Source organism: Polynucleobacter sp. JS-Mosq-20-D10 (genome assembly GCF_018687755.1).
Taxonomy (GTDB): domain Bacteria; phylum Pseudomonadota; class Gammaproteobacteria; order Burkholderiales; family Burkholderiaceae; genus Polynucleobacter.
The window spans coordinates 1-433,003 of the sequence record NZ_CP061305.1 but is presented as its reverse complement, the minus strand read 5'-3'; the positions used below and the strand labels follow the sequence as shown (position 1 = coordinate 433,003).

The window sequence follows — 433,003 nt, the reverse complement described above, 5'->3', positions numbered from 1 at the left end:
GACTTTGCTGAGCTAGATCTCGGATCGCTGAAGCGAGCTCTGGGGTCAGCGTCACAGTAGGTGCTTGGGCAGGTGTTGCTTGGGTAGCTTGAGCGACTCCCGGCTTAACTTGCTGCAACATTTGCATTAGCTGAGCCACCTGCGGATTTTGAGTGCTTAAATTATTCCCCTGCCCCGCATCCTTTATTGCTTTTGCCAGCGATTGTGTGATTAGCAAGTTTTGCTGGGGATTAATATTTTGACCTTTTAAGCCATTAGCACCAGGCAAATTCAATCCAGCCACTGTCTTGCTTGAATCTATAGCATTCACTCCAAGGCCGCCATTAACTAAAGGGTTTAATACCGCAGGCTGTACTGGTGCCGGGGTAATGAGACCCTGAGCTGCTAACTGAGCCGCCAGCAACTGCATAGGATCGGTAATTTTTGCAGAATCTTTATCTTGCTTTGTAAATCCAGGCAAATTTTGCATACCTAAAGTGCCTAAACCATTTTTAGGATCACTTAATTTATCTGAATTCGTCCTCGCATCCATGCGTGCCAACATCTTTTGATTCAAGGAGGCTAAGAAAGTATCAAAACCAGCAGGCATGACAGAGCCACCGGCAAGACTACCCGGTTGAGCAATAGCCTCATTTATGGGGCTAATTGCTGCTTGCATCTGTATTTGACTAACTGTTGGCATGCTTTCTCCAAATGGAACACTACCAACTATGCATCTTTCGTGCCAGATTTAAAACTTAGCCTTGCTGAGAAGTTATCTTCAAACTGGCTTAGCTCGGCCTTATCCTGCTTTCTTTTGGCCTCTCGGTGCATTTTGTCTACTAACTTAGATAGTCCCCGAGTACGCATTCTGGCCATAGTAGCTGTTTTTAAGGTGTCCTCAGATGCTCTAGTCAAGCCTTGAATCTGCCCATCCATCGCAATGGCGCTGTGTAATAACTTTTCTCTAAAAGCATTGGCATCTTGAATAAAGGCAATCGAAGCCCCGCCTTTACCACTAGCAAGCAGTTGAGACTCATAATCTTTAGCGTACTCAAGTACTTGATCTTTAAAGGCTTTTTGCTGGTTTACCTGACTAGCCACGCGTTTTGCTCGCGCCATAGCTTGATCTTCCCGTATTTTGGCTAAGCGATGCAGGAGTTCTATGGCGTTCATCAGATTTACAGGTTAGGCGGACTAATTTGGGCTAACAAACTTTCAGTTTGATCTATAGGAACGGTTACCTCGGCATCTTGCTGTAAAAAAGCCTGAATTTTGGGCCAAGCTTGCAAAGCAGCATCTAGCTCTGGATCGCTACCAGCAATATAGGCGCCCATCGAGACTAGATCTCTACCCCGCATATATCGACTGTATAACTGCTTCATTCTTCTGGCAGAGAGCAGATGCTCTTTTGATACCACTTTTGGCATTACACGAGAAATTGACTTCTCTACGTCAATGGCTGGGTAGTGTCCGCTATCAGCCAACTCCCTAGATAAGAAGAAGTGTCCATCCAAAATACCACGTGCGGTATCGGCAACAGGATCATTAGTGTCATCGCCCTCTAGCAACACAGTATAAAAAGCAGTGATCGAACCATCAGGGTTGGCGCCATTTCCGACTCGCTCAACCAACTCTGGCATACGGGCAAACACACTGGGGGGATAGCCCCGCGCAACCGGTGCCTCTCCTAAGCTAAGGCCAATTTCTCGTAAGGCCATTGCATAACGGGTAAGCGAGTCGACAATCAAAACTACATGCTTGCCTTGATCTCGGAACCAAATCGCAACATCGGTTGCGTATGACGCACCTTTTGACCGTGCTAAAGGGGAAGCATCTGCAGGCGCAGCAACAACCACAGCACGCTTAAATGATTCTGGCCCCAGAGTATCTTCACAAAACTCCCGCACTTCACGGCCCCGCTCGCCAACAAGGCCAATCACAATGACATCAGCAACACAATTGCGCGCAAGCATTCCCAATAAAACACTTTTACCCACACCGGAACCCGCAAATATTCCAACGCGTTGGCCACGACCCACTGTTAACAAACCATTTACAGCCTGAATACCAACATCCAAGGGTTCGTGAATCGGTGTTCTATCCAAGGGATTTAACATTCTTTGGATGATGGGTGAGAATTGTTTTTCACCATAACCTTTCCCATCGATTGGTCGACCCAGACCATCGACTACTCTGCCTAGCAAGCTCTCACCAATCGTCAGAGGTTCACCTACGCTACTGGAGATATAACCTGCTCCAGAGTTAAAGGGCGTATTTGCTGGATACACTAATGCACCTGGTGAAATATTTTCCATGGCATCAATTGGCATCAAATAAGTGATTGCGCCATTAAAGCCAATGCATTCTGCATCGTAAGTTTTGCCACCCAACTCAGCCAGGATGGTTGCGCCAGAGCCAATACTCATCGGCAAGCCTTCTACCTCTAAAACAATTCCAGAAACGCGCTTTAACTTTCCTTCTCGAATCGAGTAAGGCGTTTGCATTAAATGTTGGCGCCGCAACTCAATCTGATCTACCAATTCATGAGCTTGTAAAACACTCATATTGGGTTCGCCCGATTATCGGGATCCATTTCAGAATCACTCTCTATGCTTTTAACAGAATCAAAATCATCTACTTCAGCATGCAACTCATCTGCGGTATGAGACTCATCTTCGATCTGCGACTCACTATCAGACTGATGATCTAAGAGTGCGGCAGTGGTTTTTGGATCAATCCCTTTTTCCTCTTGCATTGCTGCATCACCTAAACCTAAAGCGGTCTTGACTAATGCGATACGCGCTTCTGCCCCCACATCAATACGAGCACCACTCACCTCCACATAAGCGTGCCCAGGGCGAACATCAGCATCCACCAAGATCGTGCAATTAAATGGCAAACCGGGATCTTCAACAATCTTTCGCCAAGTTTCTACTTCTTGAGCGCGTAAGCGGAGATAAAGATTCTCACCAGGTCGAGGTAAACGCATCAGCGCTTCTTGCACCGCCATGACAAAGGGAGCACGCTCCATTGAGCTGTTTGCACTTAAACGGGAGGCGATTTCAAAACTGAACTGTGTCAGAGGTTCAGCAATTGCCTCAGGCATACCACTCACCGCCTCTAAAAGCTGTCCCAAAGCATTTTGCAAGCGCAGCGTCTCTTCCTCTGCATCTTGGTACCCCGCTTTATATCCCTCGTCATGACCACTTGCCTTACCCTCGTCATAACCCGCCTCACGGCCTTCTACAAAGCCTTGATTAGAACCAAGCTCATAAGCTTCTTTGTAAGCTGCTTCGCGAATGGCTTCGACTTCTTCAACAGTAGGGTAGTAAATCGGAGCCACCTTGGGTGGCTTAGGAGGCTTCGGAGGATCAAAAGAAGGTGGCTCCCATCGCGTTAGCAAGGAGTCCTCATCAGAGGAAGGCATCAGCGGACTTACCTCTCTCCATATTGACTCGACCCTCTTCACTTAAGGCACGGGCAATTGCAATCACATCTTTCTGGCTTAACTCGACTTCAATCACCTTCACAGGTGGTCTTGTTTCAAGATCCTCACGCACCGTATCGGCAGAACGTTTTGCCATATTCTTAAAGATTTTTTCACGCAATTTAGGACTGGCGCCTTTTAATGCAATGATGAGTGTTTCTTGCGGAACCTCTGTCAATAAGGTCTGCAATGAACGATCTTCCAACTCCAAAAAGTCTTCGAAGACAAACATTTTTTCTTGAATGGCATCTGCCAAGTCACTGTTGTAGTTTCGAATATTTTCTAAAGCGACTTTATCCAAACCACCCGAGAGCATATTCAAAATCTCGGCAGTAGGCACTACGCCGCCCACAGTACTGCGACGGAAATCCGAATCTGGACCTGAAGAGCGAGACATTACTTCGTTCAACTCCTTCAGAGCAGCTGGCTGCACTTTTTCTAAAAGAGCGATACGTAAAATCAGTTCGTTACGCAGTTCATCTTGGAATAACTTAAGCAAGCCAGCCGCTTGCGTAGGATCCAAGAACACCATCACTGTTGCAATAATCTGCGGGTGTTCATTTTTGATGAGCTCGTACAGAACATCTGACTCCATGCGCTTCAGAGTTTCGATACCAGACATATCCAGCGTAGACTCAAGGCGCCCTAATAGATCTGAAGCTCCCTCTGCGCCCATTGCTTTGGTAAGCATGTTTTGCATAAAGTCATCAGTATCAAATGCAACTTGGGTGTTGTTAGAGCTGACATCCTTAAATTGCCGCAGCACTTCCAACACCAAATCTCTACTTAAGGAACGCACTACGGCCATCTTTCCTGAGAGGCGTTGCACTTCAAAAGGAGTCATGCCGCGCATCACGTTAGCGGCAGATTCAGCACCAACCGCCAAAAGAATTACAGCAGCACGAGAAGCGCCATCCAAATCATCGAAAGAAATCGTACCGCCAACAGGGGCAGCTTTGACACCCTCTTTCAGAGCCTCTGCTATCGATAACGATTTTTCTACGGGAGCTTCATCAGCCAAAACAGATTCTCCTCATGTTATGCGGCTGGCGCAGCTTCAGCCGCGCCTGCATTTTGCTTTGCCGCATCTTCAGACAGCCACTCTTTGAAAATTGCAGAAACTGCTCTAGGATTATTTTCCACAAAATCCTTAGCGTACTGAAGTAGTTCGTCGTACTCTTGCTTCTTCTCTTCGTCGATCCGTTTACGCTCTTCCTCTGTCCGTTTGCGCTCTTCCTCAGCTCTAGTTCGCTCTTCTTCTTCAGCAAGGCGCTGGCGCTCGCGCAACAACTCGACCTCCATGCGGCGCTTTTCACGCGCCCGAGGATCCATCTGCGCCATTTCCGCTTTAATCTTCTCGTCAAACTCTTCCTCAATACGCTGCTCTTCCAGAACTTCGTCCTTTTTCGGAGGAAAGAGTAAGGGGCGCACGACTCCAAAAAATATTAAACCAAGCGAACCTAAAATAATTGCAAACTTGAAGAATTCTTTACTTAACTCAATGATTCCAGGCTGCTTATAAAACGGCGGCTCATCACTCACCTCCACCTTAAATGGAATGTTTGCAACGCTGACACTATCGCCACGACGTTCCGAAAAGCCGACTGCATCCCTCACTAAATTATTGATTTGATCAAGCTCTTTAGCGTTATATGGAATTGGCTTACGTGGCTTACCATCCTTGTCTACACCAGCGGGTTGTTTATAGTTCACCACCACGCCAGCAGAAACTCTTCTGACTTGACCTTTTTCAGACTTAATTCTCTGAATAGCGCGGTCAAGCTCGTAATTGATCGTGGCATCTTTTTTAATATTGCTGGTGCTCGATCCTGAACTAGTGGGAGGTGCGTTGAGATTTTGTGGTCCCGCTCCACCCGTAGCCGCTTGAGTATTGATCGGCGCTTGCCCAGCACCCGGCGCTTGATTGGTTAAAGCGCCAGGAACACCAGAGGTAGTCGAGCTGGGAGTGGCAGCCTCATTGGTTTGTTGACTGCGAATCGAAGACTGATTGGGTGGCGAATTACGGCCAAAAGTTTCTTCAGTTCTTTCTAGCTCGCCAAAATCCATATCCACTGTTACTTGCGCTCGGACATTTTCCTTACCAGTGACAGGCTCCAAGATCGATTGAACTCGTTTGGATAGCGCGCCCTCGAGTTCGGCAACATACTTCAATTGCGTGCTGTCTAACCCTGCAAGACGCTGTGCATTAGGCGCAAGCAAACTGCCTTCTGAATCAACAATCGTAACATTTGCGGGTCCAAGATTTGGAACAGAAGAGCCCACTAAATTGGTAATTGCTGCAACTTGCTGAGGATCTAAAAAACGTCCAGGATGCATTGTCACAATGACAGAGGCAGTGGGCTTTTCCTGCTCACGCATAAAAGCGGTTTGCTTTGGAATCGCTAGCATAACTCTGGCAGATTTAACTTGTGCTAAGGAGCTAATACTGCGGGCTAACTCACCTTCTAAGCCTCGCTGGTAATTGACCTGCTCTACGAACTGGCTGGTTCCCATTTTTTGGTTTTCGAGTAACTCAAAACCCACATTACCAGCCTTAGGTAAGCCTTGGCCCGCCAAACGGAGACGGGTTTCATAAACAGCAGATTCGGGTACTAGTATGGCTGCCCCACCCTCGGTGAACTTGTAAGGCACATTCATTTGTTGTAAAGCCGCTACGATCGCCGCCCCATCTCGCTCATTAATGCTCGAAAACAAAATACGGTAGTCGTCCTTACTTTTTCCAGAGACAGAGACAAATACGAGTACTGCAATCACCAAAAATACTGCTGCTGACAAAATCAGGCGTTGCTGAGCGTTGAGTGCTTTAATGCGATTTTGTAGACCTAACAAACTTTGAGGGAGTACTGCACCGCCCGCGCTAAAAGCGCTGGATGGGGCTACCGGGGCTGCGGCAACCTGCGAGCCAATATTGACTACTGCCGCATCTCGTTCGCTTTCCTGTATTCCGGGTTGCGTTTCTTCACTCAATTTTGATAGATTCCGTCATGTCAGGGCTGATTCTGAAAGTGATCATAACACTATATATAGAACATTTTTGCCTATTTTGCCTAAATGTTGATATCCTTAAGTCCTATTTTATAAAAAACGGCAAATATTGCCTACTCATCACATCCCTTAAAAAATCGCTCATTGACCCCAGATACCAGCAAATTACCTCCCGAGCAGGACACGCTAGATGCCACTAAACATCTGGAGGAGGCTTTTGCCATTTTCTACGCGGAATCCCAGAAGCTCGAGGCCCAACAAACTGCCCTGCAGGACAAGATCAACGAGCTTAGTAGCGAACTCCAAAAGTCGAATCAACGCTTGGCGATTTTGCTCAATGCCATTCCAGCAGGCGTTATCTTGCTGGAAAACGAAGTGGTTTTATTACACAACCCAGCAGTGCTGATATTTCTTCCCAAATTAAAACCAGGGGCAACTTTTGAAATTCCGTCAGATTGGCTAGCCTCTATCACGCCAGGGGAATATGTCATTGCAGAAAAGGGTGTTCATCAGCGCTTACAAAAAACGGTGCAAGTCATTCGGATCAACGAAGGCTCGCGCAGTTTTATTCAAATTCAAGATATCACAGCCAATATTTTGCGACATGAAGAAACGCAACGAGAAAATCGTTTGGCGGCAATGGGGCGCATGGCCGCTGGCATCGCCCATCAGTTTCGTACGCCGCTAGCAACCGCCCTACTTTACGCCTCCCATCTTTGTGATGGAGAGATTAATGCCGATACAGCCAAAGAGTTTGCTGATCGCCTGCGTAAACAATTATTAGATCTTGAGAAACTATCCCAAGACATGTTGCGCTTTATTTCAAATAAACCAAATAAGACAGTATTAGTCAATGCTACCCAAATCATTGAAGAGGCTCAAGCAAGTATTCAGTTTCTCTTTAAAGCCAAGGAAGTCAGTTTGTCGGTCTCCACTACCAATATCAATCAAGGAAATTTATTGGTAGAGCCCAAAGCAATATCTAATGCCATTGTTGCAATCCTGGAAAATGCGCTCGCAGTTTCTAAAGCAAATGAGACGGTCAGTTTGATAGCTACCAGCGATCAGCAAATGCTAACGATTACGATTTCTGATCAAGGCCCAGGCATCCCAAGGGAGATGCTCAATTCCTTATTTGAACCCTTTGCCACCACTAGCGCCAATGGCACAGGGCTTGGTCTTTCTATTGCAAAAAATACCATTGAAACGCACCGAGGCAGTATCAGCGCGGAGAGCTCTAAACACGGGGCAGTCTTTAAGATCAACCTCCCTTATGACCAATCATCCTTAATTCATTAACCCAGAAAACTTCTATGCGTGCCAGCGACCCAAATCCATTTCCTGTGATCTTAATTGAAGATGATGAGGACCTCAGAGAGGCAATTGCCGTCACTTTACGCATGAATAAGATCGACTTTGTGACACACCAACGTGCTGAAACAGTCATACCTTTACTACGTGCAGATCTAAAAACTGTTTTAGTGACCGATTACAAATTACCAGGAATGACTGGATTAGATTTACTGAAGATCACTCAAAAAGAATGTCCTGATCTTGCGGTTGTCATCATGACGGCCTTTGCAGATGCCAAACTAGCTGTAGAAGCCCTGCGGGCCGGTGCAAGGGATTTTTTAATTAAACCATTTGTGCCACAACAGCTCATTGAAATCATTGCGCGCAATCAACCGGATTGCATTAAAACATCTGAAGTAGTAACTCCTATTCAAGGCTCACAACTAGTAGGCTCTGAAATTCGCAGCCCTGCACATCAACTAATTGCTGCTGATCCTGAAACGATTGCAACATTTGCTCGCTGCGAGAGAGTAGCGGGGACGGATACGAGTGTTTTAGTTACGGGCCAATCTGGTGTTGGCAAGGAATTGGTGGCGCGTCACATACACCTGCATTCCAAAAGAGTTCATGGGCCCTATATAGCCATCAACTGTGCGGCGATTCCGGATACCCTACTGGAATCGATTCTTTTCGGACATGAAAAGGGTTCTTTTACTGGCGCCACCAAAGCCCAAACCGGCAAATTTGAGCAAGCCCATAGGGGTACACTTTTTCTAGATGAGATTGGTGAAATGCCTGCATCTTTGCAAGCGAAGCTATTACGAGTGCTGCAAGACAAAATGGTGGAACGAATTGGCTCTACCGAACTAATTCAAGCGGATGTCAGGGTCATAGCAGCAACCAATCGTAACCTCCAAGAACAGGTTAAAAATGGTCAATTTCGGGAAGATCTTTACTTCCGACTGGCCGTATTCCCAATCCACGTTGCCGAGCTTCGTAAGCGGCCACTGGATATATTACCCCTCGCTGATTTCTTTTTATCCCGCTATCGCATGAACATTGGCCGAGATCAGCTGATGTTGAGTGAGGGGGCAAAAAATTTGCTGCAAACCCATTCTTGGCCAGGTAATGTTCGGGAACTAGAGAATATTATCCAAAGAGCCGTATTACTAGCTGATGGTGATCAAATTTTGGCAGAAGACTTGGAACTGGAAGATTTAGGCATTAATCCACCTAGGGTGGCAAAAAATGTCATTCCTGACCTGCCCTCCGCTGAAGAGGCCATTGTTGATGCCCCAAAAAGTGGCACAAATATTGCATCTGGTATAGGTGAGATTGGACAAGATATTGATTCAGTAGAGCGTGAGCATATTCTGAAGGTTTTGGCCAAAGTAGACGGCAATAGAACCAAAGCAGTGGAAATATTAGGAATTTCGGCTCGTGCATTACGTTACAAGCTGAAATCTTATAAAGAGTCTGGCTTTATTAATGATTGATTTTGTTAGATAATATGACGATGAGTACTCCTAACGTAGATGCCATGATTACCCGGATGCAAGCACTTGCTGCTGCTGCTAGTGGTAAACCTGTCGCTACAGATTCTCAAGCTACCAATGGGGTCGATTTCTCAGCCATTCTGAAAAATGCGATTGAGAATGTCAACACCGCATCAAACAGCGCTCAAGCAAAAGCTCAGTCTTTTTCTACTGGGGCATCAGATACCTCATTAGAGGACGTGATTATTTCTTTGCAAAAAGCCAATCTTTCACTGCAGGGCATGATCGCAGTGCGCAACAAGCTCGTTGACGCGTACAAAGAAGTTACCAATCTTCAGGTCTAAGGTTTAGTCTTTACTGCACCTGATTTTCTGCTTCAAGCACCCTCCCTTTGGTAATCAGGGGCTTATTATTACGCAGGCCTTTCGAGCGTTTTGCCATCTAACTCATAAGCCCACGCTAGCACCTCTGCCACAGCAGCATAGAGCTTGGGGGGCACTTGTTCGTTTAATTTGAGTTGCATTAAAAACTCGACTAATTCTGGTTCTACTTTAGTCGGGATTCCCAATTCTTTCGCTTTTGCCAAAATGGCTTCAGCAATAAAACCTTCGCCTTGCCCCGTAATACGAGGCGCAGCACTATTCATTTCATACTTTAGCGCTACTGCCTTCAGGATTTTTTTCTCTTCCTTCTCTTGCATTAGCCAGATACCTCCACTTGACCCAAACTAATCCTCGTCTCTGAATCAATTTGCGTGTGCAATTGCTCCTCTAATTCAGCGAAGGCCTGCGACATAGTTGCATGCGCGACTGGATCTGCCTGAACAATTAACTGTAGGCTTTCGCCGAACTGAGTACCAATAATCTTCAAAGGGCCTAGGTTAGGTAAGCCCACTTCTAGAGTTATACGACTGCCTTTTTCTAATTGATTTGGCTGATGAGGATCTGATTGCCAAGCATCTTCACGGTATAGGCGACCTTGTACATTCGGCATCAGTTGACCTTGCCACAGCAAGTCGCCACGCAATAATAGGCGCATTGAATCTCGAATGATTGGCGCATCATTTGATAATTGAGCCATGAGCTCACTAGCTTTGCGCTGGTCACCTGCCGTCAGAAAAGAATCCATTTTTTCCTCGGTACTTCCCGCAGGAAACAGTACTCGCTTCAATTGATCGGCAGCAAAAATACCTGACGATTGCAAACTTTGATACAAAGCACCCATGACCGCTTTTGGATCTTGAGTACTAAGCTTACTGGGATCGATTTCTGGCCAACTCACCACCACACTCTTCTGGTTTAAGTTGGCTGGATTTTGGGTGCTGGGCGCTGCTTCTGGCGCATCGGCAATCAAGATTTCAGAAAGTAATTGGCCTAAGGCGGCGCTTCCTAAACTATCCATCTTGCTTAAATTCTCAGATACTAGGTTTGTTAAATTTGCCTGTGAAAGCTTTGCTGACAGATTAGATTTGCCTGAAGACAGATTAGAAATTTCTAATAGAACTGCTTGCTGAACACTAGGCTCACCAGATTCCAGCATGGTTTTTAATTCTGCGAGATTACCATTTTGCAGGGCGGTTCTGACTGCATTGCCTGCAGCAGAATCTCCCACTGGCATCGGCATATTCAATGCAACACGAGGATCTATTGCGCTGAGACTTTCTACAATAGATGGGGCCGCTGGTGGTGAAACAAGGTCATTTTTACGTACATCCACCATGGGGCTGATGGATAAGCTTGAAGGAATTGGTATTGGCACTCCACCTCCCTGCTAAATAAACTACTTAGCGACCAAAAAATGAGAACTTGCTATGTTCACCTATTCTGTTGATTCAGATCTTAACTTGCTTGACTAAGGCTAACACTGTTGGGAGATAACTCAACCCAAGCTTCGTATAGAGGAGTCAGTGTATTCATCACATCCTGGACCCGCTCCGGTGAACGTGCTACCCGAGCACTTAAAAGCTCTTGCATGGACCACACATAAATGGCACTCAAATTATGGGCAACATCTTTGCCCTTTTCGTAATCTAAACAACCTAGCAAGCCCTGCTGAATTAAATCACTTGCTTTGACAAAGTATTCAATTCCTAATTGGCCTCTTTCTAACTCTTGCTTGGCTAACTTTAAATGATCAAATATACGCTGATGAATCAACACAATTAGCTCGCGTGCATCACCGCCCATGACTGCAGTCATCGTCTCATTTTCCGCATATCTATGAGCTGCTTTTCTTGACATTATTTAGGCATCCAGACTAAATTCATATGCTTCATTATTTATTATTTTGACCGTTAGTTAAACCATTTAAAGCATTTGTTAAAGAATCACTAGTATTACTTAGCTTAAATAGTAATGCATTTAGAGCTGAGTACTGGCTATAGTAGGTTTTTTGCTTCTCATCTAGGCGCATTTGTAATGCAACCTGCTTTTTATTCATTTCAGCCAAGCTACTCTGCTCGTTCTTAATCTGCCGATCAAAAGCACCACCTACAGTCTCAGTGACACCTCCGACTGTGACTGTAGATGTTTTTAATAAAGATGTAAGGTAAGAATCTAAAGTAACGTCCGTGGTATTTTTACTGATTTCTACGCCAGTTACAGGGTCTCTAATGACATAAGTAGCATATCCGACCTTGATTCCAGATGCCAAAATTGCTGACTTATTTTTACTGGTTATTACATCAGTCACGGGATCTTTTGCACTAAGGCTGCTATTAAAAGCCTTCGCATTAAATTTAGCCGTTCCATCAAATTGCATTTCAAAACCAAGATCACCCATACTTAAGGTCCCTGCAGTACCTGCAAGGCTGTAATGAATATCACCAGCCAACATGGTTTTAATTTGTTTCATAAAACTTAAAGCTGTTGGTGAATTGGCTAATGAGCCGTTACTAGATGAAGTGCTAGATGGGCTAGATTTTGCACTTAACTTTTTAGCAGTTAAAACAAGATCATTAAATGCATCTACCAGGCCTTGCATCACTTGGAGGGCTGTATCTTCTCCCTTATCCACGCCAATAGTATGCGTTTTTCCTGCATCCGATTTAATTAAATTAATCGTGACGCCTGAAAGCGCATCGGTGATGGTGTTGCTCTTTCTTTCATACACTTGACCATCTAGAGTGAAAGAGGCGTCTTGTGCATTGATGACTGAGGGTGCAACCGCTGGGGAGCCAAGCCCGCTAACTGAGACTCCCGCAGACATATGGGAATAGCTTATTGCGTTATCAGAACCTGGCTCGGTTCCTTGGATCTTTAGAGCGTAATTTGACTCTGTTGTTTGGACAACGCTGGCACTAAGATTGTCACCTAGGTTATTCACCCAATTTTTTAGATCTTCAATCGTAGCCGACTCTGGAGCTACCCCTGCTGGCGGGTAGGTATATGGTCTTGTGCCAACGGTGATAGAAAATGTATCGCCTGCTGCCAATCCTGCATTAGCCGTGCTAGATGCAAACTGATTAAAGGTAATCTGGGCTGGCTTAGCTACTTGACTCACGATGATATCGTGCTGGCCTTTAATGGCGTCAGCCGAGCTCGTAATTCTAACGACGCTTTCGTCAGAACTAGAGGCCACTGCTGATGACAATGCAGATGGAGTTTGTAAACTCTGTAATGCCGTTTGAAAAGTGGCGACCTTGCCTTTTAACATGCCCAAATCACTAATCATCAGACTTTTGCTGGTGATCTTCTCTTTAAGCGATACCAATGGCTTATTTTCAGCCACCATTAACTGCGACACAATACTAGGCACGTCAATGCTAGTAGTGGAATTAGTGCTCGAGGATGTACTGGATACCGCCATATCTACCTCTGTTAAGGGAATGCGTTTCTTAAGACGAACTTCACCATTAAGAAAGCAATTTTCATGCCAGCTTCAGAGGCATTGATGCGATTTAAGCCTTTTGATGGATCAACGCTGAAATCTGATCAAAACTGTGCGCCAGCCTTAAGACTTCCTCTGAGGGCATCTGTCTAATGACTTCACCAGTGCTGGGATTGGTGACTCGGACCACATGGTAGCCAGTTGATCCGTCAATAGAAAAGTTCAGATTACGCCCCATAGAACTCACAAAAGTTTGCATTTGCTGTGCAGCTGCTTCAACAGCCTGACGGGATTGTTGCATTGATTGACCAATATTCGAAGGTTTAATATCTACGCTGGCGGCAGCGGAAACAACTTGAGCATCCGTATTGGTGCGGCCACTCGCCGTAGTACCCATACCTGGGGGTTGATTGAGCTGTGCAGAGCCTGATGAAACGACTGATGCAGCAGTCTTACCTGTAATTTCTCCCATTTCTTACTCCCTTAATCTAAAGTCAGAAATCGGCCCAAGAGCCGACTTCTTCTAAAGATAAACGCTTATTTCAATAATGACAAGATTACGTTAGGCATCTGATTTGCTTGGGCCAACATCGCTGTAGCGGCCTGCTGCATGATCTGACCCTTAGTCAATCTAGCTGTCTCAGAGGCAAAGTCTGTATCCACAATCGCTGAGCGAGCAGCCTGAATGTTTGCACTTTGCGCCATGAGGTTTTGTGAAGAATAAATTGCACGACCTACCAAGGCACCCATCTTGGCGCGCTCGTTAGAAATGCTCAATAGATCAGCGTCAACTGCTGAGAAGTCACCAGCTGTAGTGTCAACCGTAGCATTGGCCACTGTAAATGAAATCGTGGTGGTCACTTCAACACCAGACTGAATGTCATAGGTAGTAGCGCCGCTGGTATCCAGGAGTTCTACGCCGTTATATTTTGCTTCCTTAATTGTCAAATCAATCTGAGCAATGATGGATTCAGCTTCTGTAGTGATCGCAGTTTTTTGATCCACGCTTAGAGCATTGTTACCAAACTCAGTACCTAGAGTTTTCATACGCAAGAGCATGTCTTGAATCGTGGACAAGGCGGTCTCAGCTACCTGAGCCATACCGATCACGTCACTTAAATTGCGGTTTGCTTGTTCAATACCGAAAATTTGTGATGACATACCCATACTAATTGCTAAACCGGCTGAGTCGTCTTTTGCACTATTGATACGCACACCTGAAGAAAGTCTTTGCACCGATGTAGCCAAATTTGCTTGAGCGGTGCTCAAATTGTTTTGGGCGTACACGGAAGCCATATTTGTATTAATAACGGTAGACATCTTATTTCTCCTAAATTTAACAGGGCTCTCATCAGTGCGCCCCTTGCCTAACCTATTACGGACTTGCCTAGCTAAGTGTTTAGATAAACCTGACTCTGTAATATTCTGGTGCGATTAAAGAATATAAGTCATTGATTTTATTGATAATATTTTTAATCTTTTTAAGGCGTTCGTGCACTTACTTCAGCACTTAGTACGCCTTTTTTACCTCAGCATGATTTCAAAACAGCCTTTATGAGCAGGATGGGGGATACTAGCAATAGGCAAATCTACCCCTAAAATGTACTTAAATGACAAAGCTAGCCTTAGCGGTAATTGAGCCCATTTCTGACCCATCATGAAAGTTTTATCCCATGCAATTTGAAAATCCCCGTTTACAAGCTGGCGTTTCTAATCTGGAGCGTGGTCGCTACGAGGCTGCTTTTGAAGTATTTTTTGACATTGCAGTTAATGAGGCCGACGAAGAGGCTTCTTTTGCACTGACTAGAATGTGTTTTGATGGGCAATTAAATCCTGAACAGGTCAATAAACTATTTGAATGGCTCAATTCCCATAGCCGAGAGAGCAATGGCTATGCCAACTTCAATGTAGGCCTGTTATATGAGTTGGGTATAGGTGACATCGCTCGTAATATCAAAACAGCGGTGCAATACTATGAAAAAGCCATCAAAGATGAGGTTTTGGATGCCTATTGCAATCTGGGCAATATATATGTATTTGGTTCAGGCGCTGACCAAGGTGTGCTCAAAGATATCCCTAGGGGTGTCGAATTGCTCACAGTGGGGGCCAATGGAGGTAGTCGAGTAGCCGCCTATAACTTGGGTACTTTATACGAAAAAGGTACCGCTATTCCCCAAGATTACGACAAAGCATTTTATTTTCTGACGCTGGCAACCTTGCAAAAACACGAGCATGCCCACCGCTGTCTCATTATTTTTGAAAAGGCTATTAAGCAAGATTTCACCAAAGCCTATGATGCTGCAGAGCAACAATTCTGGAAAATTCAAAATATGCGCAAACTCTATCGCTCAATCTAGCCATTTGCACCACTTAGTTGCACTCATAAAAACACCCTTCCTGAGCACAAAAAGGTAGCTTTTTCACCACCAAATTGAATCTGGGGGCAAACTTAGTCTACCCAAGATCATGACCAGCAGGTCATGAGGAAATTTTTGCCTTTTTGCACACTTTTGGAACTTTTTTACCCCTTTTCTTCGTGCGGATGGGGTATATTTAGTGGCAAATATTTCCTTTCACACCATATATAGTGTTTTTGTAACTTTTTTACTTTTAAGGCATTTTTTGAAGGCTTTCTTCAGGTCCTTTTGTTTAGCTTTACTAATTAAGATATGAAGATCTTAGGTTTTGACCTCACTAAGCTAAGGCCATCGGCTCAAGGGGCTATCCCCGTCTTAGTGTTGCTCGTCTTAATTATGATGCTGGTGCCTTTGCCAGCAATTCTCTTAGACGTTCTGTTTACCTTCAATATTGCTCTATCGATCATCGTCCTTTTTACGGCGATCAATATTAAAACCTTTAAAGACTTTGTTGCCTTTCCGACAGTACTGCTACTAACCACATTACTGCGCCTTTCCCTCAACGTAGCCTCCACCAGAATTGTATTGATGGAAGGCTACAAAGGTACCGATGCTGCTGGAAAAGTAATTGAAGCTTTCGGGGTGTTCTTAATTGGGGGTAATTTTGCCGTTGGTATCGTGATCTTTATCGTGATCACCATCATTAACTTTGTGGTCATCACTAAAGGTTCAGGTCGAGTAGCAGAAGTTTCTGCCCGTTTTGCTTTGGATTCGATGCCTGGTAAACAAATGGCGATTGATGCTGACCTGAATGCTGGCCTGATTCAACAAGAAGAGGCGAAATCTCGGCGCGCTGATGTTGCGCAAGAAGCGGACTTTTTTGGTTCCATGGATGGTGCCTCTAAGTTTGTACGGGGCGATGCTATGGCAGGCATCATGATTTTGGTCATTAACCTCATCGGCGGCTTATTAATTGGGGTTTTGCAACACAACATGGACTTTGGCAAAGCCTTAGCTACATTTGCCTCTCTGACCATTGGTGATGGTCTAGTTGCACAAATACCCGCACTCATTATTTCTACTGCTGCCGGTATTTTAGTGACTCGCGTTGCTACAGAAGATGACTTCTCTGGGCAAGTTTCTAAACAATTCGAAGCTAACAGTAGCGCTTTAGGAGTAGTCGCTGGGGTACTAGCGATATTGGGTGTTTTGCCTGGCATGCCTCACTTTATCTTTTTGGGCTTTGCCACTCTCTTTGGTGGTTTAGCCTACTTGGCCCATCAAAAAATCAATCGCAATGCCAAAGCAGCTGAACTAGCTGCCTCACAACCAGCTGCTGTCAGTGAAGAGTTGGAATGGAAAGATGTTCCGATTGTCGAGCCGCTCTCCTTAGAATTAGCTTATCGACTCATCCCACTCGTTGATAAGGGCGATGAAAGTGATTTGATTAAACGGATTCGGGCGATTCGGCGCAAGTTTGTTACTCAGGTGGGATTCTTAATTCCCTCTGTGCATATTCGCGATAACCTGCAACTGAATGCCGAAACCTATCGTATTTTGCTTTACGGTGCCGAAGTGGGTCGTGGTCAATGCTTACCTGATCGTTTGCTGGCAATTCAGCAAAGCGGCTATGAAAGTCTGTCTGGTCTCGAAGTCAAAGATCCTACTTTTGGCATGCCAGCAGTTTGGATTGAGCGTAATCTGCGGGATGAAGCGATTGCTAAAGGGTACACCGTGGTTGAGCCAGCGGTGGTGATCACCACCCATTTGGATCATTTAATTCATCAGCATGCTGCCGAACTTTTGGGTCGCCAAGAAACACAAGATCTAGTAGATCACTTCAAGATGAGCTATCCCAAGCTGGTAGAAGATGTGATCCCGAAAATTGTCAGTCTTGCCCAGTTACAGCGTCTTTTACAACTATTGCTTGATGAGAGCATTCCGATTAAAGATATGCGTACTATTCTAGAAGTCGCTAGCGAGCATGTCTCCAAGCTCGGTGATCCACTAGAGGTATTACCCCACATCCGCTATGCGCTTAGACGTACCATTGTTCAAGACTCACTTGGTGAAGGTAGTTCATTTCAAGTGCTTGGGATTCAGCCTGAATTCGAACGCTTAATTGAGCAATCAATTGGTCAAGGAGCGATTGCACCAGATGGTCTTATAGAACCCTCGCTCGCTAGGATGTTCGGTGAAGAAGTGATTAGCGGAATTCAAGAATTAGAGAGTCAGAATCTTCCGCCGGTTATTGTCAGCGGTACCCGTACTCGCATGACGCTATCACGCATCGCCAGACAAGTCTGCCCCCAAGCCATTGTTTTAGCCTTAAGTGAGTTACCGCCCACATCCAATCTCGAGTTTTACAAAGTACTTTGTGCCCAAACGGGCAATAACCCTTAAAATATTTACAGCAACCCTATTTGGAGCAACGCCATGGGCCCCCAAAAATTTACAGCCTCTAATTCGGCGGAAGCCTTAAAGCAGATTCGCACCCGAATGGGCCCGGATGCCATGGTGATCTCGACTACGGATATCGACCAAGGTGTAGAGATTATTGCAATTAGCTCCGAAGATCTTGCTTCACTTTCAGATCCCTCAGTGGCTAGCAGTAAAAGTGTGAAAAAACCGGGGGGCTACACACCCAACTATTCATCAGACAGGCCAATTGGACGCAGTAACCTCGGAAGTAGCTTTAGCTCTAGCTTTGATCGTGCCATTGCCCCTCCAAGTGCTCGCAATCCCTTTAGTGCTGATTTGCCTATAGGCACTTTGCGTCGCAATCCCGCTAGACCAGAACGGTCTGATCGCTCTGAGCGATCAGTCAGAGCCCCAGGCTCAGAAACTTTTACACCCACTTCTTTTAATGGCGCTGAACGTATCCGTCGCGGGGATGCAAGCGTCATTAATCCATCGAATAATGACGCTTTCTTTAGTGCTAGCGCGAGCGCTGCTGTCAGCGCTAAAAAGAAACAAGATGCGGCGGCATTTGCAGAAGCAAAAGCAGATGCTAAAGCAGCACTCAATCCGGCTCCGATTGCCAATGAAATCCCAATTTCGAGCGCTACTAGTGCTACGCCCCCAACATTGGCAAGCATCAGCGCCCTATCATTACCTGCGGCAGCGAGCGCTCCAAAAGTAGAGCAATTACTAGCAGAAATTAGTGAAGTGAAGTATTTACTGCAATCGCATGTGGCTGGCAACTTATGGGGCAACATACAACAAGAAAGCTCCCACGTTACGGAGATTGTGAAGCACTTGCTCAATAGTGGCTTTTCTCCGAAATTGTGCGCTCAAATTGCGCGCAATTTGCCAGATGATTTTAATACCCTACAGCTCATTAAAAATGCGCGTGAGCAAGTCAAATGCCTAATCAAAACTTCTCGGGCGTTTGATATCTTTGATCGCGGTGGTGTCTTTGCTTTTATTGGTCCAACTGGTGTGGGTAAAACTACCACTGTTGCCAAGATTGCAGCACGTTGTGTTCTGCGCTATGGCCGTAATCAAGTGGCTCTGCTCACCACCGACACCTACCGAATTGGGGCTCAAGAACAACTCAAGACCTATGCAAAAATCTTAGGCCTGTCTGTTACAGCCCTTCGAGATAGTGAAGATTTAGCAGCCAAGATTAAAGAGTTCTCTAATCGAAAAATTATTTTGTTAGATACCGCAGGTGTGAGCCAGCGAGATACGCTCATGGTTGAGCAATGCCAACTTCTCCAGAATGGATCAGAGCGTGCCAAACGGATTTTGGTGATGAGCTCTACTACGGATTTACGCACTCAAGAAGAGGTGATTAATTTGCATAACCAGGCAATGCAAAATACCCATCACAATAAATTAGACTCTGTCATCATTACCAAAATTGATGAAGCAGCCCACTTAGCACCGGTGATTGATAGTGTCATTCGCCATGATTTGTCGATTCTATTTGTTTCAAATGGTCAGCGAGTGCCAGAAGACTTAAGTCTGCCTGATATTAACTATTTGAGTCATCGTGCGATGGCAATGCGCGCTTTTTCTGAAACGTTTTCCATTACTGATGAACAGGTTCCCGCTATTTTGTCTGATCACCTAGGCGACTGGATTCGCAAAGTGAATTCATGAGCACGGTGGTGGGTGGTAACGATCAAGCTGAGGGCCTGCGCAACATCTTCGGTGCAGAACTGTGTCGCGTTATTTGCATTGCGAGTACCTTAGATGCAGACAGCACTATTCATTTAGGACATGGCACTGCCCAAAGTCTGAAGCAACACAATAACCATGTTCTATTGGTCGATGAAATTCCCCTTGCGCAGCGCAAAACGATGTCTGGATTTTTATATCCCACACGGTATGATTTAGGCCAAGTCTTTAATAACGCAGTACCCCTGGCGCGCAGTATTCGCCAGATTGATGAATACCTTTGGTATGCCACTAGTACCAAGCTGCGATCTGAAGTTGAGCATCGCTTTGCAAAATATCCTCAGCTTGATGCGCGCCTTGTCCAAGAACAGATGGGCATTGACTATGTCATCTTTCCAACGATTGATCCACAAGCACAAATTGTGGCGTTTTATGGCAGCAATATTCAGCGAATTTTAGTCACTGCAGGTGATCAAGCATCGCTTAGCAAAGCCTTAGTCATGTTACGCCAAATGGCCATTTTCCAGGTGGATGAACCATTAGCGGTCATCATCGTTGGGGGAGAGGATGAGGCCGCCGGTACCGCTGCTTTCGAAAAACTGCAAAATGCCGCCAGATCTGCTCTACATGAGGAGATTGAATTTATTGGCTGGATTGCTGCAGTAACGGCTCGGCGGGTTGCATTAGATCCGGATGATCAGAGTTGGAATCCACCAAGCGATGGCCCGCAAGAAGAATTTGTTTTGCCGATGGGCTTTTTTAAGGCAATTTCTGCGAAAATTAGCAGTTAAACATTCAGTAATACACCATTAAACCTGCCTTTATCTGATTAAGCGATCTGTCATTGAAGCCTTCTAGTTATTTTGCATCTCTTGATATTGATGAAGCCATTCGCACTCATTTACCCTTGGTAAAGCGGATTGCCCACCAAATTTGCTCTCGCTTACCTCCTAATGTTGAAGTGGACGACCTCATCCAGGAAGGTTTAACAGGTTTATTAGATGCTTTAAAGCGTTATGAACCTCAGCCAAATCTAGCATTTGAGGCTTATGCTAAAACTCGTATACGGGGTGCTATTTATGACTCCTGCCGTAAAAATGATATTTTGCCGCGTAATCAGCGGGATGAATTGGTTGGGATTGAAAAAGTAACTCGCCGTTTAGAGCAATCCTTAGGACGCCACCCATCGGAAAAAGAAATTGCTCAAGGTGCTGATTTGAGTATTGAGGCATACCACGCCATCATCACAAACATGGTGCATTTAATGCCACTGGATGATTTGTCAGATGATCTCATGCCTTCGGATACTGACGAATCTGACCCGATGCGCTCTGTAGCAATGAGTCAATTCGCAGAGCGGATAGCTCTCATCTTGTCAGGCTTACCTGATAATGAAAAATTAGTGATGGCCCTGCACTATCAAGAAGATCTGTCTTATCGAGAAATTGCCCAGGTCATGAATATAACTCCTGGGCGCATTAGCCAGATTCATACACAAGGCATGATTCGCATTCGGGCAAAACTAAAGACTTAATTGATTAAAAGCCGTTTGCCCTAGACTTTGCGAGAGAGTACGCCACCCACTGATCCTGGCACACCCCCATCACTTCCATATGTTGCGCTTGGAGCTTGCTGAGCAATAAAAGACTGCATCGCTGAGCTGCGTTGCATTGCTAATCGAATCAGGTCACCGTTGATTTGGTGATTGACTGAGGCTTCATCTAGTAATCCTAGTAATTGCGTAGTTTGTGCAGGCTCAAATTGGTACATATCTTGCTTGAGCTTATCAGTGCCACCTGGATAGCTCTGAATGGCATCCAATGCCTGATTAGTACTATCCAATGATTCTGGCAATCGATCCATATCATTAGCCTCTAATGCAGCCCGAAGATCTTCGATGGCGCCCGCAATTTCCTTTAAGAATTTTAATAAATCATCAAAGGACATTGATGGATGCGGTTTTACCATCTTAAGGAAAAATTTCTATGAATAAAAAATTGGGGAGAGAAACTCAGTGAGCACGCAATACGGGCTCTAAAGGCGGGCAAAAAAGATTAAGGCAGAGTTTAAGACTTTAGCTTTGGGGGCGATTTTGTTTTTGCCCAATGGCCGAGACAACGTCTTTTAGCATTGCCTGAGAGATTTTGTTGTAATCAATCTCAAATTGGCCGGTGGCAATCTTATCACGCAGCTTTTTAATCAATAAATCGTCACTTACCTGACTGGTAGAGCTGCTTTGCGCTTCTGCCAGTTTGGTTGCCAGGCCAATATCAAGATTAACCGCTGAGCGGCTAACAGCTGATGCTGGGGTTTGATTTAATGCGGTGTTAGTTGTATTGGCAGTCGAGTTTGAGCCTGGCACAGGTTTAGCTGTTCCAGCATTTGGCGGAATTAGTGGTGCATTCTCGTTAATTTTCATCTCATTCTCCTCAGTGCTACCTAGTCATACTTAGTGGTCGTAATCTAGACCATCTTTAAAACCTCTAACACCATTACTTTACCGCAAATTAGCCATTTATTCCATATTAACGCTAATAATTCCTGGCCTCAATACCTTGCCTTGTAAAACCTGACCGTCCGATAAGCGCACCCTAACCATATCCCCAATCATTCCAGGGGTTTGGGCAATGCCTTCCCCCGAAACCTGAAAATCTTTACCTATCAGTTGAATCCTAACAGGATCTCCTACCTTTATTACGGCAGATTCTTTTAAATCGTTTAGTCCAATTGGCATGCCCATTTGCAAAGATTTACCCAAAATCCGCTCATAAGCCGCCCTAGGGTTTCGCAGTACATCATCTGGCAAGACGGTTAAATCGCCCTCAATTACACGAATATCCCCAATTTCCAGCTTTTGACCAAAAGGCAAGTAACGGCTGGCGACAACATAATCTCCGTAGGCGTGAATATTGACTGGCACATTGATTAACCAAGCTGCTTTAGTACAGCGCAATTGGATCATTGATCTACCCCATAGGCGCGCGCCTGTTGGGGTCAAAATCTCAATGCTACCGCCCAAGCAGGCTGGAATGGTTAGATTAGGCTCGAGCCACTCGGTCTCCACCCGCAAGCCATTGACAGTTGGACTTTTTTGAATAAATCGCTTAATAGCTTGTTCAAGATCTGGGGGTAAAGCAGCATGAATGCTTTGCGACAGCGTACAAAATACCAGCCCTATTAAAAAACGGTTAAACAGAGGCATTATTTGGCAAACCGATCCAAAGCCACCCAAGGGTATACATTATTCATACCATCTAAGGCCATGCCAGCTAACCAATAAGGTCGCGCCACTAATTTTGGAATATTGAGGTGGATATTCATATTCTGAACCCCTAAAAATTCATGGGCATAAATGGAGTAATGCTGATTGCCAACTTGCAGATTAATCATCCTTGAGGGGTGCAAAATCTCGCCCAATGCATCGACCTTACTATCCACTGGTTTATTGAGAGCCTCTTCCCCTAAATATTGAATTGCAGAAATGGCATAGTTTTGCCCGTGCCGTCCAAAAAAGACCATTGGCATTCTTAATAAACTTGATGGGCACGATAAGCGCACTCCTTCATGGTGTATTTCGAGTGAGCCCCCAATTTCAGCCACCATTTTGCCTGCTGCCAAAAGATGTTCCGCCGATAAAGAGATGTGATCTAAATCGATAAAAATCATTAAATCTTGCTGAACTGCAAAAATACTCGGGCAAGGCGGCAAGATGCTAATGATCGTGACTAGTTGTTGCACAATCTCAGGATCGGCATACACCTCATCAATCAAGAGCTCATCTGTCAAATTCTCAAACACATGACGCAATGATTGTTGCCCAGATTTAGTGAGCTCATCTTGCTCACGCCCGAGCAAGAAATCGAGTTCCACACCATTCCAGTTGTCAGTCTTATTGACTAAACTACGCGCCACTTGCATACGATTGAGGTTATGAGCACGATTCAAGGAAAAGTGCTTATCTAAGAAACCCTGACTACCTGAATAATCTAATGAATTTTCGCGCTCTAGAGGACGAGTCAAACCCTCGGGAAAAGAAAATGCTTTGGGCTCAGGAGGAGTAAAGACTACCAGGGATTCCTCTTGTAGGCGCGGCGCAAATAAAGCGCTCAATTCTGCGATAGAAGGTTCTGGCGAAAATTCGGGGATAGTTGGAGCAACTGGAGAAGCAGGCAATTCAGAGATTGGTGCTTTGCTAAAAACCGGTTCATCCTCTTTACTGCTGATAGCCTCAATCGCTTCCTGAGTCATCTCAGAAGCTGCCTCAGCGGGTAGATCTTGCGCTGATACTACCTCAGGATTTTTGGTGATCGGCAAACCATTTTTGATTTGCGATAAGTTGGCGGCAAATAACGCTTTTGCTTGATTGAATTGCTCTAGAGTGTAAGAGATTTCACTGGCTACCGATGGATGCGTAAATGCGACTTCTGACCTCACCAGACTGACTAGATCATCCATTACTAAAAAAGCTTGCGTATGATTTTTCTTAAAGCACTCTGCTAATTCATTAGTCATCTGACTTAAAGTATCTAAGCCAGCACCATCTAGGGCGTTTGCTAAATCCACGCTATGCATAATTAACGGCTCAATCGCCACCGCCGACAATGAACCCTTTTGGGGGGCAGAGGTCTGCAGACCTTCAATCGCCCGATCAATATCGATTAGAAACAGGGGTTTTTCTTCGGCCATATTTGCATTACGCCTTATAGAAGATCGATTGCATTAGATCCTTGCTTCTCGTTTTAATTCAGCAAAAGCTTTATTTAATCCATCAAATTCACCTTGCCATAACTGAAGATCGCGCATTACCTGTTTAGCGTCCATACTCAGAAGCTCAATAGCTTCTAAAGAAATCTGTGGCGCCTGCTCTTCCACAGGCGTCGCTTGCCCTAATGCAGTAGCTAGCGTCGAACGCATTTTCGATACAGTAGCCTCCACTCTCTCCACTAATAAATTAAGCTGTTCTGTTTCAACGGCAAGCTGTTTACTAGAATGGTTATCTAATATCGCTAAGTAAAGACGCACACCCTGCTGCTTTAATGCAGAAAAGGCATCTTGTAGCTGATCTAAAGGCCCGCCTCTGCTAACACTCATCTCTTGGCTATACGGTGAGTTACTGCTTTTATCAGATGCATTGGTACGAATCTGGCCACTCTTCTCATGCAGGGTATCAATAGAATGGCGTAATTTTGAATTGAGCTGCGCAAGTACCTTAAAGTGCGTATCAATTTTATTAATTTTATTTTTTAGATCATCACTTAATTCAGAAATGACATTCATCACGGTTTTCACATTGAGCTGGTCTGCCGACTGCTCAGAATCACTATTTTGTGGACTACCTTTAGTTGTTTTAACATTTGACGCAGTCGCACTAGCACTAGCAAAACCTAAATCGATTGAACTTAATAATTTACCAGCAGCCCTAGTCTGCTTAGATGAGCGTTGTAAATCTAGCGCATTACGCGCAGCGTTCATCAACGCCATATAAGCACCCAGCATAATTCCAAAAGCGGCGATGGCCGAAACTAAAATTAATCCTAGAAATCCACCAGCACCTTTAAAGTCAAAATATTGAATCGATTGGGATTTTTTTTGCGCGGCAAGACGCAAAGACCCATAGTCGTTAGCGAAATCCTTAATTGCCCGCATATTCAAAACATAAGCATTCAGTACTGCTGCACTTTCTTGCGGTAACTTCGAATACCAAGGACTTTGCGGCACCTTAGGCGCTACATCTGTTAGCTTGAGATTGGACTTACCAGCTGTTTTTTTACCGATATCAATTTCTAAAAGCACCTTTTGCTCAAGAACTGCACCAAGTGCTTTTTGCAGATCTAATGTTGTCGCAATATCAGTGACATTTTTTTGCCAAACATTATGTGCCTTGACAAAATTACCTATACTTTCTGCATATTTTTTTACAGCAGACTCAGAGGGTAATTTATCTAACTCTAGCGGTCCTTTAGAGCCAATTAATACTTCACCTGACCTTGCTAAGACAGCTAAATCATTTAAGCTTTTTTCTTGTGCAAGTATTACTCCGATTGACTGCTCAGTATTTTTAGCGCTTACCAGCACCTCTAGGGGGGTAGAAGGTTTTGGGTTTTTCTTGAGCTTTTCATCTGGCTCTGTCTGCTCAGATTTCTCATCGTCATTTTTTTTATCAGACTTCACGGCATATTTCTCAGGCTTACCGAAAACGACTGCCATTACCTTAGAGTCCAACCTTTGAAAAAGAGCGACTACCGGATTATCGGATAGTGGTAACAACGGAGTAGACGATTCCGCTTCCTTAGTCGTGCTGGAATTTTTCATGGCTGGAGCCGCTACTCCACCACTCAAAGACTTCAATGCAGTAGGCTCACTTATCCCCTTGGTCGACACAGCAGATGCTGAATTAGGACTTAACTCAGACTGGTTCTTCAAGTCTGCAGTTGCTGACTTTAAAAAGATCTCAGCTTTTTTTAAGTTCGTAAAAAAAGTGGGGTCTAGGGCGATTGGACCATTTGTTTGTTGCTGCAACTCTTTTAAAAAAGGAATCAAGCGTAAAACTTCAATCTGCTCGCCGTCAATCGATTGTAGATACTTACCTTCGGTTACCCAAGAGCGCGCCGAGAAAAAGGCGCCAACACTGGCAGCCAATACAAGCGCAAACGAGATATAAGATACCCATTGCCAAACAAGAATTGGGCGCTGGGAAAAGATATGGGTATTATTTTTCTGATTCATATAAATGATCTCGACTAGCGATTAAGTGACGGATCGGCATTGTCGGTCTTAAGCGACCCCTACCAAATGATAATCAGCGCCGTTGTGATAAAAGAATGAAGAATCAGGTATCGTCGCAGCATAAAAAGGTCCAACAATATTATTGACCCTAAAACCCAAACCCTCTTGAGGGCCATCTCTCAATACGATGATCCAAGGTGCACTAGACTGTTTTAGGGTCTGTTGCCAATCCACAAAACTATCTCCGCGCTGATCAAAGCGCAGCAATTGAAAATGATTACGCAAACAAATGGGTTCTCCCTTGTAGACTACAACGCCATTAATGCGTAAATCTTTCATACTCTGCTCAGGCTCGGGGTGTAAAAAAACAGCGTGTATGAATTTTGTCGAAATTGCATAACGGCCACCATTAATGCGTAGCCCTAACCAGTAATCTTGCATTTGCAATGTTGTCATGACTTTTTATCCGATACACGACGCTGATACCAGAACACTGCAAGTGACACTGAAAAAATGAATATGCTGCAAACAAAACCAACAAATGCATCACCGATCCCCGTCATATGGGACACATTTCTAGCCTCAATTTTACGTCTTTGAGAAAAGTAAACATCAATATTTTCTAAAACTTTTTTACTATGCCAGGCAACCACATCTTTTGTTTGTAATTTAACTGGGTTTGCACTGTTAGGGTCAATCACGTTTTTAGAAATAGCATTTAAGCGTCTAGAAATTTGCATTAAATCATTAGCCACTTCGGCTCGCCAATCTACTGGAATAGTTGGCAACATCACGCGACGATACTGCTCTGCAAGGCGCTTGGTTTCAACTTCAGTCAGGTAAACGACATCGCCAGGGAGGATAAATCTAATCCCGCAATTACTCCCAGTAATTATCGACCTATCTGCCATACGCATTGCAACTATGAGAGTATCTTTTTTATTTCTCAATAATTTAACGCTGACATCTGGCGAGGACTTTTCGTTCAGTGCAAGATAAAAACCCAGTACAGATTCAATCTTTGCAGTATTCACAGACAAGATTAAATCACCAGGCTTTACTCCAGATATCTCAGAAGGTGAGCCAGGTTCAATTGATTCTACAATTGGCAACTCAACGGTTAGCAATGACGCAGAACGCTTGTTTTCAAACTCAGAAAAATATTGAAAAGTACGATTTACTGCCTCATCTGTATTTACCGGAATAATGGCCTCGTCAACCAATTTTGGAATGTCGCTAGACTTTAAGCGGCGCTGATTTTTATTGAGTCGAACATCGATTTTTTGAGTTGCGACAAAATCCTCTAATGCTGGCATGGCCACTTTAAGCTGCTTTAATTCCGAAGAAGAGTCAGATAAATCGTTTGCAGCCCCAAGCAGTACCAATAAAGAGACCGCAAACAGGAATCCTGAAAAGGCTAGGAACCAAAAATAGATATTTTTTTGTGAGTAAAAAATGTTTTTTTCAGTCACGATGATGATTGACCTTTGCGAGGCTTAGAAGTGACTTTACTGGTAACAAGCTTATCGCTAGCATTATTTAAAATGAAACGCTTTTTTAACATCTCGACTTCACGATGCTCAGCCATTAACTGAACCTCAGTTTTACGCTTATCCATTAATAGGCGGCAACTAGCCAGATCATCTATCCACTCACCGGACTTCATTTCAATAATGGCTGTTTCCAAAATCTCTCTGCCAGTTAATTCATTAGCCTTAATACGCACTACAAATAAGCGAGTGTTATCAACATCTCGTAGAGTTAATTCAACAAAATAGGTTCTCGCAAAGCGATGATTGATAGCGCTAAGCGTATATGGATAATTCTGCAAAGTGAATTGAATAACAGTGCCATCATCTAATGGCATCGGCTCTACCTTGAGCTCTGTAATACCTGCTTTGGCATGCCATTCCAAATCCGTTTGCTGAGCCTCTACGTTTTTTCTAGGGAAAGCCCTGGTCTCAAAATAAATCTGATAGAGGGTTTCAGGAAGATGTCGTTCAAAAGCAAGATTTTTTAAGACGTCAGCTGTTGAAGTAATGCGTAATCGCTCCGCCATTAAATCTAACTTCATGTTTGCAATCTTTTGGTTGATAACCTCTTCAAGCTGATTGGTCTTATTTAAGCTTGTCACCATGACAGGTTCAACTGGGGCGGATGGGCCAGTATTTTTTACCTCATCAACTACTTTGCTATAAAAATCACGAATAAAAAAATACAGTAGTGGAGCGAGCATGATCACACTGAGGATCATGATCAATTTTCCACTGGTAAAATTAGTAAACAAGCTCATGCCTTTAGCTTCATCAAATTAGAGTGCAAACACTGTGCTTATTCACACCAACTAGCTGCCGCATACCAACGATTTAAGCGTCCTTGTACACGGGCATTTTCAATGGCATTTCTAGTAGACTCAAAATCTTTGAGTGCATTCTTGCTAGGGTTGTATAGCTCGCAGCCTGCTCGAATTCGATCAAGCGCCTTACCAGGTCGCACATTGCGGATGATTAAATCGATACCACCTGAGCGAGACTTTTGGCGCTCAAAATATCCTGAATGCCAATAGCGCCCCACTTCAACCTCAGCTGCGCCCAGACGAATATCTAGCAAAATACCATGATCAGAGACATCGGCCACTTTGGCTAATAATTCTTGACCAGCCCCTAGTGAAAGAACGAAATTAAACTGTTCATCACTCGGCCCCAACGTCCTAAACTCTTTGCGACGCTGGATCACAGTGAGTTCTTGCGGAAGAGAACAGGTCAATAAACTACCGTCTTCATGCATTCTAAAATCACTTGAAAGAAACTGCATTTTTGAGTTTTCAGTACAGGCCACAATAATCTGACTGGTCCCAATAACGCTACTGAATCCCTTAGGAGGCTCGGTCTCAGGCTTTAGCACTAGCAATCCTTTGTAGATGTCCAGGACAGTGGCTGCAAACTCTGAACCAGACCCATCAATCGCATACACCCCTGCCAAGGGGGTTTTACTAATTTCACGAAGCATCGTTTTAGCAATAGCTGAATGCTCTATGTGAAATTTAGGATCTATTTTGTCTGCTAATTCGGGGGGGTAGGTAATGATGGGCATATAAATTAAAATTGAATTAAGAATTGCAAACTTGTTTTTGTATGATTGCTAGAGCGCTGTCCTCTGGCACTGGATCATCCGCCAAATTGAAGCCGGTCTCTGTTTGTAAAATCTTTTTACCCAGTGCATTTGGCTCTGAGTATTGAACAGTTGCCAAGGTAGAGAACGTTTTAAACTTACAATTGAACACGATATTGCTGCGAACGGATCCAATGCGTTGCTTCGTGGCCTCATCGATTGTTTGGCGATTGGTAATAATCCATACCTTTTTTGACTCTGGAGGCAATGCCTTAATAGAGCTTTTATAGTAAGCAATGGAATAGTCTTTTTTATCCACCACATTCACCATATCATTTTCGGCCTGAGCCATTGCAATGCTCGACCCAGGAGAGCCTAAAAGCAAAACAAAGATCAAAAAAAGGTGGGGGGAATAAACCATGCTAATAATCCAAATGAATGGATGATTATACGATTTTATGGTCTAAATTGAAGCACTTAAGGTGGTTTTGCTACTTTCAGGGCAATTACTGAATTATTCTGAATTAGCCCTAAACAAACATCAAAATCAAGCCTATTACTGCCCTTCAGGCTTAACCTCTAATGATTCCTCAACAGCAAGAGTCTCTTTGTCGATCACATTCTTGACCCAATAGCGTGCTGCAGCAATATTAGTCGTGTAAAAAGCAATTTTGTTGTTTTTTTCTATGGCGTAAAAGCGATCACCACGTATACGGTGCTCTGTAATGACAGGATTTTCCATAATATGAAATGCTTTATGTAGTCTATTGATAACCTAATACGGCAAATTTATTGCCTTTGCATAGTTCAATTTATACTTGGGTTCAATAAAATGCCCAAAAGCTTCCTTAACCCCTTAATTTATATGGATTTTTTATTATAAATGGTTAGAATGGATGCAAACGATTGAGCACTACTTTTTCAATAGAGAAATAGATCAAATTTAGACAACTGATACGAGCCGAAAGCCCCCCGAAGTCCTCTAATGCAATATTGCATTAGTTCAGCGACGATAGAATTTTCATTAGCGAACCACAAGAAAATATAAAAATGGCTATTTCGCTTAATACTAGAGTTAGTCAGCAGGTCACCCTAACACCTCAACTGCAGCAAACAATTCGGCTATTGCAGTTATCCAATAATGAACTAGAGCAGGAATTAGCAAAGGCCGCTGAAGATAATCCGCTATTGGAATTTGAACCTAATCCAGAAATTGAATTTAATCTCACTCAATCTTCTGAACGGGTTGAGCAGACGCAAAACTCATGGACCTCAAGCAATAGAGCATCTCAGGATGATGACGATGACTGGGCAGAGCGCTATGAACGCATAGCTCATCAACAAACTCTTTTGGAGTATGTCGAGGAGCAAATTCATCTCCTTCATGTAAGCCCCCAAGAGCAGTTGATTATTACCTATCTGGCGGGCTGTCTGGACGACAGAGGCTACCTAATTGATGATCTCGAGTCAATTCATGCTGAGATCAAAAATGAACTTGGTAGTCAAGAATCCAGCACGCTCCATCTAATAGAGTCTGCACTAAAAAAACTACAGTCGCTTGATCCACCCGGCATTGGTGGACGCAATTTAGCAGAGTGTCTCTCCCTGCAAATTGATCGTATTTTGGAAAAGCCCACTCACGATCAACCAGCATGGGAACTAGCCAAATATATTGTGAACTCACATTTGAATAAGGTTGGTTCAAAAGATTGGCTTAAGATCAAACAAGCGAGCAGCAAAACTGAAGCAGAAGTCCTCAAAGCAGTAGAACTCATCCGCAGTTTGCAACATAATCCCGGCGCTTATTTCGACCGTGAAAGCGACCAATGGATTCTGCCTGATGTAGTGGTCAAATCCATTAATAATTCATGGGTTGTCGAATCAAACCCAAATGCTAGGCCACGAATCTCACTCAATAGCGAGTACGCCAAAATACTCAAAGAGAGTGGTCAGGGGAAGGCTGATGGAGTCTTAAAGCAAAAAATTCTAGAGGCAAGTTGGCTTATCAAAAATATTGCTCAAAGAGAAGATACGATTCTCAGAGTTGCAAATGAAATAGTCAAACATCAACAAAAATTTTTTTCCATGGGTGCAATTGGAATGAAGCCACTTGTTCTTCGTGAAATAGCAGAAACATTAGAAATGCATGAATCTACAATTTCGAGAGTGACGACACAAAAATATCTATCCTGTCCGCTAGGTATTTTTGAATTTAAATACTTTTTCAGTAGCCAATTAAATTCTGATAAAGGTGTAGCAATATCCTCGACAGCAATCCAAGAACTGATTAAGCGAATTATTCAAGAAGAGCCTGCAATAAAACCTATTTCCGATAGCAGAATTGCTAAGTTACTGGGCGATCAAGGTTATGAAATTGCCAGGCGAACGGTAGCCAAATACCGAGAAGGGATGCGTATTCCAGCGGTCCATCTTCGAAAAAAATAAACCCTTAAGAATAAAACTTAACGAAATTTTTTCCAGCCTTTTTAGCCAGGTACATTGCTTTATCAGCCCTCTCAACTAAATCCATCGCACCAAGACTCACATCATCCATGATTGCGACACCAACACTTGCACCCACCAGTAGTTGTAATGACTCTTTAGATCCAAGCTGAAGAGGTTGTGAGATTGCTGTTAGCAATCGATTGGCTAATTGACTGACTAAATCTTTGCTTGTGATGGCTTGTAACGCCAAAACAAACTCATCACCACCCCAACGACAGGCTAAATCCTGTGCTCGAATGGACGCAGAGATTCTTCTGCCGATGATTGATATCGCCTCATCTCCAGCGCTATGGCCATACTGATCATTGATTGCTTTAAAGTCATCTAAATCGACAAAGATTATTGCTGTTAAATTATCTTCCTTGAGAGGCTTTGATAAAACATATTTTAGTTTTTCCAAAAAAATAGTGCGCTCCAATAAGCCAGTTAAATGGTCACGCCTGGTTTCTATTCCAAACTCTTCACCATAAATCATCAGATCCAGCACTCGGCGCTGAATAGTTGTTGCATTGGGATCTAGACGGAAATATTTCAATAAATCATGTTGATTTACTGTTTGCACAAACTGCTGTAACTTGACAACTAAGTTTGAAAAATGCTCGGCCGCGTGAATTGAATCATCAGCAGCGGAGCCTACGATGACATTCGAAGTATTCTGCTTCAAGCCTGCTTCTTTCGTATCGACATTCTCAACAACTACTTCTTTATAGCCTCTCTCCATTTGAATCCTCTATTATCAGTGGCCAAGTGTTGCGGCAGAAGTTGGTGATCTGAATACTCACACTAAATGAACCAATATCTAACTTAGTCGCAAACAATCTTCTTGATGTCTGACTCCGTTGTAGTAGGTTCAATTTTCATGACATTGGATTTATTTTTCTCAGAGTAAATCTCATTTAGCTTTTTCGTCTTGGCATCAAAATACATATAAGAAATTAGATAATAAAAGGTACTATTGTCCTTACAATCCAGGGCACCACTTGCGCTGAATAAGTTGAAAGTTTGGCTATTTGGGGCAATTTGATTTTCATTGAAATGTGCGGAAACGGTAAACCAAACATAAGGCCCTTCCGCCTTTCCCCAGCCTGATAATAAATACAGGGTACTTTGAGTATTTTTACTCAATATAGTGTCTTTATCGTTTGCTAACTTTGGTTCTGGTTTTTGTAAATTGGATTTGAGGGCTTGGGGTTCCTGCGAAGATTTAGCAGGAACGATCGTCACCCAAAAGGACATGATTAAAAAGCTGATGACAAACTTGATCATTTCACCCCTGCCTTTTTGAAGCCTTGCCACTTCTCAAAAGCTAGTGGGATAGTTTTGCTATCCTCTAGCCCATAAAAACTTAACTCCCCACTTTTTCTAAGAGCTAGATATACTTTTCCATTGGCAGGCTCAATTACAAAAGCGGCGCTGGATTCCTCGCAATCTGACTTTTTACACCCAGTACCTAGTAATTGACTACCTACATAAATGATGGGCCCACTTTCCTCAAATGCATTTTGAAATGCTTCAATCTCTGCCCCAAGCATATAAGCAAGAATGAATTTTCCATTCGTACGCGTTGTCAATACCGAGGAAGGACTTCCAACCAATAAAGGAGCGTAGGTTGCTAAGTTTTTTCTCAAATCATCAAATTCTATTTCTTGCTCTTTGGCGAGGATTTTTGCTGTTTTTTCTTTCTCATATTCGCCCTTATATTCCCAAACTTTGAAAGAGGTGTAGGCCAAAACGAGGATGATCAATGCATAAAGAATCCACTTGGTGATATTCATCACCAACTTCCTTATTTTTGCAGCAACGGATATTGGTTGTTTGGGCATAGTCCAGGCGATATCGAGTTGATTATCCTGCAAATTGAATTTGCTATTATTAGCGTAACACTATAAAGCAAATCTTTTGAGACCCCTAAAAGAAAGCTGAAAAACACAATGAAGCTCCGGAAACCCCAAGCAAATTCGACTTTTTTCTAATAATCACCTACTATGAAGTCATATTTATCAAATCGATGCCTCACTCCACTCCATGGCCTACGTCAGCAGAAACGATTAGAAAATGCCGAAAATAAATTATCTCTAGTGTCAGGCAAATATGAGTAATCTAGATGAATCTGTTGTTAATGAGCTAAAAGAAGTTAATCAACATCTTTCGACAATCAGCGCTCTTTTACAGCAAAAAGATCAAAAATTGGATGAGAGCTTAAATGTTATCCGGAAAGATCTTTGGAATATTAAAAATATTATTTCTGATGAAATAGCTCATAATAAAAATCTAAAAGATGGTATCGAAAAAACTATCGAAAACACTATAGAAAAAACCCTGCTTAAGTCTATAGCCTATGTATTTGCTGCAGGAATAACTCTGTACATAGTGGGCAGATTTTTTCTATAAATATTTGTAATAAGCTACTCGGATGAAAGAAATCAAACCTCGTCATGACGCCTGATACAACGAATCGCCAAAAAAGCTATGCCCATATTGCAAAACTTTTAGAGTCTGCGAGTAAATCTTATAAAAATGCTGCGCTTGGTTTAGAGCAAGGCGAGAGTGAGGAGCATGTTTACCAGCATATTAAAAAAGCACGCACTACTTTAGAAACAGCATTTCCAGAATTTTTCACCTCACATAAACCGCCTCCTGCTAACAAAATAGTGCCGGAGAAGCGTGATTATTCAATCCTTAAAATAGGCTTGATTGCCGGATTAATCGTCGGCGTCTTATATACATTTGTCGTATATGGCCCAACAGGGGATTTAAGCAAAAGCTGGAAGACCGAGGATTTCCAAAAAAACGTTGCTTATCCAAAGTAACTAGTCTCGTTTTGCTTTCCTGACATATTCGATCTTGACTGAATAATCTGTAGGGCCTGTTAATCGCTGCCAGATTGTGTCCTTCACCATCACTTGATTAACTACCTGATAGCCTACAGAATAAGCACCTTGGGTGGTGAGTAAGTTGGTAGAACAAATGCGCGCCCCATTGCGATGCGACATTTCTGAAATATCATTAAAAGCCAATGTGCGTGAGTCTTGAATCAAAGCTTCGTTATTTCGAATCTCTTGGTTTAACAATATTTGTATGTATTCGTCCTTACATTCAGGCAAATCCCGAGTGTAGTAGCTGTAAAAAAGTCCCCCTGAAGCCACCAATAAAACAAAGAGGCCTAGAAGGAGGGGGGTTTTCATTGGAACAGGCATTCCCTTATATCAACACTTCAAGGTTATGAAAGCGCTTGTTGGCTACAGATAATCGATCCAACGGTCACATTGAATTTGAATATCACTCTGCTTTAGCCAATAGAACAACATTGCTCGGCATCTCTTCATTGCTTAAAGAGAGATTTTTTTGCTCAGCAGCATCCGGTAATAAACACCTGAGATTACCGTTGACCTTGGCGTCTGGGTGCACATTAATCTGCGCATAAGTAACATCTCCAATCACTACAGCTCCGGGATAAATTTCAACTCGTCCTTTTGCAAAAACCGAACCCTCGATTCTTCCAATAATGATCGCATGTGGGCTATAAATGTTTCCCAATAAGAATCCGGTTGATCCGATTACAGCGGTATGACCATTACCAGAGCCCTCTTCCTCAGTCTGGGAAATGTCGCCAATTAAATGGCCTAACAAAAGCATATTTCCACTATGAATAAAGTCACCCTTCATAATGGAGCCGGCTCCAACTGTAGTTAAATACGTCAGTTGAGAATCTGTATTGGGATTACTTTTTTTAGAAAATTCAAACATTTGAACACCTCAATTTTGCTTCTTTTTATCTTATGGGTATTTTATAAGGAAACTTCCAGTAATTTAATCTGTTTTGTGCCTGCGTTTGGTGCACGAACTCTCCAACCCTGAAAATACATTTCAACGCTATCCAAGTCCTGAGTAATCACCACAAATGGGGATGTACCCCGAAATGCATAAGAGGCGTTTGACTCTAGATTAACAACTGTTTGCTTCCCAGAATTATCTACAACACAAATAGCTTGCTTAATCAGAGATTTGATATTCACAATATCCCCCTTCTTGGAAGGATTAGGCGATTGATAGCTGGGTAATTGCGCCTCCTGTTTATATGGGCATTGTTCACTAGGAGTGGTTTGAAGCGCTTGAGCTGGCTGAGTTTCTGGCGATTTAATCGTAGCATCAGAACTCTCAGACTTTAGAGCTAAGTCTTGATCAACTTTTGAATCCTGAGCATCATTAGCTACTTCGGCTTGCTGCGGGGGGTTCACTATCCCAATAGCTAAATTGATGATGTTGAACCGATCATTTAGTCCATAAATAGCGCCCGTCAGCACTAAAAAACTCAACAGGATTGTCATCACTCTGATTGTTACGACACCAGCCCCGGAAGCGCCCAACTCAAACCCCTGTTTTCTATTAAGCTGATTTAGCGGCTCATCCAAATTCAGAACCTGAGGATTTGCGAGCTCTGCGGATGATATGGTCTCGTTTCTGAGCGGGGGATTCTTTGGGCCTGAATCAGTTCCGACTACCTCATGTTTTTTAGAGGCGAAAATCTCTTGGACTTCACCTGGCTCAATTGAAGTTTCTTCAATCGATTCTGTGGCGCTGGGATCTATCAGATAAGATGATTCATCCAACCCCAAGACTCTACCAACTCGCTTTGCTGTGGCAATCTTTAGTTCAAATGTGTAGAAAGAGCCCATACCACCCTCTTCCAACTCCAAAATCATTTTGGTGGACAAACAACATGAGTTGGCAAACTCTGCTCGGGCTAGATTTTTTTTCTCTCTAGCCTCTTTTAATACTGAGCCAATAATTTCTAGTTGTGCATGGTGCTGGTGAGGCCGCATTAATGTAAAGCCCTTAAATTATTGCACTGCACATATCATCTTGAAAATCCAAGAAATCTCATATTCTTAGGGAAAACAGCATTACTTTTAATAATTAGGATGGTATCAAATTATCATTACATATGCTAATTAAAAGGAATAAATGCAAATGCATCCTAATGCTAGAATCGCTTCATATCAATTTAAAGGTTAAAAATGCAGTTAATTTGGATCTCTGGGTCTACTTCATCCATGAAGCAGATAAAAATAACCCGTAAAACCGTTATTAAGATTGCGCTTTTATCCTTTAGCGTATTTATTCTGATTGGCATGAGTATCCATTTTTTTGGCTTTAGGGTAGCAATCCGCTTCAACCCCGAAATGGCAAAACAAATGGGGGGAGTCATTTCCCGCAAGGAGATGGATGATTTAGAACTCATTTACCAGCAGAGAATCCAGACATTTCAGACACAGCTCCCCATCATTGAGAGCAAAATCCTTACTCTGAAGAATTTAAAGGATCAGTTTGCGGAACTATCCATCCCTACAAGCGCCAAGGATTAATCTGTAGTTTGATAGTTCACTCAGCGGCACACCCCTCTGAGCTTTTCCTAAGTTGTTAGTATTGTTATATTATTAGCACGTACTCACTTATTCAGGAAATATCATGGCTGATAACAATCCCAGAGGATCACTTTTCGTAGGCGAAGGGGTCATTGTCAGAGGCACCTTTGAGGTACCAGAAATGGCAGTGGTTGCAGGCCTTGTAGAGGGTGAATTGAACACCAAAGAAGTCTTGGTTGACACCTCAGGAATTGTTAATGGCAGAATCAACGCGGAAGTTGTCGAAGTTCGTGGTGAAGTTACTCAAGGCCTCAATGTCACGAATCATTTGAACGTTCGATCCAGTGCAAAAATTACTGGTCTTACACAATATGCTGAAATGAGTGTAGAAAAAGGAGCAAAGCTGAGTGGCGAGCTACGCTTAATTGATGCCCCCACATCCTCAGCCAAACACTCTTTTACTGAAACTGACATTCAGCCAAAAGATGAGATTAGCGATATCGAATAAATATAGGCTCATTTCATATTCTGAGCCTGCATTAACAAATTATTGACTTTTAATTTTGTTCCAATTTGCCTGAAAAATTGCAGTTGAATCGGTTGCACCCTCTGGTTCTTCGCTACTTTTGGAAATCATCAAACCGTTTAACTTGGCACCATGTTCAATTCCTAACTGGCCATAAGTAATATCTCCACGCACTTCCGCCCCCTCATGTAACTCCACGCGCTCAGTAGCATAAATATTACCCTCTACTCGTCCCGCAACTAGCACTCTATAGGCATTGATATCGCCTTGCACCATGCCAGTGCGTCCAAGAGCAATGCTCACGTTTTTTCCTTGGCGTGATTCTATATTCCCAACCACGCGACCATCAATGCGTAAACTTTCATTTGCAACAATTCGCCCATGAACCTCGGTAGCTGGCCCCACTATTGTTTCAAAGGATTCCATTGTGGGTTGTAAAAACTTAATAGACTGTGATTTTTTGAAGACCATTGTTCATTCCTTTAACCATCATGCAATTACGCAATAAGCTACTTACTGCAATACTCCTGCCGGACGACTATTCTATCTTCATCTAGACTATCTTTTGAGAATTTAAATAATAATCTTATGGATTATTAGGATGGATAGGTGGGCAATAGTGAGTATCTACTAACTAGATTTTAGATTGGTGCGCCATTTGTAGTAACTCAGCCAAATGCTTGACCTTGCGTCCAGTCTCTTGCTCAATCTGCTCCCTACAACTAAAACCATTGGTCAGAATGATGGTCTCTGGCTCGGCAGCTCGGATTGCTGGCAGCAAAACGAGCTCGCCAACTGCTTTGGATATCCCGACATGCTCGGGATTAAATCCAAATGAACCTGCCATACCGCAGCAACCACTATCAATGAAATTTGCCTTAGCACCCAAAGCAGCCAATAGGGCTACATCACCCTTAGTACCAAATAGTGATTTCTGATGGCAATGTGAGTGGACCAAGACATTGCAGTCTAGTGGTGGCGGGGTATAGCCTTGCTCATGCAAGAAATCCCCCAACAAATAACTACTGGATGACAACAGGATTGCCCTTGGATCATTCGGGAAGAACTTCAGTAATTCATCTTTAAATACAGACATACAACCTGGCTCAAGGCCGACGACTGCAATAGGCGAATTCGGCTCTGCATTAATCTGATCCCCAATAGCATCCAGAATTTGCTCTAACTTCTGCTTAGCAAGATCTAGATAGCCGAAGTCATATAAAGGACGGCCGCAGCATAGCGGTGTTTTTGGTAACGTCGCTTCAAAGCCTGCATGAGCAAGCACCTCGACTGCTGCATTTGCAACCTCTGGATGAAAATGTTCGCAAAATGTATCTACCCAAAGAATGACCTTCTTCTGACCAATGCTGGCATTCTTTGATGGCCTAAATTGCTTTCTAAAGGACTGGCTCGCAAACTTGGGCAGACTACGCTCTTGCGCTACACCACCTACCCATTTAGCGAGAGTAGAGATCACAGGCGTTTGCATGACGCCATTCATCAGCCAAGAGAATTTGCTTGCCAATGGCGCCCAGTCGCCAATGCGCCCCATGGTCAAGGCTTGACGAGGCCTACTATTGGTCTCGTGATAATGGGACAAGAACTCGGCCTTATAAGAAGCCATGTCAACGTGAGCTGGACAGTCACTCTTGCAGCCCTTACAGGAGAGGCAGGTATCTAGAGCTTCTTTAAGCTCCTGACTTTCCCAGCCATCTTGAATAACTTCGCCCTGGATCATTTCCCAAAAGAGTCGTGAACGCCCACGGGTGGAAAAACGCTCTTCTTTTGTAGCCCGATAACTTGGGCACATCGTGCCAACTTTTTCACTGCGGCACTTCCCCATACCAACACAACGTTCAACTGCTCTCTGGAAGCCATTACCCTCTTGACTCAAGAAATTCAGACGCGTCTTGATATTGACGATTTTGTATTCTGGTCCCATGCGCAGATTCTCATCTACGCGGTAAGGGTGAACCACTTTGCCAGGATTGAGTTTATTTTGAGGATCCCAGATACGCTTGAACTCATGCATCGCACCCATCAACTCTTCACCAAACATGATGGGGAGGAATTCTGCTCTAGCCTGACCGTCACCATGCTCGCCCGTGAGCGAACCACCAAATTCAACCACTAAGGTTGCCGCATCACGAATAAAAGATCTAAATTTAGCAACACCTTCTGCAGATCGAAAGTTAAAGGTAATGCGCGCATGAATACACCCATCACCAAAGTGTCCATAGAGCGAAGTTTCATACTCGTAAGAGTCTACTAATTTTTGGAAAGCTCGCAGATACTCTCCCAAGCGCGCTGGATCAACCGCAGCATCTTCCCACCCCACTACCGGATCAGGAGAATTTGGGTCAATGGATAAATGGGTGGCAGATGCACCATTTTCACGAATCGACCAAATACGCTTTTGTACTAATGGATCAGACTCTAACCAGGTCGATGGCCTAGGACCCTTAGTTCTTACCTTGAAATACTCCTCGGCTTTTTTGGCCTGAGCAATTGCGCCCTCAATAGTATCGTCACCGAACTCCACAACTACCCAAGCATTGCCAGCCGGCAATAAGTCGATCTCCGCCTTTGCTAAATTACGATCTTGCAAGCCGCGGATGATTTTGTAATCCAGACCTTCGATTGCAATGGGATTAAAAGATTGGTACTCAGGTACAGCATCGCCTGCTACATAAATATCATCAAAGCCAAGCACTAGAACCACACGCTTGGCGGGACTCTTCACCAATCTCACTTTAGCAGCGAGCGTTAATGCACAGGTCCCCTCAGTTCCGACCAAAGCCTTCGCAACGTTAAATCCATTTTCCGGTAAGAGCTGATCCAAGTTGTAACCAGAGACGCGACGCTTAATGTTCGGGAAGCGCGCACGAATGAGATCTGCATAGCGTTCACGCAAGGTCAGCAAGTCTTGATAAATCTGACCTTTGCGTCCACCAGCAGCAATGATGTCTTGTAACTCTTGATCGGATGTTGGGCCAACCCAAAAACGTTCGCCATCGTAAGTCAGAATTTCTAAAGCTTCAGTATTTTCCAGCGTCTTGCCGGCCATCACCGAATGGGCGCCACAAGAGTTATTAGCCACCATACCGCCTAATGTACAACGGCTGTGCGTAGAAGGATCTGGCGCAAAAGTTAAACCGTGCAATTCAGCAGCATCACGCAGTGAATCACAGATGACTCCAGGTTCAACAACAGCATTACCAGCTACTGGATCTAAAGCAAGAATATGGTTGCAATACTTTGAGATATCAAAGACCACGGCATTGTTGACCGTCTGGCCATTCATAGAAGTACCGGCGCCACGCATGAGTACCGGGGCCTTATTGCGATGACAAATCTCGATACCCTTGACAAATTCTTCGGTATTTTTCGGGGTCACAACCCCAATCGGGATTTGTCGATAATTAGAAGCTTCTGACGCATAAACCGCCTGATGAGCCGTATCGAAATGAACGGAGCTTCCAAGAGCTGCTGTGAGCTCAACGTTGAGCTGCTCCCACTGAGAAATACCACCCATATTCAATCCTTGTTAGATACGATGAACCCATTAAGGGCATTGAGCATTTTATCAACTCCCAGCAATTTCTGTGCAAGCCGCTTGATTGACAAAAGCCCCTTTGCAAGCAAGAATCTTCCTCATGAATAAAGCACCTAAGGTACTGGCATTTGATGTATTCGGCACAGTGGTTGACTGGCATGGCTCCATAGCCGCTGAGGTCACCCGCCTTGGACTTCTAGTTGATCCCGATGCCTTTGCTACAGCCTGGCGGCAAGGTTACAGGCCAGCTATGGCTCGGGTTCGCTCTGGTGAATTGCCGTGGACAAAAATTGATGATCTCCATCACATGATCCTGATTGATGTTCTCAAGGCCTTTAAAGTCAGCTCTTTATCTGAAAATCAAATACAGCATCTCAACCTCGTTTGGCATCGACTCAATCCTTGGCCTGAGGCTGTCGAAGGTCTACATCAGCTAAAAAGTCAGTTCACGATCGTCACTCTCTCAAATGGCAATATGGGCTTATTAGCTGATATGGCAAAAAATGCGGGCTTACCTTGGGACTTAATTCTTTCGGCTGAAGTTTTCCGTCACTACAAACCAGACCCCGAAACCTATTTGGGCGTAGCAGATATCTTCAATCTCTCCGCAGAAGAAGTGATGCTGGTTGCGGCACACAAGGATGATCTCGAGGCTGCTCACGCCTGTGGATTACAAACAGCCTTTATTGAGCGCCCATTAGAGTTTGGCAAAAATCACTTACGAAATGATCTGCATGTGGAGCAATTTACCAACTACCATGCAAAAGACTTTCTGGATCTTGCGCGCCAGTTAGGCGTATCAGATCCAGATCAACACTAGACGTATTCAGCAACCTCTACCAGATTATTGTCTGGGTCACGTAAGTAGACAGAACGAATGGGCCCAAGGGCACCTCGTCTTGGCACAGGCCCAACATCAATAGCGACAGCATGCTTATGAAGATGCGCGATAAAGTCATCTAGGGGAATTGCTGAAATCAAACAAAAATCTCCCGAACCAATCGTGGGCACTTTAGCCTTTGTAGGCGTCTCAGTATCTTTATCCTGAAGATTGATTTTTAACTGTCCAAAACGCAATGAATAACGCGGCTGCCCTTCTGGACCAGTAAAAAACTCGCGCTCAAAACCCAATGCTTTTTCATACCACTGAGTAGTGACCTCAATATCAGTTACAGTCAAAACAATGTGATCAATACGATCGATGATATTTTTCAAAACAATCTCCAAGATGATTGGCAATAATTTAGTAATTTACCCAAAACATCATACCGAAGAATTACAGGGCTTACCTAGACAGAAGTCTTAGAAATAAAGAAGGCCTTCGGAACCTCAGTGCACCAAACAACACCGTCCCCTACCTGGCCTGTTTGGCAGATAGTCACGATACGGTCCATCAGGACTTCTGCAACCTCATCGTTACAAACAATTTCAATCTTCACTTTTGCCGAGTAGTCTGTTAACTCATCTTTAATGTTGAATTTGGCTGTGCGATTGGGAGCGCTACAGCCCTCAACCTTACTCACAGTCATCCCTGGAAAGCCTGGGGTTTCTAGTAATGCTGTTCGAAGAGCAGCTAACTTATTTGGGCGAATAACCGCCTTCACTTCCATCATGCTTCCACCTCTTTATCTTCAAACCATCTATATAAAACTGGGAGTACTAGTAATGTTAATGCGGTTGAGGTAATCAGACCTGAGATCACCACGGCTGCTAGCGGGCGCGTTACTTCAGAGCCTGGGCCGCCAGAAAATAGCATTGGTACCAAAGCCAACATAGCAACTGAAGCAGTCATCATGACTGGCCTAAAGCGATGACCACAACCATGCAATAGCGCATCTTCCATGGAGTAACCATCTTCACGTAATTGCTTAATGAATGAGATTAGCACCACACCATTTAGAACCGCAATACCCCAGAGGTTAATAAACCCAACCGCAGCTGGCACAGAGAGATACTCACCAGATATAAATAAACCAAATACACCACCAATCGAGGCAAATGGTAAAACCAAAATAATCAATCCAGCCAGGCGCAATGACTTAAAGAGCATGAAGAGCAGGAAATAGATCGCCAAAATTGTTAACGGAATAATGATCATTAGACGCGCCATTGCCCGTTGCATATTTTCAAACTGGCCGCCCCACTGCAGTGAATAGCCTTGTGGAAGTTCAACTTGCTTGGCAATCAGCTCCTGCGCCTCTTTAACAAAACCACCTAGATCTCGCCCATCAACGTTCACACCTACAACTAGGCGCCGCTTACCAGACTCTCGAGAAATTTGCGCCGGGCCATCAACAAGAGCAATATCCGCTAGGTCGCGCAATAGCACCTGTGCGCCATCTGGAGAATGCAAAATAATATTGCTGATTGCATCTACATTGTCTCGGTAAGGGGCTGGATAACGCAATTGCAAGGGAAATCTTCTCTCACCCTCATACACAATGCTGGCTTGCTTGCCGCCAATAGCAGTTTCAATCACATCATTTACATCAGAAACATTAATACCATAGCGGGCAATTGCATCACGGTTAATAATAATGTTTAAGTAATTTTGACCAGAAGCCTGCTCTATACGCAAGTCATTACTACCTTTCATTTTGGTCAGGATCTGACTGATTTGGCCGCCTAGCTTTTGCAGGGTAACTAGATCATCACCAAAAATTTTGATAGCCACCTGTGAGCGAACTCCAGAGACCATCTCATCAACACGTGCTGCGATGGGCTGGGAAATAGAGAGCTCAATACCCGGCAAAGTTTTTAGCTTGTCACGAATTTGCTGGGCAATCTCTTCCTGGCTAAACTTGCGATCGCCTATAGGCTTCAGGGTCACGATCGGATCGGATTCATTAGGCTGACCCGGATCTGCGGGAGACTCGCCTTTACCTAAACGAGATACTGCCATCTTCACATCTGGAATGGTCATGATGCGTTTGATCGCCTCAAACTCCAGCTTAATCGATTCATCTAAGGAAATATTCGGGGCACGGATGATGACTGGTGTAATCGAACCTTCCTGCATCACTGGAATAAATGCTTTTCCAAGCAAGGTAAATCCGATGATGCTAGCGACCAACCCCATCAAGGATCTTTTAACGACTAACTTGGGATTGGCAAGACACCAATGCAACCACCGCTCATACGGTGCGCGCAAACGAGCCACAATTTTTGTGTCATCCTCACTTCCGCCTTTCAGAACATAAGAGCACAAGACTGGTGACAAGGTGAATGAAAGAATGAGTGAGATGGTTAATGCGATGGCAATCGTAATCGCCATCGGTGCAAACATTTTTCCTTCCATACCCTCCAAGGAAAGAAGTGGCATGAAAACCAAAATAATGATGCCAACACCAAATAACACTGGCGTACCAACCTCAGTAGCGGCCTCTAAAATAATACGAATCTTCGACTCGCCCATTTTGAGTCTTTCGCCTAACTTGGCAAAGGTATTTTCTACTACCACTACAGATCCATCCACCATAATGCCGATCGCAATTGCAAGACCTCCAAGGGACATCAGGTTGGCAGAGATGCCATACCGATTCATCACCAAGAAGGTTAATAGCGGCGTCAAAATTAAAGTCGCCACCACAATGAGCGAGGAGCGAACATCGCCTAAGAATAAAAACAGCAGAATGACTACCAGAATGACACCTTCAATCAACACCTTAGCGACATTAAACATCGCCGCATTGACAAGATCTGTACGATCATAAAACGGCACAATTTGGAGTCCATCAGGCAATAACTTGCCCTCATTAATCTCAGCTACTTTGAGCTTGATACGATTCACTACCTCGCGCGCGTTACCACCACGGATCATTTGAATGATGCCAGCAACACTCTCGGTATAGCCGTTCTTAATAGCAGCGCCCTGCCGAATTTCGCTGCCAATAGTCACTTCAGCCACGTTCTTTACATAAACCGGAATACCCTTTACTTCCTTGAGAATGATTTTTCCAATATCTTCGGGTTTGGTAATAAGGCCCACACCACGAATGAGATAGCGCTCTGCATAAGTAGGCAACTGTCCACCACCGGAGTTTGCATTGTTTCTGGCAAGTGCCTCATAAATGTCTCGGAGACCCACTTGATAGTGACGTAATCTTTCAGGATTTACCAAGACCTGATACTCGCGAGCGTATCCACCTTGCGTATTAATCTCAGCAACACCAGAAATTGAGCGCAACATCGGACGCACCACCCAATCCTGAATTGTTCGACGCTCCTCAAGCTCCTCAACTGTCAACTGCCTATCGCCATCGGAAGGATGATCGAGCGTGTATTGATAGATTTCTCCTAAACCAGTCGACGGTGGTGCCATTACAGGAGTGATACCGACGGGCATTGCAGAAGCCACCTCAATCAAACGCTCTGTAACCAGCTGCCTTGCAAAGTAGAGATCCGTCTTTTCCGTAAATACCAATGTAATCACTGAGAGGCCATTACGATTAAGTGAGCGCATCTCAGTTAAGCCGGGCAAGCCCGTCATACTTAACTCAATCGGCACTGTTACGAAACGCTCAACCTCTTCTGGAGATCGGCCTGGGGCCTCCGCTGCAATCTGAATCTGAACGTTAGTCACATCGGGGAATGCATCGACCGATAGTCGTTTTGTTGCCAGTAAGCCTGCAACAAATAACACCAGTGCAATGATGACAACTAATAAACGCTGTTGTAATGAGAGGCGAACAATTTTTTCAATCATCGTGACTAACCACCACTTAACTGTCTCTTGCGTTCAGTATTTAAATGGAAGGCCCCATTGATGGCGATTTCCTGACCATCCTTCAGACCGGAGATGACTGGGCGATAACCTTTACCCTCAGGGCCCAATTTAACTGTGACCATCCGATAGGTGTCCTCATCCTCACGTATAAAGACATGATCATGGTTATCTTCACGGATCACTGCGCTAGATGGAACTAGTAAGCGCTCTGTAGGCTGACTCTCAATCATCATGGTTGCTAACATGCCCGGCTTGATGAGACCATCTTTATTGGGCACTTCCATTCTGACGACTACTGTGCGTGTTTGCGGGTTGACGATCGAATCCACGTGGGCAACAACGCCCTCAATTGATGAGCCTCTTAAGGCAGGAATAACCAGAGTTACTTTCTGACCCTTATGAATGAGATAGGCATTACTTTCCGGAATCTCCGAGACAGCCCAAAGGGAACTCAGATCAGCAACAGTGAATAAAGCATCAGCCGGCTGAACCACTTGCCCCTTATTAATTTTGCGCTCAACAATTTCGCCAGGGATAGTTGCAATGACATTATTGATTGACTCAATCACACCTGATTTCGCCAAACGATCAATGCTGGGTTGATCCATTCCCTGAACGCGTAATTGGTCATTGGTGGCTCGAAACTCTGCCTTTGCACTGCTAGCTTCAGCCTCGCGCCTTTGCAGTTCTGCTAAAGCAATCACATCCTCTTTATATAGAATTCTGGCACGATTAGCGGCTTGATCGGCCAGCTGACTAGCGCTCTTTGCCTTCAAGTAAGACAGTTGAGATTGCGTCAATTCGGTAGAAGTAATCTTCGCTAAAATATCGCCCTGCTTAACACGCTGTCCTGGGATTGCCAAAATATCGGATACACGACCTGTGACGTTTGCGCCAATGCGCGACAGAAATAGTTCATTAAAATCAATTCGTCCAGACGCACGCAGTTCCTCAACAAAAGATCCAGTGTTAATACGCCCATTCGTAATCATATTACGCAGGTCTTGATTGACAATAACTATATTGGGATCTTGGACAGATTTAATCCTCGGGCTACGATCAAACACATTAAAGTAATTCAGAATGATCAAAAATAAACAAAACCACGGAAGATAAAAAAGACTTTTCTGCGCCCACTGAGGGCTCTTATCGTATTGCTGAGCTACCCGTGGCACGTGGGCGCTAAACCACTCATGAGTCAATACATATAGATCATGCTGGGTTTTGATAACAACAGCGATCCATTCCTGAACATAGACTTTTGCAATCGCCAAGTATTGGGTATACCAAGCCTTTAACTGATCCATCATTACTGTGAACTTTTGCTTCATTGCTTTCCACTTTCAATCTTTGCAATCCACTCTGGGCTTGCCCTTAAACGCTGAATTTCCGTAAGGACAGAAGCCAAATCAAAACGAGCCTTAATTAAATCATTGCGAGCCACTCTGAATGTTCTTTGCGCATCCAAATACTCGAGCATGCCACGCTCACCATACCGATAAGAAACTTCAGCAATCCGCCTTGCACTCGAAGCTAACTGAACAACCTCTTGATCTAATATTTTTACTTGATAGCTCGTCATTTGGTAAAGCTTATAAGCGGTTTCTAATTGCTGTTCAAGACTTTGACTTTGGGCATTCAATTGATTCTTAGCTCTAGAAGCATTGGCCTCTGCCTCCGCTATCTGACCGCCCTTAAAATCCCAAATAGGAATGCTTACGACCAAGCCATACAGTCGGTCTGTGAAGTTGGGGTCGTTGTATTGCTGAGCCTTAATAGAGAGTCGAGGTAAGCGAGAATTTTGCTCAAAACTGAGCTTTGACTCAGTTGCCTCAACCTCTGCTTTTGCCCTCTGCAACTCAGGGCTTTGCGCATGCAGCTCATTGAGTAATATTGGTAAAGGGGGTAATGGCTCTATCTTCAGGGCTTGCGAAACAACCTCATAGTCAGGTGGCAAGCTATGCCCCACCACCTGCCTAAGCTGACCCTTGGCCTGCTCAACCCTGAGCTTGCTAGATTCAGCATTAATTTGCGCATTCAGAAATTCAGTTTGCGCCCGGATCAATTCAAATCGAGCGGTATCGCCGACGTCATAACGAATTTGCATGCGATCTCGAATTTGCTTTGTCAGACTCAAATCTTCTTCGGCAGCTTTTAGTTCTGCATCGCGACGCATTAATTCATAGAAACGCTGCTGTACTCTTGAAATCATTTCGATTTCAAAAGCGATACGGGTAGCCTCTGCAGCGCGGACATTGGCCTCGGCAGCATTTACTCTAGGGTAGCGGGAATAGGGCATATCCAAAGGCTGAGTCACTGACCACGACGAGACATTGCCAGTGGTTAATGGGCCAGATACCGACCTCTGTTGTCCAGTATTCATTTCAAAGTCAGGATTTGGAATCGCGCGAGCCGAAGAGAGTTGCCCCTGAATTGCTTTTGATTGATCCCGCGCCGCCAACACCTGGGGACTCGACTCCAATGCAATCCCAATCAGTTCGTTGATCGTCAGCGGCTTTTGAACTTGCGCACTGACTCCGCCTATCAATAGGAAATAAATCAGGAGTATCGGCGGGAGCCTAATGGCACTCATTACGAGACTTTGAGAAAATAAATGAGATCTTTGATTATCTCGCTCCACTGGATCGAAAGTAGTCAAAATTCCCAAAATTAGGGATCCAAGCCTGTTTTTGGGCAGATAAACTAAGGATTGGGGCTGCAAGTTCAAAAGATAACCATTTATAAAGATTTAAATGGTCTTGCCTTGATATTGACTCACCTTTATACCGGACCCAAAGGTCGAATTGACGATAAAAAGGACTCAGATAGCTGAGCAGGCTACTCCCCACATGTTCAGGAGACATTAGATCATACTTATGGCGAATCAATTGCATTGGGAATAATTCACTCATATGTAGACATGTTTTGAAAATCGGCCATATTGCTGGCTTTTGTGAAACGCCTTTTGCACCAGTTTGTATATTTTCTTAAGGCACATCTCAAGGGCTATGCGCTTATCTCTCGCAGTCATGCTGACCTCGATTTGATGATGATCAAATGTCTCCAAGCTAACTACGCAATTTTGATTGCAATGAGTCTTTGCAGCAGAAATTGCTGAATAGCGAATCTGAATTTTTCGCACCATCCATAAAAGTGGTTTTAAAGAAAATTTCACGCGATTTTCTGTGAAGACTTTTAATTCTGGTTCGACTTCTTCCTTAGCTTCTAAGATCAAATTCATTGCTATCTCCTTTGTTAAACACCAGCACAGAATAGACTGATTTTCTTTCCTAATAAAGAAGAATTTAATTGAATTTATTTCAGTATTTAACTGAATATTTTTTAGATAAAAAAATGCCCTCAAGAAGAGGGCAAAAAGAGAACAGCAGGATTAAAACTAATCGATCACTACAGCCATTAGGGCTGTTGCTGCACCAGCACCGAGAGCTGGAATACCCCAACGCTCAAGAACAGGTAAGGAGCTGCCCGTTACCACCTCTACCGGAATATTACTGATTTCTAGTAGCTTGGCGGTAGTAGAGTTTTCAAATAAACGACTTAGAGAATTCTTCTTCGAAGTGCCAACCACAATGCGATTACATTCCAGTCGCATAGCCTCATCACGAATGGCAGTGCCCGCGTCTCCGCAGACGTAGGTGAAGGTAAAGTTTAGGCCCTGCTTTTCGAGATAAGCAGATGCCGATGCGGAAGCCAGAGCTGCCCGCTCAGCATGCCACTCATTAATTGTTTGCTTGCTCAAAAATTTTCCGATGTGGCGATACAAAGTAGGCTGCACATTGCACAGGTGAAAATGTGCATTAGGATCTTGACCATAAGTCTTTACTGCATGTTTTACTGCCATCTCTGAGTTTTTTGAACCGTCTACTGGAATCAGAATTGTATTCATGTTGCTTTCTCCAAAATGAGTGGACTGCTGTGATGAAACAAGATTTGCAGACTTCGGAATGACCACCGAAGGAGCAATGACATCTTCAAGCGCACGCCTACTTCTAATAAAGCCGCTAGTTAAAACACCTAATACAACTACTACTTGAATGACGTATTCCAAAGCTGGACTCTGAGTTGTAAGCCACTCTTGAGAGATAGGCTCAGAAATCATCATTTTTGCAGCCGTCCAAGCAAGGACACCAGCACCTAAGTAAGTCACAGAAGGGAAGCGCTCAACGAGTTTGAGTATTTGAGTTGAACCCCAAATAACGACCGGAATACTAATGAGCAACCCCAATACGACGAGTACATAACTACCGTGTGATGCACCCGCTACCGCGAGTACGTTATCTAGACCCATGATGGCATCTGCAATCACAATGGTTTTCATTGCACCCCAAAAGGTAGTGGAAGCATTGCCATGCTCATCATTCTCTTGCTCTGGATTGAGCAGGCGATACGCAATCCACACTAACAACAAGCCGCCTATCAACATCAAACCAGGAATCTTCAATAAATAGACCACCACCAGTGTCATGGCACTTCTGACTGCAATTGCACCAACAGCACCCCAGATGATCGCTTTTTTCTGCAGATGTGCTGGTAGATTCCTCGCGGCCATTGCAATGACAATCGCGTTATCACCCGCAAGCACCAAGTCAATGACAATAATTGCCAGCAATGCCGAAAAGAACTCCGGGCTAAATAGTTCCAATTTCATCTCCTCTAAAAATCATCCATGAATTCCATGGATTTCTATGGGGTTAATTTAGGCGTATTTGCTTTAAGTTAAAAGCAGATATATATTGATAGTAATTTCGTAAAAAACTGACAATTAAAATGCTCTATAACTACCGCCACCTTTACTATTTTTGGGTAGTAGCCAAAGAAGGCAGCATGTCTAGGGCCGCCGAACGTCTCAATATCGCAATTCAGACGATTAGTGCCCAAGTTCACGAATTAGAGAAATCACTCGGTTATCTCCTATTTAAGCCGGCTGGTCGCGGCATTACTCTCACTGAATCTGGATTTGCAGCTCTAGAAATTGCCGATCAGATTTTTCTCCTAGGAGAGCAACTGCCTGAGGCAGTAAGAGAGGCTGCAAGCTCCCGCAAAATCAAAATTACCGTTGGCGTCTCTGATGGACTTCCCAAGCTCGTAACTCGGCAATTGCTAGCACCGATTCTAGAGAAGGATGGTGTACAACTCATTGCACACGAGGGTGAGTTTGAAGACCTCCTGGCTGATCTAGCTTTGCATCGATTAGATATCGTGCTTGCGGATAGGCCTGCTCCAGCCAACAAAAATCTTCACGTCTACAGCGAAGAATTGATGAAGTCAGCAATTGCTTGGTTTGGCCCCAAGAAACTACTGAAGCAATCCAAAAAACCATTTCCAGAATGTCTTAATGAGTTACCTATCCTACTGCCTACCTCTCATTCCAAGGTTAGGCACTTGATTGATCAATGGTTTGCTGAAAACGGGATCAACCCCAACATTACGGGGGAGTTTGAGGACAGCGCCCTCTTAAAAACGTTTGCGGCCAGCGGCCTTGGAGTGTTTCCAGCAGGAGAGAGCATCAGGAAAGATTTACAAGACACTTATCACATTGAAATGATTGGTAAATGCGAGCATGTTTACGAATATTTTTATGCCATTCGCTCAGAGAAGAAAATTCAGCATCCGCTCGTAGAAGCCATTATTAGACGTTAAACCATGGCAAATTTCCTAGACCCAGCAATTCTCTTTTTTCTATTTGGCGCATTTGCTGGCGCTGTTAAATCTAACCTGGAAATTCCTCCCCCAATAGCTCGCTTTCTTTCGCTCTACCTCTTGATGGCCTTAGGTCTTAAGGGAGGGTTTGCCTTACATAAGTCAGGCTTCACAACAGAAATCGCACTCTCGCTGGGCCTTGCTATCTTTTTAGCTATCTTGATTCCTATCATTGGCTACCAAATCCTCAGAACTAAGCTCAATACGTTTGATGCGGCAGCTATAGCTGCTACCTATGGCTCCGTCAGTGCAGTTACATTTATTACGGCCACCCAATACTTAGATCAATTTAATATCAGTTATGGGGGTCATATGGCAGCAGCAATGGCCCTCATGGAGTCCCCAGCGATCATCTTGGCAATTGTTTTGGCAAACAATGCGCGAGCTGCGCACGCGAAACAAACTCAAACAGGACTTCAACAAACGGGTATCTCAAAAATCCTGCATGAGTCATTCACCGATGGTGCACAGCTTCTACTTCTGGGCTCAATGGTAGTTGGCCTCGTGAGCGGAGATGCCGGCCAAAAACTCATGGCGCCATTTTCTATTGATCTCTTCAAGGGGATGCTGGCATTTTTTCTATTAGATATGGGTCTAATGGCAGCTAGAAATATAAAAGGTTTGTATGGCAAACCCCCTATCACCCTGATCTACGCCATTGCTTCCCCGCTCTCACATGCTCTGATTGCATTAGCACTCTGCAAGCTGATTGGCCTTCCGCTTGGTAATACGATTTTATTGATGGTGCTTGCGTCAAGTGCTTCTTACATTGCCGTACCAGCAGTTTTACGACATGCATTACCAGAGGTGAACCCAGCCCTCTATATGGGCATGTCTCTAGGCATCACCTTTCCATTTAATATTATTTTGGGTATCCCTCTTTATGCCATGATTGCAAAATTGGTAATGTAGTAAATCCATGAGTCCTACTATGAGATATGCAAATGGGTATTTATTTCAATAGAACAGCAAGCGTTTTAACAAAACATGGCAAAGAGCATGTGTTGAGTGCAGTCTTGCAGCCCGCTACCGGGATGGAAATAAAACATACTGCGGCTTACGATACTGATTTACTGGGAACTTTTACTTTGGAAACACCCAGGTATGGCAGCCAGCTCGATGCCGTAAGAAAGAAAGCTCAGATCGGTATGGAGCTGATCGGTACAGATTTAGGTCTAGCAAGCGAAGGAGCGTTTAGTGCCGACCCATTTACGGGGATGCTGGCGTGGAATAGTGAACTAGTCATTCTGATTGACTCAAAACTACAATTAGAAATTACGGGGTTTTATAGCGCTCCTGCACAAAACAATCATACCTATGTAAAACATTGGGAGGAGTTAGAGCAATTTGCGCATACTGCGCTTTTTCCATCCCATCTTTTGGTGATTAAGCCTACGGATCAATACCATCCACAATCAATCAAGGATATTGGCAATATCAAGCAACTTAAGGATGCCTTTGAATGGGCCTCAGCGCACTCTTCAAAAGGGATTGTTTATGTTGAAAATGATCTCAGAGCCTTTGCCAATCCTACGCGCATGGATCATATTCGGCTCGCAACTCTCGATCTTGCAAACAAGCTCAATTCTTTATGCCCAGCATGCCAGAAACCAGGCTATTGGATCAAGGACATTCAGCGCGGCTTACCCTGTAATGCCTGTGGCATGCCCACTAATCAAGAGATCACAAAAATATGGGGATGCCTCAAATGTGAACATCGAGATGTTAAGGGCATCAAGACATTAAAATTTGCAAACCCATCTTTCTGCAATCACTGTAACCCGTAATCTACTGCCTAGATTTTTCTAGATTTTGTATGGATTGTTTTACCTACTTCTTGTTTTGCTTCACTACAGTACTACTCTTCTCAAAGTTTGAAAATGAATCTGTCATAGCCGCGCGAATCAGATCAAAATTCTCAAGCGCATTATTAAAAGAGGTTTTAAATATCGAGGTGTATGGCTCAGCACCCGCAGGAGAATTTTGTGTTGCCTCATTCACAAAATGAATTAAGTCATGTTGCGACTCTTTAATCATTGCCTCGGCAATTCTTGCTAACTCTTTATTTCCGCTAGCTAAGGCCTGAAAAAGTTGGGATTGATACTCGGCCACCTCTTTCGCAGCATCTTGTAATACCTCAGCATGTACATAATCAAATGTCGCCTTAGGGTCCTGCGTTTTCATGAGCTCGGCTACTTTAGCTTGCATTCGAGAGGAGAGCTCTTGAGCAGCGCGTTGATTTAATTGAGCAATCTCCTGAGCGCTTGTTAGTGCCACTTGGCCAGCCGCCTGAGCAGCCTTCATACCCTTGGCTTGATTTGCCATTACATTCAAATCAAATGGATTCTTACTCATGCACATCTCCTTAGTTCAATTAGCAATTTATTCAATCTACTCCTGAATGCAATGCATTGAGATAGAGAAATACCACTAGAGACAGGCAGAAACATAAAAGGGCGCTTAAGCGCCCTTTTTGGTGTGGCAAGCTGACTTACCCTAGTTTAGCGTACGACGATATTCGCACCCTGACGCAACTGGGAGAGAAATTCAAACTGTTTCTTCTGCATTAAGCCATTACGAATAGCTACTTTAGCTTGATCATAAGTTGGGGGCTTACTAGATTTTTTGTCTTCCAACTTAACTAAATACCACCCCTGAGGCATCTGAATCGGAGTAGGAGAAACCTGCCCCTTAGATAAGACTGTGAGAACGGCAGCAATCTGTGGCAAAGTTTGCCCGGCCTGCACCCAGCCTACAGCCCCACCTTGAACCTTATTGGGTGCGAGTGAAATACTCTTAGCCACCTTATCAAAAGACTCACCCTTCTTAATTCTCGTTAGGGCAGCTTGTGCATCAGCCTCAGTAGCAACAGCAATATCACTTACCTTGTATTCCACAATCATCCCTTGTGGACCCAAAGAATTAATTTCACGGTTGTACTCCGCTTGCACGTCAGCATCACTCACTGGATTTTTAGACATGTAAGTAGACAACTCCAATTCTGCTAAATAATTTTGCCGAATCAAGGCCAACTGACTATTGGCTCTGTCAGAGTTAGCAAGTCCATCTTTCTCGGCCTGCTGAGACAGCAGTGAAATTTCAATCATTTTTCCCAAGACCGCATTACGAAGCTCTGGAGAGTCTTTTTGACCTTGGGATAAAGCCACTTGAATACCCCGCTCAACCATATCGTTAGAAATCACTATCCCATTAACAGAAGCAGCAGCATTAATCGGTAGTGCATTCTGAGAATATGCGGCTGTTGAAAGGCCTAAAGCTATCACAAGGCTTACAAGATAAGAAATGGAAATGGATTTCATGAATTACTCTTTTCTAAAGTATAGAAACAATATTAACAGCTTGCGATCACTAAAAATTCAAGGTCGTAGGGATTGGCTCAAACGGCGCAGCCGATTCAGTAGCCTGCGCCTCAGCCTGCTGCTCACCATCTGGATTTTTGATATAGCGAGCATCAAAAGGTACATTCGGACGCTGACTGATAAAGGGGGATGTTGTAAAAACTGGGCCTGCAGGGGTCTCTATGGGTGCAATAGGCTGGCTATTGAATTCCTGGATTTGCGAAGAAGTATAGGGCGAAAAAGTCTGCGCAAGAGACGTGGTTGAGAATGCAAAACTAAAAGTGATGCCGAAAATGAAGCTGACTTTTAGCCGCACAGAATTTTCTAAGATAGTTTTTGGATAATACTCAGGCATATAAGCCATCAGCAATTAATTTGATACTAGCTATCAGTAAGAAAAACTGCACAATGATGTAATACCATTTGACCGAAATCTTATTAGCTAAATAAAACCCGCAATAGACGCCTACCGGCACTAAGGGAAGCAGTAGGATTGAAGTAGCTAGTTGCTTAAAGTTTAGTAAATCAAGATAAGCATATGGAACTAACTTCCCAAAATTGATGAAAGTAAAAAATATCCCCAAGGTTGAGGTGTATACGATTGGCAAAACTTTTTCCCTTAACATATAAACCGTGATTGGCGGGCCGCCTATATGGGCAATAAAAGAAGTAAAGCCCGATACTCCGCCCATCAATCTTCCAAGCCATGGTGAGGGCTTAGACTGCTTCAGATCTAAGCGTGACATGACTAGACTTTGAACTAAAAACAGCAGAGTAAAGATACCGATTGAGAGAGATAGAATTTGGGGGGTAATGGCAGAGAAAAATAGGTAACCCAAAAGCATGCCGAATGCAGCGGGTAATAAAATCAGCTTTAATATTCTCCAGTCGGCATTTCTAAAAAATCGCTGCAATCCCACCAAATCAATTGCAATCAGGAGTGGCAAAAGAATGGCTAAAGCTTCATGAATACTTGACTGACTTGCCATCAGCGGCAATGAAAGCACTCCTAGGCCAGCACCGAACCCACTTTTAGAAATACCCACAATAATCACGCTAATCGCCGCAAATACAAAAAAGGCTAAGGAGTGGTCGTTAAAGGCCTGAAACAAAGAAATCATGGAAAGTTTGCTAAATACGTAATCAGTAGAAATTCATTTTAGGGCTAAAAGCTTTTAGCAAGGTCTTAAAAAAGGTATCCTGAAGCAAACAGGCTTACCAATTGATAGCTCATGAATATACCTAACCCATTTACCAACAAGGTCTATGCACTTGGTGATGGGAGTCACTACCAGATTCGTCCTATCCAAGCGAATGATCGAGAGCGAATCATTGAGCTATTCAATCATCTTTCGCCAGAAAGTCGCTATCTCCGATTTGCCCACGCAATCTCCAAACTTCCAGATGACTTTCTTGATGATATCTTGCATTTGGACTATAAAAAAGAAATGGCATTGCTTGCGGTAATGACAAGCCACAAAGGTACTGAGGAGATTACTGGAATTGCACGCTATGCGACACCGCCCAATCAAAATACTTGTGAGTTCTCCTTGAGCGTAAGTGATAGCCACACTTCACATGGTGTTGGCACACATTTGATGCTGAATCTCATTGAACATGCCAAAAAGAATGGATTGCAAGAAATGATTGGATATGTTTTGAGAAAAAATTCTAGAATGCTTCAGCTTGTCTCTGATCTGGGCTTTCAGATTCTTAACCAGGATGATGACCCTGACTTTAAAACTGTGAGTCTGCCACTGTGAACCAATCAAACCAAATCCACTCAGAAAATTCAATCCTCATCTTGATCGATTTACAGGGGCGCCTGATGCCTGCGATTGATCAAGGTGAGGTAGTACTCAAGCAATGTATTCGCGCGGCTCAAATTGCCCAACTACTCGAAATTCCAATTATTGGCACAGAGCAAAGTCCGAGCAGCTTAGGAAGTAATCTCGATTCAATTCAGTCTTTTTGCAGTAAAACGATTCAGAAGGAGCATTTCAATGCCTGCGCTGACGGCCTGACTGCTGCGATTCCTGATAATCGACAACAGTGCATTCTGATGGGATGCGAAACCCACGTTTGCTTAATGCAAACAGCACTTCAACTCATCAATGAGAGCTACGATGTTTCCGTAGTGGTTGATGGAGTGGGCTCACGCCGAGCACTCGATAAGCAAATTGCGCTTGATCGACTCAGTATTTCTGGAGCACGACTGATTACTGTTGAGATGCTTGGATTTGAGTGGTTAAAGACAGCTCAAAATCCCGTCTTCAAAGAAGTTCTTGCGCTACTCAAATAATAGGGCTGGGCTTGCGAGTCTTTATTTGCTATTCTGCAGCATCACTTAAAGGATTTTTATGACGAACGACACTCAAACCCAAAACGACGAAGATTTTGATTACGGGTGCGAATGCGCCATGACACTCTTAAATGAGCCAACAGAAGATTGCCTCAATGATCTGATTGATGAGCTTGATGAAGATGGCATGATCGCTACCGAAGTAGTTTATGGTCTTTTAGCAACCATCCTCATGAGTATCACCTCCGAGGATGAGGATGATGAGGAAGTACAGTAAAACGAACTAAGCCAAGATTTTCAGGGCGAACTGATCCATGGCAATCGCCATGGTGATATCTAGCTCAGTCAAGGCCCCCAGAGAATGGGTACTCAATCGCACTGATACCTTATTCCAAGCATTTGACCAGTCTGGGTGATGATCTAACTCCTCAGCGAAGTCCGCACACAGTGTCATGAACTCAAAGGCACTCTTAAAGTCCTTAAATACAAATACCCGCTCGAGCTCTTGAGCATTCCGACACACCTGCCACTCAGGTAAAACTGTTGCAAAGTCAAAATCCTTAGCAAGTAGATTGGGTTTAGACAATGGGAGCTCCTACACTCTGAGATAGTTTCTGTAAATCATCTGGGTACAGCCAGCGCCACTCACCCTCAGCTAAATCTGCTGGCATGATGTATTGTCCGATTTCGGTACGGTGCAGCCTAGCAACATGATTGCCTACTGCAGCCATCATTCGTTTCACCTGATGATAGCGCCCCTCAACAATAGTCATTGCTAAAATATTTTCCCCAAGCTGCTGGCATGCTGTAGCAAAACAGGGCTTTGGATCATCATCCAATACAACACCTGTTAGCAAATGATCAATCTGCTTTTGGCTAATGGGCTCAGGAGTAGTGATCTCATATACCTTGCCGATGTTTTTCTTTGGCGTGGTCATCTTATGAATAAACTGGCCGTCATCCGAAATCAAAATTAAGCCAGTAGTATCAAAGTCTAGACGTCCGACACATTGCAAGCCTCGCTCTACAAAAGGTTTAGGCAACAAACTGTAGACGCTTGGATGATGCGTGGTTTTGTGGGAGCACTCATAGTTTGGCGGCTTGTTAAAAGCGATATAGGCTTTTTCGTGAAACTCCCAATCTTTGCCATCTACATTGAGTATTAATCCTTCGGTAGCTATACGCTCGTCTGGATCATCGGCTAGAACACCATTGACCTTGACTAGGTCGGCATGGACTAAATCGCTGCAATAGCGCCTAGTCCCAAAGCCTTGACTAAATAGTATTTTTTCGAGAGCAATTGGTTTGGCCATACCTTGCCGAGAATACTACAAAGCTGCTCTCAGGGTCACCGTGGAATGAAGCCGTTATGATGGCTGCATATTGCCTCTCAGCTTCTTACTGACTACTCCCATGCTCTCAACCCCAGCACTCAGAAATCCTCTCCATACCCGTGAAATTACTTTTCAGGGCTACGCTCGAGAAGATGGCCTGTGGGACATTGAAGCGCATTTACGAGATTTTAAATTTCAGCCATTTACCACCGGTGGAAAAACCTGGGAGCCAGGCCAAGCTTTCCACGATATGTGGGTTCGCATTACTGTCAATACTGAATTAGTAATTCAAGCAATTGAAGTAGCCATGGACAGCCACCCCCACCCAGAATGCCCGCAAGTGATCCCTCCAATGGATGCGCTGATTGGAGCTCGCATTGGTAAGGGTTGGCGCAAAACTATTAACGAACATCTTGGAGGCATTAAGGGATGCACTCATTTACGAGAACTGCTCAGCAATATTGCTACCGCCGCGTTTCAGTCTATTCCAGGGGCACTATTTGACCCGGATGACAACAAACCACCACTCTATTTGGGAACCTGTAAATCTTGGGATTTCGACGGTCCAGTAGTGATGCGCATCTACCCCAAGTTTTACAAATGGAAACCTACAATTTAGGTTTTATTACAACTCACCCCGGTGAACACTAAAACCATTGAAAGACTGTTGTACTGGCATTAGCTCAACCAAATTAATATTCATATGACTTGGCAAGTTGGCAGACCAATAAATAGCCTCTGCCACGTCATCTGCACTTAATGCCTTCACGCCGGTATAGACCTTACCAGCCTTACTATCATCACCTTTAAAGCGCACATTCGAAAACTCAGTTCCAGAAGACATCCCTGGCTCAACGCAAGTAACGCGTACTGGCGTGCCAATTAAATCCGCCCTGAGATTTAAACTAAATTGCTGAACAAAGGCTTTAGTGCCACCGTAAACGTTGCCACCCGGATAGGGATAATGTGCCGCTACTGAGCCTATATTAATCACATGGCCACACTTGCGCTCTACCATTCCCGGCAAAAAGGCACGCGTCATATGCACTAACCCCTTGATATTGGTATCAATCATCCGATCCCAATCCGTAAGCAAAGCCTGATGCGCCGGCTCAAGCCCTAAAGCCAATCCAGCGTTGTTAACCAACACTGTCACCTTGGCAAACTCGGCTGGTAGTGTGGCTGCGAGCCCATCAACCTTTGCGCTATCGCAAACATCAACAGCTAAAGTGAGTAATTTTTTCTGCTGCTCTACTGGCAGGGATGCTTGTAAAGCTTCTAGGCGCTCGACTCTTCTGCCTAAAGCGATCACTTGATGGCCATGCGCCAAAAACCGCCTCGCAGCTGCCTCTCCAAAGCCGGCAGTAGCGCCGGTGACTAAAACTGTATGTTCCATATTGATCTACTTATTTTTTCTAATTGACTGAACTATTTATATTACTGCGTATATGAGATTGTTGCGTATTTTTACTCATCTCCTGATTTTAGTGGGATTAATAGGTCATGCTTGCGCTGATGAAAGCAAGTTCTCTGGAGGTTTATTCAATCTAGAGAAAGCATCCGATGAATACCATGGTGTCCCATCGCCTTAATCAAAATTTTTATTCTCGGTAGATACCAGCAAAGTTATCCTGTCTACGACTAGTCCGTTGATGGAAAACTGTCATTTAATTTCTGACGAATACTTTAGTCTTGATTGATTAAAAAATCGTTCTCGATGACTGCCGCTTTCGATTTCACTAAAGCCTCTACCAACCAAACTTGAAAATCTTCACTGCTCATATTGAGCTGCTTGCGAATACTTTCCAATACAGGCGTACCTGCAATCCACTGATTAGTCTCTGCTAGCTTTCGTCTACGCCATTCCAATAGCTTGTACTTCAGGAGTACCTTGGCGCCATGACGTGCATTGCGGTCAGCATCACTTGAGAGGTAATCGAGGCGGGATTTTGCGATCTCAATCGACTTACTGACATCCGTAAAAGGCTTGCCATGTCCAGGAATAACCAAGGCAACGGCAAGTCCTTCAATTAACTCTAAGGTCTGTGCTACTTCTTCAAAGCCACCCTCACCCCAAAGCTCAGGAAAGATAACTCCAAAGCCCTCCTCCCATAGCGCATCGGCAGAGATCAAGATTTGATGCTGCTCTTGGTACAACATAATTGAATGGTTATCATGGCCTGGAGCAGCCAGAATTTGCCAGCGATAAGATCCTAAGATAATTTCTTCGCCAGGCACAAGAAGGGTATGGTGTGTGAAGCGTGGGCACTCTTGCCCCAATTGCTGAAAGCTCAGCAAATCCTCATTCCAATCTCGTACTGAGATTGCCTCTGCTTCTGGTATCCATATCTCGCAGTCAAAAACTTTTGATAAAGCCGCGTTACCACCACAATGATCGGAATGTAGGTGGGTGTTAACTACTTTATTCAAGTTTTTTAAGTCATGCTGCTTAAGGGCATTAGTAACTAGATCAATAGTCATCTGCTGGTGTGCACAGTACCCACTATCAACCAGCGATATATCTTCCTCACCGAAGAGCAATACATTGTTGGCCGACAACCACCCGCGCTCGAAAATTTCTATTCCGGGTGGAATCAGGTAATTACCGATACGCTTTTCAAATGCCTTCATTTTTCTGCGCAGTGATTTCAAGCTTTTGAATATTGGAGTGAAGCAACTGGGTCATCGGCGGATTATCCTTAAATGATAGGTCGCCTGCCCAAAAGCTTGCGAATATAGGGAATCCTACAACATAACAGCACTAACAAAACCACTGCGTAGATTGTGACGGTATCTAAATCATTCTTACCTGCCTTGTGCCACCAATAGTGGAGAATTGCAGTACAGGCAATCAGATAAATGAGTCGATGCAAGAGTGCCCAGCGACGACCCAGTTTTCTTTGAGCCCAATGGGTAGAGGTCAGCGCTAGTGGAAATAGCAAAACTAGGCTAATAAAACCCATCGTAATAAAGGGTCGCTTTACTACGTCTTTGAGCATCTCTATTAGATCAAAATCCTGATCTAGCCAAAGCCAGATTACAAAATGCAGTGATGCGTAAAAGAAACTCAATAGGCCCAACATTCTGCGATACCGAATCCACATCGTTGAATTCGTTAACAAACGCAATGGCGTCATCGCCAGTGTCAAACACAAGAAGACTAGCGCCCACGTTCCTGTTGAGCGCGTAATGAACTCAATCGGATTCGCGCCCAGACCATCATGAAACCCCAACCAAATCAAACGATCTAGCGGCAATAAGGCCAATAGGAAGATCAGTAGCTTCATCCAACTTTACTTATCGTGTTGTATTAATAGAATTTCTTCAAATCCATTCCGGTATACATACTCGCCACTTGATCACCATACCCATTAAACATTTGGGTTTTGATCTTGGGAGCAAAGCCACCTTTAGAGTCGCCGATACGACGCTCAGTCGCCTGACTCCAGCGGGGGTGATCCACCAAAGGATTGACATTGGAATAAAACCCATACTCACGCGCATCAAACTGGCTCCAGCTAGTCTTAGGCATTTCTTCTGTCAAACGAATTGCTACAATCGACTTCGCGCTTTTAAAGCCATACTTCCAGGGCACCATGACTCGGACCGGGGCGCCATTTTGCTTTGGTAGTGTCTCTCCATACAGACCAAAAGTTAGCAGAGTCAGTGGGTTCATGGCCTCATCCAAGCGTAGACCTTCTCGATAAGGCCAATCGATAATCTGACTCTTCAGGCCCGGCATTTGCTTACGATCAGCTAAGGCAATAAATTCAACATACTTCGCAGAACCTAAAGGCTGAACCTGATTCAGTAATTTGGATAGAGAGTAACCGTCCCAAGGAATGACCATAGACCAACCCTCAACGCAGCGCATACGATAAATACGCTCTTCCATCGGAGCAAGCTTTAGCAAGGCATCTATATCCAAAGTCATTGGTTTCTTAACCAAACCATCGATCGTTACAGTCCATGGCCGAGTTTGCAAACTGTGGGCATAAGCAGCGGGATCTGATTTATCCGTTCCAAACTCATAGAAGTTGTTATAGCCAGTGACATACTGATAACTAGTTGGTTCATCTTTCAAAACAAAGTTTGGGTTTGGTGTAGCAATTAACTTTTGAGCGTTGCTGGCAAGTGCTTCCCGCGAGAACCAGGGTGCGAGTGCTAGACCAAAGGCTCCGGCCGCAGCATTCTTTATTAAGTCACGACGTCCCTCAAAGACCGCTTTAGGGGTAATTTCCTGGGAAAGCCGCTTTTGCTCATGTTTGGACATATCAAAGTCTCCTCAATGGATTTAATCTAATAGTGACAATAGGCCTTATTCTCCTATGCCTACCAATTTATTGCTGAGCTACGGCATTAACCCAAAAGGTGGACAAGAAAAAAGGGCAAACCAAGCGGCTTGCCCTTTTTATGAAACGAACTTACTTTAAGCAGCTGATGCCGTTTTTAAGATGCTATTCAAAGTAGTGCTTGGACACATCACAGCCACGAACTTGTCATGATTAGGCTTGTAATAGCCACCAATATCCACAGGTTTTCCTTGTACCGCCTTAAACTCAGCAACAATCTTTTGCTCGTTCTCAGTCAACGCTTTTGCAATCGGAGCAAAGTGAGCCTGTAATTCTTTATCTTCAGTTTGCGCAGCTAAGGCCTGAGCCCAGTACATCGCCAAGTAAAACTGGCTACCGCGATTATCTAATTCGCCAGTCCGTGGTGATGGTGACTTATTGTTATCCAACAAGGTACCAGTAGCTTCATCTAAAGTGCGAGCTAAGATTTTGACTTTGGCATTACCAGTCTTATCACCAATATCTTCCAGAGAAACTGCCAGGGCTAAGAACTCACCCAAGGAATCCCAGCGCAAATGATTTTCTTCGACCAATTGTTGAACGTGTTTAGGAGCAGAACCACCCGCACCAGTTTCAAAGAGGCCACCGCCAGCCATCAAAGGCACGATAGATAACATCTTGGCGCTGGTACCGAGCTCCATGATTGGGAACAAGTCAGTAAGGTAATCACGCAAAATATTACCGGTCACAGAGATCGTATCCTTACCGCGAATGATGCGCTCTAAGGTGTAGCGCATTGCGCGAGTCTGCGACATGATCTGAATATCAACGCCAGTTAAGTCGTGCTCTTTCAAATAGGTTTGCACCTTCTTGATCAACTCGGCTTCATGTGGACGATACTCGTCTAGCCAGAATACGGCTGGAGTATGCGACAAGCGTGCGCGGTTGACTGCTAACTTCACCCAGTCACGAATCGGCGCATCTTTTACCTGGCACATACGCCAGATATCGCCCTCTTCCACATTCTGCTCCAGCAAGACTGTGCCGTCATCCGCAACAATGCGAGCTACACCTGCCTCGGTAATTTCAAAGGTCTTGTCATGTGAACCGTACTCTTCTGCCTGCTGAGCCATCAAGCCCACATTGGGTACTGTGCCCATCGTTTTTGGATCAAAGTTACCGTGCGTCTTACAGAAGTTAATGATCTCTTGATAGATGCGAGCAAAGGTACTTTCTGGGATGACTGCTTTAGTGTCATGTAAACGCCCATCAGCGCCCCACATCTTGCCGCCCACACGAATCATGGCTGGCATCGATGCGTCTACGATCACGTCACTCGGTGAGTGGAGATTGGTAATACCTTTGGCAGAGTCCACCATCGCCAAGGCTGGACGGTGCTCATGGCAAGCATGCAAGTCCTGAATAATTTCTTCACGTTTAGATTCTGGCAAAGTCTTGATTTTTTCGTACAAGCTACTCATACCGTTGTTTGGATTTACACCCAACTCTTCAAACAACTTGCCATGCTTTTCAAATGCATCCTTGTAGAAAATCTTGACAGCGTGACCAAATACGATTGGGTGTGATACCTTCATCATGGTCGCTTTTACGTGCAAGGACAACATCATGCCAGTCTTGTAAGCGTCTTCAATTTCTTTTTCATAGAACTCGCAGAGTGCTTTTTTACTCATGTACATACTGTCAATAATTTCACCAGCAAGCAAACTTACTTTTGGCTTGAGAACAATCGTCTTGCCACTCTTCGTTACCAAATCCATCTTCACATCACATGCTTTAGTCATCGTCATTGACTTCTCACCTGCATAGAAGTCGCCACCATGCATATGCGATACGTGTGTACGGGAGGCTTGACTCCACTCACCCATCGAGTGCGGGTTCTTACGGGCATAACGCTTAACAGCGTTTGGTGCGCGGCGATCAGAGTTACCTTCGCGCAATACAGGGTTTACTGCGCTACCCAAACATTTGGAGTAACGCGCACGAATTGCTTTTTCAGCATCATTTTTAGGATCATCCGGGAAATCAGGCAGTTTGTAACCCTTGGCTTGCAATTCTTTAATGGCAGCGAGCAGCTGCGGAACTGACGCACTGATGTTAGGCAACTTAATGATGTTGGTATCCGGCAATAAAGTCATCCGACCAAGCTCAGCCAAATTATCGGGAACTTTTTGCTCAGCCGTTAAGCAATCAGAGAACTCTGACAAGATACGTGCCGCAACAGAAATATCGCTTTCTACAACCTGCACTCCAGCTGGAGCCGTAAAAGTACGAATGATTGGCAAAAATGCGCAGGTCGCCAATAAAGGCGCTTCGTCTGTCAGCGTGTAAATGATCTTTGATTTCTCTGAAGCCATTGATGTTTCCTCGATATGGGTAAATATTAGGGGTCGGCCTTATACCGAACCACTCTCGCATTCCGCACGCAACACTTCAGGCGCTTGTGGCTGCCTTGGATGTAATTTCACGTTCTGGACCGAGAGATCTATTTTAAATCATCGACCCCAGCAATTTCAGGGGATTTAGGCTGCAAATTGGCCCAAGTGCATCAATTTAGGGAAATCCCCCAACCCGAACCCATGCCCACTTACATCGTAAACTGCAATACATGATTAACAAGCATCCTTTACTCAATAAAAACCTCGTATTGTTGATTCTCTGCCAGGGCTTGTTTTTAACCAATAATGTGACCTTTATAGCCATTAATGGCCTTGTTGGACTCAGTTTGAGCCCAGTTGCCTGGATGGCTACCTTGCCCGTGATGGGATACGTTGTGGGAGGCGCTTTCTCAACCTCAATCGTAGCCAAAACTCAAAATTACTTCGGTCGCAAGATTTCTTTTCAGTTGGGCCTCTTGGTGGCTGTCTTTTCAGCGCTCCTGTGCGCCTATGCCGCCATCTCCAAGAACTTCTGGCTTCTCGTACTTGGCACCTTTATTGCGGGCTATTACAGCGCCAATGGACAACTCTATCGATTTGCGGCTGCTGAATTGACTGCAGTCAGTCAGAGAGATAAGGCAGTCTCTTGGGTACTAGCTGGTGGAATTCTTGGCGCCGTCATTGGACCCAACCTCGCATCTTGGACCAAGGATTTCTTTGACACTGCTTTTTTGGGGGCTTACCTCACCCTCTCGATAGCTGGCTTGATTGGCGTCTTGGTGATGCAATTCATCCACTTTCCAGAAGAGTTCAAGACGCAGCATTCACTCTCAGCCGGCAGGAGTCTCAAAACCATCCTGCAACAACCGGTATTTATGGTTGCCGTGATCGGCGCCTCTCTAGGCTACGGCGTCATGAATCTCCTCATGGCGGCTACCCCACTTGCCATGCAAATTTGTGGACTCCCATTTTCGGATACAGCGATGGTTTTAGAGTGGCATGTGATTGGCATGTTCGCGCCCGGGTTTTTTACTGGCTCACTCATTCAGCGCTTTGGCACACTCAAAATCATGGGTGTTGGAGTTGCCTTAAATCTCCTGTGCATTGCAATCGCACTCACTGGTGTCGACTTCCAGCAATATTTAATTGCCTTATTTTTACTAGGTGTTGGCTGGAACTTTTTATTTACCGGATCCACATCGTTGGCGATGACTGCATACCGACCTGAGGAGCGTGACAAAGCTCAGGCAACAATTAACTTCTTTGTGTTTGGCACAATGGCCTTCACTTCATTTGGCTCTGGAGCCCTCATTACCTCGCAGGGCTGGAATATCCTCAATCTAGGATCGTTACTTCCCGTTGCCGTTACGGCGGGTGCTTTGATTTGGCTGAGCGCCAATCGCAAGAAGGCTAGCGCCTCCCCTAGCGCTTAAGAAACTTTTGCTAAAGGGAGATTGAAGAGTAGGTTTTGCGGTTTGAGTTTGAGCTGTTTGTCATCATTCATTGCAATTCCCATGTATACCGGCTTTCCAGCCTGAGATTGGGTAACAGCAGCCTCATCAATAAAGTCCAAACGGAATAGGCAAATCACCTTTTCAAGTTCGTCAGTATCGACCGCCTCTTTGTTGTAAAGCTTATTCAGGATATCCGTCGCAGCAGCATCTAGGCCAACATGCCAAGACCATTTTGGATCGGAGATTTGCTGCATTGGAGTAATGCGTACCTGGACACCTAAAAAGTGCTGCACCCATTTCTCGAGGACGCGACAAAAATGATTAATGGGAGGCTGACCAAAGTTGAACTGTACTGCAAAGTCATAATCCTCACTCTTATCCCAATAGAGCTCGGCGTTTTCCTCATGCAATACATCCAAGTCAATCGAGCGCATGGACATCGACTTACTCTTCAGTAGATCCATGATGTTGCCAGTCTCCCCTGCCTGCGCATTTCGAGTCACTACCTCATCATCTGCACCCATCACCACACCGTCCTCCAGCACAGTGATCTTTTGAGTCCGAAAGAAGAGCTCACCCATACGTGCATCCAAAGGATGGCAATCCTCACCCAAAATATGCCGAATAAATATTTGCGCCAGCTGAGATATAAACAGAGGTGGCACATCTACGCCATCACCCTTAAACAAGCTCATGTAGAAGTTTTCTAAAGAGCTGGCGGCTAATAGCTTGGCTCTATACCTCAACCACACTTGATAGTTCACCTGAATATCGGGATCTGCCATACGAGCAATTTCCTCATCGGAAATCACTGCGCGGGGGTTTGCAATTAGGCGCTGATGTAGGGCACGCTCAGCATCACAGGATTCAGGAACAAGGTTTAACTCGGGGCGCAATAAGTACGTGCGCAGAAAATCATCGTTTACTAGTAATTGCTTGTCCGACCCCACCGTAAGAGTTTTGTATGCAGAATGAGGCCAGAAATTTGTCATGTTAGCTTGCTCGAACAAAAAGATTACGCTCAGAATATACTAGCTCTTCAATTTGAGCCAAAGAGGAAGATAAACGTGAGTGAACTCCAAAAAATAGATACCGTTATTGGTGATGGCACGGAAGCGGTTGCCGGCAATGATGTAGATGTGCACTACACCGGGTGGTTGTTTGATGAGAATGCGCCTGAGCACAAAGGCGAGAAGTTTGATAGCTCCCTCGATCGCGGCCAATTATTTAGCTTTCCTTTGGGAGCTGGCCATGTCATTAAAGGTTGGGATGAAGGTGTGCAAGGCATGAAAATTGGTGGAAAGCGCACCTTAATCATTCCTTCTGAGATGGGCTACGGTCCGCGTGGTGCAGGTGGCGTGATTCCCCCAAATGCAACATTGGTATTCGAAGTAGAGCTGCATGGCGTAAATTAATTCCGCCCCTGCATTTGAAAGTAATAAGGCCACTCAAGTCAATAAACTGAGTGGCCTTTATTTTTCCTTAGAAAAAGACTGCGGGATCTTATGAACGCAAGTCTTTACCGTTCAAAGTTAATTTATTAGGTGTTGCTGGTTGACACAAACTAATCAAACGATTTCTTTCGGCCATGACCTTGTCAGTGTAGCCCCCATCATTCTCTGCATTTGCAGCGCCAACATAGTATTTCAAGCCATCACGCAATGAACCGGTAGTAGCAATCAGATACTTCAAAATATAAGCGCCCACCCGAATATTGACTTCAGGCTTCACCGCATCAGTAGCGCCACCATATAAGGCGTACTTATCTTTATGAATCGCAGTCATTACCTGCATCAAACCTTCAGCACCAGCGTGACTTTTGCTGACAGGGTTGAAGTTAGACTCAACCGAAATCACAGCGAGCAACAAAACGGGGTCAATTTTGACTTCTTTTGCAATCAACACAGTGTTAGATACATATTCCTCGATCTTGGCGCGATCTAACTTGTACTTCTTCTCAAAGAAGTCAGCTACCGCGCGTTGATTCTGAAGAGAGACCATCAGCTTTGAATCCAGTGCCTGAGGATCAATTTTTGAAGTGGGGATACGATCAGCCAAATGGGAAATCGGTCTCACCTGGGCATTTGCTACTGATGGCATCAAGAGGGCAACTTTTTGCTGCTTAGCGCTCATGAGGCTACTTTGAGGGGTATTGGATGCTTTGCCATAGATCACAGTAGCAATCTCTTTATCGGCAAGCGCTTTAGGGGCCTCTTCTTGATACTGATCGAGCATTCCAAAACCATTTTGCCAAACGATATGGCGAGCTTCGTCTGGAACCAGAATTCGAGCTAAATCGAATGCACCCGCTTGAGTTCCGTTACCCGAGAGCCAGAATCCAACGATCATGAAAACAGTCACAATCAATAAACCATTCAGGACCCGATAGACAGGAGATAGTGCGTGAGCCAACAAATCCTTAGCGTGAGCCGTTGCTGGCTGCGCTAGTGGCATGTCACTCGAATTGGCAGAAAAACATTTAATCATTCGTAATCTTGCAGCACCCCAAAAATCAACACTCTGATTTATGTTGCACTGCAATAAGTAAAAAAACATGAATCACTCTAAAAAGGTTCTTATATCAAGTCAAGAATAAAGAACCTCATTTCCATAACTTATGGGTCTTGAAATAAGGATAATCCCTAAGAACATCTCTAGATTTGATATTTATCCATTTAAATTCAATAGTTTAAAGAAGTTAGTGGGGGCTTATTTCATATAATAAAAAAGTGCTTAAATTCCGACTTTTTTACTATTTTTGCTCTTCAAAAGAGATGTCTGACCCGTACATTTAGTGTTCGGATAGACTAAATTTTCTACCAGTAGTGTTTTTCGCTCATGAGCTCAAGTTGCGCCTCAGCTTGTTTTCATGATTTGCGACTACATGAAATATCAGGCAAAAGACTTCTAAGCGTCCATCAATATTGGCTTTAAAGCTAACTTGATAGCCAGATAGGCGTAAAACCTACACCCCCCTAATGACGAGACTCATTACACTGACAGGCAATGAAATTCCTGGTCAAACTCCTCTTATTTAGCTCGCTTTGGCTACCACTGAGTGCGTCGGCCCTCTTCGATCAATGCCAAGATCTATTCCCATCCCAACAAATACCAAGCACTACTCAGGTGGGTCGGGACCTCTGTTTTGATGATTTTGCGATCTACTACTCGCCTTCTGACAAAAAGCCCATTTATACCGTTGAGAAGTTAAATGGCGAGCAACTACAGGCGCCACACCCACGCCGCACCAATCAGTTCTTCGAAGAGGCGAGACTCCCAGCCCATGAACGCGCCTTACTGGCAGACTATCGCGGCAGCGGATATGACCGGGGTCACAACGTGCCAGCTGGCGATATGACAAGTGAGCGAGGCATGGCTCAGTCATTCTCCCTGGCAAATATGATGCCGCAAGCTCGGCAAAATAATCAGGGCATCTGGGCCAAACGGGTTGAAGAACCTACGAGGATGTACATCAAGCGCGTACAAGGCGATGTCTATGTCTTTACTGGATCAGTGGGTCATGCCGGCAGTATTGGCAAGGGCAAGGTCACGATTCCGAGTCATCTCTACAAGCTAGTTTACGATCCTGCCAAAAAATTAGCTTGGGCTCATTGGGTCGAAAACACAGATGATGCGCAAATGAATGCGCCGATCTCTTATGCCGAACTGATTCAGAAGACCGGCATCGACTTTCACCTACCGATAGAGGTCGACGAACGCAAGTCTAGTAAACCAGCTGAAAAGAGTAGTCCGGTGTCTAGACCGATAGTGGGTGGCTGGTATCCCGTCTTTTTTGATCAGTATTCAGCCGAGAAGCTTACGGCACTGATCTCTAATATCAAAGCGGGAAAAGTTACCAGTGTTCAGATTCAATACGACCACAATGCAGAACTCGCTCAAAAGCTAGCGCAAGAAATTCAGATGCAAAGTGGATTGCAGGTCACCCTCTCCCAAAGTAGTCCGCCAGATTCACCCAATGTGATCTATGAACGCAATCGCGTAACAGCGATAGTTCGCTCCAAGTAAACCTTTACTGCTCGCGGCTACGGGGAGCAATTCCATGGGCTCGTTGGATGGGGGCCAATAAACCGCGTAAGCCATTGTGATCCAGGGTGTGCATTAACTCTAGTAACTGCCCAAGCTCGCCGTTAGGAAATCCCTCGCGTGCAAACCACGCCAAATAATTGCTAGGTAAGTCTGCAAGTGCACGGCCAGCATGCTTGCCGAAAGGCATCTTCATTTTGACCAGCTTCACCAGGGCTTCTGAATCCATAGACCCAAATCTTACAAGCTCGGGAGTATTCCTAGGTAAAAACTCAACACCAAAGCACGCAGGGTTATTTCGTCAATTGAGAATTATTCTCATTTACTGTATATTGAGAATCATTCTTATTTACTTTGATTGACCAGTCCACCCAACCATCAAAATGACCATCAAACGACTTGTTGCCTTTAGCATCCTATTAGCCACAGCACTGCACTTCTCATTCGCAAATGCGGGTGAGGGTGCATTCGGGTGGGTCTATACCCTCGATCTGCAACCCAAGGGGAAACTCGAGTTTGAACAACGCTTACAACTGAATCAACAACAAGCGGCTGGCACCTACGATGCCTGGATAGCTAGAACCGAGTTGGAATATGGTCTTACCAATGATTTACAAATTGCTGGCTATATCAATTCCTACTACACCAGCGCAAATCAGAATTACACCAATCCAGCAGCCTGCGGTGATAACGCAAGTTGTACAGGTGGGTATGGGGTGCCATCCAGCCATGACCCAGCTACACCCTACAGAAAAAGCGGTATTGAAGGTGGGTCACTAGAGGCTATTTATCGACTCACAAATCCAGTGACATCACCCATTGGCGTGGGTCTCTACCTAGAGCCCACTATTGGTAGAAATAAAAATGAAATAGAGGCACGCCTACTCTTGCAATCCAATTTCATTGACGATCAATTAATTTTGGCAGGTAACGTAGTTGTAGCAAATGAACGCTTGAAGTTTATTGAAAATGGCAACATACCAGAATCAATGCTCGACTTCCTTGTGGGTGCTAGCTATCGGTTTGCGCCTAAATGGTCTGCTGGCGTTGAGGCACGTTTCCATAATGACTACTCAGAATTCAATTTACGTAATCAAGTCCAACGTGCAACTTTTGTGGGGCCCAATATGCACTATGCCGCAAAAGACTGGTGGGTCACGGGTGCTTGGCGCTATCAACTCAAAGGCGGCACCTGCATGGGTGGCGGAGAAGCCGAGTGCTCCAATGCTCGCGTTTGGGATAGCCATTCAGTGAATGAATTTATCGTCAAAGTTGGATTTCCTTTGAACTAAAGAAATGAATATGAACTGGAAACCTAACCCTCTATTCATCATTGGTCTAGCTGTAGCAACTGCTCCAATCATTGCACAGGCCAAGATTTATGTATCCGTTGAACAAGCTCAGAAGATATTGATCCCCAATAAATCGCTTATTCAAAATCCCATGATCATTACTGATGAGCTGCAAGAAAAAATGCGCTCAGCTTCGAGTATTCGTCACCCTTTTCAGGGGGATCGAATTTGGAGGGCGACTGACGGAAGTTGGTTCATCGTAGATGAGGTAGTTGGAAAACATGAAATGATTACTTACGCAGTCGCACTCAATCCATCGGGCGCAGTAACTGGAATTGAGATTCTGGAATACGTTGAATCTTATGGTTACGAAGTAGCCGAAGCCAACTGGCGCAAACAGTTCGTCGGAAAGACGGCTAGAGACTCCATCAAGCTCAATCAAGATATTCAAAACATTGGTGGCGCTACCCTCTCCTGCAAACACCTTACTGATGGCGTCAAACGAGTTGCGGTTTTATATGACATCGCTTTAAAAAATCAGACCTTAAGCCTAAAAGCAAAATGATTCGCTGCAAGCCGCTCTTAGGTACCTTCGTAGAAATCAGGATTGAAGATGAATCGCCATCATTCAAAGCGCTAGACGAGGCCTTTTTAGCTATTGAACAAGTGCAATCTTTAATGGGTTTTCATAACCCTGACAGCGAGCTTTCCCAGATCAACGCTAGATCCTACTTAAAGCCTGTTCGGATTCATCCCCGGACAGCCGAAGTTCTCACCATCGCAAAAGAGGTTTACCTTCAATCCCAAGGAATATTTAATTGTGGCGTTGGTTATCGCCTAGTGGAAGCAGGTCTGCTCCCAAGGCATTACAAGCCCAATGAATACTCATTTGGAGGTATTGAAGATCTCCAATTCATTGAACCCTCTCTGGTTAGATCGTCACTACCGCTTTGTCTAGATCTTGGCGGCATCGCTAAAGGATATGCGGTAGATCAAGCCGTTGAGGCTTTACTTGCTAATGGCGTCCAAGCTGGATCAGTCAACGCAGGCGGAGATATGCGCGTATTCGGGGATTGTTCTCGAGAGATTCAAATTCGTAATCCATCAAAACCGCATGAACTCATTCAGATTGGCAGCCTGACAGTAGGGGCGATTGCCACTAGCAGTCTCTACTTTGCAAACCGCAATACCAGTTCGACGAGTTTTATGGTGAACCCCCTCAATCAAGAGCAGATTGAGTTTTCAGAGTCTTACTCAGTTGTCGCCAGTAGCTGTGTCTACGCAGATGCTCTAACTAAGGTAGTGAGTATTTCTAGGAATACGCACCATCCTTGCTTGAATTATTTTTCTGCCCAAGCAATCAGCATCCCAAACACCCAATCCCTATGAAAAATATAAATCGTCTTGGCAAGATGCCGACGTGGCAAAAACACTTTGTCCAAATTGGTATGTTGAGTTGCTCCCTCACTGGGACGGCCTATTTACTTGGTCATGAATTCCATATTGAACGGGTTGTATTGGGAGCTCACTCGGTATTAGCATGGCACGGCATTGCTGCCATACTGGCTACGATAGCTCTAGGTTCAGTCTTACCCTTTCATCTGAAGTCAGGTCTGAAATCCAAGAGAAAGCTATGGAGTGGTTTAAGTCAATTGGCTTTTTTAGCCACCTTATTGGTATCGGGCGCCTTGTTGTACTACGGCCCCGCAGAAATTCGGGATGGGGTCGTTACGACACACTGGATGATTGGTATTGCCTTTTTTATCATCTTTTTACTGCATAGGGTTGATGTCAACCGTTGGTCTGCCTAAATAAAAAAGGCGTATTCGATTTTTCTAATACGCCTTTCTCGTCATCTCTTCATAATTACTTTGAGCAAAAATTATTCCCCAGTAATAAGTAGGCTGGGCAGAAACGGAAAATACCAGTTGCCATCGGTATTAGGCCGAGCCAACCCCACCAGCCTACGATACCGTTAGCTGCAAGTGCAACCAGCACAATACCTACTGAGATCCTTAAAATACGATCGATACTGCCGACGTTACATTTCATATTGAACTCCCTTTAAAAGCGATTAAAGATTGATTACTTCTTACAGTAATACTTGTAGAGCAAACTCATGACTGCGACAGCAACCTCACTAGATAGGGTGTAATAAATTTGCTTTCCTTCTCTACGTGTTTTAACTAACTTTTCTGTGCGCAACACAGTCAGTTGCTGCGAGAGAGTTGGCTGATGTAAATCTAGCGCAGCCTCTAACTCACCAACACATTTTTCTGCTTGCCCAATTTCACATAAGAGCATCATGCGGTCTCGGTTAGATAAGACTTTCATGAGCTTGCAGGCATCATCTGCAGCTGACTGCATCTTCTTTAACTCTGCTTTGGAGATAGGCATAGTGATTGTCATTCTCTGTTCAGAGTGCATTCAAAGGAATTTTTAGATAAGAAACTCCATTGCTATCAGCCTCAGGAAAATGTCCAGCTCGTATATTGACCTGAATAGAAGGCAAGATTAATGTTGGCATCTCTAAAGTGTTATCTCGTGTGGTGCGCATTTGCACAAATTGCGCTTCAGTCACGCCATCATGCACATGAATATTATTTGCCTTCTCATCAGCAACAGTGGTCACGCCAGTTGCAGGTCGATTATTTGGCGGATAGTCATGGCACATATACAACTTGGTCTGACCAGGATAAGACAAAATCTTTTGAATAGATCGATAAAGCGTCTTCGCATCGCCGCCCGGAAAATCGCAACGCGCCGTGCCGACATCTGGCATAAATAGGGTATCGCCCACAAAGATGGCATCGCCGATTTCATAAGCCATACAAGCAGGTGTATGACCTGGTACAAAAAGTGACTTTAATGAGAGATTTCCAAAAGCGAGCGATTCACCCTCTTTCAGCAAATAGTCAAATTGAGCGCCGTCCGCTTTAAAGTGATCATCTAGATTGAAGATGCCCTTAAATACCGCCTGCACATTGGTAATGTGATCCCCGATCACCAACTTGCCACCTAAGTGACTTTGTAAATATGGGGCTGCTGTTAAGTGATCTGCATGAGCATGTGTCTCTAGGATCCAATCAACTTGGAGTTGATGCGCCTTTACAAAGTCAATCACCTCGTCAGCAGACTTGGTGCTAGTTCGGCCCGATTTAGGATCGTAGTTCAAGACAGAGTCAATGATGGCGCAAGGAGCCCCCTCACACTCATAGACCACATAGGTATAGGTCCATGTTTCTGGATCAAAAAAGTCTTTAATGAGCGGGGAGTGTTTTATAGTCAAAATATTTCCTTAGTTGCCTATATATTATATATATTTATATACTATATTAATATAAAATAAATTGCAATGGACTACTCCACTCTGATCAGCCCTTCGCTAGGAATCCTAGTAGGCATCCTGATGGGCCTTACTGGCGCTGGAGGTGGAATCCTGTCCGTACCGCTGCTGATCTTCTTTCTGGGTCTACCCATTGCAGAGGCGGCACCAATTGCACTGTGTGCTGTTGCCCTTGCTTCTAGCATTGGCGCTATTCTGGGCTTGAAAAACAAGATCTTGCGCTACAAAGCAGCTATTTTCATGGCGCTCTTTGGCTTAATCCTGTCCCCCATAGGACTTTGGCTTACGAGCCAGATTCCGAATGCGCCCTTACAAATTGTATTTAGTTTCATCCTGCTATACGTTGCCATCAACTTATTCTTTCAAGCGCGTAATGAGCTTAAAGGTGTTCCAGAGGTAAATAGAAAACCTCCCCCTTGCTTGATCCTTCCAACTGTCGGAAAGCTTCAATGGACAATGCCTTGCGCGCGCGCACTGATGCTCTCTGGAAGCATTGCAGGTTTTCTATCGGGTCTACTTGGGGTTGGTGGTGGCTTCATCATTGTTCCTGCCCTGAGACGTTATACAGACCTACCCGTTAAGTCCATCGTAGCAACTTCGCTTGGGGTACTCGCCATCATTACTGGTGGTGGCGCAATCTTTTCGGCAGCTTCTGGCAACTTAAATCTGATGGTGGCCGCACCATTCTCGATTGCAGCGCTGGTTGGTTTATTACTTGGTCAGCTTTTGGGCAAGAAAATCAGCGGCCCTAATATCCAACTAATCTTTGCTATTTTCACCCTACTGGTGGCAATAAGTCTGCTAATCAAAGGCGCTCTTAATCTGCGCCTTGAAGTTTTCTTTCATTAAATGGAGTAGCTCCTCTAGCGTCCCTTTTTCTCATTACTTTTCTCGTGCTATGAGGAAGAGGTCAGCTAGGACGTGCCGTTATAGATTGCCAGCCAAATCACCAGTGGTAAATAGATCACCGACAGCAGATGTCCCACCATGACTATTGAGGCTACCTTATGTGGCTCTTGATTATGGCGATCTGCCAAGATGTAATTAAATACCGCAGGGGGCAGGCCGGCAAAAATGATGAGGGCGCCCTTTTGAGTTAACTCTAAAGGCAAGGCCCATATCACCAAAAATGCAATTGTTAAGCGTAAAACAATGGATAGCACGGTGGCTATGACTCCCGCTTTGACATGCTCAATTTTTCCTTCAGCTAGGCGAGTCCCCAGTGAGATCAACATCAAAGGAATCAAAATTGTACTGACCATGGTGATTGAAGTATCGAGCCACTCTGGTAATGAAAACTGAAAGTGTCCAAACCACAAACCTAAGGCCATCGACCATACCAAAGGGCTGGCATAAATACTTTTGGCATCCATTTTTCCGGTCATCACTGCCGAGCCCAAAGAAAAAATCAAAATATTAGATAAGACCATCAGTAAGACCGAGGGTGCTAAGCCATCGGGCCCAAATGCCAACACCGTAAGCGGAATCCCAATGGGGCCCACATTGGTAAACATAATGGATGGCAATAATGCTTTAGATCCTGTGCCGGAATATTTTGCAAGGGGCAAGGCCAACACACCTGACAAGACTACGATCAGTAGTGCAGCTAAAACCAAATAGCCTGCGCTTGTGAAATCAAGCGGTTTGGCGGATAAAGAGATAAAAATAAAACACGGCAATGCTAAGTCAATGAGGGTGTGATTGGCGCCACTCATATTGGGCTTTCTATATCTAGCATATAAAAAGCCAGCAAACACAATCGCAAAAATGGGCAGGGTAATACCCAGAATACGTAAAATCATTAGCAATTACTCATGCGCATTGATTAAGCAGCTTGACGCCGCTGAATGACCTCAATATGCGTGTATGCCATCTTGATTAAATCGCAGTCCAATTGCTTACTCTGTGCTTTATTGATCATCTCGAGCAAGATGTGAGCATGCTCTGTTTTATTTCCGGCATTCAGGTCTCGCAACATGGATGCAGTCATTGGTGATCCGACTAATGTGAGCATCTCAATTGATTTTGTTTGCACACCGGCTGCAATCGCATATCCATGGGCATCCGCAATCGCGCAACACTGTCTATACATCGTTTTAGTTAATGCCTCGCCATCAGGAGTAGCAACGATTTCTCCGATAGAGCCATTACACAAGGTGGTCATGCCTGCCAAGGTACTTAAAAAAGTCCACTTATCCCACAGGGCTTGTTCAATGTTGTCGCTATAGACTGCATTGAAATCGGTTTTTTGACACAAGCCATAAAATTCTTTTGCTACAGCCTCTTGACTCGGCGTACGTGCCCCGACTGTTAATACATGCAAATCGGTTAGTTGCTTTACTGCACCCGTCTCGGTAATAGTTGCGGCAATATGGGCTATTCCACCGATCACCCGCTCACGGCCAAAGCGCTGATCCAATTGCTCAATATGCGCTAAGCCATTCAGAAAAGGCAGAATAAAACCTCGACTTGAGGCCCCTGAAATCGCTTGCAAAGAGTCCTCCAGATCAAAAGCTTTCGGTGCCAAAATAATGAGGTCATATAGTGGCTGCAGCTCTTGAGCAGTGATGGTTTTAGGATGTACTGTATAACTTCCTTGCGGAGTTTCCACGGCAAGTCCATGCCTCTCTATATGCGCTTGACGCTTTTCTCGCAATAAATAAGTGACATCCGCACCAGCCAACATCAACTTCGATCCGTAATAGCCGCCAATACCGCCCGCGCCCACAATTAATATTTTCATGACTTCCTCAAGGAATGTTTTGTGAACGATAAACCATAAATGCTACCTAGGTAGCCCACCATCACTAAACCTGCCGCTAAGAACTTCCAGCCTGGTAGTGATTCACCCAAGAAAATCGCTGTTGCCCCCATGCCAAAGATTGGAACCAATAAAGGGGCTGGTGCTACGACAGCTGCGGGATACTTGGATAAAAGCCAGGCCCAAGCAGCGTAGGCAAATAAAGTATTGGCCCAAGACTGCCAAAAGACACCCGCCCAAGCCACTGGGGGCGCTAACTCTAAGGTGGAAATTAAGCTTGAATAGCCTCCCTCAAAATACAGAGACAGCAGTAACAAGGGTGGAATCGAAAATGCACTGGCCCATACAACATAAGCAAACATATTAATAGCCCCCGCTTGTCGGCTCACGGTATTGCCCGCTCCCCAGGCGCAACCAGCGCAGATCACCAACCCTATTCCCAAGAGGCTTGTTTGGCTATCGATATGACTAGCAATCACCAGTAGTCCCATCATTGCAATACCAATCGAGATCGCTTGATGCCAAGCAATACGTTCTTTTGCAAACACCATGGCAAAGCCAATCGTAAAGAACACTTGGGTTTGTACAACCAGCGAAGCTAATCCTGGGATGATATGACCATTAATCGCATAAAACAAGATACCGAATTGCCCCACCCCAATAAAGAGCCCATACAGACACAAATTGAGCCACGATACTCGGGGCCGCCTTACAAAGAAGATCGCCGGCAGTAAGGCAAAAACATAGCGCAGAGTAGCAAACAAAAATGGTGGAAATGCATCAAGTGATTTTTTAATCACTACAAAGTTGGTTCCCCAGATTGCCACAATGGCCAAAGCTAAGAGTAAATGATTTAAGGGTAGGCGATTCTGAACATTATTCACCGCAGAGCAATTCCGCTGCGCGCTGCGCAATCATCATCGTTGGTGCCGCAGTATTCCCCGAAGTAATTGTTGGCATTGCAGATGCATCAACCACCCTCAGGTGATGAATACCCCTAACTCGTAATTGTGAATCCAGTACTGCCATCGGATCATCATTGCGCCCCATCTTGCAGGTGCCCACTGGATGAAAAATCGTTGTACCAATATCTCCAGCGGCTTTGATAAGTTCTTCATCGCTTTGATATTGTTTGCCTGGCTTGTACTCATCTGGCGTGTATGGCTTCAGAGCGGGGCTTTCTACAATCTTCCGTGTGAGGCGCAATGAATCTGCTGCTACCTTACGATCCTCGGATGTAGATAAATAATTTGGTGCAATCACCGGGGGCGCTCCTGGATCGATTGAGCTGATATGCACACTACCGCGAGATGTAGGTCGCAAGTTACAAACGCTGGCAGTAATTGCATTAAAGGAATGCAAATCTTCACCAAACTTTTCTAGTGATAGTGGTTGAACGTGATACTCCACATTTGCCGAAGGCTGATCAGATGAACTATATGCAAAAGCACCCAACTGTGAGGGAGCCATCGACATCGGGCCAGAGCGCTTCAATATATACTCCATACCAATTAACAGCTTACCAAGCAAGGAATTCGCCTTGGTATTCAGGGTGCCAATGCCATTGACCTTGTAGATCATGCGCAATTGCAAATGGTCTTGTAAGTTTTCGCCCACGCCTGGTAAATCTGCAATGACGGGGATGCCCAGCTTGTTGAGATGCGCAACTGAGCCAACGCCTGAGCGCTCTAGGACCTGCACACTTCCAATTGCGCCTGCACTCAAAATCACTTCACCTTGATGTGCAATATTACAAAGCACTTCAGTGGTTTTGCCATCTTTAATATATTGCACTCCGAAGCAATTTTTAGAGCTCGGATCAATTAATAATTTATTGACCATGGCTTCAGTCACTACAGTGAGATTGGGTCGCTTAGCAGCTTCACGCAAAAATGCTTTGGAGGTATTGAGGCGCCAACCTTTACGCTGACTCACATCAAAATAACCCACTCCAAAGTTATCGCCTTGATTAAAGTCATCTGACGCCGGAATGCCCGCCTCTACTGCAGCCTCCTTGAAAACATCCATGATGGGCCAACGCAAACGCTGCTTAGATACAGTCCACTCACCACCCTTGCCGTGCCATTGATTAGCAGCGCCGTGATAGTCCTCAAATGATTTATAACGACGCAAGGCGTTTTGCCAGGACCAAGATTCATCACCAGTTGCTTTAACCCAAGATGCATAGTCACCTTCTTGGCCGCGCATATAGATCATGCCGTTGATAGATGAGCAACCACCTAAAACCCGACCACGTGGATATAGCAGTGAGCGTCCGTTTAGGCCTTTTTCAGCAGCAGTCTTAAAACGCCAATCCGCTCTCGGGTTATCGATGCAATACAAGTAGCCCACCGGCACATGTATCCAGATGTAGTTGTCATTCTTGCCAGCCTCAATCAAGAGTACACGTTTGGCGGGATTCTCAGTCAAGCGCTTGGCTAACATACAACCTGCGCTGCCAGCACCAATAATGATGTAGTCGTAAGCGTTTTGATGGCTTGTTGTGCTCATATCTCTAGTTTTATAGATGCCTATTTTTAAACTCTATTATTTACTAAATCTCCCAATGCGAAGAAATTAGGCGATTCAGTTAGAAACAGCGAATACCCGTCTAAAATAGATGCATGCACGTCAATGAAAAGAACCGCACCCCCAAGAAAGATAATCTTGATGATGGGCCCAGCAAATCCGAGCTAAAGCGCTTGATGACCGAGCGCCAAAAACTGGCCGAAGTTCTAGCAGCGCTTAGTAGCGATGCCTTAAAGACCATACCAATGGATGAGGCTATTAAAACCTCCATTGCAGAAACCAATAAGATTAAGAGTTTTGAGGCGATCCGTCGTCATAAGCAATATCTTGGTAAGCTTATGCGCTTTTTAGATGAAGGGGAGCTGGATGCTATTCAGAAACGTTTAGATGCTATCCAAGGCGTTAGTAAGGCAGAGACTGCAAAGCTGCATCATCTGGAGTCCTATCGTGATCGATTGATTGCAAACGATGAGACCTTTACCAAGATGATTGAGCAATATCCGGATATGGATATTCAGAATATGCGTACCCTCATCCGCAATGCGCGCAAAGAAAAAGAAACCAACAAACCACCAAAAGCTTTTAGAGAGATATTTCGCGTTTTAAAAGAGATGGGAATCTAGCTTCCCACTTACCAAGTATTCGGTTTTTGAATTTTTGAGCCCGGGATTTTCGATGGCAGCTGCGAAGCGGTAGCATGCGAAACACTAAGAATCTTCACCCAATCAGAGTGCCTTATTAGATCACCTGAAATATGTCGATGATTTTTACTCTGAATTGGCGCCACCACACCAATACGCAAGTGTGGCTGATGCCGCTTCACCGCCGCTAAAGCACCCTCAAGATCAGAATCATTACTACAAACCACCGCCTGCTCACATACACCTGTAAAAGCGCCAGTAATCAAATCTGATGCCAAATTAACATCTGTCTTTTTTTCATTAAAGTCATAAACCTGAACTATTTTCAATTCGGGGACCTCAGTAATTGGTCTCACTAACCTTTGGTAGGGTGTTGTTGCTAAGATTTTTCCCTGAATGATTTCTAGACAATTGGGATACATTTTTCTCAAAGCCTGAAGGTAAATCCGTTGTCGCTGGGTTGACATAGGATCATCCGACATCCTGCCGAGAACGGGTGCCGTGTAATAGCGCACTTGAATTAATTCTGCATTTTTATCTAAAATGCGCTCAGAAAATAGCCTAACAATATCTAACCACTTCAATTTTGACTTTCTCAGCAAGCCGTAATAAAGGTTATATCCATCAATATAAACAATAGTTTTGATAATTTTCCCGTTCCAGAAAAGACAAAACCACCCGAAGGTGGTCTGTCGCCCAAAAAGCAATCGGATGAACCGAACGGTTAATGGGTGAGTCGTAAAAAAATTATACGCCTTTTAAGATTTAGTGAATTCACTTAGTAATTAAATGGTTTTCAAGTCTGAAATAATCAATCTCTAAGTCTTTAATTTAGCCGAGGGAATTTCTACCCAACGATACAGATAGCTAGCGGCAATAGTGCTACACACCACGACTCCTAACATTAAGCCAACTGCAATGAGGCCACTCTCGTGAGCATGCATTCCAGAGCCAATATATAGCGTATTTGCCAACAAGATAAATGCAAAGTGAATTAAGAAAGCGCAGTACGAGCGCGGGCTCGCCCATGTAATAGCTCGCAGTACTGATGATTTCAATCCATGGGCCTCAGAGCCCACGGCAGGATAAGTAGCATTACCCCATAGCAATAAAAGCAAGGCCACAAACCAGGCTAAGAAATTTCGTAACCACACTTGATGCAATGTGGAAATGAAGATAATCACTCCAATCGCAATTAGTACAAACTTGGCCAAGACTTGGATCTTCTGATCCGAAAAGTTCTTAGCCAAATAAGCCAACACGCCAAGACTATATGAGCCAATAAAGTAAATGAAGTAGGCCTCGTACTGGTTGGAGCGATTGAAGTACAGCAAAGAACAAATCGCAATAATGCTGAGAAACCATATTAAAACCTGATATGAGGAAAAAGAAATTAGCAATACCGCTAGCACCGAGTACAACTGCCAATCAATCGCCACATACCAAGCGCCAGCAGAAATAGAATCAAGTCCTAATATGCCTTGCAAGAAAAATAAGTGGGCCAGGAACTGGCTGAGCGTTTCTTGCTCGCCGACGAATTCATCATTCACCCAAAAGCGTGCAATCCAAGCACAGAGAATAGTAAAAAATAAAGCGGCAACATAAGGGGCAAACAAACGCAAATAGCGATTGATAATGACTCGTAGTAAATTCTGGCTACTGAATTTCGCATTCGCAAATCTCGTTAATGACTGCGTTGCTAGGTAACCTGCCATGACCAAGAAGATTTGTACGCCATAGCGTCCATACTCAAATAAAAAATTCATTACACCCGGTAAGAATGCTCGCGCATCTTCTGCAATCTGACCATAACTCGATAGGTGATGCAGGATGATTAATAGCGCTGCAAAGACCTTCAGAAAATCAACTAAGAAAAGTGATTTAGCTTGTTTCAAAATAAGGCTGGCACTCACTTAAATAGATTTATCTAGGGTGGATCACTTCTTCGACCTTGAATCAGTTTTACCGATCAATGAAGCTAATAATGGATTGCTGCTAGCAAGTTCTTTCTTAGACTTCGCAACATCATCTGCTGCTCCAGGTTTAGGAACTCTTGTAGCGTTCTTCATACGCTGTGCTGTTGCCAAAGCTAGGTTTTTATACAGGTCGGTTTTTTTCATGTAGGTGGCTCCAGTTCACTTGACTGCTAAAGCATTGTCAACGGCATCAATAAAGTCTCGCACAGTTCGATTAAATACCTCTGGTTGCTCAATATTGGATAAATGCGCTGCGTCTTCCAATATGACTAACTTGGAGCCATCAATCATACGATTGAGCACAATGGCTTGATCCACCGTACAGGCTGGATCCTGACGCCCTGTCAGAATCAGTGTTGGGGCTTTAATTTTTAAGAGCATGGTGGTTTGCGCCATATCCCTTACCGCACTTGCACACCCCAGATAACCCTCAACCCCGGTACCCAAAATCATCTCTCGCACTTTGGCAATATCTTGAGGCGCACGAGCAATAAATGGGGCAGTAAACCAACGCTGAATGGTGCCATCTACTAAACCGGCAATGCCTTCTTTGCGCGCAAGCTCAAAACGCTCCTCCCACAAACTACGTGGAGGCATTTCACTTGCTGTATCGCAGAGGGATAGAGAATAAACACGCTCCGGAAAACGAGCACCGAGTTGCTGACCAATCATGCCGCCCATCGATAGTCCGATGAAATGCACTTGATCAATCTTTAAGGCATCCAATAGGGCAGCCGCGTCATCCGCCAATTGAGGGATGCTATAGGGCGCTGGGGTTGTTTCAGAGTCGCCGTGCCCACGCTTATCAAAACGGAGGACTCGATAACGATCGCTTAATGCAGGCACATTCCAATCCCACATACTGCAATCCGACATGAGGCTATTGGCCATCATCACCACATGGCCATCACTAGGACCATCAAAACGATAGGCAATATTGACCCCGTTGACCTTGATGATCTGTTTTTCTAGTTTTTGGCTCATTTATCTCTGCTTTCTAGCTGGTTCAGCAATTTTTATATATCCCATCTTGATCATGGAGATCTTGAAAGGAGCATGGTAGATTATCCAATGAAACTATAAAAATACTTAGGAGACGTGATGCAAAAGATATTGCAACCCCCTCGTTTACCCAAGCGCAACTGGATGTTGAGCTTATTCATTGGCTTAGGGCTTAGCCTCAACCTGATTTCTACGGCTGCCAGCGCACAAAGCTACCCCAACCGCACGGTAAAGATGATTGTGCCACTGACTGCTGGTTCTGGTGCTGACATTGCCGGCCGTATTGTTGCCAAAAGTCTTTCAGAAACCTGGAAACAATCCGTCATTATTGAAAATCGTCCTGGTGCCGGTGGCTTGATCGGTACTGGCGCAGTTGTCAGCGCTGATCCGGATGGCTATACCCTTCTAGTGCAATCCGCTTCATATGCTGCCAATCCAGCCATTTATAAAAAGCTGCCTTACGACCCACTCAAAAGTCTGATTGATGTCGATATTCTTGGGCAAACACCTTACGTCTTAGTCACTTCCGCAGACGGGCCTTATCAATCAGTTCGTGATTTAATCATTGCAGCCAAGTCAAAGCCCGGCGAGATTACTTTTGCATCTGCAGGCGTTGGTAGCTCAACCCATCTTGCCGCCGAGTACTTTAATCAAATGATGGGCATCAAGCTCATACACGTTCCTTACAAAGGCTCTCCAGAGGCCATTCAAGATACGATGGCCGGACGTACCGCTTTTTATATGGCGCCACTCGATACTGCCATCGGGCAACTCAAAGGTGGCAAAGTGAGAGCGCTCGGTGTTACTAGTAAAGTACGTAATGCGGCCGTACCAGATATTCCGAGTATTGCCGAGTTGGGTTATGGCAACTTTGAAATTGGTCTTTGGTTTGGTGTGTGGGCACCTGCTGGCACATCAGCAGCAATTGTGAAAAAGATTAATCAAGATATCAATTTGGCGATGCAATCTCCCGAAGTGAAAACCGCTTATGAGGCTAAAGGCATCAAAGCAACTCCAATGAACCCACAAGAATTCGGTAAGTTTGTGCGCGATGAGATGGCGAAGTATCAAAAGATTGCTAAAGACGCCAATATCGAACCTCAGTAATCTAGCCACAGTACATTGAACTCAACTCACACTGCACCACTCTGCCAAGCCCCAGATTCAGAAATTCGATCGCCAAAGATGGGGTTTCCTGCTGGGGCAGTAGATTGCCATGCTCATATCTGTGGACCAGCTCTAGCGTTTCCTTATGCACAGGAGCGCATCTACACTCCACCCGATGCCACACTGAGCCAATATCAATCTCTCCTAAGCATGTTGAGAATTGATCGCGCCGTCTTGGTGCAGCCCAGCGTATATGGTACTGATAATCGAGCCATGCTCGCGGCACTCTCTGAGAACCCCAAGCAATTTCGCGGGGTAGCAGTGATCGATCCCAAGATCTCCGATACAGAATTGGAGACCATGCATCACGCTGGTGTTCGTGGCATTCGTTGCAATGTGGTGGATGTTGCTGATAAATCAAAGGGTTTACCGATTGACGAATTAACTACAATCGCCAAACGTATCCAACCCTTTGGTTGGCATTTAGAGTTACTAGCCCATGTTAATGAATACCCTGATCTCGCTAGAATATTTGCAGACTTTCCGGTGGACTTGGTATTTGGTCATTTTGGCTACTCACACGCAAGACATGGTGTGAATGATGCCGGCTTTCAAGGCTTGCTAGAACTACTACGAGAGCAAAAGGCTTGGGTCAAAATGACTGGTCCCTACCGTATTTGTGATGGGGACTTTCCCTATGTGGATATGCGAACATTCAATGATGAGGTAATTAAGGCCAACAGCAAGCGATTAATCTGGGGTAGCGATTGGCCTCATGTCATGGTCAAAAAGCAGATGCCGCATGATGCCGATCTCTGCGATCTATTCGGGTCTTGGGTAGTAGATCCAAGCCTCAGAAAAGCGATTCTTTCCGACAATCCCTGTATCCTATATGACTATCCAGCATTCACTGACACTCAATAGATATTAGCTAGAAAGAATACACACCCCATGGATAACACGCTTACTATTATTTTCGGTATTGTTGCAATGCTGCTTCCACTGGTAGTGGGTCGCCTGGTATGGAAACGCTTTGACCAATACTTTGGTCGTAATGATGCAGCTTATATGGATACCCTCGAATACTTTCTCAAGAAGCTTGGCTTCACGATCTTGGTTGCTTTTATTCTTCTGTGGATTGGTATTAGCTTAGTATTTAGCGGTAGTGCCAACCCCTAAATATCTCACCAACAAAGACTGCCTACCGTGAATGATCAATTTAGAACGATTTTCAATAAAGCGAAGCTAAACTTTGCAGTACTTGCCAGCATATTGATGTTGGCAGTCTTAGGAAAGATGACCAACCCTGAGCTCACCAATCAAGTTTTTCAAACTGCAGATCAATTAGTTTCAGATCTGATTTTGTTATTTGTGGCCATTACGCTTGGCGCTTTTATCCCCAACTTCAAACTAGTAGTCTTCGGAGCTATTGCCGCCTTTATTGCGGCGGCAGTAGCCATTCAAACAGGTGTGTTTACATACCTCACCTTAGATTACTTATTTGCTGTTCTGATCGTGGTTCTAGGCTTTGCGTCGATTGCCAACCTCTATCGACATTACAGAGAATTTAGCTTCTAACTACTGCCGTTAGGCTCCCCCAGTAATTAAGCGCCAATTCAACATCATTGACCCCTATATATTAATTTAGATATATAGATTCGATATTTAAGTATTTGTAGTTATGGTTATAGCCCTAGACAATACGGGTCTATGTACAAATATGACCATATTGACCAAACCCTTGTAGATCAACGGGTTATCCAATTCCGAGACCAGGTTGAGCGACGCCTGAACGGCACCCTTGCCGAAGAAGAATTCCGGCCTCTGCGCCTACAGAATGGTCTTTACCACCAGCGCCATGCCTATATGCTGCGCATTGCCATTCCTTATGGCTTATTAAGTGCCAAGCAGCTTCGCACCCTAGCCTGTATTGCTGACAAATACGATCGTGGTTACGGGCATTTCACAACCCGTCAAAATATTCAGTTCAACTGGGTAGAGCTAGAGCAAACTCCGGACATCTTGGCTGAATTAGCCAAAGTAGAAATGCATGCCATTCAGACATCGGGCAACTGTATTCGCAATATTACGAGCGATGCCTTTGCTGGTGTTGCTGCCGATGAATATATTGACCCCCGCCCAGTTTGCGAACTGCTACGTCAATGGTCAACCTTGCATCCTGAGTTTGCTCATCTACCGCGCAAATTTAAGTTTGCAATTAATGGTGCTAAAGAAGATCGCACGGTTTTGCTTTGCCACGATGTCGGTATTGAGCTCAAGAGAAATCCCAATAGCAATCATGGAGAATTCACTGCTGATATCTATGCAGGTGGTGGCATGGGTCGCACCCCCATACTGGGCTCATTAATTAAGCAAGGCTTGCCATGGCAAGTTCTGCCAAGTTATCTAACCGCCCTCTTGCGTGTATATAACCGCTTTGGTAGAAGAGATAATCTTTACAAAGCCCGCATCAAAATTTTAGTAAAAGCTTTAGGCCCAGAAGAATTTGCACGACAAGTTGAAGCTGATTGGGCACATCTTCACAATGAAGCAAAAGAAAGTAAAGATAATTTCACACAGTCTGAGTGCGAGCGCGTTGCTAAGCACTTCACTAAACCTGCGTATCAGAAATTAACAGTGGTAAGTAATGAAGCTATTCTAGCCACCGTGCCCGAGACTGAGAGAACTGCCTTTGCTCGTTGGCTGGAGCGTAACGTCAAACCGCATCAGGTACCAGGCTATGCCAGTGTGATGCTGTCTCTTAAGCCCCATGGCACTGTTGCCCCTGGCGATGCCAGTAGCGCCCAGATGAATGCCATTGCAGATCTAGCGGACCAATACAGCTTTGGTGAACTACGGGTTACCCATGAACAAAACTTAGTATTGGCCGATGTACAGCAGTCCAAACTACTAGAGCTTTGGCAGGCTGCTAAGCAACAGCATGTGGCACTCCCTAATATTGGATTGCTCACTGACATCATCGCTTGTCCTGGTGGTGATTTCTGCTCATTAGCTAATGCGAAGTCATTGCCGATTGCCAAAGCAATTCAGAAGCGGTTTGATGATTTGGATTACTTATTTGATTTAGGTGATATCAGTCTCAATATTTCAGGATGTATCAATTCCTGCGGTCATCATCACGTTGGCAATATTGGCGTATTGGGCGTGGATAAAGATGGTGAAGAGTGGTATCAAATTACCCTAGGTGGCGAGCAAGGCAATAATGCATCGATCGGTAAAGTGATTGGGCCTTCTTTCTATGCTAATGAAATTTCAGATGTAATGACTAGCCTCATCAATACCTATGTTGAACAACGCACCACTGGTGAGCCCTTTATCGAGACTTATCGTCGCCTTGGTGTAGCGCCCTTTAAAGAGGCTGCATACAAGAATGCATTCAATAAAAATGATAAGCACGCCAAAGAATCTAACAAGAGCGTAATCGTCTAGTCAGGGAAGAGCCATGAACCAACAGATTATTTATTTCCCTAAAGACGGTAAACCCACTCTCATTACCAATGAATGGCAAGTCTGGGATGGTGAACGCGATGAAGGCAGCATTCCAGACTTAGAGCATGGATTGCATAAGGTTCTAGTGCCATTGCATTGGTGGATTACTCACCATCAGAATGTCGACATCCTCACACGCTCTAAAAAGGGTGAGATTGGTGTCTGGTTTGCGGCTGATGACGACATACTTAAGCATGCGGACATCATCGAGGAAGGCAAAAAACTCTGGGCAGTAGTTGGGGCACACTTCCCTCTTTTTAGAGATGGTAGAAGTTTTAGCACTGCAGCCCTTCTCAGAGATCGCTTTGAATGGCAAGGTGAAATCCGTGCGATTGGGGATGTCTTAGTTGATCAGCTCTTACAAGGCGCTCGAGTCGGTTTTGATGCTTTTGAATTACGTCCTGATCAGAATCTCGATATCGGACTCAAGCAGTTTGATCTCTTTAGTGTGACTACACAAAACAGCTGGCGCGATACCCGCAGCAGTCAAGCAACTATCTAGGTCACGATCAGAAAAAATATCATGAGTAATACAAACAAACCCGGGAAAGTCTTTTTGGTTGGTGCCGGCCCTGGCGCAGCTGATCTCATTACTGTGCGCGGAGCTAATCTATTGGCAAAGGCAGATATTGTTTTTCATGATGCCTTGGTTGATACAGCAATGCTAGAACTCTGCCCTCAAGCCATTAAAGAGCCTGTTGGTAAGCGTTGTGGAAAGCTCTCCTCAGCGCAGCATTTCATTAACAAGCGCCTCGTAGATGCAGCACAAAAATATCAAGTCATTGTTCGCTTAAAGGGCGGCGACCCAATGATGTTTGGTCGCGCCGATGAAGAAATCCAAGCACTCAAAAAGCATCAGATTGAAGTAGAAGTTGTACCAGGCATTACCGCTGCTCTAGCTGGCGCAGCTGCGATCCAGAAATCGCTTACCTTACGCGGGCTATCTCGTAGCGTTGCTTTTGTTACCCTGGCGCAAGGCACTGAAAATCTTGCTTATAACGGGGGTCAGCAACAGCCAATTCAAAATCCACAAGCTGATACCTTGGTGTATTACATGGGTCGTAAGGATGCTAGCAATATTGCTAAACAGTTAATCGAAAACAACTCCCCACACACAAGCGAAACACCCGTTCACATCCTAGAAGCCGTGAGCACCCAAAATGAACGTCACTGGTCAAGCAGTCTTGGTCAATTAGCGGACGGCAAAGCAAATGGCTGGTTTGATAGCGCATCGCCTGCGCTCATTATGGTTGGGGAGGCCTTAAGAGAAAAACACTCAATCAATCAAACTGCAGATTTACAGAGCTCTAGCGCTAAATTCGATGATGGCTTGCAAGACAGCGTCATCTTCCCCGACAGCAGGCGTCGCGCTTAGGGCAATCTGCGGAAATTTTTCCCGGCAAGCATCCAGCAGTACTGGGAAGTCGTTGCGCAAATGGCCACCTTGACCAAAAAAGACTGGTACCACAACTACCTCTGTGGCACCAGCAGATACCTGAGTAGTAATCGCCTCCTCGAGATTTGGATGCATGAGCTCTAAAAAGGCTAACTCCACAGGAACGTGAGGCCTCTGCGCCTTCCAGAGCGATGCCAGACGATCAAAGGGCTCGCGCCAACGCGCATCACGGGCTCCGTGACCAAATAAGACGATTGCTTTCGTATTCATACAAACCTTTTAAACTACGAGTATTAATTATCAAAGCTTACCCTGAATTTAAGCCTCTTACCTACACACCAATTTTCTTACATGGCACATCTTCTTAGTCAAACTTGGTTCATCATCTTGATGGGCATCACCCTCATTGGAGCAGTCTTATCGGCAGTTCACCATGCAGAGGTAATTGCCCATAAAACAGGTGAGCCATATGGAACCTTAGTACTATCGATTAGCGTCACCATTATTGAAGTTTCCCTGATCATTGCCATGATGCTTGCTGGTCACGAAGGCTCTGAATTTATTGCTCGTGACGCCGTCTTTGCAACCGTGATGATCGTAATTAATGGAGTTATCGGACTTTGTATCTTTATGGGGGGCTTTAAGCATTACGAGATGACTTTCCGCAATGAGGGTGCAAATTCAGCTTTAACAGTACTCACCGCTTTAGCCACATTCATCTTAGTTATGCCTATGGTGACCGTCAGCACGCCAGGGCCTGATTTCACCAAGAGCCAGCTTGCTTTTGCAGGAATAGCCTCTTTTGCCTTGTATGGCGCATTCTTATTTTTCCAGACTGTCAGTCATCGCGACTACTACCTTCCTAAGGCAGAAGGCCAGAATGTCAATAGCGCTACCCATGCAGACAAACCCAGCAATCTGAAAACCAGTATTAGCGCAGTACTTCTCCTGATCTCACTAGCCATAGTCGTAGGCTTAGCAGAAGCGCTCAATCCTGCAATTGAAGCAGGGGTCAAAGCAGCAGGGGCACCAAAAACAGTTGTGGGTATTGCCATTGCAATGCTGGTATTAATGCCAGAGGCTTATGCAGCTGTCAGGGCGGCTAGAGCCAACCGATTGCAAAGTAGCTTGAATCTAGCATTAGGTTCAGCGCTAGCCAGCATCGGATTGACTATACCCTCAGTGGCTGCCTTTGCCATCTTCTTTGATTTACCAATCAGTTTAGGCATTAGCCCTCTTAATATGACTTTAATGTATCTATCATTCTTTATAGGGGCGCTAACCCTGGCGATTGGGAGAGCCACGCTTCTACAGGGGGTGGTGCCCTTAATTATTTTCTTTGAGTTCTTATTTTTGAGCTTAGTACCTTAAGTCAGAAAAAGTGATGTCGATAAGGCACATTAGCCCCGGCAATTAGCGTCACCAATATTGAATTACGCTGATCATCGCCACGATATTTTCCGGTCATAAGGCCGCTGAATTTATTGCCGGTGATGCCGTCTTTGCAGCCATCATGATTGCGAATAAAGGGCAATTGGAGTAAGCAACTTCATCGCATGGGTTTAACATCAAAATTTTCGTGAAAACTAAAGCATTGGGGGAATAGCTCAAAGAGAGGAGTATTCTTACCGAAATACAAAAAAATCATTTTTTAGAGCCACATTTAGTATCGCAAAGGGTAAGAGAGGTTAAAAAAGGTTAGGCAAGTACTAATTTGGCTAGCACCCCAATATAAAAAATAAATATATGTAGCAAATGAATCTACCATGGACCCGCAAGATGGATATATCATCAGGCTTACATTAATCCAATAATTATATAAATTTAAATTTATTAACCTTAAGATGATTAAATTAATCGTAGCTTTTTTTTCTTCTTTTACTATGTCAATAGTGATTTTGAGATGCAAAAATTTGCATTTACATTTCTCTGCGGATATTGAAAATTCTGGGCCTCAAAAAAATCATACAGGATTAACTCCTCGTATTGGCGGGCTTGCAATAATCTTAGGAATTTTTCTTGCTACTATATTGAACCTCGAACAAGTGGGTGGAGTAAATTTTAATGTACTACTCCTATTGAGCGCACTCCCAACATTCTTTATTGGCTTACTTGAGGATATTACAAAAAAAATTAGCGTTAAGGGTCGATTGTTAGCCACAGCTTCAAGTGCAATTCTTCTAATTTATATGCTCGGGATTCAAATAATGTCATTTGGCATCCCTTATCTAGATTTACTATTTTCCATTCCGGCATTCTCACTGATTTTTACAATCTTCGCTATTACCGGGCTTTCAAATGCATACAATATTATTGATGGATTTCATGGGTTGGCCAGTATGGTTGGCATTATTACACTATTAGCAATTGCATATGTAAGCTATACATTTTTTGATTACGAGTTAATGATCTTAAGTCTTATTATGGCGGCAGCAATTCTCGGATTTTTCATCCTAAATTATCCGTTAGGGCTAATTTTTTTAGGTGATGGCGGCGCATACCTAATCGGCTTTTGGATTGCTTCACTAAGTATAGCAATCGTGATGAGAAATCCTGAAATATCTCCTTGGTTTGCATTTTTAGTTAACTGCTATCCCATAAGTGAAACTTTATTTACTTTATATAGAAGAAGAATTCATCAGAATAAGAACCCGGGCTTACCGGATGCAATTCATTTCCACACTCTTATTTACAAACGCATCTTACTGCCAACAGTGTTTAAGCCCAACCCAGTTAGTGCAAATGCATCAACAGCCCCCTATCTATGGATTTTAACAATATTAAGTATTATTCCAGCGATACTTTGGTTTAAGTCTACCCCTTTATTAATATTATTCTCGGGAATATTTCTCGCACTGTATATTTGGCTATACACTCAGATAGTAAGATTCAAGACACCCAAGTGGATTCAGTATTTAAAAATTTTTTAGCAAATCAAACATAAAGTAAATTTAGTGTTTTGAAGTTTGAAAACATAGCCTTATTAGTTAAAAACTAAACCATTCAATTGGAATAAACTGATCTAATGGAGTCTAGATATGCATTAATAACGGTTTCTTCATCAAACTCATCCCGAACTTTTTTCCTACTAAGTAAACCCATTTGTTCCCGAATATAATGTTCCATCGATGCGATTGTGGAAATTTTATTGGCAAGATCATATGCATCTTTGGGACGGCAAAGATAACCGTTAACTCCGTCATCTACAACATCGCGACAACCAATTGAGTCAGCTGCAATAATTGGCCTACCCATTGCTGCGCCCTCCAATAAAGCCCTCGGAGTTCCTTCGCGATAATAAGAGGGCAAGACAACGCAGTGGGCCTTAGCTATTTCTTCTCGAACATTATCAGTAACCCCCAAATAAGTTACAAGCCCATCAGAAACCCATTCATCAATCTTACTTTTCGGCACAGAGCTTGAGTTTTTAGAATCTATGAAACCAAGTAAACACATCTCTACATTAATATCTTCTTGTTTAAGTATGCGAGCCGCCTCCGCAAACTCGCCAACACCCTTGTCCCAAAGAAGCCGAGCAATTAGTAAAAATCTAAGCTTATTTGATGCTGGTATTGGAGAATATTTAAATTTTTTTAAGTCCACTCCAGAGCCCGGTAGGAGACAAGCGTGCTTTTTTTGTATGATAGATTGTGATGTAAATAACTCTAAATCATCTTTATTCTGAAAAAATACAGTTGATGACTTAGAAAGGGAAAGCTTATACATTAGAGATACCAACTTACTTATCATGCTTTTTGTAACAAAAACAGTTCCTAACCCAGCAATATTATTAATAGTGGGTATTTTAAAAAAAATAGCAGCAAGAGACCCATATATGTTGGGTTTGATTGTATACCCGAGAAAAATTACCGGACGCTCTTTCCTAAAAATTAGCATTAAGTCCATCAGCAACAAAAACTCATCCCAAAGATTAATGCTGTGACTTCTTATTCTCAATTTAACAAAACGGGCGCCTAAGCCTTGTATTTGATCGCTATACTGGTCAATTCCTGCTGCAATCACAACTTCATAACCCTCAGAAACAAGCCTTCGGATAAGATTTGCTCTGAAATTGATAATATTCCATGAGGTATTAGCAACAATTAAAATTTTAGGCATTTATGATTAAATATATTTAATATTCCATATAGAATTCGAAGGGGAAAAATTTGTATGGCTGCCATAAAAATGAATAGTTAGAATATTCCTGCCAGACCAGTAAAAAAATGAAATTACTAAATACTATCCCATAGATTAAGATAATTTTTGCACACTCATTAAGCGACAGTGCATCTGGAAATCTTGATAGAACAAAAAGTTGTAATGGTATTAAATATAATGAAAATCGATCAACCGCTGTGGATGAAGGAGTTAACAGAAGTAATATAAAAGCAAGAATAGCCAACCAGGACATAGTTGTCCAAAATCTCAACTCTATAGGATTTGTTGTGTATTTTTTTCTATTAAGAAGAAAGAGCAATGCCGAAAATCCATTTATTGAAATCCTTACAAAAGAACCTGATGAGCGATATTCAGGAGTAACATATTGAGTCATCAAAATATCATATCCATCCAAAAAAAACTGGAAGCCAACTATAAAAAATATAAATGAGAAAAGATAGGTAATTGATTTATTCTTTTTCCAGTCCAAACTTAAAATGATGATCACCGAAAGGACTATTGCAGACTTATGAAATAATGAGGCGCAAATAATAAAAAAAAATGCCTTATATATATTTTTATTACTTAAACACAAAATTGTCAATAGCCAAAAACCAATTGCAACTGCCTGCCGTGAATAACCCATGCCCACGACTATTACTAGATATGGAAGTGAGTGAATCAATGCCAACCAAGAACGTGGCTGACTATGGCAAAATTTAATTAGGCTCCAACAAAATATAATGGAGCATACTAAATTTACGAAATATATATTGCCACCAACATTTGCACCAAACCAATTTAAAGTTGAGTATGCTGGATCGCGATATAAAAAACTATATTCTTCTCCAGCCATCATCTCAACTTGCTCTTGATATGCATTCCAATCCGCACCCACTTGATAACGAAAACCAATAAATAAAGTTAGGACTATGAAAGCTAATAACCAGCTTGGATTAAAAATGTTTTTTTTCAGTTGATTATTATCATAATTACAGGTGACGCCAAGTATGACCATTAAAAAATAAAGTGCCAAATAAGATAGCATCACTACGACTCCAACCACATCTGAAACATTAATATATTCCACAACTGATAAGCCCAATTTCGTTTACCAGATAGATGCTCACTCCAGGCACGCCTGACCACTCTTGAATTTAAATACCCCTCCCGATCCAACTTTTTTTCATTTAGCAACTCTTCAGCCCAATTTTTTAACGGGCCTCGTAGCCAACTTGCAAGCGGAATACCAAACCCCATTTTAGGTCTATCAATTAACTCTTGTGGAACATATTTATATAAAATTTTTCTTAATGGCCACTTATCAACACCCTTGTTAATTTTGTACTCCAGTGGAAGTGACCAAGCAAACTCGACTATTCGATGATCCAACAGTGGAACTCTTGTCTCCAAACTAACACTCATTGCCGCTCTGTCAACCTTAGTTAAGATATCTTCTGGTAGATAGCCAACTAAATCAAGCGCCATCATACGATCAATCTCGCCAATATTTTCTAGACTCAGAATTGCCTCCATGTCACTACACTTTGGCTCAAATGAGCCTATAACTAGGTTATTAGGCTTATCCCATAAAGATACAATCCCTCCATACAGTTCAGATGCATTTTTCTTGTCCAATAAGTTTGCGGCTTTGTATAGCTTATCCCCGAACCTTGGGAAGTTAATTTTTCTTCCAAAGCTATCCCATGCCGAAATTGGTATTGAATAAATGGATTGTTTCAATAATATTCTTATTGGAATGGGAAGAAATTTAACCTTATTCCAATAACGTTTTGTCATTTGATATCTCGTGTATCCGCAGAAAAGCTCATCGCCACCGTCTCCAGATAATGCTACTTTAACTTGTTTACCAGCCAAACCACTTACCAAATATGTTGGAATTTGAGATGCATCTGCAAATGGCTCAGAATAAATAGTTGGTAACATTTGGATAACATCCAAGGCTTGTCGCGAGTTTACATATAGTTCTGTATGATCAGTCCCCAAGTATTTTGCAATTTTTTTCGCATGCTCTGCTTCGTTATACCCATCCTCATAAAATCCAACTGTAAATGTTTTAATTGGGGAAGATGATTGCGCCTGCATCATAGATACAATGGTTGTCGAATCAACTCCGCCGGATAAGAATGCCCCTACAGGCACATCAGATAACATTTGTTGCCGAATTGAATTTGCCAGCAAGCTCTCTAGCTCTTTAACAGCATCCTCCTTATCCCCACGAAAATTGCTATTGCTTGAAATCAGAAGTTCAGTGGACCACCAATTACTAATTTCCAATTTAAGCGAAGACAATGAGATCTTAAGAATACATCCGGGCTTCAATTTATTAATACCCTTGTATATTGAATGCTCCCCTCCGATGTAACCATAACGCATAAATAATGCCAGGTTATCCCTGCTAATTTCGGCACTGAAAGCGGGATGCACGCGGAGAGCTGATAAATCGGATCCAAATAAAAATATTCTATTGCCAACCCCTCCCTGCCAGCCGTAGTACAAAGGCTTCTCACCGAAGCGGTCTCTTGCAAGAATTAATTTATTAAGCTTGCTATCCCAAAGAGCAAATGCAAACATTCCGACTGCCTTAGCTAAAGTTGCCTCGATACCCCAAAATTCAAATCCAGCTAAAAGTGTTTCAGTATCAGAGGACCCTCGCCACTCAGGAGTTCCAGAGCCCCCCCTAAGCATTTCATCCCTTAACTTTAGATGATTGTAAATTTCGCCATTGAAAACAATAATAAATCGCCCACTCTGAGATTTCATAGGCTGCGCACCAGTGGATGACAAATCCAGTATTGAAAGTCTTTGGTGCCCTAATATTATCCCAGCATGTTTATCAAGCCAAATTCCACTCCCATCGGGCCCCCGATGCTGAATTTTTTGCAACATTAGATCAATAATTTTTGCATGTGGCTCTTGATTTGGCGACAAATATCCAACAATCCCGCACATTAATAAACTCCGTAAATTTTGCTATAGAACTCAACATATCGAGACACTATATTATGAATTCCGTATTCTTGGATAACTCGCTCTCTAGCCTTATTACCCATCACTTTCATTTCAGTTAAATCCATTTGAAGTGCAGCTATTAGTGCGGCTGCCAATGCAAAATTATCGGCTGGATCAACCACCCATCCAGTATCACCAACTATTTCTGATGCATCACCGACATTTGTTGTAACGCAAGGAACTGCACAGGACATTGCCTCGCCAAGCACATTGGGGAAGCCCTCCGATCTAGAGCTCAAACATAGGATATCAAAGCCTGGCATTAATTTTTCAATATCCTTTTGTGCCCCGGTAAATATCACTCCATATAGTGGTATATTTCTTGGTCTGTAGTCGTAAACGTTGGGGCCTATACACAACATCGTTACTCCTGGCACAGCTTGTTGCACTAATGAAAATGCGCTACATAGGTTGGGTATGTCTTTTTGATCATCACCTCTCCCAACAAAACCAATTATTTTTTGATCTGCGTTAATCCCGTACTTTAGTCTTATTGCTTTAGTGCTCTCATTATCCGGAATCCACCTTGCAACATCAAATCCATTTGGAATCATTAGTTGATTGGTACATATATATCCATAGGATTTATGTTGAGCAAGTGATCGATTTGAGTTGTAGATAATTGCACAAACTTGTTTAGAAAAAATAGCGCCAAGCTTCACCACAAAACGTGTTGTAATTTTCCTGCGCTTAATATCCTCAAGGCTGAGGCGAATATTCCAAATAACTTTGGAATATTTAGGCATAAATAATGATCCAAGTAATGCAAATAAATTTGCATGATACATCCACCCCTGAATAATATCTGGTTTACGATTAACAATCTCATCCTTTAACCTAGGTAGCGCTAGCATTAATGAGGAAAATGAATTGATATTAAGACTTGTAACTGGTATTCCAAACTCTCGCAAAAGTGGGCCATAATGACCATCCGACCTTAGGGAAATAACACTACTAGTAAATTTCTCTTCCAGTCCAGAAGTTACTAAAGTATATAAAGCGCGCTCTGCCCCACCAATGTTAAGGTCCGTTATGATGTGTACTATCGACTTCAACTATTTTCTCCAAAAAATAAAGTCCATACCTTTGAACAGTATGCTTTTCTATGGCAATGTTTCTGGCATTGAAACCTAGCTTAGCTCTTAACTCAGAGTCAATTATTAATGTCTTAATTGCCATCAGTAATTCATCCGCATTATAAGAAATCATCAAGGCACATGATTCATCAAGAAATTTTCTAGTTTCGCCAACATCTGTAGCAATAATCGCACACCCACTAGACATTGCCTCAAGAGTTGCTTGGGAAGGATAGTTATTCCTTTTTTGAATGGATAAAAAAATCTTGGCCCTCCCTAAGACTTCAAATGCATTCTCGGCCTTATAAATCTTTACATTGTTGCTACAGTGATATGTTGGTGCATTAACACCAAATCCACAAAAATGAATCTTCAATTCAGGTAATAATTTTAGAATACCAAGTAATAAATCATACCCCTTATCACGATCAAATCGCGCCATAAATACGACATCAATATCTCGCTCCACGCAAATCTTGCATTGAGAATAATCGGTAAAGCTGCAAGGTGCAATTTGCCAACGCGATCGATATAGACCCCAAAAAAAATGTTTGAACTCTGAAAAAAGTTGTTGCGACAGACAATCAATTCTATGAAACCTTATCAGGCTAATATTTGCAAAAAATCTAGAAACTCTTGTGGTAGATGTGTCATAGGAAGGATCAACAAAGCATATAGACATCCTTGCATCTAGTGGAGCTATCGCTGCAAAAATACAGGAAAAAATGCCTGGATTCATACTTAGATGAAGATGATCGCACTTATATCGTCTTAACATGGTCGCCAAATCAACCAGCTCTAACAGAAATTGTAGGATTCCACGCCTATAATCACTGGATCCAAATTCAATGATTTTTATATTCTCAGAGCTTGAAAGAGCCATGGAGATTTGAGCCGCACATCTTCTTTGTGCAAAGATAACGACCTCAATAGCATCTGATTCTCCAAACAGAAACTCGGCCAAGCGAGCAAATCTTCTCTCCATTCCCCCAAAGTTTTTGCTTGCCCATATTGCAAAACCCAACCGTTTGATTCTCATCTAATTAACCCTCTAAATCCGATTTAGAAAACACATAGATAAATTAGATTGTCTAAATTTTTATTTTTTAATTACGAATTTGATTGTCAATAGAAATATTATTTAAATACCATTCGATAGTCTTATCTAGCGCATCATCAAATGGTGTTAAATTGAATTCAACCAATTCACATATTTTGTGGTTATTAGCAACATGACACATTACATCCGACACTCTTTCAGACTTATTCACTATTTCACCAAAATAGTTCATTTTTTTACAAATTATTTTTATTAAGTTTTGAACACTTACTTGGTTTTCCGTAGAAATATTTACCGACTCGCCCATAGGTAAATGAGCATGCAGTTTTAGCACCGCATCTACAGTGTCATAAACATATATGAAGTCTCGACTTTGCAGTCCTGAACCATGAATTTCTGGAGCTATACCATTAAGAATTCGCCAAATAGTTATAGGAATAATGCCTGCTAAATAACCCCTATAGTTTTGTCTAGGTCCAAAGTTATTGAAGGGTCTGACAATATAAGAGTCAAGGTTAAACATTTTTACATAACTCTCGACAGCATGGTCTGCGGCCGCCTTTCCAGCTGCATATGCTGTTGTTGGATTTTTAGGGTGCTCCTCGTCCATTGGCTCGTATACCGCTGTTCCATAAACCTCTGACGTTGAAAAATGGCAAAGTGTATTGAATCTTCCGCGGCGCTGATTTTCAAGTAAATTTAGTACAACGTTTACATTTGTTGCAAATGCATTTGCAGGATTTAAATATGAGTAATTTAGCGCCTTTGTAGCACAATTAAATACAACATCAATCTCATGATTATCGAAAATATATCCTAAACTAGTACTAATTTCAGCATCATCTCTATATAGAAAGGTGTGATCATTTTTAAGGGCGGAGTGAAGATTGTTAATATCGCCAGTAAAGAGATTATCTACAACAACAACTTCCTGGGTCCGGCTATTTATCAGTCTATCAACAAGATGACTTCCAATAAAACCAGCGCCCCCTACAACTAGTACTTTTTTACCTTCAATTGGTTCGCGCACTTGCATCACAGCACACTTTCTTTAATTTGATCACAAATTATCATTGCGTCAAGACCAGCTTGTATATTTGGTCTTTGTGAAAAATCCTCCTCATAGCAGCTGGCTAAAAAGGCTTGAAGTTGATTTAGAAGGGCTTCTTGGTGCGGAACTTCTATTGATTCTTCTTGGGCGGTTATTGTGTAAGACTCATTATCAATTTTTCTCAATTCAGATTGACGACTTATTAAGACCTCTTTCCTTAGCAAGTTACATTCTATAAACATATCCTTACAGGTTGCTTGTATCATTCTCATCTTCTTTTCAGTCATGCGACTAGCCTGTATGCGTGAAAAGCTGCCATTTTGATGCCTTAAGGTTGCCGAAGCAAAATCAATGATGCCGCCTTCAGCAACCCCAACAGCATCAACCGTATCAACTGGGCCATTAATAAATAAAGCCAAGTCTATATCGTGAATCATTAGGTCCGTTACAACATCAACATCATTGATACGAGAACTTAATTTATTTGTTCTAGTAAAATCTATGTTAACAACGCCGCTGCTGTGGCTCAGAATTTTCTTAATTTCGCGCACGGCAGGGTTATATCGCTCAATAAAACCAATTTGGATGTTGAGATTTAATGGCTTGACACATTCAACAAGATCTCTTGCCTCCTTTAAATTAGAGGATAGAGGTTTTTCCACAAAAATATTTCGTACTTTACCTGCTACGTTTTTAATAATTTCATAATGTGTACTAGTAGGGCTAGCTATAAATAATGCATCAATCTTATTGAGATATTCTTGTGGATTGTCAACATTCAATACGTCATATTGCTTTGCAATTTTTTTTACGGCCTCTTTATCAAGATCATTAATGAATATGATTTCAACATTTTTCAACATTGATAGTACTCGTAAGTGATTTTTTCCCATCTTACCAATACCAATCAGGCCAACTCTGACTATACTATTCATCTGATTCCATGCCTTTAATTTTATTTCCCATGCGGTCAATTTTGGATATTACTTTGGCAGGATTTCCAGCGACAAGGGTATAGGGTGCTACGTTCTTTGTAACGACTGCGCCAGCAGCCACCATTGAGTACTCTCCTATTGTCACGCCGCAAATTATCGTAGCATTAGCGCCAATGCTAGCACCCTGTTTGACGAGTGTGGATGTTGTTTTCCATTCCTTATTAAAAGCACGAGGTACCCTATCATTCGTAAAAGCCGCATTTGGCCCTATAAAAACCTCATCTTCAATAGTTACACCATTATAAATAGATACACTATTTTGAATTTTGCAATCGTTACCAATGATTACCCCATGGTCTATATAAGAATCTTTGGAAATAATGCAATTTTTACCGATCTTTGCATGTTCTCTAATTTGAACATTTATCCAAATCTTTGACCCGGCATCAATCACAGCACTCTTATCGACATTTGCCGTTAAATGTATAAATCTATCTTGAGCACTCATTTTCTTACCCTCTATTTATTAGATGACTATACAAGGGAAGCTACAGTATCAACAACTGTTTTAAGTTCAATTTCAGTCATATATGGATACAAAGGTAAGTTGAGAATTGATTCGCACAGCTTCTGCGAGTTTCTACCACCCATATGGAGAATGCTCTTAATTGCTGGCTGATCTGATATTGCTGCGGGATATATATTTCCGAATCCAATATTTTTATCTCTCAAACCTTTTTCGACGCGCCTCTTTAAATCAAAATCTTCGAAGATAGTTACATTACAGTATCCATTTTCCTCATAAAATTCTGGCGCTAAGATTTGTTTAACGCCAATTGTGGATAAACTATTTTGATAGTACTTAGCAGCATTCCGTCTTGAGGAAATTCGTTGAGGAAGATAATCTAGGGCTATATTTAAATAAGCCGCCTGAATTGAATCCAATCTGGAGTTCCATCCAATTGAACCGTATCCATAATGTGAAGTGCGCCCATGATTACCAAGCCTCCTCACTTCTTCAGCTATAGATTTTTTGTTTGAAAAAACGGCGCCGCCGTCGCCCGCACCCCCCAGAACCTTAGCCGGATAAAAAGAAGTTGTAGAAAGTAATGCATCCTTATAGATGGACTGTCCGTTTAACTGAACGCCAAAACATTGGGCCCCATCCTCAACCAAGAAAATATTGGAATCTTTACAAAAAGTTCTAATGAAATCTAAATTTCTAGTTGCCCAACCATAAAGATGAGCAATAACGGCGGCCTTAGGTTGATACTTCTCTGCAGCTAGAATGAATGCAGATAAATCAACCCCACCGTCAATAAGGTCAACATCAATGGTTATTGGGATCGCCCCAACGTTTACAGCAGCCTCATATGTAGCCCAGAAGGTAACATTTGGCACAAGTACATAATCACCTACACCAACGCCCAAGGCTCGAAGGGCAAGTTGAATAGCATCCGTTCCATTGGCACAGGTCACGACATTATCAACCTGGGTTAAGTCCGATAATCGCTGTTCGAAAATTTCTACTTCATATCCGCCAATAAATGAGGCTTTTTTTGAAAGTTCAGCAACCTTTTCACTCCATCGCAGCAAAAAGTGATCTTCAAACCTAGTTAAATCGATAAATGGAATAGACATTTTAATATTGTAGGATAGAAGGTGAAGATCACTTGCTTTCGCAAGACCACTCATGTGAATCAATTTTATTTAAATTAGCTGCGCTTGTTTTCACTAGAATACAGTATTGCATTTTAAATTCTCCGTTCATCCCCAGGTAGCTTGCCCACCAATCAATATCCCTAACAGATGAATCAAGAGTGTTAAAGTTTCGATCCTCCATCCAATATCTTCTTGCACTCACTCCAATAAATCGCGGAAGAGTCTCTTTAAAAAATTTGCTATTGAAAAAGTAATTGAATGAATTATCTTGAACCAAAGATAAATCTCCGGCAAAAAAGCCTGCGCTCACCATCAATATTGAATTTGTCTTTAGTGTTTGCTTGAATATATTTAATGTTTTGAATAAATCAGTTGTATAACCAATTGAATCAAAACAAGTTAGAACGTCAAAGCTAATTTCCTTTAAATCATCTTCACAGCCAAAGCAAGTAATTCCTTCAGCTCTATTGCACTCATCACGAAAAATTTCGCTAGTCTCTACACCATAAACAGTAAAACCTATTTTCTTTGCCTCTGCTAAGAAAATACCGTTAGCACACCCCCAATCAGCGAGACACATTTTTGAATTATCCTTAGGAAGGATATTAAACTTTTGTAAAAGTAAGTTAATTAGCTGAGCCCTATCAAAGGCAACTCTCTTCCTCCAAAAACTACCTTTTGTATAGGATTTTAGAAAATCTGCGCCCCAAGGTGTTTTTCTACCATCCCATTCGGAAAGATGCTTTTTTTTGTAATAGCCACATGCTTGACAAAAAAATAATTGCTCAATTGCAACCATCTCGGAGTGACATAATTCACAAATCACTAATAATTTCCTCAAAAAAATTCAATACGCCATAATCATTATTAATGTGTAATTTTAAAAAATCTGTGTCCCGTTGATTAAATTTAATTTTCTCATACGTACTAGTGTCGAAGGAATTCAAAAAAATATGGATAGGATGAAAATTGAATACCTTTAGGTATTTATATGCAAGCAAGTCCTTCGGAGTTGACTTTTTAATTGATATACACCATTCATCATCCTCCCAGGCAATAGGAATCTGTAAGATGGATTTATCCCAATTAGAGAATGGCACAATAGCCAACTCTGTGCTTAAAAGTAAATTTGACTCATACTTATAATTACGTGCGGAAATATTACGAAGCAATTCCGTCTTAAAAAAAGAATCATGGGATCTAATTCCCGCGGGCCTAAATCCAAGAATATTTTCGTAATAATCTAAAACCTCCGAAATATTTCTTCCATACCTAAAATCACCATTCAATAGAAAATTAAAGTTTGGATGAATGCAGAATTCAAATTGATCTGAATATTTGATAAATTCTTTTGTCACCAAGGATTCATGGGTTACAAAAAAAGTAGCCTTTTTCTTTTTCTCCATTAATCTCTCGAATACAAAATTGAGAACATCATCACAAGCCCAGTCATAATCAAAAGTCAAAAAAACTGTATTATGATAATTATTATTAATTAATTCTAAATTGGATAATGTGGATGTATTCATAATTTTATGATTGCATTAATAAGTTTAGACTTTGACTCTTTCATACGGTCTTCTGAATATTTACTATATATGAATTTTTGAGAATTTAAACACATTTCCAAATATAATTCTTTATCTCTAACAAGCAAATCAATTTTATCTTTTATGTCTTCTATTCTGAATGAGTCAATTAAAAATCCAGAAAAACCATCTACAATGTATTCAGGCATAGCATTTGTACCGTATGCAATAATTGGCCTTCCTACAATTCCAGCTTCGATTGATACGCCACCGGAATGAGGTGCAACTACAATATACGCTGATTCAATATTTTTCAGAATTAAAGAGTTGCTCACCCTACCCTTAAAAATAATATTATTAAATAATTTATATTTATAAACAGCCAAAGGAAGATAATTTCCATCACCCAGTACGTGCAACTCAAAACCATTTTTCGATGCTTTGGATATAAGAAATGCATCTATTGCATCTTCTGAGCGTTTCATCTTTTCGAATCTAGTTATTAATAGTATAATTTTACTATTAATAGAATTATTAATATTTGGAGGAATAAGCTTAGGAAGTTCTGCCCGCACAATATGATCGGTTGATATGTACTTGTTAAGCGCCTCTTCTCCAATAGTGTACATGACCTCATAATGCATAATACGAGAACCACAAAGAATTTTTGCCTTTCGCCATAAGAACTTATATATATAATTACCTAAAATATCTTTTTTATTTCTTAAACTTTTAGGTGTCATGATATAGTTTGAAACTGGTGAGGCTATTACAAAAAATATTATAGGGACTTGAAAAAAAATGTTCAGGTAAAGGCCAAGAATAGATGAATACATATCCCCATTTAATCCAATACATGTATTCGGCCTAAGCAAAAAATAACGGGCTATGGCTATAACATCCAAAAAATCACCTATAGGAAACTCAACAACCTTTCTACCATGGTACCTAACGTTACCCTTTCTTTTTTCAAATACTAAAAATTGACTCTTGATTCTCTTATCGATCACTAAATATCTGGAAAAGTCCTTCCAATAATCCATTAAATAGGAATAATTGTAGGAAACAGGAGGAACAAAAATATACCTCCTTACCTCTTTATTACAATTTTTTTTTCTAAGATAAAATATAATATACAAATATGGACTTGCTACTAACAAAATTAATAATTTAAAGAAAATATAAGGCATTAAGATTGATTTCTATAGATATTAATAATTCTAGCGGCATCCAATACATCTCGGGAATGCAAAATAGGTTTAAGTCCTCCGATAAGATCAATGGATTTGTTAGAGTAATTAATTATAGACTTACTATTAATTTTAATTGATAAAGAATTTACAAGCTCATGTAAATTAAGAATATTATTCGGAATTAAATTTATTAATTTTTCATCCTTATTAATTAATATATCATATATATCATCCTTAAAGTCATCTAACGGTGTTGCAAAAAAAATTAAGTTATCAATATTCAGCTGAATATTATTCTCTAGTGAATATAATATTCTACTAAATAATCTACTTCCTGACTCACCCTTGCCAAATGGAAATGTCAATCTAATAATCCTCCAATCTATCTTTGAGTGTTGTATTAGTATTTCTGCTGCAGCTTTTGACTGAATATAACTATTTCCTTTGAAAGAACTACTAAATACAACACCCAAAGTAGATAAGAAAACTAATTTTCCGCTATAATCATAGTCTTCAAGAAATCTAATAAACTTTCCAAATGATTCAACATTAGTTTTATTTGTAATAACTTCGTTATTTGAAATATTTGCAATAAAGTACAATATATGGCTTGCATTCAGTAGATCATCTTTATGTCTAAAGTAATCAAGCTCATTATCTATATTAAAGTCCGGCCTGCACAACCTTACAATTTTACATGAGTCAGTATTTTCAAATACTTTCTTTGCGACAAAACTATTTGACCCAACTAAAACAATTGATTGAATTAAGCTCATTAGTTAGCCCTTGAGATCAGGAATAACTCTGATTGATCTTCATTGCAAAAGATTCTTGAGATAGTCTGACCCAACTTCTTTTTAATTGAAAAGCCAATTTCACTTAATTTCTCAACTACATTAGCATCACAGACAACATAATCGTATTCTGATAAAAAATCATTTAATTCATATTGCTTTAATTCATCCATTTTTTTATATAATATTAGCCATGATGATGCCGCAGAAGTATTCTCTAGAAATATTGAAGGGATAACATTACAAAAATTCCTACATTCATATTCAAAAAGATACCATAAAAATCGATTTCTGTTATCCATATTATAACCACCAGAATAATAAAATATTAAATTCGATTCTTTTTTCTTACTTAAATTTTTTAAATCTTGGATATATTTAATCATTCTATCTACATCAGATACTAATTTAAAAATATCTTTATTAAAATAATTTAAGTTTCTCCCAAGATAACCAATAGGAAAAATTAATAAGAAAATCATAATATAATCTATATTAGCAGCATAGCTAATAATACATAAAAATAATATCCTTCTTTCGGATGATGAATCCATAAATCTAAATATCACACCGTTAAATAATATAATAATTGCAAAATATAGATAACCGTAATCGTTACTTTTAATTGTAAAATAGATTAGAATAAGAAAACTAATTACTTGTAATTTTGAAGGTTTATTAATAGCTACGTATTGTTTATTACCAAGCAATTTCGATATACTTGTCACCTTTTCTTTGCTTATAAAAAATCCCTTGAATGTGTATAGCAAATTAAGAATTACAATTGTGATTAATACAAAATTATTATTCTGAACTAAGTTTTTTATTAAATAAGGTACTAATAATATTCCTGCTGTAATATTAAAAGATGAAATAATAGCCAATATGAAATTTATATAGTCATTACCACTTGAAATTATATATAATGACATCGCACATATTATGAATGGGATTTCAGGTTTGATATCAATTATTATGTAGTTAATAAATAAAGGTGATATCAATATTATTATTAATATTGATATATCTATTTTTGCAGTTGATAATACTATAAATAGAGAAGTAATTGAGATTAATCTATAATAGTACGGTCCTAATATGTAGAAAGTTCCGTAATCAATTTTACGCCACCAAAATGGTTTTTCAAATTTAAAAAATCCATTAAATAAATATTTACCATTAGACAAGGCAATAAAACCAGCATTCTTATACCAAAAGCTTGTTAAATATAAATCATAGTCTGTAGTTATTAATTTTTTATTATATATTAGCTCATAGCATCTTATGTAGCTTAATATAAATATTCTTAATTTAAAATATATATTTTTTAAATCCATTAATATTAATCTTCTCTTTATCCACTATTATCATTGATAATATTATTAAAATAATAATTAGCCCAACAATTGCATTAACAATATTCATGTTCCCTAGCTCTACGAAGACGAACCAAGATGTGTATCCTAGCGCTAAGGTAATCTGCATTAGCATTATTTTCAGTTTATATCCGACGCGCCATAATGATTCACTGATGTATAGCGAAACTGTTATCCAAAATAGATAAGCAATTATCGTTGAAATTGCCGACCCAACGTAACCATAACTTTTTACTAATAACCAATTGCACATCACGCAGACAAGTGCTGACATCCCCATTATTATTGCATTTATATAAGACTTTTCTGATTTCCATATACCGATACATATTATTGAAAAAAAGCCATACAATACTGGTTGCCATGCTAATAACCCTACAATTCTCCATGATTCGCGATACTGCTCACTAACCAATATATCAATCAGTTTTGGGGAGCAATATGTCAATAAAATAACTCCTATTGCTGCAGACCCTAAATATATCTCTGCTGCATTACGAAATATTTTCTTGTTATCATCTTTTTGCACTAATTCCATTGCAACGGGCCACCAGGCTTGTCGCACCCCTTCTACCAACAAACTCAAGATATATGCAAACTTTAGCCCTATAGCGTATATACCAACAGACTCTACTCCCTTATAGATTTCAAGAAACCATCTATCCGTTGAATTCATTAGGTACATTGTTATTGCTGCCGGCATGAATGGAACTCCGAATTTAATTATCTTTACCCAGTATTCACTGTAAATTCTTGAGAAGCTAAGGTAGTTCTTTATTAGATGTATGCTGTAAATCGCAATCAATGTACCCGACATTGCAAGCGCCAGAAAATAGCCAAATACGCCATAGTTCATGGCTAAGCAAAAAAATATAGTTAGAGCGGCACATACAATTGAACTCATTAAACTTACTAAGAGGAATTTTCCAGGTTTATGAGTTAGCCTCATAATATCTGATGCAATACTCACAATTTGATTTATTAATACCCCTAAAAATAAAATTCCATATATTTCAAAATTTAAGTCGCCGTTAGAAATTAATCCAAATATTATTGGCACTAGTAAGGTTGAGAGAATTGCTACAAAAAATCCCCATATTAGCCGCAATTGAAGTATGGAAGAGACAAAACACTTTCGCTCTCCCCGATCGGATTCATCGAATTTATAAAAGTACATTGAAAGTGTTGCATCCATCCCTAGTGAAATGATGATGGAAACAAATGCGGCGTTTAAGTTTAGAATTTCAATTGCACCATATTCACCCACTGAAAAAATTCTGGTGTAAATTGGGATCATTAAAAATGATAAGCCTTTATTTAAGATACCTCCAATTCCATAAATCAGAGCCTCCTTACTAAATCTCTTGATGGAATCCATTAATTCTCTAACACCCATTTAACTGCATAGTATTTATTATTCCACGATGTAAATTGATGGACTAATTTTGCATTAAATGATTTCACATAATAGTTAAATAATTTTTCATTAGACGTTTTTGTTTCTATAAATTTGATATTTGAATATTTTAAGGTCGAAGGAATATGATTAAGCAATCTCCCGCCTACCCCCAATCCTTGATACTCTGGCATTATGGCAATATAAGTAATTTCCATTGCATCAATACCCAAAGGAACTTTATTTATTATTTGACTAAAAGCTACTAGAATTTTACTTGGCTTGAATAAAATTACTCTAAAAAAACCACATAAAAAACTATAAGAAAAAATTATCTCGAAGAGCCTGATTGATTCTTTTGATAAGAGGATAAATCCTATAACTTTATCCTGTTTTTTTGCAACGATAAATCTATTACTCTTTAACTCTATTGTTTTTTTATAGAAATTTTCTAGGACTTTAGGCCCAAATGATGGTAAAACATCTTCTGGAAGCGCGGTTCTGTGGATAGAGGCTAAATTATTAAAATCTATTAATTTAACTTCACAAATTTTAATGTCAGATCTCAAAAATTTTAATATTTTATTTTGTTACAGGGAAATTAATTAGAGATGAACTTGCAAGAGTCGAATTTTTAAAGTCGCCTTTATAGTGAGAATATTCCGGTAAGTTAGGAATGCTATATTGGATTAAATTTCCAAGCTGTACTCCGTGATTTATATATTCTTTTAATACAGCGTCTCGATTAGAGACTCTTATAGGATAGTGGGAGTAAGTTGCTCCTTGAATTATTGGACCCAGGATCCAACTTGGATTTTTTGACAAGCTCTCTTGATAGAAATTTACTTTTTTGCGTCGGTAATCAATAATCTGGTCATATTTGTCTAGCTGAACCAACCCTATTGCTGCTTCAATATTAGTCATGTGGTCTAAATAATCTACCGGAAAATGTATTTTATTATCAAGATGAAATGCTTTCGTATACTTATTTAAAATATTTGTTTTCTCCTGAAGCCACCAGGTTACAAAATAAAGATACTTACTAAATGCTATACACACAAGAATAAAATATAACCTACGTTTAATTTCTTTTAAAAATCCTGTTTTTTTATAATTATTATCACGCCAATCTCGTACTATATTTGCTAAATCTTGATTTTGAAAAGTTAACATTCCACCAAAAATACTTGTCATTATCTTGCTAATATTCAAAGCATATACTGCTACATCACCAGAGGTCCCAATCATTCTGCCATTCCATTCCGCTCCGAAACAGTGGCAACAATCTTGAATTAGCCATATCTTATGTCCAAAACGAATTTCTGATTTTTTAACAATATCTTCCAGCCTATCTAAATCCTGGGGATACCCAAATGTATGGGTTGCTATGATTGCCTTAGTCTTTACGCTGACTAATTTCTCTAGCTCATTCAAATCCATGTTGTAGTCATTTAAATTTATATCTACAAAGACGGGGGTATTGCCACTTAAGGTCACAGCATGAGCTACAACTGAACATGTATATGATGGCATTAATACTTCAGAGTTGACCAAGCCAATTGCATTAAAGAATGCCCACTGGGCCGATCTTCCATATGGAAATGTCACGGCATCAACTGCTTTAAATTTTTTTGCAAACTTTTTTTCAAATTGATATACAGCGTCTGAATTTAAGCGGAATATCTTTTTCCACTCTTTATAATTCAAGAATGGTTTAAATCTTGGCTTTAGTATCCACTTCATTTATTTCTTGCTCCAACCAGCCAGTCAAATCCAGAAAACAGTATTTCAGTGTCGAACATTAGACAAGACAAAGCTAAAATTATTTTTGTTCCAAGTTCGTGATTTATATAAAAAATCACTCAATGTTTGGTTATTTTTAGTAAAAGAAAGTGATGCTTGATTGCGATCATCAGCGCCGTTATGAAAATAACTAATGGGAGATATTGGAACAAAATTAAGAATTAATACATCCCGCCTGAGTCCCGAAATCCTTCTATGATAATTTCTACCAGCTGTAAATAGAAAGGCTTCACCGGGGCCACCATAGGTTCGATGTAAAACATCCTTAAATAGCAACACATCGCTAGGTGGAGAGGGGCACTTGAAATTCGCACCAATAAATTCCATATGCATAGAATCTTCATGCACATCACTTAAATTAATCATTAAATTGACAGTAAATCCGTCATCAATGTGATAGTCTTCAGTTCCATTATGGAAATTATCAGTATATGACGCATATTGAATGTTACCTCTTATGTAAAAATTTTTACCAAAGAAGCCGTACAAAACTTTATAAAGTCTATCAGTAAATATTGATTTAATTAGAAATTCATTATTGTGTGGTATCCCGTAAAAAATAAACTCTTTGGGCATTTTCTGATAGATAGGTAAGAAATCTATTTTTGGTTCAGGTGAAATAATATTTTCATTTACATAACTGGCAATATCTATCTTGCCATAATGTAAAAAACCAATGTCTTCCAATTGGTCTAGATCATTTACAGATTTATGAGTATAAAAAATTCTATAAATTTTATAAGCTCTTAACTTTATATTAGCATAAATTGAATTTGACCTATTATATATTTTTTTATAATATGTGAATAGAGTGTCCATAATTATCATCTATCAAAATCAGGAAAAATTGAATACTTTAATTCAGTAGCATGAAAAGAAAAAATACGCTATTTAACTCTAATTAAATTCATATACATTATAAAGCCGAGGTTGCCATCAAGCCATCTATTTATGAACTTAGGCAACTTAAAAGGGAGGGCTCTTGAGGGGAAGAAGTGGAAGTATTCCTCGTCTACTCTAAACTTATCTCCAAATAAGCTGATAAACTCATCGCGGGTGTATGCAATACCAATAGGGTTTTTAGCGCCATCATAATGCCTAGCTATCCCATCCGCATCGCCCACACTGAATATATTTTCTCTTCCACGACCCTTTAATCCTGCACCCGTGAGAGTTAAAATTAAAACCATCCATTTGAGATATGGCCATGATTCTACAATCCAATTTTTATAATAAACCGATATGCTGACAGTGCCCTCTTTTTTTAACACTCGATATATTTCTGAAATAATTTTTTTTCTGGGTTTGGCGTATGGTGAATAACCCCTTGGCAATTGATATGATCAAATGTAGCGTCTGGAAAATTTAGACTTTCTCCGTCCTGCTGACTAAGGTTCGCCGACACTCCATTTTCTGTCAATCTTTTACCCGTTATTTCTATGGCGTTCTTTGTTAGATCTGCATATAGGTTATTTAGCCCGCGAAGACCAAATTCAGTAACCCAAAAGCCAATTCCGAAACCCAAATCTAATAACTTAATGGCTTGACCACATTTTCGAGGAGGGGGTAAAAAACGACTATCAAAATTTCCGTCAAAACATTATTTAAAGTAAATCGATCTATGCTCATCAAAAAATAATTTTGACCCAACTTCGTATTGAGACTCTCCGGTCCATTGTAGATTTTCACTCCAAAATTTCTCAACGTCGACTATATTTACCATCATTTTAATACTCATATAAAATTTATCTTTGTATAATAATATTACTATCAATCAGTTTTATTATTCTTCGTCTTGAGCTTGCCAGTAACCCTTACTCGCCATGTGAATAGCTATAAAATAGCCAGGCGTCTTCAATACCTCATAATCATTAGGTTTTATAAAATTATTCGTAAGTTTTAGTTTTTCCCCAAGAATAATTGTTCTTTTATTAACCACTTCCCATTTATCTTTAGATGTTATGAGCATTCTTACTAGTATTAATTTAGCAACCTCTCTTAGAGCCCGAGATTTAAATAATGTTATACAGAGTAGACGTAGGCATATAAATTTATATGGATTTTGCACACCCTTTGGCATCGAAACAATTTCAGCACTTACCTGGATCTTATCACCCTCAATAATTAATAAGTTATTAGCATTAAAGGATTGGGTGCTTCCTAATTTATTTTTTTTATTCCTTAAAACTACGCCACCATCTATTAAACTATTTTTTCCATTTACATAGTGATAAACAACACCCCCTTTGTGAGTACTAATAATCGTATAGTGATTTTTCCCAGAGTCAATGATAATGCCGGCCTCCTTAAAATGTATTCGGTAAATTTCTTTATTCGCAATTTCCTTTTTTTTCAATTTCTCTTTTTTTACATCTTTAATTGTCGCGGCCCAACAATAGGAATTAAACATAGGGACTAAGTTTGGCTCATCTATACCGGATAGCGTCACAACATTTTTGAGTTCAATGCTCTTTTCCATTTTATTTACCAAAAACTCCGATTGATGCCCCTCAATCATAAGTGCAAGGCACCCGGCGGGGTAATAAAACCGTGTATTTCGACTTCCGTATAAACCACCAAATGAGCCATCTGGATGAGCAAAATGACTCATAAATTCGAGTGACTTTACTAAGCGCTTATTTAATCCAAGATCAGGGCGCTGTAAATTTACATCGGCTAAATAATACGTACATAATGTTTGGTAGCCTGGATCAAATCCATCATACTCCCTAAACCACCCCTCAATAGATTGGTTTTTCAAAATTCGATCAAGTAATTCATGAGCTTTTTGGCTTGCTTGGGTGTCATGTGCAATCTTTTCCCAACGAAAAAGTGCAGCTACTGCGGTTGCAAGATGATTTGAAATTAAGCCATGGGTTTCATCGGCCCTTTTTAAAAAATGAATCATTGGCTCTACGACTTGAATCCAAGACCCAAGTGTTTCTTGATCCACTTTTTTTTCCAATAGTTCTATTGTACAAAGTAAATCAAAGGCAACCAGAGCAGTTACACAATACGAACCTTCGTTAGGAAATGCTTCCTCTAAACTTCCATCAACATGCGTTAGTTTTTTTGCGCCAAGAAATAGTGCATTTATTCGCGATAGGAAGACTTCATTGGATGTTTTGAATGGCCACAAACCATTACACCAAAGTCGCGCCAGACCATGAGCTATTCCTTGAAATGAAGCATTTCCAAAATCAATAAGTCCCCATGCCCAATAATACCTATCAGCCATTCCATATGTTTGGCTTGTACTATCAATATCGATAAGACTTAATATTCTTGGTAAATTTTTCTCAACCTCATCAAGGTAAACATTTTTTGTCACTATGTCGATCGCTTTTAGAAAAATTAACTTAAAGAAATACTTACTTTAATTACTATTTACACCATGGGCATGAGAAAGCAACTCAATTAATTCTTCAAATCCCTCAGACCACCCATAGTCTTTAGAAAGGGTATGAGGATGCCAAAGAACAGAAGCGCATCCAGCCACTGCTTGACACTCCGAAATCAAATAAAGCATCTTTTTTTTTCTTTCAAAAGTATCTAGCATTTGATAATCATACAAATGTGAATCCATTAGTATGGTTGGCATTGCCATCATGCTATGGCGGGTTGATTTAATCTGATTCCAAGGGTGCCAGGCAATTGCAGCACTATTCCTAAACCCTGGTCGATCATTAAACATTAAAGTTGTATCCAAATTTAATGTAGCATTTTCTTGTGCAGCCCATGTTTGAGCCCAGCTAAAACGAAGCCAATGCTGTCTACATACGTCTATATTCTTTCCAAGCAGATCCTCTAGATCTTTTTTTTGCTTTGCAATCAAAGCTGAATTACTCCATGCGTCAAAGCTTGGATGAATTCCGATGATATGGCCATCCTCTAAAATTTGCTTTAATAATCTAAGAAGTTTTGGGTCTCTTATGTCATATCCAGGATCAAGAAGCCACCTTTTCATTGTTTTTTTACGAAAATCAACATGAAAATGATATGTAGCCTTTATGCCTGGAATTTTTTCTAGCAGCAAGATTCTGTCAAATTTCCACCAATTCTCCGACCCAAATATCATACGAAAAATATTTTTTAATAGCTCGCCGGACAATGTTGACCTTACCTTAAAGACACTGGAGATTGCATTCACCAACATAAAAATTGATTGCTTCATCCTTATTGCAGCCGTTTTACTTACTGCATCAACATCATGCGTCATTTTGATGCTGGAATTCTGGAGCTGACCAAATAGCTTGTTCGGAGATACTGATTTTCTCTGTGCTGCCCATTCCCTCAAAAAAAATGCAATTCGATTAACCCAAGCGTGGTCCCACGCACGAGCATCCCAAGCCTTTAATCTAAAACTATACGAATGAATTGGCCCATTTATAACTTCCCATTGCCGCTCATGCCAGCCCTCTAAAAGTAAAAAAATTGCCAGCCACCAGTCTATTTTTTGCCATAAAGTTAAATCGGTCTCTAAGCAATTAACAGGAATTAATTCATGCGGAACAAGTAAATACCCATCAACACCTACATATTTAGCCCACTCAGGAAGTAAAACTTTTTTTAATTTTAGAGGTAAAACAGCCTCAAATTTATGATTAAGTTCTTCTATTGGAAGAAGTGAAATTTCATTACTGTTTTCCACCCAGAATTGCCGTAAAGAAATTAAAGCATGTTCTTTAATAAGCGCAGCATTTGGAATATTGATTTCGATTTTATGCATCTATAAATTGTTGATGCCAAATTTCAAGGCTTAGCGCGCCCCATAACTGTCTTGAGCCAACACCCTGATTAATTATCATACTTTCTAGCGCTTTTTTTGTAAAAATATTTCTCTCAACACTAGCTTTGGATAATAAGGTGTCAGCAACAAAATCTCTCACCACGCCACCCCTCATCCACTCAGCTAGGGGCACCGGAAATCCCATCTTATCCTTGCGATTAAGAATTGGTTTCGGCAATATATGTGAAACTGATTTCTTTAAGATATGTTTTGTTTTACCACCTTGAAACTTTAACTGGGGAGGCATTTGTGTAACTAAATCCATAATCCGGTAATCTAGCAATGGTACCCTTGATTCAATTGAATGCGCCATACTTACCCTATCCTCAACTTGTAACAGCGCTGGTAATAAAGTTTTTTGATCAAAATACGTCATCTTATTAATATACGAAGTGGTTTCTGGATTGTTAAAAATTCTTTGAAAATCAGAGAATAATCCATCACGATTAAAGGTTTTTATCAAATCTGGATTTAATATTTCTTTAATATCCTTACTTCGATCAATTAAATGGAAGTATCTGCTATCCATATTATCAAAAAGCCCTCTGCTCCAAAACTGCTTAATCAATGGAGTGTACTCTTTCAAAATAGCGAGATTGGGAACAATTGATTCTAGCGTTACCAGGTGATTTCCTTCTTCCTGGCTTTCGAATATTGCACCCTTTAGAGCCTGCTCGAGGTAGCCAATGAGGTATCTAGCATATCCACCAAATATCTCATCACCGCCTTGTCCTCCCAGAACTACTTTCACATGCTCTGCCGCAAGCTTACTGACCAAATATTGGGGAAATACGCCAGGACCAGCGAGAGGTTCATCTAGAGCATATATCAATTTAGGTATCAGATCTACAAAATCTTGATCTGTTGGCACTACTTCAAAATAATCGCAATTAGAATGTTCAATTAAAATCTTTGCATATTTTGATTCATCATATTGAGACCCATCTTTAAATCTTCCATGAAACACCGGCATTCGACCATCCGAATGCCTTGAAGCTAGTACAGCAACCAGACTAGAATCTATACCACCCGATACATAGGATCCGACTGGAACATCGGAACGCATTTGAAGCATCGTACTGTCCTCAAGCAAGTAAAGAAGTTTTTCTCTAAACCATGTTTCAGTATGTTCATAATCAACTTGATAATCTTGCTTCCAATACGATATATTAGATTCAATTCGATTGCCAGTCCCAGTAAGATAATGTCCAGGTTCAATTTTTAGAACATTTTTAAAAAGTGTCCTATCATCAAGGCAAAATTGAAATGACATGTACTGCTCAAGAGACTTATCATCCCTCTCAACATGAATCTCAGGATGACATAAGATTGCCTTAATTTCAGAGGAAAAAATTAGCTCATTTGATGTCTTTGAATAGTAAAGTGGTTTAATTCCAAAATGATCTCTCGCTGCTACCCATGAACCACTCTGACGATCATGAAAGACAAAAGAAAACATTCCATTGAGCGTTGGTAGGGCTGCTATTCCGCGGTGGATTAGTAGCTGGAGAAGAACTTCAGTATCTGATGCTGTTTTTAAAGACACTCCAATTGCACGTAACTCAAGAGCCAACTCTAAATAGTTATAGATTTCACCATTAAAAACTAATTTATATCGACCGCATCTAGAAGTCATGGGTTGCTGCCCATTATCAACATCAATTACTGCTAAACGGCAATGCCCAAGCAAAGCTTGGGCATTAACATAGTCTATACCAGCACCGTCAGGACCTCGATGTGAAATTTTATCCAACATTTCTGAGACCAAAGGTTTTCGAAAAGAGATATCTAGGCCATCAACCAGGAGGGCAACTATTCCACACATTTATAACGATACTTTAAGTTAATTGGATTGTAATTAGGCTACTGAAAATGATCATTAGATAAACTCCAATTAGCGTGTCTTGATTTTATGGAGTTTCTCCAGCCACCCCACGGCCAGTAATAAAGAATTGTCATAACAATATATCCCAAAGTTGTTACGCTTCCTACCATTTTGCTACTACTTTGCTTTTGGTCATAACGAAGTATAAAGGGGACTTCAGTGAATTTGGCATCAAGTAATTTTAATTTCACCACCTTTTCCAGGGTGCATGTAAAGCCTAGACCCTTTAATTGAATAAAGTTATTTCCAAAAAAACTAACCGCCTCCTTAATTTTCTCGGCCCTGTATGCACGAAACCCACATGAATATTCTCGAAGTCCCTTGATTGGAAAAAATAATTTCATAAAGGAGTTTGCTCCATAACTAATAAAAGTACGGTAGGAATTTACTCCAAGTTGGCCACCGCCCTCAGCAAAGCGCGAAGCAACTACAACATCGTAACCTTCTCTGATTTTATTAATTAGGTTAGGTATAAACTCTGGCTCATGAGTATCGTCACAATCAAGGCGCACAATCACATCGCCAGCACTAGATAGCTGACTTGCAAGCTCAAATAGATCCCTTGAGGACTCCCCCAAGCCACGATTAATTTTGTGATGAATAATTTCTAAAGGTATGCTTCTTTTAAAATCCTCCAACATTTTTTGAGTACCATCAGTGCTTCCATCATTGCAAACTATTATTTTATAACCCTCATTAAAATTACTTAATTCAGTATTTAATTTGGGAATCAACGTCGGCAAAGATTTCTCTTCATTTAAGGCAGGCAGCAAAACAAAAATCATAAATTTCCCCAAACATAATTAGCAATTTTTTTTGCCGCATCTCCATTGCCGTAAACACTTTTTTCTACATTAGAATTTGGCAAAACTCGACGACTAAAGGCCGCTATAATTTTTTCGAAATTGGCGCCAGTCAAAACATTCCATCCCATTTCAACAGTCTCAACCCACTCAGTTTCATCCCTTAACGTTATACAGGGAACTTTATGAAAATATGACTCTTTTTGGATGCCGCCGGAATCTGTCAATACCAATTGAGCGCCCATTTCCAATCTCTGCATTTCAAGATATGGCAGGGGTTCAAGAATGCGTAATCCACTTAACCAATCCTGCCTCCCTAATCTTTTTATTAAACTATACGTTCTTGGATGAATCGGCATAACAATATCCAATGTTTCATTTATTATTTGCAATGCTTGAAAAATTGCCTCTAATTTTTTAGGATCATCCGTATTCTCAGCCCTATGAAGTGTGCAAAGTGCATATTCCTTTTCTTTAATTTCCCAATTATCAAGAGAGATTATCAATTTCGCTTTCTCTTGATAATACAATATTGCGTCATACATAACATCACCAACATTAATAACAATCTGATCCTGGCTTTTGGTATTTGTATAAGGGAATCCCTCGCTTTTAAGATTTGAAACTGCCACTGCACTTGGGCAAAACAATGTACTGGAAATCCTATCGGTTAATACACGATTGACTTCCTCTGGCATGATTAAATTATGAGATCTAAGACCAGCTTCAATATGAATAACAGGTAAATGGAGCTTACAAGCTGCTAACGCACCTGCTAGTGTTGAGTTAGTATCGCCATAGACCAAAACCTGATCCGGCCTCTCAGACATCAATATATGCTCTATCCCCTCTAGCATACGCCCCATCATGGCCCCGTGAGATAAGCTTGCAATTCCAAGATTAAATGTTGGTTGCGGCAAATCCATTTGATCAAAAAAGACATCGGACATATTTGAATCAAAATGTTGTCCTGTATGAAGAATTTTTTCCTCGATGCTTGTATAGCTCTTAAAAGCACGACTTACTGTTGCCGCTTTTATAAATTGCGGCCTTGCTCCAAGTATGGTTATTATTTTCATAACTGAAGCTAATAAGAAATTCGTGAAATGGCTTCCACAATTTTTACAATGTCGTCCTCACGCAAATATGCACTCATCGGCAGACTTAGCACTTGGCCTGCAACTTTTTGCGCAACAGGAGTACAGCCTGTGCAGCAAAAATCCTTATATGCCGGTTGCTCATTCATTGGCACGGGGTAGTGAATGGCAGTTGGAAAACCGGCGGCCGTCAATTTCTCTTGTACAAGTTTGCGACGATTTGTAAATATCGTGTACTGCGCAAATACACTAGTTCTGTCATGTTTCTGCATAACTCTTGATATGCCAGCTTCATCAAGAAGTTCATTGTAAATATTGCCCAACCTACTCCGATTTAGAATTTCTTGATCAAAGTAATCGAGCTTTGCCAAAAGAATTGCACACTGCAGAGTGTCCATGCGGCCCCCAACACCCACTCTACTATGCACATAACGATCTGATTGCCCATGAATTCTGATTTCTCGACAGGCATGCGCAATTGATTCATCATTAGTAAAAATTGCTCCACCATCTCCATAACATCCCAGTGGCTTACTGGGAAAAAAGCTGGTACAGCCAATCGTGCTTAGATTGCAACTTTTTTCATTCCTATATGTAGAGCCAAAGCTTTGAGCGCCATCTTCCACAACAGCAATATTGCCATGGTGAGCTGCTAAATGGTTTATTTCGTCCATATTTGCAGGTTGTCCATACAGACTTACCGGAATAATTGCTTTTGTATTTAGGCTTATCTTCTCCTTCAGCAACTTTGTATCTATATTGCAAGTATCATGCTCGATATCTACAAAGATTGGGGTTGCACCAAGAAGGACGATAACCTCAATGGTCGCGGCAAATGTAAATGGAGTTGTTATAACTTCATCGCCCTGACCAACACCTAATGCCATTAGGCTGATAAGCAACGCTTCTGTTCCACTTGAAACGGTGATGCAATACTTTGAATTTGTAAATGCTTTCAGCCTATCCTCTAACTCAGAAACCTCTGGACCCATGATGTATACACCATGTTCTAGCACTTTATTGATTCGATCGTGAATTTTTGGTTTTAAAAATTCATATTGCGATCTTAGGTCAACAAAAGGGATATTCATCATTCTTCTCTGACAACCTGGCCACCAATTAAGCGATAGATCTGCATAGTATGAGGGCACTTATAGCGTCCTTCATCGCCAGTCATTGACAAAGGAATTCGCTCCCCAAACTCACTCATCCAGCCTATTTGCTTGGCGGGAACTCCCACCATCAATGCATAAGGCTTGACATCTTCATTCACCAGAGTGCCTGCACCAATGAAAGCGAATTTTTCAACCACCACTCCGCAAACAATTGTACAATTTGCGCCTAAGGTTGCCCCCATCTTAACAATGGTGTTTCGATATTCGCTTTTTCTCTCAACGAGAGATCGAGGGTTATATACATTTGTAAAAACCATACTTGGGCCACAAAACACCCCATCCTCCAGGATTACCCCATCGTAAATGGAGACATTATTTTGTATCTTACAATTATTTCCAATTGTGACTCTATTTCCGATAAAAACATTTTGCCCAATGGATACGTTACACCCAACTCTGGCTCCGCCAGAGATATGAGAAAAGTGCCATATCCGACTTCTTACCCCAATCTGAGCTCCATCATCGATAATAGCACTCGAGTGAATATCAACATCATGATATTGATTGATTGATGGACTCATATTCAGATAACTTCAAGCAACATTAGGTAGCATTTATAAATCAAAACTCAAGCGGTATTGAGATTGTTTTACCATCTTTTGACGACATATATGCGGCAATAATTAATTCCAGGGATTTCAAGCCTTCACGCCCATCTGTTACAGGTTCCTCTTGTCCACGCATTACTTGTATGACATTTTGATAGTAGATTGGATGCCCGACCCCATATACTGAAGTTGTATCGTAATTGGCGGCACTAATGGACAAATCGTAATCCATCCTATCCTCAAATGCCCATTCCTTAATTTCATTTACAGCCACTCCACCAATTTTAACGGTGCCCTTTTCGCCCAAAATTGTGATACTGCCCTCCAAGTTTTTGGGGTAAGTTAACATGGTCACACTCATCGATCCCAGGGCGCCGTTTCTCCACTTAATATTCAAAACACCTGTATCCTCAACCTCAATTTCTCTAGTTGTACTCGTCATAGCCTGCAGTCTCTCAACTGGTCCAATCAACCAATCAAGCAAATCAACGTAATGACTAGCCTGGTTCATAAACGCCCCCCCATCAAACTCCCAGGTCCCCCTCCAACCGCTACCCTGATCATAATAAGATTGAGGTCGATTCCAAAATACGTTTACTTGAACCAGGTGAATCCTTCCAAATCTTTTCTCAGTCAATGCACGCTTCAAAAGCTGCAAGGTAGCGTTATACCTATTTTGCTTTACAACAAATAGGCGAACACAAGCTTTATCGCATGCCTGAACCATGCGTATACCATCCCGCCAACGAGTGGCCATTGGCTTTTCAGTCATCACATTTATTTTATATTCTGCCGCAAGTATAGTTTGTTGTGCATGCAATCCACTTGGAGTGCATAGAATCACAAGATCAATTGACTCTATTGCAAACATTTCCTCAAGGTCAAGATAACCTGGCACTTTGTATTCATTGGTAAATTTATCTAAAATAGCGGTGTCAACATCGCATAGTGCAACTAATCTCAAATCATTTTTGAATATTTCAATTGACTCGAAATGATTTTTTGATATTCGACCACAACCGACAATTGCAACCTTAATCTTTTCTGACTCAACAATGTGTTTATAGCGCATCATATAGATCCCAACTTTCTACAAACGAAATGTCGTAAAACCCGCATTAATTGATTCTTGTTTATCAAAAAGCGCTTTTACATCTGCCAATACCGGCAGACTTGACTTGCATCTCTCCCTAAGTTCCGCGGGCTTTAAATTTCGGTATTCCTCGTGACCAACTGCCACGACCAGTGAATCTAAATTATTAAGACAATCTAGATCCGATAATTTAATTCCATAATCGCTTAAAACTTCAGTGTGATTAGCCCAAGAATCGACGACAATCACATTCACACTCCACTGCTTAAGCTCATTAATTAAATCAATAACCTTACTATTGCGAATATCCGGACAGTTTTCTTTAAAGGTAACCCCCATTACACCAACAGTACTACGTGATACATCGATTCCATTTTTTAACATTAATCGAATAACATTTCTCGCTACATACCTTGCCATATTATCGTTTATTCGCCGTCCAGCTAAAATAACTTGAGGGTGATAACCAAGCTCCTCAGCTTTATGTGTCAAATAATATGGGTCAACCCCAATACAGTGACCCCCGACCATTCCTGGTCGAAAAGGTAAAAAATTCCACTTGCTGCCTGCAGCTTGAAGTACCTCTGTTGTATCTATTTGGAGTCGCTCAAAAATAACAGATAGCTCATTTACAAATGCAATATTAAGATCACGCTGGCTGTTCTCAATCACTTTTGCAGCCTCTGCAACTTTTATTGAACTCACCATCCAAGTTCCAGCTTTAATAATACTTGCATAAAGTGCATCAATCTTATTTGCAACCTCCGGCGTACTGCCGCTCGTTATTTTTTTTATCTTTGTCAAAGTATTGACTTTATCCCCAGGGTTAACTCTTTCGGGACTATATCCACAGTAGAAATCTTTATTAAATTTCAAATTAGATTCTTTCTCAAGGATCGGAACACAAACCTCTTCAGTGCATCCTGGATAAACAGTAGACTCATAGATTACTATGGATCCAACCCTTAAAGCACCTCCAACAATCCTACTCGCACTTATAATTGGATTCAAATCTGGGCGATTAGCTCGGTCAATCGGAGTGGGAACCGTAACAATGAAAATGTCACATTCCTTAAGTCTAGAAGCATCTTCAGTAAATTCAAGTAGCCTAGATTTACAAAGATCCTGTGCTGGAATTTCTAAGGTGCTGTCTTTTCCTGACTTTAGCTCTCGAATTCGCTCGCTATTAATGTCATATCCAAGTACTAACCTATTTTTTCCAAACTCAACCGCTAATGGTAGACCAACATAACCCAGGCCTATTATTGCAATTTTTGAATTTTCTGCATTCAACACTTCTCCCCCCTCAAATCACTACTCATTGGATAATATAGCTCCAATAATTTTTTATCTAACATTCATTTCAGCTTGCAATAACTATCGATAGCCTCAACAACTTGATCTATTTTTTCATAGGTTAATTCTGGATATATTGGTATCGATAGAATTCTTGATTGATTAAAGTGTGCGTTTGGAAATTCCTCTGGGATGTGCTGAAATCGAGCATAGGCCCTTAAAAAAGGGAGTGCAACTGGATAATTAATCGTTGTTTGAATTCCACGTGAATTGAGATATTTTGCTAATTCGTCACGTTTTTCATGCTTAACAACATATAAATGCCATACATGCTCCATTTCCTCAGCTACTTTTGGTACGGTTATTTTTTTTATCGGTGAAAGCATTTTAGCGTATCGACTGGCGTGCGATTGACGCAATTTTGTCCAATTTAGAAGATGTGGTAGTTTAACCGACAATATTGCAGCCTGAATTCCATCAAGCCTACTATTTATTCCCTCAATTTTATGTTCGCCTTTTTTTAATCCACCATGACGTGCAAACATTGCCATCTTATCTGCGAGAAATTCATCGTTTGTTGTTATTGCACCAGCATCCCCCATCGCGCCTAAATTTTTACCTGGGTAAAAAGAATAAGAGGCAGCTATTCCAAAAGTGCCAACTAACTTTCCATTGCAACGTGCAAGATGTGCTTGGGCGCAATCCTCTATTACCCATAATTTATTCCTATCTGCTATATCCATAATTTTATGCATATTAGCCGGTTGACCATAAAGATGAACTGGTATTACCCCAACAGTCTTCGTCGTGATTTTTGACTCAAGGGCAGCCGGGTCGATAGTAAAAGTTTCTTTATCGACATCGCAAAAAACTATGTTGGCGCCAGCTTGGGTAACTGTTTCAGCTGTTGATATCCAAGAATGGGCCGGCACAATAACTTCATCACCCGGCCCAACATCTAGAGCCCGCATAGCAATATACAAGGAGTCGGTTCCATTTGCGCATGAGACACAGTACTTTCGCTCCATAATTTGAGCAAACATTTTCTCAAAATTATCCACATATGGCCCACGAATAAATGAAGAGCTTTTGATAACATCCTTAATGACACTGTCAATTTCACCTTGAATATTTAAGTATTGTTCGTATAAGTCAACAGATGGAATTTTGAAATTCATTTTCATCAACCGAGGATTATTTTTCTTATTAATTTTGCAGGATTGCCAGCATAGACTCCAGGCACAACAATATCTTTTGTCACCACAGATCCGGCCCCAATAACAGTATTGCTACATATAAAAACAGGTAAGATTGTTGCATTACTACCAATTGACACATTACTCTCAATTCGAGTGCGCTTCCAAAATGAGCGATTTCCCCTTGCTGGAGCACCTTCTTCAAATAAATCATTAATAAACATCACGCCATGACCTACAAAGCAATACTCACCTATCTCTACTAGTTCACATATGAAAGTGTGAGACTGAATCTTTGAGCTTGCACCAATAATTACCCCTTTTTGTATCTCAACAAATGGGCCTATAAAGGCCTTATCTCCAATAAAACATTCGTAAATATTGACTGGATTAATGATAGTTACATCAACTCCGAAAGTTACATCGATAATCTTAGATTCATAAATCTTTTCTGAGCTCATAAACCCCCACCAAGCCTACCTAACTGCGGCTTAAATCTTAAAAAGACTTCTTTACCAGTCTCAATAGATTCATAAATTGCATTAATTAACTCAATACTCTTGCGACCCTCAAGGCCATCGACAAGGTGTTTGCGATTATTTTTAATGCAATCAACAACATGCTCGTAATATGCTTTATGCCCAAATCCATAAATATTTGGGGGGTTGACTGAATAATTTTTTATAACATCGCTATCTCCTGCCTCTAGCTTTGCAAAATTCCAAACTTTCATTTCATTTACAGCAAAACCTCCAATTTCAACCGTACCGCCCTCGCCTAATATTGAAATTGATCCTTCAAGATCTTTTGGGCGAGTCGCAGTTGTAGCCTCAATAACACCTAGGGCACCATTTTGAAATTTAAGCACGACTACCGCTGTATCTTCAGCTTCAATATTTGCTAATGCAGTTACACTACGGGCAAATACACTCTCAACATCACCGACCATCCATTCGAGAAGATCTATATGGTGACTAGCTTGATTTGTTAGAACGCCACCGTCCATCAACCAAGTCCCGCGCCACGGGGCTTGGTCATAATACTCTTGTGTTCGACACCATCTAACCCGAACGGTTCCTAACACCATTTTGCCAAATCTTTGCTTTTCAATCGCATCACGCAACTTAATAACTGGGACATTAAAACGATTCTGTTTGACAACAAATAATTTTATTCCGGCTTCGTCACACGCACGAATCATTAAATCAGAATCAGCTACGGTTAAAGCCATTGGCTTTTCAACCACAATATGCTTTCGATATTGCGCTAGCTCAACCACATTGGTCGCATGATTTCCACTCTCCGTTAGAACCACAACAACATCGATATGTTCTGACATCATCATATCGTGCATATCAACATAAAATGGCACAGAATAATTCTTCGCTACAGTCTGAGCTTTATTTTTATCCAAATCACATACAGCAACCAATCGACCGCCATCAATTTGCTCCAAACCCAATAATTCCGAGTGCTTCTTAGCGATCCTTCCGCATCCAACCAAAGCAAAGCGTAACATTTATCAACCTCACGTTAAATCGGATTAGAAAAACTTGATCTTCCGATAGTTTAATTCATTAGTTTTTACAAAAAAGCCATCAGCAGCAAAGTATTAATATTCAAGCCATTACAAAATACTAGAAAGTAGGCTTAATCATATTTTGTAGTAAGACTTAAACCACTCCACAAATTTTTCTACGCCGCGCTTAATAGGGGTGTTAGGTCTGTAGTTAAAATCAGAGACTAAATCATCAATGTTTGCCCATGTATCCAGAAGATCCCCTGCCTGGAGTGGAAGCAACTCAATGTTTGCCTTAGTGCCGAGGGCATTTTCAAGTTGAGCTACATAATCTAACAGCTTTACCGGCTGACTATTGCCTATGTTGTAAACACGCCATGGGGCAAAACTAGTACCTGAGTCAGGATTGCCCTCAGCCCACCGAATATTAGGCGCAGCGATGTTATCTAATGCACAGATAACCCCTTCAACAATATCATCAATGAAAGTAAAGTCACGCAAATGATTGCCATTATTAAAGACTTTTATTACCTCTCCCCGCATAATGCTAGTAGCAAATTTTTGAAGCGCCATATCCGGCCGATCCCAGGGGCCGTATACGGTAAAAAAACGTAGTCCAGTAGATGGTAAGTCATATAAATGACTATAGGAATGCGCCATAAGCTCATTAGCCTTTTTAGTTGCCGCATACAAACTCAAAGGATGGTCAACATTGTCATGCACTGAAAATGGAAGTTTCACATTTGCTCCATAAACACTAGATGAGCTTGCATAGACAAGGTGGTCCACTTTGTATTGACGGCATCCCTCAAGGACATTTCCAAAACCCACTAAATTGCTATCTATGTATGCGGCAGGATTCTCCAGGGAATAGCGAACTCCAGCCTGAGCAGCTAAATGAACTACTCTATCTGGCCTGTACACTTTAAATAAGTGAGCAGCTGAATCCCGATCAGCAAGATCGAGTCGTTGATGCGTATAGCCAGGATGATCTACATGTCGCTGTAAGCGATCCTCCTTTAGAGTTTGGCTATAGTAATTATTGTGATTATCAACCCCAATTACTTCATCACCCCTTGCAAGTAAACGCAAGGCTAGCGCAGAACCAATAAATCCAGCGGCCCCAGTAACAAGAACTCTCAAAGCATGCCTCCTAAATTATCTAAAACCTATATTCTTTTTTTTCAATCTTGAATTAAATAGGATTGCAATTAAAAGACCAAATAAAAGACCCAAAAAAGTACCCCAAAGAATTGAAATAAACCTTTTACCCCTATGCTCCACCGGCACTATTGTTATTTCAGAAACCAATTCTGAGTAAGAAATACTATTCAATGAAAGCAAATCTATAGATATCAAATTTATTGCCTCAGGCTGAATGCGCTTGGCCTTATTAGAAGTGTTGTTTAAAGTGTCAAGATCTGAAAGGGCTTTGCTCAAAAGATGAGCCCTAATTTTTAATTGGGTACTGTAAGATTGATCAACAAATTTAATCCACTCTGATATACACTTCTGAGCATCATCTGGGGTCTTAATATAAATTTTGTAATCGAGTGTGTTTTGAATTTTAGGATTAGGCGCAACACTCAATCTGCGGACACTATTTAAATCAAACGCCCCACATAGTAGATTTATTTTCTCCAATTGTTTTTGAGACTCATTCATTAGCTCATCTGCAGACTGCAGAGTAGAGTAATTTCTCTTGGCTAAATCAAAATATTGGGGCAATTTTATCAAGGCATTAACTTCGAATACCTCAGCTTGTGGTTTTAAAAAAATAAAGGTGCAAATTAAACCAATTCCCCCAAAAGCCACTATGATTTTCCACCAGGCAAAAACGAAAAAAAAGAGGTTTTCGGAGCTGTGATTGTATTTTTTCCTTAAATAGTCAACTAGACTTAATTTAGATACCATATTTTTTAATGTTGTTTTTCCGTATGAAGATCATTGTAATCCTCATGTCATAAATATAGTTGAATCTGTTCGCTTTAATGTACTTATAAGACTAGCCGAGTGATTGTCGGTTTACTTTTTTTTAGCAACTAAAATAAACTCGCTAGACCAGCTAACTTTTATTGATTTATTGATAACCCGGATTATGGGGATCGCCAATAAATATCCAATCACATTAAGTATTCTGAATGGCGTCCACTCCAAAAGATGCTGAAATCTATAAGGCATTACATCGACCACAATTAAATCCGCCTCTTTGAAGGTTTTAAGCCAATTGTTAATACCCCACTCTCGATACTCATGCCAAATACCTCTATAATGCTGGCCATGCGTTACGGGGAGTAAATACAAATAAACTCTGGCAAGCCTATGAGTCTCTAGATACTTAGCTACTCCAGACAAAAGAGTATTGACACTCAGTCCAGATTCAGTTGCCAATGTTCTAATTAATATTTCATTATAAGCTGGGTTTTTTAAATAATGAGATAACCTTGGAATTATCTTATAGAATTCTCTGCTGGAAATGCTTAATTCTTTCTCAGGCGCATTTTCCGATACTAACAATCTAATAATCTTAGGATAGTGGGACATCTTCCGCATATTGATAAAAAATTGTAGCGGCTGTCGACATAGGTAGTATCTAAATAATCGGAAAATACAAAGTAATCTTGTTCCTGTAATGCATAAAACTAGCCCCCCAGGCTTTAAAACTCTTTTAATTTCGCTATTGAAGGCAACAACATCCGGCACATGCTCGATTACTGAATTGTGGTAAACGACATCAAAAAAACAGTCTGGATAGGGGAGGCTCAACCCATCGTTGGACATGAATTCGACTCTATCTACTGCCAAGCCATCTAATACACTTTTCCTTATTGAGGCAGCATCCCCCATCCAATTCTCAGTCTGAGCCAAATCAGTAATTTTAACATTCCCAAATAACGATAAAAGGGCCCCATGAATACCTTGACCACATCCAATTTCAAGAATTTCATTATGCTTATATTTTCGAAGAATTGGGATAACAAAGTCGAAGATAATTAATTTAATAATAACCTCTGAGCGATTTAACTCCTTATTTTTATCAGCGAAATTTAAATATTTAACGACTAATGATTTTGGAATATTTTGAAAAGGAAACATAATTTATGATCGGTTAATAGATATATTTTTGCTAAAATGATGATGATCGAAACGCTCAGTATATGAGTTATGGTGCTTACTGTCATGAAGTATTACCCTTTCAATAGGAGTTCTACTAAGTAAGATCTATCTTGCCCCCTAATGCTTGTAACAACGATGATTTTTTTCTCGCTCACATATTGCAGTTTTTCATTTCACAATTAATCTTTACCGTACGTATTTTCAAAGCGCACGATATCTCCTTCACCAAGGTAACCACTGAACTGCTGTCAATTTAGGTCCACTACCAAAGAGAGTATTTCTATAGTAAATCATTGCAGCAACATGGGTTGATTTTGGGTGCTTGGGTTTGGGGTGCTGGTGGTCTATAATCTAATGCACTATGTGGCCTAACATGGTTATAGTGCTTGACCCACTCCCCCACGATAATTTGGGCTTCTTTAAGGTTGTAAAAGATCTCCCCATCCAAAAGGTTGTCTCTGAAGGTGCCGTTAAAGCTCTCACAAAAGCCATTCTCCCAAGCACTCCCTGGTTCAATGTAAGCAGTCTTCACTCCAATACCAGATAACCAACTGCGTAGCTCTTTAGCAATAAATTCTGGGCCGTTATCACTTCGGATGTACTCTGGGATACCGTTTTCAATCATGGCGTTGGCCAGTTGTTCAATCACTTGGGTCGAGCCAATTCTTCTGGCGCAGTGGATCGTTAAGCATTTCCTGGTGAACTCATCAATCATGGTGAGCATCCGGATCTTGCCACCATAAGCATCTCTAATAAAGACAAAGTCGTAACTCCACACATGATTGGGGGCAGTAGCTCGCAGCCTCATACAACTGCCATCGGAGAGCCAGAGTCTACCTCTAGGAGGCTACTTTTGTGGGATCTTTAAGCCTTCTTGCCGCCAAATGCGAGCGACCTTGGCGGTAGTCGCTTGTCCCCAACCAACATTACGCATCATGCTGGCAATAAAGCGATAGCCATACCGGCCATAGGTGCTAGCCATCCGGATGACCTCGGCTCTAAGCGGCTCTTCGTCATCTCTAGGTAATGGCATGTACCGATACGCTGCTCTGGATAGCCCCACTAATTCACAAGCTAAGCGCTCTGATGTTGAGTATTTATTCATCAACACCTGAGCAGCTGTTTTGCGTTTAGCAGGGCTTAGAAGTTTCCCTTAATGACTTCCTTGAGCATGACTTCTCGTAGCGATAAGTCCGCTACGAGCTTCTTAAGCCGGGTATTTTCCACCTCCAGATCATTGTACTTACGTGCCTGATCGACTTTCATACCACCATAGATCTTGCGCCAGCGATAGTAGCTTTGCTCAACCGTGCCCACTTCTTTACAAGCTTGGGCTAGGGTTTTGCCATTGGTGGTTAAAACATCGATTTGACGCAATAAGGTGACGATTTGCTCGGGTTTAAGACGTTGGTCTTTTGCCATATTTAGCACTCCTTTAAGTGAGAGATTATCAAAAATCCTCTCTTATGGAGTGGTACTAAAAATCAGGTCAGTTCAATTGAAAAATCGACTGCTGAGTATATAAGGCCAAAAATTTTCTGCACATAGCATCTGCTTCATCGCAATTATTAAAGTTTATTTCAAGTAACTTTGACCCAAAAAATTCCCAATCTAAAAAATCTTCTTGAATTCTAACAATTTTAGGGTGCCTAGTTGGCTCTGATGAATCCACTATAAACATCTCTTCAACCAACTTTTCACCAGGCTTTAGGCCCGTAAACATGATTTCAATGCCTTCAGAAGGATTGTTGGAGCTTTTAACAGTCTTGCCTGATAGCCAAACCATTTTTCTAGCGAGCTCATAAATTTTTACCGGCTCGCCCATATCCAGCAAAAACATATCCCCCCCTTTGGCAAGTGATGAGGCCTGAATTACAAGTTCCGCAGCTTCACTAATAGTCATAAAGTACCTCGTTACCTCTGGATGAGTAACTGTAACGGGTCCACCCCGTGTGATTTGCTCCCTAAAGATAGGAACCACTGAACCCGATGAGCCCAATACATTTCCAAACCTTACGATTGAAAAGCATGTTTCGTGAAAAATGTTTTTTTTAAACTTCGGGGATGCAAATGATTGCAAGATCATTTCAGAGAGTCTTTTCGACATTCCCATTACACTAGTCGGTCGCACAGCCTTATCAGTACTAATTAAGGTAAAGTTTTTTACTCCAAGCTCATATGCTGCTTTTGCAACATTTAACGTTCCTATTATGTTATTTTTAAATGCTGCTGAAATATTATTCTCAACAAGACTTACATGCTTGAATGCCGCAGCATGAAATATGGTGCTTGGTTTAAATTTTTCAACTATTGACCGAATTTGCATCTCATCTGAAACTGATGCAAGCAATGAAAAAATAGCCGATCTAGGAAAATTAATTTTTTTCGCAAACGCATAAAGCTCTTCTGATATTGTGAATAAATTAAATTCTGAATAGTCAATTATGATAATTTGATTTGGCATTTGTCTAATAATTTGCCTACAAAGCTCACTGCCAATTGATCCACCAGCTCCAGTTATTAAGACTACCTTATTAATTATATTTTGACCTAAAAGATCACTTATCGGCTTAACTGGCGAGCGCAACAATAAGTCTTCAATATTAATTTCTTTGACATCCTCTAGGTTAACTTTGCCGTCATTAATATCATCTAACTTTGGCAATGTTCTTAAATGGACTTGATAGGCACTCAATTTACGCAGAATTGCCTGATACCGATCTCGTTGAGCGGATGGAATTGCAATAAAAATTTCTTTTACATCAAGATTTTTAACTAGCTCGTCAATTTTTTCAGGCGGATACACCTGAATCTTCTTGATATCCTTATCATAGAGCGCAGAATTATCATCAATAAAACCAACTAGACAATAAACATTAGACTTTTCGCAATAATCAGCAATCTGAGTACCGGCTTCTCCTGCCCCATAAATCAGTACATTCATACTCATAGCTATGCCGACAATTCAATGGGATAAAAATCTAATTTAAGAGAGTCTGTGCAAAAAAAGCTAGATGATATTCGGATGTATTCTTTAGATAGATTGATGTTTTGAAGCTCATCCCAATCATTCAATATAAGAATCGGCAATCCTGAGTATGCCGAAGTCCAATCTGACTTAATAATAATAGGTATTGTATTTAAATATTGCGCCTCCCAGAAGCGATGCGTATCGATTCCATTTCCACGTGGACAAAGGCAAAACCGATGCGACGCTAATTCCTCTAAATAATTCTCATACGGCAAATTTTGACTTTTTGTTATAAAGCCCAATTTAGACGCAATGCTAGCTAACGCAATCCTGCTGGGGTGGGTACGAAGACTAAAGTTGGAATAAACTAACTTAGTCTTGTCATAACGTTTTGACACTTTGATTGTCAGCCTAATTTTCTCCCCCCCCCACTGCCTATTTGTTAAACCAATTGGTAGAGCGGCTATTTTTTTATGACCTACCTCACAATTTTGTGCGTACCATGTATCTAAATAGGGATAGTTCAGAATATCTAAATGCTCTATGCTGACGCTATCATCAGAGTTGTGGCTAATCAGTATAAATGGTGCATTCAATCGTTTTAAAACGTATTTTTTAAAGTAATCCAATAAATGCGTGTACACAAAAATTGTTTTAGCATTCTTGCAGATCTCAATCCAATTTTCATCTGGGGCAGCATTAATTATTTTTTTTCTAAAAAATTTACCGACTTCCTTTTTGTGAATTTCTAGCACATGATTTGTTCGAATATTTTCACTCCCGTGAAAGGCAGTAACCTCACTTGAGGTAATGGTTAATTCTGCCTTCTCTTGCAACATTTCACCAGTGATGATGCAATTTTCATCATCAATGCAAACCCTATTAAAGGGAGATACACCCAAAGAATCCTTGCTGTGCGCATGAAGAGAAAGCACATTGATACATTCCCCTTGTATACCTAACTTAAGATAACGCGCTGTTCCCTCAAAATTCCATATTATCTCGCACTCATTTATACCCAAATCCGAACTTTCATTAATAAAGAAGCGGGAGTCACCAGCAATATTTCTGGGATCAACACCACCAATATATTGCCCAATAGCAGCCGCATCAAAAATGCCACCAAATTGCTCATATCCATCACAATAATTTTTTAGAGATAAATTTTTAGCTTTTGCGTATGCTGGACTCATTGTTGGCAATGGTTTGGCATCGAACCGTCCAGAATCACAAAACTGCCTGATAACATCAAAATCTGGGACTTCAGATCGATCCTGAATATAGTGAGCTAAATCTTGAGCTATTTTGGCATCCTTGTACCATACAATTCCTGGAATAGCTCTAGAGCGATCAAATGGAATTGCAAAGCGCGCATGAGCCCTAAAAGATGCTAATTTTGAGCTTGGATCAAAATATAGTACGTTATCATTTTCAAGATGCAAGCAATTCTCAAGATTTAAGGCTGCCATCAAATCCGCAATCAACATGAAACGATTGGCAGTTTGCAGCCAAAATCCATTTCTAAAATCTTTATCAGCTTTTGCATTTAGAGAAAATTTGGTGGATAAATCTTTTTCCCCCAATGACTCGATCGACAGCCACTCTAAATTATGTGGCTGAATATGATGACGACTTTGCAATTGATATTGAAGTATCGAAATGTTTGATTGGTTAACCAGTACAAGAACATTGCTGTTGGGAGCAATTTGGCATGCAATAGCAACGGAATCTATCATGCACATTGGGGGAGAAGCATCACCGCTATGAACGAAAATGATAGATAAAGATCTTTTCAAGATTATTTACTTTATATAGTTAATTAATTTAAACAGCATGACTTTAATCAGGGCAATATAAAAACATTCACATCTTCTGAGCCAAAGGCTTTTGAATGCCAACAGAAATGCTAAAAAATGTCAGCATAAAAGTAAAATGCTCTATATATTCTCGATCGCTTAACTCCGCTATAAACCATAAGAGCATCAAGATGCTAATAGACCAGCCTATATAAATAGGCATTGGATCTAAAATTATTGCATCTTTTATAACAATCATTGCGCGCCAAAATATAACTCCCATTGCAGCCCAGACAAAAAGAAGGCCAATCAATCCAGCCCCTAATGCAAAATCCAACCAGCCACTATGGGTTTTGGTTGCAACTGATCCAGGATAATTTTTTGCCATGTAGTATGAAAAGGCCTGACCCGTATACCCCAGTCCAAAGGGGTGAGATTTCAAGAATTTTAGCCCCGCAAGACCCCAGGCAACACGCTCATAAGTACTGCTGTTAACTTGTGTACTGCTTATAGTATTTATCGGCGGATAAATGCCATGATATTCCCCGCCACCATATTTCCAAGCGCCTGTAGTATCGTCATTGACAATGAAATTAATATCAGTGACTAAGTTGGCTAGCTTTCCACTAGAATACTTCATATCATAAGTAACAACTGTAAGCGCAAAAGCAACGAAGCCTGTCAAAATAAAAAAACGTATCCCAGGAAAATATCGACCACCACTAAGTTGTTGTTTTCCGTGCAGCAATACCAAGTAGACAAAGAAGGTTAAACCAGAAAATATCACTATAAAACCATTTAATGAGAGTAGCGAAAAGTAATCAACAATACAAATAAAAAATAAAACTACTAATGTAATATTTGAGATGGTCGTTGATATAAATATGGCTGATTTGTAGTGGATTTTCTTAATTAGACCCCAATGAGCCATTGCAAAACACAGCACTAATGACCATATTAAAAAATAAACTCCAGCAACCTTACTTTTAAATACGTAAATATAAATTTGCTCGCCAAACCATGAATGGGTAAATATTCCTTGACTGATAAATAGCAATAAAATTACTACTGGCCAAATGTATAAAAGCCAGAGAAAAAATTTTTGATACTGTTTTCGAGAAAGGTATAGTTTACCAAGGCCAATAGCGAATATTATTTCAATAACCACCCGCAACCAAGTACCTCGCAAGTCATCCCACTGTAAATATGGAACTATTGGATTAAAAACATATAGGCTTAGCAGCCACACTGGTACACATAATAAAAATCCTATAGGAAGCAGATCCATCATTACAAATTTTGGCCGCTCTATGCACAGCCATGCAATCGAAGAAATGGCGCCTAAAACCAAGGCAATATTACGAGCAGCAATTGTACCGCGCAAGGGCCAAACGATCCAAACTACCAATAGAGATAGCAGCATAAATAACTCTAATGCGGTTTTGAAATTAACTCTATTGATCTGCTTTACTAAAAAGTGCTTCATATTTACTAACCAAACCTAGTATTTATGGATTATTCGATTGTTCTAAAGGCAACGCATTTATAATGACCTCATAAACAAACTATTAAGGGCATGCAACTAATGCTATTTGATGAAATTATATCTCTATGCTGTTACCAAGATGCGCACATATGGAAGATAGCCAGCCGCCAACTCTTGAGGAGGATTCCTGCAAAAAAATATACAGTAATCGTTCCTGATCAAGATGTCGACTATTTTCTACAAATTAGCCCAGCTCAATATTTCATTGAACCCCAATCCAAATATGCCCGGCCTTTTGAAGCTAAGATATCTCAAATAACCTCCCTCAAGATCTCAAACCCAAATTGGTACATTCAACAATTTATTAAACTGGCTGCGATTGAATCAAGGCCAGACGATGCGGTCATTTTACTCTGGGATGGCGACACCGTACCATTAAAGCCTTTGCAGTTTGATGCTGGCGGACAAAAACTTCACTACTATCTCGGCAGTGAATTCCATGTTCCATATTTTGACACCGTTAATAAACTATTGGGCTTATCTAAAGTAGTTGAGCAATCATTTATCGCACAATGTTTTCCAATAAAAGTATTTTGGTTTAGGCAATTCTGTCAAACGATAGAACAAAAATTTGGTCAGCCATGGGGCGAGGCCCTTATAAAGGCCATTAACTTTACTATCCCTAATAGTTTTAGTGAGTATGAAACCCTAGGTACTTTTATTGCCCATCATTATCCTAATGAGATTGAGTTATCCCAGCAACCTTGGCACCGACTTGGTCATTCCCTTATTGGGGATATTGATTTAATGCATACAACGATTGCAAGAATAAAACTTGCCCCATTTGATTATGTCAGTTTTGAAAAATGGGATCGTCTCAAGCCATACCTGTTAAAAGTACGCATTCCATTAATATTTTATCGCTACCTTAAACCGGCTATCAAATCTGTTTTTAAAGCGCAACCCTTCAAATCTATGATTGATCAGATTCTCATGGCTAGGGGGATAATAAAAATTACCGAGGGGTCAGGAATATTTTCTTGTTGTACGGTCCGTCTTGAAAAAATTCTGGAGCACTTTAACCATTTTCATAAAACACCTTTTTTGGTGGATAGCTCTGAGCAATTTTCTGATTATAAAAGTGAAAATGAAGATGTTAGTTCTGAATTGTTTGCTGTAAATAATGAGATTCATATTACCTGGTCAGGTCGCCCTCTGCATATAACAAACAGCCTTGATGAACAGCAGTTTTCTAGTTATGCAAACCTCAACTTTAATGATGTCAATCCTTTTATAAAAAAATATTTTTCACCGACAGCGATCATCAAAAATGTAATGAATAATCTTGCCCATTGCTCTCACTTTGACCCAGAAAATACCTGTGTGATTCGGTTTCGCGGAACTGATAAAGAATTGGAAACGATCCAGCCATCCTACGAAGAAATGCTTCGAAAAGCGTTGGCCCTAAAAGCAAGTCATCCAAATTTGAGATTTGCCGTACAAACGGATGAGAGTAAATTTCGTCAATATATCTTCGACGCCTTAGGAGGTGCTTGTTTTTTAGTAGAGCATGCGGAGCAAAACAACTATCGAAGCAGTCACAACTATATTAATTTTTATGCAAGCATCCTGTTGCTTTCAAAATCGAAATTCATCATCACCACCTCTGGCAATGGGGAGCTCTGGATGATGCTATTTAGAGGTCACACAAAGGGTGTATCGCAATACTTAAGACATAAGCAATTTATTTATAGCAAATTAAATCCCTCATTTTCAAGTGGGCAAATCTCATTTTGGCTAGAGCATTAACCATAATCTTCGCTGAATATCATTGCAAATAATTTATTAATATATCGTTCAATTAATTCTGCAAATACTAATTATTAAATCCATATTTAACCTCGTATTTTCTATGAATTTCTATATTACGCAATATTAAATTCATAGCCATCAAAGGTACTTAGGAAAAATATCTGCATACACTGGAAGAGCCTCATTCAACCCTACACTTACTCCATATTCATTAAAATCACATGCTAAAATTGCATCTTTATCTCAACCCAATATCAGAATCGAGAACTGCAACATGGGTCATCTAAGAAACGGCATCAGAAAACTATTGCTTGATAGGCAGCTTTTACTAGCTGATGTAACAGATAATAATAAGATTGCTCAATTTCTTGAATCCGTTAGACCTATAAATACCAACCATGATTTAGTTAGGGTTGGCGGGGTAGCAGATGGGGGTTATTTAATTCCAAATGATATTGAGAATATTGGTGCTTGTTTTTCACCAGGCGTCTCCACAGTAGCCGATTTTGAAAACGAATTAACACAGAGAGGGATAAGATGTTATCTTGCCGATTATTCCGTCGATAAACCGCCAGTTGATAATCCTCTTTTTGATTTTGAAAAAAAATATCTTGGCCCAAAAAATAATGAAATATTTATGACGTTGGACACTTGGGTTCAATTAAAAGCCCAAACAAATGACGACTTATTGCTTCAGATGGATATTGAAGAGTCAGAATATTCTGTTATTTTTGATACCTCCACGGAAACATTAAATAAATTCAGAATCCTAGTCATTGAATTTCACGGCCTAGAAAACTTATTCAATCCGATGGGCTTCGAATTAATAAACCTAACCTTTACAAAACTACTTAATAGCTTTGAAGTTGTTCACATTCACCCGAATAACTGCAATCAGCCCATAGTTTCTAATGGTTTTTCTGTCCCACCAGTAATGGAATTTACTTTCTTAAGAAAAGATAGAATCACTCAAAGGACAAGGAGTTTAAATTTTCCGCACCCACTTGATAAGTCAAATGTTGCCAATAAAACTGATTTTCCCCTGCCAAAGTGCTGGTATTAAATAGTAAATTCAACTAGTCGATGATTTACTACTTTATCGATTGCTGAAAAAAAAGAAAAGTTTTTATCAATATAATCTGCGATCTCTTTCCTATTATTTGCAACAATTAAGTAGGCATCTGTCTTTATAAATTCCTCCAATCTATCCAACTCATGATCCTCAAAGCTAGGTAAGTGATAAAACCATTTGGCCGGAAATAGTTCGTAAATCCTTCGACTGCCATGAAATATGGGCATACACCCACAAAGCAATGCATCATAGATTTTTTCGGTTACATACCAGTCTTCATCTGGTGAATTTTCTAAAATTAAATTGTATCTGTACTTACTTAGTAACTTGTACTTATATGCGCAAGTACCCCTGTAATTTTTTACAGAATATGCGGCGCGAGAAAAGCGCCCATAAACATCTAACTCAGAGCCTCTTTCGATCAGCTTTTCAATGTATTTCTTTTTATTATCGTTTCCCGCAATACCTGAGAGAGCAGAAGTGATGGTAAATACTTTTTTGTTCCTACTTCGCCCATCTATAGCGCTTAGGTCCCGTGCTATCGCGCCATGCAAAAATGGAGTGTAGATTATTGACCTAATAAATTCAAAAGGTCCCGTTGGTGTTAAAAAGTAAGCAGGGTCTGGATGATGAGTTATTACAGTAACGCGATTTTTTTTAAAGAAGTTGTGGCTGAGTTTATTAAAATGAACTTTCGTATAGACTTCAGGCTCGGTATAAAAAATAAAGATATTTTTATTCTCTAGATTCAAACCCTCATCAACTATAGTGATAAAAACTACAGCATCTGCAATTGCCGGATCATCTACCCAATTAAACTCGAATGATTTTTGAATTGATGATAAGTGGATCCACTCATATCCATAGTTGTGAATATATACATTTGGAATGTCGGCACGGAAAGTTCGGCCAGTTTGGTGGCGCTTAGCAAGTCCTGTCTTGCGCCTTTTTAGATTCCAGTTACTTAATTTATCAACCCATCGGAAATATTCCCTCAGAAAGGTATAGCGAAGATTGAATTTTTTATTAGCTGATGACATGTCAACTATGATAATACTGTTGAGAGCTGAATCAACAAAAATTGAATCATCAATGTTTATTTTAGCGCCCAATTGTGTAAATTGTAATAAGAATCGCTACTTCACCTTTAATAGAAAAAATCTCAATCCACTAATCCTACGGGCAATAATTTACTTCTCTATTTAATATCAGCTTTCAGTGCAACGATGAAATTGGCATGTTCCATCAATGACCCAGCACTAGTTGTGAAAATCGGTATTACAAATAACCTCGCAGTGTTGTACATTAAGATCAGCTTCCACTAGCTATTTAACCCTTTTTACTCACACAATCCATCCACTTACTTACTTACTTACTTACTTACTTACTTACTTACTTACTTACTTACTTACTTACTTACTTACTTACTTACTTACTTACTTACCAATGAGTTTACCAATCACTGCCCACCATTACCGTAAAGATATTGATGGCTTAAGGGCTATTGCCGTTCTACTGGTTGTGATTTTTCATGCTTTTCCTAAATCAATGCCTGGGGGCTTTATTGGGGTTGATATTTTTTTCGTCATCTCTGGATATCTTATTTCTACCATCATCCTTACTAATCTGGGACTCGGTAATTTTAGCTTTAGGCGCTTCTATATAAGACGTATTAAACGGATTCTGCCTGCCTTATTAACAGTCCTATCTACATGTCTGATATTTGGGTGGTTTGCACTACTCTCCGATGAATATCAGTCACTCGGCAAGCATACCGTAGCTGGAGCTCTCTTTATCTCCAACATAGTACTCTGGAGTGAGAGTGGTTATTTTGATACTCTTGCAGAGCTCAAGCCCTTGCTACACCTCTGGAGCCTTGGTATTGAGGAACAATTTTATTTATTTTCACCCCTAATTCTGTGGCTTGCTTCAAAATTCAAAGTCAATCTGCCAATTGCAATCATTGCGCTAGCGCTTTTTTCATTTGCCCTAAATCTCTATGAACTTAACGCTGACCCGGTAGCTGATTTTTACTCCCCCTTAACGCGCTTTTGGGAGCTCCTTGTAGGCGCCATGCTAGCCTGGTATACGCTATATAACAAGGGTGATTTCTTCAAGAACAAGGTCCTCCCCAGGCAGTGTATTTCTATATTTGGCCTATTATTGATAGCGCTAGGCAGCAAATTTATTGATAAGCACTCCCATTTCCCGGGATGGTGGGCGCTACTTCCTGTCCTTGGCACCGCCTGCCTAATTGGAGCCAGTGAAAAAGCCTGGATCAATCGCTATTTACTCTCGAACCGAGTGATGGTGTGGATTGGACTAATTAGCTTTCCCCTGTATTTGTGGCACTGGCCCATTTTGGCCTTTGCCAAACTGATTGAGGCTGGCGAAGTACGCTCACATGTGCGTTTTTGGCTGATGGTGCTAGCTATTGCGCTTTCATGGCTTACCTATATTCTGGTTGAAAAGCCTATACGATTTGGCGGCCATTCCACAAAAAAGGTTTATGCGCTGATTGCCTGGCTAGCCTTTTTGGGACTACTTGGGACACATATTGTCATGAGCAAAGGCTATCCTTATAGAGCGCAGCTCAATCACATTACGGTTACTGAAGCAGTACGCGATCAACTGGTGGGTGCCGAATGGAAATACAAGCAAAATCAAAATTGTTTAAATCAGCACCCCTTTCTAGAGGCAAAAGAATATGGCTGGTGGTTTTGCATTCAAAACAAAGAAAATCCGCCCTCTATCATTATCCTAGGTAGCAGTTTTGCCAATCACCTCTACCCTGGATTTATCAACAATGCTAATTTTCGCCAGAAGAGCATCCTAAGTATTGGCTCTTGCGCTGTTGGTCTTGCTGATGATGATCCTGATACGGTTGGCAAGCATCCCTGTGCCTATAAGCGCCCATCGATCGAACGCGCCTTTATTTATCAATTAATTGCTCAACACCAATCGATCCAGTTTGTCATCCTATCTGGCTTTGCAGATCAAATCAATCCGCCTTATCTCGAGGGCGTGCGAAATGAAGTCTTGGCACTTAAAGCATATCCTGTGCAATTGATAGTTTTTACACCACATATACAACCCAATTTTGATCCAAAGCAATGTTACAGCACACCCTTTCGAAAACAAGTAAAAGATTGCTCTTTTTCTCACGAAAAACTAGAGGAACTTCAAAGACAGTTTGAGCCTATCAAAAACGTTATTCTTTCAGCAGATCCATCGGCGCTCTTTTTTGATCCCAATGCCATGTACTGCAACGATACTACCTGCTCTTATATCACCAATGGCCTTCCCCTTAATCGCGATCAAGGGCATATCTCTGAATATGGATCGATTGAATTACAAAAGTACTTCACCTTATGGGCAGCCAAGAATGTGCCCGCACTCTTAAAAGCAGAATAAAGATAGGGGGCTAAAACTTCTAGCAGGGCCACTTAGCGCTGAGCTTGATTGGCTGATAAATCCCTAGTGACTCTCTATAAAAACGCAATGGCCGATCACTCATGAAGAATACCGGCCATTTCGCTAGGCAAGGCTAAATAAGTTCAGTGCCTGCTAAAAAAGTCCCTCATTAATTGCGATAGGCGCTCCATTCTGGCGTCATCCACAAATTGATTGTTTCCAATATAGAACGCATTTTCATGAATAAAGTCAGCATTTTTAAAATTAGCAGGATCATAATATCGGCTTAAGAAAGGCTGCCTAAGCAAGTTACCACTAATGAGTGGGCGCGATTCAATTCCCTCTTCCTCCATGCAACTCTGAAATAATAATTTTTTCTTAGCGTCTTTAAAAAAGAAAGGGAGCACAAAAGAAGAATAACCAGACTCTGGTCTAATAACATGCAGATAATCTTTGTAGTTATCGCAAATATCTAAATAGCCTTTATAGTTCTTATTACGAATATCAATATAACCATTCATCTTGGGTAATTGAGATAAACCCAATACGGCATGTAACTCCGTATTGCGAACATTAAACCCATCGGATAAAAATAGGAAATTAAAGTCAATATCTGGATATTTTTTCTTAATTTTGGCGTGAAAGCGTTCCGGTAATTCACGCGCTAAGCCATGAGAACGTTTCAGTAAGAGAAGTTTATAAAACTCTTCATCATTAGTACAAATCATGCCACCTTCTACTGTGGTCATATGATGACCCCAATAAAAACTGAATGATCCTGCTAAGCCAAAGTTACCCACTTTTTTGCCTTCAATCGTAGCACCTTGAGACTCACAGCAGTCCTCAAGAAGAGCAATATTACGATCACCGATAATTTGTTGGATTCTTTTAATGTCAGCTGGGAACCCCAACAAGTGAGCCACAAAAATAGCTCTCGTCTTTTCAGTAATGGCAGCCGCAAGCTTATCGTAATCAAACGAAAGATCACTCAAATTAGTGTCAATAAAGACCGGCTTATACTTCGACTGCATGACTGGTGTAATAGTTGTCGGCCAAGTAACAGCTGGAACAAGAACCTCAGCGTCAACTGGCCAGTCTTGCATCTCGCTTACTGCAGCAATCATTATTAAATTGGCAGAGCTGCCAGAATTGACATAAACACAGTATTCACAACCCTGCCACTGAGCATACTCCGCCTCAAATTTAGCGACGTTTGTAGACTGAGTAAAACGCTCAGAAGTCTCAATAAAATTGACCAAATTCTGAAGATCTAATTCAGATAATGCATTTTCTTGTAGTTTCCAAAACACACCATACCTCACTTATATAATTTAACTAACTAACCAATAACAGAACTTCTCAGCTCGATTTTTTGGATCACTTACTCGCATTTGCTACAAAATCATCGTAAGCATTTTTTATACCATCCTCTAAACTAATGCTTGGCTTCCAGCCCAACCCAAAAATTCTTTGGGAATTCATCAGTTTACGTGGTGCACCGTCAGGCTTGTCGGCGTCAAAGACAACCTCACCTTGATAACCAATAACACCAACAATCGTATCTATTAACTCTCTAATAGTAATATCACTGCCACAACCTACGTTTAGATGACTCTGCATTGGAGTTGTGCAACTATCATAAGAATCTTTCGATAACTCCATTACAAAAATAGCTGCTCTAGCCATATCATCGACGTGCAAAAATTCGCGTTTTGGCGTTCCAGTTCCCCATAAAGGTACCTCAGGATCTCCGGCTACTTTAGCCTCATGCACTTTACGAATCAGCGCAGGCACAACATGGCTATTAAGTGGATGATAGTTATCGTTTGGTCCATACAAATTTGTTGGCATTAAACAGCGATAATCAACACCATACTGTCGGTTATAGCTCTCGCACATTTTGATGCCAGCAATTTTTGCCAGCGCATAGGGCTCATTAGTTGCCTCTAGCTTACTTGTCAAAAGTGCTTCTTCAATCATAGGCTGCTCTGCTAATTTAGGATAAACACAGCTTGAGCCTAAAAAAAGTAATTTTTTTACGTCCACAATAAATGCCTGATGAATGATATTGGCTTCTATTATGAGATTTTGATAGATAAACTCCGCAGGAAAAGTATTGTTGGCGTAAATCCCCCCCACCTTAGCAGCAGCCACATACACTTGATCTGGTTTTTCAGCTGCAAAAAACTCGCTCACAGCAGCTTGATTAGTAAGATCTAGCTGGGCTCTCGTACGCGTAATGATGTTGCGATAACCATCTTTTTGTAAAGCTCGCACAATTGCTGAGCCAACCATACCCATATGACCGGCCACATAAATCTTTTGATCGATATTTTTATTCATAGATAAGTAATTAATTTTCTTTACCAAAAGAGGTTTGATAACCATGCTCACGCAATAAGGCATGCTGACTAGCTTGAGCGTGATCATGATCAATCATTTCAGCGATCATCTCATCTAGAGTAATTTGCGGTGTCCAGCCTAATTTTTCCTTGGCTTTTGTAGGATCTCCAAGCAAGGTTTCTACCTCTGTTGGGCGGTAGTAGTGTGGATCAATGCGAACGATCACGTCTCCGATCTTGATACCCGGCGCCTTATCACCATCAATAGTTTCAACAATTGCAATTTCTTGCTCGGCCTTGCCCTCGAAACGAAGCGTAATACCCAACTGCTGCGCACTTTTAACAATAAAGTCTCGAACGGTATATTGCACCCCAGTAGCGATCACAAAGTCATCGGGCATATCTTGCTGCAACATTAGCCATTGCATCCGTACGTAGTCCTTAGCATGGCCCCAATCACGAAGTGCGTCAATATTGCCCATATACAAGCAATTCTCCAGTCCAAGTGCAATATTGGATAAGCCCCGAGTCACCTTTCTAGTGACAAAGGTTTCACCCCGTCTTTTAGACTCATGATTAAATAATATTCCGTTGCACGCATAGATACCGTATGCCTCGCGATAATTAATCGTAATCCAATAAGCATAGAGCTTTGCTACCGCATAAGGACTTCTGGGGTAGAACGGGGTTGTTTCTTTTTGTGGAATTTCCTGAACTAAGCCATAAAGTTCAGAGGTCGATGCTTGATAAAAGCGAGTTTTTTTCTCCAAGCCCAAAATGCGAATAGCCTCTAAGATCCTCAACGTGCCCATGGCATCTACGTCTGCCGTGTATTCAGGCGACTCAAATGAAACTGCCACGTGACTTTGAGCACCCAGGTTATAAATTTCATCTGGCTGAGTCTGTTGAATAATGCGAGTCAGATTACTAGAGTCAGTCAAATCACCATAATGCAGAACAAAATGGCGATGATTGATATGGGGATCTTGATACAAATGATCGACACGCTCGGTATTAAAAGAGGATGCCCTTCTTTTAATACCGTGGACCACATAGCCCTTCTCAAGCAAAAACTCAGCTAAATAAGAGCCGTCTTGACCAGTAACTCCAGTGATTAGGGCAACTTTTTGTTTATCTACCATTTTTGATCTAGTCTAATTTTTATGTTGTTCTGGATTATGAAGCACTACGTGCGACCATAAGTATCTTCAAAGCGGACAATATCATCTTCACCCAAATAACTTCCAGACTGCACCTCAATAATCTCTAAGGGAGTATTGCCTGGATTAGCTAGGCGATGAGTCTGCCCTTGAGGGATATAGGTACTTTGATTTGCATTTAATGTCATCACTTCTTTACCGTTTGTAATCTCTGCAACTCCTTTAACGACAATCCAATGTTCAGCACGGTGATGATGCATCTGCAAAGAAAGGCTAGCTCCAGGCTTGACTTGAATACGCTTAACTTTAAACGTCTTGCCCTCATCGATACTATCGTACCAGCCCCAAGGTCTCGCCACCTTGCGATGAAGATTTTTTTCTTCACGTTTTTGCTCTTCTAATCGGGTAACGATATTTTTAACATCTTGACTATGATTTCTATCGGCAACCAATACAGCGTCAGCTGTTTCTATGATGATGAGATTCTCAATACCGACTGCGCTGACCAAGCGATTACTAGCATGCACTAATGAATTTTTAGAGTTAGCTAACAAAGCATCACCACTAGTAACATTACCCTGCGCATCCTTTTTACCAACCTGCCAGACCGCATCCCATGCACCTAAATCATTCCAGCCTGCGTTGAGCTCAACCATCTTCACCTTAAATTGACTAGAAGAAGGGCATTTCTCAATCACTGCGTAATCAATTGACTCGTTAGGAATAGTTTGGAACTCTTCTTTGCCCGGACGAATAAAACTCGTCTGCTCCGCCTTATCCTGTGTTCGTGCTTGCCAAGACTTTTCTGATGCAGAAAAAATATCCGCACGAAATTCTTTTAACGCTGCCAACCAAGTGCTGGCCCGCAAGACGAACATGCCGCTATTCCAAAAGTAATTTCCATTAGCCAAATATTGTTCGGCCGTTTTTAAATCTGGTTTTTCCACAAACTTCTCAACCGTAAAGTCGCCATAATCACCAGCAGAACCGATACGCTTGATATACCCATAACCGGTTTCGGGGGCGCTAGGAGTAATTCCTAAAATGGCTATCGTTTGATTGCTGGAGTCCCCCTCAATCAACGCTACGCAATCTTGCAACGCCTTAATAAAAGCATTACTGTTTTTTACCGTCTGATCCGCTGGGGTAACAACCAAAATAGGATCGCCATCATCTTGAGCGCACAATGCTGCTAGAGCAAGAGCCGGTGCAGTATTGCGCCCAATTGGCTCCAATAGCAAAGTAGCGCCAATGTTTGCAATATCCCGCAGCTGGTCTAAAACCAAAAAACGATGGTCTTCGTTGGTAACAATTAAGGTGTGCCCTAGAGCAACACCAGATTGAGCAATGGAATTGATCCTGATTACCGCTTCCTGAAATAGGCTTTTGCCTTCATCGCCACCTGATAGCGCCAAAAACTGCTTTGGGTAGCCGGCGCGTGATAAAGGCCATAGGCGAGTGCCAGATCCACCACAAAGGATGACAGGGGTAACTTGGGTCATATTAAAGATTATTACGCCTTCAGCTGATACATACTCGGCGTACAAGCGCCTGAAATAGTGATTGATTTTAAAGGCTTTTAAATCTGCGGAGATTTATTCAAATTCATAGCTTTAAGGCACCCCAAATCTCAACAAGGCTTTTTTAGATAGTAAGCACTAACATTAATCCGATAAAAGCACCTCAGGAGGATCGTAAACGCTCAACCCAATTGACCACAGCTTGGTCTCCAGCCAAGTAAAAGGTGTAGCGCTTACAAAGATCCCTCAATAAGCGCTTCATATTTAGGGGCTACTCTTTCGCAAATGCGGGTTCTTAGTCTGCTCCGACTGACCTAAACCCTGGACTAAATACCTAGCTGCCGCTGGCGTAATGTGATCCTGATCCAAAGTAGTCAAGGCATTATCAGCGCCAGGAATACGATTTAAGCAACCCTCTTCATTGCAAAAACGGTCGTATGCCGAGTAATAAGTACCGCCACTTGCTATCACCAGTTTTTTCAAATCGGCATCCATCACTTTCATGGGAATAAAGCAACCATCTTCACTACAAATTTGTGCGCTGGCTGAATAATACGGGCCAAATTTAACTTGATTGAGCTCTTGAAGGGCTTGTTTTGACTCTTGCAACCCCTTGCGTCGATTCGCCTGTTCAAGCTGAACCGGAAATGGCATATTTTGAGACTTAAAGTCTTTCTGGAGCTCAGAGAGATCATCCGTCTTCATCACCAGCAAATTCTGAGCAACTCCCTCATAACCATAGGCGGGCGGTAGCTCTTTATGCTTTCTCCAGTAACGATAAATCGCTCTTGGCAAATCATCAGTCCACCTAGGGGTTGGGCCAATAACCAACACATCAATATTGGCGCTCTTCAGTTTTTCAATAGTGGGTTGAACTAAAGAGAAGTAATGTGGATGCCAAGCCTTGTAGATCACTACTAAATTAGGCTTGAGTCGTAAGATTTCTTTGAGTGCCAGTGTATTCGCATCACGACAGAAAGGGCCTTGCTCTTCTGAGGGCATCAAACCACCACAACCAGCGGCGGTAAATTGCGTCACGCTCACTTGATCGTTTTCTCTTTCCAGCTCACTAAACCCTGGGTAGATGGATCCCCCATGAGAATCCCCCCAAAGCACCAACTTAAATGGTCTATCGTCGTGTATGCATGATCGAGAAAAATGAGTTAAGTCATCACCTTTATCCATCAAGAAACAAGTACGCTGTCTTTGTTCTGCAACCTTATCAAAGGTATAGCTGGAAATTTGCTTGATAAAAAACTTATGGCGAAATTCAATACCCTTGCGATCAAAACAATTAAAGCCTAAGTAGCCCACCAAGATCATCAAAAAAACTAGAGCAACATTTTTCTGTGTACGGTATTTAGCATTAAATCGAATAGGCCGTTCAACAAAACGATAGGTCAACCAAGCAAGCACAATGGATAGCGCTACCAAAATGGCTCGATCTGCGATAGGGACTGTATCGCCCTCTTGAATACGAGCAAGAGCCAACAAGGGCCAATGCCATAAATACAGTGGGAAGCTAATCAAACCAACCCATACCATCGGGCGGAAACTCAGAATGATTCGATTGCACCATGCTGTAGGTCCTGCAGCAATAATCAGAACAGCTCCCACTGTGGGAAGCAAGGCCCACCAACCCGGGAAAAGACTCTTTTGATTTAGCATCAATACCGCAAAAATAATCAAGCCAAGACCGACAACTGAAGCAATATTTTTATAGGTGGCAGAGATCTGCCTTTCGGAGGAAGAATACAAAGTCCAATACGCCAAGAGAGATCCTAATAGCAACTCCCAAAAACGACTGAGCGGAGAATAAAAAGTGGCGACGGGATAGCTTGAGATAAATGCTACGTTCAGAACAAAAGATAACCCAGCCACAATCGCAATTGCCGGCAACACCCGCTTTGGCCAACGACTCATCCAATAGATAAAAATGGGCCAAAAGATATAAAACTGCTCTTCTATACCTAGGGACCATAGGTGAAGTAAAGGTTTTACTTCGGCAGCCTTATCAAAATAGCCACTCTCATTCCAAAGCATCAAGTTTGAAATAAAGCCAGCGCCACCAGCAATGTGTTTACCAAGTTGGGCAAAATCATCTGCCAGCAAGTTAAACCAACCAAAAGCATAAGCAACCAAAAGCACTAGGAATAGCGCTGGAAAAATTCGATTAATCCGTCTTACATAAAACTCTTTAAAACTGAAACGTTGCTGAGCAACATTCTCAAAAATGATTGTGGAAATTAAATAGCCGGAAATGACAAAAAAAACATCGACTCCAACAAATCCTCCGGACACCCATTCTGGAAACGCATGAAATACCAAGACGCTTAGTACTGCAATAGCCCGAAGACCATCAATATCCGGTCGATATTTTGGATGCAATAAATGATGATCTTGAGTACTCACAATACTGTCCTAGTGTTTTTGATAGTTTTATCGATACTTTCAAGAATAAATGAATATTCTTTGGGCACAAAAAAGCCGCCCATAAGGGGCGGCCTCATACTTAATGGCTAACTTAAACAGCTAAATTAAGCCTTCTTAGCGTATGCAGAGCACCAGCCTTTACCAGCAACTTGCTTGCCAGCAAACAAAGAGCAACCACCGGCAGCAGAATCAGGCTTACCTTGGTACAAAGCGCAGTTGCCGCATGCCTGACCAGCAGCGTACTTAGGGTACTTTGCTTTGTCTACAGTAGTAGCGTTTACTTTGTAACCCAATGCAGCAGCTTGTGGATCTGTTTCAGCAACCATGGCTTGGGCTTGAACATGACCATTCAAGGCCAAGGTGCAAGCACCAGCAGCAGACAAAATCATAAATTGGCGACGACTATTTTTCATATGAGCTCCAGTGAGTGAGATAAAACAAAGATTGCATCTGAATGGATCATAGAGCAGATGAAATTAGTCAACTATAGGCCGTATAAACTATTGATTTATATAGCTATTTACTTGAGAATTATTCTCAAGCAGTAAATTAGGCCAAGGCTAATGCCAGCCCTTCAGATTCATACACCCTATTCGTTGCTTGACATGAATTCCGGTGCCAGATTCTGGATAGGCACTTGCACAGTCAAGGGCATCACGACGAAAAGTTGCGATATTGTTTTTGGCGGGATCCTCATTGACATCAGGATAAATAATCGAGCCGCAACCAAGCAAAGACAGGGTAAAACATAGACCCCCTAAAACTCTGACCTTAGCTCGATTGCAGAAAACATCTTTGGCTCTGCTAACTATTGCCATAGCCATCGATTCCTAACGCTTTTCTAAGAGAGATAAAAACTCTCTACGCAAATTGGAGTCCTTCAGGAAGGCACCGCGCATCACGCTATTGACCATCTTAGAATCGCGATCCTTAACGCCGCGCCATTGCATACAGAAATGATCTGCATCCATCACGATCGCAACACCAACTGGCTTAATTTTTTTCTCGAGCATATCTGCCAACTCCACTACTGCCTCTTCCTGAATCTGTGGACGACACATGACCCATTCAGTTAAGCGTGAGTACTTTGACAAACCAATCAAAGCAGATTCTTTACTTGGTAATACTCCAATCCAAATACGACCCATGATTGGGCAAAGATGATGAGAACATGCACTACGAACAGTGATGGGTCCAATAATCATTAATTCATTTAAGCGGCTGACATTCGGAAACTTGGTCAACGTTGGTTGTTCTGTATATCGCCCATTAAATACTTCCTTAACAAACATCTTAGCCACACGTTGGCTAGTATTTTTAGTGTTGTGGTCGCTCTCAGTATCAATCACCAAGCTTTCTAAAACAGCCTGCATCTTTTCCGCCACCTCATCTACCAGGCCTTCTAGCTCACCAGGCTGAATAAATTGAGAGATATTGTCATTTGCATGAAAGCGCGCCTTTTGCGCTTCGATACGACGGCGAATCACTACCGATAATGGCGTGCCAGCATCACTCTTTTTAGCGGGGACTTTTTTTGCAGGCTTAACGCTAGAGACTTTCTTGGCAGCAAGCTTGCTAGCCGTTTTTGCAGGAATTTTCTTAGTAGGCATATATATGTTTATTTTCTCGATGAATTTTAGAAATTACTTTTTACTCTTTTAAATCTGGAAGAAGATTGCTACTACGCAAACCAGACCAGCGAGCCAAACAATAGATCGAGTGGTTGGCCAGTTGGCTACATAGCAAATGAGATAGGCAATGCGCGCTATAACAAATCCAATAGCTAGTAAATCAACTCGGCCCTGAGGGGCATTTGCAACGCTTGCAATAATTATTGCCGCAAAGAAGAATGGAAGAGATTCAAAAAGGTTGGCTTGGGCAGCATTGGCTCGCGCCCGAAATCCTGTCTGCTTAGCAAGCCATTGTCTGGGCATGCCATTGTCATAACCCTCAAATCCTTTTTTAGCGATGCCCGCTGCTACGTATGGGAATAGTCCCATGAATAGCACACACCAATAAGCAATAGTCATGACTGCCCTTTTTTCTTGGAGCCAATGCGACTTTCTTTGCCATTCATTAGATTATGAATATTGCTACGATGGCGCCAAATCAGTAGCAAGCACACCACGAGCAAAGCAATGCCCATGGGCTGAAAACCAAACAAAAATACAAAGTAGATCGGACCAAAGACAGCAGCCGCTAAAGCAGCCAAAGAGGAATAACGCATAAACATCGCTACGATGATCCAGGTTCCCAAAGTTGCTACTCCCAAAATCCAATTAATACCAAATAAAATACCGCAGGCAGTAGCAACACCCTTTCCACCCCTAAAGCCATGGAATATTGGGAACAGATGCCCCAAGAACACGGCAATCACCACCCCACATAACAACCAAGAGTTGAGTGTCGATGTCAGAGATTCATCTCCAAGCAGTACTCTAGCCAACATGACTGCAAGATAGCCCTTTAAGGCATCACCAATCAAAGTGAGTACGGCTGCTAGCTTGTTACCTGTTCTTAGAACGTTGGTAGCGCCTGGATTACCAGAGCCGTAAGAATGGGGATCTGGTAAGCGCATGCACTTACTCACCACTACTGCGAAAGAAATTGAACCAATCAGGTAGGCAAGCGGAATCAGTAAAAGATCAAAGGTTAAATTCATATTGATATCTTAATCACTTATTACCTGATTGAAAGTAGTTGAGACCAATATGCTCTCAACTACCCCTAGGATGATGTTGCTGATGGATCGATTTAAGACGCTCTCTAGCCACATGGGTATAAATCTGAGTGGTCGAGATATCAGCATGACCCAAGAGGAGTTGTACCACCCTTAAATCTGCTCCGTGGTTCAGTAAGTGGGTAGCAAATGCATGGCGTAGTGTGTGCGGAGATAAGGCAACAGGGATATTGGCAATTATGGCGTAACGCTTAATGAGCGCCCAGAAAGCTTGACGGGTTAATCCGGTTCCCGTGTGGCGTCCAACAAATACCGCATCCGAAGTCTTGCCTTCAAGTAATAGCGTTCTGGCATCAGCAAGATAACGGCGTAACCACTGACCTGCCTCGCCACCAAATGGCACTAATCGCTCTTTACCACCCTTACCATTCACTACCCGAATAACACCTTCGTTTAATCCTAGGGCAACCGTCTTTAAAGAAACGATTTCAGAGACCCGTAAGCCGCTGGCATACATTAACTCCAACATAGTGCGGTCACGCAATCCAAGTGCAGTCTCCACATCGGGGGCATTAAGCAAAGCAGTGACCTGATCTTCACTTAATGTTTTAGGGAAACGCAATGCTTGCTTTGCAGCACGTAAACCAATGCAAGGATCATTTCTAACTAAGTTCATGCGCAGAGCATGGCGATAAAAGCGCTTAAATACCGTCAGCCGACGATTAGCCGTAGTTGCCTTATCAGCCCGCCGATGTGCAATATAGGCAGTAAGATCTTTTTCAGTAACACTGTAGAGATCAGCGCCTGAATTTTGTTTCAGCCACTGAGCCAAGAGCAATAGATCTTGGCGATAGGCAGACAAACTGTTTTGTGCCAATCCATCTTCCAGCCAACAAGCATCGCAGAAGCGCTCAATCGCCCCTTGGCTTGCCGGGTGGATTGCTGGCACAACTACATTAGTCACGGAAGTTGTTAAAGCCTAATGGAGCCTCGCTGACCTCTTTCTTGAGCATAGCCATAGTCTCTTGCAAATCATCGCGCTTAGTACCCGTTACACGCACTGCATCACCCTGAATACTGGCCTGCACTTTGATCTTGCTGTCTTTGATGATGCGTACTACTTTTTTAGCCAACTCTGCAGTAATCCCTTTTTGGATTTTCATGGTTTGCTTACGCTTATCACTACCAATAGTCTCTTTTTTATCATCTTTGAGATAACGCACGTCTACATTGCGTTTTGCCATCTTGCCGTAAAGCACATCGCGAACTTGGCCCAATTTAAAGTCGTCATCACCAAACAAGATCAAAGTCTCATCCTTTTGCTCTACTCGGCTATCAGAGCCTTTAAAGTCAAAACGATTGGTAATCTCTTTATTGGATTGCTCGATTGCGTTTTTCAACTCAATCATGTCAGGCTCACACACTACGTCAAATGAGGGCATCTCAAACTCCTTAAATAATCTGGGTAATCAATTCTGCAAATTCAATCATTGCATTGTTAATTTTCAAGTTTTTTCATAAATTAAGAACAGAAACTCGAACACGAATAAGATTGTGGCATGAACTCCGCGAAAAATGCGCCCAATCCAGCAAAATTGACCCGCAATCTGGGACTCAAGCACCGGAATAGCTTCGGTCTGGATTCCACAGCAGAATTAGCCTACGAGATCACATCCGCAGATCAGCTACCAATCCTAATGAAAGAGCTTGATGATAAAAAGCTGATATGGCGTGTATTAGGCGGTGGAAGCAATGTGATTCTTCCAGCCTCTTTACCTGGAGCAACTCTACTCATCAATATCCTGGGTCAAGAAATCATTCGCACGGATGAAGAAAACTCCTGGCTCTCGGTAGGCGCTGGTGTTAATTGGCATAAATTCGTTTCCTGGACCCTAGAAAATAATCTCCCAGGATTTGAGAACCTCGCACTCATCCCCGGAACCGTTGGAGCCGCGCCCATTCAAAACATTGGGGCTTACGGCGTTGAAGTCGAGGAATACATCGACAGCATCGAAGCATTTGATTCTGCGGCCCATGCCTTTGTCACTCTCCCAAATGAAGCATGTCGATTTGCCTATCGCGATAGCTACTTCAAACAAAATCCCAATCGATTGATCGTGACAAAGGTCGTTTTTAAAATCCCCAAGTCTTGGCAAGCACGATTGCAATACGCCGATCTGGCAAAGCAATTTACTGAGTCAAACTCCAACCCAAGTGCAAAGCAAATTTTTGATGCGGTGTGCACTATCCGATCTAAGAAATTGCCAGACCCTGTAGTAATTGGTAATGCCGGAAGCTTCTTTCAGAATCCGATTGTTGGCAACCAACAATATGAGCAATTAATTAAAGAATTTCCGAATCTCGTGTCTTACCCGGATGCCACCGGAACACGAAAGCTAGCGGCCGGATGGTTAATTGATCAATGCGGCTTTAAGGGCAAGCGGATTGGTCCTGTAGGTGTTTATGAAAAACAAGCGCTAGTCCTGGTCAATCATGGCGGCGGGACATCAACAGATATCCTGGGTTTAGCAAAAAATATTCAAGCAGAAGTAATGGGTAAATTCGGAGTGCAGCTTGAGATTGAGCCAAATATTCTGTAGCTTTACTTCTGTGCCCCAACCCTCGCAAATTCAACCTCTACCTGGCCTTCAGCTAAGCGCACCTGAAACGCATTCTCTGTATTAAGCTCATTCGTATTCCGTACTGCATGCATTGCTTGGTCATCCTTACTCAGAATGACTGCATAACCCCGCTCTAGAGTTCTTTGCGGGTTCAACATTTCAAGCTGAGACTGAAAGTGGCCTTGATCACGCTTCCAATTTTCAACCCTCACCAGCCATGCTTGGTTCAGTCGTTTTTGCCAGCCACTAATTTGCTCACGCATGCGATCGGGGTTAGGTAGAGTATGACTAAGACGTAAGGCCAATTGATCCAAGGTTTGTGCTTCACGCTCGACTCGCTGACTCACTCTTTGCAACAATGCTTGCATGATGGCATCTAACTCTTGCAGCATTTGATCACGGCGTGGCGCTGCTAATTCTGCCGCGCCCGTAGGAGTCGGTGCACGCAAGTCAGCAACAAAGTCTGCGATCGTGACATCAGTTTCATGACCAACCCCACTCACGATTGGGATGGGAGACTGTGCGATTGCGTAAGCCAACTGCTCATCATTAAATGCCCAGAGGTCTTCAATGCTGCCACCGCCCCGCACCAGCAAAATCACATCGACTGCATTTTCTTTTTCAGCAGCCTTTAGTGCGGAAATAATTCCAGCTGGCGCATCTGGCCCTTGAACCAAAGTTGGGTAAATCACAATCGGTATGTGCGGCGCTCTTCTGGCAAGCGTACTTAAGACATCTTTTAGGGCCGCTGCTTGGAGCGAGGTAACAATACCAATTGCTCTCGGATGACTTGGAATGGGGTGCTTATTCTCAGCATCGAATAAACCTTCTTTGGCGAGCTTCGCCTTCAGCTTCAAAAAGGCTTCGTAAAGACCACCCATGCCAGCACGGCGCATGCTTTGTACCGTCAACTGAATGTCCCCACGAGGAACATAAAACCCGAGGTTGGCGGCCACCTCTACCAAATCCCCCGATTGAGGCATAAATCCGACTTGTCCATTGCGGCCGCGGAACATTACGCAACGGATCTGCCCTTCCTCATCCTTAAGGGAAAAGTACCAATGCCCACTGTCATAGGCCTTGAAATTAGAAATCTCACCGCTCACCCAAACGGTATCGAAGCGCTCCTCTAAAGAGCTTGCAATGGCGCGGTTTAGATCGCCAACACTGAGGATTTCCCTTGATATTTCCGACATTTTTTCTCTTTTTTCACACTAGCATCAGGTCCAACGGTCAATAAATATCCACAGAAGCCTATTCACCCTTGGTCCAGGCTCTATAAGTAAGTAATTACTGACCCAAAACGTCTCATAAAACCAACAAGCAATCTCTATCCCATTGATTTATATCATTAATTATTAAGCTCTATCTTAGACTGAATTCAAGATATTAGGATGCCATCACCATCAATCAAGGACTTACAACACATTTTCAAAAAAGTTTTGCACAGAGTTATCCACAGCTTACCTTTGTGAAAACCCATTTTTAATTCAGCTAAAGTACTGAGCTTATGTACTCAATCTTACTGTCTGCTGGCTGGCCTATCTGGCCCCTTCTGATCATCTCTATTATCGGGCTGGCCATCATCATTGAGCGTGCCTGGTATTTGAGGCAAATTCATGTATTTCCCAAAAACAGCCTAGAAACAGTATTTGGCCTAGCCAATGCCATTTCCAAACAAAAAACAGTCTCAGAAACCGAAATTAGCGATATCGACCAACTTTCTCCTGCAGGCAGCCTATTCGCCTGCATCCTTCGTGAAAAAGCTTCTGGCAACTCTGCAGACTCCGCCTTAGAAGAATTACAAGCTAGCGCTCAATCCACTTGGTTAAAGCTGGAGCGCTATCTTGGCATCTTAGCCACCATTGCGACCGCTGCCCCCCTCTTAGGGCTCTTTGGAACCGTTGTCGGCATGATTGAAATTTTTGGCAGCCAGGGCATCGGCAGTCCTCAACAGCTAGCGCATGGCATCTCTATTGCCCTGTACAACACCGCTTTTGGTTTGCTAATTGCCATTCCCGCTTTAGCTGCATGGCGCGGTCTGCGTGCAATGGCAAATCAACGCCAACATGAGTGCGAAGAATTTACTCGTCAATTATTTAAAAAACTCTATCCACATTCTGCGGATACAAAATGAGTTGGCTAGAAAATAAGCTTCAGCATCGAGGTCAATTTTCATTAGGAATGCGCTCATCTCCGGTGGAGCCTGAGATCAATCTCATTCCTTTTATTGATGTGTTGTTAGTGGTGCTGATCTTTCTGATGATCTCCACTACATTTACCCGCTACCAAGAGTTAGCCATCACCCTACCTACTGCTAATGGCTCGGCAAGCCAGGCGGAGGTGAAACAAATTCATATTGCAGTCAGTCGCGATGGGCGCTTTGCCATCAATGGCAAAGTGACTGACCGCAGCCAACTGAGTAATAGCCTCAATGCGCTTAACAAAGACAATGTCATCCAGGTCAACATCGATGCGGATGCCAAAGCGCCCCACCAAGCGGTTATGAGCGCCTTAGAGGCAGCGCGTGATGCCAACCTATCCAATATCGCATTTAGCAGTCAAACTACGAAGAAGTAATCCAACACACTAGCAATATTGAGCTCAACTAGTCGCCTTTAATGTCATCGCCAAAAAAATCTTCTTTCTTTAATAAGGCTCCCCAATTTTGGGAAAGACGCGGACCAACAAGTCTGGTGCTTTGGCCTTTATCTAAGATTTACGGTTGGATAAACCAAGCCTTAGATTTGGCAAATGATCTGAACTTAGGTAGACGTAAACCAGCGCCAGTGCCGATCATTATTGTTGGCAATATCCGGGTAGGCGGCACCGGTAAAACTCCCATCGTCATTGCATTAGCTGAGCAACTGGCAAGTATGGGCTGGAAGCCCGGAATTATTAGTAGAGGTTATGGTGCCACCGCATCAAGCGCGCCTCGCCAAGTAAATAGCGATTCCAGTCCTGCAGACGTTGGCGATGAACCCGTCTTAATTGCTCAGCGCACAGATAACCAGTTTCCGATTTGGGTTCACCCCAAACGAACCCTCAGTATTCAGTATTTACTAAAACAAGATCCCTCGGTGAACGTTATCATCAGTGACGATGGCTTACAGCATCGAAGTCTGCTGCGCTGGCCCGCTCGCGAGGGCGGTCGTGATATTGAATTTGTAGTACGTGATCAACGTGGTGAAGGAAATGGCTTCCTTCTACCTGCCGGGCCCTTACGTGAACCTGCATCACGCGAACGAGATGCCACTTTAATAACTGGGACTATCACGCCATCCAATCACATTAATGAATATTTTTTAGGGCGACGTGCTTTCACATTGAGTAGTCAGCTGGGCACTCCCTATCAACTAAATCATCCAAGCAATACACAATCGTTACCCACTATTGCCGCTACTTATCTTCCAAGCAAAATTACTGCTGTGGCGGCAATCGGTAATCCACAATGCTTTTTTGATGACTTACTAAAACAGGGGATTGCAGGTAAATGTATTGGTTTAGCTGATCATGCTAGCTACACCCCAAAATTTTTCTCCGACATTCATGCTGAATGCATCCTCATTACCGAAAAGGATGCCGTAAAATGCACCTCAATACAGGATGAACGAATTTGGGTGGTGCCGATGAGTTTAGAGCTTACAAACACATTGGCAGAATGGCTGCAATCGATTTTGCAAAGACCTGATCCAAATCAATACACTTTATAAAGATAGCAAGGATCAAATATGGACAAGCGCTTATTAGAGATTTTGGTCTGCCCTTTGTGCAAAAGTACTTTGCATTTGGATGCAGAAAAACATGAGCTCATCTGCAAAGCAGACCGCTTAGCCTATCCCATTCGCAATGACATTCCTGTCATGCTGGTGGATGAAGCTCGCAGTCTTTCTACTGATGAAATCAATTAAGTCTTGATCTAGCGCAAGCAACCTAATGAGTAACAACACCTCCAAGTCTCTTGAGTTTTTAGTGGTTATTCCTGCAAGGCTGGGATCTACTCGCCTGCCCCGTAAGCCGCTAGCTGATATTGGTGGTAAGCCGATGGTCATTCGTGTAGCGGAGCGTGCACAACAATCCAATGCACAAAGTGTCGTAGTGGCAACTGACTCCCCGGAAATCCAAGCCGCCTGTGATGAACATCGTATCGAGTGCTTATTAACTAGCGCAGATCATCCAACTGGTACAGACCGCATTGCGGAAGTAGCTCAACTATTAAAACTACCAGCAGATACTTTGATTGTGAATGTACAAGGTGATGAGCCTCTGATTCCACCAGAGCTGATCAATCAGGTTGCCCAAACTTTGGCCAACAATGCCGCATGCGCAATTTCAACTGTGGCAGTGCCCATTGTTGATGCCACAGAAATTACTAACCCCAATGTAGTCAAAGTAGTCCTCAATCGCTCTAATGAGGCGCTCTACTTCTCGAGAGCCACTATTCCGTTTGTGCGAGATCCTGACTTTGAGCAAGCAGTCACTCATTTACGTCATTTGGGCATCTATGCCTACCGCGCCGACTTTTTGGAGGCCTATACCCGCCTTGATCCGGCGCCACCGGAGCAAGCTGAAGCTCTAGAGCAGCTCCGCGCCCTGTGGAATGGCTACCGTATTGCAGTCTATAAAGCCAAAGAAGCCCCACCAGCTGGGGTTGATACAGCCGAAGACCTCGAACGAGTACGCCGCATCTTAGCCAGCTAGCCCAGAATCTGTTTATTAGACGGTTCTCGGGGATAATCCTAGGAATTGATAACAAAGGATCCCGAAAAAATACGGGACAATGAGGGCTTCTAAGGGGGAAACAATGCGCTTAATTCTGCTCGGTGCACCAGGTGCTGGCAAAGGAACACAAGCTCAGTTCATTTGCGAAAAATTTGCCATTCCACAAATCTCGACAGGGGACATGCTGCGTGCTGCCGTTAAAGCAGGAACTGAACTAGGTGTTGCTGCTAAAAAAATTATGGATGCCGGCGGCCTTGTTTCCGATGACATCATCATTGGCCTTGTAAAAGATCGCTTAACTCAACCCGATTGCAGCAAGGGTTACTTGTTTGATGGCTTCCCAAGAACGATTCCCCAAGCGCAAGCCATGAAAGATGCTGGCGTTCCTATCGATTACGTTTTAGAAATCGATGTACCGTTTAATGCCATCATCGATCGTATGAGCGGTCGTCGCGTTCATCCCGCGTCAGGACGTACTTATCACGTCACTTTCAACCCACCAAAAGTGGAAGGCAAAGATGATGTCACTGGTGAAGCTTTGATTCAGCGCGATGATGACAAAGAAGAAACTGTTCGCAAGCGCTTGCAGGTCTACAACGATCAGACTCGTCCGTTAGTGGAGTACTACTCCACTTGGGCAACGCAAAGTAATGCTACTGACAAAATAAAGGCCCCCGCCTATCGCAAGGTCAGTGGCACTGGTAACGTTGATGACATTACTGCTTCTATTTTTGCAGAATTGAAATAATTAACATAATCACCGATTAAAGGGGCTGCTTACGCAGCCCCTTTTTCTTTGTCGGGAAAAGGGGTATTATTTAACTAACGTACTTAGTGGTATAGTTTTTTATGACAGAAAAACGTGCCTTCAAAACAAAAAATTTTAATAAGTGGATGAGAAAAACTGACTTAAAAGATCAAGATCTACTCGTCGCAGTTGCGGAAATGGAGGCTGGCCTCGTTGGGGTCGATCTTGGTGGGAACGTGTTTAAGAAAAGAATTGCATTACCAGGCGCAGGCAAAAGAGCTGGTGCCAGGACATTGGTTGCAAGCAAGTCTTCCAAGAAGTGGTTTTTTCTTTATGGATTTGCAAAGAATGAGAAAGATAATATTAATGATGATGAATTAGTTCATTTACAAGGCGCAGCAAATAGACTGATGAATCTGACTGATCAAGATATCGAGAAAGTAATCCTCATAGGGGAACTAAAGGAGTTAACAAATAATGCTTAATAAAACAAAGAGCCGAATTATTGAGGAGATGACGAATACCGTTAAAGGCCTCCATAAGGCAGGCGTCATTACCAAAAAAAGTATGGATGAATTTGAAGCCCTGCGCAATCTGGAAGTAAAACCCATGACGGCGAAGCGCATCAAACAGCTACGCAGCAAAAGCCAGCTGAGTCAGGCTGTTTTTGCCTTAGCAATTAACACTAGTCTATCTACCATTCAAAAATGGGAGGCTGGTGATAAAAGGCCTAGCGGAACATCTTTAAAACTCTTATCTTTAATTGAAAGAAAAGGGTTGGAGGTTATTCTGTAAAGGAATTACTTCAACTCTTTCAGCGCACTCTCAAAAGATTCGATATCTGCAAAGCTTCTATAGACAGAAGCAAAGCGGATGTAAGCCACTTTATCTAGACGCTTGAGTTCACGCATCACCAACTCACCTACGCGCTCACTTGGAATTTCTTTTTCACCTAAGCTGAGTAACTTCTCTTCAATGCGAGCAATTGATTCATCAACTGAGTCAGATGAAACTGGGCGCTTACGCAATGCCAGCTTGACTGAGCTGACTAACTTATCATGACTGTATTCAACACGACTACCGTTCTTCTTAACAATTGCCGGTAATACAAGCTCTACACGCTCATAAGTCGTAAATCGTTTGTCGCATTTGGCACAACGGCGGCGGCGGCGAATAGTATCGCCTTCATCGGATACCCGAGTGTCTAATACCTGGGTATCGTCGTTATGGCAGAAAGGGCAGCGCAATGTAGTTCTTCTTTATGTTTTAGTTTGGTCAGTTATTTGTATTAGCCGTAAACCGGGAAACGCTTGGTCAACTCGGCTACCTGTGTACGAACCTTGGCAATATTGTCAGCATCATTCGGATTATCTAGAACGTCTGCAATGAAATTACCTACTTGACGTGCTTCAGCCTCCTTAAAGCCGCGCGTGGTCATTGCTGGTGAGCCTAAACGAATACCGCTAGTGACCATTGGTTTTTCTGGATCATTCGGAATGCCGTTCTTATTGCAAGTAATGTGTGCTTCGCCCAAGACACGCTCAGCTTCTTTACCAGTCATCTTCTTAGCACGCAAATCCACCAACATCACATGAGAATCTGTACCGCCAGAAACAATACGCAGACCACGTGAGATCAAAGTCTCAGCCAAGGCCTTTGCGTTAGCAATCACTTGTTTTTGATAATGAATAAAGCCAGGCTCTTGCGCCTCTTTAAAAGCTGTCGCCTTAGCTGCAATCACATGCATTAATGGGCCACCTTGTAGACCAGGGAATACTGCAGAATTAATTGCTTTCTCGTGCTCAGCCTTCATCAAGATGATGCCGCCGCGAGGGCCGCGCAAACTCTTGTGTGTTGTGGAGGTAACGATGTCAGCATGCGGTACTGGATTGGGATATACGCCAGCGGCAATCAAACCAGAGTAATGCGCCATGTCCACCATAAAAATGGCGCCGACTTCTTTAGCCAACTTACCAATGCGCTCCCAATCGATCACGAGAGAGTAGGCAGATGCACCAGCAATAATCAATTTAGGTTTGTGCTCACGAGCTAAACGCTCCATTTGTTCGTAATCAATCGCTTCGTTTTTATCGAGACCATAAGAAATCGGGTTAAACCACTTGCCACTCATATTCAAAGCCATACCATGGGTTAAGTGACCGCCTTCAGCCAAACTCATTCCCATAAAGGTGTCGCCCGGTTTCAGGAAAGCCAAAAATACCGCTTGGTTTGCAGATGCGCCGCAATGGGGCTGAACGTTCGCCGCTTCAGCACCATACAAAGCCTTCACTCGATCAATCGCCAACTTCTCAGCCACGTCGACAAACTCACAACCGCCGTAATAACGCTTGCCTGGGTAGCCTTCAGCGTACTTATTGGTGAGCTGAGAGCCCTGCGCCTGCATCACCGCTGGAGAGGCGTAGTTCTCAGAAGCAATCAGTTCAATATGGTCTTCCTGACGCTGATTTTCATTCTGAATCGATGCCCATAATTCTGGGTCGGTTTTGGCTAATGTATTTTGGCGGTCAAACATGGTCATAATCCTGATGAAGTTGTATTGCTGAGTGAATTAACTTAGTAAAATCAACCTACATCATACAAAATCCACCATGACACCTACTCAAGATCTCTCATTTCTCTCTCTCGTCCTGAATGCCAGCCTATTAGTCCAGTTAGTAATGTTGTTATTACTGGGCATGTCAGTAGCCTCTTGGACCATCATTTTTAAGAAAACTGCCATTCTGCGGGGCGTGAGGCAAGATACCGAGCGTTTTGAACGGGATTTTTGGTCTGGCGGCGACCTTAATACCCTTTTAGGTGCCGCTCAGCGCAATACTCGTAGCGACGCAGTTTTAGAGCACATCTTTGAGGCTGGTATGCAGGAGTTCATGAAAGTTCGTGAAATCGACGCTGCCCGCCGTGCCATGAAAGCCACCTACCAACGTGAAATGGACATGTTAGAAGCCAACTTACCCTTCTTGGCGTCTGTAGGCTCAGTCTCGCCTTATATTGGCCTCTTTGGGACTGTTTGGGGGATCATGCACGCCTTCCGCGGTCTTGCGAACGTACAAAACGCGACCTTGGCGGCAGTTGCCCCAGGTATTGCTGAAGCACTCGTGGCCACTGCTATTGGTCTGTTTGCTGCTATTCCTGCAGTAGTTGCTTACAACCGCGCTGCGACCGATGTGGATCGCTTGGCAATTCGTTTTGAAACCTTCATCGAAGAGTTCACTAACATCTTGCAACGTCAAGCTTCAGGCAAATAAGCATGGCCGGCTCACTCCGAAAATCTTCTAAACGTCGGGCAATGGCCGACATCAATGTGGTTCCCTATATTGATGTGATGTTGGTATTGCTGGTCATCTTTATGGTGACCGCGCCAATGGTCAATCCTGGCGTTGTTAATTTACCAACAGTAGGTGGTGCAAAAGTGCAATCTTTACCACCCGTCTTTTTAACGATCGATGCCAATGAAAATGTCATCGTGCGTAAGGATGGTGATCCAGTTCAAACCTTAAATAAATTTGAACTCGGTGCATTTGCAAGATCACAAGCAGAAAAATCTGCTGAGCAACCTGTTGTTCTCGCTGCAGACAAATCCATTAAATATGAAGTCGTGATGGAAGTGATGTCTAAGCTTAAAGAGAATGGCGTGAAACGTGTCGGCCTTGCTGTGAAGAGCCAATAAGCCTCCTTGTATTGAATACATGAATAGCGCGCAAACAGTTCATTCAAGCCCATTAAACTTTAAACGAGGGCGCCCTACTAAAAACGAGAGTACTAAACGTGCTTTTAGTTTTTCATTAGCTGTGCACTTAGGCCTATTAGCCTTCTTAGTCATCGGCATTAGCTGGAATAACTCAACCCCTTCAGGAGTTGAAGTTGAACTTTGGGATGCCAGTCAACAAGTCCAAACGCCAGTCGTTCCTGAAATCAAAACCGAGATGAAAGAAGAGGCAGCGGACATCGCCATTAAGAAAAAGAAGGTCGAACAAGAGCCTCCTAAAAAAGAAGTTGTGAAAGAAATACCTAAACAGGTAAAGACCCCTCCACCCAAGGAGAAGGAAAAAGAGCAGCCTAAAAAGCCTGAAGCACCGAAAGCTGCTGCACCTGCAGAAACTAAAGCCAATGCTGCCGCTGAAAAAGTTCGCGCAGATCAATTGGCGCGCTTACGTGCAGCGGCTGGCGCTGAAGGCGGGAGCGGTGGAACTAGCGGTAGCGGTGTTGGTGGCGGTGGTAATGCGCCCCCTGGCTGGACTGATAAGGTAGTGAAGAAAGTAAAACCGCTCATCGTGTTTAATCCAGAATCTATCAGCGGCAACCCTGCAGCAGTTGTTAAAGTGAATCTTGCGCCCGATGGTGCAATCTTAGGCACCGATCTCGTGAGCTCCAGCGGTAATACCGGCTGGGATCGCGCAGTTCTCCTCGCACTGACTCGCGCAGAAAGCCTGCCGAAGGACGACAATGGAAAAATTCCTCAAAGAGAAGTTAAGCTGACCTTTAAACCCAAGGACTAAAGCATGTTGCAAGTTGCTCAAAAGTATTTTTCATCAGTGGTGTCAGTATTCCTAGCGGTGCTATCAATGGCAGGCCTGAGTTCTTCAGCGCTAGCTCAAATGAATATTGAGATTACTGGCGTTGGACAGTCTCTCTATCCAATCGCCGTGATGCGCTTTAAGGATGAGGGCAAGCTCCCAACTAGTTTGACCGATATCATTCGTCAAGACTTAGCACGCAGCGGTTATTTTAAAAATACCGAGAACGGTAATGCCAGCGAAAGTGACGAGGGCACACCGAACTACAAATCTTGGGCAGCTCGCGGTGCAGATGCTTTAGCTGTAGGCTCCGTGGTGCAGACTGGCACAGGTCAGTTTGAAATCCGCTATAAGCTATCTGATATTCGTAAATCCGAAAGCCTTGGCGGCTTGAGTATTAATTCCAGTGCAGATAATTTACGTGCAGCAGCTCACAAAATTGCTGACGACATCATCTTCAAACTATTGGGTGAGCGCGGTATTTTCTCAACCCGCCTTTCTTACGTTATTAAAGAAGGTAAACGCTATCGTTTAGTGATCTCTGATGCGGATGGTCAAAATATTCGTAATGCCATGAATAGCGGTGAGCCAATCATCTCTCCATCGTGGTCTCCTGATGGCAAGAAAGTAGCCTACGTTTCTTTTGAAGATCGTAAGCCGGTCATCTATGTTCACGAACTGGCTACTGGTCGCCGCATTGCCCTCTCAAACCAAAAGGGAAATAATAGTGCGCCCGCCTGGTCACCCGATGGCAAAAAGCTAGCGATCTCCCTCTCAAAAGACGGCAACACCCAGATCTACAGCATTAATGCGGATGGAACAGGCTTGCAGCGCCTTACTCGTGGCTACACCATTGATACCGAACCTCAATATTCAACCGATGGTCGTTACATCTACTTCACGAGTGATCGTGGTGGCAATCCACAGATTTATCGCATGAGCGCCGAGGGCGAACAAGCTGAAGGTGCAAAGCGAATCACTTACAAACAGGGTTTTGTAACTTCGCCACGCATTTCACCGGATGGTAAGTATTTAGCCTATATCGCCAATATTGGTGGCGCCTTCCGCCTCTATATCCTCAATCTGGCAACGGGCGATGCCCAAGCGCTAACCGATGGAACTAGCGATGAGTCCCCATCCTTTGCGGCAAACGGTCGCTATGTCCTCTATTCCACCAAAGTCGGTGGCAAAAGGGTCTTAGCTGCGGTATCAGTTGACGGAAACTCGAAGCAAGTACTGAGCATTCCAGGATCTGACGTACGTCAGCCATCTTGGGGACCATTTATGGACTGAGCCTAACTAGGCCATAGTTCGACAGCCAGATCTTTCTAGCGAAATAGTCAATATTGGGCTCTTAGGGGCATAATATTGACTATTAGCTTATTTAGTTACTCAGTTTGTAGGAAAAAGGACAAATCATGAAGATTTCTATAGCACGCCGTGCCGCAACCCTCACCCTTGTTGGTGTAACAGCCTTATTTTTGGCAGCTTGTTCTAGCGTCAAACTAGACGATGTTGATGGTGCTAATGGTGGCGGCAGCGGAAACTTTGGCTCACAGCCATGGAATGATCCAAGTAGCCCGCTCTTTCAGCGTAGCGTGTACTTTGATTTAAATGAGTACACCGTTCAAACTAAATATCAAAAACAACTTTCTGCTCATGCCAGCTTCTTAAAAGCCAATCCAAAGCAAAAGATCATCATTCAAGGTAACACCGATGAACGCGGTACAGCAGAATACAACTTGGCTTTAGGTCAACGTCGTTCAGATGCAGTACGTAAATCACTCAATTTGATGGGTGTTTCTGAAAATCAAATGGAAGCAGTGAGCTTTGGTAAAGAAAAACCAAAAGCTGAAGGTGATAACGAAGCAGCATGGGCAGAAAATCGCCGTGCTGACATTGTTTACATTACAAACTAATGTCGAAGGTCTCACACTCTTTTAAACAAACGCTCTCACGAGCGTTTTGTTTAAGTACAGCAGTTCTTTGCTTAAGCGCCTCGAACAATGCATGGGCGCTCTTTGCCGATGATGATGCACGCAAAGCCATCTTAGATTTACGAAAATCATTTGCGACTGCACAAATGGATTTACAAAATCAGATTGAAAAACTCAAGGCTGATAATGCAGAGCTTCGCGGCAAGATTGAAAATCTTGAAAAGCAAGGTGACGATATCAGCACCAGTCAGAAGACTTACTATCAAGACCTTGATAGCCGCTTGGGTAATTTTGAGCCACGCACAGGCACGATTGAGGGTGTTAGCGGCACGGTTCAGCCTGGCGAGAAGAAAGCTTACGACGATGCCTTAAAAGCCTTCCAGTCAGGTAATCTCAAAAAGGCAGACGAGGGCTTCTCAGCCTTTGCGAATCGCTATCCTAAGAGCCCATACTTGCCGCTGGCACTCTTTTGGAGTGGTAATAGCAAATACGCAAATAAGGATTACACCGGTGCGATTGCGCAGCTACAAAGCCTCATTAAGCGCTACCCAACACATCCCCGCATTCCATCAAGCATGTTGACGCTCGGTAATGCGCAATTGGAGAGCGGTAATAAAGCAGCTGCCAAGAAAACCTTTAGCGAGATCATCAGCAAGTACCCAGATACTGAGTCAGCAAAAGACGCGCAGCAACTCATCGCCGCCACGAAGTAATTCAGTCATTCAGGCTTCAATACTTTTCCATGTCTAAGCTATCTGCTGCTTTTCAAAGTATTGCTCCTCGCAAGCCGAATGCGCCTGCTGTTATTTTATTTTCTGGCGGATTGGATTCCAGCACAATTTTGGCATTGGCAAAAGATCTTGGTTACGCGCCCTATGTGTTGTCAGTTGGTTATGGTCAACGCCACTCTTCTGAATTAGCCGCAGCAAAACACATTGCTAAGAAAATGGGTGTCGTGCGTCATGAGGTGGTGAATTTAGATCTCACGCGTTTTGGCGGCTCAGCCCTGACTGACTCATCGATCGATATCCCCATTACCCCAGGCAAAGATCTAGAAATCCCCGTTACTTATGTTCCTGCTCGTAATACGATCTTGCTATCACTTGCTTTAGGCTGGGCTGAATCATTAGGTGGATTGGATATTTTTTATGGCGCCAATGCCGTTGACTACTCAGGCTACCCTGACTGCCGCCCGGAATATGTCGCCTCATTTGAAACGATGGCGAACTTGGCCACCAAGGCTGGTATTGAGGCGATCAATAATGAGAGTCGCTTTCGGGTTCATGCACCCATCATTAGTATGAGCAAAGCAGAAATTATTCAACTAGGCACTACTTTGGGTGTCGACTACTCACAAACCGTTTCTTGCTATCAAGCCAATGATTTAGGTGAAGCTTGTGGTGAGTGTGAATCTTGCCGCCTACGACAGGTAGGCTTTAAGCAAGCTAACTTAAGCGACCCAACACGGTATCAAAAAAAGTAATTCAGATTTTTACTTCAGTATTACTCTGGGTTTCTAGCATTCGCGCTACATAACGCGCAATTAAATCCACCTCTAGATTCACTGCATCACCCTGTTTTAGCTTACCCAAGGTCGTGTTCTCCAGCGTATGGGGAATGATATTGATATCCACTAAGCAAGCGTCTTGACTATCTTGCGTTTTATTGACCGTTAACGAAACGCCATTAACAACAATCGATCCCTTGTATGCCAAGAATGGAGCTAATGCCTTGGGGGCTTCAATTTGGAGAAGCCAAGAGCCATAGGCATCGTTAGCGACAGTTGCAAAGTGCGCCACCTTACCAACACCGTCCACATGCCCACTCACCAAATGACCACCTAAGCGATCATTTAATCGCAAAGCTTTTTCTAGGTTAACTGACCCTATCTTATCCAGGCCAATCGTCTTATTCAAAGACTCACGCGAGATGTCTAAGGCAAAAGTAGTATCAGTCAATTCAGTGGCCGTCATACAAGCACCCTGAATCGCAATGCTGTCACCCAAAGCAACATCATCGAGATATCCAGGGGGCACTTCAACTACCAAGTGCAGGCCGTCGCCTTTATCTTGAGCACTCTTGATTTGGCCAACTGCAGTAATAATTCCAGTAAACATAGTGTGATCTTAAATAGGGGTTTTATAATTTTTATGAATCATTATTTCTTATTGATTATTTCTTGCTCAGGCGTAAACGAAGATCGGGGCCAAACAGAGTGTGATCGATGATTTGCCAATCTTGACGTTGATCTAGCGCAGTTAGCGGGGTGATATTAGCCATCCCAATGCCATCACCCATAAAGAAGGGTGCGTAATAGAGCAAGAGCTCATCAACACAACCCTCTCTCAGCAGAGATCCATTGAGCTTAAATCCAGCCTCGATATGGATTTCATTCATGTGGCGCTCTTTTGCTAAATAGGCAAATAGTTTTGGTAAATCCACCTTACCATTAGCGTTAGCCATTGCAAGGACTTCAACACCAAGAGCCTCAAATGCTTTTGCCTTGTCTTGAGTCTCCTGAGAATCCAATGAGGCGCAAACCAAAATGACACCGGATGATTGGGGCTTACTCAATACCTTAGCGCTCAGTGGTGTCTCAAGCTTAGAGTCCACAATAATTCTCCAGGGCTGACGCTCAGTTTTGACATCCCGCACATCAAGGCTTGGGTCATCTTCTTTAACCGTGCCGACACCTGTCAATATGGCGCAAGCTTGAGCGCGCCAGTGATGACCGTCTGCCCTGGCTAAAGGACCAGTAATCCATTTACTTTGGCCATCTGGTAAAGCTGTCTTGCCGTCTAAGCTGGCAGCAATCTTCATCCGAACCCAAGGCAAGCCTCGAGTCATCCTAGAAATAAATCCCCGGTTTAATACTTGAGCCTCGGATTCTAATAAACCGCAGCGCACATCAATGCCAGCAGCCTTTAGTCGCTCAAGACCTTTACCACCAACCAAGGGATTGGGATCGGACATTGCCACAATCACCATAGCTGGCTTGGCTGCAATTAAGGCATCGACACAAGGCGGCGTTCTACCGGTGTGGTTACAGGGCTCTAAGGTGACATAGATTGCTGATCCAGTAGGATCCAATCCCTTTGACTTCACTTCAGCTAAGGCCTGAACTTCCGCATGGGGTCCACCTACTCTTTGGGTATGTCCACGCCCAATCACTTCTCTATCTTTCACAATGATGCATCCCACCCGGGGGTTGGGGTTGGATAGATAAAGGGCATTTTGAGCCTCGGCTAATGCCTGACTCATAAATTGATGGTCGACTGCGGTGTACATGGGTCTATTAAAACCGATTGTGGGCAGAAGCAGCAAATTTACCCATCCTACTTGCAGGCTTTGGGGTCCTTAATCGGATCACAAATTCTCCAGCGACCCCCACTGCCGAGTATGAGGTGCCGCTCAAGCCCAGAATCTCTATCGTGACCTAATATCAGACGGTTCGCCACAAACCCGCCTTGGGCTGTTTTGGCAGCACCAGCAGCATTAAACAAAATACCTCTCTTGGATGTATGGGGGTCAATAAACTGCTGACCCCCACCCTTGAAATACACCTGCGCAAGATCGCCTTGGGAAATCCACGTCCGCTCAATACAAGTTGATTTTGGCTGGCGTTTATCACAAACATTTTTAACCACCCAACCCTCTTCCCAAAGACCTCCATTGAATGGAGTGATGCGTACAGGCGCGCCCAATAGAAATGCTTGAGCTCTAGCAAATTGAGCATGCGCAATAAAGCGTCTAGCAATAATGTCAATTTCTCGAGCGGCCATTTGCTCATGCAATAAAGGTAGTGTCGAAATTGCAATGATGGCGATGATCAGCACAACAGCCATCAACTCTAACAAGCTATAACCTTGATCTTGCTTACTCAAAGTTCTGCCGCCAGTTTAGTCGTGTAGCGATATTCGTTTTTTCATCCAAGAAGATGAGAGCTTCTAAGCTAGGTTTTGATTTGCTTGATATCAACCAAAGATTTTTTCCAGCAGACTGTATATGGCAACCAGGATTTGCTAAGACGGTAATATTAGAAAGATGTTGCTCACATTCAATGAGAGCATTTTCTGCAGCAATAAATCCCTTCTGAGCTTCTACATAAGTATTGACGCTCATGACTTCAAGTGCAGTTAAGCGCTCTAACTGAATGACCATCATAGAGAGTAGAGTGAGTAGCGATAAGACCCAAGCAAGAATCATAGTAGATTCACAGTAGATTGCGAGTGGCAAATGTTCGCTCAAACCTCTGGTGGATTGATGCACCATCAGTCATCTCCAGCTTGACCTTAAAAACCTTGCCCGCACTCACTGGAAGCGCTTCAAAAGAAAGATGGTGAATGCCATTCATTAAGGTTGTGTTTTGGATACGCCCCTGGCGATCAAGTGATTGGCAGATTAAGGACCCTCCATTGACCTTGACACCTTTGGGTGCAGATGCTTGCTGATCCACTAAAAATCCTTGGTGTGCTAAATTATTTTTAGTGCGCTCTTTTGACAAAGCATTACCAATGCAATCAAAGTCCAGCCCTTGAGAAATCTCCTGTTTCACCATCAGCGAATCTGATCCTCGATACCCGCTATTTTTCTGAATCTGGATGTAATTACTCGAAGAAGCATTTTTTCCTATCAATGCAATCGCTGAATGAGCATTCTGATAACCAGCCATCCGAATAGCGCGCCCGATTAATTCCAGGGCACGATCTGCTTCTGCGGTAAGTGACTGTGATTTTTCATACTGAATTTGCTTGACGATGAACTCACCGCTATTTTTTATGAGTGGCGCGACCAAGGCCAGGGATAGGGCGAGACCAACGAGACATTCCAAGAGATTCATCCGCTAACTTTCGTGAAATTTGGTTTGAGTTCTTTAATTGCGCAGCGTTCAATGTGCTGAGCTCATGCCTATCCATCTCTTTTTTGAGCTCCACCCTTTTCTCCTGCAGATGACCTAATCGCAAAATCACCCCCTGGTAGGTATTACTCAAGCCCATCCAGCTGCTTACTACTAGACTCATTGCCACCAAAACCTCTAATAGGATGAATCCATTGGCCTTGGCATTTGATTTCAGGGGGAGTTTGGATTTTTGAATGAGGAAGAGCACAGCTCATTTTCTCGAGACTAGAACTGCAAAAATAGGCTTTTCATGGGTGCTCACTGTCAGAAAAACTGGATATTGCTTCAATATTGGCTGCAGGTTCCTAGGCTGAAGCCCGAAACCCCCTCCTCAGCTTAAAATAGAGGGCTATGCAAAATAACCTCGCCTCCACAGAAGAAATCGTTGCCGAGCTCAAAGCCGGGAAGATGGTCATTCTGGTCGATGAAGAAGATCGCGAGAATGAAGGTGACTTAGTGCTTGCTGCCGATCATGTCACTCCAGAGGCTGTTAATTTCATGGCCAAACATGGTCGCGGCTTAATTTGTCTTACTTTGACACGTGAGCGCTGCCAACAAATTAATCTGCCTTTAATGGTGAGGGATAACGGCACCTCCATGGGCACCAATTTCACTGTTTCGATTGAGGCTGCTAGTGGTGTTACTACTGGTATCTCAGCAGCAGATCGCGCCCACACTATCAAGGCGGCAGTTGCCGCAAATGCTAAGCCCAATGATCTCGTTCAGCCAGGACATATTTTTCCTTTGATGGCGCAACCCGGTGGTGTGTTAATCCGCTCTGGTCATACGGAGGCTGGATGTGATTTGGCCGCCATGGCTGGTTGCTCACCTACCGCTGTCATTTGCGAGATTATGAAAGATGATGGCAGTATGGCGCGACTGCCAGACTTGCTCGAGTTTGCAAAAGAACATCAATTAAAAATTGGTAGCATTGCCGACCTCATCAAATACCGCAGCCAACATGAAAGCATTGTGGTGCGCGAGGGTGAGCGCGAGTTCAACACACCCTGGGGCAAGTTTCAGGGAATCATCTACCGTGATACACCAAGCTCGTGTATGCATTTAGCACTAGTGCATGGCAAGCCATCAGAAGGTGAAGAAACACTAGTCCGCGTTCATGAGCCCGTCACAGTACTGGATTTCTTGGACTCGAATGTCAGCACGCACTCCTGGCCTTTGGCTCAAGCTTTACAAAAGTTAGCAGCGGCACCTTGTGGCGTGGCAGTTCTGTTGAATGCTTCTGGCGTTGCAGCCCCTGGTGATGCAGACTGGTTGGCTCAGTTTCATAAATTGAATAGTACCCATGCTGAAGCAGCAAAAAAGCCATTGGCACGCAAAACTGATTTCCGCAGCTATGGCATCGGCGCGCAAATCCTCAAGGATATCGGCGTTGGCAAAATGCGTTTACTCGCCAACCCTATTCCAGTGCCCAGCCTCTCCGGATACAAGCTTGAAGTTACCGGCTATACCCCATTTGAATCTAATCAATAAGCACTATCAGAAAATCATATGAATACATCCAGTGACGAATCCGTAGTAGGCGTTCTCGCCAGCGACCTCAATGGGCAAGATCTGCGCGTAGGCATTGTGCAGGCGCGCTTCAATGAAGATCATTGTGTCGCCCTGACTACCGCTTGCATTGAAGAGTTGATCAAGCTGGGTGTGTCGCAATCTGATATCAAATTAGTCACCGTCCCAGGTGCACTTGAGATTCCTTTCGCACTACAAAAACTTGCTGAAACAGGCGAGTTCGATGGCTTGGTTGCGCTAGGCGCCATCATCCGTGGCGAGACTTATCACTTTGAACTCGTGTCGAATGAATCTGGTGCTGGTATTACCCGGATTTGCCTTGAGTCCGGCTTGCCGATCGCCAACGGTGTTCTCACATGCGAGACGGATGAGCAAGCAAAGGTTCGTGTTCAGGTAAAAGGTGCAGACTGTGCAAGAGCAGTTGTTGAAATGGCCAACCTAGCTTTAGCCCTTACTCCCGACATTGATTTTGAAATCAATTCTTCAGAAGAGTAATTTACAAAATGAATAAAAATGCTCCCAGTCCACAGGTAGCACCTGGTACACCAAGTGCACCTAAGCGCTCACTCACGCCTCGTCGTCGTGCCCGTGAATATGCTTTACAAGGTGTTTATCAAAGTCTAGTCATGCGCCGCGCAGGCAGCCTTCCTAATGCTGCGGCAATCGCCAAGCAGTTAGCTGAAGATCCTGGTTTTCGCCGTTGCCAACAGGATTTATTTCAGGGTATTTTTGCTGGCGTACTAGAGCGCACTGATGAGCTTGAAGCCATTATTACCCCAGCTCTCGATCGCCCCATTAATGAGCTATCTCCCGTAGAGCATGCCGCCCTCCTGATTGGCACATACGAACTGGCCATTGATTTGGCGGTTCCCTATAAAGTAGCCATTAATGAAGCAGTCGAATTAGCTAAAACCTTTGGCGGAACTGATGGTCACAAATACGTCAATGGCGTACTCGATCTCCTGGCTCAACAGTTACGTAGCACTGAGGTGCAAGCAAGTTAGGCCAAAATGTCCTTCAGATCCCCTGCGCTTCCAAGAGGTCTAGGGGGTTTATTTTGTCCGTAGCCTTAGGAGACAATCCAAACTACACTGAGGGATAAAATAAAAATAACTTTTTTACTAAAGAGACGGCATCATGCAGAAAACTGACATCCGCAAATTACTTAAAGATCCAAGCCTATTTAAAGAAGAGGCTTTTATTAATGGTGAGTGGTTTAAAACAAATTCAGGAAAAACTTTTGCGGTTCATAATCCTGCTACTGGTGAGCTTATTGCAGATGTAAGCAATCTTCAGCCTAACGATGCTGAGCGAGCAATTGAAGCCGCAGAACATACCTTTCAAAGCTGGAAGAATAAAACCGGAAAAGAGCGCGCTCATGTGATGCGCAAATGGTTTGATCTGATTATTCAGAATACCCAAGACCTAGCCACCCTCATGACCTTAGAACAAGGCAAGCCGCTCACTGAAGCAGCTGGTGAAGTAGCCTATGGCGCGTCTTTTGTAGAATGGTTTGCTGAAGAGGCCAAGCGGGTTGCCGGATCTATTCCAAGCACCACTTGGAGCGATAAGCGCTTGATCGTTATGAAGCAGCCAATTGGGGTGTGCGTTGCCATCACGCCTTGGAATTTCCCCATCGCCATGATTACACGCAAGATTGCACCAGCAATGGCAGCAGGTTGCACCATTGTGATCAAGCCGGCTGAACTCACACCACTTAGTGCATTAGCATTGGCAGAGCTTGCTCAGCGCGCTGGCGTGCCAGCAGGTGTTATTAATATTCTCACTGCAGATACCAATGGATCTATTGCGATTGGTAAAACACTCTGCGCGTCACCTACCGTCCGCCACTTATCATTCACAGGCTCAACCGAAGTTGGACGAATCTTAATGGCGCAATGCGCTCCGACGGTAAAGAAATTGGGTCTGGAGCTCGGAGGTCATGCTCCTTTTATAGTTTTTGAAGACGCGGATATTGATGCGGCTGTTTCGGGTGCCATGGCATCTAAATATCGTAATTCTGGTCAAACCTGCGTTTGTGCAAATCGCTTCTATGTGCATAAAAAAGTACACGATGAGTTTGTCGAAAAGTTTGCGAAAGCCATTGAAATCATCAAAGTGGGTAATGGCATGGAAGCTGGTAGCACCCAAGGGCCGCTGATTGAGCAAGCCGCCTTAGAGAAGGTAGAAAGGCATGTAGCCGATGCCATTAGCAAGGGTGCAAAGCTCATTGCTGGTGGTAAGCCCTCCCCTTTAGGCGGCACTTTTTATGAGCCCACTATTTTGTCTAATGTCACTAATGACATGCTCATTACTTATGAAGAGACCTTCGGACCAGTCGCCCCGATCATTCCATTTGAAAGTGATGAGGAAGCAATCAGACTAGCTAACAATAGTCAATTTGGCCTGGCCTCCTATTTTTACAGTCGTGATATTGGCCGCATCTGGAAAGCTGCTGAAGCGCTTGAATACGGTATTGTGGGCGTCAACTCTGGAATCATCTCAAGTGAGGTGGGGCCATTTGGCGGAATGAAACAGTCTGGCTTGGGCCGTGAAGGTAGCGTCTACGGTATGGATGAATACCTAGAGCTAAAGTATGTTTGTCTGGGCCTTTAAAGCAGTGCCAGAATTAAATAAAGCCGCTATTCAGCGGCTTTATTTTTGATAAAGCTCCGCCTTATTTTTTCTTATAGACCAAGTCCCACACGCCATGTCCCAGCTTAATACCGCGGTTTTCAAACTTGGTAGTTGGCCTATAAGCAGGTCTCTCAACATATCCAGGATGCCTAGCATCGAGCTGTTCAAGCGTAGGCTTGAATTCCTTAAAAGACTCTTTAGCAAGCTCAATATCAGTGGCAATATCCGCCGCTGAAAAAGTTTCAATACTCATTTGCTCAGTAGAAGTATTTACTAAGCCAGACTCCGCATTTAAGACCAACAGCATTTGCTCTGCGTAGTTATGCCAATCGGTCGCAAGGTGCAAATAAGCTCCGGGCTTCAAGCGAGAAATCAATAGCCTCACGAACTCTGCCTGAATCAAGCGACGCTTGTGATGACGCTTCTTATGCCAAGGATCTGCAAAATAAATATGAATACCATCCAATGAGTTAGGAGCAATCATTTTTTCTAAAACTTCAACAGCATCATGACGAATCAATCGCAAATTATTGAGATTGTTTTCGCCAATTAATTTCAGTAAAGCGCCCACCCCCGGAGGGTGAACTTCAATTGCTAAGAAGTCGTCTTCAGTGCGCAAGGCAGCAATTTTGGCAGTGGTCTCACCCATACCAAAACCAATCTCCAATATCTTGGGGCTCGATGAACTGCTAAATGCTTGCACTAGATCTAAAGTAGTTTCTTGAAACGGAATTAAGAACTGGGGGCCAAGCTCATCAATTGCACGCTGCTGCCCAGCAGTTGTCCTGCCCGCCCTTAAAACAAAAGAGCGAATGCGATCAAAATGCTTCTCTGATTTTTCTAAAGACAACTTATGCAACCACTTTCTTGAAGTAGGCAATTGTCTCCCTAAGACCATCCTCTAGATTCACTTTAGGCTGCCAACCGAGTTTCGCCTTTGCCAAATCAATGTTGGGCTGGCGTTGCTGAGGATCATCGGATGGTAATGGCTGGTGAATGATTTTGGATTTACTGCCCGAGAGTCTCAAAATAGTTTCGGCTAACTGAAGCATCGTGAACTCACCAGGGTTGCCAATGTTGACCGGACCCGTAAATCCCTCTTCCGAGTTCATCATTTTGACCATAGCATCAATTAAGTCATCAACATAACAAAAACTTCTTGTTTGTTGGCCATCACCATAAATAGTGATGTCCTTTCCCTGCAAGGCCTGAACAATGAAATTGCTAACAACACGTCCATCGTTAGGATGCATTCTTGGGCCGTACGTATTAAAAATTCGGACAACCTTAATATCAAGATTATGCTGACGGTTGTAATCAAAAAAGAGGGTTTCGGCGCAACGCTTGCCTTCGTCGTAACATGAGCGAATACCAATTGGGTTTACTTTTCCCCAATATTCCTCGGGCTGTGGATGCACTTCAGGGTCACCATATACCTCGCTGGTTGAAGCCTGCAAAATCCGCGCCCGCGTTCTTTTGGCAAGCCCAAGCATATTGATCGCACCATGAACACTAGTCTTGGTAGTTTGCACTGGATCATATTGATAATGCACTGGGGATGCAGGGCAGGCTAAGTTATAAATTTGATTGGTCTCAACATAGAGAGGAAAGGTCACATCATGACGCATCAGCTCTAATTTGGGATTAGACAAAAGATGCTCTAGATTGGCTTTGGAGCCTGTGAAATAATTGTCCACCACTAAGACATCATTACCTTCTTTCAGAAGCTTTTCAGTCAAGTGTGAGCCCAAAAAACCTGCGCCACCGGTGATGAGGATTTTATTCATATCGATCTTTTTTTATTAAAGTAAATTACTTAGGAAAAGGTGTATTCCAGCCAGCCGAACGGTAGGCATAAACCACTTCGCCTAACACAATAGAAAGGGAGGTCATGAACGATATGAGTCCCAATACAAAGGTCCAAATGACGTAAGTGGCCTGTAATGATCGCACCGCACCTGCCTGAAAGAAAAATAACTCTAAGACAGTTAAAGAAATAAATACACCACTAAGTACATCAAAGAAAATCGCGGCAGTACAGAGACGGCCCCGGACTTTTGCCTCATTCGCCTCTTTCATCATATGAGTGAGCATTTCTGGATCTTGAATACCGCCCTCCTGAATACGATGCTGAATAACACGCATACGGTCAACCGATCTAGCCAAACGCGCTGAAATCGCATTAATGAGGGTTGCTACTGCGGTCAGTAAAAATACTGGTGCAAGTGCTAACTGAATATTATTAGTGATCGCGTCTATTGATACATCCATATCGATTCCAATTGGTTTTACTGCTTAATGAGACCAGGCTACCAGCCCGCTATATGAACTTGCCAAAACCAAAATTCCAAAAATGATGCGATACCAGGCAAAGGGAACGAAGTTATGTCCGGCAACATAATGAATCAGCCAGCGCACACAAATGAACGCAGAAATAAAGGCGGCAATGAAGCCAGTCACAATCGCCCAAACAAAATCACCCGAAAGAGAAACCGGGTTCTTCCAAAGTTTGAGCAATTCGTATGCAGTGGCACCACCAATCACTGGGATGGCCAAAAAGAAAGAAAACTCCGTTGCTACAGCTCGAGGCAAACCAAAGAGCATGCCACCAATAATGGTTGCTCCAGAGCGCGATGTCCCCGGAATCAATGCAGCACACTGCGCTAATCCCACCTTTAAGGCATCAAAAGGGGATAGGTCATCCACTGACTGGATATAGGATTTAGTTGCTGACTCAGCTAATTTAGCTTGTCGACGCTCGACCCAAAAAATAATCAAGGCGCCCAGGATGAAAGCGCTTGCAACTGGGATAGGAGAAAACAAAAGAGTCTTGATATGCTTGCCGAAGATAAATGCCAGCCCCATTGCAGGTACAGAAGCGATCAGCAAGTTAAAGACAAAACGACGAGAGATGGCGCTTGTCTTAATGGTCGACGCTACCTTCCAGAGCTTTGCTCGAAACTCCCAGCAAACGGCCAAAATTGCGCCAAACTGAATAATGACCTCGAAAGCCTTGCCCCGCTCATCATTGAAATCGAGTAAGTCCCCAACCAAAATAAGGTGGCCCGTACTGGAAATTGGCAAAAACTCTGTTAAGCCCTCCACTACCCCCAGTATTAGCGCTTTTCCTAGCAAAATTAGATCCATAGGCGCAATTTTATAGATAGATGGAAGGATCCCCTGTATTTGGCAAAATAAGGGTGAAAAACAGCACTTTGCCCAAATAAGCCTTAAACTTCAAGGCACATTGAAAAGTATCCGAATTAGATGACCTACACACGCTTTCACCTCTCTCAGATAACCATTTTTGGTTTAATCCTGAGTCAGGCTCTCGGACTCAGTGCGATCCCAGTCAGCGCCTTTGCACAAAGCCCTATTGGCACCAAACCTGTTTTACCGACACCCGTAAGTACGCAGTCGTTAACGGGCCTGGAAATGCCCCCGCAAATGGTTGCAGCCCCTAAGCAGGCTATACCTACCGAGGCAGCCCCATCGAATGTGAGTGGCAATGGGGCAAATGCCAACCAAATGACTGACTTAATACGGCTTTACCAAGAAGCAGCTTTTAGCGATCCCGTATTAAATGCCGCCCGATTTAATTACCAGGCGAGCAAGGAGCTCTACTGGCAAGGTCTCTCATTTTTACTGCCGCAAGCTAATGCTGTGCCTGGTGGCACACGCTACTTCCAACATACTGCAGGCAATCAACCGGCAAGTGCGTATTCAGGCTCGCGTGTCTATGATCAAAAAAACTATACCGTCACTCTGACACAGCCCGTTTTTAATGTGGCAGCATTTGAGGCATTTAAACAGGGTGACTTGAATACCAAAATTGCAGACATGCGCTTTTACTTAGCGCAGCAAGATCTCATCATTCGAGTTTCACAAGCTTACTTTGATGCGCTAACCAGTCAAGATAACGTTGAACTTTATCGCAACAAAAAAGGTTTGATCAAACAACAATTAGAAATTGCCCAAGCAAAGTTTGATGCTGGGCTAGCAACCATTGTCGATGTCAATACAGCGCAGGCCGCCTTAGATCTAGCTAATTCTCAAGAGATAACTGCTCAAGCAGACCTGATTGTCAAACGTGGCGTGCTGGAACAATTGGTTGGCCGCCCTGTAGGGGCCTTGAAACCACTTATCAAAGAGGCCAAGATTGATGGCGTATTAAGAGACCCCCGATCTAAAGCCAATGATGGGAAGGGTATACCAATCGCAGACAGCGTGAATCCTCAGTTACCAAAAGGTCAAACTTTGGAGGACTGGGTTCTCCAAGCAGAAGCAGCAAACTTTAATGTTTTAGCGGGGCAGCTATCCGTGAATTTAGCCGAGAGCACCTACAAAGCCTCTCAAGCGCTGAACTACCCTTCTGTTAACTTTGTGGGCACAGCAGGATATAACACCTCAAATGGAACAGCTAATAGCCTCACGCCGTCACAAACCAATATTTATAACAACACCATTGCATTGCAAATGACTATTCCTTTGGTCTCTGGTGGATTTAATAGTTCGGTAATTCGTCAAAACGCAGCCCTACTGGATGCGGCTAAGGCAAATTACGATAACGCTCGTCGCACCGCAGCGCAAAATACCCGCACTGCATTTACTGGTTTCTATGGCGGTCTGGCAAGCGTTAAGGCGTATGAGGCGGCAGAGCGCTCATCCACCTCCGCACTAGAATCGAGCAAACTCGGGTTTCAGGTGGGTACTTTGATTAATATTGATGTGCTCATTGCCTTAGATACTGTGATCTCTACCCGGTCGCTATTACAGCAGGCGCGCTACAACACAGTTCTCAATGCGATTCGCTTAAAGGCACATGCGGCGGCCCTAACAGATGAGGATCTCATCTCGATCAATGCCTTGCTACGCTAAGTATTGGTAATTTAATATTTATCTCAGATTTAATTTTGTTTTAAGAGTCTGAGACAAGCATCTAATACCTCCTGTATCGTTGGCGGACTCTCCATATCCCCCACGTTATCAATTTGATCCGACCAATATCCTTCGGTCTTCCAACGCGGTGAATCGCAATAAATTTCCACAGTCGGCCTATTCAGCACCGCTGACAAATGCGTTAAGCCCGTATCCACGCCAACAGTTAAAGCTGCGCTGGAGATAACCGAAAAGGCCTCTTCGATAGAAAAAGCGGCTGGCACAAAAGCACCCGGAATCGCCTCAACAAGCGATTCGCTAACCAATCTCTCTGAAGCGCTTCCCCAAGGAAAAACCATTTGATAGCCACGGGCAGAAAGCTCCTTCCCCAAGGCAACCCAATTGCTATGAGACCAACGCTTAGCCTCTCGAGCAGTCGAATGAAAACATAAGATGTAGGGGGCATTCAACCTACCATCAGAAGTCTTTGGAATGCTAGCAATAAATTCTGAAGGATAAAACCGCGGTGCATCAACTCGATCTATCAAAGACCAATCCAAGGCTGAGCACATCACCCAACGCGAACGATCGACTGCATGGCACTGCGTAGGAACTTGTATTGACTGGTTATAGAAAGATCTAGCCAAGGGCTCGTATCCAGAAAACTCTGTCGCATTAGCAAGACCTGCAACCACGGCAGTAGAACTTTTTTTAGCTAGGGAACATACGATGGCAGATTTCAGCAGGCCCTGAGTTTCGATCACTACGTCGTAGTTGGTGGATTGAAGTGTTTTTCTAAACGCAAAAAATTCCTTCCAAGTTGCCAAGCTAAAGAGATTTTTCTTCCAGCGTCGCAAACCAAAAGGAATGATGCGATCAATTCCACGAAAGCTGTCACGAGACAATAGTGGATCTAATAAGTGAACATATCCCTCTTCCACCACCCAATCAATTTGAGCCTCTGGTAAGCGTGCTCGTAAATCCCACACTATTGGCAAGTTGTGCAATACATCCCCAAGAGAGGATAGCTTTACTAATAGAATTTTCGGGGAAGCGCTCATCAGAGCATTATCTTATCTTTTAGAAATACGCCAAAAATTTAATTAAAACTTAGGGGCAAAATCCCACAATAGACCGGCAGCATCTTTGGCATTTACATTCGGAGTGACACCCTCAGGTAAAGGCCACTCAATATTTATATGAGGATCATTCCAAGCCAAGCAATTCTCACTTTGGGGGTGAAAGTAGTCGGTTGTTTTATACAAAACTTCAACCGTCTCAGTTAGAGCCAAAAAGCCATGGGCTAAACCCTCAGGAATCCACAGTTGTCTGTGATGTTGACTGTCTAACTCACTGCCAAGCCACTTACCGTAGGTTGGTGAATCTTTACGAAGATCCACCACAACATCAAAAATTCTGCCCGCTACCACGCGAACTAGTTTGCCTTGAGGGCACTCTGTCTGATAGTGCAAACCGCGCAGAGTCCATTGGTGAGAAAAAGAATGGTTGTCCTGAACAAACTCCACATTCAAACCAGTAGCTACAGAAAAATCTTGAGCATTAAAGGATTCAGTAAACCAGCCACGCTCATCGCTAAATATTTTGGACTCGATAATCAACACATCAGGAATAGGTGTTGACGTTACTTGTAATTTCAATTGGGTGTTCATCCAAATATATTGATTAAATTAATGGGCTATTAAATGAAAAATTTGAGGTCACTTTCATTTAATTTTCTAGATAATTCCATCTTTTGCCAAATTGCAGACGTAAGACCGAACAGCAACATCCCAAGACTGATTTAATTGCTTCAATTTTGACATATCGCCTCGAATCTTAAAGACCTGGCCAAGCTTGTCGGTCGACATTCTTGAATTCAGTGGCCTAGGAGCTATTAACGGATACTCTTTTGAAGGAATTGGCTTGATGTCATTTGGGGCCACTCTTAACGAAGCTCCGGCTTCCAGGGCGATCTCCACAGACAATAAAGCTAGACCATGCCAACTAGTCTCGCCAGCAGGGACGGCGTGATAGATGCCAGATGGAAACTTGCTTAATACGCCCTCCTCTTCCATCACCAAACCTAAACTGACTTGCGCCAACCACTGGGCACTTGTTGGCGCGCCATACTGATCCTCAATTACTTGCAAATTTTCTCGGTCTTTAGCTAAACGTAAAATTGTACGAATGAAATTTCCGCCATCGCCATATACCCAACTAGTTCTCAATATGGCATATTGACCGGTAGCATTGGCAATAAAAGCTCTAGCAACAGCCTCCTCCCCCGCAGCCTTACTTTTGCCATAAACACTTAAAGGATTACGCACGTCATTCTCTATATAGAAGCCATATTTCTCACCATCAAAAACATAGTCCGTTGAGAAGTGCAGAAAAGTAGCGCCATGTTTAGCGGCATATTGCGCCATGAGTTCTGGCGCCCTGGCATTTACCGCAAATGCTAAGACTGATTCAATCTCAGCCCTGTCAACCGATGTATATGCAGCAGCATTGATAATCAAATCTGGATCAACTTTACTCAACAAGCTTGTGATCGCTTGCTCATTTTTCAGATCACATTCAGAGCGACCCACGGAGTAGACATTGAACTTATTGACCAGTACTGATGATTGCGAATCAAACAAAGCATTAAATGCTTTACCTAATTGACCATCTTTACCAAATACCAAAATATTCATTAGCTTAATGTACTCATTTATTGGTATTGCTTTTGCAGCCAGTCTCTATAAGAGCCACTAACCACGCCATCCACCCATACTGGATTATCCAAATACCATTGCACCGTCTTACGAATGCCTGTATCAAAAGTTTCGGCAGGGCGCCAACCCAATTCGCGTTCGAGTTTGCTTGCATCAATGGCGTAACGGCGGTCGTGTCCAGGGCGATCTTTTACAAAAGTAATTTGGCTTATATATGACACGCCATCTGACCGTGGCTTTAGCTCATCCAAAATCGCACAGATGGTTTTAACGACATCGAGATTTGCTTTTTCATTCCAGCCACCAACGTTATATGTCTCGCCCAATTTGCCTTTGGCCAAGACTTCACGAATTGCAGAGCAATGATCGCCAACATAAAGCCAATCCCGAATCTGTTGACCATCTCCATAGATTGGCAACGGCTTACCATTCAAGGCATTCAGAATGAAAAGCGGAATTAACTTTTCGGGAAAATGATAAGGGCCATAGTTATTTGAGCAATTAGTAGTTACAACTGGAAAACCGTAGGTATGAAACCAAGCGCGAACCAGGTGATCGGATGCAGCTTTAGATGCTGAATATGGACTATTAGGCTCATAGGCATTTTTCTCCGTAAATGCTAGATCAGATGATGACAAAGAGCCATAAACCTCATCAGTGGAAATATGATGAAAACGAAATACTTGCTTGGCCAACCCATCCAAACCACTCCAATATTCTCGAGCGCACTCCAAAAGATGAAAGGTTCCTAGAATATTGGTTTGAATAAACTCCGCAGGGCCATGAATTGATCGGTCTACATGACTTTCAGCAGCAAAGTTCACGATGGCGCGTGGCTGATGCTCTGTTAGCAGCCTAGCAAGCAGCTCCTTATCGCCAATATCCCCATGAATAAAGATATGGCGGGGATCACCCCTCAAAGACTCTAGGGTAGCTAGATTACCTGCATAGGTCAGCTTATCTACATTAACAACACCCTCGTTTTTAGGCGACTTTAACCAATCAAGGACGAAATTTCCCCCGATAAAGCCAGCGCCACCAGTAACTAGAATCATGCTTGTTGAGCCACATGTAAGGGTATTATTCAAATTATGCCTGATCTAAAGCCTATCAAAATCGCCACTTTAGGTGTCGCCAAAGACTTTCAAGAATCATTGATTCCCGCAATTATTCGAAGCTTGGGATTTATGCCAGCATGGACAACACCGTCGAACTGTCAACTACTGATCTATGGCCCATTTTTTGAAGAGAAGAAGGTAAAAAATTGGATCCCAAAGCCCTTACGCCCCCTATTCAGCTCTGATGGCGGAAACAGGCAAACCAAAAAAGCAACCAAAATAGATCATGCGCTTAGCCTCTTTATTACTGGCGAAAATGTGAGGCATGATTTTCAAAATTGTGACCGCTCGATCTCATTTGATTTAGGCATTGCAAACCCCCATCACTTCCGAATGCCTTATTGGATGGAAATGATCGACTGGAGCGAAGAAGGGGTTACCGGAAATCACAATCCAAGATTTGGTCAACTACTCAATCTAAATCGTCTTTGCTCGCCCTTAGGAGGGAATTTTCTGAGTCGACCTCAGAAGGCGGCGATTTTTGCTTCGCATTTAAGAGAGCCTAGGCGCACTTTACTAGAAGCAGTAAAAAGCCAAATTGAAGTGGTGGAATTCGGAAAATCATTCAATACTCAAATTAAGAATCACTCTGAAAGTGGATTAATTAAATTTGATGAACTCCAGAATTTTGCCTTTAACCTATGTCCTGAAAATGGCATGCACCCAGGCTACTACACTGAGAAGATTCCAGAAGCTTTTATGGCGGGATGCCTACCTATTACCTGGGTAGATGAAAACGTCAAGACTGACTTCAACCCACTTGCCTTCATCAATCTCGCGCCAATGTCAGCAAACTACTTCTCTGAATTGGCTGAGATTCTTCATTCAAAAAATATATTAGCAAGTTATGCCGAGCAACCCTTGCTACTCGAGCGCCCCTCGATTGAGCCACTCAAAAAATTTATTCAGGAAATCCTTTTAACGGCAAAAGCATAGCCACTTGCCTTCTAACTAAGTCTTGGGGAACCAGGGAGATGGGCTTATTTGCCTATCAATGAAGCGATAAATTGAGCGGATTGTCTTTCTCAACCCTTTGACTGGCAACCTTCCGGGACGATCGGTAATTGTCGATTTTGTATGCGCCAATCCTATTGGATAAGGCTTTGCTGCCAAACAATGTAGTCCATGCTTTGAATAATGCTCTAGAAAATGATCAACTGGCTCATAAATATCAGCAGCACTCTGTAAAAGAATTTTGGCAGCTGCCGGTTGAATCATGTATGCAGCAGTTCCACATGGTTCGCCGAGATTTTTAACAAGCCCGTAGCTTGGTCTGTTTATTAAAATTTGGTGCTTGGTTTCATATATGCCTGACAGCCTCACCAAGCTCCAGTGATCGGCAATACTCAACAAATCCTCGATGACCACTTCAAGATTCTCGCCGACAAGAAAATCATCCTCAAATACTAGAGTAGTCATATTATTTTTGAGGCAAAGCTCCCATGCTTTGATATGAGATAAGAAGCATCCAATCTCACCGGGGGTTAATTCATACCCCTGCAATCTTTTAACCTTTAATTTCTGATAACTTGACGGCATCTGTGGAAGTGCATAGCCATCAACAGCGTCTAAAAAATTCCACTGAATATTAGTTTTATTGAGTTGCTCCTCCACTCTTTTTCGTCTATCCACTGAGCGCTCAAGTGAAATTACAAAAATCTGGATTGGGAGTATATTTTCCATAATTGACTTAGAGATAACTTTGGAGATATCGCCCAAACCGCTTTAAGCGGCGGAGCATGCGTGAACCAAGGGATTTGGAGGCAGCGCCAAAATCCATCCCTGAGTCCCAATTAGATTGGTAAATCACACCTAAATAATTCGACTTTAACTTATTTTCTGTTTCACCCATTCTGCGCAGAAGATAGTATTGCCAATCGTAGTAATAAATTCTGAAGAGCTGCTCCCTGGGATGCAAAGGTATCGCTCGGTAATTTAATAAAGCCTCTAAATAAAGCAAAGTTTCTGGATGGTCATCACTAGAAACATCCCAAAAAGTAAGTCCTTTGGGTTGCAGGTATTGGGAATCCAGCGATTCCCAAACTTTGGCAGACCAAATAAATGGAGGGCATGGGCAATAGTAATTTGGACCGGCCCTCGAAAATAATGCTTTAACCCGATCACCCTCTTGGCGAAGATTAGATTCAACCTGATCTTGCCCACGATTGATGGAGAGCTGATAAAACTCTTTATTCTGATAGATAACGGTATAGGGATTTCCATCTGAACTCAGAAAATCAGACTTTCTGAAATCTTGAATGAAGACGCAGTCAGAATCAAAACAGACATAATTCTCGGCAAGCCTTAGACGCCAAAACTCGGACTTAATAGCCTGCTGACTTAGACCACCAGATCTTGTTTTTTCAATACCAACTGGAACACGAGGATTTGCAGCGATGATAGATTCATCAGACACCCACTCAAAACCATCTAGACCATCCAAGACTAAAATTAAATCTTGATGCTGATCTGCTGGAGTGGAAATATAAAAAGGGATTTGATCAACGTTATATTGATTAATCGAAATTAGCAAACGTCTTAGCCGAAGAAAATCTCGACGATAGGATTTGCAATAGAGAACTAGATCTTTCAAGCGCTTCTTTCACTAAGTTTATCGACTTCTGAAAGTATTCTATATGCAGCTTGTCCAACACCCACTGGTAACCACTGAGGCTCGATCAATTGTTGACTTTTCCAATCTAACCAAATCCGTTCCAAGGCAAGTTCAACAGCCTCAGGATCGTTCTGTGGGCTTAAATAAGCAGACCTGTTGAGTAGCATTTGATCTAGCTGTGGATTGCGATGGGTAATTCCCCAAATCGGACGACCAGTCCACAGATAATCATATAGTTTTGAAGGGATATATTCAGCGCACCACTCATCGTTGCCATGCAAAAGAACCAAGACGTCCGCAGATTGCATCTTTTCTACTACACGCTCTCTGCCAGATTTACCGCTTACTGGATCCTTCTCCAATCGACCATGTGCCAATAATGCGCCTTCCAATTGGAAATTTTTAACCACTTCTATCGTTAATGGGTCTAAAGGTGCTCCATAAGCATGAACCTGAATATGCTTCTTAGCCTCAGGAAATTTCTCGAACAATGGGACAAGTGCTTTTAGGATAGTTGAAAGAGATCGATCATTTGCTAATGACCCAAAGTGGCATAAATTGAGATGATCTGAATACTGATGCATCTTAGACTCACTTAATCCTCCTGGCGGCTCTGCACCTGGGAGCAGCATAAAACCATGGGCATTCTTTGGGGTGTTGAGATTAGTATTGCGAATCTTTGCGTAATGCAAAGCTCCATCTGTAAACCACCAAGCTAAATCTGCATATTTGCAAATTTGCTTTTCAAGATATTGACGAAATTGCGCATCACGATTTTTGGGCTTATCCAAACCTGGATCATTAGGATCCTTGCGAATAACCAAAGGATCATGAATCTCCACTATCCAAGGCAATCCAGTTTTTTTCTTAAGCCATAAACCCGCTAAGTGTGCAGACCAAGCGCCACCAGTGGAGTAAATCAAATCCACCTTACCATCACGGATCAACTTCAAGCCATGGACATAAGCTGGCATGGCCCAAGACCACTGACTAGAGTAACCCAGAAAGCATTTCTCCAGAGCGATGAACGGGGCAAGCAACAAGGAGACTAAGCCGGTGGAAACCTTATAAAAAAGTCCACGACCATATTGATTGGCAATCCAATGACGAAAGTCGAAACGAAAAGCTGCCGGACCCCAAGCTAAAAATTGCTGGTGTGGAAAGCGAGCATCTTTAATGCCCGTAATTGCACTAAAGACATGCGGTTTGATGCCGGCGTCTAATAGATAGGGAATCTTATCAGTGATGGTGAGGCTAGATGCCCGACCATCCATATTGAAACCATGCGACAGGATTAGCCAGTTCTTTTTTTGCATTAGTGCAATTGTTCGAAATAAAGACTAATTACCAGCAACGATTGACATCACCGCCATACGTACCGCAATACCAAAGGTAACCTGATTGAGAATGACTGACTGAGGTCCATCTGCTACAGCGGAATCAATTTCTACGCCACGGTTCATAGGGCCTGGGTGCATCACAATAGCATCAGGTTTTGCTAAAGCTAAGCGTGTTGAGGTTAAACCATACTGCTTGAAGAAAGCATCTCCTTCTGGGACTTGACCTGCCTCCATGCGCTCTTTCTGAATGCGCAATGTCATGACGACATCAACGCCTTTTAAACCCTCTTCCATGCTGTGGAAAACCTTTACTCCCAGCATATCTAAATCGCTTGGCAAAAGACTCTCAGGGCCAATGGCACGAATGTCTGTGCAACCTAATATTCTCAAAGCGCAGATATTGGATTTGGCAACACGGCTGTGCACAATATCTCCAACGATAGCTACTTTGAGACCACTAAAGTCTTTCTTGAAGTGACGCATCGTATACATATCTAGCAAGCCTTGAGTCGGATGCTGATGACTACCATCACCGGCATTCACTACATGCACGTGCGCAGGCACGTGTTGTGCAATTTCAATGGGCGCTCTCGAAACACCATGGCGCACTACAAAAATATCTGCCTGCATAGCTACTAAGTTATCAATCGTATCTAAAAGACTTTCGCCTTTGGCAGTTGAAGATGTGGAGATATCTAAATTAATAACATCCGCCGATAAACGTTTAGCAGCAATCTCAAAGGTAGTTCGAGTGCGGGTGGAGTTTTCAAAGAATAAATTGAAGACGCTCTTGCCACGAAGGAGTGGTACTTTTTTCACTTCTCTCGCAGGGTCCGTCACACTGACAAACTGTTGGGCGGTGTCGAGGATGTGGAGGATTTGCTCTTTTGGTAAACCCTCTAAAGTTAGCAAGTGAGTTAACTCACCGGCAGCATTAAATTGATTAACTGGGGCGCTTACCAAGCCGTTCACTCCACTCATGCTGCGCGCTCCTCTAATTGGAAGCTGAACTTGCCAGCATTATCTTTTTCTAAAACTAGAATTTGATTCTCTGGCACGCTCACTTGCTCCCCCACAAAATCCGCTGAGATCGGTAACTCACGGTTCTCACGATCTGCTAAAACCATCAACTCCACTTGCGCAGGTCTACCAAAATCAAATAACTCATTGAGCGCCGCACGAACTGTACGGCCAGTGAGCAAAACATCATCAATCAAAATCACGTTTGCGCCATTCACCTCAAAAGGAAGATGGGTAGACATTGTGCTGGCGGTACGAAGCGCTGTCATACCTTTCTCAGCATAGTCATCCCGATGAAACGCCACATTAATTACGCCAAAGTGGGGAAGATTTAAATCCGTAGCCAAACGCTCTGCAATCCAAGCCCCGCCCATTGCAAGACCAGCTAACTCAAATGAATCATCAGCCTTTTTGCGCTGACTCAAAGTCTCTAGTAATTTCAGATAGGACTGCTCTGCATTCATCTCAACTGATCCAATTCTTTTCAAGAAAATACTGCTCCAAAATTAAGGCCGCAGACTGCGCATCCAAATTGTCTCGCATGTCTGGATCTCCCTCTAAAACAGCCGAGGTATAGCGCTCATCAACCCACTCCACCGGCAAATGAAAGCGTCCATGCAACTGATTGCCAAAGCGGCGGGCCTTGGCGCTCATTTCATGCTCGGCCCCGTCGGGATGGCAAGGTAATCCGACTACTAGGCGATTGGGCTGCCATTCCTTCAAAAGCCCCTCAATGACTCTGAATGCAGCTTCACTAGATGACTCTGCGATCGTTTTAATTGGCTGGCCTAGGCAAGTGAGGGTATTTCCGACGGCTACACCAATACGCCGTGTCCCAAAGTCAAAGGCCATGACTGTCAACTCTACGCCCTTCTGAATGCCCTCAGGCATGCCCTGCCTCGCCAGATAGATGGGATGGATCAAACCCCAAAAGACCCATCGTCCGCTCATAGCGCTGACTAGAGGGAGTATTAAAAATAATCTCAATCATTTGATTCTGGGATAAGGGAACATTGATCCAACCATTAAGGGTAATTTCCTCTTCGAGCTGACCTGCACTCCAACCCGCATAACCTAAAGTCATTAAGAACTTACTGGGTCCAGAACCTATTGCCACTGCCTCAAGCACATCCTTAGATGTCGTCATGGTCAAACCACCTGGAACGGCCAAGGAAGAGCTGTAAGCCACCTCTGTAGTGGGTTCGTGCAAGACAAAACCACGCTCAATTTGCACCGGACCACCAAAATAGACCGGTTGTTCAGATACTGGCTCAGCCTCCAACTTGACCTCAATTTTTTCAAATAAGGCACCCATATCGAGTTCGGTCGGGCGATTGATTACCAAGCCCATCGCACCCCGTTCGGTATGCTCAAAAAGGTAGATCACTGAACCTGCAAAATTGGGATCGACCATCCCAGGCATAGCAATCAGGAATTGGTTTGCTAGATGATCAGCAGAATAAGCAATTGAAGATCCAGAAGCAGAAGCTTGGGAAGTCTGGGTGGGTGTTGCAGCTTGACCCACGGGGGCTTTTTTAGCCGTGTTCATGTGAATCTATTTTACCGAATTCTCTGCCCTAGCTAGATCTTTCCGGTAATCCAGTAGGCTAGAAGACCTACCATCTCATGCAGGAGGTTATTCCACTGCTTGGCACCCCCCATCAGATCAAAAGAGCCCCAATGCAATCGATTCCCCGTTTGGTAATCCACTGGAACGGGAATGACCGCAATCCCTTGTTTTTGAAAAATCTTTACTGATCGGTACATGTGTGACGCCGAAGTAATTAGCAGCCAAGGTTTTGGGGGTGCATCAGCCTCTTTGGCGCTTTTAGCCCCCAATTTCAAGATCATGGGCTTCATCAATACGACATTTTCGTAAGTATTGCGGGATTTATTTTCATAATGGGCATTTTTGTCTGGCAAACTCTGCTCAGCAACCAATTGCTTAAAGGCATCCGCCTCAGACAACCCAACGGGCGATAGGCGACCAGAGAAGCCACTAAAGATGAAGGGTAGATCGGGGTACTTCCGAATCAATTCAAAGGCTTTGGTAACCCGCTCAGCAGCAGATCCAATAGAGATCTCACCTCGATCCAGGGCAATTTCACCACCCTCAATCGCACCGCCCAAAATAATGATCCCACCAAAGTCCGCCTCTGACATCTGCGCAGCTTGAATCTTGGGTATGGCATCTTCAAGAGATCTTAAAAAGACCCCGGAAGTAGGCAACCATCCAACCAGCAGCAAGTCTGCCAAAGCTAAAAGCAAGAATCGTTTGCATAGATGCGGTTTTCTAAGACTCAACAATAACAAACTGAGAACTACAAAAACAATTACCCAGTTCAGAGGCTCTATACAAAACTGCACAATCTTAGAGAAAACAAAAAATAAGGTGTCCATAAATTAGTAATCCATTAATAAACAGGATATTACTCGCACGCCAAGCGAGTTGATCTAATTAGCCCTAATATATGGGCTATGAACAAAGCTCTCGTTTGGCTCCGTCGTGATTTACGCCTATATGACAATGCCGCGCTTCATCACGCTCTAAAAAATAATGATCAAGTTTGGCTAGCGTTTATCTTCGATACCGATATTCTGGATCCACTGAAAGTCAAGGATCTAGATACAAGCGGCCTCAAACATGATCGCCGTGTAGACTTTATATGGCAAGGCCTAAAGCAAATCGACGCACAATTACGTAAGCAAGGTAGCGGACTGATTGTTCAGTTTGGCAAGCCCACAACGTGTATTCCGAAGATTGCTGAGACTTTGGGTGTCAATAGCGTTTACACCAATCATGACTATGAACCATCGGCAATTGCCCGCGATGAATCTGTAGCAAGATCACTAGAGAAACTTGGTATTGAATTGGAGACCTTCAAAGATCAAGTGATCTTTGAAAAGAAAGAAATTCTCACCAATTCCAATACGGTGTTCTCCATCTTTACGCCCTATAAAAATAATTGGCTCAAGACGCTACAAGAAAAAGATATTGCTGCTTATGATTGCGATCCCAAAAAGGGTCAGTTAGCTGCCATCCCCAAATCATTAGAAACGCCCTTCCTATCCCTAGAATCCATGGGCTTTAGCCCGACTGGGATTGAAGCCTATCTTCCACCAGGATCTGAGGGTGCTCAGAGCTTCTTGGAAGACTTCCTTCGCCGCATCGATCAGTACCAAATCGGCCGAGACTTCCCTGCCATTAAAGGTGTGAGCTATCTCTCCACACACCTACGCTTTGGCATGCTCTCTATTCGAGGCTTGGTACGGGAGGCTCATCGCCGCATGCTTGCTGGCAGTATGGGTGCAACAATCTGGTTAAGCGAACTGATCTGGCGTGATTTTTATTTCATGATTTTGGCTAATCACCCACGCCTTGCTGAGGGTGCAGCCTTCAAACCAGACTACGACAATATCGAATGGGAAAGTGGTGCTACTGCTAAGAAGTTATTTAAAGCTTGGTGTGATGGCAAAACAGGTTATCCATTAGTAGATGCCGCTATGTGCCAACTCAACCAAAGTGGCTATATGCATAACCGCCTACGTATGGTGGTTGCCAGCTTTCTTACTAAGGATTTGGGAATTGATTGGCGCTGGGGTGAAATGTATTTTGCAAAACACCTCAATGACTTTGAACTGTCCTCCAATAATGGTGGATGGCAATGGGCATCTTCTTCGGGATGCGATGCCCAGCCCTACTTCCGCATCTTTAACCCCATTACCCAATCCCAGAAGTTTGATCCCGAGGGAAAATTTATCCGCCGCTACTTGCCTCAACTAGACAAGCTTTCCAAGAAATCCATTCATGCGCCTTGGGAGGCTGGACATATTGAGTTAGAAGCGGCTGGCATTCTTTTAGGACGAGACTATCCCCTGCCGGTTGTTAATCATGATGAAGCACGCAAAAAGACCTTAGTGCGTTATAGCGTCGTCAAAAAGGTCAGTCCAGAAACTTCACCTGATTAACTTGTTGAAGGCTCTAACACTTTCCGATTTAAGATAGAGTATGAGCAAGATCTATGCCATAGGAGATATTCAAGGGTGCGCGCCATCTCTGAAGATGCTCGTCAAAAAACTCCCCACTAAGTCAAAGATGATTTTTTTGGGCGACCTTGTCAATCGTGGTCCAGACTCTTTAGGTACCTTGCGATACCTCAAGCAATTACAAGAAGAAAAACGTATTGAATGCATTCTCGGAAATCACGACCTGCATTTACTTGCAGTAGATGCCGGCATCCGAAAAACTAAAGGGCTGGATACCGTACAACCCATTCTAGATGCGCCTGATAGAGCCGAATTAATAAATTGGCTGCGCCATAGGCCAATGGCTCTGAGCAATGGAAAAGTGCTCACTGTTCATGCGGGAGTTCTACCCCAATGGGATCTTCAGCAAACAATTGAATGTGCGCAAGAAGTAGAAAAAGCACTTCGCAAAAAATCCTATAAAGATTTTTTAGCGAATATGTATGGCAATACCCCGAACAAGTGGAGCAATGCGCTTAAGGGCTATGAGCGTTTACGTGTCATTACCAATGCACTAACCCGTATTCGTTTTTGTACTCCAACAGGCATGATGGAGTTTGAAAGTAAAGAAGGTTTTGAAGATGGTCCCAAAGGCTATGTCCCTTGGTTCAAAACTCCCAAACGAAAAACGCAAGATTCCCTCATTTACTTTGGGCACTGGTCCACCCTTGGGTTACTTCGAGAAGAGAATGTGATTGGGTTAGATACCGGCTGTGTTTGGGGAGGCAAGCTCACGGCGATGGAAATTCCGATATCCGGGAAAAACAATACACAGCTTGAGATCATTCAGGTGGCCGGCTACGATCACCCCCTTCGGATGTAAGTCAGGTATCTAGCGTAAGGGGAGTTGTTTTTTTATTGCAGCACCCTGCAAGCTTGATCCAGATTCAGACAAGTGATTGGAATCGGTATACATTACACGATCTTCAATAACAGCCTTACAAATCCCATCCTTACACAAAACATCAGAGGGATCAAAAGTGCTAATACTAGGATATTGACTCAATACCTCTTTGACAGTTTTTCTGTAGTTAGAGTAACGATCTAATTCTCTTGCTAAAGGGTAGTTACAGGAATCCACTGGATTTTTTCTTCCAAGTGGGAGCTCCCCCACACATAGTCGTGGCTCAAAATCTAATTCAGGCACGGAATACACATAAATTACCCGCTTCCCACTGCCCAGCAAAAGATCAAAAGTCTTTTTTGTTGAAGCCATAAGCTGCGACCGCTGATCATCCGAGGACAAGATGCGATTACGATGAATGATAAATACCGTTTTCACATCTGAATTATTTGCAATCCACGCGAGCTGAGCATTGATATTTTCAGTACAGCTAGAGTAGATGCCAAATGAGCCTCCTTCAAGAAATGGTATGCACCCGCCCTGCCCTAATAATTTAACGACATGATTATTTTCATAGGCCTTAGCAATGCCCCAGTAGGCACTAAAAGCATGGCTATCTCCCACAACCACAATATCAGCACCCTTCTCCCAATTGCTTTGTGCACAGACATGAGCCTCTGGATAAATGAATCCGGGATCACAATCGCCCTTAGGTAGCATCCCCTTATCTTCCCACTTGATAAAATCTCTCTTCTGCTCCGCAGGAATTTGAATGGTTTTTCTCAAGCGATATTCCAATCCACCCCGAGCAAAAGTATTCCACCCCTGAAAACCGATTGCACCCAACAATACGCAAAGAACAACAACCGTCTTGACGCCTTGATGGCGCACTCGTTTTTCAAGTAAGAAATAGGTTAGGAAAGCCAAGAAAACGCTGGTAAGCAATAAAGCAGCGCTTTCCAATAATGAAAGAGGTGCACCCTTCATTAATCTTGAAAAACTGAACACTGGCCAATGCCAGAGATATAAAGGGTAGCTAATCAACCCCAAATAAACGAGCACCTTATTCGAGAGAAGACTATTACCAAAACCACCGCGATGGATGCTGCTTAAGATAAAAGCAGTTCCCAGCACTGGAGTTAGTGCAGCCCATCCCGGGAATAAAGACTGAGGGGATAGAAAAAACATGGGAACACAAATTGCTACGGCACCAATAATAAAAATGCTTAACGAGTTTATATTCCACTTATTGATAGCATCTTTTTCAAGCGCTAAAATTCCACCCAATCCCAACTCCCAAAAGCGGCTAAAGGGCAAATAGAATGTGGCCGACTGATGATCTTTAATCAACAAAATATTAATTAGAAATGATGTGCCGACAAGTAAAAATAAAGCGCCGCGTAAATTCTGCTTAAACTTTAAGAGAAATAAAATGATGCATGGCCAAAAAATATAGAACTGCTCTTCTACCCCTAGAGACCAGAGATTTAGTAGGGGCTTCAGTTCATGGAGCTCATCAAAGTAGCCACTCTCTAGCCAGTATGCCCAGTTCGCAATAAATCCCGCACCAGCACCAATATGCTTACCGAGCTGCTTAAATTCATCGGCCAGCATTACAAACCAACCTAATGCGTAAGCTACGATTAAAACAACGATTAAGGCGGGGAAAATTCGACGAATACGTCGTGCATAAAAATCTTTAAATGAAAATCTTCCATTGCTAGCTTGCGTAAAAATAATATTGGTAATGAGATATCCAGAAATTACAAAAAAGATATCAACACCGATATATCCTCCAGGAACAAACTGTGGAAATGCATGAAAGAGGATGACAGATAAAACCGCAATTGCTCTTAAGCCATCAATGGCCGGTATGTATTTTATAGAGCTCACAAGACTGAGGTTGGTAGGGCTCAGAGCTTTTGAAAAGAAGCTTTAGCTGCAGCAATAATCTCATCAAGAATGCCATTGTCATGAGTAATAGAAGTAAATCCAGCTTCATACGCAGATGGCGCTAAATACACGCCTTGATCCAGCATCAAGTGAAAGAATTTCTTAAACGCCTCGATATCGGTTTTAGTGACTGCCTCAAAAGAAGTTGGGACTTCATTGGCAAAGTAAAAGCCAAACATACCGCCCACGCTATCAACCGCAAAAGGGACGCCTGCTTCATCCGCAGCAAGTTTTAAACCAGACATGAGCTTTTCAGTTTGACCTGTAAGGCAATCATAAAAACCTTCTCTAGAAATAATCTCTAGGGTCTTTAAGCCTGCAGCTACAGCCACCGGATTACCTGATAAGGTACCCGCCTGATAAACGTTACCTAGCGGAGCTAATTTAGACATGATTTCTTTTTTACCGCCGAAAGCAGCCATCGGCATGCCACCGCCCATGACCTTACCAAGACATGTGAGATCGGGAGTAATACTCTGTAGAGATTGGGCGCCACCTAAAGCAACTCGAAAGCCCGTCATGACCTCGTCATAAATTAATACACTGCCATACTGGCTCGTCAACTGACGCAATGTCGATAGAAATTCTGTTGATGGCTTTATGAGATTCATATTGCCAGCAAACGGCTCAATAATCACCGCAGCCACCTGATCGCCCTGCTTATTAAATACTTCTTTTAGTGCTGCCACATCGTTATATGGCAATACCAAAGTATGTTTCACTAGATCATGTGGCACACCGCCAGAAGAAGGTGCATTTTGAGTTGAATCTGCAAAGGTCAAGAGGCCAGAGCCTGCTTTCACGAGCAAGCTATCAGCATGACCGTGATAGCAACCCTCAAACTTAATGATGAGATCGCGACCCGTATAGCCACGTGCAAGACGCAGCGCACTCATAGTGGCTTCGGTTCCACTCGATACCATCCGTACTTGCTCAATACTAGGAACCAACTGGCAGATACGTTCCGCTAATTCAATTTCACCTTCGGTAGGGGCGCCGTAGCTAAAGCTGGTTTCCGCAGCTCGCTTGACTGCTTCAACCACTTCTGGATTTGCATGACCCGCAATCATGGGGCCCCAAGACATAATCAAATCAATGTAGCGTGTACCCTCAGCATCCCAGAAATAAGGGCCTTTAGCTTTAGAAACAAAACGCGGTGTACCGCCTACCTGACGAAAGGCACGTACTGGAGAATTCACACCCCCAGGAATTGTTTTTTGTGCGCGCTCAAATAAGATGTCATTTTTTCCCAAGATACTTTTCCCGATTTAGCTAATGAATTTAAATATTGTCTAATGAAATTGAACTATTAGATCGCCATCATTTCAAAGTCTTCTTTGCGTGCACCACACTCAGGACAGGTCCAGTTCATGGGTACATCTTTCCAAAGCGTACCTGGCGCAATACCCTCTTCAGGTAAACCAGCAGCTTCATCGTAGACCCAGCCGCAAATTAAGCACATATATGTTTTAAATTCCATTACCGTCTTCCTTATTGATCTTTTTATTTTAAATCGGATGCAGCATCACGTTTTTGATGCATCTCGAACTTAAACAATCTACATTCTAGGGGGCCATTAAATAAAGGGGTGCGCTTAGATTCCTTGATACGCAACTGTCCTGGTAACGCCATATCCGCCGTTAATACAAAGACATTCCAGCCGCCAAAAGCATCCTTGAGATGCTGGCCAAACTGCCTTAAGAACTCGACAAACTTAGGATCCTGCTCTTCTAGAGCTTGTAACTTTTTGAGAGACTCGCGGCTAGAGCGTTTAGCACTCTGACGGCCTGTTTCCAAATTAAAGGCATAGCGATCTTCTGGCTCTTCAGCTTGTTCATAAGAGTCGCGCTCCGTATCGCCACCCATAGCGCGATCTTGACCTCGTCCACCCTGGATCACTAAGCGTTCACCATAAGGCGGGTTCAATAGCATCACACCATCTTGAGCATGTACTGGTGGCCTACTTGCTAAAGCATCAATTTGACGTGTTACTGGCAACCCCGGCAACTGAGCACGCTGCCAGTTACCTTTAAACATGGCTACCAAGCGCTCATTAATATCGCCACCACTAATGCGTAAAGATTCTGAATCTGGGAACTGTTTGCGCTTATCCATCATCTCGATCTGAGCAGCCTCTTTCAGAGATCCCCAACGCTTTTGTTCAGCAGCCTCATTAAATGGCTTGAGTCGCTGAAACCCAAACCCATGAGCGGAAGTTACTAATGGGCGATAAGCCAATCGACTAGGCTTAGCATCATCACCATACATCCCCGCCCGAATAGCTCCCGGCGGAATAGCCAAAGCCATTTGAGCGGCCTCAATCAAAAAGGTGCCACTACCGCACATCGGATCAAATAAAGTTTGCGATGGTTTCCAGCCAGTAATCGACAAGATACCTGCTGCGAGATTTTCTTTTAAAGGTGCGTCACCTTTTTCATCACGCCAGCCACGTTTAAACAAGGCCTCACCAGAAGTATCCAAATAGATAGTGACATGCGTTGCAGTCAGATGGGCTTGTACCCGCACATCCGGAAATGCGGTATCAATACTTGGACGATCGCCAGTGACATCACGCAAACGATCAACAATTGCATCCTTAATCTTCAAGGTTGCAAAGTTCAGACTCTTGAGTGGAGAACGATGGGCAGTCACATCAACGCGCAGAGTTTGCTTAGAGGAAAACCATTCTTCCCAAGCTAAACCACTAGCCAACTTATATAAATCTTCTTCTTGGCGGTATGGCGATTCCGCCATCTGTAGCAATACTCGACTCGCAATCCGAGAATGCAGGTTCAAAGCCATCGCAGCCGATATTGGAGCGGCCAAACCTACTCCTCCTGTAGGGCTTGTAGGTGTTGGGTCAATCACCCAAGCCCCCAAGGCTTTGCATTCTGGGCGCTGCGCAATACTTGCTAGCTCTTGTGCAAGAGGCACTTCCAGTCCGCCTGGACAAACAACAAAAAATCTCATGAGGCTAGCAATCTAAAAAAGGGAATAAAAAAATCAAGGCTTAATTACTACTAACGCCGTCACAATCAATAGCAGGAGGACTGGCGCCTCGTTAAACCAACGATACCAAACTCCGGAATGGGTATTAACACCATTACGGAACTTTTTGAGCAAGCCCCAACACGCATGGTGATAGCCAATCACTAAAAGTACAAAGAACATCTTGGCACTCATCCATACCTCACCAGCACCTATTTTGAAGTGCAACCACAAAGCAAGGCCAAGCAATACGGCAGGTACCGCCAATATTGTCATAAATCGAAATAAGCGATTAGCCATACCAAGAAGGCGAGCATAGACCTCGGGATTTTTTTCATCAGCCAAGTTCACAAAGATACGTGGGAGATAAAACAAACCAGCAAACCAAGAAGCAATCAAGACAATATGAAAAGTCTTGGTCCATAAATATGCATTACCCATGATGAATCATTTCCGTTCTGTTATGAGGCTAGATTAAGTACGAATTTAAGTACGAATTTCGCCATGACCCATGACGATGTATTTGAGAGAAGTGAGGCCATCTAGCCCTACAGGTCCACGGGCATGCAGCTTATCATTCGAGATGCCAATCTCAGCACCCAGGCCATACTCAAAGCCATCGGCAAAACGGGTGCTAGCATTGACCATCACACTGGCACTATCGACTTCACGCAAGAAACGATTGGCTTGCGCTTGATTATTGGTAATGATGGCATCGGTATGTTTACTACCATATTGCTCAATATGGCTCATTGCCTCATCTATATCCGCAACAGTCTTAATCGACAAAATTGGTGCCAAATATTCTGTTTGCCAATCTTCTTCAGTGGCATTGACTAAGTCTTTAAAACCCGCCGCCTCAAGAGTGCTTCTGGTTTGACCATCAACGCGCAACTCCACACCCTTATCTTGGTAGATCTTACAAAGAGCTGGCAACACTTGAGGTGCAATGGTTTTATTGACTAAGAGTGTTTCCATTGCATTGCAAGGCGCATAGCGCTGAGTCTTCGCGTTATCGCAAATCTTGATTGCCATTGCGATATCCGCCTCTGCATCAATATAGGTATGGCAGATTCCGTCCAAATGCTTGATCATTGGCACGCGCGCTTCTGCCATCAAACGGGCAATCAAACTCTTACCACCACGTGGAACGATCACATCAATATATTCAGTCATGGTGATCATTTCGCCAACAGCAACACGATCTGTAGTTGTCACAACTTGGACAGCATCCATTGGCAAGTGAGCAGCATCTAAACCCTCTTGAATGAACTGTGCCAGCAATGTGTTTGAATCAATCGCCTCTGAACCTCCGCGCAAAATCACAGCATTCCCAGATTTGAGGCACAGTGCAGCAGCATCAATCGTCACATTCGGACGAGACTCATAAATGATGCCAATCACGCCCAAAGGCACTCGCATCTGCCCAAGCTCAATACCGGATGCTTGCTTTTGTAAAGCACTGATCTTGCCGATTGGATCAGCTAGAGAAACGATTTGCTCCAAACCTAAGGCCATAGATTCAATGGTCTTTGGCGTCATGGTGAGGCGATCAATAAACGCCGCATCTTGACCATTGGTTTTTGCTCGAGCAACATCGAGCGCATTCACTCGGACAATTTCCTCAGAGCGCTCACGAACCAACTTTGCGATATGCAATAGGGCCTGATTTTTCTGTTCGCTTGATGCTCGCGCCATTGCGCGTGATGCCTGGCGAGCACGTCGGCCAATATCTTGCATTATGTGCTGGATAGTATTTGTTGAGTCACTCATATCTTTGTTGTGTCTAAATTAATTTTGTTATGCCTCAGTTTTAATCTTCACCCTAGATTCATCTAGCGTAATAAATTACCCACCAAACGCAAGCCATCCCAGGGATCTGCTGGTAATTCCGCCGCATGCAATCCCTTAGCTTGACGATCTAAACCTGCAGCCACCTGCATTGCCCTGCGCAACCTCAAAGGCTGCACTCGCTTTAAAGCCATAGGATATAAATGCTCTTTATTGCCCCAGATGCGGTTAGCGCGCATTAAGCTCTGCACAGACTCCCCAGCATCGCTTGCTGCTTTCAGTTTCGATAGTATCCGAAGCTCTTCAGTTACGCTCCACAAAATCAAGACCAAAGGCTCGCCCTCACCTTTAAGCCCATCTAGCATGCGATTGAGGCGAGGCAGATCACCAGCTAGCATTGCTTCAGTCAATTCAAAGACGTTATAGCGGGCGACTTTCAAAATGGCTGACCGAATTTGTTCCTCAGTAAGAACACCAGCGGGATGCAACAAGCCCAGCTTTTGAATCTCTTGATGGGCGGCAATGAGGTTTCCCTCCACCTGCTCTGCAATAAAGGCTAAGGCGCGTTGGCCGTCTGGACCCGACTGCACCTCTTGACCCTGCTTCTTTAGGCGACCCCCAATCCACTGCGGCAATTGCGTACGATCCAAAGAATCCAATTGAATCGCCATACCCGCTTCATCCAATGCACTAAACCAAGCAGAGGTTTTGGTCTTGCCATCCAATTTGGGTAGGATGATGCAAAAAATAGTGTCTGGTCCGTCAGTTCCTACTGACTGAGACTCGATTTGGGCAGAGAATTGCTTGAGTGCGTCTGCACCATCACGACCCGGCTTTCCTGTCGGTATGCGCAACTCAACCCAACGCTTATCGCCAAATAAAGACATGGTCTGACCAGCACTTAACAAAGCACTCCAATCAAACCCACGCTCTTGCAATAAGACTTCACGATCGGTGTAACCCATTTTTCTGGCAATGGCACGCAATTGGTCCATCGCCTCCATCATCAAAAGAGGCTCATCCCCGCTAAATATATAGAGGGGCTTTAGTGAAGCCGCACAATTGAGCGACTTTAAATGAACCTGTAGGGCATCGCTCTTAACCATGCGATTTAATCGTCATTCTTTAAAATCTTCGAGCCTGTGGTGCTCGAGCAGATGCAGAAACACGACGCAGAATCTGTACCGCAAGATCTCTGCGCATCAAAGATAAAAATTGCTGTATTTGGACATCGGTTGCCAAAACGGTAGACACCGAGTAGTCCATATCTCGCGTCATGTAGATTTCAGCTTCAGGCACCACATCCGCCCCAGTATTGTCATACGCTCTAAATCCAACGCGAATATTCAAGCGATAGGCAGAGACTTGACCATTGGAGTTATAGGCCAAGATCTCACGACCATTCAGATCGCTAGTAATTTCCAGAATGAGATCCGCATCCTTAGGATTGATCGCTACCTTAGCATCTGTACCAGTCAGAATTGCGGTTTGCAAATCGGCGCGCAAAGGTGGTGAAGGGTTGCCGGTAATTGCGATAACTTTAAATGGTAAATCGACCATGCCACGTAAACGATAGCCACAGGCTATCAAACCACTGACTGGAGCCAAGGCCAAAAATCCAAGCATGGTACGTCGAAGTTGATTTACTCGCATGTATTTAGTTTCCATTAAAAGTAATTTGCAACGATCTAAGCAACAATATTGATTAAGCGACCTGGCACCACAATCACCTTTTTAGGGGCTGCGCCGTTTAATGCTTTCATAGCAGGCTCGCTTTGTAATGCCAAGGCCTCAATCTGCTCTTTAGTGGCATCCGCAGGCACTCGTATATCGCCACGCAACTTGCCATTAATTTGCAGCATGATGGTCAGCTCAGTTTGAATCAACGCAGCTTCATCTACTACAGGCCATGGCGCATCTAAAAGAGCGCCAAATGATTGATCGCACCCAATCTCATTCCAGAGAGCATGGGTCAAGTGAGGCACTACTGGGTAAAGCACCCGAATCAAGATGCTTAAACACTCACGCAATACAGCAGGTCGTACCGCAGTCTTATCACCCAGCTTCACAGGCTCTAAAACATTGAGCATCTTCATCGCCGCAGAAACTACCGTGTTGTACTGACGACGCTGATAGTCAAAATTAGCCTGCTTCAGAATGGCATGCACTTCACGACGCAATTCTTTTTCTGCATCATTTAAATCGCTTGGTAATACTGGATCGGCAGCACGGATTGCATCCGCCTGACTACTGGAATACATCCACATGCGGCGCAAGAAACGTGAGGCACCTTCTACACCAGCACTAGACCACTCAAGCTGCTGCTCAGGAGGAGCAGCAAACATCACAAAGAGGCGTGCAGTATCCGCGCCGTATTGATCAATCAAGGCTTGAGGATCAACACCATTGTTTTTACTCTTAGACATCTTCTCAACACCACCAATAATGACTGGTGTGCCAGAAGTATCGCCTTTCAGTTTGGCACTTTGAGGACGACCTTTATCATCGAGCTCGAGCTCTACATCCAAAGGGTTTAACCAAGTCTTTTTACCAGACGCTTCTTCAGAGTAATAAGTCTCATTGAGAACCATGCCTTGCGTCAGCAAGTTTTGGAAGGGCTCATCAAAAGTAATGAGATTCAGATCACGCATGACCTTAGTCCAAAAGCGCGCATAGAGTAAATGCAAAATCGCATGCTCAATACCGCCAATGTATTGATCCATTGGCATCCAGTACTCATTACGTTCATCAACCATGGTTTTCGCATCAGGACCGGTGTAACGCATGAAGTACCAAGACGAGTCAACGAAGGTATCCATCGTGTCAGTCTCACGACGCGCAGGCTTGCCACATTTTGGACACTTCACATTGAGGAAGTCGGCACGCTTATTGAGTGGGTTACCGCTACCATCTGGCACGCAATCTTCGGGCAACACCACCGGCAAATCCGCTTCAGGCACTGGAACTGCGCCACAACCAGGATTGTGCCCATCGCCACAATGAATAATCGGAATTGGTGTTCCCCAATAACGCTGACGAGAGATACCCCAATCGCGCAAACGGTAAGTAGTTTTGATTTCACCAATACCCATTTGCTCTAAATCTTGAGCTACTGCATCAACTGCCTCTTCATAGGATAGTCCATCGTACTTACCGCTATTAAGGCAAACGACATCATCCTTCTGGGCATACCAATCTTGCCAGTGGCTGGTGTTGAACATATCTGATGGAGTACGCAAAGCAATCACTTGCTTAATCGGTAAGTCATATTTGAGGGCAAATGCAAAGTCGCGCTCATCGTGTGCGGGCACACCCATAACAGCGCCATCGCCATATGACATCAAGACATAATTACCAACCCAAACTGGCACAGGCTCATTAGTCAGTGGATGCGTCACATACAAGCCGGTGAACATACCTTCTTTTTCTTGAGTAGCTAGATCAGCCTCAATCACACTACCTGTTTTGCATTTTTCGATAAATGTAGCTAGCTCAGGATTATTAGCGGACGCCAATGTTGCTAATGGATGCTCTGCTGCAACGGCACAGAATGTAACACCCATAATGGTGTCAGCACGGGTAGTAAATACATACAACTGGCCATCTTGCACAAAGTTACCATGCGCATCGGCAATCTCATGCTTGAATGCAAAACGCACGCCACGACTTTTGCCAATCCAATTCTGCTGCATGGTCTTGACGCGCTCAGGCCAACCTAAATCATCTAAACCAGAAAGTAATTGCTCTGCATAGGCGGTGATATTGAAGTAATAGCCTGGGATTTCACGCTTTTCTACTAAAGCGCCTGAGCGCCATCCACGCCCATCAATCACCTGCTCATTTGCCAATACGGTTTGATCGATTGGATCCCAATTCACGACTTGAGTCTTGCGATAAGCAATACCCTTTTCAAGCATCTTTAAAAAGAGCCATTGATTCCAGCGATAGTAATCGGGGCTACAAGTAGCAACCTCACGTGACCAGTCAATTGCCAGACCCATCGCCGCCATTTGCTTTTTCATATAAGCGATGTTGTCGTAGGTCCATTTAGCTGGTGGTACTTTATTCTGAATCGCTGCATTTTCAGCCGGCATACCAAAGGCATCCCAGCCCATCGGCATCAGTACGTTATAGCCCTGCATGCGCAACTGTCTCGCCATCACATCATTGATGGTGTAGTTACGAACATGCCCCATATGCAACTTACCGGATGGGTAAGGCAACATAGAGCAGGCGTAGTATTTTGGTCTTGGCTTGCCGGAGGCATCTACTGCGTTCTCGACTACCCTATAGGCTTGCACACTATCCCAATCAGCGCGTGCTGCAGCTTCAATACTGCGGTGATCGTAATCCTTACTCATTCAATCCAACTCTTTTCTTCTATTCTGATTTACTGAACATTCATTTACGCAGGCCAAGAACATCTTGCATGTCATAAAGACCGGAACCCTGACCTTGCAAGAAGCGTGCAGCGCGCAAAGAACCTTGTGCATAAGACTGACGACTAGAAGACTTATGACTAATCTCAATCCGCTCGCCCTCGCCCGCAAATAAAACAGTGTGATCACCCACAATGTCTCCACCACGAATAGTGGCAAAACCAATAGAGCCTGCTTTGCGCTCACCGGTATGACCTTCGCGTGTATATACCGCGACATCGTCTAATTTCTCACCAAGCGCATCCGCAATCACCTCGCCCATTCTGAGGGCGGTACCAGATGGAGCATCCACTTTATGACGGTGATGGGCTTCAACGATTTCAATGTCGTAACCTTCATTCAACATTTTGGCGGCAATCTCTAACAACTTGAATGTCGCGTTAACGCCCACACTCATATTCGGAGCAAAAACGAGAGCGAGATTAGCGGAAGCTTTCTTCAGGCTGTCAATTTGTTCTGAGCTCAGACCGGTAGTGCCAATAATCATTTTGCTACCCGTCTTTTGCGCCACGGCTAAGTGAGCCATCGTGCCTTCGGGACGAGTGAAGTCAATCAAAAATTCAGCACTACTCAAAGCCTTTGCAATATCCGATGTAATGGCTACGCCAGTTTTTTTACCTAAGAACGCACCAGCATCTTCACCCAGCAAAGGGCAAGACTCATGCTCCAGCGCACCAACAAGCTCGGCATCTGTGCAATTGAGCACAGCCTCGATCAACATTTTTCCCATACGGCCGGTTGCACCAGCAATTGCGATTTTCATCATTTGTATCTTCGTTTCTTATTCAAGGTTGTCGCAAAACTTCACTCGACATCAACACTACAGTTATCTTTACTTTGCTTCACTAGCCTGTGGAACGTTGAGGGGGCCAGGACCTAACTGTTGAGGTACCGGCTGCGCATCTGGCGATTTTTTTGAAAAGCTAAAAAAATCCCAAAATGAACTACTGGCAGAAGCTGCAGGCACTGTAGCCCCGGCGGGTAAATTATTAGTTGGGCTGGGAACCAGCAATTCTGGTTGCTGCAAAGGTGGAGTTACTGGTGGCTTGTTCGATCCAGTCATGACCTCCCAGAATGAGCGCTTGGTTTTTGCATAGCTATCAATCTCTGCAACCAACTCGACATCGGTTGGCAATGCATCACCTTGAAACTTGACCAGCTTATCGCCCTCGAAAAATACCGTAACGCGACGCTCTTTACTCATTTGTTGGCCAGCGCGCTTGAATTCAAAAACGTAGTCCCAGCGATTAGCATGGAAATAACTGGCCAGTAAAGGCGTTCCCAGAATTTGACGTACTTGCTCACGACTCTGACCAACTTGTAACTTAGCGTATTGCTCACTCGAAATAAAGTTGCCCTGCACCACATCAGGAACATAGGGTCTAAAGACTTTATTCATCCAGGCACGCTGGGTATCATCAACGGCGCTGGTGCAACCGGTAGCAATCATTGCCGCACTAACTGCAGCAATGACTAATCCCGTCCGAGCGAGGTCAAAAACCATCAAAATAGAGTTCAATAGACGGGTAAAAAGTTGAAGGCAATTATGCATGGCAGGCCGTATCATTAAGACATTGATTTTAGCTCCCAAACCCTGAATATGAACCAAAATCCGACTCCAGCAGATTTACGTGACATTGGCCTGAAGGCAACCGGTCCACGCATGAAAATCCTAGACTTTTTTCATCAAAATGGTGGCACGCACTTTAGCGCCGAAGACGTCTTTATGGCCTTAGCCAAGGAAGACAAAGAAATTGGCTTAGCCACGGTATATCGGGTGCTCACCCAGTTTGAGCAAGCAGGTCTCTTGCTCCGTAGTCATTTTGAGTCCAGCAAAGGGGATGGCAGGGCTATTTATGAACTGAATGAGGGTCAGCACCATGACCATTTGGTCTGCCTCGATTGTGGACATGTTGAAGAGTTTGTGGATGAAGCTATCGAGAAAAGGCAGCGCGATATTGCTAAAAACCTCGGTTTTAAGCTCCAGGAGCACTCTTTGGCGATGTACGGCCACTGCCAAAAGAAGAATTGCCGTAATAAGCCAAAGCCCTAATTTAGTAAGATAAGAGTAGATAATGAAAAAAGACCTCAATTAAGGTCTTTTTTACATGAAAAACAAGATTTTAAGAGATTTTAGCTTTAAAACCTGAACAATTACTTATTTTACAGCCATCAACGCTTCGGCAGCATTGAGCATTTGGACTGAATAACCCCACTCGTTGTCATACCAAGCCAATACTTTTACCAACTTACCATCTGCTGAGACGCGAGTCTGGGAAGCATCGTAAATACTGGGACGTGGGTCGTGATTGAAGTCGATGGATACCAAGGGCAAGGTATTGAAACCCAAAATACCCTTCAACTCACCTTCACTGGCTATTTTGAGGATGGAATTGACTTCATCTACGCTTGTAGCACGACTGGCAGCAAAGGTTAAATCCACAACAGAAACGTTAATCACGGGCACACGCATTGCAAAACCGTCAAAGCGCCCTGCTAAAGCTGGCAATACTAAGCCAACTGCTTTTGCAGCACCCGTCTTGGTTGGAATCATGCTGGTCACTGCAGAACGCGCACGGCGCATATCCTTGTGATACACATCAGTTAGAACCTGGTCATTAGTAAACGCATGAATCGTGGTCATCAAACCAGATTCGATACCAATCTTTTCTAACAATGGCTTAACCAAAGGCGCTAAGCAGTTAGTCGTACAGCTCGCATTAGAGACCACGACATCGCTTGACTTCAGAACCTGCTGATTAACACCGTAAACAATGGTGGCATCTACATCTTTTTCACCTGGAGCAGAGATCAATACCTTTTTTGCACCCTGAGAAATATGCACCATGGCTTTTTCTTTGGAAGTGAATTTGCCTGAGCACTCAAGCACTAAATCAACACCCAACTCACCCCAAGGAGTTTCCAAAGGATTGCGAGTAGAGAACATCTTGATGCGATCGCCATTGACCACCATGCAATCACCATCTACTTTTACTTCAGCAGGAAAACGGCCATGCGCAGAATCATATTGCGTCAGGTGCGCATTGATGTCGATATCACCCATCGCATTAATTGCAACGATTTTGATATCACGTCTAGGCTTGCCATTGACCTGGTCTTCATACAAAGCACGTAAGACCATACGACCAATACGACCATAACCGTTAATTGCGACACGAATTGTCATTCCATTTCCCTTGCTAATTTTGAATTCTTAAATAAATACTTTGTTTCTGATCTTTTCTATTTCTTTGCAATACATTGCTTCACTGTTTTAGCAATCTGATCGACCGTTAAACCAAAGTATTCATAGAGCACAGGTGCTGGTGCAGATTCTCCGAAGGTATCAACACCATGCACTGCTGCACAACCATACTTCCACCAGAAATCACTTACGCCCGCTTCAACAGCAATGCGTGGAATATCCGCCGGTAAAACTGTTGCTTTGTACGCAGCGTCTTGTTGATCAAATACTGTCGTTGATGGAATCGATACCACACGAATACCAAAACCCTCACCCTCTAAACGCTCTGCTGTTTGCAATGCCAAGGCGATTTCTGAACCAGTAGCAATGATCACTGCCTTGATCTTTGATTTCTTGGGATCACGTAAAACATATCCCCCGCGGGCAATATCTTTTACTTGCTGGCTATTGCGAGACACAAATGGGCAGTTTTGACGACTGAAGATCAAAGCGCTTGGGCCATGCTTACGTTCAATCGCAGCACCCCATGCAACCGCACTCTCAGTGGTATCACAAGGACGCCAAACCATTAAATTCGGAATCAGACGCAAGCTCGCCACATGCTCAACAGACTGATGGGTTGGACCATCTTCACCCAAGCCAATAGAGTCATGCGTAAAGACAAAGATACTGCGTAATTTCATTAATGCAGCCATGCGCAATGCATTACGACTGTAATCAGAGAAGGTTAAGAAGGTACCCCCGAATGGAATATATCCACCATGCAAAGCGATACCGTTCATGATGGCACTCATACCAAACTCACGCACACCGTAGTTGATGTGATTACCCCATTGGTCACCACGCACAGCTTTACATGAAGACCAGTTGGTTAAGTTCGAGCCTGTTAGGTCAGCAGAGCCACCCATGAACTCCGGCAAAGCTGGCGCCAATGCCTCGATCGCATTTTGGCTTGCCTTGCGAGTAGCAATCGTTTCTGCTTTGGTTTCACAAGTTTTTAAATAAGCATCTAAAGTCTTAGAGAAGTCTTGAGATAAATCACCTTGCATACGACGTTGCAATTCAGAAGCCAATTCTGGGTATTTATTTTTGTAGGCTTGGAATTCTTTATTCCACTCATGCTCAGCAGCTTGGCCACGCTTCTTGAAATCCCAAGCTTCGTAAATATCATTTGGAATTTCAAACGGCGCATATGGCCAGTTCAATGCAACACGGGTCGCAGCAATTTCAGTTGCACCCAACGGCGAACCATGCACCTTGTCACTACCCGCCATATTCGGAGAGCCCTGACCAATCGCAGTCTTGCAACAAATTAATGTCGGTTTATCACTCTTCTTCGCTTTAGCGATTGCGCTAGACACAGCCTCTGCATCATGACCATCCACAGCGTGTAGGACGTTCCAACCGTATGCCTCAAAACGCTTTGGCGTATCTTCGTTAAACCAAGAAACTACTTTACCATCAATCGAGATGCCGTTGTCATCCCATAGTGCGATGAGTTTATTTAACTTGAGTGTGCCAGCCAATGAACACACTTCATGACTGATGCCTTCCATTAAACAACCATCACCTAAAAATACATAGGTGTAGTGATCAACAATATCGTGACCTGGACGATTAAATTCTTCTGCTAATAATTTTTCTGCCAGCGCCATACCAACTGCGTTTGAAATACCCTGACCTAAAGGACCCGTAGTAGTTTCTACTCCGGGAGTAATTCCATACTCAGGATGTCCAGCAGTTTTACTGTGTAACTGACGGAAATTTTTTAACTCACTCATCGGTAAGTCATAGCCAGTGAGATGCAATAAGGAATACAACAACATCGAGCCGTGACCATTTGATAAAACAAAGCGATCGCGATTTATCCAATGCGGATCTGTTGGGTTGTGTTGTAAATGTTCATTCCACAGACCGACTGCAATATCAGCCATACCCATTGGCATTCCAGGATGCCCCGAATTGGCTTGTTGAACTGCATCCATGGATAAAGCACGAATGGCATTTGCCATACGAATTTGAAGGTTTGACATCGTAAATTGGGTCTCGAGAAAATTAATTAGCTATATTTCAGTAATGCCTCAATTTTATCTTCCCGGCCCATGGGAAAACCAAAAGCCAAATACCCTCACTCCTGAGCTCGCACATCACTTGCGCGTCCGCCGCATCCAAGTCGGTGAATTTTTCCCCATCTTTGATGGAAAAGGCCAAGTTGCCCAGGCCAAACTGCTCTCACTCAGCAACAAATCGGGGGAAGCCGAGTTGAGCGATATTCGCCAAGATACTCATCGTGAAAGCCCCTATGCCATTACCCTGGCGCAAGGTCTTGCTGGGGGCGACAAGATGGACTGGGTAGTTGAGAAGGCTATAGAGACCGGGGCTCAGGTCATTGCCCCATTACAGTGTGAGCGTTCAGTCATCAAATTAACGCGCTCTAGTGACGTTGAGCGTGCACAAAAGCGTCTTTTGCACTGGCAAGGCATTGTTCAAGCCGCCTGCGAACAATGTGATCGCACAGTTTTAGCCACCGTAGAACCGGTACAAATTTTTGTAAGTTATCTACAGAAGGCTCACAAAGCTAAACTTAAACTACTTTTAAGCCCAGATACCGATAAAAGCTTGTATTCAGTATTGATTGATAGCCCTCCACAAGACATTATTCTGATGATTGGGCCCGAAGGTGGTCATTCTCCAGAGGAAGAAGCCCAAGCTCAAGCAGCTGGCTATCAAATAGTTTCTCTAGGTGATCGAGTATTGCGAACTGAAACTGCTGGAATTGTGGCAATAACTGCTGTTCACAGCATTTGGGGTCCAGAAATGCAAAATCGCCTCAAATAGAGGCGATTTTTGCTGGTTTACTACCTTACTGCTTCGCTCGTTAAAAAGAGTGATCAGGCAAAAGAGTAGAACACGCGGTACGGTGTGCGGCGCTCAGACCAAAAGTCCACAGCATCACGGAATACATCTAGTAGGGTTTCGCGAGCCTCTTTGTCAAACTTCTGAGTACAAGGCAAACCTTCGAGCACCACCACAAAACCTGGCTGTGGGCCAGACTTATCAACAGTCGTTGTCAAAGCATCCAACAAGGGATCGAAATTCTTCGCTTGTTGCTTGGTAAATGTGTAAGCAATCGCAATCGCCTCCAGCACCTCACCTTTAGTCATTGCATTTGCACAATTAGCGTAAATGAAATGCTGGCCAAGCTCAGTAGCAGCCTCCTGAAGGTCGGGAGTGCGGAAAGCGCGAATAGATTGCACGATATTAGGGCGCACACTGCGCAACATTGCCGGCGGTCCGGCATCGCGAACGGCCAATGCGGCACGCCAAGAAGCTGTCACTTTTTTCCCCGAAACTTGATTTGCTGCATAGGTTTGTAAACGAGATAAACCGCCCTCAGCATAGATATTGGCAGCGGATGACACGGATTCGAGTCGATCGTTACTATCCCAACTTTCAGCCCGGCTGTGTTCTTCAAAGCCTACTGTAGTGCCGTTTTCAGAGCGATTATTCATGATGGATGCTAGATTACCCTTAACACGCCATCAAATCAAGCCCAATTACAGTGTATTTTATATAAACCATTGATTTATATAATAATTATTTATGTTAGTTAACGCAAACTAACATAAATAAAAGCCCATTTCACAGACTTAAGTAGCACCTCTAGCGTTGCTTGCTGCTTCAACTACCGCCAACGTAGTCACATTGACGATGCGACGCACTGTAGCTGCTGGCGTCAAAATATGAATTGGCTTAGCAACCCCCAACAGCAATGGTCCGATTGCAATGCCGTTACCAGCAGCGGTCTTCAATAAGTTGTAAGAAATGTTGGCAGCATCAATATTTGGCAGAACCAACAAATTAGCATCACCTTTTAATGGCGATGAAGTAACCGCACCGGCGCGAATAGTTTCATCCAAAGCGCTATCACCATGCATTTCGCCATCTACTTCAAGGCTAGGGTCTGCTTTTTGAATCAAAGCCAATACATCACGCATTTTGATTGCAGATGGGGCACTGCTAGAACCGAAATTGGAATGGGACAAGAGTGCCACCTTAGGTGTTATGCCTAATTTACGCATTTCGTTTGCGGCCATCATTGTGAGTTCAGCCAATTGTTCCGCTGTTGGATCGATATTCACATGGGTATCCACTAAGAAGACTTGGCGACCCGGCAAAATTAATCCAGACATAGCGCCATATACATTAGCACCCGGCTCTTGACCCACCACCTCATCGATGTACTTCAAATGGGTTGCTAAGTTGCCAACGGTTCCACAAATCATGCCATCAGCCATACCTTTGCTAATCATGATGGATCCGATCAAGCTATTGCGACGACGCATTTCTAGCTTAGCGAAAGATTCGGTAACACCTTTTCGCTCAGTCAAGGCCAAATAGGTTTGCCAGAAATCACGGAAGCGTGAATCATTCTCCGGGTTCACAATCTCAAAGTCTTCACCCGCTTTAATACGTAATCCGAACTTATCAATGCGGTGCTCAATTACCGCAGGGCGACCGATCAAAATTGGTGTTGCCAAATGCTCATCAATCATGATTTGTACTGCACGCAATACGCGCTCATCTTCACCTTCAGCAAACACAATACGTTTTTGAGCGGCAGGCACTCCTTTAGCAATGCTAAACAATGGCTTCATCAAAGTACCGGAGTGGTACACAAACTGTTGCAACTGATTGCGGTAAGCATCGAAGTCTTTAATTGGACGCAGAGCAACACCATCCTCCATCGCCGCTTTAGCAACAGCAGGTGCGATGACGGTAATCAAACGCGGATCAAACGGTTTTGGAATTAAGTACTCTGGACCAAAAGACAGGTTCTCAATACCATATACCGAGGTCACTATTTCACTCTGCTCGGCTCGTGCCAGCTCTGCCACGGCCCTTACTGCTGCGACTTCCATGCCACGTGTGATAGTGGTAGCGCCAACGTCTAATGCACCACGGAAGATAAACGGAAAGCACAGCACGTTATTTACTTGGTTTGGATAATCAGTACGACCCGTTGCCATCACCGCGTCAGGACGAACTTCTTTTACCTCCTCAGGCAGAATCTCTGGAGTTGGATTTGCCAAGGCATAGATCAATGGCTTATCAGCCATCTTCTTCACCATCGATTGCTTCAGAACACCGCCAGCTGAGAGGCCTAAAAAAATATCAGCACCTTCAATCACTTGATCAAGGGTACGTAAATCAGTCTCCTGACAGAACGGCTCCTTTTGCGGATCCATTAATTCTTGACGACCTTTGTATGCAACACCAACTAAATCAGTAACCCAAATATTCTTACGCGGGATACCAAGGTCCACCAATAAATCCAAACAAGCTAATGCAGCAGCGCCAGCACCAGAAGTAACTAATTTCACATTAGTAACATCCTTACCAACAACCTTTAAGCCATTGAGAATCGCAGCAGCAACCACAATCGCGGTTCCATGTTGGTCATCGTGAAAGACCGGAATCTTCATACGCGCTCGCAACTTGCGCTCAACAATAAAACAATCCGGCGCTTTGATATCTTCTAAATTGATACCACCAAAAGTAGGTTCGAGCGCCGCAATGATTTCAACTAATTTTTCTGGATCGTTTTCATTCACTTCAATATCAAAAACATCAATGCCAGCAAATTTCTTGAAAAGAACTGCCTTACCTTCCATCACTGGCTTACTAGCCAATGGCCCAATGTTTCCCAGACCCAACACTGCCGTGCCGTTGGTTATCACACCAACTAAATTACCTCGGGCGGTGTATTTGAAGGCATTAGCGGGATCTTTAACAATTTCCTCGCAAGGCGCAGCAACGCCAGGCGTATAAGCCAGGGCTAAGTCACGCTGATTGGTTAACTGCTTGGTTGGGGCAATTTCAATTTTCCCCGGAGTTGGAAACTCATGATAGTGAAGAGCAGCTGCCCTTAAATCCGCTATTTGCTGTTCTTTAGTGCTATTGCTTGGTTTACTCATTAGTTCACTCATCAATCAGACGTATTCAAGCTTTAATTCTATTCCTCTCAGATGAAAGAGTCCCAAGAGCCATAAAATGGGGCATGCAATCTCAAACCCACTCGCTTGGCGAATTTGATCTAATTCAGCGTTTCTTTAAAACGCAGTCCGATCTCATGCTTGCCACCAATCCCGGCTCAGTAAAACTGGGAATTGGTGATGATTGCGCCCTTCTAAAAACGAACCCAACCGAGGAGCTTGCCATTACCAGCGACATGCTGGTATCAGGACGACACTTTTTTCCAGATGCCAATCCAGAGTGGTTAGGCTGGAAAGCCCTAGCAGTCAACCTTTCAGACCTAGCAGCTATGGGCGCTAGGCCGATGGGTTTCACCCTCACACTGGCACTGCCTGAGGCGAATTCAGCTTGGTTAGAAGCTTTTAGCAAAGGTTTATTTGCAATCGCCAATCAATTTGCCTGCCCACTCATTGGCGGCGACACTACCGCTGGTCCACTCAATATTTGTATCACTGCCTTTGGTAGCACTCCGAAAGACAAAGCCATTCGTAGGTCAGGGGCATTAGAAGGTGATGACATTTGGGTTTCTGGAGCCGTTGGTGATGCCCGACTTGCTCTTGCTGCACTGCGTCATGAACTGGAATTAGAAAGAGGGGATTTGGAAGTAATTGAGGCGCGCATGCATCAACCCACTCCTAGAATTCAATTGGGCATTGCCTTAAGAGGTATTGCCAATTCTGCTTTGGATGTCTCCGATGGCCTATTAGGTGATCTAAAGCACATCCTGAAGCAATCAGGCAAAGATGCAGAAATCTTTTTAGAGCGCATCCCCAAATCCACAACATTACGCAAACAATCGCCCATTATTCAGAATCAATATGCCGCAAGTGGCGGTGATGATTACGAGCTGTGCTTTACCGCTGCAAGCAGTTCAAGAGGTGCGATCACCAAAATCAGCGGGGACTTAAATCTTTCCCTCACTCAAATTGGCAGCATTAAGCTGATGCAACACTCCTCACCTGAGATCCAGCTCATCGACGGCAGTGGGGCGAGATTAAATCCTGAAGAAACACATCAACTACTCAAATCCTTTAATCACTTCGCATGAATACGCCGACTTCGACCGTACCTACCCTTAGCTTAAGTTGGGTATTTAGCAAACCGAGTCGCGCTCTAGCGTTCGGACTGGGTAGTGGTTTAGCGCCATTCGCACCTGGCACCGCTGGAACACTGTGGGCCTGGGCCACCTTCTTGCTGGGTGAGTATTTTCTATCCACCACAGCATGGTTCTGGATTATTGGCGCAGGCATTCTTCTGGGTTGCTGGATCTGCGGACAAGTCAGTGAAGAGTTAGGGAAAAAAGATTTTGGTGGAATTGTGTGGGATGAAGTAGTAGCTTTCTGGCTCGTATTGATATTCATCATGCCAGCAAACTTATGGATGCAGATTTTGGCATTTGCACTATTCCGATTCTTTGATGCTGTGAAACCCGGTCCGATCGGAATAATTGATCGACACTTTAAACATTTAGAGCTTGGTGACAACCCCTCTCCATCCAGTGTTGGCTTAATACTGTGGCGCGGCTTCGGAATCATTGCCGACGATTTGGCTGCAGCATTTTTTACCCTGCTCACCATGACGCTTTTACATATTGGATTGAGCTATATCTCATGAAAAATAATAATGATCCTCAGCATGAACTAGCTAGAGCTGTTGGACAGACCCTAATAAGCCGAGGTTGGAAAATTGCCCTGGCCGAATCCTGTACCGGTGGCCTTGTCTGCGCAACCCTGACGGATTTAGCAGGCTCAAGCGATTGGCTTGAGCGAGGCTACATCACCTATAGCAATACCGCAAAATCTGAATGCTTAGATGTTTCAATGGAAACCATTGACTCTTTTGGCGCAGTCAGCGAGCAAGTTGCCAAAGTCATGGCTGAGGGGGCGCTACGTAATGCTAATGTCAACGCTGCCATCTCCATTACCGGCATCGCTGGTCCAACCGGTGGTTCAGCAGAAAAGCCGGTTGGTACCGTCTGCTTTGGTTGGGCGATTAAAGAAAATATTGGGCCTGATTCTATTAATACTGTCACACTGACAAAACACTTTAATGGCGATCGTCAAGTAGTGCGAGAACAAGCGCGTGATTTTGCGCTCTCTCACTTTTTAGACTTGCTTGAACCAAAAAACGCCTAGTGAGTTAGCGCGAGCTTAACCAACCCTTGTGGCGGAAGTAGCCCAATGGAATCATCGCTGAAATCACCATAGAAATAATGGCAACTGGATAACCCCAGGTCTGCTCTAACTCAGGCATATAGCGGAAGTTCATTCCCCACACGCTCGCTAACAAAGTTGGTGGCATTAAGGCAACAGATACCACCGAGAAGATCTTAATAATCTTACTTTGGTTCAGATTAATAAAACCGACTGTCGCATCCATCAAGAAGTTGATCTTATCGAATAAAAATGCAGTATGGTTTTCTAGTGAATCAATATCTCGTAAGATCTGTCGCGCTTCTTCTTGCTGCTCATCAGACAATAATTTGCTGCGCATTAAGAAAGACAATGCGCGACGAGTATCCATCACATTACGACGAATGCGTCCGTTGGTATCTTCTTCCTTAGCAATTGTTTCGAGCACTTCTTCTGCATCATGATCGGTAATATCATCTTGCAAAACGCGCTTACCTGCTTGTTCGAGATTTTCATAAACCTCTTCCAAGGCATCGGCAGAATACTCAGCATCAGTGGAGTACAGGTCGAGTAAAACGTCTTTTGCATTGCTGACTGAACCTGGGCGCAAACGGGCACGCAAACGCACCAAGCGGAATACCGGCAAATCTTCGTCATGAATGGAGAACAAAACTTGCTTAGTCATTACGAAAGCGACTCGGACGTTACGAGAAGTTTCCTCTTCGTCCAATAAGAAATCAGTACGAATATGAAGGTGGCCGTCATCAGCCTCGAAATAACGCGCGGAAGCTTCTAAGTCACCCAAATCATCCAATTCAGGCAGGAGAACGCCAAAAGCCTCTTTAATCCACAGGAGCTCTTCCTCTTCAGGGTCAACAACGTCGATCCAGATAGGGTTGGAGTATTGCAACAATTCATTGCGATCTTCCACTTGCTCTTGAGAGAGGCGGCCATTTTGCAGGACGAACAAGTTGATCATGGTGAACTCCTAAGGAATGGTCGCTAGTTTATCCTATAGCTCATGACAGTTTGACTAAAATAAGCTTAATCCTAATGAACTCTAGCTCAATTACCTTTACCCAACAAGTCCAGTCTGCGTGGGCTTCCCAAGGCAGCATGTTGTGCGTGGGCTTTGATCCAGATCCCAAGCGTTTGCCAGCTGTATTTCAGGGTAAGCCTGAGGGGATTTTTGAGTTCTGCCGCGAGATCGCTGATGCAACTGCGGATACCGCCTGCTCCTTTAAACCTCAGTTTGCCTATTTCGCCTCCCAAAGAGCCGAAGCTCAACTGGAAAAACTGACTCGCTACCTTAAAGATAAATATCCCCACATCCCTGTCATCCTCGATTCCAAACGTGGGGATATCGGCAGTACAGCTGACCACTACGCTTTAGAGGCGTTTGAGCGCTATGGCGCAGATGCGGTCACTGTGAACCCGTACATGGGTTTTGACACCATCGAGCCTTACATAAAACACGCCGGCAAGGGCGTGATTGTTTTATGTCGCACCTCAAATCCAGGGGGCTCCGACCTTCAGTTCTTGAATGTCTCGCCAAATGGTGAGCCCCTTTATTTGCACGTCGCCAAACTCGCTGCACAACAGTGGAACACATCTGGACAAATTAGCTTGGTAGTTGGCGCCACCTTCCCCGAAGAAATTGCTAAGGTGAGAGCTATTGTGGGCGAGATGCCTTTGCTCATCCCCGGTATTGGCGCTCAAGGCGGTGATATCGATGCCACTATTAAAGCTGGCAGCATACCCAATCAGCCAGGCATAGGCATGATGATCAACTCCTCCAGAGCAATCTTATATGCAAGCACAGGAAATGATTTTGCCGAGGCGGCTAGAAAAGTAGCCATCGCAACGAGAGATGCGTTAAGAACTGCAAGTACCAAGTAACGCTAGCGCGCTTTTGGTTTCTGAATAGGTGCCAACGCTACCCTATCCATATTTTCTAAAATAAAGTCTTGCCGTGTGGGGAAGTGAATATTCGCCTTACGGCAATACTGCACTTTGTCAAAACACTTCGGCGCAGGTAAAGCTGATGCTAAGGCTGCAGCCTGTTCGCGATCAAGCGATGCCGGTCTGATTCCATAGTAGTGCTGAGAAGCTGCGCCAATACCAAAGATGCCCTCTCCCCACTCCACTGAATTCAGATAGATTTCATAAAGGCGTTGCTTGGGAAGCATTGCCTCCAACAAACCCGTAATGATGAGCTCCTGAGCTTTGCGAAAATAATTCTGCTCGGAAGATAGAAAAAGATTTTTTGCTAACTGCTGTGTGATCGTAGAGCCCCCACGCAAAGCAGTTTTGGATTTACCGCTACCCTGTTGATTAAGTTGTGAATTTTTGGCCCATGCCTTTTTCATATCCTCAACCCGTACACCCATATGCTGAAAGAAGATATCGTCTTCACTGACTAAAACAGCACGTTTGAGATTGGCAGAGATTTTGTCGTAAGGAACCCAAGATGATTGCACTGGGCAAGACCAAGACAGGCCGCAAATGCGCCAACGTTCAGCCCTCTGAAATGCAGTACTACTAGGGTCCAGCACTACCCATAACCCAATCTGAATGACAAAGTACATTTGCATGGCAATAAAACTACCTAGCAAACATTTCAGAAAGTAAGAAAACCAACGCATTAAAGCTTAGCTAGAAATTAGGAAGTGCGAAGTTCTGCCAATACAGCGCGAGAATCGATCGCATTAGCAAGCTGGGCACCACGCCAAATTAAGAAAGCATCTGCGGCTTGCTCAACCAACATACCCAAGCCATCGCTAACTCGTGCGCCGCGATGCAGTGCTTGCTGCATCAAGGTAGTGACTTTGCCGTAGACCATATCGTAAGCAAAAGACTTTGGGGTAAATACATTGCTTGCTGCGGCATCGCTAATAGGAGATTCATTAGATAACCCAGCGGCAGTAGCATTAATAATGAGATCAAAAGGAGATGTGGTCTTACTTACACTTTCCAGCTCGCTCAAAGTCACTGCCGTCAATATAACTTGTAGAGAGCGAGCCAAATCACTAAATAATTGAACCAACTCGTCGGCCTTAGCATTGGATCGATTGGCAATGATTAATTCTCCAGGCGATTGCTCTAATAAAGGGCCAAGCACTCCGCGAGAAGCGCCACCCGCTCCTAATAATAAAATTCGGGAGCCCTTAATCTGAATACCTTGTGCCAATAAGTCTCTGACTAAGCCAGCGCCATCGGTATTGTCACCAAAGATTTTTCCATCTTGAATACGCAAAGTATTAACAGCACCAGCGAGCTGTGCGCGCGGTGTTAATACATCTGCAAGAGCTTGGGCATCCAATTTAAATGGCACGGTGACATTCATACCCTTGCCGCCAGCAGCAAAGAAAGCTTGCGCAGCGGTTTTGAATTCACCAAGTTCGGGCTGTAAATGCCCGTAATACATTTTCTGATTTGACTGTTCAGCAAACCGTTTATGAATAGCAGGCGATTTACTGTGTGAGATCGGATTACCGGCGACCGCATAGACATCCACATCAGGAAATTGGGCGGGATCAGTATGCAATTGGGCAGAAGTAACTTGACTCATAGTAACTACAGGATAAGCGAAATTGAGTTGTGTCTTCTGAATTAAGGACGCAAATCTAAGCGATCAGATCCATCCCGCGTGAAATCAAAAGTAGAAACCCAATCCAGGATATCAATCTGGTTACGCATTTCTGCGGGGAAAGCTCCAAAGGGGGTAGAAGCACGAACAATCGCTAAGGCCTGACGATCCAGCTCGGGATTGCCAGAGCTTCGTCCAATACTCAAACCATCCTTACCTTGAGCGTTATTGGCAATGCGCCCTTGAGCATCTACGCTCACCACAATGACCAAACTTCCGTATAGAGGCCTGCCGTTAGCCCGCGGGAAAAATGCACTGCCATAAGCCTCTATCTTTTGACGCATAGCATCGTAATACTGCGCAAATACAACCGCTTTCGTACTAGCTCCGGTCAAGACTTGACGACGAGGCTCGCGACCATTGGCCTGCAAACGCTTAGCTAGCTCAGCCTCCAAAGAATTCAGCTGAGGTGTCACTTGTTTCTCATCTCCACTTTTACGACCGCCCGAGAGCGCTCGATCCGCTTCAAGCTTGGCCAACAGTTGCTTTTGTTGTTTTTCTAAAACCTCGAGACGGGCATCTGCACCGAGTCTTGCCTGATGGAGCGCGCTAGCATCTTGATTGAGGGTGTTGCCACCTCCATGCACATCTGCTTGGGCTAATTTATTGGCCTGCTTGGGTGCCACTTGATTACTAGCATTCACCAAGACAACGCTGAGAGATGTGTTTAGACGACGATTTTCTATTTCTCCTATGCCCCAGCGGAAGGATAGAAAGAGGAGGTGAACCAAAATCGAGAGGCCTAGGGCATAGCGAAATAAGTGGCGTCGCCAACTACCATCTAAGCGCCGTACTATCTGAGTCAGATTAGGCGGGACTTGCATCACTCTCAGGAACTTCTGGGGTTTCAATATGAAGAACCCGAACCCCGGCAGTGAGTTGCAAGAGGTCTACATCAGCCACACTCACTTCAGCTCGAGTCATACGTGGATGGGTCGCCAACTCGGGAACTGGGAGATGTAATGGGACTGGCTCCACTCGAGACATGCCTTCCTTGAGATGTCTCACAAAGACTTGCTTAGGAACTTCATCCTGAGAGACCCAGCGCAAGCACCAATATTTCTCAAGGCGATCTTGATATTCACCATAGGCAGAATAGCAAGCTTCAAAGTCGGCGGCGATACCCATTAATGCAGCATCACGTGGAGGAAACGGTGCCACCATTTTGGCGGTAATGCCATGTTTTGCTATAGCGATTAATTGCCATTGATTGACTAAATCTGAGTAACGGCGCAAAGGTGAAGTACACCAGGCGTAATACTCCAAACCCAACCCTTCATGTGGACCAGGCGTGGTCTGCATGCGGGTGCGCAAAGGACCCCAACCTTTTTGAGTACGGAACAAACCAGGTATCCCATGATCCGCCAATAAGCGTCCTGAAGCACTATTGCAATAAATCATCCACTCAGCAACGATGGTATCGAGGATGGAGCCGCGTTGACGAGGAGTAATCTCCACTCTCTGTGCGCCATCAAGTTCTTTAATTTGAAAATGAAAGTCTCTGGCTAAGGCATTGGGATCCAAGATCCCTAATTGCTCAGCACGCAACCCATTAATTACACGCTGCTCTTGGCGCCCTGCATGCAATAACTTTGCTGCTGCCCACAAAACACTGAGCTCTTGACGATAAGCATAGTCAGCAGATTCATCAACCAAGCTTTCTTCTGTCACCAAATGCTCTAAGTGCTCTAAGCGAAGATTAGCCCCCATCGGAACCATCTCAGCGCGTAACTGCAGAGTCTCTTTATCTACAACTCCAGTTGGATCAATATCTACATAAATCGATAAAGATGGGCGAGCAGCGCCCTCATCCAATGAGAACTGGGTAATCACCGAATCGGGCAACATCGTAATCTTGTCGCCAGGGAAATACACGGTAGACATACGAGTGCGCGCGACTTTATCTAAAGCATCGTCCTTAGCAATCACTAAGCCAGGCGCTGCAATATGAATACCAACACGATGGCCGCCACCCTCGAGCGCAGTGACTGATAAAGCATCATCAATTTCAGTAGTGCCTGAGTCATCTATTGAGAACGCAGTTACTTCAGCGATAGGCAATTCTGAAATAGCGGCATCTAAAGCAGCTTGATCAACCGCCAAACTTAGGTCATGTGCAGCGCCCTGAGGGAAATGCGCTTTTAAGAACATCCCTTGGTGATATTGCAAAGGTGAGTCAATCGCACCACAGCGGATCATGAGCTGCGCAGGTGATTCCCCTGACTCAGTACACGCTGCAATCAATGCTTTGTAAGCAGAGGTATTTTTATCCGGAGAAAACAAAAGTTGATTTGCCTGAGACTGAAGCATCTCTGGAAAAATGCCAGCCACCAGTTCTTGCTGCCATGCAGTCTGCTGCCCTAATTCTTTTTGCTTGCGCTCGAGCGCAGCCAAACCAGCCTGCAGTTGTTCTAGCGGTGCCCTTTGAAAACGTCCGCGCCCTTTACGACGGAAAAATACTGGCGCGCCCTGTAACGCAATGGCTAATGCAGTCTGCTGCGGAATGCTGGCTTGTGCGCCAAAGTACTCTTGGGCAACATCCACCAAGCCAAACTCCTCCTCAGGTGCGCAATCCCATAAAAACTGCAGATCAATCTCTTCAGATAAAGTGTTTGCCTCATCCATTAAGGCTTGTGGTTCTGGCTTTTCAAAACGGAGCCAAACTTCTTTAGCTTTTAACTTAATCTTTTTCCCAGATAGACTAGTTGCTTGCCAAGATTGGGCATCTCCAGCGCCCGAAGCAGACTGAACCGTAGCGACCTTGATGTCGCCACCCTCTTCATATAAAAGATGCATGTTTAGAGGGAGATCCCGCCACTGGCCTCAAGTGCAACACCATTCACATAGCTAGCCTCATCACTCGCTAAGAATAAATACACGTTAGCCATTTCCTCTGGAGTGCCCAAGCGACCAAGCCAACTGCGCTTCTCAATATCTTTCAGAATATTTTCTGGCATAGCTTTGACCATCTCAGTGGCAATAAAGCCTGGGCATACTGCATTTACCCGAATGCCTTTTGGACCCAATTCACGCGCCCAGGTTTTAGTGAAGCCAATCACTCCAAACTTGGTTGCTGAGTAATTAGTCTGTCCAAAGTTTCCATAAATGCCCACTACGCTAGAGGCATTGACGACAGCGCCTTTGCCTGCCTCCAACATATGCGGCACGACCAATTGCGTGCAATTAAAGACACCCTTGAGGTTGACATCAATCACTGTATCAAATTGCGCCTCCGTCATTTTGACTAAGCGCGCGTCTTGAGTGATGCCAGCGTTATTTATCAAAATATCAATACGTCCATGGCATTGCATGATTTGACCAACAACCGCTTCAACACTCGCACGATCAGTCACGTTCATGACATAAGCCTCTGAGCCAGGAATAAGATCCGCAGCAGCTTTCACCGCCTCGGGATTCACATCGGCAATCATGACCTTTGCACCTTCTTGCGCAAAACGTTTTGCAGTTGCAAAACCAATGCCTTTCGCAGCACCAGTAATGATAGCTACTTTATCTTTTAGTCTCATACTCATCATTTTGCTTTCTCTTGTATTGCAGTCAATATTTTTCGGTGTACTCCACCAAAGCCGCCATTACTCATCACCAAAATATGATCGCCAGGCTTGGCCTCTTTTGATACTGCATTTACTAGGGCACTTAAATCATCAAAGGCCAAGGCACGATCCTTTTCTTTAGAATTGAGTGGGGCTAAGACTTCATTTAAATCCCAACCTAAAGAATCCTTACCTGTGCTAGCGCCGTAGGCAAAAATCTTGTCGGCAGCTTCCAAACTATTGGGCAGTTGCGCTTTCATCACCCCGAGCTTCATCGTATTGGAGCGAGGTTCTAATACTGCCAAAATTCGTGACTGCCTTACTCGGCGACGCAAGCCATCTACCGTAGTAATAATTGCGGTTGGGTGATGCGCAAAGTCATCGTATACGGTTATTCCATTTGCGACACCAATCGTCTCTAAACGACGCTTCACATTTTTGAACTCAGCTAAAGCGCGCGCGGCATCGGCTGGCGTAATGCCAATATGATTTGCTGACGCAATAGCTGCCAATGCATTGAGTTGATTGTGACGGCCCATAACGCCAGAGTCTGGGGCCCAACTCACTGTGGCAAGCTCCTTACCGTCTTGCAAAACAATGAAGCCATCAGCCTCTTGAGGGATCAAAGACCAGGCATTGTGTTTATCTTGTCCAAACCTTTCAACGGGTGCCCAAGCACCTCTTGCAATGACTCTCTCTAGAGCAGACTCTTCACCGTTGACTACAACGAGACCATTCCCCGGGACGGTGCGCACTAAATGATGAAATTGGGTTTCGATTGCAGCAAGATCAGCAAAAATATCGGCGTGATCAAACTCGAGATTATTTAATAAAGCGGTGCGCGGGCGATAGTGAACAAACTTACTGCGCTTATCAAAAAACGCTGTGTCGTATTCATCAGCTTCGATCACGAAATATTGACTCTCGCCTAAGCGAGCCGAAACTGTGAAATTCAATGGCACGCCACCAATCAAATAACCGGGCTTGTAATGATTGAACTCTAAGATCCAGGCCAGCATGGCGGAGGTGGTGGTTTTGCCGTGCGTACCGGCAACAGCCAAAACATGTCTACCAAAAAGAACTTGCTCGCCCAGCCACTGAGGGCCAGAGGTGTAAGGAAGTCCTTGATTAAGAATAGCCTCCATCAGTGGATTGCCACGAGAAACAACATTACCAATAACAAATAAATCTGGCATCGTCTCAAACTGTAATAATTGATCAGGAGAGAATCCCTCAATGAGCTCAATGCCCTGCGCTTCCAGCTGCGTGCTCATCGGCGGATAAACATTGGCATCGCACCCAGTAACACGATGTCCGGCCTGCCGAGCGATTGCGGCAATGCCGCCCATGAAAGTACCGCAAATGCCCAAGATATGAATATGCATTGGGGAATTTTAGCTAAGGAGCAGCAATGAACCGAAGACAGTGGATCAGCATCATTGGATTTAACCTCGTAGCCCTTGCTGCGGGAGTGGCGACTTCGCAATGGATCTTCAGAACAGAGCTAGCAGACGACCCCGCTATCAAAGCTTTTTTTGCCAACCCATGGCAAACAGCCGATGGAAAATCGGTCGACACCAAAGAATGGCGTGGAAAAGTCCTCGTGGTGAACTTTTGGGCATCCTGGTGCCCTCCCTGCGTTGAAGAAATGCCTACTTTGGACAAATTACAAGCAGAATTCAAGAGTCAAAATGTCTTATTTGTCGGCATCGGCATTGATTCACCCTCTAATATTCGTGAATTCCTTGAAAAAACTCCAGTTTCTTACCCAATTGTCATCGGCGGACTTGAGGGCAACAATATCTCGAAGCAGATGGGGAATGCCCAAGGGGCGCTTCCCTACACCGTCATCATGAATACTAAAGGCAAGGCTACTAGTAGTAAATTAGGAAAGATAAGCGAAGAAGAGCTCAGAAGTGCCATTAAATCGGCTTTATAAGACTTTTTAAATGATCTTTGCAATTACCATTTAGGTCAAAATTAGCAGTTTCTGAGCTGAATCTTGCAATATTTACGCTTTAAATCATAAAAAATAGCCAGTTTATTGCGCCATTTTTGGGCTTGGGGCGGCACTCAGGGGGTATACTTTGGGAGTTAGATGAAGAGGATTCTTCATTAAATAAGCAGTTTTCAGAGACAAGCTTTATTTCCGCAATAAAACCTAACTGCCTCTAAAAATATCGATCTATGTCGAAAAATACTTTAATTCTCGTTATCCAAGGCCCCAACCTCAATCTGTTGGGAACCCGTGAGCCAGAGGTTTACGGCAAAACTACCATGGAAGATATCCATACAAAGCTTGGTGCGATTGCCAAGTCACACTCAGTCGATTTATCCACCTTTCAAAGCAACCATGAAGGCGAGTTGATTGACCGGGTTCAAAAGGCCAAACAAGATGGGGTGGATTTCATCATCATCAATCCAGGCGCTTTTACCCATACCAGCGTTGCCTTGCGTGATGCACTGGCTGGGGTTGCCATACCGTTTACTGAAATACACCTGTCTAACATTCACCAGCGTGAGGAGTTCCGTAAACACTCCTACCTGTCTGATATTGCTACTGGCGTTATCTGCGGTTTGGGCGCCATTGGTTATGAATTAGCACTGCAAGCAGCCATCGCCCGTTTGCAAAAATAAAGATTAATTAAGAATTACCCGAGAGGAAGCCTTTCCATGGACCTAAGAAAACTAAAAACCCTAATAGACCTTGTTTCTGAATCAGGAATTTCTGAATTAGAAGTCAATGAAGGTGAAGATCGTGTTCGCATCGTGAATGCCGGCTCTCCAGCTTATGCTAGTCAAGTGGTTTACGCCAACCCAGCACCTGCTCAAGCTATACAAACCGCTCCTACAACTGCACCAGCAGCTTCTGCACCGGCTACTGAAGAAGCGCCCGCTGAAACTGGTTTTATTGCTCGCTCACCAATGGTCGGCACCTTCTATCGCGCACCAAACCCTGAGTCTCCGGATTTCGTCAAAGTCGGTGACACTGTCAAAGTGGGTCAAACGCTGTGCATTATTGAAGCGATGAAACTGCTCAATGAAATTGAGTCTGAGCAAGCGGGTGTTATTAAACAAATTCTGTGTGAAAACGGTCAAGGCGTTGAATTTGATCAACCGCTGTTCATCATCGCCTAATAGATCTCCCTTTGATCCATTCCAATCCACCGTTACTTAACTCAGAGCCGACATGTTCGATAAGATTCTGATTGCCAATCGCGGAGAAATTGCTCTTCGCATCCAGCGCGCATGTCGCGAGTTGGGAATTAAAACTGTGGTGGTCTACTCGACCGCAGACAAAGAAGCTAAATATGTGAAGCTTGCAGATGAAGCAGTCTGTATTGGACCTGCCCCATCGCCACTAAGCTATCTCAATATGCCTGCCATCATTTCAGCGGCGGAAGTGACGGATGCTGAAGCAATTCACCCAGGCTACGGTTTTCTCTCTGAGAATGCCGACTTTGCAGAACGTGTTGAGAAATCTGGTTTTGCATTCATTGGCCCGACTGCAACCTCAATTCGCCTGATGGGTGATAAGGTTTCAGCCAAGCGTGCCATGATTAAAGCAGGCGTTCCTTGCGTTCCTGGATCGGAAGGCGCCTTACCAAGCGTTCCAAAAGAAATTATTGCCACCGCAAAACGCGTTGGCTATCCAGTCATTATTAAAGCTGCCGGTGGTGGTGGTGGTCGTGGAATGCGTGTCGTACATACCGAAGCCGCCCTTCTCAATGCGGTCAACATGACTAAAGAAGAGGCTGGTCGTGCCTTTGGCAATCCCGAAGTCTATATGGAGAAGTTTTTAGAAAAGCCTCGCCACGTAGAGATCCAGATTTTGGCTGATACCCATGGCAATGCCATTTGGTTAGGTGAGCGTGATTGCTCAATGCAACGTCGTCATCAAAAAGTGATTGAAGAAGCTCCGGCACCCGGTATTGATCGCCGTGCTATCGCCAAAATTGGTGAGCGCTGCGCTGAAGCCTGTAGAAAAATTGCTTACCGTGGCGCTGGTACTTTTGAATTCTTGTACGAAGATGGTGAATTTTTCTTCATTGAGATGAATACCCGCGTTCAAGTAGAGCATCCAGTCACCGAAATGATTACAGGCGTTGATATTGTTCAAGAGCAAATTCGCATCGCTGCTGGCTTAAAACTCAGCTATCGCCAAAAAGACATTGTTTTCCGTGGTCATGCCATCGAATGCCGACTTAATGCAGAGGATCCATTCAAGTTCACACCAAGCCCAGGGAAAATTGGTTCATTCCATATGCCAGGCGGTCCCGGTATTCGTGTCGACTCACACGCCTACAGCGGTTATGTGGTGCCATCGAATTACGACTCTATGATTGGCAAGTTGATTGCTTACGGGAATACTCGCGAGCAAGCGATACGCCGTATGCAGATTGCGCTTTCCGAGATGGTGATCGATGGCATTACAACCAATGTGCCACTGCATCGCGAGCTCATGCTTGATCCGAACTTCATCGAAGGCGGAACCAGCATTCATTATTTGGAGCATCGCCTCGAAGAGCAAGCCGCTAGTCGCGGTAAGCCCTAAGTTGTAGGTCAGTTGATGTCCAGTTGGAGTAAGCATGTCCTATCGTGAACTTATTTTCACGGTCCCGGCAGAGATTGCAGAGCCTTTAGGTGACGCTTTGCTAGAAGTGGGTGCACTCTCCGTTACCGTCGAAGATGATGCTGCTGGCGGTTACGATGAAAATCCACTCTATGGTGAGCCAGGACTCTCGCCAGAAGTTCAAGCTTGGGATCGATCTTCTGTAACTGCACTTTTCAATCCCGAGATTGATGATTCTGATGCAGCGAACTTCATCCCCGAGCTTCTCGCATCTCTTCAGGAAGCGGGATTCAACCTCCCAGCCCCACAAGAAAAGATTGTTGAAGAGCAAGATTGGGTTCGCTTAACCCAAAGTCAATTTGCTCCGATTCAGATTGGTGAGCGTATATGGGTAGTGCCTTCTTGGCATGAAGCGCCTACCGACCCCAACGCAATTTGTTTGGCGGTAGATCCAGGCTTGGCATTTGGCACTGGCAGTCACCCGACTACGCACCTTTGCTTACTTTGGCTTGAACAAAATACCCAGCTTGCCAACCAAAGCTTGCTAGATTACGGCTGTGGATCCGGAATTTTGGCCATTGCTGCCGCAAAACTAGGATGCAAACCCGTAGTTGGCACAGATATTGATCCACAAGCGATGGTTGCAGCACGCAGTAATGCAGAAATCAATCAGACAGTCATTCGTTTTGTCCTGCCCAATGAAAATGCACCAGAACTTTCAGCGGAAACGAAGTACGACATCGTCATGGCCAATATTTTGGCCAATCCATTGCAGGTACTTGCTCCTGCATTAGTCAATAAGATTCTGCCGGGCGGAAAAATTGTGCTCTCGGGCGTGCTTGCGCGCCAAGCAGAGGAAGTGATTGCGACCTACAGCCAATGGTTAAGCCTTTCAGTTTGGAAAGAAAGTGAAGGCTGGGTCTGTTTGCATGGCACACTTCCAAAGCAGGATGCTAAAGCGAGTTCAGCTGACAAAAATAGAGATACTTCAGCTCCGACTCAAAAAAAAAGTCTTAAATTCATTTTTCTCAGTCTTTTCGTCCTTCTGCTCATCATTTGTGGCGAGCATCTTTCCAGAAATTTCCTACTGCCAACATTAGCAACGCGCGTTGATGGCAGCTCCTCTGCGATTGCAACAACTAGTTTTTCTCTTTTGCAGAAGTTGGATGCACAACTGTGTCGTGCACTAGGGTGTGTAAATCGCTCTGTAAGCGATTTTGCTGCTTGGAAAATAACATCGGTTACTCTTTCGCCTGAAAACGTGCAAGAGGGCCTTAAAAACGCTTCAAATCAATCTGTTTTACAAGTTGGAATACAAAATCGTCTTGCCATCCCCGTTTTATTCCCGAATTTAGAAATTTCCCTCACCGATGCAGAGGAATCAGAAATCAAAATGATTCGACTCACTCCGCAAGAATGGTTGCCGACTACTTGGCAAGAGTTGCATCCTGATTTTTTACGTCAAGGCGCCCCTTCCGGTGAAATCTTTTCGCCTGCATTGCCGATTTCCCTCCCGCAAAATGCTGCGGGCTATCGCGTCAGAATTTTTTACCCTGAAAAATAGGCTTCAAATCCTATTCCACACTCATTTCAATTGATTTTTATTAGAAAGTAATTATTTATGGCTAGCTTGATCTGCGGTTCCATCGCTTACGACACCATCATGAACTTTGAAGGCAAATTTGCAGATCAAATTCTGCCAGAGCAAATTCATATCCTCAATGTTGCATTCCTGGTTCCTACAATGCGTCGTGAATTTGGTGGTTGCGCAGGCAATATCGCCTACAACCTCAAACTTCTTGGGGGCGATCCAATCATCATGGCAACAGTAGGAGGAGATGCAGTCCCTTATCTAGATCGCCTGAAGCAACTACAGATTGATGCAACGCATATTTGCCAGATTGAGCAATCATTCACTGCTCAAGCGATGATCACTACCGATCAAGCCAATAATCAAATTACCGCCTTTCATCCAGGCGCCATGAATGAGTCTCACTTAAATCAGGTTTCCACCGTTATTGCGGAGCGCAGCAAGAGCGCTAAAGGTGCCACTAAATTCGGAATCGTTGCCCCAGATGGTCGTCAAGGGATGTGGGAACACTGTCATCAGTTAGCTGAAGCAGGAATTCCATTTGTATTTGATCCGGGACAAGGTTTACCCATGTTCAATGGCTCAGAGCTCCTTGAGCTTGTCGATATTGCAAGCTATCTCGCTGTAAATGACTATGAAGGTGAAATGCTGTCTCAAAGAACCGGCCTGAGCCTAGCAAAAGTAGCTGAAAGAGTAAAAGCATTAATCGTGACTAAGGGCGCTGAAGGTGCGGATATCTACTTTGAAGGTAAATGTATCGCAATTCCGCCGGTACCAGCAGCAAAAGTGGTTGATCCGACCGGTTGCGGTGATGCATTTCGAGGTGGATTACTGTTTGGATTAGAAAATGACATGGATTGGGAAACCACCGGGCGATTAGCTAGCTTGATGGGTTCGATCAAAATCACTCATCAGGGACCACAAAATCACCAAATGAGCAAAGATGAAATCACCGCTCAATTCAAATCTGCATTTGGATTTACCCCCTAAAACCAATAATTACCTGAAGTACTAATAAAAAAGGGATCTCGTGAGAGATCCCTTTGAACTTCACCCGCCTACAAGCAGAGCTTATGGGCGTGTGCCGGTTGGGAAGGGCCAAGCAGCGGCTGGATTCAACGTAGTTGAAGCGGCAGCTTTTTTAGCCACGGGCTTTTTTACAGCTTTGCCCGCTTTCTTCGCAGCAGGCTTACTTACTTTTTTTTTGCAGCTACGCGCTTCTTAGCAGCAGGACGCTTTTTAGCGGCAGGCTTCTTAGCAGCAGCTTTTTTAGCAGCAGGACGCTTTTTAGCGGCAGGCTTCTTCTTAGCAGCAGCTTTTTTAGCAGCAGGACGCTTTTTAGCGGCAGGCTTCTTCTTAGCAGCAGGCTTCTTAGCAGCAGCTTTTTTAGCAGCAGGCTTCTTAGCAGCTACTTTTTTCTTTGCAGCTGGTTTCTTTGCAGCAACTTTCTTCTTGGCGATTGCCATAGTAATGCTCCTTCACGTGAAGATTAGTACAAACTACCGATTAAGAAGACCCGACCATTCATTTCCGCCTGGTTTTGCAACCGATTGGAGCCGACGAGCGAGCCATTCATCGGCGCGCGGCTTGATGCTAAGTGCTGCACGCTAATGAATCTTGGAAAAAAAGCCGTGGCCCCAAAGGGCAACGGCTTCTTAAATTTGCTGGAAAAAATAGAGAGAGTAGACCAGGCACCCTTGGACAAGGGTTTTCGGATTTGAGTCTGGTTTTGCTGACTTTTAAAACTATCCAACCGTCTAATCTCCTATTTAGCCGGCCATGCGCTTTTTAACTAATTGCTTATTCCCAACTTAGCGCACCGCCAGTTTGATACTCAATAACGCGTGTCTCAAAAAAGTTTCTCTCTTTTTTCAGATCAATCATTTCTGACATCCATGGGAATGGATTCTCTTCATTTGGGAACATCGCGTCAAGTCCTATTTGCAAACATCTGCGATTACAGATGTATCTTAGGTAACCTTTGAACATCGGCGCGTTCAATCCGAGCACTCCGCGAGGCATCGTATCCTCTGCATAACGGTACTCTAATTCCACTGCTTTTTCGAAGATAGATTTGATCTCGTCTTTGAACGCAGAAGTCCATAACTGCGGGTTCTCCAGCTTGATTTGATTAATTAAATCAATACCAAAATTACAGTGCATAGACTCATCACGAAGGATGTATTGATACTGCTCAGCAGCACCCGTCATTTTGTTTTGACGACCCATTGCAAGTATTTGCGTAAAACCAACATAAAAGAATAATCCTTCCATGACGCAGGCAAAAACGATCAATGATTTGAGCAACATTTGATCAGTTTCTAATGTCCCGGTTTTGAAATTAGGGTCAGTCAACACATCAATAAAGGGAATTAAGAACTGATCCTTAGCGCGAATAGACTCGATTTCGTTATACGCATTAAAGATTTCGCTCTGGTCTAAACCCAAAGATTCCACAATATATTGATAGGCGTGAGTATGAATTGCCTCCTCAAAAGCCTGACGCAACAGATATTGGCGGCATTCTGGGGCAGTAATGTGGCGATAAGTACCCAAAACAATATTGTTTGCCGCTAAAGAGTCCGCTGTTGTGAAGAAACCAAGATTACGCTTAATAATGCGACGCTCATCCTCAGTTAAGCCATTGGGATCCTTCCAAAGCGCGATATCGCGGTTCATATTGATCTCTTGTGGCATCCAATGGTTTGCGCAACCAGCCAGATATTTCTCCCAAGCCCACTTATATTTAAATGGGACCAGTTGATTCACGTCAGTCTTGGCATTAATCACGCGCTTATCAGCAGCATTGACACGCAAAGCTGCGCCACCAGCTGCAGCTTGCACAGGTGCAGACTCAATATTCTGAGGGGCAACAATCGCAACCTGGTCTGCTTGCGGACGTTGTGGCTCCGCAAATACAGGTTGCGGTACCAAACCAACCTTGGCTATCGCAGGGGCTACTTCTTCTTCCCAATTCAACATAACTTTCTCCTAATTCTTATTTTTCTCAATCAGTTAGCAAATTGCTTACTGACATGCTTCACATTCTTCAAATCCAGCATCGCCTGGGCGCATTGTGCAAGCAGGACCATCTAACTCTTGAGCTGCTGATGCATCAGTACCATTCACACCGCCGCCACTAGATACCGCATTTAACTGACCGCTTGCAACCGTAGACTTCTCGACGTGCGTTGCAGCCATTGTGCGGAGGTAATAGGTAGTCTTTAAACCACGCAACCATGCCAACTTGTACGTGTCATCCAATTTCTTGCCAGAAGCGCCGCCCATGTAAATATTGAGTGACTGCGCCTGGTCAATCCACTTCTGACGACGTGAGGCGGCTTCAACCAACCAACTTGGCTCGACTTCGAATGCGGTAGCGTATAAATCACGCAAATCTTGTGGAACACGATCAATCTTGGATAAGGTGCCATCAAAATACTTTAAATCCGCGATCATGACTTCATCCCAGAGACCGCGATCTTTCAAATCACGGACCAAGTACTCGTTTACTACGGTGAACTCACCTGAGAGGTTAGATTTCACGAACAAATTCTGGAATGTCGGCTCGATACAAGCTGATACGCCAATGATATTGGAAATGGTTGCAGTCGGTGCAATCGCAACGCAATTCGAGTTGCGCATACCGTGCTGCTTAATGCGGGCACGTAAGCCATCCCAGTTCATAGTGGAGGAACTATCTACTTCAAGGTACCCACCACGCTCTGCCGCCAGCAATGCCACCGAGTCTTGCGGAAGAATGCCACGATCCCATAATGAACCTTTGTAGGTGCTGTAAACGCCACGCTCTTCAGCCAACTCATTGGATGCTTGATAGGCGTAGTAGCAAACTGCTTCCATTGAAGAATCGGCAAACTTCACTGCCTCATCACTAGCGTAAGGAATACGTTGCATGTGCAGGCAATCCTGGAAGCCCATGATGCCCATACCTACTGGACGATGCTTCAAGTTGGAGTTACGAGCTTTAGCAACAGCATAATAGTTGATATCAATCACGTTATCTAACATCCGCATTGCAGTTCGGATTGTTTTTTGGAGTTTCTCGTGATCCAAAATCATCTTGCCAGATGCATCTGTAGTCATGTGGGCTGTCAAGTTCACAGAACCTAGGTTACAAACTGCAATCTCACTCTCATTTGTGTTCAAAGTGATCTCAGTACACAAGTTAGAGGAGTGAACTACGCCGATGTGCTGTTGCGGGCTACGAATATTACAAGGATCTTTAAATGTGATCCATGGGTGGCCAGTTTCAAACAACATGCCTAACATCTTGCGCCACAATTGCTGCGCAGGAATGCGACGGAATGGCTTCAATTCGCCAGCGTCTGCTTTTTTCTCGTAAGCAACATAAGCCTCTTCAAAGGCCTTACCGAATTTGTCATGCAAGTCAGGTGTATTTGAAGGTGAGAATAGTGTCCACTCACCACCTTCCATCACGCGCTTCATGAACAAGTCAGGAATCCAATTTGAAGTATTCATATCATGCGTACGGCGACGATCATCACCGGTGTTCTTACGCAACTCAAGGAACTCTTCAATATCTAAGTGCCACGTCTCTAGATAGGCACAAACTGCACCCTTACGCTTACCACCTTGGTTCACTGCAACCGCTGTATCGTTCACCACTTTTAAGAATGGCACAACACCCTGTGACTTACCATTAGTACCCTTGATATGACTTCCTAAGGCGCGTACGTTTGTCCAGTCATTACCTAAACCACCAGCAAACTTCGACAAGAGTGCATTCTCTTTCAAAGCTTCATAAATACCATCTAGATCATCATCTACTGTTGTTAGGTAGCAGCTGGATAACTGAGGACGTGTCGTCGCTGAGTTAAATAAGGTTGGCGTGCTAGACATGAAATCAAATGTAGAAAGGATTTCATAGAACTCGATTGCACGACGCTCACGATCCAACTCATTCAAAGACAAGCCCATTGCAACGCGCATGAAGAATGCCTGTGGCATTTCAATACGACGGTCTTCAATGTGCAAGAAATAACGGTCATACAAAGTTTGCAAACCGAGGTAATTGAACTGCAAGTCACGACTTGCATTCAAAGCAGCAGCCAATCTTGGCAAATCAAACTCACGCATACGTGGGTCTAAGAGCTCAGCAGAAATACCTTCATTGATATATTTGGCAAAATAGCTGCCGTACTCAGCTTGCATATCACCTTGCAATACTTCGCGACCGAGGATTTCCTTGCGAATCACGTGCATCAAAATGCGTGCAGTCACTTGACTATATGCAGGGTCTTTTTCAATCAAAGTGCGTGATGCCAAAATTGCAGAGTCATACACTTGAGCCATTGGCACGCCATCGTACAAATTCTTGATGGTTTCAGTAATGATTGGGCTGGCATCAATGTTGTTGCCAAGACCTTCACAGGCAGCTTCGATGATGGTGCGCAAGGCCGCCATATCCAACAACTTCTCAACACCGTTATCTGACACCTTCAAACCGGGCTCAGTCGCTTGAGTTGACGCTTGAGTTTCTTGTGCGGTGGTCTGCTGTGCAGCACGCTCTTGATTACGCTTTTCACGATAAAGAACATACGCACGAGCAACGTTGTGCTCACCACTGCGCATCAACGCCAATTCCACTTGATCTTGAATATCCTCAATATGGAAAGTGCCACCATTTGGACGGCTGCGCAATAAGGCGCGAACCACTGCGTGGGTTAGTTGCTCAACCTGCTCACGTACACGTGCAGAGGCCGCGCCCTGACCTCCGTTAACTGCTAAAAATGCTTTTGTAACTGCAATGGCGATTTTGGATGGCTCAAATGCCACCACTGAGCCATTTCGGCGAATGATCTTGTAATCTGATAATTGAGTAGCTTGGCCACCACCTATTCCGCCAGCTGCAAAGCTGGCAGATGGGGCTTGATTCATGGATTCAGAGGAGCTTATCCCTGGATTATTTGTGCCGGCAGTCTGTCCCGCTGCCTGGGGGTTGGCGTATGTCATATTTTTCCTGCTTATATATAGTTATTTGGACAAAAATCTTTAAAAAACAATAGGGTATTGCTGTATTCAAACACTACATCTAGTGTTTCGAGGTGCATTTGGCACTAAGTATAGGGAAATATTTAGAAATTAGTAAGTCATTTCTTGCAAATATTTATAGGTATTTTTCCCTAAATTTTCAAGAAATTAGGGCTTATTTTGGTGCAGTTTTTGTAGCCCTTTTAACCAAAGGGCAAGAAAGTGAGCGTGTGCTCACATACTAATTTAGAGACCTAACGCGGATCTAAACCAAAGGGTAATTTTTCAACAGGAATGTTGTTTTTACCCTGAAACTTCTTCCAATCAAATTGCATGCCTGGATCAGCCTTTCTTCCTGGAGCAATATCGCTGTGCCCAGCAAATTGAAGATTGGGATAAACAGATTGTATTTGGGAGCTTAATTTAGCTAGGGCGGAGTACTGAATATCCTCAAAGGGATGATCGCCATCTCCCTCCAGCTCAATGCCAATCGAAAAATCATTGCACTTTTCTCGCCCCAAAAAAGATGAGGCGCCGGCATGCCAGGCTTTGTTGTGAGTGGATACGAACTGAAAGATCTCACCACGACGAGAAATCAAAAAATGGCTGGATACCTTTTGATCAGCAATTTCTTCAAAATAGGGGTGCAAGGAAGAATCCAGCTTGTTTTGAAAAAAATCTACGATAAATTGGGTGGAATTGTGATTGACGAATTCTCCAGGCGGAAGGCTGATGTGGTGAATCACCATTAAATCCGGCACGAGACCCTCTGAACGCATATCTTGATTAGGTGAGATATTCCAAGTAGCCGAACCAAGCCAACCTTGCGCATCTAAGCTATCGAGATGCTCTTGAGAGCAATAAAAGCGCATCTCTTGCACGACTGCTTCAGATTTTGGAAGGTGCACAGAGCAATGGTGGCACCGGACAATCACCTCCGGCTCAACAACTTTGCTTTGCTCTGCTTTTATCTTGGCAGCCTCATCCGTATTCAGCTTTACTTGTTTTTTGCCTTTGATCCAAAGGTACAAAGCGCCCGCACCAGCAAATAGTAGAAGCCACTTAATCAAAGTGTCATACTTTCTGAAGAACTACTTCCAACACAAAGCGACTGCCAACATAAGCAAGCAATAAAACAACATAAGCACTCAAAACCCAGCGAATTGCCGCCCAACCACGTAAACCTACCCACCAGCGGGCTATCAGCAAACCAGCAAACAAGATCCAGGAGATCATTGCAAAAATAGTTTTATGGTCAAACACGAATGGCTTGCCAAATAAAGCTTGTGAAAACAATAGGCCAGAGAAAACAGTCAGAGTTAAAAGCGCAAAACCAACATAGAGCAAATTAAATAGAAGGCCTTCCATTGTCATTAATGGCGGCAAATCTTCCAACCAATGGGCCAGACGACCATTGGGAACAATCGCTAATTGACGATGCAAGGCGCGGTCATAAACACTCATCAACATAGCTTGCATAGCTGCCAGACTTAATAAACCCACTGAAATAGTGGCCACAATAAAATGTGCCTTGAACCAAGGATCTGAAACAGCCGCTGGAGAAATTAATACCCCAGGAAAAAAGATCGGAAGCAAAGAACAAAATAAAGCAAACAATATTGACATCCAAAGCAAGCTAGCGATTGGCAAAAACCAGGATTGAAACCAATAGAACGTCAGTCCTACCCAGGCAATCAAGGATAAGTCCTGAGCAAACCCAAAAACAAAACCTTGAGATGTAAAGACAGAATCATGCAATTCAATTCCATGCAATATCAAAATCACGAAAATGCTAGCTTGTGTCAGCCAGCCAGAAATGGCAAATTCCTTGCCCGACTTAGCCCTCCAGCTCAAAATGAGCAATAAAAATAAATAGAGGGCTGGGGGAAGCCATCCCGATCCTAAGTAACCTAAAATATCCATCTAGAAAGTCTAATCGATAAATGCTACAGAATCTCACCGATCGCCTATCTCGTGTTGTTAAAACAATGCGGGGCCAAGCCCGCCTGACCGAAGAGAACACCGCAGAAATGCTCCGGGAGATCCGCCTGGCCTTGCTGGAGGCGGACGTTGCGCTTCCAGTAGTTAAATCACTGCTAGAGCAAATTAAATTTAAAGCCCTTGGCGAGGAAGTGGTTGGAAGCCTCAGTCCAGGACAAGCTCTGGTTGGCGTTGTTCAGCGCGAGCTGGCCCAGGTCATGCGAGGTGACGCTACCCAAAGTGGCGAACTGAATCTGGCAACCCAACCACCGGCAGTAATCCTCATGGCTGGCTTGCAGGGTGCGGGAAAAACTACCTCAGTTGGTAAGTTAGCTAAATTTCTGCAAGAAAAGAAGAAAAAGAAAGTACTCACCGTCTCTTGTGACGTCTATCGTCCTGCAGCTATCGAGCAGCTAGAAACAGTCAGCAAACAAGTTGGCGCTGAATTTTTCCCAAGTAATGTCAATCAAAAGCCGAGTGAAATCGCTGCGGCAGCATTGGATTGGGCACGCCGCCATTATTTTGATGTACTGCTAGTGGATACGGCAGGTCGCCTCGGCATTGATGAGGCGCTTATGCAAGAAATCAAAACCTTGCACGCCAATCTCAATCCGATTGAGACGCTGTTTGTTGTTGATGCCATGCTGGGTCAAGATGCCGTCAATACAGCTAAAGCTTTCCATGAAGCGCTTCCACTTACCGGTGTAATACTTACCAAATTAGATGGTGATTCACGAGGTGGTGCAGCGCTTTCAGTGCGTCAAGTTACTGGCGTGCCACTCAAGTTCATTGGTGTTGCCGAAAAAATGGATGGTCTCGAAGCATTTGATGCCGAGAGAATGGCAAGCCGTATTTTGGGCATGGGCGATATTCTTGCCTTAGTTGAGCAAGCCCAACAAAACGTCGATGTTGCCAAGGCAGAAAAGTTAGCGAGTAAGATTTCTAAAGGTGGATTTGATCTAGGTGACTTCCGAGATCAACTCGCACAAATGCAACAAATGGGCGGTATGGCCAGCTTGATGGATAAGCTACCAAGTCATATGGCACAAGCGGCTTCCAAAACGAATATGGGTGCTGCTGACAAACAAACAAAGCGCATGCGCGGCATTATCGATAGCATGACACCAAAAGAGCGTGCAAAACCTGAATTGCTAAAAGCGACTCGCAAGCGTCGTATTGCAGCTGGTGCAGGCGTTGAGGTTCAAGAAGTTAATCGCCTGCTGGCACAGTTTGAGCAAATGCAAACCATGATGAAGCAATTCAAGGGCGGCAAGATGGCACGCACCATGGCATCCATGGCAGCCAAAGGAGCCGCCAAGGGTATTGGCGGACTCTTTAAAAAATAATAGCTACTAGTGCTTTGATTTAAGAAACGAGTTTCTTGGCAGCATCAACCGCAGCAATTACGCTCGCCTGAATTTCTGCCAGTGGAATATTTTTTGATTCAGCATCAGTGCGACCTTTCAATTCCACTTGAGCATCTGCAAGACCGCGATCACCAATCACGATACGGAACGGAATACCGATGAGCTCCCAATCAGCAAACATCGCACCCGGTCTCTCACCGCGATCATCGAGCACTACATCTAGTCCGGCAGCAATCAACTCATCATGCAGTTGGTCGGCAGCAGCTTTCACCGCCTCTGATTTGTCGTAACCCATTGGACAAATCACCACTTCAAATGGTGCCATCGAAATCGGCCAAATGATTCCACGCTCATCATGGCCTTGCTCAATTGCAGCACCTAATAAGCGAGTTACACCAATGCCATAACAACCCATCACCATTGGCTGTGCTTTGCCTTGCTGATCTAAGTAAGTGCAGCCCATCGCCTCAGAGTAGCGCGTACCCAATTGGAATACATGACCCACTTCAATGCCGCGGCATATATCAACAACCCCCTTACCATCAGGCGAAGGATCTCCCGCTACAGCATTACGCAAATCCATCACCAAAGGCTCTGGCAAATCACGTCCCCAATTCACGCCGGTCAAATGATGTCCCGCATCATTAGCGCCGCAAACAAAATCAGACATATTGGCAACGGTACGATCGGCGACTACGGTTACATCAGCAGAAACTCCAACCGGGCCTAAATAGCCGGCTGGTGCGTTACAGGCTTGCTTGATTTCAGCCTCACTGGCAAAGCGGGATTCAGCCATACCAGGTATCTTGCTTGCCTTGATTTCATTGAGCTCATGGTCACCACGCACTAGCACCATCAATAATTTTGCTGGGCCCTCTTCTTGATCAGCGGCAAACAGTAAGGACTTCACGGTTTGCTCTAGTGGTAAGTTTAAAAACTTGGCAACCTCTACACAGTTTGTTTGATTTGGTGTCGCAACTTTAGTCAGAGCATGAGTTGCAGCAGCACGCACTGCAATTAATGAGACCGACTCGGCAGCCTCAAGATTAGCGGCGTAGTCCGAATTTGGGCAATACACAATGGCGTCTTCACCGGTATCAGCAATCACGTGGAACTCTTGACTACCAGAACCACCAATTGCACCATTATCTGCAGTGACCGCACGGAACTTCAAACCCATGCGCTTGAAAATTCGGGTGTAAGCATCGAACATGATTTGGTAAGACTTCTTCAAGCCCTCGGTATCGCGATCGAATGAATAAGCATCTTTCATACTGAACTCGCGCCCACGCATGATTCCAAAACGTGGGCGGCGCTCATCGCGGAACTTAGTCTGAATTTGATAAAAGTTCACTGGGAGCTGTTTATAACTCTTGATTTCGTTACGCGCTAAATCGGTCACTACCTCTTCAGAGGTTGGCTGAATTAAAAAATCACGATCATGGCGATCTTTAATGCGGAGCAACTCTGGTCCCATCTTTTCCCAGCGCCCGGTCTCTTGCCATAACTCTGCAGGTTGAATCATTGGCATGAGCAACTCAATGGCACCAGCGCGATTCATTTCTTCGCGAATGATATTTTCAACCTTGCGAATGGACTTCAAACCCAAGGGCAGATAGTTATAAATGCCTGCGCTGAGCTTACGAATTAAACCGGCGCGCACCATGAGTTTGTGCGATACCACCTCAGCGTCTGAAGGGGCTTCTTTTAGCGTGGCGAGAAATGATTGTGAAGCTTTCATGTATGGATATAATCAAATCATTGATTTTAAAGGATTTGAGGCACGATCTCATGCTTGACCGTGAAGGGTATCGACCCAATGTCGGCATAGTCATCCTCAATAGCCATAACGAGGTTTTCTGGGGAAAACGCGTTGGGCAGCATTCGTGGCAGTTCCCACAGGGTGGGATTCAACATGGAGAGAGCCCAGAGCAGGCCATGTACCGCGAATTGCATGAGGAAGTTGGCTTGCTACCAGAACATGTCCAAATTATTGGACGAACCAGGGACTGGCTTCGTTATGACGTCCCGGAGGAATTCTTACGCCGCCAGCAAACCTCAAAAAATCATCGTGCAAGCTATCGCGGTCAAAAGCAAATCTGGTTTTTACTGCGTTTAGTGGGCTTAGACAGCGATATCCACCTCCGCGCTACGGAGCATCCTGAATTCGATGCTTGGCGCTGGGCTCCTTTTTGGATACAACTTGATTCAGTCATTGATTTCAAGCGCGAAGTCTATCAACTAGCCCTTTCTGAGCTTGCGCGCTATTTATCCCGTGGCATGCGTATGCAACAAGTTGCCTGGGGATCCCCGCTCGATTTGTTTCAATCCCTGTACGGGGGCGAAGAAAATGAGCTAAAAGAAGAAAAACCTACCGATAAGCCATGATGAAATTTTCTATTTGCAGCCTTCGACTACCTATCCTCAGCCTGGCTTTTGCTTTAGCCCTAGTAGGATGCGCAGGAGATCCATTAGAAAGTGGTGTTGATCCATTTGCGCCGATGGTTTTTAAAGAGGGCACAACAGCGATGCCGCTAAATCCCCCTAATAGTGCGACTACTCAACCTTTTTACGTATCACAACAGACCATTTTTAAGTTTGCAGTCGATATGAACTCTATTTTGATTGGCAACGATGGCATCACCAGATACATCGTGATTCTGACAAGCCCTAATGGCAACAGCCAAGTTCAGTATGAAGGCATTCGCTGCGACTCCTTCCAATGGCGCCTGTATGGCACTTTTGAAAGTGGAGTTTGGAAAGAAAATCCATTGTCTACTTGGCGCACCATCCAGAGCAACATACCAAATCGATATCAAGCGGCATTAGCTCAGGGCGCGCTTTGTAACTTTGCGTCTCAAGAAAAAAATATCAAGACTATTGTTAATGCCCTCAATCCCAATGGATTCACAGGGCAGACCAAGCCCACCAATTCATATGGCGTGATAGATTAAATCCGGAATTAATTAGTTGTTGATGTTAAGGGCGCAGTCAGGCAAGTGCCGATTTTTTCACCACGCATCAAACGAGTGAGAACCTGAGTTTCGTGCCCAGAAGCGATGACAGTAGCTGCACCAGTTAAAGCGGCGACCTTCGCGGCCAATACTTTGGTCAGCATGCCACCCTTACTTAACTCGCTTGCAGCACCACCAGCCATTTTTTCTAAAGTAGGATCACCAGCAATAGCATCACTTAAAAGAGTGGCGGAAGCATCTTGACGTGGATCAGCGGTATATAAGCCACCCTGATCAGTCAGGATTACCAATAAATCTGCATGAATGAGATTCGTTACCAAAGCAGCTAAGCTATCGTTATCGCCAAATTTAATTTCATCAGTAACTACGGTATCGTTTTCATTGATGATGGGAATAACGCCCAACTTCAACAAGGTATCTAGAGTTGCCTTGGCATTGGCATTGCGCTCAGCATCTGCCAAATCAGCATTAGTTAATAAAACCTGTGCGCTACGTAAATTAAAACGTGCAAAACAACTTTCATAAACTTGCACCAAACCCATTTGTCCAACGGCAGCCGCAGCTTGTAGTTGATGGATTTCTGTTGGGCGCTTAGCCCAACCAAGACGCTGCATACCTTCGGCAATTGCACCTGAGCTCACCATCAATACCTCGTAGCCGGCAGCTAATAAAGCGGCCATCTGTTCGGCCCACATGCCGATTGCAGCGCGATCCAAGCCTTCACCATTATTGGTGACTAGGCTTGAGCCTACCTTCACTACGATTCGTTTAGCTTTCTGAGTGTTCATAACAAATGCGGGTCTCAAATGACTACTACTTAATCTGGAGTTTTATCTTCTGGCTGAACTTGCTCTTGGTAACGCGGATCAGCAGCACGTTCATCTTCATCATCCCTATCCTTACGAATAGAGTCTAAATAATCCTGCAATGAGTAGCACAGCTTATCGCAACCTAGGCCTGTCAAAGCAGAGATCTCAAATACCGGCCCCTTCCACTTAAACCGTTTAATAAAGTCCGCAACGACCTTCTTGCGATCTTCTTCAGGAACCATATCGACTTTATTCAGCACCAACCAACGTGGCTTTTCAACCAAAGCTTCATCGTACTTACGCAATTCATTCACGATAGCAACAGCATCTGCCACTGGATCAATATTGTCATCGAATGGTGCAATATCAACTAAATGCAACAACACACCAGTACGTTGTAAGTGCCTTAAGAAGCGATGACCTAAGCCAGCACCTTCAGCAGCGCCCTCAATCAATCCAGGAATATCGGCAATCACAAAGCTACGCTCAGCACCCACACGTACCACACCTAAATTCGGGTGCAGTGTTGTAAACGGATAGTCTGCAATCTTTGGACGCGCATTCGATACGGCAGTAATCAAAGTCGATTTACCGGCATTAGGCATGCCCAGCAAACCTACGTCAGCCAGTACCTTTAATTCCAGCTTGAGCTTACGACGCTCACCTTCTTTGCCATTTGTCTTTTGACGAGGAGCACGGTTCGTACTACTCTTAAAGTGAATATTTCCCCAACCACCAACACCACCCTGCGCCAAGCAAAGACGCTCACCATGGGTAGTCAAGTCAGCAATTGGCTCACCAGTTTCGTAATCAGAAATGATTGTTCCAACTGGCATGCGCAACTCAATATCGTCACCTGCGCGACCATAGCAATCAGCACCACGACCAGGTTCACCGTTTTTTGCAGTGTGTGTTTTAGCGTAGCGATAGTCAATCAAGGTGTTGATATTGCGATCCGCAGTAGCCCAAACGCTTCCGCCTTTTCCACCATCGCCACCGTCAGGCCCACCGAATTCGATAAACTTTTCGCGGCGCATAGAGGCACTCCCGGCACCACCTTGGCCAGCTATGACTTCAATACGAGCTTCGTCTATAAATTTCATGAATAAAAAAGGCCTCGCTTAGCGAGGCCTGTTCCTAAGAGTTAAATTCGGAATAAATCTGAATCAAACGAGTCTCAGTCAGGCGTCTTATGAACGCGGGAGAACTGAAACCTGGGCCTTCTTTAAAGCACCCTTAACGCCAAATTCTACTTGTCCGTCAACTAGGGCAAACAAAGTGTGATCTTTGCCAATGCCAACGTTCATACCCGGATGAACTCGTGTACCACGTTGACGAATGATGATGCTGCCAGCATTGATTTGCTCGCCGCCAAAAACTTTAACGCCCAAGCGTTTCGATTCTGAGTCGCGGCCATTTCGTGTCGAACCGCCGCCTTTTTTCTGTGCCATATCTTTTCTCCTGCTATTGAGCCGTTAACCTAAATTAGGCTTTAATCGTGTTAATCAGAATTTCTGTGTAATTCTGACGATGGCCTTGGTGCTTTTGATAATGCTTGCGACGGCGCATCTTAAAGATTGTCACTTTATCGTGACGTCCCTGGGAGACGACAGTGGCCATCACAGCTGCACCATTAACCAATGGATCACCCAATTTGAGTGAAGCGCCTTCGCCTACGGCTAAGACTTGGTCAAGAGTGATTTCGCTGCCGATTTCCGCTGGTATCTGTTCTATTTTCAATTTTTCGCCTGCAGCAACTTTATACTGTTTGCCACCGGTTTTTATGACCGCGTACATGGTGTGAAACCTCAATTAATATCTACATTTAAGCTAATCCACCCTGGATGAGCTAAGCCGATTATTATATCTTGCATGACGAGCACTGTCAAAACCAACGAATTAAGCCAAATTTTGGCCCCAATTGCCTTAGATTTCAAGGCTTTAGATGAAGTTATTCGCCTGCGATTAGCCTCAAAAGTTGCCTTAATTGATCAAATCTCCACTTACATCATCCAGGCGGGTGGAAAACGGGTTAGACCTGCTCTTTTACTCTTGGTCAGCAAAGCTTTAGCCAATAGCAATGCAAACCCACATGCACTAGAGCTAGCAGCAGTAGTGGAATTTATCCATACGGCCACCCTTCTGCATGATGATGTTGTCGATGAGTCCACTCTCAGAAGAGGTCGAGAAACCGCTAATGCTGCTTTTGGCAATGCAGCAAGCGTGCTGGTAGGCGATTTTCTGTACTCCAGAGCCTTTCAAATGATGGTGGGGCCCAATGACCCGCGAGTCATGGAAATTCTGTCAGATGCAACCAATACGATAGCTGAGGGAGAGGTTTTACAGCTCCTCAATATGAATGACCCCGAGGTAGATGAAGAGAGCTATTTGCGGGTGATTCGCTATAAAACTGCCAAACTATTTGAAGCCTCCACAGAGCTTGGTGCGATTTTGGCCGGATCTGACGCCAAACAAAGAGAGCAATCTGCTGCTTTTGGCCGCCATATTGGCACTGCCTTCCAATTAATGGATGACCTACTGGATTACACCGCCGATGCATCCCAAATGGGGAAAAATGCTGGTGATGATTTAAGAGAAGGTAAGCCCACGCTACCACTCATTTATCTTCTTGAAAATGGCAGCACCGAGGAACGCTTACTCGTTCGTGCGGCAATCGAACAAAATCAAGATTTGCCAGATGATGTCTTCCAACAAATTCTGAGCGCGGTTCAACATTCTGGCGCATTGGATTACACCCAAGCTGCCGCAAAGCGAGAAGTCGATCTCGCACTCGAATGCCTTAAAGAATTTCCTCAAAATGAGGCGACAACAGCGCTGCATGCCTTGTGTAGATACTCTCTGTCCAGGCAGGCCTAAGCGCCAACGCTTTTCATTCTGATGTCACGTGCTGTAATACGCGCCTTTTCAGCTTCATCACGCAATTGCGATATCTCCCCTGGAGACAGCCGATCAAGATTGGAATAGTCTAATTTCCAAGTGGGGTCGGAAGCCCAGACCAAAGGTGACTGCACCGTTGTACGTGCGCTTGGAGCGCTTTCCAGCAAACGCAGAGCCAATTCAAAATTAGAGTCTTGCGATTGCTCATTATCAGGGGGAGCTGCAGCATTCCCCAGCGGAAAGTCACTAAAGAGCAAGCGTGGCACACCGCAATACTCCACAATGTCTTTCGCCGCGCCCATGATGACTGTAGGAATACCAGCCGCCTCCAAATAACGCGCCAGTAAGCTTTGGCTTTGGTGACAAATTGGGCAATTTGGAATTAATACAGCAAGGTCAACGTGATCTGCGCGCATCTTGCTCAGAATCAAGGGCGCATCCATTTCTAAAGTGTGGCGTTGGCTGCGATTGGTTGGCAAGCCGTAAAAATGCTGCGATAGGGATTGAATACGTCCCTTTGCAACAGCCCGTTTTGCCGCACTGATTGGAAACCAACAGTTACTGTCCTGCATATTGGCATTGAGCCTATCAACACCGACATGGGCAATACGTAAGTCTACGTTCTCCTCAATCGAGCATACATAAGGGTCATAAAACTTAGCTGCGGCGTTATAAGGTGCGCCAGGTCCTTGTGGACCCTTACTGGTATCAAAAGGTACGGCAGTAGTCACTAAACCGAGGGTCGATTGATTAAGCGGCTTTTGCAACGGAGTAAACGGCACATCAATGTAATGCGCCCAAACATATGGAGTTTCATACCCCAAACCAAGATAGTAATTACGGGTACGCTCGATATAGCGAACTGGCTGATCTAACTCAGGTGCAAATAGTAATTCAGAATGCTTGGCCATCAATCCATCCCTGTAAGATATTGCTTATAAATATTAACCGTCAGGAGGATTCATTATGGCTCAATGGCTCAGGTTTCAACATCAAGGTAAGACCGGCTTAGGACAAGTACAGGGCGATCAGATTGCCGTCTACACCGGCGATCTTTTTAACAATCCGCAAGCTACTGGCGAGACATTAAGACTATCTGATGTCACTATCGATATCCCATGCACCCCATCTAAGATGGTTGCTATGGTAGATAACTTTCATGCGCTAGTTACCAAACTTGAGCATGCCGTGCCAGCAGAGCCTTTATATTTTCTAAAAGGAAATAATTCCTTCTTGGCAACCAATCAAGTCATTCGCACCCCAAAGTCTTATTCTGGAAAAGTGGTTTATGAGGGGGAACTTGGCATTGTCATCGGCAAAGCCTGTCATGAAGCGGATGAGTCTCAAGCAGCTCATGCCATTTTTGGTTACACCTGCATTAACGATGTCACCGCAATCGAGATTTTGAATCGCGATCCCGGCTACGCGCAGTGGACCCGCTCTAAGAGCTTTAATACCTTTGGTGTCTTCGGCCCTTACATCACCACTGATGTAGATCCAAGTAAGCTCACAATCAAAACCATTTTGAATGAGCAAGAGCGTCAGAACTATCCCATTGCAGACATGATTTTTGCACCCGCAAAATTGGTCAGCTTAATCTCTAAAGATGTACCACTGCAAGCTGGCGACATTATCGCCTGTGGCACCTCTGTTGGCGTTGGCTCAATGAAGCCCGGTAGCAATGTCAGCATCATTATTGACGGTGTTGGACGCCTGGATAATCGCTTCGAATAAATTATCAAGGCCGTTGATCTAAAACCAAAGCCTCAAAACAAAAACCCTCGCCATGTTTAGTGGTGAGGGTTTTTTAATGCTCAGTTACTTTAGGTATTGAATCTACGTATTGCAGCAGATTCTTAGTAGCCCGAAACAGATGGCAATGCCAAACTACCTTTGGAGGCTTGAACATTTTCATCAAGGTACTTTGTTAAAGCAAAGACTGTATTAAGGCATGGTGTAGGTATTTTGGTAATCTGGCCAAGCTCAATTACAGAACCTAATAAGGCATCAATCTCCAAGCTACGACCCGCTTCCAAATCCTGCAACATAGAGGTCTTGTGTTTGCCAACTTTTTCTGCGCCAGCAATACGACGTTCAATGTCCACGCGGAAAGTGACGCCCAACTTCTCTGCAATGGTTTGTGCTTCAGCCATCATGTTGCGAGCCAACTCTTTAGTAAGTGGATATTGGCAAATGCCTTCTAGCGTTCCGTGCGTCAGAGAGCTAATGGGATTGAAAGTCATGTTGCCCCACAATTTCAACCAAATCTCAGAGCGAATATCTTCTAGGATGGGTGACTTAAATCCAGCGGCTGTCATCATTTCAGATATCTTCTGAATACGCTCAGTCTGCTTACCGTCCAACTCACCTAAAGGGAAACGATTGCCTTCAACGTGACGAATCACACCAGGAGCCTGAGTAAAGGTAGCTGGATAGACTACGCAACCGATAATATTGCTTGGATTGATTGCATTTTTAGCAACGCCACCCGCATCAACCGTTTCAACAGAGTGATCCTGATAGTCTCCTCCCAGCTTCTGGAAATACCACCAAGGAATTCCGTTTTGCATCGGAATTAAAATTGTTTCTGGGCCCATGATTGCAGCAAGATCTTCAATGACTGGCTCAACCTGATGGGCTTTTACCGCCAAAATCACCACGTCTGGCGTTTCGACATCACGGATTTTCTCGACTGCTTTTACCTGTGCTACTAAAGGTTCAGGCTGGTCATCCATAATTAATGCAAGACCACGCTCTTTGATTGCGGCTAGGGTTGCGCCACGGGCTACTACCGTTACCTCATTACCGGCCCGCGCCAACATGACCGCAAGGTAACCGCCAATCGCACCACCTCCACCGATCACACAGATTTTCATAAGCACCCCATATAGATAATTAATTTTTAAATTAATCTCATATTAGAGGAGAACATTTAGGGGTGCAATAAAATATTGAGGCCCTACTTATCCAATGCGTTTGAGCTTGCTATTGGCCTCGGTCCTGCTATCAATCCGCCCAATAGCATGCCGGTAATGCTGACTAAAAGGCCAGCTAATTGAGGTGGTAGGGTTGCTGTCGGGGCTATCATTTCGCAGCTAATCCAAGCCGCTAAGCCTCCTAAAACAGCCAACAAACCGCCCAAAGAATTTGCTCTTGACCAATACACACCAAACGCCAGAGGTACGAAAGCTGCTACTAGTGTGATCTTGTAGGCATTTTCAACCATCTTAAAAATAGATAGCTCTGAATTAATTGCAAAAAAGGTTACCGCTACTGTGAAACATAGGACGGTAATTCGCATAATCTTCAGTAAGTCCCGATCAGATAAATGCTTAAAAAAACCTCGTACGATATTTTCAGCGAAAGTGACGGAGGGCGCTAACAAAGTGGCACTAGCACAACTCTTAATTGCCGAAAGTAAGGCACCAAAAAACATCACCTGCGCAATCAGTGGAGCATGATTCAGAATAAGCATAGGCAAAATCATTTGTGGATCAGTGTCTATGTGCTGCTTTACCAAATCCGGGCTAATGATGGTTGCTGAATAAGCCAGGTATAGCGGCACAAAGGCAAATACGAAATACAAGACCCCGCCCAATAAGGCTGCCTGAACAGCAATATTGACGTTCTTAGATGAGGTAATCCGCTGAAAGACATCTTGCTGGGGAATGGAACCTAACATCATGGTGCACAAAGCAGCAGTAAAACCCAGAATGGAGGCTAGGTTCATATCAGGCCAAAAATTAGAAAATTGGCCCGCTGCAAGCGCATGATCAAAAACTATACCCACCCCACCCGCTTGGGCTGTCATCTCCCCACCAATATAGAGCATGCCCACCACAATAATGATCATCTGAATGAAATCGGTTATGGCTACCGACCACATACCGCCAAACAATGTATAAATCAGCACACTCCCAGCACCAATCAACATGCCGGCTGTTTGGGTAATGCTGCCATCGGAAACTACATTAAAAACCAAGCCGAGGGCTTTAATTTGAGCTGAAACCCAGCCTAAATATGAAATCACAATACAAAGGGTCACCAGTACTTCAACGGTACGACCGTATTTCTCCCTAAAGAAATCACCGATAGTCAGCATTCGACGGTTATAGAGGTGACGAGCAAAAAACAGGCCCACCAATATGAGGCATAAAGATGAGCCAAAGGGATCAGATACGATTCCTCCTAAACCCTCTTTTAAGAAGGTTGCAGGAATGCCTAAAACCGCCTCCGAGCCAAACCAAGTAGCAAATACGGTGGCGGTAACAATAGGCAAAGGGAGGCTATGACCCGCTGCGGCAAAGTCAGCAGTGTTTTTGACTCGTAGCGCAGCCCATAGGCCAATGCCTACAGAAACCACCCAATAGATGATGACAAACCAAATCAACATCGCCTAATTTCTCCTTCTGGAATTTGCACAAATTATATGGCTTTGTTACTTATGTCATTTAAGCAATTAGGGCTAAATTTGGGCATGCTGGTCTGACATAATTCAGGGGTGAATTCCGCCATGCACCCTAACGAGAACCCCAATAGCGATTTAGCCTATCAAAAAGCGATTTTGGGTTCTGTATCGCGCACTTTTGCGCTCACAATTCCTCTCTTGCCGCCAGCGATTGAAGTGGTAGTGGGCAATACCTACTTACTGTGCCGTATTGTCGACACTATTGAGGATGCAGCTGAACTCAATCCAGCAGAAAAGCAGGGTTTATCTAAACTATTTTTGGAGGCAACGCTAGGGACCATTCCAGTAGCGTCATTTGTAGGCCCCTGCCTAAATGCTCTAAAAGGCTATTCCAATGTCGATGAGCTGGATTTAATTGCACACACCCCTACTGTTCTTCGCATTCTGCACACCTTCCCAGATAGGGATCGGGCAGCCATTAGCCGCTGTGTTTCGATTATGTCTGACGGTATGTCCCATTTTCATAGTCGACAAACGCAAACAGGGCTAAAAGACCTCGCAGAATTTGAAGAGTATTGCTATGTAGTAGCTGGCGTAGTGGGAGAGTTATTGACAAGCATCTTTAGCCACTACTCCCCTGAGTTTGCAAAACGTATTCAAGGTCATGAGCAACTAGCTATCGCTTTTGGTCAAGCCTTGCAAATGACCAATATTCTGAAAGACTCGCCAGCAGATCATGCGCGTGGAGTCTCTTGGAAACCAGCGCAGATAAGCGAAGTAGAGCTTCTGAAGATTGCCTACGAAAAACTTCAACACTCCATGAGCTACATTAATTTGCTTCCAGAGAGTGAAATAGGCATGAGACGCTTCTGTTTCCTAGCATTCGGGCTTGCGGTCATGACACTTGAAAAAATTGCCAGCAGAAAAGAATTTAGCAATCAGTCTGAGGTGAAACTTTCTAGAAATTCTGTTTGGATTTTCTATGCCTTCACAAAGATTGCGGCTGGGAACACACTTCTGATGAAATCATTCTTTTATGCAGCATCTAAGCAACTTAGAAAACTCTCGGCAATGACTTGTTAGAGCACACCCTCATGCTTTAAGAGCCAAATTTTGATCTGACGATAAAAACCTGGGCTATCTTCTTTCATAAAACCCCCAAGACCTTGTGCAGAAACTACTCTATGGCACGGGGTAATCAAAGGATAAGGATTGGCACCGCAAGCAGTCCCAACTGCGCGAGGCCCGCTTTTAATCTTTTTTGCAATCTCACCATAGGTGATTGTCTTTCCCGCCTCAATACCTAGGGTGGCATTCCAAACTTTTTGCTGATGAGCCGTTCCGGCAGGCTTGAGCGGAACATCAAATATGGATAAAGCATTATTGAAGTATTGAGTGCACTGTTTTGAGAAAGCTTTCGCCAACGCATTTCCCGGAGGAATCAAGGCAGCACTTGGAGGCAGATAATCGATTTTTGAGATCATCAAACTCCCGTCCACTAACTCTGTTTGCACGCCTAGACGCCCAAAAGGGGTGGATATGACGCAATACTCGACTGATCTAAGGGTAGACATGCAGAAGATTCTGACACAGATTGAGGGGTAAATTCATACAGGATTCCGATATAGCTATAGCTAGTGAAATGGCACTTTGCTATATTGGTTGTTCCTTATTCTCTGCAGGCACAACTGATGGACACTTTTTTTGATGATTGGCCGTTTATTGGCCAAGTCGCATTAGTCCTATTTCTACTCGCACTGTCTGGCTTCTTTTCTATGGCCGAGACCAGCATGCTTTCATCCAATCGTCATCGTCTGCGGGCTATGGCTCATGGTGGTAATGCTGGAGCTGCACTTGCCGAACGACTATTAAAGCGAATGGATTCACTGCTTTCAGTATTACTGATATCCAATAACCTCATCAATACCATCCTACCAATTTTAGTTACTGGTATTGCTTTACATATTTTTGGTGATAGCGGCCTAGTACTATCCATTGCCACATTGGTTGTTGCACTACTCATCATTATTTTTAGCGAGATCACTCCGAAAGTGATCGGCGCAGCTTTTCCAGAAAAAATTGCAAGTAGTGTTGGCTGGTTCATTCTCCCCCTCACTTTTGTACTAAAGCCACTACTCTGGTTCATCAATAGCTTTGTATCGGGGTTGATGAAGGTCTCAGGATTACAAGCATCAACTGATAACGGGGTGATGAGTAAAGAAGAATTACGTAGCTTAGTTCTGGAATCTAATCGCTTTGTTTCTGCACATCATCGCAATATCTTGTTAAATCTTTTCAATCTTGAAAATATTTTGGTTGATGATGTGATGACGCCACGCACAAAAATCGAAGTTCTGGATCTCTCTCGCCCTATTAACGAGGTGGTCGAACAATTAGAAACCTGCTATCACAACAAACTTCCAGTATGCGATGGTGACTCTGAGCGTATCGTTGGAATTCTATCTGTAAAAAAAGCACTCTCATTACTAGGTAATGTAGAGCTTCATCATGAAGACTTCAGATCCTTACTTAATGAGCCCTACTTTATTCCCAGCGGGACGCCTGTTCTGCAGCAGATGCAATTTTTCCAAGATAATCAACAACGCTTAAGCTTAGTAGTGAATGAATATGGTGAAGTCCTAGGTCTAGTTACTTTTGAAGATATCGTTGAAGAACTGATCGGCGAGTTCACCACCTCATTCTCCAATCTTTCTAATGACCCTCATTGGCTGGCTAATGGAACTTACCTTGCTAGCGGTACCGCCTCTTTGCGAGATTTAAATCGTCTACTAAAGTTAGAGCTTCCACTCGATGGTCCCCGCACCTTAAATGGCCTCATCCTAGAAAAGCTCGAAGCGATTCCTGATTACGATGTCAGTATTCGAATTGCTGGTGTAGTAATGGAGATCGTGCAGTTTGATGAGCATGGCGTGAAAACAGTGAAGCTGCACCAACCCCTCACTCAACCGAATCAAGATTGAGCGACTTACTGCATGACTCTCACATTATTCGGACCTGGCATGACATCGCTGTTGATGCATTAAATAATCGGGCTACGGATATTCATATTGAGGCGAGATCTCAAGAAACAGTAGTACGCACGAGAATAGATGGTCTTCTCACCCTACAAAACCAATACCCTATTGATTTTCATGAGCGACTAATAACGCGCATCAAAATATTGGCGCGTCTTGACATTGCAGAAAAACGTCTGCCTCAAGATGGGCGACTTCTGATTGGCTATAACTTTAGCCACCCCAATATTGATTGCCGAGTATCCATTCTTCCCACCTTGCATGGTGAAAAAGCAGTAGTACGTATTTTACCTAGCTGCTTAGAAGATTTAGCGTTAGATCAAATTGGCTTACTACCGGAGCAACTGGGAATAGTTCAAGAGGCCATTAGTCAATCCAATGGATTGATTTTAGTAACGGGGCCTACCGGAAGTGGTAAGACGCGAACCTTGTACAGTTGTTTGACCTCATTGAACCAAGTGCAACGTAATATTTGCTCAGTCGAAGATCCGATTGAAATCCGACTGCCTGGAATAAATCAAGTGGCTTATCACCCAAAAGCAGGGTTAGATTTTCCAACCATTATTCGTGCACTTTTGCGCCAAGATCCGGATGTCATCATGATTGGTGAAGTAAGAGATGCTGCAACTGCGCAACTTGCTATTCAAGCAGCACAAACAGGGCATTTGGTTTTAAGTACCCTTCATACACGCAATGCTATTGGCGCTTTAAGCCGACTCAAAACCCTTGGTTTAGATCAAGAATCTATTGAATCTTGTCTTCGTTGCGTCAGCTCTCAAAGATTAATTCGTAAACGCTGTAATCGATGTAATCTCATTCCAAGTAAGGTTCCTTGTAAGCTTTGTAAGGGATCAGGCTATTTTGGGCGTATTGGTGTCCATGAGGTTTTGGGAAGCAAACAGTTATTTGAATCAGCTCAAGCGCTAGATATCCACTCAGCAGGAACTCAATTACTAAAGTCCGGCTTAATAGATCAGATATCCCTAGATGCCGAGCTTGGCACTTGGCATTAGTCCGAATGCTTTTCAAGAAAAAACTCAGTAAGTCTGAGCAACTACATTTTGCGCAACAGATGCTTGTCCTTCTTCAGGCTGGACTTCCCTTGCTCAATGCCATCCAGCTATTAATTCAGTCTGCACCAAAACCCTGGCAAGCTTGGCTGGAAGATATTCGTGCACTACTTCAAAAGGGTAATAGCTTATCTTTTTGCCTGAGTGCACAGGATGGAAAATTTTCCCCAGAGTTTTCTAACCTCATCAGGGTCAGCGAGAGAACAGGTGATCTGGGCTTGGCGCTACACACAATTTCACAACAACTGGAAGCCCAGATTGAGTTGCGAAGAAAAATACAGCAGTCACTAACATATCCCATCATTACCTTAGTAACATCTTTTCTGCTTGTCCTAGTCATGATGATTTGGGTTGTGCCGGTATTTAAAGAGGTTTTTGGGCACTTTCAGGCTGAGCTACCAGCGCCAACCAGAATCCTCATCTTCATTTCTACAGGCATTCAAAATTACTTTATGGAAATATTGCTGAGCATTCTCTTCATGGCCACAGGCTTTGTGTATATCTGGCTCAAATCAAGCTCACTCCAAAAAAATTGTGATGCCCTCTTACTGCGCATTCCATTTTTTGGCAGCTTGTTTAGGCTAGCGACACTTAGCCATTGGTGTCGAACTTTAGGGCATCTCTTGGAAACTGGCTTACCACTCCCAGATGCGCTCAGGGTTACCGCACAGTCCTCCAATCACTGGGTGAGTCATGACTTCAGTGCTGAGATATTTAAACACCTCACTCGTGGCTGGCCCTTGGGAGAATCACTCAAACGAGCCGATCCTAAGTCAAGAATTCTTGATGTAGAAACATTACTGCTACTTCACTTTGGCGCTGAAAGTGGCGCATTGGCTGAGATGTTAAATAAGCGCGCTACAACTCTAGCATCCCAGCTGAGTTGCCGACTCAATACACTCAGTCAAAGTTTAGAACCCGCATTAATTCTCTTTGTTGGTGCCATTATTGGTACCTTAGTCATAATCCTATATCTACCCATATTTAGTTTAGGAAAAATCGTTTAGTGGATCCCAAAATAATCATCTGGATAATTCAATCTCTACTGATACTGGCTTTACTGTACTTAGCTCATATCGATTGGCACACTTTCCGTTTGCCGAATGCAATCACCTTCCCCTTGATCATTCTAGGTATTGCTTTTAACGTATTCTCAGACTTGCGCTTTGCTACCCCAAGCTCTGCATTCATTGGAGCATTTCTAGGGTACGGTTTGCTATGGGCATTAAATACTGGCTATCGCCTCCTGAAAAACCGCGATGGTATTGGCATGGGTGATGCCAAGCTCCTGGCGGCACTGGGTTCCTGGTTAGGCTGGAGCGCCCTACCCAGCATTCTCTTGATGGCTTCCGTTACGGGAATGCTGGGTGGCATCATTTTGCTCAAATTGCATGGACATCATTTACAGAAAGCATTTCCTTTTGGCCCCTTTTTAGCTATTGCTGGCATCATTGAGTTGTTATGGCCTCAACTCATTCAAACTTTGATTCTGCCCAATCTGATCTAAAAGCCTTGAAAGGGAAAATTCCTCTCATTGGCTTAACCGGTGGCATTGGGTCTGGAAAAACTGCAGTTAGTGACCTGCTGGGCGGGTACGGGGCTGGCACGATTGATACAGATAAGATCTCACATCAAATCACTGCCCCTGGCGGAAAAGCTATTCCACTGATTACCAAGGCCTTCGGGGCTGACTTTATTGATCCCCAAGGCGCTCTTAATCGACCTAAAATGCGGACTCTAGTCTTTGAAGATCCCAGTGCTCGTCAGGTTTTAGAGCAAATCACCCACCCCTTGATTCAAGAGGAAACTGCCAAGCAAGCCCATGAAATGGCCAAGTCTGGAGTGCCCTACCTTGTTTTTGTGGTTCCCCTGCTAATTGAATCTGGATTTTGGATCAAGCTAATTGACTATCTAGTGGTGGTAGATTGCCCAGAAGAAACCCAAATCCAACGAGTGATGCACCGCAACAATATGACACGCTCAGATGTGGAAAATATTCTCAAAGCGCAAACTAGCCGAAATGTTCGCCTAACAGCAGCCAATGCTGTAATTGAAAATCAAGGTAGCTTAGATGAGCTCAAACCAGCGGTTTTAAAACTGCACCATCAATTGCTCAAAATTTTAGAAGAACCTTTAAGTTCGTCATAGAATATAGGCTTGTGATTGTCTACGAATACCCTTTCAATGAATTAGTTCGAAGCATGCTTCGTCTTGAGTATTTGTTCGCCCGCTTTAATCACTTCCTCCGATCAGATGACCCTGAACTTCACCACAATGCGATTGCAATGTTGTTTGACCTGGGTGATATTGGTTCTAGAGGCGATATTAAGTCCCTGTTACTTAAAGAATTTGAGCGCCAAAGATATGCCTTAAATGGCTTAAAGTCCTCCCAAAAGGTAGATCAAGAAGCGCTTACACAAACACTGTCTGAAATTGACAAAGCTGCGCAAAATATTAATCAGTCTGTGGGTAAGCCTAATGCTGCAATTACCGAGAGTGAGTGGCTTAATGCTATTCGGACTCGGCTAATTATTCCTGGTGGAACAAGTCCGATTGATTTACCTAGCTACCATGCTTGGAAAAATACTTCTTCGACTCAGCGTAGAGAGTTGTTAGAAAAATACGTTGCACCGCTTTTGCCATGGCATGAAGCTTGTCAAATTTTCTTAAGATTACTGCGCCAATCTGGCGAAGCTAAAGACGTACTAGCACATCATGGTGCTTACCAACAAGCACCATCAGGCAAGGTATACCAATTGATGCGCATTGCCGTTGAGGATGACACCCTCTTCTCAGAGATCAGCGCCAATAAATATCTGCTCTCAATTCGCTTTCTGAAGATTGATCAAGATAAAAAACCGCAGACTATAAATGAGGATGTGCCTTTTAGAATCACCCTCTGCCAGCTCTAAATCTTTAGCTGTTTGAGCTTCTCTAGCATGGGCCATGCAGCCGGTAATAAGGGCTCTACCGTCGGAAGCGCATCTCCAAGCAGCTGCCAAGAGAGCACCTGACCCTCACAACCTGTAGGTACACCAGACCATTTTCGAATGATACTGACATGCAAGCGTACATAAGCATGTGGATAGTCATGCTCTAAGATAACCAACTCTTCGCTAGACTCAATATCGATTCCAAGCTCTTCTTGCAATTCACGTTTCAGGGCTGCGAAAACAGATTCACCAGCTTCAATTTTTCCACCCGGCACTTCCCAGTAGCCAGCATAAGGTTTGCCCTCTGGACGCTGACCTAAAAGATAGCGACCATCCGCATCCAACAGAATTCCAGCAGCAACTTCCGTCACACGGCGATTAGCGTCACTCATGAATCGTCAATGATTAAGCGGTATGTGAACCAGCCCAGTGCTTAGCAAACTGCCAAGCTACACGACCAGACCGCGAACCACGCTCTAAGGCCCAAACCAATGCATCAGCTCTAGCACTCTCAATCTGCGCATCACTTAAACCAAAATGGCGTAACCAATGGGCCACAATTTCTAGATACTCATCTTGTTTTGGTGGATAGAAAGAGAGCCATAAACCGAAACGCTCTGATAGAGAAATTTTTTCTTCCACGACTTCACCCGGATGAATTTCTCCATCATCGCCATGAACATAACCCTCGTTGTCCTTCATATATTCAGGCAAGAGATGACGTCGGTTAGAAGTGGCATAAATTAAGATATTGTCCACTTGAGCTGACACAGATCCATCCAAAGCAGACTTCATCGCCTTATAACCAGATTCACCATCCTCAAATGAAAGGTCATCACAAAAAATAATAAAGCGCTCTGGACGATCGGCTAATAAATCCGTAATGTCAGCTAAGTCTGCTAAATGCTCTTTTTCAACTTCAACTAAGCGCAAGCCTTGGCTAGCAAACTCATGTAAGCTGGCTTTAATAAGCGATGACTTTCCTGTACCACGTGCGCCCGTTAATAGAATATTGTTAGCAGGCTTCTTCTGAATAAAATTTTTCGTATTGTCACGAATCGCATCACGTTGACGATCGATATTTTTTAGATCTTCAAAGGAGATATCAGCGACATGCTTCACCGCCTGCAAAAAACCGATGCTCCCAAAGATACTATCGCGACGACGCCATCTAAAAGCAGTTGAAGATTTCCACTGCTCTTCGGTCAATGTTTTAGGTAAAAACGTTTCAAGATGACTTAAAAGTTGCTCTAATTTTTCATTCATATAACGAGTTCCTATGAGCGGTAATCAGCATTTATAGAAACGTAGTCATGCGATAGATCACAAGTCCACATTGTCTGCTGCGCTGATCCGCGACCTAGATCAATCTTTATAGTAATTTCTGGAGCCTGCATTACCCTTTGACCGTCAACCTCTTGGTAATCAGGATTGCGGCCACCATTCTTGGCAACCCACACATCTCCAAGCCACATTTGCACTTGGTTCACGTTAAGATCAGTAATTCCAGCATAGCCAATCGCAGCAAGGATACGACCTAAGTTAGGATCGCTCGCAAAGAAGGCTGTCTTTACTAAAGGTGAGTGGGCGATTGCCTCCGCTACTAAGCGACACTCCTCTACAGTCTTGCCGCCTTGAACATTAATCGTAATAAATTTTGTTGCGCCCTCACCATCTCTCACAATCATTTGAGCAAGCTTACGTGCAAGATCAATTAATGCAGTCCGAACTAAACCATAACCAACATCATCCTTTGATTTAATCTGCACGGCTGATTGACCAGTTGCCATGATGATGAATGAGTCATTGGTCGAGGTATCGCCATCAATCGTAATTGCGTTAAATGATTGATCAGCAACCTCTTGAGTCAATGCAGCAAGTAGGCCTGGTGCAAAACCAACATCAGTTGCGATGAATCCCAACATAGTTGCCATATTCGGGTGAATCATTCCTGCACCCTTGCAGATACCAGTAATTGTCACGGGGCCAGCTGGAGTTTGCACCATCATCGACGTCGCCTTAGGCTGCGTATCTGTTGTCATGATGGCTTCTGCTGCATCAAACCAATGGTCTTCGTCTAGATTGGTAACTGCTTTCGGTAAGGCAGAAATCAATTTATCAATTGGAAGTGGTTCTAAAATCACGCCAGTTGAAAATGGCAGAATTTGTTCTGGGTTGAGCTTAAGCTCTTTTGCTAACTCGGCACAAGTTCCCAAGGCATCTTTCATACCCCGTTCACCCGTTCCTGCATTGGCATTACCCGTATTCACCACCAGCGCCCGAATCTCGCCTTTAGCACCATCCAAAGCCAAATGCTCTCGGCAAACCTGAACCGGCGCAGCGCAGAAACGATTTAAGGTAAAAACACCGGCAACTTGTGAGCCGGGGACCAAGGTCATCACCAATAAGTCCTTGCGATTGGCTTTTTTGATACCCGCTTCGGCGATACCCAGCTGAAAACCTTTAACAGGCTTTAGTTGGTCTTTTTGGGGGAGCGGTAGGTTGACTGTCATGATCTGACAATTGTAGAGGAGACATTGCAGAGCTGCCAGGTCTGGCAGCTCCTTTTAAATTCTATTCGGCTTAACTTAACGCGCCGCAGCAGTTCTTGTACTTCTTACCACTTCCGCAGGTACAAGGATCATTGCGACCCACCTTAGGACCAGAACGTAATGGGGCTGGAGCAATTTCGATGGCTGCGCCACGATCGCCAGTCGACCCAGCTACTTCAAGATCTGCATCGGCATGTTGATATTGCACATCTGAGAGTTTGGCTAAATCCTCATTGATTGACTCGGAGGCCTGATCTAACTCACTGGCACTACGAATCTGCACCGTCATGATGCTTTTCACAACATCATTCTTGATGACATTGAGTAGCTCACCATACAGCTCAAATGCTTCGCGGCGGTACTCCTGCTTTGGATCCTTTTGAGCATAGCCACGTAAATGGATGCCTTGGCGCAAATGATCTAAGGCAGCTAAGTGTTCACGCCAATGGGTATCTAAACTGTAGAGCAAAACTGAGCGCTCAAACCCAGCGAAAGATGTGCGTCCGGAAAGTTCTACTTTTGCATCATAAATTTCTTTTGCGACTGCTAGTACACGATTAACAATTTGCTCATCGTCCATAGAAGCAGCATTTTCAACCCAATTTTTCAGATCGACCGTTAAACCCCAGTCGCTAGCTAATACATTCTCTAGGCCAAGTAAGTCCCATTGCTCCTCCATAGACTCCAAAGGAATATATAGAGCGCAAATGCCACGCAATACATCTTCGCGCAAGTTAGCAATCAGATCTCCAACATCGCTACTTTCCAATACCTCATTTCTGAGTCGATAAGTTTCTTTACGCTGATCATTAGCAACGTCGTCGTATTCCAATAATTGCTTACGAATATCAAAGTTGCGACCTTCAACCTTGCGCTGAGCAGACTCAATAGAGCGAGTCACCATACCCGCTTCAATCGGCTCGCCATCCGGCATCTTGAGACGATCCATGACTGCGCGCAGACGATCACCAGCAAAAATACGTAAAAGCGAATCATCTAAAGAAAGATAGAAGCGGGAAGAGCCTGGGTCACCCTGACGACCAGCACGACCACGAAGCTGATTATCGATACGACGACTCTCGTGGCGCTCTGTACCAATAATATGCAAACCACCAGCAACTAACACTTGATCATGCAAGCTTTGCCACTCATCCTGCAAGGTCTTAATCTTGGCCGCTTTTTCTGCATCTGAAAGAGCAGCATCGGCCTCAATTAAGGAAGATTGCTTACCAACATTGCCGCCCAAAACGATATCTGTTCCACGGCCCGCCATATTGGTAGCAATGGTGATCATCTTAGGTCTACCAGCTTGAGCGATGATCTCGGCTTCGCGAGCATGCTGTTTCGCATTCAAGACCTGATGGGATAGTTGACGCTGCCCTAACAAACCTGCAATGAGTTCTGAGTTCTCAATCGAAGTTGTACCCACCAAGACAGGCTGCCCACGCTTGTAACAATCCTCAATATCCTTAATCACTGCATCGTAACGCTCGCGTGATGTCTTATAGATCTGATCTTGGCGATCTTTTCTTTGGCTAATACGATTTGGAGGAATGACTACAGTCTCAAGACTATAGATTTCCTTGAACTCATAAGCTTCAGTATCGGCAGTACCAGTCATACCGGCCAACTTGCCATACATCCTGAAGTAGTTCTGGAAAGTGATCGTGGCTAGGGTCTGATTCTCATTCTGAATCTGCACACCTTCTTTTGCTTCTACAGCTTGATGCAAACCATCAGACCAACGACGACCCTGCATTAAGCGTCCCGTGAACTCATCAACAATGATGACTTCATTATTTTGAACGACATATTGCTGATCGCGGTTGTAAAGAGTATGCGCACGCAGTGCTGCGTAAACGTGGTGCATCAAAGTAATATTTTGTGGGGCGTACAAGGAGTCGCCATCATTCAAGGCGCCAATCTCAACTAAGACTGTCTCAGCCTTGTCATGGCCGCGCTCTGTTAAATAAACTTGATGGGACTTTTCATCAACCCAGTAGTCGCCTGGCTTTTCAACACCAGTGCCATCTGCTTTCTCTTCACCGATTTGGCGCTCCAGATAAGCCGGCAATGCATTGATCTTAATATACAAATCAGTATGGTCTTCAGCCTGACCCGAAATGATCAATGGGGTGCGCGCCTCATCAATCAAAATAGAGTCAACCTCGTCAACAATTGCATAGGCTAGGCCACGCTGAACACGCTGACCCAAGTCTTGCACCATGTTGTCACGAAGGTAATCAAAACCAAATTCGTTATTGGTTCCGTAGGTAATATCAGCTGCGTAAGCCTCTTGCTTAGTGGTGTGATCCATTTGAGATAGATTCACACCAACCTTCATTCCCAGGAAGTTATAGAGCGTTGACATCCACTCGGCATCGCGCTGAGCCAAGTAATCGTTTACTGTAATGACGTGAACACCCTTACCTGTGAGGGCATTTAAATAGACAGGGAGCGTAGCAGTTAAGGTCTTACCTTCACCAGTTCCCATTTCAGCAATCTTGCCTTGATGTAGTGCAAGGCCACCCATCATCTGCGCATCAAAATGGCGCATCTTCATCACTCGTGTACTTGCTTCACGAACTACAGCGAAAGCTTCTGGAGCAATATCATCCAATGACTCACCTGCGGCTAAACGTGACTTGAACTCAGCAGTTTTTGCTTGCAGTGCGGCATCATCCAAAGCTTGCAGGCTAGGCTCGAAAGCGCTAACTTTAGCAACTACTTTGCGATACTGTTTTAAGAGGCGGTCGTTACGACTGCCGACCAGGGTTTTAAGAAGACCGATTACCATGGGATATTGAAGTAAATTAAGAACTTGAGTTTATCACCCGCACCCTCTTTTTATATGAACTTTGCCCCTAAACCTATTCGTACGAAAGCCGCCCATGACTGGTTGGAGTATTTGCGCGAGTCGGAGGGCTTGGGTGGAATTCTTGCCAAAACCGAAGATCTGGCCAAACTTAAAATTGCCCTGAAAGGGGCTCTATTCGAATTAGATTTAGACAATTTAGCGCCCAAAATTGAGGCTGGGTGGCGTTCTGGAGCTCAAAATGAGCTCTTTTTACTAGTAAACGGAGCGAGTATTGCGACCCGTCTTCAGCAAGTTTTACCCAGTTTAATCAACGAGTTAGCTAAAAAAGGAATTGTCTGCGCTAGCATTAAGGTACGCCTTAAGCCAGTGCCACCCAACTGGGAAATCAAGCCTCGCGAGGGACTCCAGGCTAAGCAAAAACCAAGAGGCTTCAATGCTGTTGCAAGGGCTTCTTGGGAATCATTATTGAATAAATTAGCACCTGATTCGGATCTACATAAGGCGGTTGAACGCCTACTTCAGAGCAAGCCTAAATAAACCTAGAAAAAGAGGGGTTGACTCTCTTTGGAATAGGCTGCGGGAGCCTTATTTTCCGTAAAACTGCTAATTTCATAAGAGCTAGGATCTTCCAAAAGCTTACGCAAGAGCGCGTTATTTAAGGCATGTCCTGATTTTTCAGCAACATAGGAACCCACAATCGGATGCCCAACTAAATATAGGTCGCCAATGGCATCCAAGATTTTATGACGCACAAACTCGTCTTCGTAACGTAACTCTTCGTTATTGAGAATACGATGCTCATCGAGCACGATCGCGTTATCCAAGCTTCCGCCTCGCGCCAATCCCATTTCTCGCAAGGCCTCAACCTCGTGAGCAAAGCCAAAGGTTCGGGCACGACCAATCTCACTACGATAAGCATGCTCAGCAAAGTCCACCACAAAACGTTGACCAGTTTTATCTACTGCCGGATGTTTAAAGTCAATGGTGAAGTCCAACTTAAAACCGAAGAAAGGCTCTAGGCGTGCAAGCTTATCGCCTTCCTTCACCTCTACAGGTTTTTTAATCACCACAAAGTGTCTGGAAGCTTCTTGCTCAGCTATACCGGCTGATTCCATTAGAAACAAAAATGAGGCTGCGCTGCCATCCATGATGGGCACCTCTTCGCCATCAAGCTCAATTAATAAATTATCAAGTCCTAGGCCCGCACAAGCTGAAAGCAAATGCTCCACAGTGGAGACACGCACGCCATCCTTTTGTATCACGGAGGCTAAGCGGGTATCGCAAACCGCCAGAGCAGTGGCCGGTACAACCGATTGCTCCGGGGTATCTACACGTACAAATACAATTCCTGAATTTACCGGGGCAGGCTTAATAGATAAGGTCACCTTGCGCCCAGAGTGCAAGCCAATCCCCACGGTTTTAATCGGGGCGGCGATTGTGCGTTGCTTCATCATGGTTTATCTAAATTCAGGAATGATTTATTAAAGCTTTTTTAAGACAGAAGCGGCATCGCTTACTTCAAATTTGCCAGGCGCTTCGCGATCCAAGGTTGTCACAACACCATCTTCAACAATCATGGCATAGCGATCCGAACGAACACCCAAACCACGAGCGGTCAAATCTAACTCCAGGCCAAGTTTCTTTGTAAATTCCGCACTACCATCACCCAGCATGCGAATCTTTTTGCCAACCTTTTGATCTCGGCCCCAGGCACCCATAACAAATGGATCGTTTACAGAAACACACCAAATTTCATCAACGCCTTTTGCTTTGATTGCATCAAAGTGCTCAACATAGCTAGGCACGTGCTTTGCTGAACAAGTTGGCGTGAATGCTCCAGGTAATGCAAAGATCACTATCTTTTTACCGGCAGTGAGTTTTTCAACTTCAAATGCGTTTGGTCCGATAGCGCAACCTTCACTCGCTTCATCCAAAAACTCATAAAGAGTAGCGTTTGGTAATTTTTGTCCGACTGCAATCATAAAGTCTCCAATCAAATAGTTGTCATGAATATGCCAACGCTAGCGCGGGATTCGTCGTCCGGAGGGGCGCCGCGCTGGCATTCTGCATGATCTATTGTATTGAGCAGTGGTTTAATCTGCTTGCTTACGTAAAAAAGCTGGGATTTCGTAGTAATCAGCCCCTTTATCCAGCATGTTTTTTGCCTGTGGAGAGCTATCAGCACCCAATGCAGGGGCAGGTGTAGCTTCACGAGAACTACGGAATACACGTGGCAAATCATATTGACTGTAATCAACTCCACTGGAGGTGGGTTGAGTAGCTGTCAAGGGTGCACTCCCCGTGCCTGTCATTGCCAAACCGGCGCTAGCGCTCAGAGCTGAATCTAAATTAACCCTACTGATTGCTGCTGAAGCGCTTGCTGGAGCAAAGCTATTTAAGTCAGCCATTGTTGGCATCGCATCATGCGTACCAGTAGCTTGTCTCCAAACCACTTCTGGTTGATGATGTTGGCGTGCTTGTGGATTATTCAAACCAGTAGCAACAACAGTGACACGCAATGCATCCCCTAAGCTCTCGTCATACACAGTACCGAAAATCACAGTAGCATCATCTGCAGCATAGCCACGAATTGCCGCCATTACTTCGCGAGTTTCTGACAATTTCAATGAACGGCTAGCAGTGATATTGACCAATACACCACGTGCACCAGACAAATCGACGCCCTCGAGAAGTGGTGAAGCAACTGCAGCTTCAGCAGCTAAGCGTGCGCGGTCCATGCCGGAAACTGTTGCAGTTCCCATCATTGCCTTGCCTTGTTCGCCCATCACTGTTTTCACATCCTCAAAGTCGACGTTGATCAAACCTTGCACGTTAATGATTTCTGCAATACCTGAAACAGCGTTATGCAATACATCATCAGCGCATGCAAATGCCTTATCAAACTCTGCATCTTCACCCATGACTTCAAAGAGCTTTTCATTGAGAACTACAATTAATGAATCAACATACGCTTCGAGTTCGGTAGCTCCATTCTCCGCAACCTTGAGACGCTTAACGCCCTCAAAATCAAATGGTTTGCTAATCACACCGACAGTCAAAATACCCATCTCTTTAGCAACTTGAGCGACAATTGGCGCTGCACCAGTACCTGTGCCACCACCCATACCAGCAGTGATGAACACCATGTGCGCACCTTGCAACGTATCTGCAATACGTGCACGCGCTTCTTCAGCGGAAGCTGCTCCGATTTCAGGTTTTGCGCCAGCACCGAGTCCGCTAGAACCTAGTTGCAAATTCACAGATGCCTCAGAACGCTGTAAAGCGCCAGCATCGGTGTTCATGCAAATAAACTCTACGCCATTAACACCACGACGAATCATGTGCTGAACTGCATTACCACCTGCTCCACCAACTCCAACCACTTTAATAATGGTTTTTCCAGCTGTTTCTTGATCTAACATTTCAAATTCCATATACCCTCCTAGGTAATAAGTACTACATTGACGACGACGAAAAACTTAAAAATTTCCTGCGAACCATTCCTTCATGCGCGAAATCACACTTTGTAACGCGCCTGATTGCGATACTCGACGACCACGCAACAACTGCGCCTGGCCTTCCATCAATAAACCGATACTGGTAGCAAAACGGGGGCTTCGTAAAACCTCATGTAGATGACCACGGTACTCGGGGGTACCAATACGCGCTGGACGTAAGAAGACTTGCTCAGCAAGCTCAACCATCCCCGGCATTAAAGAGGTCCCACCAGTCAGGACGATTCCTGAAGACACCATATCTTCGTAACCAGAATCACGAATTACACCCCGTACCAAAGTGAACAACTCCTCAACACGTGGTTCGATCACGGCAGCTAAAGCTTGTTTTGACATCGGTCGTGGTTCTCGATCACCAACACCTGGGACATCAATCATGGTGGCTGGATCTGCCATATCTTGGCGAGCAATACCATATTGAATCTTGAGATCTTCTGCATCAATAGTCGGGGTACGTAATGCCATGGCAATGTCATTAGTTATTTGATCGCCCGCAATTGGAATTACGGCAGTATGTCGAATGGAACCTTGGCAGTAAATCGCAATATCAGTTGTACCGCCGCCAATATCTACTAAGACAACGCCCAACTCTTTTTCATCTTCAGTTAATACAGCCAAACTAGATGCGAGCGGCTGCAAGATAAGATCATTTACTTCTAAGCCACAACGACGTACACACTTCACAATATTTTGTGCGGCACTAACAGCACCAGTAACAATGTGTACTTTCACTTCGAGGCGCAAGCCGCTCATACCAATAGGCTCACGCACATCTTCCTGTCCATCAATAATGAATTCCTGAACAAGAATATGGAGAATTTGCTGATCCGTTGGAATATTGATTGCTTTAGCAGTTTCTAAAACACGCTCAACATCGCCAGCGCTAACTTCTTTATCCCGTATTGCCACCATACCGCTGGAGTTAAAACTCACAATGTGATTTCCAGCAATACCGGTAAAGGCCTGCACGATCTGGCGGTCAGCCATGACTTCGGCTTCTTCAAGCGCTTTCTGAATAGACTGAACTGTAGCTTCAATATTGACAACTACACCCTTCTTCAAACCTTTGGACGCAGTTTGACCAACGCCAACAACATTAAATTGGCCGTCAGCTGCTAACTCAGCAACCAAAGCAACCACCTTGGATGTTCCAATATCTAATCCGACCAATAAATCGCGGTTGTCTTTACTCATTCTCATTCCTCATTGCTTCTGCTCGCTTTTTTTGCTATCTGCTTCATTTTTTTTCAAGCTTGCCGAAGCAAGATGCACTGCAAAACCATTTGCATATCGCAGATCGATTGCATCTATCCGGTTAGCCCACTTCTCTTGTACCTGCGGCCAATATTTAAAGAGACGTGCCACACGATCTTCAGTTAATGTTTTGTCTGAATTCTCTTCATCCCTACCGAATTCCACTTTCATACCATTAGATAGTTTTACGTGCCATGCGTAACGATCAGAGAGGGTTAAGCTTTTTACTTCTGCACTCCAAGGCTTAAACCAAAAGTTTGCTCTCTCGTACAAGCGCATCACTTCTTTACTGGCATCTTCTGGCCCAGAGAAATCAATTAAAGTAATACCATCTCCCACATCAGAAACGCGCCCAGCAAAGAGCTCGCCATGGGTATTCATTAAGGTGTGACTATCAGCACCACCCCAAGTACCAAAGGGCTTTTGCTCTTCAATACTCACAATCAATCCGTTAGGCCAAACTCTGCGAACGTTTGCATGACGCACCCAAGGCATCGACTCAAAGCCACGTTTGACATCCTCTAATCTCACGCTAAAGAAATTACCTTGGACCGTCTCTAAAACCTGCTGTTTAACTACAGGTTTATTAATATGTTTAAGCGATTGGCCGGCCACAGGCTCTATTACCACTTGGCGTAATGCAAATACCGGACGCTGACTCAACCACACCAAAACTCCAAAGAAAACCATGACTGCAAAACAGCGCATCAAGAAACGGCTCAGCTTTTGCATCCGCTCTGGATAATTCCAAAGTGGAGAAGCTAGTGAAGCAACTACCTCACTGAAACCATTTAAGAAAGCACTGATGCGACTCATAATTACGCAGCGCCTTTACTATTGATAGTTTGGCTAATGACCCAGAGAACTAATTCGGCATACTCAATACCAGCTGCTTTTGCTGCCATGGGCACCAACGAATGTGAGGTCATGCCTGGAGAGGTATTCATCTCCAGGAGATAAGGTTTGCCAGTTTTTTGATCGAGCATTACATCAGCTCGACCCCAAGTTTTACAACCAAGCGCACGATAAGCAGCTAACGCTAATTCTTGAACTGCTTTATTTACTTCTGGCGCAAGTCCAGTTGGGCATAGGTATTTGGTCTCATCAGAAAAATACTTATTGTGAAAATCGTAATTAGCTTCTGGTGGAATGATTTTGATTACAGGCAAGGCTTCAGCATTTTCTCCAAATCCAACCAGCGGACAAGTCAACTCGTCACCGACAATACAAGTCTCTGCAATCACCTTTTTATCCATTCTGGCAGCTAACTTATAGGCAGCAGGCAATTCTTCAACCGACTTCACTTTAGTTAAACCAAGTGATGAGCCTTCATGTGCAGGCTTCACAATTAATGGCAAGCCTAAATGCTTCACTACTGCATTCCAATCGCTATCGGCTTTAAGCTCCTCAAATTCTGGAGTTGAAAGACCGCTACTAAGCCAGACAAGCTTGGTTGCAATTTTGTCGATCGCTAATGCGGATGCCAGTACACCACTACCGGTATAAGGTATACCTAAGAGCTCCAGCAATCCTTGAATAGTGCCATCTTCGCCGTAGCGTCCATGCAAGGAAATAAATACACGGTCAAATTTTTCTTGGGCCAACTCAGTTGGGCAACGTAATCCTGGGTCGAATGGGTGCGCATCCACCCCTTTCGAGAGCAGCGCTTCTAATACGCCATTACCTGACATCAATGAAATCTCTCGCTCACCAGAGCGACCACCCAGCAAAACGCCTACTCGACCTAATGATTTGATATCCAAGTGAGCGAGATCACGCTTCACACGTTCGCCCCATGAATACATTTTCATGTTTTGATTAGACATGTTTCGTCTCCGCCAATACATGAGGTAATCCAGCGATCGAGCCAGCGCCCATCGTGATTAAGACATCACCATCACGCAATAAAGTACTGAGTTTTTCTGGCATTTCTGCGACGCTTGACGCAAAAGCTACGGCTGTGCCATCTAAAAAAGAGGCAGTAGTCTTATCAGCGGTGAGTGCAGCTTTCATCAGGCTTTGACCATCTGCACCCAGAATCTTTGCCTCACCAGCTGGATATACTTCAGTTAACACGAGTGCATCAAAGTTTTTTAACACTTGCACAAATTCACCAAAACAATCACGAGTTCTTGTAAAGCGATGGGGTTGGAATGCTAATACCAAACGACGGTCTGGATAAGCGCCACGAGCTGCAGATAAAGTAGCCGCCATCTCAACAGGATGATGTCCGTAATCATCTATTAATGTGAAGCTTCCGCCAGAGGCCAATGGAATTTCTCCATACCTTTGGAAGCGGCGACCAACGCCACTAAATTCAGATAAAGCCTTCACAATAGCCTCATCGCTAACACCCAATTCCGTTGCAATACCAATTGCTGCTAATGCATTTTGAACATTGTGTAGACCAGGCAAATTTAATTGCACCTCAAGACGACCTGGCTTATTGCCATGACGGCGCACAGTTTTACGCTCAACCGTAAAGTGCATACGAGTACCTTCAGCCCGCACATTACTTGCACGAATATCTGCATCCTCAGATAAGCCGTAGCGCAATACTGGCTGCGATACAAATGGAATAATGTCGCGAACGTTTGCATCATCAATACATAGCACCGCAACGCCATAAAAGGGCATGCGCTGGATAAATTGGACAAAGGCTTGCTTTAACCTTGCCATGTCATGCTGATACGTATCCATATGATCAGCATCAATATTAGTGACAACTTCCATGGCTGGGAATAATTGCAGGAAAGAGGCATCAGACTCGTCCGCTTCAACCACAATAAAGTCACCCTGGCCTAAGCGTGCATTAGCACCTGCAGAATTTAACTTACCGCCAATAACGAAGGTTGGATCTAAACCGCCTTCAGCTAAGACTGAGGCAACTAAACTGGTCGTCGTTGTTTTGCCATGAGTACCTGCAATTGCAATACCCTGCTTTAAGCGCATAAGCTCACCGAGCATAACAGCCCGCTGAATAACAGGAACTTTGGCTGCGCGAGCGGCTAACACTTCGGGGTTATTACCTGCAACTGCAGTAGAAATGACTACTGCCTCTGCAGTACCAATATTTTTAGGGTCATGCCCAATATGAATCACTGCACCCAAATCTTTTAGTCGCTTCGTTACAGCGCCTTCAGCTAGGTCAGATCCAGATACCTGATATCCCAGATTCAGTAAGACTTCGGCAATACCACTCATACCTGCGCCACCGATACCAACAAAATGGATTTGCTGAACGATATGTTTCATATACCTACTCCTGCACAGTCTGCACATACTTCAGCCACACGCTGAGTTGCATGAGGCTTAGCTAAAGCATGAGCACGTTTAGCCATCACTTGTAAATCTCGGCGGCTAAAGTTTTGAATCATAGATGCCAGATCTTGCGGATTGAGATCTTGTTGTGGCAACAAAATGGCTGCATCTGCATCCGATAAAAATCGTGCATTTGCAGTCTGATGATCATCAATTGCATATGGAAATGGGATCAGACAAGATGCCACACCACATGCCGCTATCTCTGAAACGGTCATTGCACCAGAGCGGCAGATCACCAGATCTGCTTGGGCATAGGCACTTGGCATATCGTCAATGAAAGGACGAATATCAGCAGTAACACCTAAGTTGGTATAACGCTGCTGTAGATCTGCGAGATGCTTATCGCCTGCCTGGTGAATTACATGGGGTCGCGCACTTTTATCCATCAATGCCAAGGCTGCTGGAATGACTTCATTTAAGGCGGTGGCACCTAAGCTTCCACCCACAACCAAAATCGACAGGGGGCCGATGCGCTCTTCATAACGTTTTTCTGGCGCGCCTACAGTTTCAAATTCTTCACGGATTGGATTGCCTACCCATTCAGCGTGAGCCATCGTATCTGGAAATCCAGTCAAGGTTCGCATAGCAATTTTGGCTAAAGCGCGATTGGCGCTTCCCGCAACGGAGTTAGCTTCATGCAGAACTAGCGGCCTCTTCAAAAACTTTGTCACTAGACCACCAGGAAAAGTAATGTAACCACCCATACCTAAAACTACATTTGGCTTGATGCGGCGCATGATCTTCCAACTCTGCATACAGGCTCTTGCAAGATTAAATGGCAACATCAATATCGCTTTGATGCCTTTGCCACGCAAGCCGCCAAAGTTAACCGCCTCAAATGGGAAGTCGCAAGCTTTTACTAGGCGAAACTCCATCCCGCTTTGATTACCAAGCCAAGATACATTCCAACCACAAATTCTCAGGTATTCAGCAACAGCTAGCCCCGGGAAAATATGTCCTCCAGTACCGCCGGCCATAATCAAGATGGATGGCTTGGTCATAGCTTCCCACCCCGCATTAAGATTCGGTTTTCGTAATCAATCCGAAGTAGCATTGCTATGGCAACGGCATTCATCAAGATTCCTGAGCCGCCATAACTCACAAGTGGGAGTGTCAAGCCTTTCGTAGGAAGTAAGCCTAAGTTCACACCCATATTGATAAATGCTTGCCAACCAATCCATATCGCCACACCTTTAGCGGCAAGACCCGCGAAACTGCGATCTAATTGCAATGCAGTACGGCCAATCAGGAATGCGCGACGCACAATCCAGTAGAACAAGAAGATCATGACCACTACACCGACAAATCCAAGCTCTTCACCAATCACCGCCATGATGAAATCGGTATGCGCCTCAGGTAGGTAATGTAATTTTTCAACGCTACCGCCTAGGCCTAGACCAAACCATTCACCACGACCAAATGCCATCAGAGAGTGGGTTAACTGGTAGCCTTTATTAGCTGCATTGTCGACCTGCCAAGGATCAATAAAAGCCATAATTCGCTTTTGACGGAAAGGTGAGAAGGCAATAATTGTTACTGCACTTAAAATTCCGACCGCCAATAATCCACCAAATAATTTAGCGTTAATACCACCTAAAAATAAAATTCCAAATGCAATGAGCGATATCACTACAAGTGCACCCATATCTGGCTCAGCCATCAGCAAGCCACCAACTAAGGCAACAGCAATACCCATTGGTAGCATGCCTTTAACGAATGAGTGGAGATATTCTTGGCGTTGAACTGTATAGCTTGCAGCAAATATCACTGCAGCAAACTTCATTAATTCAGATGGCTGGAAGTTCATGAGGCCTAATGGAATCCAACGCTTGGCACCATTAACACCCTTTCCAATGCCAGGAATGAGTACAGCAATTAACAGCAAGACAGTGAATCCAAAAATCACTGGGGAGTAGCGATCCCATACCTGTGTTGGGATCTTAAACACCCAAATAGCAACACCAATCGCAATTGCCAATGAAATGCAATGGCGAATTAAGAAAAAATTACTACTGTAATTTGCGTACTTAGGGCCATCTGCCAAAGTAATGGAGGCTGAATACACCATGACCAAACCGATAAGGGCTAAAGATAGCACTGCCCAAACCAATAGCTGGTCATAGTCCATCATGCGTGAGCGCGTTTGCTCAACGCCAGAAACCGCATCTCTCAAGCCACTACGGAAATTATCTATTCCGTCTCTGGAGAAATTCCAGAAGCGGCCAAGGCCTAAACGATTCTCAGGAAAAAGTTTTTCCTTCAAATTCATGCATCAGCTCCTTCGAATTGCATTCCCAATTCTTGAACTTCAGCAATAAATACCTCAGCACGTGCCACGTAATCACTGAACTGATCAAAGCTAGCACAAGCCGGTGATAACAAAACGATATCGCCTGACTGAGCTTGTTTTGCGGCTTGCGCTACTGCGTTTTTCAGAGTCTCACTCATGACATATGGCACTGAATCGCCCAAAGCTTCGGCAATGAGTGGGGCATCTTTGCCAATCAGGAAAACACCTTTTACAAAACGTAATGTAGGATCACGCAAGGGGCTAAAGTCTTGGCCCTTACCCTCACCACCAGCAATCAACCAGATCCGCTTACCAGACTCATGAGCGCTTAAACCATTTAGAGCGGCTACCGTTGCTCCTACGTTAGTGCCCTTGCTATCGTCCACATATTCAACATTCGACACAATCGAAACACTTTGAACACGATGAGGCTCGCCATGATAATCACGTAAACCATGCAAAAGCATATTCATTGGTAAACCAGCTGATCGCGCCAAGGCTAATGCAGCTAAGGCATTTAAAGCATTGTGGCGACCGCGAATCCGTAAAGCATCAGCTGGAATCAAACGCTTGAGCCTTAATGGCTCATCCTCTACAACAGCTGCTTTACGGCGACGCTTCGGTTGTGGCTCAAGATCTTCATCCAATTCAGCCCAGACCAACCAATCAATTCCACCAGCACGCAGATCATGCTCAATTCCAAAAGCACCCTGCTCATCAGGCCTGCTAGCTCCAAACGTAATGACTGATTTATTGGATTTCTGTTCGTCAGTTAGTAGGTTCATGACCTGCAAATCATCGCGATTCAAGATGCAGATAGTGTCCCGACCAAAGATGTTAGCTTTTGCATCAACGTACGCCTGCATGTCACCATGCCAATCCAAGTGATCTTGCGTAATATTTAATACGGTCGCTGCAGTTGCATTGAAGGTGCTCGCATAAACCAGCTGAAAGCTAGATAACTCGAGCACCCAAATCTCAGGCATGTCGGCAGCTTGATCAGACTCATCCAAACAAGACATCAACTTATCTAAAGCTGCTGGGCTAATATTGCCAGCTACAGCAACTCTCTTGCCAGCTCGTTCACACAACTGCCCTGTCAACGCCGTTGTGGTTGTCTTTCCATTTGTTCCAGTAATGGCTAGTACAGCGGGTTTATATTGAGACTGTTTAAGTTGGGCCATGCGATCCATTGCAGCAATGGCTCTGGCAAAAAATTCTAGTTCGCCCCAAATATCAATATTAAATTCTTGTGCTTTAGCCAAGAAAGAGGCTGTTGGCTCTTGAAGTGGTGACAAACCAGGACTAATTCCAATGACTTCAATACCGTTTAGATTAAGGTCATCCAAAGCGCCAAAATAAGCTTCTTGAAGCCCCGCAAATTCCAGATCCGCTAACCAAGCCTTTTGTCGCTCATTCAGATTTGCGCGATCACGTGTATCAGCCAGACTGACCTTTGCAGCATTTCGCAAACACCACTTGGCCATAGCATAGCCAGATTCACCTAATCCTAAGATCAAGAAATGTTGGGGCGCTTGATAGTCCTCGTCTGCGATGAGAGCTGGGTTAGCGAAGGCTTGGTCTAAGTTATGCATATTCTTTGGCTTACCTTAATTTCAGGCTGGAGAGGCCAATGAGAACTAATAAAATGGTGATGATCCAGAAGCGAACCACAACTTGCGTTTCGCGCCAGCCACCCAATTCGAAATGATGATGCAGTGGAGCCATCCTAAAAATACGTCGGCCCTCTCCGAAACGCTTCTTAGTGAATTTGAACCAGAAAACTTGTAGCATCACTGACAGTGTTTCTGCGACGAAGATCCCGCCCATGACAAAGAGTACGATTTCCTGACGAACAATCACGGCAATAGTTCCAAGTGCACCACCCAACGCAAGTGCGCCAACGTCACCCATAAATACCTGGGCTGGATGCGTGTTGTACCAAAGGAATGCGAGCCCGGCACCACCCATAGCTCCGCAGAAAATCATGAGCTCACCTGCGCCGGGAATATAAGGGAACAATAAATACTTTGCGTAAATCGCATTACCCATCACATAAGCAAATGCGCCTAGAGCAGCACCAACTAATATTACTGGCATGATCACTAGACCATCTAGTCCATCCGTCAGATTGACGGCGTTACTACTTCCAACAATCACCAAGTAACTCAAAATGATGAAGCCCATTACACCCAATGGGTAACTCACCTCTTTCATGAAAGGAATGAGCAAGTTTGATTTAGCTGGCAAGTCCAAAGCGAAGCCGCTCTTAAGCCAATCAAAGAACAACTGCAAAACTTTGAGGTTATTCACTTCAGACACAGAAAAAGCTAAATAAATAGCAGCAAATAAGCCAATCAAAGTTTGCCAAAAGAATTTTTCTCTTGAGGCCATTCCTTTAGGATCTTTCCGCGCCACTTTACGGTAATCATCAACCCAACCAACTAAACCAAATCCAAAAGTCACAATTAGCACGATCCAGATAAAACGATTGCTCAGATCAGCCCACAACATGCAGGAGATAAAAATACCCAACAGAATTAATACGCCACCCATCGTAGGAGTACCGGATTTCACTAAATGGGTTTGTGGGCCGTCTGTACGGACCGCTTGACCCATCTTCAATGTGGTCAACTTCCGGATAACCCACGGACCAACCGCTAATCCAATCAGCAAAGCAGTCACTGTTGCCATCACCGCTCTAAACGTGATGTAGCTAAAGACTCGGAAAAATCCAAAATCATCTTGTAACCATTGCGCTAACATTAAGAGCATGTTTTAGCCTCCTCTAATAAGGCCTGCACTACACGCTCCATACGCATAAAACGAGATCCCTTAACCAAAATATCTAAATGTAGCTGCTTGCTTGACTCTTGATCTGCTAGAGCTAGATTGAGCTCTTCAAGCAACTGATCCAATGTAGCGAAATGAGTAGCGCTACTAGTAAGCGAAAACTTCTCTGACTCATTAAACCCCTGCACAGCAAATTTGCACTGCTCTCCGAGTGCAAACAACTTACTAATACCCTGCTCAGCAGCATATGCGCCAACCTCCTCATGGAACGCTGGGCCTTGATCACCCACTTCACCCATATCACCCAATATCAACCAAGAAGTATTTCCAGACTGTTTAAGTGCATCAATAGCAGCTCTTACAGAATCGGGGTTGGCGTTATAGCTATCGTCAATCAAAGTGCGGCCTACACTTAAAGGTTTTGATTGCATGCGTCCATTTACCGGAACAAATGATTCCAGACCGGATTTGATTTGTTCCAAACTTAATCCAGCACCTAAAGCAACTGCGCTAGCCGCTAGGGCATTGCGCACATTGTGGCTTCCCAAGGTATTAAGCTGGATCTCAATCTTACCGAGTGCAGTTGTAATCTCAATTTTTCCACTAATCAATAACTTGCCCGTAACAGAGGCCGTAGCTAAAGCAGAGTTATTAGATAAAGCAAAATCAATTACCTTGCGACCTGCAGCAGCTTGATACCAAACATCAGAAAATTCAGAATCTGCCGGAAAGACTGCGACACCATCCGCAGGGAGTGCACTCAAGGCAGTTGCATGCTCCTTTGCAACAGCCTCCACAGTCGCCATAAATTCTTGATGCTCGCGCTGTGCATTGTTGATCAGAGCAATATTCGCTTGAACAATGGCCGCTAACTCTGCTGTTTCACCAGGATGATTCATGCCCAACTCAATTACCGCCAGGCGGTCGGTCGGTCGCATGCGCAGCAAAGTTAAGGGTAAGCCGATATCGTTATTGAAGTTACCTTTAGTAACTAAGATACATTCTTCACCGGCAGCTACCTTGAAGATGGAGGCAATCATTTCTTTTACAGTGGTCTTACCATTTGATCCAGTTACCAAAGCAACTGGGATAGAAAACTGTGCACGCCACGCCTTTGCTAATTCACCCAATCCTTGCTTAACATCCTGAACACTTACTGCGGCTAAGGTTGTAGGGCACTTTTCTTTTTTACTAATGAGTGCTGCACTTGCACCTGCCTTGGCAACATCATCCAAAAAATCATGCGCATCAAAACGTTCACCCGCCAATGCAATGAATAATTCACCAGGCTGAATCTGACGACTATCACTACCAATACGAGAAATAGTCATCGCTTGCGCAGATTCCTGATCAGCGTAAATCAACTGACTACCTGGCAACATGGCATGAACTTGAGCAAGAGTAGTCATAGGCGCACTCATAAGCTACCGCCCGCTGCCAAACGAATATGTTCTTGGTCAGAAAAATCAAATTTCTTGCCATTAATTTCTTGAGTAGACTCATGTCCTTTACCAGCAACCAAGACAACATCCTTGACATCGGCATGTCGTACCGCAGCCATAATGGCAGCCGCTCTATCGGGCAGGATTTGAACATTTCCCAAATCACCTGACATGCCAGATTGAATCATGGCAATAATGGATGCTGGATCTTCAGATCTAGGGTTATCGCTTGTAATCACAATACGATCGGCAAACTCTTGAGCCGCACAACCCATTTGGGGACGCTTACCTGAGTCTCGATCGCCGCCGCAACCAAAGACACACCACACTTTTCCATTACGTTGATTTGCAATAGGGCGTAATGCGTTCAATGCTTTAGTGAGGGCATCTGGTGTGTGCGCATAATCCACCACAATCAATGGGCCTTCAGTTCTTTGTGTTTTATTCAAGCGAATCAGTTCCATACGTCCTGGAACAGCATTCAACTTATTCATGCGCTTAGAGACCTCACTTGGACTAAAACCTTGCGCCAAAAGGACCGTCCATACAGCAAGGCAATTGCTGAGATTAAATTCGCCTAATACCGCAAGCTGAACAGCGCTTGAGCCTATAGCATCGCAATTAAATTGAGATTCATAACCAGCATTTGTAAATAAAGTGTTTTCTGCGTAAGTACGCTTCAGACGATCACCAAATTTTTCAAATCCAGTAAATGTATTGCTGCTTAGTGCATAGCCCCATACTTGAGGACCGTCGCTAGCGAGGAGCTTTATCGCTAATTCTCGCCCGAATGCATCATCAAAATTAATGATGGTATTTTCAAGTCCGGGCAGCTGAAACAGTTTTGCTTTCGCCTCGGCGTACTCACCCATCGTACCGTGATAATCCAAATGATCTTGAGTCAAATTGGTAAATACAGCGCTATGCACATCCAAGCCACCGACACGATCTTGATCCAATGCATGAGAAGAAATCTCTATAGCAAGATGCTGAGCACCTGCATCAATCAATTCTTTCAATTGGGTTTGCAATTGCGGTGCATCCGGTGTGGTGTAACCAGTCTGAATTAATGCACTTGGGAACCCGGTACCCAATGTGCCCAATACTGCAGTGCGATGATTGGGCTCATCCATAGCCTGCGCTAGCCACTGAGTAATACTAGTTTTTCCATTGGTGCCTGTGACGCCGATTACATTGAGATTTTTGCTTGGGTAGCCATACCACTCGGCACAGAGTGCTCCAGCTAAGCTAGATAAATTATCAACAGCAAAGCATTCTGAGCGGTCTAAGTATTCGTTAGCAACACCATCTGCAGGATCAAATACAACTGCTGCTGCACCATTTGCTAAGGCGGCTGCAATGTAATCACGACCGTCACGCAAGGCATTACCATGACCTACAGGGTATGCAAAAAAGATATCGCCAGATTGAATTTGACGACTATCCGCAGTCACTTTTGCATCTGCGGATGTGAGATCACGTAAATGTGAAATTAAGAGATGGGGTTCAATGTAGACCATTGTCATCATCTTTTTAAAACCGCTGCATTGGTTTTAACTGCAGCAATCTGAATTTCTGTAGGATTTTTATCCTGCAGCGTCATCTGCTTAACATTGCTATCTGGCAATACATTTAAGGTACGTAGGGTCTCACTCACAATAGTTGAGAAGACTGGTGCAGCAACATCACCACCATAATGACTGCCACCAGTCGGCTCATCAATCATTACGGCAACCACAATGCGAGGGGCACTAATCGGCGCTAGACCCGCAAAGTAAGCACGGTATTTATTGCCATAGCTCTTACCTACTAATTTATGTGCTGTACCTGTTTTTCCACCAACTCGATAACCTTCAGCTTGCGCCTTGATAGCAGTGCCACCAGACTCGGTTACTGACTCCATCATGCTGCGCATCTCAATGGCCGTCTTGGCAGAAATGATATGTGTACCGGGCTTAAAGTCTGGACTTCGCTCAATCGTGAGAGGTACTAAATCGCCATCACGCGCAAAGATGGTGTAGGCGCGAGCAACTTGGAAGAGCGAACCTGAAATTCCATAACCAAACGCAATCCGCGCCTGATCTGTTGGCATCCACTTTTTATAAGGATGGACTATGCCAGCTACCGCACCAGGAAAACCAATCTTCGGCGCCTGACCAAGACCAACAGATGTATAAAAATTCCACATCTCTTCTGCGGATAAATTATTCATCGCAATTTTGGCTGTACCAATATTGCTGGATTTCTGAATGATTTGAGAAATAGTTAAGTTGCTGTAAGGGTGGGTATCCGTAATCGGTTTTGGACCCACCAAGTATTTAGCACCAATCACCATATTGGTATTAGGAGTGATGACACCCTTCTCCAAAGCAATTGCCACAGTTAACGGCTTGATTGTTGAGCCAGGCTCAAAGGTGTCGGTCAAAACACGATTACGTAACTGCTCACCCGTTAGCTTCTTACGATCGTTTGGGTTATAGCTTGGGTAATTTGCTAAAGCCAAGATCTCGCCAGTCTGGGTATCCAGGACGACTGCACCACCAGCGCTCGCACGGTGCTGCTCAACTGCATTTTTAACAGCGTTATAAGCCAAAAACTGAATCTTACTGTCAATGGAAAGTTGCAGATCTTTGCCATTCTGCGGTAACTGCAAAATTGCAACATCTTCAACAACACGACCGAGGCGATCAACAACCACTCGACGAGCGCCTGGGTGCCCAGCTAATTCTTTTTCTCTTGAAAGTTCCATGCCCTCTTGGCCACGATCTTCCACGTTTGTAAAACCAACAACGTGCGCCATCGCTTCACCTTCTGGGTAAAAGCGACGGTATTCGTTATTCAAGCCAATCCCTGGAATTTCTAATTCCTTAATCTGTTGCGCAACTACTGGATCCACTTGGCGCTTCAAAAAAATCTGCTTACGATCCTCTTTTAACTTTTTACGTAATTCGGACTCACTTAGCTGCAATAGTTTCGCTAACTTCTGAACCTTATCTGCAGTTAAATCATCAGGCACAGTATCGTTATAAGCGATCACTGACTTTGCCTCTAAGCTCGTAGCAATCACCTGGCCATTGCGATCCAATATCTTTCCACGGGAAGCAGGCAATTCCAATTCACGCTGTGTACCACGTACACCTTTGGCTTCATAAAAAGCATTTCCCGGACCCTGAATCCAAAAAGCGCGGATTAGTAATAGCATAAATACGAAGAACAACATGAACAGCATTAGGCGTGACCGCCACATTGGCAGACGCAATACTAGATTGGGTGTAGTTGAAAAACCTACAGTCCTCATCTAGCCTCCTTTAAGTACAAAGTACGCTCTGGAGATATAGGGGCCATGTGCAACTGATTTCGAGCAACATCCCGAATTCGTGCGGACTTCGATAGATTGCGCTGCTCATACTCCAAGCGAAGCCAGTCTTGATTGAGTTTGCGCTCCTCGATTTGTGCGCGATCTAAGGAAATAAATAATTTACGTGCACGCTGTTGTGCTGCTACTAAAGATAGTGCGCAAACTAATAGCAATACTAATAAGGTAAGCGTAGCGCGATTCAAGCTGATACTCCTGCACGTTTTTCAGCAATACGCATGATGGCGGAACGAGCACGGGGGTTTTCTCGAACTTCTTCATCACTTGGCTTAACGCGCCCAATAATTTCTAGGGCGCTTTGAGGCAAGTCTCGATCGCGGACAGGCAAACCCCGAGGCACTGCAACCTTGGCATGCGACTGCAAAAACTGCTTCACAATACGATCTTCCAAAGAATGGAAGCTAATCACCGCCAAACGTGCGCCTGGCTTCAATAAATTAAGCGCTGCTTTTAATCCGAGCTCCAAATCTTCTAACTCACGATTAATAAAAATACGGAGTGCCTGGAAAGTACGAGTCGCAGGATCTTGACCAACTTCTCTTGTACGAACCACGCTGGCTACTAGACCCGCTAATTGCAAGGTTGTTTTTGGAGATAAGCCTTCTTCTCGCTTTGCCACAATGGCTTTAGCGATCTGAAATGCAAAACGTTCCTCACCGTAAGTCTTAATCACGCTGGTGATGTCCTCTTGTGATGCTTGCTCCAACCACTCCGCTGCTGTTAGGCCTTGATCTGTGTTCATGCGCATATCGAGCGGACCATCCTTGCGAAAGGAGAACCCACGATGTGCTTCGTCCACCTGTGGAGAGCTGATACCGAGATCCAACAGAATTCCATCGACTGATTCTGGATCCGCGTACTGATCCATCTGTGCAAAACTGTCGTGCACGATGCGTAAACGAGAGTCGTTGATTTTTTCCGCTACTGCTATCGCATCTAAATCCTTGTCGAAAGAAATCATTTGTGCATTTGCAGGTAGTCGCGCTAACAGAGCTTGAGTATGACCACCGCGCCCAAAGGTTCCATCGATCAAGAGTAGATTTTTTGAAGCCAAAGGGGAGGTGATAAGTGGTCCACTGACCAGCGCCGTCACCGCCTCGGCCAGTAATACTGGGCGATGAGTTATGTTCATGGCACCCTGTCATCAAAAATTAAATTGCTTCAGGGCTTCAGGCATACCTTGTGCAATGGCAGCCTGTTCTTTTGCAGCGTAAGTAGCGGCGTCCCACAACTCTAGATGACTGCCCATACCGAGCAGCATCACTTCTTTTTCAATACCAGCGGCTGATCGCAACTCTGGGCTCACCAAAATTCTTCCGGCGCTGTCCAAATCCAGTTCTGCAGCATTGCCAAGGAAAATACGACGCCACCAATGGGCATCCATCGGCAATTGCGCTACCCGTGAGCGAAAGGTTTCCCACTCAGGTCGAGGGAATAGCAGTAGGCATCCATCGGGGTGTTTTGTGAGCGTAATTCGGCCCTCACCTTGAACTAACAAGGCGTCACGATGCTTTGCCGGCACAGACATGCGGCCTTTTGCATCCAAATTGAGAGCTGACGCACCTTGAAACACTATTTACCCCACTTTTTCACACTTCCTCCCACTTTAGAGGATCGCAATAAGAGGGTCAAGTGTTTTTGGCTTATTTTTTAGGGAATTTCCTAGTGTTTACAAACACTTAGCGTCATATGTTGATAAAATGGTGCCTATAAAAATGCTACTTGAAACAATGGCTTGGAAAATATACTTAAGAATAGGTCTTAGCTGTTTAGCCTAATAATAGGTAAATATACTGTATTAATGAACAGTACTCTAAAGAAAAATATCCGAAATAATTAATTTAGAGCTAGATTTTGTAAGCAGTGCTTGTCATCACCTTAGACATTGCCTGCATTAGACTCTGAATGGGCTTCGGTAAGGCCACTCCACCAGCCAAAATTGCGGCCTGCCCATGCTCAATTTCATCGATGCGCATTTGGTCAACAATTGCGCGAGAACGCTCATCCTCTGCAGGTAATTTTTCGAGGTGACTCTCGAGGTGATTCTCCACCTGCTTTTCGGTTTCAGCAACAAATCCCAGACTCCACTTATCGCCCGCCAAGCCAGCAGCCAAGCCGATTGCAAAGGATCCTGCATACCAAATTGGGTTGAGATAACTGGTGTGTGAGCTCAACTCTTGGAGGCGTGTTTCGCACCAAGCCAAATGATCCATTTCTTCTTGGCCAGAGTCATCTAGCATCTGCCGAATTTCAGGGTTGCGAGCTACTAATTTTTGAGCTTGATAAAGAGCTTGAGCGCAGACCTCGCCTACGTGGTTCACACGCATTAATCCAGCCGCATGTTCTCGCTCTTTGGCATCCAATAATCCGCTTGATGGGGTATTGGAACCCGGCACTGGACGATGGGCTTGAGCGCCCCCGGCTACCGATCGGAGGGCTGTGTCAAACTCAATAATGAAGCGATCGATTAAGGTCATTGGCTTTTAGAAATTAGACTAAAACCTCTGTTTTGCAGCTCTGCTTAGTCTTCAAGCCTAACTCAGCCAATAGCTCACGGTCTTGTTCTGCCTCTGGATTACCGGTAGTGAGCAGTTGCTCACCATAGAAAATCGAATTGGCGCCAGCCTGGAAGCACATGGCCTGAACTGCCCTACCCAGCTCCTGACGTCCAGCCGAGAGGCGCACTCGTGCAAGCGGCATAGTGATGCGAGCTACAGCAATGGTCCTCACAAATTCAAGTGGATCCAAGGGCTTCTGATCTGCCAAAGGGGTTCCTGCTACAGGAACCAAATGGTTAATGGGGACTGACTCTGGATACGGACTTAAATTAGCCAAACGCGCCAAGAAGGCTGCACGTTGTTTACGGGACTCACCCATGCCCACAATACCGCCACAACAGACTGACATGCCTACAGCACGCACATTAGCAATCGTCTCCAACCGGTCTTGGTAACCCCGAGTAGAGATAACTGAGCGATAGAAGTCCTCGCTGGTATCCAGGTTGTGGTTGTAGAAGTCTAAGCCCGCCTCTTGGAGGGCTTGTGCCTGCTTGGGCTCCAGCATCCCCAGGGTCGCACAGGTTTCAAGACCCAAAGCCTTGACACCCTTAATCATCGCGGTGACTTTTTCAATATCACGGTCTTTGGGCTCCCGCCAAGCGGCGCCCATGCAAAAGCGGTTAGATCCAGCAGCTTTGGCAGCTTTGGCAGCTTCAAGCACCTCCTCTAAATCCATCAACTTGTTCGCCTTGACGTCAGTGTCATATCGGGCAGCCTGAGGGCAATACCCGCAATCCTCAGGGCAGCCGCCAGTCTTAATCGACAGAAGCGTAGCCAGTTCCACATCACCATCAGGGAAGTTGGCGCGATGAGTCTCTTGTGCCCTGAATATCAAATCGCTAAATGGCAGGGCAAAGAGAGCCTCAACCTGGGCTACTGACCATGCACCCAAAGCATCTACCTCTTTATGCAAATCCTTTTGAGACTTGACTTGGGTGAGGGGTTTTTCAATAGTTTGAGTGGCCTGCATAGTCGAATTCCAGAAAATAGATCAATTCAAGGCATAAACATAACAGATACAGGTCTAAATTAGGAAAAACTAGTGGTCAAATACCAAACATGAAGCTTATTTCTGATCCAAATCAAACCTCTCTGGTTGATCGCAGCCTAGATGCCGTTTGGCATCCCTGCACTCAGATGAAGCATCACGAGTCATTGCCATTAATTGCCATTACAAAAGGCAAGGGTGCTTGGCTCTTTGATGACCAGGGCAATGCCCTCCTAGATTGCATTAGCTCCTGGTGGACCAATCTGTTTGGTCACTCCAATCCGCGCATCAACCAAGCCATTACGAGTCAGCTTGAAAAAATTGAACATGTCATGCTCGCTGGATTTACCCACCCTCCCGTTGTGGAACTGTCCGAGAAACTATCCGCTTTAACTCAAGGCCATTTGGGTCACGTGTTTTTTGCATCCGATGGTGCGTCTGCAGTAGAGATTGCTTTGAAGATGAGCCACCACTTCTGGCGACTCAATCATCAGCCCCAAAAGAAAAAATTTGTCTGCCTAGAAAATGGTTACCACGGTGAAACTTTGGGCGCATTAGCAGTCACTGATGTTGCCATCTTTCGAGAAGCATATGGGTCGCTATTGCAAGATGTTTTTACCGCGCCTTCACCTGATGCACGAAAAGCACAGCCTGGTGAAAGCGCTCACGATGTCGCCATGCAGGCAGCAGAAAAATTAGAAGAGCTACTGAAGACAGAGCATCACAATATCGCCGCAATCATTATTGAACCACTCGTTCAATGCGCTGGGCAAATGGCAATGTACTCTCCTGAATATTTGCGCTCAGTAAGATTGCTCTGTGATAATTACAATATTCACTTGATCGCTGATGAGATCGCAGTAGGCTGTGGTCGATCAGGAAAGTTTTTTGCTTGTGAGCATGCGGGAATTTGGCCCGACTTCTTGACGCTTTCTAAAGGTATCAGTGGTGGATACCTTCCGTTGTCACTCTCGATGACAACTGCCAAAATTTATCAGGCCTTTTATGGCGATCAAATGCAACAGGGTTTCTTGCACTCGCATTCCTACACGGGTAATCCATTGGCATGCGCTGCTGCCCTCGCCTGCTTAGAAATCTTCGAGACTGAATCTGTTCTTGAAAAAAATCTTGAGCGCAGTAAAGACCTGAGCAGTGCATTTGCTTGGGCAAAAATTGATCCTCGTGTTCAACATTGGCGCCAGCAGGGAATGATCTTGGCATTCGACGTCAAGCCCGAATCACTTCAGCGTAAAAATACTTTTTCACGAGAGATGTTTTCAGCAGGTATGGCAGAGGGTATTCTCATCAGACCCATTGGTAATACGATTTACGTCATGCCGCCGTATATTCTCTCTACTGAAGAAGCGATACAAATGGGCGCCTCTATACAGCGTGCCCTAAATAAGGTGCTGATATGAGTGCCCACTTTAGAGCTCGCGATATGGCAGAGCATCAAATTGCTGACCTAGATGCGCAGTTGCTCAGACGTAAATTGCGTACCACCGTATCACCCTGTGATACCAAGGCTCGGGTTGACCAACGAGAACTCAAAGCATTTTGTAGTAATGACTACTTAGGTCTGGCCAATCACCCTGAATTAGTTGCTGCGCTTGCGGAAGGTGCAAAACGATATGGGGCTGGAAGCGGTGCATCACACTTAATCAGCGGCCATAGCATTGCGCATGACTTGCTTGAAAAAAAATTAGCAGCCTATGAGAGTAAACACATTCCCAATGCAAGAGCATTGTTCTTGAGTACCGGCTATCTTGCAAACATCAATGCCATTACCGGTCTCAGTAAACTTGCCAATCAAGGTGAAGTGAGTATTTATTCAGCCAAACTCAATCATGCCTCTTTGATTGATGGTGTTCGTCTAGCAAGTTCACAAACTAAAGCCAAAGTGACTTTGTTTGATCACCAAAATCTCGATTTTCTAAAAGAAGAATTAAAGCAAGATGCGCACCCACTCAAATTGATTGTGGTCGATGGCGTCTTCAGTATGGATGGAGATATCGCGCCCGTAAAAGATCTACTTGATCTTGCCGAACAATATGATGCGCTACTGATGGTAGATGATGCGCATGGCTTTGGTGTACTTGGCGAACAGGGCCATGGCATTCTGGAGCAATCGAGCGTACATTCAGAAAGAATTATTTACATTGGCACGCTTGGCAAAGCAGCTGGCGTTAGCGGTGCATTTATTTGTGCAGCCTCACCCTTTATTGAATGGCTCATCCAAAAAGGGCGCCCCTATATTTACAGCACTGCTACGCCGCCTGCGATTGCACATACCCTACTTACCAGCTTGGAACTAATCGAGGGTAAGGAAGGTATTGCGCGTCGCAAACAATTAAATCAACTGATTCAAATTTGGCGCGATGAAATGACTTTCCAAAAGTGGGAAAAAACGCCCTCATCCACCCCAATACAGCCTGTGATCTTAGGAAGTAATGCCAGCGCATTGGCAGCTGCTAAGTGCTTAGATGAGGCAGGTTATTGGATTCCAGCAATCCGACCGCCTACCGTTCCTATTGGCAGCTCTCGTCTTCGTATCACTTTTTCTGCAAACCATAGTGTTGATGACCTACGCGAGCTGATCAAGACATTGCAGATGATTGAGCAAGAGATAAAAAGCAATTGATGACACTAAGTACATATACTGGTTTTTTTGTCACGGGAACTGATACGGAAGTTGGCAAAACTTTGGTCAGCGGCGCACTCATTCTTAAACTGAGAGAATCTGGTATTCACACGGTGGGCTTTAAACCCGTGGTTGCAGGCACTTATATTGACGCTAGTGGCCAAACACTCAATGAAGACTTAGAGACATTGCGTATTGCTTCAGGATTAAAGTCACGCGAGCAAAGTCTTTGTCCATTTGTTTTAGATGTGGCGGCAGCCCCCCATCTCGTTGCCCAGAAAAATAATGTGCATTTAGATGCTACCCGAATCTTAGATGAATTCAATGCATTGACCTCAGCATTTGATTCGGTAGTAGTTGAAGGTGCAGGTGGATTTTTAGTCCCTCTAAATGAGCAAGAGGATTTGGGGGATGTAGCGCAGGCGATGGATTTACCAGTCATTCTCGTAGTGGGTATGCGCTTGGGCTGCATTAATCATGCCCTGCTCACTTGTGAAGCAATTGTGTCGCGCCAGTTGACAATTGCGGGCTGGGTAGCCAACACGCTTGCAGAAGAAATGCCTCTATTAACTGAAAATATTCAAACCCTGAAAGACCGAATTTTTGCACCTTTTTTAGGTCTTATTCCGACTCTTCCACAGCAGCTTCAGAAATTAGAGGATGCCCCCTATTTCATTGAGGCCTTAGGGTTTGCTGCAGAGCATATAAAACTACCGGAGTAAATTCAGATAAGATTAATCTATGCGATTACTTCCAGAAATTATCGACTCCGCATCAGCTATTCAAGAGATTCGCCGCAATATTCATGCGCATCCAGAATTACGTTTTGAAGAAAATCGTACGTCCGATCTGGTAGCTGAGGCACTTTCGAGCTGGGGAATTACGGTTTATCGCGGCCTTGGAAAAACTGGAGTTGTTGGAAGACTCGATGGGGAATTGGGTCCAGGCAAGATGATTGGATTGCGTGCCGACATGGATGCACTACCATTACAAGAACACAATAACTTTGAACATACTTCAAAGAATCCCGGCAAGATGCATGCCTGTGGCCATGATGGTCACACTGCCATGCTCTTGGGTGCCGCTCAATACTTATCCAACCATCGAGACTTTACCGGTTCAGTCATTTTCATTTTTCAGCCAGCAGAAGAGGGTGGTGCCGGCGCGCAAGAAATGATCAATGATGGACTCTTTAAGCAATTTCCTTGCGATGCTGTCTTTGGTCTGCATAACTGGCCAGGACTTGCCGAAGGGCATTTTGGTGTGACATCTGGCCCGATGATGGCTTCCAGTAATACTTTTGAAATCACCATTCGAGGTAAAGGTGGACATGCCGCCTTGCCACACAATAGCGCTGATCCCGTACTTGCTGGCACCCAAGTTGTACAAGCATTGCAAAGTATCATTACACGTAATAAGCGCCCAGTAGATGCAGCAGTGTTATCGGTAACGCAGTTCCATGCGGGTGAGACTAGTAACGTTATTCCGGATAGTGCTTTTATTGGTGGAACCGTTCGCACATTTACCATCGAAGTCTTAGATTTAATTGAACAACGTTTGAGAGAGATCTCACACAATGTAGCTAGCGCATTTGACTGTCAAGCAGAGGTTCACTTTGCTCGCAACTATCCTCCACTCATCAATCATGACAAGGAAGTGAATTTTGCAAGCGAGATAATGAGTGATCTGGTCGGGGCACAAAACGTCAATACCTCTATCGACCCAACAATGGGCGCAGAAGACTTTGCATTCATGCTCCTAGAGAAACCGGGTTGCTATGTGTTTCTAGGCAATGGTGATGGCGATCATCGCTCGGTAGGTCATGGCATGGGCCCTTGCCATCTTCATAACCCCTCTTATGACTTTAATGACGCACTGATCCCAGTAGGCGTTAGCTACTGGGTCAAGCTAGCTCAACGCTACTTAGAAAAATAATTCACTCTGAGTGCTACATTTTTTACGAGTTCGTAAATTGAGCTGGGCGCTTTTCCATAAAAGCCGCCATACCTTCTTTTTGATCATTGGTTGCAAAACAAGAGTGGAATAAACGACGCTCAAGGTGCATGCCTTCAGATAGCGTAGTTTCATATGCGGCATTAATTGCTTCTTTCACCATCATCGCAGTCAGCAGCGGCATATCTGCAATTGTCTTAGCGATCACTTTCACTTCTTTTAGTAAATCTGCTTGCGGGAAAATCCGGGCAACAAGACCAGAGCGCTCAGCTTCAGCCGCATCCATCATCCGGCCGGTCAGCGCCAAATCCATTGCCTTTGCTTTTGAGATTGCGCGTGGTAAACGTTGCGTACCGCCAGCGCCAGGGATAATTCCCAACTTCACTTCTGGTTGAGCAAACTTCGCATTATCAGCTGCCATGATGGTGTCGCACATCATCGCCAACTCACATCCACCGCCAAGGGCATAACCAGATACCGCTGCAATGACTGGCTTGCGCACTTTTTTGATCTCTTCCCAGTTACGAGAAATAAAGCCGCTACGATAAACATCAGCAAATCCATACTTTGCCATCGTTGCAATATCCGCACCGGCGGCAAAAGCTTTCTCACTACCGGTTACGATGATGCAACCAATATTGTCATCAGCATCAAAACCCAACAGCGCCTTACCCAACTCATTCATTAACTCATCATTTAGAGCATTTAATACCTGAGGACGATTGAGAGTAATGACGGCAACTTTGCCATCCACTTCAGTCAATATGGTGTTGTAGGTCATCGATCTCTTTCAAAAAATAATTTGTTCAGCGTGGCAACAATAACCACATCTTGCCATCCTGCTTCATGCGTCCTGCTAACTCACCTGCAGAATCCCCGGATCCCCAATAGTAATCTGCTCGTACCCCGCCCACAATGGCTTTACCTGTATCTTGGGCCATCACCAACTTTTGCAAAGTTTGGCTACTCAAGGGTTTGGTAGTACTCAAAAAGACTGGAGCACCTAAAGGCATCGCTTTCAGATCAATGGCAATACTCCGTTCGGCTGTTAAAGGTACTCCTAAAGCACCATTGGGGCCTAGATCAGAGCTGACATTACTCGGCAACTCTTTAAAGAATACAAATCGAGGATTAGCATTGAGCATCTCCTCTACTCGGCCTGGATTGCGCTTGGCCCATGCAGAAATACCCTGCATCGTTGCCTCTCCACGCGTGATCTCCTTGCGATCGAGCAACCACTGGGCAAAAGACTTGAACGGCTGATCATTGGTGCCGGCATAACCGAGTCGCAATACGCGTCCATCTTCTAAACGAATTTTTCCAGAGCCTTGAATTTGCATAAAAGCAGCAGCTACAGGATCTTGCACCCAGGCGATTTCTGAACCTCGGAGCACTCCGGAGCTCATAATCTCAGCACGTGTTGGCGCAGGGCTTGGCTTTGAGCCTTTCCAGGCATTTGGCAGGCCGTACAAGGGAACAGAGTAAGTAGCTGTGCGGGTCTGGGAGCCATTCATGACGGGCTCGTAATAACCGGTGATTAGCCCAGATTCGTTGCCTGTAGCGCTGTTACGTACTTCGTATGCCTGAAAATTTCCCTCGAAGTATTGGCGAATTGCACGTTCATCACGGCCTGAAACATTACCGGCTTGAGCGCATGCCTGGCGCCAATTAATTTCACTATTACGTTTACGCAGGGCATCACAACTCTTGAGCCAAGCTGGCCAAGCCTGGGTTAAATCATCCTCCTGCCAACCAGGTAAGTCTTGCCAGGTAACAGATCGGAAGCTGGCGATCGAGGAGCTATATGCGGATGGGGGGCTGCCAGTTGAGCGGTAAATAGAGCCCCGGGTAGGAGGTGTAGAGCATGCTGCTAACAAGCTAGCGATGCTGAGAGCGAATACACTGCAGACAAAGACTCGCGAAGTATTTTCGCGACTTATTAATTTGAATATAGAAATCATGATTGCCAATTTACTCGATGAATACCCCATGATCTTGTTTGCTCTGGAGGGTGGCCTAGCCTTAGCCCTGCTACTTTTTATCGTCCTTTGGACTGGTAAAGGCAAAAAATAGAGTTTTTGAGAACCTAGTGCAAGGTTCTCGGCATCACCAAGGCAAATTCAGGGATTGGGGCCTGGAAAAACTGAGCTTCTTCAGTGACACAGAAATACTCCCCACGCATTGTTCCCGCCGGCGTTGGTAAAGTGGCCCAGCTGGTGTACTCAAACTGTTCCCCTGCCCGTAAAAGGGGTTGTTGTCCTACCACCCCCAAGCCACGAACCTCTTGGACATCATTTTCCCCATCGGTAATAAACCAATGACGGGCGATTAACTGGATGATGGCCGTACCGGTGTTTTTAATAGTGACCGTGTAGGCAAAGGCAAACTGACGATTATCGGGGTCAGACTGGTCGGCCAAATACTGAGTTTTGACTGTAATGCTGATTTCATGAGGATTCATGCTCGAATTCTGCTCCATCCTAAGCCCAACTGCAAGCTAGAATCTAGGGATGGATAGCCAGAAATCACCCCTAAATAGCCAGTTTGTCATTGCCCCCTCCATTTTGTCGGCTGACTTTGCCTGCCTGGGCAAGGAAATTCAGGACGTTCTCTTGGCGGGAGCAGACTGGATTCACTTTGATGTGATGGACAACCACTACGTTCCGAACCTGACTATTGGCCCCTTGGTTTGCGAGGCAATTCGCCCACATGCAACAAAAGATGGCAAGCCAGCGATGATTGATGTGCACCTGATGGTGGAACCAGTAGATCGCCTCATTCCAGATTTTGCAAAAGCAGGTGCAAACCTGATTAGCTTTCATCCAGAGGCAAGTCCTCATGTGAACCGCACAATTAATTTGATTCGCGATCAAGGTTGTCAAGCTGGATTGGTTTTAAACCCAGCAACACCGCTTGATCACCTCGATCACACGCTCGATTTGCTAGACCTAGTCTTACTCATGTCAGTCAACCCAGGCTTTGGTGGTCAGTCGTTTATCCCAAGCACTCTAAATAAGATTACTCAAGTGCGTGCGCGCCTAGATCGTTATCAACAAGAAACTGGTCGCCATATTCGTCTTGAAGTGGATGGCGGAATTAAGGTCGACAATATTGCAGAAGTAGCCAAAGCTGGTGCAGATACTTTTGTTGCTGGCTCCGCAATCTTTGGCAAAGAAAATTATGCTGACGTGGTTAAAGCGATGCGCGCAGAACTAGCGACGTCAGGAAAAGCGTAATGCAGCACGAAGAATTTCTTGCCCTCGCAAAACAGGGTTTCAATCGCATTCCATTAGTGAAAGAAGTTTTGGCAGACTTGGAGACACCGCTCTCGCTATACGTCAAGCTCACTCAAACCTTTGGACAAAAAAATACATACCTTCTAGAATCTGTCTTAGGTGGTGAGCGCTTTGGTCGCTTCTCTTTTATTGGGCTACCTGCAAAAACTGTTTTGAGAACAGTGGGTACGCCAGATGCACCACTCACTGAAGTACTCTTCAATGACAAGGTGATTGAAAGTAATCATGACAACCCATTGGATTTTGTAGACGCTTATTTCAAGCGCTTTAAGGTAGCAGTACAAGCCGGACTCCCGCGCTTCTGTGGTGGGCTTGCGGGCTACTTTGGCTATGACACGGTTCGTTACATTGAATCGCGTTTAGCAAAACACCATCTGCCAGATGAATTAGGTGTACCCGATATTCAATTGATGCTCACCGAAGAGTTGGCAGTTATTGATAACGTTGCAGGTCGCATTTATTTAATTGTCTATGCAGACCCCAGCGTGACAGATAGCTTTGATAAGGGCCAAGCTCGATTAAAAGAATTGCTTGCTTGCTTAAGCAAGCCTGTGAGCATGCCAACCTCTTTGCCAAGTGCTAAAACAGAATTGATCCGCAAGTTCAAGGCAGCAGATTTTGAAAATGCCGTTCTCAAAACCAAAGAATATATTTTGGCCGGTGATTGCATGCAGGTAGTGATCGGCCAGCGCATTAGTAAACCATTTACAGATTCACCGCTTGCTCTATATCGTGCATTGCGCTCTTTGAATCCATCGCCTTACATGTACTTCTATGACTTTGGCGATCTACAAGTAGTCGGCTCATCACCAGAGATTTTGGTGCGCCAAGAGCAACGTGAAAGTCAGAAGATTGTGACGATTCGTCCATTAGCGGGCACACGCCCCCGTGGCACGACACCCGAAGAAGATGAGCGTCTTGCCACAGAATTACTTGCCGATCCAAAAGAAATTGCTGAACATGTCATGTTGATTGACTTGGCGCGTAACGATGTTGGTCGTATTGCAAAAACAGGCACCGTCAAAGTGACTGATTCGATGTCGATTGAAAAATATTCCCACGTACAGCATATTGTGAGCTCTGTTGAAGGTGAGCTATTGGACAATATGAGCAATATGGATGTTCTACGCGCAACCTTTCCTGCTGGCACTTTATCGGGCGCCCCAAAAATTCGGGCGATGGAAATTATTGATGAGATGGAGATTGTGAAACGCGGAGTTTATGGTGGCGCAGTAGGTTACCTCTCCTTCTCTGGAGATATGGATGTGGCGATCGCCATTCGTACCGGTGTAATTCGTGATGGCGTATTACATTCTCAGGCAGGCGCTGGTGTAGTAGCAGACTCTGACCCCACAGCCGAGTGGAAAGAAACCGAAGTGAAAGCTCGAGCAGTATTAATGGCAGCTGATTTAGTACAAGGAGGACTCGATGCTCCTCATGATTGATAACTACGATTCATTTACCTACAACCTCGTTCAGTATTTTGCAGAACTTGGTGAGGAGGTAAAGGTTTTCCGTAATGATGAAATTTCCGTTGAAGAGATTGCCAAAATCAATCCTGCACGTATTTGTATATCACCTGGACCATGCAGTCCGGCTGAGGCAGGAATTTCTGTAGCCGCAATTCAACGCTATGCAGGAAAAATTCCCATTCTTGGTGTCTGCCTTGGACACCAAGCAATTGGTGAAGCATTCGGCGGAAAAATTATTCGCGCCCAGAAAGTCATGCATGGCAAAACGGATGACATTCACCATACCGGCGTAGGTGTTTTCAAAGATTTACCCAACCCATTCAAGGTGACGCGTTATCACTCCCTCGCGATTGAAAAAAGTTCATTGCCGACAATGCTTGAAATAACCGCCACTTCTTCTGATGGGGAAATTATGGGTGTACGCCATAAAGAACTGGCGGTAGAAGGGGTGCAGTTCCACCCAGAATCGATCCTCTCTGAGCATGGCCATGCTCTACTCAAGAATTTCTTGCAAGCGAAATAACCCACAGGTATTAAGTCAATCCCTATGTCCATTACTCCACAGCAAGCTTTACAACGTTGCATTGAACATCGTGAACTCTTTCATGATGAGATGACGGCAATGATGCGCCTCATCATGAGTGGCGAGATGCCGCCGACCTTGGTTGCAGGTCTGTTGGTTGCCCTGCGTACCAAAAAAGAGACTGTTGGTGAAATCGCCGCAGCTGCGCAAGTCATGCGTGAGTTTGCGACGCCAGTTCATGTAGAAGACAGAAAAAATTTAGTTGACGTAGTGGGCACAGGCGGAGATGGTGCGCACACTTTCAATATTTCTACAGCTGCCATGTTTGTCGCCGCAGCGGCTGGTGCAAAAATTGCTAAGCATGGCAATCGTAGCGTGAGTAGCAAATCAGGTAGCGCAGATATTCTGGAGTCCTTAGGCGTTAAGCTATCACTCTCACCTGAGCAGGTTGCAAAATGCATTTCTGATGTAGGGGCAGGCTTTATGTTTGCGCCGAACCATCATCCTGCAATGAAGAATGTTGTGCCGATTCGCAAAGATTTGGGTGTACGCACGATTTTCAATATCCTAGGCCCCCTTACAAACCCAGCAGATGCCAAGCGCATCCTGATGGGCGTATTTCATGCTGACTTAGTTGGTATCCAGACACGTGTATTGCAAGCTATGGGATTGGATCACGCATTAGTGGTTTATGGCCGCGATGGTTTAGATGAGATCTCTCTCGAGGGCCCCACCCTCGTTGGCGAATTGAAAGATGGTCAGGTTCATGAATACGAGATTCATCCAAAAGACTTTGGTTTAAGTACAGCCCCTACCAGCAGCTTTAAAGTAGCCGATGCTGAAGAATCTAAAGCGATTGTTTTAGATGTGCTCAATAAAAAATCCGGCCCAGCAAGTGACATTGTTTGCCTCAACGCTGGTGCGGTACTCTATGTAGCTGATGTAGCACCAAGTATTGCCAGCGGTATTCAGATGGCACAAGCAGCCATTGCATCTGGTGCTGCTCGTCAAAAGCTAGACCAATTTGTAGCAGCAACCCAAAACTAATTAAGATCTTCATGAGCGATATCCTCGACAAAATTGTTGCTACCAAGAAAATGGAGATCGCCACCGATTTAAGAAAGATCTCTTTAGCCAATCAACGTGATCAGGCTGAAGAAAATAATCGTGATGCACCATTAAAGCCACGAGGCTTTATTCAATCTATCGAGCGAAAGATTGCAGCAGGTAAGGCCGGCGTGATTACCGAGATTAAGAAAGCTAGTCCAAGCAAAGGAATCTTGCGAGCGAATTTTCAGCCAGCTGAGATTGCTGAGTCCTACGAAAAAAATGGTGCAGCCTGTTTGTCTGTCCTCACAGATAAAGATTATTTTCAAGGGACTAATGCTTACCTTCAGACCGCAAGAGCTGCATGCAATATCCCAGTCTTACGCAAAGACTTCACGATCGACCCCTATCAAGTCTATGAAGCAAGGGCAATAGGTGCTGATGCTATTTTGCTCATTGTGGCCTGCTTAGAACTCAATCAAATGAAGGAGCTAGAAGCTTGTGCTCATGAACTCAGTCTCGATGTCCTCGTTGAGGTTCATAACGCTCCTGAATTAGAGCAAGCCCTTGAATTAAAAACGCCATTGCTTGGAATCAATAATCGTAACCTGAAGACTTTTGAAGTTACCCTTCAAACAACCCTGTCCTTGCTGTCAATGGTTCCTAATGGAAAAACCCTGGTTACCGAATCTGGAATTATGAGTCGCGCCGATGTGCAACTGATGCGCGATCATCAAATCAATGCATTCTTGGTGGGCGAAGCCTTTATGCGTGCGAGTGATCCGGGCGCAGCTTTAAGCGAACTGTTTAACTAGGAACGCTTGGAGGGCTTCAGCAAATCTAGCCCAACTTTAATCAGCCCAACGAGCACTGTCGTGCCAAGCACATCACCAATGAGCATCACCAAGAAGTGATTAAAACTTCCGGTCTCATCAAGACTTCGGACCGAAAACCACCATTGATGTAAGCCTGCGCTCAGGATTGCATAAACCAAAGTGCAGATTACCAACTTCGGTAAAGTCAAATTACTCAGATCAGATGAGATATCTAAATTCCTCAATATAAAGACTCTGGCTAAGTAGGGCGCAAAGCCGGAAATCAAACCAATGCCTATACAGGTTGCGAGTTCACGAGGGAATGACCCTAAATAACTAATAAAAAAGGATGCGATGGCTATTCCTAATGCGCCCGGTAAGCCAAATATCAGAGTAAGAAATAAACGAAGGCCAGCAGGTAAATAGATCCAGCTCACCCCTAAGCCAAAAATGAGATGGGCAGTTAGCCCATCATTGATATAAAACAAAACTATGTACGCTAGCGCACTAATTAAAAAACCTAAAAGCCACTCTAAAATTATTTTTTTCATGATTGGCGACATGTTGATTAACTTAATACTATGTCACGCTAGCAATCCAATTTATGCAGGTATATACTCTCATCGTTAACCCTTAGGCGAATAGCCCTCTAAATCTTTAATCTTTTATGTCGATCACTAAACCTTCTTACTACATCCGATTTTTAAACTTGATTGATGCTCTTGATCGAATTAACCCTGGCAAAAAACTCGACTCCATTGAAGAAAGTTTGTTGGACAAAATCATTTTGGGCTTTCATGCCAAGCAACCCCTGTTAGTCGGTGATTTAATTTCTCTGTCTGAGTTTGGCTCTCAAGCCACACTTCACGGGCGCCTGAAGAATCTCAGTGCCATGGGCTATATCAAGATGGTAGTGAATGAAGATGGGCGCAAAAAAGAAGTAGTGCCCACTAAGGTCGCCATCAAGCGCTATGAAGAAATTTCTAAGTGCCTAGAAAAGGCTGTCAAAGCGGGTTGATTTACCCCTCAAGAAAGCAAAAAGCCCTTACTGGTAAGGGCTTTTTCTTTAGAGATGATGCTTTAGACGTTAAAGAGGAAGTTTAAGACATCTCCATCTTTAACGACATACTCCTTACCTTCGGCACGCATCTTGCCAGCCTCTTTGGCACCAGACTCACCTTTGAATTGAACAAAGTCTTCAAATGCAATAGTTTGCGCACGAATAAATCCACGCTCAAAGTCCGTATGAATAACCCCTGCAGCCTGTGGGGCTGTATCGCCCTGATGGATTGTCCATGCACGAACTTCTTTAACACCAGCGGTGAAGTAGGTCTGTAGCCCTAATAACTTATAACCCGCACGAATGACGCGATCTAATCCTGACTCCTCCATACCTAGGTCGGCAAGGAACTCCACTCTATCGGCATCATCCAAGTCAGCAATCTCAGCCTCAATTGCGGCGCATACCGCCACTACTGGAGCACCCTCTTTGGCCGCATGCTGAATAACTGCCTCTAAATGAGGATTATTTTCAAAACCGTCTTCTTTGACGTTGGCAATATACATTGCTGGCTTTGCTGTGATTAAGCAGAGCGGCTTTAGGAGCAAGTTTTCTTCTTCAGTCAACTGCATGCTGCGTACCGGCTGGGCTTGATCTAAGTGAGCCTGCACTTTGGTCAGCACAGCCACTAAGGCTGCGGCCTCTTTGTCATTACCTGACTTAGCCGCCTTGCTTGAGCGCTGTAGCGTTTTTTCAACCGTAGTTAAATCTGACAAGGCTAATTCGGTATCGATCACAGCGATATCGGAAATTGGGTCAATCTTCCCGGCCACGTGTATTACATTAGCATCCTCGAAACAGCGCACCACATGGGTAATGGCGTCAGTTTCACGAATATTGGCTAAAAATTGATTACCTAGACCTTCACCTTTCGAGGCACCAGCTACCAATCCCGCAATATCGACAAACTCGACAGCTGCGGGCAAGATGCGCTCAGGCTTGACGATCTCAGCCAAAGCGGCAAGACGGGGGTCAGGAACCTCGACCACGCCTACATTAGGCTCGATCGTGCAGAAAGGATAGTTTTCTGCCGCGATTCCAGCCTTGGTAAGCGCGTTAAAGAGGGTAGATTTGCCGACGTTAGGCAGGCCGACGATGCCACATTTCAAAGACATGGCTGTATTGTAAAGGGCTAGTTTCGATATCATCGAGATATGTCAGAAGTTCACCCAAATACCTTGGTCAAATTGCCCAAAAATACCTCTCAGATACGAACCGTAGATATTGCCGTAGTCGGCGGAGGCATCGTGGGCAAGGCTTGTGCCTTAGGTCTAGCGCAACTTGGGCTACAAACGGTTCAGATAGCCCCCGATTTAGGGCAAATCGTTGCAGCCCCCGAGGGCAGTCAATGGGGGCAACGTATTTATGCTTTTTCTCCAGGCACCCAAAAATTATTGGCTCATCTACAAGTTTGGGATGCGGTTGATCACAGCCGCTTACAAGCTGTTCGGGATATGCGGATTTTTGGCGATCGCGGCGAAAAGCAGGATCAACTGCATCTATCAGCTTTTGAGGCAGGTGTTCCCCAACTAGCCTGGATTGGCGAATCGAATGTAATCGAGCACACCCTAGATCAAGCGTCACGCTTTCAAAGTAAATTGGAGCGCATGAATGGCGCAGTAGAAAATATTCAAGTGATTACTGATGGTGTTCTGCTCCATCTGCAAGATGGTTCAAGCTTGAGAGCCCAACTCCTGATTGCGGCCGATGGCGCTAATTCACCCATCCGCTCAGAGTTAGGGATTTCTGCAAAAGAGGAAAGCTATTCACAAAATGCCGTAGTAGCCAATTGGATTTGCACTAGCGCCCATTTAGAAACTGCTTATCAATGGTTTTTGCCAGGCGGCGATATTGTGGCGATGTTACCGCTACCAAATAAACAAGTATCTATGGTGTGGTCAACCTCACCAGAAAATGCTGCGGATCTTTTAAAACTCGATTTTGCAGGGTGGGCTGAAAAGTTTTCCTCGATTGCTAATGGAGCAATAGCTGCTCAACTTGGAGCGCTCACGCTTAATTCAACGCCAGCGACTTTTCCCCTCAGAAGAATTCAGACGAGTCGATTTATTGGCCCAGCAGAAAATCCAAAAGTAGTTCTGATTGGGGATGCGGCGCATGTCATTCATCCACTAGCAGGGCAAGGATTAAATTTAGGCCTCAGAGATGTTGCATCACTACTTCATGTGCTGAGTAAACAAGAATCTTTTCGACCACTAAATGACATAGTGCTACTGCGTCGCTACGAGCGCCAACGTCAAGGTGATACCAGCGCATTAATTTGGGTAACAGATAAACTCAAAAAGCTTTTCTCAGCGAGTAGTAGCACTGAAAGGCAATTACGTAATTGGGGGCTGGGAATGGTCAATCGTAGTCACTTCATTAAACGGCGGCTCATTGAACGCGCTCTCGGAGATACTGATTTTGAATAAATTACTTTCTATTCTCGCTTTAGCTTGCTCTTTCACATTTTTAGCGGGAACAGTCAACGCGCAATCGGAGCAGCAAGTCCGATCTGAGCTCCAAAAGAAGATTGGCCCAAACACAAAAATCAAAAGTGTTTCTCAATCGCCCATCTCCGGCATATACGAAGTGTTAGTCGGAAATGAGGTTTTTTACACGGATGCAAATAGTAAATATTTAATCCAGGGTGAAATTATTGAGATCGCTACTGGGAAAAATATTACTGAACAAAAACAGGCAGACCTCAATCGCATCAAATGGACCGAACTTAATCCATCAAATGCTTTAAAAGCAGTACGCGGAAATGGCAGTCGACAGTTAGCCATTTTCTCTGACCCGAATTGCGGCTACTGCAAACGTTTAGAAAAATCCTTGCAGCAACTAGATAACGTTACGGTCTATACCTACCTTATCCCGATTCTGTCAGCCGACTCTGCGCTAAAGTCGAAACAAATTTGGTGTTCTGCTGATCCCCAGAAAGCCTATATTGATTGGATGATCAATGGCATTGCACCTAGTGGTAAGAGCGACTGCACCACGCCTTTAGATAAAAATATGGCCTTTGCCAAAACCTACGGAATTACAGGTACCCCTACCATCTTCTTTACTGATGGCAGCCGCTTTCCCGGTGCGGTTCAAATCGTCGATATTGAAAAGAAATTTAGCAGCCTGAAGTAACAGCCCAAACTGATGAATAAATTGAATACCCCTGATCTTCCTGAAATCCAATACACCATTTGGTCGGCAGATTTACACGGTCACCGCTTCCATGTGAAGTTGCGCATTGAGAATCCATTGCCCAATGGACAGATTCTACAAATGCCTGCTTGGATTCCGGGAAGTTATTTAATACGTGATTTCAGTAAACAAATTGAAACGATTGAAGCGTTTGCGCTTGATCAGCCGAATGAAGCGCTAGTCTTAGATCGAATTGATAACGATCAGTGGCGCTTGCCTAAGATCGCTGGTGCAGTAGAAATCCTCACAACGGTGTATGCATTTGATTCTTCCGTGCGGGCTGCCTATCTGGATACTGAGCGTGCTTTTATCAACCCTAGTAGTTTATGTTTAGCAGTCAAGGGGCAAGAGTCTTTACCCTGTGCTGTAGTGTTGGTTCCTCCCAAAGATACTTGCACGAACTCCTGGACTGTTCAAACGGGCTTACAGCCAGCCAAAGTAGATGATCAAGGTTACGGCTTTTATCTCGCTAAAAATTATGATGATCTCTTAGATCATCCGGTTGCGATGGGTGAATTTCAGATTGCTCATTGGCAATCAAATGGAGTTTCACATGCCATGGCTATTCAAGGCTGTATCCATGAAGTTGATCTGGAGCGCCTAGCAAAAGATCTTCAGGCAATCTGTACCTGCACCATTAATCTCTTTGAACCAAAGACTAAGAAAGTACCTTTTCAGAATTATTTATTTTTGGTGAATGCAGTCCTCTCTGGATATGGCGGACTCGAGCATCGCAACAGCACAGCTCTTCTGTGCCGTCGTGATCAGATTCCCCAAATAAATTCACCACTTGATGAGGTATCCTATCGTGAGTTTCTAGGCCTCTGTAGCCATGAATACTTCCACGCTTGGTTAGTAAAACGTATTCAGCCAAAAGCATTTCAACCTTATCAACTCGATCGCAGAAACCATACTCGTTTACTGTGGTTATTTGAAGGCTTTACTAGTTACTACGATGATTTGCAATTGTTCCGCAGCAAACGCATCGATCTCAAAACCTATCTCAAGCTAGTTGCTAATAATTGGAATGGTATTTTGCGTGGACCAGGTAGATTGAAACAAAGCCTTGCCGATAGTTCTTTTGATGCATGGACAAAATACTATCAAGCCGATGAGAATACGCCGAATGCAGTCGTGAGTTATTACGGCAAGGGGGCATTACTAGCGTTGGGCTTAGACCTTAAGATTCGAGCATTTACAGAGAACTGCCAGTCCCTAGATGATTTAATGCGTCTCATTTGGCAAACCCATGGAGTAACGCTTGATGGCATTACTGAAGAAGGCTTAGATGAGTTGGTACTCAAACTACTTGGGAAGGGATTCTCCAAAACTTGGAATGAATTTCAATCTCGCTATATTTTTGGCACTGAAGATATTCCAATTCAGAAATGGATTCATTCGCAAACCATTTCAGTGAAACAAAAAACCCATTCCAAGCTTGAGAAGATCAAACTTCAATTCGGTCTGCGCCATGCTGAATTTGGTGGCTGGCTAAAGGTAACTCACGTACTCGATGGTGGAGCTGCACAATTAGCTGGCCTAGCCACTGGAGATCTTTTAGCTAGCATCAATGGTGAACGCATTACTGCGGCACGTTGGGATAATGTCTTGTCTAGTTTGATCACAGGACAAATCATTCAGATTTGCTTTTACCGAGATGACCTACAGCATGAGTGCATCACCACTCTTGAGGATGACCAAATTCCAGCCCAGTACACCCTCACGCCAACTGAGTAATGTATTCATTTTCTGCGGCTGATATTCCAGAAGATTGGCGCGCCCTACTCGGAGATTATTTTGAATCCCCTGAGTGGCAAATACTACAGACCAATCTGAGAGCTGAGTTCAATACAGAGCTGGAGAAGATTTGTCCGGAGCCTCAATATTTCTTCAAAGCACTGACATTAACCCCGCTTACCAAAGTCAAGGTCGTCATCTTGGGGCAAGATCCATATCACTCCCCTGGACTAGCGCAGGGCTTGGCTTTTTCTATTCCGAGCAATATTCCGACAAGTTCTCGCCAATTTCCGAGCTCCTTACGCAATATTAGTAAAGCGCTAGTGCTGGAAGGTTTTGGCACTCTTCCCACCGGTGATCTTCACCCATGGGCTGAGCAAGGCGTCCTGCTCCTCAATACGGCTCTCAGCGTCAAATTGGGTGAGGCCGCTAGTCATGCCAACCTCGGCTGGAAATCCCTGATTGATAGACTGATTAGTGGCTTGGCACAGCAAAAACTATCTTTAGTGTGGATGCTGTGGGGCGGTCATGCCCAATCCAAGCTCCCCCTGATTGAGGCAGCACCAGGTCAATTGATTCTGCAATCCTCCCATCCTTCTGGGCTGGGGGTCTATAAAACAGATCGACCCTTTCTGGAGCCCGGAGCAAAAGCAAGTTGCGGACACTTCACTAAAGCCAATGAGTGGCTCGTGAAACACCAAAAAAGCCCTATTTGCTGGGTTACCTCAAACAAGTCCACATCCAGCGTTACACCTCAAGCTACTCTCTTTAATTAACGATTAGCCACTGCATGGAGGCAGCCGGCCAAACATGCTGCCACTATGGCACTCAACCATTCCAGCATCTGGCCCGACTGAAATAAACCTGCAAATTGCCCTACATATGAGCTCGCTAAGGCAGCTGTGAAGCCAATCAAAGCAGCCATGAGGAATTTCTTAATATTGGGCTTAGATTGACGTTTTCCTGGGTAAAAAACCAAGGCAGATACACCAGTTAAGCCACCAATCACCAGAAAAGCTAAAAACCCCATTGCTACCCCCATTGTTGCTGACATCAAATCTATAATCACCATTATGAAGTTGTTGACACTCGGCATCAATCATCACACAGCGCCGGTCGCTATTCGGGAAAAGGTCGCCTTTGACCCTGAATTTCTTCAAGAAGCGTTGCACGATCTTCGCCAACATCTCGTTGGCGCGAATCAGGCCGGCCTGCCTGAGGCCACAATTCTGTCTACCTGCAATCGAACTGAACTCTACTGTGCAGCTAATGATGCAGATGCAGCCAGCCTTTTGCATGAAGCCACTTTTGATTGGTTAGCTAAAACCCAACAACTTGCACCAAGCAGTTTAGAGCCACATATTTACTCACTACCGCAGTCTGATGCGGTACGCCATGCTTTTAGGGTGGCCTGCGGATTAGATTCAATGGTGATTGGCGAAACCCAAATCTTAGGGCAGATGAAAGATGCTGTGCGAACTGCAAATGATGCAGGCGTCCTTGGCACTTATCTCAATCAACTCTTTCAGAAAACCTTTGCTGTTGCAAAAGAAGTTCGTGGCTCGACAGAGATTGGTGCGCACTCGATTTCAATGGCAGCGGCATCCGTTCGATTGGCTGAGCGCATTTTTGAAAGTATTGCAGACCAACGCGTTCTGTTTATCGGCGCTGGCGATATGATCACCTTGTGCGCTACCCATTTCGTAGCTCGTAAGCCTAAAGTAGTAGCAATTGCTAATCGCACGATTGAACGCGGACAAGAATTAGCAGACTCGATTTCTATTCAAGATGTTGAGGCAGAATCATTCAAGCTCTCAGATTTGCCAAGTCGATTGCATGAATTTGACATCATCATTTCGAGTACAGCATCATCACTGCCGATTATCGGATTAGGAATGGTGGAGAGCGCTCTTAAGCAACGTCGCCGCAAACCCATGGTCATGATTGATCTAGCGGTTCCCCGTGACTTTGAGCCAGAAATTAGCCGCTTAAATGATATCTATTTGTATACTGTCGATGATTTAGGTGTGATGATTCAGACGGGCGCCTCTTTACGCCAAGCAGCTGTGAGTCAGGCAGAAGCCATTATTGAAGATCGGGTTGGTAATTTCATGCACTGGATGCAAGGTCGCAAGACTGTGCCACTCATTCAGGATATTCAGCAACAAGGCGAGCACCTCAGGCAACTTGAACTAGATCGCGCGATGAAACGATTGATGCGTGGTGAAGATCCTCAAGAGGTTCTCAACGCAATGGCGCAGGGCTTAACTAATAAGTTCCTACATGGTTCATTGCATGCTTTACAACATTCCAATGGCGCTGAGCGTGACGCCCTGATTAAGTTGCTTCCCAAATTATTCGCCTCGCACTCCAAGCCAGAAGACCATTAGATGAAGCCCAGCATGCGGGCTAAGCTAGACCACCTAGACACGCGCTTAGCCGAACTCAATTCCTTACTAACAACCGAAGAGTCCACCAAAGATATGGACAACTATCGGAAGCTCACGCGTGAGCATTCTGATATTGCGACGGTAGTAGAGCAATTTGGCCTGTACAAACAAGCTGAGGCTGATGCTCAAGCTGCAGAAGAGATGCGCAAGGATCCTGACATGAAGGACTTTGCTGATGAAGAGCAGAAACAAGCTCAAGCCACCATGGAAAAACTTGAAGGCATTCTTCAAAAACTACTCCTACCCAAAGATGTCAACGACGAACGCAATGTCTTCCTAGAAATTCGGGCGGGTACTGGTGGTGACGAGAGTGCCCTCTTTGCCAGCGACCTACTTCGCATGTATACGCGCTTTGCAGAACGCCAGGGCTGGAAAGTGGAAGTCGTCAATGCAGCCGAATCTGATCTTGGTGGCTATAAAGAAGTTGTTCTCCGCTTAGTAGGTCAATCCGTCTACTCACGACTCAAATTTGAGTCCGGTGGCCATCGCGTACAACGTGTTCCCCAAACAGAAACTCAAGGGCGCATACATACTTCGGCTTGCACAGTGGCAGTGATGCCAGAAGCAGATGAATTAGAAGCGGTCAAAATTAACCCTGCTGAATTACGCATCGATACTTTCAGAGCTTCAGGTGCCGGTGGTCAGCATATCAATAAAACAGATTCTGCTGTGCGTATCACCCACTTGCCCACTGGCACGGTAGTGGAGTGCCAAGATGATCGCAGTCAGCACCGTAATCGTGAACAAGCGATGAAGGTGCTTGTCTCACGCATCATGGATGCCCGCGAGCGTGAAAAACATCAGTTAGAAGCTCAGACCAGAAAGTCTCTAGTTGGCACTGGTGATCGTAGTGATCGCATTCGTACATATAACTTTCCGCAAGGTCGTATTACCGATCACCGCATCAATCTCACGCTTTACAAGATTGATGCCATGATGGATGGTGATCTCGATGATCTTTGTAATGCCTTGGCGTCTGAGCATCAGGCGGAGCTTCTTGCAGCACTTGGCGATAGTTAATACAAACAGGATGGGTTTCAGCCATTCTTTAAGAGAATTAATTAGCAACTGCGAATTGCCTGCTAATGAAGCGCGAATATTGCTAGCCCACCTACTTGAGAAGTATTACCAACTTCCACGCTCTGCCTTACTATCCCGTGATGACATGTCTTTGAATGAGCAAGCTTTTGAGGAATGGGTAAGACTAGTCTCCAGAAGAATGGATGGCGAGCCCATCGCCTATATCTTGGGCAAGAAAGGCTTTCATCATATTGAGTTACAGGTTGGTCCTGGGGTGCTGATTCCCCGCCCAGAAACTGAGCTCCTTGTAGAAATTGCCCTTACTGAAATTGCAAAATTTAACAAACATACAAGAGTATTAGATCTCGGTACAGGCTCCGGCGCTATTGCACTCTCTATCGCAAGCGCTATGCCACTGGCGTCACTGATTGCAACAGATCAATCGACCGAGGCTTTGGCTATTGCAAAGCAAAATGCACAAACTTTGAACCTGTTAGATCAAGTCCAGTTTTTACTAGGTAGTTGGTATGCGGCGTTGATCGAACCAAGCCAATTTGATGTGATTGTCAGCAATCCACCCTATATTGCCCATCAAGACCCCCACCTCACTCAAGGGGATCTGCGCTTTGAACCTGAATCCGCCTTGACCGATTACGCTAGCGGGTTGAGCTGCTTGGAGGTCATTATTGCTGGAGCAGATCAATACCTAAAACCTGGTGGCTTGATTGCCATCGAGCATGGCTTTGATCAATCTGAGGCTGTAATGGAGCTTATGAAAGTAGCAGGTTTAATAGATGTGCAGGCGCACCTCGATTTAGCAGGCCACTACCGGGCTGCTTCTGGACGAAAAAAGCTCTAAAACCAACCCAGGGTATTAACCCTTTTCTTCAGATAGCCTTAAAATTAACCCATTATCGGCTGTAAATTATCATCTTTAAATGGCATCAATTTAGGAAAAAAATATGGACACCCAAGCAAAAATTCAAGAAATCGTTACTAGCCATCCCGTTGTATTGTTTATGAAGGGTAATGCCCAGTTTCCACAATGTGGCTTTTCCGGAAACGCGATCAATATTTTGCGCGCAAGTGGTGTGCAGACTCTTCATACTGTTAACGTTTTGGAAGATGAAGCAATTCGTCAGGGCATTAAGGAATTTGCTAACTGGCCAACTATTCCTCAGCTCTACATCAATGGTGAATTCATTGGTGGCTCAGACATCATGACTGAAATGTTCGAAAGCGGTGAGTTGAAAAAGCTTGTACAAGCTTGATTACACAAAATCTGCATGGCTCATATTTGTGACTTTTGACTTAATCTCTCTTTTACTATTTGGCCTGCCATTCAGTTTATGTGCAGGCCTTTTGGTATATGTGCTCAATTTACGCTCAGCCCTCACTAGAGTTGAACAACAAAATCAAAATGATGTTGCGCTTTCTGCTAGCTTAAGAATAGAGCGTGATCAGGCATTGCAGAATGCCATTCGACTTGAGGCAGCACTGGACTCCGAGCGTAAACAGGGCTTAGGAAGAATTGAATCCCTCAATGAGGCTAAAGAGGCGCTCACCAGTCAATTCAAAAATCTTGCCAATGAAATTTTGGAAGATAAGTCCAAACGATTCACCGAACAGAATGTAGCTAACCTAGACGCACTGCTTAAGCCACTACAAACTAAGCTTTCGGAATTTAAAGAGCAGGTAAATACTTCATATGGCAACGAAGCACGCGAACGCTTTGCCCTTAAGAGTGAGATCGAGCGTCTAGCCAATCTGAATTTACGAATGTCAGATGAGACACGCTCCCTGACCCAGGCGCTGAAGGGCGACTCCAAAGTACAAGGTAATTGGGGTGAATTGGTTTTAGAGTCCATTCTTGAGTCTTCTGGCCTGCGTAAGGGTGAAGAGTACCTAGTTCAGGATAGTCACACGCAAACCGATGGTTCACGCCTTCAGCCTGACGTTGTCGTCAAACTACCGGAGGGTAGAAGCTTAGTAGTTGATAGCAAGGTTTCTATTACAGCGTATTCACGTCATGCTGAGGCTTCTGATCCAGTGGTAGCTGAGCAAGAACTCATGGCCCACATTCAGTCCCTTCGACAACACATTCAAGGACTTTCAAGCAAGAACTACAGCGCTTTGTATGGCACTGGCTCAGTAGACTTCGTGTTGATGTTTGTGCCCATTGAGCCTGCATTCCTGCTAGCCCTCAAGACAGCGCCTAATTTGTACCAGGAGGCACTAGCCAAGAATATTGTGCTGGTATGCCCAAGTACTTTGATGGCAACCTTGAGAACTGTTGCGCACCTGTGGCGTCAAGATTCACAAAACCGCAACGCTCTAGAAATTGCAAAACAATGTGGCACGCTCTATGATAAGTTTGTTGGCTTTGTTGATGATCTTGAAAAACTCGGTCAACGCCTAGATCAAGCCCAAACAAGTTATCACGATGCCTTTAGTAAACTCAAATCTGGTAAAGGTAATCTCATTCGCACTGCAGAGAAGGTGCGCGAGCTTGGCGTTAAGCCTAGTAAAAATTTATCTGCACCCTTAATTGAATCATCAAGCGACTCTGAATAAAAATTGACTGCTACGAGTACGTCAGCATTGCCAGCATCATCTCACTCTTATAGAAAGGTTGCTATTGCAGCCTGCTTTGGCACCTTTCTAGAGTGGTACGACTTTCTGACCTTCGCAACTCTTGCGGTGGTCTTTGGTCCTCTTTTCTTTCCCTCAAGCGATCCTAGTACAGCGCTTTTAGCCAGCCTAGCAACATTCGGTGTTGGCATGGTGGTAAGACCCATTGGAGCAGCGATATTTGGCAGTATTGGCGATCGTATTGGGCGGCGCCCAGTGTTTATGATCACCATTACCCTCATGGGTATTGCTACGGTATGCGTTGGTTTTTTGCCGACCTATGCCCAAGTTGGCATCTGGGCACCCATTCTGCTGGTTAGCCTAAGACTCTTACAAGGCCTCTCAGCAGGAGGAGAAATTGGCGGTGGTGCAGTCTATCTAACAGAGCATGCTGGTCAAACTAATCGCGGCTTTAAGACAAGCTTCTTGCAGCTCATGGGGCCACTGGGCATCCTGGTATCCACACTCCAAATTGCCTTGCTGCAAACCTATCTTACCCAAGAAGAATTTCTATCGTGGGGGTGGCGTGTGCCTTTTTGGGTTTCACTGATTCTGCTGTTGATTGCATTTAAAGCCCGCATGGCTCTAGAAGAGACGCCGATCTATTTGCATTTAAGCAAAATGCATACTCAATCAAAAAGTCCGTTGCGAGATAATTTCAAAGACCCTGAGACCAGAAAAAGAATGTTCCTACTTTTCTTTTGCGTTTCAGCAGGTGGGGCGATACTATTTTTCTGCGTGCAAGTCTACACTTCTATATTTCTAAAAACCGTAGTGAAATTGCCCCCTCAGCTAGTGGACCAATTGAGTGTTTATGCAACAATTGCTCTACTACCACTTACTATTTTTGCGGGCTGGCTATCCGATAGGATCGGCAGAAAGCCCGTGGTTGTCAGCGGCCTCATTCTGGGGGCTACATTAATACTACCGGCATTTTACTTACTGAAAAATTTGAATAGCAATTCAATGATCACCATTGCTGGAATATTAATTGGCCTATCCATCATTCTTGCGCTTGTCGTTGGCCCACAAACTGCACTACTTGCAGAACTCTTTCCGGCAAAAACCAGAAACAGTGCGGCAACGCTTCCTCATAACTTAGCAGCCGGCTGGATAGGCGGACTTCTCCCCTTAATTGTTACCTGGCTCAATCATGAGTGGGCTAATGACCTAGCAGGTCTAATGTATCCAACGTTTTTCTTGGGGATCGGCGCTTTAATGGCAGCACTTTATTTGCCAGAAACTAAGCAATCTAATTTACACAAGTAATAAGATGTGCAATATATTTCTTAAATATATTGCCAATTTCCTAAAAGTACAGGCGTAAACATTGCATCGGATCTAACTCCAAAATATTTTGGAACATTTTCCCCAATACCCAACTGCTCAACTAAATTTGAAAATACCGAATCAATCAAAACCAGCGCTTTAGCGTTTTCTAAGACTTTTAGCCAATCAAAAATATTGTCTGTTACTTCCGATATTTCAATAATTTGATACCCTTTATTTTTGGCGTCATCGACATTAAACTTTTTCGAAAAATCTGACCCCTGCTGGTGGATGACCATGTATTTCTCTTGCTTAACTAATTTATCAAATAAATTACTTTCTCTATCTATATTCCTTTTTAGACAATTTGCTAAAGTCCATTTTTTTGAGAAAGGGACATTGCTAACTGCATATTTATATTGATCAAACTTTAGAGTTGACTGAAGCAATTTATTAGGCAAGTCCTTATGTGTACTTAGGTAGTGGTACAGCGATAACACCTTATTGACACTAACTTTATGCAAAATATCCATCGGCACTTGATACATATAGTCGAAATTTATTGGGTCTGACCACCCAATTCCAATCCAGTTGACCCAAGGAGTAGCCTCTTGGAATGAAGGCAAAAAACTTTCATTAATTGGCCAAAAAACCTCATCCCCACTCTCGTAAAAATGCCTTGCAATCGGCAACGCGATGATGATGTCTCCAAGACCACGTGACTGTATTAGACCAATTTTCATATCGTATAAAAATTTATTTTTTGTAAATACGGCAATTCATGTGGACCTCAGTTATCACATTGTTCTGACCCATGGCGATAATATTTAGTTGCTCTTCCTTAATTTTCCCGGATATTAACTGTTCATGCCAATAGGGATGAAGAAGGTTTTTCACTTCCTCTATTCGAATATCCACACCAAGATAATGCGCTAGTGTTGTGGCTGCAGATATACCCCCAGCCTTCCACTCATCATTTAACTTCTTATCGAATAGGCTTATTGATTGTGGTGTTATGGGTCTGCAATGGGTTGGGTCGCCCAAATAATCGTCACTTCGAGGATGGGGAACGTGTATTACCAGCAATGCCCCATCTTTTGACACTCTATATATTTCCTTGATTATGGTTAAATATAGATCGGTGGACTGCCCCATATGCTCTAAAGCATGAATGAAGCGCATTTCTTCACAAGAATTATCAGCCCACGGCCAAGGCGTTATCTCTAAGTCAACTAACTCATCAACTGATTCAGTTTTGAATTTGTCAACATTTATAAACCCCTCCAACCTCTTGTTTCCACACCCCATATGTAGCTTCATAATCAACCCTAAGTTATATGCACCTGACACAGAACCACTAAGGAAAAAGGCCCACTTGCAACGAAGCAGTGAGCCTTATATTTTTTGGTGCCCCTTGTCCGACTCGAACAGACCACCTACTGATTACAAATCAGTTGCTCTACCAGATGAGCTAAAGGGGCAACGGGAATATTTTAACCTATTTCACAATTGTTAAGGAAGGTCTGCTTGCTTTTGGCTTTTCAGCATTCTCGGGGCTGACATCTTTGAGTTTGTCGGCCTGACTTGCATCAAAGGGAAAGGACATTCCCTGGCCATTTTCTCGGGCATAGATTGCTAAAACATGACTCACTGGAACCATAATTTTTCTTGGCACTCCGCCAAATCTTGCCTGAAAACTGATCCAGTCGTTATCCAAATTCAGCTGGTGACAGGCCTCAAGGGAGAGATTTAAAACAATTTCATTCTTCTTCACAAACTCCATCGGCACTTCAACACTAGAGTCCACAAAGACAGCCATGAAGGGCGTAAAACCAAAATCCGTGCACCACTGATGTAGGGCACGGATTAGGTAGGGTTTATTGCTTGGAATATCAGACATGCTTATTCTGCCAGCCTGAGTAATGAGCCGCTTAGCGACGCATTACCTTTTCTGATGGAGTCAATGCCTCAATGTAGGCAGGTCTGCTGAAAATACGCTCAGCGTACTTCAAGAGTGGGGCTGCATTGCGTGAGAGATCAATGCCGTAATGCTCCAAACGCCACAATAAAGGAGCGATTGCTACATCAAGCATAGAAAACTCTTCACCCAGCATGTACTTATTCTTCACAAAAATGGGTGCAAGCTGAGTTAAGCGATCACGAATCGCTAAGCGCGCTTTTTCATGAGACTTCTCAGCTGCTTTGCCTTTTTCATTCTCTAGGGCTGCAACGTGTACGAACAACTCTTTCTCAAAATTGAAAAGGAAGAGGCGTGCGCGTGCGCGAGCAACAGGATCAGGCGGCAGTAATTGCGGATGAGGAAAACGCTCATCAATGTATTCGTTGATGATATTTGACTCATACAAAATCAAATCACGTTCGACCAAGATTGGAACTTGGCCATAAGGGTTCATCACCGAGATGTCTTCTGGCTTGTTAAACAAGTCCACATCACGGATTTCAAAGTCCATGCCTTTTTCGAAAAGCACCAGACGGCAGCGTTGCGAGAATGGGCAGTTTGTGCCCGAGTACAACACCATCATAAATTTATTTCCTTAAATATCTACTTCAATACATCAAACGCACAAACAACTGCGACTTTAACTCTTAAAAACCTTAGCTTAGTGAATGTCTTTCCAGTAAGCCTTATTCAAACGTGAAGCTACCAGCGTGAAGATTGCCAAGAAGATCAGCACAATCACACCCAAACGCTTACGCTCAAGTTGCACTGGCTCAGCCATCCATGACATGAAGGCAACCAAGTCAGCAATGTTGTCGTCATACTCTTGTGACTTCATTGTTCCTGGAGTCAACTGCTCAAATCCAACAAATTTTTTCTCTACACGGCTTGCATCGTGTGGATCCGGACGCTCTTCAAACTTTGCAGCTCGCTCACCCTGCAACTGCCAAAGAACATGAGGCATACCAACGTTTGGATACACCAAGTTATTCCACCCGGTTTGAGTGGTGTCATCTTTGTAGAAAGTACGGAAATAGGTATAGAGCCAATCCGTGCCACGTGCTCGCGCTTCAACAGACAAGTCTGGAGGAGTTTTACCAAAGAACGCCTTGCCATCTTTGGGTGACATTGAAATAGTCATCAAGTCACCAACTTTAGCGTCCGACAAAATTAAGTTATCTTTAATTTGCTGATCTGTCAGACCAATGTCACGTAAGCGGCTATAACGCATGCTAGTAGCTGAATGACAGTTCAAGCAATAGTTCACAAATATCTTGGCGCCGTTTTGCAAAGAAGCATTGTTGCTAACGCGATTTGGTGCAGTCTCCAACGGGAAACCACCCTCACTTGCATTTGCAGTTAAACCAAAACCAAGGGCGGCAATCAAGACTGTCGCCTGACAGACGCCCATTACAGTGTGCAAAATTCGTTTCATACTAGTTCCTAATTTCTCGGGTATCTGAATTAATGGGACTTAAAAGTAACGCGAGTTGGAACTGGCTTGAACGTACCAAGCTTGCTCCAGAAAGGCATCGCCAAGAAGAAGCCCAGATAATAAATAGTACAAATCTGAGAAATCTTTTCAAATACTGGTGATGGCGCCTCGATACCCAAATAACCCAAAATCACAAAGGTCACGACAAAGATGCCATAGATGTATTTGTGGAACTGTGGGCGGTAACGAATCGATTTCACCGGAGAATGATCTAACCATGGCAAGAAGAAGAGGATCACAACGGAGCCACCCATAATCACAACACCCCAAAACTTCGCATCAAACGCATAGAAACCGGCAGCCAATACCAATGCGATTGCTGCACATGCGCCTTTGACTTTGAAATCATTAGACTTCAGGGCGAACATCGACAAAATCACCGCCAAGAAAATCCACAATGGCAATAAGAAGTTAGATGTTGTTGCGCGTAGCATTGAATAGAACGGTGTGAAATACCATACCGGTGCAATGTGCGTTGGAGTAACGAATGGATTTGCTGGAATGAAGTTATTCGCTTCCAAGAAATATCCACCCATTTCTGGAGCAAAGAAAACAATCGAGGCAAAAATGATCAAGAAACCACCCAAATACATAACGTCATGAACGCTATAGTACGGGTGGAATGGAATGCCATCAACTGGATGGCCATTTGCATCAAGTGTATTTTTGATTTCTACGCCGTCTGGATTGTTGGATCCTACTTCATGCAATGCAAGAATATGTGCAGCTACCAAACCGATCAAGACGAGTGGAATAGCAATTACGTGGAATGCGAAGAAGCGATTTAAGGTTGCATCACCGACTACGTAGTCACCACGCAACCACAAAGATAGATCTGGGCCAATCAATGGAATGGCAGAGAACAAGTTCACGATCACTTGAGCGCCCCAATAGGACATTTGACCCCATGGGAGCAAGTAACCAAAGAATGCTTCACCCATCAAGCACAAGAAGATTGCGCAACCAAAAATCCAAATTAACTCACGTGGCTTGCGATATGAACCGTAGATCAAGCCACGGAACATGTGCATGTAAACCACTACAAAGAACATTGAAGCGCCAGTGGAGTGCATGTAGCGGATCAACCAGCCCCATGGCACTTCGCGCATGATGTATTCAACAGATTCAAAGGCCTTAGCTGCATCTGGCTTGTAGTTCATTACCAAGAAAATGCCGGTAATGATCTGAATTGCCAACACAACTATAGCTAACGCGCCAAAAATATAGAAAAAATTCAGGTTTTTTGGAGCGTAATACTCACTCATGTGACGCTTAAATGCATCAGTCACAGGTAAACGCGAATCAACCCACGCCATCAGTTTCACTGCGGCGGATGCGTTTGCTGGGACTTCTTTTTCTTGAAATGCCATTTATATCTCCTTAGGCCTTCTTATCTTCGCCGACCAGAATTTTGGTGTCGCTCAAATACATGTGTGGCGGCACTTCCATATTGTCTGGTGCTGGTTTGTTTTTAAATACGCGGCCGGCCATGTCAAAAGTTGAGCCATGGCATGGGCAGAGGAAGCCGCCCTGCCACGTATTAGGCAAAGAAGGCTGAGCGCCCGCCTCAAACTTGGGCGTAGGCGAGCATCCTAAATGGGTGCAAATACCAACTACAACCATATATTCAGGCTTAATTGAGCGCCATTGATTTTGCGCATAAGGCGGGGTAAATTGGGCAGGATCCCTTAAAGAATCAGGGTCTGCGAGCTCTGCATCAATCTTGGAAAGCTCGGCAACTTGCTCAGGAGTGCGGCGCACCACCCAAACTGGCTTACCGCGCCACTCAACCATACGCATTTCGTCTGGCTGCATACCGGATATATCGATCTCAACAGCAGCTCCGGCGGCTTTGGCGCGCTCAGAAGGCTGAAAACTGTCCACAAAAGGGTAAAGGGCTGCAGCTGCACCAACACCGCCGACTGCTGAAGTGGCGATCAACCAATTACGGCGATCCTTATCCATACTGGGCTTGTCACTCATTTACAAAATTCCTCGAAAAGAGCATTTATAGGTAAAAATACTTAAAGGTGAGATTTTAAAGTAAAAATGGGGTATTCATCAAAGTTATGGGGTTAATTTTGAGTTAACCTCAATCCATGTGAAATGAAAGGTATTTATGGCCGTTTTAAAGGAATTTCGGGACTTTGCAGTTAAGGGTAACGTCATTGATTTAGCGGTTGGTGTAATTATTGGCGGGGCTTTTGGAAAAATTGTTGATTCCCTAGTAAACGACATCGTCATGCCGGTAATTTCGACCCTTTTAGGGGGTCATATCGACTTTACAAACCTATTTGTAGTTTTAGGTCATATTCCAGAAGGAGTTCCTAGAACATTTGACGCCCTAAAAAAAGCTGGGGTTCCAATCTTTGCTTATGGCAATTTCATTACCATTTCCATCAACTTCATCTTATTGGCATTTGTAATTTTTCAGATGGTGAAGTTAGTGAATAAAGTTAGACTAATGGATGCCCCTCCTGCAACCCCAGAAGCCGAGGACATTATCTTATTGCGAGAAATTCGGGATAACCTTAAGAAATAATTTTCTAATTGCGCTTAGTGAGGTCATAGGTCAAAGAGTGGATAGGGAAGCTTTAATTAATTAGGATAAAGATGTGTTACTGGTATTCCAGCCTTCGATACTCGATACATATCTTTGTAAGCACTCTCTAAGTTCCGAGTAAAAACGTGGGTGTCAAATAGCTTCGAACTCAATCTCTGTGTGCTCAACTTTTCTTTTATCAACTTAAGTTGTTCAGGATTTTTCGACAAGCTCAAGGCTAGATCAAAATATTCTGACTCACTGCTCGTAATCAACTCATGCATGCCCAAAGAACTTAGCTGACTGGCAGCAACACGAGCAGCAAATGACTTGCCAATAAGGGTCAGCACAGGAACTTCAGCCCACAAGGCATCCGCAGCAGTTGTGTGCGCATTGTAATTTGGGGTATCCAAAAAAAGATCTGCTAATTGCAATCGATTGAGGTGATCTCGCCTTTTTTCTGTGCGATCAGAGAAAATTAAGCGGTCAGAATCAACCCCCATCTGCGTCGCATAATTTTTAAGATTAATAATTACTTGCGGTGACGATTTCGAAAACCACAAGACACTATTTGGCACCTGCTGCAATAGACGCATCCAGACTCTAAATATCGCCGGGGTTATTTTAAATACATTGTTAAAGCAAGCAAAAATGAATCCTGAATTTGGTAACCCTTGACTCTGCCTACTTGGAGGCTCGTCCAACTCACCATATGATATAGCTGAATCAGCCGGGAAACAGGATCCAGGGAGGTATGCAATTTTTTCACTGTAAAAAGGCTGACTCTCACTGGGAATGCAGACCTCATCAGACACCAGATAATCGTAGAAATTAGCACCTGATGTGCCCGCATAACCCAGAAATCCAATTTGGATAGGCGCAATCCGCTTTGAAAACAACTGCATGCGATTAAGCCCGGTATGGCTATTGAGGTCAACTGCAATATCTAACATCTGATCACGAACCAAAGCCTCTGCCTGCAAACTGCTGAGACTATACAAATCAAAGGATTGCTTAAAAAGGAGTCTTAATTCATTGCCAACTTCATCGTCAGTAGCCTCATTGAGAAAGAAGCCATATATCTCAAAGTCGTCACTGTTATGAAGTTGAATAATATTTTTTACAACAAACCCTACTGGGTGACTCCTAAAATCAGATGAAAAATATCCAACTCGGATTTTATTTTTCTCTCCCCCAAGCTTAGGGGTTGCCCCATGAGTTGCTATGACATCAAACATATCTTTCACCCAGACTTCGGCTGCTTTTTTTTGAAGATCTGGAGAGTCCACGGCGGAAAGCAAAGAAAATGGAAGCGTAACCCTTTCACCTAATTCAATCTTGGAAACTAATTCATTGAAAAGATTTTCTAAGCCCTCCCAAGAGGCTATTTGTGATTTTGCGTGAACTATAAGTCCTAGCAGATCCGCATAATCAGGCTTAAGCAACATTCCCTCTTCTAAAAATGGGATTGCATCTGCATACCTGCCCATTTCGCTGAGAATAATGCCCTTATTGATGATGGCATCAAATCGGCCCGAGCCCATGGCTAGGGCCTTCTCATTAGCCTCTAAAGCGTCCTCAAGCCTACCTAATCTCAGCAAGATTAAGCCTTGGTTTGCCCAACCCTCATAAAGATCGGATCTTAATTCCAAGGCTCGCATATTCGAAATTAACGCTTCTTGAAATTGATGTCTTAATATCAAGCAGACTGTGTAATTTAGCCACCCCTCAAATGAATTGGGGCGAATACTGACAGCAGTTTCATAAATCTTTAGCGCATTGATTGTGTTCTTTTGCTCTAAATAAATCACCCCTAACTCAATGCAGGCCTCGTAAAATTGAGAATCCAACTTTAAGGCCTGCATGAATGAGTCCTTAGCCTGCTCAGCTTGGGATAAGCGCTTAAAAGCTAGCCCTTGGTTATAAAAAGATAGCTTGCACTGGGGATTAATGCTGAGTGAATGCCGAAAGGCTTCTAGCGCATCATTTGGACGTCTTAGATAGGTTAATGAAATTCCATAATTTAACCAAGCCTCTCCATTGCCAGGGGCTAATTTTGTAGCTTTGACGTGGTGTACTAATGCATCCTGATGCCTGCCAAGGGAGGATAGTGCTTTACCAAGGTTATATTGAAGGGCAGGGTCATTTGGATTAATTTTGGCCGCTTTGCTCAGATAATTAACAGCCTCCTTATCATTACCAGCAGAAGCCTTTAACATCCCGACTATTTGCAGCGCAGGAAAAAATGACGGATTTTGTTTTAAAAGGCCAAGCAACACAGTTTCAGCATAGGATGGATTACCATTTTGCAAAGCCTGAATAGCCTGGCCAAACATTACTTCAAGTTGATTCATACTTACATTTCTCTATTTAGAAGCTAGACTCTCAAGCTAGCATATTGTAAGAATGCCAATCGCTCAAGACTACTTCATTATCTTCAGAATTGAACAAGCAGTAGGTTTATGCATTGCAACAATAAGTAAAGAAACGGATAATGCCTCAACAGCACAAAGGCTTAAGTCAAGTTTCTTTGCCTAAGCCAGCATATACAAACCACATACTCGCCTGATGATGCAAACCCTTAATAAGCAACTGGAAAATGCCATCAGAAATCTCCAAGATGGTCATTTCAATGAAGCTGAATCGCTTTTATCTGCATGCTTGAAGCTCGATCCTCAAAATGCAGATATTCACCGCTTCCTCAGTATTGCAAAAGCCCTTCAAGGCAAGAATCAAGAAGCCCTTGAATCTATTAATGCCTCTATAAAAATTAATCCTCAAAATGGTATTACCCACAGCAATAAAGGCAACATATTACGCACCTTGGGCAGGCATCAAGAGGCCATAGATTGCTACCAACTGGCAATTAAGCTATTGCCGGGATATGCCGAAGCCTTCAACAATATTGGCAATCTATACCAAGAAATCAAGCAGGCGCAAGAATCTCTTCAATATTACGACCAAGCCATTCTCATTGCACCAGGTTATGCAAATGCAATGGCAAACAAATCAAATGCATTATTAAAGTTGAAACTTTACGACCAAGCCCTCGAACACATCAAGACTGCACTTCAACTCTCCCCCAATGAACCTTTTTTATTAGGGAACTATCTGCATACCAAAATGCTGTTGTGCGACTGGGAAGGTCTTGATGCGCTCTATTCCCAAGTCATTGCAGGTATGCGCTCTGGTCAAAAGACTACTGAACCATTTGGCCTGCAAGGCATCTGCGATTCAGAAGCAGACTTAGCCGTGTGTGCGCAGATCTTTGCTGCCGACCACTTTCCCGCCCAGAACCCATTGCCTGCCGTTTCTCGGCCGCCAAGTCCAAAAATTCGCATCGGCTATCTTTGTGGTGAGTTTAGGGATCAAGCTACCTCGATCCTGATGACTGGAGTCTATGAGTCTCACGATCAAGATCGCTTTGAGATTTATGCTTTTGATAACGGCTGGGATGATGGCAGCCCTTTACGTGCTCGGATCACAGCAGCGTTTACCCAGATGTTTGATATCACTCGCCTGACAGATCTACAAGCTGCGCAGCTTATTCAGGAGACGGGGATCGATATTCTTGTGAACCTGAACGGCTACTTTGGAGATGGCCGCCAAGGTGTTTTTGCTTACAGGCCAGCACCAGTACAAGTGAACTACCTTGGATTTCCAGGGACGATTGGTGCACCTTATATAGACTATCTCATTGCGGATCCCATTGTCATTCCTTCTGACAGCCAATCGTTCTACAGTGAAAAAATTGCGTATTTGCCACATTGCTATCAAGCCAACGACTTTAAGCGCATCATTTCCGATAGCGTATTGACTAGGGCAGACTTTGGCTTGCCTGAGCAAGGATTTGTCTATTGCTGCTTTAACAATAATTACAAAATTACCCCTGCCACCTTTGATATATGGATGAGGATCTTGCAAGCAAGTCCTACCAGCGTACTGTGGTTAATTGAAGATAATCCTACAGCAGGCAACAATCTACAAAAAGAGGCTGTAAAACGCGGGGTTGATGCTTCGCGCATCCTATTTGCTAAGCGACTGCCTTTAACCGAGCATTTAGCCCGCCATCGCTTGGCCGACTTGTTCTTAGATACATTGCCCTATAACGCCCACACCACTGCTAGCGATGCGCTATGGGCAGGTCTACCCGTACTCACCTGCAAAGGCAATAGTTTTGCCGGTAGGGTAGCCGCTAGCCTACTGACTGCAATTAATCTACCTGAGATGATTGCAAGCTCTCCAGCAGAGTATGAGGCACTAGCTATTGAACTGGCCCATCACCCAGAAAAACTGCAGCAAACGCGAGTTCGTCTCGAGCAACATCGCCTGACAACACCTCTCTTTAATACCACTAGCTTTACTAAAGACTTAGAAGCGGTTTATGAGGGGATGATGGGTGGGGCACAAACAAATAAAATCAAAATTCTATGAATATTGCCTTACTCCAATCTTTCCGCACTTTTGATATTCCAGAATGGGTAAATCTATGCCAAAACAGCATTCGTAATTTAGCCTCTGAAAACGGTTGGACCTATAAATTTAAAGGTGATGAATTCTTTGAATATGCACCGCAATGGGCTAAAGATACTGTCAAGGATAATAACCTTTGCACTATTTCTGACATATGTAGATTGGAGTGGATAAGGGAAGAGCTAAGGGAGTTTGATGTAGTCATTTGGACTGATATTGATATGCTCATTCTCAATAAAGATCAAATATCACTGGATCTTTCGCTGCCTTATGGATTCTCCTACGAATTGGCTTTTGACTCGGAATCAAATCCTGTTCATGGCATAAATAATGCATTTATGTTTTTCAGTAAGTCATCTCCGATGCTAAGTGAGTATCTTGACAAAGCGTATACAGCTCTCAAGACCGCAACAAAAGATGCAGTAATAGATAGAACCATTATTGGACCATCTCTATTGAAGTCTTTTTCGATTCCTAATGTAAACATCATTTACGGATTTAACATACTTAATTTTTATGCCTTGCTACGTATATGCAAAGATCCCCAAGGTGGAATTCCAGACTATATTTCATCCAACTCTGCGCACCCTATAGGAGGCGCTAATTTATGTCTTAACGAAAGGTCTTTTTTTACGGGCGAACAAAGACCGCAATATGACCATATCCTATATGTTGCGGTAAATAATTTACTTAATCTAAAAGCATAACGTAGAGTAAAGAATGATTGCAGAAGCCCTCAAATATATGCAGAGCGGAAATTTATCCGCTGCAGAAAATGTATTACACAAAATTATTAGTGCGGAAGCAGATAATGTTGAAGCATTGCAAATGCTGGCTTTTCTAAAAGCCCAATCTGGCGATCATGGATCAGCATCTACACTGCTAATGACCGCGGCTAAATTAAATCCCGCAGATATCGCAACACTGAACCATCTTATTCAGTCCTTAGAGGCGCAGGGTGATTGGCAGGCAGCAATTGGGTTTTATGAAAAGCTCATTTCTTTAGTGCCTAGTAATCTGGATATCGTATCGAACCTGGCTCGCTGTGCTTTTATGGCAAAAGATTTTTCTACATCGCTAAAAGCTATAGAGAATGCTATCCAACTCAACCCAAATTTAGCTCATCTTTGGTCTAATCGTGGCATTTTACTAAAGGAAGTCTCAAGGCATGACGAGGCATTAAAGTCGTTCGATAAAGCTCTTGTAATCGATCCAAATTATCTTGATGCAGCATATAACAAAGGTGTGACATATTTTGAGCTTAAAAAATATGCAGAGGCAATTAATCAATACCAAGAAACGATAAGAAAATTACCAACACATCTTGAGGCAACATCAAATTTAGGCGTGTGCTACAACAAACTCAATCAACATGAAAACGCAATTGCCTATTTTATTAAAGCGCTTGAGTTAAACCCAAATTACAAGGATGCATGGTTCAATAAAGGAGTTGCAGAGCAAGCTATAAAAAATTATGGGGATGCGCTCCACTCGTATGCCCAAGCCATCAGACTTGACCCAAAATATATTGATGCGAACTATAACAATGCAATCGTACTAAACATCTTGAAAAGACATGATGAATCAATAATCTCCTATAAAAAAACCATTGCAATCGATTCAAACAATTTCAGTGCGCACATTAATATTGTCATGCCATTAAGGGCATTAATGCATCATGACCAAGCCCTCGAACACATCAAGACTGCACTTCAACTCTCCCCCAATGAACCTTTTTTATTAGGGAACTATCTGCATACCAAAATGCTGTTGTGCGACTGGGAAGGTCTTGATGCGCTCTATTCCCAAGTCATTGCAGGTATGCGCTCTGGTCAAAAGACTACTGAACCATTTGGCCTGCAAGGCATCTGCGATTCAGAAGCAGACTTAGCCGTGTGTGCGCAGATCTTTGCTGCCGACCACTTTCCCGCCCAGAACCCATTGCCTGCCGTTTCTCGGCCGCCAAGTCCAAAAATTCGCATCGGCTATCTTTGTGGTGAGTTTAGGGATCAAGCTACCTCGATCCTGATGACTGGAGTCTATGAGTCTCACGATCAAGATCGCTTTGAGATTTATGCTTTTGATAACGGCTGGGATGATGGCAGCCCTTTACGTGCTCGGATCACAGCAGCGTTTACCCAGATGTTTGATATCACTCGCCTGACAGATCTACAAGCTGCGCAGCTTATTCAGGAGACGGGGATCGATATTCTTGTGAACCTGAACGGCTACTTTGGAGATGGCCGCCAAGGTGTTTTTGCTTACAGGCCAGCACCAGTACAAGTGAACTACCTTGGATTTCCAGGGACGATTGGTGCACCTTATATAGACTATCTCATTGCGGATCCCATTGTCATTCCTTCTGACAGCCAATCGTTCTACAGTGAAAAAATTGCGTATTTGCCACATTGCTATCAAGCCAACGACTTTAAGCGCATCATTTCCGATAGCGTATTGACTAGGGCAGACTTTGGCTTGCCTGAGCAAGGATTTGTCTATTGCTGCTTTAACAATAATTACAAAATTACCCCTGCCACCTTTGATATATGGATGAGGATCTTGCAAGCAAGTCCTACCAGCGTACTGTGGTTAATTGAAGATAATCCTACAGCAGGCAACAATCTACAAAAAGAGGCTGTAAAACGCGGGGTTGATGCTTCGCGCATCCTATTTGCTAAGCGACTGCCTTTAACCGAGCATTTAGCCCGCCATCGCTTGGCCGACTTGTTCTTAGATACATTGCCCTATAACGCCCACACCACTGCTAGCGATGCGCTATGGGCAGGTCTACCCGTACTCACCTGCAAAGGCAATAGTTTTGCCGGTAGGGTAGCCGCTAGCCTACTGACTGCAATTAATCTACCTGAGATGATTGCAAGCTCTCCAGCAGAGTATGAGGCACTAGCTATTGAACTGGCCCATCACCCAGAAAAACTGCAGCAAACGCGAGTTCGTCTCGAGCAACATCGCCTGACAACACCTCTCTTTAATACCACTAGCTTTACTAAAGACTTAGAAGCGGTTTATGAGGGGATGATGGGTGGGGCATCGAGCCGAAATAATACGTAATCATTGCTCCCAATAAAACCAAAACCCCACTGCATTGCTGCAGTGGGGTTTTGTTTATTGCTATTCCAATTCTTAACTGGCTAAGCCAGTCTTAAATTAGAAAGTGTGACGCAAACCTAAAGCGTAGTTATTTGCATTTGTGGATGTAAATCCAGTTGTTGATATAGCTACGTTAGAAGTTTGTGACTGACCATAGATAGCGTACAAGTTAGTACGCTTGCTGAGCCAGTAGTTAGAACCAACTTGGTAACCAGTGAAGCTAGCTGATGGATTGCTTGCACCGAATGCAGTGTACTTACCATTACCAGCACTTGCCCATGCTTCAATTGTTGGAGTGATGAAGCTACGAACACCGACCTGCTGTGCAGAACGTGAAACATACTGAGTTGCAGTAATTTGTGAAGTAGCCTTACGGTTTACCCACTGAGCATATGCCTTCAAGATACCGAAGTCATAAGTACCAGCAACATAAGTTTGGTTATCTTGAACGTTTGTACCAGTGATGTTTGAACCACCAACGCCCCAGATTGTAGCTGCGCCAGTAGTACCAGCAGCAGTTGCAGTTGCGCCTGTAGTTGTGTTCAAAGAAGCAACAGCAGTAGTGTTCCATGGATTCTTAGATGTCAAAGCTTGGTAGTTAGCTGTAACAAACAATTTATTCCATGTGTAATCCAAGCCTAAGCCCCAACCGTTTTGGTTGTTGATACCACCAGTAACGTTAGTTGCAGTAGCAGAAGTTTGGTTTGTATTGTTGTTGTTAGCTACCAACATTGCGTGTGCTTTGAAACCAGCAAATGAATCGCTATCGAGCATCATTGCGTTACGAACACGAACTGTGTAACCAGAGTTTGTATCCAAATTGTTGGCGTTGGTTGAAGCGCCAGCAGCAGTAACAGTTGTAGGTGCAGTAGAAGCAACGTAGATTACGTCACCCATGATGTTATTTGCATTGCCTGCATCAGTTGCTGCAACAGCGTTATGGAGTGGTGTGTACTGTGTACCGAAAGCTACAGCACCTAAACCATTCTTTTTCAAGCCGGCAAAAGTTTGACGGTTCATGTTGCCGCTGTTAGCAAATGAAGAGTCACCGTTTGGAGTGATTGCTTGCTCGATAGTGAAGAATGCAGACATACCGCCGCCCAAATCTTCGGAACCTTTGAAACCTAAACGGTTTGTAGACTCAGCACCGTTTGTAAATGCATTACCAGTTGCTCTAGCAACTGCAGTTGAGCCGCCTGGTGAAACACGTGAGTTACCACCTGCATAGCCAACGTCCAAAATACCATAAACAGTCACGCTTGACTGAGCTTGAGCTGCACCAGCAAATGCTGTTACTGCAGCGATTGCGAATAGCGATTTTTTCATTCTTTGAATCTCCATAAATTAAAAGTAATGCCCAAATAAAATCTGGGACTCACGAATTTTGCTGGTTTTGCCCCACTAGTCTGGTGGTAAGGGTATTTAGAAGCTCTTTTTGCTTGTCAAAAGGTAGTTTTTTGGCTTTCTTTGTTGTATCACGGCAACAAGGGCATACTTTTGAGGTGTTTTGGGGTCTTAGATGGCAGAATTGTCATATGGCAAGCCGTGAATTCTTAAAAATCCTGCAATCAGCCCGTCTTGGTGATGTTTCCGCACAACAAAATTTAGCATCCGCCTATCTTAGCGGTGCCTTCAAAACCCCAATACAGCCTTCGAATGCCTTGATTTGGCTAGAAAAATCATATTTATCTCTTAAAAATCAAGTACTTGGAAAAGCAAGCTCAAGCAACGAGGAGGTTGCCGATACCGGCGCGCCATCCTTACAAATTCTGGGGATGCTAGGACAAATTACAGAAGTTCCTCTGGCCGCAACCGTTAATTCGCCTGCATTTTTCTTTGGCTGGCAATCATTTTGGGAGATAGCAAAAGCACGAACACCCGACAGCAGTGCTGCGCAGTGGCAACTAGCCGATCTATTACTACATCCCGATAAGAAAGATCTCCAATCGCAACTGGGTACATGGCTTACCAAACAAAATGATGGGCGCGAACTTTCATCTCTTAGAAAGATCGCCAAAGATTTTCTATTAGATCTAGCCGAGACAGAATCACCATTTACTCACTCTGCCAAAGAACTTCTTATCAAGCTGCAACCCAAAGATGAAATGCTTTCCTCCATTTGGAATTCTTGGGTTGCTGATAAAAATGAAGATGCACTTCTGAGGGCTGCCGAACTCGGCCTCACTGTTGCTAAATTAACTCTTGGGTTGAAGTTGGCTCAGTTTGTCGAACTACCCACTTTGGATAAGGGTGGAAAATCAAATGCATCACTTAAGAGAGCTGCTTACTGGTTAGAGCTTGCAGCAAAAGATGGTGATCGAGATGCCTGGTTTGCACTTGGTGAGATTTATCGTCGTCCGCAATTTTCTGGATATAACGCCAGTGAAAGTGACCGCTGTTTTGATCGTGCAGCTGATTTGGGGCATGCACAAGCACAATTTAGAAGAGGCGCAAATTTATGGCGCAAGCGCGAGAAAGTGGAGGAGAAGGTTCGCGGCCTGCAAGCCTCTTATTGGATTTGGCAAGCACATCAACAAGGTGTGCCTGAAGCGAAAGAATTGCTCAGAAAAATTTTAGAAAATGTTCCCAATCCCAAAGGTAATAATTGGTATGAGTTAGCAACTTTTGCAGGGGAAGCACTTAATCATCATGCAGAACATAAACTGGATGAGGAATGGATTTTGCTGTGCCATCGACTCATCATTGCCAATCAATTTAACTTCAGTAAGACCGAGCTATTGCTTTGTGAGATAGGTCAATTGCAGCACGAACATTGTGTCGTAGTGGATCTTCGCCATGAGTTACCCAAGATTTTGCCAAGATTAATTCAAATAGATACCACCCAGCAGCGACGCTCTCTACTTGCAGCTGGAAAAGTATTTGCGGGAAATGAATCAGGCCTCGAGGGTAACCTTCGGCAAAGGCGCTATCGATTTGATCGGGTAATAGAGTGGCTTACCGCCACCTTCTCGCAAGATCAAGCGGTGGCTTGAGTATCTGGGTTTGTTGTTGTGCCAGCATCGTCATCTGACGGCTTAGGCACATAAAACCGCGCTATTAGGAGTCCGAGCTCATAAAGAAGACTCATTGGCACAGCCAAAAGCAATTGAGACAACACATCTGGCGGCGTAACGATTGCTGAAATAACAAAAGCGCCAACGATCACATAAGGACGAATCTCTCTCAACTTAGCCAGCGGTACCATACCCATTCTGACAAGAACCACGACAACCACAGGAACCTCAAAGGTAACTCCGAAAGCCAAAAAGGTATTCATAGCAAAACTAAGATATTTGTCTATATCGGTAGACATTTCCGCACCAAGCGGTGCGTTGTAACTTGCCATGAAATCAAATACGGTGGGGAATACCAAAAAGTAGGCAAAGGCCATTCCAAATATAAAGAGGCTATAGCTACTCACAATTAATGGCACGATTAGCTTGCGCTCATGTTGATACAAGCCAGGTGCAATGAATGCCCAAAGCTGATACATCACTACAGGCAAAGCAATCAAGAAGGCGACCAGCATGGTGACCTTCATAGGCACAAAAAATGATCCCGTGACATCAGTCACGATCATCTTGCCACCAGAGGGCAATGAATTCAGGAGTGGCTGTGAAAATAAATGAAAAATATCTGGCGCCCAGTAAACAAGGCAAACGAACACTGCAATGATTGCTAGGGCTGATTTAATGATGCGATCACGCAACTCAAATAAATGAGACAGGAAGGATTCTTGTAAGCCGGAATCTTCTGTTGAATTATTGTCAGTCATGCTTAGGTATTTTTATTCTTCTAGTTTTTTACTTGTTAGCGCTATGGTGAAAGCGCTTCATGCGAGCCGCACCAGATTGCACGCGAGTACGCATCCCAGTGGAATGCTTAAACCAAACCGGTCTGGCTGCGCGCCTGACACCCCAGCTCTTGCGCCCCTGACGGATTGACTCGCGAAGCACTTCTTTTGCATCCAACGGGGCTCTGGTGAAATTATTTTCAAAGATATCTGCCTGATCACTCAGATTGGCACCAGCCTCTTGAACCGTTGACTGAAGTGAGCTTTCCACATCTTTAAAGGCGGAGACACTTTCTTCACGGAGTTTCTTGAATTCCTCGACATCCATCTGCCGACTAACCTCAGATTTGACGTCAGCCATATAGCGCTGCGCCCTTCCAAATAAGTTGCCGGCCATGCGTGCGATCTTAGGAAGGCGCTCTGGGCCGACCACTACCAATGCAACTACTGCAATGAGTGCAAGCTTTGAAACTCCGAGATCAATCATTACAGCTGCGCATGATTTCTATCAACAATTACTTGTTGACATCTTTGGCGTGAACATCAACCGTTTTTTCTGTTGATGCAGCAGCGCTCTGAATTTGTTCTTTTGGCTCCTCAGCACCTTCAGGCGTTTTCATGCCGTCTTTGAAACCTTTTACAGCACCACCTAAGTCAGTGCCGATGTTGCGCAATTTTTTGGTACCGAATACCAGCATCACGATTACTAAAACAATCAACCAATGCCAAATGCTAAATGAACCCATTTTCAATCTCCTCGGACTATTTTTTCCAGGGGCGCGGACCGCCCATCACATGCAAGTGCAAGTGATAAACCTCTTGCCCACCATCTGCACCATTGTTCACAACCAATCTAAAGCCACCATCTCTTCCGGGACGGCAACCCTGCTCCTTGGCGAGACGCGATGCTAATTCCATCATTCTACCTAGCAATGGCGCATCTGCCACTTCTGCAGACTCCAGCATAGGGATATGTTTTTTAGGAATCATCAAAAAATGGATTGGCGCAGCTGGGTTGATGTCTTTAAAAGCATAGATTTCTTCATCCTCATAGACTTTCTGAGATGGGACTAATCCCTGAGAAATCTTACAAAACAGGCAATTTGGGTCTTGGGACATCAATTACTCCTTGCTGGCAGCTTTTCTAGCCGCCTTTTCTTCGATACCCGAGGTACCTAGGCGACGATTGAGCTCAGCCAAAACCTCCTCTGGGCGCAAGCCAAACTGGGAAAGTGCAATTAAGCAATGAAACCAAAGGTCGGCCATCTCGCCAACCAAGAGCTTTTGCTGCTCAGGGGCTAGATTAGAGTTGCGGGCATCTTTAGCCGCCATGACTGCCTCTGTAGCTTCCTCGCCAATCTTTTTCAGGATCCCATCGTCACCCTTAGAAAAGAGCAAAGCGGTATAGGAAGTCTTGGGGTCAGCCTGCCCAGCCTTAAATGCGTCTCGACGCTGATCCACCACATTGGCCAAATGAGTCAACGCAGAATCTAAATTAGAAGGGTTTTGTGCTGAACTAGTCATAAGGCGATTTTATGTCTTTTATTGTCAGGAAGGCTCAGAAGGGGCTTATTTATGAACCTTAGACTCGTCCACCCAGGCAGATTTACCAGAATCCCATTGCAGAAAGAAACAGCTGTGCTCACCAGTATGGCAAGCAATGCCGTCTTTTTGATCGACCATGAGCAAAATCGTGTCGCCATCACAGTCGAGGCGAATTTCTTTTACTTTTTGGGTGTGACCCGATTCTTCACCCTTGCGCCACAGCTTTTGTCTTGAACGAGTCCAATACACAGCCTCGCCCAAACGTAAGGTAGCCAATAAAGCATCGCGATTCATCCAAGCCATCATCAAGATATCTTTACTGCCAACTTCCTGGGCGATTACCGGAACGAGACCTTGCTCATTCCAAGTAACAGCATCTAGCCACGCTCCAGCCTCTAAAGACTCAATTGGAGTGAAGGTATTTTTTATGGTCATCTTTGAATTATTTTCTTAGTGGATCTATCTGGACTCAAATACGAACAGGGATACCTTGGCTAGCCATATATTCTTTTGCTTGGCCAACAGTATATTCACCGTAGTGAAAAATACTTGCTGCAAGAACTGCATCAGCATGGCCTTTGCTAATACCATCGACTAAGTGCTGCAAATTACCCACGCCACCAGAGGCGATCACCGGAACACTCACCACATCACTCACCGCTGCAGTTAACTCCAAATCAAAACCATCTTTACTGCCATCACGATTCATACTGGTGAGAAGAATTTCCCCAGCGCCACGCTGAGCGACTTCAGAAGCCCAGGTAACTACATCCATGCCGGTAGCGGTTCTACCGCCATGGGTAAAGACCTCCCAATTGCCTGCTTCAGTTTTTTTAGCATCAATAGCAACCACGATGCACTGCGAACCATAATATGCAGCAGCATCAGAAACTAAATCTGGATTTGCGACTGCCGATGAGTTCATGCTGACCTTATCAGCACCGGCATTGAGCAAGCGTCGTACATCTGCTACTGCACGCACACCACCACCAACGGTCAAAGGAATAAATACTTGGGATGCGACATCTTCAATGATATGCAATATGAGATCGCGGCCATCAGAGGTAGCAGTAATGTCTAAGAAGGTAAGCTCATCAGCGCCTTGAGTGTTGTAGCGCTTAGCAATCTCTACCGGATCACCCGCATCACGCAGACCAATAAAGTTCACACCTTTAACAACGCGCCCTGCCGTGACATCAAGGCAGGGAATAATTCTTTTAGTTAACACTGATCAGCACTCTAAATAATTTTCTTAGCGAACTTGAGCGTTAACGTATCAGCATATTTTTGTGCCGTAGTTAAGTCCAAATCACCAGCGTAAATTGAGCGCCCAGCAATGACACCCATAACGCCTTCAGCTTCAGCTTCACACAAGACTTCAATATCTTGGTTGTTAGATAGGCCACCGCTGGCAATCACTGGAATCCGAATAGCTTGTGCTAATTTAATCGTGGCATCCATGTTGATACCCTTCATCATGCCATCGCGACCAATGTCGGTGTAGATAATGGCTTCAACTCCGTAATCTTCAAATTTCTTAGCAAGGTCAATCACTTCATGACCCGTAATCTTGCTCCAACCATCAGTTGCCACTTTGCCATCACGCGCATCTAAGCCAACCATGATGTGGCCAGGGAAAGCAGTGCAAGCATCTTGCACAAAGCCAGGACTTTTGACCGCCGCAGTACCAATAATCACCGTACTAATACCGTCATCCAATAAACGCTCAATAGTTTCGAGATCACGAATGCCGCCGCCCAACTGAACTGGAATCTCATCACCTACTGCTTTCAAAATCGATTTAATGGCAGATTCATTTTTGAGTTTTCCGGCAAACGCACCATTCAAATCAACCAGATGTAAACGACGCGCTCCCTTGCCAATCCAATGCGCAGCCATTGCGCCTGGATCTTCAGAAAACACAGTAGCTTTATCCATGTCTCCTTGTTCGAGTCGAACACAGTGACCATCTTTTAAGTCAATCGCGGGAATGAGCAGCATAGCGGTAGATTAGAGAAGTATTAAGGTTGCCAAGAAATAAAATTTTTGTAGAGCTTTAATCCGTATTCTGCACTTTTTTCTGGATGAAATTGCGTTGCAAAAATATTATCCCTTGCAACAGCAGAAGTAAACCAATCGCCATATTCTGTTGAGCCGGCAATATCTTCTTTAAGTTGCGGCACAACAAAGTAACTATGCACAAAATAAAAACTAGTCAAATCGGGAATACCATTCCACAGCGGATGCTGGCGATCCTGGCGAACCTGATTCCAGCCCATATGGGGAACCTTATAAGCGGAACCATCTGGCTGCAATTTGCCAGCCAATTCAAAACGTCGCACCTCACCCGGAATCAATCCCAAGCAAGGAGTCCAGGCTGAGCTGGGATTTGCCCGTACTTCAGCACTTTGATCAAACAGCATCTGCTCACCCACGCAAACACCTAGCAATGGCTTATTTTTAGCAGCATCTAATAGCGCCTCTAATAAGCCTGACTCTTGAAGATGCTTCATGCAATCTGGCATACCCCCCTGCCCTGGAAGCACTACGCGATCTGCGGTGAGGATTTCTTCGGGGGTGTGCGCAATCAGAACATTGGCGTCTGGTGCCACATGATGAAAGGCCTGATATACAGAACGTAGGTTACCCATTCCGTAGTCAACGATCGCAATGGTTTGCGCCAAGTTAGCCTATGTTCTGTGGTTTTTTGACAGTCTTCAACTCAACGCTAGAAATTTTCTAGGCTAGAGACTGCCCTTAGTAGAAGGAACAACACCAGAAGCACGTGGATCGAGCTCTAATGCCATACGCAGTGCTCGGCCAAAGGCCTTGAACACAGTTTCAATCTGGTGGTGAGCATTAATGCCACGCAAGTTATCGATGTGTAAAGTTACTCCAGCATGGTTTACAAAACCACGGAAGAACTCGATGCTCAGATCCACATCAAAGTCACCTACGCGTGCACGGGTAAACGGCACGTTGAACTCCAACCCTGGACGACCAGAAAAGTCGATGACCACCCGAGAAAGGGTTTCATCCAAAGGAACGTAGGAGTGGCCGTAGCGGGTAATACCCGCCTTATCGCCAACTGCCTTAGCAAATGCTTGCCCCAGAGTAATTCCTACATCCTCAACGGTATGGTGGTCATCAATATGGGTATCGCCTGTGGCGACTACTTTGAGGTCAATCATGCCGTGACGGGCAATTTGATCCAACATATGGTCCAAGAAAGGTACGCCAGAGGCTAGCTCAGCCTTACCTGTGCCATCTAAATTGATAGCAATTTGAATTTTGGTTTCCGAAGTGTTTCGGGTAACGTCGGCTTGCCGCATGCTTCAGTGCGCCGCGAGGCGAAGTGTTGATTGAAGCCTCATAATATCATTCCTAATACAGATATAAATGCCGATTTTTTGATTGCTAGCGTTTATTGATTTTTGCTGATTTTTAACTAGAGTCCCTCATGAGCCGCTTTTGGAGCCCCGTTGTTCAGACCCTGACCCCTTATACCCCTGGGGAGCAACCGCAAATGGAGCGGCTGGTAAAGCTCAATACGAATGAGAGTCCTTATGGCCCATCCCCCAAGGCCCTAGCCGCTATAAATCGGCAAAATACCGATGATTTAAGACTCTATCCAGACCCCGAAGGAGCGGCCCTTAAAAAAGCCATTGCTGATTTGCACGGCCTTGACCCAAAACAAGTGTTTTTAGGTAACGGCTCAGACGAGGTCCTGGCCCACGTATTTTTAGGCCTACTCAAACAAGTCAAGCCAATCCAGTTTCCAGATATCACTTATAGCTTCTACCCAGTCTATTGCAAGTTATTTGGGATTGACTATCAGGCAGTTCCTTTGGGCTCAAATTTTGAGATCCAAGCTCAGGATTTCAAAACTCCGAATGGCGGGATTATTTTCCCCAATCCCAATGCCCCTACCGGTCGCGCTATTCCTCGCTCAGATATCGAAGCCCTACTCGGCAGAAATGCAGAATCGGTAGTAGTGATTGACGAGGCCTATGTGGATTACGGAACCGAATCTTGCATTCCACTACTTCGCGGAAGCGCTTGCCCAGAAAATCTTTTAGTCGTTCACACGTTATCCAAGTCACGCGCCCTAGCAGGACTCCGAGTTGGATTTGCCGTTGGGCACCCAGCCCTCATTGAAGGTCTTGAGCGTGTAAAAAATAGTTTTAACTCTTACCCGCTAGGCCGCTTGGCTCAAGCGGGAGCAATTGCTGCAATACAAGATCAAGCGCATCTGGAATCGACGAGTAAAAAAGTGATTCAAACTCGCGAACGCTTGGTCGCTGAATTAAGCGCACTAGGTTTTGATACTTTGCCATCAACAGCCAACTTTATTTTTACGCGTCATCCGAAACATGCTGGAGCAAAGCTATATCAATCTTTACGCGATCGTGGAATTATTGTGCGTCACTTTAAGTCGCCAAGGATTGAAGAATTTATGCGCATCACTATCGGTAACGATGATCAAACGAATGAGTTGATTGGTGCCCTGAAAGAAATTTTGGCTAGCGCTTAAATTGATTTCTTCAGGCGCATCTCAGCAGCACGTGCATGAGCCGTCAGGCCTTCGCCGTGTGCGAGGGTGCTAGCAACAGCACCTAAGGTTTGAGCGCCTGCTTCACTCACTTCAATCATGCTCGAGCGCTTAATGAAGTCATACACCCCCAATGGAGATGAGAAACGCGCAGTGCGAGCTGTTGGCAAAACGTGATTTGGGCCTGCGCAATAATCTCCCAAAGATTCGCTGGTGTAGTTGCCCATAAAGATGGCGCCAGCATGACGAATTAAGTCAGCCCACTTGCGCGGCTCAGCAGCACAAATCTCCAAATGCTCAGCGGCAATGGCATTGGCAATCTCACAGGCCTCGCTCATATCTTTTACCTGAATTAATAAAGCACGATTAGTAAGCGATGTTTCAATCACTTTCTTTCTGGGCATTTCTGGCAATAGCTTATTAATACTTGCCTGCACTTGCTCAATAAATTTCTCATCCGGGCAAAGCAAAATAGATTGCGCTAATTCATCGTGCTCTGCTTGCGAGAACAAATCCATCGCAATCCAATCGGGCTTACTAGCGCCATCACAAAGAATCAAAATCTCTGATGGGCCAGCAATCATGTCGATGCCAACAGTGCCAAATACTCTGCGCTTAGCAGCGGCAACATAGGCGTTACCGGGACCAACAATTTTATCTACCGGCGGAATAGTCTGCGTACCGTAAGCTAAAGCACCAACCGCTTGCGCGCCACCGACTGTAAAAACACGATCAACACCGGATAAGTAGGCAGCAGCCAAGACCAAAGAATTACGAGCACCATCGGGAGTAGGCACCACCATGATGACTTCTTTAACGCCAGCAACTTTTGCAGGGATTGCATTCATCAACACAGAAGATGGATAGGCAGCTTTACCGCCAGGCACATAAATTCCGACACGATCTAAGGCGGTAACTTTTTGACCTAAGCGCGTACCATCCGCCTCTTCATATTCCCAAGAATGGCAACCAGCTTCAATCTTTTGCTTCTCATGATAAGTGCGCACTCTTTGAGCGGCAATATCAAGCGCATTTTTTTGTTCAACCGATAAGCCTTGATAAGCTTTCTCTAACTCTTCTTTAGAAATTTCTAACTCAGCCACACTAGAAACATTGAGGCGATCAAACTGCTTTGTAAAGGAGAGCACTGCGGCATCGCCCTGGCTTTTGACTTGCGCCAGAATTTTTACCACTGCGGCATCAATCGCCTCATCGTCTGCCATTGGCAAAGATAAGCTGGAGAGCAGAGTTTCTTTAAACCCTGCATCTTTGCTATTAAGGCGTTTGACCATGACCTCTACTGACATATGAATTTTTTAATTTACTTTAGCAACTCAAAAAATGGCTGGAGCTGAGCGCGCTTACGTTTGTAAGACGCTTGATTAACCACTAAGCGTGCACTGATATCAGCGATGGGCTCGACCTCAACTAAGCCGTTAGCGCGCAGGGTATTGCCGGTGGACACTAAATCGACAATCGCATCTGCCAAACCAACCAATGGAGCTAGCTCCATTGAGCCATATAAATGAATCGTATCGATGTGAACACCTTTATTAGCAAAGTGTTCGCGTGCGCAGTTAACGTACTTTGTTGCAACTTTCAAACGCGAGCCCTGCTTAACTGCGGCTGCGTAATCAAAACCTTCTCTCACAGCAACTGACATACGGCATTTTGCGATGTTCAAATCAAAAGGAACATATAGGCCATCGGTACCGTTCTCCATTAAGACATCAAGACCGGCAACTCCAAAATCGGCTCCGCCAAATTGAACGTAGGTCGGCACATCTGAAGCGCGCACAATAATCAGGCGCACGTCAGGATTGGAGGTTTCAATAATCAGTTTGCGTGACTTTTCTGGATCCTCAAGCGGACGAATACCGATCTTAGATAAGATCTCAGCGGTTTCTTCGAAGATGCGCCCCTTCGAGAGGGCTAGAGTTAACTTCATGGACTAATTATCCATCAGGCTTACTTGATCCGCTGAATGTTAGCCCCCAAGAGGGTCAACTTTTGCTCCATGCGGTCATATCCACGATCTAAGTGATAAATCCGGTCTACCTGGGTTTCTCCTTGGGCAGCTAAGCCGGCAATCACTAGGCTAGCAGAGGCCCGCAAATCGGTAGCCATCACAATAGCGCCAGATAGCTTCTCCACGCCCTGAGCAATTGCTGTATTCCCCTCAATTGCGATATCAGCACCGAGGCGGTTCATCTCTTGAACGTGCATAAAGCGATTTTCGAAGATGGTCTCAGTAATGGTGGCGTTACCCTCTGCAATCGCATTCACTGCCATGAGTTGCGCCTGCATATCGGTTGGGAAGGCTGGATATTCAGAGGTACGGAAGCTGACAGCCTTAGGACGACCTCTCATAGAAGCTTTGATCCAATCAGGGCCCACTTCCATCTCTAAGCCAGCTTCTTTGAGTTTGACTATCACCGCATCCAAGGTGTCTGGACGGCAGTGCTTCACCAGCACTTCACCACCAGCGGCAGCAACTGCGCACAGGAATGTACCCGCCTCAATACGGTCAGCAATCACAGCATGTTCTGCACTGTGGAGCTTTTCAACCCCCTCAATCACCAAGCGATCGCTACCAATACCGGTAATCTTCGCACCCATTTTGACGAGTAGCTCAGCTAAGTCCCCTACCTCAGGCTCGCGCGCTGCATTCTCTAATATCGTAGTGCCTGATGCCAAAGTAGCGGCCATCAATAAATTTTCTGTGCCAGTTACGGTAATCATGTCAGTCAAGATTGAAGCGCCTTGTAGACGACCCGTAGCAGATTTAGTTTCTGCCTGAATATAACCACTCTTAATCTTGATGGTGGCACCCATGGCCTTCAAGCCCTTGATGTGCTGATCTACTGGACGCGCACCAATAGCGCAGCCGCCCGGCAGTGAAACCTTAGCGCTATGCATTCTGGCAAGCAATGGGCCCAGAACCAAAATAGAGGCACGCATGGTTTTAACCATTTCGTAAGTTGCTTCAGAACTCTTAATATTGGCTGCGTTGAGCACCACATGATTTCGATTGCTCGGATCTGGGAAAGTTACGGTTACACCAATTTCCTGGAGGAGCTTGAGCATGGTCCGAACATCTTGTAAGTCGGGAACATTAAGCAAAGTAATAGGCTGATCAGTGAGCAAGCAAGCGCACAAAATTGGTAGTGCCGCATTCTTGGCGCCAGCAATCAGCACCTCACCCTTTAAAGGGGTGCCGCCAACCATTCGTAATTTATCCATAAAACTATTCCAGTAAAAAGCTAATGCCGTATTTTTAAGTTGGGGTGTTTTGTGCGAACTCTTCAGGAGTAAATGCTTTGATTGATAAAGCGTGCACCTCCGCTTTCATGCGATCACCCATAGCACCATATACCAATTGATGACGCTGAATCAAACGCTTGCCTTCAAACTCTGAACTCACAATCGTCGCAAAAAAATGCTGACCATCACCCTCAACTTTAACGTGGGTGCATGAGAGGCCTTGCTGAATATAGCCTTCAATTTGTTCTGGGGTTGGGAACATCACAATCTCCTGATTTCTAATTTCTGAATATTCTTAAATACTAATTTTGAAGCAAGCCTTACGCACTCAGTTCCTAAGCTTGTAGCCTTTTTGCAGTAAACGCAAAGCAATCACTGAGACTGCGATAAAGAAGCAGGCAACAATCGCCAAACTATTCCAAGGGGGTATGTCTGACACTCCGAAGAAACCATAACGGAAGCCATCGATCATATAAAAGAATGGATTGAAGTGAGATACCACTTGCCATGCAACTGGCAAAGAATGAATGGAGTAAAACACGCCTGACAGCATGGTTGCTGGCATGATGATGAAATTCTGGAAGGCCGCCAATTGATCGTATTTGTCTGCCCAAATGCCCGCAATTAAACCCATGCTTCCTAAAATTGCCGCGCCCAATAAAGCGAATGCCATGATCCACAAGGGATACTCAAAAGATGGCATAGCAAACCATGCGGTAATCAGTAATACACCAGCACCAACAACAATTCCACGAAACACTGCAGCTAAGACATAGGCAGCATAAAACTCTAAGTGACTAAAAGGGGCTAGCAATACAAAGACTAGGTTGCCAGTTACCTTAGACTGAATGAGAGATGAAGAGGTATTGGCAAATGCATTCTGCAGTACGCTCATCATGACTAAACCAGGAATCAAGAAGGCCGTGTAATTTAAGCGGCCATATACCTCTTTTCCCTCGAGCACATGTCCGAAGATCATTAAATATAGAACAGCAGTAAGAACTGGCGCAGCAACAGTCTGGAACGCTACCTTATAAAAACGTTTAATTTCTTTTCGTAATAGGGTTGGGAAACCACTCCCATAGGAGATTGGCAGTTTATTCAGAATAGGCTTCATCGAGCACCTCCCGACATGATGTTGACAAACACATCTTCGAGATCTGTTTTACCCTCACCATCTTTTTTCACTGAGCCGTATTGGCTCAATAAATTCGCGGTTGTATCCAAAGCAACAATCTTTCCTTGCTTGAGCATGGCAATGCGCTGACACAATGCCTCAGCCTCTTCAAGGTAATGGGTTGTTAAAACGATGGTGTGACCATCTTGGTTTAGGCGACTAATAAATTGCCAAAGCGATTGACGCAACTCCACGTCAACTCCAGCAGTAGGCTCATCCAAAATAATGACTGGCGGTCTATGAACCAAGGCCTGCGCCACCAATACTCGGCGCTTCATACCGCCAGATAAGGAACGCATATTGCTATCGGCTTTACCAGTGAGATCCAAGTTAGCCATAATCTCGTCAATCCAAGCATCGTTATGCCGAATCCCAAAATAACCAGATTGAAATTGCAGCGTTTCTCTAACAGTAAAGAATGGATCGAACACCAGCTCCTGCGGCACGACGCCTAACATCCGTCGAGCATCACGAAATTGACTTTGAACATCTGCTCCCATGATTGCCGCGTGACCGCGATCTGCAGTAACTAAACCCGCCAGTATCGAGATGAGTGTTGTCTTACCGGCACCATTGGGGCCCAGCAGGCCAAAGAACTCACCTGGCTCAATGGATAAAGAAACATCATCTAGCGCTTGAAGTGCGCCATAATTTTTGGATACGTTTTTAATTGATATTGCGGCGTGCATGCTATGACAAACCTAGCAACTGGGCTACACCATATACGCCGGCTAATACGATTAATTTTTCAGGCGCATTTTGCACAGCAATCTGCTGACCATCGGCTTGTAATTTCTTCTGCCATGCCAATAAGACAGTTAGCACAGTAGAGTCAAAATCCTTGAGATTGCAGCAATCTACCGCTCTTAATGTCGCAAGATTTAAGAGGCCATCTTTCTCCAACTGCAATACATTGTCTTGCGTCACTGAACTGGGTAATAAGAATGGCATCTAATATTTATCTTTGATTGAACCTGTGCGGTCTTTAGTTTGCTGGCTTCGCAGCAGCAAGCTGCTTGTTGCGATCCTGCAAGAACTTGACCAAACCCTCAACGCCATTTTGGCTAATTTGATTGGCAAACTGATTGCGATAAGCCTCTACCAGCCAGACGCCCATGATGTTCATGTCGTAAACCCTCCAACCATTGGCTGTTTTTTCAAGGCGGTAGTCAAGCGGGACTGGATCTCCGCGACCGACGACTACAGTCTTTACAACCACTTCCTTGTCGTCTGGAGCTGCACGCAAAGGCTTAAATTGAATTGTTTGATCACGCAGTTGGCTTAGAGCGCCAGAGTATGTACGAATCAGTAAATTCTTAAACTCAGAAACTAATTGAGCCTGTTGCTCAGGAGTCGCTTTCTTCCAATTGGGGCCCATCGCCATTTCAGTAGTGCGGCGCATGTCGGTGTAAGGAACAATTTTCTTTTCCACTAAATCTACAACGCGCGGGATATTCCCTTTTTGAATTTCTGGATCAGACTTTACAGAAGCCATCACATCAGAAACAACGGCCTTAATCAAACCATCTGGCGTGGACTGATCCACTGCTTGAGCAGAAGCACTGCTAGCAAACAATAAGAAGCTTAATAGCAGCACTGAAAAATATTTTTGCATCGTTTTTTGGCTTTTCATGAGTCCTCGATTAATGCTAATCATTGAAGCTCATTTTAGCTCCTTAACCAAATCCCGTGAGGCTCAGGCGTTTTATTGGTAAGGGTTCTCGTAAACTGGCATCAGAGGCTCTTCATCGTCACGCCCCTCATTGATCTGGTAAGCACGTCTCTGAATATAGGCGTCCCGCACAAAGCTATATTTATCGATTGCAGCCCCATCTAATAAATCACCCGCCTCGTAATACGTATTACGTGCATTGACCACCCTCAACCCAGTAATACTATTACGCAGGCCGATATCTTTGATGTAACTAAATAGATAGTCAGACTCTAAATCAGCTGCGGTACCAAAGGTATCGCGTACATTACTTGCCCCAAAGAACGGCAGAACCACATAAGGGCCAGAAGGAATACCCCAAACGCCAAAGGTTTGGCCCCAATCTTCCTTATGCTTTGGTAGACCCCCTGGAGTTGCCATATCAATTAAGCCACCTAAACCAAAGGTGGTATTAACCACCACCCTCATCAGGTCGCTAAAGGCATAGTCGGGCTTGCCCTGCAAAAGATTCTGCAGTGCAGTGTAGATATCGCTGTAATTACTAAAAAAGTTATAAATACCGTCACGCACAAACTCTGGCAAGACAAAACGGTAGCCAGTCACTACTGGCTTGAGTAGATAGGCGTCTAAGCCTTCATTAAACTCAAAAACGGAGCGATTAAACGGCTCCCAAGGATCACTTGGGGAAGGTTCTACGCCGGCAGGGATGGAGGCACAACCCACCATGCCGGCTGCAAGAGCAAGCAGTACAAGACGTTTAAGTTTGACAAGCCACTGCATTACTTTTCAGCACCCTTATCTTTACCGCTATCGGCAGCCTTGTTATACAAGAACTGGCTAATCAGATTTTCTAGAACAACAGCCGACTGAGTCTGAGTAATCTTATCTCCAGCAGCCAACATATCATCGGAGCCGCCGGCCTCAAGCCCGATGTATTGCTCACCTAATAAACCTGAAGTCAAAATCTTGGCAGAAGAATCCCTGGGGAACTTATAGGCTTCCTCAATGGTCATGGTGACAGTGGCCTGATAAGTCTTGTCATCAAAAGAAATATTCGCAATACGCCCAACGACTACACCCGCACTTTTGACTGGTGCGCGTGGCTTCAGTCCACCGATATTGTCAAAACGAGCAGAAATTTTGTAAGTGGGCGCAAATGAAACGGCATTCATATTGCCAACTTTCAATGCGAGAAACAAAGCAGCCAGCAAACCAATGGCTACAAAGATTCCGACCCAAACATCAATTGCACTTTTTCTCATAAGAGTTCCAGTTTATTCTTTCTAATTCGAGAACATCATCGCGGTGAGCAAGAAATCTAATGCTAAAACCGATAAGGAAGAGATCACTACTGTTCTGGTGGTGGCTTGCGAAACGCCCTCAGGCGTCGGTTTTGCCTCGTAGCCCTGATAAAGCGCAATAAAGGTCACTGCCACACCAAATACCAGACTTTTAATCAAGCCATTTCCAATATCGGAAAAGAGGTCCACCCCGCCTTGCATCTGCGACCAAAAGGCGCCGGAGTCCACCCCAATTAAAGGAACACCAACAAAATAGCCACCCATGACACCGACTGCAGTAAAGATCGTTGCCAAAATCGGCATCGTAATAATCCCAGCCCAAAGTCGTGGGGCGATCACGCGGCTTAATGGATCTACCGCCATCATTTCCATGGCGCTGAGCTGTTCACCGGCCTTCATTAAGCCAATCTCAGCGGTAAGTGATGTACCAGCACGACCAGCAAATAAGAGGGCAGTTATCACAGGGCCCAATTCCCGGGTGAGCGATAAAGCCACCAATAAACCCAAAGCCTGCTCCGAACCATAACGATTCAAGGTGTAATAACCTTGCAAACCCAAAACAAAACCAACAAACAAACCAGATACCGCAATAATCACAAACGAGTAATTACCCAAAAATAAAATTTGATCGGAAACTAAACGTGGTCTCTTTAATAAAAAGCTAGAGCGCCAAATCACTGCGGCAAACATGCGCGCAGCAAGCCCAAGGCTAGTTAAGTTTCGACGAACGAAGAATCCAAGATCACTCAAGAAATCTATAGTTTTATCAAGCATGCTCATTTGAGGCTCACCCCAAAATCTTCTTCAAGGCTTTGCCCTGGATAGTGAAATGGTACTGGACCATCCGGTGAGGCATCTAAGAATTGACGTACAAAAGGATCTGTTGAGCGACTTAACTCTTCTGGTGTTCCCTCAGCACCAATACGACCATTAGCAATGAAATACACATAATCGGCAATTTCAAAAGTTTCTTCCACATCATGCGTTACCAATAAACTGGTTGCACCTAAAGCCTGATTCAAATCCCGAATCAAGCGCGCAGTAATCCCCAATGAAATCGGATCTAAACCAGCAAAGGGCTCGTCATACATGATCAAAGGGGGATCAAGCGCAATCGCTCTTGCTAGCGCAACACGGCGCGCCATGCCACCAGAAATCTGTGAAGGCATTAAATCACGTGCTCCACGCAAGCCCACTGCATTGAGCTTCATCAACACCAAAGAGCGCAATAGCTCTTCACTTAAATTGGTGTGCTCACGCAAAGGAAAGGCGACGTTTTCGAAAACACTGAGGTCAGTAAAGAGTGCGCCAAACTGAAAGAGCATTCCCATACGACGACGGGCTGCCATCAATTCAGTGCTGTTCATTTTGCCAATATCATGGCCTTCGAATAAAACTTGACCAGACTGCGCGGTAAATTGACCACCAATGAGTCTAAGAATGGTGGTCTTGCCACAACCAGAGCCACCCATGACGGCAACCACTTGACCGCGATGGAACTCCATATTGAGTCCCGATAGAATTTTCCGCTCGCCAGGGGCATAGGAGAAGTTGACGTCCTTGATTGAAACGACAACTTCGCCATGGCCACCACTAAAGGTCTTTTGCTTCACTTCCACCGAGTTGGAGCGGCCACTGTTCATATTGTCAATATTATCGCGGCAGAACAGAAGACCCCATTAAATACTCGTCTACTGCTTGGGCCGCCTGACGACCTTCACGAATCGCCCAAACCACCAAAGACTGTCCACGGCGCATATCACCAGCAGCAAATACCTTAGGAACATTGGTTTGGTAAGCGTTTTGGCCATCGACAGTGGCTTTTGCATTCCCACGGGCGTCTTTTTCAACACCGAAGGCATTCAGCACCTGCGCTGCTGGGGACACAAAACCCATTGCCAAAAACACTAAATCTGCCTTTATTTCGAATTCAGAGTTTGGCATTTCTGACATCTTGCCGTCTTTCCACTCCAAGCGCACACAGATCAACTTCTCAAGTTTGCCGTCTTTACCTTCAAAACGCTTGGTCGCAACAGACCAATCGCGCTCACAACCTTCTTCGTGCGAAGAGGATGTACGCAATTTAGTTGGCCAATATGGCCATACCAAAGGCTTGTTTTCAGTCTCTGGTGGTTGCGGTAGCAATTCAAATTGGGTAATCTTGGCGGCGCCATGACGATTTGATGTTCCTACGCAATCAGATCCAGTGTCGCCACCACCAATCACGATGACATGCTTACCGGCTGCAGAAATTTCATTTTTCAAATCACCTGCATTTTCTTTGTTCTGTGGAATCAAGAAATCCAAAGCATAGTGAACGCCTTTTAGCTCACGGCCAGGAACTGGCAAGTCACGCGGCTGTTCAGACCCACCACTAATGACGACAGCATCAAAATCTTTCATCAGCTGATCAGGTGAAACTGTTTTTGTGGAGTAATTTTTTACTTCAGTACCAATCGCTTCTTTACCTACAAATACACCAGTCTCAAACTTCACACCCTCAGCTTGCATTTGCTCTACACGACGGTCGATCAACCATTTTTCCATTTTGAAATCAGGAATGCCGTAGCGCAACAATCCACCAACACGATCATTCTTTTCGAACACGGTGACGTCATGGCCGACGCGCGCTAATTGCTGCGCAGTCGCCATACCAGCAGGTCCACCACCAACAATGGCAACTTTTTTACCCGTTTTAGTTTTAGGTAGCTGTGGCTTAACCCAACCATTTTCCCAGCCCTTATCAATAATGGCATGCTCAATCGACTTAATGCCAACCGCGTCACTATTGATACCCAAGGTACAGGCAGCTTCACAAGGTGCAGGACAAATACGGCCAGTGAACTCAGGGAAGTTGTTGGTGGATTGCAAAACATCTAATGCATTCTTCCAGTCATCATGAAATACCAAATCATTGAAGTCAGGAATGATGTTGTTAACAGGACAGCCGTTGTTACAGAATGGAATACCACAATCCATGCAACGCGCACCTTGCACTTTAGCTTCATCATCTGTCAGTGCCGCAACAAACTCTTTGTAATGATGGAGGCGCTTAACGGGAGCTTCGTAGGTTTCATCTACGCGCTCAAACTCCATAAATCCAGTGACCTTACCCATATCGAATCCTTAGTATCTTTTCTTAATATCTTTGTTAATTAAGCAGCAACAGTTTTGTTTTGGGCTTTTTCCCACAACTCGCCTAAAGCACGTTTGTACTCCGTAGGAAGTACCTTCACAAAACGACCACGGGCATTTTCCCAATCAGCTAAGAGTGCTTTAGCGCGCTCAGAACCAGTGTGACGGAAATGACGCTCGATCAAGCCCTTCAGAATTTGCTCATCAGTCATGCGCTCACCACCATCCTTCACGTCAATAGGGGCATGCCACTGTGACTGAGGCATCTTGGCAATCTGCTCAGCAGAAGGCAATACTTTTTCCAAAGTTGCCATACTGGTATTGCAGCGCTTCTCAAAGAGACCATCTTCGTCATAGACATAAGCAATACCACCGCTCATACCGGCTGCAAAGTTACGGCCAGTTGCACCCAGCACAGCTACAGTGCCACCCGTCATGTATTCACAACCGTGATCGCCAGTACCTTCAACAACCGTTGTGGCACCAGAGTTACGAACTGCGAAACGCTCGCCAGCCACACCGTTAAAGAATGCTTCACCGCCGATTGCACCATAGAGAACAGTATTACCAACAATGATGTTCTTGGCAGTATCGCCACGGAATTCATGTGGAGCACGCACAATTACGCGTCCACCGGATAAGCCTTTACCAACGTAGTCATTACCGTCACCAACTAAATCCAAAGTAATGCCGCGCGCCAAGAAGGCGGCGAAACTTTGACCGGCAGTGCCATTCAATTGAATATGAATCGTGTCATCAGGCAATCCAGCATGGCCATAACGCTGAGCAATTTCTCCGGAGAGCATTGCACCAACAGTACGGTTCACGTTCTTCACGGGAACAATGAAGGAGACTTTTTCACCACTCTGTAATGCGGGCTCACTCTTCTCGATCAGAATGTTATCCAACGCACTACCTAAGCCATGCTCTTGAGTCAGGATCTGGTAGCGGGGAGTATCTTTAGGAACATTAGGCTCAGCAAAAATCTTACTGAAATCCAAGCCATGTACTTTCCAGTTTTCAATACCCTTACGGGTATCTAAGAGATCAACACGACCGATCAAATCATCAAACTGACGAATGCCGAGTTGAGCCATGATCTCGCGCGCTTCTTCAGCAATAAAGAAGAAGAAGTTCACAACGTGCTCTGGCTTACCAGAGAACTTTTTACGCAATTCAGGATCTTGTGTAGCAACACCAACTGGGCAGGTATTCAAATGGCACTTACGCATCATGATGCAACCTTCTACAACCAATGGCGCTGTTGCAAAACCAAACTCATCCGCACCCAATAATGCACCGATCACGACATCACGACCAGTTTTCATTTGGCCATCGGCTTGTACACGAATACGGCTACGCAGACCATTGAGTACTAATGTTTGTTGAGTTTCAGCCAGGCCTAATTCCCATGGGGAACCAGCGTGCTTAATAGAAGACAGTGGTGATGCGCCTGTACCGCCGTCATGGCCAGCGATCACAACGTGATCTGCTTTGGCTTTGGCAACACCGGCGGCAATCGTACCAACACCGACTTCAGATACTAATTTCACAGAGACATCAGCAGCAGGGTTCACGTTCTTCAGATCATGAATCAACTGAGCGATATCTTCAATAGAGTAAATATCATGGTGTGGAGGAGGAGAAATCAAACCAACGCCTGGCACGGAGAAGCGCAGCTTACCGATGTAATCGGAAACTTTACCACCAGGCAATTGACCACCTTCACCAGGCTTAGCACCTTGAGCCATCTTGATCTGAATTTGATCAGCAGAGCGCAGATATTCAGTAGTCACTCCGAAACGACCGGAGGCAACCTGCTTAATTCTAGAGCGCAATGAATCACCATCTAACAAAGGAATGTTTGCTTCAACAACATCGTCACCCAAAATACTTGCTAGGGTTTCACCCTTCTTGATTGGAATGCCTTTGAGTTCATTCACATAACGGTTTGGATCTTCGCCGCCCTCACCCGTATTGGACTTACCGCCAATCCGGTTCATCGCAATTGCCAAAGTAGCATGCGCTTCGGTAGAGATCGATCCTAAAGACATCGCACCCGTTGCAAAACGTTTGACGATTTCTTTTGCAGGCTCTACTTCGTCCAATGGAATCGCTTTAACTGGATCAATCTTGAACTCAAACAAACCACGCAAGGTCATCTGACGCTTAGTTTGGTCATTAATCAGATTGGCATACTCTTTATAAGTTTGATAGCCCTTATCGATACCAGCACGGGTAGAGTGCTGCAACTTCGCAATCGTATCCGGAGTCCACATATGGTCCTCACCACGAATGCGGAAGGCGTATTCACCACCAGCTTCGAGCATGTTGGTCAAAACAGGATCATTACTGAATGCAGACTGGTGCATACGCAAAGCTTCTTCAGCTACTTCAAATACACCGATACCACCCACGTTGGATGGAGTACCTTTAAAGTAATGATCAATCACATCCTTATTTAAACCAATCGCTTCAAAAATCTGGGAACCGGTGTAAGACATGTAAGTAGAGATACCCATTTTGGACATGACTTTTTGCAAGCCCTTACCAACCGCTTTCACAAAATTCTTGACCGCTTTTTCTGCTGACAAATCGCCCGATAAACCTTTGGCCATCTCCGCCAAAGTTTCCATTGCCAGGTACGGATGAACTGCTTCAGCACCATAACCAGCTAAGAGTGCGAAATGATGTGTCTCACGCGCGCTACCGGTTTCAACTACGAGGCCAACGCTAGTACGCAAACCTTTTTCAACCAAATGTTGATGAATTGCTGAAGTTGCCAACAATGCTGGAATAGCCACATGCTGCTCATCAACCTGGCGATCGCTCACGATCAAGATGTTGTAACCAGAGCGTACGGCATCGGCAGCTTCCGCACACAAGGATGCTAAGCGAGCCTCAATGCCATCCTTGCCCCAGGATGCTGGATAACAAATATCTAACTCATATGAACGGAACTTACCGTTGGTATAGTGGCCGATATGACGGATCTTAGCCATATCGTTGAAATCTAAGATCGGTTGATTTACTTCCAAACGCATTGGCGGGTTGATATTGTTGGTGTCCAACAAATTCGGCTTAGGCCCAATAAAGGACACTAAAGACATCACCATGTTTTCACGAATAGAGTCAATCGGCGGATTAGTCACTTGCGCAAACAATTGCTTGAAATAGTTATAAAGTGGCTTATTCTTATTGGAGAGCACGGCTAATGGGCTATCGTTACCCATTGATCCAATTGCCTCTTCGCCATTCATAGCCATCGGTGCCATGAGGTACTTGATGTCCTCTTGGGTATAACCAAAAGCTTGTTGGCGATCTAATAGCTTTGCAGCTGGTCGAATAGTATTTTTTTCATCCACTAAATCTGCCTTGCTGGCATCGACTTCATCAAGCTTCACACGCACGGCATCGATCCAACTCTTGTATGGCTTGGCTTTAGAGACGGCATCTTTCAATTCCACGTCATCAATAATGCGGCCCTGCTCCATATCAATCATGAACATCTTGCCCGGTTGCAAGCGCCATTTTTGAACGATCTTACTTTCTGGAATTGGCAGAACACCAGCCTCAGAGCCCATGATGACTAAGTCATCATCTGTTACGTAATAACGCGCTGGACGTAAACCATTGCGGTCTAAGGTAGCGCCAATCTGGCGGCCATCTGTAAAGGCCATAGCTGCTGGGCCATCCCATGGCTCCATCATTGCGGCGTGGTACTCATAGAATGCGCGACGGTTTTCATCCATCAATGCGTGCTGTTCCCATGCTTCTGGAATCATCATCATCATTGCTTGTGCCAATGGATAACCTGACATGACTAATAACTCTAAACAGTTATCAAAAGAGGCTGTATCAGATTGACCTGGATAGATTAGTGGCCATAATTTTTTAAGATCATCACCAAGTACTGGGGAGCTGATTGCTCCCTCTCGTGCATTGACCCAGTTGACGTTACCTTTAACAGTATTGATCTCACCGTTGTGCGCAATCATGCGATATGGGTGTGCCAACTCCCAAGCTGGGAAAGTATTTGTAGAGAAACGCTGATGCACTAATGCCAACGCAGAAACCGTACGTGAGTCTTGTAAGTCTTTGTAGTACGCACCCACTTGGTTTGCTAACAATAAACCCTTGTAAACAATGGTGCGAGCAGACATCGATGCAACAAAATATTCTTTGCCGTGTTTTAAATGTAAATCCTGAATTGCGTGACTCGCGGTCTTGCGGATGACATATAACTTACGCTCAAGCGCGTCGGTAGTCATGATGTCGCGGCCGCGACCAATAAATATCTGACGTATGAATGGCTCTGTCATTTGTACTGTTGGAGACATTGGCAGCTTTACGTCAACAGGAACATCCCTCCAACCCAAAACAACTTGGCCCTCTAGGCGAACTGTGCGCTCTAGCTCTTGTTCACAAGCTAAACGCGATGCCTGTTCTTTTGGCAGGAAAATCATACCAACGCCGTATTCACCAAATGGCGGTAAATCAATACCTTGCTTTGCCATCTCTTCGCGGTACAAGGTATCCGGCACTTGGATCAAAATTCCTGCGCCGTCACCCATTAGCGGATCAGCGCCAACTGCGCCCCGGTGATCTAAGTTCTCAAGAATTTGCAATCCTTGAGCAACGATCTCATGTGACTTCTTGCCCTTGATGTGGGCGACGAATCCTACGCCGCAAGCATCATGCTCATTTTGTGGATCGTAAAGACCCTGCGCGATTGGACGAAGGCCTGTATTCATATGTGTAGTCATAGTATTTCCGCTTGCCCTAAGGGTCTGATTACTTTTGGAGGATCTAATATAGGGGAATACCCATATTGAAGCAATAGAAATAAAATAACTCTGTCCCATTTAAATTAGGGATAAGCTAAAGTGAATCTTTATAAAAGGGACAGAGTAATAATATAAAGACGATAAGGCTTGAGACAATCGTCCTAATTAATACCTAACCTATTGAATTAGTTGAAATTAATTTTTTAGGTCGCCCACGGCGCCGTATTAATGCCTGCTCAGGATTGTCTTTAAACAGCTTTTTTGCATAAATATCACTTATCCACGGCTTAGATCTCACCAGAGCCTCGGTAATTTGGCGATCTTCCCAGTGAGGAGCACCCTCTTTCAGAAATGCTGCCCAAGTCATTTGCCTCTCAAAAGGAGTATTACCCAAGCTCCAAAAGTGCTGGTGGTCAACTAACCAAGGCTCTGCATTGTCTCCAATGTGGGAAGCAAAACTAGTCCAAGTGGAAGCCTGTGGGCTTGACTCAAAACCAGACCTTACAGGATTGAGTTCAATGAAGCGTTGGCAGCGTAAAAAATACTCTGGATCTATTAAGGAGGAACGATAGCGTCCCTCCCAAATCGTTCCCGACCTTTGCTGTTGTTGATTGAAATACTGGGCATAACGCCTGCCTAGAGATTGCATTGTTTTTGCAAGCGAATCGCTATTTTGGGGCGTCATTAAGAGATGTACATGATTTGGCATCAAGGCAAATGCATGCACTGCACAGCCGAATTGTTTTGCTGCCTCTCGTAACCAATCTAAATATATACGGCGATCAGCATCATCAAAAAAAAGTATTTCTCGATTATTGCCGCGGACCATGACATGCATCGCTTGACCGGGAATGATGGTGCGCGCTTGCCTTGCCATTACAAAAACGAACTACTGTAGTTCGCGCACACCGCCGTTATTAGAAAACTCAGGGATAAACCAATCGCCATCAACTTGGGTAACGCCCGCAGGCACTTCGCGTGCTTGTTGCGGCTCATCCCTCAAGGCAGTACTCATATAAGAAATCCACATTGGTAAAGCGAGACCTCCACCAGTTTCACGATCACCCAAACTTGCAGGTTTATCAAAGCCAATCCAAGCAATTGCAACTACCTTCGGGGTATATCCCGCAAACCAAGCATCGTGCGACTCATTGGTGGTGCCTGTTTTACCGGCGATATCATTCCGGCCTAATTTCGCTCTCGCACTGGCTGCAGTACCGGTTTTCGTAACTTCTTGCAACATACTGTCAATCACAAAAGTAGTTCTTGCATCTAACACGCGGGGAGCATCTTCGCGCGCATGAGTAGGCTTGGCCTCAAACAGTACCACGCCTTTTGAGTCCGTCATCTTATTAATTAAGTAGGGATCTACACGATAGCCCCCATTAGCAAAAACACTGTATGCAGACGCCATTTGCAAAGGTGTAACAGATCCTGCGCCCAAAGCCATTGTCAAATAAGGTGGGTGTTTCTCCGCTTCAAACCCAAAACGTTGAATATAGTCTTGAGCATAAGATGGCCCGATAGCACGTATTAATCGCACTGAAACCAAATTTTTTGATTTTGCTAAAGCAGTGCGTAAGCGCATTAAACCTTCATACTTGCCATCGTAGTTCTTTGGTTCCCAAGCTTGACTTCCTGTTTCCATGCTGCCAATAGATAGCGGGGCATCATTGACCATCGTACTTGGAGAAAAACCTTTCTCGATCGCAGCAGCATAAATAAATGGCTTGAAAGACGAACCCGGTTGGCGTTGAGCCTGAGTGACGTGATTAAATTTATTTCGACGGAAATCAAAGCCCCCCACTAAAGAAAGAATCGCGCCCGTCTCGGCATTCATTGAAACAAAGGCAGCTTCAACTTGAGGTAACTGCGCCAACTTCCAAACCCCACCGTCCGAAAGTAACCTAACGATCGCACCAGGACGCAAACGTTTTTTTGGTTGAGTGCTATCAGTTAAAGCGGCGGCGGCAAGCTTCATACTCTCACCCTTGATGGTGATCGTATCCCCAGTTGCAATCATGACCTGCATTTCTTTTGGCTTGATATCGAGAACAACGCCGGACTGTAAATCATCTAATTGCGGATAAGCCAATAAAGCTTCGTCAATTGCACGTTGACGCTTCACTATATCTTCTGGCAAATCAATGAACCCCTCGGGACCACGATATGCGTGACGTAAGTCGTACTCAAAAATACCGCGACGTACTGCTTTATATGCAGCATCTTGGTCCGCCTTCAAGATCGTGGTGTATACATCTATTCCCTGCGAATAGATTGCCTCGCCATATTGTGTAATCAGGAGCTGACGAACCATCTCAGCAGGAAAATCTGCGCGAGTACTAAATTCATTGCCAAGACCACGGATATGTAAGTCTTCAGCCATTGCGATTTGATATTGTTCGGGAGTGATATACGATAAATCACGCATGCGCTGCAAAATATATTCTTGTCGAATTTTGGCGCGCCGAAAATTGCTCACCGGGTTATATGCCGATGGTGCTTTTGGCAAGCCGGCTAACATCGCTGATTCAGCGATCGTAATGTCTCTTAGCTCTTTACCAAAGTAGATTTGGGCTGCACTAGAAAATCCATAAGCTCTTTGCCCCAAAAAGATCTGATTCATATAAATCTCAAGAATCTTGTCTTTACTTAATTGGGACTCAATTTCCCAGGCTAAGAGAACCTCGTAAATCTTACGACTAAAAGTTTTCTCATTGCTAAGGAAAAAGTTCCGTGCCACCTGCATTGTGATGGTTGACGCACCTTGGGAAAGGTTGCCGCGTAAATTGGTGAGCGTAGCTCTCAGGATACCCACGTAATCCACTCCACCATGAGAGTAAAAGCGATCATCTTCAATGGCTAAAACTGCATTACGCATATTCATTGGGATTTCGTTTAAAGGAATTACCTTACGGCGCTCCTCCCCAAACTCACCTATCAAAACTTTATCGGCCGTATAGATACGCAATGGTGTTTTGGGGTTGTAATCAATCAAGGCCGAAATCTTCGGGAGATTCGGCTTTGCTACTAAGAAGGCATATCCCATTAACAAAGTAAGCACTACTGCAAAAAACATGCTAATAATCAGGAGCGCTTTGATGAGCGGATTGCTTCCGGATTTATTCGGCGAGAATGATTCTCCTCTTGGCTGACCGGGACGTCTATCAGGTTGTCGTTTAAACCGCCCGTTTAATGGCGGCTTGTCTTTTGGGGGTAGAGCCATAGTTCAAATTATAGGATGCTTACGTAATTCACCCTCCAGGGTCAAAACCTCTCATTTAAATGCCCGCTTAGTACTTTTCTGACGCTCAATTCCGCCTTCCCTGATCGCTTTTCCCATCTCTGAGAAGAACAATATGGCATGCCACCACGCCATATTTCCCCCCAGTCTTTTGATGACATTTTGAGTGAGCTGGGAGACGACCCCGCCATTCCAGATCCCCACGGAATTCGTAAAACCGCCTCTCCACCCAGGATGGATGCTTCACCCCAAACGAAGACTCCAAAGCCCTCTTTTTCGACTAAAACATTCGAGGTGAAATGGCTTAATTTGAGTCCGATTTGGATCTTTGGTAGCACCTTATTACTCTGCGGGGTTAGCCTCTTTTTTTTCTTTGAATCCAGTAAGTCTGGGTCTGAACAGGAAATAAATACGCTTCAACGCCAATTATTAGCCCTCAAAGAAGAATTGGAATCCTCTCAAAATGAATGGCATTCTGAGCGAGAAGATTTATATGAAGTAATAGATGAAATAGAAGTGAGTATTCACTCAATTAATACAAAACCACTAACTCAAGCAACTCAAAGTAAGCCTACCGCTATCCCGTATGAAGCAGAGCTTCGTCGCTGGAGGTATTTAGGTATCACTCGTATGGGGGCTTTAGAGCAGGCTTTTTTTCATACCGGCCAGTCTACGAAGATGGTGGGCAAAGGGGATCTGGCTTTAGGGGAATGGCACCTGACTCAAGCCGAAAAAGAGCTGGCTATCTTGACTCATCCCAAAGGTAAATCCATCACCTTTAAATCCACCAACTCAGAGTGACTCTATTGAAGATCATACATAAATCCCGCGCCACCTTACCCCCCTTGATACTGGTTTTTTTACTTAATTCAGCCCTAGGAAATCTCCCTGAAACCAGCCCTACAAGCGCCCTTAAAGATAATCGCATTAGCCTTCAATTTAGCCAAATTGAAGTAACTGAACTTTTGCAGGTTTTAGCCAAAATGGGAAATACCAATTTTCTCCTCAGCGAATCTATTCAAGGCAAAATCTCGGTCGACCTCAAGGACACTCCCTGGCAAACTGCTCTCCATTCCATACTTGCTAGCCGAGGATTGCGCCTTGTCCGTAATGGCGATATTTACTGGATTGGTCCTCATGCAGAAATTCAAAGCTTTCAAAAATTTCGTCGGGAGGATGCTGCCCTACCTTTTGGGGGTGATCATATTAATAGCCCACGCCAGATCCTCATAGAGGCTCGCATCGTCGAAGCTGATCAGCGCTTTGCCCGAGAATTGGGCATCAAGTTGGGGTATCAAGCCAATGGCATTGGAAATCAGCCAGACCAAAACGCTAGCGCAAACCTTGATCTGGCAGGAACCGGCTTAGCCGGCTTTAATCCAGCCACATTGGCTGCCACCTTAGTTTCTAAGAATGCGGCCCGACTCTTGCAAATGGAGCTCTCAGCACTGGAGTCTGATGGCCAGGGCAAGATTCTCTCGAACCCCCGCATCATGACTGGCGATCAGGTTAAAGCCACGATTGAGCAGGGAACTGAACTACCCTACCAAGTCAGCTCTCAAAGCGGGAGCAAATTGCAGTTTCGCAAAGCTAATTTACGCCTAGAGGTTTTGCCCAAGATTCATCCGGATGGAAAGATCTCGATGTTAGTGGGGATCAATAAAGACACCATTGGCATGAAAACTGAACAGGGCTATGCAATTGACACCAAAAATCTCAGCTCTGAGGTCACCGTTGAAAATGGGGGTACGGCCATTATTGGAGGCATCTTTCAAACCACCGAACGCGATGACGAGATCAAAGTTCCACTCCTAGGGGATATTCCATTGATAGGGCATTTATTTCGCCATAAATCCAAATTGGCAGACAAAACTGAACTATTAGTCTTCTTAACCCCCACCGTGCTGGACAAACACTAATAAAATCACAGGGTGAACTCTTCATCCAACAATATCTTTCTAATTGGCCTCATGGGCGCTGGGAAGTCGACCGTAGGTAAATTACTAGCCAAGAAGTTAGGGCGTCGATTTCTAGATGCTGATCATGTGATTGAAGATCGTTGTGGAGTCAAGATTCCCGTCATCTTCGAAATGGAAGGTGAAGATGGATTTCGCAAGCGTGAGGCTCAGGTAATCAAAGACATCACAGCCGAACATGATGTCATTTTGGCTACTGGTGGTGGCGCTGTACTCCTGCCTGAGAATCGCCAATTCCTCAGTGAAAGAGGGGCGGTAATTTACCTCCACGCTAACCCTATGGAGTTATGGCATCGCACTAAAGGTGGTGAAGGTCGGCCACTCCTAAAAAATGGTGATGCAAAAAAGATTCTAGAAAACCTTTACGCTATTCGCGATCCCCTGTATCGCGAAATTGCTGACTTCGTTATTGAGACTGGAAAACCCAGCGTCAATCAGTTAGTCAACACCTTAATCATGCAACTCGAACTCTCCGCATAAATTTATCCATGAAAACATTAGAAGTTGATCTAGGCAATCGTAGCTACCCCATTCATATCGGCATAGATTTAATAGATCAGCCAAAATTATTTAACGCCTGCGAAAAGGCGACATCTATTTATATCGTTACCAATACGACTGTTTCCCCTTTATATGCAGATCGTCTCACTAAGACTTTAGAGAAACTAGGTAAGCCCGTTAGAACGATTGTACTGCCTGACGGAGAGTCTTATAAGGACTGGAAAAATCTCCAACTGATTTTTGATGACCTCCTCAAGTATGGAGCTGATCGTCAAACCATGTTGGTGGCTTTAGGTGGTGGTGTTATTGGAGACATGACTGGCTTTGCTGCTGCTAGTTTTATGCGCGGCATTCGCTTCATTCAAGTCCCAACAACCTTATTAGCTCAGGTGGACTCCTCCGTTGGCGGCAAGACGGGCATTAACCATCCACTCGGGAAAAATATGATCGGAGCGTTTCATCAGCCAGTAGCGGTGATTGCTGATCTCAATACCTTAAAGACATTGCCTGCACGTGAACTGTCTGCAGGCCTAGCTGAAGTAGTTAAGCATGGTGCGATTGCAGATGCTGAGTTCTTAAGTTGGATTGAAGTAAATGCAAAAGCTTTACTAGCCTGCGACACCACTGCAATGGCGCATGCGGTCTTACGCTCTTGCGAAATTAAATCAGCCGTAGTGTCAGCCGATGAAAGAGAAGGTGGTATTCGTGCCACATTGAATTTCGGGCATACCTTTGGTCATGCAATTGAAGCGGGTATGGGCTATGGCGAGTGGTTGCATGGTGAAGCTGTTGGCTGCGGTATGGTCATGGGTGCAGACCTCTCAAGACGCCTGAACTTTATCACTCAAGATGAGGTCAACCGTCTAACTCAAATCATTCAATCCATGAATCTGCCGATAGCACCGCCCAAGTTTGGCGCACAGCGATATATGGAATTAATGCAGGTAGATAAAAAGACTGAAGGCGGACAAATTCGCTATGTCGTTTTAGAAAAGATTGGCAAAGCCCAAATTCAGAGCGTTCCCGATGCTCAGGTCATAGAGACCCTAACAGCGACCGGAGCAATTTAATTTCCTGGCTTACTTATCTCTGCAGAAGACCAATAGTGATCGCCTGGCCAGCTTGAGCACTGGCAAATTCTGATAAGTCGCCTAGTAGTTCGTGCCCAGTTTTAGTATCCAACCACAGTGGGGAGGCTAAGGTACCCGCCCAACGATAGTGATAACCGCCAGATTTAGCTGCTACCCAAATCTCGTGCAAAGGGGGCTGGGTGTTGACCACAATCACACTGCGATCTCTAAACCGAATATTGATCACGTTTCCACCCTGGCGCTCCACATCTAGATCGAGGTCTAGAGCATCGTCTGCGGCTTCTAGGGCCACCTCTATGGACTCCAATAAATTACTGCCCAAATGATGAAATTGCTTATCGTCAATCGCTTCTACAGTTAAATCGCCTGGCTTCATATTAGAGTCCTGCATGCTATATTCAATCATTCGTTTTAGAGACATTCATGATAGCGATTCTTAAAAGAACTCTTGGCATTAGCCTTCTAATATCCCTTGTTGGATGTGGGGTTAGAGGTCCCTTATATTTGCCAAATGTGCCGCCAGCACCCAGTCCTCCTGCTGAGCCAGAGCCCAAAGGCAAGCTCTACCCACCCCAAAGCCCCGTTACAACTAACCCATCACCGGCCAAGCAATGACAAGTAAAGTGACTCCACTCCCCAACTTAGCTGGATTTACAGAACGAAATGGTACTTGGTATGCAGAGGAAATTCCGTTATCAGATTTGGCAAAAGAATTTGGCACACCCCTCTATGTCTATAGCAAAAAAGCATTAACCGAGGCTTACCAGGCCTACGACAAAGCTTGTATTGATTCCTCTGGCAAAAGACGAGCTCGCGTTCACTATGCGATGAAGGCGAATAGCAATTTAGCGGTGATTGATTGTTTTAAAAAATTAGGCTCAGGCTTTGACTTGGTCAGCGGTGGTGAATTAGCGCGCGCCCTTGCTGTTGGCGCAGATCCAAAAAGCTTCGTATTTGCAGGTGTTGGTAAGTCTGCTCATGAAATTGAGCAAGCCTTGAAAGCTGGTGTTAAGTGCATCAACGTAGAGTCGATTGCAGAGCTCCACCAAATTAATCGGGTTGCCACTAAGCTCAATTGCCGCGCCCCAATTTCCCTACGAGTGAATCCCGATGTAGATGCGCAAACGCATCCTTACATTTCCACTGGATTAAAAGGCAATAAATTTGGTATTGCTTATCATGAGGTTTTAAAAACATATCGTGAAGCTGCCTTACTGTCACAAATTGATGTGGTTGGTATTGACTGTCATATTGGCTCGCAAATCACAAACACTTCACCCTATCTTGACGCGCTTGATAAAGTGCTTGAGCTAGTTACTCAATTAAAAAAAGAAGGTATTGAGATCCACCATCTTGATTTAGGTGGAGGTCTTGGTATTTCTTACGGTGACGACAATCCACCTGATATTACTGAGTTCACCAACACCTTACTCAATCGCGTTGCTGAACGTGGTTTTGGGCATCTTGATATCGTTTTAGAGCCTGGTAGATCGTTGGTGGGTAATGCTGGCGTGCTCTTGACCCAAGTGGAATATCTCAAGCCTGGTACTGAGAAAAACTTTTGCATTGTGGATGCAGCAATGACAGAGTTGATGCGCCCAGCGCTCTACGAGGCTTATCATGCGATTGTTCCAGTTCAAACTAAACAGGTTACAAGCTCTACTTATGACGTTGTCGGACCCGTATGTGAATCTGGTGACTGGCTTGGAAGAGATCGTCAGCTTGCGGTTGAAGAAGGTGACCTGCTAGCCATTCTGTCTGCTGGTGCTTATGGCTTTGTGATGGCATCTAATTACAACACCAGACCAAAACCCGCAGAGATCATGGTTGATGGTAAGAACGCCTATGTCATTCGTGCACGTGAAAATATTGCCGATCTCTTTGCTAGTGAAACCACCTTGCCAAATTAATATTGCTATTGAATTAACTTCTCTAAGTAAATTCCAGGCAATAAAAAACCCCGCGACATCAGCGGGGTTTTTGTTTTTCTACTGAACGTAAATTAATGCAAGCCTGCCATGTAATCAGAAACAGCTTTCATCTCTTGATCAGAAAGTTTCGTAGCAATTGTTGTCATCTGAGTACTATTTTTACGAGTACCTTCACGGAAATTGACTAACTGATTGTAGGAATATTCAGCCCACTGTCCACCTTGGCGTGGATATTGCGCAGGAATGCCTGCACCGTTGGGACTATGGCAGCCAGCACAGGCTGGAACACCCTTTGATGCAATACCGCCACCATAAATACTCTTACCCAATGCAATAGTATCTTTACTTTGGGAGACACCTTGCGATGGAGCCTGCTGAGACAGGAAAGTGCCAATATTGATCATATCTTGCTCATTTAAAGGCATAGACATGCCCATCATGATGGCATTCACTCTGGTGCCTTCTTTAAAATTCTTCAACTGTTTTGCTGTGTATGCAGCATGCTGAGCAGACAACTTGGGCCAAGTGGCTACAGCGCTCTGACCTTTAGGGCCATGACATGTAATACAGGCTACAACTCCGCGAGTGGCATCTCCAGAGTTATAGAGTGATTCACCAGCAGCCGCATCAACCTTTGGCTTAGCTGGAACCGCAGCCTTTGCCTCTGCAGCCGGAGCCATGGGTGCTGGATCAGCAGCAAAAGCTTGTGGCGCAAGACCGCTTAGAGCGAAAATAGACAGAACTGCAAAGCCAGCACGTAAGCTAGTTAATTTGGAGATTTGAGGGGTTTGACGCATTATGTTTACCTTGGCAAAAATTCTTAAAAATGTTTGGGCCCTTCCTTTTACAACTTTCACCCAACATTATGAAATATTTCATGATTTTGCGTGATTTTACAATAGCTTCTGGACATGTCTAAACTCTTTCAAGCCCGCTTCGCGACCACAGTCAATGACACCCATTGTCTACCTGCCACTCCACTCCGAGAGGTAGCCTTTGCTGGGCGCTCAAATGCGGGTAAATCCAGCGCAATTAATGTGCTTTGTAACCAAAAACGCCTTGCTTTTGCCAGTAAAACACCTGGGCGTACCCAGCACATCAACTATTTTGGCCTTTTTGCAAAAGACGATCTTTTGGCCTATCTGGTGGATTTACCCGGGTATGGCTATGCTGCCGTCAATCATGAGACTAAATACCACTGGAATGCCCTTCTCAGCGATTATCTGCAAGAGCGGGAGCAACTGGTAGGCATGGTGCTGATTGTGGACTCTAGGCGGGGCATTACCGAACTGGACGAGCAAATGATTCAGTGGTTTGTCCCTACCGGTAAACCAATCCATATTTTGCTCAGTAAGTGCGACAAGCTCAATAAAAGTGAATGTAAGCATGCCTTAGAAGCGGTACGCAAACAATTACAACAATATGATCCAGCGCTACCTGATGGCAATGGTGATTCCAAGAAACTTACGGCACAATTATTCTCAAGCACCAAGCGCATTGGCCTTGAAGAGGCCGACAATATTGTTATTCAATGGTTATTTGCAGCGGAGACTCAAGAAGATGAAATCACAAGCTAACTCTATATTGAGCTTTCCGGCTCATCGCCCTCGTCGTATGCGACGTGATGATTGGTCACGTCGCCTCATGCAAGAAAATCATCTCAGCACAAATGACCTAATCTATCCAGTATTTTTACTTGAAGGCACAAATCAATCTCAAGCTGTTGCTTCCATGCCTGGGGTTAATCGTGTATCACTCGATTTACTTTTTAGCGTTGCGCAAGAATGTGTCTCCTTAGGCATTCCCGTTCTAGCACTCTTTCCGGTGATTGATGCATCTCTAAAAACACCTGACGGCAAAGAAGCTTTCAATCCGAATGGCTTAGTTCCAAACGCAGTACGTGAGCTAAAGAAACGCTTTCCTAATTTGGGCATCATGACCGATGTGGCGCTTGACCCTTACACAAGCCATGGTCAAGATGGCATCCTGGATGATCAAGGTCGCATCCTGAATGATGAGACTACGGCAATCTTAGTGCAGCAATCTATTGCTCAAGCACAAGCTGGCGTTGATATCGTTGCACCATCAGACATGATGGATGGCCGTATCGGAAAAATTCGCGAAGCCTTAGAGCAAAAAAATCTGATTCATACCCGCATCATGGCTTATTCCGCTAAATATGCGTCTGCTTTTTATGGCCCATTTCGTGATGCAGTAGGTTCAGCAAAAAATCTAGGCAAAGCAGATAAAAAAACCTACCAAATGGATTGCGCCAATACTGATGAGGCTTTGCGGGAGGTTGCTCTTGATATTAGCGAAGGTGCTGATATGGTGATGGTCAAACCTGGTATGCCCTACCTAGATATCGTTCGCAGAGTGCGCGATGAATTTAACTACCCGACTTATGTCTATCAAGTAAGTGGCGAATACGCCATGCTTAAAGCTGCTGCGCAAAATGGTTGGCTTGATCATGATGCTGTGATGATGGAATCGTTGCTCGCATTTAAGCGTGCTGGTGCCGATGGCATCTTGACTTATTTTGCACTTGAAGCTGCACGCCTCTTAAAAGCAAATAAATAATTATCTAAGCGTGAATGAATGGGTTCTATACCCATTCATATTTCGGTTAAATTAATTTTCCAGTACTTTTTTCAAGCGCTCAACAAAACGTTGTGGTGGCATATAGCCAATTACTCGTTGATCTTTTAATTCTTCTGAGTTGAGATCAAAAATCAAAATTCCTGGTGGCCCGAATAATCCAAAGCGTTTCAATAAAGCCTGATTCTCAGGACTGTTTTTTGTTACGTCGGCCTGCAGTAAAACAAATTTCTGTAACTCTTCATTCACTTCAGGATTAGCAAACGTGCTGACCTCCATCTCCTTACAAGAGATGCACCAGTCTGCATAAAAATCTAAGAGTACTAGTTTCTTTTGTTCTTTTGCTTTGGATAAAAATTGGTTTAACTGCGCACTTGAGTCAATCAGGGCAAAACTAGCTGCCCCAATCTGATGTTGGCGCTGACCATTGACCATCGTCTTGCCCGCCTCGTTACTACCACTTTGCAACAGCGGGGATGCAATCCAGGCTGCGGTTGCTACCAACAAAACACCTAATGTTCTTTGTAGCCAGACCATCCAAATGCCAGTGGATGGGATTAAGATGCGAGCCTCAATGGCAATAAAGAGGAGTGGCAACCCCATACCTAGAGCCATTACAAAAAGTAGTCCTGCCCCCAAACTCATTGAACCTGTTTGAGCAATAAAAGCGAGCACTCCAGCTAAGGGAGCGGTAATACAAGGGCTGGCAACTAATGTAGAAATTCCACCTAAAGCAAAGGCGCCCGCAAAACTACCACCCTTGTGACGCCCCGCTAATTGATCCACCTTTTGCTGCCATGAGTGGGGCATTTTGAGCTCGTACAGTCCGAATAGACTCCCTGATAAGGCTAGCAGCAGCAATGCAAACCCAATCAGCGCTATGGGGCTTTGTAGGGCTCTTTGAACGCTACCGCCTAGCGCAGCCATCAAGACCCCCGCTAATGCGTAGACGCAAGCCATTCCAAGCACATAGGCCGCTGCTAAGAGGCTTGCACGACCCTTTGCAATGGAATGCTTACCCTGCGTTCCAAACACGATGCTCGACAAAATAGGCAACATGGGAAGTACGCAAGGTGTAAAAGCTAAAGCCAAGCCCAGTATGAAGAAGGCCAAGAATAGATATGCTGTGGGCGTGCTCTCTAAAAAGCGACTAATGGCATTAACATCATCACGCTCACGCCAGACATCCATCAAACTCAATGCATTTTTAGAATCCTTGCTTGACTCAACTCCATCCAATACTTCAGGTATCGGCCGTGCCTTCACTCCGGGACCCGAAAGTAAAAATTTTAGCGTCATTGGTGGATAACAAATTCCCGCCTCGGCGCAACCCTGTAATTCCAATTCTAGATAGAGTGGCTTTCCTGTTTCAGCTTTTTTATCTAGCGTAATAAGAAATGTCTGCTTATAAACCTGCATTTTCTTTTGGAAAGTCTCATCAAACTTTTCAATGCCAGCTGGTAATGAGGCCTTTACGGCCCTTAATTTATTGGGCTCAGAGCCTATCTTTAAATGCAGCGACTCCTGATAGATGTAGTAAGCCTTGGCTGGGAAAATCTCTACCTCGACATCATTTGTATTTGTTACCCATGACGCTTCAGCCTGAAATGCCTTTTCAGGTGGAAGGAATTCCGGTGCTGCAAATGCATTACTAATAACTACAAATAATGAAGCAATTAGAGGAATAAATTTACCAAGGAATCTCATAGAACTACTTTACCTCGGACTCCACCCATTTGCCATAATGCGCCTCGTATTTTTCAGGAGCATACGCAATTACCTCAGGTAAATTATAAGGGTGATGACTTTTTATGAAATTAGAAATATCAATCCATTTATCTGCAATTGTTTTTGCTGACAGTAGAACTTCCTTTCCATCACAAATCTTGCCATCCCACCGATAGATAGAATGAACTCCCTCTTGAATTTGTAAGCAGGCAGCTAATCGACTCTCAATTAGTTGATGCGCCATTTTCTTTGCATCCTCTAGCGATCCAAAAGTGGTGATAACAATTAGTAAATCAGTAGATTTATCAGGGGTCATTACGTATTTATAACCGTATAAATGAAAAAAGCCAGACCGAAGCCTGGCTTTAAATATTGCTAAAGGGCTTAAGCCACTTCAGCGACTGCTGTTTCTTCAACTTCCGGACGATCTACCAATTCAACCAGAGCCATAGGTGCATTGTCACCATGACGGAAGCCAAACTTCAAAATACGAAGATAGCCACCTGGACGAGTTGCGTAACGTGGTCCGAGCTCTGTGAAGAGTTTAGTCACGATATCGCGATCGCGTGTGCGATTGAATGCTAAGCGACGGTTTGCTAAGTTATCTTTTTTACCCAAGGTAATCAAAGGCTCAACCACCATGCGCAATTCTTTTGCTTTTGGCAAAGTGGTTTTAATCACTTCGTGCTCCAAAAGAGAATTGGACATGTTGCGCAGCATCGCCAAGCGATGTGATGATGTTCTATTTAGTTTGCGTAAGCCGTTTCCGTGACGCATGATGCTTCCTTTCTAATTATTTCTCGAGGTTAGCTGGAGGCCAGCTTTCGAGTTTCATGCCAAGACTTAAGCCACGGGCCGCTAATACATCTTTGATTTCATTCAAAGATTTACGACCTAAATTAGGCGTCTTCAACAATTCATTCTCTGTACGTTGAATTAAGTCACCGATGTAGTAAATGTTCTCAGCCTTCAAGCAGTTTGCAGAGCGCACTGTGAGTTCGAGATCATCAACCGGACGCATCAACATTGGATCAACCATTGAAGAGCGGCTTGGCGCGAGATCACCAGAAACTTCGCTGCTTTCGAGGGCTGCGAATACAACTAACTGATCAACCAAAATGGTAGCAGCTTGACGAATTGCCTCTTCAGGTGACAACACACCGTTTGTTTCGATTGTCATTACGAGACGATCGAGGTCGGTACGTTGCTCAACACGAGCAGACTCAACAGCGTAGCTAACACGGCTTACTGGGCTAAATGAGGCATCCAACACGATACGACCAATGATCTTGGTAGCTTCGTCATGGTATTGACGCATATTGCCAGGTACATAACCACGGCCTTTTTCAACCTTGATCTGCATATCTAACTTGCCACCAGCTGACAAGTGAGCGATGACGTGATCAGGATTGATGATTTCTACATCATGTGGCAAGTCAATATCTTTTGCTGTAACGACGCCTGGGCCTTCTTTACGCAAATTGATAGTCACTTCATCACGTGACTGCAACTTAAATACGATACCTTTGAGGTTCAACAAAAGGTTAACTACATCCTCTTGAACGCCATCTAATGTGGAGTATTCATGAACAACACCAGCAATTGCTACTTCAGTTGGCGCATAACCAACCATCGAGGACAACAAAACACGGCGCAATGCATTTCCGAGTGTGTGGCCATAGCCACGCTCGAACGGCTCCATAACAACCTTAGCTTGGTTGGCAGTAAGCGCTTCAACAGAAATAATTTTTGGCTTGAGCAAATTTGTTTGCATATTTTTTCCTTGAGAGTGCTTAATTAACGTGAATACAATTCGACGATCAAACTTTCATTAATTTCGCCGCTAATGTCTTCACGGTCAGGCACCTGCTTAAATGTTCCCTCCAGCTTGGCTGCGTCGACTGATACCCAGCCAACTGCTGCCATCTGCTGAACCAAATTGAGTGATTCTGTAATGCGTGTTTGCTTCTTCGCTTTTTCACGAATAGCAACTACATCACCAGGTTTGACCTGAATAGATGGAATATTTACTGGGCTACCATTGAGCAAAATTGCACAGTGGGAAACTAATTGACGCGCTTCAGCACGAGTAGAACCAAAGCCCATACGATAAACAACGTTATCTAGACGTGATTCCAACAACTGAAGTAATGTTGAGCCAGTATTACCCTTACGACGCTCAGCTTCAGCGAAATAACGACGGAACTGACGCTCTAAAATTCCGTACATACGTTTAACCTTTTGCTTTTCACGCAATTGATTACCGTAATCAGATGTTCTTGAGCCAGATGTACGGCCATGTTGACCAGGCTTAGTATCTAACTTGCACTTGTCTGACAGGGCGCGACGTGCGCTCTTTAAAAATAAATCGGTACCTTCCCGACGTGCTAATTTGGCCTTAGGCCCTAAGTAACGTGCCACGATGCTTTCCTTTCTTTGCCGCAGTCTTACGACTGACGGTGAGTTCACCCTTTAATTCAGATGAACAGTGGGCTTTAATAAAAACTACTAAACTGTTTACTGCCAACATCCAAGCTTAGATACGACGACGCTTAGGAGGACGGCAACCATTATGTGGAACTGGAGTTACGTCTTGAATCTCAGTGATCTTGATGCCTAAAGAGTTCAATGCACGAACTGCTGATTCACGACCTGGACCTGGGCCCTTGATCTGAACTTCCAAGTTCTTGATTCCGCATTCAACAGCAGCTTTACCTGCTACTTCTGCCGCTACCTGAGCAGCAAAAGGTGTTGATTTGCGAGAGCCCTTGAAGCCCTGACCACCAGATGTTGCCCATGAAAGCGCATTGCCTTGGCGATCAGTGATCGTAATAATGGTGTTATTAAAAGAAGCGTGAACGTGTGCAATACCGTCAGCAACGTTCTTTTTAACCTTCTTGCGTGTGCGCTGTGAAGCTGCAGAAGCGGATTGTTGTTTTGCCATGTCAATAAACTTTCTTGATTATTTCTTGAGTTGCACGCCAGACTTACGCGGGCCCTTGCGGGTACGCGCGTTAGTCTTAGTGCGTTGACCACGTACAGGCAAGCCCTTACGATGACGAACGCCGCGGTAGCAGCCTAAGTCCATCAAACGCTTGATGCTCATCGTTACTTCACGACGAAGGTCACCTTCAGTAATAAATTTACCTACTTCATCACGCAACTTTTCCAAGTCACCGTCAGTAAGATCTTTAACTTTTTTGTCGATAGCAACACCTGTGGTTTCACAAATTTTGCGAGCACGGGTAGTACCAATGCCAAAAATTGCTGTTAAACCGATAACAGTATGTTGATGATTTGGGATGTTTACCCCAGCGATACGTGCCATGAGATTTCCTCTTAATTAACCAGATCAGCCTTGACGCTGCTTGTGACGTGCGTCTGAAGAACAGATCACGCGAACAACGCGTTTGCGCTTAATGATCTTGCAATTTCTGCAAATACACTTAACGGATGCCAAAACTTTCATAACTCACCTCTAAAAAAATATGTACTTCTTAATCTTTACTTCGCTCGGAAAATGATTCTGGCGCGCGTCAGGTCGTAAGGAGTCATCTCCACCGTTACCTTATCTCCTGGCAGGATGCGGATGTAATGCATCCTCATCTTTCCAGAAATGTGCCCTAAAACCACATGTCCGTTCTCTAGCTTCACGCGAAACATTGCGTTCGGCAAATTCTCAATAATTTCTCCCGCCATCTGAATTACATCGTCTTTAGACATTCAGTTAAGCGCCCATCTTAAAGTTAGCTTTTTTCATCAAAGAACCATATTGTTGTTGCATTACGAATGACTGAACTTGAGCCATAAAATCCATTGCAACAACGACAATAATCAACAATGAAGTACCGCCAAAATAGAATGGCACGTTGTACTTCAACACTAAAAATTCTGGCAACAAGCAAACCAAAACCATATAAATTGCACCGGCCAATGTCAAACGAACTAAGATTTTGTCAATGTAACGACCTGTCTGATCACCCGGGCGAATACCTGGAACAAAGGCACCGCTCTTCTTCAAATTATCCGCAGTCTCACGGCTATTGAAAACCAAAGCTGTGTAGAAGAAGCAGAAGAAAATAATTGCTGCTGCATACAAAATTGTGTAGACAGGTTGACCTGGAGCTAATGTTGCTGCCAAGTCTTTAATGACTTTGCTAAACATGTTGCTTGGCTCGCCTGATGTAAACCAGCCAGCAATCGTTGCAGGGAACAAAATAATAGATGAAGCAAAAATTGGAGGAATAACTCCGGCCATATTTAACTTCAATGGGAAGTATGAAGATTGGCCGCCATATACCTTGTTACCAACTTGTCGCTTAGCGTAGTTCACTAAAATACGGCGCTGACCACGCTCTACAAAAACTACAAAATAAGTTACTGCAATACAAATCACTACGATCAGTAATGCAGACAGGATATTCATCGAACCGGTGCGAACTAATTCAAGTAAGCTGCCGATTGCGGTTGGCAGTCCAGAAACAATGCCGCCGAAAATAATGATGGATATGCCGTTACCAAGACCACGCTCAGTAATTTGCTCGCCAAGCCACATTAGGAACATAGTGCCAGTAACCAAAGTCACCACTGTGTTGAGCTCGAACATCAGACCAGGGTTAATAACCAAACCTGGTTGGGCTTGCAGTGCAACAGAGATACCTAAAGCCTGGAATGTTGCCAAAAGCACAGTTCCATAACGGGTGTACTGAGTAATCTTGCGCTGTCCTGCTTGGCCTTCTTTTTTTAAAGATTCTAGTGAAGGAATAACAATGGTCATTAACTGCATGATGATTGAGGCAGAGATGTACGGCATGATTCCTAAGGCAAATACTGTAAAGCGAGATAACGCACCGCCTGAGAACAGGTTGAACATTCCCAAGATGCCATCTTTTTGACCAGAGAACAATTGCGCCAATTGGTCTGGATCAATGCCTGGCACAGGAATATGCGCACCCAAACGGAACACGAGCAATGCCAAAACCAGGAATATCAAGCGTTGGCGTAATTCTCCAAACTTGCTTCCTGATTGAGCAATATTTGCTGCGTTGGTAGGTGCGAGTGCCATCGTTTACTTAAAGCTAATTAAACTAAGTCAACCAATTTGCCGCCAGCTGCTTCAATAGCTGCTTTTGCACCTGCAGTTGCAGTAATACCCTTGAGGGTTACAGCAATAGACAGTTCACCAGTCTTAATAACTTTTACTGAGTTGATCTGCTCACCAGCAAAACCATGAGCTCGCAAAACCAATAAGTCTACTTCTGGCAAGTTAATTTTTGCTAAGTCGTTCAAAGTGATTTGACCAACGTGACGACGTGTCAATGACACGAAACCGCGCTTAGGCAAACGACGATACATCGGCATCTGACCGCCCTCGAATCCAACTTTGTGGAATCCGCCTGAACGCGACTTCTGACCTTTGTGACCACGACCAGCTGTTTTTCCAAGACCAGAGCCGATACCGCGGCCTACGCGACGACGATTTTTATTGGAGCCTGGTGCTGGTTTGAGTGTATTGAGTTGCATATTCTTCGCCTATTTACTTGCTAGTTATTAGCCAACGACCTTAACTAGATAAGAAACTTTATTAATCATTCCGCGAACAGCTGGTGTATCTTCCAATTCTGAAACTGAATTGATACGACGCAGACCTAAGCCGCGAACAGTTGCACGATGGCTTTCGCGTGTGCCGATCAAGCTGCGTACTAATTGCAGTTTGACTTTAGAGTTAGTTGTTGTCATTTATAGATTCCTAATCTTTTGGTCTTAGCCGAGAATCTCTTCGACTGACTTACCGCGTTTAGCAGCAATTTCAGAAGGAGTGCTCATCTTGCTCAAGCCATCAATCGTTGCACGAACCATGTTGTAAGGGTTTGTTGAACCAAGTGATTTAGCAACCACGTTAGTTACACCCATTACATCGAAAATTGCGCGCATTGGGCCACCAGCGATAACGCCAGTACCATCTTTAGCTGGAGAAATCATCACGCGTGACGCGCCATGCTTGCCAATCACAGTGTGCTGCAAAGTACCTTTACGTAACGAGACTTTGATCATCTTGCGGCGTGCTTCATCCATTGCCTTTTGAACAGCAACTGGAACTTCTTTTGATTTGCCTTTGCCCATGCCGATACGACCATCGCCATCGCCAACTACAGTGAGTGCAGCGAAGCCGAGAATACGACCACCCTTAACCACTTTAGTTACACGATTAACAGCAATCATCTTCTCGCGAAGACCATCATCACGCTCTTCGTTTTGCATCTTGGTTTGCATTTTTGCCATGTCTTTTTCCTAAACCTTTTTAGAACTTCAGGCCGGCTTCACGCGCAGCTTCAGCTAAGGCCTTAATGCGGCCGTGATAACGATGCCCGGAACGATCAAAAGCAACATCAACAATGCCTGCCTTAACAGCACGCTCAGCAACTAACTTGCCGATTTGTTTAGCCGCTTCAGCGTTTCCGCCGTTTTTGATCGCTTGGCGCAAATCTTTTTCCATTGTTGAAGCAGCTGCTACAACCTTGGTTCCGCATGGGCTATAAACCTGCGCAGAAATATGTGCATTGCTACGGATAACTGTTAAGCGATTTGCCAATGCTTCGGCAATGCGAATACGAGTCTGCCTAGCACGTCTTTGTCTGGATTCGTCTTTATTCATTTTCTAATCTCGCTTACTTCTTCTTAGTTTCTTTCAGGTGTACAACCTCATCCACGTAACGAACACCCTTGCCTTTGTATGGCTCTGGTGAACGGTATGCGCGAACTTCAGCGGCAACCTGGCCAACTTGCTGCTTGTTGGAACCTTTGATAATGATTTCAGTTTGAGTTGGAGTCTCAGCTTTTACACCCTTTGGCAGGTTATAAATAATGTCGTGTGAGAAACCTAACTGCAATTTCAATGAATCGCCCTGGGCAGCAGCACGGTAACCAACGCCTACTAAGCTGAGCTTGCGCTCGAAGCCAGCAGTTACGCCAACAACCATGTTGTTTACCAAAGCGCGGGCTGTACCTGACTGCGCACCAGCTTCTGGTGTGTTGTTATTTAAAACAACTGTCAATACGCCGTCTTCTTGTTTCAAACCAACAGAAGGATGCAAGTTATGTGTCAAAGTGCCCAACGGACCCTTAACAGTAATATTTGCACCGTTGATGCTGATTTCAGCGCCCTTAGGGACTGGAATAGGTGATTTACCAACGCGGGACATATTTCTCTCCTTACGCGACGTAGCAAATAACTTCGCCACCAACGCCGTTTGCACGTGCTTTGCGGTCTGTCATTACGCCTTGTGGGGTTGAAATAATTGCAATACCTAAGCCATTCATCACTTCAGGAATGTCGTGGCGGCCTTTGTAGATACGTAGACTTGGTGTAGAAACACGGTCAATACGCTCAATAACAGGACGGCCTGCGTAGTATTTGAGTTCAATGTGTAGCACTGGCTTAGCTGCTTCACCTTTGATTTCAAAACTATCGATATAACCTTCATCCTGCAAGACTTTTGCAATAGCTACTTTAACTTTTGACGACGGCATCAAGACTACGGGTTTCTGCACTGCTTGCGCATTGCGGATCCTTGTCAACATGTCGGCGATTGGATCGCTGATACTCATGAGTTCTCCTAATTCTTTCGCCGCTTACCAGCTGGCCTTGGTTAAACCGGGGATTTCGCCACGGAAGGCGATTTCGCGAATTTTGCTACGCGCTAAACCAAACTTGCTGAATACACCGCGCGGACGACCGGTTAATGAACAACGATTTCTTTGACGAATCGGGCTTGCGTTACGTGGAAGTGCCTGTAGTTTCAAGCGAGCCTCATAGCGCTCTTCATCGCTACGCGATTGATCGGCGATGATTGCTTTGAGTTCTGCACGCTTTACAGCGTACTTCTCTACAGTTTTAGCGCGCTTATTCTCGCGCTCAATTAGGGATAGTTTTGCCACGTTAGCCTCTTAATTGCGGAAAGGGAATTTGAACGCTGCTAACAAAGCTTTTGCTTCTTCGTCAGTCTTAGCGGTCGTCGTAATACTGATATTGAGACCACGGAGGGCATCAATCTTGTCGTATTCGATTTCTGGGAAAATGATTTGCTCTTTAACGCCGATGTTGTAGTTACCACGGCCGTCAAATGCCTTACCGGAAATACCGCGGAAGTCACGTACGCGTGGCAAAGCAACAGTTACGAAGCGATCCAAAAATTCATACATGCGCTGACCGCGCAATGTAACCATGGCACCAATTGGGTAGCCTTGACGAATTTTGAATCCAGCAATCGCTTTTTTCGCTTTTGTCACAACTGGTTTTTGACCTGCTACTTTAGTCAAATCACCAACTGCATTTTCGATAATTTTCTTGTCGTTCACTGCATCACCCAGGCCCATGTTCAGGGTTACCTTAGTAATACGTGGAACTTCCATCACTGACTTGTAACCAAATTTGGCAATTAAATCAGCAACTACTTTAGCTTGATAGTGTTCTTGAAAACGTGTGCTCATAATTTCTCCGTGCCCCTTATGCGCTTAAAGTTGCGCCAGTGGTTTTGAGGAAACGTTGCTTTTTACCGTCCACGAGTTTGATACCAACACGTGATGGTTTGCCGTTACCGTCAACCACAGCCACATTAGAAATGTGAACAGGCATCGTCTTGTCAATCATGCCGCCAGTAACACCGGCTGCTGGATTTGGCTTAACGCTCTTTTTATAAATATTGACGCCTTCGATCACTAATTTGTTCTCGAGAACGGCCGTAACAGTTCCTTGCTTGCCTTTATCGCGGCCAGTCAACAGAACTACTGAATCACCTTTACGAATTTTTTTCATATCAGCCTCTTAAATAACTTCGGGGGCGAGAGATACGATCTTCATGAACTTCTCAGTACGCAACTCGCGCGTTACTGGTCCAAAGATACGTGTGCCAATTGGCTCAAGCTTAGCGTTGAGCAATACCGCAGCGTTGCCATCGAACTTAATCAATGAGCCATCTGGACGGCGAACACCCTTAGCAGTTCTCACTACTACGGCGTTATAAATATCACCTTTTTTTACACGGCCACGTGGAGCAGCGGACTTTACAGTCACTTTAATGACATCACCGATACTGGCGTAACGACGCTTAGAGCCGCCCAATACCTTGATGCACAAAACTTCACTGGCGCCTGTGTTATCGGCGACCTGTAATCTACTTTCGGTCTGAATCATTTTTTAATCCCCAACTTGTTAGCCAAAGGCAAACAGTCTTGGTTCCGTCTATGGGCTTTAACGAGAGCTAAAACCCGGAATTAATGAAAAAACACTGCTTCCCTCAATAAAACCAGAGAAGCCGACTATCATACTACGTAAAACAGGGATTTGGCAATAAATTTCGCCAAAATCCCTAATATTTCTTTAAATACCTTTTGATTCCTGAACCAAGCGGGTTACAACCCAAGATTTTGTACGTGAAATTGGCTTAGATTCAGCAATTTCAACGGTATCACCCATCTTGTATTGACCAGCTTCGTCATGCGCATGGTATTTTTTGGACTGTCCAACATATTTGCCATAAAGCGCATGTTTTACTTGGCGCTCAACTAGCACAGTCACAGTTTTTTGCATTTTATCGCTAACGACACGGCCCACTAGGGTGCGGCGCAAGGGTTTAGATAATTCTGTCATATCCCTTTTTCCTTATTTCTGTGCAGTTTTTTGGGTAATAAAAGTCTTAACGCGAGCAATTTCACGTTTAGTCTTACCCAATTGGCTGGTATTTGTGAGTTGCTGAGTACCTTTTTGCATACGGAGTTTGAAGCTTGTCTTCAAGAGCTCTGTTAATTCTGCGTTCAAGGCAACCAGGTCTTTGGATGCTAATTCTGTCTTTTTCATAATTTCTATCCCGATCAACCTAAGTGGCGAATCACGAAAGTGGTTTGTAATGGCAACTTAGCAGCAGCAAGCTTGAAAGCTTCGCGCGCCAATGTTTCATCCACTCCATCCATCTCGTACAAAATCTTGCCTGGTTGAATTTCTGCTACGTAGTACTCTGGATTACCTTTACCGTTACCCATACGTACTTCAGCTGGCTTTTGTGAAATTGGCTTGTCTGGGAAAATACGAATCCAGATTCGACCGCCACGCTTAATGTGACGGGTCATTGCGCGACGTGCAGATTCAATCTGACGTGCAGTCAAACGACCGCGGCCAATAGCTTTCAATCCAAAGTCACCAAAGGCTACTGAACTACCGCGTGTTGCCACGCCGGTGTTACGTCCCTTTTGTTCCTTGCGATACTTACGACGCTTTGGTTGTAGCATGCTTACTCTCCTGACTTCTGCGCTTCAGCACTTGCGGCTTCAACGGCTTTCGGTACACGCTTAACTGTTGGCTTAGCAGCAACCAATGGCTTGCTGTCAGCTGCTGGTTTGCGTGCGCTGGTTTTGGCTGGTGCGCGACGTGGCTTCTTCTCATCAGCTACTGGCTCTGCTGTTACAGCAGGAGCATCCGCACCACGACCTAATGTATCGCCTTTGTATACCCAAACTTTTACACCGATGATGCCGTATGTTGTTTCCGCTTCTGATGTAGCGTAATCAATATCAGCCTTCAATGTATGAAGTGGAACGCGGCCTTCACGGTACCATTCGCGACGTGCAATTTCGGCACCGTTCAAACGACCAGAGGACATAATCTTGATTCCTTGCGCACCAAGGCGCATTGCATTTTGCATTGCACGCTTCATTGCACGACGGAACATGATGCGCTTCTCGAGCTGCTGAGTAATAGAATCAGCAATCAGTTGAGCATCCACTTCAGGCTTACGAATTTCTTCGATATTCACATGGACAGGAACACCCATACGCTTCTGGAGTTCGCGGCGGAGAACTTCAATATCTTCGCCTTTTTTACCGATCACAACACCTGGACGTGAGCTATAGATAGTAATACGTGCATTCTTCGCAGGACGCTCGATGATTACCTTGCTAACAGATGCATTCTTTAATTTCTTTTTCAAATAGATGCGGACATCGACGTCCTCTTTAAGCATCTTTGCAAAGTCAGTATTATTTGCATACCACTTTGATGTCCAGTTCTTCGTTACCGAGAGTCGGAATCCGGTTGGGTTTATCTTTTGTCCCATATCTTCCCTTAGTTACTCAAGGTCACGGTAATGTGACATGTTTGTTTTTCGATTTGATTGCCACGACCCTTAGCGCGTGCTGTGAAGCGCTTCAAGGAAGTACCCTTATCAACAATAATTGTTGAAACCTTGAGCTCATCAATATCAGCACCCTTATTGTGTTCAGCGTTGGCCATTGCAGACTCAACAACTTTTTTCACAATGAAGGCAGCTTTCTTGGGGCTGAAATTCAAAATGTTCAATGCACGTGCAATCGGCAAACCACGGATTTGGTCAGCGACCAAACGTGTCTTTTGCGCAGAAATGCGGGCGCCTTTGTGAATAGCTTTAACTTCCATCATCATCCCCTTACTTCTTCGTTACTTTCTTGTCAGCAGCGTGACCTTTGAAAGTACGGGTCAAGGCAAATTCGCCTAACTTATGACCCACCATGTTTTCTGATACATATACCGGAACGTGTTGACGACCGTTATGTACAGCAATCGTCAGACCAATAAAGTCTGGGAGGATTGTTGAACGGCGTGACCATGTTTTGATCGGCTTTTTGTCTTTGTTGGCTTGTGCGACTTCAACTTTATTTACTAAGCTGGCTTCGCAAAATGGGCCTTTTTTAGCTGAACGTGTCATATTTATTTATCCTTATCGCTTAACGTTTTTGACGACGTTGAACGATCATCGAAGTTGTACGCTTGTTGCGACGTGTACGATAACCTTTGGTTGGTGTGCCCCATGGGGAGACAGGTACACGGCCTTCGCCAGTTCTACCTTCACCACCGCCGTGTGGGTGATCTACTGGGTTCATTGCCACACCGCGAACGGTTGGGCGAATACCACGCCAGCGATTTGCACCAGCTTTACCGATAACGCGCAAGCTGTGCTCTTCATTACCAACTTCACCAATAGTGGCACGGCAATCGATCAAAATACGACGTACTTCACCTGAGCGCAAGCGCACCTGAGCGTATACACCTTCACGAGCCAATAACACTGCAGAGCCGCCAGCGGAACGTGCGATTTGAGCACCTTTACCTGGCAACATTTCTACACAGTGAATCGTGCTACCAACTGGAATGTTGCGAATCGGCAAGTTGTTACCAGACTTGATTGGGGCTTCTGAGCCACTCATCAATGCCTGACCAACAGTCATACCTTTTGCAGCAAGAATATAGCGACGCTCACCATCAGCAAACACGATCAATGCAATGTTTGCACTGCGGTTTGGATCGTATTCCAAGCGTTCTACTTTTGCTGGAATACCATCTTTGTCATTGCGCTTGAAATCAACTACACGATAGTGATGCTTATGACCACCACCCTTGTGACGGGTAGTAATGTGACCATTATTGTTACGACCTGCTTTTTGGAACTGTGGCTCTACCAACGCTGCAAAAGGTTTACCTTTGTGCAGGTCAGGATTTACCACCTTGACCATTGAGCGACGACCTGGTGAGGTCGGTTTTGTCTTCATCAAAGGCATGATTAATTCGCCTCCGCTTCAAAGTTAATTTCTTGACCTGGCTTCAAGCTAACGTAGGCCTTCTTAGTGTGGTCACGACGACCTTCAAAACGGCCATAGCGCTTTGGCTTACCTTTTTGATTCACGATTTGAACTGAGTCAACTTGCACTTTAAAGAGCAACTCAACTGCTTGTTTCACATCGCTCTTGTTGGCGTCACGTGTAACTTGGAATACCACTTGTTCGTTTTTCTCTGCAACCATAGTAGCTTTTTCAGAGATAACCGGTCCAAGTAGAACCTTCATCAAGCTGTGATCGTTTTTACGGACTTGGCTCATTTCAGCAACTCCTCAATTTTTGCGATCGCTGCTTTGCTTACCAATACTTTTTTGTATTGAACCAAAGCCAATGGATCAGCGTGCTGTGGCTCACATACAGCAACCTTATGCAGGTTACGTGATGCCAAGTACAAATTCTCGCTAACCTGATCAACGATGATCAAGACTGAATCCAATCCCATTGCTTTAACTTTGTCAGCTAAAACTTTAGTCTTTGGTGCATCAAGATTAAATTGGTCAACAACATTCAAACGACCTTCGCGTGCTAACTGAGACAAAATAGATCTCATACCAGCGCGGTACATTTTCTTGTTTACTTTCTGGCTGAAATTTTCTTCAGGTGAATTCGGGAATATACGACCACCTCCACGCCACAGCGGGGAAGAGCTCATACCAGCACGTGCACGACCAGTACCTTTTTGACGCCAAGGTTTTTTGGTTGTGTGCTTAACTTGCTCACGGTCTTTCTGTGCTCGGTTACCGCTACGTGCATTTGCTTGGTATGCCACAACAACTTGGTGTACCAATGCTTCGTTATATTCGCGTTCGAATACTTCTGGTGAGGCTTGAATGCCTGCACCTAAAGTTCCGTTGTCTTGGAGAAGCTTAAGTTCCATATTCGCTCTCCTTATTTCTTCTTCAACGGTGTCTTCACCGCTGGAGTAACAATCACTTTACCGCCTGGGGCACCTGGAATAGCGCCTTTAACCATGATGAGATTGCGTTCTGCATCAATGCGTGCGATGACTAAATTTTGTACAGTGCGTGTTTCATCACCAAGGTGGCCAGTCATGCGCTTACCTGGGAAAACACGACCTGGATCTTGCGCCATACCGATAGAACCTGGCACGTTATGTGAACGTGAGTTACCGTGTGACGCGCGACCTGAAGCGAAGTGATGGCGCTTGATGGTACCGGCATAGCCTTTACCAATCGTTACGCCTTGTACGTCCACTTTTTGGCCAGCAGCAAATGCAGTGTCAGCAGGAATTACTTGTCCTGGTGCCATTTCAGCGATTTTTGCTGCATCTAAATGAAATTCGTTGAGACCGTTACCAGCCATCACACCCGCTTTGGCGAAGTGACCAGCCATTGCTTTGGTAACGCGAGTAGCTCTACGTGTGCCATGTGCTAACTGGATAGCATCATAGCCATCAGTTGCCTGGGTCTTGATTTGAGCGATTCTGTTGTCGCTCACGTCAATTACGGTGACAGGAATTGCTTCCCCCTCGTCCGTAAATAGACGGGTCATGCCGATCTTGCGACCGATTAAGCCTAAGCTCATATTCATGCTCCACGCCGACTTCGATTGGTCGGCAAAATTAATTTAAGTGATTTACAAGTAAAAGTACTTCTAAATCAATAAGTTACAACGTTTTTAATGCTGATAAGACCTGAATATTCGCCCAAATAATTGAGCGAAGCCTTAGATTCTATCCCGAAAATCCAGTCTTGACAAGCACTAAGACTGGAAATACCAAATTACTGCAACTTAATTTCGACGTCCACACCTGCTGGAAGGTCTAATTTCATCAAGGCATCCACCGTTTTCTCTGTAGGATCAACGATATCCATCAAACGTAGATGGGTACGAATCTCTAACTGATCACGTGAAGTCTTATTTACGTGTGGTGAACGCAGAATGTCAAAACGCTCAATACGCGTTGGCAAAGGTACTGGACCCTTAACAACTGCACCAGTACGCTTAGCTGTATCAACGATTTCAGCTGCAGACTGGTCGATCAAACGGTAATCAAATGCTTTAAGACGAATACGAATTTTTTGGTTTTGCATATTAATTCCAAAGAGCGTTGTGGTGCTGCCACGTTATATTTCTAAAGAGCTCGGTGACATCAGCAGCACTGATGTCACCGGTTAGCAAACCGCTAAATATTTTTACTAATTAAAACTGACTACTTAAGCCAAAATCTTCGCAACCACACCGGCGCCAACAGTACGGCCACCTTCACGGATCGCAAAACGTAAACCTTCTTCCATCGCGATTGGCGCGATGAGCTTGACGGTAATAGTCACGTTATCACCAGGCATCACCATTTCTTTGTCTTTTGGCAACTCGATTGAACCAGTTACGTCCGTAGTGCGGAAGTAAAACTGTGGACGATAGTTGTTAAAGAATGGCGTATGACGACCACCTTCATCTTTACCCAAGATGTAAACCTCGGCTGTAAAGTGAGTATGTGGGGTGATTGAACCTGGCTTAGCCAATACTTGGCCGCGCTCAACTTCTTCACGTTTTGTACCGCGTAACAAGATACCAACGTTATCGCCTGCTTGACCTTGGTCGAGCAATTTGCGGAACATTTCAACACCAGTACAAGTAGTCTTCAGTGTTGGCTTGATACCAATGATTTCAATCTCTTCACCAACTTTAACGATACCGCGCTCGATACGGCCTGTAACAACAGTACCGCGACCGGAGATAGAGAACACGTCCTCTACTGGCATCAAGAAGGCACCGTCAATAGCACGCTCTGGAGTTGGGATATAGGTATCTAATGCTTCAGCCAATTTCATGATGGCTTCTTTACCCAATGGGCCTTCGTCGCCTTCAAGAGCTAACTTAGCAGAACCTTGAACGATTGGTGTGTCATCGCCTGGGAAGTCGTACTTAGACAGAAGTTCACGAACCTCCATTTCAACTAACTCGAGCAATTCAGCATCATCAACCATGTCGCACTTGTTCAAAAATACGATGATGTATGGAACACCTACTTGGCGTGCCAAGAGGATGTGCTCACGAGTTTGTGGCATTGGGCCGTCAGCTGCAGAGCAAACCAAAATAGCGCCGTCCATCTGAGCAGCACCAGTAATCATGTTCTTGACGTAGTCAGCATGTCCTGGGCAATCGACGTGAGCATAGTGACGATTTGCAGTCTCATACTCAACGTGTGCTGTATTAATCGTAATACCACGTGCTTTTTCTTCTGGAGCGGCATCGATCTGATCGTATGCTTTTGCTTCGCCACCAAATTGCTTAGAAAGCACGGTTGCAATTGCTGCTGTCAATGTGGTTTTACCGTGGTCAACGTGACCAATGGTGCCAACGTTTACGTGCGGTTTTGTCCGCTCAAACTTTTCTTTTGCCATTTTTTTGTCTGCCTTCTTAGCTAGTCAATATTCAAAATAATGTGGATAAATTACTTCGCTTTAGCAGCCATAACTGCTTCAGCAACGTTCTTAGGTGCTTCGGAATAATGCTTAAATTCCATGGTGTAGGTAGCGCGACCTTGGGTCAACGAGCGCAAGCCAGTTGAATAACCAAACATCTCTGCTAATGGCACTTCAGCACGAACGATCTTGCCGCCGCCTGGAATGTCATCCATACCTTGCAAAATACCGCGACGTGATGAGAGGTCGCCCATTACGTTACCCATGAAATCTTCTGGTGTTTCAACTTCAACAGCCATCATTGGTTCAAGCAACACCGGTGATGCTTTGCGCATACCGTCTTTGAATGCCATCGAGCCCGCCATCTTAAATGCGTTTTCGTTGGAGTCAACATCATGGTATGAACCGAAGAACAATGTTGCCTTGATATCTACAACTGGATAGCCAGCCAAAATACCGGAGTTCAAGGTTTCGATGATGCCTTTTTCTACTGCAGGAATGTATTCACGTGGAACTACACCGCCCTTAATAGCGTCAACGAATTGAAAACCCTTACCTGGTTCTTGTGGCTCGAGCTTGAGCACAACGTGTCCGTACTGACCGCGACCACCAGACTGCTTAACAAATTTGCCTTCAACCTCTTCGCAAACTTTGCGAATGGTTTCACGATAAGCAACTTGTGGTTTGCCAACGGTTGCCTCAACACCAAACTCACGACGCATACGATCAACCAAAATTTCCAAATGGAGCTCGCCCATACCGGAAATAATTGTTTGACCAGACTCTTCGTCTGTCTTTACGCGGAATGATGGATCTTCTTGTGCCAAGCGATTCAAAGCAAGACCCATTTTTTCTTGGTCTGGTTTTGTCTTTGGCTCAACTGCTTGTGAGATCACCGGCTCTGGGAATACCATGCGCTCCAAAATCACGATGCCATCTGGATCACACAATGTTTCGCCAGTGGTTGCGTCTTTTAGACCAACGGCAGCTGCGATATCACCCGCAAATACTTCTTTAATTTCTTCACGTTCGTTTGCATGCATCTGCAACAAACGACCAACACGTTCTTTTTTGCCCTTGATTGGGTTGTAGATCGTATCGCCAGATTTCATTACGCCTGAATAAACACGGAAGAAGATGAGCTGGCCAACAAATGGGTCAGTCATGATCTTAAATGCCAACGCTGAAAATTTCTCATCATCAGCAGCTCTACGTGTTGTAGGTGTACCGTCTTCCAATTCACAAGGAACCGGCGGAACATCCAATGGTGATGGCAGCAATTCCACTACCGCGTCCAACATCGCCTGAACACCTTTATTTTTGAAGGCTGTTCCACACATCATTGGAATAATTTCATTGGCGATAGTGCGTTGACGCAATGCTTTTTTAATTTCGTCTTCGGTCAGTGCGTCACCGCCGAGGTACTTTTCCATTAACTCTTCTGAGCTTTCAGCAGCGGCTTCAAGCAACTTTTCGCGCCACTCTTCAGCCGAGGCTTGTAACTCAGCAGGAATTTCTTCGTAGGTAAATTTAGTGCCTTGTGATTCCTCATCCCAATAGATGGCTTTCATTTTGACCAAATCCACAACGCCTTTGAAGTTTTCTTCAGCGCCAATCGGAATTTGGATCAAGATAGGATTAGCCTTCAAGCGCAATTTCATCTGGTCATAGACCTTGAAAAAATTCGCGCCAGTACGGTCCATCTTGTTAACAAATGCTAAACGTGGAACTTGATACTTATTAGCTTGACGCCAAACAGTTTCAGATTGTGGCTGCACACCACCTACCGCACAGTAAACCATGCAAGCGCCATCCAAAACGCGCATTGAACGCTCAACTTCAATCGTGAAGTCTACGTGTCCTGGGGTGTCAATAATATTGATACGATGCTCTGGAAAATTTCCAGCCATGCCCTTCCAGAACGTTGTAGTAGCAGCAGAAGTAATCGTGATACCACGCTCTTGCTCTTGCTCCATCCAGTCCATGGTTGCAGCGCCATCATGTACTTCACCAATTTTGTGATTAACACCGGTGTAGAACAAAACGCGTTCTGTTGTTGTTGTCTTGCCTGCGTCAATATGCGCAGAAATACCGATGTTGCGGTATCTTTCGATAGGAGTTTTACGTGCCACTGTTGGTACCTTTTCTTTACTGTGCGATTAGAAGCGGAAATGTGAGAAAGCTTTGTTAGCTTCTGCCATACGATGAACTTCTTCACGCTTCTTCATTGCTCCGCCGCGACCTTCTGCAGCTTCTAATAATTCGTTGGCCAAACGTTGAGCCATAGATTTTTCACCGCGCTTTTTAGCGGCTTCGCGCACCCAGCGCATTGCCAAAGCAGAACGGCGTGATGGGCGAACTTCAACAGGAACCTGGTAATTAGCGCCACCAACACGACGGCTCTTCACCTCAACCATTGGCTTAACGTTGCCCATAGCTGTTGAGAAAACTTCGAGTGGTTCTTTGTTTGCTTTTTTCTCGATGTGATCAAAGGCACCGTAAACGATACGCTCTGCAACCGATTTCTTGCCGTCCAACATCAGGACGTTCATGAATTTAGCTACTTCTACATTGCCGAATTTTGGATCAGGCAGGATTTCCCGTTTGGGAACTTCACGACGACGTGGCATAACTACTCCTTCAGTTCAGTTAGGGGTGGCCCAGATGGATCACCCGCTCCGGCCGTCCTACTATCTAGAGAAACCTCCAGACGGAACGGCCACTTACTTGTCTTTAAAGTCTGACAAACGAAGACTAACTACAAATACTTTTTGCTGTTAAGCAGCTTTCTTAGCGCGCTTAGCACCGTACTTGGAACGTGACTGCTTACGATCTTTAACACCTTGCAAGTCAAGTGAACCACGAACGATGTGGTAACGAACGCCTGGCAAATCCTTTACACGACCACCGCGGATCAACACGACTGAGTGTTCCTGGAGGTTATGGCCTTCACCACCAATGTATGAAATCACTTCAAAACCATTGGTTAAGCGAACCTTGGCTACCTTACGTAGCGCAGAGTTAGGCTTCTTAGGAGTGGTTGTGTACACACGTGTACATACACCACGGCGTTGCGGGCTGTTTTGCAGCGCAGGGCTCTTGCTTTTAACGGTCAGCCGTGTTCTTGGCTTACGTAATAATTGATTAATTGTTGGCATAAAATAGCTCGGTTAGTACTTCTTTGTTGCTTTCTTCAAGAAAATCAATGACTTAGATAAATTCTAGTTCAAAAAGACCTTCTTCTGAATCAGTAGAACTCAGCATTCTAGCTTGGCCAGCCTTTTCCGTCAACCAAATGGGGAAAAAACTGGCCATTTCTGGCCAGAATTACCAAATTAGCTCGGATCAGCCTCCCCAGCAGGAGCAATCACTTCAGCCTCTATTTCTACAGGCGTATCAGCCATTGCTTCCTCTTCGGCGGCAATCATTTGAGCGCGATCACGCTCGAATTGCTCTCTGACCTTACGTGCACGGCGGTAAGACAAGCCGGTACCAGCAGGGATCAGGCGACCAATAATGACGTTTTCCTTGAGGCCACGGAGTGTATCGGTCTTGCCCATAATCGCAGCTTCGGTCAATACACGGGTGGTTTCTTGGAAAGAAGCCGCTGAAATGAAACTGTCTGTCGACAAGGATGCCTTAGTAATACCGAGCAACACATTCTCGAACTGAGCTGGGCGCTTACCTTGAGCAATCACAGCATCGTTTGCGTCATACAGCTTAGAGCGCTCAACTTGCTCACCAGTGATGTAGGCAGTATCGCCACCATCGGTAATTTGCACGCGACGCAACATTTGACGCACGATCACTTCAATATGCTTGTCATTAATCTTCACGCCTTGCAAACGGTAAACGTCTTGCACTTCATCCACGATGTAGATCGCCAACTCTTCAATGCCTCTGAGTGTCAAGATATCGTGTGGATCGGCAGGGCCTTCCACAATCATCTCGCCCTTGTTCACAACTTGGCCGTCGTGAACGAGAACTTGCTTCTCTTTAGGAATCAAAAATTCATTAGCTTCGCCATCCATATCGGTAATCACTAAACGTTGCTTACCTTTGGTTTCTTTACCGAAGGAAACAGTTCCAGTGACTTTAGCCAATACAGCGGCATCTTTTGGTGAACGTGCTTCGAACAATTCAGCAACGCGTGGCAAACCGCCGGTAATGTCGCGAGTCTTCTGTGATTCGATTGGAATACGTGCCAATACTTCACCAACTTCAACTTTTTGACCATCTTTAACAGTGATCAAAGCGCCAACTTGCAAACCGATGTTAACCGGATGATCTGTACCCGCAATCATCACTTCGCCGCCTTTGGCATCAACTAAGTTGATCATTGGGCGAACACCTTTGCTAGCAGCACTACGACGCTTACCGTCAATCACCACCAAAGTGGAGAGTCCGGTTACTTCGTCAACCTGCTTAGCTACAGTAACGCCTTCTTCAACGTTGTCAAAGCGAGCAATACCAGCGTACTCAGAAATAATTGGACGTGTTAACGGATCCCATGTTGCTAAGCTTGCGCCGGCCTTGACTGCAGCATCTTCTTTAAACAAGAGCGTTGCACCGTAAGGCACTTTGTGACGCTCACGCTCACGACCGTTATCGTCAATGATCACAGCTTCGCCAGAACGTGAAATCACGATCTGCTCACCCTTCGCGTTCTTCACAACACGCATCGTGCCAGAGAACTTCAAAGCGCCATTTGACTTCGCCTCAATATTACTTGCAACCAATGCACGTGACGCTGCGCCACCAATGTGGAAGGTGCGCATAGTCAACTGTGTGCCTGGCTCACCGATGGACTGAGCAGCGATAACACCAACTGCCTCACCCACGTTCACCAAACCACCGCGACCTAAATCACGTCCGTAGCACTTCGCGCACAAACCGAAGCGAGTTAAGCATGACAACACTGTACGAACTTTAACTTCGTCAATGCCCAAGGCAACAATTTGATCAACGTGATCTTCATCAAGCAAGGTGTCATGGGGAACGATAACTTCTTGCGTATCAGGATGAACGATGTCATCAATACATACGCGGCCCAAAATACGGTCACGCAATGCTTCAATGATTTCGCCGCCTTCAACCAGCGCCTTCATTGTGACGCCAGAAGTTGCTCCACAATCATCTTCAATGACAACGAGGTCTTGAGTTACGTCACACAAACGACGTGTCAAGTAGCCCGAGTTCGCTGTCTTCAACGCGGTATCGGCCAAACCTTTACGAGCGCCGTGGGTTGAGATGAAGTACTGCAACACGTTCAAACCTTCACGGAAGTTCGCAGTAATTGGGGTTTCAATAATCGAGCCATCAGGCTTGGCCATCAAACCACGCATACCAGCCAACTGACGAATCTGCGCTGCAGATCCACGCGCACCGGAATCCGCCATCATATAGATAGAGTTGAAAGATTCTTGACGCACAGTCTTACCGTTACGGTCGAGTACGTCAACATGTGACAACTCATCCATCATCGCCTTACCAACTTGGTCACCAGCAGCGCCCCAAATATCAACCACGTTGTTATAACGTTCTTGATTGGTTACGAGACCTGACATGAACTGCTTGTCATATTCCTTAACCTTGGTTGAAGCTTCAGTGATGATGCGCTCTTTAGAGCTAGGAATCAGCATATCGTCGATCGCAACCGAGATACCGGCATTAGTAGCCAAGCGGAAACCAGACTGCAAGAGACGGTCAGCAAAAATAACTGTTTCACGAAGACCGCACTTACGGAATGAGGTGTTGATCAAACGTGAGATTTCTTTTTTCTTTAGAGGCTTATTGATTTCCTCGAAAGACATGCCCTTAGGCAAAATTTCAGACAAGATTGCACGGCCAACTGAGGTTTGATAGATCTTGGTCTTTTCAGCAAAACGGGCATCGCCCTCTGCCTTCTTGTCCACAATCTCAAACTCAGTAATACGCACAGCAACGCGGGAGGCTAATTCAACCTGGCCAGCATCATAGGCACGCATTACCTCAGTAATGTTAGCGAAAACCATACCTTCGCCTTTGCCGTTGATCTTGTCACGAGTAGCGTAGTACAGACCCAACACCACGTCCTGTGAAGGAACGATGGACGGTTCGCCGTTAGCAGGGAACAATACGTTGTTCGATGCCAACATCAATGTACGCGCTTCCATTTGCGCTTCGAGCGACAAAGGAACGTGAACCGCCATTTGGTCACCGTCAAAGTCAGCGTTAAATGCCGCGCAGACTAATGGGTGTAATTGGATCGCCTTACCTTCAATCAGCATTGGCTCGAAAGCCTGAATACCGAGACGGTGCAATGTAGGCGCACGGTTCAACATGATTGGATGCTCACGAATCACTTCTTCGAGAATATCCCAAACGATTGGAGTCTGACTTTCAACTTCTTTCTTCGCAGCCTTAATAGTAGTTGCGATTCCCAAAGTCTCGAGCTTGTTGAAAATAAATGGCTTGAACAATTCCAAGGCCATCAATTTTGGCAAACCGCACTGATGCAATTTCAATGTTGGGCCAACTACGATGACTGAACGACCTGAGTAGTCAACACGTTTACCTAACAAGTTTTGACGGAAACGGCCGCTCTTACCTTTAATCATCTCAGCCAAGGACTTGAGAGGACGCTTGTTGGCGCCAGTCATAGCCTTGCCGCGACGACCGTTATCGAGCAATGAGTCCACCGCTTCTTGCAACATACGCTTTTCGTTACGAACGATGATCTCTGGTGCGCGCAACTCTAACAAACGCTTTAAACGGTTGTTACGGTTAATCACACGACGATAGAGGTCGTTCAAATCGGAGGTAGCAAAGCGACCGCCATCCAATGGCACCAATGGGCGCAACTCTGGTGGCAAAACTGGCAATACTTCCATGATCATCCAGTCAGGCTTAATACCTGAAGTCTGGAACGCTTCGAGCACTTTTAAGCGCTTAGCGTATTTCTTGATCTTGGCATCGCTACCAGTAGCTTTTAAGTCAGCACGAATGGTCTCTACTTCACGATCGATATCAATCGAACGCAAGAGATCACGAATACCTTCAGCGCCCATGATGGCAGTAAACGCACCGTCACCATACTCTTCAGTCTTAGCAATGTACTCGTCTTCAGACATGATCTGACCGCGCTTCATTGCGCCTTCAGGAGTCATACCAGGATCAACAATTACATATGCTTCAAAGTAAAGAACGCGTTCGATATCCCGGAGGGTCATATCGAGAACCATGCCCAAGCGGGATGGCAATGACTTCAAGAACCAAATGTGCGCTACAGGGGCTGCCAACTCAATGTGGCCCATGCGCTCACGACGTACCTTAGCGAGCGTAACTTCAACGCCGCACTTCTCGCAGATAACTCCACGGAACTTTAAACGCTTGTACTTACCGCATAGGCACTCGTAGTCTTTAGTTGGTCCAAAAATCTTGGCGCAGAATAAACCATCACGCTCGGGCTTAAAAGTCCGGTAGTTGATGGTTTCTGGTTTGCGTACTTCACCAAAAGACCATGAGCGAATTTTCTCAGGGGATGCAAGACCAATCTTAATGACATCAAACTGCTCATCACCCTGCGTTTGCTTAAATAAATCGAGCAATGCTTTCATATCAGTTGCGCTCCATGTCAATGTCAATACCCAACGAGCGGATTTCTTTTACCAACACGTTGAAGGATTCGGGCATGCCAGCATCAATTGTGTGCTCGCCCTTGACGATGTTTTCGTAAACCTTGGTACGGCCTGCGACGTCATCGGACTTCACTGTCAGCATTTCCTGCAAGACATATGAAGCACCGTATGCTTCGAGGGCCCAAACTTCCATCTCACCAAAGCGCTGACCACCAAACTGAGCTTTACCGCCCAGTGGCTGTTGCGTTACTAACGAGTAAGGTCCAGTTGAACGTGCGTGCATCTTGTCATCGACCAAGTGGTGGAGTTTCAAGACATGCATTACACCAACAGTTACAGGACGCTCAAACTGATCGCCAGTACGGCCGTCGCACAAAATCATTTGCTGACGTGAAGGCGTCATCTTCAAAGAAGTAGCCACTTCTTCTGGATAAGCCAACTCGAGCATGCGTCCGATTTCTGCTTCAGTAGCACCATCAAACACTGGAGTAGCGAATGGTAAGCCTTGACGTAAATTCTCAGCCAAAACGTTAATCTGCTCATCAGTGAAGTTATCGATATCCTCGATACGACCGGTTTCGTTGTAAAGCTGCTTCATGAACTTACGGAGTTCAGCTTGTTTGGCCTGTTGACGAACCATCTCATCAATACGCTTACCAATACCTTGAGCCGCCCAACCTAAGTGGGTTTCCAAGATCTGACCTACGTTCATACGGGAAGGAACGCCTAATGGGTTCAAGACGATGTCAACAGGGCGTCCGTCAGCCATAAATGGCATATCTTCCGCTGGGGCGATTTTAGAAACCACGCCCTTGTTACCGTGACGACCGGCCATCTTGTCACCAGGCTGCAAACGACGCTTAACAGCCAAGTACACCTTCACCATCTTCGTTACACCAGGCTGCAAATCATCGCCTTGGGTAAGCTTAGTGCGCTTCTCTTCGAAGGCCTCATCAAACTGCTTACGCTTCGCTTCGATAGAAGATTTGATTGCTTCAACTTGTGAGGCAACTTCATCATCTGCCGGACGAACATCAAACCAATGGTATTTATCCAAATCAGCAAGGTATTCCTTATCGATCTTGGTGCCTTTAGCTAACTTCTTCGGGCCGCCGTTAGCAACTTTGCCAACCAACAGCTTTTCTAAACGCATGAAGGCATCGCCCTCAACAATACGCAACTGGTCGTTTAAGTCCAAACGATAGCGTTGTAATTCTTCTTGAATAATTGCTTGTGCACGGGCATCGCGCTCAATACCTTCACGAGTGAAGACTTGAACGTCAATAACAGTACCAATCATTCCTGATGGAACACGCAAAGAAGTATCTTTAACGTCAGATGCTTTTTCACCGAAGATTGCACGCAGTAATTTCTCTTCTGGAGTGAGAGTAGTCTCGCCCTTTGGAGTTACTTTACCAACCAATACGTCGCCAGCTTCAACTTCAGCACCGATATAAACAATACCGCTCTCATCCAAGCGGGAGAGTTGTGACTCAGCCAGATTAGAGATATCGCGTGTAATTTCTTCTGAACCCAGCTTGGTATCACGAGCAACAACCGACAACTCTTCAATATGAATAGAGGTGTAACGGTCGTCAGCAACCACTTTTTCAGAGATCAAGATTGAGTCTTCAAAGTTGTAGCCGTTCCATGGCATAAATGCCACAGTCATGTTTTGACCCAAAGCCAATTCACCTAAATCGGTAGATGCGCCGTCAGCAACAACGTCACCACGAGCTACACGATCACCAGCCTGAACGATAGGACGTTGATTGATGTTGGTATTTTGGTTTGAACGGGTGTACTTGATGAGGTTGTAAATATCCACACCAACTTCACCAGCCGCTGTCTCGTCATCGTTTACACGAATCACGACACGGTTTGCGTCAACATAATCAACGATACCGCCGCGGGAAGCCAAAATAACAGTGCCTGAGTCAACCGCAACAATACGCTCTAAACCGGTACCAACCAATGGCTTATCTGGACGCAAGCAAGGAACCGCTTGACGTTGCATATTCGCACCCATCAACGCACGGTTCGCATCATCATGCTCCAAGAATGGAACCAATGAAGCAGCAGCAGAAACGATCTGGCTAGGAGCAACGTCGATGAAATCGATGCGCTCTGGGCTAACCATCATAGTCTCACCAGCTTGACGCGCTGAAACTAATTCATCGGCCAACTTACCGCTCTTGTCGATCGTTGCATTTGCCTGAGCAATCACGTATTTCGCTTCTTCAATCGCAGAGAGATAAACCACTTCGTCGCTTACTTTACTATTGGCAACTTTACGATACGGAGTCTCTAGGAAGCCATGCTCATTCAAACGCGCAAACAGCGCGAGTGAGTTGATTAGACCAATATTTGGTCCCTCTGGAGTTTCAATTGGGCATACACGTCCGTAGTGAGTAGGATGCACGTCGCGCACTTCGAAGCCTGCGCGCTCGCGTGTCAAACCACCAGGTCCCAATGCGGAAATACGACGCTTGTGCGTGATCTCTGACAATGGGTTTGTTTGATCCATAAACTGGGACAACTGTGAAGAACCAAAGAACTCACGAATTGCTGAAGAGATTGGCTTGCTGTTAATCAAATCATGCGGCATGAGGTTTTCAGTTTCGGCTTGGCCGAGACGTTCTTTAACCGCACGCTCAACGCGTGATAAACCTGCACGGAATTGATTCTCTGCCAATTCACCTACGCAACGTACACGACGATTGCCTAAGTGGTCGATGTCATCGACTTCGCCCTTGCCGTTACGCAAGTCAACCAAAGACTTAATGGTATCGAGGATATCTTCATCCGACAAAACCATCTTACCTTCCATCTCTGAACGACCGAGACGGCTGTTTACTTTCATACGACCAACGCGTGATAAATCGTAACTATCTTCGTTGTAGAACAGGCGCTGGAACAAAGCTTCAACAGCATCCTCTGTTGGAGGCTCACCAGGACGCATCATGCGATAGATGGCAATACGAGCAGCCATTTGATCTGCAGTTTCATCAGTACGCAATGTCTGTGAAATGTACGCACCAGAATCCAAATCATTGGTGTAGATGGTTTCCAATTGCTTAATGCCTGCATCGCGCAATGTAGCCAACAACTCTTCGGTGATTTCATCATTAGCGTAAGCCAAGATTTCACCGGAGTCTGGATCAATGATGTTACGTGCAACTACGCGGCCAACTAAATAGTCATCTGGAACAACGATATTCTTAGTCTTAGCAGCTTCGAGTTCACGAATATGCTTTGCATTGATACGCTTGTCTTTTTGAATGACGACTACGCCATTCTTATCAAGCACATCAAAGTTGGCCATTTGACCGCGCAAACGCTCCGGTACAAATTCCATTGATGCGCCATTGGCGCTCAATGAGAAATGATCAAAGTTAAAGAAGTTTGCAAGAATCTGCTCGTTGTTTAAACCGATTGCTTTGAGCAAAATGGTAACTGGCATCTTACGACGACGGTCAACGCGGAAATACAGAATATCTTTTGGATCAAACTCAAAATCGAGCCATGAACCACGGTAAGGAATGATGCGTGCTGAGAACAGCAACTTACCTGAGCTATGTGTCTTGCCCTTATCGTGTTCGAAGAACACGCCTGGGGAACGGTGTAACTGAGAAACGATAACGCGCTCAGTACCGTTAATAACAAACGAGCCGTTATCAGTCATGAGTGGAATTTCACCCATGTAGACTTCGCTCTCTTTTACCTCTTTAACCTTAGTAGGTGCTTCGCGATCATAAATAATTAAGCGAACTTTTGCACGTAAGGCTGAGTGATATGTGTAACCACGTTGTTGACATTCTTTAACGTCAAACGGTGGCTGTGACAACTGGTATGACACGTATTCCATACGTGCGTAGCCATTGTTGGACACAATTGGGAATGCTGATGTAAAGGCAGCTTGAAGTCCCTCTGTAAGACGAGACATTGCTGGCTTTTCAGCCTGTAAAAATTTAGCGTAGGATTCCAGCTGCGTTGCGATCAGGTATGGAACCTGATGATTGTTTACTCTCTTAGCAAAGCTTTTACGGACTCGCTTGCGTTCGGTGAAGCTGTAGTTCATTTCATCTCCGAATTCAGCGACTGTACAAAGATTTGGCGATTGGCCACTACCAATCACTGGCGGACAACACTAAATCGAAAGATCTAGTGTCCGACCAAACTTGCATTCTGCAGTCGTATCAGAAGGCAAACCCGATTTCAATCAGAAATGAAATCGGGTTTGACCACTAATGGTCAAACCCAACAGGGCTAGCACCCCCTTTTGAGAGGCACTAGCTTTGTTTGTATTACTTGAGTTCTGCTTTAGCGCCAGCTTCTTCAAGCTTCTTCTTAGCTTCTTCAGCTGTCTTCTTATCAACAGCTTCTTTGATTGGCTTTGGTGCGCCATCAACTAAGTCTTTAGCTTCTTTCAAGCCAAGGCCAGTGATTTCGCGAACAGCCTTAATTACTGAAACTTTATTTGCGCCAGCTTCGAGCAAGTTAACAGTAAATTCTGTTTGCTCTTCAGCAGCAGCACCACCAGCAGCGCCAGCAGGACCAGCAACAGCCATCGCTGCAGCTGAAACGCCAAATTTCTCTTCGAACGCCTTAACCAAGTCGTTCAAATCCATTACGGACATGCTACCTACTGCATCAATGATTTCTTCTTTAGTAATCGCCATTTTTAGCTCCTAATACTTAAATAGTTAATCTGTCGCTTATTCAGCGGCAGGGGTTTCAGGTGTTTCTGTTCCAGCTTCTGGGGCTGCTGCTGCAGGCTCAGCACTTGCTTCTGGAGCGGCGGCTTCAGCAACTACTTCTGCTGGGGCTGCTGCTACTTCTGCTACCGGTGCCGCAACTGGAGCAGGTGCTCCGGCTGATTTTTGCGCTGCTACTGCGCCCAATACGCGAGCCATCGCAGACACCGGTGCCAACATCACACCTAGCAACTGAGATAACAACTCGTCGCGGCTTGGAATAGACGCGAGGGATTTAACGCCCGCTACGTCCAACAACTTGCCGTTATATAAGCCAGCAGTAATGACCAGCTTGTCTTGAGTCTTAGCAAAGTTCTGCAATACTTTTGCCGAAGCAATCGGATCAGCAGAGATGCCATAGATCAAGGGGCCAACCATCGAATCAGCAAGAGGCTCAAACTGTGTGCCTTGTGCAGCACGGCGTGCCAATGTGTTCTTCAAAACGCGAAGATATACACCTTGGTCACGTGCGCTAGCACGTAGCTTTGTCAACTGCTCTACTGGAATACCACGGTATTCAGCGAGCACGACTGTTTGAGCTCCAGCCAATTGAGCGCCGACATCAGCAACAATCGCTTTTTTGTCTTGTACATTCAAAGGCACGGTTTAACTCCTAAAAAACCAACTGTTTCCAGTTGGGGTTACACACCAGCGTCTGATCATTTGTCACAAGAGAATCTTGTGAAATCTTTTCAGGGTCGCCATCTGCGCTGGCTATTACTTTCGTAACGATTAAGAATTAGTTCTGAGTAAGCAAATAATTCACCAACGGTCTTTGATGTTCGACTCTCACTCAAAGAGCGGGAGTCGACCCAAAGTTCTTTTTGCTACAAACGGATTACTGCGCCGCTTGTATCGATGCCTGGTCTACACGTACGCCTGCACCCATGGTGCTGCTTACGGCAACCTTCTTTAAATAAATACCCTTAGATGCAGGTGGCTTCGCTTTATTCAAAGCCTCAAGCAATGCGAGTAAGTTTGATTTCAATGCAGCTGGCTCGAATGAACGACGGCCAATACTTGCGTGCACGATACCGGCTTTGTCCACACGGAATTGCACTTGACCTGCTTTTGCATTCTTAACTGCAGTAGCAACGTCAGGAGTAACAGTTCCAACTTTTGGATTCGGCATCAAACCACGTGGGCCCAATACTTGACCTAAAGTACCAACGATCTTCATTGTGTCTGGGGATGCAATCAAAATATCGAAATCGATTTTGCCGCCTTTAATTTGGTCAGCAAGGTCTTCCATGCCAACGATCTCAGCACCAGCAGCTTTAGCTTGTTCAGCTTTTTCGCCTTGTGCAAATACCGCTACACGAACATGCTTACCTGTACCAGCTGGGAGCACAACTGCGCCACGCACAACTTGGTCAGATTTCTTAGCATCAATACCCAACTGAACTGCAACGTCGATAGACTCATCGAACTTGGCAGTTGCACACTCTTTAACGAGGTTCAATGCATCTTCTAATGCATAAAACTTATTGCGATCTACTTTAGATTCGATTGCTTTTAAACGCTTTGATAACTTAGTCATGATTAGAGACCTTCCACTGTGATGCCCATTGAACGGGCGCTACCAGCGATTGTTCTTACAGCAGCATCCATATCAGCAGCTGTCAAATCTGGCATTTTTGCTTTAGCAATTTCTTCTGCTTGAGCACGTGTAATTTTTCCTACCTTATCGGTATGCGGACGTGGTGATCCTTTTTCGATCTTTGCAGCCTTCTTAATCATGATGGTTGCTGGAGGAGTCTTCATGATGAAAGTGAAGCTCTTATCAGCAAACGCTGTAATCACGACAGGAATTGGAAGGCCAGGTTCCATGCTCTGAGTTTGAGCATTAAACGCCTTACAGAATTCCATAATATTGAGGCCGCGTTGACCCAATGCTGGACCTACGGGAGGTGATGGATTTGCTTTACCTGCAGGGATCTGCAGCTTGATAAAGCCAATGATCTTCTTTGCCATTGATTGCTCCTAAAAGCGCGCCTAACCTCATTAGGAAAGACCGCTGTTGAGTAAACGCTTCACTAGTTTTTGGCTTTCTAGATCCGCTCCTCGGTTATTGCTAACCACTTAAAACCACTACTTTTTGCTACAAAACACCCTTAAATAGGGTGCTTTTTACATCTTTTCTACTTGCCCGAACTCCAGCTCAACTGGGGTACCGCGGCCAAAAATTGTAACAGAAACGCGCAATCTTGACTTCTCATAGTTAACTTCTTCAATATTGCCGTTGAAGTCAACAAATGGGCCTTCTTTAACTCGCACGATCTCACCGACCTCAAATAAGGTCTTAGGCTTAGGCTTATCAACCCCAGCCTGCATTTGATCCATGATTTTGGATACTTCTGCTGTTGAAATCGGGCTTGGGCGGTTACGAACACCACCAACGAATCCAGTCACTTTTGGTGTATTTTTCACCAAATGCCAGCTTTCATCCGTCATTTCCATCTCAATCAGGACATATCCTGGGAAGAAACGACGCTCAGATACAGATTTAGTGCCAGACTTGATTTCTACAACCTCTTCGGATGGAACCAAGATACGACCAAATTTTTCTGGCATACCAGAGCGAGCAATGCGCTCTTCTAAGCCTCTTTTAACGCTTTTTTCCATGCCTGAATAAGCATGAATAACGTACCAGCGCATATTGCCAGTAGCCTGTGGGTTTGAGACTAATTCAGCATCAATCATTTTTCACTCACTTCCAGCCCAAAAAGACTGAAAAAACTAGCCATTCAATTAATTTGTCTGCAAGCCACAAAAACATGGACATGATCACGACAAAGCCAAATACGACTAGAGTCATTTGAGTCGTCTCTTTGCGAGTCGGCCAAACAACCTTTTTTACTTCATACCAAGAGTCTTTAGCGTAGGCGATAAAACGACGCCCATCCGCTGACAACGCCACAATCAAAACTGCAACTGCAATGCCGCCAAACAAAACAGCTAAACGAACCAATAGAGATTGGTCCGCCAACGTGTAGTAAAGAACTAACGCTGCAACGACGATTAAAGCAGCGAGTCCAGAGACCCAGCTGCTCTTTTCTTCAGAGTGACTTGCTGTTTGTTGAGACATATAACTTTCAGTTTAAATCGTGGCAGGGGCGGAGGGCATCGAACCCCCAACCTTTGGTTTTGGAGACCAACGCTCTGCCAATTGAGCTACACCCCTTTATTAAATGAATTAAGCCAAAATCTTCGCAACCACACCGGCGCCAACAGTACGGCCACCTTCACGGATCGCAAAACGTAAACCTTCTTCCATCGCGATTGGCGCGATGAGCTTGACGGTAATAGTCACGTTATCACCAGGCATCACCATTTCTTTGTCTTTTGGCAACTCGATTGAACCAGTTACGTCCGTAGTGCGGAAGTAAAACTGTGGACGATAGTTGTTAAAGAATGGCGTATGACGACCACCTTCATCTTTACCCAAGATGTAAACCTCGGCTGTAAAGTGAGTATGTGGGGTGATTGAACCTGGCTTAGCCAATACTTGGCCGCGCTCAACTTCTTCACGTTTTGTACCGCGTAACAAGATACCAACGTTATCGCCTGCTTGACCTTGGTCGAGCAATTTGCGGAACATTTCAACACCAGTACAAGTAGTCTTCAGTGTTGGCTTGATACCAATGATTTCAATCTCTTCACCAACTTTAACGATACCGCGCTCGATACGGCCTGTAACAACAGTACCGCGACCGGAGATAGAGAACACGTCCTCTACTGGCATCAAGAAGGCACCGTCAATAGCACGCTCTGGAGTTGGGATATAGGTATCTAATGCTTCAGCCAATTTCATGATGGCTTCTTTACCCAATGGGCCTTCGTCGCCTTCAAGAGCTAACTTAGCAGAACCTTGAACGATTGGTGTGTCATCGCCTGGGAAGTCGTACTTAGACAGAAGTTCACGAACCTCCATTTCAACTAACTCGAGCAATTCAGCATCATCAACCATGTCGCACTTGTTCAAAAATACGATGATGTATGGAACACCTACTTGGCGTGCCAAGAGGATGTGCTCACGAGTTTGTGGCATTGGGCCGTCAGCTGCAGAGCAAACCAAAATAGCGCCGTCCATCTGAGCAGCACCAGTAATCATGTTCTTGACGTAGTCAGCATGTCCTGGGCAATCGACGTGAGCATAGTGACGATTTGCAGTCTCATACTCAACGTGTGCTGTATTAATCGTAATACCACGTGCTTTTTCTTCTGGAGCGGCATCGATCTGATCGTATGCTTTTGCTTCGCCACCAAATTGCTTAGAAAGCACGGTTGCAATTGCTGCTGTCAATGTGGTTTTACCGTGGTCAACGTGACCAATGGTGCCAACGTTTACGTGCGGTTTTGTCCGCTCAAACTTTTCTTTTGCCATTTTTTTGTCTGCCTTTAGTTAACTCTTAAACCAACACACGAAATTAAATTTTTTTACTACACAAGCCATGGTGCCCATGGGCAGGATCGAACTGCCGACCTCTCCCTTACCAAGGGAGTGCTCTACCACTGAGCCACATGGGCAAATACAAATACCGTTAAAACTGGAGCGGGATAAGAGAATCGAACTCTTGACCGAAGATTGGAAATCTGCTGTTTTACCATTAAACTAATCCCGCACATCTCTGGTGGAGGGGGTAGGATTCGAACCTACGTAGGCATAGCCAACAGATTTACAGTCTGCCTCCTTTAGCCGCTCGGACACCCCTCCGCGAACCCAATATTTTGACTCCTAATGGAGTTATTGTCAATCTCTTAAACCTCAAAACGCTTCGCACAAGTAAAAACGCCCAGACCTAAGAGGGTCTGGGCGTCGCATTGGTGCCCGGCAGTTACCTACTTTCACACGGGTAATCCGCACTATCATCGGCGTAAAGTCGTTTCACTGTCCTGTTCGGGATGGGAAGGAGTGGTTCCAACTTGCTATGGTCACCGGGCGTAGAGGGTCGAGTTGCTGATAAATCATCAACAACTCTATTTGAGTAAGCATGTAATTAGGATGCAGATTAAATCTGGCAAACATCCAACACAATAGTGCTGGTTATAGGATCAAGCCTAACGGGCAATTAGTATCAGTTAGCTTAACGCATTACTGCGCTTCCACACCTGACCTATCAACGTTGTGGTCTTCAACGACCCTTTATGTAGGTTAAACCTACGGGAGATCTCATCTTCAGGCAAGTTTCCCGCTTAGATGCTTTCAGCGGTTATCTCTTCCGTACATAGCTACCCTGCGATGCTTCTGGCGAAACAACAGGTACACCAGCGGTACGTCCACTCCGGTCCTCTCGTACTAGGAGCAGCCCCCGTCAAATCTCCAACGCCCATGGCAGATAGGGACCAAACTGTCTCACGACGTTTTAAACCCAGCTCACGTACCTCTTTAAATGGCGAACAGCCATACCCTTGGGACCGGCTACAGCCCCAGGATGAGATGAGCCGACATCGAGGTGCCAAACACCGCCGTCGATATGAACTCTTGGGCGGTATCAGCCTGTTATCCCCAGAGTACCTTTTATCCGTTGAGCGATGGCCCTTCCATACAGAACCACCGGATCACTATGACCTGCTTTCGCACCTGCTCGACTTGTCGGTCTCGCAGTTAAGCACGCTTTTGCCATTGCACTTTAGGTACGATGTCCGACCGTACCAAGCGTACCTTCGTACTCCTCCGTTACACTTTGGGAGGAGACCGCCCCAGTCAAACTGCCTACCATGCACTGTTCCCGACCCAGATAATGGGCCAAGGTTAGAACCTCAAACAAACCAGGGTGGTATTTCAAGGTTGGCTCCAGCGGAACTAGCATCCCGCTTTCAACGCCTCCCACCTATCCTACACAGACCGGTTCAAAGTCCAATGCAAAGCTACAGTAAAGGTTCATGGGGTCTTTCCGTCTAGCCACGGGTAGATTGCATCATCACAAACATTTCAACTTCGCTGAGTCTCAGGAGGAGACAGTGTGGCCATCGTTACGCCATTCGTGCAGGTCGGAACTTACCCGACAAGGAATTTCGCTACCTTAGGACCGTTATAGTTACGGCCGCCGTTTACTGGGACTTCAATCAAGAGCTTGCACCCCATCATTTAATCTTCCAGCACCGGGCAGGCGTCACACCCTATACGTCCACTTTCGTGTTTGCAGAGTGCTGTGTTTTTATTAAACAGTCGCAGCCACCTTTTTATTGCAACCCTTTCGTCCTCCCCTTGTACAGGGTCAAACTACCAGGGCGCACCTTATCCCGAAGTTACGGTGCAAATTTGCCGAGTTCCTTCTCCTGAGTTCTCTCAAGCGCCTTAGAATACTCATCTCGCCCACCTGTGTCGGTTTGCGGTACGGTCTTGTTAGACTGAAGCTTAGAGGCTTTTCTTGGAACCACTTCCAATTGCTTCGCGAATAAATTCGCTCGTCTCACGCCCTTGAATTACGCTACCGGATTTACCTAATAGCCATCTCCAACGCAAGAACCGGGACATCCAACACCCGGACAACTTTCCGCGATCCGTCCCCCCATCGCATCTAACAATGGTCAAGGAATATTAACCTTGTTCCCATCAGCTACGCATCTCTGCCTCGCCTTAGGGGCCGACTCACCCTGTTCCGATGAACGTTGAACAGGAAACCTTGGGCTTACGGCGAGGGGGCTTTTCACCCCCTTTATCGCTACTCATGTCAGCATTCGCACTTCTGATACCTCCAGCATCCTTTACAAGACACCTTCACAGGCTTACAGAACGCTCTCCTACCATCACATTACTGTGATCCGCAGCTTCGGTTATATGCTTAGCCCCGTTACATCTTCCGCGCAGGACGACTCGATCAGTGAGCTATTACGCTTTCTTTAAAGGATGGCTGCTTCTAAGCCAACCTCCTGACTGTTTTAGCCTTCCCACTTCGTTTCCCACTTAGCATATATTAGGGACCTTAGCTGGCGGTCTGGGTTGTTTCCCTCTTGACACCGGACGTTAGCACCCGATGTCTGTCTCCCGTGATTGCACTTGTAGGTATTCGGAGTTTGCTATGGCGCAGTAATCCGCAATGGACCCCACTACCATGACAGTGCTCTACCCCCTACAGTGATACACGAGGCACTACCTAAATAGTTTTCGGAGAGAACCAGCTATTTCCAGTTTTGTTTAGCCTTTCACCCCTATCCACAGCTCATCCCCTAACTTTTCAACGTTAGTGGGTTCGGTCCTCCAGTACGTGTTACCGCACCTTCAACCTGGCCATGGATAGATCAACTGGTTTCGGGTCTACACCCAGCAACTAGCGCCCTATTCGGACTCGCTTTCGCTACGCCTTCCCTATTCGGTTAAGCTTGCTACTGAATGTAAGTCGCTGACCCATTATACAAAAGGTACGCAGTCACCCCTTACGAGGCTCCTACTGTTTGTATGCACACAATTTCAGGATCTATTTCACTCCCCTCCCGGGGTTCTTTTCGCCTTTCCCTCACGGTACTTGTTCACTATCGGTCGATTACGAGTATTTAGCCTTGGAGGATGGTCCCCCCATATTCAGACAGGATTTCACGTGTCCCGCCCTACTTGTCTCTAGCCTAGTACCACCCAATAATTTTCACATACGGGACTATCACCCTTTATTGTCGGACTTTCCATTCCGTTCTGTTAATTACTGAGCTATCACTAGAAGGCTGTTCCCATTTCGCTCGCCACTACTCTGGGAATCTCGGTTGATGTCTTTTCCTCTTGCTACTTAGATGTTTCAGTTCACAAGGTTCGCTTCTCATACCCTATGTATTCAGGTATGGATACCACAAAAGTGGTGGGTTTCCCCATTCAGAAATCCCCGGATCAAAGCTTATTTACCAGCTCCCCGGGGCTTATCGCAGGTTATAACGTCTTTCGTCGCCTGTAATCGCCAAGGCATCCATCATGTGCACTTATTCACTTGATCCTATAACGAGCACCATTGCTAGTACCTGTTACAGGTTTACTTCTACTTCTGACATGTTTGCCGTAATCCAAACTGTAAGTACTTGTTAAAGAACTTGGTAAAACTCGTTTGTATTACTGATTGATGATTCAATCTTTACCCTTATTACATTGTCAAATGTCCTCTCAAAGAAACATTTGACACTTTGCTTACTCAAATTTTTAAAGAACAGCCATAAATGGCAAAACTAAACGATTAAATTTTCGTTTAGTTTTGACATTTAGATGATGGTGGAGGATGACGGGATCGAACCGACGACCCCCTGCTTGCAAAGCAGGTGCTCTCCCAGCTGAGCTAATCCCCCAACGTCCCACTAAGTCTTGTTTCTGGCTGGTGGTGGGTCTGGTAGGACTTGAACCTACGACCCCTGCGTTATCAACACAGTGCTCTAACCAGCTGAGCTACAGACCCGTGGCTTTTATTGTCAACCGATAAGTGTGGGCACTAGAGCTCCAGCATCTTTCTCTAGAAAGGAGGTGATCCAGCCGCACCTTCCGATACGGCTACCTTGTTACGACTTTACCCCAGTCATGAACCCTGCCGTGGCAGTCGCCCTCCTTGCGGTTAGGCTAACGGCTTCTGGCAAAACCCACTCCCATGGTATGACGGGCGGTGTGTACAAGACCCGGGAACGTATTCACCGCGACATTCTGATCCGCGATTACTAGCGATTCCAGCTTCACGTAGTCGAGTTGCAGACTACGATCCGGACTACGATGCATTTTCTGAGATTAGCTCCCCCTCGCGGGTTGGCAACCCTCTGTATGCACCATTGTATGACGTGTGAAGCCCTACCCATAAGGGCCATGAGGACTTGACGTCATCCCCACCTTCCTCCGGTTTGTCACCGGCAGTCTCTTTAGAGTGCTCTTGCGTAGCAACTAAAGACAAGGGTTGCGCTCGTTGCGGGACTTAACCCAACATCTCACGACACGAGCTGACGACAGCCATGCAGCACCTGTGTTCACTTTCCCTTACGGGCACCTAATGTATCTCTACTTCGTTAGTGACATGTCAAGGGTAGGTAAGGTTTTTCGCGTTGCATCGAATTAATCCACATCATCCACCGCTTGTGCGGGTCCCCGTCAATTCCTTTGAGTTTTAATCTTGCGACCGTACTCCCCAGGCGGCTGACTTCACGCGTTAGCTACGTTACTCAGGATGTAAATCCCGAACAACTAGTCAGCATCGTTTAGGGCGTGGACTACCAGGGTATCTAATCCTGTTTGCTCCCCACGCTTTCGTGCATGAGCGTCAGTGTTATCCCAGGGGGCTGCCTTCGCCATTGGTATTCCTCCACATATCTACGCATTTCACTGCTACACGTGGAATTCTACCCCCCTCTGACACACTCTAGCTATACAGTCACAGGCGCCATTCCCAGGTTAAGCCCGGGGATTTCACGCCTGTCTTGTATAACCGCCTGCGCACGCTTTACGCCCAGTAATTCCGATTAACGCTTGCACCCTACGTATTACCGCGGCTGCTGGCACGTAGTTAGCCGGTGCTTATTCTTCAGGTACCGTCATTCCCGGACTGTGTTAGAGCCGGTGTTTCTTCCCTGACAAAAGAGCTTTACAACCCGAAGGCCTTCTTCACTCACGCGGCATTGCTGGATCAGGGTTGCCCCCATTGTCCAAAATTCCCCACTGCTGCCTCCCGTAGGAGTCTGGGCCGTGTCTCAGTCCCAGTGTGGCTGATCGTCCTCTCAGACCAGCTACTGATCGTCGCCTTGGTGGGCTTTTACCCCACCAACAAGCTAATCAGGCATCGGCCGCTCTAATCGCGCGAGGTCTTTCGATCCCCCGCTTTCCCCCTCAGGGCGTATGCGGTATTAGCACAGCTTTCGCTGCGTTATCCCCCACGATAAGGTACGTTCCGATGTATTACTCACCCGTTCGCCACTCGCCACCAGGTACAAGTACCCGTGCTGCCGTTCGACTTGCATGTGTAAGGCATGCCGCCAGCGTTCAATCTGAGCCAGGATCAAACTCTTCAGTTTAATTCCTGTGATCCTTGCGGATCGTCGCACTCATTCAAGAAATTGACTTGGTTAAAAACCAAATCTTTTTACTGTCTATGAGTACTATTTATTTACATCTGTCCCGAAGGACTTGATGCTTTCACTTAGTACCCACAATTATCGGTTGACTAATTTTTAAAGAGGGCTGCGCGTTTTCGTATTTCATAAAACGTTGCAGCAGAGAGATGAGACTTTATACCCCTTTTTGGGGTCCGTCAACACCTTTCGTAGTCTTTTTCTATTAAAAGGCGATGTTTTTTCCTACTTTTAAAATAAAGCTATTAAAAACAAGAAGATGGGGATTGAAAATATTTTCAACTTTTTTGAAAATATACGGGTTTTTATGGATAAGGCGGTATGTTTGGGTCATGTATTCAGTTTTTTACTCCACTTATCACCCCCTTTTTGTCTATATTCCCATGTGTAAGGGAAAACCCTGTATTTAGTTCTGCTTTCTGCTAATATATTGCTATGCACAATAAATTAGCGAATAGTCACTTACCCGGCAAGCCATATAAGGCTGGCTTAGTCGTGCCTGTTCGCGAACTACATGCTGGCCATAGAGAGCGTGTTCTTCAGCATCTTTTGCTGCTAAATGAAGAGGATCGTCGTCTTCGTTTCGGCACTCAAACTCCTGATGCTGTTATTCATCGCTATGTAGAGCACCTTGAATTCAATCAGGATACGATCTTTGGCAGTTTTGACTCCCAGCTCAACCTGATTGGTATGGCTCATTTGGCATATTTACCGAAAACTAAAGGTCAGCCACTAGCCGCCGAGTTTGGCGTATCAGTGCTACCTAATGGCAGAGGGCAGGGCATAGGTACAGCTTTATTGGCACGTGCTTCGGTGCACTCACGCAATACTCGCATCGAAACCTTATTCGTGCATTGCTTGGCAAATAACCGGGCGATGATGCATCTCGCGCAAAAGGCGGGGATGCTTGTTGAGTACGCCCATGGCGATGCAGATGCTTACTTGAAATTACCACCCGCAAATTCAGGCACGATTGTTGAAGAAGCTGCCAATGAGCAGTGGGCTGACTTTGACTATGCCCTTAAAGAAAACTTTAAGCGCTCAAATGATGTGTGGTCCTGGTTTCTTGGAAAGCCAGTCGTTCGCCCAACTTAATTTGCGCTAGGCGCTCCGCGCAAAATCCAACTCACCAGTAAAGAAACATCAGCATCGCCTAACTTCGCATTTGCTGGCATTGGCACGACACCCCAAGAGCCGGAGCCACCCTTCCAGATTTTATTTTTTAGAAATTCTGTTGAACCAGAATCATATGCATATTTTTTTGCGACAGCTTGAAAGCTAGGGCCCACAATTTTTTTATCAACTGCATGACATCCCAGACAAGCATTTTGTTTTGCAAGTACAGCCGCTTTTGTATCGTCACTAGATGCCTTAGCAGTCAGCGAACATAGCAAGAAGACGGTGGCGAGTAAAAAATATTTCAACTGTTGCATAGGTAAATTCGTTACTCACCTTCCATCAAACAGCTTTACTGTTTTGGCATTGAGTTTGGTTGCACTTCATCTGCCTTACCTTGTTTTTCTAGGCGCGTCTTTTCTGCCTCAGAAATAATATCGAAGTAGACGTAAACATCCTTTACACCGTCAGCATTGCTCGTTACTTTCTTAGCAATCGCTGCTTCATTTTGTGACAGAATACCCATCAAATAAACACTGCTACCTTCAGCAACAATCGCCATTGAATTCGACGGAAGTTTGTCTGTGAAAATCATTTGGGTTTTGATTTTAGATTCGAGGAAAGAGTCATTCGCTCGAGCCGTATAGGTGCTGTTTGGCCCAATCACCAATTCATTAAAGACAGAGCGAACATTTTTCATGGCCCTTACATACGCCCCAACCTGACTCTTTATGTCCGCATCTTTCACTTCACCAGTCAACAATACCTTTTGATTGAATGATGTCACGTTGACGTGCGCATCATCGCCATATCGCTTAGCTAAAGCATTACCAGCTTCCAACTCAATGCCTTTATCGATTGCCTGCACGGCCGGCGATCGGCGATCCGCCATTACACTTGCACCCGCCACTACACCACCAATAGCCAATACTCCGCAACCAGATATGAATACGGAAATCAAAATCGCGGCAAATAATTTGATGATGAGAGTATTTCGCATATGCGTACCTTCTAATGTGTGAGACTATTAATCGAGCAATAAATGATCTACGCCATCGCATAAGGCGTGAAGCAAAACTAAATGTGTTTCTTGAATGCGAGCAGTGCGGGTCGAGGGCGCGCACAGATGAATGTCATCCGTATCTAATAGGCTTGCAATTTTTCCGCCATCATTACCAGTCAAGGCAATAATCTTTATCCCCATCTTTTTTGCAGCCTCAATTGCCTGCACTACGTTTTTTGAATTCCCTGAGGTGGAGATGCCGATCAAGATATCGCCTTTTTTGCCGAGGCCGCGCACTTGCTTACTAAACACTTCATCGTAACTGTAGTCATTGCCAACTGCGGTCAAGATTGAAGTGTCGGTAGTTAATGCAATCGCTGCCAACTCTTGTCGCTCACGCTCAAAGCGGCCCATTAATTCAGCAGAAAAATGCTGCGCATCAGCAGCAGATCCGCCATTACCGCAAGCCATCACTTTTCCGCCAGCACGCAAACAATCTGTCATGGCGACTATGCCGCGAGCAACCTGCTCAGGAAGTATTTTTTCAGCCGCCTGCTTAACAGCAATGCTGTCTAAGAAATGTTGGGATGCGCGAGCGCGCAAACGTTCGAGAGTATCTTTATCCATCGCATTATTATGCGCCAAAGTGCAAGCAATATGTCTGCGCTGCCCCTGAATTCAAAAGGGACGTATTCTCTTACTTATTAATATCTCATTAGCAAAAGATTGCCCCATGGAATTGAGCTCCTTTGACTTTTTAAAACAGCAGGATCTGCCAGCCAAGGCCTTATATATGGTTGCCACTCCGATTGGCAATATGGGGGATATCACCTTGCGTGCGCTGCATGTGCTTAATTCAGTGGATGGCATTGCCTGTGAAGACACCAGGCATAGCGCGCCCCTGCTTCAACATTTTGGCATCCACAAGAAATGTATTGCCTTGCATGAGCACAATGAAATTACTGGCGCGCAAGCCATTATTGAGCGCCTCGCTGAAAATGAACGCTGGGCCTACATCTCGGATGCGGGCACGCCAGGTGTTTCTGATCCAGGCGCAAGACTAGTAAACGCTGTTCAGAAAGCAGGCTTTCGAATTATTCCTATTCCCGGAGCTAGTGCAGTGTCGTCCGCCATTTCTGCTAGCGGCTCAGTCATGCTGCCATCCGAGGGTCGATTTCAGTTTCTTGGCTTTTGGCCGAATAAAGCCAAAGAGCGTGGAGTACTCATTCAAGATATTCGTAACAATTCAAAAACGAGTATCTTTTTTGAATCACCACATCAAATACGTGACACCCTGATAACGCTAAGTAAAGAGTTGGAGCCCAAGCGACAAGTACTAGTAGGCAGGGAGCTCACCAAAAAATTTGAGCAGCTGGTGACGCTCACTGCTGCAGATATTCCAGAGTGGCTTGAGAAAGCGGAGAGCCTCAGGGGTGAGTTCATTGTCTTAGTGGCTGGCCGCCCAGCCAATGCAGATGAGTCCCCCGAACATTCAACGCTCTTGCTATGGGCCAATGCCTTAAGTCCTTACTTAGGCAGCAAAGAAATTGCTACCGTACTTGCTCAAATGCTTGGGCTCAGTAAAAAGGAGGCTTACCAGGTGGCCTTGGATGCCAAAGATCAAAATAGCTAACAATAAAAAAGCTGGCTAGATGCCAGCTTTTTTTAGGTGCCAAAAAATTATTTAGCAGCGGAAGTCGCTTCCTTAGATTCTGCAGATGCGCCGGCATCTTTAAAATTCAATTGCGCTACTGGCTTAATGAGTTGCTCAGCCGATGCGTCCAAATCTACTCGCTTGCCATTGTTTACGAACACCATTAATAAAAGAATGATGATGAGTGGTACAAAAAAGCTAGCAAACACCATGATGATCAATTGTTTGGGTGACTTAATTAGACTGCCGTGTGCTTCGCTCATAGGACTTTTATCGTTAGACGGGTTGTAAGGTTTAATTTGCACCAATTATAACGAGACTGTATGGGATATAGGCACTTACAATAGCGAAGTAAGCGAATTTCCTACGGGCGCCCGTAGCTCAGTGGATAGAGTATTGGCCTCCGAAGCCAAGGGTCGCAGGTTCGATTCCTGCCGGGCGCACCAAAACAGAGGGGGTTTTGACCTACATCATGCGTGAATTCGTGAAAAAGGCTATCATTTCTCCCTAACTTATTGATTCTTATCATGTCAAATCATCTAAATTCTGCCCTATCCGAACCATCTTTGGCCAATCCTTTGGCTCCAGATCATCCATTGCCGCACCGAAAAGTTATTCGCAGCTGGCTGATCCCTATGGCTCAAGGAGAAACAGCAAAAGCAATTGCCTTGCTAGTGCTAGATGCTGTTTTATGGCTTGCCTGTATCGCTGGCACTATTTTCATTGAAAGCGCGCTGATCAAAATCGTATTGGGCTTAGTTGCTGGTTTTGTTACTGGTCGCATCTTCATCTTAGGTCATGATGCCTGCCATCAAAGCTATACACCACACCGCGAACTTAATAAAGTATTGGGCCGCATTGCGTTCTTGCCATCTCTAACCCCATATAGCTTATGGGATGTAGGCCACAACGTGGTTCACCATGGTCAGACTAACCTCAAGGGCTTTGACTTTGTTTGGGCTCCATTATCAAAAACGGAATTCGATGCCCTTCCTGCATGGCGTAAAGCCTTGGAGCGTCTCTACCGTAGCGGTTGGGGCCCTGTTTTTTACTACCTCATTGAGATCTGGTGGAGACGTGAGTACTTCCCGAATGCCAAAAATAAACCTGGCGACCGTCCAATTTTCTTGAAAGATAATTTACTGGTGACTGGCTTTGCCATTATTTGGATTGCTTGTCTCATTGCCGGCGCCCTCGCTACTGGTCAATCTGTTTGGCTTGGCATTATTACCGGTTTTGCCGTTCCCTTCCTCTTCTGGAACGGAATGATTGGTTTTGTGGTCTATGTTCACCACACCCACACTTCAGTCTCTTGGTATGACAAAAAATCTGAGTGGTTGCGCGCCCAGCCTTTTGTGTCGACCACAGTGCATTTGACCTTCAATTGGATTTGGGGTTCCTTAATGCACCACATCATGGAGCATACCGCCCACCATGTGGATATGAGCGTACCTTTATACCGCCTCCAAGAGGCTCAAAATACCCTAGAAACCATCCTTCCAGAGCGTATTTTTATCCAGAAGTTCTCCTGGGCCTGGTACTTTGATACCGCTCGCAAGTGCAAGCTCTATGACTTCGAGAACAAGGCTTGGCTCGATTTTGATGGCAATAAAACGGCTGATTCGGTCAGAGTCGTCCTTAGCCCAGCCCCAGCAGGACAAAACGGGTAAAATAGAACTTCTGTACATGATTTGGATTACCCGGATTACCCATGACTACTTCGACTCCAGCTGCTACCCAAGAAACTTCACAGAGCCTTAAGTTTTGCTCCTCATGCAGTCGCGAAAAGCGCCTGGAGGGTGGCACCTGGATTCCGACAAGCAATCGCAAGCAGCGTTGGATTTGTGCAAGTTGTTTATACAATCGCACACATCGTACCGGCTCAGCAAAAACCTAAATTTCAAACCAGCTCTTTGATACAAAGGCTTTTGCATCACCAAATCCAAAATTCTAGTTTGTTATGGAAGTGGTCTAAGTAAAGCTACTCATCAATCTGCGGGTCCTCAAGTTGGCGCACCCAGTGGAATGGGGTAACTGGACCCTTTCCCTAATTTAATCAGCATAAACAAAATAAGCGTGTAATTTGCTCAGTCACTTATGTGTGGCAAATAATCTAAAATATCGCCCACAGGGTATGCAATGAAAACTCAAGACACATTTAAATTCGCAGAAACACATGAGTGGGCCAGCATCGAAGATGATGGACTAGTATGGGTAGGCATCAGCAATCATGCGCAAGAAGCTTTGGGTGATGTGATGTTTTTCCAAGCGCCAAAAATTGGCCAGCAAGTGAAGCAGGGCGAAGCTATTGCTGCAATTGAGTCTGTTAAAGCGGCAAGCGACATTCATGCTCCTATTAGCGGTGAGATTATTGCCCTCAATGAAGAAATGGATGCCAGACCTGAGGCCGTAAATACTCAGCCGTATACAGTTTGGTTATTTAAAATTAAACCAACATCTTCCGAAACGCTTAGCACCAATCTAAACGACTTAATGTCGCTATCACAATACGAATCTAGTGCAGGCGCTTAGATAGCAATCGGATCGCGCTCTACCAACCATCGAATGCGCGATGTTTTGCTGATTCTTCCCGTGGACTCTTGGCGTAATTCTTGATCAATTATTTCGAGCGTTTCTTGCAGCACCTTGCGATTGCCCGATTCAATTAATAATTGAGCCCGCTCTGCGCCTGCTACCCGCATGACTGGCTTAGGTACTGGGTCATACACCTGAAGCTCTCTCGTAATCATCCCCCTACTTTTTATGCGCGCCTTTAGTTCATTCAAAAACCTAATCGCCTTATCTAGGCTTTTACCTTCTGCATGAATAAGCGCTTGATATGAGTAGGGTGGTAATTTTGCTTCTTGCCGCTCACTAGCAGTGAATGCTAAAAATCCATCGACGTCGTGTCTTAATAAATACTGAAATACTGGTGACTCAGGGTATTGTGTCTCAATATAAACATCACCCCCAGCTTGACCGCTAGCTCCAGATCTTCCAGCACGCCCAGCTACTTGAACTAACTGCGCAAATAATCTTTCGGCTGCTCTAAAGTCAGCTGAATATAGTCGACTGTCCGCATCTAATACGGCTACTAATCCAATGTTTTGATAGTCGTGTCCTTTGGCAATCATTTGAGTGCCAACGACAATGTCAACATTACCATCGTGTATTTCTGTAAAGAGAGCTTCTGCTCCTTTGCTCTTTCTACTTGAGTCTGTGTCGACTCGTAATACCCTTGCTTGCGGCCACATGTCTTCAATAGCATCTTCTACTTTTTGAGTCCCATGACCAAGTGTTTTAAGGTCTGCATTTCCACAATCAGGGCAAAACTGTGGAATAGGCTTTACCAACCCACAATGGTGACAATTTAAGACTGATCTTTTGCTTAATGCGCCGGCTTTATGCATTACTGTGTAGGTAGAGCATTGCGTGCATTTTGATAACCAATTACATGCTGAGCAACTGAGTACTGGGGCATAGCCGCGCCTATTAATCAAAATCAAACTTTGTTTTTTTTCTGCAAGTGATTTAGTAATGGCATTTGCAAGTGTTTTTGTAATTAGGCTTTTCTGCTTTGGCGCACCCTCATCTCCTGGGCTAAATTGATTTTGCGGGTTACGTGTATTAATTAAGTGCACGCTGGGTAAGCTTGCTCCTTTGGCGCGCTGATCAAGTCGAATATTTTCATAGCGGCCTGATTGAGCTGCTAACCAGGTTTCTAGAGATGGTGTTGCAGAAGATAATAGAATGGGAATCTTTTGATCATGCGCTCGCCAGATTGCTAAATCTCTTGCTGAGTATCGAGTGCCATCCTGTTGCTTATAAGATGGGTCGTGCTCTTCATCCACCACTATGACTCGTAAATTTGGCATTGGCGTCAAAGCTGCCAGCCTAGTTCCTAATATAATTTGTGCCTTGCCAGTCATTGCCTCATACCAAGCAATACCTCTTTTCTTTTCACTGATACCACTATGCAATACCGCCATTTTTTTATCGGGGAAATAGGCGCTTATTCGTCTTTCTAATTGTGGGGTTAAATTAATTTCTGGCACTAGTAAAAGTGCTTGGGCACTTTCATCGTCAAGGATGCTCGCTAGCCAATTGAGGAAGACGGCAGTCTTCCCGCTTCCAGTTTGACCCTGCAATAGTATTGCCCGAAATTGTTTTTCTTTTTTTTCACCATCTCCCAATAATTTATTAAGAGCGGCCTTTTGATTGGGGTTCAATTGATTTTGTGTGATTATTCCCTCTGAGCTCACATCAAACCCTTTTTTGCTTTTTTTCTCTGCTGACTTCAGTTTTTCTGGAATCTTTTCCCAGTCTTCCGCCTTTTTCCACATCTGCGGAATAACTGGCAAGATAGTTTCTCCAAGCGCATGAACGTAATACTGACTTGCAAAATTCATTAGCCTCAATAGAGCTGGATCGAATACTGGAAGTGGTGCGAGCTTTTCTACAGACTTTAGTTTTGATATTTCATAATCAGAGTGATTGCTCACTTTTATTACAACTCCGATTACTTTTGATCTTGCGAATGGTACTGCAACTACATTACCTATTTCTGGTAATTTGCCTAATTTTTCAGCATCCCACAGGTAGTCAAAGCCCTGGGCCAAAGGCTTATCTATTACTACCTGCACAACAGTGGGTTTAAGCGCCATTTACTATTTTTTCTGTTTTATCCTGTGGATAAGTCTGTGGATATCATTTGATTTTTTCTACTTCTTTATTTATTTTATAGGAACAATAGCTTGCACAGAAAACTAGCATTTTATTTATTTCTATATAAATCAATACTTTAGAATGATTACTAAAGGTGAAAGTTCACAACTCTCTCGAATCTCTCTGTATTTATGATTTTGCACATTTCTGTGCATAACTTTCTGGCGTAATAATGGCCTAAGTTAGCAATTACTTGCGTCTATTGCTTTGCCCGTAAGGCTTTTGACTTGGAAATTACTGCTTCGGACAGAGCTGTCACGCTTTCAGGTGGGGTAAATTGGTTGATGCCATGACCCAAATTGAAGATGTGTCCATCCAGCGGATGAAGCCCCGGCTTTAGTGGGGGGGCACCAGCCAAATCCTCCAAAAGACCCTCTGCAGCACTTACAATTTGCTTCGGCTCTGAAAACAAAATAAGCGGATCTAGGTTGCCCTGCAAAGCCAGTGGCTTATTGATATCTAAAAGTTCCTTGCGTGCACTGCTTAAGCGCATGGTCCAGTCAATCGCAATGACATCTGCCCCAATTTGCGCCATATCGTTTAACCAAATACCACCACCTTTTGTGAACATAATGATTGGGAGCTTGCGCCCCTCATGTTCACGGGGCAATAGTTCAATCACTTTTTGCATGGCAGCCAAGGACATGCGCTGATACCATCCATCGGGAAGTAATCCTCCCCAGGTATCAAATATCATGAGTGCTTGTGCTCCGGCTTTTACCTGCTCAATTAAATAGGCTGCCACCGACTGGACATTAATCTCAAGAATATGTTCAAGCAAATCTGGGCGACTGAACATCATAGTCTTGGCATGACGAAAATCATCTGAACCTGAACCGTCAATCATGTAGCAAGCTAGTGTCCACGGGCTTCCGGAAAAACCAATGAGCGGCACCCGCTGTTTGCCGTCCTGAATCAATGCCTTGCGAATTTCTGATACAGCATCAAAAACATATTTGAGCTGATTCATATCAGCAACGCGTAATTTTTTTACCGCTTCTTCAGTACGAAGGGGGTGCTCGAAACTAGGTCCCTCTCCTGTAGTAAATTTTAGACCCAAACCCATAGCATCAGGAATGGTCAAAATATCGGAGAACAAAATCGCAGCGTCTAATGGGTAGCGATCCAATGGCTGGAGTGTTACCTCAGTGGCATAAGCTGGATTTTTAGCGAGCCCAAGGAAGCTACCAGCCTTAGCTCGGGTTGCATTGTATTCCGGGAGATATCGTCCGGCTTGACGCATAAGCCAGAGCGGGGTTTGATCAACCGCTTCGCCCAAGCAGGCTTTTAGAAATCGATCATTTAATAACAAGGAAATGTTCGCCCCTTACTTTTTACGACGGAAACGTGCAATAGCAGCCAGTTGTGCTGCTGCCATAGCAAACTCTGACTGTGCTAAGGCCATATCAAAGTCAGTACCACGATTCTGCATAGCTTCTTCAGCGCGTTTCTTGGCTTCGTTAGCTTTGGCTTCATCAAGGTCATGTCCGCGAATGGCGGTATCTGCCAATACAGTCACATGATCCGGCTGTACTTCTAAATAGCCACCTGCAACGAATACAAACTCTTCATCTCCATCAGCTTTTTCAATACGAACTGAACCTGGACGAATGCGTGTAATCAAAGGAGTGTGGCCGCGTAAAATACCGAGCTCACCATTCTCGCCAGGAAGCGCAACGAACTTGGCCTCTCCGCTGAAAATAGATTGCTCAGCACTTACTACATCGACGCGTATGGTTGACATAATTTCCCTAGATGAGTTCGATTAAAGCTTCTTAGCTTTCTCGATGGCTTCATCAATTGAACCCACCATGTAGAACGCTTGCTCTGGCAAGTGATCCAATTCGCCGCTGCAGATCATTTTGAAACCGCGGATGGTTTCTTTCAATGGAACGTATTTACCTGGTGAACCAGTAAATACTTCAGCAACGTGGAATGGCTGGGACAAGAAACGTTGAATCTTACGTGCACGTGACACAGCTAATTTGTCCTCTGGTGACAGTTCATCCATGCCCAAAATAGCAATAATGTCGCGCAACTCTTTATAACGTTGCAAAGTCATCTGAACTTCACGAGCTACGTCGTAGTGCTCTTGACCAACTACTTGTGGGTCAAGTTGACGGCTGGTTGAGTCCAATGGATCAACCGCTGGATAAATACCCAAAGCAGCAATGTCGCGTGACAATACAACTGTGGAGTCTAAGTGCAAGAAGGTTGTCGCTGGTGATGGATCGGTTAAGTCATCCGCAGGAACGTAAACAGCCTGAATAGAAGTAACAGAACCAGTCTTTGTGGAGGTAATACGCTCTTGTAATTTACCCATCTCTTCAGCCAATGTAGGCTGATAACCCACGGCTGAAGGCATACGGCCGAGCAACGCAGAAACTTCAGTACCGGCCAATGTATAACGGTAGATGTTATCAACGAAGAACAAAATATCACGGCCTTCATCACGGAACGCTTCAGCCATTGTCAAACCAGTCAATGCAACGCGCAAACGGTTGCCAGGAGGCTCATTCATCTGACCAAACACCATCGCCACTTTGTCGATAACGTTAGATTCTTTCATCTCGTGGTAGAAGTCATTACCTTCACGAGTACGCTCACCAACACCGGCAAACACTGATAAACCTGAGTGTTGTTTAGCAATGTTGTTAATCAATTCCATCATGTTCACGGTCTTACCAACACCCGCACCACCGAACAAGCCAACCTTACCGCCTTTAGCAAAAGGGCAAACTAAGTCAATAACCTTAATGCCGGTTTCTAGCAAGTCAACAGAAGGGGAGAGCTCATCAAACTTCGGTGCTGGCTGGTGAATAGCGCGACGCTCTTCAGTGGCAATCGGACCTGCATCATCAATTGGGCGACCCAAAACGTCCATGATACGACCCAATGTTGCTGGGCCAACTGGGACTGAAATTGGCTTGCCTGTAGAAGCAACTTCCATACCGCGACGTAAACCATCGCTTGCGCCCATAGCAATCGCACGAACTACACCATCGCCAATTTGTTGCTGCACTTCAAAGGTCAAGCCTTTTTCAGCAAATGATTTTTCGCCACTATCAACTAATGTCAACGCATCATAAATGTTTGGCATTTTGTCGCGTGGGAACTGAATGTCCACCACTGGACCGATACATTGCACGATATTTCCGTTACTCATCGCATTTCTCCGCTTTTAATTCCTGAATTCTTTCGTATTCCTAAACGCTAACCGCTTAAACCGCAGCCGCTCCGCCAACAATCTCTGACAACTCTTTAGTGATAGCAGCCTGTCTTGTTTTGTTGTATTCCAATTGCAATTCGCCGATTACATTCTTCGCATTATCTGAGGCGGCCTTCATTGAGACCATCCGTGCAGATTGTTCTGAAGCCATATTTTCAGCAACAGCTTGATAAATCATTGCCTCTACGTAGCGCTTTAGCAGGCCATTTAAGACAGACTCAGCGTCTGGCTCGTAGATGTAGTCCCAAGAGTTCCCGGACTTTTCCTCTGGAGTTAATGCTACAGACTCCAATGGTAAGAGTTTTTCTAAAACAGGCTCTTGCTTCATTGCATTAACAAAGCGGGTATATGCCAAATACACGGCATCAATTTCTCCGCGCTCAAACGCCTCTAATTGGGCTGTAATAGCGCCAATTAAAATATCCATATGTGGCGTATCGCCAATCTGAATTGTCTGAGAAATGAGTTTTGCTTTAGAGCGATTTAAAAACTGGAGGCCTTTTGAACCTATGGCAGTATATTCAATGCCAATATTGCCGCTCTCCATATCGCGTACTTGGTTTGCAATCAGACGCAATACATTGGTATTCAAGCCACCGCATAAACCTTTGTCTGTTGTAACTAAGATTGTGCCAATTTTCTTCACTTCACGAGTTGCCATGTATGCAGGGCGGAACTCAGGATTTGCTTTTGAAAGATTGGCAACAATCTCACGAATTTTTTCAGCATATGGACGCGCATTGCGCATGCGCTCTTGGGCGCGACGCATCTTGGATGCGGCGACCATTTCCATTGCCTTCGTGATCTTGCGCGTGTTTTGCACGCTCTTGATCTTAGATCGTATCTCTTTTGTGCTTGCCATGATTTATGCGAGTCCTCTTAGAAAGAGGCTGAACGCTTGTAATCCTCAATTGCAGCACGTAAGGCAGCCTCGTCATCCTTGCTCAAATCTTTAGTCTCTTCAATACGGCCAATTAAATCAGCGTATTTAGATTTCAAATGATCTTGCAAACCTTTTTCGAATGGCAATACGTTCTTCACTTCGAGGTCATCAAAGAAGCCGTTATTCACAGCGTAGAGTGAAGCTGCCATTTCCCAAACCTGCAAAGGCTTGTACTGTGCCTGCTTACACAATTCGGTAACGCGACGACCGCGCTCTAACTGCTTACGAGTTGCTTCGTCAAGATCAGAAGCGAACTGCGCAAACGCTGCCAATTCACGATACTGTGCCAAGTCGGTACGAATACCGCCAGATAGCTTCTTAATAACTTTAGTTTGAGCTGCGCCACCAACACGTGAAACAGAAATACCAGCGTTAATCGCAGGGCGCACACCGGCGTTAAACAAGTCGGTTTCCAAAAAGATCTGGCCGTCGGTAATCGAAATGACGTTGGTTGGAACGAATGCAGAAACGTCACCAGCTTGAGTTTCAATAATTGGCAACGCTGTTAAAGAACCTGTCTTGCCTTTAACTGTGCCGTTTGTAAATTTCTCGACATAATCAGCACTTACACGAGCAGCGCGCTCAAGCAAGCGGGAGTGGAGATAGAACACATCTCCAGGGTAAGCTTCACGGCCTGGCGGGCGGCGGAGGAGTAGAGAAATCTGACGGTATGCAACAGCTTGTTTTGTTAAGTCGTCATAAACGATCAATGCATCTTCACCGCGATCGCGGAAGTATTCACCCATTGTGCAGCCAGCGTATGCTGAGAGATATTGCATTGCTGCAGACTCAGAGGCACTTGCTGCAACAACAACGGTGTACTCCATTGCGCCTAATTCTGTAAGTTTGCGTACAACGTTAGCAATCGTAGAAGCTTTTTGACCAATCGCAACGTAAACGCAATAAACGCTTTTACCTTTTTGATTGATGATTGCGTCAACAGCAACTGCCGTCTTACCTGTTTGGCGGTCACCAATGATCAACTCGCGCTGGCCGCGGCCGATTGGAACCATCGCATCAATCGCCTTCAAACCAGTTTGAACTGGCTGGCTAACGGATTGGCGTGCGATAACGCCTGGAGCAACTTTTTCGATAAAGTCAGTTAACTTGGTATTGATTGGGCCTTTGCCATCAATTGGCTGACCAAGTGCGTTGACAACGCGACCTAGCAACTCTGGTCCAACTGGTACTTCCAAAATACGGCCAGTACATTTAACTGGATCGCCTTCTTTAATGTGGGTGTACTCACCCAACACTACAGCACCAACTGAATCACGCTCTAGGTTCAACGCAAGTCCGATAGTGTTGTTAGGGAATTCCAACATTTCGCCCTGCATAACGCCAGACAAGCCATGTACGCGGCAGATACCATCAGTCACTGAAATTACAGTGCCTTCGTTGCGAAGTTGGGAGTCAACGCCCATTTCGCTAATTCGGCTTTTGATCAGTTCACTGATCTCGGAAGGGTTGAGTTGCATTACTTACTCCTGGGTCTTATTTCGTATGTTCTTAATAGGGATAACTTATGCGCCAAGACTTGCTTGCATTTGAGCTAACTGTGCTTTTACAGAACTATCCATTACTTCATCACCAACCTGAATGCGAACTCCGCCAATCAATGCAGGATCTACTTGGATAGTTGGGCGCAATTCTTTACCCCCAAAGCGCTTCTTCAAACTTGACAACAAATCATTCAACGCAGAGCCCTCTAATGGGAATGCGCTAGTAATCATTACTTCTGCTGCACCCTCGCTCTTATTCTTCATCGTCTCAAATTGTTTAGCAATTTCAGGGATAGCTGATAAGCGGTGGTTTTGATTTACAAGACTCAGAAAGCTTGCGATTTTGCCGTCAAGCTTTATCTTCACCATGCCAGAAAGCAGCTTGCTTAGATCATCTGCAGATACTTTTGGATTATTTGATAAGACGGCAACTTCTGGTAAGGAAGCTAACTGAGCTAATTCATTTAACTGCTCTAAACATGTAGCAAGTTCAGCAGGCTTAGTGCTTTGGAAAAGCGCCTCAGCATATGGCCGAGCAATAGTGGCTAATTCAGCCATATCAAAGCTCTGCCTTTAGTTGATCAAGTAATGTGCTGTGGGCTTTTGCATCTACCTCACGACGCAAAATTTGTTCTGCGCCTTTAACGGCCAGAACAGCCACTTCAGCACGCAATATTTCGCGAGCGCGTGTTACTTGTTGATCGGCGTCTTGCTTGGCCTGGGAGATGATACGAGCAGCTTCAGCCTGTGCGTTTGCGCGAATTTCTTCGGCAGACATTTGAGCACGCTTTTCTGCTTCTGCAACACGCTGTACACCCTCTTGGCGTGCTTTAGTTAATTCTTGCTCGGCTTCATTACTTGCCAATGCGAGCGCCTCTTTGCCGCGCTCGGCAGACGCCAAGCCATCAGCAATTTTGCTTGAACGCTCATCTAACGCCTTAACTAGCGGAGGCCACACAAAGCGTGCAACAACCCACCATAAGACGAAGAAAACGATCATTTGCGCGAATAGGGTCGCGTTCAGATTCACGATATTCCTTTCAGTATTGTTGAGAACAGTAGGATGACCCAATGGTCATCCACGCCAAAACAATTACTTAATAACTGCGAGCAGTGGGTTTGCGAAAGCAAACAACATTGCAACACCAACGCCAATCAAGAACGCAGCGTCGATCAAACCGGCCAAAAGGAACATTTTGGTTTGTAATTCATTGATCAATTCTGGTTGACGGGCAGCGCCCTCAATAAACTTACCGCCCATTAGGCCAATTCCCAAACAGGCTCCCAATGCGCCGAGGCCGATGATGAGGCCAATACCGATAGCGGTTAGTCCTTGGATGTTGGCTAAGAATGCTTGCATATTTACTCCTAAGTATTGAAAGTGAGGTTAAAAATAAAAAAGTTAATGGTGACTGTGGGCTTGCCCAATGTAAACCAAGGTCAACATCATGAAAATAAACGCTTGTAACAAAATAACTAAGATGTGAAAGATTGCCCAAGCCGAGCCCGCAATTACATTGCCGACGAAGCCAAGCATGTACAAATCTAAGTTAAAGGTCCACATACTCCCCAAAAGGGCGATGAGCAAAAATAGTAGCTCGCCAGCGTACATGTTGCCAAAAAGTCGCATGCCGAGGGAAACGCCCTTAGCAATATATTCAATGATGTTCAAAATTAAATTGAAGGGCGCCAAATACCACTTCGCGCCAAAGGGTGCCGAAACCAGCTCATGCAAAAAGCCTCCAAGGCCTTTTACTTTAAAGCTATAGAAAAACACCAGCAGGAGAACTGAAAATGACAGGCCGAAGGTGGCGTTCAAATCGGTAGTGGGGACTATCTTGTGATGGGGAACATGAACTCCGAAACCACCGATAAATTGGTTAACTCCGAAGATCCAATCTACCGGCACTAAGTCCAGGGTATTTAAAAGAATAATCCAGCAAAAAACGAACAGGGCCAGCGGGGCGATAAAGCTTCTATCTCCATGAACAATGCTTTTAGTCTGGTTATCCACCATCTCTACCAGCATCTCAATCAAACACTGAAAGCGGCCAGGGACGCCAGGGGATGCCCTACGTGCCGCAAGAACCAATAAAAAAACTGTGATCAACCCCATTAAGGAGGTCCAAAAGATGGTGTCTAAATTAATGATGCTGAAATCAATAACTGAGGTTTGCGGCCCGCCGATATTATTGAGGTTTTGTAAATGCTCAGCAATATATGCAGTCGGTGTAAGCGGTTCGCTGGCCACTTGATGGGCCGCCCCTGCTGCTGCGTTGACTTCGCTAGACATCTCTAAACTTGCCCTTATATATATTTGCCGCCTGTTACTTCCAAAACCACGCCAGCAAATAACACTTGAGCGTAGCTAAATAAGTGACAAGCAATGGAATCCATTTCAAATCAGGTTGCTTTAAGGCAAAGCCAATAAACAGGAGAACGGTCGCTAGAATTTTTATAAATTCGCCAGAAACCACTGCCGCCAAATATCCGCCAGGGCCTGATTTTACATTCTTTTTTGCTGCCTCTAAGCGCACCAAAAATAATGCTGAGGGTAAAAACCCAATCAAACCGCCTACCAAAGCCGAATAAGTATAAACGCTTTTGTCGGCCTGGTTAGAAAAAACAAAGCAGGCAGAAGCAATTATTAAGGTTAGCACTGCCTGACTTAAGACGATCCACCATGAATTCATCAACCTAAAATTGTGCGGCTTTGCCTTACGCAATGCTTCCATTTCCTCTTTACTCAGGGCTTGATAAGAGTCATCTTCGATCTCATCCCACCGTTGCTTAGGAATTGGCAGTTCTTTGTTCACTAAATTCATTTCTCGAAGCGGATCAATGGGGCCTTAATCTGCCCGAATACCCAACTTTTTTAACAGGGAATCTAACTCATCAAATTGGCTAAAGCGAATTCTGAGCTCGCCACCCTTACCCTTGAACTTAAATTCTGCACTTAAACCTATCAAATCTGCGATTTCTTGGGTCAAGCGACGCATGTCAGGATCACGACTTGGTGCAATCCCCGCCACCTTGGTTTTGGCTTTTTTGTCACCAATCTGACCACCAGCGAGCGCTAGGGCAGTAGCCATTCTTTCTGCCTCTCGCACTGAAAGACCTTGTGCAGCAATTTTTTGTGCCAAAGCGACTTGGCTTGCTCCAGGCAAAGGCAATAGAGCGCGGGCATGGCCCATATCAATATCGCCTGCCAAGAGCATGGCTTGCACTGGTTTTGCCAGTTGATTTAACCGCAGTAAATTAGTAACGGCGCTGCGTGACTTGCCTACCGCTTTTGCGGCTTGCTCATGCGTAAAACCAAACTCTTCGATCAACCTGGCGAGGCCTTGAGATTCTTCAAGCGGATTCAAATCTTCGCGCTGCATGTTCTCAACCAAAGCCATTGCAGCGGCAGCCTGATCATTGGCGCCAGAAACTAATACAGGCACTTCCACTAAACCAGCTAAGGTTGCCGCACGAAAGCGGCGCTCGCCAGCAATGATTTCGTATTTTCCGGGGGCAACTAAACGAACCAACAAGGGTTGCATCACACCTTGCTCGCGAATACTTTCAGCTAACTCTTGTAGTGCGCCCACTTCCATTTTTTGGCGCGGCTGATATTTACCAGCCTGCAATGCACTTAATGGCAAACGATTAATTTCAGCCGTGGCTTCTTTTGGTGCCTTGTCGCCGAGTAGGGCCTCTAACCCACGACCCAAACCTTTTTTCTTTATTGCAACCATGATATTTTTATTATTCCTAGGTTTTACATTTGTTTAATGCGCTCAATCATCTCCGCGCCAAACTCTAAGTAGGCTTTAGCGCCACGCGATGATCTATCAAACGCCACCCCAGGAAGCCCATAAGACGGGGCTTCGGCCAGGCGGACGTTGCGGGGAATGATGCTCTTAAATACTTTATCGCCAAAGTGTTCAAGCAATTGATCAGAAACTTGTTGTTGCAAACTCATGCGCGGATCAAACATCACACGCAATAGGCCGATTATCACCAAATCAGGATTTAAGTTTGCGTGGACTTGCTTAATCGTGTTTACTAAATCTGACAAACCTTCCAATGCAAAATATTCACATTGCATTGGCACAATGACGCCGTTCGCTGCACACAATCCATTGAGAGTTAACAAAGATAGCGCAGGGGGACAGTCAATCAAAATAAAGTCATAGTCATTCTCAACAAGAGCGAGCGCATCTTTCAATCTTTGTTCACGCGAATCTAAGTCTACTAACTCAATTTCTGCACCAGCCAAATCGCGATTTGCCGGCAGCACATCATATCCGGAGCTCTCGCAAGGCGCTGCTGATTCTTTCACTGACGAGAGGCCAATCAACACTTGATACACCGTGCTACTGAGGTCTGCTTTTTCAATTCCAGACCCCATCGTCGCATTACCTTGTGGATCTAAATCCACCAATAAAACGCGTTGCTGATGTCCAGCTAAACCAGCAGCCAAATTAACAGCGGTAGTAGTTTTTCCTACCCCGCCTTTTTGGTTTGCAATACAAAATATTTTGGCCATAATTTTTCTTGAAATTGTCGTGCTTTAAAGGGTTAATTTTCTCACGGGGGATAAGACTAAAAGTCGGCGCTCTACCGCCAAATTCGGAATCTGCAAGGGCTCATCAGCTACCAGCCGCCAGTTGTCCATACAAACATCCTGCAACTCTTCGTCTGCGCGCTTAGATTTCATTGCAAATATCAAGCCATTAGGCTTAAGCAGGGGCAGGGAGAGCTCTAAAAAGTGAGCCAGATTGGTAAATGCCCTTGAGATCACTGCATCAAACTGGCCCGGTTGTGATTTCGCCACGACTTCAACACGCTCGCTCAAAACCTGAATGTTCTTTAAATCCAACTTTCCACGTACATGCTGCAGAAATGCTGTTTTTTTACGAACAGCCTCAATTAAAGTCAAATGCCAATCTGGCTGCAAAATAGCAATTGGGATTGCAGGTAAGCCGCCGCCTGATCCAAGGTCTGCGATTTTAGGATTTAGTAAGCCGAGAAAACGGCGCATTACTGGCAAAACTGTAATAGAATCAATAAGATGCAGTCGAATAGAGTTCTTTTCACCCTCAATAGAAGTCAAGTTGTGCACCTGATTCCAGCGACCCATTTCCTGCAAGAAAAGCTCTAAATCAGCTATGTTGGCAGGGTTAAGATTGAGTCCCAAACTCTCAATACCCAAAGCAACCAAATCATTACTCATGGATTTCTTCTTGGGTGCGGCCTAAGCCCTTTTTAAGGTGGACCAATAGTAAGGAGAGGGCCGCAGGTGTAACGCCAGATATTCTCCCAGCTTGACCCAAGGTACCAGGCTTATGCAGATTGAGTTTTTGCTGAACCTCCTTGGATAAGCCGAGAACCCGGGTGTAATCCAAGGCTTCCGGCAATGGAAAGGTCTCATTATCCTCTTGCCGAGCAATCTCCATAGCTTGCCTATCTATGTAGCCTTGATATTTAATGGAAATTTCAACCTGGTCGCTAATTTGCTGCGCTAAACCTAAATCATTATCTAGCATTCCTGGCGACCAAAGGCCCTCGGCTAAGCTGGTAACAGCCTCATAAGTAACACCAGGGCGCCTTAAAAGGTCGGCCAAAGTACACTCGTGCGATAAATCTTGGCCCAAAAGCTCAGAAACAGCCTTTGCTGATCCATGTTTCGGACCAATCCAAATATCTTGTAAACGAGATGTTTCACGTGAAACAGCCTCTTGTTTTCTACAAAAGGTATTCCAACGGTAATCGTCTACTAGACCTAGTTCACGACCAATAGTAGTGAGGCGCAGATCCGCATTGTCTTCACGCAAACTCAATCGATATTCCGCGCGGCTAGTAAACATCCGATAGGGCTCTTGGACGCCCAAGGTAATGAGGTCATCCACTAAAACACCAATATAGGACTCGCTGCGCTTAGGGAGCCAAGGCTCTTTACCCTGTGCTGCCAAGCCAGCATTAATGCCTGCAAGCATGCCTTGCGCAGCAGCCTCTTCATAGCCTGTTGTGCCATTAATCTGGCCAGCAAAGTACAGGCCGGCAATTGCCTTGGTTTCCAAGCTATGGCGTAAATGGCGTGGATCAAAAAAGTCGTACTCAATGGCATAGCCAGGGCGCACAATTACAGCAGACTCTAGACCACGAATGCTACGTACCAAGTCCCACTGAACATCGAACGGCAGACTAGTAGAAATGCCATTGGGGTAAAACTCATTTGTTGTTAGGCCCTCAGGCTCTAAAAAGATTTGGTGGCTGTTTCTGGAGGCAAAACGATGGATCTTGTCCTCAATAGAAGGGCAATAGCGTGGGCCTACCCCCTCAATAACACCGGTGTACATCGGGGAACGATCTAAGCCGCCGCGAATAATGTCATGAGTTTGCTCATTTGTATGGGAGATCCAGCAGGGGACTTGCTTGGGGTGCTGCTCAGGCCGACCTAAATAAGAGAAAACTGGCACCGGATCCAAATCCCCTGGCTGCTCCAGCATCATTGAGAAATTAATAGTGCGCCCATCAATCCTAGGTGGGGTACCGGTTTTTAAGCGGCCCTGAGGGAGCTTCAACTCCTTCAGCCTAGACGACAAAGAGGTAGCCGCTGGATCACCAGCTCGACCACCAGCATAATTATTTAAGCCTACATGGATCTTCCCATCCAAGAATGTGCCAGCGGTTAGCACCACCTTCTTGGCCATAAACTTCAACCCCATCTGCGTAACTACGCCCTGAACCACATCACCCTGCACCAGGAGATCATCTACGGCGGCTTGGAAAAGGGTCAGGTTTTCTTGGTTCTCGAGACGATGTCGAATCGCCGCTTTATATAAAACCCGGTCACCCTGTGCACGGGTTGCACGAACGGCAGGGCCCTTGCTTGAATTCAATATCCGAAACTGAATTCCAGCCTCATCGGTGGCTGCTGCCATAGCACCACCCATAGCATCAATCTCTTTAACTAAGTGGCCTTTGCCAATACCGCCAATTGATGGGTTGCAGCTCATTGCGCCCAAACTCTCAATATTATGGGTTACTAGTAGGGTATCGCATCCCATGCGCGCAGCCGCAAGGGCGGCCTCGGTTCCGGCATGACCGCCACCAACCACAATGACATCGAAGTTCTTTGAATAACGCATGATTTGCCTTAGATAGGGCGATGATCATAGCATTTTGTGGGTTTCACGTGAAACAAATCCATGCCAAAATAAAAACATGTGCAATCAATATTTTGTAAGCCATTGATTTAATTGAATATTTATGCAATCCTCAAAGTGGCGCCAAACTTAAGGTGGCAACAGGAGAGTCTTAAATGGGTGCGGCGCCTAAGCGCCGCACTAAAAACTAATTAGAAAAAACAAGCTCAGCGCTTGTTCTTAAAAAAGTGGGCGATTTCACCAACAACGCCTCGACGAAATGCCAAAACACAAATAACAAAGATAAATCCAGTTGCAATGGTGCTCCAAGATCCAATATTCGCTAAATAGTTTTGCAGGCCGACGACGATGCCTGCGCCGACCACTGGGCCAAGGATGGTTCCCATACCGCCCAACAAAGTCATTAAGACAACTTCACCTGACATATGCCAATGCACATCGGTCAATGTTGCCAACTGAAAGACTAGGGTTTTTAAAGAGCCAGCAAGACCTGCGAGCGCGGCTGAAATTACAAAAGAAATGAGTTTGAAACGATCAACGTCATAACCTAAAGAAACTGCGCGAGGCTCGTTTTCACGAATTGCTTTTAAGACTTGACCAAATGGGGAGTGCACAGTGCGAACGATCAGAGCAAATCCAAGCAAGAAAATAGCCAGCACAAAGTAATACATGCTGACGTCATCTTTTAAGTCAATTAAGCCAAACAACATGCCGCGCGGCACACCTTGAATGCCGTCCTCACCGCCAGTAAATGGAAGCTGGACGGCTAAGAAGTAAACCATTTGAGAGAGGGCCAATGTCACCATCGCAAAATAAATACCTTGACGACGAATTGCCAAAGAGCCGATCAAAAATCCTAAAATGCCAGCACCCAAGACGCCCAACATAATTCCAAACTCGGGAGACAGGCCAGCCTCTTTGCAAAGATAGGCGGTGATGTAAGCAGAAGTTCCGAAGAATGCAGCGTGACCGAAAGAAAGAAGTCCAGTGAAGCCCAGCAACAAATTAAAAGCGCAAGCGAAAAGCGCAAAGCACAAGACCTTCATTGCAAACACTAAATAGATAAAATCCTGAAAGGGCATCAGCAGGGCAATTAAAACCAAAATGCCGTAAAGCAATTTTATTTTTGAGCTCACTTATTTCTCCCGGCCGAAAAGTCCAGCAGGACGAATGAGCAACACAATTGCCATGATCACAAAAATAACCACGCCAGACGCTTCTGGGTAAAACACTTTGGTTAAGCCCTCAATCAAGCCTAAGGCAAGGCCAGTCAAAATAGAGCCCATGATGGAGCCCATGCCGCCAATCACCACCACAGCAAAAACAACAATAATTAAATTGGAGCCCATCAATGGGTTGACTTGAAAAATGGGTGCAGCCAAAACACCGGCAAAGCCAGCTAAGCCAACGCCATAGGCATAGGCCAATGAAATCATTAAGGGGACGTTGATGCCAAATGCCTGAAGTAATTTTGGATTTTCAGTCCCTGCGCGGAGATAGGAGCCGAGCTTCGTTCTCTCAATTACATACCATGTGGAGAAACAAACCACTAAAGAGGCAACCACTACCCACAAGCGATATTTCGGCAAGATAATGCCAATCGACTCCAATGGAATAGCGCCCTGTAATAGTTCAGGGGCTGGATAACTCTCACCAGAAATTCCATACCAATGACGGAACATACCCTCAATAATGAGAGCCAATCCAAAAGTTAGTAACAGGCCATAAAGGTGATCAAGGTGATAAAGGCGCTTGAGCATTGTGCGCTCAAGAATTAAACCGAAGCCCGCCATGACCAAAGGCACCAAAATTAGTGCAAACCAATAATTAATTGCAAACTCAGGAAAGCCAAACCATTGGCCAACTTGAGTCAAACCAATCCACGCAACGAAAGCACCCATGGTGTACTGAGCACCATGTGAAAAATTAATAATGTTAAGTAGGCCAAAAATAATGGCCAAACCCAAACTCAAAATGGCGTAGAACGAACCATTAATAAGCCCCACCAAGAGCTGAGCAACCAGCCCTTGTGGGGTAATTCCAAGAAGTTCAAACATGCTTAGTTAGAAACTCATTACTTGTTAGTAACCAGCTTGCATCGTGACAATGAAAGTGGTTGTGTTGCTTCGGCAGCTGGAATCACTGCTTTCACGTTGTAATAATCCCAAGGGCTAGTAGATTCGGATGGCTTCTTCACCTCTAGCAAGTACATATCGTGCTCAAACTTACCATCAGCACGAATTTTTCCTTTAAACAAACCATCATCAATATTGGTAGATCTCAAAGCCTTCATTACTGGTTGAGTATCATCAGTGCCCGCTTTTTGAACCGCAGCTAAGTAAGCAAGGACTGAAGAATAAACGCCGGCTTGGACGCTAGTTGGCATACGCTTATGTTGCAGGATAAAACGTTTAGCGAACGCACGCGTCTTTTCATCTTTATCCCAGTAGAAACCTTCGGTTAAATACATGCCTTGAGCAGCATTCAAACCCAAAGAGTGAACATCTGAAATAAACATCAACAAAGGAACAACGGTTTGTTTTTTATTGATACCAAACTCTGAAGCCTGCTTCACAGAGTTAATTGTGTCTTGACCTGCGTTTGCCAACGCAACAACATCGGCACCACTAGCTTGAGCCTTCAAAAGATATGAAGAAAAATCGCTATTCGGGAATGGGTGTTTACTGGTTCCCAATACCTTGCCACCATTAGCATTAACAACGTTAGTTGAGTCTTTCTCTAGAGCTGCTCCGAAAGCGTAGTCAGCGGTAAGGAAGTACCAATTCTTTTTACCTTGCTTTACAACAGCCTTGGCTGTGCCGTTTGAAAGCGCATAGGTATCATAGGTCCAGTGCACGTTATTAGCAGTACACTTTTCATTGGTGATTGGCAAAGAAGCTGCGCCAGATACCAAAGTGATCTTATTCTTTTGTTCTGCCACCTCCATTACAGCGAGAGCGACGTTGGTAGAAACCAATTCAACAATCACATCCACGCCATCTTTGTCATACCACTCGCGCGCTTTGTTTGCGGCGATATCTGCTTTGTTTTGATGGTCGGCACTCAACAACTCAATCTTCTTACCAATAACCGTACCGTCTTTTGAAAAGTCAGCGATTGCCATTTTTGCGGCAATCACAGCGCCCGGACCAGCTAAATCAGAATAAGTTGAAGAGAGGTCGGTTAAAACACCAATCTTAATTACGTCACCACTCACTTTAGATGTTTGCGCGAATGCTGGGTTTGAACCAAAAAAGGTTGCCGCCACTAGACACGCGGTAATTTGCTTTAACTTCATTTATGTCTCCTATAAATAACCACTAAACACCAAGATACTCATTTAATAAACTTGCTTTTTCAGTAAGCTCATTTTGATTGACAACCTCAACTACATTGCCGTGCTCAACTACATAATGCCGATCAGCCAAAGGGGCGGCAAAGCGGAAGTTTTGCTCCACCAACACAATAGTGAATCCCTTGTTGCGTAAGCTAGTAACCACCTCACCCAATTTTTGAACGATCACCGGCGCCAAGCCTTCGGTAATCTCATCCAACAATAGTAGTTTTGCGCCCGTTCTCAGAATGCGTGCCATTGCGAGCATTTGCTGCTCACCACCCGACAGCCTTGTACCAGGGCTATTACGTCGCTCGTATAAATTGGGGAACATTTCATAAATCTCATCCAAACCCATGCCGCCAGATGCAATCTCTGGCAAGAGTAATAAATTCTCCTCAGCACTTAAACTTGCAAAGATGCCGCGCTCTTCAGGGCAAAAACCGACACCTAGGCGGGCAATTTTGTAGGTTGGCATCGCAATAGTTTGATTGCCATAAATTTCTACTGAGCCCATTCTTTTGCTAGTCAGACCCAAGATAGTTTTTAAGATGGTACTGCGACCGGCGCCATTACGACCCAGAAGGGTAACCACCTCACCATCACGAACCGCAAAATTCACACCATGAAGAATGTGCGACTCCCCATACCAAGACTCGAGGTTTTTAACCTCTAGCGCCATCGTGCTCATTTGCCATTACCCCCATGGCTGCCCATGTAGGCCTCAACCACCAAGGGGTTGTTGGAAACCTCTTGATAGGAACCTTCGGCTAATACCGAACCTCGCTGCAATACCGTGATGCGATCCGCTATAGAGGAAACCACCTTCATATTGTGCTCAACCATCAAAATAGTGCGGCCTTTGGCAACCCGATCAATTAACTCCGTAACGCGCTCTACATCCTCGTGCCCCATACCTTGTGTTGGCTCATCCAACAACATTAATTCGGGCTCCATTGCCATGGTGGTGGCAATTTCTAGGGCTCTTTTACGACCATATGCTAGGTTTAGGGTTTCCTCATGGGCAAAGTCTGCTAAACCCACTTCACATAAGAGCTGTTCAGCGCGCTCATTGAGTACAGATAGTGAGTTTCCAGACTTCCAAAAGTGAAATTCGGTGCCCAACCCTCGCTGCAGTGCAACACGAACATTCTCCAAAACAGTTAGGTGAGGAAAAACAGCTGAAATTTGGAATGAGCGGACAACGCCACGACGCGCGATTTGGGCTGGTCGTTCTTTGGTGATATCGAAGCCATTAAACAAAATCTGGCCGCTGGAGGGCTCCAAAAACTTTGTCAACAGGTTAAAGCAGGTTGTTTTGCCGGCACCATTTGGCCCAATAAGGGCGTGAATGGTTCCCCGAGCAACATCTAGATTGACATCGCTTACCGCAGAAAAACCTTTGAACGTCTTTCCAAGGCCAATTGTTTTTAATATTGTTTCTTGCAAACTCAAATCCTTATACCTATCTATAGGCAAGACTATGAGAATACCCTAAGAGGGGGCTTACCAATATAGCGATAACCCTAAAAACGTTGAGGGTGTAATGATTAATTCGCGTGGGTACTGTTTAAAAATTTTTGGATTGCCAGCTTTGCAACCTCATCCAAAACGTCCATGGGAACCCTTTGGGCCGCCTGAACAATCATCAGAGCATATGGTTTTGAAAGAGCGGCAGCCTCTGGACACAAATGAAGCTCCTCACCAACCGCGGGTGATTGGCTGCGCCAATAATTAATGGCAGCCTCTAATTCCTGAATAGTAATAAACAACATATTGAAAAAAGAATTTACTTATTATCGAGTGACAGCATTGTGCCTCGACATTTTTTGGCGCCGCAACGGCACTCATAATCCCTTTTCATTTGTTTGGTAATTCGACCATCAACCCCAAGGGAGTAGTCGTAAAAAAGCTCCTCACCTACCTTAAGGTCTCTTTTGGCATAGATGAACACGCGCGGCTCACCACCAAAATTATCCTCTTGGGTTTCACAAGTTGGCTTGCAAGAATGATTAATCCAGCGAGCAGCGTTTCCACCATACTTCGCATCTATACAACGACCATCTTCTAGTGAAAAGTAAAAAGTATGGTTTGGGTCTTTGGGGTCATGTGGGTGGCGCTTCTCCGCCAGCTTCCAACTAATTCGCTCCCCTTTGTACTCAATGATGGCATCACCTTTTTTAATCGGCTTTGCAACAAAAACACCCTTTCCATGAATGGGCGAGGACTTAACAACTACACGCGAACGATCAATTTTCGGAGCAACTAATTTCTTTTTACCCATTTAAATCAAACATCCAAGTTGCGCGCAATGAGAGCGTTTTTTTCAATAAAGGCGCGGCGCGGCTCAACCTCGTCACCCATTAGGGTGGTAAAGACCTGATCTGCAGTAATTGCATCTTCAATTTTGACCTGGAGTAAGGTGCGTGATCCGGCATCCATTGTGGTTTCCCACAACTGGGAAGGGTTCATCTCGCCAAGACCCTTATAGCGCTGACGACTGAGAACACGCTCAGCCTCAGAAAGTAGCCACGCAAAGGCAGCCCTAAAGTTTTGGATCGACTGCTCCTTTTGGTTTTTGTCTGGATCACCACGGCGCACCTTCGAGCCCGGCAACACCTTGCCAGATAAAACCGCCGCCGCATTGGCCAAGCTTTGATAGTCATCACCATGAACAAAATCAGAATTGATTGCTGATAGTCTCAAGTTGCCATGAATTCGGCGGGATAACAATAGTTTGTAGCGGTCTGTGCGCTCTTCTTTTTGAACAATAATTTCAGGTGGAAGCGCCAAAGGATTTAAAGAGTCGGCAAGCGCGACACGCAATCGCTCGGCAGACTCTTGGGCCGACTTTTCTGTATCCAGGTTTAATTGGGTACCAGAAGCAATGGCGCGCAAAGCATCTTCATCGATGGTGCGTGATAAGCGGTCAACAATAGACTGAATCACTTGGTAGTGCTTGGCTAGCTCACCTAATGCGGCGCCCTCTATGATTTCGCCTGTGGGTGTTTGAAGTGATGCTGACTCAAGAGCAATCTTTAAAAGCAATTGGTTGAGTTCGGCGTCATCCTTAATGTATTGCTCGTTTTTACCAAACTTCACTTTATATAAAGGTGGTTGAGCAATATAGATGTGGCCACGCTCAATTAACTCAGGCATTTGTCTGTAGAAAAAGGTGAGTAAGAGTGTGCGTATATGACTTCCGTCTACGTCCGCATCGGTCATGATAATGATGCGGTGGTAGCGGAGCTTGTCGGCCTTATATTCTTCTGCGCCAATACCCGTTCCAAGAACGGTAATTAAAGTAACCACCTCTTGGCTTGCCAACATCTTATCGAAGCGCGCCTTCTCCACATTCAGAATTTTTCCCTTAAGCGGAAGAATCGCCTGGAAGCGACGATCTCGACCCTGTTTTGCAGAGCCGCCCGCGGAATCTCCCTCAACAATAAATAACTCAGATTTTGTAGGGTCCTTTTCTTGGCAGTCAGCCAACTTTCCAGGAAGTCCGAGACCATCTAGAACGCCTTTACGGCGAGTCATGTCACGAGCTTTGCGAGCTGCTTCACGAGCACGAGCAGCGTCTACTATTTTTCCGCACAAAATTTTGGCGTCAGCTGGGCGCTCTTGCAAGTAAGCGCTCAAAGCTTCAGCAACAATTTCCTCTACCGGACCCCGAACCTCACTAGAAACTAACTTATCTTTTGTTTGGCTTGAAAACTTTGGCTCTGGAACCTTTACAGACAAAACGCAAGCAAGGCCCTCGCGCATATCATCACCAGAAATTTCTACCTTAGCTTTCTTAGCAACCTCATGCTCATCGATATATTTATTGATCACGCGCGTCATCGCTGCGCGCAATCCTGTTAAGTGGGTACCACCATCGCGCTGAGGAATGTTGTTGGTGAAACATAAAACTTGCTCACTAAAACTATCATTCCACTGCATTGACACTTCAGCGGTGATGTTGCCACCTAGGTCTGATGGACGAATACCTTCAGCATAAAAAATATTGGGGTGTAAAACATTTTTTGTTTGGTTGATATATTCAACAAAACCTTTAACGCCACCAGAGAAAGCAAAATCTTCTTCTTGACCAGAGCGCTGATCAATTAACTTTATGTGAACACCATTATTTAAAAACGAGAGTTCGCGGATGCGTTTAACAAGAATTTCGTAGTGAAACTCGACGTTTCCAAAAATGGTTTCATCGGCCAAGAAGTGAACTTCAGTACCAGATAGGGTTGTGTCGCCGGTAATGGTGATTGGTGATGTAGCAACGCCATTCTCCTCTTGAATATTGCGGTTCTGAATAACGCCGCGCGCAAACTCCATGTAATGCGCTTTGCCATCACGGCGAATGGTGAGCTTCAACCATTTAGAGAGTGCGTTTACACAACTAACACCCACACCATGTAAACCACCAGAAACCTTGTAACTATTTTGGTCAAACTTGCCGCCAGCGTGCAACTCTGTCATCACAATTTCGGCTGCACTCCTTTTGGGCTCATGCTTGTCATCGTATTTAATGCCTGTAGGAACGCCACGGCCATTGTCAACAATAGAGATTGAGTTGTCAGTTTGAATAACGACAGTAATTTCAGAGCAATAACCTGCAAGCGCTTCATCAATAGAGTTGTCTAAAACTTCAAAAACTAGGTGGTGTAAACCTGTGCCATCGGAGGTGTCTCCAATGTACATTCCTGGACGTTTTCGAACAGCCTCAAGACCTTCTAAGATTTGAATTGATGATGCACCGTACTGCTCTACCACTTTTTTTTCTTCAGTCATTTTTTTCTAAATTAAATACGCATTGGCATCACAACATACTTGAAGTCTTCAGAACCAGGTAAGGTAATCACCGCACTGCTGTTGGCATCACCCAAACTAATTTGAATTTTTTCATTCTTCAAATTTGATAAAACATCTAATAGATAACTTACGTTAAAGCCAATCTCAACAACATCACCACTGTATTCGGTTTCAATCTCTTCTTGTGCCTCTTCTTGCTCGGCATTGGTTGATTGAACCGTGATTCGATTCGGTGACAGAGAAAAACGTACACCCTTAAATTTATCGGTTGTCAAAATTGCAGCGCGCTGTAGTGCGGACTGCAAAACGTCACGCCCAACAACTAATGAATTTTTATGGCCCTTAGGAATTACTCTTTGGAAATCAGGGAATTTACCTTCAACTAGCTTTGAAATTAATTCGATGTCGCCGAAGGTGAATTTCACTTGGTTTGATGTGAGACTCATCTCCAACATCTCATCTGAATCCTCAAGCAGATGTTGGCACTCAAGAATACTTTTACGGGGAATAATAATTTCCTGTCTTTGTCCAGAGCCTACTGGAGCATCAACCAACTCAACCTGAGAATAAGCTAGGCGATGACCATCGGTGGCCACAGCAATTACCTGTTTACCCTCAATAACCAATAACATTCCATTAAGGTAATACCGAATATCCTGCTGCGCCATAGCAAAATGAACTTGGCTAACTAGTTGGCGAAAACTTTTTTGAGTCATTCTCCAGCTTGTCGTTACCTCACCAACACTTTGCATTACTGGGAATTCTGTTGCGGACAGCGTCTGCAAAGAGAAGCGGCTTTTTCCGCTTTGCACGACCATCTTGTTATCTTTAAGATTTAGCGCCACCGGCCCCTCTGGAAGTGCACGCAAAATATCAAGTAACTTTCTTGCTGCAACAGTAGTGGTGACATCCTCAGCACCAACACCAAAGCCCGCATTCGTGGTGATTTGAATTTCTATGTCTGTTGATATGAAAGAAATTTTGTCGCCCTGCTTCTTAAACAACAGGTTTGCCAAGATGGGAAGAGTGTGTCGACGTTCAACAATGCCACTAACAACCTGAAGTGGTTTTAATAAACTATCCCTTGAAGTGTTTACGAGTTGCATTGCTTTTAAATCCTTGTATATATCTTATTAGTAGTAGTAATAAGGTTTGTTATTTCAGTGGATAAGTCAAAAACTATATATAAAACAACCCACTAAAACCAAAAAAACCTGTGGAAAACTTTTGTATAAACCGTGCATAAATCTTGGATAACTTTTAATCAACACCCTATTTTTGCATGAAGCGCCATCTTTCCACAATTTATCCACACGCAATCCCCAAACTTATCCATTGAACTATCCACAACCTTATCCACAGGCAAAAAACCTAAGACTTTAAGGTTTGCTCAATAACGTGGATTTCGTGGTTTAGCTGCCCATCATGGGAGCGTTCCTCGCCAATCTTCCGAACTGCGTGCAGAACGGTTGTGTGGTCCCGCCCCCCAAATAACTCACCAATTTCCGGCAGGCTTTTTTGGGTTAATTCTTTTGCCATAAACATGGCAATTTGCCGTGGGCGAGCAATGTTTGCGGGGCGCTTCTTCGAATACATGTCGGCAACCTTAATGCTGTAAAAATCGGCCACCGCCTTTTGTATATTGTCGACAGAAATTTGTCGATTTTGTATGGACAAGAGGTCCTTTAACGCCACACGGGCCACCTCAATCGTGACCTCTTTGCCGTGGAATCGAACAAACGCCAAAATCTTTCTTAAAGCCCCCTCTAGCTCTCGTACGTTAGATCGAAGGTGTTTGGCCACAAAGAAGGCCACATCCTCACTCATGGGGATGCCTTCGCTCAAAGCCTTCTTCATTAAAATAGCAACCCGCATCTCTAGCTCTGGCGGCTCAATGGCCACGGTTAGCCCTGAATCAAAACGGGAAATAAGGCGGTCATCAATCCCAGCCATTTCCTTTGGGTAGGTATCACTTGTAATAATGACCTGAGCCTTATTGCTTAAAAGTGCTTCAAATGCGTAAAAAAACTCTTCTTGAGTTCTTGATTTACCACTAAAAAATTGAATATCGTCAATCAACAGCAGATCAAGCGAGTGGTAATAGCGCTTAAAGCGATCAAAGGCCTTTTGTTGATAGGCTCTGACCACATCAGAGACATATTGTTCGGCGTGAATATATCGAATCCGGGCGCCAGGCTTTTCCTTTAAAAGGTGATTCCCAATTGCGTGAATAAGGTGGGTTTTACCCAAACCCACCCCCCCATACAAAAACATGGGGTTATATGAGGTGCCGGGATTATGGGCAACCTGGATTGACGCAGCTCTAGCTAATTGATTCGCCTTACCAGTTACAAAGGTATCAAATGTAAGGTTGGGGTTCAGTTTAGAGTGGTCTTCAATCTCAAAAGCTTGCTCCTCTGTGGAGTTGTTATCTGTGGCCACAACAAGCTCTTGCTGCCTGGGTTGCTCCTGATTTTTGACAACCCCCACCGCCTGGGCGCCCAAACCCTCAACACTAAGCACAAAACTGAGGTTGATTGGATGACCAAAATATTGATCTGCTAGCTCTTGGAGTCGGTCAGAGAAGGTTTTCTTAATCCAATCAAGCTTAAATCTATTTGGCGCTCCTACGACGAGTGATTGCTCACTTTCATCAAAAGAAACCAAGCTCAAGGGCTGGATCCAGGTTTTAAATTGTTGGGGGGAAAGCTCGCGAGCAAGGGCGCCAAGGGCGCCGTCCCAAAACCCCAGTGGGCTAAGTGAGTTCAAAGTAATCGGATTCTGTAGGTTGCTCAT

Annotated in this window: 443 protein-coding genes, 8 tRNA genes, 3 rRNA genes and 5 pseudogenes; 132 read left to right on the top strand and 327 right to left on the bottom strand. The window is 44.4% G+C overall.

Going from position 1 to position 433,003, the window contains the following annotated elements:
* The 6 genes from FD967_RS02285 to fliF all read right to left on the bottom strand — a co-directional run.
* On the bottom strand, positions 1–682 hold a 682-nt coding region (locus FD967_RS02285; RefSeq protein ID WP_215326498.1), incomplete at its 3' end, for a hypothetical protein.
* 26 nt (positions 683–708) lie between these two features.
* Positions 709–1,155, bottom strand: coding sequence for a flagellar export protein FliJ (locus FD967_RS02280; RefSeq protein ID WP_215326497.1), 447 nt, complete (start codon positions 1,153–1,155; stop codon positions 709–711).
* Between the two features lie 5 nt (positions 1,156–1,160).
* Complete coding sequence (locus FD967_RS02275; protein WP_215326495.1) at positions 1,161–2,546, bottom strand: FliI/YscN family ATPase; 1,386 nt, start codon at positions 2,544–2,546, stop codon at positions 1,161–1,163.
* On the bottom strand, positions 2,543–3,409 hold the full coding sequence (locus tag FD967_RS02270; protein ID WP_215326493.1) for a FliH/SctL family protein: 867 nt from the start codon (positions 3,407–3,409) through the stop codon (positions 2,543–2,545). Before FD967_RS02270 ends, FD967_RS02275 begins: the two co-directional genes overlap by 4 nt.
* Complete coding sequence (gene fliG / locus FD967_RS02265) at positions 3,396–4,490, bottom strand: flagellar motor switch protein FliG (protein WP_052728712.1); 1,095 nt, start codon at positions 4,488–4,490, stop codon at positions 3,396–3,398. The genes FD967_RS02270 and fliG overlap by 14 nt, the downstream gene beginning before the upstream one ends.
* 17 nt (positions 4,491–4,507) lie before the next feature.
* Positions 4,508–6,457 carry a flagellar basal-body MS-ring/collar protein FliF gene (fliF, locus tag FD967_RS02260; RefSeq protein WP_215326491.1) on the bottom strand — a complete coding sequence of 650 codons (1,950 nt, stop codon included), beginning with the start codon at positions 6,455–6,457 and terminating at the stop codon, positions 4,508–4,510.
* Between the two features lie 162 nt (positions 6,458–6,619).
* On the opposite strand from fliF, the gene FD967_RS02255 reads away from it, so the two are divergent.
* From FD967_RS02255 to fliE, 3 genes are read left to right on the top strand one after another with little or no spacing between them, the layout of a single operon-like run.
* A complete protein-coding gene (locus FD967_RS02255; RefSeq protein ID WP_215326489.1) occupies positions 6,620–7,774 on the top strand; it encodes a PAS domain-containing sensor histidine kinase in 1,155 nt (384 codons plus the stop codon).
* A 14-nt stretch (positions 7,775–7,788) separates the two neighbouring features.
* Positions 7,789–9,264, top strand: a complete 1,476-nt coding sequence (locus FD967_RS02250; RefSeq protein WP_215326487.1) for a sigma-54 dependent transcriptional regulator — start codon at positions 7,789–7,791, stop codon at positions 9,262–9,264.
* A gap of 20 nt (positions 9,265–9,284) precedes the next feature.
* Complete coding sequence (gene fliE, locus FD967_RS02245) at positions 9,285–9,608, top strand: flagellar hook-basal body complex protein FliE (protein ID WP_215326485.1); 324 nt, start codon at positions 9,285–9,287, stop codon at positions 9,606–9,608.
* A gap of 68 nt (positions 9,609–9,676) precedes the next feature.
* On the opposite strand, the gene FD967_RS02240 is transcribed toward fliE, so the two are convergent.
* The 6 genes from FD967_RS02240 to FD967_RS02215 form a co-directional block, all read right to left on the bottom strand.
* Positions 9,677–9,964, bottom strand: coding sequence for an EscU/YscU/HrcU family type III secretion system export apparatus switch protein (locus FD967_RS02240; protein WP_215326483.1), 288 nt, complete (start codon positions 9,962–9,964; stop codon positions 9,677–9,679).
* The gene (locus tag FD967_RS02235) at positions 9,964–11,022 is read right to left on the bottom strand and encodes a hypothetical protein (protein ID WP_215326481.1); all 1,059 of its coding nucleotides are present in this window, start codon (positions 11,020–11,022) and stop codon (positions 9,964–9,966) included. The genes FD967_RS02240 and FD967_RS02235 overlap by 1 nt, the downstream gene beginning before the upstream one ends.
* Before the next feature lie 80 nt (positions 11,023–11,102).
* Positions 11,103–11,504 (bottom strand): flagellar protein FliS, encoded by a 402-nt coding sequence (locus FD967_RS02230; protein ID WP_256441867.1) that lies wholly within the window; start codon positions 11,502–11,504, stop codon positions 11,103–11,105.
* A 34-nt stretch (positions 11,505–11,538) separates the two neighbouring features.
* A complete protein-coding gene (gene fliD / locus FD967_RS02225; RefSeq protein ID WP_215326479.1) occupies positions 11,539–13,071 on the bottom strand; it encodes a flagellar filament capping protein FliD in 1,533 nt (510 codons plus the stop codon).
* A gap of 91 nt (positions 13,072–13,162) precedes the next feature.
* Positions 13,163–13,564, bottom strand: coding sequence for a flagellar protein FlaG (locus FD967_RS02220; RefSeq protein WP_215326478.1), 402 nt, complete (start codon positions 13,562–13,564; stop codon positions 13,163–13,165).
* 65 nt (positions 13,565–13,629) lie between these two features.
* Complete coding sequence (locus tag FD967_RS02215) at positions 13,630–14,412, bottom strand: flagellin (RefSeq protein WP_215326477.1); 783 nt, start codon at positions 14,410–14,412, stop codon at positions 13,630–13,632.
* A 353-nt stretch (positions 14,413–14,765) separates the two neighbouring features.
* Here FD967_RS02215 and FD967_RS02210 point away from each other — a divergent pair, with 353 nt between their 5' ends.
* From FD967_RS02210 to FD967_RS02190, 5 genes are all read left to right on the top strand, one after another.
* Entirely contained in the window at positions 14,766–15,449 is a 684-nt protein-coding gene (locus tag FD967_RS02210; protein WP_215326476.1) for a tetratricopeptide repeat protein, read from the top strand.
* Between the two features lie 312 nt (positions 15,450–15,761).
* A complete protein-coding gene (gene flhA, locus FD967_RS02205) occupies positions 15,762–17,852 on the top strand; it encodes a flagellar biosynthesis protein FlhA (protein ID WP_215326475.1) in 2,091 nt (696 codons plus the stop codon).
* A gap of 33 nt (positions 17,853–17,885) precedes the next feature.
* On the top strand, positions 17,886–19,556 hold the full coding sequence (gene flhF / locus FD967_RS02200; RefSeq protein ID WP_215326474.1) for a flagellar biosynthesis protein FlhF: 1,671 nt from the start codon (positions 17,886–17,888) through the stop codon (positions 19,554–19,556).
* On the top strand, positions 19,553–20,365 hold the full coding sequence (locus FD967_RS02195) for a hypothetical protein (protein WP_215326472.1): 813 nt from the start codon (positions 19,553–19,555) through the stop codon (positions 20,363–20,365). The genes flhF and FD967_RS02195 overlap by 4 nt, the downstream gene beginning before the upstream one ends.
* A gap of 53 nt (positions 20,366–20,418) precedes the next feature.
* A complete protein-coding gene (locus FD967_RS02190; protein WP_215326471.1) occupies positions 20,419–21,108 on the top strand; it encodes a FliA/WhiG family RNA polymerase sigma factor in 690 nt (229 codons plus the stop codon).
* A 20-nt stretch (positions 21,109–21,128) separates the two neighbouring features.
* Here the strand turns inward: FD967_RS02190 and FD967_RS02185 are convergent, their stop codons facing one another.
* The 11 genes from FD967_RS02185 to FD967_RS02135 all read right to left on the bottom strand — a co-directional run bounded on the left by FD967_RS02185 (position 21,129) and on the right by FD967_RS02135 (position 30,153).
* Positions 21,129–21,542 (bottom strand): hypothetical protein, encoded by a 414-nt coding sequence (locus FD967_RS02185; protein ID WP_215326470.1) that lies wholly within the window; start codon positions 21,540–21,542, stop codon positions 21,129–21,131.
* A 106-nt stretch (positions 21,543–21,648) separates the two neighbouring features.
* On the bottom strand, positions 21,649–21,993 hold the full coding sequence (locus FD967_RS02180; RefSeq protein WP_215326469.1) for a flagellar biosynthesis anti-sigma factor FlgM: 345 nt from the start codon (positions 21,991–21,993) through the stop codon (positions 21,649–21,651).
* A gap of 96 nt (positions 21,994–22,089) precedes the next feature.
* A complete protein-coding gene (gene flgA, locus FD967_RS02175; protein WP_215326468.1) occupies positions 22,090–22,776 on the bottom strand; it encodes a flagellar basal body P-ring formation chaperone FlgA in 687 nt (228 codons plus the stop codon).
* On the bottom strand, positions 22,776–24,260 hold the full coding sequence (locus FD967_RS02170; protein ID WP_215326467.1) for a hypothetical protein: 1,485 nt from the start codon (positions 24,258–24,260) through the stop codon (positions 22,776–22,778). The genes flgA and FD967_RS02170 overlap by 1 nt, the downstream gene beginning before the upstream one ends.
* A 33-nt stretch (positions 24,261–24,293) precedes the next feature.
* A complete protein-coding gene (locus FD967_RS02165; protein ID WP_215326466.1) occupies positions 24,294–26,300 on the bottom strand; it encodes a hypothetical protein in 2,007 nt (668 codons plus the stop codon).
* Positions 26,301–26,348: 48 nt separating this feature from the next.
* Positions 26,349–26,756 carry a hypothetical protein gene (locus FD967_RS02160; RefSeq protein WP_215326465.1) on the bottom strand — a complete coding sequence of 136 codons (408 nt, stop codon included), beginning with the start codon at positions 26,754–26,756 and terminating at the stop codon, positions 26,349–26,351.
* Positions 26,753–27,772: a PDZ domain-containing protein gene (locus tag FD967_RS02155; RefSeq protein ID WP_215326463.1), complete on the bottom strand. Its 1,020-nt coding sequence runs from the start codon at positions 27,770–27,772 to the stop codon at positions 26,753–26,755. The genes FD967_RS02160 and FD967_RS02155 overlap by 4 nt, the downstream gene beginning before the upstream one ends.
* Positions 27,769–28,593 carry a hypothetical protein gene (locus FD967_RS02150; protein ID WP_215326461.1) on the bottom strand — a complete coding sequence of 275 codons (825 nt, stop codon included), beginning with the start codon at positions 28,591–28,593 and terminating at the stop codon, positions 27,769–27,771. Before FD967_RS02150 ends, FD967_RS02155 begins: the two co-directional genes overlap by 4 nt.
* A gap of 38 nt (positions 28,594–28,631) precedes the next feature.
* Positions 28,632–29,309: a hypothetical protein gene (locus FD967_RS02145; RefSeq protein ID WP_215326460.1), complete on the bottom strand. Its 678-nt coding sequence runs from the start codon at positions 29,307–29,309 to the stop codon at positions 28,632–28,634.
* 100 nt (positions 29,310–29,409) lie between these two features.
* Positions 29,410–29,763 carry a surface-adhesin E family protein gene (locus FD967_RS02140; protein ID WP_215326459.1) on the bottom strand — a complete coding sequence of 118 codons (354 nt, stop codon included), beginning with the start codon at positions 29,761–29,763 and terminating at the stop codon, positions 29,410–29,412.
* A gap of 204 nt (positions 29,764–29,967) precedes the next feature.
* Entirely contained in the window at positions 29,968–30,153 is a 186-nt protein-coding gene (locus FD967_RS02135) for a hypothetical protein (protein WP_215326458.1), read from the bottom strand.
* A gap of 308 nt (positions 30,154–30,461) precedes the next feature.
* Between FD967_RS02135 and rpoN the strand changes: the two genes are divergently transcribed.
* Positions 30,462–31,856, top strand: a complete 1,395-nt coding sequence (rpoN, locus tag FD967_RS02130) for an RNA polymerase factor sigma-54 (protein WP_215326457.1) — start codon at positions 30,462–30,464, stop codon at positions 31,854–31,856.
* 4 nt (positions 31,857–31,860) lie between these two features.
* Here the strand turns inward: rpoN and FD967_RS02125 are convergent, their stop codons facing one another.
* From FD967_RS02125 to FD967_RS02115, 3 genes are all read right to left on the bottom strand, one after another.
* A complete protein-coding gene (locus tag FD967_RS02125; protein ID WP_215326456.1) occupies positions 31,861–32,637 on the bottom strand; it encodes a GGDEF domain-containing protein in 777 nt (258 codons plus the stop codon).
* A gap of 83 nt (positions 32,638–32,720) precedes the next feature.
* Positions 32,721–33,182, bottom strand: a complete 462-nt coding sequence (locus FD967_RS02120; RefSeq protein WP_215326455.1) for a surface-adhesin E family protein — start codon at positions 33,180–33,182, stop codon at positions 32,721–32,723.
* Positions 33,179–33,772: a hypothetical protein gene (locus FD967_RS02115; protein ID WP_215326454.1), complete on the bottom strand. Its 594-nt coding sequence runs from the start codon at positions 33,770–33,772 to the stop codon at positions 33,179–33,181. Before FD967_RS02115 ends, FD967_RS02120 begins: the two co-directional genes overlap by 4 nt.
* A 235-nt stretch (positions 33,773–34,007) precedes the next feature.
* Here FD967_RS02115 and FD967_RS02110 point away from each other — a divergent pair, with 235 nt between their 5' ends.
* Positions 34,008–34,307: a hypothetical protein gene (locus FD967_RS02110; RefSeq protein ID WP_215326452.1), complete on the top strand. Its 300-nt coding sequence runs from the start codon at positions 34,008–34,010 to the stop codon at positions 34,305–34,307.
* A gap of 44 nt (positions 34,308–34,351) precedes the next feature.
* Positions 34,352–34,726: a hypothetical protein gene (locus FD967_RS02105; protein WP_215326451.1), complete on the top strand. Its 375-nt coding sequence runs from the start codon at positions 34,352–34,354 to the stop codon at positions 34,724–34,726.
* Here the strand turns inward: FD967_RS02105 and FD967_RS02100 are convergent, their stop codons facing one another.
* From FD967_RS02100 to FD967_RS02090, 3 genes are all read right to left on the bottom strand, one after another.
* On the bottom strand, positions 34,727–35,101 hold the full coding sequence (locus tag FD967_RS02100) for a hypothetical protein (RefSeq protein WP_215326450.1): 375 nt from the start codon (positions 35,099–35,101) through the stop codon (positions 34,727–34,729).
* Positions 35,102–35,195: 94 nt separating this feature from the next.
* Positions 35,196–35,663, bottom strand: coding sequence for a polymer-forming cytoskeletal protein (locus tag FD967_RS02095; RefSeq protein WP_215326449.1), 468 nt, complete (start codon positions 35,661–35,663; stop codon positions 35,196–35,198).
* Positions 35,664–35,704: 41 nt separating this feature from the next.
* Positions 35,705–36,739, bottom strand: a complete 1,035-nt coding sequence (locus tag FD967_RS02090; RefSeq protein WP_215326448.1) for a RodZ family helix-turn-helix domain-containing protein — start codon at positions 36,737–36,739, stop codon at positions 35,705–35,707.
* Positions 36,740–36,970: 231 nt separating this feature from the next.
* On the opposite strand from FD967_RS02090, the gene FD967_RS02085 reads away from it, so the two are divergent.
* The gene (locus FD967_RS02085) at positions 36,971–37,282 is read left to right on the top strand and encodes a hypothetical protein (protein WP_215326447.1); all 312 of its coding nucleotides are present in this window, start codon (positions 36,971–36,973) and stop codon (positions 37,280–37,282) included.
* Between the two features lie 103 nt (positions 37,283–37,385).
* Positions 37,386–37,790, top strand: coding sequence for a polymer-forming cytoskeletal protein (locus tag FD967_RS02080; protein WP_215326446.1), 405 nt, complete (start codon positions 37,386–37,388; stop codon positions 37,788–37,790).
* Positions 37,791–37,829: 39 nt separating this feature from the next.
* Here FD967_RS02080 and FD967_RS02075 read toward each other — a convergent pair whose 3' ends face one another.
* Together FD967_RS02075 and FD967_RS02070 are read right to left on the bottom strand one after the other, a co-directional pair.
* Positions 37,830–38,279: a polymer-forming cytoskeletal protein gene (locus FD967_RS02075; protein WP_215326445.1), complete on the bottom strand. Its 450-nt coding sequence runs from the start codon at positions 38,277–38,279 to the stop codon at positions 37,830–37,832.
* 163 nt (positions 38,280–38,442) lie between these two features.
* A complete protein-coding gene (locus tag FD967_RS02070; protein WP_215326444.1) occupies positions 38,443–41,343 on the bottom strand; it encodes an FAD-binding and (Fe-S)-binding domain-containing protein in 2,901 nt (966 codons plus the stop codon).
* A gap of 121 nt (positions 41,344–41,464) precedes the next feature.
* Between FD967_RS02070 and FD967_RS02065 the strand changes: the two genes are divergently transcribed.
* Positions 41,465–42,184 (top strand): haloacid dehalogenase type II, encoded by a 720-nt coding sequence (locus tag FD967_RS02065; protein WP_215326442.1) that lies wholly within the window; start codon positions 41,465–41,467, stop codon positions 42,182–42,184.
* Here the strand turns inward: FD967_RS02065 and FD967_RS02060 are convergent.
* The 8 genes and pseudogenes from FD967_RS02060 to FD967_RS10765 all read right to left on the bottom strand — a co-directional run.
* Positions 42,181–42,579, bottom strand: a complete 399-nt coding sequence (locus FD967_RS02060; RefSeq protein WP_215326441.1) for a VOC family protein — start codon at positions 42,577–42,579, stop codon at positions 42,181–42,183. The two genes, FD967_RS02065 and FD967_RS02060, sit on opposite strands and share 4 nt — an antisense overlap.
* A 74-nt stretch (positions 42,580–42,653) precedes the next feature.
* Positions 42,654–42,977: a P-II family nitrogen regulator gene (locus FD967_RS02055; protein WP_215326440.1), complete on the bottom strand. Its 324-nt coding sequence runs from the start codon at positions 42,975–42,977 to the stop codon at positions 42,654–42,656.
* The gene (locus FD967_RS02050) at positions 42,974–46,069 is read right to left on the bottom strand and encodes an efflux RND transporter permease subunit (RefSeq protein WP_215326439.1); all 3,096 of its coding nucleotides are present in this window, start codon (positions 46,067–46,069) and stop codon (positions 42,974–42,976) included. Before FD967_RS02050 ends, FD967_RS02055 begins: the two co-directional genes overlap by 4 nt.
* Positions 46,070–46,074: 5 nt before the next feature.
* A complete protein-coding gene (locus tag FD967_RS02045; protein WP_215326438.1) occupies positions 46,075–47,421 on the bottom strand; it encodes an efflux RND transporter periplasmic adaptor subunit in 1,347 nt (448 codons plus the stop codon).
* Complete coding sequence (locus tag FD967_RS02040; RefSeq protein WP_215326437.1) at positions 47,418–48,683, bottom strand: TolC family protein; 1,266 nt, start codon at positions 48,681–48,683, stop codon at positions 47,418–47,420. The genes FD967_RS02045 and FD967_RS02040 overlap by 4 nt, the downstream gene beginning before the upstream one ends.
* A 315-nt stretch (positions 48,684–48,998) precedes the next feature.
* Positions 48,999–49,331, bottom strand: a complete 333-nt coding sequence (locus FD967_RS02035) for a hypothetical protein (RefSeq protein WP_215326435.1) — start codon at positions 49,329–49,331, stop codon at positions 48,999–49,001.
* Between the two features lie 156 nt (positions 49,332–49,487).
* Positions 49,488–49,997 carry a universal stress protein gene (locus tag FD967_RS10770; protein ID WP_256441881.1) on the bottom strand — a complete coding sequence of 170 codons (510 nt, stop codon included), beginning with the start codon at positions 49,995–49,997 and terminating at the stop codon, positions 49,488–49,490.
* Positions 49,998–50,087: 90 nt separating this feature from the next.
* A pseudogene (locus FD967_RS10765) lies at positions 50,088–50,759 on the bottom strand (TerC family protein); the annotation flags it as partial.
* A gap of 119 nt (positions 50,760–50,878) precedes the next feature.
* On the opposite strand from FD967_RS10765, the gene FD967_RS02025 reads away from it, so the two are divergent.
* From FD967_RS02025 to FD967_RS02015, 3 genes are read left to right on the top strand one after another with little or no spacing between them, the layout of a single operon-like run.
* A complete protein-coding gene (locus tag FD967_RS02025) occupies positions 50,879–51,751 on the top strand; it encodes a LysR family transcriptional regulator (protein ID WP_371819308.1) in 873 nt (290 codons plus the stop codon).
* A 3-nt stretch (positions 51,752–51,754) separates the two neighbouring features.
* The gene (locus tag FD967_RS02020) at positions 51,755–52,723 is read left to right on the top strand and encodes a sodium-dependent bicarbonate transport family permease (protein WP_215326433.1); all 969 of its coding nucleotides are present in this window, start codon (positions 51,755–51,757) and stop codon (positions 52,721–52,723) included.
* 32 nt (positions 52,724–52,755) lie between these two features.
* Positions 52,756–53,598 (top strand): DUF6671 family protein, encoded by an 843-nt coding sequence (locus tag FD967_RS02015; RefSeq protein ID WP_215326432.1) that lies wholly within the window; start codon positions 52,756–52,758, stop codon positions 53,596–53,598.
* Positions 53,599–53,641: 43 nt separating this feature from the next.
* Here FD967_RS02015 and FD967_RS02010 read toward each other — a convergent pair whose 3' ends face one another.
* The 4 genes from FD967_RS02010 to FD967_RS01995 all read right to left on the bottom strand — a co-directional run bounded on the left by FD967_RS02010 (position 53,642) and on the right by FD967_RS01995 (position 56,291).
* Positions 53,642–54,166, bottom strand: coding sequence for a phasin family protein (locus FD967_RS02010; RefSeq protein WP_215326431.1), 525 nt, complete (start codon positions 54,164–54,166; stop codon positions 53,642–53,644).
* A 146-nt stretch (positions 54,167–54,312) separates the two neighbouring features.
* Positions 54,313–55,131, bottom strand: coding sequence for a peptidyl-prolyl cis-trans isomerase (locus FD967_RS02005; protein ID WP_215326430.1), 819 nt, complete (start codon positions 55,129–55,131; stop codon positions 54,313–54,315).
* Positions 55,132–55,180: 49 nt separating this feature from the next.
* Positions 55,181–55,486, bottom strand: a complete 306-nt coding sequence (locus FD967_RS02000) for a hypothetical protein (protein WP_215326429.1) — start codon at positions 55,484–55,486, stop codon at positions 55,181–55,183.
* A gap of 31 nt (positions 55,487–55,517) precedes the next feature.
* Entirely contained in the window at positions 55,518–56,291 is a 774-nt protein-coding gene (locus FD967_RS01995) for a sulfite exporter TauE/SafE family protein (RefSeq protein ID WP_215326428.1), read from the bottom strand.
* A gap of 111 nt (positions 56,292–56,402) precedes the next feature.
* Between FD967_RS01995 and FD967_RS01990 the strand changes: the two genes are divergently transcribed.
* The 3 genes from FD967_RS01990 to FD967_RS01980 are packed head-to-tail and all read left to right on the top strand — an operon-like array spanning position 56,403 to position 57,749.
* Positions 56,403–56,933 carry a GNAT family N-acetyltransferase gene (locus FD967_RS01990; protein WP_215326427.1) on the top strand — a complete coding sequence of 177 codons (531 nt, stop codon included), beginning with the start codon at positions 56,403–56,405 and terminating at the stop codon, positions 56,931–56,933.
* The gene (locus FD967_RS01985; protein WP_251369073.1) at positions 56,930–57,472 is read left to right on the top strand and encodes an isochorismatase family protein; all 543 of its coding nucleotides are present in this window, start codon (positions 56,930–56,932) and stop codon (positions 57,470–57,472) included. Before FD967_RS01990 ends, FD967_RS01985 begins: the two co-directional genes overlap by 4 nt.
* A gap of 58 nt (positions 57,473–57,530) precedes the next feature.
* Positions 57,531–57,749, top strand: a complete 219-nt coding sequence (locus tag FD967_RS01980; protein WP_046329638.1) for a hypothetical protein — start codon at positions 57,531–57,533, stop codon at positions 57,747–57,749.
* 6 nt (positions 57,750–57,755) lie between these two features.
* Here FD967_RS01980 and FD967_RS01975 read toward each other — a convergent pair whose 3' ends face one another.
* Complete coding sequence (locus tag FD967_RS01975) at positions 57,756–58,058, bottom strand: 4a-hydroxytetrahydrobiopterin dehydratase (RefSeq protein WP_215326425.1); 303 nt, start codon at positions 58,056–58,058, stop codon at positions 57,756–57,758.
* Positions 58,051–58,785: a pseudouridine synthase gene (locus FD967_RS01970; protein WP_215326424.1), complete on the bottom strand. Its 735-nt coding sequence runs from the start codon at positions 58,783–58,785 to the stop codon at positions 58,051–58,053. The genes FD967_RS01975 and FD967_RS01970 overlap by 8 nt, the downstream gene beginning before the upstream one ends.
* 100 nt (positions 58,786–58,885) lie before the next feature.
* On the opposite strand from FD967_RS01970, the gene FD967_RS01965 reads away from it, so the two are divergent.
* Positions 58,886–59,425 carry a DUF2889 domain-containing protein gene (locus FD967_RS01965; RefSeq protein WP_215326423.1) on the top strand — a complete coding sequence of 180 codons (540 nt, stop codon included), beginning with the start codon at positions 58,886–58,888 and terminating at the stop codon, positions 59,423–59,425.
* A gap of 6 nt (positions 59,426–59,431) precedes the next feature.
* Here the strand turns inward: FD967_RS01965 and FD967_RS01960 are convergent, their stop codons facing one another.
* The 5 genes from FD967_RS01960 to FD967_RS01940 form a co-directional block, all read right to left on the bottom strand.
* The gene (locus tag FD967_RS01960) at positions 59,432–60,202 is read right to left on the bottom strand and encodes an SDR family NAD(P)-dependent oxidoreductase (protein WP_215326422.1); all 771 of its coding nucleotides are present in this window, start codon (positions 60,200–60,202) and stop codon (positions 59,432–59,434) included.
* 290 nt (positions 60,203–60,492) lie between these two features.
* The gene (locus tag FD967_RS01955; protein ID WP_215326421.1) at positions 60,493–61,437 is read right to left on the bottom strand and encodes an MBL fold metallo-hydrolase; all 945 of its coding nucleotides are present in this window, start codon (positions 61,435–61,437) and stop codon (positions 60,493–60,495) included.
* A gap of 68 nt (positions 61,438–61,505) precedes the next feature.
* The gene (locus FD967_RS01950) at positions 61,506–62,093 is read right to left on the bottom strand and encodes a sulfite oxidase heme-binding subunit YedZ (RefSeq protein ID WP_215326420.1); all 588 of its coding nucleotides are present in this window, start codon (positions 62,091–62,093) and stop codon (positions 61,506–61,508) included.
* A 23-nt stretch (positions 62,094–62,116) separates the two neighbouring features.
* Complete coding sequence (msrP, locus tag FD967_RS01945) at positions 62,117–63,079, bottom strand: protein-methionine-sulfoxide reductase catalytic subunit MsrP (protein ID WP_215326419.1); 963 nt, start codon at positions 63,077–63,079, stop codon at positions 62,117–62,119.
* A gap of 156 nt (positions 63,080–63,235) precedes the next feature.
* On the bottom strand, positions 63,236–65,473 hold the full coding sequence (locus FD967_RS01940) for an NADP-dependent isocitrate dehydrogenase (RefSeq protein WP_215326418.1): 2,238 nt from the start codon (positions 65,471–65,473) through the stop codon (positions 63,236–63,238).
* A gap of 251 nt (positions 65,474–65,724) precedes the next feature.
* On the opposite strand from FD967_RS01940, the gene FD967_RS01935 reads away from it, so the two are divergent.
* Complete coding sequence (locus FD967_RS01935) at positions 65,725–66,927, top strand: MFS transporter (RefSeq protein ID WP_215326417.1); 1,203 nt, start codon at positions 65,725–65,727, stop codon at positions 66,925–66,927.
* Here the strand turns inward: FD967_RS01935 and FD967_RS01930 are convergent.
* Positions 66,924–67,940, bottom strand: a complete 1,017-nt coding sequence (locus FD967_RS01930; protein ID WP_215326415.1) for a DUF6352 family protein — start codon at positions 67,938–67,940, stop codon at positions 66,924–66,926. The two genes, FD967_RS01935 and FD967_RS01930, sit on opposite strands and share 4 nt — an antisense overlap.
* A 75-nt stretch (positions 67,941–68,015) precedes the next feature.
* Between FD967_RS01930 and FD967_RS01925 the strand changes: the two genes are divergently transcribed.
* A complete protein-coding gene (locus FD967_RS01925) occupies positions 68,016–68,363 on the top strand; it encodes an FKBP-type peptidyl-prolyl cis-trans isomerase (RefSeq protein ID WP_251369072.1) in 348 nt (115 codons plus the stop codon).
* Positions 68,364–68,451: 88 nt separating this feature from the next.
* On the opposite strand, the gene FD967_RS01920 is transcribed toward FD967_RS01925, so the two are convergent.
* Entirely contained in the window at positions 68,452–69,504 is a 1,053-nt protein-coding gene (locus tag FD967_RS01920; RefSeq protein ID WP_251369071.1) for a transglycosylase SLT domain-containing protein, read from the bottom strand.
* 450 nt (positions 69,505–69,954) lie between these two features.
* Here FD967_RS01920 and FD967_RS01915 point away from each other — a divergent pair, with 450 nt between their 5' ends.
* Positions 69,955–70,974, top strand: coding sequence for a DNA/RNA non-specific endonuclease (locus tag FD967_RS01915; RefSeq protein ID WP_215326412.1), 1,020 nt, complete (start codon positions 69,955–69,957; stop codon positions 70,972–70,974).
* A 4-nt stretch (positions 70,975–70,978) separates the two neighbouring features.
* Here FD967_RS01915 and FD967_RS01910 read toward each other — a convergent pair whose 3' ends face one another.
* Positions 70,979–71,221 carry a DUF3820 family protein gene (locus tag FD967_RS01910; RefSeq protein WP_215326411.1) on the bottom strand — a complete coding sequence of 81 codons (243 nt, stop codon included), beginning with the start codon at positions 71,219–71,221 and terminating at the stop codon, positions 70,979–70,981.
* Between the two features lie 154 nt (positions 71,222–71,375).
* On the opposite strand from FD967_RS01910, the gene FD967_RS01905 reads away from it, so the two are divergent.
* Genes FD967_RS01905 through FD967_RS01890 form a run of 4 tightly spaced genes read left to right on the top strand, consistent with a single transcriptional unit; the run spans position 71,376 to position 74,095 of the window.
* Positions 71,376–72,284 carry a DUF6662 family protein gene (locus FD967_RS01905; protein ID WP_251369070.1) on the top strand — a complete coding sequence of 303 codons (909 nt, stop codon included), beginning with the start codon at positions 71,376–71,378 and terminating at the stop codon, positions 72,282–72,284.
* Between the two features lie 10 nt (positions 72,285–72,294).
* Positions 72,295–72,849 carry an FMN-binding protein gene (locus tag FD967_RS01900; protein ID WP_215326410.1) on the top strand — a complete coding sequence of 185 codons (555 nt, stop codon included), beginning with the start codon at positions 72,295–72,297 and terminating at the stop codon, positions 72,847–72,849.
* A complete protein-coding gene (locus tag FD967_RS01895; protein WP_215326409.1) occupies positions 72,846–73,673 on the top strand; it encodes an FAD:protein FMN transferase in 828 nt (275 codons plus the stop codon). The genes FD967_RS01900 and FD967_RS01895 overlap by 4 nt, the downstream gene beginning before the upstream one ends.
* Positions 73,670–74,095, top strand: a complete 426-nt coding sequence (locus tag FD967_RS01890) for a hypothetical protein (RefSeq protein WP_215326408.1) — start codon at positions 73,670–73,672, stop codon at positions 74,093–74,095. The genes FD967_RS01895 and FD967_RS01890 overlap by 4 nt, the downstream gene beginning before the upstream one ends.
* 55 nt (positions 74,096–74,150) lie before the next feature.
* On the opposite strand, the gene FD967_RS01885 is transcribed toward FD967_RS01890, so the two are convergent.
* From FD967_RS01885 to FD967_RS01875, 3 genes are read right to left on the bottom strand one after another with little or no spacing between them, the layout of a single operon-like run.
* A complete protein-coding gene (locus FD967_RS01885) occupies positions 74,151–74,336 on the bottom strand; it encodes a DUF2892 domain-containing protein (RefSeq protein ID WP_215326407.1) in 186 nt (61 codons plus the stop codon).
* 33 nt (positions 74,337–74,369) lie between these two features.
* Positions 74,370–74,681 (bottom strand): metalloregulator ArsR/SmtB family transcription factor, encoded by a 312-nt coding sequence (locus FD967_RS01880; protein ID WP_215326405.1) that lies wholly within the window; start codon positions 74,679–74,681, stop codon positions 74,370–74,372.
* Positions 74,682–74,700: 19 nt separating this feature from the next.
* Positions 74,701–75,573, bottom strand: a complete 873-nt coding sequence (locus FD967_RS01875; RefSeq protein ID WP_215326404.1) for an MBL fold metallo-hydrolase — start codon at positions 75,571–75,573, stop codon at positions 74,701–74,703.
* A gap of 66 nt (positions 75,574–75,639) precedes the next feature.
* Here FD967_RS01875 and FD967_RS01870 point away from each other — a divergent pair, with 66 nt between their 5' ends.
* On the top strand, positions 75,640–76,479 hold the full coding sequence (locus FD967_RS01870; protein ID WP_215326403.1) for a sulfite exporter TauE/SafE family protein: 840 nt from the start codon (positions 75,640–75,642) through the stop codon (positions 76,477–76,479).
* A 65-nt stretch (positions 76,480–76,544) separates the two neighbouring features.
* Here FD967_RS01870 and FD967_RS01865 read toward each other — a convergent pair whose 3' ends face one another.
* Genes FD967_RS01865 through FD967_RS01850 form a run of 4 tightly spaced genes read right to left on the bottom strand, consistent with a single transcriptional unit; the run spans position 76,545 to position 80,902 of the window.
* Positions 76,545–77,432: an AEC family transporter gene (locus FD967_RS01865; RefSeq protein WP_215326402.1), complete on the bottom strand. Its 888-nt coding sequence runs from the start codon at positions 77,430–77,432 to the stop codon at positions 76,545–76,547.
* A 23-nt stretch (positions 77,433–77,455) separates the two neighbouring features.
* On the bottom strand, positions 77,456–78,373 hold the full coding sequence (locus tag FD967_RS01860; protein WP_215326401.1) for a ketopantoate reductase family protein: 918 nt from the start codon (positions 78,371–78,373) through the stop codon (positions 77,456–77,458).
* On the bottom strand, positions 78,370–79,275 hold the full coding sequence (locus tag FD967_RS01855; RefSeq protein WP_215326400.1) for an EamA family transporter: 906 nt from the start codon (positions 79,273–79,275) through the stop codon (positions 78,370–78,372). The genes FD967_RS01860 and FD967_RS01855 overlap by 4 nt, the downstream gene beginning before the upstream one ends.
* Positions 79,268–80,902 carry a GMC family oxidoreductase gene (locus FD967_RS01850; protein ID WP_215326399.1) on the bottom strand — a complete coding sequence of 545 codons (1,635 nt, stop codon included), beginning with the start codon at positions 80,900–80,902 and terminating at the stop codon, positions 79,268–79,270. The genes FD967_RS01855 and FD967_RS01850 overlap by 8 nt, the downstream gene beginning before the upstream one ends.
* Before the next feature lie 113 nt (positions 80,903–81,015).
* Here FD967_RS01850 and yjgA point away from each other — a divergent pair, with 113 nt between their 5' ends.
* Positions 81,016–81,543, top strand: a complete 528-nt coding sequence (gene yjgA, locus FD967_RS01845) for a ribosome biogenesis factor YjgA (RefSeq protein WP_215326398.1) — start codon at positions 81,016–81,018, stop codon at positions 81,541–81,543.
* 8 nt (positions 81,544–81,551) lie between these two features.
* Here the strand turns inward: yjgA and FD967_RS01840 are convergent, their stop codons facing one another.
* The 4 genes from FD967_RS01840 to pcaD all read right to left on the bottom strand — a co-directional run bounded on the left by FD967_RS01840 (position 81,552) and on the right by pcaD (position 84,521).
* Positions 81,552–82,268: an NYN domain-containing protein gene (locus FD967_RS01840; RefSeq protein WP_215326397.1), complete on the bottom strand. Its 717-nt coding sequence runs from the start codon at positions 82,266–82,268 to the stop codon at positions 81,552–81,554.
* Positions 82,269–82,379: 111 nt separating this feature from the next.
* On the bottom strand, positions 82,380–83,474 hold the full coding sequence (locus tag FD967_RS01835) for an acyltransferase (protein WP_251369068.1): 1,095 nt from the start codon (positions 83,472–83,474) through the stop codon (positions 82,380–82,382).
* Positions 83,475–83,498: 24 nt separating this feature from the next.
* Positions 83,499–83,681, bottom strand: a complete 183-nt coding sequence (locus tag FD967_RS01830; protein WP_215326396.1) for a hypothetical protein — start codon at positions 83,679–83,681, stop codon at positions 83,499–83,501.
* Positions 83,682–83,696: 15 nt separating this feature from the next.
* Positions 83,697–84,521, bottom strand: coding sequence for a 3-oxoadipate enol-lactonase (gene pcaD / locus FD967_RS01825; protein WP_215326395.1), 825 nt, complete (start codon positions 84,519–84,521; stop codon positions 83,697–83,699).
* 117 nt (positions 84,522–84,638) lie between these two features.
* On the opposite strand from pcaD, the gene FD967_RS01820 reads away from it, so the two are divergent.
* From FD967_RS01820 to cobA, 7 genes are all read left to right on the top strand, one after another.
* Positions 84,639–85,646, top strand: coding sequence for a tripartite tricarboxylate transporter substrate binding protein (locus FD967_RS01820; RefSeq protein WP_215326394.1), 1,008 nt, complete (start codon positions 84,639–84,641; stop codon positions 85,644–85,646).
* Positions 85,647–85,661: 15 nt separating this feature from the next.
* On the top strand, positions 85,662–86,570 hold the full coding sequence (locus FD967_RS01815; protein ID WP_215326393.1) for an amidohydrolase family protein: 909 nt from the start codon (positions 85,662–85,664) through the stop codon (positions 86,568–86,570).
* A gap of 27 nt (positions 86,571–86,597) precedes the next feature.
* Positions 86,598–86,825 carry a hypothetical protein gene (locus FD967_RS01810; RefSeq protein ID WP_215326392.1) on the top strand — a complete coding sequence of 76 codons (228 nt, stop codon included), beginning with the start codon at positions 86,598–86,600 and terminating at the stop codon, positions 86,823–86,825.
* Positions 86,826–86,852: 27 nt separating this feature from the next.
* Positions 86,853–87,224, top strand: a complete 372-nt coding sequence (locus FD967_RS01805) for a hypothetical protein (RefSeq protein WP_215326391.1) — start codon at positions 86,853–86,855, stop codon at positions 87,222–87,224.
* A gap of 132 nt (positions 87,225–87,356) precedes the next feature.
* Entirely contained in the window at positions 87,357–89,096 is a 1,740-nt protein-coding gene (locus tag FD967_RS01800; protein ID WP_215326390.1) for a nitrite/sulfite reductase, read from the top strand.
* 13 nt (positions 89,097–89,109) lie between these two features.
* Complete coding sequence (locus tag FD967_RS01795; protein ID WP_215326388.1) at positions 89,110–89,658, top strand: DUF934 domain-containing protein; 549 nt, start codon at positions 89,110–89,112, stop codon at positions 89,656–89,658.
* 21 nt (positions 89,659–89,679) lie between these two features.
* A complete protein-coding gene (gene cobA / locus FD967_RS01790) occupies positions 89,680–90,531 on the top strand; it encodes a uroporphyrinogen-III C-methyltransferase (RefSeq protein WP_251369067.1) in 852 nt (283 codons plus the stop codon).
* Here cobA and FD967_RS01785 read toward each other — a convergent pair.
* Positions 90,454–90,822, bottom strand: coding sequence for a sirohydrochlorin chelatase (locus tag FD967_RS01785; RefSeq protein ID WP_215326386.1), 369 nt, complete (start codon positions 90,820–90,822; stop codon positions 90,454–90,456). The genes cobA and FD967_RS01785 overlap by 78 nt on opposite strands.
* Positions 90,823–90,903: 81 nt before the next feature.
* Between FD967_RS01785 and FD967_RS01780 the strand changes: the two genes are divergently transcribed.
* Together FD967_RS01780 and FD967_RS01775 are read left to right on the top strand one after the other, a co-directional pair.
* Entirely contained in the window at positions 90,904–91,923 is a 1,020-nt protein-coding gene (locus FD967_RS01780) for a calcium:proton antiporter (protein WP_215326385.1), read from the top strand.
* Positions 91,924–92,396: 473 nt separating this feature from the next.
* Positions 92,397–93,482, top strand: coding sequence for a glycosyltransferase (locus tag FD967_RS01775; protein ID WP_215326384.1), 1,086 nt, complete (start codon positions 92,397–92,399; stop codon positions 93,480–93,482).
* A 73-nt stretch (positions 93,483–93,555) separates the two neighbouring features.
* On the opposite strand, the gene FD967_RS01770 is transcribed toward FD967_RS01775, so the two are convergent.
* The 39 genes and pseudogenes from FD967_RS01770 to FD967_RS01580 all read right to left on the bottom strand — a co-directional run bounded on the left by FD967_RS01770 (position 93,556) and on the right by FD967_RS01580 (position 136,392).
* A complete protein-coding gene (locus FD967_RS01770; protein ID WP_215326383.1) occupies positions 93,556–94,671 on the bottom strand; it encodes a glycosyltransferase family 4 protein in 1,116 nt (371 codons plus the stop codon).
* Positions 94,672–94,687: 16 nt separating this feature from the next.
* Positions 94,688–95,761, bottom strand: coding sequence for an EpsG family protein (locus tag FD967_RS01765; RefSeq protein WP_251369111.1), 1,074 nt, complete (start codon positions 95,759–95,761; stop codon positions 94,688–94,690).
* A 2-nt stretch (positions 95,762–95,763) separates the two neighbouring features.
* Positions 95,764–97,686, bottom strand: a complete 1,923-nt coding sequence (asnB, locus tag FD967_RS01760; protein ID WP_215326380.1) for an asparagine synthase (glutamine-hydrolyzing) — start codon at positions 97,684–97,686, stop codon at positions 95,764–95,766.
* Entirely contained in the window at positions 97,686–98,801 is a 1,116-nt protein-coding gene (locus tag FD967_RS01755; RefSeq protein WP_215326379.1) for a glycosyltransferase, read from the bottom strand. Before FD967_RS01755 ends, asnB (FD967_RS01760) begins: the two co-directional genes overlap by 1 nt.
* Positions 98,767–99,861 carry a glycosyltransferase gene (locus FD967_RS01750; RefSeq protein WP_215326378.1) on the bottom strand — a complete coding sequence of 365 codons (1,095 nt, stop codon included), beginning with the start codon at positions 99,859–99,861 and terminating at the stop codon, positions 98,767–98,769. Before FD967_RS01750 ends, FD967_RS01755 begins: the two co-directional genes overlap by 35 nt.
* Positions 99,862–99,928: 67 nt before the next feature.
* Positions 99,929–100,918: an NAD-dependent epimerase/dehydratase family protein gene (locus FD967_RS01745; RefSeq protein ID WP_215326377.1), complete on the bottom strand. Its 990-nt coding sequence runs from the start codon at positions 100,916–100,918 to the stop codon at positions 99,929–99,931.
* Positions 100,918–101,868 carry a Gfo/Idh/MocA family protein gene (locus FD967_RS01740; RefSeq protein WP_215326376.1) on the bottom strand — a complete coding sequence of 317 codons (951 nt, stop codon included), beginning with the start codon at positions 101,866–101,868 and terminating at the stop codon, positions 100,918–100,920. Before FD967_RS01740 ends, FD967_RS01745 begins: the two co-directional genes overlap by 1 nt.
* Positions 101,861–102,376, bottom strand: a complete 516-nt coding sequence (locus FD967_RS01735; RefSeq protein WP_215326375.1) for an acyltransferase — start codon at positions 102,374–102,376, stop codon at positions 101,861–101,863. The genes FD967_RS01740 and FD967_RS01735 overlap by 8 nt, the downstream gene beginning before the upstream one ends.
* 26 nt (positions 102,377–102,402) lie before the next feature.
* Positions 102,403–103,563, bottom strand: coding sequence for a DegT/DnrJ/EryC1/StrS aminotransferase family protein (locus FD967_RS01730; protein WP_251369066.1), 1,161 nt, complete (start codon positions 103,561–103,563; stop codon positions 102,403–102,405).
* Positions 103,538–104,329: a methyltransferase domain-containing protein gene (locus FD967_RS01725; RefSeq protein ID WP_215326374.1), complete on the bottom strand. Its 792-nt coding sequence runs from the start codon at positions 104,327–104,329 to the stop codon at positions 103,538–103,540. The genes FD967_RS01730 and FD967_RS01725 overlap by 26 nt, the downstream gene beginning before the upstream one ends.
* A gap of 16 nt (positions 104,330–104,345) precedes the next feature.
* Positions 104,346–105,059 (bottom strand): hypothetical protein, encoded by a 714-nt coding sequence (locus FD967_RS01720; protein ID WP_215326372.1) that lies wholly within the window; start codon positions 105,057–105,059, stop codon positions 104,346–104,348.
* A complete protein-coding gene (locus FD967_RS01715) occupies positions 105,056–106,249 on the bottom strand; it encodes a glycosyltransferase family 4 protein (RefSeq protein WP_215326371.1) in 1,194 nt (397 codons plus the stop codon). The genes FD967_RS01720 and FD967_RS01715 overlap by 4 nt, the downstream gene beginning before the upstream one ends.
* Positions 106,249–107,028 carry a hypothetical protein gene (locus tag FD967_RS01710; RefSeq protein ID WP_215326370.1) on the bottom strand — a complete coding sequence of 260 codons (780 nt, stop codon included), beginning with the start codon at positions 107,026–107,028 and terminating at the stop codon, positions 106,249–106,251. The genes FD967_RS01715 and FD967_RS01710 overlap by 1 nt, the downstream gene beginning before the upstream one ends.
* Positions 107,028–108,383, bottom strand: coding sequence for a hypothetical protein (locus tag FD967_RS01705; protein ID WP_215326369.1), 1,356 nt, complete (start codon positions 108,381–108,383; stop codon positions 107,028–107,030). Before FD967_RS01705 ends, FD967_RS01710 begins: the two co-directional genes overlap by 1 nt.
* A complete protein-coding gene (locus tag FD967_RS01700) occupies positions 108,358–109,818 on the bottom strand; it encodes a lipopolysaccharide biosynthesis protein (protein WP_215326368.1) in 1,461 nt (486 codons plus the stop codon). The genes FD967_RS01705 and FD967_RS01700 overlap by 26 nt, the downstream gene beginning before the upstream one ends.
* Positions 109,800–110,387 carry a GNAT family N-acetyltransferase gene (locus FD967_RS01695; RefSeq protein ID WP_215326367.1) on the bottom strand — a complete coding sequence of 196 codons (588 nt, stop codon included), beginning with the start codon at positions 110,385–110,387 and terminating at the stop codon, positions 109,800–109,802. Before FD967_RS01695 ends, FD967_RS01700 begins: the two co-directional genes overlap by 19 nt.
* A gap of 13 nt (positions 110,388–110,400) precedes the next feature.
* Complete coding sequence (locus FD967_RS01690) at positions 110,401–111,561, bottom strand: DegT/DnrJ/EryC1/StrS aminotransferase family protein (RefSeq protein WP_215326365.1); 1,161 nt, start codon at positions 111,559–111,561, stop codon at positions 110,401–110,403.
* Positions 111,562–111,606: 45 nt separating this feature from the next.
* Entirely contained in the window at positions 111,607–112,440 is an 834-nt protein-coding gene (locus FD967_RS01685; RefSeq protein ID WP_215326364.1) for a hypothetical protein, read from the bottom strand.
* Between the two features lie 68 nt (positions 112,441–112,508).
* Positions 112,509–112,892, bottom strand: coding sequence for a hypothetical protein (locus FD967_RS01680; protein WP_215326363.1), 384 nt, complete (start codon positions 112,890–112,892; stop codon positions 112,509–112,511).
* Entirely contained in the window at positions 112,886–113,161 is a 276-nt protein-coding gene (locus FD967_RS10815) for a class I SAM-dependent methyltransferase (RefSeq protein WP_371819315.1), read from the bottom strand. Before FD967_RS10815 ends, FD967_RS01680 begins: the two co-directional genes overlap by 7 nt.
* Before the next feature lie 243 nt (positions 113,162–113,404).
* On the bottom strand, positions 113,405–114,952 hold the full coding sequence (locus FD967_RS01670; protein WP_215326361.1) for a hypothetical protein: 1,548 nt from the start codon (positions 114,950–114,952) through the stop codon (positions 113,405–113,407).
* A gap of 45 nt (positions 114,953–114,997) precedes the next feature.
* Positions 114,998–116,350, bottom strand: a complete 1,353-nt coding sequence (locus FD967_RS01665; RefSeq protein WP_215326360.1) for a hypothetical protein — start codon at positions 116,348–116,350, stop codon at positions 114,998–115,000.
* Positions 116,343–118,235, bottom strand: coding sequence for an asparagine synthase (glutamine-hydrolyzing) (gene asnB / locus FD967_RS01660; protein ID WP_215326359.1), 1,893 nt, complete (start codon positions 118,233–118,235; stop codon positions 116,343–116,345). The genes FD967_RS01665 and asnB (FD967_RS01660) overlap by 8 nt, the downstream gene beginning before the upstream one ends.
* Before the next feature lie 38 nt (positions 118,236–118,273).
* Positions 118,274–119,080, bottom strand: coding sequence for a glycosyltransferase family 2 protein (locus FD967_RS01655; protein WP_215326357.1), 807 nt, complete (start codon positions 119,078–119,080; stop codon positions 118,274–118,276).
* Positions 119,077–120,177 (bottom strand): non-hydrolyzing UDP-N-acetylglucosamine 2-epimerase, encoded by a 1,101-nt coding sequence (gene wecB, locus FD967_RS01650; RefSeq protein WP_215326356.1) that lies wholly within the window; start codon positions 120,175–120,177, stop codon positions 119,077–119,079. Before wecB ends, FD967_RS01655 begins: the two co-directional genes overlap by 4 nt.
* Positions 120,178–120,185: 8 nt before the next feature.
* Complete coding sequence (locus tag FD967_RS01645) at positions 120,186–121,286, bottom strand: DegT/DnrJ/EryC1/StrS family aminotransferase (RefSeq protein WP_371819307.1); 1,101 nt, start codon at positions 121,284–121,286, stop codon at positions 120,186–120,188.
* Complete coding sequence (locus FD967_RS01640; RefSeq protein ID WP_215326355.1) at positions 121,286–121,891, bottom strand: acyltransferase; 606 nt, start codon at positions 121,889–121,891, stop codon at positions 121,286–121,288. The genes FD967_RS01645 and FD967_RS01640 overlap by 1 nt, the downstream gene beginning before the upstream one ends.
* A 40-nt stretch (positions 121,892–121,931) precedes the next feature.
* Entirely contained in the window at positions 121,932–122,993 is a 1,062-nt protein-coding gene (locus tag FD967_RS01635; protein ID WP_371819305.1) for a Gfo/Idh/MocA family protein, read from the bottom strand.
* A 15-nt stretch (positions 122,994–123,008) separates the two neighbouring features.
* Positions 123,009–124,304: a nucleotide sugar dehydrogenase gene (locus FD967_RS01630; RefSeq protein ID WP_215326354.1), complete on the bottom strand. Its 1,296-nt coding sequence runs from the start codon at positions 124,302–124,304 to the stop codon at positions 123,009–123,011.
* Positions 124,305–124,369: 65 nt separating this feature from the next.
* Positions 124,370–125,485, bottom strand: coding sequence for a DegT/DnrJ/EryC1/StrS aminotransferase family protein (locus FD967_RS01625; protein WP_215326353.1), 1,116 nt, complete (start codon positions 125,483–125,485; stop codon positions 124,370–124,372).
* A gap of 5 nt (positions 125,486–125,490) precedes the next feature.
* On the bottom strand, positions 125,491–125,964 hold the full coding sequence (locus FD967_RS01620; protein ID WP_215326352.1) for an acyltransferase: 474 nt from the start codon (positions 125,962–125,964) through the stop codon (positions 125,491–125,493).
* Positions 125,961–127,022, bottom strand: a complete 1,062-nt coding sequence (locus tag FD967_RS01615; protein WP_215326351.1) for a Gfo/Idh/MocA family protein — start codon at positions 127,020–127,022, stop codon at positions 125,961–125,963. Before FD967_RS01615 ends, FD967_RS01620 begins: the two co-directional genes overlap by 4 nt.
* Before the next feature lie 135 nt (positions 127,023–127,157).
* A complete protein-coding gene (locus tag FD967_RS01610) occupies positions 127,158–128,165 on the bottom strand; it encodes an NAD-dependent epimerase (RefSeq protein WP_215326349.1) in 1,008 nt (335 codons plus the stop codon).
* A 15-nt stretch (positions 128,166–128,180) separates the two neighbouring features.
* The gene (locus tag FD967_RS01605) at positions 128,181–128,936 is read right to left on the bottom strand and encodes a hypothetical protein (protein WP_215326348.1); all 756 of its coding nucleotides are present in this window, start codon (positions 128,934–128,936) and stop codon (positions 128,181–128,183) included.
* 111 nt (positions 128,937–129,047) lie between these two features.
* Positions 129,048–130,118, bottom strand: a complete 1,071-nt coding sequence (locus FD967_RS01600; RefSeq protein WP_215326347.1) for a class I SAM-dependent methyltransferase — start codon at positions 130,116–130,118, stop codon at positions 129,048–129,050.
* A gap of 301 nt (positions 130,119–130,419) precedes the next feature.
* Positions 130,420–131,561 (bottom strand): annotated as a pseudogene (locus FD967_RS01595) (IS3 family transposase).
* A gap of 67 nt (positions 131,562–131,628) precedes the next feature.
* Positions 131,629–133,083 (bottom strand): nucleoside-diphosphate sugar epimerase/dehydratase, encoded by a 1,455-nt coding sequence (locus tag FD967_RS01590; RefSeq protein ID WP_215326346.1) that lies wholly within the window; start codon positions 133,081–133,083, stop codon positions 131,629–131,631.
* 8 nt (positions 133,084–133,091) lie between these two features.
* Entirely contained in the window at positions 133,092–134,906 is a 1,815-nt protein-coding gene (locus tag FD967_RS01585; RefSeq protein ID WP_215326345.1) for an exostosin family protein, read from the bottom strand.
* A gap of 67 nt (positions 134,907–134,973) precedes the next feature.
* Positions 134,974–136,392: a hypothetical protein gene (locus FD967_RS01580; protein ID WP_215326344.1), complete on the bottom strand. Its 1,419-nt coding sequence runs from the start codon at positions 136,390–136,392 to the stop codon at positions 134,974–134,976.
* Between the two features lie 90 nt (positions 136,393–136,482).
* Here FD967_RS01580 and FD967_RS01575 point away from each other — a divergent pair, with 90 nt between their 5' ends.
* Complete coding sequence (locus FD967_RS01575; RefSeq protein ID WP_215326343.1) at positions 136,483–138,201, top strand: DUF6492 family protein; 1,719 nt, start codon at positions 136,483–136,485, stop codon at positions 138,199–138,201.
* Positions 138,202–138,478: 277 nt separating this feature from the next.
* Positions 138,479–139,267, top strand: coding sequence for a hypothetical protein (locus FD967_RS01570; RefSeq protein ID WP_215326342.1), 789 nt, complete (start codon positions 138,479–138,481; stop codon positions 139,265–139,267).
* On the opposite strand, the gene FD967_RS01565 is transcribed toward FD967_RS01570, so the two are convergent.
* Complete coding sequence (locus FD967_RS01565) at positions 139,264–140,316, bottom strand: glycosyltransferase family 10 domain-containing protein (protein WP_215326341.1); 1,053 nt, start codon at positions 140,314–140,316, stop codon at positions 139,264–139,266. The two genes, FD967_RS01570 and FD967_RS01565, sit on opposite strands and share 4 nt — an antisense overlap.
* Before the next feature lie 406 nt (positions 140,317–140,722).
* On the opposite strand from FD967_RS01565, the gene FD967_RS01560 reads away from it, so the two are divergent.
* Positions 140,723–142,690 carry an acyltransferase family protein gene (locus FD967_RS01560; protein ID WP_215326340.1) on the top strand — a complete coding sequence of 656 codons (1,968 nt, stop codon included), beginning with the start codon at positions 140,723–140,725 and terminating at the stop codon, positions 142,688–142,690.
* 143 nt (positions 142,691–142,833) lie between these two features.
* Here the strand turns inward: FD967_RS01560 and FD967_RS01555 are convergent, their stop codons facing one another.
* The 12 genes from FD967_RS01555 to FD967_RS01500 form a co-directional block, all read right to left on the bottom strand.
* Positions 142,834–144,000, bottom strand: a complete 1,167-nt coding sequence (locus tag FD967_RS01555) for a DegT/DnrJ/EryC1/StrS aminotransferase family protein (protein WP_215326338.1) — start codon at positions 143,998–144,000, stop codon at positions 142,834–142,836.
* A gap of 67 nt (positions 144,001–144,067) precedes the next feature.
* A complete protein-coding gene (locus FD967_RS01550; RefSeq protein ID WP_215326337.1) occupies positions 144,068–145,033 on the bottom strand; it encodes a GDP-L-fucose synthase in 966 nt (321 codons plus the stop codon).
* Positions 145,034–145,043: 10 nt separating this feature from the next.
* Positions 145,044–146,174 (bottom strand): GDP-mannose 4,6-dehydratase, encoded by a 1,131-nt coding sequence (gene gmd / locus FD967_RS01545; protein ID WP_215326336.1) that lies wholly within the window; start codon positions 146,172–146,174, stop codon positions 145,044–145,046.
* A gap of 44 nt (positions 146,175–146,218) precedes the next feature.
* Positions 146,219–147,694, bottom strand: coding sequence for a mannose-1-phosphate guanylyltransferase/mannose-6-phosphate isomerase (locus tag FD967_RS01540; RefSeq protein ID WP_215326335.1), 1,476 nt, complete (start codon positions 147,692–147,694; stop codon positions 146,219–146,221).
* A gap of 282 nt (positions 147,695–147,976) precedes the next feature.
* On the bottom strand, positions 147,977–150,124 hold the full coding sequence (locus FD967_RS01535; RefSeq protein WP_215326334.1) for an acyltransferase family protein: 2,148 nt from the start codon (positions 150,122–150,124) through the stop codon (positions 147,977–147,979).
* Positions 150,125–150,249: 125 nt separating this feature from the next.
* The gene (locus FD967_RS01530; RefSeq protein WP_215326333.1) at positions 150,250–150,558 is read right to left on the bottom strand and encodes a high-potential iron-sulfur protein; all 309 of its coding nucleotides are present in this window, start codon (positions 150,556–150,558) and stop codon (positions 150,250–150,252) included.
* 147 nt (positions 150,559–150,705) lie between these two features.
* Positions 150,706–150,963, bottom strand: coding sequence for a hypothetical protein (locus FD967_RS01525; RefSeq protein ID WP_215326332.1), 258 nt, complete (start codon positions 150,961–150,963; stop codon positions 150,706–150,708).
* Positions 150,964–150,975: 12 nt separating this feature from the next.
* Positions 150,976–151,755 (bottom strand): GTP cyclohydrolase I, encoded by a 780-nt coding sequence (folE, locus tag FD967_RS01520; RefSeq protein WP_215326331.1) that lies wholly within the window; start codon positions 151,753–151,755, stop codon positions 150,976–150,978.
* Positions 151,756–151,803: 48 nt separating this feature from the next.
* Positions 151,804–152,175, bottom strand: coding sequence for an MAPEG family protein (locus tag FD967_RS01515; RefSeq protein WP_215326329.1), 372 nt, complete (start codon positions 152,173–152,175; stop codon positions 151,804–151,806).
* Positions 152,172–152,807 carry a glycerol-3-phosphate 1-O-acyltransferase PlsY gene (gene plsY / locus FD967_RS01510; RefSeq protein WP_215326328.1) on the bottom strand — a complete coding sequence of 212 codons (636 nt, stop codon included), beginning with the start codon at positions 152,805–152,807 and terminating at the stop codon, positions 152,172–152,174. Before plsY ends, FD967_RS01515 begins: the two co-directional genes overlap by 4 nt.
* A 55-nt stretch (positions 152,808–152,862) precedes the next feature.
* Positions 152,863–153,789 carry a site-specific tyrosine recombinase XerD gene (gene xerD, locus FD967_RS01505; RefSeq protein ID WP_215326327.1) on the bottom strand — a complete coding sequence of 309 codons (927 nt, stop codon included), beginning with the start codon at positions 153,787–153,789 and terminating at the stop codon, positions 152,863–152,865.
* Positions 153,782–154,267, bottom strand: a complete 486-nt coding sequence (locus FD967_RS01500; RefSeq protein WP_215326326.1) for a YajQ family cyclic di-GMP-binding protein — start codon at positions 154,265–154,267, stop codon at positions 153,782–153,784. The genes xerD and FD967_RS01500 overlap by 8 nt, the downstream gene beginning before the upstream one ends.
* 117 nt (positions 154,268–154,384) lie before the next feature.
* Here FD967_RS01500 and murB point away from each other — a divergent pair, with 117 nt between their 5' ends.
* Entirely contained in the window at positions 154,385–155,425 is a 1,041-nt protein-coding gene (gene murB, locus FD967_RS01495; protein ID WP_215326325.1) for a UDP-N-acetylmuramate dehydrogenase, read from the top strand.
* Positions 155,426–155,427: 2 nt separating this feature from the next.
* On the opposite strand, the gene xseA is transcribed toward murB, so the two are convergent.
* Positions 155,428–156,642, bottom strand: a complete 1,215-nt coding sequence (xseA, locus tag FD967_RS01490; RefSeq protein WP_215326324.1) for an exodeoxyribonuclease VII large subunit — start codon at positions 156,640–156,642, stop codon at positions 155,428–155,430.
* Positions 156,643–156,956: 314 nt separating this feature from the next.
* On the opposite strand from xseA, the gene FD967_RS01485 reads away from it, so the two are divergent.
* From FD967_RS01485 to FD967_RS01450, 8 genes are all read left to right on the top strand, one after another.
* Positions 156,957–157,583 carry a MotA/TolQ/ExbB proton channel family protein gene (locus FD967_RS01485; RefSeq protein ID WP_215326323.1) on the top strand — a complete coding sequence of 209 codons (627 nt, stop codon included), beginning with the start codon at positions 156,957–156,959 and terminating at the stop codon, positions 157,581–157,583.
* Entirely contained in the window at positions 157,580–158,026 is a 447-nt protein-coding gene (locus FD967_RS01480; protein WP_215326322.1) for a biopolymer transporter ExbD, read from the top strand. The genes FD967_RS01485 and FD967_RS01480 overlap by 4 nt, the downstream gene beginning before the upstream one ends.
* Positions 158,027–158,067: 41 nt before the next feature.
* Positions 158,068–159,159, top strand: a complete 1,092-nt coding sequence (gene lpxK, locus FD967_RS01475) for a tetraacyldisaccharide 4'-kinase (RefSeq protein WP_215326321.1) — start codon at positions 158,068–158,070, stop codon at positions 159,157–159,159.
* A gap of 18 nt (positions 159,160–159,177) precedes the next feature.
* A complete protein-coding gene (locus FD967_RS01470; protein WP_215326320.1) occupies positions 159,178–159,357 on the top strand; it encodes a Trm112 family protein in 180 nt (59 codons plus the stop codon).
* 25 nt (positions 159,358–159,382) lie between these two features.
* Positions 159,383–160,147, top strand: coding sequence for a 3-deoxy-manno-octulosonate cytidylyltransferase (gene kdsB, locus FD967_RS01465; RefSeq protein WP_215326318.1), 765 nt, complete (start codon positions 159,383–159,385; stop codon positions 160,145–160,147).
* Between the two features lie 103 nt (positions 160,148–160,250).
* Positions 160,251–160,916, top strand: a complete 666-nt coding sequence (gene adk, locus FD967_RS01460; RefSeq protein ID WP_215326317.1) for an adenylate kinase — start codon at positions 160,251–160,253, stop codon at positions 160,914–160,916.
* A 101-nt stretch (positions 160,917–161,017) separates the two neighbouring features.
* Positions 161,018–161,401, top strand: a complete 384-nt coding sequence (locus FD967_RS01455) for a type II toxin-antitoxin system RelE/ParE family toxin (RefSeq protein WP_215326316.1) — start codon at positions 161,018–161,020, stop codon at positions 161,399–161,401.
* The gene (locus tag FD967_RS01450; protein ID WP_215326315.1) at positions 161,394–161,711 is read left to right on the top strand and encodes a DNA-binding transcriptional regulator; all 318 of its coding nucleotides are present in this window, start codon (positions 161,394–161,396) and stop codon (positions 161,709–161,711) included. Before FD967_RS01455 ends, FD967_RS01450 begins: the two co-directional genes overlap by 8 nt.
* Positions 161,712–161,716: 5 nt before the next feature.
* Here the strand turns inward: FD967_RS01450 and nrdR are convergent, their stop codons facing one another.
* Positions 161,717–162,163: a transcriptional regulator NrdR gene (gene nrdR, locus FD967_RS01445; RefSeq protein ID WP_015420459.1), complete on the bottom strand. Its 447-nt coding sequence runs from the start codon at positions 162,161–162,163 to the stop codon at positions 161,717–161,719.
* A 41-nt stretch (positions 162,164–162,204) separates the two neighbouring features.
* Complete coding sequence (gene glyA / locus FD967_RS01440) at positions 162,205–163,449, bottom strand: serine hydroxymethyltransferase (RefSeq protein WP_215326314.1); 1,245 nt, start codon at positions 163,447–163,449, stop codon at positions 162,205–162,207.
* 76 nt (positions 163,450–163,525) lie between these two features.
* Between glyA and tolQ the strand changes: the two genes are divergently transcribed.
* The 7 genes from tolQ (at position 163,526) to queC (ending at position 168,871) form a co-directional block, all read left to right on the top strand.
* Entirely contained in the window at positions 163,526–164,182 is a 657-nt protein-coding gene (tolQ, locus tag FD967_RS01435; protein WP_215326313.1) for a protein TolQ, read from the top strand.
* A gap of 2 nt (positions 164,183–164,184) precedes the next feature.
* Positions 164,185–164,604, top strand: a complete 420-nt coding sequence (locus FD967_RS01430) for an ExbD/TolR family protein (protein WP_015420456.1) — start codon at positions 164,185–164,187, stop codon at positions 164,602–164,604.
* A gap of 19 nt (positions 164,605–164,623) precedes the next feature.
* Positions 164,624–165,433 carry a cell envelope integrity protein TolA gene (gene tolA, locus FD967_RS01425; RefSeq protein WP_215326312.1) on the top strand — a complete coding sequence of 270 codons (810 nt, stop codon included), beginning with the start codon at positions 164,624–164,626 and terminating at the stop codon, positions 165,431–165,433.
* Between the two features lie 3 nt (positions 165,434–165,436).
* Entirely contained in the window at positions 165,437–166,744 is a 1,308-nt protein-coding gene (gene tolB, locus FD967_RS01420; RefSeq protein WP_215326311.1) for a Tol-Pal system beta propeller repeat protein TolB, read from the top strand.
* Between the two features lie 125 nt (positions 166,745–166,869).
* Positions 166,870–167,370 (top strand): peptidoglycan-associated lipoprotein Pal, encoded by a 501-nt coding sequence (pal, locus tag FD967_RS01415; protein ID WP_215326309.1) that lies wholly within the window; start codon positions 166,870–166,872, stop codon positions 167,368–167,370.
* Positions 167,370–168,101 (top strand): tol-pal system protein YbgF, encoded by a 732-nt coding sequence (gene ybgF, locus FD967_RS01410; RefSeq protein WP_215326308.1) that lies wholly within the window; start codon positions 167,370–167,372, stop codon positions 168,099–168,101. Before pal ends, ybgF begins: the two co-directional genes overlap by 1 nt.
* 29 nt (positions 168,102–168,130) lie before the next feature.
* Positions 168,131–168,871, top strand: a complete 741-nt coding sequence (queC, locus tag FD967_RS01405; RefSeq protein ID WP_215326307.1) for a 7-cyano-7-deazaguanine synthase QueC — start codon at positions 168,131–168,133, stop codon at positions 168,869–168,871.
* Between the two features lies 1 nt (position 168,872).
* On the opposite strand, the gene FD967_RS01400 is transcribed toward queC, so the two are convergent.
* Genes FD967_RS01400 through FD967_RS01375 form a run of 6 tightly spaced genes read right to left on the bottom strand, consistent with a single transcriptional unit; the run spans position 168,873 to position 172,496 of the window.
* A complete protein-coding gene (locus FD967_RS01400) occupies positions 168,873–169,505 on the bottom strand; it encodes a riboflavin synthase (protein ID WP_215326306.1) in 633 nt (210 codons plus the stop codon).
* 55 nt (positions 169,506–169,560) lie between these two features.
* Positions 169,561–170,676 carry a bifunctional diaminohydroxyphosphoribosylaminopyrimidine deaminase/5-amino-6-(5-phosphoribosylamino)uracil reductase RibD gene (gene ribD, locus FD967_RS01395; RefSeq protein ID WP_215326305.1) on the bottom strand — a complete coding sequence of 372 codons (1,116 nt, stop codon included), beginning with the start codon at positions 170,674–170,676 and terminating at the stop codon, positions 169,561–169,563.
* Positions 170,677–170,723: 47 nt separating this feature from the next.
* Complete coding sequence (locus FD967_RS01390) at positions 170,724–171,272, bottom strand: GspH/FimT family protein (protein WP_251369063.1); 549 nt, start codon at positions 171,270–171,272, stop codon at positions 170,724–170,726.
* Complete coding sequence (locus tag FD967_RS01385; protein WP_215326304.1) at positions 171,265–171,594, bottom strand: hypothetical protein; 330 nt, start codon at positions 171,592–171,594, stop codon at positions 171,265–171,267. Before FD967_RS01385 ends, FD967_RS01390 begins: the two co-directional genes overlap by 8 nt.
* A gap of 7 nt (positions 171,595–171,601) precedes the next feature.
* Positions 171,602–172,228 (bottom strand): hypothetical protein, encoded by a 627-nt coding sequence (locus tag FD967_RS01380; RefSeq protein ID WP_371819304.1) that lies wholly within the window; start codon positions 172,226–172,228, stop codon positions 171,602–171,604.
* Complete coding sequence (locus FD967_RS01375; RefSeq protein ID WP_215326302.1) at positions 172,158–172,496, bottom strand: hypothetical protein; 339 nt, start codon at positions 172,494–172,496, stop codon at positions 172,158–172,160. Before FD967_RS01375 ends, FD967_RS01380 begins: the two co-directional genes overlap by 71 nt.
* Before the next feature lie 143 nt (positions 172,497–172,639).
* Between FD967_RS01375 and ribBA the strand changes: the two genes are divergently transcribed.
* The 4 genes from ribBA to FD967_RS01355 all read left to right on the top strand — a co-directional run bounded on the left by ribBA (position 172,640) and on the right by FD967_RS01355 (position 176,434).
* The gene (gene ribBA, locus FD967_RS01370) at positions 172,640–173,779 is read left to right on the top strand and encodes a bifunctional 3,4-dihydroxy-2-butanone-4-phosphate synthase/GTP cyclohydrolase II (RefSeq protein WP_215326301.1); all 1,140 of its coding nucleotides are present in this window, start codon (positions 172,640–172,642) and stop codon (positions 173,777–173,779) included.
* A gap of 18 nt (positions 173,780–173,797) precedes the next feature.
* Positions 173,798–174,313 (top strand): 6,7-dimethyl-8-ribityllumazine synthase, encoded by a 516-nt coding sequence (ribH, locus tag FD967_RS01365; protein ID WP_215326300.1) that lies wholly within the window; start codon positions 173,798–173,800, stop codon positions 174,311–174,313.
* Between the two features lie 8 nt (positions 174,314–174,321).
* Positions 174,322–174,822, top strand: a complete 501-nt coding sequence (gene nusB / locus FD967_RS01360; protein ID WP_215326299.1) for a transcription antitermination factor NusB — start codon at positions 174,322–174,324, stop codon at positions 174,820–174,822.
* 133 nt (positions 174,823–174,955) lie between these two features.
* Positions 174,956–176,434 carry an NAD-dependent succinate-semialdehyde dehydrogenase gene (locus tag FD967_RS01355; protein WP_215326298.1) on the top strand — a complete coding sequence of 493 codons (1,479 nt, stop codon included), beginning with the start codon at positions 174,956–174,958 and terminating at the stop codon, positions 176,432–176,434.
* A gap of 61 nt (positions 176,435–176,495) precedes the next feature.
* Here FD967_RS01355 and trmB read toward each other — a convergent pair whose 3' ends face one another.
* From trmB to FD967_RS01335, 4 genes are read right to left on the bottom strand one after another with little or no spacing between them, the layout of a single operon-like run.
* Positions 176,496–177,305: a tRNA (guanosine(46)-N7)-methyltransferase TrmB gene (gene trmB / locus FD967_RS01350; protein WP_251369062.1), complete on the bottom strand. Its 810-nt coding sequence runs from the start codon at positions 177,303–177,305 to the stop codon at positions 176,496–176,498.
* 1 nt (position 177,306) lies between these two features.
* Entirely contained in the window at positions 177,307–178,242 is a 936-nt protein-coding gene (locus FD967_RS01345) for a UDP-glucuronic acid decarboxylase family protein (protein WP_215326296.1), read from the bottom strand.
* A 25-nt stretch (positions 178,243–178,267) separates the two neighbouring features.
* On the bottom strand, positions 178,268–178,726 hold the full coding sequence (locus FD967_RS01340) for a DUF2721 domain-containing protein (RefSeq protein WP_215326294.1): 459 nt from the start codon (positions 178,724–178,726) through the stop codon (positions 178,268–178,270).
* A gap of 24 nt (positions 178,727–178,750) precedes the next feature.
* Positions 178,751–179,602 (bottom strand): undecaprenyl-diphosphate phosphatase, encoded by an 852-nt coding sequence (locus tag FD967_RS01335; RefSeq protein WP_215326293.1) that lies wholly within the window; start codon positions 179,600–179,602, stop codon positions 178,751–178,753.
* A 120-nt stretch (positions 179,603–179,722) separates the two neighbouring features.
* On the opposite strand from FD967_RS01335, the gene FD967_RS01330 reads away from it, so the two are divergent.
* Positions 179,723–181,333, top strand: coding sequence for a TolC family protein (locus FD967_RS01330; protein ID WP_215326292.1), 1,611 nt, complete (start codon positions 179,723–179,725; stop codon positions 181,331–181,333).
* Between the two features lie 29 nt (positions 181,334–181,362).
* On the opposite strand, the gene waaC is transcribed toward FD967_RS01330, so the two are convergent.
* From waaC to rfbB, 4 genes are all read right to left on the bottom strand, one after another.
* Positions 181,363–182,394 (bottom strand): lipopolysaccharide heptosyltransferase I, encoded by a 1,032-nt coding sequence (gene waaC / locus FD967_RS01325; RefSeq protein WP_215326291.1) that lies wholly within the window; start codon positions 182,392–182,394, stop codon positions 181,363–181,365.
* 42 nt (positions 182,395–182,436) lie between these two features.
* Positions 182,437–183,003 (bottom strand): dTDP-4-dehydrorhamnose 3,5-epimerase, encoded by a 567-nt coding sequence (gene rfbC / locus FD967_RS01320; protein WP_215326290.1) that lies wholly within the window; start codon positions 183,001–183,003, stop codon positions 182,437–182,439.
* Positions 183,004–183,069: 66 nt separating this feature from the next.
* Positions 183,070–184,029, bottom strand: coding sequence for a dTDP-4-dehydrorhamnose reductase (rfbD, locus tag FD967_RS01315; RefSeq protein WP_215326289.1), 960 nt, complete (start codon positions 184,027–184,029; stop codon positions 183,070–183,072).
* A 17-nt stretch (positions 184,030–184,046) separates the two neighbouring features.
* Positions 184,047–185,105 carry a dTDP-glucose 4,6-dehydratase gene (rfbB, locus tag FD967_RS01310; protein ID WP_215327127.1) on the bottom strand — a complete coding sequence of 353 codons (1,059 nt, stop codon included), beginning with the start codon at positions 185,103–185,105 and terminating at the stop codon, positions 184,047–184,049.
* Between the two features lie 36 nt (positions 185,106–185,141).
* On the opposite strand from rfbB, the gene FD967_RS01305 reads away from it, so the two are divergent.
* A complete protein-coding gene (locus FD967_RS01305) occupies positions 185,142–186,104 on the top strand; it encodes a glycosyltransferase family 10 domain-containing protein (protein ID WP_215326288.1) in 963 nt (320 codons plus the stop codon).
* Between the two features lie 15 nt (positions 186,105–186,119).
* On the opposite strand, the gene FD967_RS01300 is transcribed toward FD967_RS01305, so the two are convergent.
* The 8 genes from FD967_RS01300 to FD967_RS01265 all read right to left on the bottom strand — a co-directional run bounded on the left by FD967_RS01300 (position 186,120) and on the right by FD967_RS01265 (position 192,542).
* Positions 186,120–186,887: a glycosyltransferase family 25 protein gene (locus tag FD967_RS01300; RefSeq protein WP_215326287.1), complete on the bottom strand. Its 768-nt coding sequence runs from the start codon at positions 186,885–186,887 to the stop codon at positions 186,120–186,122.
* Positions 186,859–187,761 (bottom strand): hypothetical protein, encoded by a 903-nt coding sequence (locus FD967_RS01295; RefSeq protein WP_215326286.1) that lies wholly within the window; start codon positions 187,759–187,761, stop codon positions 186,859–186,861. Before FD967_RS01295 ends, FD967_RS01300 begins: the two co-directional genes overlap by 29 nt.
* Positions 187,758–189,098, bottom strand: coding sequence for a hypothetical protein (locus FD967_RS01290; RefSeq protein WP_215326285.1), 1,341 nt, complete (start codon positions 189,096–189,098; stop codon positions 187,758–187,760). Before FD967_RS01290 ends, FD967_RS01295 begins: the two co-directional genes overlap by 4 nt.
* 24 nt (positions 189,099–189,122) lie before the next feature.
* Positions 189,123–190,103: an aspartate carbamoyltransferase catalytic subunit gene (locus FD967_RS01285; protein WP_215326283.1), complete on the bottom strand. Its 981-nt coding sequence runs from the start codon at positions 190,101–190,103 to the stop codon at positions 189,123–189,125.
* On the bottom strand, positions 190,100–190,606 hold the full coding sequence (gene pyrR, locus FD967_RS01280; protein ID WP_215327126.1) for a bifunctional pyr operon transcriptional regulator/uracil phosphoribosyltransferase PyrR: 507 nt from the start codon (positions 190,604–190,606) through the stop codon (positions 190,100–190,102). The genes FD967_RS01285 and pyrR overlap by 4 nt, the downstream gene beginning before the upstream one ends.
* Position 190,607: 1 nt before the next feature.
* Positions 190,608–191,033: a Holliday junction resolvase RuvX gene (gene ruvX, locus FD967_RS01275; RefSeq protein WP_215326282.1), complete on the bottom strand. Its 426-nt coding sequence runs from the start codon at positions 191,031–191,033 to the stop codon at positions 190,608–190,610.
* Positions 191,026–191,610, bottom strand: coding sequence for a YqgE/AlgH family protein (locus FD967_RS01270; RefSeq protein WP_215327124.1), 585 nt, complete (start codon positions 191,608–191,610; stop codon positions 191,026–191,028). The genes ruvX and FD967_RS01270 overlap by 8 nt, the downstream gene beginning before the upstream one ends.
* 113 nt (positions 191,611–191,723) lie before the next feature.
* Positions 191,724–192,542, bottom strand: coding sequence for a YdcF family protein (locus FD967_RS01265; RefSeq protein ID WP_215326281.1), 819 nt, complete (start codon positions 192,540–192,542; stop codon positions 191,724–191,726).
* A gap of 78 nt (positions 192,543–192,620) precedes the next feature.
* On the opposite strand from FD967_RS01265, the gene FD967_RS01260 reads away from it, so the two are divergent.
* Together FD967_RS01260 and FD967_RS01255 are read left to right on the top strand one after the other, a co-directional pair.
* Entirely contained in the window at positions 192,621–194,111 is a 1,491-nt protein-coding gene (locus FD967_RS01260) for a deoxyribodipyrimidine photo-lyase (protein ID WP_215326280.1), read from the top strand.
* Between the two features lie 40 nt (positions 194,112–194,151).
* Positions 194,152–194,991, top strand: coding sequence for a symmetrical bis(5'-nucleosyl)-tetraphosphatase (locus tag FD967_RS01255; protein WP_215326279.1), 840 nt, complete (start codon positions 194,152–194,154; stop codon positions 194,989–194,991).
* Positions 194,992–195,000: 9 nt separating this feature from the next.
* Here the strand turns inward: FD967_RS01255 and FD967_RS01250 are convergent, their stop codons facing one another.
* The 11 genes from FD967_RS01250 to FD967_RS01200 form a co-directional block, all read right to left on the bottom strand.
* Entirely contained in the window at positions 195,001–196,905 is a 1,905-nt protein-coding gene (locus FD967_RS01250; RefSeq protein ID WP_215326278.1) for an acyltransferase family protein, read from the bottom strand.
* A gap of 20 nt (positions 196,906–196,925) precedes the next feature.
* Positions 196,926–198,218 carry a glutamate-1-semialdehyde 2,1-aminomutase gene (gene hemL, locus FD967_RS01245; RefSeq protein ID WP_215326277.1) on the bottom strand — a complete coding sequence of 431 codons (1,293 nt, stop codon included), beginning with the start codon at positions 198,216–198,218 and terminating at the stop codon, positions 196,926–196,928.
* Positions 198,219–198,274: 56 nt separating this feature from the next.
* The gene (locus FD967_RS01240; protein ID WP_011902084.1) at positions 198,275–198,445 is read right to left on the bottom strand and encodes a rubredoxin; all 171 of its coding nucleotides are present in this window, start codon (positions 198,443–198,445) and stop codon (positions 198,275–198,277) included.
* A 23-nt stretch (positions 198,446–198,468) separates the two neighbouring features.
* The gene (locus FD967_RS01235) at positions 198,469–199,935 is read right to left on the bottom strand and encodes a class I SAM-dependent RNA methyltransferase (protein ID WP_215326275.1); all 1,467 of its coding nucleotides are present in this window, start codon (positions 199,933–199,935) and stop codon (positions 198,469–198,471) included.
* 33 nt (positions 199,936–199,968) lie between these two features.
* Positions 199,969–200,394 (bottom strand): CopD family protein, encoded by a 426-nt coding sequence (locus FD967_RS01230; protein WP_215326274.1) that lies wholly within the window; start codon positions 200,392–200,394, stop codon positions 199,969–199,971.
* Positions 200,395–200,439: 45 nt separating this feature from the next.
* Positions 200,440–201,726, bottom strand: a complete 1,287-nt coding sequence (locus FD967_RS01225) for a glutamate-5-semialdehyde dehydrogenase (RefSeq protein ID WP_215326273.1) — start codon at positions 201,724–201,726, stop codon at positions 200,440–200,442.
* A 62-nt stretch (positions 201,727–201,788) separates the two neighbouring features.
* On the bottom strand, positions 201,789–202,850 hold the full coding sequence (holA, locus tag FD967_RS01220; protein WP_215326272.1) for a DNA polymerase III subunit delta: 1,062 nt from the start codon (positions 202,848–202,850) through the stop codon (positions 201,789–201,791).
* 19 nt (positions 202,851–202,869) lie between these two features.
* Positions 202,870–203,397 carry an LPS assembly lipoprotein LptE gene (lptE, locus tag FD967_RS01215; protein WP_215326271.1) on the bottom strand — a complete coding sequence of 176 codons (528 nt, stop codon included), beginning with the start codon at positions 203,395–203,397 and terminating at the stop codon, positions 202,870–202,872.
* 35 nt (positions 203,398–203,432) lie between these two features.
* Positions 203,433–206,105 (bottom strand): leucine--tRNA ligase, encoded by a 2,673-nt coding sequence (gene leuS / locus FD967_RS01210; protein WP_215326269.1) that lies wholly within the window; start codon positions 206,103–206,105, stop codon positions 203,433–203,435.
* A 40-nt stretch (positions 206,106–206,145) separates the two neighbouring features.
* On the bottom strand, positions 206,146–206,946 hold the full coding sequence (gene dapB / locus FD967_RS01205) for a 4-hydroxy-tetrahydrodipicolinate reductase (RefSeq protein ID WP_215327123.1): 801 nt from the start codon (positions 206,944–206,946) through the stop codon (positions 206,146–206,148).
* Positions 206,947–207,015: 69 nt separating this feature from the next.
* On the bottom strand, positions 207,016–207,735 hold the full coding sequence (locus FD967_RS01200; RefSeq protein ID WP_251369061.1) for an outer membrane protein assembly factor BamE: 720 nt from the start codon (positions 207,733–207,735) through the stop codon (positions 207,016–207,018).
* A 48-nt stretch (positions 207,736–207,783) separates the two neighbouring features.
* Here FD967_RS01200 and fur point away from each other — a divergent pair, with 48 nt between their 5' ends.
* Positions 207,784–208,236 carry a ferric iron uptake transcriptional regulator gene (fur, locus tag FD967_RS01195; RefSeq protein ID WP_215326268.1) on the top strand — a complete coding sequence of 151 codons (453 nt, stop codon included), beginning with the start codon at positions 207,784–207,786 and terminating at the stop codon, positions 208,234–208,236.
* Between the two features lie 105 nt (positions 208,237–208,341).
* Here the strand turns inward: fur and gap are convergent, their stop codons facing one another.
* Together gap and tkt are read right to left on the bottom strand one after the other, a co-directional pair.
* Positions 208,342–209,370, bottom strand: a complete 1,029-nt coding sequence (gap, locus tag FD967_RS01190; RefSeq protein ID WP_215326267.1) for a type I glyceraldehyde-3-phosphate dehydrogenase — start codon at positions 209,368–209,370, stop codon at positions 208,342–208,344.
* Between the two features lie 56 nt (positions 209,371–209,426).
* Positions 209,427–211,421 carry a transketolase gene (gene tkt / locus FD967_RS01185; RefSeq protein WP_251369060.1) on the bottom strand — a complete coding sequence of 665 codons (1,995 nt, stop codon included), beginning with the start codon at positions 211,419–211,421 and terminating at the stop codon, positions 209,427–209,429.
* Between the two features lie 43 nt (positions 211,422–211,464).
* Here tkt and FD967_RS01180 point away from each other — a divergent pair, with 43 nt between their 5' ends.
* The gene (locus tag FD967_RS01180; protein ID WP_215326266.1) at positions 211,465–212,226 is read left to right on the top strand and encodes a 16S rRNA (uracil(1498)-N(3))-methyltransferase; all 762 of its coding nucleotides are present in this window, start codon (positions 211,465–211,467) and stop codon (positions 212,224–212,226) included.
* Between the two features lie 53 nt (positions 212,227–212,279).
* Here the strand turns inward: FD967_RS01180 and FD967_RS01175 are convergent, their stop codons facing one another.
* Positions 212,280–212,900, bottom strand: coding sequence for a barstar family protein (locus tag FD967_RS01175; protein ID WP_215326265.1), 621 nt, complete (start codon positions 212,898–212,900; stop codon positions 212,280–212,282).
* 138 nt (positions 212,901–213,038) lie between these two features.
* Positions 213,039–215,378 (bottom strand): NADP-dependent malic enzyme, encoded by a 2,340-nt coding sequence (locus FD967_RS01170; protein WP_251369059.1) that lies wholly within the window; start codon positions 215,376–215,378, stop codon positions 213,039–213,041.
* Between the two features lie 71 nt (positions 215,379–215,449).
* Here FD967_RS01170 and thiL point away from each other — a divergent pair, with 71 nt between their 5' ends.
* The 3 genes from thiL to FD967_RS01155 are packed head-to-tail and all read left to right on the top strand — an operon-like array spanning position 215,450 to position 217,559.
* Positions 215,450–216,472, top strand: a complete 1,023-nt coding sequence (gene thiL, locus FD967_RS01165; RefSeq protein ID WP_215326264.1) for a thiamine-phosphate kinase — start codon at positions 215,450–215,452, stop codon at positions 216,470–216,472.
* The gene (locus FD967_RS01160; RefSeq protein WP_215326263.1) at positions 216,469–217,038 is read left to right on the top strand and encodes a phosphatidylglycerophosphatase A; all 570 of its coding nucleotides are present in this window, start codon (positions 216,469–216,471) and stop codon (positions 217,036–217,038) included. The genes thiL and FD967_RS01160 overlap by 4 nt, the downstream gene beginning before the upstream one ends.
* Positions 217,035–217,559: a CinA family protein gene (locus tag FD967_RS01155; RefSeq protein ID WP_215326261.1), complete on the top strand. Its 525-nt coding sequence runs from the start codon at positions 217,035–217,037 to the stop codon at positions 217,557–217,559. The genes FD967_RS01160 and FD967_RS01155 overlap by 4 nt, the downstream gene beginning before the upstream one ends.
* A 4-nt stretch (positions 217,560–217,563) precedes the next feature.
* Here the strand turns inward: FD967_RS01155 and corA are convergent, their stop codons facing one another.
* The gene (gene corA / locus FD967_RS01150) at positions 217,564–218,535 is read right to left on the bottom strand and encodes a magnesium/cobalt transporter CorA (protein ID WP_046329509.1); all 972 of its coding nucleotides are present in this window, start codon (positions 218,533–218,535) and stop codon (positions 217,564–217,566) included.
* A 74-nt stretch (positions 218,536–218,609) separates the two neighbouring features.
* On the opposite strand from corA, the gene pyrF reads away from it, so the two are divergent.
* Positions 218,610–219,455 carry an orotidine-5'-phosphate decarboxylase gene (pyrF, locus tag FD967_RS01145; protein ID WP_251369058.1) on the top strand — a complete coding sequence of 282 codons (846 nt, stop codon included), beginning with the start codon at positions 218,610–218,612 and terminating at the stop codon, positions 219,453–219,455.
* 2 nt (positions 219,456–219,457) lie between these two features.
* On the opposite strand, the gene mtgA is transcribed toward pyrF, so the two are convergent.
* Genes mtgA through mpl form a run of 6 tightly spaced genes read right to left on the bottom strand, consistent with a single transcriptional unit; the run spans position 219,458 to position 226,144 of the window.
* Positions 219,458–220,201 (bottom strand): monofunctional biosynthetic peptidoglycan transglycosylase, encoded by a 744-nt coding sequence (gene mtgA / locus FD967_RS01140; RefSeq protein ID WP_215326260.1) that lies wholly within the window; start codon positions 220,199–220,201, stop codon positions 219,458–219,460.
* Positions 220,202–220,218: 17 nt separating this feature from the next.
* The gene (aroE, locus tag FD967_RS01135; RefSeq protein WP_215326259.1) at positions 220,219–221,127 is read right to left on the bottom strand and encodes a shikimate dehydrogenase; all 909 of its coding nucleotides are present in this window, start codon (positions 221,125–221,127) and stop codon (positions 220,219–220,221) included.
* Positions 221,128–221,168: 41 nt separating this feature from the next.
* A complete protein-coding gene (locus tag FD967_RS01130) occupies positions 221,169–222,029 on the bottom strand; it encodes an energy transducer TonB (protein ID WP_215326258.1) in 861 nt (286 codons plus the stop codon).
* Complete coding sequence (locus tag FD967_RS01125; protein ID WP_215326257.1) at positions 222,013–224,001, bottom strand: ribonuclease catalytic domain-containing protein; 1,989 nt, start codon at positions 223,999–224,001, stop codon at positions 222,013–222,015. The genes FD967_RS01130 and FD967_RS01125 overlap by 17 nt, the downstream gene beginning before the upstream one ends.
* A 2-nt stretch (positions 224,002–224,003) precedes the next feature.
* Positions 224,004–224,732, bottom strand: a complete 729-nt coding sequence (gene fabG / locus FD967_RS01120) for a 3-oxoacyl-ACP reductase FabG (RefSeq protein WP_215327117.1) — start codon at positions 224,730–224,732, stop codon at positions 224,004–224,006.
* Between the two features lie 5 nt (positions 224,733–224,737).
* Positions 224,738–226,144 (bottom strand): UDP-N-acetylmuramate:L-alanyl-gamma-D-glutamyl-meso-diaminopimelate ligase, encoded by a 1,407-nt coding sequence (gene mpl / locus FD967_RS01115; protein ID WP_215326256.1) that lies wholly within the window; start codon positions 226,142–226,144, stop codon positions 224,738–224,740.
* Positions 226,145–226,170: 26 nt separating this feature from the next.
* Between mpl and FD967_RS01110 the strand changes: the two genes are divergently transcribed.
* The 7 genes and pseudogenes from FD967_RS01110 to FD967_RS01085 all read left to right on the top strand — a co-directional run bounded on the left by FD967_RS01110 (position 226,171) and on the right by FD967_RS01085 (position 231,913).
* On the top strand, positions 226,171–226,698 hold the full coding sequence (locus FD967_RS01110; protein WP_215326255.1) for a TlpA disulfide reductase family protein: 528 nt from the start codon (positions 226,171–226,173) through the stop codon (positions 226,696–226,698).
* Positions 226,699–226,946: 248 nt separating this feature from the next.
* Positions 226,947–227,396 carry a type II 3-dehydroquinate dehydratase gene (gene aroQ, locus FD967_RS01105; protein WP_215326254.1) on the top strand — a complete coding sequence of 150 codons (450 nt, stop codon included), beginning with the start codon at positions 226,947–226,949 and terminating at the stop codon, positions 227,394–227,396.
* 36 nt (positions 227,397–227,432) lie between these two features.
* Positions 227,433–227,897, top strand: a complete 465-nt coding sequence (gene accB / locus FD967_RS01100; protein WP_215326253.1) for an acetyl-CoA carboxylase biotin carboxyl carrier protein — start codon at positions 227,433–227,435, stop codon at positions 227,895–227,897.
* Positions 227,898–227,949: 52 nt separating this feature from the next.
* Positions 227,950–229,314 (top strand): acetyl-CoA carboxylase biotin carboxylase subunit, encoded by a 1,365-nt coding sequence (accC, locus tag FD967_RS01095; RefSeq protein WP_215326251.1) that lies wholly within the window; start codon positions 227,950–227,952, stop codon positions 229,312–229,314.
* 34 nt (positions 229,315–229,348) lie between these two features.
* Positions 229,349–230,269: pseudogene (gene prmA / locus FD967_RS10760) on the top strand (50S ribosomal protein L11 methyltransferase); the annotation flags it as partial.
* Entirely contained in the window at positions 230,258–230,896 is a 639-nt protein-coding gene (locus tag FD967_RS10755; RefSeq protein WP_251369108.1) for a DUF3426 domain-containing protein, read from the top strand. The pseudogene prmA and the gene FD967_RS10755, both read left to right, overlap by 12 nt.
* A 57-nt stretch (positions 230,897–230,953) precedes the next feature.
* Complete coding sequence (locus FD967_RS01085) at positions 230,954–231,913, top strand: carbohydrate kinase family protein (RefSeq protein ID WP_215326249.1); 960 nt, start codon at positions 230,954–230,956, stop codon at positions 231,911–231,913.
* A 203-nt stretch (positions 231,914–232,116) separates the two neighbouring features.
* Here FD967_RS01085 and FD967_RS01080 read toward each other — a convergent pair whose 3' ends face one another.
* The 5 genes from FD967_RS01080 to FD967_RS01060 all read right to left on the bottom strand — a co-directional run bounded on the left by FD967_RS01080 (position 232,117) and on the right by FD967_RS01060 (position 238,858).
* Positions 232,117–232,389: a hypothetical protein gene (locus tag FD967_RS01080; protein ID WP_371819303.1), complete on the bottom strand. Its 273-nt coding sequence runs from the start codon at positions 232,387–232,389 to the stop codon at positions 232,117–232,119.
* A 334-nt stretch (positions 232,390–232,723) separates the two neighbouring features.
* Positions 232,724–233,905, bottom strand: coding sequence for a ribonucleotide-diphosphate reductase subunit beta (locus FD967_RS01075; protein ID WP_215326247.1), 1,182 nt, complete (start codon positions 233,903–233,905; stop codon positions 232,724–232,726).
* A gap of 45 nt (positions 233,906–233,950) precedes the next feature.
* A complete protein-coding gene (locus FD967_RS01070) occupies positions 233,951–236,917 on the bottom strand; it encodes a ribonucleoside-diphosphate reductase subunit alpha (RefSeq protein ID WP_215326246.1) in 2,967 nt (988 codons plus the stop codon).
* A 272-nt stretch (positions 236,918–237,189) separates the two neighbouring features.
* Entirely contained in the window at positions 237,190–238,005 is an 816-nt protein-coding gene (gene ampD, locus FD967_RS01065; RefSeq protein WP_256441862.1) for a 1,6-anhydro-N-acetylmuramyl-L-alanine amidase AmpD, read from the bottom strand.
* A 4-nt stretch (positions 238,006–238,009) separates the two neighbouring features.
* Positions 238,010–238,858, bottom strand: a complete 849-nt coding sequence (locus tag FD967_RS01060; protein ID WP_215326245.1) for an inner membrane protein YpjD — start codon at positions 238,856–238,858, stop codon at positions 238,010–238,012.
* 20 nt (positions 238,859–238,878) lie between these two features.
* Between FD967_RS01060 and ffh the strand changes: the two genes are divergently transcribed.
* On the top strand, positions 238,879–240,261 hold the full coding sequence (ffh, locus tag FD967_RS01055) for a signal recognition particle protein (RefSeq protein ID WP_215326244.1): 1,383 nt from the start codon (positions 238,879–238,881) through the stop codon (positions 240,259–240,261).
* A gap of 19 nt (positions 240,262–240,280) precedes the next feature.
* Here the strand turns inward: ffh and FD967_RS01050 are convergent, their stop codons facing one another.
* On the bottom strand, positions 240,281–242,023 hold the full coding sequence (locus FD967_RS01050; protein ID WP_215326243.1) for a proline--tRNA ligase: 1,743 nt from the start codon (positions 242,021–242,023) through the stop codon (positions 240,281–240,283).
* Positions 242,024–242,073: 50 nt separating this feature from the next.
* Between FD967_RS01050 and FD967_RS01045 the strand changes: the two genes are divergently transcribed.
* Positions 242,074–242,670: an RNA pyrophosphohydrolase gene (locus FD967_RS01045; RefSeq protein ID WP_215326242.1), complete on the top strand. Its 597-nt coding sequence runs from the start codon at positions 242,074–242,076 to the stop codon at positions 242,668–242,670.
* On the top strand, positions 242,667–243,236 hold the full coding sequence (locus FD967_RS01040; RefSeq protein WP_251369057.1) for a CNP1-like family protein: 570 nt from the start codon (positions 242,667–242,669) through the stop codon (positions 243,234–243,236). The genes FD967_RS01045 and FD967_RS01040 overlap by 4 nt, the downstream gene beginning before the upstream one ends.
* A gap of 29 nt (positions 243,237–243,265) precedes the next feature.
* Here the strand turns inward: FD967_RS01040 and proB are convergent.
* From proB to rplU, 4 genes and pseudogenes are all read right to left on the bottom strand, one after another.
* Positions 243,266–244,045: pseudogene (proB, locus tag FD967_RS01035) on the bottom strand (glutamate 5-kinase); the annotation flags it as partial.
* Between the two features lie 29 nt (positions 244,046–244,074).
* Entirely contained in the window at positions 244,075–245,169 is a 1,095-nt protein-coding gene (gene obgE / locus FD967_RS01030) for a GTPase ObgE (protein WP_215326240.1), read from the bottom strand.
* Positions 245,170–245,256: 87 nt separating this feature from the next.
* Positions 245,257–245,517, bottom strand: coding sequence for a 50S ribosomal protein L27 (rpmA, locus tag FD967_RS01025; RefSeq protein WP_015420374.1), 261 nt, complete (start codon positions 245,515–245,517; stop codon positions 245,257–245,259).
* A 34-nt stretch (positions 245,518–245,551) separates the two neighbouring features.
* Positions 245,552–245,863 (bottom strand): 50S ribosomal protein L21, encoded by a 312-nt coding sequence (gene rplU, locus FD967_RS01020; protein WP_041484800.1) that lies wholly within the window; start codon positions 245,861–245,863, stop codon positions 245,552–245,554.
* 75 nt (positions 245,864–245,938) lie between these two features.
* Between rplU and FD967_RS01015 the strand changes: the two genes are divergently transcribed.
* The gene (locus FD967_RS01015) at positions 245,939–246,943 is read left to right on the top strand and encodes a polyprenyl synthetase family protein (protein ID WP_215326239.1); all 1,005 of its coding nucleotides are present in this window, start codon (positions 245,939–245,941) and stop codon (positions 246,941–246,943) included.
* Here FD967_RS01015 and FD967_RS01010 read toward each other — a convergent pair.
* Positions 246,940–247,875: a reductase gene (locus tag FD967_RS01010; RefSeq protein ID WP_215326238.1), complete on the bottom strand. Its 936-nt coding sequence runs from the start codon at positions 247,873–247,875 to the stop codon at positions 246,940–246,942. The two genes, FD967_RS01015 and FD967_RS01010, sit on opposite strands and share 4 nt — an antisense overlap.
* Positions 247,876–247,930: 55 nt before the next feature.
* On the opposite strand from FD967_RS01010, the gene FD967_RS01005 reads away from it, so the two are divergent.
* Complete coding sequence (locus FD967_RS01005) at positions 247,931–248,698, top strand: fumarylacetoacetate hydrolase family protein (RefSeq protein WP_215326237.1); 768 nt, start codon at positions 247,931–247,933, stop codon at positions 248,696–248,698.
* 122 nt (positions 248,699–248,820) lie between these two features.
* Here the strand turns inward: FD967_RS01005 and FD967_RS01000 are convergent, their stop codons facing one another.
* Positions 248,821–249,840, bottom strand: coding sequence for a 2-dehydropantoate 2-reductase (locus FD967_RS01000; protein ID WP_215326236.1), 1,020 nt, complete (start codon positions 249,838–249,840; stop codon positions 248,821–248,823).
* An 83-nt stretch (positions 249,841–249,923) separates the two neighbouring features.
* The gene (locus FD967_RS00995) at positions 249,924–251,357 is read right to left on the bottom strand and encodes a sodium:solute symporter family protein (RefSeq protein WP_215326235.1); all 1,434 of its coding nucleotides are present in this window, start codon (positions 251,355–251,357) and stop codon (positions 249,924–249,926) included.
* 120 nt (positions 251,358–251,477) lie between these two features.
* On the opposite strand from FD967_RS00995, the gene FD967_RS00990 reads away from it, so the two are divergent.
* On the top strand, positions 251,478–252,455 hold the full coding sequence (locus FD967_RS00990) for a squalene/phytoene synthase family protein (protein ID WP_215326234.1): 978 nt from the start codon (positions 251,478–251,480) through the stop codon (positions 252,453–252,455).
* Here FD967_RS00990 and FD967_RS00985 read toward each other — a convergent pair.
* Positions 252,452–252,946, bottom strand: coding sequence for a methylated-DNA--[protein]-cysteine S-methyltransferase (locus FD967_RS00985; RefSeq protein WP_215326233.1), 495 nt, complete (start codon positions 252,944–252,946; stop codon positions 252,452–252,454). The two genes, FD967_RS00990 and FD967_RS00985, sit on opposite strands and share 4 nt — an antisense overlap.
* Positions 252,947–253,063: 117 nt before the next feature.
* Here FD967_RS00985 and FD967_RS00980 point away from each other — a divergent pair, with 117 nt between their 5' ends.
* Genes FD967_RS00980 through zapD form a run of 6 tightly spaced genes read left to right on the top strand, consistent with a single transcriptional unit; the run spans position 253,064 to position 258,389 of the window.
* On the top strand, positions 253,064–254,353 hold the full coding sequence (locus FD967_RS00980) for an HlyC/CorC family transporter (protein ID WP_215326232.1): 1,290 nt from the start codon (positions 253,064–253,066) through the stop codon (positions 254,351–254,353).
* A complete protein-coding gene (locus FD967_RS00975) occupies positions 254,350–255,420 on the top strand; it encodes a GspE/PulE family protein (protein ID WP_215326231.1) in 1,071 nt (356 codons plus the stop codon). The genes FD967_RS00980 and FD967_RS00975 overlap by 4 nt, the downstream gene beginning before the upstream one ends.
* A 5-nt stretch (positions 255,421–255,425) precedes the next feature.
* The gene (locus FD967_RS00970; protein WP_215326230.1) at positions 255,426–256,484 is read left to right on the top strand and encodes a type II secretion system F family protein; all 1,059 of its coding nucleotides are present in this window, start codon (positions 255,426–255,428) and stop codon (positions 256,482–256,484) included.
* Positions 256,484–256,984 (top strand): A24 family peptidase, encoded by a 501-nt coding sequence (locus FD967_RS00965; protein ID WP_215326229.1) that lies wholly within the window; start codon positions 256,484–256,486, stop codon positions 256,982–256,984. Before FD967_RS00970 ends, FD967_RS00965 begins: the two co-directional genes overlap by 1 nt.
* On the top strand, positions 256,939–257,625 hold the full coding sequence (coaE, locus tag FD967_RS00960; RefSeq protein WP_215326228.1) for a dephospho-CoA kinase: 687 nt from the start codon (positions 256,939–256,941) through the stop codon (positions 257,623–257,625). Before FD967_RS00965 ends, coaE begins: the two co-directional genes overlap by 46 nt.
* A gap of 11 nt (positions 257,626–257,636) precedes the next feature.
* On the top strand, positions 257,637–258,389 hold the full coding sequence (gene zapD / locus FD967_RS00955; RefSeq protein ID WP_215326227.1) for a cell division protein ZapD: 753 nt from the start codon (positions 257,637–257,639) through the stop codon (positions 258,387–258,389).
* On the opposite strand, the gene FD967_RS00950 is transcribed toward zapD, so the two are convergent.
* The 4 genes from FD967_RS00950 to secA form a co-directional block, all read right to left on the bottom strand.
* The gene (locus FD967_RS00950) at positions 258,386–258,802 is read right to left on the bottom strand and encodes an NUDIX domain-containing protein (protein WP_215326226.1); all 417 of its coding nucleotides are present in this window, start codon (positions 258,800–258,802) and stop codon (positions 258,386–258,388) included. The two genes, zapD and FD967_RS00950, sit on opposite strands and share 4 nt — an antisense overlap.
* 13 nt (positions 258,803–258,815) lie before the next feature.
* A complete protein-coding gene (locus FD967_RS00945; RefSeq protein ID WP_215326225.1) occupies positions 258,816–259,676 on the bottom strand; it encodes an ATP-binding protein in 861 nt (286 codons plus the stop codon).
* Between the two features lie 11 nt (positions 259,677–259,687).
* Positions 259,688–260,923 carry a bifunctional glutamate N-acetyltransferase/amino-acid acetyltransferase ArgJ gene (gene argJ, locus FD967_RS00940; protein ID WP_215326224.1) on the bottom strand — a complete coding sequence of 412 codons (1,236 nt, stop codon included), beginning with the start codon at positions 260,921–260,923 and terminating at the stop codon, positions 259,688–259,690.
* A gap of 70 nt (positions 260,924–260,993) precedes the next feature.
* On the bottom strand, positions 260,994–263,759 hold the full coding sequence (gene secA / locus FD967_RS00935) for a preprotein translocase subunit SecA (protein WP_215326223.1): 2,766 nt from the start codon (positions 263,757–263,759) through the stop codon (positions 260,994–260,996).
* Between the two features lie 24 nt (positions 263,760–263,783).
* On the opposite strand from secA, the gene FD967_RS00930 reads away from it, so the two are divergent.
* On the top strand, positions 263,784–264,317 hold the full coding sequence (locus tag FD967_RS00930; RefSeq protein WP_251369055.1) for a hypothetical protein: 534 nt from the start codon (positions 263,784–263,786) through the stop codon (positions 264,315–264,317).
* Positions 264,318–264,319: 2 nt separating this feature from the next.
* On the opposite strand, the gene lpxC is transcribed toward FD967_RS00930, so the two are convergent.
* The 19 genes from lpxC to bioB all read right to left on the bottom strand — a co-directional run bounded on the left by lpxC (position 264,320) and on the right by bioB (position 285,302).
* Entirely contained in the window at positions 264,320–265,234 is a 915-nt protein-coding gene (gene lpxC, locus FD967_RS00925; RefSeq protein ID WP_215326222.1) for a UDP-3-O-acyl-N-acetylglucosamine deacetylase, read from the bottom strand.
* Positions 265,235–265,261: 27 nt separating this feature from the next.
* Complete coding sequence (locus tag FD967_RS00920; RefSeq protein WP_215326221.1) at positions 265,262–265,762, bottom strand: peroxiredoxin; 501 nt, start codon at positions 265,760–265,762, stop codon at positions 265,262–265,264.
* A gap of 111 nt (positions 265,763–265,873) precedes the next feature.
* Positions 265,874–267,214, bottom strand: a complete 1,341-nt coding sequence (gene ftsZ, locus FD967_RS00915) for a cell division protein FtsZ (protein ID WP_215326220.1) — start codon at positions 267,212–267,214, stop codon at positions 265,874–265,876.
* Positions 267,215–267,259: 45 nt separating this feature from the next.
* Positions 267,260–268,489, bottom strand: a complete 1,230-nt coding sequence (gene ftsA, locus FD967_RS00910) for a cell division protein FtsA (protein WP_215326219.1) — start codon at positions 268,487–268,489, stop codon at positions 267,260–267,262.
* A gap of 9 nt (positions 268,490–268,498) precedes the next feature.
* Positions 268,499–269,365 (bottom strand): cell division protein FtsQ/DivIB, encoded by an 867-nt coding sequence (locus FD967_RS00905; protein ID WP_251369054.1) that lies wholly within the window; start codon positions 269,363–269,365, stop codon positions 268,499–268,501.
* A 2-nt stretch (positions 269,366–269,367) separates the two neighbouring features.
* Positions 269,368–270,354: a D-alanine--D-alanine ligase gene (locus FD967_RS00900; RefSeq protein WP_215327111.1), complete on the bottom strand. Its 987-nt coding sequence runs from the start codon at positions 270,352–270,354 to the stop codon at positions 269,368–269,370.
* Positions 270,355–270,367: 13 nt separating this feature from the next.
* Positions 270,368–271,804, bottom strand: coding sequence for a UDP-N-acetylmuramate--L-alanine ligase (gene murC / locus FD967_RS00895; protein WP_215326218.1), 1,437 nt, complete (start codon positions 271,802–271,804; stop codon positions 270,368–270,370).
* Positions 271,801–272,874 (bottom strand): undecaprenyldiphospho-muramoylpentapeptide beta-N-acetylglucosaminyltransferase, encoded by a 1,074-nt coding sequence (gene murG / locus FD967_RS00890; protein WP_215326217.1) that lies wholly within the window; start codon positions 272,872–272,874, stop codon positions 271,801–271,803. Before murG ends, murC begins: the two co-directional genes overlap by 4 nt.
* A complete protein-coding gene (gene ftsW, locus FD967_RS00885) occupies positions 272,871–274,142 on the bottom strand; it encodes a putative lipid II flippase FtsW (protein WP_215326216.1) in 1,272 nt (423 codons plus the stop codon). Before ftsW ends, murG begins: the two co-directional genes overlap by 4 nt.
* Positions 274,139–275,758 carry a UDP-N-acetylmuramoyl-L-alanine--D-glutamate ligase gene (gene murD / locus FD967_RS00880; RefSeq protein WP_215326215.1) on the bottom strand — a complete coding sequence of 540 codons (1,620 nt, stop codon included), beginning with the start codon at positions 275,756–275,758 and terminating at the stop codon, positions 274,139–274,141. The genes ftsW and murD overlap by 4 nt, the downstream gene beginning before the upstream one ends.
* 10 nt (positions 275,759–275,768) lie before the next feature.
* On the bottom strand, positions 275,769–276,938 hold the full coding sequence (mraY, locus tag FD967_RS00875; protein WP_215326214.1) for a phospho-N-acetylmuramoyl-pentapeptide-transferase: 1,170 nt from the start codon (positions 276,936–276,938) through the stop codon (positions 275,769–275,771).
* Positions 276,929–278,365: a UDP-N-acetylmuramoyl-tripeptide--D-alanyl-D-alanine ligase gene (murF, locus tag FD967_RS00870; RefSeq protein ID WP_251369053.1), complete on the bottom strand. Its 1,437-nt coding sequence runs from the start codon at positions 278,363–278,365 to the stop codon at positions 276,929–276,931. Before murF ends, mraY begins: the two co-directional genes overlap by 10 nt.
* Positions 278,366–278,373: 8 nt before the next feature.
* A complete protein-coding gene (locus FD967_RS00865) occupies positions 278,374–279,927 on the bottom strand; it encodes a UDP-N-acetylmuramoyl-L-alanyl-D-glutamate--2,6-diaminopimelate ligase (protein ID WP_215326213.1) in 1,554 nt (517 codons plus the stop codon).
* Positions 279,924–281,696 carry a penicillin-binding protein 2 gene (locus FD967_RS00860; RefSeq protein WP_215326212.1) on the bottom strand — a complete coding sequence of 591 codons (1,773 nt, stop codon included), beginning with the start codon at positions 281,694–281,696 and terminating at the stop codon, positions 279,924–279,926. The genes FD967_RS00865 and FD967_RS00860 overlap by 4 nt, the downstream gene beginning before the upstream one ends.
* Positions 281,693–281,959 (bottom strand): cell division protein FtsL, encoded by a 267-nt coding sequence (ftsL, locus tag FD967_RS00855; RefSeq protein ID WP_046329456.1) that lies wholly within the window; start codon positions 281,957–281,959, stop codon positions 281,693–281,695. The genes FD967_RS00860 and ftsL overlap by 4 nt, the downstream gene beginning before the upstream one ends.
* Positions 281,956–282,906 carry a 16S rRNA (cytosine(1402)-N(4))-methyltransferase RsmH gene (rsmH, locus tag FD967_RS00850; protein ID WP_215326211.1) on the bottom strand — a complete coding sequence of 317 codons (951 nt, stop codon included), beginning with the start codon at positions 282,904–282,906 and terminating at the stop codon, positions 281,956–281,958. Before rsmH ends, ftsL begins: the two co-directional genes overlap by 4 nt.
* A 12-nt stretch (positions 282,907–282,918) precedes the next feature.
* Entirely contained in the window at positions 282,919–283,347 is a 429-nt protein-coding gene (gene mraZ / locus FD967_RS00845) for a division/cell wall cluster transcriptional repressor MraZ (protein ID WP_088527868.1), read from the bottom strand.
* A 274-nt stretch (positions 283,348–283,621) separates the two neighbouring features.
* Positions 283,622–284,251, bottom strand: a complete 630-nt coding sequence (gene coq7, locus FD967_RS00840; protein ID WP_215326210.1) for a 2-polyprenyl-3-methyl-6-methoxy-1,4-benzoquinone monooxygenase — start codon at positions 284,249–284,251, stop codon at positions 283,622–283,624.
* A gap of 13 nt (positions 284,252–284,264) precedes the next feature.
* Complete coding sequence (gene bioB / locus FD967_RS00835) at positions 284,265–285,302, bottom strand: biotin synthase BioB (protein WP_215326209.1); 1,038 nt, start codon at positions 285,300–285,302, stop codon at positions 284,265–284,267.
* A gap of 89 nt (positions 285,303–285,391) precedes the next feature.
* Here bioB and bioA point away from each other — a divergent pair, with 89 nt between their 5' ends.
* From bioA to FD967_RS00815, 4 genes are read left to right on the top strand one after another with little or no spacing between them, the layout of a single operon-like run.
* Positions 285,392–286,738, top strand: coding sequence for an adenosylmethionine--8-amino-7-oxononanoate transaminase (bioA, locus tag FD967_RS00830; RefSeq protein WP_215326208.1), 1,347 nt, complete (start codon positions 285,392–285,394; stop codon positions 286,736–286,738).
* Positions 286,735–287,961 carry an 8-amino-7-oxononanoate synthase gene (locus FD967_RS00825; RefSeq protein ID WP_215326207.1) on the top strand — a complete coding sequence of 409 codons (1,227 nt, stop codon included), beginning with the start codon at positions 286,735–286,737 and terminating at the stop codon, positions 287,959–287,961. Before bioA ends, FD967_RS00825 begins: the two co-directional genes overlap by 4 nt.
* Positions 287,961–288,683, top strand: a complete 723-nt coding sequence (bioD, locus tag FD967_RS00820; RefSeq protein WP_215326206.1) for a dethiobiotin synthase — start codon at positions 287,961–287,963, stop codon at positions 288,681–288,683. The genes FD967_RS00825 and bioD overlap by 1 nt, the downstream gene beginning before the upstream one ends.
* Before the next feature lie 19 nt (positions 288,684–288,702).
* Positions 288,703–289,896, top strand: a complete 1,194-nt coding sequence (locus FD967_RS00815; protein ID WP_215326205.1) for a M20 aminoacylase family protein — start codon at positions 288,703–288,705, stop codon at positions 289,894–289,896.
* A 22-nt stretch (positions 289,897–289,918) separates the two neighbouring features.
* On the opposite strand, the gene FD967_RS00810 is transcribed toward FD967_RS00815, so the two are convergent.
* The 3 genes from FD967_RS00810 to apaG all read right to left on the bottom strand — a co-directional run bounded on the left by FD967_RS00810 (position 289,919) and on the right by apaG (position 292,375).
* Entirely contained in the window at positions 289,919–290,695 is a 777-nt protein-coding gene (locus FD967_RS00810; RefSeq protein ID WP_215326204.1) for an enoyl-CoA hydratase, read from the bottom strand.
* Positions 290,696–290,720: 25 nt separating this feature from the next.
* Complete coding sequence (locus FD967_RS00805; protein WP_251369052.1) at positions 290,721–291,875, bottom strand: murein transglycosylase A; 1,155 nt, start codon at positions 291,873–291,875, stop codon at positions 290,721–290,723.
* 125 nt (positions 291,876–292,000) lie between these two features.
* Complete coding sequence (gene apaG / locus FD967_RS00800) at positions 292,001–292,375, bottom strand: Co2+/Mg2+ efflux protein ApaG (protein WP_215326202.1); 375 nt, start codon at positions 292,373–292,375, stop codon at positions 292,001–292,003.
* Positions 292,376–292,424: 49 nt separating this feature from the next.
* Here apaG and rpe point away from each other — a divergent pair, with 49 nt between their 5' ends.
* The 5 genes from rpe to trpC are packed head-to-tail and all read left to right on the top strand — an operon-like array spanning position 292,425 to position 297,067.
* Complete coding sequence (rpe, locus tag FD967_RS00795; RefSeq protein WP_215326201.1) at positions 292,425–293,150, top strand: ribulose-phosphate 3-epimerase; 726 nt, start codon at positions 292,425–292,427, stop codon at positions 293,148–293,150.
* A complete protein-coding gene (trpE, locus tag FD967_RS00790; protein WP_215326200.1) occupies positions 293,150–294,655 on the top strand; it encodes an anthranilate synthase component I in 1,506 nt (501 codons plus the stop codon). Before rpe ends, trpE begins: the two co-directional genes overlap by 1 nt.
* The gene (locus tag FD967_RS00785; protein ID WP_215326199.1) at positions 294,639–295,205 is read left to right on the top strand and encodes an aminodeoxychorismate/anthranilate synthase component II; all 567 of its coding nucleotides are present in this window, start codon (positions 294,639–294,641) and stop codon (positions 295,203–295,205) included. The genes trpE and FD967_RS00785 overlap by 17 nt, the downstream gene beginning before the upstream one ends.
* Before the next feature lie 24 nt (positions 295,206–295,229).
* Entirely contained in the window at positions 295,230–296,252 is a 1,023-nt protein-coding gene (gene trpD, locus FD967_RS00780) for an anthranilate phosphoribosyltransferase (RefSeq protein ID WP_215326198.1), read from the top strand.
* Between the two features lie 11 nt (positions 296,253–296,263).
* Positions 296,264–297,067 (top strand): indole-3-glycerol phosphate synthase TrpC, encoded by an 804-nt coding sequence (gene trpC, locus FD967_RS00775; RefSeq protein ID WP_215326197.1) that lies wholly within the window; start codon positions 296,264–296,266, stop codon positions 297,065–297,067.
* Here the strand turns inward: trpC and FD967_RS00770 are convergent.
* Complete coding sequence (locus tag FD967_RS00770) at positions 297,064–297,618, bottom strand: hypothetical protein (RefSeq protein ID WP_215326196.1); 555 nt, start codon at positions 297,616–297,618, stop codon at positions 297,064–297,066. The genes trpC and FD967_RS00770 overlap by 4 nt on opposite strands.
* Positions 297,619–297,734: 116 nt before the next feature.
* Here FD967_RS00770 and FD967_RS00765 point away from each other — a divergent pair, with 116 nt between their 5' ends.
* Positions 297,735–298,085: a hypothetical protein gene (locus tag FD967_RS00765; RefSeq protein ID WP_215326195.1), complete on the top strand. Its 351-nt coding sequence runs from the start codon at positions 297,735–297,737 to the stop codon at positions 298,083–298,085.
* Positions 298,086–298,147: 62 nt separating this feature from the next.
* Here the strand turns inward: FD967_RS00765 and ychF are convergent, their stop codons facing one another.
* A complete protein-coding gene (gene ychF / locus FD967_RS00760; protein ID WP_215326194.1) occupies positions 298,148–299,242 on the bottom strand; it encodes a redox-regulated ATPase YchF in 1,095 nt (364 codons plus the stop codon).
* A gap of 39 nt (positions 299,243–299,281) precedes the next feature.
* Here ychF and FD967_RS00755 point away from each other — a divergent pair, with 39 nt between their 5' ends.
* Genes FD967_RS00755 through FD967_RS00740 form a run of 4 tightly spaced genes read left to right on the top strand, consistent with a single transcriptional unit; the run spans position 299,282 to position 303,838 of the window.
* Positions 299,282–300,556, top strand: coding sequence for an FAD-dependent monooxygenase (locus tag FD967_RS00755; RefSeq protein ID WP_215326193.1), 1,275 nt, complete (start codon positions 299,282–299,284; stop codon positions 300,554–300,556).
* On the top strand, positions 300,549–301,265 hold the full coding sequence (locus FD967_RS00750) for a DsbC family protein (protein WP_215326192.1): 717 nt from the start codon (positions 300,549–300,551) through the stop codon (positions 301,263–301,265). The genes FD967_RS00755 and FD967_RS00750 overlap by 8 nt, the downstream gene beginning before the upstream one ends.
* Before the next feature lie 12 nt (positions 301,266–301,277).
* Positions 301,278–303,062: a M61 family metallopeptidase gene (locus FD967_RS00745; protein WP_215326191.1), complete on the top strand. Its 1,785-nt coding sequence runs from the start codon at positions 301,278–301,280 to the stop codon at positions 303,060–303,062.
* A complete protein-coding gene (locus FD967_RS00740) occupies positions 303,062–303,838 on the top strand; it encodes a uracil-DNA glycosylase (RefSeq protein WP_215326190.1) in 777 nt (258 codons plus the stop codon). The genes FD967_RS00745 and FD967_RS00740 overlap by 1 nt, the downstream gene beginning before the upstream one ends.
* Here the strand turns inward: FD967_RS00740 and FD967_RS00735 are convergent.
* Entirely contained in the window at positions 303,835–304,116 is a 282-nt protein-coding gene (locus FD967_RS00735; RefSeq protein ID WP_251369051.1) for a hypothetical protein, read from the bottom strand. The two genes, FD967_RS00740 and FD967_RS00735, sit on opposite strands and share 4 nt — an antisense overlap.
* 19 nt (positions 304,117–304,135) lie before the next feature.
* Between FD967_RS00735 and hemA the strand changes: the two genes are divergently transcribed.
* From hemA to FD967_RS00705, 6 genes are all read left to right on the top strand, one after another.
* Complete coding sequence (hemA, locus tag FD967_RS00730; RefSeq protein WP_215326189.1) at positions 304,136–305,452, top strand: glutamyl-tRNA reductase; 1,317 nt, start codon at positions 304,136–304,138, stop codon at positions 305,450–305,452.
* Complete coding sequence (prfA, locus tag FD967_RS00725; protein WP_215326188.1) at positions 305,453–306,532, top strand: peptide chain release factor 1; 1,080 nt, start codon at positions 305,453–305,455, stop codon at positions 306,530–306,532.
* Positions 306,533–306,542: 10 nt separating this feature from the next.
* Positions 306,543–307,391, top strand: a complete 849-nt coding sequence (gene prmC / locus FD967_RS00720) for a peptide chain release factor N(5)-glutamine methyltransferase (RefSeq protein ID WP_215326187.1) — start codon at positions 306,543–306,545, stop codon at positions 307,389–307,391.
* Between the two features lie 103 nt (positions 307,392–307,494).
* Positions 307,495–307,803: a Grx4 family monothiol glutaredoxin gene (grxD, locus tag FD967_RS00715; RefSeq protein WP_215326186.1), complete on the top strand. Its 309-nt coding sequence runs from the start codon at positions 307,495–307,497 to the stop codon at positions 307,801–307,803.
* Positions 307,804–307,831: 28 nt separating this feature from the next.
* Positions 307,832–309,106 carry a DNA recombination protein RmuC gene (gene rmuC / locus FD967_RS00710; protein WP_215326185.1) on the top strand — a complete coding sequence of 425 codons (1,275 nt, stop codon included), beginning with the start codon at positions 307,832–307,834 and terminating at the stop codon, positions 309,104–309,106.
* A gap of 27 nt (positions 309,107–309,133) precedes the next feature.
* The gene (locus FD967_RS00705; RefSeq protein ID WP_251369050.1) at positions 309,134–310,432 is read left to right on the top strand and encodes an MFS transporter; all 1,299 of its coding nucleotides are present in this window, start codon (positions 309,134–309,136) and stop codon (positions 310,430–310,432) included.
* Positions 310,433–310,452: 20 nt separating this feature from the next.
* Here the strand turns inward: FD967_RS00705 and FD967_RS00700 are convergent, their stop codons facing one another.
* The 8 genes from FD967_RS00700 to petA all read right to left on the bottom strand — a co-directional run bounded on the left by FD967_RS00700 (position 310,453) and on the right by petA (position 315,870).
* Positions 310,453–311,175: a hypothetical protein gene (locus FD967_RS00700; protein ID WP_215326183.1), complete on the bottom strand. Its 723-nt coding sequence runs from the start codon at positions 311,173–311,175 to the stop codon at positions 310,453–310,455.
* A 13-nt stretch (positions 311,176–311,188) separates the two neighbouring features.
* Entirely contained in the window at positions 311,189–311,752 is a 564-nt protein-coding gene (locus tag FD967_RS00695) for a hypothetical protein (RefSeq protein WP_215326182.1), read from the bottom strand.
* 85 nt (positions 311,753–311,837) lie between these two features.
* Positions 311,838–311,913: transfer RNA gene (locus tag FD967_RS00690), tRNA-Thr, on the bottom strand.
* 17 nt (positions 311,914–311,930) lie between these two features.
* Complete coding sequence (locus FD967_RS00685; protein WP_215326181.1) at positions 311,931–312,332, bottom strand: ClpXP protease specificity-enhancing factor; 402 nt, start codon at positions 312,330–312,332, stop codon at positions 311,931–311,933.
* Between the two features lie 31 nt (positions 312,333–312,363).
* Positions 312,364–312,975: a glutathione S-transferase N-terminal domain-containing protein gene (locus FD967_RS00680; RefSeq protein WP_215326180.1), complete on the bottom strand. Its 612-nt coding sequence runs from the start codon at positions 312,973–312,975 to the stop codon at positions 312,364–312,366.
* 78 nt (positions 312,976–313,053) lie between these two features.
* Complete coding sequence (locus FD967_RS00675) at positions 313,054–313,827, bottom strand: cytochrome c1 (RefSeq protein WP_215326179.1); 774 nt, start codon at positions 313,825–313,827, stop codon at positions 313,054–313,056.
* Between the two features lie 29 nt (positions 313,828–313,856).
* Complete coding sequence (locus FD967_RS00670) at positions 313,857–315,257, bottom strand: cytochrome bc complex cytochrome b subunit (protein ID WP_215326178.1); 1,401 nt, start codon at positions 315,255–315,257, stop codon at positions 313,857–313,859.
* A gap of 10 nt (positions 315,258–315,267) precedes the next feature.
* Complete coding sequence (petA, locus tag FD967_RS00665) at positions 315,268–315,870, bottom strand: ubiquinol-cytochrome c reductase iron-sulfur subunit (protein ID WP_046329429.1); 603 nt, start codon at positions 315,868–315,870, stop codon at positions 315,268–315,270.
* Between the two features lie 136 nt (positions 315,871–316,006).
* On the opposite strand from petA, the gene mscL reads away from it, so the two are divergent.
* Positions 316,007–316,429 carry a large conductance mechanosensitive channel protein MscL gene (gene mscL / locus FD967_RS00660; RefSeq protein WP_215326177.1) on the top strand — a complete coding sequence of 141 codons (423 nt, stop codon included), beginning with the start codon at positions 316,007–316,009 and terminating at the stop codon, positions 316,427–316,429.
* A 56-nt stretch (positions 316,430–316,485) separates the two neighbouring features.
* On the opposite strand, the gene FD967_RS00655 is transcribed toward mscL, so the two are convergent.
* Positions 316,486–318,741 (bottom strand): tetratricopeptide repeat protein, encoded by a 2,256-nt coding sequence (locus FD967_RS00655; protein ID WP_215326176.1) that lies wholly within the window; start codon positions 318,739–318,741, stop codon positions 316,486–316,488.
* Positions 318,742–319,000: 259 nt separating this feature from the next.
* Between FD967_RS00655 and FD967_RS00650 the strand changes: the two genes are divergently transcribed.
* From FD967_RS00650 to FD967_RS00640, 3 genes are read left to right on the top strand one after another with little or no spacing between them, the layout of a single operon-like run.
* Complete coding sequence (locus tag FD967_RS00650; protein WP_215326175.1) at positions 319,001–320,863, top strand: tetratricopeptide repeat protein; 1,863 nt, start codon at positions 319,001–319,003, stop codon at positions 320,861–320,863.
* A complete protein-coding gene (locus FD967_RS00645) occupies positions 320,860–321,609 on the top strand; it encodes a hypothetical protein (RefSeq protein ID WP_215326174.1) in 750 nt (249 codons plus the stop codon). Before FD967_RS00650 ends, FD967_RS00645 begins: the two co-directional genes overlap by 4 nt.
* A gap of 13 nt (positions 321,610–321,622) precedes the next feature.
* The gene (locus tag FD967_RS00640; protein ID WP_215326173.1) at positions 321,623–323,971 is read left to right on the top strand and encodes a tetratricopeptide repeat protein; all 2,349 of its coding nucleotides are present in this window, start codon (positions 321,623–321,625) and stop codon (positions 323,969–323,971) included.
* 96 nt (positions 323,972–324,067) lie between these two features.
* Here FD967_RS00640 and FD967_RS00635 read toward each other — a convergent pair whose 3' ends face one another.
* Positions 324,068–325,336, bottom strand: coding sequence for a porin (locus FD967_RS00635; RefSeq protein WP_215326172.1), 1,269 nt, complete (start codon positions 325,334–325,336; stop codon positions 324,068–324,070).
* Positions 325,337–325,545: 209 nt separating this feature from the next.
* Here FD967_RS00635 and FD967_RS00630 point away from each other — a divergent pair, with 209 nt between their 5' ends.
* Positions 325,546–327,003: a tetratricopeptide repeat protein gene (locus FD967_RS00630; protein ID WP_215326171.1), complete on the top strand. Its 1,458-nt coding sequence runs from the start codon at positions 325,546–325,548 to the stop codon at positions 327,001–327,003.
* On the opposite strand, the gene tatC is transcribed toward FD967_RS00630, so the two are convergent.
* The 10 genes from tatC to hisB are packed head-to-tail and all read right to left on the bottom strand — an operon-like array spanning position 326,988 to position 332,680.
* A complete protein-coding gene (tatC, locus tag FD967_RS00625) occupies positions 326,988–327,785 on the bottom strand; it encodes a twin-arginine translocase subunit TatC (RefSeq protein ID WP_215326170.1) in 798 nt (265 codons plus the stop codon). The genes FD967_RS00630 and tatC overlap by 16 nt on opposite strands.
* A 28-nt stretch (positions 327,786–327,813) precedes the next feature.
* A complete protein-coding gene (gene tatB / locus FD967_RS00620; protein ID WP_215326169.1) occupies positions 327,814–328,290 on the bottom strand; it encodes a Sec-independent protein translocase protein TatB in 477 nt (158 codons plus the stop codon).
* A gap of 28 nt (positions 328,291–328,318) precedes the next feature.
* Positions 328,319–328,549: a Sec-independent protein translocase subunit TatA gene (gene tatA, locus FD967_RS00615; protein ID WP_215326168.1), complete on the bottom strand. Its 231-nt coding sequence runs from the start codon at positions 328,547–328,549 to the stop codon at positions 328,319–328,321.
* A 16-nt stretch (positions 328,550–328,565) separates the two neighbouring features.
* Positions 328,566–328,922, bottom strand: coding sequence for a histidine triad nucleotide-binding protein (locus FD967_RS00610; RefSeq protein WP_215326167.1), 357 nt, complete (start codon positions 328,920–328,922; stop codon positions 328,566–328,568).
* A 3-nt stretch (positions 328,923–328,925) separates the two neighbouring features.
* On the bottom strand, positions 328,926–329,327 hold the full coding sequence (locus FD967_RS00605; protein ID WP_215326166.1) for a phosphoribosyl-ATP diphosphatase: 402 nt from the start codon (positions 329,325–329,327) through the stop codon (positions 328,926–328,928).
* A gap of 45 nt (positions 329,328–329,372) precedes the next feature.
* Complete coding sequence (gene hisI / locus FD967_RS00600; RefSeq protein WP_215326165.1) at positions 329,373–329,783, bottom strand: phosphoribosyl-AMP cyclohydrolase; 411 nt, start codon at positions 329,781–329,783, stop codon at positions 329,373–329,375.
* A gap of 34 nt (positions 329,784–329,817) precedes the next feature.
* Positions 329,818–330,576 carry an imidazole glycerol phosphate synthase subunit HisF gene (hisF, locus tag FD967_RS00595; RefSeq protein ID WP_215326164.1) on the bottom strand — a complete coding sequence of 253 codons (759 nt, stop codon included), beginning with the start codon at positions 330,574–330,576 and terminating at the stop codon, positions 329,818–329,820.
* Between the two features lie 11 nt (positions 330,577–330,587).
* Positions 330,588–331,349 carry a 1-(5-phosphoribosyl)-5-[(5-phosphoribosylamino)methylideneamino]imidazole-4-carboxamide isomerase gene (gene hisA, locus FD967_RS00590; protein WP_215326163.1) on the bottom strand — a complete coding sequence of 254 codons (762 nt, stop codon included), beginning with the start codon at positions 331,347–331,349 and terminating at the stop codon, positions 330,588–330,590.
* Positions 331,350–331,369: 20 nt separating this feature from the next.
* Positions 331,370–332,032 (bottom strand): imidazole glycerol phosphate synthase subunit HisH, encoded by a 663-nt coding sequence (hisH, locus tag FD967_RS00585; protein WP_215326162.1) that lies wholly within the window; start codon positions 332,030–332,032, stop codon positions 331,370–331,372.
* A gap of 60 nt (positions 332,033–332,092) precedes the next feature.
* The gene (gene hisB / locus FD967_RS00580; RefSeq protein WP_215326161.1) at positions 332,093–332,680 is read right to left on the bottom strand and encodes an imidazoleglycerol-phosphate dehydratase HisB; all 588 of its coding nucleotides are present in this window, start codon (positions 332,678–332,680) and stop codon (positions 332,093–332,095) included.
* A 128-nt stretch (positions 332,681–332,808) separates the two neighbouring features.
* Between hisB and hisC the strand changes: the two genes are divergently transcribed.
* Complete coding sequence (gene hisC / locus FD967_RS00575; RefSeq protein ID WP_215326160.1) at positions 332,809–333,882, top strand: histidinol-phosphate transaminase; 1,074 nt, start codon at positions 332,809–332,811, stop codon at positions 333,880–333,882.
* Here the strand turns inward: hisC and hisD are convergent.
* The 16 genes from hisD to FD967_RS00495 form a co-directional block, all read right to left on the bottom strand.
* Positions 333,879–335,207 (bottom strand): histidinol dehydrogenase, encoded by a 1,329-nt coding sequence (gene hisD / locus FD967_RS00570; RefSeq protein ID WP_215326159.1) that lies wholly within the window; start codon positions 335,205–335,207, stop codon positions 333,879–333,881. The genes hisC and hisD overlap by 4 nt on opposite strands.
* Before the next feature lie 14 nt (positions 335,208–335,221).
* On the bottom strand, positions 335,222–335,848 hold the full coding sequence (gene hisG / locus FD967_RS00565; RefSeq protein WP_215326158.1) for an ATP phosphoribosyltransferase: 627 nt from the start codon (positions 335,846–335,848) through the stop codon (positions 335,222–335,224).
* Between the two features lie 20 nt (positions 335,849–335,868).
* A complete protein-coding gene (murA, locus tag FD967_RS00560) occupies positions 335,869–337,143 on the bottom strand; it encodes a UDP-N-acetylglucosamine 1-carboxyvinyltransferase (RefSeq protein WP_215326157.1) in 1,275 nt (424 codons plus the stop codon).
* Between the two features lie 34 nt (positions 337,144–337,177).
* Positions 337,178–337,426, bottom strand: a complete 249-nt coding sequence (locus FD967_RS00555) for a BolA family protein (RefSeq protein ID WP_215326156.1) — start codon at positions 337,424–337,426, stop codon at positions 337,178–337,180.
* A 66-nt stretch (positions 337,427–337,492) separates the two neighbouring features.
* Positions 337,493–338,281 (bottom strand): ABC transporter permease, encoded by a 789-nt coding sequence (locus FD967_RS00550; RefSeq protein ID WP_215326155.1) that lies wholly within the window; start codon positions 338,279–338,281, stop codon positions 337,493–337,495.
* Positions 338,278–339,030, bottom strand: coding sequence for an ABC transporter ATP-binding protein (locus tag FD967_RS00545; RefSeq protein WP_215326154.1), 753 nt, complete (start codon positions 339,028–339,030; stop codon positions 338,278–338,280). Before FD967_RS00545 ends, FD967_RS00550 begins: the two co-directional genes overlap by 4 nt.
* A 1-nt stretch (position 339,031) precedes the next feature.
* Entirely contained in the window at positions 339,032–339,292 is a 261-nt protein-coding gene (locus tag FD967_RS00540) for a lipid asymmetry maintenance protein MlaB (RefSeq protein ID WP_215326153.1), read from the bottom strand.
* Between the two features lie 34 nt (positions 339,293–339,326).
* The gene (locus FD967_RS00535; RefSeq protein WP_215326152.1) at positions 339,327–339,974 is read right to left on the bottom strand and encodes a phospholipid-binding protein MlaC; all 648 of its coding nucleotides are present in this window, start codon (positions 339,972–339,974) and stop codon (positions 339,327–339,329) included.
* Positions 339,975–340,046: 72 nt separating this feature from the next.
* Positions 340,047–340,793, bottom strand: a complete 747-nt coding sequence (locus FD967_RS00530; protein ID WP_215326151.1) for a VacJ family lipoprotein — start codon at positions 340,791–340,793, stop codon at positions 340,047–340,049.
* Positions 340,793–341,275, bottom strand: a complete 483-nt coding sequence (gene mlaD, locus FD967_RS00525) for an outer membrane lipid asymmetry maintenance protein MlaD (protein WP_215326149.1) — start codon at positions 341,273–341,275, stop codon at positions 340,793–340,795. Before mlaD ends, FD967_RS00530 begins: the two co-directional genes overlap by 1 nt.
* A gap of 21 nt (positions 341,276–341,296) precedes the next feature.
* Positions 341,297–342,088 (bottom strand): lipid asymmetry maintenance ABC transporter permease subunit MlaE, encoded by a 792-nt coding sequence (gene mlaE, locus FD967_RS00520; protein ID WP_371819301.1) that lies wholly within the window; start codon positions 342,086–342,088, stop codon positions 341,297–341,299.
* Between the two features lie 2 nt (positions 342,089–342,090).
* Positions 342,091–342,957, bottom strand: coding sequence for an ABC transporter ATP-binding protein (locus tag FD967_RS00515; protein ID WP_251369049.1), 867 nt, complete (start codon positions 342,955–342,957; stop codon positions 342,091–342,093).
* Positions 342,958–342,967: 10 nt separating this feature from the next.
* Positions 342,968–344,431 (bottom strand): glutamate synthase subunit beta, encoded by a 1,464-nt coding sequence (locus FD967_RS00510; RefSeq protein ID WP_215326147.1) that lies wholly within the window; start codon positions 344,429–344,431, stop codon positions 342,968–342,970.
* A 38-nt stretch (positions 344,432–344,469) separates the two neighbouring features.
* A complete protein-coding gene (locus FD967_RS00505; RefSeq protein ID WP_215326146.1) occupies positions 344,470–349,215 on the bottom strand; it encodes a glutamate synthase-related protein in 4,746 nt (1,581 codons plus the stop codon).
* A 193-nt stretch (positions 349,216–349,408) separates the two neighbouring features.
* Positions 349,409–350,113: a transposase gene (locus FD967_RS00500; protein WP_215326145.1), complete on the bottom strand. Its 705-nt coding sequence runs from the start codon at positions 350,111–350,113 to the stop codon at positions 349,409–349,411.
* 12 nt (positions 350,114–350,125) lie between these two features.
* Positions 350,126–352,462, bottom strand: coding sequence for a penicillin-binding protein 1A (locus tag FD967_RS00495; RefSeq protein ID WP_215326144.1), 2,337 nt, complete (start codon positions 352,460–352,462; stop codon positions 350,126–350,128).
* Positions 352,463–352,600: 138 nt separating this feature from the next.
* On the opposite strand from FD967_RS00495, the gene FD967_RS00490 reads away from it, so the two are divergent.
* From FD967_RS00490 to aroB, 4 genes are all read left to right on the top strand, one after another.
* A complete protein-coding gene (locus tag FD967_RS00490) occupies positions 352,601–353,281 on the top strand; it encodes a type VI secretion system transmembrane protein TssO (protein ID WP_215326143.1) in 681 nt (226 codons plus the stop codon).
* A gap of 182 nt (positions 353,282–353,463) precedes the next feature.
* Positions 353,464–354,399 carry a secretin and TonB N-terminal domain-containing protein gene (locus tag FD967_RS00485; RefSeq protein ID WP_215326141.1) on the top strand — a complete coding sequence of 312 codons (936 nt, stop codon included), beginning with the start codon at positions 353,464–353,466 and terminating at the stop codon, positions 354,397–354,399.
* A gap of 12 nt (positions 354,400–354,411) precedes the next feature.
* A complete protein-coding gene (locus tag FD967_RS00480) occupies positions 354,412–354,936 on the top strand; it encodes a shikimate kinase (RefSeq protein ID WP_305848864.1) in 525 nt (174 codons plus the stop codon).
* Between the two features lie 8 nt (positions 354,937–354,944).
* Positions 354,945–356,027 (top strand): 3-dehydroquinate synthase, encoded by a 1,083-nt coding sequence (aroB, locus tag FD967_RS00475; protein ID WP_215326139.1) that lies wholly within the window; start codon positions 354,945–354,947, stop codon positions 356,025–356,027.
* 13 nt (positions 356,028–356,040) lie between these two features.
* On the opposite strand, the gene cyaY is transcribed toward aroB, so the two are convergent.
* On the bottom strand, positions 356,041–356,469 hold the full coding sequence (gene cyaY, locus FD967_RS00470) for an iron donor protein CyaY (RefSeq protein ID WP_251369048.1): 429 nt from the start codon (positions 356,467–356,469) through the stop codon (positions 356,041–356,043).
* A 2-nt stretch (positions 356,470–356,471) separates the two neighbouring features.
* Between cyaY and FD967_RS00465 the strand changes: the two genes are divergently transcribed.
* Both FD967_RS00465 and lysA read left to right on the top strand, forming a co-directional pair.
* Positions 356,472–356,663 (top strand): lipoprotein, encoded by a 192-nt coding sequence (locus FD967_RS00465; protein WP_215305644.1) that lies wholly within the window; start codon positions 356,472–356,474, stop codon positions 356,661–356,663.
* Positions 356,660–357,958, top strand: a complete 1,299-nt coding sequence (gene lysA, locus FD967_RS00460) for a diaminopimelate decarboxylase (protein WP_215326138.1) — start codon at positions 356,660–356,662, stop codon at positions 357,956–357,958. Before FD967_RS00465 ends, lysA begins: the two co-directional genes overlap by 4 nt.
* Before the next feature lie 92 nt (positions 357,959–358,050).
* Here the strand turns inward: lysA and FD967_RS00455 are convergent, their stop codons facing one another.
* Complete coding sequence (locus FD967_RS00455) at positions 358,051–358,776, bottom strand: cytochrome c (RefSeq protein ID WP_215326137.1); 726 nt, start codon at positions 358,774–358,776, stop codon at positions 358,051–358,053.
* A 114-nt stretch (positions 358,777–358,890) separates the two neighbouring features.
* Between FD967_RS00455 and yihA the strand changes: the two genes are divergently transcribed.
* Positions 358,891–359,556 (top strand): ribosome biogenesis GTP-binding protein YihA/YsxC, encoded by a 666-nt coding sequence (gene yihA / locus FD967_RS00450; protein ID WP_215326136.1) that lies wholly within the window; start codon positions 358,891–358,893, stop codon positions 359,554–359,556.
* A complete protein-coding gene (gene hemB / locus FD967_RS00445) occupies positions 359,540–360,559 on the top strand; it encodes a porphobilinogen synthase (protein WP_251369047.1) in 1,020 nt (339 codons plus the stop codon). The genes yihA and hemB overlap by 17 nt, the downstream gene beginning before the upstream one ends.
* Before the next feature lie 51 nt (positions 360,560–360,610).
* Here the strand turns inward: hemB and dsbD are convergent, their stop codons facing one another.
* From dsbD to FD967_RS00180, 53 genes and pseudogenes are all read right to left on the bottom strand, one after another.
* Positions 360,611–362,284, bottom strand: a complete 1,674-nt coding sequence (dsbD, locus tag FD967_RS00440; protein ID WP_215326135.1) for a protein-disulfide reductase DsbD — start codon at positions 362,282–362,284, stop codon at positions 360,611–360,613.
* A gap of 4 nt (positions 362,285–362,288) precedes the next feature.
* Positions 362,289–362,621 (bottom strand): divalent-cation tolerance protein CutA, encoded by a 333-nt coding sequence (cutA, locus tag FD967_RS00435; RefSeq protein ID WP_215326134.1) that lies wholly within the window; start codon positions 362,619–362,621, stop codon positions 362,289–362,291.
* 68 nt (positions 362,622–362,689) lie between these two features.
* Positions 362,690–363,082 carry a 50S ribosomal protein L17 gene (gene rplQ / locus FD967_RS00430; protein WP_215326133.1) on the bottom strand — a complete coding sequence of 131 codons (393 nt, stop codon included), beginning with the start codon at positions 363,080–363,082 and terminating at the stop codon, positions 362,690–362,692.
* A 16-nt stretch (positions 363,083–363,098) separates the two neighbouring features.
* Positions 363,099–364,079: a DNA-directed RNA polymerase subunit alpha gene (gene rpoA, locus FD967_RS00425; RefSeq protein ID WP_015420255.1), complete on the bottom strand. Its 981-nt coding sequence runs from the start codon at positions 364,077–364,079 to the stop codon at positions 363,099–363,101.
* A gap of 23 nt (positions 364,080–364,102) precedes the next feature.
* Positions 364,103–364,726 (bottom strand): 30S ribosomal protein S4, encoded by a 624-nt coding sequence (gene rpsD / locus FD967_RS00420; RefSeq protein ID WP_173959392.1) that lies wholly within the window; start codon positions 364,724–364,726, stop codon positions 364,103–364,105.
* Between the two features lie 115 nt (positions 364,727–364,841).
* Positions 364,842–365,249 (bottom strand): 30S ribosomal protein S11, encoded by a 408-nt coding sequence (gene rpsK / locus FD967_RS00415; RefSeq protein ID WP_088525623.1) that lies wholly within the window; start codon positions 365,247–365,249, stop codon positions 364,842–364,844.
* Positions 365,250–365,267: 18 nt separating this feature from the next.
* A complete protein-coding gene (gene rpsM / locus FD967_RS00410) occupies positions 365,268–365,633 on the bottom strand; it encodes a 30S ribosomal protein S13 (RefSeq protein WP_015420253.1) in 366 nt (121 codons plus the stop codon).
* A gap of 24 nt (positions 365,634–365,657) precedes the next feature.
* On the bottom strand, positions 365,658–365,774 hold the full coding sequence (gene rpmJ, locus FD967_RS00405) for a 50S ribosomal protein L36 (RefSeq protein ID WP_012357167.1): 117 nt from the start codon (positions 365,772–365,774) through the stop codon (positions 365,658–365,660).
* 35 nt (positions 365,775–365,809) lie between these two features.
* On the bottom strand, positions 365,810–366,028 hold the full coding sequence (gene infA / locus FD967_RS00400) for a translation initiation factor IF-1 (RefSeq protein WP_015420252.1): 219 nt from the start codon (positions 366,026–366,028) through the stop codon (positions 365,810–365,812).
* Positions 366,029–366,032: 4 nt separating this feature from the next.
* A complete protein-coding gene (gene secY / locus FD967_RS00395; RefSeq protein WP_215326132.1) occupies positions 366,033–367,370 on the bottom strand; it encodes a preprotein translocase subunit SecY in 1,338 nt (445 codons plus the stop codon).
* Positions 367,371–367,387: 17 nt separating this feature from the next.
* The gene (rplO, locus tag FD967_RS00390; RefSeq protein ID WP_215308693.1) at positions 367,388–367,828 is read right to left on the bottom strand and encodes a 50S ribosomal protein L15; all 441 of its coding nucleotides are present in this window, start codon (positions 367,826–367,828) and stop codon (positions 367,388–367,390) included.
* Between the two features lie 27 nt (positions 367,829–367,855).
* Positions 367,856–368,044 (bottom strand): 50S ribosomal protein L30, encoded by a 189-nt coding sequence (gene rpmD / locus FD967_RS00385; protein ID WP_046329387.1) that lies wholly within the window; start codon positions 368,042–368,044, stop codon positions 367,856–367,858.
* Between the two features lie 24 nt (positions 368,045–368,068).
* Positions 368,069–368,587, bottom strand: coding sequence for a 30S ribosomal protein S5 (gene rpsE / locus FD967_RS00380; RefSeq protein WP_015420248.1), 519 nt, complete (start codon positions 368,585–368,587; stop codon positions 368,069–368,071).
* Between the two features lie 19 nt (positions 368,588–368,606).
* Positions 368,607–368,960, bottom strand: a complete 354-nt coding sequence (rplR, locus tag FD967_RS00375; protein ID WP_215326130.1) for a 50S ribosomal protein L18 — start codon at positions 368,958–368,960, stop codon at positions 368,607–368,609.
* 13 nt (positions 368,961–368,973) lie between these two features.
* Positions 368,974–369,507 carry a 50S ribosomal protein L6 gene (gene rplF / locus FD967_RS00370; RefSeq protein WP_215326128.1) on the bottom strand — a complete coding sequence of 178 codons (534 nt, stop codon included), beginning with the start codon at positions 369,505–369,507 and terminating at the stop codon, positions 368,974–368,976.
* 10 nt (positions 369,508–369,517) lie between these two features.
* Positions 369,518–369,913 carry a 30S ribosomal protein S8 gene (rpsH, locus tag FD967_RS00365; protein WP_015420245.1) on the bottom strand — a complete coding sequence of 132 codons (396 nt, stop codon included), beginning with the start codon at positions 369,911–369,913 and terminating at the stop codon, positions 369,518–369,520.
* A gap of 24 nt (positions 369,914–369,937) precedes the next feature.
* Positions 369,938–370,243, bottom strand: a complete 306-nt coding sequence (rpsN, locus tag FD967_RS00360) for a 30S ribosomal protein S14 (protein WP_015420244.1) — start codon at positions 370,241–370,243, stop codon at positions 369,938–369,940.
* 9 nt (positions 370,244–370,252) lie between these two features.
* The gene (gene rplE, locus FD967_RS00355; protein WP_015420243.1) at positions 370,253–370,795 is read right to left on the bottom strand and encodes a 50S ribosomal protein L5; all 543 of its coding nucleotides are present in this window, start codon (positions 370,793–370,795) and stop codon (positions 370,253–370,255) included.
* Positions 370,796–370,811: 16 nt separating this feature from the next.
* The gene (gene rplX, locus FD967_RS00350; RefSeq protein WP_011901911.1) at positions 370,812–371,120 is read right to left on the bottom strand and encodes a 50S ribosomal protein L24; all 309 of its coding nucleotides are present in this window, start codon (positions 371,118–371,120) and stop codon (positions 370,812–370,814) included.
* 9 nt (positions 371,121–371,129) lie between these two features.
* A complete protein-coding gene (gene rplN / locus FD967_RS00345; protein WP_015420241.1) occupies positions 371,130–371,498 on the bottom strand; it encodes a 50S ribosomal protein L14 in 369 nt (122 codons plus the stop codon).
* A 186-nt stretch (positions 371,499–371,684) separates the two neighbouring features.
* The gene (rpsQ, locus tag FD967_RS00340; protein ID WP_076024550.1) at positions 371,685–371,954 is read right to left on the bottom strand and encodes a 30S ribosomal protein S17; all 270 of its coding nucleotides are present in this window, start codon (positions 371,952–371,954) and stop codon (positions 371,685–371,687) included.
* A gap of 12 nt (positions 371,955–371,966) precedes the next feature.
* Positions 371,967–372,161 (bottom strand): 50S ribosomal protein L29, encoded by a 195-nt coding sequence (gene rpmC / locus FD967_RS00335; RefSeq protein ID WP_015420239.1) that lies wholly within the window; start codon positions 372,159–372,161, stop codon positions 371,967–371,969.
* A gap of 14 nt (positions 372,162–372,175) precedes the next feature.
* Positions 372,176–372,589, bottom strand: a complete 414-nt coding sequence (gene rplP / locus FD967_RS00330) for a 50S ribosomal protein L16 (protein WP_088526677.1) — start codon at positions 372,587–372,589, stop codon at positions 372,176–372,178.
* A 2-nt stretch (positions 372,590–372,591) separates the two neighbouring features.
* The gene (rpsC, locus tag FD967_RS00325) at positions 372,592–373,413 is read right to left on the bottom strand and encodes a 30S ribosomal protein S3 (protein WP_215326127.1); all 822 of its coding nucleotides are present in this window, start codon (positions 373,411–373,413) and stop codon (positions 372,592–372,594) included.
* 8 nt (positions 373,414–373,421) lie between these two features.
* The gene (gene rplV / locus FD967_RS00320) at positions 373,422–373,754 is read right to left on the bottom strand and encodes a 50S ribosomal protein L22 (protein ID WP_205621309.1); all 333 of its coding nucleotides are present in this window, start codon (positions 373,752–373,754) and stop codon (positions 373,422–373,424) included.
* A 7-nt stretch (positions 373,755–373,761) separates the two neighbouring features.
* Positions 373,762–374,040: a 30S ribosomal protein S19 gene (gene rpsS, locus FD967_RS00315; RefSeq protein ID WP_046329379.1), complete on the bottom strand. Its 279-nt coding sequence runs from the start codon at positions 374,038–374,040 to the stop codon at positions 373,762–373,764.
* 19 nt (positions 374,041–374,059) lie between these two features.
* The gene (gene rplB, locus FD967_RS00310; protein ID WP_015420235.1) at positions 374,060–374,890 is read right to left on the bottom strand and encodes a 50S ribosomal protein L2; all 831 of its coding nucleotides are present in this window, start codon (positions 374,888–374,890) and stop codon (positions 374,060–374,062) included.
* Between the two features lie 2 nt (positions 374,891–374,892).
* Entirely contained in the window at positions 374,893–375,207 is a 315-nt protein-coding gene (rplW, locus tag FD967_RS00305) for a 50S ribosomal protein L23 (protein ID WP_076024545.1), read from the bottom strand.
* Entirely contained in the window at positions 375,204–375,824 is a 621-nt protein-coding gene (gene rplD, locus FD967_RS00300) for a 50S ribosomal protein L4 (RefSeq protein WP_215326126.1), read from the bottom strand. Before rplD ends, rplW begins: the two co-directional genes overlap by 4 nt.
* Positions 375,825–375,835: 11 nt before the next feature.
* A complete protein-coding gene (gene rplC, locus FD967_RS00295) occupies positions 375,836–376,492 on the bottom strand; it encodes a 50S ribosomal protein L3 (protein WP_215326125.1) in 657 nt (218 codons plus the stop codon).
* A gap of 197 nt (positions 376,493–376,689) precedes the next feature.
* Complete coding sequence (gene rpsJ / locus FD967_RS00290) at positions 376,690–377,001, bottom strand: 30S ribosomal protein S10 (protein ID WP_011901899.1); 312 nt, start codon at positions 376,999–377,001, stop codon at positions 376,690–376,692.
* A 123-nt stretch (positions 377,002–377,124) separates the two neighbouring features.
* Entirely contained in the window at positions 377,125–378,315 is a 1,191-nt protein-coding gene (gene tuf / locus FD967_RS00285) for an elongation factor Tu (RefSeq protein WP_215326116.1), read from the bottom strand.
* 50 nt (positions 378,316–378,365) lie between these two features.
* A complete protein-coding gene (gene fusA / locus FD967_RS00280; RefSeq protein WP_215326124.1) occupies positions 378,366–380,468 on the bottom strand; it encodes an elongation factor G in 2,103 nt (700 codons plus the stop codon).
* Positions 380,469–380,495: 27 nt separating this feature from the next.
* The gene (gene rpsG, locus FD967_RS00275; protein WP_015420229.1) at positions 380,496–380,966 is read right to left on the bottom strand and encodes a 30S ribosomal protein S7; all 471 of its coding nucleotides are present in this window, start codon (positions 380,964–380,966) and stop codon (positions 380,496–380,498) included.
* Positions 380,967–381,113: 147 nt separating this feature from the next.
* Complete coding sequence (gene rpsL, locus FD967_RS00270) at positions 381,114–381,494, bottom strand: 30S ribosomal protein S12 (protein WP_041484791.1); 381 nt, start codon at positions 381,492–381,494, stop codon at positions 381,114–381,116.
* Between the two features lie 177 nt (positions 381,495–381,671).
* Positions 381,672–385,934, bottom strand: coding sequence for a DNA-directed RNA polymerase subunit beta' (rpoC, locus tag FD967_RS00265; protein ID WP_215326123.1), 4,263 nt, complete (start codon positions 385,932–385,934; stop codon positions 381,672–381,674).
* Between the two features lies 1 nt (position 385,935).
* Positions 385,936–390,036 carry a DNA-directed RNA polymerase subunit beta gene (rpoB, locus tag FD967_RS00260; protein WP_215326122.1) on the bottom strand — a complete coding sequence of 1,367 codons (4,101 nt, stop codon included), beginning with the start codon at positions 390,034–390,036 and terminating at the stop codon, positions 385,936–385,938.
* A gap of 226 nt (positions 390,037–390,262) precedes the next feature.
* On the bottom strand, positions 390,263–390,637 hold the full coding sequence (gene rplL, locus FD967_RS00255) for a 50S ribosomal protein L7/L12 (protein WP_011901893.1): 375 nt from the start codon (positions 390,635–390,637) through the stop codon (positions 390,263–390,265).
* Between the two features lie 159 nt (positions 390,638–390,796).
* Positions 390,797–391,315: pseudogene (rplJ, locus tag FD967_RS00250) on the bottom strand (50S ribosomal protein L10); the annotation flags it as partial.
* Positions 391,316–391,550: 235 nt separating this feature from the next.
* The gene (gene rplA / locus FD967_RS00245) at positions 391,551–392,252 is read right to left on the bottom strand and encodes a 50S ribosomal protein L1 (protein WP_046329371.1); all 702 of its coding nucleotides are present in this window, start codon (positions 392,250–392,252) and stop codon (positions 391,551–391,553) included.
* A 2-nt stretch (positions 392,253–392,254) separates the two neighbouring features.
* Entirely contained in the window at positions 392,255–392,686 is a 432-nt protein-coding gene (gene rplK, locus FD967_RS00240; RefSeq protein WP_011901890.1) for a 50S ribosomal protein L11, read from the bottom strand.
* 156 nt (positions 392,687–392,842) lie between these two features.
* On the bottom strand, positions 392,843–393,415 hold the full coding sequence (nusG, locus tag FD967_RS00235) for a transcription termination/antitermination protein NusG (RefSeq protein ID WP_215326120.1): 573 nt from the start codon (positions 393,413–393,415) through the stop codon (positions 392,843–392,845).
* Between the two features lie 7 nt (positions 393,416–393,422).
* A complete protein-coding gene (gene secE / locus FD967_RS00230; protein ID WP_215326118.1) occupies positions 393,423–393,800 on the bottom strand; it encodes a preprotein translocase subunit SecE in 378 nt (125 codons plus the stop codon).
* 20 nt (positions 393,801–393,820) lie between these two features.
* A tRNA-Trp gene (locus tag FD967_RS00225) sits at positions 393,821–393,896 on the bottom strand.
* Positions 393,897–393,908: 12 nt separating this feature from the next.
* The gene (tuf, locus tag FD967_RS00220; protein ID WP_215326116.1) at positions 393,909–395,099 is read right to left on the bottom strand and encodes an elongation factor Tu; all 1,191 of its coding nucleotides are present in this window, start codon (positions 395,097–395,099) and stop codon (positions 393,909–393,911) included.
* A gap of 68 nt (positions 395,100–395,167) precedes the next feature.
* Positions 395,168–395,242 (bottom strand) — tRNA-Thr (locus tag FD967_RS00215).
* 21 nt (positions 395,243–395,263) lie between these two features.
* Positions 395,264–395,337: transfer RNA gene (locus FD967_RS00210), tRNA-Gly, on the bottom strand.
* A gap of 7 nt (positions 395,338–395,344) precedes the next feature.
* Positions 395,345–395,429: transfer RNA gene (locus FD967_RS00205), tRNA-Tyr, on the bottom strand.
* 112 nt (positions 395,430–395,541) lie between these two features.
* A 5S ribosomal RNA gene (gene rrf, locus FD967_RS00200) occupies positions 395,542–395,655 on the bottom strand.
* Between the two features lie 108 nt (positions 395,656–395,763).
* Positions 395,764–398,637 (bottom strand): 23S ribosomal RNA (locus FD967_RS00195).
* A gap of 267 nt (positions 398,638–398,904) precedes the next feature.
* Positions 398,905–398,980, bottom strand: a tRNA-Ala gene (locus FD967_RS00190).
* A gap of 30 nt (positions 398,981–399,010) precedes the next feature.
* Positions 399,011–399,087: transfer RNA gene (locus FD967_RS00185), tRNA-Ile, on the bottom strand.
* A gap of 58 nt (positions 399,088–399,145) precedes the next feature.
* Positions 399,146–400,678, bottom strand: a 16S ribosomal RNA gene (locus FD967_RS00180).
* Together the 16S, 23S and 5S rRNA genes with 5 tRNA genes alongside form the textbook arrangement of a ribosomal RNA operon.
* 492 nt (positions 400,679–401,170) lie before the next feature.
* Between FD967_RS00180 and FD967_RS00175 the strand changes: the two genes are divergently transcribed.
* A complete protein-coding gene (locus FD967_RS00175; RefSeq protein ID WP_215326114.1) occupies positions 401,171–401,830 on the top strand; it encodes a GNAT family N-acetyltransferase in 660 nt (219 codons plus the stop codon).
* On the opposite strand, the gene FD967_RS00170 is transcribed toward FD967_RS00175, so the two are convergent.
* Genes FD967_RS00170 through FD967_RS00160 form a run of 3 tightly spaced genes read right to left on the bottom strand, consistent with a single transcriptional unit; the run spans position 401,827 to position 403,481 of the window.
* Positions 401,827–402,168, bottom strand: coding sequence for a c-type cytochrome (locus FD967_RS00170; RefSeq protein WP_251369046.1), 342 nt, complete (start codon positions 402,166–402,168; stop codon positions 401,827–401,829). The genes FD967_RS00175 and FD967_RS00170 overlap by 4 nt on opposite strands.
* A 35-nt stretch (positions 402,169–402,203) precedes the next feature.
* Positions 402,204–402,851 carry a BON domain-containing protein gene (locus FD967_RS00165; protein WP_215326113.1) on the bottom strand — a complete coding sequence of 216 codons (648 nt, stop codon included), beginning with the start codon at positions 402,849–402,851 and terminating at the stop codon, positions 402,204–402,206.
* Positions 402,852–402,878: 27 nt separating this feature from the next.
* Positions 402,879–403,481 carry a phosphoheptose isomerase gene (locus FD967_RS00160; protein WP_215326112.1) on the bottom strand — a complete coding sequence of 201 codons (603 nt, stop codon included), beginning with the start codon at positions 403,479–403,481 and terminating at the stop codon, positions 402,879–402,881.
* 106 nt (positions 403,482–403,587) lie between these two features.
* On the opposite strand from FD967_RS00160, the gene rsmI reads away from it, so the two are divergent.
* Positions 403,588–404,487, top strand: coding sequence for a 16S rRNA (cytidine(1402)-2'-O)-methyltransferase (gene rsmI / locus FD967_RS00155; protein WP_215326111.1), 900 nt, complete (start codon positions 403,588–403,590; stop codon positions 404,485–404,487).
* 47 nt (positions 404,488–404,534) lie between these two features.
* Here the strand turns inward: rsmI and FD967_RS00150 are convergent, their stop codons facing one another.
* Entirely contained in the window at positions 404,535–404,771 is a 237-nt protein-coding gene (locus tag FD967_RS00150) for a hypothetical protein (protein ID WP_251369045.1), read from the bottom strand.
* A 107-nt stretch (positions 404,772–404,878) separates the two neighbouring features.
* Here FD967_RS00150 and FD967_RS00145 point away from each other — a divergent pair.
* The 4 genes from FD967_RS00145 (at position 404,879) to gcvH (ending at position 407,040) form a co-directional block, all read left to right on the top strand.
* Positions 404,879–404,954 (top strand) — tRNA-Arg (locus FD967_RS00145).
* Positions 404,955–405,143: 189 nt separating this feature from the next.
* A complete protein-coding gene (locus FD967_RS00140; RefSeq protein ID WP_215327102.1) occupies positions 405,144–406,178 on the top strand; it encodes a fatty acid desaturase in 1,035 nt (344 codons plus the stop codon).
* 41 nt (positions 406,179–406,219) lie between these two features.
* Positions 406,220–406,405, top strand: a complete 186-nt coding sequence (locus FD967_RS00135; RefSeq protein ID WP_041396810.1) for a hypothetical protein — start codon at positions 406,220–406,222, stop codon at positions 406,403–406,405.
* A gap of 242 nt (positions 406,406–406,647) precedes the next feature.
* Positions 406,648–407,040, top strand: a complete 393-nt coding sequence (gene gcvH, locus FD967_RS00130; protein WP_215326110.1) for a glycine cleavage system protein GcvH — start codon at positions 406,648–406,650, stop codon at positions 407,038–407,040.
* Here the strand turns inward: gcvH and priA are convergent.
* The 25 genes from priA to dnaA form a co-directional block, all read right to left on the bottom strand.
* Positions 407,037–409,172 carry a primosomal protein N' gene (gene priA, locus FD967_RS00125; protein ID WP_215326109.1) on the bottom strand — a complete coding sequence of 712 codons (2,136 nt, stop codon included), beginning with the start codon at positions 409,170–409,172 and terminating at the stop codon, positions 407,037–407,039. The genes gcvH and priA overlap by 4 nt on opposite strands.
* A gap of 260 nt (positions 409,173–409,432) precedes the next feature.
* Entirely contained in the window at positions 409,433–410,551 is a 1,119-nt protein-coding gene (gene hemE, locus FD967_RS00120) for a uroporphyrinogen decarboxylase (RefSeq protein WP_215327101.1), read from the bottom strand.
* A gap of 9 nt (positions 410,552–410,560) precedes the next feature.
* Complete coding sequence (locus FD967_RS00115) at positions 410,561–410,977, bottom strand: F0F1 ATP synthase subunit epsilon (RefSeq protein ID WP_046329360.1); 417 nt, start codon at positions 410,975–410,977, stop codon at positions 410,561–410,563.
* Between the two features lie 21 nt (positions 410,978–410,998).
* Complete coding sequence (gene atpD / locus FD967_RS00110; protein ID WP_215326108.1) at positions 410,999–412,399, bottom strand: F0F1 ATP synthase subunit beta; 1,401 nt, start codon at positions 412,397–412,399, stop codon at positions 410,999–411,001.
* A gap of 55 nt (positions 412,400–412,454) precedes the next feature.
* Positions 412,455–413,324, bottom strand: coding sequence for a F0F1 ATP synthase subunit gamma (gene atpG, locus FD967_RS00105; RefSeq protein ID WP_215326106.1), 870 nt, complete (start codon positions 413,322–413,324; stop codon positions 412,455–412,457).
* Between the two features lie 17 nt (positions 413,325–413,341).
* Positions 413,342–414,883 (bottom strand): F0F1 ATP synthase subunit alpha, encoded by a 1,542-nt coding sequence (gene atpA / locus FD967_RS00100; protein ID WP_215326104.1) that lies wholly within the window; start codon positions 414,881–414,883, stop codon positions 413,342–413,344.
* A gap of 45 nt (positions 414,884–414,928) precedes the next feature.
* Positions 414,929–415,465, bottom strand: a complete 537-nt coding sequence (locus FD967_RS00095) for a F0F1 ATP synthase subunit delta (protein WP_215326103.1) — start codon at positions 415,463–415,465, stop codon at positions 414,929–414,931.
* Between the two features lies 1 nt (position 415,466).
* Positions 415,467–415,937, bottom strand: a complete 471-nt coding sequence (locus FD967_RS00090) for a F0F1 ATP synthase subunit B (protein WP_215326102.1) — start codon at positions 415,935–415,937, stop codon at positions 415,467–415,469.
* A gap of 63 nt (positions 415,938–416,000) precedes the next feature.
* Complete coding sequence (gene atpE, locus FD967_RS00085; RefSeq protein ID WP_028818346.1) at positions 416,001–416,267, bottom strand: F0F1 ATP synthase subunit C; 267 nt, start codon at positions 416,265–416,267, stop codon at positions 416,001–416,003.
* 42 nt (positions 416,268–416,309) lie between these two features.
* Positions 416,310–417,200, bottom strand: coding sequence for a F0F1 ATP synthase subunit A (gene atpB, locus FD967_RS00080; RefSeq protein WP_215326101.1), 891 nt, complete (start codon positions 417,198–417,200; stop codon positions 416,310–416,312).
* Positions 417,201–417,234: 34 nt separating this feature from the next.
* Entirely contained in the window at positions 417,235–417,732 is a 498-nt protein-coding gene (locus tag FD967_RS00075; RefSeq protein WP_215326099.1) for an ATP synthase subunit I, read from the bottom strand.
* Positions 417,733–417,756: 24 nt separating this feature from the next.
* Positions 417,757–418,647, bottom strand: a complete 891-nt coding sequence (locus tag FD967_RS00070) for a ParB/RepB/Spo0J family partition protein (protein WP_215326097.1) — start codon at positions 418,645–418,647, stop codon at positions 417,757–417,759.
* Between the two features lie 23 nt (positions 418,648–418,670).
* Positions 418,671–419,441, bottom strand: a complete 771-nt coding sequence (locus FD967_RS00065) for a ParA family protein (RefSeq protein ID WP_215326095.1) — start codon at positions 419,439–419,441, stop codon at positions 418,671–418,673.
* Positions 419,442–419,465: 24 nt separating this feature from the next.
* A complete protein-coding gene (rsmG, locus tag FD967_RS00060; RefSeq protein WP_215326093.1) occupies positions 419,466–420,128 on the bottom strand; it encodes a 16S rRNA (guanine(527)-N(7))-methyltransferase RsmG in 663 nt (220 codons plus the stop codon).
* Complete coding sequence (gene mnmG, locus FD967_RS00055) at positions 420,121–422,046, bottom strand: tRNA uridine-5-carboxymethylaminomethyl(34) synthesis enzyme MnmG (protein ID WP_215326091.1); 1,926 nt, start codon at positions 422,044–422,046, stop codon at positions 420,121–420,123. The genes rsmG and mnmG overlap by 8 nt, the downstream gene beginning before the upstream one ends.
* A gap of 224 nt (positions 422,047–422,270) precedes the next feature.
* The gene (locus FD967_RS00050; RefSeq protein ID WP_371819300.1) at positions 422,271–423,200 is read right to left on the bottom strand and encodes a branched-chain amino acid ABC transporter permease; all 930 of its coding nucleotides are present in this window, start codon (positions 423,198–423,200) and stop codon (positions 422,271–422,273) included.
* Positions 423,201–424,121: a branched-chain amino acid ABC transporter permease gene (locus FD967_RS00045; RefSeq protein ID WP_215326089.1), complete on the bottom strand. Its 921-nt coding sequence runs from the start codon at positions 424,119–424,121 to the stop codon at positions 423,201–423,203. It abuts the gene before it with no gap.
* 17 nt (positions 424,122–424,138) lie between these two features.
* Entirely contained in the window at positions 424,139–425,362 is a 1,224-nt protein-coding gene (locus FD967_RS00040) for an ABC transporter substrate-binding protein (protein ID WP_215326087.1), read from the bottom strand.
* Positions 425,363–425,384: 22 nt separating this feature from the next.
* Complete coding sequence (locus FD967_RS00035) at positions 425,385–426,089, bottom strand: ABC transporter ATP-binding protein (protein ID WP_215326086.1); 705 nt, start codon at positions 426,087–426,089, stop codon at positions 425,385–425,387.
* Entirely contained in the window at positions 426,086–426,853 is a 768-nt protein-coding gene (locus tag FD967_RS00030; RefSeq protein WP_215326085.1) for an ABC transporter ATP-binding protein, read from the bottom strand. The genes FD967_RS00035 and FD967_RS00030 overlap by 4 nt, the downstream gene beginning before the upstream one ends.
* A 95-nt stretch (positions 426,854–426,948) precedes the next feature.
* A complete protein-coding gene (locus tag FD967_RS00025) occupies positions 426,949–427,173 on the bottom strand; it encodes a DUF3717 domain-containing protein (protein ID WP_215326084.1) in 225 nt (74 codons plus the stop codon).
* 14 nt (positions 427,174–427,187) lie between these two features.
* Positions 427,188–427,682 carry an SET domain-containing protein gene (locus FD967_RS00020; protein WP_215326083.1) on the bottom strand — a complete coding sequence of 165 codons (495 nt, stop codon included), beginning with the start codon at positions 427,680–427,682 and terminating at the stop codon, positions 427,188–427,190.
* A 5-nt stretch (positions 427,683–427,687) separates the two neighbouring features.
* Positions 427,688–430,186 (bottom strand): DNA topoisomerase (ATP-hydrolyzing) subunit B, encoded by a 2,499-nt coding sequence (gene gyrB / locus FD967_RS00015; protein WP_215326082.1) that lies wholly within the window; start codon positions 430,184–430,186, stop codon positions 427,688–427,690.
* 11 nt (positions 430,187–430,197) lie between these two features.
* The gene (gene dnaN / locus FD967_RS00010) at positions 430,198–431,313 is read right to left on the bottom strand and encodes a DNA polymerase III subunit beta (protein WP_215326081.1); all 1,116 of its coding nucleotides are present in this window, start codon (positions 431,311–431,313) and stop codon (positions 430,198–430,200) included.
* 265 nt (positions 431,314–431,578) lie between these two features.
* Positions 431,579–433,003: a chromosomal replication initiator protein DnaA gene (gene dnaA / locus FD967_RS00005; RefSeq protein WP_215326080.1), complete on the bottom strand. Its 1,425-nt coding sequence runs from the start codon at positions 433,001–433,003 to the stop codon at positions 431,579–431,581.

Coding starts and splice junctions, on each gene's coding strand:
- FD967_RS02280 (WP_215326497.1), bottom strand. CDS start 1,155: ATGAACGCCATAGAACTCCTGCATCGCTTAGCCAAAATACGGGAAGAT.
- FD967_RS02275 (WP_215326495.1), bottom strand. CDS start 2,546: ATGAGTGTTTTACAAGCTCATGAATTGGTAGATCAGATTGAGTTGCGG.
- FD967_RS02270 (WP_215326493.1), bottom strand. CDS start 3,409: ATGCCTTCCTCTGATGAGGACTCCTTGCTAACGCGATGGGAGCCACCT.
- FD967_RS02250 (WP_215326487.1), top strand. CDS start 7,789: ATGCGTGCCAGCGACCCAAATCCATTTCCTGTGATCTTAATTGAAGAT.
- fliE (WP_215326485.1), top strand. CDS start 9,285: ATGAGTACTCCTAACGTAGATGCCATGATTACCCGGATGCAAGCACTT.
- FD967_RS02240 (WP_215326483.1), bottom strand. CDS start 9,964: ATGCAAGAGAAGGAAGAGAAAAAAATCCTGAAGGCAGTAGCGCTAAAG.
- FD967_RS02230 (WP_256441867.1), bottom strand. CDS start 11,504: ATGTCAAGAAAAGCAGCTCATAGATATGCGGAAAATGAGACGATGACT.
- fliD (WP_215326479.1), bottom strand. CDS start 13,071: ATGGCGGTATCCAGTACATCCTCGAGCACTAATTCCACTACTAGCATT.
- FD967_RS02220 (WP_215326478.1), bottom strand. CDS start 13,564: ATGGGAGAAATTACAGGTAAGACTGCTGCATCAGTCGTTTCATCAGGC.
- FD967_RS02215 (WP_215326477.1), bottom strand. CDS start 14,412: ATGTCTACCGTTATTAATACAAATATGGCTTCCGTGTACGCCCAAAAC.
- FD967_RS02210 (WP_215326476.1), top strand. CDS start 14,766: ATGCAATTTGAAAATCCCCGTTTACAAGCTGGCGTTTCTAATCTGGAG.
- flhA (WP_215326475.1), top strand. CDS start 15,762: ATGAAGATCTTAGGTTTTGACCTCACTAAGCTAAGGCCATCGGCTCAA.
- flhF (WP_215326474.1), top strand. CDS start 17,886: ATGGGCCCCCAAAAATTTACAGCCTCTAATTCGGCGGAAGCCTTAAAG.
- FD967_RS02195 (WP_215326472.1), top strand. CDS start 19,553: ATGAGCACGGTGGTGGGTGGTAACGATCAAGCTGAGGGCCTGCGCAAC.
- FD967_RS02185 (WP_215326470.1), bottom strand. CDS start 21,542: ATGGTAAAACCGCATCCATCAATGTCCTTTGATGATTTATTAAAATTC.
- FD967_RS02180 (WP_215326469.1), bottom strand. CDS start 21,993: ATGAAAATTAACGAGAATGCACCACTAATTCCGCCAAATGCTGGAACA.
- flgA (WP_215326468.1), bottom strand. CDS start 22,776: ATGCCTCTGTTTAACCGTTTTTTAATAGGGCTGGTATTTTGTACGCTG.
- FD967_RS02170 (WP_215326467.1), bottom strand. CDS start 24,260: ATGGCCGAAGAAAAACCCCTGTTTCTAATCGATATTGATCGGGCGATT.
- FD967_RS02165 (WP_215326466.1), bottom strand. CDS start 26,300: ATGAATCAGAAAAATAATACCCATATCTTTTCCCAGCGCCCAATTCTT.
- FD967_RS02160 (WP_215326465.1), bottom strand. CDS start 26,756: ATGACAACATTGCAAATGCAAGATTACTGGTTAGGGCTACGCATTAAT.
- FD967_RS02150 (WP_215326461.1), bottom strand. CDS start 28,593: ATGAGCTTGTTTACTAATTTTACCAGTGGAAAATTGATCATGATCCTC.
- FD967_RS02145 (WP_215326460.1), bottom strand. CDS start 29,309: ATGCTTCGTGAAATTAGTAAAACCCCCTTGGCAGGGGTGTATGCGATT.
- FD967_RS02140 (WP_215326459.1), bottom strand. CDS start 29,763: ATGGCTCAGGCCGAAAATGATATGGTGAATGTGGTGGATAAAAAAGAC.
- FD967_RS02135 (WP_215326458.1), bottom strand. CDS start 30,153: ATGGAAAATCCTGTCATTACAGAGCACCGTATACGTGGTGATCGCTTT.
- rpoN (WP_215326457.1), top strand. CDS start 30,462: ATGGCTATTTCGCTTAATACTAGAGTTAGTCAGCAGGTCACCCTAACA.
- FD967_RS02125 (WP_215326456.1), bottom strand. CDS start 32,637: ATGGAGAGAGGCTATAAAGAAGTAGTTGTTGAGAATGTCGATACGAAA.
- FD967_RS02120 (WP_215326455.1), bottom strand. CDS start 33,182: ATGATCAAGTTTGTCATCAGCTTTTTAATCATGTCCTTTTGGGTGACG.
- FD967_RS02110 (WP_215326452.1), top strand. CDS start 34,008: ATGAGTAATCTAGATGAATCTGTTGTTAATGAGCTAAAAGAAGTTAAT.
- FD967_RS02105 (WP_215326451.1), top strand. CDS start 34,352: ATGACGCCTGATACAACGAATCGCCAAAAAAGCTATGCCCATATTGCA.
- FD967_RS02100 (WP_215326450.1), bottom strand. CDS start 35,101: ATGAAAACCCCCCTCCTTCTAGGCCTCTTTGTTTTATTGGTGGCTTCA.
- FD967_RS02095 (WP_215326449.1), bottom strand. CDS start 35,663: ATGTTTGAATTTTCTAAAAAAAGTAATCCCAATACAGATTCTCAACTG.
- FD967_RS02090 (WP_215326448.1), bottom strand. CDS start 36,739: ATGCGGCCTCACCAGCACCATGCACAACTAGAAATTATTGGCTCAGTA.
- FD967_RS02085 (WP_215326447.1), top strand. CDS start 36,971: ATGAAGCAGATAAAAATAACCCGTAAAACCGTTATTAAGATTGCGCTT.
- FD967_RS02080 (WP_215326446.1), top strand. CDS start 37,386: ATGGCTGATAACAATCCCAGAGGATCACTTTTCGTAGGCGAAGGGGTC.
- FD967_RS02075 (WP_215326445.1), bottom strand. CDS start 38,279: ATGGTCTTCAAAAAATCACAGTCTATTAAGTTTTTACAACCCACAATG.
- FD967_RS02070 (WP_215326444.1), bottom strand. CDS start 41,343: ATGGGTGGTATTTCTCAGTGGGAGCAGCTCAACGTTGAGCTCACAGCA.
- FD967_RS02065 (WP_215326442.1), top strand. CDS start 41,465: ATGAATAAAGCACCTAAGGTACTGGCATTTGATGTATTCGGCACAGTG.
- FD967_RS02055 (WP_215326440.1), bottom strand. CDS start 42,977: ATGATGGAAGTGAAGGCGGTTATTCGCCCAAATAAGTTAGCTGCTCTT.
- FD967_RS02050 (WP_215326439.1), bottom strand. CDS start 46,069: ATGATTGAAAAAATTGTTCGCCTCTCATTACAACAGCGTTTATTAGTT.
- FD967_RS02045 (WP_215326438.1), bottom strand. CDS start 47,421: ATGAAGCAAAAGTTCACAGTAATGATGGATCAGTTAAAGGCTTGGTAT.
- FD967_RS02040 (WP_215326437.1), bottom strand. CDS start 48,683: ATGAGTGCCATTAGGCTCCCGCCGATACTCCTGATTTATTTCCTATTG.
- FD967_RS02035 (WP_215326435.1), bottom strand. CDS start 49,331: ATGAATTTGATCTTAGAAGCTAAGGAAGAAGTCGAACCAGAATTAAAA.
- FD967_RS10770 (WP_256441881.1), bottom strand. CDS start 49,997: ATGAATACAATTCTGATTCCAGTAGACGGTTCAAAAAACTCAGAGATG.
- FD967_RS02025 (WP_371819308.1), top strand. CDS start 50,879: ATGCTCTATAACTACCGCCACCTTTACTATTTTTGGGTAGTAGCCAAA.
- FD967_RS02020 (WP_215326433.1), top strand. CDS start 51,755: ATGGCAAATTTCCTAGACCCAGCAATTCTCTTTTTTCTATTTGGCGCA.
- FD967_RS02015 (WP_215326432.1), top strand. CDS start 52,756: ATGGGTATTTATTTCAATAGAACAGCAAGCGTTTTAACAAAACATGGC.
- FD967_RS02010 (WP_215326431.1), bottom strand. CDS start 54,166: ATGAGTAAGAATCCATTTGATTTGAATGTAATGGCAAATCAAGCCAAG.
- FD967_RS02005 (WP_215326430.1), bottom strand. CDS start 55,131: ATGAAATCCATTTCCATTTCTTATCTTGTAAGCCTTGTGATAGCTTTA.
- FD967_RS01995 (WP_215326428.1), bottom strand. CDS start 56,291: ATGATTTCTTTGTTTCAGGCCTTTAACGACCACTCCTTAGCCTTTTTT.
- FD967_RS01990 (WP_215326427.1), top strand. CDS start 56,403: ATGAATATACCTAACCCATTTACCAACAAGGTCTATGCACTTGGTGAT.
- FD967_RS01980 (WP_046329638.1), top strand. CDS start 57,531: ATGACGAACGACACTCAAACCCAAAACGACGAAGATTTTGATTACGGG.
- FD967_RS01970 (WP_215326424.1), bottom strand. CDS start 58,785: ATGGCCAAACCAATTGCTCTCGAAAAAATACTATTTAGTCAAGGCTTT.
- FD967_RS01965 (WP_215326423.1), top strand. CDS start 58,886: ATGCTCTCAACCCCAGCACTCAGAAATCCTCTCCATACCCGTGAAATT.
- FD967_RS01960 (WP_215326422.1), bottom strand. CDS start 60,202: ATGGAACATACAGTTTTAGTCACCGGCGCTACTGCCGGCTTTGGAGAG.
- FD967_RS01955 (WP_215326421.1), bottom strand. CDS start 61,437: ATGAAGGCATTTGAAAAGCGTATCGGTAATTACCTGATTCCACCCGGA.
- FD967_RS01950 (WP_215326420.1), bottom strand. CDS start 62,093: ATGAAGCTACTGATCTTCCTATTGGCCTTATTGCCGCTAGATCGTTTG.
- msrP (WP_215326419.1), bottom strand. CDS start 63,079: ATGTCCAAACATGAGCAAAAGCGGCTTTCCCAGGAAATTACCCCTAAA.
- FD967_RS01940 (WP_215326418.1), bottom strand. CDS start 65,473: ATGGCTTCAGAGAAATCAAAGATCATTTACACGCTGACAGACGAAGCG.
- FD967_RS01935 (WP_215326417.1), top strand. CDS start 65,725: ATGATTAACAAGCATCCTTTACTCAATAAAAACCTCGTATTGTTGATT.
- FD967_RS01930 (WP_215326415.1), bottom strand. CDS start 67,940: ATGACAAATTTCTGGCCTCATTCTGCATACAAAACTCTTACGGTGGGG.
- FD967_RS01920 (WP_251369071.1), bottom strand. CDS start 69,504: ATGTTTTTTTACTTATTGCAGTGCAACATAAATCAGAGTGTTGATTTT.
- FD967_RS01915 (WP_215326412.1), top strand. CDS start 69,955: ATGAAATTCCTGGTCAAACTCCTCTTATTTAGCTCGCTTTGGCTACCA.
- FD967_RS01910 (WP_215326411.1), bottom strand. CDS start 71,221: ATGGATTCAGAAGCCCTGGTGAAGCTGGTCAAAATGAAGATGCCTTTC.
- FD967_RS01905 (WP_251369070.1), top strand. CDS start 71,376: ATGACCATCAAACGACTTGTTGCCTTTAGCATCCTATTAGCCACAGCA.
- FD967_RS01900 (WP_215326410.1), top strand. CDS start 72,295: ATGAACTGGAAACCTAACCCTCTATTCATCATTGGTCTAGCTGTAGCA.
- FD967_RS01895 (WP_215326409.1), top strand. CDS start 72,846: ATGATTCGCTGCAAGCCGCTCTTAGGTACCTTCGTAGAAATCAGGATT.
- FD967_RS01890 (WP_215326408.1), top strand. CDS start 73,670: ATGAAAAATATAAATCGTCTTGGCAAGATGCCGACGTGGCAAAAACAC.
- FD967_RS01885 (WP_215326407.1), bottom strand. CDS start 74,336: ATGAAATGTAACGTCGGCAGTATCGATCGTATTTTAAGGATCTCAGTA.
- FD967_RS01880 (WP_215326405.1), bottom strand. CDS start 74,681: ATGCCTATCTCCAAAGCAGAGTTAAAGAAGATGCAGTCAGCTGCAGAT.
- FD967_RS01870 (WP_215326403.1), top strand. CDS start 75,640: ATGGACTACTCCACTCTGATCAGCCCTTCGCTAGGAATCCTAGTAGGC.
- FD967_RS01865 (WP_215326402.1), bottom strand. CDS start 77,432: ATGATTTTACGTATTCTGGGTATTACCCTGCCCATTTTTGCGATTGTG.
- FD967_RS01860 (WP_215326401.1), bottom strand. CDS start 78,373: ATGAAAATATTAATTGTGGGCGCGGGCGGTATTGGCGGCTATTACGGA.
- FD967_RS01850 (WP_215326399.1), bottom strand. CDS start 80,902: ATGAGCACAACAAGCCATCAAAACGCTTACGACTACATCATTATTGGT.
- yjgA (WP_215326398.1), top strand. CDS start 81,016: ATGCACGTCAATGAAAAGAACCGCACCCCCAAGAAAGATAATCTTGAT.
- FD967_RS01830 (WP_215326396.1), bottom strand. CDS start 83,681: ATGAAAAAAACCGACCTGTATAAAAACCTAGCTTTGGCAACAGCACAG.
- pcaD (WP_215326395.1), bottom strand. CDS start 84,521: ATGAGCCAAAAACTAGAAAAACAGATCATCAAGGTCAACGGGGTCAAT.
- FD967_RS01820 (WP_215326394.1), top strand. CDS start 84,639: ATGCAAAAGATATTGCAACCCCCTCGTTTACCCAAGCGCAACTGGATG.
- FD967_RS01810 (WP_215326392.1), top strand. CDS start 86,598: ATGGATAACACGCTTACTATTATTTTCGGTATTGTTGCAATGCTGCTT.
- FD967_RS01800 (WP_215326390.1), top strand. CDS start 87,357: ATGTACAAATATGACCATATTGACCAAACCCTTGTAGATCAACGGGTT.
- FD967_RS01795 (WP_215326388.1), top strand. CDS start 89,110: ATGAACCAACAGATTATTTATTTCCCTAAAGACGGTAAACCCACTCTC.
- cobA (WP_251369067.1), top strand. CDS start 89,680: ATGAGTAATACAAACAAACCCGGGAAAGTCTTTTTGGTTGGTGCCGGC.
- FD967_RS01785 (WP_215326386.1), bottom strand. CDS start 90,822: ATGAATACGAAAGCAATCGTCTTATTTGGTCACGGAGCCCGTGATGCG.
- FD967_RS01780 (WP_215326385.1), top strand. CDS start 90,904: ATGGCACATCTTCTTAGTCAAACTTGGTTCATCATCTTGATGGGCATC.
- FD967_RS01775 (WP_215326384.1), top strand. CDS start 92,397: ATGATTAAATTAATCGTAGCTTTTTTTTCTTCTTTTACTATGTCAATA.
- FD967_RS01770 (WP_215326383.1), bottom strand. CDS start 94,671: ATGCCTAAAATTTTAATTGTTGCTAATACCTCATGGAATATTATCAAT.
- FD967_RS01765 (WP_251369111.1), bottom strand. CDS start 95,761: ATGCTATCTTATTTGGCACTTTATTTTTTAATGGTCATACTTGGCGTC.
- asnB (WP_215326380.1), bottom strand. CDS start 97,686: ATGTGCGGGATTGTTGGATATTTGTCGCCAAATCAAGAGCCACATGCA.
- FD967_RS01750 (WP_215326378.1), bottom strand. CDS start 99,861: ATGAGAATCAAACGGTTGGGTTTTGCAATATGGGCAAGCAAAAACTTT.
- FD967_RS01745 (WP_215326377.1), bottom strand. CDS start 100,918: ATGCAAGTGCGCGAACCAATTGAAGGTAAAAAAGTACTAGTTGTAGGG.
- FD967_RS01740 (WP_215326376.1), bottom strand. CDS start 101,868: ATGAATAGTATAGTCAGAGTTGGCCTGATTGGTATTGGTAAGATGGGA.
- FD967_RS01735 (WP_215326375.1), bottom strand. CDS start 102,376: ATGAGTGCTCAAGATAGATTTATACATTTAACGGCAAATGTCGATAAG.
- FD967_RS01730 (WP_251369066.1), bottom strand. CDS start 103,563: ATGAGTGGTCTTGCGAAAGCAAGTGATCTTCACCTTCTATCCTACAAT.
- FD967_RS01725 (WP_215326374.1), bottom strand. CDS start 104,329: ATGGTTGCAATTGAGCAATTATTTTTTTGTCAAGCATGTGGCTATTAC.
- FD967_RS01720 (WP_215326372.1), bottom strand. CDS start 105,059: ATGAATACATCCACATTATCCAATTTAGAATTAATTAATAATAATTAT.
- FD967_RS01715 (WP_215326371.1), bottom strand. CDS start 106,249: ATGCCTTATATTTTCTTTAAATTATTAATTTTGTTAGTAGCAAGTCCA.
- FD967_RS01710 (WP_215326370.1), bottom strand. CDS start 107,028: ATGAGCTTAATTCAATCAATTGTTTTAGTTGGGTCAAATAGTTTTGTC.
- FD967_RS01705 (WP_215326369.1), bottom strand. CDS start 108,383: ATGGATTTAAAAAATATATATTTTAAATTAAGAATATTTATATTAAGC.
- FD967_RS01700 (WP_215326368.1), bottom strand. CDS start 109,818: ATGGGTGTTAGAGAATTAATGGATTCCATCAAGAGATTTAGTAAGGAG.
- FD967_RS01690 (WP_215326365.1), bottom strand. CDS start 111,561: ATGAAGTGGATACTAAAGCCAAGATTTAAACCATTCTTGAATTATAAA.
- FD967_RS01685 (WP_215326364.1), bottom strand. CDS start 112,440: ATGGACACTCTATTCACATATTATAAAAAAATATATAATAGGTCAAAT.
- FD967_RS01665 (WP_215326360.1), bottom strand. CDS start 116,350: ATGCATAAAATCGAAATCAATATTCCAAATGCTGCGCTTATTAAAGAA.
- asnB (WP_215326359.1), bottom strand. CDS start 118,235: ATGTGTGGAATAGTTGCCCTCCTGGTTGATGGCCTAGATATCTCTTTT.
- FD967_RS01655 (WP_215326357.1), bottom strand. CDS start 119,080: ATGATTTTTGTTTTGCTGCCTGCCTTAAATGAAGAGAAATCTTTGCCG.
- wecB (WP_215326356.1), bottom strand. CDS start 120,177: ATGAAAATAATAACCATACTTGGAGCAAGGCCGCAATTTATAAAAGCG.
- FD967_RS01645 (WP_371819307.1), bottom strand. CDS start 121,286: ATGAATATCCCTTTTGTTGACCTAAGATCGCAATATGAATTTTTAAAA.
- FD967_RS01640 (WP_215326355.1), bottom strand. CDS start 121,891: ATGAGTCCATCAATCAATCAATATCATGATGTTGATATTCACTCGAGT.
- FD967_RS01635 (WP_371819305.1), bottom strand. CDS start 122,993: ATGATGCGCTATAAACACATTGTTGAGTCAGAAAAGATTAAGGTTGCA.
- FD967_RS01625 (WP_215326353.1), bottom strand. CDS start 125,485: ATGAATTTCAAAATTCCATCTGTTGACTTATACGAACAATACTTAAAT.
- FD967_RS01620 (WP_215326352.1), bottom strand. CDS start 125,964: ATGAGCTCAGAAAAGATTTATGAATCTAAGATTATCGATGTAACTTTC.
- FD967_RS01615 (WP_215326351.1), bottom strand. CDS start 127,022: ATGTTACGCTTTGCTTTGGTTGGATGCGGAAGGATCGCTAAGAAGCAC.
- FD967_RS01605 (WP_215326348.1), bottom strand. CDS start 128,936: ATGGTATCTAAATTAAGTCTAGTTGACTATTTAAGGAAAAAATACAAT.
- FD967_RS01600 (WP_215326347.1), bottom strand. CDS start 130,118: ATGTTTCCTTTTCAAAATATTCCAAAATCATTAGTCGTTAAATATTTA.
- FD967_RS01590 (WP_215326346.1), bottom strand. CDS start 133,083: ATGAATGTACTGATTTATGGGGCAGGAGAAGCCGGTACTCAGATTGCT.
- FD967_RS01580 (WP_215326344.1), bottom strand. CDS start 136,392: ATGAAGCACTTTTTAGTAAAGCAGATCAATAGAGTTAATTTCAAAACC.
- FD967_RS01575 (WP_215326343.1), top strand. CDS start 136,483: ATGCAACTAATGCTATTTGATGAAATTATATCTCTATGCTGTTACCAA.
- FD967_RS01570 (WP_215326342.1), top strand. CDS start 138,479: ATGGGTCATCTAAGAAACGGCATCAGAAAACTATTGCTTGATAGGCAG.
- FD967_RS01565 (WP_215326341.1), bottom strand. CDS start 140,316: ATGTCATCAGCTAATAAAAAATTCAATCTTCGCTATACCTTTCTGAGG.
- FD967_RS01560 (WP_215326340.1), top strand. CDS start 140,723: ATGAGTTTACCAATCACTGCCCACCATTACCGTAAAGATATTGATGGC.
- FD967_RS01550 (WP_215326337.1), bottom strand. CDS start 145,033: ATGAATAAAAATATCGATCAAAAGATTTATGTGGCCGGTCATATGGGT.
- gmd (WP_215326336.1), bottom strand. CDS start 146,174: ATGGTAGATAAACAAAAAGTTGCCCTAATCACTGGAGTTACTGGTCAA.
- FD967_RS01540 (WP_215326335.1), bottom strand. CDS start 147,694: ATGACCCAAGTTACCCCTGTCATCCTTTGTGGTGGATCTGGCACTCGC.
- FD967_RS01530 (WP_215326333.1), bottom strand. CDS start 150,558: ATGAAAAATAGTCGTCGCCAATTTATGATTTTGTCTGCTGCTGGTGCT.
- FD967_RS01525 (WP_215326332.1), bottom strand. CDS start 150,963: ATGGCAATAGTTAGCAGAGCCAAAGATGTTTTCTGCAATCGAGCTAAG.
- folE (WP_215326331.1), bottom strand. CDS start 151,755: ATGCCTACTAAGAAAATTCCTGCAAAAACGGCTAGCAAGCTTGCTGCC.
- FD967_RS01515 (WP_215326329.1), bottom strand. CDS start 152,175: ATGACTATTGCTTATTGGTGTGTGCTATTCATGGGACTATTCCCATAC.
- plsY (WP_215326328.1), bottom strand. CDS start 152,807: ATGAATTTAACCTTTGATCTTTTACTGATTCCGCTTGCCTACCTGATT.
- FD967_RS01500 (WP_215326326.1), bottom strand. CDS start 154,267: ATGCCCTCATTTGACGTAGTGTGTGAGCCTGACATGATTGAGTTGAAA.
- murB (WP_215326325.1), top strand. CDS start 154,385: ATGAACTCCGCGAAAAATGCGCCCAATCCAGCAAAATTGACCCGCAAT.
- xseA (WP_215326324.1), bottom strand. CDS start 156,642: ATGTCGGAAATATCAAGGGAAATCCTCAGTGTTGGCGATCTAAACCGC.
- FD967_RS01485 (WP_215326323.1), top strand. CDS start 156,957: ATGTACTCAATCTTACTGTCTGCTGGCTGGCCTATCTGGCCCCTTCTG.
- FD967_RS01480 (WP_215326322.1), top strand. CDS start 157,580: ATGAGTTGGCTAGAAAATAAGCTTCAGCATCGAGGTCAATTTTCATTA.
- lpxK (WP_215326321.1), top strand. CDS start 158,068: ATGTCATCGCCAAAAAAATCTTCTTTCTTTAATAAGGCTCCCCAATTT.
- FD967_RS01470 (WP_215326320.1), top strand. CDS start 159,178: ATGGACAAGCGCTTATTAGAGATTTTGGTCTGCCCTTTGTGCAAAAGT.
- kdsB (WP_215326318.1), top strand. CDS start 159,383: ATGAGTAACAACACCTCCAAGTCTCTTGAGTTTTTAGTGGTTATTCCT.
- adk (WP_215326317.1), top strand. CDS start 160,251: ATGCGCTTAATTCTGCTCGGTGCACCAGGTGCTGGCAAAGGAACACAA.
- FD967_RS01455 (WP_215326316.1), top strand. CDS start 161,018: ATGACAGAAAAACGTGCCTTCAAAACAAAAAATTTTAATAAGTGGATG.
- FD967_RS01450 (WP_215326315.1), top strand. CDS start 161,394: ATGCTTAATAAAACAAAGAGCCGAATTATTGAGGAGATGACGAATACC.
- glyA (WP_215326314.1), bottom strand. CDS start 163,449: ATGTTTGACCGCCAAAATACATTAGCCAAAACCGACCCAGAATTATGG.
- tolQ (WP_215326313.1), top strand. CDS start 163,526: ATGACACCTACTCAAGATCTCTCATTTCTCTCTCTCGTCCTGAATGCC.
- FD967_RS01430 (WP_015420456.1), top strand. CDS start 164,185: ATGGCCGGCTCACTCCGAAAATCTTCTAAACGTCGGGCAATGGCCGAC.
- tolA (WP_215326312.1), top strand. CDS start 164,624: ATGAATAGCGCGCAAACAGTTCATTCAAGCCCATTAAACTTTAAACGA.
- tolB (WP_215326311.1), top strand. CDS start 165,437: ATGTTGCAAGTTGCTCAAAAGTATTTTTCATCAGTGGTGTCAGTATTC.
- pal (WP_215326309.1), top strand. CDS start 166,870: ATGAAGATTTCTATAGCACGCCGTGCCGCAACCCTCACCCTTGTTGGT.
- ybgF (WP_215326308.1), top strand. CDS start 167,370: ATGTCGAAGGTCTCACACTCTTTTAAACAAACGCTCTCACGAGCGTTT.
- queC (WP_215326307.1), top strand. CDS start 168,131: ATGTCTAAGCTATCTGCTGCTTTTCAAAGTATTGCTCCTCGCAAGCCG.
- FD967_RS01400 (WP_215326306.1), bottom strand. CDS start 169,505: ATGTTTACTGGAATTATTACTGCAGTTGGCCAAATCAAGAGTGCTCAA.
- ribD (WP_215326305.1), bottom strand. CDS start 170,676: ATGTACACCGCAGTCGACCATCAATTTATGAGTCAGGCATTAGCCGAG.
- FD967_RS01385 (WP_215326304.1), bottom strand. CDS start 171,594: ATGATTCTTGCTTGGGTCTTATCGCTACTCACTCTACTCTCTATGATG.
- FD967_RS01380 (WP_371819304.1), bottom strand. CDS start 172,228: ATGAATCTCTTGGAATGTCTCGTTGGTCTCGCCCTATCCCTGGCCTTG.
- ribBA (WP_215326301.1), top strand. CDS start 172,640: ATGCAAAATAACCTCGCCTCCACAGAAGAAATCGTTGCCGAGCTCAAA.
- ribH (WP_215326300.1), top strand. CDS start 173,798: ATGAATACATCCAGTGACGAATCCGTAGTAGGCGTTCTCGCCAGCGAC.
- nusB (WP_215326299.1), top strand. CDS start 174,322: ATGAATAAAAATGCTCCCAGTCCACAGGTAGCACCTGGTACACCAAGT.
- FD967_RS01355 (WP_215326298.1), top strand. CDS start 174,956: ATGCAGAAAACTGACATCCGCAAATTACTTAAAGATCCAAGCCTATTT.
- FD967_RS01345 (WP_215326296.1), bottom strand. CDS start 178,242: ATGAATAAAATCCTCATCACCGGTGGCGCAGGTTTTTTGGGCTCACAC.
- FD967_RS01340 (WP_215326294.1), bottom strand. CDS start 178,726: ATGGATGTATCAATAGACGCGATCACTAATAATATTCAGTTAGCACTT.
- FD967_RS01335 (WP_215326293.1), bottom strand. CDS start 179,602: ATGGATCTAATTTTGCTAGGAAAAGCGCTAATACTGGGGGTAGTGGAG.
- FD967_RS01330 (WP_215326292.1), top strand. CDS start 179,723: ATGACCTACACACGCTTTCACCTCTCTCAGATAACCATTTTTGGTTTA.
- waaC (WP_215326291.1), bottom strand. CDS start 182,394: ATGAGCGCTTCCCCGAAAATTCTATTAGTAAAGCTATCCTCTCTTGGG.
- rfbC (WP_215326290.1), bottom strand. CDS start 183,003: ATGAACACCCAATTGAAATTACAAGTAACGTCAACACCTATTCCTGAT.
- rfbD (WP_215326289.1), bottom strand. CDS start 184,029: ATGAATATTTTGGTATTTGGTAAAGATGGTCAATTAGGTAAAGCATTT.
- rfbB (WP_215327127.1), bottom strand. CDS start 185,105: ATGATTCTAGTTACTGGTGGCGCTGGCTTTATCGGGGGAAATTTCGTC.
- FD967_RS01305 (WP_215326288.1), top strand. CDS start 185,142: ATGCCTGATCTAAAGCCTATCAAAATCGCCACTTTAGGTGTCGCCAAA.
- FD967_RS01290 (WP_215326285.1), bottom strand. CDS start 189,098: ATGCAAAAAAAGAACTGGCTAATCCTGTCGCATGGTTTCAATATGGAT.
- FD967_RS01285 (WP_215326283.1), bottom strand. CDS start 190,103: ATGAGTGGAGTGAACGGCTTGGTAAGCGCCCCAGTTAATCAATTTAAT.
- pyrR (WP_215327126.1), bottom strand. CDS start 190,606: ATGAATGCAGAGCAGTCCTATCTGAAATTACTAGAGACTTTGAGTCAG.
- ruvX (WP_215326282.1), bottom strand. CDS start 191,033: ATGCCTGAGGGCATTCAGAAGGGCGTAGAGTTGACAGTCATGGCCTTT.
- FD967_RS01265 (WP_215326281.1), bottom strand. CDS start 192,542: ATGGACACCTTATTTTTTGTTTTCTCTAAGATTGTGCAGTTTTGTATA.
- FD967_RS01260 (WP_215326280.1), top strand. CDS start 192,621: ATGAACAAAGCTCTCGTTTGGCTCCGTCGTGATTTACGCCTATATGAC.
- FD967_RS01255 (WP_215326279.1), top strand. CDS start 194,152: ATGAGCAAGATCTATGCCATAGGAGATATTCAAGGGTGCGCGCCATCT.
- FD967_RS01240 (WP_011902084.1), bottom strand. CDS start 198,445: ATGGAATTTAAAACATATATGTGCTTAATTTGCGGCTGGGTCTACGAT.
- FD967_RS01235 (WP_215326275.1), bottom strand. CDS start 199,935: ATGAGATTTTTTGTTGTTTGTCCAGGCGGACTGGAAGTGCCTCTTGCA.
- FD967_RS01230 (WP_215326274.1), bottom strand. CDS start 200,394: ATGGGTAATGCATATTTATGGACCAAGACTTTTCATATTGTCTTGATT.
- FD967_RS01225 (WP_215326273.1), bottom strand. CDS start 201,726: ATGAGTGACTCAACAAATACTATCCAGCACATAATGCAAGATATTGGC.
- holA (WP_215326272.1), bottom strand. CDS start 202,850: ATGGTTAAGAGCGATGCCCTACAGGTTCATTTAAAGTCGCTCAATTGT.
- lptE (WP_215326271.1), bottom strand. CDS start 203,397: ATGCGAGTAAATCAACTTCGACGTACCATGCTTGGATTTTTGGCCTTG.
- leuS (WP_215326269.1), bottom strand. CDS start 206,105: ATGAGTAAGGATTACGATCACCGCAGTATTGAAGCTGCAGCACGCGCT.
- dapB (WP_215327123.1), bottom strand. CDS start 206,946: ATGAAAATCGCAATTGCTGGTGCAACCGGCCGTATGGGAAAAATGTTG.
- FD967_RS01200 (WP_251369061.1), bottom strand. CDS start 207,735: ATGCATAATTGCCTTCAACTTTTTACCCGTCTATTGAACTCTATTTTG.
- fur (WP_215326268.1), top strand. CDS start 207,784: ATGAACCAAAATCCGACTCCAGCAGATTTACGTGACATTGGCCTGAAG.
- gap (WP_215326267.1), bottom strand. CDS start 209,370: ATGACAATTCGTGTCGCAATTAACGGTTATGGTCGTATTGGTCGTATG.
- tkt (WP_251369060.1), bottom strand. CDS start 211,421: ATGTCAAACCTTCAAATTCGTATGGCAAATGCCATTCGTGCTTTATCC.
- FD967_RS01180 (WP_215326266.1), top strand. CDS start 211,465: ATGCCTCAATTTTATCTTCCCGGCCCATGGGAAAACCAAAAGCCAAAT.
- FD967_RS01175 (WP_215326265.1), bottom strand. CDS start 212,900: ATGAATAATCGCTCTGAAAACGGCACTACAGTAGGCTTTGAAGAACAC.
- FD967_RS01170 (WP_251369059.1), bottom strand. CDS start 215,378: ATGAGTGAACTAATGAGTAAACCAAGCAATAGCACTAAAGAACAGCAA.
- thiL (WP_215326264.1), top strand. CDS start 215,450: ATGCAATCTCAAACCCACTCGCTTGGCGAATTTGATCTAATTCAGCGT.
- FD967_RS01160 (WP_215326263.1), top strand. CDS start 216,469: ATGAATACGCCGACTTCGACCGTACCTACCCTTAGCTTAAGTTGGGTA.
- FD967_RS01155 (WP_215326261.1), top strand. CDS start 217,035: ATGAAAAATAATAATGATCCTCAGCATGAACTAGCTAGAGCTGTTGGA.
- corA (WP_046329509.1), bottom strand. CDS start 218,535: ATGATCAACTTGTTCGTCCTGCAAAATGGCCGCCTCTCTCAAGAGCAA.
- pyrF (WP_251369058.1), top strand. CDS start 218,610: ATGAACTCTAGCTCAATTACCTTTACCCAACAAGTCCAGTCTGCGTGG.
- mtgA (WP_215326260.1), bottom strand. CDS start 220,201: ATGCGTTGGTTTTCTTACTTTCTGAAATGTTTGCTAGGTAGTTTTATT.
- aroE (WP_215326259.1), bottom strand. CDS start 221,127: ATGAGTCAAGTTACTTCTGCCCAATTGCATACTGATCCCGCCCAATTT.
- FD967_RS01130 (WP_215326258.1), bottom strand. CDS start 222,029: ATGCAAGTCCCGCCTAATCTGACTCAGATAGTACGGCGCTTAGATGGT.
- FD967_RS01125 (WP_215326257.1), bottom strand. CDS start 224,001: ATGCATCTTTTATATGAAGAGGGTGGCGACATCAAGGTCGCTACGGTT.
- fabG (WP_215327117.1), bottom strand. CDS start 224,732: ATGAGACTAAAAGATAAAGTAGCTATCATTACTGGTGCTGCGAAAGGC.
- mpl (WP_215326256.1), bottom strand. CDS start 226,144: ATGCATATTCATATCTTGGGCATTTGCGGTACTTTCATGGGCGGCATT.
- FD967_RS01110 (WP_215326255.1), top strand. CDS start 226,171: ATGAACCGAAGACAGTGGATCAGCATCATTGGATTTAACCTCGTAGCC.
- aroQ (WP_215326254.1), top strand. CDS start 226,947: ATGTCGAAAAATACTTTAATTCTCGTTATCCAAGGCCCCAACCTCAAT.
- accB (WP_215326253.1), top strand. CDS start 227,433: ATGGACCTAAGAAAACTAAAAACCCTAATAGACCTTGTTTCTGAATCA.
- accC (WP_215326251.1), top strand. CDS start 227,950: ATGTTCGATAAGATTCTGATTGCCAATCGCGGAGAAATTGCTCTTCGC.
- FD967_RS01085 (WP_215326249.1), top strand. CDS start 230,954: ATGGCTAGCTTGATCTGCGGTTCCATCGCTTACGACACCATCATGAAC.
- FD967_RS01080 (WP_371819303.1), bottom strand. CDS start 232,389: ATGGCAATCGCCAAGAAGAAAGTTGCTGCAAAGAAACCAGCTGCAAAG.
- FD967_RS01075 (WP_215326247.1), bottom strand. CDS start 233,905: ATGTTGAATTGGGAAGAAGAAGTAGCCCCTGCGATAGCCAAGGTTGGT.
- FD967_RS01070 (WP_215326246.1), bottom strand. CDS start 236,917: ATGACATACGCCAACCCCCAGGCAGCGGGACAGACTGCCGGCACAAAT.
- FD967_RS01060 (WP_215326245.1), bottom strand. CDS start 238,858: ATGGATATTTTAGGTTACTTAGGATCGGGATGGCTTCCCCCAGCCCTC.
- ffh (WP_215326244.1), top strand. CDS start 238,879: ATGCTACAGAATCTCACCGATCGCCTATCTCGTGTTGTTAAAACAATG.
- FD967_RS01050 (WP_215326243.1), bottom strand. CDS start 242,023: ATGAAAGCTTCACAATCATTTCTCGCCACGCTAAAAGAAGCCCCTTCA.
- FD967_RS01045 (WP_215326242.1), top strand. CDS start 242,074: ATGCTTGACCGTGAAGGGTATCGACCCAATGTCGGCATAGTCATCCTC.
- FD967_RS01040 (WP_251369057.1), top strand. CDS start 242,667: ATGATGAAATTTTCTATTTGCAGCCTTCGACTACCTATCCTCAGCCTG.
- obgE (WP_215326240.1), bottom strand. CDS start 245,169: ATGAAATTTATAGACGAAGCTCGTATTGAAGTCATAGCTGGCCAAGGT.
- rpmA (WP_015420374.1), bottom strand. CDS start 245,517: ATGGCACAGAAAAAAGGCGGCGGTTCGACACGAAATGGCCGCGACTCA.
- rplU (WP_041484800.1), bottom strand. CDS start 245,863: ATGTACGCGGTCATAAAAACCGGTGGCAAACAGTATAAAGTTGCTGCA.
- FD967_RS01015 (WP_215326239.1), top strand. CDS start 245,939: ATGACGAGCACTGTCAAAACCAACGAATTAAGCCAAATTTTGGCCCCA.
- FD967_RS01010 (WP_215326238.1), bottom strand. CDS start 247,875: ATGGCCAAGCATTCTGAATTACTATTTGCACCTGAGTTAGATCAGCCA.
- FD967_RS01005 (WP_215326237.1), top strand. CDS start 247,931: ATGGCTCAATGGCTCAGGTTTCAACATCAAGGTAAGACCGGCTTAGGA.
- FD967_RS01000 (WP_215326236.1), bottom strand. CDS start 249,840: ATGAAAATCTGTGTGATCGGTGGAGGTGGTGCGATTGGCGGTTACCTT.
- FD967_RS00995 (WP_215326235.1), bottom strand. CDS start 251,357: ATGTTGATTTGGTTTGTCATCATCTATTGGGTGGTTTCTGTAGGCATT.
- FD967_RS00990 (WP_215326234.1), top strand. CDS start 251,478: ATGCACCCTAACGAGAACCCCAATAGCGATTTAGCCTATCAAAAAGCG.
- FD967_RS00985 (WP_215326233.1), bottom strand. CDS start 252,946: ATGTCTACCCTTAGATCAGTCGAGTATTGCGTCATATCCACCCCTTTT.
- FD967_RS00980 (WP_215326232.1), top strand. CDS start 253,064: ATGGACACTTTTTTTGATGATTGGCCGTTTATTGGCCAAGTCGCATTA.
- FD967_RS00970 (WP_215326230.1), top strand. CDS start 255,426: ATGCTTTTCAAGAAAAAACTCAGTAAGTCTGAGCAACTACATTTTGCG.
- coaE (WP_215326228.1), top strand. CDS start 256,939: ATGGCCTCAACTCATTCAAACTTTGATTCTGCCCAATCTGATCTAAAA.
- FD967_RS00950 (WP_215326226.1), bottom strand. CDS start 258,802: ATGAGTGACGCTAATCGCCGTGTGACGGAAGTTGCTGCTGGAATTCTG.
- FD967_RS00945 (WP_215326225.1), bottom strand. CDS start 259,676: ATGAATGAAAAATTAGAGCAACTTTTAAGTCATCTTGAAACGTTTTTA.
- argJ (WP_215326224.1), bottom strand. CDS start 260,923: ATGACAGTCAACCTACCGCTCCCCCAAAAAGACCAACTAAAGCCTGTT.
- secA (WP_215326223.1), bottom strand. CDS start 263,759: ATGGTAATCGGTCTTCTTAAAACCCTGGTCGGCAGTCGTAACGACCGC.
- lpxC (WP_215326222.1), bottom strand. CDS start 265,234: ATGATGAAGCAACGCACAATCGCCGCCCCGATTAAAACCGTGGGGATT.
- FD967_RS00920 (WP_215326221.1), bottom strand. CDS start 265,762: ATGATTGCAGTCGGACAAAAATTACCAAACGCTACTCTTTATGAGTTT.
- ftsZ (WP_215326220.1), bottom strand. CDS start 267,214: ATGGAATTTGAAATGTTAGATCAAGAAACAGCTGGAAAAACCATTATT.
- ftsA (WP_215326219.1), bottom strand. CDS start 268,489: ATGAGTAAAGACAACCGCGATTTATTGGTCGGATTAGATATTGGAACA.
- FD967_RS00905 (WP_251369054.1), bottom strand. CDS start 269,365: ATGAGTCGCATCAGTGCTTTCTTAAATGGTTTCAGTGAGGTAGTTGCT.
- FD967_RS00900 (WP_215327111.1), bottom strand. CDS start 270,354: ATGTATTCATGGGGCGAACGTGTGAAGCGTGATCTCGCTCACTTGGAT.
- murC (WP_215326218.1), bottom strand. CDS start 271,804: ATGAAACATATCGTTCAGCAAATCCATTTTGTTGGTATCGGTGGCGCA.
- murG (WP_215326217.1), bottom strand. CDS start 272,874: ATGACCAAGCCATCCATCTTGATTATGGCCGGCGGTACTGGAGGACAT.
- ftsW (WP_215326216.1), bottom strand. CDS start 274,142: ATGAATTTGAAGGAAAAACTTTTTCCTGAGAATCGTTTAGGCCTTGGC.
- murD (WP_215326215.1), bottom strand. CDS start 275,758: ATGCATAACTTAGACCAAGCCTTCGCTAACCCAGCTCTCATCGCAGAC.
- mraY (WP_215326214.1), bottom strand. CDS start 276,938: ATGCTCTTAATGTTAGCGCAATGGTTACAAGATGATTTTGGATTTTTC.
- murF (WP_251369053.1), bottom strand. CDS start 278,365: ATGACTACTCTTGCTCAAGTTCATGCCATGTTGCCAGGTAGTCAGTTG.
- FD967_RS00865 (WP_215326213.1), bottom strand. CDS start 279,927: ATGATGACAATGGTCTACATTGAACCCCATCTCTTAATTTCACATTTA.
- FD967_RS00860 (WP_215326212.1), bottom strand. CDS start 281,696: ATGAGGACTGTAGGTTTTTCAACTACACCCAATCTAGTATTGCGTCTG.
- rsmH (WP_215326211.1), bottom strand. CDS start 282,906: ATGAACATAACTCATCGCCCAGTATTACTGGCCGAGGCGGTGACGGCG.
- coq7 (WP_215326210.1), bottom strand. CDS start 284,251: ATGACCTTAATCGATCGCTTCATTATTGAGTTTGACACAGCCCTCCGA.
- bioB (WP_215326209.1), bottom strand. CDS start 285,302: ATGCAGGCCACTCAAACTATTGAAAAACCCCTCACCCAAGTCAAGTCT.
- bioA (WP_215326208.1), top strand. CDS start 285,392: ATGAAGCTTATTTCTGATCCAAATCAAACCTCTCTGGTTGATCGCAGC.
- FD967_RS00825 (WP_215326207.1), top strand. CDS start 286,735: ATGAGTGCCCACTTTAGAGCTCGCGATATGGCAGAGCATCAAATTGCT.
- bioD (WP_215326206.1), top strand. CDS start 287,961: ATGACACTAAGTACATATACTGGTTTTTTTGTCACGGGAACTGATACG.
- FD967_RS00815 (WP_215326205.1), top strand. CDS start 288,703: ATGCGATTACTTCCAGAAATTATCGACTCCGCATCAGCTATTCAAGAG.
- FD967_RS00810 (WP_215326204.1), bottom strand. CDS start 290,695: ATGACCTACAACACCATATTGACTGAAGTGGATGGCAAAGTTGCCGTC.
- FD967_RS00805 (WP_251369052.1), bottom strand. CDS start 291,875: ATGATTTCTATATTCAAATTAATAAGTCGCGAAAATACTTCGCGAGTC.
- apaG (WP_215326202.1), bottom strand. CDS start 292,375: ATGAATCCTCATGAAATCAGCATTACAGTCAAAACTCAGTATTTGGCC.
- rpe (WP_215326201.1), top strand. CDS start 292,425: ATGGATAGCCAGAAATCACCCCTAAATAGCCAGTTTGTCATTGCCCCC.
- trpE (WP_215326200.1), top strand. CDS start 293,150: ATGCAGCACGAAGAATTTCTTGCCCTCGCAAAACAGGGTTTCAATCGC.
- FD967_RS00785 (WP_215326199.1), top strand. CDS start 294,639: ATGCTCCTCATGATTGATAACTACGATTCATTTACCTACAACCTCGTT.
- trpD (WP_215326198.1), top strand. CDS start 295,230: ATGTCCATTACTCCACAGCAAGCTTTACAACGTTGCATTGAACATCGT.
- trpC (WP_215326197.1), top strand. CDS start 296,264: ATGAGCGATATCCTCGACAAAATTGTTGCTACCAAGAAAATGGAGATC.
- FD967_RS00770 (WP_215326196.1), bottom strand. CDS start 297,618: ATGAAAAAAATAATTTTAGAGTGGCTTTTAGGTTTTTTAATTAGTGCG.
- FD967_RS00765 (WP_215326195.1), top strand. CDS start 297,735: ATGTCGATCACTAAACCTTCTTACTACATCCGATTTTTAAACTTGATT.
- ychF (WP_215326194.1), bottom strand. CDS start 299,242: ATGTCTTTGAAATGTGGCATCGTCGGCCTGCCTAACGTCGGCAAATCT.
- FD967_RS00755 (WP_215326193.1), top strand. CDS start 299,282: ATGTCAGAAGTTCACCCAAATACCTTGGTCAAATTGCCCAAAAATACC.
- FD967_RS00745 (WP_215326191.1), top strand. CDS start 301,278: ATGAATAAATTGAATACCCCTGATCTTCCTGAAATCCAATACACCATT.
- FD967_RS00740 (WP_215326190.1), top strand. CDS start 303,062: ATGTATTCATTTTCTGCGGCTGATATTCCAGAAGATTGGCGCGCCCTA.
- FD967_RS00735 (WP_251369051.1), bottom strand. CDS start 304,116: ATGTCAGCAACAATGGGGGTAGCAATGGGGTTTTTAGCTTTTCTGGTG.
- hemA (WP_215326189.1), top strand. CDS start 304,136: ATGAAGTTGTTGACACTCGGCATCAATCATCACACAGCGCCGGTCGCT.
- prfA (WP_215326188.1), top strand. CDS start 305,453: ATGAAGCCCAGCATGCGGGCTAAGCTAGACCACCTAGACACGCGCTTA.
- prmC (WP_215326187.1), top strand. CDS start 306,543: ATGGGTTTCAGCCATTCTTTAAGAGAATTAATTAGCAACTGCGAATTG.
- grxD (WP_215326186.1), top strand. CDS start 307,495: ATGGACACCCAAGCAAAAATTCAAGAAATCGTTACTAGCCATCCCGTT.
- FD967_RS00700 (WP_215326183.1), bottom strand. CDS start 311,175: ATGAAAATTGGTCTAATACAGTCACGTGGTCTTGGAGACATCATCATC.
- FD967_RS00695 (WP_215326182.1), bottom strand. CDS start 311,752: ATGAAGCTACATATGGGGTGTGGAAACAAGAGGTTGGAGGGGTTTATA.
- FD967_RS00685 (WP_215326181.1), bottom strand. CDS start 312,332: ATGTCTGATATTCCAAGCAATAAACCCTACCTAATCCGTGCCCTACAT.
- FD967_RS00680 (WP_215326180.1), bottom strand. CDS start 312,975: ATGATGGTGTTGTACTCGGGCACAAACTGCCCATTCTCGCAACGCTGC.
- FD967_RS00675 (WP_215326179.1), bottom strand. CDS start 313,827: ATGAAACGAATTTTGCACACTGTAATGGGCGTCTGTCAGGCGACAGTC.
- FD967_RS00670 (WP_215326178.1), bottom strand. CDS start 315,257: ATGGCATTTCAAGAAAAAGAAGTCCCAGCAAACGCATCCGCCGCAGTG.
- petA (WP_046329429.1), bottom strand. CDS start 315,870: ATGAGTGACAAGCCCAGTATGGATAAGGATCGCCGTAATTGGTTGATC.
- mscL (WP_215326177.1), top strand. CDS start 316,007: ATGGCCGTTTTAAAGGAATTTCGGGACTTTGCAGTTAAGGGTAACGTC.
- FD967_RS00650 (WP_215326175.1), top strand. CDS start 319,001: ATGCAAACCCTTAATAAGCAACTGGAAAATGCCATCAGAAATCTCCAA.
- FD967_RS00645 (WP_215326174.1), top strand. CDS start 320,860: ATGAATATTGCCTTACTCCAATCTTTCCGCACTTTTGATATTCCAGAA.
- FD967_RS00640 (WP_215326173.1), top strand. CDS start 321,623: ATGATTGCAGAAGCCCTCAAATATATGCAGAGCGGAAATTTATCCGCT.
- FD967_RS00635 (WP_215326172.1), bottom strand. CDS start 325,336: ATGAAAAAATCGCTATTCGCAATCGCTGCAGTAACAGCATTTGCTGGT.
- FD967_RS00630 (WP_215326171.1), top strand. CDS start 325,546: ATGGCAAGCCGTGAATTCTTAAAAATCCTGCAATCAGCCCGTCTTGGT.
- tatC (WP_215326170.1), bottom strand. CDS start 327,785: ATGACTGACAATAATTCAACAGAAGATTCCGGCTTACAAGAATCCTTC.
- tatB (WP_215326169.1), bottom strand. CDS start 328,290: ATGATTGATCTCGGAGTTTCAAAGCTTGCACTCATTGCAGTAGTTGCA.
- tatA (WP_215326168.1), bottom strand. CDS start 328,549: ATGGGTTCATTTAGCATTTGGCATTGGTTGATTGTTTTAGTAATCGTG.
- FD967_RS00610 (WP_215326167.1), bottom strand. CDS start 328,922: ATGTCCCAAGACCCAAATTGCCTGTTTTGTAAGATTTCTCAGGGATTA.
- FD967_RS00605 (WP_215326166.1), bottom strand. CDS start 329,327: ATGACTAGTTCAGCACAAAACCCTTCTAATTTAGATTCTGCGTTGACT.
- hisI (WP_215326165.1), bottom strand. CDS start 329,783: ATGACCATAAAAAATACCTTCACTCCAATTGAGTCTTTAGAGGCTGGA.
- hisA (WP_215326163.1), bottom strand. CDS start 331,349: ATGCTGCTCATTCCCGCGATTGACTTAAAAGATGGTCACTGTGTTCGA.
- hisB (WP_215326161.1), bottom strand. CDS start 332,680: ATGCGGCAAGCCGACGTTACCCGAAACACTTCGGAAACCAAAATTCAA.
- hisC (WP_215326160.1), top strand. CDS start 332,809: ATGAGCCGCTTTTGGAGCCCCGTTGTTCAGACCCTGACCCCTTATACC.
- hisD (WP_215326159.1), bottom strand. CDS start 335,207: ATGTCAGTAGAGGTCATGGTCAAACGCCTTAATAGCAAAGATGCAGGG.
- hisG (WP_215326158.1), bottom strand. CDS start 335,848: ATGAAGTTAACTCTAGCCCTCTCGAAGGGGCGCATCTTCGAAGAAACC.
- murA (WP_215326157.1), bottom strand. CDS start 337,143: ATGGATAAATTACGAATGGTTGGCGGCACCCCTTTAAAGGGTGAGGTG.
- FD967_RS00555 (WP_215326156.1), bottom strand. CDS start 337,426: ATGTTCCCAACCCCAGAACAAATTGAAGGCTATATTCAGCAAGGCCTC.
- FD967_RS00550 (WP_215326155.1), bottom strand. CDS start 338,281: ATGAAGCCTATTCTGAATAAACTGCCAATCTCCTATGGGAGTGGTTTC.
- FD967_RS00545 (WP_215326154.1), bottom strand. CDS start 339,030: ATGCACGCCGCAATATCAATTAAAAACGTATCCAAAAATTATGGCGCA.
- FD967_RS00540 (WP_215326153.1), bottom strand. CDS start 339,292: ATGCCATTCTTATTACCCAGTTCAGTGACGCAAGACAATGTATTGCAG.
- FD967_RS00535 (WP_215326152.1), bottom strand. CDS start 339,974: ATGAAAAGCCAAAAAACGATGCAAAAATATTTTTCAGTGCTGCTATTA.
- FD967_RS00530 (WP_215326151.1), bottom strand. CDS start 340,793: ATGCAGTGGCTTGTCAAACTTAAACGTCTTGTACTGCTTGCTCTTGCA.
- mlaD (WP_215326149.1), bottom strand. CDS start 341,275: ATGAGAAAAAGTGCAATTGATGTTTGGGTCGGAATCTTTGTAGCCATT.
- mlaE (WP_371819301.1), bottom strand. CDS start 342,088: ATGCTTGATAAAACTATAGATTTCTTGAGTGATCTTGGATTCTTCGTT.
- FD967_RS00515 (WP_251369049.1), bottom strand. CDS start 342,957: ATGAACAGTGGCCGCTCCAACTCGGTGGAAGTGAAGCAAAAGACCTTT.
- FD967_RS00510 (WP_215326147.1), bottom strand. CDS start 344,431: ATGGGTAAGGTCACTGGATTTATGGAGTTTGAGCGCGTAGATGAAACC.
- FD967_RS00505 (WP_215326146.1), bottom strand. CDS start 349,215: ATGACTACACATATGAATACAGGCCTTCGTCCAATCGCGCAGGGTCTT.
- FD967_RS00500 (WP_215326145.1), bottom strand. CDS start 350,113: ATGGCAAGGCAAGCGCGCACCATCATTCCCGGTCAAGCGATGCATGTC.
- FD967_RS00495 (WP_215326144.1), bottom strand. CDS start 352,462: ATGGCTCTACCCCCAAAAGACAAGCCGCCATTAAACGGGCGGTTTAAA.
- FD967_RS00490 (WP_215326143.1), top strand. CDS start 352,601: ATGCCACCACGCCATATTTCCCCCCAGTCTTTTGATGACATTTTGAGT.
- FD967_RS00485 (WP_215326141.1), top strand. CDS start 353,464: ATGGGAAATACCAATTTTCTCCTCAGCGAATCTATTCAAGGCAAAATC.
- aroB (WP_215326139.1), top strand. CDS start 354,945: ATGAAAACATTAGAAGTTGATCTAGGCAATCGTAGCTACCCCATTCAT.
- cyaY (WP_251369048.1), bottom strand. CDS start 356,469: ATGTCTCTAAAACGAATGATTGAATATAGCATGCAGGACTCTAATATG.
- FD967_RS00465 (WP_215305644.1), top strand. CDS start 356,472: ATGATAGCGATTCTTAAAAGAACTCTTGGCATTAGCCTTCTAATATCC.
- lysA (WP_215326138.1), top strand. CDS start 356,660: ATGACAAGTAAAGTGACTCCACTCCCCAACTTAGCTGGATTTACAGAA.
- FD967_RS00455 (WP_215326137.1), bottom strand. CDS start 358,776: ATGCGTCAAACCCCTCAAATCTCCAAATTAACTAGCTTACGTGCTGGC.
- yihA (WP_215326136.1), top strand. CDS start 358,891: ATGTCTAAACTCTTTCAAGCCCGCTTCGCGACCACAGTCAATGACACC.
- hemB (WP_251369047.1), top strand. CDS start 359,540: ATGAAATCACAAGCTAACTCTATATTGAGCTTTCCGGCTCATCGCCCT.
- dsbD (WP_215326135.1), bottom strand. CDS start 362,284: ATGAGATTCCTTGGTAAATTTATTCCTCTAATTGCTTCATTATTTGTA.
- cutA (WP_215326134.1), bottom strand. CDS start 362,621: ATGACCCCTGATAAATCTACTGATTTACTAATTGTTATCACCACTTTT.
- rplQ (WP_215326133.1), bottom strand. CDS start 363,082: ATGCGTCACGGAAACGGCTTACGCAAACTAAATAGAACATCATCACAT.
- rpoA (WP_015420255.1), bottom strand. CDS start 364,079: ATGCAAACAAATTTGCTCAAGCCAAAAATTATTTCTGTTGAAGCGCTT.
- rpsK (WP_088525623.1), bottom strand. CDS start 365,249: ATGGCAAAACAACAATCCGCTTCTGCAGCTTCACAGCGCACACGCAAG.
- rpsM (WP_015420253.1), bottom strand. CDS start 365,633: ATGGCACGTATCGCTGGGGTAAACATCCCAAATCATCAACATACTGTT.
- rpmJ (WP_012357167.1), bottom strand. CDS start 365,774: ATGAAAGTTTTGGCATCCGTTAAGTGTATTTGCAGAAATTGCAAGATC.
- infA (WP_015420252.1), bottom strand. CDS start 366,028: ATGTCTAAAGACGATGTAATTCAGATGGCGGGAGAAATTATTGAGAAT.
- secY (WP_215326132.1), bottom strand. CDS start 367,370: ATGGCACTCGCACCTACCAACGCAGCAAATATTGCTCAATCAGGAAGC.
- rplO (WP_215308693.1), bottom strand. CDS start 367,828: ATGCAACTCAATACACTCAAACCAGCACCAGGCTCCAATAAAAATCGT.
- rpmD (WP_046329387.1), bottom strand. CDS start 368,044: ATGACAACAACTAACTCTAAAGTCAAACTGCAATTAGTACGCAGCTTG.
- rpsE (WP_015420248.1), bottom strand. CDS start 368,587: ATGGCAAAAATGCAAACCAAGATGCAAAACGAAGAGCGTGATGATGGT.
- rplR (WP_215326130.1), bottom strand. CDS start 368,960: ATGAATAAAGACGAATCCAGACAAAGACGTGCTAGGCAGACTCGTATT.
- rplF (WP_215326128.1), bottom strand. CDS start 369,507: ATGTCCCGCGTTGGTAAATCACCTATTCCAGTCCCTAAGGGCGCTGAA.
- rpsH (WP_015420245.1), bottom strand. CDS start 369,913: ATGAGTATCAGCGATCCAATCGCCGACATGTTGACAAGGATCCGCAAT.
- rplE (WP_015420243.1), bottom strand. CDS start 370,795: ATGAGCACACGTTTTCAAGAACACTATCAAGCTAAAGTAGTTGCTGAT.
- rplX (WP_011901911.1), bottom strand. CDS start 371,120: ATGAAAAAAATTCGTAAAGGTGATTCAGTAGTTCTGTTGACTGGCCGC.
- rplN (WP_015420241.1), bottom strand. CDS start 371,498: ATGATTCAGACCGAAAGTAGATTACAGGTCGCCGATAACACAGGCGCC.
- rpsQ (WP_076024550.1), bottom strand. CDS start 371,954: ATGACAGAATTATCTAAACCCTTGCGCCGCACCCTAGTGGGCCGTGTC.
- rpmC (WP_015420239.1), bottom strand. CDS start 372,161: ATGAAAAAGACAGAATTAGCATCCAAAGACCTGGTTGCCTTGAACGCA.
- rplP (WP_088526677.1), bottom strand. CDS start 372,589: ATGCTACAACCAAAGCGTCGTAAGTATCGCAAGGAACAAAAGGGACGT.
- rpsC (WP_215326127.1), bottom strand. CDS start 373,413: ATGGGACAAAAGATAAACCCAACCGGATTCCGACTCTCGGTAACGAAG.
- rplV (WP_205621309.1), bottom strand. CDS start 373,754: ATGATGGAAGTTAAAGCTATTCACAAAGGCGCCCGCATTTCTGCGCAA.
- rpsS (WP_046329379.1), bottom strand. CDS start 374,040: ATGACACGTTCAGCTAAAAAAGGCCCATTTTGCGAAGCCAGCTTAGTA.
- rplB (WP_015420235.1), bottom strand. CDS start 374,890: ATGCCTTTGATGAAGACAAAACCGACCTCACCAGGTCGTCGCTCAATG.
- rplW (WP_076024545.1), bottom strand. CDS start 375,207: ATGAGCCAAGTCCGTAAAAACGATCACAGCTTGATGAAGGTTCTACTT.
- rplD (WP_215326126.1), bottom strand. CDS start 375,824: ATGGAACTTAAGCTTCTCCAAGACAACGGAACTTTAGGTGCAGGCATT.
- rplC (WP_215326125.1), bottom strand. CDS start 376,492: ATGAGCTTAGGCTTAATCGGTCGCAAGATCGGCATGACCCGTCTATTT.
- rpsJ (WP_011901899.1), bottom strand. CDS start 377,001: ATGCAAAACCAAAAAATTCGTATTCGTCTTAAAGCATTTGATTACCGT.
- tuf (WP_215326116.1), bottom strand. CDS start 378,315: ATGGCAAAAGAAAAGTTTGAGCGGACAAAACCGCACGTAAACGTTGGC.
- rpsG (WP_015420229.1), bottom strand. CDS start 380,966: ATGCCACGTCGTCGTGAAGTTCCCAAACGGGAAATCCTGCCTGATCCA.
- rpsL (WP_041484791.1), bottom strand. CDS start 381,494: ATGCCAACAATTAATCAATTATTACGTAAGCCAAGAACACGGCTGACC.
- rpoC (WP_215326123.1), bottom strand. CDS start 385,934: ATGAAAGCATTGCTCGATTTATTTAAGCAAACGCAGGGTGATGAGCAG.
- rpoB (WP_215326122.1), bottom strand. CDS start 390,036: ATGAACTACAGCTTCACCGAACGCAAGCGAGTCCGTAAAAGCTTTGCT.
- rplL (WP_011901893.1), bottom strand. CDS start 390,637: ATGGCGATTACTAAAGAAGAAATCATTGATGCAGTAGGTAGCATGTCC.
- rplA (WP_046329371.1), bottom strand. CDS start 392,252: ATGACTAAGTTATCAAAGCGTTTAAAAGCAATCGAATCTAAAGTAGAT.
- rplK (WP_011901890.1), bottom strand. CDS start 392,686: ATGGCAAAGAAGATCATTGGCTTTATCAAGCTGCAGATCCCTGCAGGT.
- nusG (WP_215326120.1), bottom strand. CDS start 393,415: ATGATTGATGCTGAATTAGTCTCAAACCCACAGGCTACTGGCAATATG.
- secE (WP_215326118.1), bottom strand. CDS start 393,800: ATGTCTCAACAAACAGCAAGTCACTCTGAAGAAAAGAGCAGCTGGGTC.
- tuf (WP_215326116.1), bottom strand. CDS start 395,099: ATGGCAAAAGAAAAGTTTGAGCGGACAAAACCGCACGTAAACGTTGGC.
- FD967_RS00175 (WP_215326114.1), top strand. CDS start 401,171: ATGCACAATAAATTAGCGAATAGTCACTTACCCGGCAAGCCATATAAG.
- FD967_RS00170 (WP_251369046.1), bottom strand. CDS start 402,168: ATGCAACAGTTGAAATATTTTTTACTCGCCACCGTCTTCTTGCTATGT.
- FD967_RS00165 (WP_215326113.1), bottom strand. CDS start 402,851: ATGCGAAATACTCTCATCATCAAATTATTTGCCGCGATTTTGATTTCC.
- FD967_RS00160 (WP_215326112.1), bottom strand. CDS start 403,481: ATGGATAAAGATACTCTCGAACGTTTGCGCGCTCGCGCATCCCAACAT.
- rsmI (WP_215326111.1), top strand. CDS start 403,588: ATGGAATTGAGCTCCTTTGACTTTTTAAAACAGCAGGATCTGCCAGCC.
- FD967_RS00150 (WP_251369045.1), bottom strand. CDS start 404,771: ATGAGCGAAGCACACGGCAGTCTAATTAAGTCACCCAAACAATTGATC.
- FD967_RS00140 (WP_215327102.1), top strand. CDS start 405,144: ATGGCTCAAGGAGAAACAGCAAAAGCAATTGCCTTGCTAGTGCTAGAT.
- FD967_RS00135 (WP_041396810.1), top strand. CDS start 406,220: ATGACTACTTCGACTCCAGCTGCTACCCAAGAAACTTCACAGAGCCTT.
- gcvH (WP_215326110.1), top strand. CDS start 406,648: ATGAAAACTCAAGACACATTTAAATTCGCAGAAACACATGAGTGGGCC.
- priA (WP_215326109.1), bottom strand. CDS start 409,172: ATGGCGCTTAAACCCACTGTTGTGCAGGTAGTAATAGATAAGCCTTTG.
- FD967_RS00115 (WP_046329360.1), bottom strand. CDS start 410,977: ATGTCAACCATACGCGTCGATGTAGTAAGTGCTGAGCAATCTATTTTC.
- atpD (WP_215326108.1), bottom strand. CDS start 412,399: ATGAGTAACGGAAATATCGTGCAATGTATCGGTCCAGTGGTGGACATT.
- atpG (WP_215326106.1), bottom strand. CDS start 413,324: ATGGCAAGCACAAAAGAGATACGATCTAAGATCAAGAGCGTGCAAAAC.
- atpA (WP_215326104.1), bottom strand. CDS start 414,883: ATGCAACTCAACCCTTCCGAGATCAGTGAACTGATCAAAAGCCGAATT.
- FD967_RS00095 (WP_215326103.1), bottom strand. CDS start 415,465: ATGGCTGAATTAGCCACTATTGCTCGGCCATATGCTGAGGCGCTTTTC.
- atpE (WP_028818346.1), bottom strand. CDS start 416,267: ATGCAAGCATTCTTAGCCAACATCCAAGGACTAACCGCTATCGGTATT.
- atpB (WP_215326101.1), bottom strand. CDS start 417,200: ATGTCTAGCGAAGTCAACGCAGCAGCAGGGGCGGCCCATCAAGTGGCC.
- FD967_RS00075 (WP_215326099.1), bottom strand. CDS start 417,732: ATGAATTTAGTGAACAAAGAACTGCCAATTCCTAAGCAACGGTGGGAT.
- FD967_RS00070 (WP_215326097.1), bottom strand. CDS start 418,647: ATGGTTGCAATAAAGAAAAAAGGTTTGGGTCGTGGGTTAGAGGCCCTA.
- FD967_RS00065 (WP_215326095.1), bottom strand. CDS start 419,441: ATGGCCAAAATATTTTGTATTGCAAACCAAAAAGGCGGGGTAGGAAAA.
- rsmG (WP_215326093.1), bottom strand. CDS start 420,128: ATGAGTAATGATTTGGTTGCTTTGGGTATTGAGAGTTTGGGACTCAAT.
- mnmG (WP_215326091.1), bottom strand. CDS start 422,046: ATGCGTTATTCAAAGAACTTCGATGTCATTGTGGTTGGTGGCGGTCAT.
- FD967_RS00045 (WP_215326089.1), bottom strand. CDS start 424,121: ATGTTTGAACTTCTTGGAATTACCCCACAAGGGCTGGTTGCTCAGCTC.
- FD967_RS00040 (WP_215326087.1), bottom strand. CDS start 425,362: ATGAAGTTAAAGCAAATTACCGCGTGTCTAGTGGCGGCAACCTTTTTT.
- FD967_RS00035 (WP_215326086.1), bottom strand. CDS start 426,089: ATGAGCACGATGGCGCTAGAGGTTAAAAACCTCGAGTCTTGGTATGGG.
- FD967_RS00025 (WP_215326084.1), bottom strand. CDS start 427,173: ATGTTGTTTATTACTATTCAGGAATTAGAGGCTGCCATTAATTATTGG.
- FD967_RS00020 (WP_215326083.1), bottom strand. CDS start 427,682: ATGGGTAAAAAGAAATTAGTTGCTCCGAAAATTGATCGTTCGCGTGTA.
- gyrB (WP_215326082.1), bottom strand. CDS start 430,186: ATGACTGAAGAAAAAAAAGTGGTAGAGCAGTACGGTGCATCATCAATT.
- dnaN (WP_215326081.1), bottom strand. CDS start 431,313: ATGCAACTCGTAAACACTTCAAGGGATAGTTTATTAAAACCACTTCAG.
- dnaA (WP_215326080.1), bottom strand. CDS start 433,003: ATGAGCAACCTACAGAATCCGATTACTTTGAACTCACTTAGCCCACTG.